Annotated in this window: 304 protein-coding genes, 7 tRNA genes, 3 pseudogenes and 1 riboswitch (1 of these 315 running past the window's edge); of the genes and pseudogenes, 218 read left to right on the top strand and 96 right to left on the bottom strand. The window is 72.7% G+C overall.

What is annotated here, in order from left to right; translation table 11 throughout:
* Positions 1 to 869, top strand: the 3' portion of a protein-coding gene (locus OOK31_RS28080; protein ID WP_267090162.1) for an ABC transporter substrate-binding protein. 715 nt of this gene lie to the left of the window's left edge; 869 of the gene's 1,584 nt are visible here — the last part of the coding sequence; the start codon falls outside the window, past its left edge; the stop codon is at positions 867 to 869.
* A gap of 89 nt (positions 870 to 958) precedes the next feature.
* Here OOK31_RS28080 and OOK31_RS28085 read toward each other — a convergent pair whose 3' ends face one another.
* Positions 959 to 1,633 (bottom strand): response regulator transcription factor, encoded by a 675-nt coding sequence (locus OOK31_RS28085; protein ID WP_267090163.1) that lies wholly within the window; start codon positions 1,631 to 1,633, stop codon positions 959 to 961.
* Between the two features lie 107 nt (positions 1,634 to 1,740).
* Positions 1,741 to 2,649: a RecB family exonuclease gene (locus OOK31_RS28090; RefSeq protein ID WP_267090164.1), complete on the bottom strand. Its 909-nt coding sequence runs from the start codon at positions 2,647 to 2,649 to the stop codon at positions 1,741 to 1,743.
* 222 nt (positions 2,650 to 2,871) lie between these two features.
* On the opposite strand from OOK31_RS28090, the gene OOK31_RS28095 reads away from it, so the two are divergent.
* The 3 genes from OOK31_RS28095 to OOK31_RS28105 all read left to right on the top strand — a co-directional run bounded on the left by OOK31_RS28095 (position 2,872) and on the right by OOK31_RS28105 (position 5,710).
* Entirely contained in the window at positions 2,872 to 4,005 is a 1,134-nt protein-coding gene (locus OOK31_RS28095; RefSeq protein WP_323188268.1) for a site-2 protease family protein, read from the top strand.
* 18 nt (positions 4,006 to 4,023) lie between these two features.
* Positions 4,024 to 4,920, top strand: a complete 897-nt coding sequence (locus OOK31_RS28100) for a tRNA (adenine-N1)-methyltransferase (RefSeq protein ID WP_267090166.1) — start codon at positions 4,024 to 4,026, stop codon at positions 4,918 to 4,920.
* Between the two features lie 286 nt (positions 4,921 to 5,206).
* Entirely contained in the window at positions 5,207 to 5,710 is a 504-nt protein-coding gene (locus OOK31_RS28105; protein ID WP_267090446.1) for a hypothetical protein, read from the top strand.
* A 4-nt stretch (positions 5,711 to 5,714) separates the two neighbouring features.
* Here the strand turns inward: OOK31_RS28105 and OOK31_RS28110 are convergent, their stop codons facing one another.
* Positions 5,715 to 6,035, bottom strand: a complete 321-nt coding sequence (locus OOK31_RS28110; RefSeq protein WP_267090167.1) for a ferredoxin — start codon at positions 6,033 to 6,035, stop codon at positions 5,715 to 5,717.
* 265 nt (positions 6,036 to 6,300) lie between these two features.
* Here OOK31_RS28110 and arc point away from each other — a divergent pair, with 265 nt between their 5' ends.
* The 6 genes from arc to prcA all read left to right on the top strand — a co-directional run bounded on the left by arc (position 6,301) and on the right by prcA (position 12,470).
* On the top strand, positions 6,301 to 8,067 hold the full coding sequence (gene arc / locus OOK31_RS28115) for a proteasome ATPase (protein ID WP_267090168.1): 1,767 nt from the start codon (positions 6,301 to 6,303) through the stop codon (positions 8,065 to 8,067).
* Between the two features lie 262 nt (positions 8,068 to 8,329).
* Entirely contained in the window at positions 8,330 to 9,841 is a 1,512-nt protein-coding gene (dop, locus tag OOK31_RS28120; protein ID WP_267090169.1) for a depupylase/deamidase Dop, read from the top strand.
* 183 nt (positions 9,842 to 10,024) lie between these two features.
* Complete coding sequence (locus OOK31_RS28125) at positions 10,025 to 10,237, top strand: ubiquitin-like protein Pup (protein WP_030233608.1); 213 nt, start codon at positions 10,025 to 10,027, stop codon at positions 10,235 to 10,237.
* Positions 10,238 to 10,274: 37 nt separating this feature from the next.
* Complete coding sequence (locus OOK31_RS28130) at positions 10,275 to 10,874, top strand: endonuclease VII domain-containing protein (RefSeq protein WP_267090170.1); 600 nt, start codon at positions 10,275 to 10,277, stop codon at positions 10,872 to 10,874.
* A complete protein-coding gene (prcB, locus tag OOK31_RS28135) occupies positions 10,826 to 11,665 on the top strand; it encodes a proteasome subunit beta (protein ID WP_267090171.1) in 840 nt (279 codons plus the stop codon). The genes OOK31_RS28130 and prcB overlap by 49 nt, the downstream gene beginning before the upstream one ends.
* Positions 11,666 to 11,705: 40 nt before the next feature.
* On the top strand, positions 11,706 to 12,470 hold the full coding sequence (prcA, locus tag OOK31_RS28140) for a proteasome subunit alpha (RefSeq protein WP_267090172.1): 765 nt from the start codon (positions 11,706 to 11,708) through the stop codon (positions 12,468 to 12,470).
* Between the two features lie 56 nt (positions 12,471 to 12,526).
* Here the strand turns inward: prcA and OOK31_RS28145 are convergent, their stop codons facing one another.
* Positions 12,527 to 13,525 carry a LacI family DNA-binding transcriptional regulator gene (locus tag OOK31_RS28145; protein ID WP_267090173.1) on the bottom strand — a complete coding sequence of 333 codons (999 nt, stop codon included), beginning with the start codon at positions 13,523 to 13,525 and terminating at the stop codon, positions 12,527 to 12,529.
* A 136-nt stretch (positions 13,526 to 13,661) separates the two neighbouring features.
* Between OOK31_RS28145 and OOK31_RS28150 the strand changes: the two are divergent.
* The 13 genes and pseudogenes from OOK31_RS28150 to OOK31_RS28210 form a co-directional block, all read left to right on the top strand.
* Positions 13,662 to 14,985, top strand: a pseudogene (locus tag OOK31_RS28150) (MFS transporter).
* 9 nt (positions 14,986 to 14,994) lie between these two features.
* The gene (pafA, locus tag OOK31_RS28155; RefSeq protein ID WP_267090174.1) at positions 14,995 to 16,356 is read left to right on the top strand and encodes a Pup--protein ligase; all 1,362 of its coding nucleotides are present in this window, start codon (positions 14,995 to 14,997) and stop codon (positions 16,354 to 16,356) included.
* Between the two features lie 121 nt (positions 16,357 to 16,477).
* Positions 16,478 to 17,425 carry an FKBP-type peptidyl-prolyl cis-trans isomerase gene (locus OOK31_RS28160; protein ID WP_267090175.1) on the top strand — a complete coding sequence of 316 codons (948 nt, stop codon included), beginning with the start codon at positions 16,478 to 16,480 and terminating at the stop codon, positions 17,423 to 17,425.
* Between the two features lie 28 nt (positions 17,426 to 17,453).
* Entirely contained in the window at positions 17,454 to 17,846 is a 393-nt protein-coding gene (locus OOK31_RS28165; protein ID WP_267090176.1) for an FKBP-type peptidyl-prolyl cis-trans isomerase, read from the top strand.
* A 127-nt stretch (positions 17,847 to 17,973) separates the two neighbouring features.
* Complete coding sequence (locus OOK31_RS28170; RefSeq protein WP_267090177.1) at positions 17,974 to 18,930, top strand: YafY family protein; 957 nt, start codon at positions 17,974 to 17,976, stop codon at positions 18,928 to 18,930.
* Between the two features lie 43 nt (positions 18,931 to 18,973).
* Complete coding sequence (locus OOK31_RS28175; protein ID WP_267090178.1) at positions 18,974 to 19,942, top strand: YafY family protein; 969 nt, start codon at positions 18,974 to 18,976, stop codon at positions 19,940 to 19,942.
* A gap of 15 nt (positions 19,943 to 19,957) precedes the next feature.
* Positions 19,958 to 20,245: a hypothetical protein gene (locus OOK31_RS28180; protein WP_267090179.1), complete on the top strand. Its 288-nt coding sequence runs from the start codon at positions 19,958 to 19,960 to the stop codon at positions 20,243 to 20,245.
* 24 nt (positions 20,246 to 20,269) lie between these two features.
* Positions 20,270 to 20,470 carry a hypothetical protein gene (locus OOK31_RS28185; RefSeq protein ID WP_267090180.1) on the top strand — a complete coding sequence of 67 codons (201 nt, stop codon included), beginning with the start codon at positions 20,270 to 20,272 and terminating at the stop codon, positions 20,468 to 20,470.
* 201 nt (positions 20,471 to 20,671) lie between these two features.
* On the top strand, positions 20,672 to 20,968 hold the full coding sequence (tatA, locus tag OOK31_RS28190) for a Sec-independent protein translocase subunit TatA (protein WP_267090181.1): 297 nt from the start codon (positions 20,672 to 20,674) through the stop codon (positions 20,966 to 20,968).
* A gap of 55 nt (positions 20,969 to 21,023) precedes the next feature.
* On the top strand, positions 21,024 to 21,989 hold the full coding sequence (tatC, locus tag OOK31_RS28195; protein ID WP_267090182.1) for a twin-arginine translocase subunit TatC: 966 nt from the start codon (positions 21,024 to 21,026) through the stop codon (positions 21,987 to 21,989).
* A 17-nt stretch (positions 21,990 to 22,006) separates the two neighbouring features.
* On the top strand, positions 22,007 to 22,894 hold the full coding sequence (locus OOK31_RS28200) for a diacylglycerol kinase (RefSeq protein ID WP_267090183.1): 888 nt from the start codon (positions 22,007 to 22,009) through the stop codon (positions 22,892 to 22,894).
* A gap of 58 nt (positions 22,895 to 22,952) precedes the next feature.
* Positions 22,953 to 25,805 (top strand): RNA helicase, encoded by a 2,853-nt coding sequence (locus OOK31_RS28205; protein WP_267090184.1) that lies wholly within the window; start codon positions 22,953 to 22,955, stop codon positions 25,803 to 25,805.
* Between the two features lie 90 nt (positions 25,806 to 25,895).
* Positions 25,896 to 26,537 (top strand): annotated as a pseudogene (locus OOK31_RS28210) (helix-turn-helix domain-containing protein); the annotation flags it as partial.
* Positions 26,538 to 26,580: 43 nt separating this feature from the next.
* Here OOK31_RS28210 and OOK31_RS28215 read toward each other — a convergent pair.
* The 4 genes from OOK31_RS28215 to OOK31_RS28230 form a co-directional block, all read right to left on the bottom strand.
* Positions 26,581 to 27,561 carry a pseudouridine synthase gene (locus tag OOK31_RS28215; RefSeq protein ID WP_267090185.1) on the bottom strand — a complete coding sequence of 327 codons (981 nt, stop codon included), beginning with the start codon at positions 27,559 to 27,561 and terminating at the stop codon, positions 26,581 to 26,583.
* A gap of 19 nt (positions 27,562 to 27,580) precedes the next feature.
* Positions 27,581 to 29,167, bottom strand: coding sequence for a serine hydrolase (locus OOK31_RS28220; RefSeq protein WP_267090186.1), 1,587 nt, complete (start codon positions 29,165 to 29,167; stop codon positions 27,581 to 27,583).
* 263 nt (positions 29,168 to 29,430) lie between these two features.
* Positions 29,431 to 30,276, bottom strand: coding sequence for a siderophore-interacting protein (locus tag OOK31_RS28225; protein WP_267090187.1), 846 nt, complete (start codon positions 30,274 to 30,276; stop codon positions 29,431 to 29,433).
* A gap of 47 nt (positions 30,277 to 30,323) precedes the next feature.
* Complete coding sequence (locus OOK31_RS28230) at positions 30,324 to 31,229, bottom strand: 5'-3' exonuclease (RefSeq protein ID WP_267090447.1); 906 nt, start codon at positions 31,227 to 31,229, stop codon at positions 30,324 to 30,326.
* A 457-nt stretch (positions 31,230 to 31,686) separates the two neighbouring features.
* Between OOK31_RS28230 and OOK31_RS28235 the strand changes: the two genes are divergently transcribed.
* The 3 genes from OOK31_RS28235 (at position 31,687) to OOK31_RS28245 (ending at position 35,269) form a co-directional block, all read left to right on the top strand.
* Entirely contained in the window at positions 31,687 to 33,699 is a 2,013-nt protein-coding gene (locus OOK31_RS28235; protein ID WP_267090188.1) for a peroxidase, read from the top strand.
* Positions 33,700 to 33,963: 264 nt separating this feature from the next.
* Positions 33,964 to 34,512, top strand: coding sequence for a helix-turn-helix domain-containing protein (locus tag OOK31_RS28240; protein ID WP_267090448.1), 549 nt, complete (start codon positions 33,964 to 33,966; stop codon positions 34,510 to 34,512).
* 4 nt (positions 34,513 to 34,516) lie between these two features.
* Entirely contained in the window at positions 34,517 to 35,269 is a 753-nt protein-coding gene (locus OOK31_RS28245; protein WP_267090189.1) for a helical backbone metal receptor, read from the top strand.
* Here the strand turns inward: OOK31_RS28245 and OOK31_RS28250 are convergent.
* A complete protein-coding gene (locus tag OOK31_RS28250; protein ID WP_267090190.1) occupies positions 35,238 to 36,371 on the bottom strand; it encodes a TDT family transporter in 1,134 nt (377 codons plus the stop codon). The two genes, OOK31_RS28245 and OOK31_RS28250, sit on opposite strands and share 32 nt — an antisense overlap.
* A 70-nt stretch (positions 36,372 to 36,441) precedes the next feature.
* Here OOK31_RS28250 and OOK31_RS28255 point away from each other — a divergent pair, with 70 nt between their 5' ends.
* Positions 36,442 to 37,365 carry a LysR family transcriptional regulator gene (locus OOK31_RS28255; protein WP_267090191.1) on the top strand — a complete coding sequence of 308 codons (924 nt, stop codon included), beginning with the start codon at positions 36,442 to 36,444 and terminating at the stop codon, positions 37,363 to 37,365.
* Positions 37,366 to 37,499: 134 nt separating this feature from the next.
* Here the strand turns inward: OOK31_RS28255 and OOK31_RS28260 are convergent, their stop codons facing one another.
* From OOK31_RS28260 to OOK31_RS28270, 3 genes are all read right to left on the bottom strand, one after another.
* Positions 37,500 to 38,204, bottom strand: a complete 705-nt coding sequence (locus OOK31_RS28260) for a gamma-glutamyl-gamma-aminobutyrate hydrolase family protein (RefSeq protein WP_267090192.1) — start codon at positions 38,202 to 38,204, stop codon at positions 37,500 to 37,502.
* A gap of 59 nt (positions 38,205 to 38,263) precedes the next feature.
* A complete protein-coding gene (eat, locus tag OOK31_RS28265) occupies positions 38,264 to 39,772 on the bottom strand; it encodes an ethanolamine permease (protein WP_267090193.1) in 1,509 nt (502 codons plus the stop codon).
* 135 nt (positions 39,773 to 39,907) lie between these two features.
* Positions 39,908 to 40,654, bottom strand: a complete 747-nt coding sequence (locus OOK31_RS28270) for a FadR/GntR family transcriptional regulator (RefSeq protein ID WP_267090194.1) — start codon at positions 40,652 to 40,654, stop codon at positions 39,908 to 39,910.
* A gap of 77 nt (positions 40,655 to 40,731) precedes the next feature.
* On the opposite strand from OOK31_RS28270, the gene OOK31_RS28275 reads away from it, so the two are divergent.
* The 4 genes from OOK31_RS28275 to OOK31_RS28290 all read left to right on the top strand — a co-directional run bounded on the left by OOK31_RS28275 (position 40,732) and on the right by OOK31_RS28290 (position 45,836).
* Positions 40,732 to 42,096: a glutamine synthetase family protein gene (locus OOK31_RS28275; protein WP_267090195.1), complete on the top strand. Its 1,365-nt coding sequence runs from the start codon at positions 40,732 to 40,734 to the stop codon at positions 42,094 to 42,096.
* Between the two features lie 78 nt (positions 42,097 to 42,174).
* Entirely contained in the window at positions 42,175 to 43,554 is a 1,380-nt protein-coding gene (locus tag OOK31_RS28280; RefSeq protein WP_267090196.1) for an aldehyde dehydrogenase, read from the top strand.
* A gap of 5 nt (positions 43,555 to 43,559) precedes the next feature.
* Entirely contained in the window at positions 43,560 to 44,345 is a 786-nt protein-coding gene (locus OOK31_RS28285) for a 3-oxoacyl-ACP reductase (RefSeq protein ID WP_267090197.1), read from the top strand.
* Positions 44,346 to 44,540: 195 nt separating this feature from the next.
* Complete coding sequence (locus OOK31_RS28290) at positions 44,541 to 45,836, top strand: haloacid dehalogenase-like hydrolase (protein WP_267090198.1); 1,296 nt, start codon at positions 44,541 to 44,543, stop codon at positions 45,834 to 45,836.
* Here OOK31_RS28290 and OOK31_RS28295 read toward each other — a convergent pair.
* A complete protein-coding gene (locus OOK31_RS28295; RefSeq protein WP_267090199.1) occupies positions 45,833 to 47,026 on the bottom strand; it encodes an amino acid deaminase/aldolase in 1,194 nt (397 codons plus the stop codon). The genes OOK31_RS28290 and OOK31_RS28295 overlap by 4 nt on opposite strands.
* Positions 47,027 to 47,538: 512 nt before the next feature.
* Between OOK31_RS28295 and OOK31_RS28300 the strand changes: the two genes are divergently transcribed.
* Genes OOK31_RS28300 through OOK31_RS28310 form a run of 3 tightly spaced genes read left to right on the top strand, consistent with a single transcriptional unit; the run spans position 47,539 to position 50,239 of the window.
* Complete coding sequence (locus OOK31_RS28300) at positions 47,539 to 48,291, top strand: hypothetical protein (protein WP_267090200.1); 753 nt, start codon at positions 47,539 to 47,541, stop codon at positions 48,289 to 48,291.
* A complete protein-coding gene (mycP, locus tag OOK31_RS28305; RefSeq protein WP_267090201.1) occupies positions 48,288 to 49,496 on the top strand; it encodes a type VII secretion-associated serine protease mycosin in 1,209 nt (402 codons plus the stop codon). The genes OOK31_RS28300 and mycP overlap by 4 nt, the downstream gene beginning before the upstream one ends.
* 2 nt (positions 49,497 to 49,498) lie before the next feature.
* Entirely contained in the window at positions 49,499 to 50,239 is a 741-nt protein-coding gene (locus tag OOK31_RS28310) for an SseB family protein (protein WP_267090202.1), read from the top strand.
* Positions 50,240 to 50,313: 74 nt separating this feature from the next.
* On the opposite strand, the gene OOK31_RS28315 is transcribed toward OOK31_RS28310, so the two are convergent.
* Complete coding sequence (locus OOK31_RS28315; RefSeq protein ID WP_267090203.1) at positions 50,314 to 50,694, bottom strand: DUF1844 domain-containing protein; 381 nt, start codon at positions 50,692 to 50,694, stop codon at positions 50,314 to 50,316.
* A 325-nt stretch (positions 50,695 to 51,019) separates the two neighbouring features.
* On the opposite strand from OOK31_RS28315, the gene infC reads away from it, so the two are divergent.
* The 10 genes from infC to OOK31_RS28365 all read left to right on the top strand — a co-directional run bounded on the left by infC (position 51,020) and on the right by OOK31_RS28365 (position 62,344).
* On the top strand, positions 51,020 to 51,757 hold the full coding sequence (gene infC, locus OOK31_RS28320) for a translation initiation factor IF-3 (RefSeq protein ID WP_267090449.1): 738 nt from the start codon (positions 51,020 to 51,022) through the stop codon (positions 51,755 to 51,757).
* A 103-nt stretch (positions 51,758 to 51,860) separates the two neighbouring features.
* Positions 51,861 to 52,055, top strand: a complete 195-nt coding sequence (gene rpmI / locus OOK31_RS28325; protein ID WP_266598480.1) for a 50S ribosomal protein L35 — start codon at positions 51,861 to 51,863, stop codon at positions 52,053 to 52,055.
* Positions 52,056 to 52,161: 106 nt separating this feature from the next.
* On the top strand, positions 52,162 to 52,548 hold the full coding sequence (rplT, locus tag OOK31_RS28330) for a 50S ribosomal protein L20 (RefSeq protein ID WP_267090204.1): 387 nt from the start codon (positions 52,162 to 52,164) through the stop codon (positions 52,546 to 52,548).
* Between the two features lie 149 nt (positions 52,549 to 52,697).
* On the top strand, positions 52,698 to 53,555 hold the full coding sequence (locus tag OOK31_RS28335) for an RNA methyltransferase (RefSeq protein WP_267090205.1): 858 nt from the start codon (positions 52,698 to 52,700) through the stop codon (positions 53,553 to 53,555).
* A 326-nt stretch (positions 53,556 to 53,881) separates the two neighbouring features.
* Positions 53,882 to 54,913, top strand: coding sequence for an ATP-binding protein (locus OOK31_RS28340; protein ID WP_267090450.1), 1,032 nt, complete (start codon positions 53,882 to 53,884; stop codon positions 54,911 to 54,913).
* A 153-nt stretch (positions 54,914 to 55,066) separates the two neighbouring features.
* Positions 55,067 to 56,194: a phenylalanine--tRNA ligase subunit alpha gene (gene pheS / locus OOK31_RS28345; protein ID WP_267090206.1), complete on the top strand. Its 1,128-nt coding sequence runs from the start codon at positions 55,067 to 55,069 to the stop codon at positions 56,192 to 56,194.
* Entirely contained in the window at positions 56,194 to 58,722 is a 2,529-nt protein-coding gene (gene pheT / locus OOK31_RS28350; protein WP_267090207.1) for a phenylalanine--tRNA ligase subunit beta, read from the top strand. Before pheS ends, pheT begins: the two co-directional genes overlap by 1 nt.
* A gap of 152 nt (positions 58,723 to 58,874) precedes the next feature.
* Positions 58,875 to 60,014: a PP2C family protein-serine/threonine phosphatase gene (locus OOK31_RS28355; protein ID WP_267090208.1), complete on the top strand. Its 1,140-nt coding sequence runs from the start codon at positions 58,875 to 58,877 to the stop codon at positions 60,012 to 60,014.
* A 402-nt stretch (positions 60,015 to 60,416) separates the two neighbouring features.
* Entirely contained in the window at positions 60,417 to 61,754 is a 1,338-nt protein-coding gene (locus tag OOK31_RS28360) for a transcriptional regulator (protein WP_267090209.1), read from the top strand.
* 53 nt (positions 61,755 to 61,807) lie between these two features.
* Positions 61,808 to 62,344: an NUDIX domain-containing protein gene (locus OOK31_RS28365; RefSeq protein WP_267090210.1), complete on the top strand. Its 537-nt coding sequence runs from the start codon at positions 61,808 to 61,810 to the stop codon at positions 62,342 to 62,344.
* Positions 62,345 to 62,367: 23 nt separating this feature from the next.
* On the opposite strand, the gene OOK31_RS28370 is transcribed toward OOK31_RS28365, so the two are convergent.
* Positions 62,368 to 63,270 carry a 3-hydroxybutyryl-CoA dehydrogenase gene (locus tag OOK31_RS28370; protein ID WP_267090211.1) on the bottom strand — a complete coding sequence of 301 codons (903 nt, stop codon included), beginning with the start codon at positions 63,268 to 63,270 and terminating at the stop codon, positions 62,368 to 62,370.
* A 155-nt stretch (positions 63,271 to 63,425) separates the two neighbouring features.
* On the opposite strand from OOK31_RS28370, the gene OOK31_RS28375 reads away from it, so the two are divergent.
* Positions 63,426 to 64,706, top strand: coding sequence for a glycoside hydrolase family 10 protein (locus tag OOK31_RS28375; protein WP_267090212.1), 1,281 nt, complete (start codon positions 63,426 to 63,428; stop codon positions 64,704 to 64,706).
* Between the two features lie 40 nt (positions 64,707 to 64,746).
* On the opposite strand, the gene OOK31_RS28380 is transcribed toward OOK31_RS28375, so the two are convergent.
* Together OOK31_RS28380 and OOK31_RS28385 are read right to left on the bottom strand one after the other, a co-directional pair.
* On the bottom strand, positions 64,747 to 64,944 hold the full coding sequence (locus OOK31_RS28380; RefSeq protein ID WP_267090213.1) for a DUF1918 domain-containing protein: 198 nt from the start codon (positions 64,942 to 64,944) through the stop codon (positions 64,747 to 64,749).
* Positions 64,945 to 65,007: 63 nt separating this feature from the next.
* The gene (locus OOK31_RS28385; protein WP_267090214.1) at positions 65,008 to 65,985 is read right to left on the bottom strand and encodes a DMT family transporter; all 978 of its coding nucleotides are present in this window, start codon (positions 65,983 to 65,985) and stop codon (positions 65,008 to 65,010) included.
* On the opposite strand from OOK31_RS28385, the gene OOK31_RS28390 reads away from it, so the two are divergent.
* The gene (locus OOK31_RS28390) at positions 65,984 to 67,450 is read left to right on the top strand and encodes a PLP-dependent aminotransferase family protein (RefSeq protein ID WP_267090215.1); all 1,467 of its coding nucleotides are present in this window, start codon (positions 65,984 to 65,986) and stop codon (positions 67,448 to 67,450) included. The two genes, OOK31_RS28385 and OOK31_RS28390, sit on opposite strands and share 2 nt — an antisense overlap.
* A gap of 9 nt (positions 67,451 to 67,459) precedes the next feature.
* The gene (locus OOK31_RS28395) at positions 67,460 to 68,263 is read left to right on the top strand and encodes an N-acetyltransferase (protein ID WP_267090216.1); all 804 of its coding nucleotides are present in this window, start codon (positions 67,460 to 67,462) and stop codon (positions 68,261 to 68,263) included.
* Here OOK31_RS28395 and OOK31_RS28400 read toward each other — a convergent pair.
* Positions 68,221 to 68,817: a chitin binding peritrophin-A domain-containing protein gene (locus OOK31_RS28400; protein WP_267090217.1), complete on the bottom strand. Its 597-nt coding sequence runs from the start codon at positions 68,815 to 68,817 to the stop codon at positions 68,221 to 68,223. The two genes, OOK31_RS28395 and OOK31_RS28400, sit on opposite strands and share 43 nt — an antisense overlap.
* Positions 68,818 to 68,989: 172 nt before the next feature.
* Here OOK31_RS28400 and OOK31_RS28405 point away from each other — a divergent pair, with 172 nt between their 5' ends.
* The 6 genes from OOK31_RS28405 (at position 68,990) to OOK31_RS28430 (ending at position 74,352) form a co-directional block, all read left to right on the top strand.
* Positions 68,990 to 69,445, top strand: a complete 456-nt coding sequence (locus tag OOK31_RS28405) for a hypothetical protein (protein ID WP_267090218.1) — start codon at positions 68,990 to 68,992, stop codon at positions 69,443 to 69,445.
* A gap of 76 nt (positions 69,446 to 69,521) precedes the next feature.
* Entirely contained in the window at positions 69,522 to 70,562 is a 1,041-nt protein-coding gene (gene argC, locus OOK31_RS28410) for an N-acetyl-gamma-glutamyl-phosphate reductase (RefSeq protein WP_267090219.1), read from the top strand.
* The gene (argJ, locus tag OOK31_RS28415) at positions 70,559 to 71,716 is read left to right on the top strand and encodes a bifunctional glutamate N-acetyltransferase/amino-acid acetyltransferase ArgJ (protein WP_267090220.1); all 1,158 of its coding nucleotides are present in this window, start codon (positions 70,559 to 70,561) and stop codon (positions 71,714 to 71,716) included. The genes argC and argJ overlap by 4 nt, the downstream gene beginning before the upstream one ends.
* Positions 71,713 to 72,621 carry an acetylglutamate kinase gene (gene argB / locus OOK31_RS28420; RefSeq protein ID WP_267090221.1) on the top strand — a complete coding sequence of 303 codons (909 nt, stop codon included), beginning with the start codon at positions 71,713 to 71,715 and terminating at the stop codon, positions 72,619 to 72,621. The genes argJ and argB overlap by 4 nt, the downstream gene beginning before the upstream one ends.
* On the top strand, positions 72,618 to 73,808 hold the full coding sequence (locus OOK31_RS28425) for an acetylornithine transaminase (RefSeq protein WP_267090222.1): 1,191 nt from the start codon (positions 72,618 to 72,620) through the stop codon (positions 73,806 to 73,808). The genes argB and OOK31_RS28425 overlap by 4 nt, the downstream gene beginning before the upstream one ends.
* Before the next feature lie 7 nt (positions 73,809 to 73,815).
* Positions 73,816 to 74,352 (top strand): arginine repressor, encoded by a 537-nt coding sequence (locus OOK31_RS28430; RefSeq protein ID WP_267090223.1) that lies wholly within the window; start codon positions 73,816 to 73,818, stop codon positions 74,350 to 74,352.
* Between the two features lie 46 nt (positions 74,353 to 74,398).
* Here OOK31_RS28430 and OOK31_RS28435 read toward each other — a convergent pair whose 3' ends face one another.
* From OOK31_RS28435 to OOK31_RS28460, 6 genes are read right to left on the bottom strand one after another with little or no spacing between them, the layout of a single operon-like run.
* Positions 74,399 to 75,004 carry a hypothetical protein gene (locus tag OOK31_RS28435; protein ID WP_267090224.1) on the bottom strand — a complete coding sequence of 202 codons (606 nt, stop codon included), beginning with the start codon at positions 75,002 to 75,004 and terminating at the stop codon, positions 74,399 to 74,401.
* The gene (locus OOK31_RS28440; RefSeq protein ID WP_267090225.1) at positions 75,001 to 75,372 is read right to left on the bottom strand and encodes a hypothetical protein; all 372 of its coding nucleotides are present in this window, start codon (positions 75,370 to 75,372) and stop codon (positions 75,001 to 75,003) included. Before OOK31_RS28440 ends, OOK31_RS28435 begins: the two co-directional genes overlap by 4 nt.
* A complete protein-coding gene (locus OOK31_RS28445; protein ID WP_267090226.1) occupies positions 75,369 to 80,318 on the bottom strand; it encodes a caspase family protein in 4,950 nt (1,649 codons plus the stop codon). The genes OOK31_RS28440 and OOK31_RS28445 overlap by 4 nt, the downstream gene beginning before the upstream one ends.
* A gap of 30 nt (positions 80,319 to 80,348) precedes the next feature.
* A complete protein-coding gene (locus OOK31_RS28450) occupies positions 80,349 to 81,035 on the bottom strand; it encodes a L,D-transpeptidase (RefSeq protein WP_267090451.1) in 687 nt (228 codons plus the stop codon).
* Between the two features lie 6 nt (positions 81,036 to 81,041).
* Positions 81,042 to 81,617, bottom strand: coding sequence for a pyridoxamine 5'-phosphate oxidase family protein (locus OOK31_RS28455; protein WP_267090227.1), 576 nt, complete (start codon positions 81,615 to 81,617; stop codon positions 81,042 to 81,044).
* A gap of 7 nt (positions 81,618 to 81,624) precedes the next feature.
* The gene (locus tag OOK31_RS28460; RefSeq protein WP_267090228.1) at positions 81,625 to 83,082 is read right to left on the bottom strand and encodes a hypothetical protein; all 1,458 of its coding nucleotides are present in this window, start codon (positions 83,080 to 83,082) and stop codon (positions 81,625 to 81,627) included.
* A gap of 196 nt (positions 83,083 to 83,278) precedes the next feature.
* On the opposite strand from OOK31_RS28460, the gene OOK31_RS28465 reads away from it, so the two are divergent.
* Together OOK31_RS28465 and argH are read left to right on the top strand one after the other, a co-directional pair.
* Positions 83,279 to 84,472, top strand: coding sequence for an argininosuccinate synthase (locus tag OOK31_RS28465; RefSeq protein ID WP_267090229.1), 1,194 nt, complete (start codon positions 83,279 to 83,281; stop codon positions 84,470 to 84,472).
* A gap of 130 nt (positions 84,473 to 84,602) precedes the next feature.
* Positions 84,603 to 86,030, top strand: a complete 1,428-nt coding sequence (gene argH / locus OOK31_RS28470; RefSeq protein ID WP_267090230.1) for an argininosuccinate lyase — start codon at positions 84,603 to 84,605, stop codon at positions 86,028 to 86,030.
* Positions 86,031 to 86,096: 66 nt separating this feature from the next.
* Here the strand turns inward: argH and OOK31_RS28475 are convergent, their stop codons facing one another.
* Together OOK31_RS28475 and OOK31_RS28480 are read right to left on the bottom strand one after the other, a co-directional pair.
* The gene (locus tag OOK31_RS28475) at positions 86,097 to 86,516 is read right to left on the bottom strand and encodes a hypothetical protein (RefSeq protein ID WP_267090231.1); all 420 of its coding nucleotides are present in this window, start codon (positions 86,514 to 86,516) and stop codon (positions 86,097 to 86,099) included.
* Positions 86,517 to 86,711: 195 nt separating this feature from the next.
* Positions 86,712 to 87,221 (bottom strand): HAD domain-containing protein, encoded by a 510-nt coding sequence (locus OOK31_RS28480; protein ID WP_267090232.1) that lies wholly within the window; start codon positions 87,219 to 87,221, stop codon positions 86,712 to 86,714.
* Between the two features lie 90 nt (positions 87,222 to 87,311).
* On the opposite strand from OOK31_RS28480, the gene OOK31_RS28485 reads away from it, so the two are divergent.
* The 3 genes from OOK31_RS28485 to OOK31_RS28495 all read left to right on the top strand — a co-directional run bounded on the left by OOK31_RS28485 (position 87,312) and on the right by OOK31_RS28495 (position 90,964).
* Positions 87,312 to 87,860: a TetR/AcrR family transcriptional regulator gene (locus tag OOK31_RS28485; RefSeq protein WP_267090233.1), complete on the top strand. Its 549-nt coding sequence runs from the start codon at positions 87,312 to 87,314 to the stop codon at positions 87,858 to 87,860.
* Positions 87,860 to 89,404 carry an MFS transporter gene (locus tag OOK31_RS28490; protein ID WP_267090234.1) on the top strand — a complete coding sequence of 515 codons (1,545 nt, stop codon included), beginning with the start codon at positions 87,860 to 87,862 and terminating at the stop codon, positions 89,402 to 89,404. Before OOK31_RS28485 ends, OOK31_RS28490 begins: the two co-directional genes overlap by 1 nt.
* Positions 89,405 to 89,473: 69 nt before the next feature.
* Positions 89,474 to 90,964: a membrane-associated oxidoreductase gene (locus tag OOK31_RS28495; RefSeq protein ID WP_267090235.1), complete on the top strand. Its 1,491-nt coding sequence runs from the start codon at positions 89,474 to 89,476 to the stop codon at positions 90,962 to 90,964.
* 25 nt (positions 90,965 to 90,989) lie between these two features.
* Here the strand turns inward: OOK31_RS28495 and OOK31_RS28500 are convergent, their stop codons facing one another.
* Positions 90,990 to 91,619 carry a 1-acyl-sn-glycerol-3-phosphate acyltransferase gene (locus tag OOK31_RS28500; protein ID WP_267090236.1) on the bottom strand — a complete coding sequence of 210 codons (630 nt, stop codon included), beginning with the start codon at positions 91,617 to 91,619 and terminating at the stop codon, positions 90,990 to 90,992.
* A gap of 298 nt (positions 91,620 to 91,917) precedes the next feature.
* Between OOK31_RS28500 and OOK31_RS28505 the strand changes: the two genes are divergently transcribed.
* The 3 genes from OOK31_RS28505 (at position 91,918) to OOK31_RS28515 (ending at position 94,263) form a co-directional block, all read left to right on the top strand.
* Complete coding sequence (locus tag OOK31_RS28505) at positions 91,918 to 93,078, top strand: glycerophosphodiester phosphodiesterase (RefSeq protein WP_267090237.1); 1,161 nt, start codon at positions 91,918 to 91,920, stop codon at positions 93,076 to 93,078.
* Between the two features lie 119 nt (positions 93,079 to 93,197).
* Complete coding sequence (locus tag OOK31_RS28510) at positions 93,198 to 93,719, top strand: sigma-70 family RNA polymerase sigma factor (protein ID WP_267090238.1); 522 nt, start codon at positions 93,198 to 93,200, stop codon at positions 93,717 to 93,719.
* Positions 93,720 to 93,756: 37 nt separating this feature from the next.
* On the top strand, positions 93,757 to 94,263 hold the full coding sequence (locus tag OOK31_RS28515; protein WP_267090239.1) for a GNAT family N-acetyltransferase: 507 nt from the start codon (positions 93,757 to 93,759) through the stop codon (positions 94,261 to 94,263).
* A 57-nt stretch (positions 94,264 to 94,320) separates the two neighbouring features.
* On the opposite strand, the gene OOK31_RS28520 is transcribed toward OOK31_RS28515, so the two are convergent.
* Together OOK31_RS28520 and OOK31_RS28525 are read right to left on the bottom strand one after the other, a co-directional pair.
* On the bottom strand, positions 94,321 to 94,746 hold the full coding sequence (locus tag OOK31_RS28520) for a hypothetical protein (protein ID WP_267090240.1): 426 nt from the start codon (positions 94,744 to 94,746) through the stop codon (positions 94,321 to 94,323).
* Positions 94,739 to 95,107: a hypothetical protein gene (locus tag OOK31_RS28525; protein WP_267090241.1), complete on the bottom strand. Its 369-nt coding sequence runs from the start codon at positions 95,105 to 95,107 to the stop codon at positions 94,739 to 94,741. Before OOK31_RS28525 ends, OOK31_RS28520 begins: the two co-directional genes overlap by 8 nt.
* 108 nt (positions 95,108 to 95,215) lie before the next feature.
* Between OOK31_RS28525 and OOK31_RS28530 the strand changes: the two are divergent.
* The 10 genes and pseudogenes from OOK31_RS28530 to OOK31_RS28575 all read left to right on the top strand — a co-directional run.
* Positions 95,216 to 95,353: pseudogene (locus OOK31_RS28530) on the top strand (HAD family hydrolase); the annotation flags it as partial.
* 364 nt (positions 95,354 to 95,717) lie between these two features.
* Positions 95,718 to 96,785 (top strand): methionine ABC transporter ATP-binding protein, encoded by a 1,068-nt coding sequence (locus tag OOK31_RS28535; RefSeq protein ID WP_267090242.1) that lies wholly within the window; start codon positions 95,718 to 95,720, stop codon positions 96,783 to 96,785.
* The gene (locus tag OOK31_RS28540; protein WP_267090243.1) at positions 96,782 to 97,450 is read left to right on the top strand and encodes a methionine ABC transporter permease; all 669 of its coding nucleotides are present in this window, start codon (positions 96,782 to 96,784) and stop codon (positions 97,448 to 97,450) included. The genes OOK31_RS28535 and OOK31_RS28540 overlap by 4 nt, the downstream gene beginning before the upstream one ends.
* Before the next feature lie 78 nt (positions 97,451 to 97,528).
* Positions 97,529 to 98,398, top strand: coding sequence for a MetQ/NlpA family ABC transporter substrate-binding protein (locus tag OOK31_RS28545; protein WP_267090244.1), 870 nt, complete (start codon positions 97,529 to 97,531; stop codon positions 98,396 to 98,398).
* 217 nt (positions 98,399 to 98,615) lie between these two features.
* The gene (locus OOK31_RS28550; protein WP_267090245.1) at positions 98,616 to 99,332 is read left to right on the top strand and encodes a GNAT family N-acetyltransferase; all 717 of its coding nucleotides are present in this window, start codon (positions 98,616 to 98,618) and stop codon (positions 99,330 to 99,332) included.
* Positions 99,333 to 99,411: 79 nt separating this feature from the next.
* Positions 99,412 to 100,629, top strand: a complete 1,218-nt coding sequence (gene cbiE, locus OOK31_RS28555) for a precorrin-6y C5,15-methyltransferase (decarboxylating) subunit CbiE (RefSeq protein ID WP_267090246.1) — start codon at positions 99,412 to 99,414, stop codon at positions 100,627 to 100,629.
* A 303-nt stretch (positions 100,630 to 100,932) separates the two neighbouring features.
* The gene (gene cobT, locus OOK31_RS28560; RefSeq protein ID WP_267090247.1) at positions 100,933 to 104,301 is read left to right on the top strand and encodes a nicotinate-nucleotide--dimethylbenzimidazole phosphoribosyltransferase; all 3,369 of its coding nucleotides are present in this window, start codon (positions 100,933 to 100,935) and stop codon (positions 104,299 to 104,301) included.
* Between the two features lie 57 nt (positions 104,302 to 104,358).
* Positions 104,359 to 105,939, top strand: a complete 1,581-nt coding sequence (locus OOK31_RS28565) for a hypothetical protein (RefSeq protein WP_267090248.1) — start codon at positions 104,359 to 104,361, stop codon at positions 105,937 to 105,939.
* A 144-nt stretch (positions 105,940 to 106,083) separates the two neighbouring features.
* Positions 106,084 to 107,340 (top strand): uroporphyrinogen-III C-methyltransferase, encoded by a 1,257-nt coding sequence (gene cobA / locus OOK31_RS28570; protein WP_267090249.1) that lies wholly within the window; start codon positions 106,084 to 106,086, stop codon positions 107,338 to 107,340.
* Between the two features lie 42 nt (positions 107,341 to 107,382).
* Positions 107,383 to 108,198 carry an RNA methyltransferase gene (locus OOK31_RS28575; protein ID WP_267090250.1) on the top strand — a complete coding sequence of 272 codons (816 nt, stop codon included), beginning with the start codon at positions 107,383 to 107,385 and terminating at the stop codon, positions 108,196 to 108,198.
* 7 nt (positions 108,199 to 108,205) lie between these two features.
* On the opposite strand, the gene OOK31_RS28580 is transcribed toward OOK31_RS28575, so the two are convergent.
* Entirely contained in the window at positions 108,206 to 109,384 is a 1,179-nt protein-coding gene (locus OOK31_RS28580; RefSeq protein WP_267090251.1) for a serine/threonine-protein kinase, read from the bottom strand.
* Positions 109,385 to 109,930: 546 nt separating this feature from the next.
* Here OOK31_RS28580 and OOK31_RS28585 point away from each other — a divergent pair.
* The 3 genes from OOK31_RS28585 to OOK31_RS28595 all read left to right on the top strand — a co-directional run bounded on the left by OOK31_RS28585 (position 109,931) and on the right by OOK31_RS28595 (position 111,682).
* Complete coding sequence (locus OOK31_RS28585) at positions 109,931 to 110,116, top strand: hypothetical protein (protein WP_267090252.1); 186 nt, start codon at positions 109,931 to 109,933, stop codon at positions 110,114 to 110,116.
* Positions 110,117 to 110,355: 239 nt separating this feature from the next.
* Positions 110,356 to 111,312 carry a phosphotransferase gene (locus OOK31_RS28590; RefSeq protein ID WP_267090253.1) on the top strand — a complete coding sequence of 319 codons (957 nt, stop codon included), beginning with the start codon at positions 110,356 to 110,358 and terminating at the stop codon, positions 111,310 to 111,312.
* Between the two features lie 64 nt (positions 111,313 to 111,376).
* A complete protein-coding gene (locus OOK31_RS28595; protein ID WP_267090254.1) occupies positions 111,377 to 111,682 on the top strand; it encodes a zf-TFIIB domain-containing protein in 306 nt (101 codons plus the stop codon).
* A gap of 92 nt (positions 111,683 to 111,774) precedes the next feature.
* Here the strand turns inward: OOK31_RS28595 and OOK31_RS28600 are convergent.
* The 5 genes from OOK31_RS28600 to OOK31_RS28620 all read right to left on the bottom strand — a co-directional run bounded on the left by OOK31_RS28600 (position 111,775) and on the right by OOK31_RS28620 (position 112,258).
* Positions 111,775 to 111,846, bottom strand: a tRNA-Val gene (locus tag OOK31_RS28600).
* Positions 111,847 to 111,906: 60 nt separating this feature from the next.
* A tRNA-Val gene (locus OOK31_RS28605) sits at positions 111,907 to 111,978 on the bottom strand.
* A gap of 19 nt (positions 111,979 to 111,997) precedes the next feature.
* A tRNA-Val gene (locus OOK31_RS28610) sits at positions 111,998 to 112,069 on the bottom strand.
* Between the two features lies 1 nt (position 112,070).
* A tRNA-Cys gene (locus OOK31_RS28615) sits at positions 112,071 to 112,144 on the bottom strand.
* A gap of 41 nt (positions 112,145 to 112,185) precedes the next feature.
* Positions 112,186 to 112,258 (bottom strand) — tRNA-Gly (locus tag OOK31_RS28620).
* Between the two features lie 180 nt (positions 112,259 to 112,438).
* Between OOK31_RS28620 and OOK31_RS28625 the strand changes: the two genes are divergently transcribed.
* The 3 genes from OOK31_RS28625 to OOK31_RS28635 are packed head-to-tail and all read left to right on the top strand — an operon-like array spanning position 112,439 to position 115,228.
* A complete protein-coding gene (locus OOK31_RS28625; protein WP_267090255.1) occupies positions 112,439 to 113,533 on the top strand; it encodes a chorismate-binding protein in 1,095 nt (364 codons plus the stop codon).
* Positions 113,530 to 114,351, top strand: a complete 822-nt coding sequence (locus OOK31_RS28630) for an aminotransferase class IV (RefSeq protein WP_267090256.1) — start codon at positions 113,530 to 113,532, stop codon at positions 114,349 to 114,351. Before OOK31_RS28625 ends, OOK31_RS28630 begins: the two co-directional genes overlap by 4 nt.
* 49 nt (positions 114,352 to 114,400) lie before the next feature.
* Positions 114,401 to 115,228, top strand: a complete 828-nt coding sequence (locus OOK31_RS28635; RefSeq protein WP_267090257.1) for a GNAT family N-acetyltransferase — start codon at positions 114,401 to 114,403, stop codon at positions 115,226 to 115,228.
* 5 nt (positions 115,229 to 115,233) lie between these two features.
* Here OOK31_RS28635 and OOK31_RS28640 read toward each other — a convergent pair whose 3' ends face one another.
* On the bottom strand, positions 115,234 to 115,728 hold the full coding sequence (locus tag OOK31_RS28640; RefSeq protein WP_267090258.1) for a DsbA family protein: 495 nt from the start codon (positions 115,726 to 115,728) through the stop codon (positions 115,234 to 115,236).
* A gap of 179 nt (positions 115,729 to 115,907) precedes the next feature.
* On the opposite strand from OOK31_RS28640, the gene OOK31_RS28645 reads away from it, so the two are divergent.
* Both OOK31_RS28645 and OOK31_RS28650 read left to right on the top strand, forming a co-directional pair.
* Complete coding sequence (locus tag OOK31_RS28645; protein ID WP_267090259.1) at positions 115,908 to 116,351, top strand: hypothetical protein; 444 nt, start codon at positions 115,908 to 115,910, stop codon at positions 116,349 to 116,351.
* A 152-nt stretch (positions 116,352 to 116,503) separates the two neighbouring features.
* Complete coding sequence (locus tag OOK31_RS28650; protein ID WP_267090260.1) at positions 116,504 to 116,695, top strand: hypothetical protein; 192 nt, start codon at positions 116,504 to 116,506, stop codon at positions 116,693 to 116,695.
* On the opposite strand, the gene OOK31_RS28655 is transcribed toward OOK31_RS28650, so the two are convergent.
* Positions 116,636 to 117,262: a CGNR zinc finger domain-containing protein gene (locus tag OOK31_RS28655; protein WP_267090261.1), complete on the bottom strand. Its 627-nt coding sequence runs from the start codon at positions 117,260 to 117,262 to the stop codon at positions 116,636 to 116,638. The genes OOK31_RS28650 and OOK31_RS28655 overlap by 60 nt on opposite strands.
* A gap of 216 nt (positions 117,263 to 117,478) precedes the next feature.
* A complete protein-coding gene (locus OOK31_RS28660) occupies positions 117,479 to 117,892 on the bottom strand; it encodes an SsgA family sporulation/cell division regulator (RefSeq protein WP_030011909.1) in 414 nt (137 codons plus the stop codon).
* A 177-nt stretch (positions 117,893 to 118,069) separates the two neighbouring features.
* Between OOK31_RS28660 and OOK31_RS28665 the strand changes: the two genes are divergently transcribed.
* Positions 118,070 to 118,507 (top strand): TIGR02611 family protein, encoded by a 438-nt coding sequence (locus OOK31_RS28665; protein ID WP_267090262.1) that lies wholly within the window; start codon positions 118,070 to 118,072, stop codon positions 118,505 to 118,507.
* 57 nt (positions 118,508 to 118,564) lie between these two features.
* Positions 118,565 to 118,636 (top strand) — tRNA-Val (locus OOK31_RS28670).
* A gap of 80 nt (positions 118,637 to 118,716) precedes the next feature.
* On the opposite strand, the gene OOK31_RS28675 is transcribed toward OOK31_RS28670, so the two are convergent.
* Positions 118,717 to 121,047, bottom strand: a complete 2,331-nt coding sequence (locus OOK31_RS28675) for an SCO7613 C-terminal domain-containing membrane protein (RefSeq protein WP_267090263.1) — start codon at positions 121,045 to 121,047, stop codon at positions 118,717 to 118,719.
* 145 nt (positions 121,048 to 121,192) lie between these two features.
* On the opposite strand from OOK31_RS28675, the gene OOK31_RS28680 reads away from it, so the two are divergent.
* Together OOK31_RS28680 and OOK31_RS28685 are read left to right on the top strand one after the other, a co-directional pair.
* Complete coding sequence (locus OOK31_RS28680; protein ID WP_267090264.1) at positions 121,193 to 121,666, top strand: SRPBCC family protein; 474 nt, start codon at positions 121,193 to 121,195, stop codon at positions 121,664 to 121,666.
* Between the two features lie 39 nt (positions 121,667 to 121,705).
* Positions 121,706 to 121,777, top strand: a tRNA-Val gene (locus OOK31_RS28685).
* Between the two features lie 94 nt (positions 121,778 to 121,871).
* Here OOK31_RS28685 and OOK31_RS28690 read toward each other — a convergent pair.
* The gene (locus tag OOK31_RS28690) at positions 121,872 to 122,597 is read right to left on the bottom strand and encodes a 3'-5' exonuclease (protein ID WP_267090265.1); all 726 of its coding nucleotides are present in this window, start codon (positions 122,595 to 122,597) and stop codon (positions 121,872 to 121,874) included.
* 220 nt (positions 122,598 to 122,817) lie between these two features.
* Here OOK31_RS28690 and OOK31_RS28695 point away from each other — a divergent pair, with 220 nt between their 5' ends.
* On the top strand, positions 122,818 to 123,396 hold the full coding sequence (locus tag OOK31_RS28695) for a DUF4365 domain-containing protein (protein WP_267090266.1): 579 nt from the start codon (positions 122,818 to 122,820) through the stop codon (positions 123,394 to 123,396).
* Positions 123,396 to 124,637, top strand: coding sequence for a hypothetical protein (locus OOK31_RS28700; protein WP_267090267.1), 1,242 nt, complete (start codon positions 123,396 to 123,398; stop codon positions 124,635 to 124,637). The genes OOK31_RS28695 and OOK31_RS28700 overlap by 1 nt, the downstream gene beginning before the upstream one ends.
* 173 nt (positions 124,638 to 124,810) lie before the next feature.
* Here the strand turns inward: OOK31_RS28700 and OOK31_RS28705 are convergent, their stop codons facing one another.
* Both OOK31_RS28705 and OOK31_RS28710 read right to left on the bottom strand, forming a co-directional pair.
* Complete coding sequence (locus OOK31_RS28705) at positions 124,811 to 125,320, bottom strand: DUF4232 domain-containing protein (protein WP_267090268.1); 510 nt, start codon at positions 125,318 to 125,320, stop codon at positions 124,811 to 124,813.
* On the bottom strand, positions 125,317 to 125,826 hold the full coding sequence (locus OOK31_RS28710) for an N-acetyltransferase (RefSeq protein WP_267090269.1): 510 nt from the start codon (positions 125,824 to 125,826) through the stop codon (positions 125,317 to 125,319). The genes OOK31_RS28705 and OOK31_RS28710 overlap by 4 nt, the downstream gene beginning before the upstream one ends.
* A 153-nt stretch (positions 125,827 to 125,979) precedes the next feature.
* Between OOK31_RS28710 and thrS the strand changes: the two genes are divergently transcribed.
* On the top strand, positions 125,980 to 127,956 hold the full coding sequence (gene thrS, locus OOK31_RS28715) for a threonine--tRNA ligase (RefSeq protein WP_267090270.1): 1,977 nt from the start codon (positions 125,980 to 125,982) through the stop codon (positions 127,954 to 127,956).
* 82 nt (positions 127,957 to 128,038) lie between these two features.
* On the top strand, positions 128,039 to 128,599 hold the full coding sequence (locus OOK31_RS28720; RefSeq protein WP_267090271.1) for an HIT domain-containing protein: 561 nt from the start codon (positions 128,039 to 128,041) through the stop codon (positions 128,597 to 128,599).
* Between the two features lie 12 nt (positions 128,600 to 128,611).
* Here OOK31_RS28720 and OOK31_RS28725 read toward each other — a convergent pair whose 3' ends face one another.
* Positions 128,612 to 129,013, bottom strand: a complete 402-nt coding sequence (locus tag OOK31_RS28725; RefSeq protein ID WP_267090272.1) for a DUF1992 domain-containing protein — start codon at positions 129,011 to 129,013, stop codon at positions 128,612 to 128,614.
* Between the two features lie 101 nt (positions 129,014 to 129,114).
* A complete protein-coding gene (locus tag OOK31_RS28730) occupies positions 129,115 to 129,330 on the bottom strand; it encodes a hypothetical protein (RefSeq protein ID WP_267090273.1) in 216 nt (71 codons plus the stop codon).
* A gap of 177 nt (positions 129,331 to 129,507) precedes the next feature.
* Between OOK31_RS28730 and OOK31_RS28735 the strand changes: the two genes are divergently transcribed.
* Positions 129,508 to 130,887 (top strand): hypothetical protein, encoded by a 1,380-nt coding sequence (locus OOK31_RS28735; protein ID WP_267090274.1) that lies wholly within the window; start codon positions 129,508 to 129,510, stop codon positions 130,885 to 130,887.
* Positions 130,888 to 130,911: 24 nt separating this feature from the next.
* Here the strand turns inward: OOK31_RS28735 and OOK31_RS28740 are convergent, their stop codons facing one another.
* Together OOK31_RS28740 and OOK31_RS28745 are read right to left on the bottom strand one after the other, a co-directional pair.
* The gene (locus OOK31_RS28740; protein ID WP_267090275.1) at positions 130,912 to 132,606 is read right to left on the bottom strand and encodes a hypothetical protein; all 1,695 of its coding nucleotides are present in this window, start codon (positions 132,604 to 132,606) and stop codon (positions 130,912 to 130,914) included.
* A gap of 176 nt (positions 132,607 to 132,782) precedes the next feature.
* Complete coding sequence (locus OOK31_RS28745) at positions 132,783 to 134,987, bottom strand: elongation factor G-like protein EF-G2 (RefSeq protein WP_267090276.1); 2,205 nt, start codon at positions 134,985 to 134,987, stop codon at positions 132,783 to 132,785.
* A 242-nt stretch (positions 134,988 to 135,229) separates the two neighbouring features.
* On the opposite strand from OOK31_RS28745, the gene pgsA reads away from it, so the two are divergent.
* From pgsA to OOK31_RS28820, 15 genes are all read left to right on the top strand, one after another.
* The gene (gene pgsA, locus OOK31_RS28750; protein ID WP_267090277.1) at positions 135,230 to 135,895 is read left to right on the top strand and encodes a phosphatidylinositol phosphate synthase; all 666 of its coding nucleotides are present in this window, start codon (positions 135,230 to 135,232) and stop codon (positions 135,893 to 135,895) included.
* Entirely contained in the window at positions 135,895 to 136,797 is a 903-nt protein-coding gene (locus tag OOK31_RS28755) for a phosphatidylinositol mannoside acyltransferase (RefSeq protein WP_267090278.1), read from the top strand. Before pgsA ends, OOK31_RS28755 begins: the two co-directional genes overlap by 1 nt.
* A complete protein-coding gene (locus OOK31_RS28760) occupies positions 136,797 to 137,969 on the top strand; it encodes a glycosyltransferase family 4 protein (RefSeq protein WP_267090279.1) in 1,173 nt (390 codons plus the stop codon). The genes OOK31_RS28755 and OOK31_RS28760 overlap by 1 nt, the downstream gene beginning before the upstream one ends.
* Before the next feature lie 71 nt (positions 137,970 to 138,040).
* Positions 138,041 to 138,583 carry a hypothetical protein gene (locus OOK31_RS28765; RefSeq protein ID WP_267090280.1) on the top strand — a complete coding sequence of 181 codons (543 nt, stop codon included), beginning with the start codon at positions 138,041 to 138,043 and terminating at the stop codon, positions 138,581 to 138,583.
* Positions 138,584 to 138,730: 147 nt separating this feature from the next.
* Positions 138,731 to 139,648 carry a pyridoxal 5'-phosphate synthase lyase subunit PdxS gene (gene pdxS / locus OOK31_RS28770; RefSeq protein ID WP_323188261.1) on the top strand — a complete coding sequence of 306 codons (918 nt, stop codon included), beginning with the start codon at positions 138,731 to 138,733 and terminating at the stop codon, positions 139,646 to 139,648.
* Between the two features lie 7 nt (positions 139,649 to 139,655).
* Positions 139,656 to 140,249, top strand: coding sequence for a pyridoxal 5'-phosphate synthase glutaminase subunit PdxT (pdxT, locus tag OOK31_RS28775; RefSeq protein ID WP_267090281.1), 594 nt, complete (start codon positions 139,656 to 139,658; stop codon positions 140,247 to 140,249).
* A 57-nt stretch (positions 140,250 to 140,306) separates the two neighbouring features.
* Entirely contained in the window at positions 140,307 to 141,059 is a 753-nt protein-coding gene (locus tag OOK31_RS28780; RefSeq protein WP_267090282.1) for a YebC/PmpR family DNA-binding transcriptional regulator, read from the top strand.
* A gap of 119 nt (positions 141,060 to 141,178) precedes the next feature.
* The gene (gene ruvC / locus OOK31_RS28785) at positions 141,179 to 141,712 is read left to right on the top strand and encodes a crossover junction endodeoxyribonuclease RuvC (RefSeq protein WP_267090283.1); all 534 of its coding nucleotides are present in this window, start codon (positions 141,179 to 141,181) and stop codon (positions 141,710 to 141,712) included.
* Positions 141,709 to 142,341, top strand: a complete 633-nt coding sequence (gene ruvA, locus OOK31_RS28790; RefSeq protein WP_267090284.1) for a Holliday junction branch migration protein RuvA — start codon at positions 141,709 to 141,711, stop codon at positions 142,339 to 142,341. The genes ruvC and ruvA overlap by 4 nt, the downstream gene beginning before the upstream one ends.
* Before the next feature lie 311 nt (positions 142,342 to 142,652).
* On the top strand, positions 142,653 to 143,726 hold the full coding sequence (gene ruvB, locus OOK31_RS28795) for a Holliday junction branch migration DNA helicase RuvB (protein ID WP_267090285.1): 1,074 nt from the start codon (positions 142,653 to 142,655) through the stop codon (positions 143,724 to 143,726).
* A 164-nt stretch (positions 143,727 to 143,890) separates the two neighbouring features.
* On the top strand, positions 143,891 to 144,376 hold the full coding sequence (yajC, locus tag OOK31_RS28800) for a preprotein translocase subunit YajC (RefSeq protein WP_267090286.1): 486 nt from the start codon (positions 143,891 to 143,893) through the stop codon (positions 144,374 to 144,376).
* Between the two features lie 150 nt (positions 144,377 to 144,526).
* Positions 144,527 to 146,332, top strand: a complete 1,806-nt coding sequence (gene secD, locus OOK31_RS28805; protein ID WP_267090287.1) for a protein translocase subunit SecD — start codon at positions 144,527 to 144,529, stop codon at positions 146,330 to 146,332.
* Between the two features lie 3 nt (positions 146,333 to 146,335).
* Positions 146,336 to 147,394: a protein translocase subunit SecF gene (secF, locus tag OOK31_RS28810; RefSeq protein ID WP_267090288.1), complete on the top strand. Its 1,059-nt coding sequence runs from the start codon at positions 146,336 to 146,338 to the stop codon at positions 147,392 to 147,394.
* Positions 147,391 to 147,948 carry an adenine phosphoribosyltransferase gene (locus OOK31_RS28815; RefSeq protein WP_267090289.1) on the top strand — a complete coding sequence of 186 codons (558 nt, stop codon included), beginning with the start codon at positions 147,391 to 147,393 and terminating at the stop codon, positions 147,946 to 147,948. Before secF ends, OOK31_RS28815 begins: the two co-directional genes overlap by 4 nt.
* 230 nt (positions 147,949 to 148,178) lie before the next feature.
* Positions 148,179 to 150,602 (top strand): bifunctional (p)ppGpp synthetase/guanosine-3',5'-bis(diphosphate) 3'-pyrophosphohydrolase, encoded by a 2,424-nt coding sequence (locus OOK31_RS28820; RefSeq protein ID WP_267090290.1) that lies wholly within the window; start codon positions 148,179 to 148,181, stop codon positions 150,600 to 150,602.
* A gap of 86 nt (positions 150,603 to 150,688) precedes the next feature.
* Here the strand turns inward: OOK31_RS28820 and OOK31_RS28825 are convergent, their stop codons facing one another.
* From OOK31_RS28825 to OOK31_RS28835, 3 genes are all read right to left on the bottom strand, one after another.
* The gene (locus tag OOK31_RS28825) at positions 150,689 to 151,939 is read right to left on the bottom strand and encodes a hypothetical protein (protein WP_267090291.1); all 1,251 of its coding nucleotides are present in this window, start codon (positions 151,937 to 151,939) and stop codon (positions 150,689 to 150,691) included.
* Positions 151,940 to 152,152: 213 nt separating this feature from the next.
* Positions 152,153 to 153,382, bottom strand: a complete 1,230-nt coding sequence (locus tag OOK31_RS28830) for a DUF349 domain-containing protein (protein WP_267090292.1) — start codon at positions 153,380 to 153,382, stop codon at positions 152,153 to 152,155.
* Between the two features lie 189 nt (positions 153,383 to 153,571).
* Entirely contained in the window at positions 153,572 to 154,357 is a 786-nt protein-coding gene (locus tag OOK31_RS28835; RefSeq protein WP_267090293.1) for a peptidylprolyl isomerase, read from the bottom strand.
* Positions 154,358 to 154,510: 153 nt separating this feature from the next.
* On the opposite strand from OOK31_RS28835, the gene OOK31_RS28840 reads away from it, so the two are divergent.
* From OOK31_RS28840 to OOK31_RS28860, 5 genes are all read left to right on the top strand, one after another.
* Positions 154,511 to 155,221 carry an MBL fold metallo-hydrolase gene (locus tag OOK31_RS28840; protein ID WP_267090294.1) on the top strand — a complete coding sequence of 237 codons (711 nt, stop codon included), beginning with the start codon at positions 154,511 to 154,513 and terminating at the stop codon, positions 155,219 to 155,221.
* A gap of 10 nt (positions 155,222 to 155,231) precedes the next feature.
* Positions 155,232 to 156,494 (top strand): histidine--tRNA ligase, encoded by a 1,263-nt coding sequence (gene hisS, locus OOK31_RS28845; protein WP_267090295.1) that lies wholly within the window; start codon positions 155,232 to 155,234, stop codon positions 156,492 to 156,494.
* 145 nt (positions 156,495 to 156,639) lie between these two features.
* Positions 156,640 to 157,254, top strand: a complete 615-nt coding sequence (locus tag OOK31_RS28850) for a vitamin K epoxide reductase family protein (RefSeq protein ID WP_267090296.1) — start codon at positions 156,640 to 156,642, stop codon at positions 157,252 to 157,254.
* A 101-nt stretch (positions 157,255 to 157,355) separates the two neighbouring features.
* Positions 157,356 to 158,714 (top strand): replication-associated recombination protein A, encoded by a 1,359-nt coding sequence (locus OOK31_RS28855; protein ID WP_267090297.1) that lies wholly within the window; start codon positions 157,356 to 157,358, stop codon positions 158,712 to 158,714.
* A gap of 15 nt (positions 158,715 to 158,729) precedes the next feature.
* On the top strand, positions 158,730 to 159,440 hold the full coding sequence (locus OOK31_RS28860; protein ID WP_267090298.1) for an HNH endonuclease family protein: 711 nt from the start codon (positions 158,730 to 158,732) through the stop codon (positions 159,438 to 159,440).
* Here the strand turns inward: OOK31_RS28860 and OOK31_RS28865 are convergent.
* Positions 159,437 to 160,087, bottom strand: a complete 651-nt coding sequence (locus tag OOK31_RS28865; protein WP_323188262.1) for a DUF2470 domain-containing protein — start codon at positions 160,085 to 160,087, stop codon at positions 159,437 to 159,439. The two genes, OOK31_RS28860 and OOK31_RS28865, sit on opposite strands and share 4 nt — an antisense overlap.
* Before the next feature lie 295 nt (positions 160,088 to 160,382).
* Here OOK31_RS28865 and rpsD point away from each other — a divergent pair, with 295 nt between their 5' ends.
* A complete protein-coding gene (gene rpsD / locus OOK31_RS28870) occupies positions 160,383 to 160,994 on the top strand; it encodes a 30S ribosomal protein S4 (RefSeq protein WP_030294564.1) in 612 nt (203 codons plus the stop codon).
* 17 nt (positions 160,995 to 161,011) lie between these two features.
* Here the strand turns inward: rpsD and OOK31_RS28875 are convergent, their stop codons facing one another.
* A complete protein-coding gene (locus OOK31_RS28875) occupies positions 161,012 to 163,240 on the bottom strand; it encodes an AAA family ATPase (protein ID WP_267090300.1) in 2,229 nt (742 codons plus the stop codon).
* A gap of 171 nt (positions 163,241 to 163,411) precedes the next feature.
* On the opposite strand from OOK31_RS28875, the gene OOK31_RS28880 reads away from it, so the two are divergent.
* From OOK31_RS28880 to nusB, 14 genes are all read left to right on the top strand, one after another.
* Positions 163,412 to 163,840, top strand: a complete 429-nt coding sequence (locus OOK31_RS28880) for a DUF948 domain-containing protein (RefSeq protein WP_267090301.1) — start codon at positions 163,412 to 163,414, stop codon at positions 163,838 to 163,840.
* Between the two features lie 8 nt (positions 163,841 to 163,848).
* Positions 163,849 to 164,208, top strand: a complete 360-nt coding sequence (locus OOK31_RS28885; RefSeq protein WP_267090302.1) for a DUF6167 family protein — start codon at positions 163,849 to 163,851, stop codon at positions 164,206 to 164,208.
* A complete protein-coding gene (gene alaS / locus OOK31_RS28890; protein ID WP_267090303.1) occupies positions 164,208 to 166,892 on the top strand; it encodes an alanine--tRNA ligase in 2,685 nt (894 codons plus the stop codon). Before OOK31_RS28885 ends, alaS begins: the two co-directional genes overlap by 1 nt.
* 2 nt (positions 166,893 to 166,894) lie before the next feature.
* Positions 166,895 to 167,365 (top strand): Holliday junction resolvase RuvX, encoded by a 471-nt coding sequence (gene ruvX / locus OOK31_RS28895; RefSeq protein ID WP_215018880.1) that lies wholly within the window; start codon positions 166,895 to 166,897, stop codon positions 167,363 to 167,365.
* A 128-nt stretch (positions 167,366 to 167,493) separates the two neighbouring features.
* Complete coding sequence (gene mltG, locus OOK31_RS28900) at positions 167,494 to 169,278, top strand: endolytic transglycosylase MltG (protein WP_267090304.1); 1,785 nt, start codon at positions 167,494 to 167,496, stop codon at positions 169,276 to 169,278.
* A gap of 6 nt (positions 169,279 to 169,284) precedes the next feature.
* The gene (locus tag OOK31_RS28905; RefSeq protein ID WP_267090305.1) at positions 169,285 to 170,112 is read left to right on the top strand and encodes a shikimate dehydrogenase; all 828 of its coding nucleotides are present in this window, start codon (positions 169,285 to 169,287) and stop codon (positions 170,110 to 170,112) included.
* Positions 170,113 to 170,265: 153 nt separating this feature from the next.
* Positions 170,266 to 171,450 (top strand): chorismate synthase, encoded by a 1,185-nt coding sequence (aroC, locus tag OOK31_RS28910; protein WP_267090306.1) that lies wholly within the window; start codon positions 170,266 to 170,268, stop codon positions 171,448 to 171,450.
* A complete protein-coding gene (locus OOK31_RS28915; RefSeq protein WP_267090307.1) occupies positions 171,447 to 171,965 on the top strand; it encodes a shikimate kinase in 519 nt (172 codons plus the stop codon). Before aroC ends, OOK31_RS28915 begins: the two co-directional genes overlap by 4 nt.
* Positions 171,962 to 173,053, top strand: coding sequence for a 3-dehydroquinate synthase (gene aroB / locus OOK31_RS28920; RefSeq protein ID WP_267090308.1), 1,092 nt, complete (start codon positions 171,962 to 171,964; stop codon positions 173,051 to 173,053). Before OOK31_RS28915 ends, aroB begins: the two co-directional genes overlap by 4 nt.
* Complete coding sequence (gene aroQ / locus OOK31_RS28925) at positions 173,050 to 173,490, top strand: type II 3-dehydroquinate dehydratase (RefSeq protein ID WP_267090309.1); 441 nt, start codon at positions 173,050 to 173,052, stop codon at positions 173,488 to 173,490. The genes aroB and aroQ overlap by 4 nt, the downstream gene beginning before the upstream one ends.
* A 46-nt stretch (positions 173,491 to 173,536) precedes the next feature.
* Entirely contained in the window at positions 173,537 to 174,268 is a 732-nt protein-coding gene (locus OOK31_RS28930; RefSeq protein WP_267090310.1) for an AAA family ATPase, read from the top strand.
* Positions 174,269 to 174,354: 86 nt separating this feature from the next.
* Positions 174,355 to 175,461, top strand: a complete 1,107-nt coding sequence (locus tag OOK31_RS28935) for an aminopeptidase P family protein (protein WP_267090311.1) — start codon at positions 174,355 to 174,357, stop codon at positions 175,459 to 175,461.
* Positions 175,462 to 175,520: 59 nt separating this feature from the next.
* On the top strand, positions 175,521 to 176,087 hold the full coding sequence (gene efp / locus OOK31_RS28940; protein WP_267090312.1) for an elongation factor P: 567 nt from the start codon (positions 175,521 to 175,523) through the stop codon (positions 176,085 to 176,087).
* 2 nt (positions 176,088 to 176,089) lie between these two features.
* Positions 176,090 to 176,524 (top strand): transcription antitermination factor NusB, encoded by a 435-nt coding sequence (nusB, locus tag OOK31_RS28945; protein WP_267090313.1) that lies wholly within the window; start codon positions 176,090 to 176,092, stop codon positions 176,522 to 176,524.
* 165 nt (positions 176,525 to 176,689) lie between these two features.
* On the opposite strand, the gene bldD is transcribed toward nusB, so the two are convergent.
* Positions 176,690 to 177,190 (bottom strand): transcriptional regulator BldD, encoded by a 501-nt coding sequence (bldD, locus tag OOK31_RS28950; RefSeq protein ID WP_007263032.1) that lies wholly within the window; start codon positions 177,188 to 177,190, stop codon positions 176,690 to 176,692.
* Positions 177,191 to 177,480: 290 nt separating this feature from the next.
* Between bldD and pyrR the strand changes: the two genes are divergently transcribed.
* From pyrR to OOK31_RS29020, 14 genes are all read left to right on the top strand, one after another.
* On the top strand, positions 177,481 to 178,083 hold the full coding sequence (pyrR, locus tag OOK31_RS28955; protein WP_267090314.1) for a bifunctional pyr operon transcriptional regulator/uracil phosphoribosyltransferase PyrR: 603 nt from the start codon (positions 177,481 to 177,483) through the stop codon (positions 178,081 to 178,083).
* A gap of 106 nt (positions 178,084 to 178,189) precedes the next feature.
* Entirely contained in the window at positions 178,190 to 179,179 is a 990-nt protein-coding gene (locus OOK31_RS28960; protein WP_267090315.1) for an aspartate carbamoyltransferase catalytic subunit, read from the top strand.
* Between the two features lie 2 nt (positions 179,180 to 179,181).
* Complete coding sequence (locus OOK31_RS28965) at positions 179,182 to 180,468, top strand: dihydroorotase (RefSeq protein ID WP_267090316.1); 1,287 nt, start codon at positions 179,182 to 179,184, stop codon at positions 180,466 to 180,468.
* Complete coding sequence (locus OOK31_RS28970) at positions 180,465 to 181,046, top strand: hypothetical protein (protein WP_267090317.1); 582 nt, start codon at positions 180,465 to 180,467, stop codon at positions 181,044 to 181,046. The genes OOK31_RS28965 and OOK31_RS28970 overlap by 4 nt, the downstream gene beginning before the upstream one ends.
* Entirely contained in the window at positions 181,043 to 182,200 is a 1,158-nt protein-coding gene (gene carA, locus OOK31_RS28975; RefSeq protein ID WP_267090318.1) for a glutamine-hydrolyzing carbamoyl-phosphate synthase small subunit, read from the top strand. Before OOK31_RS28970 ends, carA begins: the two co-directional genes overlap by 4 nt.
* Entirely contained in the window at positions 182,193 to 185,501 is a 3,309-nt protein-coding gene (carB, locus tag OOK31_RS28980; RefSeq protein WP_267090319.1) for a carbamoyl-phosphate synthase large subunit, read from the top strand. The genes carA and carB overlap by 8 nt, the downstream gene beginning before the upstream one ends.
* Before the next feature lie 90 nt (positions 185,502 to 185,591).
* Positions 185,592 to 186,701 carry a quinone-dependent dihydroorotate dehydrogenase gene (locus tag OOK31_RS28985; protein WP_267090320.1) on the top strand — a complete coding sequence of 370 codons (1,110 nt, stop codon included), beginning with the start codon at positions 185,592 to 185,594 and terminating at the stop codon, positions 186,699 to 186,701.
* Positions 186,698 to 187,549: an orotidine-5'-phosphate decarboxylase gene (pyrF, locus tag OOK31_RS28990; RefSeq protein WP_267090321.1), complete on the top strand. Its 852-nt coding sequence runs from the start codon at positions 186,698 to 186,700 to the stop codon at positions 187,547 to 187,549. Before OOK31_RS28985 ends, pyrF begins: the two co-directional genes overlap by 4 nt.
* A gap of 442 nt (positions 187,550 to 187,991) precedes the next feature.
* Entirely contained in the window at positions 187,992 to 188,315 is a 324-nt protein-coding gene (locus OOK31_RS28995; protein WP_030234009.1) for an integration host factor, read from the top strand.
* 61 nt (positions 188,316 to 188,376) lie between these two features.
* Positions 188,377 to 188,940 (top strand): guanylate kinase, encoded by a 564-nt coding sequence (gene gmk / locus OOK31_RS29000; protein WP_267090322.1) that lies wholly within the window; start codon positions 188,377 to 188,379, stop codon positions 188,938 to 188,940.
* 71 nt (positions 188,941 to 189,011) lie between these two features.
* Entirely contained in the window at positions 189,012 to 189,284 is a 273-nt protein-coding gene (rpoZ, locus tag OOK31_RS29005; protein WP_004948662.1) for a DNA-directed RNA polymerase subunit omega, read from the top strand.
* Between the two features lie 99 nt (positions 189,285 to 189,383).
* Complete coding sequence (coaBC, locus tag OOK31_RS29010; RefSeq protein WP_267090452.1) at positions 189,384 to 190,610, top strand: bifunctional phosphopantothenoylcysteine decarboxylase/phosphopantothenate--cysteine ligase CoaBC; 1,227 nt, start codon at positions 189,384 to 189,386, stop codon at positions 190,608 to 190,610.
* A gap of 194 nt (positions 190,611 to 190,804) precedes the next feature.
* On the top strand, positions 190,805 to 192,013 hold the full coding sequence (gene metK / locus OOK31_RS29015; RefSeq protein WP_267090323.1) for a methionine adenosyltransferase: 1,209 nt from the start codon (positions 190,805 to 190,807) through the stop codon (positions 192,011 to 192,013).
* A gap of 79 nt (positions 192,014 to 192,092) precedes the next feature.
* Positions 192,093 to 194,192: a primosomal protein N' gene (locus OOK31_RS29020; RefSeq protein WP_267090324.1), complete on the top strand. Its 2,100-nt coding sequence runs from the start codon at positions 192,093 to 192,095 to the stop codon at positions 194,190 to 194,192.
* Between the two features lie 124 nt (positions 194,193 to 194,316).
* On the opposite strand, the gene OOK31_RS29025 is transcribed toward OOK31_RS29020, so the two are convergent.
* Positions 194,317 to 194,847, bottom strand: coding sequence for a hypothetical protein (locus OOK31_RS29025; RefSeq protein ID WP_267090325.1), 531 nt, complete (start codon positions 194,845 to 194,847; stop codon positions 194,317 to 194,319).
* Positions 194,848 to 195,099: 252 nt separating this feature from the next.
* On the opposite strand from OOK31_RS29025, the gene fmt reads away from it, so the two are divergent.
* From fmt to OOK31_RS29040, 3 genes are all read left to right on the top strand, one after another.
* Positions 195,100 to 196,044, top strand: coding sequence for a methionyl-tRNA formyltransferase (fmt, locus tag OOK31_RS29030; protein ID WP_267090326.1), 945 nt, complete (start codon positions 195,100 to 195,102; stop codon positions 196,042 to 196,044).
* 64 nt (positions 196,045 to 196,108) lie between these two features.
* A complete protein-coding gene (locus OOK31_RS29035; protein WP_267090327.1) occupies positions 196,109 to 197,584 on the top strand; it encodes an RsmB/NOP family class I SAM-dependent RNA methyltransferase in 1,476 nt (491 codons plus the stop codon).
* 66 nt (positions 197,585 to 197,650) lie between these two features.
* Positions 197,651 to 198,316 (top strand): class I SAM-dependent methyltransferase, encoded by a 666-nt coding sequence (locus OOK31_RS29040; RefSeq protein WP_267090328.1) that lies wholly within the window; start codon positions 197,651 to 197,653, stop codon positions 198,314 to 198,316.
* Here the strand turns inward: OOK31_RS29040 and OOK31_RS29045 are convergent.
* The gene (locus OOK31_RS29045; protein ID WP_267090329.1) at positions 198,295 to 198,999 is read right to left on the bottom strand and encodes an AraC family transcriptional regulator; all 705 of its coding nucleotides are present in this window, start codon (positions 198,997 to 198,999) and stop codon (positions 198,295 to 198,297) included. The two genes, OOK31_RS29040 and OOK31_RS29045, sit on opposite strands and share 22 nt — an antisense overlap.
* Positions 198,996 to 200,663 (bottom strand): serine/threonine-protein kinase, encoded by a 1,668-nt coding sequence (locus tag OOK31_RS29050; protein WP_267090330.1) that lies wholly within the window; start codon positions 200,661 to 200,663, stop codon positions 198,996 to 198,998. The genes OOK31_RS29045 and OOK31_RS29050 overlap by 4 nt, the downstream gene beginning before the upstream one ends.
* 211 nt (positions 200,664 to 200,874) lie before the next feature.
* On the opposite strand from OOK31_RS29050, the gene rpe reads away from it, so the two are divergent.
* The 5 genes from rpe to OOK31_RS29075 all read left to right on the top strand — a co-directional run bounded on the left by rpe (position 200,875) and on the right by OOK31_RS29075 (position 203,954).
* Positions 200,875 to 201,561: a ribulose-phosphate 3-epimerase gene (rpe, locus tag OOK31_RS29055; RefSeq protein WP_267090331.1), complete on the top strand. Its 687-nt coding sequence runs from the start codon at positions 200,875 to 200,877 to the stop codon at positions 201,559 to 201,561.
* Between the two features lie 105 nt (positions 201,562 to 201,666).
* Positions 201,667 to 202,713: a sugar-binding transcriptional regulator gene (locus OOK31_RS29060; RefSeq protein ID WP_078950459.1), complete on the top strand. Its 1,047-nt coding sequence runs from the start codon at positions 201,667 to 201,669 to the stop codon at positions 202,711 to 202,713.
* Positions 202,714 to 202,808: 95 nt separating this feature from the next.
* Entirely contained in the window at positions 202,809 to 203,030 is a 222-nt protein-coding gene (locus tag OOK31_RS29065; RefSeq protein WP_266578279.1) for a CarD family transcriptional regulator, read from the top strand.
* Between the two features lie 49 nt (positions 203,031 to 203,079).
* Positions 203,080 to 203,559: a ribonuclease domain-containing protein gene (locus OOK31_RS29070; RefSeq protein WP_267090332.1), complete on the top strand. Its 480-nt coding sequence runs from the start codon at positions 203,080 to 203,082 to the stop codon at positions 203,557 to 203,559.
* A complete protein-coding gene (locus OOK31_RS29075) occupies positions 203,556 to 203,954 on the top strand; it encodes a barstar family protein (protein WP_267090333.1) in 399 nt (132 codons plus the stop codon). The genes OOK31_RS29070 and OOK31_RS29075 overlap by 4 nt, the downstream gene beginning before the upstream one ends.
* Positions 203,955 to 204,162: 208 nt before the next feature.
* Here OOK31_RS29075 and OOK31_RS39445 read toward each other — a convergent pair whose 3' ends face one another.
* The 5 genes from OOK31_RS39445 to OOK31_RS29095 form a co-directional block, all read right to left on the bottom strand.
* Positions 204,163 to 204,642 carry a group II truncated hemoglobin gene (locus tag OOK31_RS39445; protein WP_323188263.1) on the bottom strand — a complete coding sequence of 160 codons (480 nt, stop codon included), beginning with the start codon at positions 204,640 to 204,642 and terminating at the stop codon, positions 204,163 to 204,165.
* Positions 204,639 to 204,968, bottom strand: coding sequence for an antibiotic biosynthesis monooxygenase family protein (locus OOK31_RS39450; RefSeq protein ID WP_323188264.1), 330 nt, complete (start codon positions 204,966 to 204,968; stop codon positions 204,639 to 204,641). Before OOK31_RS39450 ends, OOK31_RS39445 begins: the two co-directional genes overlap by 4 nt.
* Before the next feature lie 77 nt (positions 204,969 to 205,045).
* On the bottom strand, positions 205,046 to 205,543 hold the full coding sequence (locus OOK31_RS29085; protein ID WP_267090334.1) for a hypothetical protein: 498 nt from the start codon (positions 205,541 to 205,543) through the stop codon (positions 205,046 to 205,048).
* Positions 205,544 to 205,608: 65 nt separating this feature from the next.
* Positions 205,609 to 207,252, bottom strand: coding sequence for an FAD-dependent oxidoreductase (locus OOK31_RS29090; RefSeq protein WP_267090453.1), 1,644 nt, complete (start codon positions 207,250 to 207,252; stop codon positions 205,609 to 205,611).
* A 125-nt stretch (positions 207,253 to 207,377) separates the two neighbouring features.
* A complete protein-coding gene (locus tag OOK31_RS29095) occupies positions 207,378 to 207,650 on the bottom strand; it encodes a UBP-type zinc finger domain-containing protein (RefSeq protein WP_267090335.1) in 273 nt (90 codons plus the stop codon).
* A 278-nt stretch (positions 207,651 to 207,928) separates the two neighbouring features.
* On the opposite strand from OOK31_RS29095, the gene OOK31_RS29100 reads away from it, so the two are divergent.
* From OOK31_RS29100 to OOK31_RS29230, 27 genes are all read left to right on the top strand, one after another.
* Positions 207,929 to 208,753 carry a type 1 glutamine amidotransferase domain-containing protein gene (locus tag OOK31_RS29100; protein WP_267090336.1) on the top strand — a complete coding sequence of 275 codons (825 nt, stop codon included), beginning with the start codon at positions 207,929 to 207,931 and terminating at the stop codon, positions 208,751 to 208,753.
* 34 nt (positions 208,754 to 208,787) lie between these two features.
* The gene (locus OOK31_RS29105; RefSeq protein WP_267090337.1) at positions 208,788 to 210,431 is read left to right on the top strand and encodes a thiamine pyrophosphate-binding protein; all 1,644 of its coding nucleotides are present in this window, start codon (positions 208,788 to 208,790) and stop codon (positions 210,429 to 210,431) included.
* 59 nt (positions 210,432 to 210,490) lie between these two features.
* A complete protein-coding gene (locus tag OOK31_RS29110; protein ID WP_267090338.1) occupies positions 210,491 to 210,922 on the top strand; it encodes a nuclear transport factor 2 family protein in 432 nt (143 codons plus the stop codon).
* A gap of 13 nt (positions 210,923 to 210,935) precedes the next feature.
* Positions 210,936 to 211,391, top strand: coding sequence for a nuclear transport factor 2 family protein (locus tag OOK31_RS29115; RefSeq protein ID WP_267090339.1), 456 nt, complete (start codon positions 210,936 to 210,938; stop codon positions 211,389 to 211,391).
* Between the two features lie 13 nt (positions 211,392 to 211,404).
* Complete coding sequence (locus tag OOK31_RS29120) at positions 211,405 to 211,803, top strand: nuclear transport factor 2 family protein (protein ID WP_267090340.1); 399 nt, start codon at positions 211,405 to 211,407, stop codon at positions 211,801 to 211,803.
* Positions 211,804 to 211,820: 17 nt separating this feature from the next.
* Positions 211,821 to 213,434, top strand: a complete 1,614-nt coding sequence (locus OOK31_RS29125; RefSeq protein WP_267090341.1) for a GMC family oxidoreductase — start codon at positions 211,821 to 211,823, stop codon at positions 213,432 to 213,434.
* On the top strand, positions 213,427 to 214,038 hold the full coding sequence (locus OOK31_RS29130) for a DJ-1/PfpI family protein (RefSeq protein ID WP_267090342.1): 612 nt from the start codon (positions 213,427 to 213,429) through the stop codon (positions 214,036 to 214,038). Before OOK31_RS29125 ends, OOK31_RS29130 begins: the two co-directional genes overlap by 8 nt.
* A complete protein-coding gene (locus tag OOK31_RS29135) occupies positions 214,038 to 214,475 on the top strand; it encodes a VOC family protein (protein WP_267090343.1) in 438 nt (145 codons plus the stop codon). Before OOK31_RS29130 ends, OOK31_RS29135 begins: the two co-directional genes overlap by 1 nt.
* A 1-nt stretch (position 214,476) precedes the next feature.
* Positions 214,477 to 216,300, top strand: a complete 1,824-nt coding sequence (locus OOK31_RS29140) for an AGE family epimerase/isomerase (RefSeq protein ID WP_267090344.1) — start codon at positions 214,477 to 214,479, stop codon at positions 216,298 to 216,300.
* Between the two features lie 37 nt (positions 216,301 to 216,337).
* Entirely contained in the window at positions 216,338 to 216,682 is a 345-nt protein-coding gene (locus tag OOK31_RS29145) for an STAS domain-containing protein (protein WP_267090345.1), read from the top strand.
* Positions 216,679 to 218,823, top strand: a complete 2,145-nt coding sequence (glgX, locus tag OOK31_RS29150) for a glycogen debranching protein GlgX (RefSeq protein ID WP_267090346.1) — start codon at positions 216,679 to 216,681, stop codon at positions 218,821 to 218,823. Before OOK31_RS29145 ends, glgX begins: the two co-directional genes overlap by 4 nt.
* Before the next feature lie 26 nt (positions 218,824 to 218,849).
* Entirely contained in the window at positions 218,850 to 219,161 is a 312-nt protein-coding gene (locus OOK31_RS29155; protein ID WP_267090347.1) for an STAS domain-containing protein, read from the top strand.
* 29 nt (positions 219,162 to 219,190) lie between these two features.
* Entirely contained in the window at positions 219,191 to 219,646 is a 456-nt protein-coding gene (locus tag OOK31_RS29160) for an anti-sigma regulatory factor (RefSeq protein WP_267090348.1), read from the top strand.
* Positions 219,628 to 220,887: a PP2C family protein-serine/threonine phosphatase gene (locus OOK31_RS29165; RefSeq protein ID WP_267090349.1), complete on the top strand. Its 1,260-nt coding sequence runs from the start codon at positions 219,628 to 219,630 to the stop codon at positions 220,885 to 220,887. The genes OOK31_RS29160 and OOK31_RS29165 overlap by 19 nt, the downstream gene beginning before the upstream one ends.
* Positions 220,887 to 221,633: a MinD/ParA family protein gene (locus OOK31_RS29170; protein WP_267090350.1), complete on the top strand. Its 747-nt coding sequence runs from the start codon at positions 220,887 to 220,889 to the stop codon at positions 221,631 to 221,633. The genes OOK31_RS29165 and OOK31_RS29170 overlap by 1 nt, the downstream gene beginning before the upstream one ends.
* A 69-nt stretch (positions 221,634 to 221,702) precedes the next feature.
* On the top strand, positions 221,703 to 222,443 hold the full coding sequence (locus OOK31_RS29175) for a type 1 glutamine amidotransferase domain-containing protein (protein WP_267090351.1): 741 nt from the start codon (positions 221,703 to 221,705) through the stop codon (positions 222,441 to 222,443).
* Between the two features lie 30 nt (positions 222,444 to 222,473).
* On the top strand, positions 222,474 to 223,958 hold the full coding sequence (locus tag OOK31_RS29180) for an aldehyde dehydrogenase (protein ID WP_267090352.1): 1,485 nt from the start codon (positions 222,474 to 222,476) through the stop codon (positions 223,956 to 223,958).
* Positions 223,895 to 224,617, top strand: coding sequence for an NADPH-dependent F420 reductase (locus OOK31_RS29185; RefSeq protein ID WP_267090353.1), 723 nt, complete (start codon positions 223,895 to 223,897; stop codon positions 224,615 to 224,617). Before OOK31_RS29180 ends, OOK31_RS29185 begins: the two co-directional genes overlap by 64 nt.
* A 2-nt stretch (positions 224,618 to 224,619) precedes the next feature.
* Entirely contained in the window at positions 224,620 to 225,147 is a 528-nt protein-coding gene (locus tag OOK31_RS29190; RefSeq protein ID WP_267090454.1) for a (2Fe-2S)-binding protein, read from the top strand.
* 5 nt (positions 225,148 to 225,152) lie between these two features.
* A complete protein-coding gene (locus tag OOK31_RS29195) occupies positions 225,153 to 227,606 on the top strand; it encodes a xanthine dehydrogenase family protein molybdopterin-binding subunit (protein ID WP_267090354.1) in 2,454 nt (817 codons plus the stop codon).
* Entirely contained in the window at positions 227,603 to 228,427 is an 825-nt protein-coding gene (locus OOK31_RS29200) for a xanthine dehydrogenase family protein subunit M (RefSeq protein WP_267090355.1), read from the top strand. The genes OOK31_RS29195 and OOK31_RS29200 overlap by 4 nt, the downstream gene beginning before the upstream one ends.
* A 39-nt stretch (positions 228,428 to 228,466) precedes the next feature.
* The gene (locus OOK31_RS29205; RefSeq protein WP_267090356.1) at positions 228,467 to 229,744 is read left to right on the top strand and encodes an MFS transporter; all 1,278 of its coding nucleotides are present in this window, start codon (positions 228,467 to 228,469) and stop codon (positions 229,742 to 229,744) included.
* Positions 229,741 to 231,276, top strand: coding sequence for an ATP-binding protein (locus tag OOK31_RS29210; RefSeq protein WP_267090357.1), 1,536 nt, complete (start codon positions 229,741 to 229,743; stop codon positions 231,274 to 231,276). The genes OOK31_RS29205 and OOK31_RS29210 overlap by 4 nt, the downstream gene beginning before the upstream one ends.
* Positions 231,277 to 231,286: 10 nt before the next feature.
* Positions 231,287 to 231,628 (top strand): nuclear transport factor 2 family protein, encoded by a 342-nt coding sequence (locus OOK31_RS29215; protein ID WP_267090358.1) that lies wholly within the window; start codon positions 231,287 to 231,289, stop codon positions 231,626 to 231,628.
* A gap of 83 nt (positions 231,629 to 231,711) precedes the next feature.
* Positions 231,712 to 232,353 carry a TMEM175 family protein gene (locus OOK31_RS29220; RefSeq protein WP_267090359.1) on the top strand — a complete coding sequence of 214 codons (642 nt, stop codon included), beginning with the start codon at positions 231,712 to 231,714 and terminating at the stop codon, positions 232,351 to 232,353.
* A gap of 75 nt (positions 232,354 to 232,428) precedes the next feature.
* A complete protein-coding gene (locus OOK31_RS29225) occupies positions 232,429 to 233,718 on the top strand; it encodes a transposase (protein WP_267090360.1) in 1,290 nt (429 codons plus the stop codon).
* A complete protein-coding gene (locus OOK31_RS29230) occupies positions 233,718 to 234,920 on the top strand; it encodes an XdhC family protein (RefSeq protein WP_267090361.1) in 1,203 nt (400 codons plus the stop codon). The genes OOK31_RS29225 and OOK31_RS29230 overlap by 1 nt, the downstream gene beginning before the upstream one ends.
* Here OOK31_RS29230 and OOK31_RS29235 read toward each other — a convergent pair.
* The gene (locus OOK31_RS29235; RefSeq protein WP_267090362.1) at positions 234,851 to 235,219 is read right to left on the bottom strand and encodes a hypothetical protein; all 369 of its coding nucleotides are present in this window, start codon (positions 235,217 to 235,219) and stop codon (positions 234,851 to 234,853) included. The genes OOK31_RS29230 and OOK31_RS29235 overlap by 70 nt on opposite strands.
* A 220-nt stretch (positions 235,220 to 235,439) precedes the next feature.
* On the opposite strand from OOK31_RS29235, the gene OOK31_RS29240 reads away from it, so the two are divergent.
* Both OOK31_RS29240 and OOK31_RS29245 read left to right on the top strand, forming a co-directional pair.
* Positions 235,440 to 236,882 carry a GuaB1 family IMP dehydrogenase-related protein gene (locus tag OOK31_RS29240; RefSeq protein ID WP_267090363.1) on the top strand — a complete coding sequence of 481 codons (1,443 nt, stop codon included), beginning with the start codon at positions 235,440 to 235,442 and terminating at the stop codon, positions 236,880 to 236,882.
* A 727-nt stretch (positions 236,883 to 237,609) separates the two neighbouring features.
* Positions 237,610 to 238,143: a sigma-70 family RNA polymerase sigma factor gene (locus OOK31_RS29245; RefSeq protein ID WP_267090455.1), complete on the top strand. Its 534-nt coding sequence runs from the start codon at positions 237,610 to 237,612 to the stop codon at positions 238,141 to 238,143.
* On the opposite strand, the gene OOK31_RS39455 is transcribed toward OOK31_RS29245, so the two are convergent.
* From OOK31_RS39455 to OOK31_RS29285, 7 genes are all read right to left on the bottom strand, one after another.
* Positions 238,122 to 241,007, bottom strand: a complete 2,886-nt coding sequence (locus OOK31_RS39455) for a LuxR C-terminal-related transcriptional regulator (protein ID WP_323188266.1) — start codon at positions 241,005 to 241,007, stop codon at positions 238,122 to 238,124. The two genes, OOK31_RS29245 and OOK31_RS39455, sit on opposite strands and share 22 nt — an antisense overlap.
* A complete protein-coding gene (locus OOK31_RS29260) occupies positions 240,980 to 242,254 on the bottom strand; it encodes a histidine kinase (protein ID WP_267090364.1) in 1,275 nt (424 codons plus the stop codon). The genes OOK31_RS39455 and OOK31_RS29260 overlap by 28 nt, the downstream gene beginning before the upstream one ends.
* Positions 242,251 to 243,996, bottom strand: a complete 1,746-nt coding sequence (locus OOK31_RS29265; protein ID WP_267090365.1) for a cation acetate symporter — start codon at positions 243,994 to 243,996, stop codon at positions 242,251 to 242,253. The genes OOK31_RS29260 and OOK31_RS29265 overlap by 4 nt, the downstream gene beginning before the upstream one ends.
* A 166-nt stretch (positions 243,997 to 244,162) precedes the next feature.
* Positions 244,163 to 244,438, bottom strand: coding sequence for a hypothetical protein (locus tag OOK31_RS29270; protein WP_267090366.1), 276 nt, complete (start codon positions 244,436 to 244,438; stop codon positions 244,163 to 244,165).
* Between the two features lie 227 nt (positions 244,439 to 244,665).
* Positions 244,666 to 245,490 carry a LytTR family DNA-binding domain-containing protein gene (locus OOK31_RS29275; protein WP_267090367.1) on the bottom strand — a complete coding sequence of 275 codons (825 nt, stop codon included), beginning with the start codon at positions 245,488 to 245,490 and terminating at the stop codon, positions 244,666 to 244,668.
* Between the two features lie 104 nt (positions 245,491 to 245,594).
* The gene (locus tag OOK31_RS29280) at positions 245,595 to 246,563 is read right to left on the bottom strand and encodes an SCO0930 family lipoprotein (protein ID WP_267090457.1); all 969 of its coding nucleotides are present in this window, start codon (positions 246,561 to 246,563) and stop codon (positions 245,595 to 245,597) included.
* Between the two features lie 116 nt (positions 246,564 to 246,679).
* Positions 246,680 to 247,693, bottom strand: coding sequence for a GDSL-type esterase/lipase family protein (locus OOK31_RS29285; protein ID WP_267090368.1), 1,014 nt, complete (start codon positions 247,691 to 247,693; stop codon positions 246,680 to 246,682).
* Between the two features lie 419 nt (positions 247,694 to 248,112).
* Between OOK31_RS29285 and OOK31_RS29290 the strand changes: the two genes are divergently transcribed.
* Together OOK31_RS29290 and OOK31_RS29295 are read left to right on the top strand one after the other, a co-directional pair.
* On the top strand, positions 248,113 to 249,507 hold the full coding sequence (locus OOK31_RS29290) for an amino acid transporter (RefSeq protein ID WP_267090458.1): 1,395 nt from the start codon (positions 248,113 to 248,115) through the stop codon (positions 249,505 to 249,507).
* Positions 249,508 to 249,517: 10 nt separating this feature from the next.
* Positions 249,518 to 249,973: an Lrp/AsnC family transcriptional regulator gene (locus OOK31_RS29295; protein ID WP_007262967.1), complete on the top strand. Its 456-nt coding sequence runs from the start codon at positions 249,518 to 249,520 to the stop codon at positions 249,971 to 249,973.
* A gap of 194 nt (positions 249,974 to 250,167) precedes the next feature.
* Here OOK31_RS29295 and OOK31_RS29300 read toward each other — a convergent pair whose 3' ends face one another.
* Positions 250,168 to 250,884, bottom strand: a complete 717-nt coding sequence (locus OOK31_RS29300) for a GNAT family N-acetyltransferase (protein ID WP_267090369.1) — start codon at positions 250,882 to 250,884, stop codon at positions 250,168 to 250,170.
* Positions 250,885 to 251,047: 163 nt separating this feature from the next.
* Here OOK31_RS29300 and OOK31_RS29305 point away from each other — a divergent pair, with 163 nt between their 5' ends.
* The 4 genes from OOK31_RS29305 to OOK31_RS29320 all read left to right on the top strand — a co-directional run bounded on the left by OOK31_RS29305 (position 251,048) and on the right by OOK31_RS29320 (position 254,843).
* Complete coding sequence (locus tag OOK31_RS29305; protein ID WP_267090370.1) at positions 251,048 to 251,173, top strand: hypothetical protein; 126 nt, start codon at positions 251,048 to 251,050, stop codon at positions 251,171 to 251,173.
* A 298-nt stretch (positions 251,174 to 251,471) separates the two neighbouring features.
* Positions 251,472 to 252,101 carry a glutathione S-transferase family protein gene (locus tag OOK31_RS29310; RefSeq protein WP_267090371.1) on the top strand — a complete coding sequence of 210 codons (630 nt, stop codon included), beginning with the start codon at positions 251,472 to 251,474 and terminating at the stop codon, positions 252,099 to 252,101.
* A gap of 179 nt (positions 252,102 to 252,280) precedes the next feature.
* Positions 252,281 to 253,081: a carbon-nitrogen hydrolase family protein gene (locus OOK31_RS29315; RefSeq protein WP_267090372.1), complete on the top strand. Its 801-nt coding sequence runs from the start codon at positions 252,281 to 252,283 to the stop codon at positions 253,079 to 253,081.
* Positions 253,082 to 253,145: 64 nt separating this feature from the next.
* Positions 253,146 to 254,843 (top strand): NAD(P)/FAD-dependent oxidoreductase, encoded by a 1,698-nt coding sequence (locus OOK31_RS29320; RefSeq protein ID WP_267090373.1) that lies wholly within the window; start codon positions 253,146 to 253,148, stop codon positions 254,841 to 254,843.
* Between the two features lie 110 nt (positions 254,844 to 254,953).
* Here the strand turns inward: OOK31_RS29320 and OOK31_RS29325 are convergent, their stop codons facing one another.
* The 3 genes from OOK31_RS29325 to OOK31_RS29335 all read right to left on the bottom strand — a co-directional run bounded on the left by OOK31_RS29325 (position 254,954) and on the right by OOK31_RS29335 (position 258,559).
* A complete protein-coding gene (locus tag OOK31_RS29325; protein ID WP_267090374.1) occupies positions 254,954 to 255,634 on the bottom strand; it encodes a DUF5995 family protein in 681 nt (226 codons plus the stop codon).
* 76 nt (positions 255,635 to 255,710) lie between these two features.
* Complete coding sequence (locus tag OOK31_RS29330) at positions 255,711 to 257,099, bottom strand: uracil-xanthine permease family protein (RefSeq protein ID WP_267090459.1); 1,389 nt, start codon at positions 257,097 to 257,099, stop codon at positions 255,711 to 255,713.
* A gap of 257 nt (positions 257,100 to 257,356) precedes the next feature.
* On the bottom strand, positions 257,357 to 258,559 hold the full coding sequence (locus tag OOK31_RS29335; RefSeq protein ID WP_267090375.1) for an MFS transporter: 1,203 nt from the start codon (positions 258,557 to 258,559) through the stop codon (positions 257,357 to 257,359).
* 55 nt (positions 258,560 to 258,614) lie between these two features.
* Between OOK31_RS29335 and OOK31_RS29340 the strand changes: the two genes are divergently transcribed.
* Entirely contained in the window at positions 258,615 to 259,772 is a 1,158-nt protein-coding gene (locus OOK31_RS29340) for an ROK family transcriptional regulator (protein WP_267090376.1), read from the top strand.
* Between the two features lie 88 nt (positions 259,773 to 259,860).
* On the opposite strand, the gene OOK31_RS29345 is transcribed toward OOK31_RS29340, so the two are convergent.
* Complete coding sequence (locus OOK31_RS29345; protein ID WP_267090377.1) at positions 259,861 to 262,230, bottom strand: chitinase C-terminal domain-containing protein; 2,370 nt, start codon at positions 262,228 to 262,230, stop codon at positions 259,861 to 259,863.
* Positions 262,231 to 262,544: 314 nt separating this feature from the next.
* Positions 262,545 to 262,674: riboswitch (FMN riboswitch) on the top strand.
* A 219-nt stretch (positions 262,675 to 262,893) separates the two neighbouring features.
* On the opposite strand from OOK31_RS29345, the gene ribD reads away from it, so the two are divergent.
* The 10 genes from ribD to OOK31_RS29395 all read left to right on the top strand — a co-directional run bounded on the left by ribD (position 262,894) and on the right by OOK31_RS29395 (position 271,461).
* Positions 262,894 to 263,964 carry a bifunctional diaminohydroxyphosphoribosylaminopyrimidine deaminase/5-amino-6-(5-phosphoribosylamino)uracil reductase RibD gene (gene ribD, locus OOK31_RS29350; protein WP_267090460.1) on the top strand — a complete coding sequence of 357 codons (1,071 nt, stop codon included), beginning with the start codon at positions 262,894 to 262,896 and terminating at the stop codon, positions 263,962 to 263,964.
* Positions 263,965 to 264,588 carry a riboflavin synthase gene (locus tag OOK31_RS29355; RefSeq protein WP_267090378.1) on the top strand — a complete coding sequence of 208 codons (624 nt, stop codon included), beginning with the start codon at positions 263,965 to 263,967 and terminating at the stop codon, positions 264,586 to 264,588.
* Positions 264,585 to 265,238 (top strand): nicotinamide mononucleotide transporter family protein, encoded by a 654-nt coding sequence (locus OOK31_RS29360; protein ID WP_267090379.1) that lies wholly within the window; start codon positions 264,585 to 264,587, stop codon positions 265,236 to 265,238. The genes OOK31_RS29355 and OOK31_RS29360 overlap by 4 nt, the downstream gene beginning before the upstream one ends.
* Positions 265,235 to 266,536 carry a bifunctional 3,4-dihydroxy-2-butanone-4-phosphate synthase/GTP cyclohydrolase II gene (locus OOK31_RS29365; protein WP_267090380.1) on the top strand — a complete coding sequence of 434 codons (1,302 nt, stop codon included), beginning with the start codon at positions 265,235 to 265,237 and terminating at the stop codon, positions 266,534 to 266,536. Before OOK31_RS29360 ends, OOK31_RS29365 begins: the two co-directional genes overlap by 4 nt.
* 57 nt (positions 266,537 to 266,593) lie before the next feature.
* Positions 266,594 to 267,079 (top strand): 6,7-dimethyl-8-ribityllumazine synthase, encoded by a 486-nt coding sequence (gene ribH, locus OOK31_RS29370; protein ID WP_267090381.1) that lies wholly within the window; start codon positions 266,594 to 266,596, stop codon positions 267,077 to 267,079.
* A 35-nt stretch (positions 267,080 to 267,114) separates the two neighbouring features.
* The gene (locus tag OOK31_RS29375; RefSeq protein ID WP_267090382.1) at positions 267,115 to 267,396 is read left to right on the top strand and encodes a phosphoribosyl-ATP diphosphatase; all 282 of its coding nucleotides are present in this window, start codon (positions 267,115 to 267,117) and stop codon (positions 267,394 to 267,396) included.
* 69 nt (positions 267,397 to 267,465) lie between these two features.
* On the top strand, positions 267,466 to 268,314 hold the full coding sequence (hisG, locus tag OOK31_RS29380; protein ID WP_267090383.1) for an ATP phosphoribosyltransferase: 849 nt from the start codon (positions 267,466 to 267,468) through the stop codon (positions 268,312 to 268,314).
* Positions 268,315 to 268,369: 55 nt separating this feature from the next.
* Positions 268,370 to 268,834, top strand: coding sequence for a PH domain-containing protein (locus OOK31_RS29385; RefSeq protein WP_267090384.1), 465 nt, complete (start codon positions 268,370 to 268,372; stop codon positions 268,832 to 268,834).
* 198 nt (positions 268,835 to 269,032) lie between these two features.
* Positions 269,033 to 270,421: a hemolysin family protein gene (locus OOK31_RS29390; RefSeq protein WP_267090385.1), complete on the top strand. Its 1,389-nt coding sequence runs from the start codon at positions 269,033 to 269,035 to the stop codon at positions 270,419 to 270,421.
* Positions 270,418 to 271,461, top strand: a complete 1,044-nt coding sequence (locus OOK31_RS29395) for a hemolysin family protein (RefSeq protein WP_267090386.1) — start codon at positions 270,418 to 270,420, stop codon at positions 271,459 to 271,461. Before OOK31_RS29390 ends, OOK31_RS29395 begins: the two co-directional genes overlap by 4 nt.
* Positions 271,462 to 271,488: 27 nt before the next feature.
* Here the strand turns inward: OOK31_RS29395 and OOK31_RS29400 are convergent, their stop codons facing one another.
* Together OOK31_RS29400 and OOK31_RS29405 are read right to left on the bottom strand one after the other, a co-directional pair.
* Positions 271,489 to 273,450, bottom strand: a complete 1,962-nt coding sequence (locus tag OOK31_RS29400) for an AAA family ATPase (protein WP_267090387.1) — start codon at positions 273,448 to 273,450, stop codon at positions 271,489 to 271,491.
* A gap of 377 nt (positions 273,451 to 273,827) precedes the next feature.
* Positions 273,828 to 274,445 carry a uridine kinase gene (locus OOK31_RS29405; RefSeq protein ID WP_267090461.1) on the bottom strand — a complete coding sequence of 206 codons (618 nt, stop codon included), beginning with the start codon at positions 274,443 to 274,445 and terminating at the stop codon, positions 273,828 to 273,830.
* Positions 274,446 to 274,596: 151 nt separating this feature from the next.
* Between OOK31_RS29405 and OOK31_RS29410 the strand changes: the two genes are divergently transcribed.
* Entirely contained in the window at positions 274,597 to 275,979 is a 1,383-nt protein-coding gene (locus OOK31_RS29410) for a peptidase C39 family protein (RefSeq protein WP_267090388.1), read from the top strand.
* 91 nt (positions 275,980 to 276,070) lie between these two features.
* Here the strand turns inward: OOK31_RS29410 and OOK31_RS29415 are convergent, their stop codons facing one another.
* The gene (locus OOK31_RS29415; RefSeq protein WP_267090389.1) at positions 276,071 to 276,730 is read right to left on the bottom strand and encodes a DUF4360 domain-containing protein; all 660 of its coding nucleotides are present in this window, start codon (positions 276,728 to 276,730) and stop codon (positions 276,071 to 276,073) included.
* Between the two features lie 170 nt (positions 276,731 to 276,900).
* Here OOK31_RS29415 and OOK31_RS29420 point away from each other — a divergent pair, with 170 nt between their 5' ends.
* Both OOK31_RS29420 and OOK31_RS29425 read left to right on the top strand, forming a co-directional pair.
* A complete protein-coding gene (locus OOK31_RS29420) occupies positions 276,901 to 277,329 on the top strand; it encodes an SPW repeat protein (protein WP_267090390.1) in 429 nt (142 codons plus the stop codon).
* Positions 277,330 to 277,501: 172 nt separating this feature from the next.
* On the top strand, positions 277,502 to 277,654 hold the full coding sequence (locus tag OOK31_RS29425) for an SCO1431 family membrane protein (protein WP_267090391.1): 153 nt from the start codon (positions 277,502 to 277,504) through the stop codon (positions 277,652 to 277,654).
* Here the strand turns inward: OOK31_RS29425 and OOK31_RS29430 are convergent.
* Together OOK31_RS29430 and OOK31_RS29435 are read right to left on the bottom strand one after the other, a co-directional pair.
* Positions 277,651 to 277,860 (bottom strand): hypothetical protein, encoded by a 210-nt coding sequence (locus OOK31_RS29430; RefSeq protein ID WP_267090392.1) that lies wholly within the window; start codon positions 277,858 to 277,860, stop codon positions 277,651 to 277,653. The genes OOK31_RS29425 and OOK31_RS29430 overlap by 4 nt on opposite strands.
* The gene (locus tag OOK31_RS29435; protein ID WP_323188267.1) at positions 277,851 to 278,117 is read right to left on the bottom strand and encodes a DUF6230 family protein; all 267 of its coding nucleotides are present in this window, start codon (positions 278,115 to 278,117) and stop codon (positions 277,851 to 277,853) included. Before OOK31_RS29435 ends, OOK31_RS29430 begins: the two co-directional genes overlap by 10 nt.
* A 40-nt stretch (positions 278,118 to 278,157) precedes the next feature.
* On the opposite strand from OOK31_RS29435, the gene OOK31_RS29440 reads away from it, so the two are divergent.
* Positions 278,158 to 278,856, top strand: coding sequence for a TetR/AcrR family transcriptional regulator (locus OOK31_RS29440; protein WP_267090393.1), 699 nt, complete (start codon positions 278,158 to 278,160; stop codon positions 278,854 to 278,856).
* 147 nt (positions 278,857 to 279,003) lie between these two features.
* On the top strand, positions 279,004 to 280,176 hold the full coding sequence (locus tag OOK31_RS29445) for an acyl-CoA dehydrogenase family protein (RefSeq protein WP_267090394.1): 1,173 nt from the start codon (positions 279,004 to 279,006) through the stop codon (positions 280,174 to 280,176).
* A gap of 98 nt (positions 280,177 to 280,274) precedes the next feature.
* Here OOK31_RS29445 and OOK31_RS29450 read toward each other — a convergent pair whose 3' ends face one another.
* A complete protein-coding gene (locus OOK31_RS29450) occupies positions 280,275 to 280,463 on the bottom strand; it encodes a hypothetical protein (RefSeq protein ID WP_267090395.1) in 189 nt (62 codons plus the stop codon).
* A gap of 273 nt (positions 280,464 to 280,736) precedes the next feature.
* Here OOK31_RS29450 and OOK31_RS29455 point away from each other — a divergent pair, with 273 nt between their 5' ends.
* The 3 genes from OOK31_RS29455 (at position 280,737) to OOK31_RS29465 (ending at position 283,807) form a co-directional block, all read left to right on the top strand.
* A complete protein-coding gene (locus tag OOK31_RS29455; protein WP_267090396.1) occupies positions 280,737 to 281,399 on the top strand; it encodes a hypothetical protein in 663 nt (220 codons plus the stop codon).
* A gap of 161 nt (positions 281,400 to 281,560) precedes the next feature.
* Positions 281,561 to 282,697 carry a hypothetical protein gene (locus OOK31_RS29460; RefSeq protein ID WP_267090397.1) on the top strand — a complete coding sequence of 379 codons (1,137 nt, stop codon included), beginning with the start codon at positions 281,561 to 281,563 and terminating at the stop codon, positions 282,695 to 282,697.
* A 12-nt stretch (positions 282,698 to 282,709) separates the two neighbouring features.
* Positions 282,710 to 283,807 (top strand): phosphotransferase family protein, encoded by a 1,098-nt coding sequence (locus OOK31_RS29465; protein ID WP_267090398.1) that lies wholly within the window; start codon positions 282,710 to 282,712, stop codon positions 283,805 to 283,807.
* A 6-nt stretch (positions 283,808 to 283,813) separates the two neighbouring features.
* On the opposite strand, the gene OOK31_RS29470 is transcribed toward OOK31_RS29465, so the two are convergent.
* On the bottom strand, positions 283,814 to 284,254 hold the full coding sequence (locus tag OOK31_RS29470) for a hypothetical protein (protein ID WP_267090399.1): 441 nt from the start codon (positions 284,252 to 284,254) through the stop codon (positions 283,814 to 283,816).
* Between the two features lie 217 nt (positions 284,255 to 284,471).
* Between OOK31_RS29470 and OOK31_RS29475 the strand changes: the two genes are divergently transcribed.
* The 4 genes from OOK31_RS29475 to fxsA all read left to right on the top strand — a co-directional run bounded on the left by OOK31_RS29475 (position 284,472) and on the right by fxsA (position 288,604).
* Complete coding sequence (locus OOK31_RS29475; protein ID WP_267090462.1) at positions 284,472 to 284,912, top strand: Lrp/AsnC family transcriptional regulator; 441 nt, start codon at positions 284,472 to 284,474, stop codon at positions 284,910 to 284,912.
* A gap of 255 nt (positions 284,913 to 285,167) precedes the next feature.
* The gene (locus OOK31_RS29480; RefSeq protein WP_267090400.1) at positions 285,168 to 286,805 is read left to right on the top strand and encodes an amidohydrolase; all 1,638 of its coding nucleotides are present in this window, start codon (positions 285,168 to 285,170) and stop codon (positions 286,803 to 286,805) included.
* 328 nt (positions 286,806 to 287,133) lie between these two features.
* Entirely contained in the window at positions 287,134 to 287,901 is a 768-nt protein-coding gene (locus OOK31_RS29485) for a polyprenol monophosphomannose synthase (protein ID WP_267090401.1), read from the top strand.
* Between the two features lie 97 nt (positions 287,902 to 287,998).
* The gene (gene fxsA / locus OOK31_RS29490) at positions 287,999 to 288,604 is read left to right on the top strand and encodes an FxsA family membrane protein (protein ID WP_267090402.1); all 606 of its coding nucleotides are present in this window, start codon (positions 287,999 to 288,001) and stop codon (positions 288,602 to 288,604) included.
* Between the two features lie 76 nt (positions 288,605 to 288,680).
* Here fxsA and OOK31_RS29495 read toward each other — a convergent pair whose 3' ends face one another.
* The 3 genes from OOK31_RS29495 to OOK31_RS29505 all read right to left on the bottom strand — a co-directional run bounded on the left by OOK31_RS29495 (position 288,681) and on the right by OOK31_RS29505 (position 291,623).
* Positions 288,681 to 289,055, bottom strand: a complete 375-nt coding sequence (locus tag OOK31_RS29495) for an RNA polymerase-binding protein RbpA (protein WP_007262928.1) — start codon at positions 289,053 to 289,055, stop codon at positions 288,681 to 288,683.
* 359 nt (positions 289,056 to 289,414) lie between these two features.
* Positions 289,415 to 290,785, bottom strand: coding sequence for an MFS transporter (locus OOK31_RS29500; protein ID WP_267090403.1), 1,371 nt, complete (start codon positions 290,783 to 290,785; stop codon positions 289,415 to 289,417).
* 67 nt (positions 290,786 to 290,852) lie between these two features.
* Positions 290,853 to 291,623: a glycerophosphodiester phosphodiesterase family protein gene (locus OOK31_RS29505; protein ID WP_267090404.1), complete on the bottom strand. Its 771-nt coding sequence runs from the start codon at positions 291,621 to 291,623 to the stop codon at positions 290,853 to 290,855.
* A gap of 214 nt (positions 291,624 to 291,837) precedes the next feature.
* Here OOK31_RS29505 and OOK31_RS29510 point away from each other — a divergent pair, with 214 nt between their 5' ends.
* Positions 291,838 to 293,340 (top strand): PLP-dependent aminotransferase family protein, encoded by a 1,503-nt coding sequence (locus OOK31_RS29510; RefSeq protein ID WP_267090405.1) that lies wholly within the window; start codon positions 291,838 to 291,840, stop codon positions 293,338 to 293,340.
* A 19-nt stretch (positions 293,341 to 293,359) separates the two neighbouring features.
* Here OOK31_RS29510 and OOK31_RS29515 read toward each other — a convergent pair whose 3' ends face one another.
* Positions 293,360 to 294,991 carry an ATP-binding protein gene (locus tag OOK31_RS29515; RefSeq protein ID WP_267090406.1) on the bottom strand — a complete coding sequence of 544 codons (1,632 nt, stop codon included), beginning with the start codon at positions 294,989 to 294,991 and terminating at the stop codon, positions 293,360 to 293,362.
* Between the two features lie 39 nt (positions 294,992 to 295,030).
* Positions 295,031 to 295,225 (bottom strand): hypothetical protein, encoded by a 195-nt coding sequence (locus OOK31_RS29520; protein ID WP_007262923.1) that lies wholly within the window; start codon positions 295,223 to 295,225, stop codon positions 295,031 to 295,033.
* Positions 295,226 to 295,558: 333 nt separating this feature from the next.
* Here OOK31_RS29520 and OOK31_RS29525 point away from each other — a divergent pair, with 333 nt between their 5' ends.
* Entirely contained in the window at positions 295,559 to 295,978 is a 420-nt protein-coding gene (locus OOK31_RS29525) for an ankyrin repeat domain-containing protein (RefSeq protein WP_267090407.1), read from the top strand.
* Positions 295,979 to 296,323: 345 nt separating this feature from the next.
* Positions 296,324 to 297,721, top strand: coding sequence for a HEAT repeat domain-containing protein (locus tag OOK31_RS29530; RefSeq protein ID WP_267090408.1), 1,398 nt, complete (start codon positions 296,324 to 296,326; stop codon positions 297,719 to 297,721).
* A 385-nt stretch (positions 297,722 to 298,106) separates the two neighbouring features.
* On the opposite strand, the gene OOK31_RS29535 is transcribed toward OOK31_RS29530, so the two are convergent.
* The 3 genes from OOK31_RS29535 to OOK31_RS29545 are packed head-to-tail and all read right to left on the bottom strand — an operon-like array spanning position 298,107 to position 300,396.
* Positions 298,107 to 298,976, bottom strand: coding sequence for a biotin-dependent carboxyltransferase family protein (locus OOK31_RS29535; RefSeq protein WP_267090409.1), 870 nt, complete (start codon positions 298,974 to 298,976; stop codon positions 298,107 to 298,109).
* The gene (locus tag OOK31_RS29540) at positions 298,973 to 299,608 is read right to left on the bottom strand and encodes an allophanate hydrolase subunit 1 (protein ID WP_267090410.1); all 636 of its coding nucleotides are present in this window, start codon (positions 299,606 to 299,608) and stop codon (positions 298,973 to 298,975) included. The genes OOK31_RS29535 and OOK31_RS29540 overlap by 4 nt, the downstream gene beginning before the upstream one ends.
* A complete protein-coding gene (locus OOK31_RS29545; RefSeq protein ID WP_267090411.1) occupies positions 299,605 to 300,396 on the bottom strand; it encodes a LamB/YcsF family protein in 792 nt (263 codons plus the stop codon). Before OOK31_RS29545 ends, OOK31_RS29540 begins: the two co-directional genes overlap by 4 nt.
* 246 nt (positions 300,397 to 300,642) lie before the next feature.
* On the opposite strand from OOK31_RS29545, the gene OOK31_RS29550 reads away from it, so the two are divergent.
* The 4 genes from OOK31_RS29550 (at position 300,643) to OOK31_RS29565 (ending at position 308,062) form a co-directional block, all read left to right on the top strand.
* Complete coding sequence (locus tag OOK31_RS29550) at positions 300,643 to 302,193, top strand: hypothetical protein (protein ID WP_267090412.1); 1,551 nt, start codon at positions 300,643 to 300,645, stop codon at positions 302,191 to 302,193.
* On the top strand, positions 302,190 to 302,468 hold the full coding sequence (locus OOK31_RS29555) for a hypothetical protein (protein WP_267090413.1): 279 nt from the start codon (positions 302,190 to 302,192) through the stop codon (positions 302,466 to 302,468). The genes OOK31_RS29550 and OOK31_RS29555 overlap by 4 nt, the downstream gene beginning before the upstream one ends.
* Positions 302,465 to 303,388, top strand: a complete 924-nt coding sequence (locus tag OOK31_RS29560) for a hypothetical protein (protein WP_267090414.1) — start codon at positions 302,465 to 302,467, stop codon at positions 303,386 to 303,388. The genes OOK31_RS29555 and OOK31_RS29560 overlap by 4 nt, the downstream gene beginning before the upstream one ends.
* 63 nt (positions 303,389 to 303,451) lie before the next feature.
* Positions 303,452 to 308,062 (top strand): hypothetical protein, encoded by a 4,611-nt coding sequence (locus OOK31_RS29565; protein ID WP_267090415.1) that lies wholly within the window; start codon positions 303,452 to 303,454, stop codon positions 308,060 to 308,062.
* Positions 308,063 to 308,399: 337 nt separating this feature from the next.
* Here OOK31_RS29565 and OOK31_RS29570 read toward each other — a convergent pair whose 3' ends face one another.
* Positions 308,400 to 308,759 carry a hypothetical protein gene (locus tag OOK31_RS29570; protein WP_267090416.1) on the bottom strand — a complete coding sequence of 120 codons (360 nt, stop codon included), beginning with the start codon at positions 308,757 to 308,759 and terminating at the stop codon, positions 308,400 to 308,402.
* Between the two features lie 367 nt (positions 308,760 to 309,126).
* On the opposite strand from OOK31_RS29570, the gene OOK31_RS29575 reads away from it, so the two are divergent.
* The 4 genes from OOK31_RS29575 to OOK31_RS29590 are packed head-to-tail and all read left to right on the top strand — an operon-like array spanning position 309,127 to position 313,612.
* Positions 309,127 to 312,108, top strand: coding sequence for a nitrate- and nitrite sensing domain-containing protein (locus tag OOK31_RS29575; RefSeq protein WP_267090417.1), 2,982 nt, complete (start codon positions 309,127 to 309,129; stop codon positions 312,106 to 312,108).
* Complete coding sequence (locus tag OOK31_RS29580; protein ID WP_267090418.1) at positions 312,105 to 312,542, top strand: roadblock/LC7 domain-containing protein; 438 nt, start codon at positions 312,105 to 312,107, stop codon at positions 312,540 to 312,542. The genes OOK31_RS29575 and OOK31_RS29580 overlap by 4 nt, the downstream gene beginning before the upstream one ends.
* Positions 312,543 to 312,552: 10 nt before the next feature.
* Entirely contained in the window at positions 312,553 to 313,005 is a 453-nt protein-coding gene (locus OOK31_RS29585) for a DUF742 domain-containing protein (protein ID WP_267090419.1), read from the top strand.
* Positions 312,986 to 313,612, top strand: coding sequence for an ATP/GTP-binding protein (locus OOK31_RS29590; protein WP_267090420.1), 627 nt, complete (start codon positions 312,986 to 312,988; stop codon positions 313,610 to 313,612). Before OOK31_RS29585 ends, OOK31_RS29590 begins: the two co-directional genes overlap by 20 nt.
* A 178-nt stretch (positions 313,613 to 313,790) precedes the next feature.
* Here OOK31_RS29590 and OOK31_RS29595 read toward each other — a convergent pair whose 3' ends face one another.
* The 3 genes from OOK31_RS29595 to OOK31_RS29605 all read right to left on the bottom strand — a co-directional run bounded on the left by OOK31_RS29595 (position 313,791) and on the right by OOK31_RS29605 (position 316,197).
* A complete protein-coding gene (locus OOK31_RS29595) occupies positions 313,791 to 314,981 on the bottom strand; it encodes a lipid-transfer protein (RefSeq protein WP_267090421.1) in 1,191 nt (396 codons plus the stop codon).
* Positions 314,978 to 315,433, bottom strand: coding sequence for a Zn-ribbon domain-containing OB-fold protein (locus OOK31_RS29600; protein WP_267090422.1), 456 nt, complete (start codon positions 315,431 to 315,433; stop codon positions 314,978 to 314,980). The genes OOK31_RS29595 and OOK31_RS29600 overlap by 4 nt, the downstream gene beginning before the upstream one ends.
* Positions 315,434 to 315,495: 62 nt before the next feature.
* Positions 315,496 to 316,197, bottom strand: coding sequence for a M15 family metallopeptidase (locus OOK31_RS29605; RefSeq protein ID WP_267090423.1), 702 nt, complete (start codon positions 316,195 to 316,197; stop codon positions 315,496 to 315,498).
* A 29-nt stretch (positions 316,198 to 316,226) separates the two neighbouring features.
* Here OOK31_RS29605 and OOK31_RS29610 point away from each other — a divergent pair, with 29 nt between their 5' ends.
* The gene (locus OOK31_RS29610; protein WP_267090424.1) at positions 316,227 to 316,736 is read left to right on the top strand and encodes an NUDIX domain-containing protein; all 510 of its coding nucleotides are present in this window, start codon (positions 316,227 to 316,229) and stop codon (positions 316,734 to 316,736) included.
* A 155-nt stretch (positions 316,737 to 316,891) separates the two neighbouring features.
* Positions 316,892 to 318,079, top strand: a complete 1,188-nt coding sequence (locus tag OOK31_RS29615; protein WP_267090425.1) for a cytochrome P450 — start codon at positions 316,892 to 316,894, stop codon at positions 318,077 to 318,079.
* A 91-nt stretch (positions 318,080 to 318,170) separates the two neighbouring features.
* Here the strand turns inward: OOK31_RS29615 and OOK31_RS29620 are convergent, their stop codons facing one another.
* Positions 318,171 to 318,713, bottom strand: coding sequence for a hypothetical protein (locus OOK31_RS29620; protein WP_267090426.1), 543 nt, complete (start codon positions 318,711 to 318,713; stop codon positions 318,171 to 318,173).
* Between the two features lie 347 nt (positions 318,714 to 319,060).
* Positions 319,061 to 321,505 (bottom strand): TIM-barrel domain-containing protein, encoded by a 2,445-nt coding sequence (locus OOK31_RS29625; RefSeq protein WP_267090427.1) that lies wholly within the window; start codon positions 321,503 to 321,505, stop codon positions 319,061 to 319,063.
* Between the two features lie 211 nt (positions 321,506 to 321,716).
* Between OOK31_RS29625 and OOK31_RS29630 the strand changes: the two genes are divergently transcribed.
* Together OOK31_RS29630 and OOK31_RS29635 are read left to right on the top strand one after the other, a co-directional pair.
* The gene (locus tag OOK31_RS29630; RefSeq protein ID WP_267090428.1) at positions 321,717 to 323,693 is read left to right on the top strand and encodes an acetoacetate--CoA ligase; all 1,977 of its coding nucleotides are present in this window, start codon (positions 321,717 to 321,719) and stop codon (positions 323,691 to 323,693) included.
* 58 nt (positions 323,694 to 323,751) lie between these two features.
* Positions 323,752 to 324,675, top strand: a complete 924-nt coding sequence (locus tag OOK31_RS29635) for a hypothetical protein (protein ID WP_267090429.1) — start codon at positions 323,752 to 323,754, stop codon at positions 324,673 to 324,675.
* 79 nt (positions 324,676 to 324,754) lie between these two features.
* Here the strand turns inward: OOK31_RS29635 and ptsP are convergent, their stop codons facing one another.
* A complete protein-coding gene (gene ptsP, locus OOK31_RS29640) occupies positions 324,755 to 326,425 on the bottom strand; it encodes a phosphoenolpyruvate--protein phosphotransferase (RefSeq protein WP_267090430.1) in 1,671 nt (556 codons plus the stop codon).
* A gap of 80 nt (positions 326,426 to 326,505) precedes the next feature.
* Positions 326,506 to 326,955, bottom strand: a complete 450-nt coding sequence (locus OOK31_RS29645) for a PTS glucose transporter subunit IIA (protein ID WP_267090431.1) — start codon at positions 326,953 to 326,955, stop codon at positions 326,506 to 326,508.
* Between the last annotated feature and the right edge of the window lie 296 nt (positions 326,956 to 327,251).

Raw genomic sequence — 327,251 nt, forward strand, 5'->3', positions numbered from 1 at the left:
TCAAGAGCACCCTGGAGAGCGGCGACGTCGACTTCGCCTTCCGCGGCCTCGCCGCCAAGGACATCGCCGCCCTCTCCTCCACGAAGACCGGCAACCAGAAGGTCGACGTCGTCGAAGGCACCGGCGCCGAAGTCGAGCACATGGTCTTCAACGTCAACGACCCCGTCGTCGGCAAGCTCCCCGTCCGCAAGGCCATCGCCTACCTCGTCGACCGCGAAGCGCTCGTCAAGGACGTCTACGCCGGCACCGCGGCCCCGCTCTACTCGATCGTCCCGGCGGGCATCGCGGGCCACACCACCCCGTTCTTCGACCGCTACGGCGGCAGCCCGAACGTGGAGAAGGCCAAGGCCGTCCTCAAGGCCGCCAACATCACCGGCAAGATCAAGCTGACCCTGTGGTCCACGCCGTCCCGCTACGGCCCCTCCACCGACCAGCAGTTCCAGGTCATCGCCAAGCAGCTCAACGACAGCGGCCTCTTCGAAGCCGACATGAAGTCCGTCGAGTTCGACCAGTACGAGAAGGACATCCAGGCCGGCAAGTACGGCGTCTACATCAAGGGCTGGGTCCCCGACTACCCCGACGCCGACAACTTCACGCAGCCCTTCTTCGGCCCGGACAACGTGCTGCACAACAACTACGACAACAAGGAGATCAGCGGGACGATCATCCCGTCGACCTCCGCCAAGTCCGACCGCACCGCGGCCAACATGGACTACAACCGCCTGCAGGACATCGTCGCCGACGAGCTCCCGCTCCTCCCGCTCTGGCAGGGCAAGCAGTACGCCGTCACCCGCCAGAACGTCACCGGCCTCCAGTGGTCCCTGGACGCCTCCACCGTCTTCCGCTTCTGGGAGATCAGCAAGGGCTGACCCGCCCCACGGCACGAAGAACGGGCCGGCGACCGCGTCACACGCGGCCGCCGGCCCGTTCCCGTACCACCTAGTGCTGTGGCCGACTCCTACTGGCCGGCCCCCGGCCGCACCAGACCGCTCTCGTACGCGTACACCGCCGCCTGCACCCGGTCACGCAGACCCAGCTTCGTCAGCACATGACCCACATGCGTCTTCACCGTCGTCTCGCTCACGAACAGGTCCGCCGCGATCTCCGCGTTCGACAACCCCCGCGCCACCAGCTTCAACACCTCCACCTCGCGCTCGGTCAGCGTCCCCAACGTGTCCGGGACCCGCTCCTCACCCGACGGCAGATGCCCCGCGTACTTGTCCAGCAGCCGCCGCGTGATGCTCGGCGCCAGCATCGCCTCACCCGCCGCGACCACCCGGATCGCCTGCACCAGCTCCACCGCCGGCGCATCCTTCAGCAGGAACCCGCTCGCCCCCGCCCGCAACGCCTCCACCACGTACTCGTCCAGATCGAACGTGGTCAGCACCAGCACCTTCGCCGGCCCGTCCCGCTCAGGACCCGTGATCTGCCGCGTCGCCTCCACCCCGTCCATCCGCGGCATCCGGATGTCCATCAGCACCACATCGGGCTGCAACGCCCGCACCTGGTCCAGCGCCTGCAGACCGTCCCCGGCCTCACCCACCACCACCAGGTCCTGCTCCGCCTCCAGGATCATCCGGAAGCCGGTGCGCAGCAGCGGCTGGTCGTCGACCAGCAGGACGCGGATCGCCACAGGGGTACCTCGTATTCGTCGGACAGCATCGGCGGACGCCGCCCATTCTGCCCTGACGGCAAGCCCACAACCCCTCCGGGCGACCCGCCCCCGCCCCTGCCCCGCGCCTAGGCCTCCGCCTGAGCCCCGGCCTCCGCCTCGGCCTGCGCACGCGAGACGATCGCCAGCGGATACACCGGGGGAGTCCCCCCGAACTCCGGACACACCGCCTGGTGATCACACCACCCGCACAGCTTCGTCGGCCGCGGCCGCCAGTCACCCGTCTCCGTCGCCTCCCGGATCGCCTCCCACAACGCGTGCAGCTTGCGCTCCACCCGCTCCAGATCCGCCACCACCGGGTCGTACGTCAACACGTCCCCACTGCCCAGGTACACCAACTGCAACCGCCTCGGCACCACCTGCTTCAGCCGCCACACCACCAGCGCGTAGAACTTCATCTGGAACAGCGCGTCCTCCGCGTACTCCGGCCGCGGCGCCTTCCCCGTCTTGTAGTCGACGATCCGCACCTCACCCGACGGCGCCACGTCCACCCGGTCGATGATCCCGCGCAACCGCAGCCCCGACGCCAGCTCCGTCTCCACGAAGAACTCCCGCTCCACCGGCTCCAGCCGCGTCGGGTCCTCCAACGTGAACCACCGTTCCACCAGCGCCTCGGCCTCCGTCAGCCACCGCGCCAGCCCCGCCCCCTCGTCATCCCCCGGGAACAGCTCCGCCAGCTCCGGCTTCGACTCCAAAAGCCGCTCCCACTGCCCCGGAACCAACGCCTTCGCCCGCGGCGCCGTCCGCTCCGCCGCCGGATGATCGAACAGCCGCTCCAGCACCGCGTGCACCAGCGTCCCCCGCGTCGCCGCCGCACTCGGCTTCTCCGGCAGCTTGTCGATCACACGGAACCGGTACAGCAACGGACACCGCATGAAATCGCCCGCCCGCGAAGGGGACAGCGAAGCGGGCCGGGCAGCACCCGAAGAAGCATCGGCACCAGCTGCGCCTGGCACAGCACCGGGGATCGTCGTCATGCGTAAAACCCTACGACCCACGACCGACAGCACGCGCATACCATCGACTCCGGGCACCCTCGCACTGCATGATCGAGGGATCACACCGAGCCACCACCCCCGCCGAAGCCCCACACGCACCACACTGGAAACAGCAGCACCGAACGAAGGACAACCGTGGCAGACACCGACGAAACCGGCGAGCGCCCAGCCAAGCGCTCCGATCCGGGCGGCGGAATCCTCATGGGCCGCCCCTTCGGCGTGCCCGTCTACGTCTCGCCCAGCTGGTTCCTCGTCGCCGCCCTCATCACCTGGGTCTTCGGCGACCAGCTCGACCGCGTCCTGCCCGACCTCGGCCCCGCCCGCTACCTCGTCTCCCTCTTCTTCGCCGTCGCCTTCTACGCCTCCGTCCTCGTCCACGAACTCGCGCACACCATCGCCGCACTCCGCTTCAAACTCCCCGTGCGCCGCATCCAGCTCCAGTTCTTCGGCGGAGTCTCCGAGATCGAGAAGGAGTCCGAGACCCCCGGCCGCGAATTCGTCCTCGCCTTCGTCGGCCCCCTCCTCTCCCTCGCCCTCGCCGGACTCTTCTACCTCGGAATGAAGGCCGTCGACCCCGCCACCGTCCCCGGCGTCCTCCTCGCCGGCCTGATGATCTCCAACCTCCTCGTCGCCGCCTTCAACCTCCTCCCCGGCCTCCCCCTCGACGGCGGCCGCATGCTCCGCGCCGTCATCTGGGGCATCACCGGACGCCCCATGGCCGGCACCGTCGCCGCCGCCTGGGTCGGCCGCGCCCTCGCCGTCGCCATCCTCCTCGGCCTCCCCCTCCTCACCCACACCGGACTCCTCGGCAACCCCACCCAGGAGATCGGCGGCATGGACACCGTCATGGACGCCCTCCTCGCCGCCATCCTCGCCGCCATCATCTGGACCGGAGCCGGCAACAGCCTGCGCATGGCCCGCCTGCGCGAACACCTCCCCGAACTCCAGGCCCGCACCCTCACCCGCCGCGCCATCCCAGTCGAGAACGCCACCCCCCTCTCCGAGGCCCTGCGCCGCGCCAACGAAGCCGGAGCCCGCGCCCTCGTCGTCGTCGACGGCCACGGCGACCCCACCGCCGTCGTCCGCGAGAGCGCCATCGCCTCCGTCCCCGAACACCGCCGCCCCTGGGTCGCCGTCAGCACCCTCGCCCAGGACCTCACCGACGGCATGAAGGTTTCCGCGGACCTCACCGGCGAAGAACTCCTCGACCACCTCCGCACCAACCCCGCCACCGAATACCTCGTCCTCGAAGCAGACGGCACCATCTACGGCGTCCTCTCCACCCTCGACGTCGAAAAGGCCTTCGTGAAGGCCATGGCGCGGCCCCAGTCCTGAAGCCAATACACTGGTCACATGTCCGAACCGACCGGTGCCGCCCGCCGACGCGGGCCCTTCGAGGTCGGGGACCAGGTTCAGCTCACCGACCCCAAGGGCCGCCACTACACGTTCACGCTCGAAGCCGGGAAGAATTTCCACACCCACAAGGGTTCCTTCCCGCACGACGAGCTGATCGGTGCTCCCGAGGGCAGTGTTGTCCGTACCACGGGGAACGTCGCGTACCTCGCGCTGCGCCCCCTGCTCCCCGACTATGTCCTGTCCATGCCCCGCGGTGCCGCCGTGGTCTACCCCAAGGACGCCGGCCAGATCCTGGCCTTCGCCGACATCTTCCCCGGCGCCCGCGTCGTGGAAGCCGGAGTCGGCTCCGGCTCCCTGAGCAGCTTCCTGCTGCGCGCCATCGGCGACCAGGGCATGCTCCACAGCTACGAGCGCCGCGCGGACTTCGCCGAGATCGCCACCGCCAACGTCGAGCGCTACTTCGGCGGCCCGCACCCCGCGTGGCAGCTGACCGTCGGCGACCTCCAGGACAACCTGTCCGACACCGACGTCGACCGCGTGATCCTCGACATGCTCGCCCCCTGGGAATGCCTCGAGGCCGTCTCCAAGGCCCTCGTCCCCGGCGGCATCCTCTGCTGCTACGTGGCCACCACCACCCAGCTCTCGCGCACTGTCGAATCCATCCGCGAGTTCGGCTGCTACGCCGAACCGCAGCCCTGGGAATCGATGATCCGCAACTGGCACGTCGAAGGCCTCGCCGTCCGCCCGGACCACCGGATGATCGGCCACACCGGCTTCCTCGTCACCGCCCGCCGCCTCGCCGACGGCGTCGAGCCCCCGATGCGCCGCCGCCGCCCCTCCAAGGGCGCCTACGGCGACGACTACGACGGCCCCGGCAGCGACCGCTCCGCCTGACCCCAGGCCCGCCGCCCAACACGAAGGCGCTGCGCCGCAGTTCCCCGGACACCCCGGGAACTGCGCCGCAGCGCCTTTTCGTTACCCCCAGAACGACCCCGCACCACCCGGCACGGACCCGGCCGTTCCACCTCCGTGTGAGGTATGGCACGATGCTGGCTCCCCGTCACCCTTCGCACAGGAGACACCCCGCGTGCCGCACCGCCCCACCGCACCGGCCCCCGCACCGAAGACCCTGGCGCACCACGGCGCCAAACCCGTCCACTGGGTCGCCACCGCCTCCGCCATGGCCGCCGTCATAGCCGGAGCGGGACTCCTCCAACCCGACCGCGCCACCGGCGCCACCCCCGCACCCGGCACCGCACACCGCCCCCAGGCAACCGCCCCCGACGCGCACGCAGCCACGTACCCCCTGGACTGCAAGGGCGCCCCGCAGACCGTCACCGACACCGCCCAGGGCGACCTCGACGGCGACGGCCGCCCCGAGACCGTCGCAGCCGTCCGCTGCGCCGCCGGCTCCGGGACCCCGCCCCACACCATCTACGTCCTCACCCAGGACAGCACCCCCGGCGCACCGCCCCGCGTCGTCGCCACCCTCCTCGACGCCGCCCTCCGCCGCACCGCCACCACCCTCACCGTGAGCGACGGAACCGTCACCGCCGAGCTCCTCGGCTACTCCTCACCCTCGGTCCCGCGCTACAGCCCCGACGTGAAACAGCTCGCCAAGTGGCGCTGGACCGCCGGGAAATTCCGCCAGGAGCTGACGGACTCGACCGCCGGACGTGTTTGAACCGTCACCCGGCGTCCGGGCCGTACACCTCGACCCTGTCCGAAACACGCCTTACATGGATGCAGTCACCCGGACATTCCTTCGCCGAATCGACCACGTCCTGGAGCAGCACCAGCGGAACCGGAGCCGTCGCCCCCGGGTCCTGCAGCAGCTCGTCCTGCGCGCTCTTCACATACGCCAGACCGTCGATGTCCAGCTCGAACACCTCCGGGGCGTACTGCACACAGATGCCGTCCCCCGTGCAGAGGTCCTGGTCGATCCAGACCTCCAGCGGCTGTCCGGACTCGCCGGCACCGCCCGTCGGGGCCTCCTGCTGCACGGTCATATCTCCTGCCATTTCCTGCGCTCAGTGATCAGTCCCGGACACCGGCTCGAGGCAAGTCGCGCGAGCCCTGACGGGTGTTGAACAGTTCGACCTTACAACCGGCTGCTTTCCGATGTTGAACGGTGGGTATTTCCTTGGCGTGAGGGAGTACGCAAGGGTGAAGATCGGACACACCCCTACCGTCTTTGTGATCTAGGGGTTTCAATCACCACCAGCCCAGGTAGGGTCAGGAAGCGTCCAGCTCCCCTTGGAGGAGGTGAGGACCGTGGCAGCCCACGACGACGACATCAACCGCGGCATCCGGCCCGGGCGAGGGTCTGAGGACCCCGCTGGCCAGGTTGCCTATCTCGAGCAGGAAATCGCCGTCCTGCGACGCAAGCTCGCCGACTCTCCGCGACACACGAGGATTCTCGAAGAGCGGATCGTAGAGCTCCAGACAAATCTGGCAGGCGTCTCCGCACAGAACGAACGACTGGCGAACACCCTCCGTGAAGCCCGCGACCAGATCGTGGCCCTCAAGGAGGAAGTCGACCGGCTCGCACAGCCGCCGGCCGGCTTCGGTGTCTTCCTTCAGGCGAACGAGGACGGCACCGTCGACATCTTCACCGGAGGCCGAAAGCTCCGCGTGAACGTGAGCCCCAGCGTCGACCCGGAAGACCTCCGGCGCGGCCAGGAGGTCATGCTCAACGAAGCGCTCAACGTGGTCGAAGCCATGGAGTACGAGCGGGCCGGGGACATCGTCACCCTCAAGGAGATCCTCGAGGACGGCGAGCGCGCCCTGGTGGTCGGGCACACCGACGAGGAAAGGGTGGTGAGGCTCGCCGAGCCGCTCCTGGACATCACCATCCGCCCCGGCGACGCCCTCCTGCTCGAACCCCGCTCCGGCTACGTCTACGAAGTGGTCCCCAAGAGCGAGGTCGAGGACCTGGTCCTCGAAGAGGTCCCGGACATCGACTACGACAAGATCGGCGGCCTGGGCGACCAGATCGAGCTGATCCGCGACGCCGTCGAGCTCCCCTACCTCTACCCCGACCTGTTCAAGGAACACGAACTGCGGCCGCCCAAGGGCATCCTGCTCTACGGCCCTCCCGGATGCGGCAAGACACTCATCGCCAAGGCCGTGGCCAACTCCCTTGCCAAGAAGGTCGCCGAGGTGACCGGACAGGCAGCCGGGAAGTCGTACTTCCTGAACATCAAGGGCCCCGAACTCCTCAACAAGTACGTCGGCGAGACCGAGCGGCACATCCGCCTCGTCTTCCAGCGTGCCCGCGAAAAGGCCAGCGAGGGCACCCCCGTCATCGTCTTCTTCGACGAGATGGAATCCCTCTTCCGCACCCGCGGATCCGGCGTCAGCTCGGACGTGGAGAACACCATCGTCCCCCAGCTGCTCGCCGAGATCGACGGCGTGGAAGGCCTGGAGAACGTCATCGTCATCGGCGCCTCCAACCGCGAGGACATGATCGACCCGGCCATCCTGCGCCCCGGCCGCCTCGACGTGAAGATCAAGATCGAGCGCCCCGGCGCCGAGGCCGCCAAGGACATCTTCGCCAAGTACCTCAAGGCCTCCCTGCCCCTGCACACGGACGACCTGTCCGAACACCAGGGCTCCTCGGCCGACACCGTCCACAGCATGATCCAGACAGTCGTCGAGCAGATGTACGCCGAAACCGAGGAAAACCGCTTCCTCGAGGTCACGTACGCCAACGGCGACAAGGAAGTCCTCTACTTCAAGGACTTCAACTCCGGAGCCATGATCCAGAACATCGTGGACCGTGCGAAGAAGATGGCCATCAAGGCCTTCCTCGAGCACAACCAGAAGGGCCTGCGCGTCTCCCACCTCCTCCAGGCATGCGTGGACGAGTTCAAGGAGAACGAGGACCTGCCCAACACCACCAACCCGGACGACTGGGCCCGAATCTCCGGCAAGAAGGGCGAGCGGATCGTATTCATCCGCACCCTCGTCACCGGAAAGCAAGGCGCGGACACCGGACGCTCCATCGACACGGTGGCGAATACCGGTCAGTACCTCTGACGAAGCGGGGCGGCTGCGGATGCCCTCACCGGGCACCGCAGCCGCCTGCTTTACCGCCCCGAATACCGGCCGCGCTTTTCAGCCGGTGACAGGGCAAAGTCAATGACTGAAATGATCTCCCCACCAGCGCGGAGTGGTTCTAGGCTCATCCGTACCGCCGGTCGCGCAGCGCGGGGACGGGCACCGCACACGACGCACCGGAGCACCAGCGGTACTTGAGCGCCGCTCCCGAACGGGAGCGCCGCCGGGCAAGGAGGGCCGCATGACCGTACGGCGAGTAATGGGGATCGAGACGGAATACGGGATCTCCGTCCCGGGACACCCGAACGCCAATGCCATGCTCACCTCGTCCCAGATCGTCAACGCCTACGCGGCGGCGATGCACCGGGCGCGACGCGCCCGCTGGGACTTCGAGGAGGAGAATCCGCTGCGGGACGCCCGCGGCTTCGACCTCGCCCGCGAGGCCGCCGACAACAGCCAGCTCACCGACGAGGACATCGGCCTCGCCAACGTCATCCTCACCAACGGCGCCCGCCTCTACGTCGACCACGCCCACCCCGAGTACAGCTCGCCGGAGATCACCAATCCCCTCGACGCCGTCCTCTGGGACAAGGCCGGCGAGCGGATCATGGCCGAGGCCGCCGAACGCGCCGCCCAGCTCCCCGGCGCCCAGCCGATCCACCTCTACAAGAACAACACCGACAACAAGGGCGCCTCCTACGGCACGCACGAGAACTACCTGATGAAGCGGGAGACCCCCTTCTCGGACATCGTGCGCCACCTCACCCCCTTCTTCGTCTCCCGGCAGGTCGTCACCGGCGCCGGCCGCGTCGGCATCGGCCAGGACGGCCGCGACCACGGCTTCCAGATCAGCCAGCGCGCCGACTACTTCGAGGTCGAGGTCGGCCTGGAGACCACCCTCAAGCGCCCCATCATCAACACCCGCGACGAACCCCACTCCGACGCAGAGAAGTACCGCCGCCTCCACGTGATCATCGGCGACGCGAACCTCTCCGAGATCTCCACCTACCTCAAGCTCGGCACCACCGCGCTCGTCCTCTCCATGATCGAAGACGGCTTCATCACCGTCGACCTGGCCGTGGACCAGCCGGTACGCACCCTGCACCAGGTCTCCCACGACCCGGACCTGCGCCAGCTCATCACGCTGCGCAGCGGGCGCACCCTGACCGCCGTACAACTCCAGATGGAGTACTTCGAGCTGGCCAGGAAGTACGTGGACGAGCGGTTCGGCTCCGAAGCCGACGAGCAGACCAAGGACGTCCTCGCCCGGTGGGAGGACGTGCTCGGCCGGCTGGAGACCGATCCGATGAGCCTGTCGGGAGAGCTCGACTGGATCGCGAAGCGGGAGATCCTGGAGGGCTACCGCAGGCGCGACGGGCTGGAGTGGGACGCGGCCCGGCTGCACCTGGTGGACCTCCAGTACTCGGACGTACGCCCCGAGAAGGGCCTGTACAACCGCCTGGTCGCCCGCGGGAAGATGAAGCGGCTCCTGGAGGAGCCCGCCGTCGAGCGGGCCGAGAGCAAGCCCCCGGAGGACACCCGGGCGTACTTCCGCGGCCGCTGCCTGGAGCAGTACGCGGACGACGTGGCGGCGGCCTCCTGGGACTCGGTGATCTTCGACCTCCCGGGCCGCGACTCGCTCCAGCGGGTCCCGACCCTGGAACCCCTGCGGGGGACGCGGAACCACGTCAAGGAGCTCCTGGACCGCTGCCGCACGGCGGAGGACCTGGTGCGGGTGCTCTCGGGACAGTGAGGGTGCGTTCGGGGCCTGAAAGGGCCCCGGTCCGGGAATCATGGAGACAGCCGGACGTTATGAAAGTGCGGGGACGAATGTCGGACCCTCCTAGTAGGGTCCGACGTAGGGTCTGATCTTGGGAGATCCCGAATCGCGGGGTCTCTCCACGTGAGCGTGCGAACCGAGCGGGGTGAGGTAGACATGGCGACCAAGGACACCGGCGGCGGACAGCAGAAGGCGACGCGCTCGACCGAGGAGGTCGAGGAGGCGGCGGTCGAGGAATCGACCGACCTCAAGGAGCGCCAGGAAAAGCTCTCCGACGACGTCGACTCCGTACTTGACGAGATTGACGATGTACTCGAGGAAAATGCCGAGGATTTCGTTCGGAGTTTCGTACAAAAAGGCGGCGAATAGCCTTCGAATCTAAGGTGAACTCGCCAGGATTGGCTCCATGTCCAATGGAACCAAGTGGTGTCGCGGCTGCAGCCGCGACGTGCCGCTGAGCGGATTCGCCTCAGACCGAAATCGTGGAGACGGCCTCCAGCCGAGGTGCCGGGAGTGTGTGGCGGAGTACGGCGCCTCGCACTACCGGCGCCGTCAGGCGGCCAGGGGCAAGGTCGTCAAAGAGAAGGTGGACGTTCCGTTCGGCCACAAGCTGTGCCGACAGTGCGGCGAGGTCAAGCCGCACAGCGAGTGGCACAAGAACGCTTCGGCTTCTGACGGACTGTCCACCCGGTGCAGGGCGTGTCGGGCCATCCAGGGCAGGGCAGGGCACTTGAAGCGCTCGTACGGCATCACCGAGGCTCAGCGCGACGAGATGGTCGCGGCTCAAGGCGGGGTCTGCGTGATCTGCCGGACTGCTCCAGCGGAGCACGTTGATCACGATCATCAGACGGGTAAGGTCCGAGGCGTACTGTGCTTCAGCTGTAACGCAGCCTTGGGGCAGTTCAAGGATCGGCCGGACGTCATACGGCGTGCAGCCGCTTACGTGGAAGGAAACCTGTGGAACCCAACACTCGTAGCACAGGGCGTCTACCGGCAGCCTTCCTGACGCCGGGGTCGTCGTCCTTCATGGACTTCCTGGGCGCGCACCAGCCGGAGATGCTGCCGGGGAACCGCAAGCTCCCCGAGGGTGTCGTCGAGGCGCCGCACGGGACGACCATCGTTGCCGCCACCTTCCCCGGTGGGGTCGTGCTCGCCGGTGACCGGCGGGCGACCATGGGGAACATGATCGCGCAGCGGGACATCGAGAAGGTGTTCCCGGCCGACGAGTACTCCGCGGTGGGTATCGCCGGTACGGCGGGTCTGGCCGTGGAGATGGTGAAGCTGTTCCAGCTGGAGCTGGAGCACTTCGAGAAGGTGGAGGGGACGACCCTCTCCCTGGAGGGCAAGGCCAACCGGCTGTCCACCATGATCCGGAGCAATCTGGGCATGGCCATGCAGGGGCTGGCGGTCGTGCCGCTCTTCGCCGGTTTCGACGAGGCCAAGGAGAAGGGCCGGATCTTCTCGTACGACGTGACCGGCGGCCGCTCCGAGGAGCACGGTTTCGCCGCCACCGGTTCCGGTTCGATCTTCGCCCGGGGTTCGATGAAGAAGCTGTACCGCCCCGATCTGACGGAACAGCAGGCCACCACGCTGGTGGTGCAGGCGCTGTTCGACGCCGCCGACGACGATTCGGCGACCGGTGGGCCGGACCTGTACCGCCACATCTACCCGATCGTCACCGTCATCACCGACGAGGGTTTCCGCAGGCTGACCGACGACGAGTCGCAGGACCTCGCCCGTACGGTGACGGACCGCCGGCTGGAGCAGCCCGACGGTCCGCGCGCCGCCCTGCTCTGACCAGTCCTCTCGTCGCCCAGAAGAAAGGGACGGAAAGCCGGTGTCGACTCCGTTCTATGTGTCACCCCAGCAGGCCATGGCCGACCGGGCGGAATATGCCCGGAAGGGCATCGCCCGAGGTCGCAGCCTGGTCGTGCTGCAGTACGCCGACGGCATCGTGTTCGTCGGTGAGAATCCGTCCCGTGCGCTGCACAAGTTCAGCGAGATCTATGACCGGATCGGCTTCGCGGCCGCCGGCAAGTACAACGAGTACGAGAACCTGCGGATCGGCGGTGTGCGGTACGCGGATCTGCGCGGGTACACCTATGACCGTGACGATGTGACGGCGCGTGGGCTGGCGAACGTGTACGCGCAGACGCTCGGCACGATCTTTTCGAGTGCGGGTGAGAAGCCGTACGAGGTGGAGCTGGTCGTCGCCGAGGTGGGTGCGACCGCGGCCGGGGACCAGATCTACCGGCTGCCGCACGACGGTTCGATCGTGGACGAGCACGGCTCGGTCGCGGTCGGCGGGAACGCGGAGCAGATCAGTACGTTCCTGGATCAGCGTCATCGGGACGGGATGAACCTGTCCGAGGCGTTGAAGCTGGCGGTGCAGGCGCTGTCCAGTCAGGCGAACGGTGCGGACAAGGCGATTCCGGCGGAGCGGCTGGAGGTCGCGGTGCTGGACCGTACGCGGGCTCAGCAGCGGAAGTTCAAGCGGATCCGGGGCCGGCAGCTGTCGCGGCTGCTGGAGGCGGACGTGACGGCGGCCGTGCAGGCGGACGCCGTGTCGAACGACGAGGTTCCGGAGGACGAGGCCGAGTAGGTTTCGTGTGTGGGGCCCCGGTCTGCCGTTCGCGGCGGGCCGGGGCCCTTTCGCGTTCAGGGGGTGGGGGCGGGGCCGGTGGAGTCGCGGACGACGAGTTCGACGGGGAGGTCGGGGGCGGTCCAGCGGTCGCCGTCGAGGACGGTGAGGAGGGCGGTCATGCCCTGTTCGCCGACGCGTTCGGCGGGGAGGCGGACGGTGGTGAGTTCGGGTTCGACGGCGGTGGCGAGGGCGAGGTCGTCGAAGCCGGTGACGGAGAGGTCCTCGGGGACGCGCAGGCCGAGGCGGCGGGCGGCCTTGCAGGCTCCGGCGGCGAGGATGTCGTCGTCGCAGACGATGGCGGTGGGCCGGTCGTGGGGGGTGGCCAGGGCGGTCTCCATGGCGGTGCGGGCGGCGTCGACGGTGAGGGGGGCCCGTACGGTGCGGAGCTCGGTGCGGGGGCCGAGGAGGGCGCTGAGGGCTTCGGCGCGGATGTCGAAGGTCCAGGAGTCGACGGCGGAGGCGAGGTGGAGGAAGCGGCGGTGGCCGAGGGTGAGGAGGTGTTCGGCGGTCTGGCGCATGCCGTCGGTCATGGCGAGGTTGACGTGGGCGGCGGCGCCGGGGGCGGTGGGGTCGCTGTCGAGCATGACGAGGGGGAGTCCGTCGCCGCCGATGGCGTGGAGGGCGTCGGCGGCCATGGAGGAGGCGATGACTCCGTCGAGGGCGGCGCGGGCGGAGGCGAAGGGGTCGCGGGCGGGGCCGACGCCTTCGGGGGAGGGGTAGAGGACGACGCCGAAGCCGTGTTCGGCGGCGACGCGGGCGGCTCCGGTGTAGACGCGGGCGAAGAATTCGTTGGTGAGGGCGGGGACGACGAGGAGGGCGGTGCGGGTGCTGCCGAGGCGGAGGTTGCGGGCGGCGAGGTTGGGGCGGTAGCCGAGGGTGGTGGCGGCTTCGCGGACGAGGGCGGCGGTGCGTTCGGAGACGCGGCCGCGCCATTTGTCGCCGAGGACGAGGGAGACGGTGGCCTGGGAGACCCCGGCGGCGGTGGCCACGTCGCGGCTGGTGGGTCTCGTCACACGGTGCTCCTGAAGTGCGAGGTGGGGAGGGGTGGGGGTGGTTCGTCGGGTGGACCTGTGGGCTGCCGCCATGGTACGTATGACGGGTCAAGTTATACGTATTACTCCGGCAGGGTCCGGGCAGAAGGGGGCGGACATGGCCGCGGGATACGCGGAGCTGCTCAGGACCCGGCACGCAGCGAGGCTGCTGGCGGGCACGCTCATGGGGCGGCTGCCGAACGGCACCGGTCCGATCGCGATCGTGCTCTTCACCCGGGCGGAGGGGGGCAGCTACAGCCTCGCCGGGGCGCTGGCGGCGGCGTACGGGCTGGCCAACGCGGTGGGCCAGCCGTTGCTGGGGCGGGCGGTGGACCTGTACGGGCAGCCGCGCGTGCAGCTGCCGGCGGCGGTGGTGTCGGCGCTGGGCATGGTGTGGCTGGCTCTGGCGGGGACGGGTTCGGCGGCCGTGGCCTATGCGGCGGTGGTGGTGGCGGGGCTGTTCACGCCGCCGCTGGAGGGCGGGCTGCGGGCGCTGTGGCCCAAGGTGCTGGGCGGCAAGGAGGAGCGGGTGCACGCCGCGTACGCCATGGACGCGGTGGCGCAGGAGGTCATGTACACGGTCGGGCCGCTGCTGGTGACGCTGTTCGTGGCGCTGTGGTCGCCGGCGGTGGCGCTGGTGGCGCTGAACGCGCTGGGGGTGCTGGGCGCGCTGTCGGTGGTGGTGTCGGAGCCTTCGCGGACGTGGCGTTCGGAGCCGCGTGAGGCGCACTGGCTGGGGGCGCTGCGTTCGCGGGGTCTGCTGGCTCTGCTGGGGGCGTTCTTCTTCGTGGGGATGGCGCTGGGGTCGATTACGGTGGCGGCGGTGTCGTACGCGGACGGTCATGGTGGTCAGGCGGTGTACGGGTGGCTGCTGGCGGCGCTGGGGCTGGGTGCGCTGTTCGGTGGTGTGCTCTACGGGGCGCGGCAGTGGGCGGGTGCGCCGGAGGTGCGGCTGCGGCTGCTGGTGGCGTTGCTGGCGGTGTGTTACCTGCCGTTGATGCTGCCGGTGGGGACGGTGGCGATGGCGGGGCTGTCGGCGGTGGCCGGGGTGTTCCTGGCTCCGTCGCTGGCGTGTGCGTTCGTGGTGGTGGACCGGCATGCTCCGGCGGGGACGCTGACGGAGGCGTTCTCGTGGCTGGTGACGTTCTTCGGGGTGGGTGCGGCCATCGGTACGGCGGCGGCCGGTCCTGCGGTGGAGTCGGGCGGGACGGTGGCGGGGTACGCGGTGGCGTGCGGGGCGGGCGTGGCGGCGCTGCTGGTGCTGACGGCCACTCAGCGGGCGCTGTCCGGCGGGGGTCGTAGCCGCGCGGTGGCGGGGTCCTCGTCGGGGGCTTCCGGGGGGTCCCTGGAGGGTGCCGCTGGGGGTGTCGTGGAGCCGCTGGTCAAAAACTGATCGGAACGCCGCCTTCGAACCCGGTTTCAGAAGAGGGCAGAAGGCGTAATGTTCAGTCATGGACCGCCGCATTTTCGGGCTGGAGAACGAGTACGGCGTCACGTGCACGTTCAGGGGACAGCGCCGACTGTCTCCTGACGAAGTGGCGCGCTACCTCTTCCGCCGTGTTGTGTCATGGGGCCGCAGCAGCAATGTCTTCCTGCGGAACGGCGCCCGCCTGTACCTCGACGTGGGATCGCATCCGGAATATGCAACTCCCGAATGCGACAACCTGATCGAGCTGGTCACCCACGACAAGGCCGGCGAGCGCATTCTCGAAGGCCTTCTCGTCGACGCCGAACGCCGCCTGCACGAGGAGGGAATCGCGGGCGACGTCTACCTCTTCAAGAACAACACCGACTCGGCGGGCAATTCGTACGGCTGCCACGAGAACTACCTGGTGGCGCGGCACGGAGAATTCTCGCGGCTGGCGGACATCCTCATTCCCTTCCTCGTCACGCGGCAGCTGATCTGCGGTGCGGGCAAGGTGCTGCAGACCCCCCGGGGCGCGGTGTACTGCGTCAGCCAGCGGGCCGAGCACATCTGGGAGGGTGTCAGTTCCGCCACCACCCGTTCCCGGCCGATCATCAACACCCGGGACGAGCCGCACGCGGATGCCGAGCGCTACCGGCGGCTGCACGTGATCGTCGGGGACTCGAACATGTCCGAGACGACGATGCTGCTGAAGGTCGGTGCCACCGATCTGGTGCTGCGCATGATCGAGGCGGGCACGGTGATGCGGGACCTGACGCTGGAGAACCCGATCCGGGCGATCCGGGAGGTCAGTCACGACATCACGGGGCAGCGCAAGGTGCGCCTCGCCAGTGGCCGGGAGGCCTCGGCGCTGGAGATCCAGCGGGAGTACTACGAGAAGGCCCTGGACTTCGCCGAGCGGCGGGGGATCCGTACGGGGGTCGTCGAGCAGGTGCTGGAGCTGTGGGGCCGGACCCTCGAGGCGATCGAGGCGGAGGACCTGGACCGGATCGGTACGGAGATCGACTGGGTCATGAAGTACCAGCTGATCGAGCGGTACCGGGCCAAGCACAACATGACCATGTCGAATCCGCGGGTCGCGCAGATAGACCTCGCGTACCACGACATCCACCGTCGTCGGGGGCTGTACTACCTGCTGGAGCGCAAGGGGCAGGCGGCGCGGATCTGCAACGACCTGAAGATCTTCGAGGGCAAGTCGGTGCCCCCGCAGACGACGCGGGCCCGGCTGCGCGGGGACTTCATCCGGCGGGCGCAGGAGCAGCGGCGGGACTTCACCGTCGACTGGGTGCACCTGAAGCTGAACGACCAGGCGCAGCGGACGGTGCTGTGCAAGGACCCGTTCCGGTCGGTGGACGACCGGGTGGAGAAGCTGATCGCGGGGATGTAGCGGCAGCGAAGTGTGACATTTCACGGATCTTGGCCGGGGCCTCGTACGCATCTCGTACGGGGCCCCGGTCACGCCTTAGAGTGGCGGGCGACCGTTGTGCCGTCTGAGATCTGAGGAACACGTGCGCCGACTTGCCGGCCTGATTGTCGTCCCGCTCCTGCTGCTGTCCACGGCGGCGTGCGGCGACGACAGCGGCTCCGACACCGACTCCGCCCAGATGAAGAACGGGGTGCCCGCGATCACGAAGGGCGCCAAGTTCGGGGAGACGCCCACCCTTTCGCAGGGGAAGGGCGCGCCGCCCAAGGAACTGAAGGTGGAGGTCATCAGCGAGGGCAGCGGCCCGGTGCTGAAGAAGGGCGACGTCGCCCAGGTCAACTACTCCGGCCAGGTGTGGGACGGCAAGGAGCCCTTCGATGCCAGCTTCGGCAAGGGCAAGACCTTCGACGTGAACATCGGCGCCGGCGCCGTCATCAAGGGCTGGGACCAGGGCCTGGAGGGCCAGAAGGTCGGCAGCCGCGTCGAGCTGGTGATCCCGCCGGAGCTCGGTTACGGGGCTCAGGGTTCCGGGGACAAGATCAAGCCGAACGCGACGCTGGTCTTCGTGGTCGACATCGTCAAGGGTGCCAGCATCCCGGTCTCCGCCAAGGGCAAGGAAGTCCCGCAGGAGGACAAGGCCCTGCCGAAGATCGGTACGAACACGGACGGCAAGGAAGTCTCCGTGGCCGTCCCGAAGGACACCGCCGAGCCCGGCAAGCTGGTCTCGAACTACGTGATCGAGGGTGACGGGCCGGTCGTCAAGGACACCGACAACGTCGTCGTCAAGTTCAACGGCAAGACGTGGAAGGACGACAAGTCGTTCGAGAGCACGTACGCCACCGACCAGACGGTGACCTGGCCGATGGCCGAGCTGTCGGTCAAGGGGCTGAAGGAAGGCATGCTGGGCAAGAAGGCCGGCAGCCGGATCCTGCTGGTCATCCCGCCGGACCAGGCCTTCGGTGACAAGGAGCAGGGCAGCATCCCGGCCAAGTCGACGCTGGTCTTCAGCCTCGACATCCTCACGGTGATGTAAGACTGTTCCGGTTGACCGGTTCGTACGTATGAGGAGCAGTTCCGTGAGCGACAAGCTCGTAAAGCCCGAGATCGACTTCCCCGAGGGTCCGGTCCCGACCGACCTGGTCATCGAGGACATCTGGGAGGGCGACGGCGCCGAGGCCAAGGCCGGTGCCATGGTCTCCGTCCACTACGTGGGCGTGGCCTTCTCCACCGGTGAGGAGTTCGACGCCTCCTGGAACCGCGGCTCCGCGCTGCAGTTCCCGCTGGGCGCGGGCCGCGTCATCGCCGGCTGGGACCTGGGCATCGCGGGCATGAAGGTCGGCGGCCGCCGCAAGCTGACGATCCCCGCCCACCTCGCCTACGGCGACCGTGGCGCGGGCGACGCGATCGCCCCGGGCGAGACGCTGATCTTCGTCTGCGACCTGATGGGCGCCTGATACCAGGCCGCTGTGAGCCGAGGGCCCCTGCCGTGAGGCAGGGGCCCTCGCTTTTGTCCGGGCCCGCCGGGGCGGTACGGTCAACGGTCACGAGTGTGTGTGTCGAGAAGGCGGGGGAACGGCGTCCATGGCGATTGCCAAGGCCGAGCGGCTGATGAATCTGGCGCTGTGTCTGCTGGGGACCCGTCGTCCCCTCAGCAAGCGCGAGCTGCGCGGTTCCATCGAGGCCTACCTGGAAGCCGGCAACGACGAGTCCTTCAACCGGATGTTCGAGCGGGACAAGGACGATCTGCGCGAGCTCGGTCTGGTGATCGAGACCGTGGAGAACCTGGAGGGCGAGACGGGCTACCTGGCCCGCCGGGACAGCAACCGGCTGCCGCCCGTCTCCCTCGACGCCGAGGAGGCCGCCGCCCTGGGGCTGGCGGCCAAGGTCTGGCAGCAGGCCCGCCTCGCGGGCGCGGCCAGCGGGGCCCTGCAGAAGCTGCGGGCCGCCGGCATGCCCGAGGCGGGGGACCCGTACGAGGGCCAGCACAGCGCCATCGAGCCGCGCATCCCCGTCCACGAGGCGGCCTTCGAGCCGCTGATGCTGGCCTGCCGGGACCGTAGGCCGGTGGTCTTCGACTACCGGCGGTCCAACGCGGCCCGGCCCGAGACCCGTCAGGTCGAGCCGTGGGCGCTGGAGTGCTGGCGCGGCCACTGGTACCTGGCCGGCTACGACCGCGACCGCGCGGCGGAGCGGGTGTTCCGGCTCTCCCGGATCACCGGCAAGGTCCGCTCCCGGGCCGGGAAGTACACCGCCGAGGTCCCGGACGTGGTGACCGTACGGGAGACCGTGGCGGCCTGGGCCGGGGAGGGCGCGCAGCGCTCCGCGCTGATCCGGCTGCGCGCCGGGGCCGGGTACCCGCTGCGGGCCAAGGCGACCGCCGTGCGCGAGGGCGCCGACGGCTGGGACGAGCTGGAGGTCCCGTACGGGCACGGACTGGACGCCTGGCTCGTGGAGTTCGGCCCGGACGTCGTGGTGGTGGAGCCGGCCGACCTGCGGGCCGACGTGGTGGACCGGCTGCGCGCCGTCGCCCAGGGCTGACCCGAACATCAACAGCAACGCCCTGAGGGGGAGACGTACCAGCATGGCCGCCAACGCCATCGACCAGACCCGCCGCATGCTGTCCCTGGTGACCTACCTGCGCGAGCGCCCCGGGGCGCACGTCGCCGACGTGGCCCGGGCCTTCGGGATCACCGAGGACGAACTGATCTCGGACCTCGACGTGCTGCCCATGTGCGGGACCAGCTTCCGCGGCGGGGACCTGCTCGACATCGACACCGACGGGGAGCGCATCTGGTGGCGCAACCCCGACGCCTCGGGGGAGTCCACCGCCGAACCGCTGCGCCTGGCCGCCGACGAGGCCACCGCGCTGCTGGTCGCCGCCCGCGCCGTGGCCACGCTGCCCGGTCTGCGCGAGGGCGACCGGGACGCGCTGCTGCGGGCCACCGCCAAGCTGGAGGCCGCCGCCGGCGAGGCAGCCGGGGCCAGCTCCCGGCTGTCGGTGACCTTCGAGTCGGAGGGCGGGGTCTTCGCGGACGTCGACCGGGCCATCGCCGAGCGCCGCCGGCTGTGGCTGCGCTACTACTCGCCCGCGCGCGACGAGCTGACCGAGCGCACCGTCGACCCGATCCGGCTCTTCGCGGTCGGGCACACCTACATGGAGGGCTGGTGCCACCTCTCCGAGGCCCGGCGCACCTTCCGCCTCGACCGGGTCGCCGAGATCCGGCTCCTCGACGAGCGGGCCGAGCCGCCCGCGATCGAGCCCCGGGACCTGTCGGTGGGGCTGGTCCAGCCGGCCGCCGAGGACCCGGAGGTCGTGGTGGAGGTCGGCCCCGGCGGGCGCTGGGTCGCCGAGTACTACCCGCACGACAGCGCAGAGGAGCTGGCGGGCGGCGGGCTGCGCATCACGCTGCGCAGCCCGGACCCGGCCTCCCTGCGCCGACTGGCGCTGCGCCTGGGCCGGGAGGGGCGGATCGTGTCCCCGCCGGAGCTGGCGGAGAGCGCGCGGAAGGCGGCTCAAGAGGCACTCGCGGGGTACGGGGAACAGGTCTAGGGAGAGCGGGGAGCGATGTCGCCATCATCTGGGGCCCTGCCGGGGCGGGTCACCGGCCGGCCGGACGCGGCCCTGGGCGGCGGTTCGGGCGGGCCGGTCACCTTCAAGGCCGCCTGTCCCGACTGCCGGGCCCGTTTCGAGCTCGCGGCGGAGGCCCTGCGGCTGGTGATCGGCGGCAGCAGGCGGAGCACCTTCTACTCCTTCACCTGCCCCGAGTGCGCGGCCGCCGTCCGTAAACCCGCTGGTGAGCGGATTGTGGAGCTGCTGACCGGCGGAGGAGTGAGCACCCTGCGCAGTCTGTGAGGCGGGGCCGGTTAGGCTCCTCCCATGCTGTGGCCGATGCTCGCAATTGCCCTGGGCTTCCTCGGGGTCGCCGTCCTCGCCGTGCTGGCCGTCCGGGTCTTCCTGGAGGTGCGCCGGCTCTCCCGCCAGGTGGAGCGGGCCAGCCGCCGGATCACCGACGCCTCGGGGGACCTGGAGCGGGCGGCGGCCGATCTCGCCCGGTCCGGGCGGGCGGCGCGGCCGTAGGATATAGGCCTGTCATCGCCCGTCCATGGAAAGTGGCCGCGCGGACCCGTACCGTCGTAGCCGTGCGCAATCGCGCGGTCCCCGGGGGATTGCCGGACGTTAACCCTCGGGGGTTACGATCCATGACAGGGCGGTACCGGATCTTCGTCCGGAATCGCCAGGTCACGACAACCAGCCGCTTCGGTGAGAAGGAAGACTTACATGATCGGCAATCTGAAGCCCCTTGAGATCCTTCTGATCATCGCTGTCATCGTGCTGCTGTTCGGTGCCAAGAAGCTTCCCGAGATGGCCCGCTCCCTGGGCAAGTCGGCCCGCATCCTCAAGAGCGAGGCCAAGGCGATGAAGAAGGACGGTGAGGGCGAGGACGCCGCCACCGCCGCCCCGGCCGCCGACCAGGCCCCGCAGCAGCCCGTCGCCCCGCGCACCATCCAGGCCGCGCCCGGTGACGTGACCAGCGCCCGCCCGGTCGCCGAGCCCAACCGCACCACCCAGGGCTGACAGCCGGCGGTCGTACCCGTCACGCCGGTCACTGCAACGAGACAAGGGACGTGGGTTGCTCAAGTCTGCCCGCAAGCAGGGGAAGAAAGACCAGCAGGCGAAGGACGCCGAAGGGCGCATGCCGCTGGTCGAGCACCTGCGTGAGCTACGGAACCGCCTGCTGAAGTCGGTTCTGGCGATCGCCGTGATCACGGCCGTCGCGGCCTATTTCTTCCGGCCGATCATCGACTTCCTGCTGGAGCCGATGCTCTCCTCCGTCGGGTGCACCAACGGGGCGACGCACCAGCGCAACGGCGCGCCCTGCGCCGAGATGACCACCAGTGGTCTGACCGCGCCCTTCTCCATCGCGCTCAAGGTCGGCCTGTCCGCGGGCATCGTGCTGTCCGCCCCGGTCTGGCTCTACCAGCTGTGGGCGTTCGCCGCCCCCGGCCTGCACCGCAACGAGAAGAAGTACGCGCTGAGCTTCGTCGCCGTCGGCGCGCCCCTCTTCGTCGCCGGCGCCGTCCTCGCGTACAAGATCCTTCCGCAGACCGCGGAGATCCTCCTCGGCTTCACCCCCGACCACGTCAAGAACCTGCTCCCGGTCGACGACTACCTCGACCTGGTCACGCGCATGGTCGTGGTCTTCGGCCTCGCCTTCGAGCTGCCGCTGATGCTGGTGCTGCTGAACCTCACCGGCGTCCTCACCGCCAAGCGCCTCGGCAGCTGGTGGCGCGCCATGGTCCTCGGCATCACCCTCTTCTCCGCGTTCGCGACGCCCACCGGTGACCCGCTCACCATGCTGACGCTGGCCGCCCCGATCGTGGCCCTGTACTTCCTGGCCCTCGGGATCTGCCTCCTCAACGACCGGCGCCGCAAGCGCAACGACCCCGACGCCGCGCTCGACGACGACGAGGCCTCGGAACTGGACCTGACCCCGGCACCCGTCGGCACGGCCGGATCCGCTCCCTCCGCCTCCTCGCTGCCCGAGCAGGCCGACGGCGGACGCCGCCAGATCAACGGTTACGACGACGCCACCTGACATGTACCTTCCGGTGGGTGAGTGCTGAGATCACCCTCCTCGTCAATCCCACCGCCGGACGCGGCCGGGGCGCGCACGCCGCGCAGCCGGCCGCTTCCGCGCTGAGGGCGGCCGGTTTCTCCGTACGGACCGTCGTCGGCACCGACGCCGCCGACGAGCTGGCCCGGCTGCGCGCCGCCGTCCGCGAGGGCACCGGCGCGGTGATCGCCGTCGGCGGGGACGGGGTGGTCTCCCTCGCGCTCCAGGCGCTCGCCGGGACACTGGTGCCGCTCGCAGTGGTCGCGGTGGGCACCGGCAACGACTTCGCGCGGGCGCTGGGACTGCCCGTACGGGATCCCGCGCGGGCGGGACGGCTGGCGGCCGAGGCCCTCAAGGAGGGCCGGATCCGCGAGATCGACCTCGGCCGGGCGGCGGGCACCTGGTACGGGACCGTGCTGTGCTCCGGCTTCGACTCGCGGGTCAACGACCGCGGCAACCGCATGCGGCTGCCGCTGGGCCGCTTCAAGTACGACCTGGCCATCCTGGCGGAGCTGGCCTCCTTCCGGCCCGTCCCGTACCGCATCACCCTGGACGACGGCCCGGTCATCGAGACCGAGGCCACGCTGGTGGCCGTCGGCAACGGGACCTCGTACGGCGGCGGGATGCGCATCTGCGCGGACGCCGAGCCCGACGACGGGCTCTTCGACGTCACCGTGGTCGGCGACTGCGGACGCGCCACCCTGCTGAAGGTGTTCCCGCAGGTCTACAAGGGCACCCACCTCGGCCACCCCAAGGTCACCGTCCACCGGGCCGCGAAGGTCACCCTGGAGGCCCCGGGCCTGACCGCCTACGCCGACGGGGAGCCGCTCGGAGCCCTCCCGGTGACCGCCGAGTGCGTCGGCGGCGCCCTGCGGCTCATCGTTTAGCCGATCGTTTTAATGGCCGAGACTGTTGTCGGAGGCGGCGGGTAGGCTCGACAGCAAGATGACCGAAGAACTCTCACCCGCCGAGCGGTACGCCGCTGCCCGGATCCGCGCCGCCGAAGAGGCCTCCGCCCTGGCCCCCTTCCGCGAGATGTACGAATTCGACCTGGACCCGTACCAGGTCGAGGCCTGCAAGGCACTGGAAGCCGGCAAGGGCGTCCTGGTCGCCGCCCCGACCGGCTCGGGCAAGACGATCGTCGGCGAGTTCGCCGTGCACCTCGCCCTCCAGCAGGGCCGCAAGTGCTTCTACACCACGCCCATCAAGGCCCTGTCGAACCAGAAGTTCGCCGACCTCGTCAAGCGCTACGGCGCCGACAAGGTGGGCCTGCTGACCGGCGACAACAGCGTCAACGGCGACGCCCCCGTGGTCGTGATGACCACCGAGGTGCTCCGCAACATGCTGTACGCGGGCTCCCAGGCGCTGACCGGCCTCGGCTACGTGGTCATGGACGAGGTGCACTACCTCTCCGACCGCTTCCGCGGCGCCGTCTGGGAAGAGGTGATCATCCACCTCCCCGAGTCCGTGACCCTGGTCTCCCTCTCCGCGACCGTCTCCAACGCCGAGGAGTTCGGCGACTGGCTCGACACCGTCCGCGGCGACACCGAGGTGATCGTCTCCGAGGAGCGGCCCGTACCGCTGTGGCAGCACGTCATGGCCGGCCGCCGGGTCTACGACCTCTTCGAGGAGGAGTCCGACCACGGAGGCCGCGGCTCCGCGCGCCGCGAGGTCAACCCCGACCTGCTGCGCATGGCCCGCGAGGAGAACAGCCGCAGCTACAGCCCCAAGGACCGGCGGCGCGGCAAGATGGTCCGCGAGGCCGACCGCGAGCGCGAACGCCGCTCGCGCAGCCGGATCTGGACGCCGTCGCGCCCCGAGGTCATCGCCCGCCTCGACAACGACGACCTGCTCCCCGCGATCAACTTCATCTTCAGCCGGGCCGGCTGCGAGGGCGCCGTCCAGCAGTGCCTGTACGCGGGCCTGCGGCTCAACGACGACGTCGCGCGCCTCAAGGTCCGCGAGATCGTCGAGGAGCGGACCGCCTCCATCCCGGCCGAGGACCTGCACGTCCTCGGCTACTACGAGTGGCTCGAAGCCCTGGAGCGCGGCGTCGCCGCGCACCACGCGGGCATGCTGCCCACCTTCAAGGAGGTCGTCGAGGAGCTGTTCGTCCGCGGCCTCGTGAAGGCCGTCTTCGCCACCGAGACCCTCGCGCTCGGCATCAACATGCCCGCGCGCACGGTCATCCTGGAGAAGCTCGTCAAGTGGAACGGTGAGCAGCACGCCGACATCACCCCCGGCGAGTACACGCAGCTCACCGGCCGGGCCGGGCGGCGCGGCATCGACGTCGAGGGCCACGCGGTGGTGCTGTGGCAGCGCGGCATGGACCCGGTGCAGCTCGCCGGGCTGGCGGGTACCCGTACGTATCCGCTGCGTTCCAGCTTCAAGCCCTCCTACAACATGGCCGTCAACCTGGTCCAGCAGTTCGGGCGGCACCGCTCCCGGGAACTCCTGGAGACCTCCTTCGCGCAGTTCCAGGCGGACCGCTCGGTCGTCGGCATCTCCAAGCAGGTGCAGCGCAACGAGGAGGGCCTCGACGGCTACCGCGAGGGCATGACCTGCCACCTCGGCGACTTCGAGGAGTACGCGCGGATGCGCCGCGACCTCAAGGACCGGGAGACCGACCTGGCCAAGCAGGGCGCCGCCCAGCGCCGGGTCCAGGCCGCCGGTTCGCTGGAGCGGCTCAAGCCGGGCGACATCATCCACGTGCCGACCGGCAAGTTCGCCGGCCTCGCACTGGTCCTGGACCCGGGCGTGCCGGCCGGGCGGGTCAACGGCCACCGCGGGCACGAGTACACCGAGGGCCCGCGCCCGCTGGTGCTCACCGCCGAGCGGCAGGTCAAGCGGCTCGCCGCGATCGACTTCCCGGTCCCGGTCGAGGCCATCGACCGGATGCGGATCCCGAAGACCTTCAACGCCCGCTCCCCGCAGTCCCGCAGGGACCTGGCGACGGCCCTGCGCGCCAAGGCCGGGCACATCGCGCCCGAGCGGCACCGGCCCGGCCGGGCCGCCGCCGCCGACGACCGGGAGATCGCCCGGCTGCGCACCGCGCTGCGGGCGCACCCGTGCCACGGCTGCGACGAGCGCGAGGACCACGCCCGCTGGGCGGAGCGCTACCACCGGCTCAAGCGCGACACCCAGCAGCTGGAGCGGCGCATCGAGGGCCGCACCAACACCATCGCCCGCACCTTCGACCGGATCCACGCGCTTCTCACCGAGCTGGACTACCTGCGCGAGAACGAGGTCACCGTGCACGGCAGGCGCCTGGCCCGGCTCTACGGAGAGCTGGACCTGCTGGCCTCGGAGTGCCTGCGCGAGGGCGTCTGGGAAGGGCTGAGTCCAGCCGAACTGGCCGCCTGCGTCTCGGCGTTGGTCTTCGAGGCGCGCCAGTCCGACGACGCGGTGGCGCCGAAGGTGCCGGGCGGTGCGGCGAAGGCCGCGCTCGGCGAGATGGTCCGCATCTGGGGCCGGCTCGACGCGCTGGAGGAGGAGCACCGCATCAACCAGGCGGAGGGTGTGGGCCAGCGCGAGCCGGACCTCGGCTTCGCGTGGGCGGCGTACCAGTGGGCCTCGGACAAGAGCCTCGACGAGGTGCTGCGCGAGGCGGAGATGCCGGCCGGTGACTTCGTACGCTGGTGCAAGCAGGTCATCGACGTCCTCGGGCAGATCGCGGCGGCGGCTCCCGCCTCCTCGGCTCCGCCGTCCTCGGCGGGCGGAAGCACGGTGGCGCGAAATGCCCGCAAGGCCGTCGACGCCCTACTTCGGGGTGTAGTGGCCTACAGTTCGGTCGGCTAGGCGCTTTTGGGGCTTCCTCCGAGAGCCTGGATGGCCGGATCTCATCTCTTGCCATGATCTTTTCGCCGTGTCCTGTGCGACGATCGGCGTATGAGTGGGGGAACGGACGAAGGACCGAGACGGGTCGGTCGGCCACGCGCCGATCAACTGCGACCGGAGAGCGGCCGGCCGCCGCGCGAGGAACTCCTCTGCGCGGCGGCCGAGCTGTTCACACTGAAGGGGTACGCGGCCACCACCACACGAGCGGTGGCCGAACGGGCCGGGATGCGCCAGGCCACGATGTACCACTACTTCGCGGGCAAGGAGGAACTCCTCGCCGAACTGCTGGAGTCCACGGTCGCGCCCTCGCTGGCGCTGTCCCGCAGACTCCTGGCGGACGCCGCCCGGCCCGCCGCCGTCAGGCTGTGGGAGCTGTGCCGCTCGGACGTGCTGCTGCTGTGCGGGGGGCCGTACCACCTCGGCGCCCTGTACCTGCTGCCCGAGCTCCAGGGGGCGCGCCTGGGCCAGTTCCGGCGGATGCGCGACGAACTGCGCGAGGCGTACCGGACGTTGCTGCGCGCCACGGCCGTCGGCGACGAACTGGCCGGGGACAAGGCCGGACTGAGCCTGCGCAACGACCTGGTCTTCGGCCTGATCGAGGGCGTCATGCTGGTCCGCCGCTCCGACCCGGGCCGCCCGGTGGCCGCCTTCGCGGAGGCCGCCGCCGACGCGGCCCTGCGCGTCGCGGGTCTCGACCGGGCCGACGAGCGGGCCGACGGCCAGGTCGGCGGCCGGGTCAGCGCTCGGGCAGTGGGGCCGGGCCGGCCTCCCAGCCCGCCCGGTCGTCCCAGGCCTGGAGGGTGCGACCCGACTCCAGCCGGTGCTCCACGCCCGTGACCGGGTCGGTGAACTCCAGCGACCTGGCCAGGAGCTGGAGCGGACGCCGGTAGTCCGCCGGGTCGGCCGCCTCCGCCACGACCGGGTAGACCGGATCGCCGAGGATGGGCAGGCCCAGACCGCTCATGTGCACCCGCAGCTGGTGGGTGCGGCCGGTGTGCGGGGTCAGCCGGTAGCGGCCCAGGGCGCCGCGGGTCCCGATCAGCTCGACCAGGCTCTCCGCGTTGGGTTCGGCCCCCGGGTGCTCGATCACCGCCATCACCCCCCGCACCTTCTCGATGTTGCTGCGGACCAGGCGCGGGAGGTCCACCGCCGGGTCGTGGACGGCGAGGGCCTCGTACCGCTTGCGGACCTTCCGCTCCTGGAAGAGCAGCTGGTAGGCGCCGCGGTCCTCGGGGCGGATGCTGAACATCACCAGTCCGGCCGTCATCCGGTCCAGCCGGTGCGCCGGGCTCAGCGCGGGCAGGTCCAGCTCCTCGCGGAGCCGGGCCAGAGCGGTCTGGGTGACGTGGCTGCCGCGCGGGGTCGTCGCCAGGAAGTGCGGCTTGTCCACCACGAGGAGGTGCTCGTCGCGGTGCACGACCGGGATCGGGAAGGGCACCGGCGGCTCGGGCGGCATGTCCCGGTGGAACCACAGCCAGCCGCCCGGCTCGTACGGGTCCTGCGGGCGCAGCACCCGGCCGCCCGGGCCCAGCACCCGGCCCGCCGCGAGCAGCCGGGCCATGGACTCGGCGCCGCGCGTGCCGGCGTAGCGCTCGGTCAGGTAGTCGCCGAGGACCGTCCACCTGCCCTCCGGGTCGGGGGGCAGGCGCATGCGGACCGGGTCGATACCGGACTGCTGGGGCAGGGGCGCGGGCGGGATGTGGGATCTGCGGCTCATCGGGGACCAGCGTAGGCGGCTACTTCTGGGTGAAGGTGCCCAGGTGGGTCTCGTCCAGGTACTCGACGCGGACCGTGCCGTCGGAGAACGTCACCCCGGTGCGGCCGACGGCGTTCTCGCCGGTGGTGACGAAGCTGAAGGTGTCGCCGTCGTAGTGGGTGAGCGGGTAGCGCAGGGGCTTGGGGCCGAGGGAGAGGGTCAGGCCGCCCTTGCCGCCCGGGTCGGCGGTGACGGTCAGCGGGCCGTAGTACGGGTTCTCGTAGGTGCCGGTGTACGCGCTGTCGTCGCGGGCCGGCTTCGCGCCCGCGGGCGGGTGCGCGTAGTCGGTGGCGGAGCGGTCCGCGTCGTCGATCCGTGCGTAGACCGAGGAGATCAGGGCCAGCCAGTCGGTGGTGGGGCCGCCGTGCTCGGCGGTGTCGAAGAAGTCCAGGGCCACCGCGTCGGGGAGACCGCCCACGGGGGCGGCGTTCGTCAGGACGACGATGCCGAGGCGCTCCAGGGGGAGCATCGTGACGTTGGTGTTCGCGCCGAGGTCGAAGGCACCGGAATGGCTCAGCCGCAGCCGGCCGGCGCTGTCGTAGGAGACGTTCCAGCCGAGGCCGTAGAACTGCGGGGTGCCGGAGGGGGTCCGGGCCTGCGCGACGATCTCGGGCAGGCGGGTGCGGTCGAGGGTGTCCGCGGGGACGATCCGCTTCCCGTCGAGGGTGCCGTCGGCGAGCTGCAGGCGCAGCCAGCGGGACATGTCGCGGGCGGTGGAACTGACCCCGCCGGCCGGGGCCTGGGCGTCGGCGTCGCGGACGAAGCGCGGGCTCCAGGTGCCGTCCGGGTTCTTGACGTGGCCGTACGCGCGGTCGGCGGCGCCCGCGTACGCGGAGAACTCGGTGCTGGTGTGCGTCATCCCGGCGGGCTTGAAGAGGGCGTCGGCGCTGAGCTTCTGCCAGCTCGTGCCGTGCGCGCGGGCGACGGCCTCGGCGGCGGCGGTGAAACCGAAGTTCGTGTAGGCGTAGCTCGCGCGGAACGGGGTGAGGGGTTCGAGGCGCAGGTGGTCGAAGATGTAAGGCTGCTCGTAGCCGAGGTCCTCGAGGAGGTCACCGGCGTGGTCGGGGAGGCCGCTGCGGTGCGAGAACAAGTCGGCGGTGGAGACGTGCGAGGTGACCCAGGGGTCCTTCAGGGCGAAGCCGGGCAGGCCGCCGGCGAGGGGCTTGTCCCAGGCGTCGGGGGAGGTGAGGGTGGCCGCGACCACCGTGGAGGAGATCGGCTTCGAGAGGGAGGCCAGCTGGAAGACGGTGTCGGGGCCGACGGTGGCGGGGTCGCCGACGCGGCGCAGGCCGTAGCCCTTGAGGTGGACGACCTTGTCGTTGTGGACGACGGCCACGGAGACGCCGGGGACGCCGGTGCGGCGCATCGCGTCCTCGACGGTGGCGTCGAGGCGGGCCAGGGCCTTTTCGACGGCGGCGTCGGTGAGGAGGGGTTTCGGGGCGGGGGGTGGGGTGGGGGCCGCTGTTCCGGCGGCGGAGGTGGGGGCGGCCGGGGGTGGCGCCGGGGCTCCTGCCGTTGCGAGGAGGACGGCGGCCCCGGCCCATCCCGCTGCGCGGAGCTTGCGCATGGGGTCATTGTCCCGCCGGGGGTGCGGGGGCGCGCGGTGGGTGGGGGCGGCGTGGCCGTGCCGGTCCCGTGCCGGGTGCGGGTGGGTGGGGGCGGGGGTGCCGCTGCGCGGAGCTGGTCCCCGCCCCGCCCTTTCTCCGTTTCCTGGGGCTCCGCCCCAGACCCCGCGCCTCAAACGCCGGCGGGGCTGAACGATCGGGGCTCCGCCCCGGACCCCGCGCCTCAAACGCCGGCGGGGCTGGAGGGGGCTGGAGGGGGCTGGGGTCAGGCGGCGGCTGGGGTGCGGAGTTCTTGTTCGGCTTCTACCGTGGCGTTCCAGTCGCGCTTGATCGCGCGCCAGCCCTCGTCCGTCTCGCCCTGGCGCCAGTAGCCCGAGATGGAGAGGCGGTCGCGGGCTACGCCGCGGTCCAGGCGGAGGTGGCGGCGGAGTTCCTTCACGAAGCCCGCCTCGCCGTGGACGAAGGCGTGGACGTCGGAGGACGGGAAGATCATTCCGGTGACCGCTTCGACCAGGGCCGCGCCCGCCGGGCGGTGGCCGCGGTGGAGCCAGACCGGGGCGATGCCGTCCGGAGTGGTGATCCGCTGCTCGTCGGCCGGGCCGCCGACCTCGATGAAGGCGCGTACGTCCGCACCCGCCGGCATCCGCTCCATCGCGGCGGCGATGGCCGGGAGGGCGCTCTCGTCGCCCGCCAGGAGGTGCCAGCCGGCCATCGGGGCGGGGGCGTAGGAGCCGCCCGGGCCGAGGAAGCGTACGAGCTCGCCCGGCTGGACCCGGGCCGCCCAGGGGCCGGCCAGGCCCTCGTCGCCGTGGACGACGAAGTCCAGGGTCAGCTCCCGGCGGGCCGGGTCCCAGGCGCGGACCGTGTAGGCGCGCTGGCGGGGCCAGTCCTCGCGGCGGTGGGTGGCGCGGATGGCGTCGAGGTCCCAGGGATGCGCGTACCGCACGCCCTCGGGCGCGAACAGGAGTTTCACGTAGTGGTCGGTGTACACGCCCGCGCCGAAGTCGGCCAGCCCGTCACCGCCCAGCACGATCCGGACCATGTGCGGCGTCAGCCGCTCGGTGCGTACGACGACAGCGGTGCCGACTGTGCGGGCGCGTCCTTCTGCCACGGCGTCTCCCTGAACTTACGAAGCTTAGGATTACCTAAGTTAGCACCTCATGGGCGCAGCGCGCTGCTCAGGCGTGACATCGCTCCTCCCAGACCCCACCGATGGGCGAGTGCGTCGACCGTTTCGGGGTGCTTCGGGGTGTGGGGGAGGGCGGGGTCGAAGGCGGGGAGCGGGACGTCGGAGGCGACCTGGACGACCTTGGGGGCCACCGCGAGGTACGGACGGGACTCGTCGAGCCTCTTGCGCTGGGTGGGGGTCAGCTTCGACTTCGGGTCGTCGATCGCCGCGATGATCCCGGCCAGGGTGCCGTAGGCGTCGAGGAGCTTGGCGGCGGTCTTCTCGCCGATGCCGGGAACGCCCGGCAGGCCGTCGCTCGGGTCGCCGCGCAGCAACGCGAGGTCCGCGTAGCCGGGGCCGTCGACCCCGTACTTCTCGCGGAGCCAGGCCTCGTCCGTCACCTGGAGGCTGCCGACGCCCTTGAGGGGGTAGAGGACCCGGCGCCGCTTGGCGTCGTCCACCAGCTGGTAGAGGTCCCGGTCGCCCGTGACGATGTCCACCGGGCCGCTCGCGCGGGTGGTCAGCGTGCCGATCACGTCGTCCGCCTCGTACCCGGCGACGCCCACCCGGGCGATCCCGAAGGCGTCCAGCGCGGCCTCGATGACCGGTACCTGCGGGGCGAGGGTGTCGGGGGTCTCCTCCAGGTCGGGCCCGGACTCCGCCTCCTCGGCGACCCGGTGCGCCTTGTAGGAGGGGATGAGCTCCACCCGCCAGTGCGGCCGCCAGTCCGCGTCCATGCAGGCCACCAGGTCGTCGGGGCGGTGGTCCTGCACCAGCCGGCCGATGAAGTCGAGCAGCCCGCGCACGGCGTTGACCGGAGTGCCGTCGGGGGCCTTCACGGAGTCCGGCACACCGAAGTAGGCGCGGTAGTAGAGGGAGGCGGTGTCCAGGAGCATCAGGCGTCGTGTCGTCACGGAGTCGATGATGCCGCACCCGTCGGGCGCCCGACCCTCGCCCGGAGTCACCTGCGGTGATGAAGCCGTCACTCCAACAGTTCGCCCGGCGCGCGCCCGCGCGGTCCTTCCCGGAGGGTGTTGATCACTGGCAGGACGTCCTGCCCGCCCGGTCCCCACGCGAGGAGTCTCGGACGCCGATGCCCGCCACCGCCGCCCCCGTCGCCGTCCGCCGCGGCGTGCTCATATGCGGTCGGCCGACGGCTGCCTGACGACCCGTCGTCGGGGCGGGCTCCGGCGGACCGCCGTGATGCCGGTGTCCGTGACGAGCCGATCGCCCTCGGTGTCCGTGCCGGTGCCGGTGCCCGTTCCCGGGTGGCCGTCGTCCGTGCGCCCGGCCCGGGCACCGCCGACCGCCCTTCCCGCCCTCCCGCCCCGCCCCCACCCAGGAGCCCCCACGATGGATGCCGTCCAGCAGTCCGCCCCCGCCGCTTCCGCCCCCGCCCGGCGGACCGTGCTGAAGGCCGGGGCCGGGACCGCCGCCGCGCTGGCGATGTGCCCGCACGCCGCCGCCGCGGCCGCGGTGGCCCCGGCCGCCGCCCCGGCCGCCGCCCCGGTCCGGGCCGCCGCGGACGGCCCCGACCTGCCCCTGCGCACCGACCGCAGCACCCAGGGCGACATCCTGGCGGGCTCCCGCAAGGACCAGGCCTGCCTGCTGCTCCTGCACTTCTCCGACCCGGCCGCGGCGCGCCGCTGGCTCGGGAAGCTGCTGCCGGAGCTGTCCACCACCGAGGAGATGGCCCGCTTCAACGCCGCCTTCAGCGCGGCCCGCCTCAAAGCGGGCGGCGCCGACCCCGCCACCCTGTCGGCGACCTGGACCGGCCTGTCCCTGACCTACCCCGGACTGCGGTTCCTCGCCGGACGCGATCCCTTCCCGGCGGTGCCGCCCGGCAGCACCGCCGAGGCTTTCGTGCAGGGCGCCGCGCAGCGCGCCGAGGCCCTCGGGGACACCGGTAGCAGCGCCCCCGACTCCTGGCTGTTCGGCGCCGAGCAGGCCGAGCCGGCCGGACGCACCGTGCACGTCGTGCTCAGCCTCTCGGCGGACGACCCCGCCAAGCTCGCCGCGGCCGTCACCCGCCACCGCAAGGCCCTGGCGGCCGCCACCGGGGTGGTCGTCTTCCGGCAGGACGCCGCCACCCTGGCCGGAGCGCTGCGCGGGCACGAGCACTTCGGGTTCACCGACGGGATCAGCCAGCCCGGCGTGCGCGGCTTCCACGCGCCCGACCCCGGTACCGGTACCACCGTCCAGGGGAAGCCCGGGACGCGGCTGGTCCCGGCCGGGGAGTTCCTCGTAGGGCAGGAGAAGGCCGGGCACCGGCCCGCCGGGCTGCCGGCGTGGGCCACCGGGGGCTCCTTCCAGGTCGTACGCCGCCTCGCGCAGGACGTGCCCGGCTGGTGGGCGCAGGTCCGGCTGCGGCTCGCCGAGCTGAAGAAGAGCGGGGCGGCGCCCGACGGGGCCACCGACACCTGGATGGCGTCGCGGCTGGTGGGCCGCTGGCCCGGCGGCACCCCCGTCGCGGGCTGCCCGCTCGCCGAGCGGCCCGGACCGGTGGGCCAGGACCCCGACGCCGCCCTGACCTACGCCGACGACCCGCAGGGCTGGAACACCCCGCTGTTCGCGCACATCCGCAAGGGCAACCCGCGCGACGGCCTGAACCTCGCCCCGGGCCGGCCCCCGCTGGCCCCGGACGCGCTGGACGGGCACCGGATCATCCGGCGGGGCATCCCGTTCGGTCCCGCCTACGACCCGCAGGCGGGCGCCGGGCGCGGCGCCGACGTCCCGCGCGGGCTGGTCTTCATCGGCTACCAGGCGGACCTCGTGGAGCAGTTCGAGTTCATCGCGAAGCGGTGGATCAACGAGGGCGACTTCCCGGCCGGCCGCAACCCCCGGGTCGGCGCCGACCCGGTCCTCGGCCCCGACTCCCCGGTCACCTTCGAGAACCGCTCCGACAGCGGCAGCCGGGCCACCACCCTGCGCTTCGGCCGGTTCGTCCGCACCGAGGGCGCGCTCTACGCCTTCACCCCCTCGCTGCCCGCTCTGCGGGCCCTCGCCGACGGCGACCTCGACGACTCCGTCGAGGTCCACCCGGCCACGGTGCTGCGCGTGGGGGACGTCCTCGACGCCGGCTCCGTACGCCTGACCCTCGGCGCCGACGGGGACCTCGTCATCCTCGACCGCGAGGGCTCCCGGCTGTGGAACGCGGGCACCGCCGGCACCGGACACGACGCCCGTTTCGACAGTGACGGCGAGCTCACCGTGCGCGACGCGGCCGGGCGGACGGTCTGGAGCAGCGGCACCGAGGGCCACCGCGGCGCCCGGCTGCTGGTCAGGCCGCAGGGGGACGTGGTGATCCTCGACGGGGACCGGGAGATCTGGCGCCCCCTGGACGCCGTGCGGGCTCACCGAGGGTGACGGGCCGGCTGCGTGAACCCACCGGGTCGGGGCCCGGTGGGCCCTTGAGCGCGAATCCGGGGGCGGTTGCTGCGTAAGGTGCTTACAGCACACCGATGTGCGACGAGGACAGGGGAGGGCAGCCCCGACATGATCGACAAGGAACACGGCGACATCGCGGACTTCTCGCAGGACGGCGCGGCCGGTGGTCACGGCGGCGACGCCGTCGACGGCGGCATCGACGGCGGCGCAGACAAGGAGAAGGACTCCAAGGAGCCGCTCCGGGTGGGCGTCGCCGTGCGCAAACGGCGCCGCGCGCTCCACCTGACCCTCGCCGCGGTGTCGGCGCGCAGCGGCCTGTCCGTCCCCTTCCTGAGCCAGATAGAGAACGAGCGGGCCCGCCCCAGCATGCGTTCCCTGGAACGGGTCGCGGACGCGCTGGAGACCACGGCCGTCGACCTGCTGGCCGCCTCCGACACGGCGCGCACGGTGGACCTCGTACGGGCCGGGGACGACTCCGGGCTCACGCCGGTCAAGGGCGTACGTCCCCTCGTCCGCGGACACCACCAGCTGCACGCGCTGGAGTTCACCGGGGACCAGGACGCCGGACGCGAGTACCAGCACCGCAACGACGAGCTGATGTACGTGGTCTCGGGCGCCTGCCAGGTGGAGGCCGAGGGGCGGGCCTACCGGCTGGAGAGCGGGGACGCGCTGTTCCTCTCCGGCGGGGTCCGCCACCGCTGGCGGGCCGTCAGCGAGGACACCAAGCTCCTGGTCGTCGCCGTCGGCGACCACATCCACGCCACCTCCGAGCCGCCCTCGCCGGGCCGCTGAACCGGTGCGCGTCGTCTCCCTCGTCCCGTCCCTGACCGAGGCCGTGGCGGTGACCGGCGGCCCCGCGCTGCTGGCCGGGGTCACCGACTGGTGCACGCACCCGGCCGGCCTGGCCGCGGCGGCGCGGATCGGGGGGACCAAGAACCCCGACGTACCGGCGATCGTGCGGCTGCGCCCGGACCTGGTGATCGCCAACGAGGAGGAGAACCGGGCCCCCGACCTGGAGGCGCTGCGCGCGGCCGGGGTGGAGGTGCTGGTCACCGAGATCCGGGACCTGCCGCAGGCCTTCACCGAGCTGGAGCGGGTGCTGGTGGGGGCGCTGGGGCTGGCGCGGCCCGAGTGGCTGGACCGGGCCGAGGCCGCCTGGGCGGCGGTGGAACCCGTCGGCTCCCTGTCCGCCGTCGTCCCCGTGTGGCGGCGGCCCTGGATGGTGCTGGGCCGCGACACCTTCGCCGGGGACCTGCTGGCGCGGCTGGGGGTGCGCAACGCCTACGCCGGGCACGCCGAGCGGTATCCGCGGGTGCCGCTCGCCGAGCTGACGGCGAGCGGCTGCGACCTGGTGGTGCTCCCCGACGAGCCGTACCGCTTCACCGCCGAGGACGGCCCGGAGGCCTTCGGGGCCCTCCCGGCCGCCCTGGTGAGCGGGCGCCACCTGACCTGGTACGGACCCTCGCTGGCCGAGGCCCCGGCGGTGCTGGGGGCGGCGCTGCGGGCTCCGCTGGGCCCTAGCGGGGCGCGGCGAGCAGGCGGCCGGTGAACAGGCCGCGCAGGGTGTGCGCGGCGGCGAGCAGCCAGGCGGTGAGCAGGGCGGCGAAGAGGGCTGCGGCCAGCCAGGCGAAGGCGTCGAGCCCGGTGTGGCGGGCCAGTCCGGCGGCGCCGGTGACGCAGGTGCCGACGGGGAAGGTCAGGGCCCACCAGGTCATCGCGAAGCCCATGCCGGCCCGGGCGGCCCGCACCAGCATGGCCGCCGCGAGGGCGAGCCACAGCAGGGCGAAGCCCATCACGGGCACCCCGTAGACCACCGCGAACGCGCCGAACGCGTGGGCGTAGGAGGCGTCGACGGCGCCGGGTGCCACGTCCGCCAGCTGGTTCACGGCGGTGGTGGACTGGCCCAGGGGGCCCAGGACCAGGAACAGGGCGGGGGTCAGCGCCAGGGGCAGGGGGCCGCTGACGATCAGCCGGCCGAAGACCAGGGGGAGCAGCAGCAGCGTCGCCAGCAGGCTGATGCCGAACATGGCGTAGCAGGCCAGCAGCAGGGCCTCGCGGGGCTGGCCGGCGGGCAGGTGGGGTATCAGCAGGGGGCCCACGGCGGCGGAGACCATGGGGGAGACGACGGGCAGCAGCCACACGGGGGTGGCCTGCGAGGCCTCGACCTTGTGCCGGACCACCATCAGGTAGGGCACCAGCACCGCCATGAGCAGCCCGATCGCGGTGCCGGCGGTGAACAGCACGGTGTCCGCGGCCACCGCGGCCCGCTCCCCGATCAGGTCCTTGCCGACGATCAGGGTGCCGCCGCCGACGGCCAGCAGGGCCATCGCGAGGCAGCCGTAGAAGGGGGCCACGGCGGGGTCGAGGAGATGGGCGCGGGCCTGGTCGCGGTGGTGGAGCCAGTGCCCGGCGCGGGCGGTGAGCAGTACGGCGAGGGCCGCGGCGGACAGCGCCCAGACGATCTGGCAGGCCACGCGCTGGCCGGGGAGCTGGTACGGGAGGGTGGCGCCGGCGTTGGCGATGATCGCCGTGCCCATGACGGAGGCGTACCAGTTGGGGCCGAGGTGGCGCAGCGCGGGTGCCTTGTGGGTCCGGGGCGCGGTCTCGGAGGGGGTGGGGTCGGTGCGGGGTCGCACGAGGGTGGTGGCCATGGGTCCAGCGTCCCGCCGGGCCGGGACGTACGGCAGAGGCCGCCCCTCTATGAGGCCATAAACTGATGTTATGGCTAATGAGGAGTGGGTTCCGCTGGCGCACCGCGTGCCCGACCTGGGCGCGCTGGAGCTGCTGCTCGCGGTTGCCCGGGTCGGCAGTCTGAGCGGCGCAGCCCGGCACCTGGGCATCACGCAGCCCGCCGCGAGCAGCCGGATCCGGGCGATGGAGACCCGGCTCGGCGTCGCCCTCGTCGACCGCTCCCCGCGCGGCTCGACGCTCACCCCCGAAGGCGCGCTGGTCACCGACTGGGCCCGACGGGTGGTCGAGGCCGCGGAGGCCTTCGACGCGGGAGCACAGGCGCTACGGGGCCGGCGGGACTCGCGGCTGCGGGTGGCGGCCAGCATGACCATCGCCGAGTACCTGCTGCCCGGCTGGCTGATCGCGCTGCGCGGCGAACGGCCCGGCACCGCGGTGTCCCTGCACGCCGGGAACTCGGCGGACGTGGCCCAGCGGGTCCTCACCCACGAGGCGGACCTCGGCTTCGTCGAAGGCCTGTCGGTGCCGGAGGGCCTGGACTCGGCCGTCATCGCCCAGGACCGCCTGGTGGTGGCGGTCGCCCCCTCCCACCCCTGGGCCCGGCGGACCCGGGCGGTCGGGGCGGACGAACTGGCACGGACCCCGCTGATCCTGCGGGAGCGGGGGTCCGGGACCCGGCAGGTCCTCGACGCCGCGCTGGCCGCCTCCGGGGGGCTCGCGGAACCGCTGCTGGAACTGGCCTCGACCACCGCGGTGAAGGGGGCCGCGCTGAGCGGGGCGGGGCCGTGCGTGCTGTCGGAACTCGCGCTGGGGGACGAGCTCGCGGGGCGGCGGCTGGTGGCGGTGCCGGTCGCCGGGGCGCGGTTGGGGAGGGCACTGCGGGCGGTATGGCCCACGGGCTCCCGCCCGGCGGGCCCGGCCCGCGACCTCCTCTCCCTGACCCGCACCCCGCGCTAGGCCCCGGCGGAGCCGCAACCCCCTGGGAATCCGCCCCGGACCCCGCTCCTCAAACGCCGGAAGGGCTGGATTTCGGCCGGCGTAGGCAGCGGAAGGCCCCGCCCCGGGTGGGGGCGGGGCCTTCCGGTCGGGGGTCAGGCCAGGGCTGCCGGGACGGTGGCGGCGGCTTCGACGAGGGAGGCCATCACCCGGGTGTCCTTGTCCCGCTCCGGGTGCCACTGGACGCCCAGCACCCACCGCCCCCGGTCCGGGTCCTCGATCGCCTCGACGGTCCCGTCCAGCGCGTACGCGGACACGACCAGCCCCCGCCCCAGCCGCTCCACGGCCTGGTGGTGGTAGGTCGGGACGTCCGCCTCCTCGGGGACCAGCTCCGCGTACCGGGTGCCCGCGACGGGGCGGACGGGGTGCCAGGAGGTGACCCCGGGGGTGTGGACGTGGCCGTCGATGTGCTGGACCAGGGTCCCGCCGAGCGCCACGTTCAGCGCCTGCATGCCCCGGCAGATGCCCAGCAGCGGCATGCCGGTGTCCAGCGCCGCCCCGATCAGCGCGAGTTCCCACTCGTCGCGCACGGTCGCGGCAGGCCCCGTACGGGGGTCGCGCGGTGCCCCGTAGTGGACCGGGTCCACGTCCGGGCCGCCCGAGACGATCAGGCCGTCCAGCCGGCTCAGCACCTCCGCCGCCCGCCCCGGTTCGTCCGGCGGCAGCAGCACGGCCGCGCCGCCCGCTGCCTGGACGAGCTGGTAGTAGTCGCTGGGCACGAGGGCCGTGGGCAGGTCCCACACGTTGTAGCGGGTCGATTCCTCGACGTAGGTGGTGATGCCGATGAGCGGCCTGGGCACGGTGCTACCTCCAGGGTGGTGCCGGACGGTGGAGCTCAGGAGACGACGGGGCAAGGATTTCAGTCGCGGGTCAACTCCGCCTCGGCTTCCGCCAGCGCCGCGAACTCCTCCTCCGGCGCCGAGGCCACCAGATGGTGCCGACTGTAGATCGCGAAGTAGGCGAGGGCGACGGCGTACACGGCGAGCGCGATGAAGGCCGCGTCCTTGTCGACCAGGAAGGTGGCGACGAGGGCCGACAGGGCCAGGACGAAGGCGACCGACGAGGTCAGGACGCCGCCGGGGGTGCGGTAGGGCCGCTCCAGGCCGGGCTCGCGGCGGCGCAGGACGATGTGCGAGAGGGCCATCAGCGCGTACGAGATCGTCGCCCCGAACACGGCGATGTTGAGCATCCGCGCACCGTCCCCGGTGGCCGCCGCGAGGGCGAAGCCGATCGCCCCGGGAATCACCAGACCGAGGTACGGGGCCTTGCGCTTCGAGGTGAGCGACAGGAAGCGCGGCAGGTACCCGGCCCGGGAGAGCGCGAAGAGCTGGCGCGAGCCCGCGTAGATGAGCGAGAAGAAGGACGCGACGAGGCCGGCGAGTCCCGCGTAGTTGACGAACCGGCTCAGCGCGGTCGGCCCGCCGTCCCCTTCGAGCGCAACGACCAGGGGGTTTCCGGCCGACTTCACGGCGTCGGCGCCCTGCGCGCCGGTGGCGGCGAAGAAGGTGATCAGGGCGAGCAGCGCCAGGACGCCCATGGCGATGGACAGCGCCTTCGGCATGGAGCGGACCGGGTCCTTGGCCTCCTCGGCGGCCAGCGGCACGCCCTCGACGCCGAGGAAGAACCACATGCCGAAGGGGAACGCGGCCCAGATCCCGAGGACCCCGAAGGGCAGCCAGGAGCCGGAACCGAACGCCTCCGTGTCGACGGGGATGTTGTCGAGCGCGCTCGCGTCGAACTCGGTGAGGGCCCCGACCGCGAAGATCAGCAGCGCGGCCACCGCTATGGCGGTGACGACGAGGCTGAAGCGCAGCGCCTCGCCCACGCCCCACAGGTGCACCCCGATGAAGATCACGAAGCAGCCGAGGTAGACGGGCCAGCCGGAGGTCAGCCCGAAGAGGCCGAGGGATTCGACGTAGTCGCCGATGAAGATGACGATGGCCGCCGGGGCCAGGATGTACTCGATGAGGATGGCGGTGCCGGTCAGGAAGCCGCCCCAAGGGCCGAGCGCGCGGCGGGCGAAGCCGTAGCCGCCGCCCGCCGTCGGCAGGATCGTGGACAGTTCGGCGAGGGAGAACACCAGGCAGGCGTACATCGCGCCCATGAGCACGGTGGCGATGGCCAGGCCGCCGAAGCCGCCCTTGGCCAGTCCCACGTTCCAGCCGGAGAAGTCGCCGGAGACGACGTACGCGACGCCCAGTCCGGTCAGCAGCAGCCAGCCGGCGCTGCCGCGGCGCAGGGTGCGGCGCTTGAGGTACTCCGCGTCCGCGTCGCCGGGGGAGCCGGACCCGGAGCCGGACCCGGAGCCGGATTCCACGGATACGGATACGGACACGGACACCGATACGGGTGTGGGGTCGTCGGCCATGTGCGCTCCTGCCTAGGGCAATGCAATGGTTGTGAGGCGTACCTTTGCGTCATGGGCGTGGAACGCGCAAGACCCCCGCGTTAAACAGGGGTTACGAAAACCTCTCCGCCCCCTTCCGCCGCGCCCCCCGGCCGCTCAGGCCAGGAAGCCGCGCAGCAGGGCCGCCGTCCCGCAGCAGTGCTCGCGCATCACCGCCCGGGCCCCCTCGGCGTCGTGCTCCAGCACCGCCTCCACCAGTGCGGTGTGCTGCTGCTGCGAGTGCTCCAGGTTGCGCACCAGCAGCGGGATGCAGTCCAGCAGGTCGTTCACCGTGGCCCGGACGGCCGCGTACTGGGCCGTCAGCGTGGCCGAGCCCGCCAGTTCGCACAGGGTGAGGTGGAAGAGGGTGTCCTGGCGGCGGTAGTCCGGCAGCGGGGCGTCGTGCGTGGCGGTCAGCGCCCGCAGCAGCCGCTCGGTGCCCTCCTCCGTGAGCCCCTGCGAGGCGCACAGCCCGGCCGCCCCCACCTCCAGGACCTCGCGGAACCGCAGGACGTCCTCGATGTCCACGCCCGCCACGCGCCGGCGCAGCTCCTCCTCCGCGGCGCCGGCCGGGGTGTCCGGGCGGGCCTTCACGAACGTCCCGCCGTACCGGCCGCGCCGGGCCTCGACCAGGCCCTGGTCCTGGAGCACCTTGAGGACCTCGCGCAGGGTGACCCGGCTGATCCCCATGCGCTCCGCCAACTCCCGCTCGGGCGGAAGCCGTTCCCCGCCCGGCACCAGGCCGAGCCGGACCACCTGGAGGATCTGCTCCAGGGCCTCCTCGAAACCGTTGCCCGCCCGCACCTGCCGCAGTACGGGATTCAGCCGCGCGATCGCGCCACCCTCGCCCGTCGTGTCGGTCATCTCGGCTCCTCCCCTTCCCAAGCAATGGTTCTATTCAATACCTTAGGCGCACTCGGCTCACCGAAGGAGAGATTCCAGTGGTAGACCGCAAGCCGCCGCTCGCGCCCGAGGAGCTCCGTGCCCTCGTCGCCAGCGGTGAGATCGACACAGTGGTCCTGGCCTTCCCCGACATGCAGGGACGGCTCCAGGGCAAGCGGTTCGCCGCACAGTTCTTCCTCGACGAGGTCCTCGCCCACGGCACCGAGGGCTGCAACTACCTCCTCGCCGTCGACACCGACATGAACACCGTCGACGGCTACGAGATGTCCTCCTGGGACCGGGGCTACGGCGACTTCGCCATGCACCCCGACCTCGCCACCCTGCGCCGCATCCCCTGGAACCCGGGCAGCGCCTTCGTCGTCGCCGACCTCGCCTGGAACGACGGCACCCCCGTCGTCGCCGCGCCCCGCCAGATCCTGCGCCGCCAGCTGGAACGCCTCGCCGAGCAGGGGTACACCGCGATGGTGGGCACCGAGCTGGAGTTCATGGTCTTCCAGGACACCTACGAGCAGGCCTGGAACGCCAACTACCGGGACCTGACCCCCGCCAACCAGTACAACATCGACTACTCGCTCCTCGGCACCGGCCGCGTCGAACCCCTCCTGCGCCGCGTCCGCAACGAGATGCAGGCCGCGGGCCTGGTCGTCGAGTCCGCCAAGGGCGAGTGCAACCTCGGCCAGCACGAGATCGTCTTCCGCTACGACGAGGCGCTCACCACTTGCGACCAGCACTCCGTCTACAAGACGGGCGCCAAGGAGATCGCCTCCCAGGAAGGTGTCTCGCTCACCTTCATGGCCAAGTTCGACGCGCGCGAAGGCAACTCCTGTCACATCCACCTCTCACTCACCGATGCCGACGGGCACAACGCCATGGCCGGGGACGGACCGGGAGGCATGTCGCCGCTGATGCGGCACTTCCTGGCCGGCCAGCTGGCCGCGCTGCGCGACTTCTCCCTTCTCTACGCCCCGAACATCAACTCGTACAAGCGTTTCCGGCCGGGATCCTTCGCACCGACCGCCGTCGCCTGGGGCGTGGACAACCGGACCTGCGCCCTGCGAGTGGTCGGCCACGGCCGCTCCATGCGCTTCGAGAACCGCCTCCCCGGCGGAGACGTCAACCCCTACCTCGCCGTCGCCGGCCTGGTCGCCGCCGGGCTCTACGGCGTCGAGAACCGCCTCGAACTCCCCGAGGCCTGCACGGGCAACGCCTACACCGCCGACTTCGCCCACGTCCCCACCACCCTGCGCGAAGCCGCGGAACTGTGGGAGAACAGCGAGATCGCCAAGGCCGCCTTCGGCCCCGAAGTCGTCGCCCACTACCGCAACATGGCCCGCGTGGAACTCGACGCCTACGACTCCGCCGTCACCGACTGGGAGCTGCGCCGCTCCTTCGAACGCCTGTAACCGGCACCCGCGACCACCGCGCACCGCCGCACCGCACCGCGCACCGCCGCACCGTCCGCACACCAGAGAGGCACCACGTTGTCCGACGCGCTGGCCCCCCGCACGCTGAGCGTGCTGAACCCGGCCACCGAGGAACTCGTCGCCACCGTCCCGGCCGCCACACGGGACGACGTCGACGCCGCCGTCGTACGGGCCGCCGCCGCCCAGCGCCACTGGGCCGCGGCCGCCCCCGCCGACCGGGCCAGACTCCTGCGCCGCTTCGCCTCCGTGGTCGACGCCCACCTGGAGGAACTCGCGCAGCTGGAGGTCCGCGAAGCCGGCCACACCATCGGCAACGCCCGCTGGGAGGCCGGCAACGTCCGCGACCTCCTCGACTTCGCGGCCGGGGGAGTGGAACGCCTCTCCGGCCGCCAGATCCCCGTCGCGGGCGGCATCGACGTCACCTTCCTCGAACCCCTCGGCGTCATCGGCGTGATCGCCCCCTGGAACTTCCCCATGCCGATCGCCGCCTGGGGCCTGGCCCCCGCCCTCGCCGCGGGCAACGCCGTCCTCCTCAAGCCCGCCGAGACCACCCCCCTCACCGCCCTGCGCCTCGCCGAACTCGCCCTCGAAGCCGGGATCCCCGAGCACCTCTTCCAGGTGCTCCCCGGCCACGGAGCGGAAGCCGGGGACGCCCTCGTCGAGCACCCCGGAGTCGCGAAGATCGTCTTCACCGGCTCCACCGGCGTCGGCAAGCAGATCATGTCCAAGTGCGCCGACCGGGTGAAGCGGGTCACCCTCGAACTCGGCGGCAAGAGCCCCAACATCGTCTTCGCGGACGCCGACCTCGAAGCGGCGGCCGCGGCCGCACCCATGGCCTTCCTCGACAACACCGGCCAGGACTGCTGCGCCCGCACCCGCATCCTCGTCCAGCGCTCCGCCTACGACCGCTTCCTCGAACTCGTCGCCCCCGGCATCGAGTCCGTCCGGGTCGGCGACCCGCTCGACGAGAAGACCCAGATGGGCCCGCTCATCTCCCGCAGCCAGCTGGAGCGCGTACGCGCGTACGTCACCGACGACCTCACCGCCATCCGCGGCACCGCCCCCGAAGGCCCCGGCTTCTGGTACCCGCCCACCCTCGTCACGGACGTCGCGCCCACGGCGCCCGTGGCCGCCGAGGAGGTCTTCGGACCCGTCGCCGTCATCCTGCCCTTCGAGGACGAGGAGGACGCCGTACGCCTGGCCAACGCCACCGACTACGGCCTCTCCGGCTCCCTCTGGACCCGCGACATCGGCCGCGCCCTGCGGGTATCGCGCGCCGTCGCCGCGGGCAACCTGTCCGTCAACTCCCACAGCAGCGTCCGCTACTGGACCCCCTTCGGCGGATACAAGCAGTCCGGGCTCGGCCGCGAGCTCGGACCCGACGCCCTCACCGCATTCACCGAGACCAAGAACGTCTTCATCAGCACGGAGGCCTGACCAGCATGTCGAACGAAGAGATCATCTGCCGCCGCCTCGTCGGCCGCACCGCCGTCATCACCGGAGCCGGCAGCGGCATCGGCCTCGCCACGGCCCGCCGCCTGGCCTCCGAAGGCGCGAACGTCGTCTGCGCCGACATCGACCCCGCCGCCGGGAAGGCCGCGGCCGAAGAGGTCGGCGGGCTGTTCGTCCAGGTGGACGTCACCGACAAGGAGCAGGTCGACGCCCTGTTCAAGACGGCCTTCGACACCTACGGCTCCGTCGACATCGCCTTCAACAACGCCGGCATCTCGCCCCCGGACGACGACTCCATCCTCACCACCGAACTCGACGCCTGGCGCCGCGTCCAGGACGTCAACCTGACCTCCGTCTACCTCTGCTGCAAGGCCGCCCTGCCCTACATGCAGCGCCAGGGCCGCGGCTCCATCATCAACACCGCCTCCTTCGTCGCCATCATGGGCGCCGCCACCTCCCAGATCTCCTACACCGCCTCCAAGGGCGGCGTCCTCGCCATGACCCGCGAACTCGGCGTCCAGTTCGCCCGCGAGGGCATCCGCGTCAACGCACTGTGCCCCGGGCCCGTCAACACCCCGCTGCTCCAGGAACTGTTCGCCAAGGACCCCGAGCGGGCCGCCCGCCGCCTCGTGCACATCCCGCTGGGCCGGTTCGCCGAGCCCACCGAGATCGCCGCCGCCGTGGCCTTCCTCGCCAGCGACGACTCCTCCTTCGTCAACGCCACCGACTTCCTCGTCGACGGCGGCATCGCCGGGGCGTACGTCACCCCCCTCTAGGTCGTCTCTTCCGGATCTTGCCCGACCCGCGCCGCCCGGCACCGGACGACGCGGGCCTGACCGGCAAGATCCGAAAGAGACGACCAAACGTTCACCCCAGCACAACCTCCCCGACAGCCGGGCGTCGCGAGACGCCCGGCTGTCGTGTTCTACCGTCCCCGACGATCTTCATCAGAATCAGGAGTGACCACCTCAGTGATCCGACCCAGCACCACGCGCCGGCTCCAGGCCGCCCTGGCCACCGCGATAGCCGCCGGCGCCCTCGTCGCCACCGCGCCCGCCGCCCAGGCGGCCCACCCCGGCGGACACTGCACCACCCCGAAGCTCGCGGCCGGCTGGTACGGAGACAACCAGGCCCGGCTCCAGCAGCTCATCGACCAGTACGGCAGCTGCAACCCGTACCGCGCCGGCCGCGCCAAGCCCGTCGCCGTCTTCGACTGGGACAACACCGTCGTCAAGAACGACGTCGGCGACGCGACCATGTTCTGGCTGCTGCGCAACGGCAAGGTCCGCCAGCCCGCCGGCGGCGACTGGACCACCACCAGCCGCTACCTCACCCCGGCCGCCGCCCAGGCCCTCGCCACCGCCTGCGGCCCCCTCGCCCGCCCCGGCACCCCGCTGCCCACCGGCACCCCCGCGGGCGCCGCCTGCGCCGACGAACTGAACGCCGTCTACGGCACCGCCGCCACCCGCTCCGGCGCCGCCGCCTTCGCCGGCTGGGACCGCCGCACGACCGAGCCCGCGTACGCCTGGCTGCCCCAGCTCATGCAGGGCTGGACCGCCATCGAGATCCGCGGCTTCGCCGCCGCCGCCCGCACCGAGAACCTGGCCGCCCCCGTCGGCGCCAAGCAGCAGGTCGGCACCACCACCGCCACCGGCTGGGTCCGCTACTACGACCAGCAGCGGGACCTGATCAAGAACCTCCAGCGGGCCGGCTTCGACGTCTGGATCAGCTCCGCCTCCCCCCAGCCCGTCGTCGAGGTCTGGGCCCAGGGCGTCGGCGTCAAGGCCGACCACGTCATCGGCATCCGCAACACCACCACCCGCGGCGGCAAGTACACCGCCCACCTCCAGGGCTGCGGATCCGTCAAGGACGGCGCCGACACGATGATCACGTACATCGACGGCAAGCGCTGCTGGATCAACAAGGAGATCTTCGGCGTCCGCGGCCCCGCCGCCGAGAAGGTCCAGCCGGCCGCCCGCCGCCAGGTCTTCGCCGCGGGCGACTCCGACACCGACATCTCGTTCCTGCGCGACGCCACGGCCCTGCGCCTGGTCGTCAACCGCAACAAGAACGAACTCATGTGCCGCGCCTACGACAACAGCGACGGCAAGTGGATCGTGAACCCGATGTTCATCGAACCCAAGAAGCAGAAGAGCAGCCCCTACCCCTGCTCCACCACCGGCTACGTCGACCACGACGGCAGCGCCGCCCCCGTCCGCCGGGGCGACACCAGCGTCGTCCCGGACCAGACGGACACCGTCTTCTAGAGGAAGGTGCGGCCCTCGCCCCGGTACGTCGGGGCGGAGGCCGTCACCCGGTCCCCCTCGACCAGGTGCAACACGTCGAACCGCTCGCACAGTTCACCGGCCTTCGCGTGCCGGAACCACACCCGGTCACCGATCAGCAGATCGTCGGCCGGGCTCCCCAGCAGCGGGGTCTGCACCTCACCCGCACCCTCCTGCGGGTCGTAGCGCAGCCCCTCCGGCAGGTACGGCACCGGCAGCCGGTCGGCGCCCGGCGCGCCCGAAGCCGGATAGCCCCCGCCCAGCACCGTCACCACCCCCACCCCGGGCCGGCGCACCACAGGCTGCGCGAACAGCGCGGCCGGACGACCCCGGAAAGAGGTGTAGTTGTCGAACAACCGCGGCACGAACAGCCCCGACCCGGCGGCGATCTCCGTCACCGCCGCCTCGGCCGCCGTCTCCGCGACACTGCCCGTCCCGCCGCCGTTGACGAACTCCAGGTCCGGCACCACCGCCCGCACCGCCCGCACCGCCTCCGCGCGCCGCACCGCCAGCTCCCGGCGGGCCGCGCCCTGCATCAGCCGGATCATCCGCGACCGCACCGGCCGCCCCGCCAGGGCGTCACCGACCCCGGCGACGTGCCCCTCGTAGCCCATCAGCCCCACCACCCGGAACCCGGGCCGCTCCGCCACCTTCCGCGCCAGCTCCGCCAGCTGCCCGGGCTCCCGCAACGGCGAACGCCGCGCACCGACCCGCACGCGGCCGCCCAGCAGGTGCAGCGCGGTGTCCAGCTCCAGACAGACCCGCACCTCCTCGGCGCCGCCGTCCCGGGCCCGGTCGATCAGGTCCAGCTGCGCCGGATCGTCCACCATCACGGTGACCGCCCCGGCCAGCTTCGGATCACGGGCCAGCTGCCCGAAACCGGCCCGGTCCGCCGACGGATAGGCGAGCAGCACGTCCTCGAACCCCGACCGCGCCAGCCACAGCGACTCGGCCAGCGTGTACGACATGATCCCGGCGAACCCGGGGCGGGCCAGCACCCGTTCGAGCAGCGCCCGGCACCGCACGGACTTGCTGGCCACCCGCACCGGCTTCCCGCCGGCCCGCCGCACCAGATCATCGGCGTTGGCGTCGAACGCGGCCAGATCCACGAGGGCCAGCGGCGCGTCGAGGTGCGCGGTCGCCCGGTCGTACCGGGCCCGGTCGGAAGTCATGGGCGGCAGCCTGCCAGACGCTGCTACCGCTGGGTAGGCCCTTGCCCTGGCCGGGCGGTACCGAACGCACCCCGCTGCGCGGACCCGTAGCCCCACCCGGCCGGTACCGGCCGTCCCGCTGCGCGGGGCCGTCCCCTACCCGCCCTTCCACCGTTCCCGCCTCAAACGCCGGCGGGGCTGGATGTGGCCGGTGCGGCTCACAGACCTGGGGCTCCGCCCCGGACCCCGCGCCTCAAACGCCGGCGAGGCTGGAATGGGCGGGACCGGATCACAGACGTGAGACGTGAGGGGTCGGGGACGGGGTGGGGTGTCGTCCGGGATGTAAAACGTGATTTGTTGGCGCGCGGTACCGCCACACCAACGCAGCTGCGGAGGGGGCGCCATAAATCATGCCTATCCCGGACGGCACCCCACCCCGTCCCCGACCCCGCCCCCACCCCGGCCAGGGGCACGGCGGCGGCCCCGTAGAGTACGGGCAGGCAGCCGTACGGAACGGGGGGCGGAGCCGCCGGATGAGCACGTCGACACCAGGGACCCGCCACCCCGGCCGGGTGGCCACCGCCACCCTCTGCGCCCTCATCGGCACCGGCCTCCTCGCCGCCGGGGCCACCACCGCCTGGAGCGAACACCGCGCCGCGCACCGCCCGTTGCCCCCCGACGCCGCCTACCGCAAGGCCGCCTCGCTCTGGCGCTCGACCCCCGTCGACACCCTGTTCCCCCCGGTCCTGGACGGCCAGGACACCGGTCCCGGCGGCGCCGACCGCAGCTGGACCCGTACCGCCCTCGCCCCCGAAGCCGACTGCCCGGCCGCACTCACCGCCGACTGGCGGGCCGCCCTCGACGCCACCGGCTGCACCCGCGTCCTGCGCGCCACCTACACCGACGCCACCCGCAGCACGCTCGTCACCGTGGGCCTGGTCTTCACCCCCGCGACCGCCCCGGCCATGGACGCGCTCCGCGCCCGCCTGACGACCGCCCCGGCCGCCTACGCCTACGTCGACTCCCGCCGCGCCGCCTGGACGGCGACCGTCACCGCCCAGGCCCCGGCCGTGGTCTACGCGGTCTCCGCCTTCGCCGACGGCCGCGCCATGGACGCCCCGGTCCCGGCCGAGGAGGCCACCCGCGAGGGCGCCACCGGAGTCGTCGCCGAAGCGGGCCTCGGCCACGCCGCGAAGGCCGTCGCCGCCCGGGTCGAACGCACCCTCGCCACCGCCGCGGCCCCGCCCGCCACCCCGCACACCCCGGCCCCGGAGCCCCGCCGATGACCCAGAGACGGCCCAGCCGCCGCGCGACGACCGCCGCCGGAGCCCTGACCCTGGCCGCGCTCCTCACGACGACGGCGGCGGCCGCCGCCCCGCCCGCGGCCGCCGACACCATCCGCGACCGCCAGTGGGGCCTGCTGGCCCTGCGCGCCGAGGAGGCCTGGGGCACCACCCAGGGCAAGGGCGTCACCGTCGCCGTCCTCGACACCGGCGTCGACCCCACCCACCCCGACCTGAGCGGCCAGGTCCTCGAAGGCGCCGACCTCGTCGGCATGGGCGCCGGCCGCGGCGACCGCGCCTGGGCCCGCCACGGCACGGCGATGGCCAGCATCATCGCGGGCCGCGGCCACGGCCCCGACCGGGCCCAGGGCGTCCTCGGCATCGCCCCGCACGCCAGGATCCTGCCGGTCCGGGTGATCCTGGAGGAGGGCGACCCGGGCCGCGCCCAGGCCCGCGACAGCAAGTCGGGCGCCCTCGCCGAAGGCATCCGCTGGGCCGCCGACCACGGCGCCGACGTGATCAACCTGTCCCTCGGAGACGACAGCGACTCCGCCCACCACGAGGCCTCCGAGGACGAGGCCGTCCAGTACGCCCTCGGCAAGGGCGTGGTCGTCGTCGCCTCCGCGGGCAACGGCGGCGAGCGCGGCGACCGCACCTCCTACCCCGCCGCCTACCCCGGGGTCATCGCCGTCGCGGCCGTCGACCGCCGGGGGCACAAGGCCCCCTTCTCCACCCGGCACTGGTACGCCACCGTCAGTGCCCCCGGGGTCGACGTGGTCATCGCCGACCCGGACCGCTCCTACTACGAGGGCTGGGGCACCAGCGCCGCCGCGGCCTTCGTGTCCGGCGCGGTCGCCCTCGTCAAGTCGGCCCACCCGGGCCTGTCCCCGGCGCAGGTCAAGAAGCTGCTGGAGGACACCGCCGCCGACCGCCCGGCCGGCGGCCGCGACGACGCCCGGGGCCACGGCACGGTGGACGCCGTCGCCGCCCTCCAGGCCGCCGACGCGCTGCGCCCCGAGGCGCCGGTCCCCGCGCCCGTCCCGGCGGACCGGCGGTACTTCGGCCCCGGCCCCGACCCGGTGCGCGCCCCCGAGCGGCGTGAGCGGTTCGGGGCCCCGGCGGCCGCGGCCGGGGGAGCGGCGCTGCTGGTGCTGGCCGCCGTACTGGCCCGGCGTCCGCGCGCCGCGCGGCGGGATAGGCTCAGCTAATTGTGGCGACCAAGAACATTCCCGACCCCGGCTTCTCCGACGACGACGGCACCGCCGATCCCCGGCTGAGCGCGGCCCTGGCCGCCTGGGCGGCGGACCGGGCGGCCGAGCCCCAGGTGCTCGCGGCCCTCAAGGACGCGCGCCTGCTGGTTCCCGTCGTGGCGATGCTCGGCGAGGTCGAGACCGACCCGGAGACGGGCCTCAAGCGCGAGAAGACCAGCGACATGGCGGTGCCCACCCTCACGGCGGGGGACCGCCGGGCGCTCCCGGCTTTCACCTCGATCGCCTCGCTGGCGCTGTGGGACCCGGCGGCCCGGCCGGTGGCGGTCCCGCTGCACCAGGCCCTGGCGGCGGCCGCGCACGAGAAGGCGGACACGATCGTCCTCGACCTCGCCGGCCCCGTGCCCTACCAGCTGACCGGTTCCGCGCTGCTCGCCCTCGCCGAGGGCCGCACCGACGCCGATCCGCTGGCCGATCCGGCCGTGCGCGAGGCCGTACGGGCCGCCGTGGCCGCCGAGCCGACCGTGCTCGGCGCCCACCTGGTGCCCGGCGGGTCCGGCGCGGCCGGCACCCTGGCCGTCGTCCTGTCCGCCGACGCCGAGCCGGCCCCCGCCGCCCGCCGGGTCGCCGAGGCCCTCGCCGCGGACGAGACCCTGCGGGCCCGGCTCGTACGGGGCCTGGACCTGGCGCTGCTCCCGGCCGGCGGCCCGGTGCCGCCGGGGGAGCCCCTCTTCACCCGCTGACGTACGCCGAAGGGCCGCCCACCTTCCGAGGTGGGCGGCCCTTCCGCATGAGGACGGGTACGGCGGAACCGGAATCAGGCGTACACGGGACCCGTGAACTTCTCGCCGGGACCCTGGCCCGGCTCGTCCTGGACGAGGGAGGCCTCGCGGAAGGCCAGCTGGAGGGACTTCAGGCCGTCGCGCAGCGGGGCGGCGTGGAAGGAGCTGATCTCGGTGGCGCTCGCCGTGACCAGGCCCGCGAGGGCGGTGATCAGCTTGCGGGCCTCGTCGAGGTCCTTGTGCTCGGAGTCCGGCTTGTCCAGGCCCAGGTTGACCGCGGCGGCGCTCAGCAGGTGGACGGCCACCGTGGTGATGACCTCGACGGCGGGCACGTCCGCGATGTCGCGGGTCAGCTCGTCGTAGTCGGGGGCGGCGGGCGGGTCGAGGGGGGAATCGGAGGGCGTCGCGTCAGTCATGCGTCCCACGATATGCCGTGCGGCGGCCTTGCAACGCGGGTGCTAGTATGTACTTCGACCGGCCGGACACGTATGTGCCCGGCCCACAAGTGGAGGCTCCGTTCTCCCACCCGACCACCCTCCGGGGAGGCGGGTCATCCGGTCAGGCGGCATCCATCGTTCCGTACGGACGATGGAAAGCTGCCCGAGTCTGCGCCCCGCGGTTCGCACGCGGCGGTGCTCCGGTTGTATTGGAGCCCCTGCCTGTGCCCGGCGGGGCTTTTTTCATTCTCCGCCGCGGTAGGTCTGACGACACATGACGTCAGCGGCTGTCTGCCAGGCAGCCGTGTGGTGCTACCGAGGAGGATCCATCAGCACCGAGCCCCGCATCAACGACCGGATTCGCGTTCCCGAGGTACGACTCGTCGGTCCCAGCGGCGAGCAGGTCGGCATCGTGCCGCTTGCCAAGGCGCTTGAGCTGGCGCAGGAGTACGACCTCGACCTGGTCGAGGTCGCGGCGTCCGCACGCCCGCCGGTCTGCAAGCTCATGGACTACGGCAAGTTCAAGTACGAGTCGGCCATGAAGGCCCGTGAGGCGCGCAAGAACCAGGCGCACACGGTCATCAAGGAAATGAAGCTCCGGCCGAAGATCGACCCGCACGACTATGACACCAAGAAGGGTCACGTCGTTCGGTTCCTCAAGCAGGGCGACAAGGTCAAGATCACGATCATGTTCCGTGGTCGCGAGCAGTCCAGGCCGGAACTCGGCTACCGACTGCTGCAGCGCCTCGCTTCGGACGTCGAGGACCTCGGGTTCATCGAGTCGAACCCGAAGCAGGACGGCCGAAACATGATCATGGTCCTCGGTCCGCACAAGAAGAAGACCGAGGCCATGGCCGAAGCCCGCGAGGCGCAGGCCGCCCGCAAGGCCGAGCGCCAGGGTGTCGCCGTCACCGGCGAGGAGGTCCCCTCCGAGGAGGCCCCCGTCGAGGAAGCCGCCACGATCGAGGCGGAGACCACCGAGGCCGTCTCTGACGAGGCTGCCCCCGCCGAGGCCGAGGCCGAGGCGAACACCGAGGCCTGATACCGAGGCAGCCCGCTTCGGATCACCGACACAACTGACGCTCCCGCAAGCCGGTCCCGTACCGGGCCGGTGGGAGCGCCACCGACGAGGAGATAACGGCGCCATGCCGAAGAACAAGACGCACAGCGGTACCAAGAAGCGCTTCAAGGTCACCGGCTCCGGCAAGGTGCTCCGTGAGCGCGCCGGCAAGCGCCACCTGCTCGAGCACAAGTCGTCCCGTGTCACCCGCCGCCTGACCGGCACCGCGGAGATGGCCCCCGGCGACGCCGCGAAGATCAAGAAGCTTCTCGGCATCTGATGCCCTCCGCTCCCGCGTCAGGGAGCGGACGAGCGTCAAGAACCGGGACCCCATCGAATTCGGGCCGTGTGAAGACATCCACGGCCCCGCTACAAGGAGTTAAAAAGTGGCACGCGTCAAGCGGGCAGTAAACGCCCACAAGAAGCGCCGGGCAATCCTCGAGGCGGCCAAGGGCTACCGCGGTCAGCGTTCGCGCCTGTACCGCAAGGCCAAGGAGCAGGTCACCCACTCGCTGGTCTACAACTTCAACGACCGCAAGAAGCGCAAGGGCGACTTCCGTCAGCTGTGGATCCAGCGCATCAACGCCGCTGCCCGCCAGAACGGCATGACGTACAACCGCCTCATCCAGGGTCTGAAGGCCGCCAACATCGAGGTGGACCGCAAGATCCTCGCGGAGCTGGCCGTCAACGACGCCAACGCGTTCGCCGCGCTCGTCGAGGTCGCGCAGAAGGCGCTTCCGGCCGACGTCAACGCCCCCAAGGCCGCTGCCTAAGCCTTAGCCGGCCCGCTTCACGCGACCGGCACCCACGGACCCGCAGGCGATTCGCCTGCGGGTCCGTGTGCTTTCGCCCGGCCCTGCCGGCCGGCCCCGCCGGCCCCGCCAGCCCCGCCCCGGAACCCCGAGAGAGAACCGCACACACCATGGGTCACCCCGACGAGCTGATCTCCCCCCGATCCCCCCGGGTGGCCGCCGCCAGGCGCCTGGCGCGGCGGAACTTCCGCACCAAGGAGCGCCGGTTCATCGCCGAGGGCCCGCAGGCCGTCCGTGAGGCCGTCGAGCACCGCGGGGCCCAGGGCGCGACCCTGATCGAGCTGTTCGCCACCGTCGAGGCCGCCGAGCGCTACGCCGACATCGTCGAGGCGGCGCTGCTGGGCGGGGCCCGCGTGCACTACGCCTCCGACGAGGTGCTGGCCGAGGTGTCGCAGACCGTCACCCCGCAGGGGCTGGTCGGCGTCTGCCACTTCCTGGACTCCCCGTTCGAGGAGATCCTCAAGGCCGGGCCGAAGCTGGTCGCCGTCCTCGCGCACGTCCGCGACCCCGGGAACGCCGGTACGGTGCTGCGCTGCGCGGACGCCGCCGGGGCGGACGCCGTGGTGCTGACCGACGCCTCCGTCGACCTGTACAACCCGAAGTCCGTACGGGCCTCCGTGGGCTCCCTCTTCCACCTGCCGGTCGCCGTCGGCGTACCGGTGGAGCAGGCCGTGGAGGGGCTGCGGGCGGCGGGTGTACGGATCCTCGCGGCCGACGGGGCCGGCGAGGACGACCTCGACGCCGAGCTGGACGCGGGCACCATGGGCGGGCCCTCCGCCTGGGTCTTCGGCAACGAGGCCTGGGGCCTGCCCGAGGAGACCAGGGCGCTCGCGGACGCCGTCGTACGGGTCCCGATCCACGGCAAGGCCGAGAGCCTGAACCTCGCGACGGCCGCCGCCGTGTGCCTCTACGCCTCCGCGCGTGCACAGCGGGCGCCCGGAGGGTGCCGCTCCGTGACCCCCAGCTAGTAATGTGGCCGCCCGGGGGCCCACTGCGCTACTCGGAGATGTGGGGTAACGGGGACATGACCGTCGGTACGAACAGCTCGCCGGGAGCCACCGGAGCCGCGGGAGCCGCGGACGCGGCCGAGCAGCGGTTCCGGGACACCCCCGACGGCCTGAGCGGAGTCCCGCCGCAGTCCGGCCCCGCCGGGCGCGCTCCGGACCGTGGCGCAGCCGCCCGGGCGCAGGACGCGGGCGGGCGGCCGCGTGTGCCCGGCGCGGGCGAGGGTCCCGGCGGCGCGGCCGTCCCGGGCGCCGAGGAGACCCCCGGCCAGGGGGACGGCGGCTTCGGGATGGATCCCGACGAGCTGCCCGACGGGCTCGTCGTCGCCGACCACGCCGGGCGGGTCATCTGCTTCAACCGGGCCGCCTCCCGGATCACCGCCATCGCGGCCGGCCAGGCCCTCGGCGCCCGCATCGACAGCGCCCTGCCGCTGGAGGACCTCGAGGGCCGCCGCTGGTGGGCGCTGACCGACCCCTACGGCGGCCTCGCGACCCGGCGCGGCCAGCCCGAGCGCAACCTGCTGCTGCCCGGCGGCCGTGAGGTGCTGGTCTCCGCCCGGTACGTACGCACCCACCCCACCGGCCCGCTGCGCCGCCTCGTGGTCACCCTGCGCGGCACCGAGGCCCGCCGCCGCACCGAGCGCAGCCACGCCGAGCTGATCGCGACCGTCGCGCACGAGCTGCGCTCCCCGCTGACCTCCGTCAAGGGCTTCACCGCGACCCTGCTCGCCAAGTGGGAGCGGTTCACCGACGACCAGAAGCGGCTGATGCTGGAGACCGTCGACGCCGACGCCAACCGCGTCACCCGCCTGATCGCCGAGCTCCTCGACATCTCCCGCATCGACTCCGGGCGGCTGGAGGTGCGCCGCCAGCCGGTGGACCTCGCCGCCGCCGTGGGGCGCCACGTCCAGGCGCTCACCGCGAACGGCCAGGCGCCCGAGCGGTTCCTCGTACGGGTCAGCAGTGACCTGCCCGACTGCTGGGCCGATCCGGACAAGATCGACCAGATCCTCGGCAACCTCCTCGAAAATGCGGTGCGCCACGGTGACGGAACGGTCACCATCGACGTGTCGCCGCACGAGAAGGGAACCGCCGTCACCGTGACCGACGAAGGCCCGGGGATCCCCGAGGAGTCGATGGCCCGCGTGTTCACCCGCTTCTGGCGGGGCAGCAAGCGCGGCGGCACCGGCCTGGGCCTGTACATCGTCAAGGGCATCGTCGAGGCCCACGGCGGCACCATCACGGTCGGCCGCGGCCCCGGCGGCGGCGCCGAGTTCCGATTTATCCTGCCCGTGAGCGCCCCGGCCTACCTCACGCAGTAACCCTGCGGAGAGTCTCGCCAGGCGGCCCACGGGCCCCCTTCACCCCCGTCGACCTTTAGACTCGTCCTTTGGCACCTTTGTGTCCTTGTGCCGATCACGTCGATCGAGTCGTACGGGGACCCATCCAGCCAGCCATCGGAAGTACGGGAAGAGATGTCGGCACCGAACAAGTCGTACGACCCTGTCGAGGTCGAGGCACTGAAACCGGAAGAGATCGAGCGCATGCGGGACGAGGCGCTCGCCGCCTTCGCCTCCGCCGGTGACCTCGACGAGCTCCGCGAGGCGAAGACCGCGCACATGGGCGACCGCTCGCCCCTGGCGCTCGCCAACCGGGAGATCGGCGCCCTGCCGCCCCAGGCCAAGGCCGAGGCGGGCAAGCGCGTCGGGCAGGCCCGCGGCGCCGTGAACAAGGCCTTCGGGGCCCGCACGGTCGAGCTGGAGGCCGAGCGCGACGAGCGGGTGCTGGTCGAGGAGGCCGTGGACGTCACGCTGCCTTACGACCGCGTGCCCGCCGGCGCCCGCCACCCCCTGACCACGCTGATGGACCGCATCGCGGACATCTTCGTGGCCATGGGCTACGAGGTCGCGGAAGGCCCCGAGGTCGAGGCGGAGTGGTTCAACTTCGACGCCCTCAACTTCACGCCCGACCACCCGGCGCGCCAGATGCAGGACACCTTCTTCGTCCAGGGGCCGGAAGGCACCGAGGGCGACGAGTCCGGTGTCGTGCTGCGCACCCACACCTCCCCGGTGCAGGCGCGCTCGCTGCTGGAGCGCAAGCCCCCCGTCTACATCGTCTGCCCGGGCCGGGTGTACCGCACCGACGAGCTCGACGCGACGCACACGCCCGTCTTCCACCAGGTCGAGCTGCTCGCCGTGGACGAGGGCCTGACGATGGCGGACCTCAAGGGCACCATGGACCACATGGTCCAGGAGCTGTTCGGCGAGGGCACCACCACGCGCCTGCGCCCGCACTTCTTCCCCTTCACCGAGCCGTCCGCCGAGATGGACATGCAGTGCTACGTCTGCCGCGGCGAGTCGGTGGGCAACCCCGACCGCCCCTGCCGTACCTGCTCCAGCGAGGGCTGGATCGAGCTCGGCGGCTGCGGCATGGTCAACCCCAAGGTGCTCGTCGCCTGCGGTGTGGACCCCGAGAAGTACAGCGGGTTCGCCTTCGGGTTCGGCATCGAACGGATGCTGATGTTCCGCCACAACGTCGAAGACATGCGAGACATGGTCGAGGGTGACGTGCGTTTCACCCGGCCGTTCGGGAGTGAGATCTGATGCGCGTCCCGCTTTCCTGGCTGCGGGAGTACGTAGACCTCCCCGCGGGTGAGACCGGCCGTGACGTGGCCGCCAAGCTGGTCGACGCCGGCCTCGAGGTCGAGACCGTCGAACAGCTCGGCGCCGGCCTCAAGGGCCCCCTCGCCGTCGGCCAGGTGCTGACCATCGAGGAGCTCGAGGGCTTCCGCAAGCCGATCCGCTTCTGCACGGTCGACGTCGGCCTGGCCAACGGCACCGGCGAGCCGCAGGAGATCGTCTGCGGCGCCCGGAACTTCGCCGTCGGCGACAAGGTCGTCGTGGTCCTGCCCGGCGCCGTCCTGCCCGGGGACTTCGCGATCGCCTCGCGCAAGACCTACGGCCGCACCTCGCACGGCATGATCTGCTCCGGCGAGGAGCTGGGCATGGGCGACGACGGCACGCACGGCATCATCGTGCTGCCGCACGAGCACGAGGTCGGCACCGACGCGATCGAGCTGCTCCAGCTCGTCGACGAGGTCCTCGACATCGACATCACCCCGGACCGCGGCTACTGCATGTCGATGCGCGGTGTGGCCCGTGAGGCCGCCACCGCGTACGGCCTGCCGCTGCGCGACCCGGCGCTGCTCGACGTCCCGGCGCCCAACTCCTACGGCTACCTCGTCCGGATCGACGACCCGGCCGGCTGCGACCGCTTCGCCGCCCGCACCGTGACCGGTCTCGACCCCGAGGCCCGCTCCCCGATCTGGCTGACGCGCCGCCTCCAGAAGGCGGGCATGCGCCCGATCTCGCTGGCCGTGGACGTCACCAACTACGTGATGCTGGAGCTCGGCCAGCCCCTGCACGCCTACGACCGTTCGCGCCTCGACGGCGCCATCGGCGTCCGCCGTGCCGAGCAGGGCGAGAAGTTCACCACCCTCGACGGGGTCAAGCGCACCCTCGACGCCGAGGACCTGGTGATCACCGACGAAAGCGGCCCGATCGGGCTCGCCGGTGTCATGGGCGGTGCCAACACCGAGATCGCCGACTCCGTCACCGACCCGGAGACGGGCGTCGTCACCGGCACCACCGACGTGGTCATCGAGGCCGCGCACTTCGACGCCGTGTCGATCTCGCGCACCGCCCGCCGCATGAAGCTCTCCTCCGAGGCCTCCAAGCGCTTCGAGCGGGGCGTCGACCCGCAGGCCGCCGGCGCGGCCGCGCAGCGGACCGTGGACCTCCTCGTGCTGCTCGCGGGCGGCACCGCCGAGGCCGGGGTCACCGAGCTCACCGCCCCGGGCGCCCCGCGCACGGTCGCGATGAGCGCCGACCACCCCGACCGCGTCGCGGGCATGGACTACGGCCGTGAGACCGTCGTCCGCCGCCTCCAGGAGATCGGCTGCGCCGTACACGGCCAGGACGAGCTCGTCGTCACCGTCCCCTCGTGGCGGCCCGACCTCGCCGAGCCCAACGACCTCGCCGAGGAAGTCATCCGGCTGGAGGGCTACGGGAACCTCCCGTCCACCCTCCCGCAGGTGCCCTCCGGCCGCGGCCTGACCCCCCGGCAGCAGCTGCACCGCCGCGTCGGCCGCACGCTGGCCGGCTCCGGCTACGTCGAGGCGCTGAGCTACCCGTTCATCGGCGAGCAGGTCTTCGACCAGCTCCAGCTCCCCGCGCACGACGCCACCCGCCAGGTCGTCAAGCTGGTCAACCCGATCTCCGACGAGGAGCCGGCGCTGCGCACCACGCTGCTGCCGGGTCTGCTCGGCGCGCTGCGCCGCAACGACAGCCGGGGCAGCCACGACCTCGCGCTCTTCGAGACCGGCTCGGTCTTCCGCGCCACCGACCGGCCGGGCGTCGCCGTACGGCTGCCCGTCGACCGGCGTCCCACGGACGAGGAGATCGCCACCCTGGACGCGGCCCTGCCCGCGCAGCCGCGCTACGCCGCGGTCGTGCTGGCCGGTGCCCGCGAGCAGGCCGGCTGGTGGGGCAAGGGCCGCCCGGCCGACTGGGCGGACGCCGTCCAGGCCGCCCGCGCGCTGGCCGTCGAGGCCGGTGCCGAACTGGTGGTCCGCCAGGGCCAGTACGGCCCCTGGCACCCGGGCCGCTGCGCCGAGCTGATCGTCACCCTCGACGGTGTGGAGACGGTCATCGGCCACGCCGGTGAGCTGCACCCGCGCGTGGTCAAGGCGATGGGCCTGCCCGCCCGCACCAGCGCCATGGAGCTCGACCTCGACCGCCTCGCGGCGGCCGGCGGCGAGGCCCTCCAGGCGCCCCGGATCTCCACCTTCCCGGTGGCGACCCAGGACGTCGCGCTGATCGTGGACGCGTCCGTCCCGGCGGCCTCCGTCGAGGCGGCGCTGCGCACGGGCGCGGGCGAACTGCTCGAATCCCTGCGGCTGTTCGACGTCTTCACCGGCGAGCAGGTGGGCGAGGGCAAGAAGTCCCTGGCCTACGCGCTGCGCTTCCGCGCCGCCGACCGCACGCTGACGGCCGAGGAGTCCACGGCCGCCCGCGACGCGGCGGTGGCCCTGGCCGGCGAGCGGACCGGGGCGGTGCTGCGCGGCGCGTGAGCGTCACGCCACCAGGCCGGCTGAGGGCCCCGTCCGAACCATCGGACGGGGCCCTCACTCATTCGGGTGAGAAGCCCGGTGACCCGTGTCCGGTACGTCTGGAGGTCGACACAATCGTTCCGGCCGTCGAGCCGGAGGGGAGTGTCCTACGGATGATCACGCACGGGCGGATGCCCCGGACGCGCCGGGTGTGCGTCCTCGCCTGGGGCGGCGCCGCGGTGTCCTGGGAACTGTCCACCCCCGGCCCCCTCGGGCCCAGCCTCGCCACCTGCGCGGCGTTCCTGCTGCTGGCCACGGGCTGCGCCCTGCACATCCGGCGCGGGCTCCGCGCCGAACTGCGGCGCTCGCGGGAGATCGCCGGTGCCACCCAGCGGGTCCTGCTGCGCCCCCTGCCCGGCCGGATCGACGGCATCGCGGTGTCCGCCGCCCAGCTGTCGGCGAGCCGGGGCGCGGCCGTCGGCGGGGACCTGTACGAGGCCGTGCCGACGGCGTACGGGGTGCGCGTGGTGATCGGGGACGTACGCGGCCACGGGCTGCCGGCGCTGGGGGCGGCCGCCGCCGTCCTCGGCTCCTTCCGCGAGGCGGCGTACGACGAACCGTCCCTGCCCGGGGTCCTGCGCCGGATGGAACGCTCCCTCCAGCGGCACCTGCGCGAGCGGGCCCGCGCCGAACACCCGGCGGCCTGTGCGGTGGAGCCGCGGTCGCCGGTCGCGGAGGACTTCGTCACGCTGCTGCTGCTCCAGATCGCCCCGGACGGCTCGCTCCTGGCCCTCAACTGCGGCCACCCCTGGCCCTACCGCCTCCGGCCGGCCCCGCTGTCAGCCGCGGAACCGGAGCCCGAGCCGGAGCCCTGCGGGGCCGGTCCCCTCCCCGCCCTTCGACCGTTCCCGCCTCCATCGCCGGCGCGGCTCCAGACACGGCGCTACCGCGCCCGCGCCTCAATCGCCGGCGAGGCTGAAAGTTCTGAGCCCCGGGGAACGAGGGACGTGCGGCCGCTGACCGGCGGGGATACGCTGCCCCCGCTCGGGGTGGTGCCGGTGCCGCCGGACGTGCGGCCCACACCGTGCGGGCGGCTGCGCCCCGGCGAGATGCTCGTGCTGCACACCGACGGCGCCGAGGACGCCCGGGACCGCCAGGGCCGCTTCTTCCCGCTGCGCCGCGTCCTGGCACGGGCTCCGGCGCTCACGCCCGCCCGGCTGGTGGCGGGCGTGCACGCCGCGCTGCTGCGCCACACCGGAGGACGGCTCGCCGACGACGTCGCCCTGCTGGTGCTGCGCAACGACCGCGCCTGAGCGGTCCGGCGCGGCCGGGCCGGCCCTGAACCGGCCCGGCCGTACCCGCCTGGACCGGGTGGTGCCGGTCCGCACCGGACCGGTGGACGAGCCCGGTGCGGACGGGGCCCGGCTGGGCCGGACCCCGGCGACCAACCGGGGCCCGGCGCAGCCGCTGCGCGCGCCGCCCGTCCGCCATGGAGTGTCGGGCAGACAGCAGGACGGGCGGCGCGGTGCCGGGTCGTCGCACTGTACGAGGGGGAGCCGACGACCCGAGCGGCCTCTTTGGCGAGGCTCTTCAGTGAAGCGCCCCGAGGGCCTCCTCCGGCAGGGTGTGTTTCGCATTTATGCGCGTACTCGGTTCGCACCCCGTGTGAACCGCGCACCCACTAGCCTGGTCCCGACGAGCCCTTGGAGGGGCCCATGCAGCCCAACGCCCTGCTCGACGCCCTCCTCGCCGAGGCGGGAATGTCCCACGCCGGACTCGCCGCGCATGTCAACCAGGCGGGCAGGACCCGCGGACTCGCGCTGCGCTACGAACACACCGCCGTCTCCCGCTGGTTGAAGGGGCAGCGCCCCCGCGGCCAGGTGCCCGACCTGATCTGCGAGGTGCTCGGTGGGCGGCTGCACCGGCCCCTGGCCCTGGAGGACATCGGACTCGGCATCCCCGGCCAGAGCGGCCCGCACACGAGCAGGCTCAGCGGCTTCGTCGACCGCGCCACCGCCCTGTGGCGCTCCGACGAGCTGGGCCGGCCCGCACAGCTCACCGCGCAGGCCCTCACCGGCACCCCGGCCGTCATCCCGGTCTGGGAGTGGGAGAACCCGCCCGAGGACGCCGACGTGTCCCGCAGCGGCCCCGGGCTGATCGGGCCGGAGCACATCGACGTCCTGCGGGCCGCGCGGGCCCACTACGAGCTGATGTACCGCCGGGCGGGCGGGATGGCCACCCGCGCCCGGATCGTCCGCTTCCTCGGCAGCGAGACGGCCCCGATGCTGCGCGGCAGTTACCCCGACGAGGTGGGCCGGCTGCTGTACCGGGCCACCGGATCCCTGGTGGCGGTCGCCGGGATCTGCGCCTACGACTCCGACGCCCACGGGCTCGCCCAGCGCTACTTCCACCAGGCGCTGCGCCTCGCCAAGGCGAGCGGGGACCGGGGACTGGGGGCGTACGTGATCGCCCTGCTGGTCAACCAGTCGCTGCACCTGCGGGAGTACCGCCAGGCCGTGGCCTTCGCCGAGGCCGCGCTGCGCGCCGCCGGCCGCCACACCACCCCGGCGCTGGCCGCGGACCTGTACGCGATGCAGGCCAAGGCCTACGCCCAACTCGGCGACACGGCGGCCGCCCTGGCCTGCATCCGGCGCGCGGAGGCGGCCGCCGAGCGGATCCGGCCCGGCTCGGAGCCCGACGAGACGGGCTACGTACAGCCGGGGCTGGTCAACGTCCAGGTGGCGGAGGCGCTGCTGAGCCTCGGGGACCTGGACGCCGCGCACGAGCAGGCCGCCGAGGCCGCCTCGGCGCCCGCGCACGACCGGGGCCGGGTGCACCGGCTCGCGATGCTGTGCGAGATCCAGCTGCGCCAGGGGGAGGCGGACCGGGCGGTGGCGGCGGCCGCGGAGATGGCGGAGCGGGCGAAGGGGATGGAGTCGCTCAGGCTCCGGGACCGGCTGCGGGCCGTCAGGCAGCAGCTGCTGACCAGCGGTTGCGCGGGCGCGGAGGAGACCGCGCAGCTCATCGACGGGGCGCTGCGCGTTCCCCTGTGAGGGCTCGAACTGCTGCCATGTTGCCACCAACGGATGCGGAAGGTGGCACAACCGTGCAGTGGATGAACCTGAGTGAGCAGAACGTGTACAAGAACCGCTGGTTCGACGTGAACCTCGCGGATGTGGAACTCCCCGACGGCCGGCACCTGGACCACTTCGTGATCCGGCTGCGGCCGGTCGCCGTCGCCACGGCCGTCAACGAGGCCGACGAGGTGCTGCTGCTGTGGCGGCACCGGTTCATCACGGACAGCTGGGGCTGGGAGCTGCCGGCCGGGGTGGTCGAGGACGGCGAGTCCCTGGAGGCCGCGGCGGCGCGGGAGATGGAGGAGGAGTCGGGCTGGCGGCCCGGCCCGCTCCACCACCTGATGACCGTGGAGCCCTCCAACGGGCTCACCGACGCCCGCCACCACCTCTACTGGGCGGACGGGGCCACCTACACCGGGCCCCCGCAGGATGGGTTCGAGTCCTCCCGCCGGGAGTGGGTCCCGCTGAAGCTGGTACCGGACCTGATCGCGCGCGGGGAGGTCCCGGCCGCCAACATGGCGGCCGGGCTGCTCCTGCTGCACCACCTGAGGCTGGGCCGCCCGTAGGCCGTCGGGCCGGTCCGGCCGGATCAGCCGTACGGGTAGAAGCCCGAGCCCGTCTTGCGGCCCAGGCGGCCGGCGTCGACCATCCGCTGGAGCAGCGGGGGAGCGGCGTACAGCGGCTCCTTGTACTCGGCGTACATGGAGTCGGCGATCGAGGCGATGGTGTCGAGGCCGATCAGGTCGGACAGCTTCAGCGGGCCCATCGGGTGGGCGCAGCCCAGCTCCATGCCGTTGTCGATGTCCTCGCGGCTCGCGATGCCGGACTCGAACATCCGGATCGCGGACAGCAGGTACGGGACGAGGAGCGCGTTGACGACGAAGCCGGAGCGGTCCTGGGCGCGGACCGCGTGCTTGCCCAGCACGTTCCGCACCAGGGCCTCGGCCCGCTTGACGGTCTCCTCGCCCGTGGTCAGCGCCGGGATCAGCTCGACGAGCTTCTGCACCGGGGCCGGGTTGAAGAAGTGGATGCCGATGACCTGGTCGGGCCGCGAGGTCGCGACGGCCAGCTTGACCAGCGGGATCGAGGAGGTGTTGGAGGCGAGGATCGCGTCCGGGCGGGTGATCACCTGGTCCAGGACCTGGAAGATCTCCGTCTTGATCTGCTCGTTCTCGACGACGGCCTCGATGACGAGGTCGCGGTCGGCGAACTCGCCGAGGTCGGTGGTGAAGCTGAGGCGGGCCAGGGTGGCGTCCCGCTCCTCCTCGCTGATCTTGCCGCGTTCGGCGGCCTTGGTCAGCGAGTTGTGCAGCCGGGTGCGTCCGATCTCCAGGGCCTCGCCCGTGGTCTCGGCGACCATCACCTCAAGACCGCTGCGGGCGCACACCTCGGCGATGCCCGCGCCCATCTGGCCGCAGCCCACCACGCCGACCCGGGTGATGTCGGTCGGGAGGGTAGAGAGGTCCGTCACGTCGTGCCTTTCGCTGCTCATCCATCGCGGGTCCCCCGAATGCGCGCAGTGGTAACTGCGTTCCGGCGCCCGCCACGCCCCCCGACGTTACCCCCGTCGTTGGCGTGTGCGGCGGGCCGGGGCGGGCATGCTGGGCGCACGCAGGGCATTGTCACGGAACGGAGCGGAGTCGTCACATGACGTACATCGGGCGGCGGGGACTGCTGGCGGGAGCGGCGGGGGTGCTGGCCGCGACGGCCGCCGTCGGTCTCGCCGGCGAGGCGGCGGCGCGGGGCAGGACCGGCGCGGTCCCCGAGCGGGCGGGCGCGGGCGGGGGCGGGGGCCGGGCGCCGGCCGTGGAGTTCCGGGGGATGTGGATCGCCTCTGTGGAGAACGTCGACTGGCCCTCCGAATCCGGGCTGTCCGCGGCGGAGCAGCGCGCGGAGCTGATCGCGCTGCTCGACGCGGCGCGGGAGCGGAGGCTGAACGCCGTGATGCTCCAGGTCCGGCCGGCGGCCGACGCCCTGTGGCCCTCGCCCAAGGAGCCCTGGTCGCAGTGGCTGACGGGGGTCCAGGGCCGAGATCCCGGCTGGGACCCGCTCGGCACGGCGGTCACCGAGGCGCACCGGCGGGGGCTGGAGCTGCACGCCTGGTTCAACCCGTACCGGGTCGCCAACCACACCCGCCTCGACCGGCTCGCCGCCTCGCACCCGGCCCGCCGCAACCCCGGCTGGACCGTCGCGTACGGCGGCAAGCTCTATTACAACCCCGGCCTGCCGCAGGTACGGGCCTTCGTGCAGGAGGCGATGCTCGACGCGGTCTCCCGCTACCCGGTCGACGGGGTGCACTGGGACGACTACTTCTACCCCTACCCGGTGTCCGGCCAGCGCTTCGACGACGACGACGCCTTCGAGCGGTACGGGTCGGGCTTCGCCTCCCGCGCCGACTGGCGCCGCGACAACATCGACACCCTGGTGCGGGAGATGTCGGCGGCGGTGAAGCGGATCCGCCCGGCGGCCCGGTTCGGGGTCAGCCCGTTCGCGGTGTGGCGGGGCGACGACGTCGACCCGCTCGGCTCGCCCACGCGGGCGGGCGTGGCCACGTACGACGACCTCTACGCGGACACCCGCAAGTGGGTCGTCGAGCGCTGGCTGGACTACATCGCCCCGCAGGCCTACTGGCACATCGGCCACCCGACCGCCGACTACGCCAAGATCGTGCCCTGGTGGGCGAAGACGGTGAAGGGGACGGGCGTCGGCCTCTACGTGGGGGAGGCGCTGTACCGCTGCGACGAGGACAGCCCGACGGCGGCCTGGCGCGATCCGGCGGAGCTGTCCCGGCACCTGACCTTCGCCGCGCGGTACCCGCAGGTGGGCGGGCACTCCTTCTTCTCGGCGAAGCACGTGCTGGCGGACCCCATCGGCGCGATGGACAGGGTCGTCGCCGACCACTACCCGTCGGCGGCGCCGCCGCGATGAGGAGCGGGGCCGCCGCGCCGGGGCGCGGCGGCCCGGTGGTTCAGTGGGCGGGTTCGGCCGGGTGCCGCACCACGCAGTCGGGCCCGGGGGCCATGAGGGCCTCGTGGCCGTCCTCGAAACGGACCCGGTACGGGGGGGTTCCGTTCTCGCCCAGCACCTGGGTGATCTCGCCCACCTTGTCGTGCTGTCCGACGATCCTGCCGTGCTGCACCAGCTGGTCGCCCTCGGTAGCGCGCATCACATGACCTCCTCGGTGGCGGTCCGATCCGATCCGGTGATAGCAGTTTAGGGCGGTTCGGGGCTATTTGACCCGCTGGGTGGCGGCGATGCAGACCAGGACCGCGCAGGCGGCCACGGGGGCGGCCGGGGACAGCCGCTCGCCCAGCAGCGCCACCGACCAGACCAGGGTCAGCAGGGGCTGGGCGAGCTGGAGCTGGCTGGCCCGGGGAGCGCCGATCTCGGCCATCCCGCGGTACCAGACGTAGAGCCCGAGGAAGGTGGAGCCGATCGCCGTCCAGAGCAGACCGGCCACGCCGTGCCCGGTGAGGTGCACGGGCTCGTACGCCAGCCCCAGCGCGGAACCGGCCACGGTCAGCGGCAGGCACAGCACCAGCGCCCAGCCGATCACCTGCCAGCCCGGCAGCAGCCGGGTGAGCCGGGCGCCCTCCGTGTACCCGGCGGCGCACACCAGGAGCGCCCCGAACAGGTAGGCGTCCCCGGCGGACAGGGCGCCGCCGCTCTGCGCGAGGGTGAAGCCCAGCACGACCGCGGCCCCGGCGACGGCCGCCACCCAGAAGCGGCGCGAGGGGCGGGCGCCGGTGCGCAGGGCGGAGAGCGCGGCGGTGGTGAGCGGCAGCAGGCCGACGACGACGGCGGCGTGCGAGGTGGTGGAGGTCTGCAGCGCGAGGGTGGTCAGCAGCGGGAAGCCGACCACCACCCCGCCCGCGACCACGGCGAGCCCCGCCCACAGCTCACGGCCCGGCAGGGGCACCCGCCCCGCCAGCAGGAAGACGCCCGCGACGGCGGCGGCCAGGACGCTGCGCAGCGCGACGAACGACCAGGGGCCGAAGCTCTCCAGGCCCCAGGCGGTGGCGGGGAAGGTCAGCGAGAAGGTGACGACGCCGAGGCAGGCGAGGACGGTGCCGCTGCGGGCACCGCCGACCGCCGTCGCGCCCCGGGCCGCCGCGCCGTCGCTCCGGCGGACGCCCGTCGGCTCCGTCGGCTTCGTTGGCTGAACCGCTATCGTGGCGGTGGGAGTAGCGCTATTCTGTGCTGTCATGTATGAGCGTAGCAGTGTGGCAGAGCTGGCAGAATCCCTCCGATCGGAACTCGACCGCTATCCGGTAGGTGGAAAGCTGCCGTCCAGCCGGGCTCTGGTCGAGCGCTACCGGGTCAGCCCCGTCACCGTCTCCAGGGCGCTGGCCCAGCTCGCCGCCGAAGGCCTCGTGGTCACCCGCCCCGGCGCCGGCGCCTACCGCGCCCGGCCGCGTACGGCCGACCCCGCGCACGGGGACACCTCCTGGCAGGAGGTCACCCTCAGCGCGGAAGGCGCCGGCGAGCTGGTGCCCCGCTCCGTGGACGCCTCCGGGGTACTGGTCTGCCTCACCACACCGCCCACCGGGGTGATCGGCCTCAACAGCGGCTACCTGCACCCCTCCATCCAGCCCGAGCGGGCCATGGCCGCCGCACTGGCCCGGGCCGGCCGCCGCCCCGGGGCCTGGGGGCGGCCGCCCACCGAAGGGCTGCCCGAGCTGCGCGACTGGTTCGCCCGGGAGATCGGCGGGGCCGTCGCGGCCGCCGACGTCCTGGTCACCGCGGGCGGGCAGAGCGCCCTGACCACCGCGCTGCGGGCGCTGGCCCAGCCCGGGGCACCGGTCCTGGTGGAGTCCCCGACCTACCCCGGGCTGCTCGCCATCGCCCGCGCCTCCGGCCTGCGGCCCGTACCCGTACCCGTGGACGCCGACGGGGTCCGGCCGGAGCTGCTGGCCGCCGCCTTCGAAGCGACCGGCGCGCGGGTCTTCGTGTGCCAGCCGCTGTTCCAGAACCCCACCGGCGCGGTGCTGTCCGCCGCGCGCAGGCCCGAGGTGCTGCGGATCGCCCGGGCCGCGGGCGCCTTCGTCGTCGAGGACGACTACGCCCGCGCCCTGGCCCACGAGGACGCCGGACCGCCGCCCGCCACCCTGGCCGCCGAGGATGCCGACGGGGTGGTCGTGCACGTCCGCTCCCTGACCAAGGCCACCTCGCCCAGCCTGCGGGTCGGCGCGCTGGCCGCCCGGGGCCCGGTGCTGGACCGGCTGCGCGCCATCCAGGTCGTCGACAGCTTCTTCGTGCCCCGCCCGCTCCAGGAGGCCGCCCTCGAACTCGTCGGCGCACCCGCCTGGCCCCGCCACCTGCGGGCCGTCGCCGCCGAGCTGCGCCACCGCCGGGACGTGCTCGCGGGCGCGCTGCGGCGGGAGCTGCCGGGGCTGGAGCTGTCGCACCTGCCGTCCGGCGGGTACCAGCTGTGGACCCGCCTCACCGGGGGCGGCGACGACGCCACCTTCGCGGCGGGCGCCCTGCGCGCCGGGGTCGCGGTCGCGCCCGGGCGGCCCTTCTTCTGCGCCGAACCGCCCGGCCAGTACATCCGCCTCGGCTTCGCCGGGGTGTCGGGGCCGGGGGAGCTGGTGGAGGCGGTGCAGCGGCTGCGGGGCGGGGTGCCGGGGCTGCCCGCAAACCCGGTTGAGGGCATCCGGACGGCGCCCTAGCCTGCGGGGATGACCGCCATCAAGATCACCTCGATCGCCGACCGCCCCGAACTGGCCGGACGCCTCTGGGACATGCAGGACTCCTGGCCGGAGTTCTCCGCCCATGACTCCCTGGCCTGGCTGCTCTACCCGCGCATCGTCGCCGAGTTCCCCGAGTACGTGTGGATCGCGACCGACGGGGACGCGGTGGTGGCCCGGGGTTTCAGCCTGCCCTTCGCCCTGCACACCGCCGAGCGGGCCGGGGCGCTCCCCGCCCAGGGCTGGGACGCGGTCCTGATGTGGGCCTTCTCCGACCGCCGGCGCGGGATCCGGCCCGACACGGTCAGCGCCATCGAGATCAGCATCGCCACCGGCCGGCAGGGCGAGGGGCTGTCGGGCCGGATGCTGGCCGCGATGCGCGAGAGCGTGCGCGCCGCCGGGTTCGCGGAGCTCGTCGCCCCGGTCCGGCCCAGCGGCAAGCCCGCCGAGCCGGACACCCCGATGTCCGAGTACGCGTACCGGACCCGCGAGGACGGCCTCCCCTACGACCCGTGGCTACGGGTGCACGTGCGGGCGGGGGCCGTCATCGACTCGGTGGCCCCGCTGTCGATGACCATCAACGGCTCGCTCGCGCAGTGGCGGGAGTGGACCGGGCTGCCCTTCGACACGCGGGGACCGATACGGGTGCCGGGCGCGCTGGCCCCGGTCCACTGCGAACCGGAGCACGGCTACGCCGTCTACGTGGAACCGAACGTATGGGTGCGCCACCCCCTCGGCGCTCCCGCGCCGGATCAGAGCAGCGCGACGGGGGCGGTGGCCGAGGAAGCGGTGTAGATCCCGCCGATGCCCTGGTAGCTCGCCCGGTAACCGCGCAGGATCTCGTCCAGCGGGATCGAGAGCCGGGCGGGGCTGTCGCAGCCGGCCGCGCCGAACTGGTCGGTGACGGCGGTGCACAGGGTCCTGCCGCCGAGAGTGGTGAAGGTGACGGGTACGCCGTCCAGCCCGGCGGGGGCGCCGTCGATGCGGACGGTGGCGCTGAGGTTCTTCACCCCGAACAGCAGCCCGTTCAGCCGGGCCGGACCGCGTACGGCGGCCGCCAGCGCGGTGGGGGCGGCCGGGCGCACCCGCTCCGGGGCGTCGCAGAGCTGCGGAACCGGGGAGAACACCTGGCCGGTGGGGCAGGGGAGCACGGTGGCCACCCCGGCGTGGCACTGCACGTAGAAGCGGTGGTCCTGCGGCCGCGCCAGCCGGCTGTCGGCCGTCCCGCACCGCTCCTCGGCTGTGGAGGCGGTGGCGGCGGTGGCCGGCGCGGCGGCCACGCCCAGGGCGAGGAGCGCCCCGGCGGCCGTCGCGGTGAGTGCCTTGCCGATGCCGCCCGTACTGGCCATGCGTAACAAGCCTGCCCCCACGTCTCGATGTGACCCTGAGTAACCTCTCGATCGCGTAGTGACTATAGGCAGGTCCGGCTGCCGGGCACAACGGCGCCCGGAGTCGCCCGTCCGTGCGGGGACCGCTACCTTGAACGCGTTCAGCTGAACACGTTCAAGCAAGGGGGTGGACATGGACGCCATGTCGACGGCGCCGGTGGGGCCGCGCGAGGTCTGGGCCTGGATGAGGGCGCGGGAGCGGGTCCACCCCTGGCAGTTCGCGCTGGTGCTCTGCGCCCTGCTGGCCCCCCTCCCGCCGCTGCTGGAGTTCAGCCGGTTCGTGGAGGGGGCGGCCTACCCGCTGGTGGTCGCGCTCACGGTCGCCCTGGTGGCGCTGCCGCTGCTCCTCCACCGCCGCCGGGCCGCCTTCGTGTGCGCCGCCCGGGTCTGCGGTGCGGTGCTCCTGCCCTGGGTGTTCACCGGGGCGCTGATCGGGATGTACACCTTCCTCCCCTCCGTTCCGCTGCTCTGGCTCGCCTCTTTCGCGGATCCGCGTCGCAGACTGGTGGTGGGGAGGCTGGCCTTCGCGGCCGGCGCCCTCCTGTCGGCGGCCATCGTGGTCGTGCCCGGCTTCTGGTGGCGCCGCTGACCCGCATGCCCCCGCAAGGGCTTTGCATAAAACTGCGGGGCTACGTATAGTCATGCCATCGAGGATGGAGGGTCCGATGGTGGTACGTGTAGCGGTGGCCGGAGCGAGCGGATACGCGGGCGGTGAGGTCCTGCGCCTGCTGCTCTCGCACCCCGAGGTGGAGATCGGCGCGCTGACCGGCAACTCCAACGCCGGACAGCTCTTCGGCACCCTCCAGCCCCACCTGGTACCGCTCGCGGGCCGGACCCTGGAGGCGACCACCCCGGAGGTCCTCGCGGGCCAGGGCCGTCGGCATGATGTCGTCTTCCTCGCGCTGCCCCACGGCCAGTCCGCCGCCGTCGCCGCCCAGCTCGGCGACGAGGTCCTCGTCATCGACATGGGCGCCGACCACCGGCTGAAGGACTCCGCCGACTGGGACAAGTTCTACGGCGCCCCCCACGCCGGGACCTGGCCGTACGGCCTCCCCGAGCTCCCCGGCGGCCGGGCCGCCCTCGCGGGCACCAAGAGGGTCGCGGTCCCCGGCTGCTTCCCGACGGCCGTCTCCCTCGCCCTGTACCCCGCCTACCAGGCGCGGCTCGCCGAGCCCGAGGCCGTGATCGTCGCCGCCACCGGCACCTCCGGCGCGGGCAAGGCGCTCAAGCCGCACCTGCTCGGCTCCGAGGTCATGGGCACGGTCACCCCGTACGGCGTCGGCGGCGTCCACCGGCACACCCCCGAGATGGTGCAGAACCTCTCCCCGCTCGCCGGGGAGCGGGTGTCCGTCTCCTTCACCGCGAACCTGGTGCCCATGCCGCGCGGCATCCTCGCCACCTGCTCCGCCAAGGCCCTCCCGGGCACCACCGCCGAATCGCTGCGCGCCGCGTACGAGAAGGCGTACGCCGACGAGCCCTTCGTCCGGCTGCTCCCCGAGGGCATGTGGCCCACCACCAAGGCGGTGTACGGCTCCAACGCCGTCCACCTCCAGGTCGCCTACGACGAGTCCGCCCAGCGGATCATCGCCATCAGCGCGATCGACAACCTGACCAAGGGCACCGCCGGCGGCGCGGTGCAGAGCATGAACATCGCCCTCGGCCTTCCTGAAGCCCTGGGACTTTCCACGATCGGAGTCGCACCGTGAGCGTCACGGCAGCACAGGGATTCACGGCTGCGGGCATCGCCGCCGGGATCAAGGCGAACGGCAACCCCGACCTGGCCCTCGTGGTCAACAACGGGCCGAGACTGGCCGCCGCGGGCGTCTTCACCTCCAACCGCGTCAAGGCCGCGCCCGTCCACTGGTCGGAGCAGGTCCTGCGCGGCGGCACCGTCAGCGCGGTCGTCCTCAACTCCGGCGGCGCCAACGCCTGCACCGGACCCAAGGGCTTCCAGGACACCCACGCGACCGCCGAGAAGGTCGCCGAGGCCCTCGGCGGCGAGCACAACGCCGGGGAGGTCGCGGTCGCCTCGACCGGCCTGATCGGCGTCCTGCTCCCCATGGACAAGCTGCTGCCGGGCGTGGACACCGCGGTGGCGGCCCTGTCCGCCGACGGCGGCGAGGCGGCCGCGATCGCCATCAAGACCACCGACACCGTGCACAAGACGGCCACCGCCTCGCAGGACGGCTGGACCGTCGGCGGCATGGCCAAGGGCGCGGGCATGCTCGCCCCGGGCCTGGCCACCATGCTGGTCGTCCTCACCACCGACGCCGACGTGGACGGCTCCACCCTCGACAAGGCGCTGCGCGACGCGACCCGCACCACCTTCGACCGGGTCGACTCCGACGGCTGCATGTCCACCAACGACACGGTGCTGCTGCTGGCCTCCGGGGCCTCCGGCCAGGTGCCGGCGTACGCGGACTTCGCGCAGGCGGTACGGACCGTCTGCGACGACCTCGCCCGCCAGCTGATCGGCGACGCCGAGGGCGCCAGCAAGGACATCCGCATCGAGGTCGTCGGCGCGGCCAGCGAGGACGACGCGGTCGAGGTCGGCCGGTCCATCGCCCGCAACAACCTGCTCAAGTGCGCCATCCACGGCGAGGACCCGAACTGGGGCCGGGTGCTCTCCGCCATCGGCACCACGAAGGCCGCCTTCGACCCGGACCGTCTGAACGTCGCCATCAACGGCGTGTGGGTCTGCAAGAACGGCTCCGTCGGCGAGGACCGCGACCTGGTCTCCATGAAGGACCGCGAGGTCCGCATCACCGCGGACCTGGCCACGGGCGCCGAGTCGGCGGTCATCTGGGCCAACGACCTGACGGCCGAGTACGTCCACGAGAACAGCGCGTACAGCTCATGAGTACGGCGAGGAGGCACACCGCGCTGCCCAAGGCCGAGATCCTCATCGAGGCGCTGCCCTGGCTCACCCGCCACAACGGCAAGATCGTCGTGATCAAGTTCGGCGGCAACGCCATGATCGACGAGGACCTGAAGGCCGCCTTCGCCCAGGACGTGGTCTTCCTGCGGCAGGCCGGCCTGCGGCCCGTCGTGGTGCACGGCGGCGGCCCGCAGATCAACGCCCAGCTGGACAAGCAGGGCCTGGTCAGCGAGTTCAAGGCGGGCCTGCGGGTCACCACCCCGGAGGCCATGGACGTCGTACGGATGGTCCTGGCGGGCCAGGTCCAGCGGGAGCTGGTCGGGCTGCTCAACCAGCACGGTCCCCTCGCCGTCGGCATGACCGGCGAGGACGCCCACACCATCACCGCGACCAAGCACACCCCCGAGATCGAGGGCGAGATCGTCGACATCGGCCGGGTCGGCGAGATCACCGCGATCGACACCGGTGCGATCGAGGCGCTGCTGGCGGACGGCCGGATCCCGGTCATCTCCTCCATCGCGCGCAGCGCCGACGACCACCACGTCTACAACGTGAACGCCGACACGGCCGCCGCGGCGCTCGCCGCCGCGCTGGGCGCCGAGACCCTGATGGTCCTCACCGACGTCGAGGGCCTGTACGCGGACTGGCCGAACAGCGACGAGGTCATCAGCCGGCTCACCGTCAGCGAGCTGGAGAAACTCCTGCCGGAGCTGTCCAGCGGCATGGTGCCGAAGATGGAGGGCTGCCTGCACGCCGTGCGCGGCGGCGTGGGCACCGCCCGGGTCATCGACGGCCGGGTCCAGCACTCGATCCTGCTGGAGATCTTCACCGACGAGGGAATCGGCACGATGGTCGTGCCCGACGGACAGGGAGGGGTGCGGAAGTGACCGGCAATCAGGACTACGCCGCCCGCTGGCAGGGCGCGCTGACCAACAACTACGGCACCCCGGCGCTGGCCCTCGTACGCGGCGAGGGCGCGCAGGTCTGGGACGCGGACGGCAAGCAGTACACCGACTACGTCGGCGGGATCGCGGTGAACGCCCTCGGGCACGCCCACCCGGCGATCGTCGCCGCCGTCACGCACCAGATCACCACCCTGGGCCACGTCTCCAACCTCTACGCCTCCGAGCCCGTCCTCGCGCTCGGCGAGCGGCTCCTCCAGCTCTTCGGCCGCGAGGGCAGGGTTTTCTTCTGCAACTCCGGCGCCGAGGCCGTCGAGGCCGCCTTCAAGATCGGCCGGCTGACCGGGCGGACCCACATGGTCGCCACCACCGGCGGCTTCCACGGCCGGACCATGGGCGCGCTCGCGCTCACCGGCCAGCCGTCGAAGCAGACGCCCTTCCTGCCGCTGCCCGGTGACGTCACCCACGTCCCGTACGGCGACGTGGAGGCCCTGCGGGCCGCCGTCACCGAGGAGACGGCGCTCGTCCTGATCGAACCGGTCCAGGGCGAGAACGGCGTGGTCGTCCCGCCCGCCGGATACCTGACGGCAGCCCGCGAGATCACCCGGGCCACCGGCACCCTGCTCGCCCTCGACGAGGTGCAGACCGGCATCGGCCGCTGCGGCCAGTGGTTCGAACACCAGGCCCACGAGGGCGTGGAGCCCGATCTCGTCACGCTCGCGAAGGGTCTGGGCGGCGGACTGCCGATCGGAGCCGTCGCCGCCTTCGGCAAGGCCGCCGACCTCCTCCAGCCCGGCCAGCACGGCACCACCTTCGGCGGGAACCCGGTCGCCTGCGCCGCCGGTCTCGCGGTGATCGACACCATCGCCGCCGACGGCCTGCTCGACCAGGTCAAGGCCCGGGGCGAGCGACTGCGCTCCGGAATCGAAGCCTCCGGGCACGGGCTGGTCTCCCACGTCCGCGGCTCGGGTCTTCTGCTGGGTATCGTGCTGACAGAGCCGCTCGCGCCGAAGGTGCAGCTCGCGGCTCAGGAAGCCGGATTCCTGGTCAACGCGCCCGCCCCCGACGTCGTACGGCTGATGCCCCCGTTCGTCATCACCGAGGCCGAGGTCGACGCGTTCGTCCGGGCGCTGCCCGGCATCCTCGACGAAGCGGGACGATCCGGAGAATGAGACGACGATGACCCAGGCGCAGGAACACGAGCAGAACGGTCCGTCCGTCCCGCAGACCCGCACCGCCCGCCACCGCCGGATCGTGGACATCCTCAACCGGCAGCCGGTCCGCTCCCAGAGCCAGCTGGCCAAACTGCTCGCCGACGACGGGCTGAGCGTCACCCAGGCGACGCTCTCCCGCGACCTCGACGAGCTGGGCGCGGTGAAGATCCGCAACACCGGCGGCGAACTGATCTACGCGGTTCCCAGCGAGGGCGGCTTCCGCACCCCGCAGGCCCCGCTCGGGGAGTCGGCCAAGGAGGAGCGCATGCGGCGCCTCTCCGGCGAACTCCTCATCTCGGCGGAGGCCTCCGCGAACCTCGTGGTCCTGCGCACCCCGCCCGGCGCGGCCCAGTTCCTCGCCTCGGCGATCGACCAGGCCGAACTCCGCGAGATCCTCGGCACCATCGCCGGCGACGACACCCTGATGCTCATCAGCCGCGACCCGGCCGGCGGCCAGGCCCTGGCCGACCACCTGCTGCGCCTCGCGCAGAAGGAGAGCTGACCGACGGCCGGGCCCGGCCGCGCACGACCGGGCCCCGGCCGCAGCCTCAGTCGCAGTTCTGGACCGGCACCAGCGACACCAGCCGCCCCTGCGGCAGCACGTGACGGTTCTTCACCGGCCCCTTGCCCGTGCCGACCGTGATCTCCCGCTGATCGGCGCGCAGCAGCTCCCCGCACACCTCGGCCTGGTCGGTGGTGACCCGGACCAGGTTGCGGGCCGGCGGATCGGCGGTCGCCCACAGCAGCACCAGTGCCCCCGCCGCCAGCGCCACCCCCGCCACACAGCCCACCGCGGCCCAGCGCAGCGACCGGGTGACCCGTACGACCTCGCCGCCGGTCCACCGCCGCAGGGCCTGCCCGGCCAGCAGGACGTCCTCGCCGGGCCGCCCGTGCGCGGCCCGGGCGGCGAGCAGCATGCCGCCCAGCAGCAGCACGTACGCCGCCACCACCATCACGGTGGCCACCACCCCGACGGATGCGGTGGCCCCGGCCAGGGTGTCCGGCCCCTTGACGACGGTCAGTACCGCCAGCAGCCCCGTCAGACCCGTCAACGCCGTACGCCAGCCCTCGGCCTGCCGGCGCAACTGCCCGAGCTGCGTGAACTCCGCCTCCCGCGCGAGCTGCGCCCACCGCCGCTCCGAGGCGCCGCTCACGGGGCGCTCCGGATCGTCCAGCCGGCCCCGCAGCCCACGAAGTCGGCGTTCCCGGGCATCCCGGGGTGGGCGTGCCCGCACTCGCAGAAGTGGGCTTCGGAGCGCAGCGGGTCGACCGCCGCCGCGTCGGGCCGGCTCCGTTCGCCGGCGAACCAGCTCCGCAGCCCCTTCGTACCGAGTCCGGGGACGCCGTAGCGGTAGGTGGTCGTCGTCGGACCGCCGCAGCGCGGGCAGCTGCCCCGCACGGTCAGGCCGTCGCCGTCGGGTGTCGGGGAGACGCCGAAGCCCGCGCCGTCGACCTCGCCGAGGGAGGTCTCCGCGTAGCCGAGGGCGACGAGGTGCGTCGCCGGGGGAGGGGGGACGGTCATCGCGGTATCTCCTGGACGGGGTGGGGGAGGGACAGGTCGAACATCTCGGCGTAGAGCTCCAGCCGCTCCCGCACCCAGGCCTCGTCCTCACCGACGGCCCGCGCGGAGAAGGCGAGGTGCGCCGTCGACACGGCCCCGTGCAGCGCGGGCAGCCGCCCGTCGCCGTGGACGGACAGCAGGATCAGGTCCTGCCACAGCGGCAGCACCTCGGGCACGGAGGTGACCGCGGCGGGCGCGGCCTCCAGCGGCAGGTACGGAACCATCCGCCGCCAGGTCGCACCGGCGGGCTCCCCTAGGCGGGCGGCGATGCTCACCACGTCGAGGGGGCCGAGGGGGGCGTCGGGCTCGGACACCCGGTACTCGCCGGAGAGCGCGAGCAGGTCGTGCGGGTCGGGCACCGCGTCGGGGAAGGCGGCCAGTTCCGGTTCCGAGAGCTCCGGGACCAGCGCGCCGATGGCCCGGTAGGGGGCGAGGCAGCGGTAGGCCTCGGCGGGGGAGACGGAGGCGTTCTGGGCGAAGCGGATCAGCCGGGAGGCGGTGAGCACGGTCCACCGGGGCCGTACGTTCCGCATGCCCATCACCGTGGCGTAGCCGCCGAAGTCGAGCAGTGCACTGGCCTCGTCCCGGGCCGGTACGGTATCGGCCAGCTCCGCCGGGAGCGGCGGCACCCGCAGGCCCAGCGGTTTCGCGAGCCGACGCACGGTCCGCCAGGCCTGGCCCAGAGACTCCCTCAGCTCCTCGGCGGCCGAGAGGAGGATGTCCGGGGTCGGCAGCGCGGGGGAGGGCACGAGCATCCCGACAGGTTTCCGGCCGGAGAAGTAGTACCGGTGGTTCGGGGGCATTTCGTCCCATGCTTCCAGGAGCCGGTCCCCCGGCTCGACCTCCACACCCGCCTGCCGCAGTTCACGCATCACACCGGGCAGTTGCGCCATCGGGATCTCGCGTGATCGGCAGAGGGCGAGCTCACCCACGTTGACGCCCTGTTCCAGTCGCAGGCCCCGCCGATGGGCGGACCGCACCACAGTGGCGGTGGCCTTTCCCGGGACGATCCGGCCGGCGGACGAGCCGTCCGTGTAGCGGCGCTGGTAGGCCAGCCCCAACCGGGCGGCCCAGGAGGCGAGGCGCTCCTGCGCCTCGTACAGGGACACCGCGTTGTCGCCCGCGCAGGCGAGGGTGGCGCTCCAGGGCAGCGTCTGTCCATCGCAGCTTCTGGTGTCGAGGAAGTCGATGAGGAGAGAACGCTCGTCATCAGGCATCATCACCCACCCCCGGACGGCGTCCGGGTCGTGGGCGGGCCAGCCCAGCCAGGAAAAGCGGCCGATGTGCTCGGAGATCTCCAAGGGCTCGCGCCCGGTCGATCGCGCCAGCTCGATGACGTCCCACGGCCGGCGGGCGGGGCGCCACGGCCCGACGCCCACCTGGATGTAGAGCACCGACAGGTCCGCTTGCGAACAGATGTGGTCCCGGTGGTGTTCCGGGACCTGGGGAGGGGACATGGGCATCAGGCCCGTGTAGCGCGCGCAGCGCTCCGCCAGTTCACCGAGGGAAATGAGGCCGCGGAAGGAGGCGCGGACCAGACCGCCCGGATCAGCGGGCGGGTGCTGGTAGGAGCCCGAGTCCTGGAGCTGCTCCAGGCTGTACTTCTCATCGTCGGTGGAGAGCAGACCGGCGGCTGCGGCGTGGTCGATCCAGTCGGGAGTCCAGTCGAGCACGGCGGTGGCGCTCGGCGGGGGAGCGAGCCGAGTGTCGGTGATACGCAGGGCGCGCACGATCCGTAGGATCTCGGCGACGGTCCGGCCCTGGCTGTAGGCGAGTGCGAGCAGCTGGCGCCAGTCCTGGCAGTCCGCCTCGCTTACGGCGCCCCAGCCGGGCCCCGGCACAGGGTGTCCTGAGAGGGTGACCGGTGGCGAGGACGGCAGGGGCCCGGGCAGCCCGGCGACGGTGCCTTGGCGCCAGGCGATGCGCCGCGTTATGGGCCCGTCCTCCATTTGGTGGTGCCGGGCCCTTGCGTCCAGGGAGAACCATCCGAACCGGTCCAGCTCGATGGCCGGACCGACCGGTAGTACGGAGACGCTCAGCCCCCTCCCGCGCAAGGCCCGCCACAGGACGCGCGCGCAGCGCAGATTCCGTTCCTCCATCTCCCAAAGCCAGGTCATGTTCAGCCCCGGCCAGGACACCACGGCCGAGGCCCCGGCGGCCCACGTGTCCGCTTCCCAGACCTGGTCGTACCGTTGGAGCGCCGTGCGGTTGACGCTCAACTTCCCCGCGTGGGGCCCCTTGAGGTTCAGGACGTACCCGAACGGCTTCACGTCGGTCGCCACCCCGTCGCAGACGACCGCACCCTCGCCCCGCACCCACCACAGGGTGTCCGGCACGGCCTCCACCGCGCCGGCCCAGCCGTTCAGCGCCCCCGGGGCCCAGCTGTGCGAGCCGCCCGAGGCGTCCCGGGCCTCCATGGCGAACTCGCTGATCAGCACCATCGACCGCAGCGCCTTGACGCACGACAGTGTCATGGCGGCAGGCTCCGACCGCAGGTGCAGCCGCACCCGCGTTCCCCCCTCCGGCATGCTGTCGCCCGGCCCCTCGAACTCCTGGATGCGGAACAGGCTCCCGCTGCTGGATATGTGCACCAGCAGGGCCTTGGGCGCGACCGCCCCGTCCGGGCCCACCGGCCGGGTCACGATGGTCATCTCCTCGGCCAGCATGAAGTAGCTGAACACGCCGATGCCGAACCGGCTGTTGGGGTAGAGACGCAGCGAGGGGTCCTGCCGCAGCCAGGCATCCTGTTCACGCCGGAAGCTCCGCGAGTGCTCGAACCGGCGGCCCGCCCGGGTGAAGGTGTTCTTCAGCTGGTCGACGCCCATGCCGACACCGGTGTCGCGGCACTCGACGTACGCGCCGCGCTCGTCCTCGCCCTGGACGAAGGAGATCCGCCCCTTCCAGTCCTGCGGCTCGTGGCCCTTGCCCTGCAGGTAGCGCCAGCGCATCGCCCGGTACCGGCAGGCGTCCATGGCGTTCTGGTACAGCTCGCGCAGGGCCAGCTCCCGCCGGCCGTCGTAGAGCTGCTCGCCCATCAGCAGCTCGCGCACCTCGGTCTGCGCCAGCTGGAAGCGCAGCAGCGGGACGTCGTACGCGCGCCGGCCGCCGGTTTCCAGGGGCCGCAGGCGGTGGTCGGTGACGCGCGAGGGCAGCCCCGCCATGAGGCCGGCCTCGGCCGGTGGCCAGGAGGCCTTGACGAGCTCGCCCGCCAGCTCGTCGGCCCGTTCGACGGCGCCCGCGAGGGCCGCGTGGACGGCGGGATGCGGGCAGACGGCGTCCAGGTGCAGCACCTTGTCCTGCGGATACCACTCGACGTCGTGCAGTACGGCCACCACGTCCTGCGGGAGCACCCCGTCGGGGACCGCGAGGTGCTCGCCGAGCACGTCGGGCAGGCCGCGGACGTCGAAGGCCAGGGCGGCGGCCAGGTGCACCAGCGCGGACAGCGGCCGCACCCGGACCGTGCGGGTCTCCCGGCCCGGGCGGACCCTGACCACCTGGGCGGGCGCCTCGTCGGGGGACTGGCTGCGGCTGACGGCCGCCGCGACCTCCTGCACGGCCGCCGAGAACTCCGCCGTCCGGGCGCTCCCGCCGGCCTCGGCCCCCAGCAGGTCGGCCACGAACCGTTCCGCGTAGGCGGCGGGGACCGGCCGTTCCTCGGTCTCGAACTGCTCCGTGATCCACCGGTGGACCAGCCAGAGGGAGACGTTCCGGGCGTCCTCGGTGAAGCCCCGCCCGGGCGGCCCGCTGTCGTCGATCTTGCGCGCGATGTGCGCGTGGTGCGCCCGCACCTGTTCGAAGTACCGCCGCCCCGGGTCGCCTTCGGTCCCCTCCGAGACGGCCTCGCTGGACGCGCTCAGCAGGTTCGCCCAGGCCGCCTCGTGCAGGAACGGCGCGGCCACCAGCACCGCCGCCTCCACCGACGACAGCTCCGCCGCGTCGGGCAGCAGCCCGGGCAGCGTCTTGCCGAGCAGCCGGACCGGGAAGTCGTCGTCGGCCCAGGGGTCCGGCATCCGCTGCTGCGCCCGGTGCACCGTCTCGGCGCTGTCGTCGACGAGCTGCTCCACGGCCTTGCGGAAACCGTCAGCCTCCGCCGCCTCGGCTGCGGGAACCCGGTCCCACAGCGGGCACTCCCGTACCGCCCGCCGCCAGGACTCCAGCAGCTGCCGCCCCTCGCAGACCACCGCGGCGCGGGTCTGCGGCTCCCGGTCGCTGCCGTACCGGTCGGTGGGCTGCTGGAGCACCCCGTGGACGTGCGCGGCCCTGCGGGTCCAGGCGGCGGCCGCCGCGAACACGTCCTCGACGGTGCGCGCCGCCGTCAGCGGGCGCAGGGCCTCGGCGAGGCCGAGGGAGAAGAAGCTGCCCTCCGCCGTGTGCCCGCATTCCTGGCCGGGGGCGCAGCCCGCCAGGACGGCGAAGCCGCCGGAGGGCGGGCCCTGGAGGATGGTGCTGCCGAACAGGACGCGGGCGTCGCCGGGCATCGGGGAGCGGCAGGCGTCCAGCGTCCACAGCACCGTGCCCGCCCGGCAGTTGGCCAGGTAGCGGCTGATGTCGGCCGTCACCAGGCTCTCGACCACGTGCGGCTGCCGCCAGTCGCCGTCCGCGCCGGCCGGGGCGAGGGCGTCGTGGGGGACGAGGTAGTCGGTGTCCCCGATGCGGACCCCGTGGCCCGTGAAGTGGATCAGCAGGGTGCCTTCGGCGGGTACCTCCTGGCCGACGGCGGTGATGCGGGAGGTGATGTCGCCGCGCGTGGCGTTCTCCAGGACCTCCACCTCGTACTCCGAGGCCCGCAGGGAGGAGGCCAGCGCCCGCAGGTCGGCGGCGACCGGCTGTTCCAGCGGGGGGAAGTGCCCTGCCGCTCCCGGTGTGGTGCCTACCCCGATCAGCAGCGCCCTGCGGGTCCTGTCCATGTCCCCTCCCGGTGGTCCGGGGACATGATCTCAGTACCGGGTCACCGCCGTGGGGCCGTTCTCCGTGCCGATGGCGATGTGCGGGTGGCGGCGCGGGTCCGCCCAGCGCAGGAGTCGGCGCATCGCGCGGTGCGGTACGGAGACGCAGCCGGCCGTCGCGCCCTTGCCGTCGGCGTGCAGGAAGATGCCCGCGCCCCGGCCGCGTACGGGACGGTCGTAGTTGAAGGCGACGACCAGCGCGTGCGCGTACTGCTTCTCGTAGGTGACCAGGTGCTCGGCCTCGCCCGGTGCGCAGTCGGCGGGCAGCGGTTCCGTCCACCGGTTGTACGCGGCCGAGGCGTTGTCCTGGCACCACCAGGAACGGTCCGTCACCCGCCGGTACCGGTAGGAGGTCCCCGCCGGGGCGGGGGCGATGCCGAAGGCGTACGGAAGCTCGTACAGGCCCGTCGGGGTGGTGTTCGTGCCCTGGACCCGGGACGCCCCCTCGGTCAGGCCGTTCGCGCCGAACCGGGCGGGCGCGCTGCCCGCCTCGAACCAGTGGCCCGCGCGCCGGTCCCACCAGGTGAGCCGGCCCGTCGTGGAACCGGGCGCCGGCGCGACGGCGGTGATCAGTTGGCTCCCGCCGCCCGTGTCGGCGAGTTGCGCCGGCAGGGGCGGCGGACCGTACGGGAACAGGCCGGTGAGGATCAGTGAGCCGGTGAGCAGAGCGGTACGCAGCACATGTCAGACGGTACGGGCAGGGAGGGGCACCGGCAGCGCAGGCAGGCCGTCGAGGCTGGAGGCGACCTTCTTCTCGCAGTACTCGGCGAACTCCTCGTCCGTCTTGCGGCCGAAGTACTCCGCGTGGAGGGTGCGCTCGCCCTGGTACTCCATGAAGGGGACGGCGTACCCGCACACGTCCGCGATCCGGCGGGCGTGCACCAGGATCACGGCCCGGGCGCCCGGTCCGTCCGCCTCCCCGAAGAGGCCGATCAGCTCGTCCCAGCGCGGGTCGTCGCGGAAGACCGCCTCGCCGTCGCCGTGGATGCGCACGATGTTGGGCGGGCCGGTGAAGGCGCACCACATGAGCGTGATCCGGCCGTTCTCACGGACGTGCGCGATGGTCTCGGCGCCACTGCCGCCGAAGTCGAGGTAGGCGAGGGTCTGCTCGTCGATGACGACGAGGGTTCCGGCGCGGCCCTTGGGGGACAGGTTGACGTGCCCGTCCCCGGCGAGCGGGGCGGTCGCGGTGAAGAAGACCGGCTGCGCCTCGATGAAGGCACGGAGCCGGCCGTCAATACGTTCGTGAAGTTTTCCCATGAACGGATTATCGGCCATGGGTGTCGGGGGAGGCCGGGGGATTCCGGTCCGTGATGCCCAGCCGGGCGAGCAGCGGCCCCAGCCGGAAGGAGGCGAACCGGCGTACGGACGGTTGCTGCTGCGGCCCCGGGCTCGCCGGCTCCGCCTCCTCCTCGTCCGTCTGGGGGAGCCACGGCTCCCACGTGTGCAGCGTCTCCTGCGCCAGCTTCCGCAGGCCCGGGTCCGGGTCCTCCAGCATCCCCGCGGCGGCCCGCGCGGCGGCCGGTCCGCTGCGGGCCCGCAGCAGCCGGAAGGCGGCCCGGCGGGTGTGTACCGGCCGGCCGGCGGTCGTACGGTCCGTCAGCTCGTCCGGGTCCAGCCGGGACACGGACGAGGCCAGGGCGCGGGCGACCTCGCGGGCCACGGCCGGTGACGGGTCGTCGAGCAGTGGGCGCAGCGCCTCGAAGTCGGAGACCTCCAGCCGCGAGAGCCCGGCCACGGCGGCGGCCCGGACCGCCCCCACGCGGTGCTCGAGCAGGGCCCGGAACAGCGGGGCGTCCGCCCGCCCGGCGCACTCGGCGAAGCCGGTGACGGCCCCCGGGGTGACCCGCTCCGGGTCCGCCACCAGCGGGCGGAGCGCGGCGTGCGCGTCGGTGCCGTCCTGCCGCGCGAGCCAGCGGGCGCAGGCCCGGACCAGCCCGGAGCGGTCGGTGAGGTGGTCCACGGCCTCCGCGCCCCGCCCGGCCCGGCGCAGCGCGGTCACCCCCGAGGCGCGGACCATCGGCACGTGCCCGCCCAGCAGCAGGTCGACCGCGCCGTCCTCGGGCCCGCCGGCGGCCAGCGCCGCCAGGGCGGCGTCGGTCCACAGCCGGGCCGTCGCCGGGTCCCGTTCGGCGGCGGCCCCGCGCGCGAGGTCCCGTACGCCGAGCCCCCCGGCGGCGAGGGTGAGCCGGGTGGCGTACCGCCGGGCCGGGAGGTCCGCCCCGGCGCGGAGCGCGGCCAGCACGGCGGGCCCCGCGCCGCGCAGCGCCTCCTCGAAGAGCTCCACTGCCCAGCCGCCCTGCTCGCGGCGCCCGAGCCGCAGGACGAGCGGGGTCAGCGCGCCGAGCGTGCCCGCCGGGTCCCGCTCCAGGGCGCGGGCGAGGACCTGGCGGGCCCGCTTGCGTACGGGCGGGGCCCAGTCGGCGGCCCGGACGGCGACGAGGTGCAGCGGTGCGTCCGGTGCGAGCAGCGCGCTCGCGCGGACGTGCCCGTCGGGGTGGCAGAGGCGGACCTCCAGCGGGACGTCTTCGGGGGCGGGGTAGTGGCCCGACCAGCCCCTGCGCACCTCCAGGTCGAACTCGGTCCAGCCCTCGGGCCGGGTGAAGCCGGGCTCCGCCCCGGCCCCGGTGTCCTCCCCGCCGACCAGGGCCCGGGCCGCCAGCCGCGCCCGCTCCGCTTCCCGCACCGTCCCCGGTGCCGCCCCCGTGCCCGTCCGCAGTGCCATCCCCGGCCCCTCCCTCGTGATGTTTTCCCGATGCTAGACCCCGCCCGGACCGGCCGCCTCCGAATATTTCCGCAGGTCAGAGCTATTCCGGTGCGGGCGACTCGCGTCGCAGATTGACGAAACATACGGAGCAGTGCATAGTTATGCCTACTGCTGGACGCACCGTCCGCCGCCGGACGCACGTAAGGAGAGGCCCGTGACCGAGCGCGTCGTACTCGCCTACTCGGGCGGCCTCGACACCTCCGTAGCCATCGGCTGGATAGCCGAGGAGACGGGAGCCGAGGTCATAGCCGTCGCCGTCGACGTCGGTCAGGGCGGCGAGGACCTGGACGTCATCCGCAAGCGCGCGCTCGCCTGCGGTGCCGTCGAGGCCGAGGTCGCGGACGCCAGGGACGAGTTCGCCGAGGAGTACTGCCTCCCGGCGATCAAGGCGAACGCCCTCTACATGGACCGCTACCCGCTCGTCTCCGCGCTCTCCCGGCCCGCCATCGTCAAGCACCTGGTCGCCGCGGCCCGCAAGCACGGCGCGTCGGTCGTCGCCCACGGCTGCACCGGCAAGGGCAACGACCAGGTCCGCTTCGAGGCCGGCATCGCCGCCCTCGGCCCCGACCTCACCTGCATCGCCCCGGTCCGCGACTACGCGATGACCCGCGACAAGGCCATCGCCTTCGCCGAGCGGGCCGACCTCCCCATCGCCACCACCAAGAAGTCCCCGTACTCCATCGACCAGAACGTCTTCGGACGCGCCGTCGAGACGGGCTTCCTGGAGGACATCTGGAACGCCCCGGTCGAGGACATCTACGAGTACACCTCGAACCCGGCCCTGCCCCGCGAGGCCGACGAGGTCGTCATCTCCTTCGAGGCGGGCGTCCCCGTCGCGATCGACGGCAGGCCCGTCACCGTCCTCCAGGCGATCCAGCAGCTCAACGAGCGGGCCGGCGCCCAGGGCATCGGCCGGATCGACATCGTCGAGGACCGCCTCGTCGGCATCAAGTCCCGCGAGGTGTACGAGGCCCCGGGCGCGATCGCGCTGATCACCGCCCACCAGGAGCTGGAGAACGTCACCGTCGAGCGCGAGCTGGCCCGCTACAAGCGGCAGGTCGAGCAGCGCTGGGGCGAGCTGGTCTACGACGGCCTGTGGTTCTCCCCGCTCAAGCGGGCCCTCGACGGCTTCATCCAGGAGGCCAACCAGCACGTCACCGGTGACATCCGGATGACCCTGCACGGCGGCCGCGCCGTCGTCACCGGCCGGAAGTCGGACGCCTCGCTGTACGACTTCAACCTGGCGACCTACGACTCGGGCGACACCTTCGACCAGTCCAAGGCCCAGGGCTTCATCGAGATCTTCGGCCTCTCGTCGAAGATCGCCGCACGCCGCGACCTCGCCTGAGTCCCGGTCGTTAGGCACCACGGCAGTAAGCAGTACGCACCACGGCAGTACGCAGTACCGAGACGGCCTCCCCGTTCACCTCCGCGGCGGGGAGGCCGTCGAACACCCACCCTCTTGAGGAGCAGTAGCTGTGAGCAGCAACAACGGTGACGTCCGGCTCTGGGGCGGCCGCTTCGCCGACGGGCCCTCCGAGGCCCTCGCGAAGCTGTCCGCGTCGGTCCACTTCGACTGGCGCCTCGCGCCGTACGACATCGCCGGCTCGCGCGCCCACGCCCGCGTCCTGCACAAGGCGGGGCTGCTCACGGCCGAGGAGCTCGAGCGCATGACCGCGGGCCTCGACCAGCTCGAAGCCGACGTGGCGGACGGCTCCTTCGTCGGCACCATCGCCGACGAGGACGTGCACACCGCCCTGGAGCGGGGCCTGCTGGAGCGGCTCGGCCCCGACCTCGGCGGCAAGCTGCGCGCCGGACGCTCGCGCAACGACCAGGTGGCCACCCTCTTCCGCATGTACCTGCGCGACCACGCCCGGACCATCGGCGGACTGATCGCCGACCTCCAGGACGCGCTGGTCGGCCTCGCCGAGGCGCACCCGGACGTGGCCATGCCGGGCCGGACCCACCTCCAGCACGCGCAGCCCGTCCTGTTCGCCCACCACGTACTGGCCCACGTGCAGCCCCTGTCCCGGGACGCCGAGCGGCTGCGCCAGTGGGACACCCGCACCGCGGTCTCCCCGTACGGCTCGGGCGCCCTGGCCGGCTCCTCGCTGGGCCTGGACCCGGAGCAGGTCGCCGCCGACCTCGGCTTCGAGCGCGGCTCGGTCGGCAACTCCATCGACGGCACGGCCTCCCGCGACTTCGTCGCCGAGTTCGCCTTCGTCACCGCGATGATCGGGATCAACCTCTCCCGGATCGCGGAGGAGATCATCCTCTGGAACACGAAGGAGTTCTCCTTCGTCACCCTCCACGACGCCTTCTCCACCGGCTCCTCGATCATGCCGCAGAAGAAGAACCCGGACATCGCGGAGCTGGCGCGCGGCAAGTCGGGCCGCCTCATCGGCAACCTGACCGGGCTGCTCGCCACCCTCAAGGCCCTTCCCCTGGCCTACAACCGGGACCTCCAGGAGGACAAGGAGCCGGTCTTCGACTCCTGCGACACCCTCGAAGTCCTGCTGCCGGCCTTCACCGGGATGATGGCCACCCTCACGGTCAACCGGGAGCGGATGGAGGAGCTGGCCCCCGCGGGCTTCTCCCTCGCCACCGACATCGCCGAGTGGCTGGTCAAGCAGGGCGTGCCCTTCCGGGTGGCGCACGAGGTGGCCGGCGAGTGCGTCAAGGTCTGCGAGGCCGAGGGCATCGAGCTCGACGAGCTGACCGACGACCAGTTCGTGAAGATCTCCGAGCACCTGACCCCCGAGGTCCGCAGCGTCCTCAACGTCAAGGGCGCCCTCGCCTCCCGCAACGGCCGCGGCGGCACCGCCCCGTCGGCGGTCGCGGTCCAGCTCAACGAGCTGAAGGCCGACCTGGTCATCCAGCACGCCTGGGCCATTCACAAGCAGTAGCCGTCACGCCCGCAGGGGCGGTACGGGCCGGGTGGCCCGTACCGCCCCTGCGGCGTTCACGGGGTGTCAGCAGACGATGTTGATCGAGAACGGCCGGTCGCTGTCCACGGCGGCGGTGCCGCCGGAGGACGGGGTCGCGGTGCGGATGAAGAGGGTGTTCCCGTTCACCTGCCCGACCAGGATGGAGGAGCTGCCCGGGCCGGGGTCGTTCCCGCCGTTGGTGTTGATGGTGCCCAGCAGCGCGCAGCCGTTGAGGCCGCTGGACGTGGTGATGTTGTAGCGGCCGATGCCGAACTTGTTGATCCCGGTGATGCCCTGCCCGCCCAGGACCTGCCCGTTCGCGGCGACCTTGGCCCAGGCGGTGGTGACCGCCGCGGCCTGGGCCGGCCGCTGCGGCTCGGCGGACGCCGACGACACCGCGACCGCGCCGCCGATCGTGAGGGCCATGGCGGCGGCACCGAGGGCAAGCTTCTTGGACACGTTCATGGTTCTCTCCCTGCAGTAGACGCAAATCAGTGCAGGTGGCCCACCCCGGGTAAGGGCTCACCGGGGAAGACTTTCCTCCCCCCGGGAGGCCGCGCGGTAGCTCTCGCGGCGCCTGTCACTCCAAATGATCAAGCTGCGTTTCGATCCAACGGATACGGACAGTAGTCATCGAATAACGTTCGGTTGCCTCTCGGCTCACTCCGCCCAGTCGGCCAGTGCGTCGAAGTCCGGCCGGGTCAGGCCGATCCGCTCGTCGATGCGCAGCAGCAGGGCGTGCGCCGGGTGGTGCAGGTCCACGTACTCGTGGTCCATCGCCGTGATGTCGTCGTCGATCCAGGCGAAGGGCCGCCCGGCCGCGTACTCCAGGACGTACTGGGTCTTCCAGAAGGTGCCGCGCGGGGCCCGCCCGTGCATCACCGGCCAGTCGATGAACGGCAGCCTCGGCAGTCCGAGGTGCGGGCCTATCCAGTCGTTGGCCTCGTCCTTCCAGGTCGTCGCCCAGACCAGTTCGTACGCGTCCGCCAGCGCGAGCAGCTCCGCGCCGTGGCCGTGGTTGAGCCAGACCCGCAGGGGCTTGACACTCTCGGACTCCCGCCAGCCCGTGGGCCGCATCCGGTGGGTGGAGTACCCCTCCGGGCGGCGCTGGGGCTGGGCGGCGTAGGGGTTCAGGGGTCCGTCCACATCGATCAGCAGCAGTGGCTTCATGCGCTCAGATTTCCTTCCGGGGTGCCCGCCGGGCACCCCATTTTCCGATCGAATGAGACGTCGATGTCTCATTCGGGGTATGCTTGTCTCATGGCCATGGATCGTGACCAGGTGCTCCGCGACGCGGCGGCCCTGCTCTCCCGCAAATCGACCGCCACGATGGACGAGGTCGCCCGCGCCGCCGGAATCGGCCGCGCGACCCTCCACCGGCACTTCGCCGGGCGCGACGCCCTCGTACGGGCCCTGGAAGAACTCGGCATCCGCGAGTTCGAAGTCGCCTTCGACAACGCCCGTCTCGACGAGGGCACGGCGGTGGAGGCCCTGAAGCGGCTCGTCGCGCAAGCGGAGCCGAACGCCGAACTGCTGGCCTTCCTCGTCACCGAGAACCAGCTCTTCGAGGGCGACCAGATCAACGAGGGCTGGGCCCGGCTCGACGCCCGCGTGGGCGCGCTCTTCCGGCGCGGCCAGCAGGAGGGCGACATCCGGATCGACCTCAGCCCCGCCTGGCTCACCGAGGCCCTCTACGGGCTCATCGGCACCTGCGCCTGGGCCGTCATGGACGGCCGGGTCGCGGCCAAGGACTTTCAATACATGATCATCGAGTTGCTGCTCGGTGGAGTGCGACGGAGTGTGGAGTGATGAGCCGTACCGAACAGCTGAACCGGCGGACGGGAGTGGAGGGCAGGAGCCGCAGTCGCTGGCTCGCCCTCTCCGTGCTCGTCCTGGCCGTGCTGCTGGTCGCGGTGGACGCCACCGTGCTCGGCCTCGCCACCCCCTCCCTCAGCGAGGACCTCAAGCCGTCCGGCACCCAGCTGCTGTGGATCGGCGACATCTACTCCTTCGTGATCGCCGGCCTGCTCGTCTCCATGGGCTCCCTCGGCGACCGCATCGGCCGCAAGAAGCTGCTCCTCGTCGGAGCCACCGCCTTCGGCGCCGTCTCCGTCCTCAACGCCTACGCGACCAGCCCCGAGATGATGATCGTCGCACGGGCCCTGCTCGGCGTGGCCGGCGCGACCCTGATGCCGTCCACCCTCGCGCTGATCCGCAACATCTTCCACGACCCCAAGGAACGCAGCCTCGCCATCGGCATCTGGGGCGCCACCGCCTCGGCCGGCGCGGCCGTGGGACCCGTCGTCGGCGGAGCCCTGCTCCAGCACTTCTGGTGGGGCTCGGTCTTCCTCATCAACCTCCCCGTCATGATCGCCCTCGTCCTCGTCGGCATCAAGCTGCTCCCCGAGTCCAAGAACCCGGTCGCCGGCCCCTGGGACCTGGTCAGCGTCGCCCTGTCCCTCGTCGGCGTCATCGGCGTGGTCTACGCCGTCAAGGAACTCGCCAGCCACGGCCCCACCTGGGGCGTCTGGGCCGCCGCCGTCATCGGCGCCGCCTGCCTGTACGCCTTCGTACGCCGCCAGTTCAGCCTGCCGTCCCCGCTGCTCGACATGCGGCTCTTCAAGCACCGCGGCTTCTCCGGGGCGGTCCTGGCCGACCTGCTCACCGTGTTCGGGCTCTCCGGACTGGTCTTCTTCCTCTCCCAGTTCCTCCAGCTCGTACAGGGCCGCGACCCCCTGGAAGCGGGCCTCGCCGAACTGCCCGCCGCCATCGGCGCGGTGGCCACCGGCCTCGTCGCGGGCCGCTACGCCCGCCGCTACTCGGTACGCGTCATCGTGGCCGGAGGCCTCGCCGCCATCGGCGTGGCCCTGGCCGCCCTGACCGTCATCCACAAGGACACCGGCTACCCGCTGCTCGGCGTCGCCCTGCTCGCCGTCGGCCTCGGCGCGGGCTTCTCCTTCACCGTCACCGCCGACGTCATCCTCTCCAGCGTCCCCAAGGAGCAGGCCGGTTCCGCCTCGGCCGTCTCCGAGACCGCGTACGAACTGGGCGCCGCCCTCGGCATCGCCCTGCTCGGCTCCGTCGTCACCGGCGTCTACCAGGGCTTCACCGCCCCGGCGTCGGTGCCCGCCCCCGTCGCCGACGCGGCCCACGAATCCCTCGGCGGGGCCGTCGAGGCCGCCAAGACCCTGGACCCGCAGACCGCCTCACAGATGGTCGGCGCCGCCCAGGAGGCCTTCGTCGACGGGCTGCGGCTCGCCTCCGGGGTCGGCGCGGCCGTGCTCCTGGCCACCGCCGTCGCCGCCTGGTTCCTGCTCAAGGGACAGGAACTCCAGGAGGGCGTCGAGCACTGACGCCCCACCAGGGGACGATGTCCCGGCTGGTGTTGACAGTGCGTCGGCCCCCGGGACACCATCCCCGCGATGGAGATCAACGATCTGACCCCGGCCGAACGCCGCGTCTGGGACGCCTTCCCGCACGGCGAAGGCGTCGACTTCCGGGAGGACCCCGACGAGACCGGCGCCACCGGCCAGTCCTGGGGCCCCGAACGGACCCTGCGCGCCGAGGTGATCACCGCCCTCCTGCTGAACGGGCCCGCCGTCGCGGGCCAGGTCCCCGGACTGAACATCAGGGGCGCCCGCATCACCGGCAAGCTCAACCTCCGCTACGCCGTCGTCGACCACCCCCTCCGGCTGCGCGCCTGCTGGTTCGAACGCAGACCCATGCTCCACGGGGCCCAGCTGAGGGTCTTCGTCGCCAACGACTCGACGCTCCCCGGACTCACCGCCGACAGCCTGCGCGTCGACATGTCCCTCAGACTGTCCTGCTGCCGCATCACGGGCCCCGTCCGGCTCTCCGGCGCCCGGATAGCCGGCGGCCTCTTCCTCCGCAGGGCGGTCATCGGCACCCCGCCGGCCGACACCCCGGACCGGGAGGAGGACGCCGAAGCACCCCCGCTCCAGATCAACCACGCCGACATCGGCACCGACATCATCGCCACGGACCTCACCGTCCACGGCCAGACCCGGATCAACGGCACCACCGTCGGCGGCCAGATCAACCTGGACGACGCCCGGCTCCTCGCCCCCGGCGGCACCGCCCTGCACGCCGAGAACCTGACCGTCGGCACCGACCTGCGCGCCATGCGCACCGAGCTGCGCGGTGGGGTCAACCTCACCGGATCCCGCGTACCGGGCCAGCTCAACTTCGCGTACGCCCGCTTCCTCAACCCGGGCGGCGTCGCCCTGCGCGCCTCCAGCTGCCAGGCCGGCGAGGTCTGGCTGCGCTCCTGCGACACCATCCAGGGCGGCCTGAACCTCCGGCGCTCCCAGTTCGACCTCTTCCACATGCCGCCCGGGACCTGGCCCGAGGAGATACGGATCGACGGGCTCACCTACCGCACCCTCGCCCCGCACCTGCCCGCCGAGGAACGGCTGCCCGCGCTGGAGCGCGAGGAGTCCGGCTACGTCCCGTACGCCTACGAGCAGCTCGCCGCCGCCTACCGCACGGCCGGCGACGAGGCGGCCGCCCGCACCGTGCAGCTCGCCAAGCTGCGCCGCCACCGCCGCACCCAGCCCCGGCACACCCGGCTCTGGGGCCTGCTCCAGGACGCCACCGTCGGGTACGGCTTCCGGCCGCTGCGCGCGGCGGGCTGGCTGCTGGCGCTGCTGCTGACCGGCTGGATCGCGTACGGCCTGAGGCCGCCCCGCCCGATCAAGGCGGGAGAGGCGCCCGACTTCAACCCGGTCTTCTACACCCTCGACCTGATGCTGCCGATCATCGGCTTCGGCCAGGAGGCCGCCTTCGCGCCGAGCGGCTGGTACCAGTGGCTGTCGTACCTGCTGATCGTGACCGGCTGGATCCTCGCCACCACGACGGCGGCGGGCGTCAGCCGGGCACTCCAGCGGCAGTAAGGAAACGGGGGGGGGAGGGGGGAGGCTAGGCGGCCTTCGCCTTGGTCGCGTACATGTCCACGTACTCCTGGCCCGACAGCCGCATGACCTCGGCCATCACCGAGTCCGTCACGGCCCGCAGCACGTAGCGGTCGCGGTCCATGCCCTCGTAGCGGGAGAACTCCATCGGCTCGCCGAAGCGGACCGTGACCCGGCCCGGGCGCGGCATGCCCGCGCCGCCGGGCTGCAGCTTGTCGGTGCCGATCATCGCGAAGGGGACCACGGGGGCCCCGGTCATCAGGGTCAGCCGGGCGATGCCGGTCCGGCCGCGGTAGAGGCGGCCGTCGGGGGAGCGGGTGCCCTCGGGGTAGATCCCGAAGATCTTCCCCTCCTCCAGGATCCGGCGGCCCGTCATCAGCGCGGCCACTCCGCCGTTCGCACCGTCACGGTCCACCGGGATCATGCCGGCGCCCGTGAAGAACCACGCCATCAGGCGGCCCTTGAGGCCCTTGCCCGTCACGTACTCGTCCTTGCCGATGAAGTGGACCGTACGGTCGCAGAGCAGCGGGAGGATCATCGAGTCGATGAAGGTCAGGTGGTTGCCCGCCAGGATCACCGCACCGGTGCCCGGAATGTTCTCGATGCCCTCCACCTTGGTGCGGAACATCAGGCGCATGACCGGTCCGACAGTGGCTTTGATGAGCGCGGTACGGAACAACGTGAGCCCTCCGGCATCGAGCGGGTTGCGCACCACACGGCGGTAGTGCAGGTGAGGACGATACTCGCGGGTCACCACTGATCGCACATCGGGTTCACGTGGTGGATACGCAGTGTTGACGCACGTTTCCGCCATGTTCCGGCGGAGCCCACCCCCTCGTCACGCACCCTTGCCTACCATCGGCACGCCGATCCGGGCCGCCCGCTCCGGAGATCCCGGGGACCGCGGGCCCGTTTCAGAACGAGGAGTGGCACGCATGACACAGGGTGGGGCAGCGCGGCGCACGGTACTGGGAGCGGCGGTCCTCGCGGCCGGAACCGGAATCACCGGACTGGCGGCGGGAACCGCCTCCGCGACGGAGGGCGGGCACGGCGAGGGCGGCTACCGGGACCTCCCGTACCCGACGGTCATCGGCCACCGGGGTGCCAGCGGCTACCGGCCCGAGCACACCCTCGGCTCCTACCAACTCGCCCTCGACCTGGGCGCCGACGTCATCGAACAGGACCTCGTCCCCACCAAGGACGGACACCTGGTGTGCCGGCACGAGAACGAGATCGGCGGCACCACCGACGTCGCCGACCACCCGGAGTTCGCCTCCCGGCGCACCACCAAGTCCGTCGACGGGGTCTCCGTCACCGGCTGGTTCACGGAGGACTTCACCCTCGCCGAGCTGAAGACCCTGCGCGCGAAGGAACGTATCCCCGCCGTCCGGCAGCGCAACACCCTCTACGACGGCCGCTGGGCCGTACCCACCTTCGAAGAGGTGCTGCGCTGGGCCGCCCGGGAGGGCCGCCGGCGCGACCGGCAGATCTGGCTGCACGTGGAGACCAAGCACCCCACCTACTTCCGCGGGCTGGGCCTCGGCCTGGAGGAGCCCCTCGCCAAACTGCTGCGCCGCTACGGCCGCGACGGCCGGGACGCCGCCGTGTTCCTCCAGTCCTTCGAACCCTCCAGCATCCAGCGGCTCTCGCGGCTCGTGTCCGCCCCCCGCGTGGTGCTGCTCTCCGCCGCGAACACCCGGCCCTGGGACTTCGAGACGGCCAAGGACCCCCGTACGGTCGCCGACCTGGTCAAGCCCGAGGGCCTGAAGTGGATCTCCGGCTTCGCCCAGGGCATCGGCCCCACCCTCGACCTGATCGTGCCGCGCGACGCGGCCGGCAAGCTGGGCACCCCGACCACCCTGGTCAAGGACGCCCACGCACGGGGCCTTCTGCTGCACCCCTACACCGCGCGCAACGAGAACAGCTTCCTGCCGGCCGAGTACCGCAAGGGCACCGACCCGGCCGCCTACGGGGACGCCTTCGGCGCGTTCAAGCGGTACTTCGAACTGGGCATCGACGGCATCTTCACCGACAACCCGGACACCGGCCTGCTCGCGGCGGAGGCCTTCCGCCCGGGCCGCGCCGCCAACCGCTAGCCGCCCCCGGGCCACTCACCCGCGGCCGCCGGGCGTCAACCGCCCGGCGGCCGTTCCCGTACGGGTGGGCCCGGCCCGGCACCGAAACCGCCCGGCCCGCCGACCGCGTCCCGCCCGGCATGGACCTGCTGAAGGCTGACCTCTTCGAGGAGCTGGGCCCGCTGCTCTCCGCCGAGGCGGAGGCGGAGGCCCCCGCCGCCGGGGTGGACGCCGCCGACCTGGAACAAGCCGTCTGGGTAAGACTGCTGGAGCACGGCCCCCGCGAGCCCGACCCCACCGGCCGCGCCCGCTGGATACGGCGGGCGGTGCGCGCCGAGGCCCGGCTCGCCCGGCGCCGGGCGCGGCGCGAGATCCCGTACGGGGCCACGCCCGCCGACGCCGCCGGGGAACCGGAGGACGCGCTGCTGCACGGCGAGGAGAACCGGGCCCTCCGATCGGCGGTCGCCCGATTGCCGGGACGCTGCCCGGAGCTGATAGGAGCACTTCTTTCGCCCAGGGACCTCACCTACCGTGAAATCGCAGGAGAGTTGGGTATCTCACAAGGAAGTTTGGGGCCCGTCCGTTCCCGATGCCTGGGATGTCTGCGCAGAATGCTCGCTACAGAGGTTGCGGCTCCTGGCCTGCGGGGAAGGGAGCGGTAGACCAAAGGGCTACCGGGTGAGCGGGAGGCATGCGCACATGGGTACGAGCGTGACCATTTCGGCGGCGGCTGCCGAGGACGTCGAGCAGATCTTCAAGCTGCAGTATCTGGCGTTCCAGCGGGAGGCCGAGCTGTACGGCAACTACCTCATCCAGCCGCTCACCCAGTCGCTCGACTCCCTGAAGGCGGAGCTGGCCTCGGACACCGTCCTGGTGGCCCGGCTCGGCGACGAGGTGGTCGGCACCGTGCGCGGCAGCGTCGGCGAGGACGGCACGGCGAGCATCGCCAAGCTGTGCGTCCACCCGCGCCTGCAGGGCCACGGGCTCGGCGCCCGGCTGCTGCGCGGCGTCGAGGAAGCCCTCACGGGCCACGGCGGCACCACCCGCTTCCGCCTGCACACCGGCCACAAGAGCGAGTCGAACCTGCGGCTGTACCGCAAGGCCGGCTACCTGGCGGTCGGCAACCGCACCGCCTCGGACGGCGTGCACCTGGTGATCCTGGAGAAGGAAGCCAAGGACGCGACGGAGTTCGCGGTCAGCGCGTAAGCCCTGGCCGGGCGTTCGCGGGCCCGCGCTGTCACAGTGCGGGCCCGCGAACGCCCGCTAACGCTTCGCGCGGAGCCAGAGCATGCCCGTGACCGGCAGGATCACCGGGATGAAGAGGTAGCCCATCCCGAAGTCCGACCACACGGTCGCGTCCGGGAAGGCCTCGGGCCGCAGCAGGGTCCAGGTGCCGACGGCCAGGACCCCGGCCAGCTCGGCGCCGCAGCACACCAGAGCCGCCTTGCGGGCCCGCTCGCCGCCGCGCACCAGCGAGTACGTGATGAAGGCGTAGGCCAGGGCCGCGGCCCCGGACAGGGAGTACGCGAGCGGGGCCCGGTCGAACTCGGTGGAGATCTGGTAGGCCGAGCGCGAGACCGCGCCGACCACCATCACCCCGTAGAGCCACACCAGCAGCAGCCCCGGTCCGGAGACCAGCCGCTTGCGCCCGGAGCCGGTCGCCGCGGCGGTCGTCGTGTCGTCAGGCACCGGCGGTTCCCCAGATGTCGTAGAGCCGTACTTCGAGGACGGCGAGGACGACCGCGCCCGCGGCGACCGTCACCGAACCCCACTTGGTCCGCTCGCTCAGGGACAGCATCCCGGCCGCCGGGACCGCCGCGAAGGCGCCCAGCAGGTAGGCCACGAAGAGCACCGTGCCCTGGGCGGGCTCCTCACCCCTGGCCAGCTGGACCAGGCCGACCACCAGCTGGGCCAGGACCAGCACGGTCACCACGGCCATGCCGATGAAGTGCCAGTCCTTGGTCGGCTGGTCCCGCCACACGGCGTGACCGCACCAGGCGGCGAGGGCGAGGGCGGCGGCGCCGATGGCGACCGTCAGGGCGTCGAGCATGCAGCGAGGGTATTACGGGCCGAAAGACCCGATGCGCCCGCCCCTCGCCCCGGGCTCTCCTGGAAGGCATGAAGCTGCCGAGCCCTTCCTCCTCGCCGCCCGCCGCCCGGGATGCGGACCGTGGCCTTGGCCACAACGCACGGCGCCGCCGAACGCGGCGCGGACGTGGCCGTCAGGGACCTGTCGGCCGTGTCCGCGCTGGTCGGGGACGCCGGAGTCGTGCTCGAGACGGATGGCTGGAGCTGACCGGCGTTGTCCGTATAGCGGCCGGAATCCGTCCGCTATACGGACAACGTTGATCGGTGAGTGACTCCGTCTGCTTTACTTGGGCCCATGACCACGACGAGCAGCCGCACCCTTGCGACCGAGGCGACGATGACGCCCGGTGCTCGTTGTATGTGTCGAATGCGCGCCTTCTGAGGGCCCCTTTCCTGCGAATCTCGCGCCCCGAAGCGAGACCGGCCGAGCCGTCCGCCCATCCCGGACCGCTCCTGCCCCGCGCACGCGTCGACACCATTTCTTTGTGACGGTTCGACCCGTATCGCGTCCCCAGATGTTTGCCCCGTGCACGGCACCCGCACGCCGTGCACTCGACAGCGACGGAATTCCTGTGATCACCACATCGGGCCTCACGAAGGTCTACCAGTCCCGTGGCCGTGAGGTCACCGCCCTGGACGGCGTCGACCTGCACGTCCGTGAGGGCGAGGTCTACGGAGTCATCGGCCAGAGCGGCGCCGGCAAGTCCTCCCTGATCCGCTGCGTGAACCTGCTGGAGCGCCCCACCACCGGCACCGTGACCGTCGACGGCGTCGACCTCACCGCCCTCGCCGGCCGCGGCCGCCGCGCCGGCAAGGAGCTGCGCGAGGCCCGCAGCCGCATCGGCATGGTCTTCCAGCACTTCAACCTGCTGTCCTCGCGCACCGTCCAGGCCAACATCGAGCTGCCCCTGGAGATCCTCGGGATCTCCGGCCGCGAGCGCTCCCGCAAGGCCCTGGAACTCCTCGACCTCGTCGGCCTCGCCGACAAGGCCAAGGCCTACCCCACCCAGCTCTCCGGCGGCCAGAAGCAGCGCGTCGGCATCGCCCGCGCCCTGGCCGGCGACCCCAAGGTGCTGCTCTCCGACGAGGCCACCAGCGCCCTGGACCCCGAGACCACCCGCTCGATCCTCCAACTGCTGCGCGACCTCAACCGCCAGCTCGGCCTGACCGTCCTGCTCATCACGCACGAGATGGACGTGGTCAAGGCCGTCTGCGACTCCGCCGCGCTGATGAAGCGGGGCCGGATCATCGAGTCCGGCACCGTCGCCGAACTCCTCGCCACCCCCGGCTCCGAACTGGCCACCGAGCTCTTCCCGGTCAGCGGCGCCGCCACCGGCCCGGACCGCACCGTCGTCGACGTCACCTTCCACGGCGACGCCGCCACCCAGCCGGTGATCTCCCAGCTCTCCCGTACGTACAACATCGACATCTCGATCCTCGGCGCCGCGATGGACACCGTCGCCGGCCGCCAGATCGGCCGCATGCGCATCGAGCTGCCCGGCCGCTACGAGGACAACGTCGTGCCCGTCGGCTTCCTGCGCGAGCAGGGCCTCCAGGTGGACGCGGTCGACGAAGCCGCCGCGGACACCGACGCGGTCGACAACGAACTGGCCGCACTGGTCGAGGAAGGTGCCAAGTGACCTGGTCCGAAATGCAGCCCCTGCTCACCCAGGGCACGTACGACACCCTCTACATGGTGCTGTGGTCCACCCTGGTGACCGTGCTCGGCGGACTGCCCATCGGCATCCTGCTGGTCCTCACCGACAAGGGCGGCCTCCTCCAGAACCAGCCGCTCAACAAGGTCCTCGGCGTGATCGTGAACATAGGCCGCTCGCTGCCGTTCATCATCCTGCTGATCTTCCTGATCCCGGTCACCACGGCCGTCGTCGGCACCTTCATCGGCCCCACCGCCATGATCGTCCCGCTGGCCATCGGCGCCGTCCCCTTCTTCGCCCGCCTCGTCGAGACGGCCGTCCGCGAGGTGGACCACGGCCTGATCGAAGCCGTCGAATCCATGGGCGGCGGCATCCCGACCCTCGTCGGCAAGGTGCTGCTCCCGCAGGCCCTGCCCTCCCTGGTCGCCGCCGTCACCACCACCGTGATCACCCTGGTCGGCTACTCCGCCATGGCCGGCGCGGTCGGCGGCGAAGGACTCGGCTCCAAGGCCATCACGTACGGCTTCCAGCGCTTCGAGACCGGCTTCATGGTCGCCACCGTCGTGGTCCTGATCGCCCTCGTCACGGTGATCCAGCTGATCGGCGACGGCGTGGTACGCGTCCTGTCCCGCCGCGGCCGGACAGCCTGAACACAACCTTCCCTCCCGGAAAAGCCCGCACTTGTCGTGCTTGGGCCCTCACCCGCAAAAGCAAGAAAGGCACTCTTCGTGCGTAAGAACATCAAGCTCACCGCCCTGACCGCCACCGCCGCAGCCCTGGCCCTCGGCCTCACCGCCTGCGGCAGCTCCTCGGACCCGTCGACCGCCACCAAGGCCGACGGCGGCAAGGTCGACGAGAGCAAGCCGCTGGTCATCGCGGCCTCCCCGAGCCCGCACGCCGACATCCTGAACTTCGTCAAGGACAAGCTCGCGGCCAAGGAAGGCCTCAAGCTCGAGGTGAAGGAGTTCACGGACTACGTCCTGCCCAACACCGCCACCGAGCAGGGCCAGGTCGACGGCAACTACTTCCAGCACAAGCCGTACCTCGACGACTTCAACAAGAAGAACGGCACGCACATCGTGCCCGTCGTGAACGTCCACCTGGAGCCGCTCGGCCTCTACTCCAAGAAGGTCAAGGCCCTCGCGGACATCAAGCCCGGCCAGACCGTCGCCGTCCCCAACGACACCACCAACGAGGGCCGCGCGCTCCAGCTGCTCGCCGCGAACAAGCTCATCACCCTCAAGGACGGGGTCGGCACCAGCGCCAAGCTGTCCGACATCACCGACAAGAAGGGCCTGGAGTTCAAGGAGCTGGAGGCCGCCACGGTCCCGCGCGCCCTGAACGACGTGGACGCCGCCGTCATCAACGGCAACTACGCCCTCGAGGCCAACCTCTCGCCCGCCAAGGACGCCCTGATCCTGGAGAAGGCCGAGGGCAACCCGTACGCCAACTTCCTGGCGGTCAAGGACGGCAAGCAGAACGACCCGCGCGTCCAGAAGCTCGCCAAGCTCCTGAACTCCGACGAGGTCAAGAAGTTCATCGAGGAGAAGTACCAGGGCTCGGTCACCCCGGCCTTCGGCGCCCCGGCCGCCTCCTGACCCGACCCCGCCCGGCCGTGAACGGCCTGGTGGGCGCCGGATCTCCGGCCCCGCGCACCCGTCAGGGCGCGCGGGGCCGGAGCCGTGCCGGAGGCTGCCCGCTTCCGGGCAGCCCGGCCCTGCACTTCCCCCGGCCGATGCTGCATGCTGTGGCCTACGACCCGCACGAACGGTCCCGCACCACGGTCGCCCCACGGTCTCAGGCATGGAGCTGCGCATGACTACCACCTTCCCGGACGTCACCATCAGCACGGACCGGCTGGTGCTGCGCCCCTTCGAGGAGGACGACGTCACCGCGCTCGCCGAGATGATGAACGACGAGCACGTCACCGCCTGGACCACCGCACCGCACCCCTACACCCACGCCGACGCCCACAGCTGGGCCACCGCGCACTCCCACGACGAACGCACCGAGGGCCGCGGTCTCGTCCTCGCCGTGACCGAGTTCCTCACCCAGCGCCTCGTCGGGATCGTCCACCTCCGCAACACCGACTGGCGCACCCGCACCACAGAGGCCGGCTACGTCACCGCCCCATGGGCCCGCGGCGAGGGCTACGCCAGCGAATCCGTGCTCGCCGTCGCCCAATGGCTCTTCGGCGACCAGCACTTCGAACGCCTCGAACTGCGCACCGCCGCCGACAACACCGCTTCCCAGCAGGTCGCCCAGAAGATCGGCTGCATCAGCGAGGGAGTCCTGCGCAACGCGTGGATAGTGCGCGTCCAGGCCGCCGACGGCAGCTGGACCGAGACCCGCACCGACGTCATCGTCTGGAGCCTGCTCCCCGAGGACCTCGACGACACCGACGAGTACGGCGCCCCCCTCGGCTACGAGGCCTGGGAAGGCCACTCCGGCCGCTCCGCCCACCACGGCGGACACGCCTTCGCACAGCGCGCCGACGCGCCCGGCCGGCCCGTCGGCGCCGACCGGAACTGACCCGATGACCAGGTAGTCTCACCGTGCCCGACCCCGCGACGAAGCTTCGCCCGCCCCCCGACCCAGGAGACTGACGACGATGGCCGACCGGGTGACGGTGATCGGCTGGGACGGCTCACCGCTGACCGCCGCGGCCCGGTCCGCGCTCTCCGCCGCCACCCTCGTGGCCGGCGCCGCCCACCACCTCGCCCTCCCCGAGATCCCGCCCGGAGCCGAACGCATCCGCCTCGGCAGCCTCGGCCTCGCCGCCCGCCGCATCGCCGGCCACCGCGGCACCGCCGTCGTCCTCGCCGACGGCGACCCCGGCTTCTTCGGGGTCGTACGCACCCTGCGCGCCCCCGAGCACGGCCTCGAGGTCGAGGTCGTCCCCGCCGTCTCCGCGGTCGCCGCCGCCTTCGCCCGCGCCGGGATGCCCTGGGACGACGCCCAGGTCGTCGTCGCCCACCGCCGCACCCTGCGCCGCGCCGTCAACGTCTGCCGGGCCCACCCCAAGGTCGCCGTCCTCACCGCGCCCGGAGCCGGCCCCGCCGAACTCGCCCTGCTCCTCGACGGGGTCCACCGCACCTTCGTGATCTGCGAGGAACTCGGCACCGACCGGGAACGCGTCACCGTCCTCACCTCCGACAAAGCCGCCGACCACAGCTGGCGCGACCCCAACGTCGTCATCGTCATCGGCGGCGGGGGCCAGGTCTCCGCCACCGCCGAGGCACCCTGGCTGTTCGGCCACGGCCCCGGCCTCACCACGGGCCGCGGCTGGGCCCGGCCCCGCACCGGCCCCGGCGCACCGGCGGCCGAGGGGGAGTCGGCGCAGCTGCGCGCCGCCCAGCTCGCCCGCCTCGGCCCCCGCCCCGGCGACCTCGTCTGGGACATCGGAACCGGCTCCGGGGCCCTCGCCGTGGACGCCGCCGCCCTCGGCGCCGCCGTCATCGCCGTCGACGCCGACCCGCGCGCCTGCGAAGGGGTAACCGCCGCCGCCCGCAAGCGCGGTGTCCAGATCCAGGTCGTCCCCGGCCGCGCCCCGCACGTACTGGAGAACCTGCCCGAGCCCGACGTCGTACGCGTCGGCGGCGGCGGGGCCCCCGTCGTCGCGGCCGTCGCCGACCGCCGCCCCGAACGCATCGTCAGCCACGCCTCCACCCGCGACGAGGCCGAGGCCATCGGACGCACCCTCACCGAACACGGGTACGCCGTCGAGTGCGCCCTCCTGCAGTCCGTCGGGCTCGACACCCGGACCTGGACCGAACAGGAGCGTTCCGTCGTGTTCCTCCTGGCAGCCGAGCGCCCCGTGAGCCGCTAGTGCTGTGACCGGGAAGGTTCACCGGGTCGGCAAACCTTCCCGGCCACAGCACCGGAGCGGACCCCGGGGTAGGCTGGCCGATCGTCGTACTGCCCGCAGGACGCGCGACGTGGCGCAGTCCACAGCGGACCGTGCCGGTTTATGGCCGCCACCGCGGCCGACGAGCGCGACAATGCTCAGGAGTTGTTGTGCGGGCGGGCGCGAGGCGTCGCACCGCACGGCAACCCCGCACGGCAACTCCGCGCGGCGGCCTCGTGGGCGCCGGGCGATCGAAGAGGCAAAACCGATGGGCGAGGGGTACGCATGACTGACACCGGCCAGGTCCCGGGCGAGGGTCACCCGGACAACGCGGGCATGGTGGATCAGCACGGCAGTCCCGCGCCGCTCCCGCCCCTGCCGCCGCTCCCGCCCGTCCCGCCGCAGGCCCCCGCGGGCTACGCGTTCCAGGACCTCGTGGACGACCCCGCGGAGCCCGAGGACGAGGAACTGCTGCTCATGCCGTCCGGGCAGGGCTCCTGGAGCGACCCGCAGGTCGTCCCGCAGGTCCCGGCCTACCCGACGGAGTTCCCCGCCGAACCCGTCTACACCGAGTACCCGCAGCCGCCCGTCGGCTACGCCTTCCCGGAGCCCGGCTACCCCCAGGCCCCGCAGCCGGGCGCCGGCTTCCCCGCCGCTCCGTACGCCGAGAACGCCGGCCCCGAGTCCTACGACCCCGCCGCGTACAGCGCCGGGGCGCACGAGACCGGCGGCCGTGACACCGGTGCGCTCGACCTCGGCGGCCTCGTGGTCCCGCAGCCGGCCGCGCCCGTCGCCCCGCCCGTCGCGCCCCGCCGGCCGCTGCACATGGGCCCGCCCGTGCCCGAGGCCACCGGGGGAGTCGTACGGTCCCTCGCCGACCGGGGTCCGGCCGCCGCGCCGGCCGTCCCCGCCGTCGCCGTCCCGGCGCAGGCGCCCGAGCCGGTGGCGGAGCCGCTGGTGGCGGAACCCGTCATGGTCGAGCCGGTCGCCGTCGAGCCGGTCATGGTCGAGCCCGTGGCCGTCGAGCCGGTGGCCGTCGCTCCCGAGCCGGAGGCCGCGCCCGGCGTGGCCGTGCCGCTGCCCGTGGCCGGTCCCGGCGTGCCCGTGATGCAGACGCCGGCGCAGATGGCGATGCCGGTGCCGATGCCGGTGCCGGTGAGCGTGCCCGGGCCGTCGACCCTCGGCCCCGAGTACCTGGACGTCTCCGCCGCCGAGGTTGCGGTGGCGGAGCCCGTGGCCGCGCCCGCCCCGCAGCTCGGCGAGATCCCGGTGCAGGCCGGGACCCCGTGGGCGGTGGAGCCGGCCGCGCCGGAGCCCCTGGCCGCGCCCGAGGCCGAGGCCCTGGTGGCCGCGCCCGCCGTCGCCGCCCCCGTGGCCCCGGCCGCCGTCGCCGTCCCCCTTGTCGTCGCCGTGGCGGAGCCCGTGGCCGTCGTCGCGCCCGAGCCCGAGCCGGTGGTGGAGCCCGCCCCGGAGCCGCAGCCCGAGCCGGCCCCGGTGGAGGCCGTCGAGGCCCCCGCGCCCCTTCCCGCGCCGGAGACCCCGCAGCCCGCCGAGGAGGCACCGGCCGAGCCGCAGCCGACTCCCGCAGAAACGGTGGCTCAGCCCGAGCCGGAGCCCGCCGCGGAGCCCGTGGAAGCCGCGCAGCCCCCGCAGCCCGAAGCCGAGCCCGCCCCGGAGGCCGTGGAGCCCGTAGCGGCCGAGGCCGCGCCGGAGCCCGCCCCCGAGGCCGCGCCGGAGCCCGAGGCGGCCGAGCCCGCCGCGCAGACGCCCGTAGAGGCACCCGCCGCGGAAGCCCCCGAAGCGGTGGCCGAGCCCGCGCCGTCGGAGGAGCCCCCCGCGGAGCTCCCCGAGGCCGCGGCAGAGGCCCAGCCCGAGGTCCAGCCCGAGCCCGAGACCGAGGCCGCCGAGGCGGTTTCCCCCGGCGAGCCCGCCCCCGGCTACGGGGACGCGGAGCGCGAGGCCGTCCTGCGCGTCATGCGCGAGCGCCGCGACATCCGCAACGGCTTCCGCACCGACCCCATCCCGCACGAGGTGCTGCTCCGCGTCCTGGAGGCCGCCCACCACGCGCCCAGCGTCGGCCACTCGCAGCCCTGGGACTTCGTCGTCATCCGCTCCGCCGAGACCCGCCGGACGATGCACGAGCTCGCCCAGCGCCAGCGCGAGGCCTACGCCAAGTCGCTGCCCAAGGGCCGGGCGAAGCAGTTCAAGGAACTCAAGATCGAGGCCATCCTCGACACCCCGGTGAACATCGTCGTCACCGCCGACCCCACCCGCGGCGGCCGCCACACCCTCGGCCGGCACACCCAGCCGCAGATGGCCCCGTACTCCTCGGCCCTCGCCGTCGAGAACCTCTGGCTCGCCGCCCGCGCCGAGGGCCTCGGCGTCGGCTGGGTCAGCTTCTTCGACGAGCGCGAGATGGTCCGCGCGCTCGGCCTGCCCGAGCACCTCGAGGTCGTCGCCTACCTGTGCGTCGGCTACGTCGACGAGTTCCCGGAGGAGCCGGAGCTCGCCCAGGCGGGCTGGTCGCAGCGCCGCCCGCTGGCCTGGGTCGTCCACGAGGAGACGTACGGCCGCCGCGCGCTGCCCGGCGAGGCGCCGCACGACCTGCTCTCCGAGACCGTCGCCAGCATCCGCCCGCTCGACGCGAAGGCGCTCGGCGAGGCCTGGGAGCGGCAGAAGCGCATGACCAAGCCCGCCGGGGCCCTGGGCATGCTGGAGATCATCTCCGCGCAGCTCGCCGGCCTCTCCCGGGTCTGCCCGCCGCCCATTCCCGAGCCGGCCGCCGTCGCGATCTTCGCGGGCGACCACGGCGTCCACGCCCAGGGCGTCACCCCCTGGCCCCAGGAGGTCACCACGCAGATGGTGGCCAACTTCCTGGGCGGCGGCGCGGTCTGCAACGCCTTCGCCAACCAGGTCGGCGCCGAGGTCTGCGTGATCGACGTGGGCGTCGCCGGCGACCTCCCGGCCACCCCGGGCCTCCTCCCGCGCAAGGTCCGCCCGGGCACGGCCGACCTCTCGACCGGCCCCGCCATGACCCGCGAGGAAGCGATCGCGGCCATCGAGGTCGGCATCGAGACGGCCCGCGACCTCGTCGCGGCGGGCAACAAGGCCCTCCTGACCGGCGAGATGGGCATCGCGAACACCACGGTGTCCGCGGCCCTGATCTCGGTCTTCACCGGGGTCGACGCGGCGGAGGTCACCGGCCGCGGCACCGGCATCAACGACGAGACGCACGCCCGCAAGGTCGAGGTCGTACGCCGCGCCCTGGAACTCCACCAGCCCGACCCGGCCGACCCGATCGGCGTCCTCGCGGCCATCGGCGGCCTGGAGCACGCGGCGATCGTCGGCCTCCTCCTGGGCGGCGCCTCCCTGCGCACCCCCGTGATCCTGGACGGCGTCAGCGCCGGCGCGGCCGCCCTGGTGGCCCGCGCCATCGCCCCGGAGGCCCTGTCGGCCTGCATCGCGGGCCACCGCAGCGCGGAGCCGGGCCACGTGGCCGCACTGAACAAGCTGGGCCTGCGCCCCCTGATCGACCTGGACCTCCGCCTCGGCGAGGGCACGGGCGCCCTGCTGTCCCTCCCCCTGGTCCAGAGCGCGGCCCGCGCGATGCACGAGGTGGCCACCTTCGACGCGGCGGGCGTCACCGAGAAGTAGCCCCGCCTGGCGCAGCCGGGCGCGCGCCGCGCCCCGGCCCCCCGGAGCCTGGTTCCCATGAGCATCGGAGCCAGGCCCCGGGTCGTCGTGTCCCCGCCGGACCCGCGGGGCCTGCGCGAGGTCACCGCGGGCAGCCGCACCCTGGGCCGGGTCTGGTCCTGCCGCGGGCTGCGCCGCCTCCTGCACCGGGCCGGCTATCCCCGCGCCATGCCGCTGACGGACCCGCGGTTCGTCTCCTGGCACGGCGGCGGCTCCACCACCTGGCCCGACCGCCCCTGGCACCGCCGCACTGCCGCCGCGCTGATGGCGGCGGGCCTGCTGTGCTCCGCCGCGCTCCTGGTCTCCATCGGGCAGGTGGACGCCGCCGGAGCCCAGACCTTCGCCGGTCGCCTCACCGGCTGGCTGCTGATCCTGGCGGGCGCGGTCCAGACGGCCGCCGCCGCGGCCGCCACGGACTTCTGGGGCAGACGCCGGCTGTCCTGGTCGGGCCCCCTGGTCCTGGTCGGCGCGCTGATCGCGCTGGCCATGAGCGCCCTGCTGCTGGGCATGTGGTGCGAGGCGCGGGAGTACATCGTGCAGCTGCCGCTGTACGCCGCCCTGTTCTGCTGGGCGCTGTGGGCCCTGTGGCTCCTGGTCCGCCACGCGGCCTGGAAGGGGCTCCCGCACCCCAGGAGCATCGTCGCGGGGCTGACCCTGTCGGCCGTCCTGACCGGGGTGAACTTCTCCCAGACCACCCTCTACGAACCGAACGCCGAGCGCAGCATCGTCACGGCGGAGGCGAAGCTGGGCGAGCCCCGCGTCAGCCCGGACGGCAAGGTCCTGCACCTGTCGCTGAGGCTGAGCGTGAAGAACGTCGGGAAGGTCCCGGTGGACGTGCTGGGCACGATCTTCTGGGTGATCGGGCAGACGTCCAGGGTGTACCAGGCCGGCCGGCCCGAGTTCTGGCGGCGCGAACTGCCCGGGGAGGAGGACGCCGAGCGGTACGCCAGGGCCACCGGGCGGGAGCAGCTCGCCTTCGGCATCTTCATGAAGGACGGGTCATGGCTCGACCCGGGCACCGAGAAGGCCGAGGAGAAGATCGTCCAGCTGCCCGCCGGGACCGACTACTCCACCGTCGAGGCGGTGGCCAAGGTCATCACCTCGCGCAGGGACCGGGGGCGGATCGGGGCGGAGTACCCGGTGAACTGGTACTCCTGGCAGCAGTTCCCGCCGTGCGACCCGCAGTACTTCGACCGCCCCCACACCGGATGGTTCGCCGTCCGTGACGCCCTGCCGCGCGCACTCGCCGAGGAGTGGTCGTGCCGCCTACGCGGTGCGCCCTGGTGCCCCCTGCGCGGCCGGCCGCGGTGCGACACGGACATCCTCCTGAGCACGGCGCGCATCCGGCACAACAACAATCTGATCAACGTCACCCGCGGGGCCCGCTACGTCACCCTGGTCCGGCTGGTGGACCGGACCGCGAGCAATCCCGACATCCAGGCCGTGATCGCCCCGGCCCCCGGCGGACGCGTCCTCCTCCCACCGGACCATGAGGAGAGCCCGGAGCGCTACGGACTCATGAGGACCGTGTCGGACGTCGCCCGGGTCCCCTCGACGGCCCTGGTGAGCCCCCGGAGCGAGGCGGACCCCGAGCCCTGACCGGCCGTCGGCGGGAGCCCCGTATCCCGGTGGGCCGGGCGCGAGCCGTATGGTGGACCCGCACGTAAAACCGCACGTCAGTACCTCGCCGCTCCAGCGCCGCAGCGGCACGAACCCCTCGCCGCCTCAGGAGTCGCACCCGCCATGGCCGACACCCCCGCCTACCCCGTAGGACTCCGCCTCGCCGGGCGCCGCGTCGTCGTCATCGGCGGTGGCCAGGTCGCCCAGCGGCGCCTGCCCGCCCTCATCGCGGCCGGCGCGGACGTCCTGCTGATCTCGCCCTCCGCGACCCCCTCCGTGGACGCGATGGCCGAGACCGGCGAGATCCGCTGGGAGCGCCGCCGCTACCGGGACGGCGACCTCGCCGACGCCTGGTACGCCCTGATCGCCACCCGCAACCGCGAGGACAACGAGCGCGTCTCCGCCGAGGCCGAGCGCGAGCGGGTCTGGTGCGTGCGCGCCGACGACGCCTCCGCCGCGACCGCCTGGACCCCGGCCACCGGCCGCGTCGAGGGCGTCACCGTGGCCGTGCTGACCGGCAACGACCCCCGCCGCTCCGCCGCCGTCCGCGACGCCGTCGTGGAGGGCCTGCGCGACGGCACCCTCACCGCCCCCGCGCACCGCCACAAGGCCGCGCCCGGCGTGTCCCTCGTCGGCGGCGGCCCCGGCGACCCGGACCTGATCACCGTGCGCGGCCGCCGCCTGCTCGCCGAGGCCGACGTGGTCATCGCCGACCGGCTCGGCCCCCGCGACCTCCTCGACGAGCTCCCCCCGCACGTCGAGGTCATCGACGCGGCGAAGATCCCGTACGGCCGTTTCATGGCCCAGGAGGCCATCAACAACGCCCTGATCGAGCACGCCAAGGCCGGCAAGGCCGTGGTCCGGCTCAAGGGCGGGGACCCGTACGTCTTCGGCCGCGGGATGGAGGAGCTCCAGGCCCTCGCCGAGGCGGGCATCTCCTGCACCGTCGTCCCCGGCATCTCCAGCTCCATCTCGGTGCCCGGCGCCGCCGGCATCCCGGTCACCCACCGCGGTGTCGCCCACGAGTTCACCGTCGTCAGCGGCCACGTCGGCCCCGACGACCCGCGTTCCCTCGTGGACTGGGCCTCCCTCGCCAAGCTCACCGGCACCCTGGTCGTCCTGATGGGCGTCGACAAGATCGGCCTCATCGCCGAGGCCCTGGTCCGCCACGGCCGCTCCGCCGACACCCCCGTCGCGGTCGTCCAGGAGGGCACCACCGCCTCCCAGCGCCGGGTGGACGCCACCCTGGCCACCGTCGGTGAGACCGTGCGCGCCGAGGAGATCCGTCCGCCGGCCGTCATCGTCATCGGCGACGTCGTCCGCGTGAACGCACCCGCCGCACCCGGCGCACCCGCCGCACTCCCCGCCACCGACGCCTGACAGGCCGTTGGCACCGCACCCAGGACAAGGCAGTATCACCCTGTGGCTGATCTCATCACCGTCGAGGACCCCGACGACCCGCGCCTGCGCGACTACACGGGCCTGACCGACGTCGAGCTGCGGCGCCGCCGCGAGCCCGCCGAAGGACTCTTCATCGCCGAGGGCGAGAAGGTCATCAGACGGGCCAAGGACGCCGGCTACGAGATGCGCTCCATGCTGCTCTCCTCCAAGTGGGTCGACGTCATGCGCGACGTCATCGACGAACTCCCGGCCCCCGTCTACGCGGTCACCCCGGAGCTCGCCGAGCGCGTCACCGGCTACCACGTCCACCGCGGCGCCCTCGCCTCCATGCAGCGCAAGCCGCTGCCCACGGCGCAGGAGCTGCTGGCCTCGGCCCGCCGGGTGGCCGTGATGGAGGCGGTCAACGACCACACCAACATCGGGGCCATCTTCCGCAGCGCCGCCGCCCTCGGCATGGACGCCGTCCTGCTGTCCCCGGACTGCGCGGACCCGCTCTACCGCCGCTCGGTGAAGGTCTCCATGGGCGCGGTGTTCTCCGTCCCCTACGCCCGCCTCGAGGCCTGGCCCAAGAGCCTGGACACGGTCCGGGAGGCGGGCTTCAAGCTCCTCGCCCTCACCCCGCACGAGAAGGCCACGCCCATCGAACGGGCCGTCCCGCAGGCCCAGGACCGGGTCGCCCTGATGCTCGGCGCGGAGGGTGACGGCCTGTCGACCCAGGCGCTGGTCGCCGCCGACGAATGGGTGCGGATCCCGATGGCGCACGGGGTGGACTCGCTGAACGTGGGCGCGGCCGCCGCCGTCGCCTTCTACGCGGTGGCCGGCGGCCGCAGCTCCTAAGAGGTCTCTACAGGCGCTGGGCGACGGCGATGCCCAGCGCCACCAGCAGCGTCACCACGACGAACACGATCAGCCGCTGCCGCAGCAGCTTCGGGTCCGGCCGCGAGGGGCGGCGCCCCGTCCCGGTCGTCCGGGGCGCGGGGCGGCCGCCCGTACGGCCCGCCGTGGACCCGTGGTTACGGGGGGACGAGGGCCGCGCCTGCGGTCCGCTGTGCGGGGGCTGTGCCTGCGCCCTGGGCGTGGGCGCACCGCCGGCCGTCCGGCGGCGCTCCGTGCTCTGGTCGGCGTACGTCTCCGCCCGCCCGTCCGCCCGCTCCGTACGGATCCGCTGCGCCGGCGGGCGTCCGTCGCCCAGCCCCTGCGCCTCGCGCGCGGCGATCTCCTTGAGCCGCATCGACAGCTGGAGCGTGCTCGGCCGCTCCTCGGGGTCCTTGGCCAGACAGGCCCGCACCAGCGGCGCGAGGGCGTCCGGTACGCCGACCAGGTGCGGCTCCTCGTGCACGACCCGGTACAGCATGACCTCGGAACTGCCGTGCCCGAAGGGCGAGTCGGCGGTGGCCGCGTAGGCGAGGGTGGCGCCGAGCGCGAAGACGTCCGTCGCCGGGGTCACGACGGCCCCGCGCACCTGCTCGGGCGCGAGGAAGCCGGGGGAGCCGACGGCGGTGCCCACGTGGGTGAGGGTGCTCGCACCGGTGGCCCAGGCGATACCGAAGTCGATGATCCGCGGACCCTTGGGGGAGAGCAGGATGTTCGAGGGCTTCAGGTCCCGGTGGACCACCCCCGCCTCGTGCACCGCGACGAGCCCCTCGGACAGCGCCGCGCCGATCGCGGCGATCTGCGCCGCCGTCAGGGGCCCTTCCTCGGCGACCTTGTCGTGCAGCGAGGGCCCCGGCACGTACTGGGTGGCGAACCACGGCCGCTCGGCGTCCAGATCCGCGGCCACGAGCCGCGCGGTGCACCCGCCGCGGATCCGCCGGGCCGCGGACACCTCGCGGGCGAAACGGGAACGGAACTCCTGGTCCTCGGCCAGGTCGGGCCGGATCACCTTGAGCGCGACGCGCTGTCCGCGCCGGTCGGAGCCCAGGTAGACCACGCCCATACCGCCGGCGCCGAGCCTGCGGTGCAGTCTGAACGAGCCGACGACACGCGGGTCCTCGCGCCGGAGCCGCATCATCGCCATGTCCACCCCGCTGACCGGTCGTCCTGTTGACCTGGCACAGCTTACGGACCATCCGGCACGTGCGCTCAGAGGCCGCGCCCTCGCCGGGGGATTCGATTGTCAGTACGGGGCAGGCCACTTGGGGGTTTCGCCGCCGAACGGCCCACCCCGCGCCCGCTCCCCGGCCCCGCGCCCAAACGGCCCTCGGCGCAAGGCGATTGGCCCCCGGACGGACCCTCGCACCACCCCCGCGCACACCCCCGGGCCGGGTACGCCCGGGGGAGCGCGCCAACGCGCCGTACCGGGACACGCGTGTGCAGGGAGTGACGGAAGTGAGCGAAGTCACTACCCTCCGGTCATCCCCTCCGGGAAGACCCCCACAACGGGGGAGCCGTCTCCAACCAGGGGAGTAGTCCGAAGGAGTCCTCCTCATCCTCGCGTAGGCCCGTCAATGGGTACGAGGGCATGAGGCCAGGGGCCTTCCGGCCGCCTAGTGTTGAAGACAAGCGGCGGGTGGAGCACTCGTCCCCCGAGGTCACAAGCCCGCCGCTGCCAAACGACAGGGAGAGGACCATGGCGGACATCGCACGGCAAGGACGCAAGGCATTCGCGTTCCACAGCCATGAGTCCGGCACGCGCCACCCACTGGTGGCCGCGGCCATGGTGCTCCCCCTGGCCGCCGTCCTGCTCTTCGTCTTCGGAGGCTTCGAGCAGGTGGCGGCGCAGGCGTCGTCCGTAGGTGTGATGCTGGGGCGCTGAGCGGCGCCCCGGGCCCGGGAGAGCGGCCCGGGCCGGGACATCGAGCCTGCCGGACCCCGTGGGGACGGGGGAACGGCGGACGGACGGCTGGTGAAGGGTGCTGCACGTCCGGCTGGGGAGCCGGACGTGCAGCACCCTTTCTCATTCCCCGCGCCTTCCCCGTAGCCTCTCCCGGACGAGAGGGAGAGGGGCCCGATGACCGACAACGCACCCGTCCGGCGGCCGACGCGCCACCGCGCATGACCCCCGCACCCCCGCCCGGGTCCCTGCCCCGCCCCTTGCCCGCCGCGCTCGCCGCCTGGGCCTCGGGCGGGCCCGCACCGGCGTACGACCTCCTCGCGGACCGCGCCGACGGCACCGTCGTGCGCTGCGGGGACGCCGTCGCCAAGGCGCACGCCCGGGACACCGACCGGCAGGCCCTGGAACGGCGCCTCGCCCTCGCCGGCCACGGGGCCCTGGCCGGGGTCCTGCTGCCCCCGCTGCGCACCGGCACCGTCGGCGAGCGCCCCGCCTCCCTGTGGCCCTACGGAGCCCCCGTGGACCCGGAGCGCCCCGACGACGCCCCCTGGGAGGAAGCCGCCCGGCTCCTCGCCGCCCTGCACCGCACCCCGCCCGCAGCCCTCCCCGGCCCCGTCCCCCCGATGCGCGGCCCGGCCAAGGTGGCCCGCGCCCTGCACCGCCTGGCGGCGGCCCCGCACCCCGACCCGGAAGGCGCCCTCGCGGTGCGGGCCGCCGCCCGCACCCTGCCGGACTGGGCCCGGGGCCGGGGGAGCGCCCCGCCCGGCGGCGCCCTGTGCCACGGCGACCTGCACCTGGGCCAGCTCGTACGGCACCCCGCGCCCGACGGGCCCTGGCTGCTGATCGACGTGGACGACCTCGGCCTCGGCACCCCGGCCTGGGACCTGGCCCGCCCCGCGGCCTGGTACGCGGCCGGGATCCTCGCCCCGGCCGCCTGGCTGCGCTTCCTCGACGCCTACCGCGCCGCGGGCGGCCCGGCCGCCGGCCCGCCCGGCACCGACCCCTGGCCGGAACTCGACGTCACCGCCCGGGCCCTCACCGTCCAGACGGCCGCCCTGGCCCTGGCGAAGGCTGCACACGGCCAGCGCCCCCTCGACGAGGCGGAGCGGCTCGTGCTGGAGGCCTGTGTCCGTATCGCCGCCGTCCCGACCGAGTCGCAGCGGCGGGCCCGGCCGTAGGGTGAGCCGCGCGCCACCGGGTACGCATCCGGTGGCGAAACAGACGGCGAGGAGTTGATCCGGCATGCAGTGTCCGAAGTGTCACGCGATGATGCACACCTACAACCGCAACGGGGTCCAGATCGAGCAGTGCAGCGGCTGCCGGGGCATCTTCCTGGACTACGGCGAGCTGGAGGCGCTGACCCGCCTGGAGTCCCAGTACACGGCCCAGCAGTACGGCCAGGTCCCCCCGCCCGCGGCCCCGCCGGCCCCGTACCCGGTGCAGCACGCGGCCCCCGCCCCGGCCTGGGGCGCCCCCCAGCACCACGGCGGCCACGGCCACCACGGCCGCCACAAGGGCGGCTTCGGCCGGATGCTCTTCTCCTCCTGAGCCTCCCCAGCCTCCCCGAGCCCCGCGGGGCCCGCGGGGCCGCACAACGCGAAAGCCCCGGCCGTCGAAACGGCCGGGGCTTTCGGATGCGGTGCGCGATACTGGGATTGAACCAGTGACCTCTTCCGTGTCAGGGAAGCGCTCTCCCGCTGAGCTAATCGCGCGGGACCACGGTAAGAAACCGCAGGTCATGCAGGGGTAAAACAGGTACTGCGTGTACTGCGTGCGCGATACTGGGATTGAACCAGTGACCTCTTCCGTGTCAGGGAAGCGCTCTCCCGCTGAGCTAATCGCGCGGGGATCCTTGCGGATCAGTGGACGATACTGGGATTGAACCAGTGACCTCTTCCGTGTCAGGGAAGCGCTCTCCCGCTGAGCTAATCGTCCTTGGAGGTGGAGACGGGATTTGAACCCGTGTAGACGGCTTTGCAGGCCGTTGCCTCGCCTCTCGGCCACTCCACCATGGAGCTGCGGGGGTTCTCGGGAAGAAGACCCCCACTTCGAGCGGACGACGAGACTCGAACTCGCGACATCCACCTTGGCAAGGTGGTGCTCTACCAACTGAGCTACGTCCGCAGGTCACCGTGTTCGCTCCGGGGTTTTCCCCCTTCGCTCCCTGGCGACGTGTTGAACTCTAGCGGATTCCCCGGCCAGCTCAAAAACGCGTTTCCGCAGCGTGCTGCCGGTCGATCACCGCCGGTCACCCGTGCGTCACCTCACCGGCGCCATCCCGCCACCGGTCATAGACTCGCAGCCGTGCACGACCTGCCTCCCCTGGCCCGCTTCGGCGGCCTCCTCGCGACCGACCTCCGGGACGTCACAAGCGACCCGTCCGCCCTCGACTCCACCGGGTTCTGGGCGGTGAGCGCAGACTTCGAAGGCCGGCTGGTCTGCGCGCGCTTCGGGGACATACGCCCCGACCCCGTACCGGCGCCCGTCCCCGGAGCCTGGCGCGGGCCCACCGCCGACCAGTGGTCCTCCTCGCTCGACCGCTCCGCGTACGTCGCGGGCGTGCGCCGCATACGCGAATACATCGCGGCCGGCGAGGTCTACCAGGCCAATCTCTGCCGCGTGATGTCCGCACCGCTGCCCGATCCGGACGCCGCCGATGTCGACGCCCTCACCGCGCACCTCGCGCGCGGCAACCCCGCGCCCTACGCAGGAACGATTCGGCTGCCCGCGCACGGCGTCGAGATCGCCACCGCCTCCCCCGAGCTGTACCTCAGCCGCCACGGCCGCCACATCGAGTCCGGCCCCATCAAGGGCACCGGCCGCACCGCCGCCGACCTGCTGCCCAAGGACCACGCCGAGAACGTGATGATCGTGGACCTCGTACGCAACGACCTCGGCCGCGTCTGCGCCACCGGCTCCGTCACCGTCCCCGCACTGTGCGCCCTGGAGGAGCACCCGGGACTGGTCCACCTCGTCTCCACCGTCAGCGGAGAACTCGCCGACGGCGCGGGCTGGCCCGAACTGCTCACCGCCACCTTCCCGCCCGGCTCCGTCACCGGCGCCCCCAAATCCTCCGCCCTGCGCATCATCGAGGAGCTGGAGACCGCCCCCCGGGGCCCCTACTGCGGAGGCATCGGCTGGGTGGACGCCGACCGCGGCACCGCCGCCCTCGCCGTCGGCATCCGCACCTTCTGGATCGACCGCGAAGCCCCCGGCGGCCCCCGCCTGTGCTTCGGCACCGGCGCCGGGATCACCTGGGGCTCCGACCCCGACCGCGAATGGGCGGAGACGGAACTGAAGGCGGCCCGGCTGCTCGCGGTAGCGTCGGGAACGCACGAGACGTCCCGGACGCACGAGGCGCACGGGACGCAGGACCTGAGTGGAGGGACCGTACGGTGAGGATCTGGCTCGACGGAGCACTGCGGGACGCCGGGGACGCCAAGGTGTCCGTGCTGGACCACGGCCTGACCGTGGGGGACGGGGTCTTCGAGACCCTCAAGGCCCAGGACGGCACGCTCTTCGCCCTCACCCGCCACCTGGACCGGCTCACCCGCTCCGCCCGCGGCCTCGGCCTGCCCGACCCGGACCACGACGAGGTGCGCCGCGCCTGCGCCGCCGTCCTCCAGGCCAATCCGATGCCGCTCGGCCGGCTGCGGATCACCTACACCGGCGGACTGTCCCCCCTCGGCTCCGACCGGGGAGAGACCGGCCCCACCCTGGTCGTCGCCGTGGGGGAGACCACCCGCCGCCCCGACACCACCGCCACGATCACCGTCCCCTGGGTGCGCAACGAACGCTCCCCGCTCACCGGCCTGAAGACCACCTCCTACGCGGAGAACGTGGTCGCCCTGGCGCGCGCCCACGCGGCCGGCGCCTCCGAGGCCCTGTTCGCCAACACCGTCGGGCACCTCTGCGAGGGCACCGGATCCAACGTCTTCGTCGTCCTCGACGGCGAACTCCGCACCCCGCCCGTCAGCTCCGGCTGCCTCGCCGGCATCACCCGCGCCCTGGTCGTGGAGTGGACCGGCGCCAAGGAGACCGAGCTCCCCTTCGACGCGCTGGACCGCGCCGAGGAGATCTTCCTGACCTCCACTCTGCGCGACGTACAGGCCGTCCACCGGGTCGGCGACCGCACCCTGACGGCGGCCCCCGGCCCGGTCACCGCCAAGGCGATGCGCGTCTTCGACGAGCGGGCCGCCTCCGATCTCGACCCGTGAGCGCGCACACCCGGTGGTCACCCGGACGCGGGACGGGTAGAACTCGACGGTGACCACCACCCTGCGGCCCAGCGGGCCGCTCCAGCAGAGCGACGGGGGCGGGCGCTCGCGCCCCTACGAGATCCGCGTCAACAGCCGGCGCGTGGGGGCGCTGCTGATCGCCGCCGACACCCCCTTCGGGCCGACGGTCGGGGAGATCCGCGACCTCGCCGTCGACGAACGGGACCGCCGCCGCGGCCGGGCCACCGTCGCGGCGCTCGCCGCCGAGGAGGTGCTGCGCGGCTGGGGCTGCCGCCGGATCCGGATCTCCGTACCGGCCGGCTCGCCGGGCGGCCTGCGGCTGGCCGCGGCCCTCCGGTACGCCGAGTACAGCCGCAACATGGCCAAGGACCTCCCGCAGCAGCCCCCCGCCCTCACCGCGGGCGCCGTCGGCCGCCCCATGACCGAGGCCGAGTACGAGGCCTGGGAAGCCCGCGCCCGCGCGCAGTACGCCCGCAGCTGGGTGGGCCGGGGCATGTCCCCGCAGGCCGCCGAGGCCAAGTCGAACGCCGACCACGACGCGATGCTGCCCCGGGGCCTGGCCACCCCGGGCATCGACCTCGCCGTCCTGGAGGCGGCCGGCACCCCGGTGGGCCACGTCTGGCTCGGACCCGCCGCCGACGGGAGCGGCTACGTCTACGACGTCGAGGTCGCCGAGGAACACCGGGGCCGCGGCCACGGCCGGAACCTGATGCTCCTCGCGGAACGCACGGCCGTCGCCGCGGGCCACCGCCGGCTGGCGCTCCACGTCTTCAGCGACAACACCCCGGCCCTGAGGCTGTACGAGTCCCTCGGCTACCTCCCGACGGACATCAACTACGGCAAGGACCTCGTCTAGAGGGCCTAGGCTGCCAGCAGCCGGTCGGCGATCTCCTCGATGCGGGCGCGCAGGCCCTCCTGGCTCTTGCCGCCGTCCAGACGCTCGCCGTCGATCACGTACGTGGGGGTGCCGGTCACGCCGATGGCCTTGCCCTCGGCCTGGTCGGCGTCGACGATCAGGATGTGCCGGCCGTCGATCAGAGCGGTGTCGAACTCCTCGACGTCCAGGCCCAGTTCACGCGCCACGTCCAGCAGCACCGGCTCCCCGCGCTCGCCGAGCTCCGCCGTCCGGGCCAGCAGGGCCTCCGCGTACGGCCAGCCCTGCCCCTGCTCCACGGCCTCCTCCGCGGCCTGCGCGGCGGCGAAGGCGTGCTTGTGCTTCTCCAGGGGGAAGTGGCGCAGCCGGATGTCCAGCCGGTCGCCGTAGCGGGCCCGCAGGGCGCGTACGTCGTCCAGAGCGCTGTGGCAGTCCGGGCACTGGAGTTCGCACCAGACGTCGAGGATCACGGAATCGGTCATACGGACAGTCTCCCAGCCCCCGCGCCGGGTCACCGACCGGGACCTGGGGAGGAGGGGCGACCCCGAGATCTCCCGGAGATCCGCGCCGGGGGCGTCCCGGGCGTGGCCGCGGCGGCGATGCCCGGTGCAGGATGGATGGGGACAGAACGCCCGCCCGTCGCCCAGCCCCGGAGGACCGCATGCTCGCCGAGACCATATGTTCCGCGGTGTCCGCGGCGGGCCTGGGCATCGCCGCCGTGACCGCGTACCGCAAGCGGTTCCTGGCCGCGACCCGGATCGCCGCCTACTCGCTGGTTCCGGTCGCGCTCGTGCTGACCGGCCTGGTGGAGTGGGTGTCGGGGATCGTCTTCAACCCGACCGTCTGGATCGGCTTCGGCCTGCTGGGCCTGGCCTGGCTGCTCTTCACCGCCACCCGGGCCGTCGAGCGCCGCGGCCTCGGCAAGGCCCCCAAGCCCCCGAAGGCGGCCAAGGGCACCCCGCAGACCGAGGCCGTCGCCCCCACCGCCTCCGCCCCCTCCCTGGGCACCGGCGAGCGGCCTTCCCCCGCACCCCGCAGCGCCCCGGCCGCCCCCGCGGACGACTTCTCCGACATCGAGGCCATCCTCAAGAAGCACGGGATCTAGGCCGTCCAGCCCGTCACGTAGCGGATCCGGGGCCCGGCGCGCGCGAGAAGCGGCGAGGAACCACCTGAACCGGCGACAACGGGCCAACGCCCGCGCCGGTCATGGCGTGTTGGGGGCCGATCCGCCGCGCGCTGCGCGATCATCAGCCCGACATGCTCGACACATCGCAGGGTGAGCCGACGGCTCCCGCTCCCGTCGCCGAGGCGCCCGTCTCCCGGGCCCCGCTCACCCCCGAGGGGCGCGGCTGCCTGTTCGCGCTCTCCCAGCCACCCCTGATGATCTTCCTAGCGGTGATCGGGACCCTGCTGCTGCTCGCCGCCGTGCACGACCTCTACCTGCTCTGAGCCCTCGGGATGCGCGTCCGCCTCCTTGCGGCGGGCCCGGTACGCCGCCACGTGCAGCCGGTTCCCGCAGGTGCGGCTGTCGCAGTAGCGCCGGGAACGGTTGCGGGACAGGTCCACGAAGGCCCGCCGGCAGTCCGGGGCCTCGCAGCGGCGCAGCCGCTCCTGCTCCCCGGAGACGACGATGAAGGCCAGGGCCATGCCGCCGTCCGCCGCGAGGTGGTCACCGACCGAGGCGCCCGGCGCGAAGTAGTGCACGTGCCAGTCGTAGCCGTCGTGGTCGGTCAGCTGCGGGGTGGTCCCGGCCGTCGCGACCAGCTCGTTGATCAGCGAGGACGCGGCGCGCGAGTTCGGCGCCGCGAAGACCTGCGCGAACTTGCCGCGTACGGTCCGCACGCCCGCCAGATCGCGGGCGCTCAGCTCACCGACGTCGCTGATCGCGTACTCGCGGACGAAGCCGCGCAGCGTGCCGATGTCGGACAGCCCGTCCGGCTGCTCCGGCTCGGCGGCTGTGTTCACCAGCGCGACGACGACGTCGAGCGCGCGACGGGTGTCGTGGGGGATCTGCACGGGTCGCTCCCTGGAAGCCGGGCTCAGGGCGTCGGTGGCGGCCGCTGCCGACGCTGGGGGCCGACTCTAGCGGTTGCCGTCCAGGGGGTACCCAAGCGCACCGGCGCCGCCCTCGCGGGTGGCTTCCGCGAGAACAGCGCCGGTACGGCCGTATGTGGTTGTCCGGCCCGCACCGTCGCCCCGAGTCGGACGGTGTCGAGCGGTTGTAGGCCTGGCTCAGCTTTCGGCCAGGATGTGGGAGAGCTCCTTGTCGAGGTCGAAGTGCCGGTGTTCGGTCCCGGGTGGGACCGCGGCGTCCGTCCGCTTGAGGAACGACTCGAGTGCTCGGGCGGGTGCTTCGAGCAGCGCTTCTCCCTCCGGTGAGCTCAGGGCGATGCACACGACGCCCTGACCGTGGCTGCGGGACGGCCAGACGCGGACGTCGCCGGTACCGGTGGGCCGGTGGAGGCCCTCCGCGAGGAGATCACGGGCGAATACCCATTCGACCGTCTCCTCGGCGCCGGTGTGGAAGGTGGCGTGCACGGCGTAGGGGTCGGCCGTGTCATACCGCAGGCCCGCGGGAACAGGCAGTGAGGACTCGCTCGACACAACGAGGCGCAGGTGCAGCTCGCAGCTGACCGTGGTGTTCATAAGCGCCAGGGCCTTTCGCTCAGTGTGCGCTCGGGGATTCGCACGTCGGCGAAATCGACATGCCACCTACGGTGCCGTTGTAAACCCCTCTGACCGTTTTGCGGACCTCTGGGTCCCTCGGACGGCGGATCCAAAGCGGCATTCACGTGTGCTTCCGGCTCCGGTAGATTCGGGTCCATGAATACGGGGAGTGACCACGGGGCCAACGAGTCCGCGACCACCGAGCCGGCCGCCGAAGAGACGCCGCACGTCTCGAAGGCGCCCGCCTTCATCAAGGCCAACCGCAGCCTGCACCTGAGCTGGCAGGTCGGCGTCTTCATCGTCGGCCTCGCCGTCATCGGCGCCGGCATCGCCATGCTCGTCCTGCCCGGACCGGGCTGGGTCGCGATCTTCGCGGGCCTGGCGATCTGGGCGACCGAGTTCGCCTGGGCCCACCTCGCCCTGCGCTGGACCAAGCGCAAGGTGAGCGAGGCCGCGCAGAAGGCGCTGGACCCCAAGGTCCGCCGCCGCAACATCATCCTCACCAGCACGGGCCTGGTCATCGCGGGCGCGCTGATCGGCTTCTACCTGTGGAAGTACGGCATGACGCTGCCGTGGGACATCAAGGACCAGTAGGCCGCCGAGGGTGGTCATGGAGCACCGCTGACATGCGGTAATGTTTGCGGTGCGTCCGGGCGATTAGCTCAGTGGGAGAGCACTTCGTTCACACCGAAGGGGTCACTGGTTCGAACCCAGTATCGCCCACCCGGAGCAGAGGCCCGGAGATTCGAAAGAGTCTCCGGGCCTCTGTCGTACCCGTACCCGGATCCCGGACCCGCCCGCCCTCAGCGCAGCCGGCCGAGGGCCTCCTTCAGCCGCCGGGCGTCGCGCAGCCGCTTCTCGTACGTGGCCCCCACCACCAGCAGCAGCAGACCCGCCAGCGCCGGCGGCAGCCAGCGCGGCAGCGCACCGACCACCTGCACCACGTACGGGGCCAGCTCGTGCAGGGCCACCGCGGCGAGGGTGCCGCCACCCAGCAGCAGCGGCGCCTGGAGCCTGCGGTGCGCGCCCGCCAGCGTCAGCGCCAGGGCCGCCAGGCCCAGCAGCAGCGGGCGCAGCCAGTACGCGTCCCCCCACGCCGCGACCAGGCTCGGCAGCAGGGTCGCCCCCAGACCCGGCCCGTACGCGGCCCACGACGAGGCCCCCGGATCCCGGCGGCGCCGCGCCAGCCCCACCGCCAGCGCACCCGCCGTCACCGGCAGCGCGTACGCCTCGGGCACCGTCACCCCCGACGCGCCCAGGCGCACCCAGGCCGCCGCCACGCACAGCGCCCCGGCCGCCCAGCCCAGCCCCCGCCGCTCCGCCCGCAGCGCCGCCGCCGCGCACAGCAGCCCGTCCAGCGCGAGGACCACCGCCAGCAGCGGCCGGTCCAGGGCCGCGAGCAGCGCCGCGAGCACCCCCACGCCCGCCGCGGCGGCCTCCGCCGCCACCCGCACCCGGCCCAGCCGCGGGGCGGACCCCACCACCGCGGCCGGGACCACCAGCACCGCCACCCCCAGCCAGGCCACCGCCCACCCCGCGAGGGCCCCCAGCGCCACCACCGAAGCCGCCGCGTACCCGACGGCCAGCGCCGCCCCGCCGGCCCGTACCGGCACCGGCGCGGGCCTGTGGGCCGCCCCCAGCGCGCAGCCGGCCCCCAGCAGCCCGAACACCGCGAAGGTGGCCGCACGCCCGTCCAGGGCGGCCAGGGACACGTCCAGGCCCCCTACAGCGGCGCACAGCCCGGCCGTGAACGCGACACCCCGCACCGGAGCCCGCAGCGCCACCGCCCCGGCCGCCGCCGTCACCGCCAGCTGCGCCCCCAGCACCCCCGCCACCGGCAGCCCCAGCAGCACCGGAGCCACGAACAGCCCCGCCCAGCCGCACACCACCGCCGCCACCCGCGCCGGGCCCGGCAGCACCCGGCCCTGCCACCACAGCGCCCCCGCCGCCAGCAGCAGGGCCCCCGCCAGACCCGCCCCCGGCCCGTACGGAGCGGCACCCGGCGGGGTCGTCACCGCCCACACCTCCCGCAGCACCGCCCCCCGCGACAGCAGCAGCACCAGCACCCCCGGCAGCCCCGCCACCGCCGCCAGGACCGACACTCCCACCCCGGCCCGCAGCAGCCCGCGCCGCACCGGCTCCGGCAGCACGTCCACCCGTACCGCCGCCAGCAGCGCCAGCGCCGCCGCCACCCGCACCGCCACCGCCCACCAGGAACCCGCCCCGGCCGGCACCAGCGCCCCCACCGCCGACACCCACGCCACACCGCCCGCCAGCGCGGCCGCCGAAGCCCGCGGCTCCCGCCAGGCCACCGCCACGCCCAGCAGACCCCCCACCGCCAGCAGCAGCGCCGGACCGCCCGCCCCGGGCCCGTCCAGCGACAGCGCCAGCCCCGCCACCAGGGCCAGGCCCCCCAGCACCCCCGCCGCCACCCACGCCGGCACCCGCACCGCCCGCCGGGACACCGCGACCGCCAGCCCCGCGTCCAGCGCGGCCGTCGCCAGCAGCGCCCAGGCACCCTCCAGCGGGCCCGCCCCGCTGACGGCCGCGGCCAGCGGCAACGGCACCTGCGCCGCCAGCACCGCCGCCACCGGCGGCAGCCGCAGCCGGCCCAGCGCCGCCCCGTACCCCGCCCACAGCGCCGCCAGCACCGCGGCCGCCCCCACCGCGTACTCCCCGCCGCCGATGCCGGACAGGGCCACCGCGTGCAGCGCGTACGCGTCCAGCACCGTCAGCAGCAGCCCCACCGCCGCCACCGACTCGGCCGTCGACCGCAGCCCCCGGCGCAGCAGCACGACCGGAGCGGCCAGCGCCGCCACCGTCGGCAGGGCCAGCACCGCCGAACGCCCGGCGATCCCGAGCGAACCCCAGCCGACCAGGGTGAAGGCCAGTGCGGCCACCGCCAGCAGCACCGCACCCAACGTCAGCAGCACGCTCTGGGCACTCGGCGACGCCCCCGCCTTCCCGGCCGGAGCCGTCGGCGGCAGCAGCAGCGGCAGCGGCGGCGGGCCCTGGAGGGCGACGCGCACCAGCCAGTCCCGGCGGGCCAGCAAGTACGCGCGCCGGGCGTCGAGTCGGGCCAGCTCGCCGTCGATGAGCGCCAGCTCTTGGGCCGGCGGCACAGGGGAGTTCATGCTCGGAGTGTGGCGCCCGTCACCCCGTCAGGACATGGGCGTGCGTACTCAGATCGGCCCTGAGTACGGCCGGCCCGCCACCCGGGGGAGGGGCGATGCGCCAAAGCCCCTGCGCGGCCGGTCCGACGCGGACCAGACTGGAGGCATGCAGCGCTGGACGCACTACCGCTTCCGCAGCGTGTGGGACCTCGACGCCCCGCCCGCGCTCGTCTACTCCGTACTGGAGGACCCGGCCCGCTACCCCCTCTGGTGGACACAGGTCCGCCGCGTGCGGCCCGTCGACGAGCGCAGCGGCACCGCGCTGATCCGCTCCGTCCTGCCCTACGGCATCCACGTCACCCTCACCGGCCTGCTCCGCGACCCCGCCCGGGGCGTACTGGAAGTGGCACTGCGCGGGGACATCGAAGGCTGGGCCCGCTGGACCGTACGCCCGCGCGGCGGCCCCGGCGCCGGCCGGACCCGGGCCCTGTACGAGCAGGAGGTCGAGGTACGCGCCGCCCTGCTCCGGCGGTTCGCGGTCCCCGGGCGGCCCCTGTTCCGGCTCAACCACGCCCTGATGATGCGCGCCGGGCGGCAGGGCCTCGCGGCCCTGCTGGCGGGCCCGCCGGAAGCGGTTTGAACAGACCCCGCGCCTTCTTGTATTGTTCAGTCCGTTCCCGGGCGATTAGCTCAGCGGGAGAGCACTTCGTTCACACCGAAGGGGTCACTGGTTCGATCCCAGTATCGCCCACCGGGTCAGGCCGGTCCGTCTCACGACGGACCGGCCTTCCGCATGTTCCGGGCCCTTCCGCCGGGGCCGGGGCCCTCCGCCAGGGCCGCGCGCGTCACGCCGCCTGCGGCAGCTCCGGACGCAGCGGCCAGTGCGGATCCACCGGCTCCGGCGTCCCCTGACGCGCGAACCACGCCTGCAGCCCGCGCGCCTGCGCCGCGTGCCACACCGCCTGCAGCGTGTGCAGCTCCGCCGGGGTCAGCCGCTCCAGCCGCGCCGCGAACCTGCGCCCGACAGCCCGTACGACCTCCAGCGAAGCCAGCGCGTCCGCCGACGCCTCGTGCGCGCCCTCCAGCTCTATCCCGTAGTGCGCGCACAGGTCCGTCAGCGTACGGCGGCCCTTGCGGTAGCGGTCCAGGTGCTTGTCCAGCACCCGCGGATCCAGCACCGTCAACGGCCGGTTGTCCAGGTACCGGGCCAGCGACGACGCCCGGTGCCGACGCAACTCCCGGTCCAGCAGCGTCAGATCGAACGGCGCGTTCATCACCACCACCGGCCGGCCCGCCACCTGCTGCTCGCTCAGCGCGCGCGCTATCTCCTCCACCACCGGCGCCGGCCACCGGCCGTGCCGCTGGAGGTGGTCGTCGGTCAGACCGTGCACTTCCGTGGCCCCCGGCGGCACCGGGATGCCGGGATTGACCAGCCAGCGGGTGGAGCGGACCCGGCCGCCCGCACACTCCTGCACGACGAGCGCGGCGGACACGATCCGGTCCTGCTCGACGTCCACCCCGGTGGTCTCCGTGTCGAATGCGGCCAGCGGGCCCTCGTACCAGCGCGTCATGGCGAACTCCTCGTCCCCGATCGGCAGTTGGGGCGCACCCGGGCGCCACCGCCGCGGAACGTGCCACCCTTGCCCGAATCGGTGATACCCGGGCCGTTTGCCCCGTACGCCGTTTGCGGGCAGTCGGCTGCGGAGACAACTCCGGTGGGGGGTCGCACGCATGACCGGTCGTCACCCCGTCACCCTCACGGCAGAGCCCGGAAGGCATGGGGAGCCGGCCATGGCGCTCACACAGCCCGAACCGGGCGGGGTGCTGTCGGGGCGGATCGACCCGGGAACGGGTCCGCTGCGCGGCACACTCGCCACCACCGCCTGCATGGAGACCCTCCAGGTGGGATACCTGCACGCCGTCGCGGCCGCCGCCGGCTGCTCGCTGTCCCAGCCCTTCCCCGACAACGGCATCGACTGGCACGTCAGCCACGGCGCCCCCGAGCACGTCGTCGACGACGAGGTGACCATCAAGGTGCAGCTGAAGGCGACCTACCAGATACCGCCCCGGCCGGCCGGAGCCACCTTCGGCTTCACCCTCGACAACGAGCACCTGGTGAAGCTGGCCCGCACGCCGGTCGCCGTGCACAAGATCCTCGTCGTGATGCTCGTACCGCGGGAGCGGGAACAGTGGCTGAGCGCCGGGCACGACCGGCTCGACCTGCGGCACTGCTGCTACTGGACCAACCTCGCCGGACACCCCGTGACCGGCCGGCGCCGGACCACCGTACGGATCCCGACCACGCGGATCTTCGACGACCGGGCGCTGTGCGAGATCATGACCCGGGTCGGGTCGGGAGGGACACCCTGATGAACCGCCACGCGCCGCAGCCACCGCAGTCGCCGCACCCGCCCCACTCGCCGCACCTCGAACCGCTCTCGTCCCCGGACTTCGCACCGGGCACACCCGATCCGGCCCTCGTCGACCCCCAGGTGTTCGGGGCGCTGCTGCACCGGCACGGCTGGCTGCGGCGCGGGGGAGCGGCCGGCCGGTACGGGCGCTGGACCCCGCCCGGCCACGGCGGCACCAGCCTCCTCGTCCCCGAGAGCCGGGCCTTCCCCGACTGCGCGGACCTCCTGGAGGAGGCGCTGACGGCGCTCTCGCGCAGCGCCCTGCCCTCGGCACGGGAGGTCCTCTTCGGGCTCGGCGTGCCCAGCGACGAGATCCGCTGGGAACGCGAGATCCCCGAGGGGCCCTACGGATACCAGGGCGAGGCCGCCTGGACCGTGCAGGAACAGCTGCGCTCGGCCGCCCGCCGGCTGCTGCTGGCCGGGGCCCTCGCCGACCGGGCCCGCGCCGGGTACTACGGAGCCCGCCACCAGGCCCAGGCCGAACGGGCCCTGGACGGGGTCCTCGTCGGACCCTCGCCCGGCGGGCGCAGGCTCACCGCGTACGTCCCCGTGGACGGTGGCCGGGGGCCGGTCACCCGGCTGCACCACGCCCTGCACGCGGCCCGCGAGGCGGTGGACTACCGGCGTGCCACCGGCGGCATGGAAGCCTTCGACGCGGCGGTCGGCGCCGGGGTCAGCCGGGAGCTGACCGACGCCCTGATCGCCCTCGTCCGGGGTTCGGAAGGCGCCAGGATCGCACTGGCCTGGGCGCCGGCGGCCGGGGTCCCGGCGGGCTGCGCGGCCAGGCCCGAGCCGGTGGAGTTCTCGCCCGGCGACCTGCCGGTGCTGCGGGAGGCCGCCCAGCGGTACACGCGCAACGAGCCGGCCGTCCCCGTCCGGATCGCGGGGGCGGTCGTACGGATGCGGCGCGCGGCGGCGGGCGGCGGGGGCACCGTCCGGCTGCGGGTGCTGGCGGGCGCGGAGGTTCCGCAGGTCAGGGTCGCGCTCGACGAGGAGTCGTACCGGACGGCCGTCCACGCGCACCTGGCGGGGCTGCCGGTGCGGGTCAGTGGCCGGCTTCAGAGGCGGGGCGGTTTCCGGCGTCTGACGGAGGCCACTGATGTGACGCCGGTTCCGCTGGACGAGGTGGAGCGGGATCGGCTGATGAAGGCCCTGGATGCTTCTTTTGATCCTTCGGAGGTTCTGCCGTCGGACGACTAGGCCTCGGCTGCGGGTGGGGCCGGGGTCGGGGACGGGGTGGGGTGCCGTCCGGGATGGGCATGATTTATGGCGCCCCTTCCGGAGTGGTTTTGCAGGACGGCACCGCGCGCCAACAAATCACGTTTTACATCCCGGACGACACCCCACCCCGTCCCCGCCCCCGGCCTGGGTGCTCAGCGGAAGGCGGTGGCGCGGACCGTTTCGCCGCAGAGGGCGAAGTCGCCGCCGTCGTCCGGGGCCAGCTGGAAGTGGCCGCCCGCGACCCCGATGACGAGGGACGGCGCGACGGTCGGTTCGGCTCCGGAGGCGCAGGAGCCGTCTCCCTCGCCGAGGACCGGGGTGAAGGTGAGGAGGGTCGACGCCTGTCCGCCTGGGGCCAGTGCGACGGATTGGGCCGCGCCTTGCGGGACGACGGAGAGGGGGCTGTTCCGGGCAGGTGAGCCCAGGCCGGCTACGGCCACCGTCGGGAAGCCGCGCAGCAAGCATGAGGGGCCCTCGTTGACCACGGTGATCCGTACCTGGGCGGACCCGATCCGCTGTGCGCCCTCTGTCGAGAGCTGGGCCGCCGTACAGGCGGGGGCGGGTGCGGCCGCTGCCGTCGGGCCGTACGTCAGGGCGCCGACTGTGAGGACTGCTGCCGCGGTCGCTCGGAGGGTGGGCTTGTGCTTCCCCGTGCGTTTCATGGGTGCCTCCTCGTCCCTCCACCCTCCCACGCGGCACGCGTCCCGGCGTCCCGGGCGAAGGACGCCATGCGCAGGCCGGGGGCGGGGGAGAAGTCGGCGCCCCGGATGAAGCCCAGGCGGGTGTACAGGGTGATGGCGGGGGTGTTGTCCGCGCCCGTGGTGACCTCGACCGTGCGGTCCGGGAACAGCTCCTCCAGCGCGTGGCGCAGCAGGAGGGAAGCCACGCCGCGTCGGAACCAGGCCGGGTCCACGCAGAGCCGGTCGAGGCTGATCTGGCCGTCGGCCTCCTCCTGCCAGGCCAGGAACCCGGCGACCGTCCCGTCCGGGGTCACCGCCCCGAGCCAGGTCAGCGCCCGCCCCCGCATGTCCGTCAGGCTTTCGCGCAGTGCCGGGATGCCGTCGAAGCCGATCAGTTCCGCCTCCACCGTGTAGGCGGCCCGGCCGATCCGGTGCACAGCGGCGGCGGTCGCGTCGTCGGTCAGGTCCAGCGGGAACGGGTTCGGCATACCGGCCACGCTACCGGCGGGTCCGGCCGGAACCCCGGGAATTTCCCGGCCGGGCGGGTGCCCGGCGTAACTGTTTAGCGAGGCAGCCGCTCGGCTCGGTACGATTCAGGCGCGCAGTGATCGCTCGCGCACCCCCTGAGTCAGGAGAGACCGGTGTCAGACGTCCGTGTGATCATCCAACGCGATTCCGAGCGGGACGAGCGCGTGGTGGCCACGGGCACTACGGCGGCCGAGCTCTTCGCCGGCGAGCGCACCATCGTCGCCGCGCGCATCGCGGGTGAGCTGAAGGACCTCTCGTACGAGGTGAAGGACGGCGAGACCGTCGAGCCGGTGGAGATCTCCTCCGAGGACGGCCTCAACATCCTGCGCCACTCGACCGCGCACGTCATGGCGCAGGCCGTGCAGGAGCTGTTCCCCGAGGCCAAGCTGGGCATCGGCCCGCCGGTGCAGAACGGCTTCTACTACGACTTCGATGTCGCGAAGCCCTTCACTCCCGAGGACCTGAAGGTCATCGAGAAGCGGATGCAGGAGATCCAGAAGCGCGGGCAGAAGTTCGCGCGGCGCGTGGTCACCGACGAGGCGGCCCGCGAGGAGCTCGCGGACGAGCCGTACAAGCTGGAGCTCATCGGCATCAAGGGTTCGGCGTCCACCGATGACGGTGCGAACGTCGAGGTGGGCGGCGGCGAGCTGACCATCTACGACAACCTCGACGCCAAGACCGGCGAGCTGTGCTGGAAGGACCTGTGCCGCGGTCCGCACCTGCCCACCACCCGGAACATCCCGGCGTTCAAGCTGATGCGCAACGCGGCCGCCTACTGGCGCGGCAGCGAGAAGAACCCCATGCTCCAGCGCATCTACGGCACCGCCTGGCCCTCGAAGGAGGAGCTGAAGGCCCACCTCGACTTCCTCGCCGAGGCCGAGAAGCGCGACCACCGCAAGCTCGGCAACGAGCTGGACCTCTTCTCCATCCCGGACGAGATCGGCTCCGGCCTCGCCGTCTTCCACCCGCGCGGCGGCATCATCCGCCGCACCATGGAGGACTACTCGCGCAAGAAGCACGAGGAGGAGGGCTACGAGTTCGTCTACTCCCCGCACGCCACCAAGGGCGCCCTCTTCGAGAAGAGCGGCCACCTGGACTGGTACGCGGAGGGCATGTACCCCCCCATGCAGCTCGACGGTGGTACCGACTACTACCTCAAGCCCATGAACTGCCCGATGCACAACCTGATCTTCGACGCGCGCGGCCGCTCCTACCGCGAACTGCCGCTGCGCCTGTTCGAGTTCGGCACCGTGTACCGGTACGAGAAGTCGGGTGTCGTGCACGGTCTGACCCGTGCCCGGGGCTTCACCCAGGACGACGCGCACATCTACTGCACCCGTGAGCAGATGGCCGAGGAGCTCGACCGCACGCTCACCTTCGTGCTGAACCTGCTGCGCGACTACGGTCTGACCGACTTCTACCTGGAGCTGTCGACCAAGGACGAGGAAAAGTTCGTCGGCTCGGACGAGGTCTGGGAGGAGGCCACCGCGGTCCTCCAGCAGGTCGCCGAGAAGCAGGGCCTCCCGCTGACCCCCGACCCGGGCGGCGCGGCCTTCTACGGTCCGAAGATCTCGGTGCAGGCGCGTGACGCCATCGGCCGTACCTGGCAGATGTCGACCGTGCAGCTGGACTTCAACCTGCCGGAGCGCTTCGACCTGGAGTACACCGCCGCGGACGGCTCGCGCCAGCGGCCGGTCATGATCCACCGCGCGCTGTTCGGCTCGATCGAGCGGTTCTTCGCGGTGCTGCTGGAGCACTACGCGGGCGCCATGCCGCCGTGGCTGGCCCCGGTCCAGGCGGTCGGCATCCCGATCGGCGACGGGCACGTGGAGTACCTCCAGGAGTTCGCCGCCGAGGCGAAGAAGAAGGGCCTGCGGGTCGAGGTGGACGCTTCCTCGGACCGCATGCAGAAGAAGATCAGGAACCACCAGAAGCTCAAGGTCCCGTTCATGATCATCGTCGGTGACGAGGACATGGCCGCGGGCACCGTCTCCTTCCGCTACCGCGACGGTTCGCAGGAGAACGGCATCGCCAAGGACGAGGCCCTGGCGAAGCTGGCCAAGGTCGTCGCGGACCGCGTCCAGGTCTGATCCACGGCCGCCCCGAAGGGCACGGGCCCCCGGAAAGTGATCACTTTCCGGGGGCCTTCCTCGTCCGCGCGGGGGAGGTCATATGCTGCGTCCTATGACGATTGAGCCGGAGCGGCAGAACGGTGTGGGCGCGCACGACGGGTTCCAGCGCCTGTGGACCCCCCATCGGATGGCCTACATCCAGGGGGAGAACAAGCCCACCGGCCCCGAGGCCGGGGACGGCTGTCCCTTCTGCGGGATTCCGGAGATGTCCGACCAGGACGCCCTGATCGTGGCGCGGGGCAAGCACGTGTACGCCGTGCTGAACCTGTACCCGTACAACGGCGGCCACCTGATGGTCGTCCCGTACCGGCACCTCGCCGACTACACCGAGCTCGACGGGCCGGAGACGGCCGAGCTGGCTGAGCTCACGAAGCGGGCCATGGTCGCGCTGCGCAAGGCGTCCGGGGCGCACGGGTTCAACATCGGGCTCAACCAGGGCAGCGCCGCGGGAGCCGGCATCGCCGCGCACCTGCACCAGCACATCGTGCCCCGCTGGGGCGGGGACGCGAACTTCATGCCGATCGTCGGTCACACGCGGGTGCTGCCGCAGTTGCTGGCGGACACCCGTCAGCTGCTCGCGGACGCCTGGCCGGTCGACTGACCGGCCGGCCGGCTACGAGGTCCTGGCCGCGCGCCATTCGGCCAGGACGGCCTCGACGTCGAATTCGGTGATGCCCAGCGGCGGGCCCGGCGGCGGCATGCGCAGGGCCGCCGCGATCTTCTCGTTGACCTCGGTGAGGACCGCCCGTACCTGGCGTTCGGAGCGGGCCGCTAGGGCCGCCTCGCGGGCGTCCTCGGCCTCCTTGCGCAGCGCGAGCGCCGGGGGCAGCGAGGAGAAGCCCTCGCGGTGCATCTTGCCCTTGATCCACCACAGCTCGTCGTAGGGCGCGTCGAGCGAGGCCATGGGCTTGCCCCAGCCCGGCAGCTTCTCGAAGTCGCCGCGGTCGGCGGCCTCCCGGATCTGCCGGTCCACGAAGGACTCGAAGCTGATGCCCGGCGGTTTGCGCTCGGTCACGGTTCCCTCCTCGGGGTGCCCCCACCTCTGCCGTGCTGCCAGCCTACCCAGGGGTTTTGCGCCGCAACAGGCGAGATCGAGTCCGCGGCCGGCGTCCCGCTTCAGATGATGGGGCTGCCGTCGTGCGTGCCGCCGACGCAGACCCACGTGCCGGTGTTGGGCTCGTACTCCACGGTCCCCGTGCCGTCCTCGCACGTCCTGCCGTCGATGCTGGGCGCCGGGGTCGGCGCAGCCAGGGCGGCGTGTGCAGCCGGGCTGACGGGGCCGAGAACGGCCAGTGTCACGGCGGCGGTGAACCCGACAAGTCGTGTACGCATCCGGACCTCCGAAAGGACGAGCGACACGGTCGTCACCAGCCTTGCCCTGCCCGGTCGCGCGGTGCGCATCCTGTTACTCCGTTCGGGTGACGGCCGTGGCCCCGCCATCGCAGGGGAGGCGCTCCCGGGAACGGCGCTCCAGAGGCGTTCGCCCAGGTGCGACGTCAGGCTGATGCCATGGAGAACACTCCCGCGACAGACGTGGGGCCACCTGATGACATCGGCCTGCGGAAAGTTCTGATCCATGGCAAGCCCGCCGGCAAGGTGCGGAGCCTCAACGAACTGTGCAAAGTCCTGCGTCGCGCCGGCCTGACACTCGAGGACGGCGTCCAGTGGCACGGCGGAAACAGCACTGTCTGGCCGGGTCGCTCGTCGCTTCGCATAGCGGCCGGCACCCTCATGGCAGTGGGCCTCCTCGGGACCGCGTGTGTGCTCATCATGATCGGCGCGAAGGACGCCGCTGATGCGCTCACCTTCGCCGGGCGAATGGCGGGCTGCATTTTGCTGGCCACGGGTTTCCTGGAAGCGCTGTGCGTGGTGGCGATTCTCGACTACTGGGGCAGACGGAAATCGGCTCAGTCGGGTCCGGTCCTGCTGCTCGGAGCCTCGATCGCGCTTGTCGCCAGCCTTGGACTCCTCCTGATGCACGTCCTCAACGGGGCGTATCCGTGGTATGCGCTGATCTGGATGGCCATCGCGCTCTGGTCCTTCTGGGCTCTGTGGATACTTGTCGTCCGCGGCCGGGTCTGGAAGGGGTTTCGCAATCCCAGGCGCATCGCGGTCGGGGCGACCGTCTCCACCCTCATCGTGCTCACCAACCTGGTGTACGGGTCGGTCTACGTTCCTTCTGTGGCGCATCCGCTGGTGGAGAGTACGGCTGAATTCGGAACACCGAGTCTGGACAAGGGCGGGGGAAAGATGTACCTGCGCGTGCGTCTGCACATCAAGAACGCCGGCCAGGTGCCCGTCTACGTGCTGGGCAGCATCTTCTGGATCAAAGTGCGGCTCGCGCAGGATCCGGGCGACAAGTACCAAGTGATCAAACCTGGTGAGTTCATCGAGCCTCCGGGGCGGACGTTGAATCCGGCGGAGCAGTATTCGGTGGATGTGGTCGCCGAGATCAATCATCCCGGCCCGCTCAACCATGAAACGGTCAGGGCCGAGACCGAGACGTACGTGATCAGGAAAGACAGATTGGTGATGACCACCGATTACGAGGGGTCCGGGAAGTGGAGGAGTGAACTCAAGGACACGGGCAAGGACACAGACCCTCCGGGGCCCGACGATGACTACAAGAGGTACCAGTCCGGCATCTCCCAGAGCAGTGAGCTCCTGAATGTGATCCGAGGCCGGGAGCGTGTGACGGTGTGGTGGGTGTACCGGAAGAGCGATCCGCACCTCTATGTGGATGTGTCGCGGCCGGGTGAGAAGAAGACCTTCGCTCCCGACGTGAGGCCTGCCGCTGACCGGTACGGTCTCGCGTTCGTGCGTGGCTCGGTCGCGGAGACACCCTTCGCGGAGCTCATGAAGAAGGCTCAGACCCAGCGTCCGCGCTGAGCCTGAGCCTGAGCACGACCGGCACTACGCGTCGTAGAGGTCCGCCTTGCGCGGGGAGGGCTCCTGGATGAGGCCGCTCATGATCGACGAGCGGTTGGTGAAGCGGTCGGTGTCCACGCCGTTCTCCTCCAGCACCTTGAAGGCCGCGGTGTGCACCGACCGCAGGACCGGGGCCACCGTGCGCAGGGCGTCGTCCGCCATGAAGCGGTGGCGCCACATCGAGCCGGCCCAGACGTGGCGCAGGCCGAAGGGTTCGGGCAGGACCAGCTTGCCGCCGAGGTAGTCCAGGAGCGGCGGGTACCAGGTCAGCGGGGCGCGTACGGCGAGGCGTACGACTTCCTGCGCGTCGACCAGCGGCAGCGGCCGTTCCACCGTCTCCCAGAAGCGGATGGACTTGGGTACCTCTATGACCGGGGCCTTGGACTTGGTGGTGAACAGGCCGTGGACCGGGCCGAGGGCGTGCGCGGTGACGTCCACGCGCAGGGTCTTGTAGAGCACGGTGACGGTGACCAGCATGGTGATGACGAGCTGGCCGTCCCACAGCGGGTACTGGATGCCGAGGTAGTGCCGGTTGCCGGCGCTGAACTGCTGCTCGTTGCAGATCCGGGTGATCTCGTGCGGCTTGACCTGGAAGGTGTCGACGTCCTCGCCGCTGGGGCGGGCCACCTCGCCGGCGCCCTCGCCGACGGGGGTGACGATCCAGTGCTGGATCTTGGCGGGCGGGAAGCCGCCGGTGTGCAGGGGGCCGCGCTCCAGCTTGCGCAGCTGGGTGTCGATCGCGCGTATGACGTCCCAGCTGCGGAAGGGGTGGATCTCCATGCCCTCGTTCTTGGGCGTGAGTTCCTCCGCCATCTGCCAGCTGCCCCAGCGGGTGCCCATGCCGAGGATGCCCTTGGGGCCGGCGTAGAAGACGGAGTTGCTGCGGTCCTCGGCGGTGAGCTTCGCCAGCTGGTGGCGCAGGTCCTCGCGGGCCTTCTCGTCGGGGTTGCCGGGCACGGCGTCGGGGATCTTGGCGGTGACGGAGCCGCCGCCGCCGAGGAGTCCGTCCCAGCGGGAGCGCATGTCGGCGGCGGTCCGCTCGCAGATCCGGCGGGCCAGGTACCAGCCCGCGACGGGGGCGACGATCGCGCCGAGGAGGTAGAGCTCCAGGACTCCGCTGCCGGGGGACCGGTGGAGCACCCGGTAGAGGAGGACGGCCGTGACGGCGGCGACGCCGACCAGCAGGGCGGTGCCGATCCAGGAGCTCTTCTTGCCCTCGCCCTTGGCCAGGGTCTTGCGCAGCTGGAAGAGGCCCAGCCAGAGGAGCAGGCCGGGGAGGAACAGCACCCCGCAGACCAGTGTGATCATGCGGAGCCTGCGGTCGCGTTCCTTGCGGATGCGGGAGGCGGCCAGGCAGTGCTCCACGACCGTCTGGGGGTCGGCGCCGAAGGACTGGATGAGGGGTTTGCGGGCGGCGCCCAGGGTGCGGGCCTCGACGGCGCGGCAGAAGGCCTCGCCGAGGCTGGGCTCGAAGAGGGAGATCTTGGGGTCCTTCACCGAGGCCGGGTGGTTCTCGCTGTTGGCCCCGAGTATGGAGGCGAGCTTGGTGTCCTTGCCGCCGTCGCGGTACGCGGCGGAGGCGAGTGCGTTGGTCGCGGCGGTCTGGCCGCCGCCACCCTGGAGTGGAATCTGTGCCCCGGGCCTGAAGTCGAAACCGTCGTCCGCCACCGCTGCCCCCATCGCCGTGCCACTGTGCTCTTTGCCGTACTGCTGTGCTGTCTTGCCGTGGTGCTGTTCTTCGTGCCGTGTTGTGCTTTTGTCGCGCCGAAGAGCCTATCGGCGGAGTCCGCCCCATGGTCATGGGACAGGGAAATACCGCCCACCGCAAGCTGGTTGGGTGGGCGGCACTCCGGACGCTATGTCAAATTGCTTCCCTTCTCTGCCTGTTCGCGCATCTTGTCCGCGAGGTGGGCGGGCATGGGTTCGTGCCGGGCGTAGGCGCGGCTGAAGCGGCCCGTGCCGTGCGACACGGAGCGCAGGTCCACGGCGTAGCGGCCGATCTCGAGCTCGGGGACCTCGGCCCGCACCCGGGTGCGGCCGGAGCCGGCCTGTTCGGTGCCGACGACGCGGCCGCGGCGGCCCGCGAGGTCGCTCATGACGGGGCCGACGTACTCGTCGGGGACCAGGACGTCGAGTTCGGCGACGGGTTCCAGGAGGTGGATCGGGGTGTCGGCGGCGGCCTCGCGCAGGGCGAGGGCGCCGGCGGTCTGGAAGGCGGCGTCGGAGGAGTCCACCGAGTGCGCCTTGCCGTCGCGCAGGGTGATCCGTACGTCGACCAGCGGATGGCCGGCGGCGAGGCCGCGCGCGGCCTGGGCCCGTACGCCCTTCTCCACGGACGGGATGAACTGGCGGGGCACCGCGCCGCCGACGACCTTGTCGACGAACTCGATGCCGCTGCCGGGCGGGAGCGGTTCGACCTCGATCTCGCAGATGGCGTACTGGCCGTGGCCGCCGGACTGCTTGACGTGGCGGCCGCGTCCGGCGGCCTTGGCTCCGAAGGTCTCGCGCAGGCTCACCCGGTGGGGGACCGGGTCGACCTGGACTCCGTAGCGGGTCCGCAGCCGCTCCAGTGCCACGTCCTGGTGGGCCTCGCCGAGGGACCACAGGACGAGCTGGTGGGTGTGCGGGTTCTGTTCCAGGCGCATCGTGGGGTCCTCGGCGACGAGGCGGGCCAGTGCCTGGGAGAGCTTGTCCTCGTCGGCCTTGCTGTGGGCCTCGATGGCGAGGGGGAGCAGCGGTTGGGGCATGGCCCAGGGCTCCATCAGGAGCGGGGCGTCCTTGCCGGAGAGGGTGTCGCCGGTCTCGGCGCGGGTGAGTTTGGCCACGCAGGCGAGGTCGCCGGCGATGCACGCGCCGAGGGTGCGCTGCTGCTTGCCGAAGGGGGAGGTGAGGGTGCCGATCCGTTCGTCGACATCGTGGTCCTCGTGTCCCCGGTCGGCCGGGCCGTGGCCGCTGACGTGGACCGTCTCCTCGGGGTGCAGGGTGCCGGAGAAGACGCGGACGAGGGAGACGCGGCCGACGTAGGGGTCGGAGGAGGTCTTGACGACCTCCGCGAGGAGGGGGCCGGCCGGGTCGCAGGCGGCGGCGGGGCGGGGGGTGCCGTCGGGGGCGGTGACGGTGACGGGGGCCCGCTCCAGGGGGGTGGGGAAGCCGCCGGTGATGAGTTCGAGGAGTTCTACGGTGCCCAGGCCCTGGCGGGCGCCGTCGGTGGCGGGGGCGGCCATCAGGACGGGGTGGAAGGTGCCGCGGGCGACGGCCCGCTCGAGGTCGTCGACGAGGGTCTTGAGGTCGATGTCCTCGCCGCCGAGGTAGCGGTCCATGAGGCTCTCGTCCTCGCTCTCGGCGATGATCCCCTCGATGAGGCGGGAGCGGGCGCCGTCGATGAGGGCGAGCTCGGCGGGGTCCGGGTCGCGCTCGGCGCGTTCGCCGGAGGTGTAGTCGTGGACGCGCCGGGAGAGCAGGCCGAGGAGGCCGGTGACGGGGGCGTGGCCGTCGGGGCCGGCGGGGCCGTGCAGGGGCAGGTAGAGCGGGATCACGGCGTCCGGGTCCTCGGCGCCGAACGTCTCACCGCACACGGCGGTCATCTGGGAGTAGTCGGCGCGGGCCGCCTCCAAATGGGTGACGACGATGGCCCGGGGCATGCCGACGGCCTCGCACTCGTCCCAGACCGTCCGGGTGGCTCCGTCGATCCCGTCGGAGGCGGAGACGACGAAGAGGGCCGCGTCCGCGGCGCGCAGGCCGGCCCTGAGTTCTCCGACGAAATCGGCGTATCCGGGGGTGTCCAGGATGTTGATTTTGATTCCGGCCCATTCGACGGGGACCAGGGACAGCTGGATGGAGCGCTGGCGGCGGTGCTCGATCTCGTCGTAGTCGGAGACGGCGGTGCCGTCCTCGACCCGGCCGGCCCGGTTCACGGCCCCGGCCGTCAGGGCCAGCGCCTCGACGAGGGTGGTCTTACCGGCGCCGCTGTGGCCGACCAGCACGACGTTCCGTACGGAGGAGGGGCGGTCGGCCGTCAGTGCCCTGCCGGCGGCCCCGGCTTGGTGTGATGTGGCTCCCATGGTGCTCGTGCCTCCTGGTGTCGCGGTGAGGAGGATGATCGGGGTCCTTCGAGCTTTGCACCGGCGTCACACTGCGTCCATACGTCGTACCGGTGGCTGTCCGGAGTGTGACGGGTGCCCGGCGCGCGCATCGCGCGGCGCGAACCGGTGGGTGCGGGGCGTGACGGGCCCGGGGCGCTGGCTACGATGGGCCAGCCGGTGGCCGTGGTGGCCGTGCGGCCCAGCGACCCTCCGGGAAGGCCATGCTGAACAAGTACGCGCGTGCATTCTTCACGCGTGTTCTCACGCCGTTCGCCGCATTTCTCCTCCGTCGGGGGGTGAGCCCGGACGCGGTCACCCTCATCGGCACCGCCGGAGTGGTGGCGGGAGCGCTGGTCTTCTTCCCCAGGGGCGAGTTCTTCTGGGGCACGATCACCATCACCCTCTTCGTCTTCTCCGACCTGGTGGACGGGAACATGGCCCGCCAGGCCGGTACCTCCAGCCGCTGGGGCGCGTTCCTCGACTCGACGCTCGACCGGGTGGCCGACGCGGCCATCTTCGGCGGGCTCGCGCTCTGGTACGCGGGCTCCGGCCACGACAACGTGCTGTGCGCGGTGGCGATCTTCTGCCTGGCCAGCGGCCAGGTGGTCTCGTACACCAAGGCCCGCGGCGAGTCGATCGGGCTGCCCGTGGCCGTCAACGGCCTGATCGAGCGGGCCGAGCGGCTGGTGATCTCGCTCGTCGCCGCCGGCCTGTCCGGGCTGCAGATCTTCGGAGTCCCCTCGTGGATCGGGGTGCTGCTGCCGGTCGCGCTGTGGATCGTCGCCGTGGGCTCGCTGGTCACGATGGTCCAGCGGGTGGTCACGGTACGCCGGGAAGCGGCCGAGGCCGACGCGGCCGCCGCGCACGCGGAAGGTGGTGCGGCCTGATGGGCACGGCACAGGACAAGCTGGTCGACGGCCTCTACGGACTGGGCTGGGCGGGCGTCAAGAAGCTCCCCGAGCCGGCCGCCGTGGCCCTCGGCCGCAAGATCGCGGACGTGGCCTGGAAGCGGCGCGGCAAGAGCGTGCTGCGCCTGGAGTCGAACCTGGCCCGGGTGGTGCCCGAGGCCACGCCCGAGCGGCTGCGCGAGCTGTCGCACGCGGGCATGCGTTCGTACATGCGCTACTGGATGGAGTCCTTCCGGCTGCCGGCGATGGACCCGAAGCGGTTCGCGCAGGACGTCCGGCTCGAGGACGACCACATCCTGATCGACGCGATCGCCTCCGGCCGCGGGGTCGTCGCCGCGCTGCCGCACCTGGCGAACTGGGACCTGGCAGGGGCCTGGGTCACCGGCGGCCTGGGCGTCCCCTTCACCACCGTCGCCGAACGCCTCAAGCCGGAATCCCTGTACGACCGCTTCGTGGCCTACCGGGAGAGCCTGGGCATGGAGGTCCTGCCGCACAACGGCGGCGCCTCCTTCGGCACCCTCGCGCGCCGGCTGCGCTCCGGCGGCCTGATCTGCCTGGTCGCCGACCGGGACCTGTCGGCCTCCGGGGTCGAGGTGGACTTCTTCGGGTCGGCCGCCCGGATGCCCGCCGGGCCCGCGCTGCTGGCGCAGCAGACCGGGGCGATCCTGCTGCCGGTCACCCTGTACTACGGCGACTCCCCGAAGATGTACGGCCGCGTCCACCCCGAGGTCCCGGTGCCCGAGGACGGGACGCGGACCGAGAAGACCGCGGCGATGACCCAGGCCGTGGCGGACGCCTTCGCGTGGGGGATCCGCGAGCACCCCGAGGACTGGCACATGTTGCAGCGCCTGTGGCTGGACGATCTGGAGGAGCGCCCGTAGTGAAGATCGGCATCGTGTGCCCGTACTCGTGGGACGTCCCGGGCGGCGTCCAGTTCCACATCCGTGACCTGGCGGAACACCTGATCCGCAGCGGCCACGAGGTGTCGGTGCTGGCCCCGGCCGACGACGAGACCCCGCTGCCGCCCTACGTGGTCTCGGCGGGCCGGGCGGTGCCGGTGCCGTACAACGGGTCGGTGGCCCGGCTCAACTTCGGCTTCCTCTCGGCCGCCCGCGTACGCCGCTGGCTGCACGACGGGGTCTTCGACGTGATCCACATCCACGAGCCGGCGTCCCCCTCCCTGGGGCTGCTGTCCTGCTGGGCGGCCCAGGGGCCGATCGTGGCCACCTTCCACACCTCGAACCCCCGCTCCCGCGCCATGATCGCGGCCTACCCGATCCTGCAGCCCGCGCTGGAGAAGATCAGCGCCCGGATCGCTGTCAGCGAGTACGCCCGGCGGACCCTGGTGGAACACCTCGGCGGGGACGCCGTGGTCATCCCCAACGGCGTCGACGTGGACTTCTTCGCCCGGGCCGAGCCCAAGGCCGAGTGGGGCGGCCGCACCCTCGGCTTCATCGGCCGCATCGACGAGCCCCGCAAGGGCCTGCCGGTGCTCATGGCGGCCTTCCCGAAGATCGTCGAGGAGTGCCCGGACGTACGCCTCCTGGTCGCCGGCCGCGGCGACGAGGAGGAGGCGGTCGCCTCCCTGCCCGCCGAGCTGCGCTCCAAGGTGGAGTTCCTCGGCATGGTCTCCGACGAGGACAAGGCGCGGCTGCTGCGCAGCGTCGACGTGTACGTCGCCCCCAACACCGGCGGCGAGAGCTTCGGGATCATCCTCGTCGAGGCCCTCTCGGCGGGCGCCGCGGTCCTCGCCTCGGACCTGGACGCCTTCGCCCAGGTCCTGGACCAGGGCGCGGCGGGGGAGCTCTTCGCGAACGAGGACGCCGCCTCGCTGGCGTCGGCGGCGGTCGCCCTGCTCCGGGACCCGGCCCGCCGCGCGGCCCTGAGCGCGCGCGGCTCCGCGCACGTGCGCCGCTTCGACTGGTCGACGGTCGGCGCGGACATCCTCGCGGTCTACGAGACCGTCACGGACGGCGCGGCCGCGGTGGCCACCGACGAACGGGTCCCGCTGCGCACCCGCCTCGGCTTCTCCCGCGACTCCTCGTCCTCCTGAGGGTGCCGGCGGCTCCGGACGCCTCCGGGGCCGCAGCGGCCGGTGCGCCGTAGCGGGTAGTGTCGCGGCCCGTGATCGAAAACCTTGTCTGGATCGCCGTGGCGCTGGGCGTCGTCGGCGTCTACCTCAGCTGGACCGCCGGGCGCCTCGACCGGCTGCACACCCGCATGGACGCAGCTCGGGCCGCGCTCGACGCGCAGCTCGTGCGCCGCGCGTCGGTGGTGCTGGAGGTGGCCACCTCGGGGGCCCTGGACCCCGCCTCCTCGCTCGTGCTGTACGAGGCCGCGCACGCGGCCCGGCAGGCCGAGGAGGAGCACCGGGAGGTGGCCGAGAGCGAGCTCAGCCAGGCGCTGCGCGCGGTGTTCGCGGACGCCGACCAGGTCGAGGTGCTGAAGGCGGCCCCGGGCGGCGAGGCGGCGGCCGAGGACCTCGCGGCGGCGGTGCGCCGGGTCCCGATGGCGCGCAGGTTCCTCAACGACGCGGTACGGGCCGCCCGCGCGCTGCGCAGGCATCGCAAGGTCCGCTGGTTCAGACTGGCCGGGCACGCGCCGTTCCCGCTCGCCTTCGAAATGGACGACGAGCCTCCGGTGGATCTTGCCGACCGGCCCGCCTGACGGAAACCAGGGCCGCCTGGGGCCGCCTAGGGCCGTGAGGGACAAGTCGAAGAGCCACTGGCTCCACATTGGCCCTTGCAGTGGACTGGTCGGTGGGGTTTTCTCAGCCAGGTAGTACCCCGTCTTCCTTCCGAGTGAGGTCAACCCGTGAGCACGCTTCCCACCTCTTCCCAGTCCGCTGAGTCGGCCATCGGCACCTCGCGCGTCAAGCGCGGCATGGCCGAGCAGCTCAAGGGCGGCGTGATCATGGACGTGGTCAACGCCGAGCAGGCGAAGATCGCCGAGGACGCCGGCGCCGTGGCCGTCATGGCCCTGGAGCGGGTCCCCGCCGACATCCGCAAGGACGGCGGCGTCGCGCGCATGTCGGACCCGAACATGATCGAAGAGATCATCGAGGCCGTCTCGATCCCCGTCATGGCCAAGTCCCGCATCGGCCACTTCGTCGAGGCCCAGGTGCTCCAGTCCCTCGGCGTCGACTACATCGACGAGTCCGAGGTCCTGACCCCGGCCGACGAGGTCAACCACTCCGACAAGTGGGCGTTCACCACCCCCTTCGTCTGTGGCGCCACCAACCTGGGCGAGGCCCTGCGCCGCATCGCCGAGGGCGCGGCCATGATCCGCTCCAAGGGCGAGGCCGGCACCGGCAACGTCGTCGAGGCCGTCCGCCACCTGCGCCAGATCAAGAACGAGATCGCCCGCCTGCGCGGCTACGACAACAACGAGCTGTTCGCCGCCGCCAAGGAGCTGCGCGCCCCGTACGAGCTCGTCAAGGAAGTCGCCGAGCTCGGCAAGCTCCCGGTCGTGCTGTTCTCCGCCGGTGGCGTCGCCACCCCGGCCGACGCCGCCCTGATGCGCCAGCTCGGCGCCGAGGGCGTCTTCGTCGGCTCCGGCATCTTCAAGTCGGGCGACCCGGCCAAGCGCGCCGCCGCCATCGTGAAGGCCACCACCTTCTACGACGACCCGAAGATCATCGCGGACGCCTCCCGCAACCTGGGCGAGGCCATGGTCGGCATCAACTGCGACACCCTCCCCGAGTCCGAGCGCTACGCCAACCGCGGCTGGTAAGCACGTCATGACGAACACCCCCGTGATCGGTGTCCTGGCTCTCCAGGGCGACGTACGGGAGCACCTGATCGCCCTGGCCGCGGCGGACGCCGTGGCCAGGCCGGTCCGGCGCCCCGAGGAGCTCGCCGAGGTCGACGCCCTGGTGATCCCCGGCGGCGAGTCCACGACCATGTCGAAGCTCGCCGTGCTGTTCGGCATGCTGGAGCCGCTGCGCGAGCGCGTGCGCGCCGGCATGCCCGTCTACGGCACCTGCGCGGGCATGATCATGCTCGCCGACAAGCTGCTGGACGGCCGTGACGACCAGGAGACGCTCGGCGGCATCGACATGATCGTCCGCCGCAACGCCTTCGGCCGCCAGAACGAGTCCTTCGAGGCGAAGATCGAGTTCGCGGGCATAGCGGGCGGACCGGTCGAGGGCGTCTTCATCCGCGCCCCGTGGGTCGAGTCGGTCGGCGCCTCGGCCGAGGTGCTCGCCACGCACGACGGCCACACCGTCGCCGTGCGCCAGGGCAACGTCCTCGCGACCTCGTTCCACCCCGAACTCACCGGCGACGATCGCGTCCACGCGTACTTCGTCGACATGGTGCGCGCGGGGCTGTAACGGCGTCCCGGTAGGATCTGAGGCGAACATTGTTGGTGACGCGAAGGAGACAGGCAGATGTCCGGCCACTCTAAATGGGCTACGACGAAGCACAAGAAGGCCGTGGTTGACGCCAAGCGCGGCAAGCTCTTCGCGAAGCTGATCAAGAACATCGAGGTCGCGGCCCGTATGGGCGGCGCCGACATCGATGGCAACCCGACGCTCTTCGACGCCATCCAGAAGGCGAAGAAGAGCTCGGTCCCGAACAAGAACATCGACTCCGCGGTCAAGCGCGGCGGCGGCCTCGAAGCCGGCGGCGCCGACTACGAGACGATCATGTACGAGGGCTACGGTCCGAACGGTGTCGCGGTGCTCATCGAGTGCCTCACCGACAACCGCAACCGCGCCGCCTCCGACGTCCGCGTCGCCATGACCCGCAACGGCGGTTCGATGGCCGACCCGGGCTCGGTCTCGTACCTGTTCAACCGCAAGGGCGTCGTCCTCCTGCCCAAGGGCGAGCTCGCCGAGGACGACGTGCTGGAGACGGTGCTCGAAGCCGGTGCCGAAGAGGTCAACGACCTCGGCGACCAGTTCGAGATCATCAGCGAGGCCACCGACATGGTCGCGGTCCGCACCGCGCTCCAGGAGGCGGGCATCGACTACGACTCGGCCGACTCCAACTTCCTGCCGACCATGCAGGTCGAGCTGGACGAAGAGGGCGCGCGCAAGATCTTCAAGCTGATCGACGCGCTGGAGGACAGCGACGACGTGCAGAACGTCTTCGCCAACTTCGACGTCTCGGACGAGGTCATGGAAAAGGTCGACGCCTAGACCGTCCCGCTCAGAGCGACGGGCCGACAGGACACACCCTGTCGGCCCGTCGCTTTGTCAGTACCGCCCGATAGCCTGCACGGGCACGTACGGGTGAACGACGGAGGGGGTGTGACGGCATGCGCGTACTCGGAGTGGACCCGGGTCTGACCCGGTGCGGCGTCGGCGTCGTCGAAGGAGTCGCCGGGCGGCCCCTGACGATGCTCGGCGTCGGCGTCGTACGCACCCCGGCGGACGCCGAGCTCGGCAACCGGCTCGTCGCCATCGAGCAGGGCATCGAGGAATGGCTGGACACCCACCGGCCCGAGGTCGTCGCCGTGGAGCGGGTCTTCAGCCAGCACAACGTCAGCACCGTCATGGGCACCGCCCAGGCCAGCGCCGTCGCCATGCTGTGCGCCGCCCGCCGCGGGATACCCGTCGCCCTGCACACCCCCAGCGAGGTCAAGGCCGCCGTCACCGGCAGCGGCCGGGCCGACAAGGCCCAGGTCGGGGCCATGGTGACCCGGCTGCTGCGGCTCGCCGCCCCGCCGAAACCCGCCGACGCGGCCGACGCCCTCGCCCTCGCCATCTGCCACATCTGGCGGGCCCCCGCCCAGAACCGACTCCAGCAGGCGGTCGCCCAGCACGCCGTCTCGAAAGGCCGTACCCGATGATCGCCTTCGTCAGCGGCCAGGTCGCCGCCCTCACCTCCACCCTGGCCGTCGTCGAGGTCGGCGGCGTGGGGATGGCCGTGCAGTGCACCCCGGCCACCATCTCCCGGCTGCGCGTCGGGGAGCCCGCCCGGCTGGCCACCTCCCTGGTCGTACGGGAGGACTCGCTGACCCTGTACGGCTTCGCGGACGACGACGAACGCCAGGTCTTCGAGCTGCTCCAGACCGCCAGCGGGGTCGGGCCGCGGCTCGCCCAGGCCATGCTCGGCGTCCACAGCCCGGACGCGCTGCGCCTCGCAGTGGCGACGGGTGACGCGAAGGCGCTGACGGCGGTGCCCGGGATCGGCCAGAAGGGCGCGCAGAAGCTGCTGCTGGAGCTGAAGGACAAGCTGGGCGCCCCGCTCGGTTCGAGCGGCCTGGTGGGGGCGCAGCGCGCCGCCGCGGCCGGGCCCGCGCCGTGGACGGAGCAGCTCTCCGCGGCCCTGATCGGCCTCGGGTACGCCGCCCGGGACGCGGAGGAGGCCGTCTCGGCGGTGACGCCGCAGGCCGAGGCCGCGATCGCCGCCGGTGGCTCCGCCCCGGTCCCGCAGCTCCTGCGAGCCGCCCTCCAGTCCCTCAACCGAGCCCGCTGACCCCGCGGGCCGGGGGGTACCGCTGCGCGGAGCCACTCCCCGCCCCGCCCTTCCTCCGTTCCCGCCTCAGAGCCGGCGCGGCTCAAGACACGGCGCTCCGCGCCCGCGCCTCAAACGCCGGCGGGGCTGGAAGTGCCCTCCGGGCACCCCAGCCGCCGCCGGGGTGGATCCAGCCCCTCCGGCGTTTGAGGAGCGGGGTCCGGGGCGGAGCCCCGGGGAACGGGCGAAGGGCGGGGCGGGGAGAGCCCCGCAGGGCGCTCCCACGGGCCGGACCACGACCACCGCACGCACCGAGAAGGCAGACTGACACCGTGAACTGGGACGACGACACCACCGCCGAGGACGAGGCCCGCATCGTCGCACCGGCGGCCGACGGCGAGGACACCGCCGTGGAGGCGGCCCTGCGCCCCAAGGACCTCGGCGAGTTCGTCGGCCAGGAGAAGGTCCGCCAGCAGCTGGACCTGGTCCTCAAGGCCGCCCGCCAGCGCGGCGCCACCGCCGACCACGTCCTGCTCTCCGGCGCGCCAGGCCTCGGCAAGACCACCCTCTCCATGATCATCGCCGCCGAGATGGGAGCGCCGATCCGGATCACCTCCGGCCCGGCCATCCAGCACGCCGGCGACCTCGCGGCCATCCTGTCCTCCCTCCAGGAGGGCGAGGTCCTCTTCCTCGACGAGATCCACCGCATGTCCCGGCCCGCCGAGGAGATGCTCTACATGGCCATGGAGGACTTCCGGGTCGACGTGATCGTCGGCAAGGGCCCCGGCGCCACCGCCATCCCCCTCGAACTGCCGCCCTTCACCCTCGTCGGCGCCACCACCCGCGCCGGCCTGCTGCCCCCGCCGCTGCGCGACCGCTTCGGCTTCACCGGACACATGGAGTTCTACGCCCCCGAGGAGCTGGAGCGCGTCGTCCACCGCTCCGCCCGCCTCCTCGACGTGGAGATCGACACCGCCGGGGCCGCCGAGATCGCCGGCCGCTCCCGCGGCACCCCGCGCATCGCGAACCGCCTGCTGCGCCGCGTACGCGACTACGCGCAGGTGCGCGCCGACGGGGTGATCACCCAGGAGGTGGCCAAAACCGCCCTCCAGGTCTACGAGGTGGACGCCCGCGGACTGGACCGCCTCGACCGGGCCGTGCTGGAGGCCCTGCTCAAGCTGTTCGGCGGCGGCCCCGTCGGCCTGTCCACCCTCGCGGTGGCCGTCGGCGAGGAGCGGGAGACCGTGGAGGAAGTGGCCGAACCCTTCCTGGTCCGCGAGGGACTGCTCGCCCGTACCCCGCGGGGTCGGGTCGCGACCCCCGCCGCATGGGCCCACCTGGGGCTTGTCCCGCCCGGGCAGGCCGGGAGCGGATCAACGGGACAACAGGGGTTGTTCGGGGCCTGACGGCGCGGGCGTTTCCCCGGTCAGGAACTGCGGTGCCATGCTGGGCGTTGTTCCATCGGTGCGGACTCGCCTAGACTCCGCCGATGCCGACCCTTCGGGTCGGCGTGCCCACCCCCGTAGAAAAAGGCCGTCTCCCGTGCGGTCGTGCGAAGGATCTCCGTCCCGTGAATCTCGTGACACTCCTCCCGTTCATCGTGCTCATCGGGGCGATGTTCCTGATGACCCGCTCCGCCAAGAAGAAGCAGCAGGCGGCCGCGCAGATGCGCAACGAAATGACGCCCGGCACCGGGGTCCGCACCATCGGCGGCATGTACGCCACGGTGAAGGAGATCGGTGAGGACACCGTCACCCTCGAGGTGGCCCCCGGCGTCCACGCGATCTTCGCGAAGAACTCCATCGGCGCGGTGCTGGAGGACGAGGAGTACAACCGCATCGTCCACGGCACGATCGCCGAGCCGGCCGACGACACGCCGGTCGTCCCCGACGACGCCTCCTCGCTGACCGAGGGCGGATCCCCGAAGGCGGACCTGTCGAAGGGCACCTCCGCCGACGAGGACGAGACCCCCAAGCTCGACCTGGGCAAGAGCGACGAGCCCAAGGGCGACGAGCCGAAGGACGGCAAGTCCGACGGCGAGGCCGGCGCCAAGTAGCGTCCGGCCGGGACCGCGGTGGCGCCTGACCGGCTGCCGCCGCGGTGCCCGCAGTGAACTTCTGCGGGGGGCAGGGGTCCCCACCACACATTTCGTGGCCGTCCGCGCGCTGACCCGGCGCGGGGCGGTTGGACAGGGAGAAACGACAAGGTGGCAGCACCGAAGAAGGGCCGGCGGCCCACGGGGGCTCAGGGGAGGCCGGGGCGCGCCCTGGCCGTCATCCTGATCGCGATGGTGGCGCTCACCGCGGGGATGTTCCTCACGAAGCAGACGACTCCCCGCCTGGGCATCGACCTCGCCGGTGGTACGAGCATCACGCTCAAGGCGAAGAGCGAGCCCGGCAAGCCGGACGCGATCAACGAGACCAACATGAACACGGCGGTCAGCATCATCGAACGCCGCGTCAACGGTCTCGGCGTCTCGGAGGCCGAGGTCCAGACCCAGGGCCGCGACCACATCATCGTGAACATCCCCAAGGGGGTGAACGAGCAGCAGGCCCGTGAGCAGGTCGGTACCACCGCCCAGCTCTACTTCCGCCCCGTCCTGGCCTTCGCCGACGGCGCCCCGGTCGCCCCCGAGACGAAGCCGAGCACCACCCCGGCCCCGTCCGCGAGCGGCTCCGGCACCCCGAAGGCCGAAGGCAGCGGCAAGCCCTCCGGCTCGGCCACCCCGTCGTCCAGCGCCACTTCCCAGGGCCGTGTGCTCAGCGAGGCCCTCAAGGCCCCGGGCACCCCCACTCCCTCGCCCTCGGCGAGCGAGTCGAAGAAGGCAGACGACAAGGCCACCCCGCCCGCGAGCCCGGCCGCGACTCCCGCCCCGAGCGCGCCGGCCGTCGACCCCGCCGTCGCCGACCTCCAGGCGAAGTTCGCCGCGCTCGACTGCACCAACGAGGCCCAGCGGGCCGCCGCGGGTAAGGGCGTCAAGCCCGAGGACCCGATGATCGCCTGCGGTCAGCGCGGTGACGCCTGGGGCAAGTGGGTCCTCGGCCCGGCCCAGGTCAACGGCCAGGACGTCACGGAGGCCAAGGGCGTCATCGACCAGCAGCGTGGCCAGTGGATCGTCACGATGCAGTTCTCCGACAAGGGCGCCGACAAGTTCGCCAAGATCACCGGTGAGCTGGCCACCAAGCAGTCCCCGCAGAACCAGTTCGCGATCGTCCTCGACGGCAAGGTCGTCTCCGACCCCTCCGTCAGCCAGGCGCTGACCGGCGGCAACGCCGAGATCTCGGGCGGCTTCAACCAGCAGACGGCGCAGGACCTGGGCAACATGCTCTCGTACGGCGCCCTGCCGCTGTCCTTCCAGGAGGACAGCGTCACCACCGTCACCGCCGCGCTCGGCGGCGAGCAGCTGAAGGCCGGTCTGATCGCCGGCGCCATCGGCCTCGCCCTCGTGGTGATCTACCTGCTGGTGTACTACCGCGGTCTGGCCTTCATCGCGATCATCAGCCTCCTGGTGTCCGCGGTCCTCACGTACACGATCATGGCGCTGCTCGGCAAGGGAATCGGCTTCGCCCTGAACCTGCCGGCGGTCTGCGGCGCGATCGTGGCGATCGGTATCACCGCGGACTCGTTCATCGTGTACTTCGAACGCATCCGCGACGAGATCCGCGAGGGCCGCACCCTGCGTCCGGCCGTCGAGCGCGCCTGGCCGCGTGCCCGGCGCACCATCCTGGTCTCCGACTTCGTGTCCTTCCTCGCCGCCGCGGTGCTCTTCATCGTCACCGTCGGCAAGGTCCAGGGCTTCGCCTTCACGCTGGGTCTGACCACCTTGCTCGACGTGGTCGTGGTGTTCCTCTTCACCAAGCCCGTCATGACGCTGCTGGCGCGTACGAAGTTCTTCTCCAGCGGTCACCCGTGGTCCGGGCTGGACCCCAAGCGGCTCGGCGCCAAGCCGCCGCTGCGCCGGTCCCGCCGGACCGGTCCCGTCCCCGCCCCCGTCGACGCAAAGGAGGCGTGAGAGATGTCGAAGCTGGGAGATCTCGGCGCCAAGCTGTACCGCGGTGAGGTCGGCTACGACTTCATCGGCAAGCGCTTCCTCTGGTACGGCGTTTCCATCCTGATCACCATCACGGCGATCGTGGCCCTGGCCGTGCAGGGCCTCAACATGGGCATCGAGTTCAAGGGCGGGGCCGTCTTCACCACCCCGAAGACGGCGGTCTCCGTGGCCAGGGCCACGGAGGACGCGGAGAAGGCCTCCGGCCACGACGCGATCGTCCAGCAGCTCGGCACCGGCGGCCTGCGCATCCAGATCTCCGGTCTGGACACCGACTCGGCCGCCTCCGTGAAGAAGCAGCTCGCGGCCGACCTCAAGGTCACCGAGACCCAGATCAACGCCGACCTGGTCGGCCCGAGCTGGGGCGAGCAGATCGCCAACAAGGCCTGGACCGGCCTCGGCGTCTTCATGGTCCTCGTGGTGATCTACCTCGCCATCGCCTTCGAGTGGCGGATGGCCGTCGCCGCGCTGATCGCGCTGATCCACGACCTCACCATCACCGTCGGCGTCTACGCGCTGGTCGGCTTCGAGGTCACCCCGGGCACCGTGATCGGTCTGCTCACGATCCTCGGTTACTCCCTCTACGACACCGTCGTCGTCTTCGACGGTCTCAAGGAGGGCTCGAAGGACATCACCAAGCAGACCCGCTACACCTTCAGCGAGATCGCCAACCGCAGCATCAACGGCACCCTGGTCCGCTCGATCAACACCACCGTCGTGGCGCTGCTCCCGGTCGCGGCCCTGCTGTTCATCGGCGGCGGCTTCCTCGGCGCGGGCATGCTCAACGACATCTCGCTGTCGCTGTTCGTCGGCCTCGCGGCCGGTGCGTACTCCTCGATCTTCATCGCGACCCCGCTGGTCGTCGACCTCAAGGAGCGCGAGCCGGCGATGAAGGCGCTCAAGAAGCGCGTCCTGGCCAAGCGTGCGGCCTCCGCCGCGAAGGGCGAACCCGCCGAGGACGACCTCGACACCGAGGACACCCCGCAGGTCGTGGCCCAGGGCAGCCAGGGGAGGCGTCGCCGGTGACCACCGCACCCTGCACGCCCGAGGTCCGCGAGCTGCTGCTCAGCCGGATCAAGGACGTCCCGGACTACCCGAAGCCCGGCGTGATGTTCAAGGACATCACCCCGCTGCTCGCCGACCCGAAGGCCTTCGCGGCCCTGACGGAGGCGCTGGTCGAGCTGGCCGGCCGGTACGGCGCGACGAAGATCGTCGGGCTGGAGGCGCGGGGCTTCATCCTCGCCGCCCCGGTCGCCGTCCAGGCGGGCATCGGCTTCGTCCCCGTACGCAAGGCCGGAAAGCTGCCGGGCGCCACGCTCGCGCAGTCCTACGAGCTGGAGTACGGCACCGCGGAGATCGAGGTCCACGCGGAGGACCTGTCGGCCGGTGACCGGGTCATGGTCATCGACGACGTCCTGGCCACCGGAGGCACCGCCGAGGCCTCGCTGGAGCTGATCCGGCGGGCCGGGGCCGAGGTCGCGGGGGTGGCGGTCCTGATGGAGCTGTCGTTCCTCCCGGGCCGGGCCAAGCTGACGCCGTCGCTGGCGGGGGCCCCGCTGGACGCGCTGATCGTGGTCTGACCCTGCTCTGCCGAGCGGCGGGTTCCCGGGTTTCCCGGGGGCCCGCCGTTCTCGTACGTGCGGCGCGCTGCCGTGGGCCCTGCCCCCGGACCCCCGCGCCTCAAACGCCGACGTGGCCGGGGAGCCGATGCGTCCCAGGAGGCGGGCGGGAGGGAACGGGGTGGCGGAACCCTCGCTACCATGGGTTATCCGGACCTGACCGGGGCCCCGGATCCGCATGAGGAGCGCTCTTGCCAGACGAGGTCCAGCCACTCTCCGCCGCGCAGCCCGACCCGCAGGCCGAGCCGGCCGCGGCGGCCGCAGCCACGCCCCCGCCGGCCCCGCCGGTCAAGCCCGCTCCGGCGAAGCCGGCCGGGTCCTCCAACCGCGTGCGCGCCCGGCTCGCGCGCCTCGGGGTGCAGCGTTCCAACCCGTACAACCCGGTACTGGAACCCCTCCTCCGTATAGTCCGCAGCAACGACCCGAAGATCGAGACGGCGACGCTGCGCCAGATCGAGCAGGCCTACCAGGTCGCCGAACGCTGGCACCGGGGGCAGAAGCGCAAGAGCGGCGACCCGTACATCACCCACCCGCTCGCGGTCACCACGATCCTCGCCGAGCTGGGGATGGACCCCGCCACCCTGATGGCGGGCCTGCTGCACGACACCGTCGAGGACACCGAGTACGGCCTCGAACAGCTCCGCCGCGACTTCGGGGACGCCGTCGCGCTCCTCGTCGACGGCGTGACCAAGCTGGACCGGGTCAAGTTCGGCGAGGCCGCGCAGGCCGAGACGGTCCGCAAGATGGTCGTCGCCATGGCCAAGGACCCCAGGGTCCTGGTCATCAAGCTCGCCGACCGCCTGCACAACATGCGCACCATGCGGTACCTCAAGCGGGAGAAGCAGGAGAAGAAGGCCCGCGAGACCCTCGAGATCTACGCGCCACTGGCCCACCGCCTGGGCATGAACACCATCAAGTGGGAGCTGGAGGACCTCGCCTTCGCGATCCTCTACCCCAAGATGTACGACGAGATCGTGCGCCTGGTGGCCGAGAGGGCGCCCAAGCGGGACGAGTACCTGGCCGTCGTCACCGACGAGGTGATGGTCGACCTGCGGGCCGCCCGCATCAAGGCCACCGTCACCGGCCGGCCCAAGCACTACTACAGCGTCTACCAGAAGATGATCGTCCGCGGCCGTGACTTCGCGGAGATCTACGACCTGGTGGGCATCCGCGTCCTCGTGGACACCGTCCGGGACTGCTACGCCGCCCTCGGCACGGTGCACGCGCGCTGGAACCCGGTCCCCGGCCGGTTCAAGGACTACATCGCGATGCCCAAGTTCAACATGTACCAGTCGCTGCACACGACGGTCATCGGGCCCAGCGGCAAGCCGGTCGAACTCCAGATCCGCACCTTCGACATGCACCGCCGCGCCGAGTACGGCATCGCCGCGCACTGGAAGTACAAGCAGCAGACCGTCGCCGGCACCTCCAAGGTCCGCACCGACGTCCCGCAGGCCGCCAAGGGCAGCGCCGGCCAGGACACGGTCAACGACATGGCCTGGCTGCGCCAGCTCCTCGACTGGCAGAAGGAGACCGAGGACCCCGGCGAGTTCCTGGACTCGCTGCGCTTCGACCTCTCCCGCAACGAGGTCTTCGTCTTCACCCCCAAGGGCGACGTCATCGCCCTGCCCGCCGGGGCGACCTCCGTGGACTTCGCCTACGCGGTCCACACCGAGGTCGGTCACCGCACCATAGGGGCACGGGTCAACGGGCGGCTCGTCCCCCTCGAATCCACCCTCGACAACGGCGACCTGGTCGAGGTCTTCACCTCCAAGGCCGAGGGCGCGGGCCCCTCCCGCGACTGGCTCGGCTTCGTCAAGTCCCCGCGGGCCCGCAACAAGATCCGCGCCTGGTTCTCCAAGGAGCGCCGCGACGAGGCCATCGAGCACGGCAAGGACGCCATCGCGCGGGCCATGCGCAAGCAGAACCTGCCGATCCAGCGGATCCTGACGGGCGACTCCCTCGTCACCCTCGCGCACGAGATGCGCTACCCCGACATCTCCTCCCTCTACGCGGCGATCGGCGAGGGCCACGTGGCCGCGCAGGGCGTCGTACAGAAGCTCGTGCAGGCCCTCGGCGGCGAGGAGGCGGCCAACGAGGACATCGAGGAGAGCATCCCGCCGGCCCGCGGCCGCAGCAAGCGCCGCGGCAGCGCCGACCCCGGTGTGGTGGTCAAGGGCGTCGACGACGTCTGGGTGAAGCTGGCCCGCTGCTGCACCCCGGTGCCGGGCGACCCGATCATCGGATTCGTCACCCGCGGCAGTGGAGTATCGGTTCACCGCGCCGACTGCGTGAACGTCGACTCCCTCTCCCAGCAGCCCGAGCGGATGCTGGAGGTGGAGTGGGCGCCGACCCAGTCCTCCGTCTTCCTGGTCGCCATCCAGGTCGAGGCGCTCGACCGGTCCCGGCTGCTGTCGGACGTCACCCGGGTCCTGTCGGACCAGCACGTGAACATCCTCTCCGCGGCCGTCCAGACCTCCCGCGACCGGGTGGCCACCTCCCGGTTCACCTTCGAGATGGGCGACCCGAAGCACCTGGGCCACGTCCTGAAGGCCGTACGGGGCGTCGAGGGCGTCTACGACGTCTACCGCGTGACCTCGGCCCGCAGGCCGTAGGGACCGCAACCCGGAGACATGACTGTGGGCGCCACCCCGAGGGGGTGGCGCCCACAGTCATGAGGACAGGTGGCGTCCGGGCCGGATCAGGGGCAGCCCCACCAGACGAAGTTGAGGTTGCCGCCGAAGAGCGCGGACACCACCGTGGCGGACCCGATGATCCACACGACGGTGCTCCGGCGGGCCCTGGCCAGCGCCAGCGCGAAGGGGAACAGCAGCGGGAACGCCGGCATGATGAAGCGCATCTTCGAGAAGTAGAAGCCGGCTCCGCCCAGCGCCATCAGCATGATCATGGCGGCGAAGATCCACACGACCATCGGGGGCCGGCGCTTGCGCGTCATCAGCACGAACAGCACCACGGCCGTGACGACCGTGAGCGAGACCACCACGTGGTTGAGGGTGGTGTGCACCTCGGTGAAGGTCTTCTTCAGCTCGTTGAGGGTGTCGAAGCCGCCGTCGTAGACGGAACCCCACCGGCGCTGGAGCTCGAAGTAGCCGTCCCAGCGCCCGAAGTGGTAGCCGACGTAGCCCACGTACCCGAACCACCCCAGCGGGGCGATCAGCGAGGCGGCGACGATCCGGCCCACCGGCGGGCGCTGCGCGCGACGCCCGCGGCGCCACTGCACGAACTCCCAGACACCCGCCAGCACCACGGCCGCGACGATGGCCGAACCGGAGGGGCGGGTCGCGCCGGCGAAGAAGGCCAGCACACCGGCCGTCAGCCAGGACTTCGTCATCACCGCGTACATCGCCCACACCGACAGGGCGAGGAACAGCGGCTCGGTGTACGCCATCGACTGCACGAGCGCGGCCGGGACGATCGCGAACAGGGCGCAGGTGAAGAGCGCGACGCGGCGGCCGTAGATCTTGTCGGTGACGGCGAAGATGCCCCACGCCGCGATCACCGAGGCGAACAGCGCCAGGCCCATCGCCACCCAGTTCATGGGCAGGTGGGTGACGTACGAGGTCCAGCGGACCAGCATCGGGTAGACGGGGAAGAACGCCATCTGGCAGCTCGGCCCCGCGAAGGCGCACGGCGACGGCGTGGCCAGCGGAGTGGTCAGACCGTTCTCCGCGATGTGCAGGTAGTAGATGGCGTCCCAGCGCCCGCCCAGGATCTCCAGCGGCTGCACGCCCTTGCGCTCGGCCCAGACCGCCATGACGGCGAGTCCGGTGGCACGCAGCGCGATGTGGATCAGCAGTGCCTTGCGGGCCCGCTGCAGGTGGGCGAATACGCGCCGCCCGACGCCCCGAAGCCCGGAGTCCTTCTTGCTGGTGAGCGGTTCGGCAACGAGAAGTGAGTCGGGGACATCAGCGCGTATCTGGGTATGCGTCACATTCAATCCTGGTCGTCGCCCGGCAGAAGGCCGCCACCTGCGGCACCGTACAACGGTACACAGGTGTCAGGTGCTCCCCGCGCGCGCCCTGTGTTGAAACCAGGTAACAAATAGGACGCATACGCGAACCTGTCGCACACCTGCGGGAGGCCCACATCACACGGGCACCGCCGGACGAATCCGGCGGTGCCCGTGTGCGGGACGTACGGGACCTCAGCCGCCGAACTCCTCCAGGCCCTTCAGCGCCTGGTCCAGCAGGGCCTGCCGGCCCTCCAGCTCCCGCGCCAGCTTGTCGGCCTTCGCGTTGTTGCCGGCCGCGCGCGCGGAGTCGATCTGCTCACGCAGCTTGTCGACGGCCGCCTGCAGCTGACCCGTCAGACCGGCCGCACGGGCCCGCGCCTCCGGGTTCGTACGCCGCCACTCGCCCTCCTCGGCCTCCTGGATGGCCCGCTCCACGGCGTGCATCCGGCCCTCGACCTTGGGACGGGCGTCCCGCGGTACGTGGCCGATGGCCTCCCAGCGCTCGTTGAGGGAGCGGAAGGCCGCACGGGCCGCCTTCAGGTCCGTGATCGGGACGAGCTTCTCCGCCTCGACGGTGAGCTCCTCCTTCAGCTTCAGGTTCTCGACCTGCTCGGCGTCGCGCTCGGCGAAGACCTCGCCGCGGGCCGCGAAGAACACGTCCTGGGCACCGCGGAAGCGGTTCCACAGGTCGTCCTCGGACTCGCGCTGCGCACGCCCGGCAGCCTTCCAGCTGTCCATCAGCTCGCGGTAGCGGGCCGCCGTCGGACCCCAGTCCGTCGACTTCGACAGCGACTCGGCCTCCGCGACCAGCTTCTCCTTCGCCTTGCGGGCGTCCTCGCGCTGTGCGTCGAGCGCCGCGAAGTGCGCCTTGCGGCGCTTGGAGAAGGCGGAGCGGGCGTGCGAGAAGCGGTGCCACAGCTCGTCGTCCGACTTGCGGTCGAGGCGGGGCAGGCCCTTCCAGATGTCCACCAGGGCGCGCAGCCGCTCACCGGCACTGCGCCACTGATCGCTCTGCGCCAGCTGCTCGGCCTCGGCGACCAGGGCGTCCTTGGCCGTACGGGCCTCGTCCGCCTGCTTGGCCTTCTGGACCTTGCGCTCCTCGCGCCGGGAGTCGACGGTCGCCACCAGCTTGTCCAGCCGGACGCGCAGCGCCTGAAGGTCACCCACGGCGTGGTGCTCGTCCACCTGCGTCCGCAGGTGCTCGATGGCCGTCTGGGCGTCCTTCGCGGACAGGTCGGTGGTCCGCACCCGCCGTTCGAGGAGGCCGATCTCGACCACCAGGCCCTCGTACTTGCGCTCGAAGTAGGCCAGGGCCTCCTCAGGGGTGCCCGCCTGCCACGAGCCGACGACCTGCTCGCCCTCGGAAGTACGCACGTACACGGTGCCGGTCTCGTCGACTCGGCCCCACGGGTCGCTGCTCACAGCGCCTCCTCCACCTGATGCCCGTGAGGGGTTCACCCCCGGGCATCGTCCACAGTTTCCTGGGGCGGGCAGCGCCCGCCCTGCACAACGCCAACATAGGCGACCGCCGGGCCGGCTGTCCGCATCCCGCACGACGGAATATCGACGTACGGGCGGCGGGCCGGCCGGGTCCGGGGGCGCCGCGTCCGGTCAGTTCTTGGTGACGGTGCCCTTCTCGATGGTCACGGGGGTCTTCGGGGCGCCGTCCTGCGCTCCGTCGGCGGTCCCGGCCTTGGCGACGTCCTCCAGGACCTTCAGACCGACCGCGTCGATCTTGCCGAAGGGCGTGTACGTGGGGGCCAGCGGGCTGTCCTTGAAGACGAGGAAGAACTGGCTGCCGCCCGTCCCCGGCTGTCCGGTATTGGCCATCGCCACCGTGCCCGCCGGGTAGACCACCTGACCCTGCTCGTTCGGCTTGCCCAGGGAGTCCAGGTTCTCGTCCGGGATGTTGTAGCCGGGGCCGCCGCGGCCGGTGCCCTGCGGGTCGCCGCACTGGAGCACGTGGATCCCGCCGTCGACCAGGCGGTGGCACTTGGTGTTGTCGAAGAACCCCTTGTCGGCGAGCGACTTGAAGGAGTTGACGGTCTGCGGGGTCTTCGCCGCGTCCATCTCGAACTTGATGTCGCCCGCGCTGGTCTTCAGGCCGAAGGTGTACTTCGCCTTGTCGTCGATCGCCATCGCGGGGGAGGGGGACTTCTTCGGCTCGGGCGCCGACGCGGACGGCGAGGGCTCGGCCGCCGCCTCCTCCTTCTTGTCCTTGCCGTCGAAGACGCCGCCCACGACGAGGCCGACCAGGGTGGCCACCACCACGGCCGCGGCCGCGCCGATCACCGCCCAGCGCTGCCGCGCCTTGCGGCGGGCCTCGGCCCGGCGCTGCTGCTGGCGCTCGTACTTCTCCCTGGCGAGCTGTCGCCGACGCTGATCGCTCGTGACCACCGGGTCGTCTCCTTGTACGTCTCTGGTACCGCTGTCCGGGCTCGGTTAGGCCGTACCGTATATGGGTTCGCTGTGTAATGAAGGGCGCCGGTAGGCTCTGAGCAGCAGATTCCGATCCGCTGCCGCCCACCGGACGACGATTGAGGGACGAACGTGCTGATTGCCGGGTTCCCCGCCGGGGCCTGGGGGACCAATTGCTATCTGGTCGCCCCCGCCGCCGGTGAGGAGTGCGTGATCATCGACCCGGGCCACCAGGCCACGCAGGGTGTCGAGGAGACGCTGAGGAAGCATCGGCTCAAGCCCGTCGCGGTCGTCCTCACCCACGGCCACATCGATCATGTGGCCTCGGTGGTCCCCGTGTGCGGAGCACACGACGTACCGGCCTGGATCCACCCCGAGGACCGCTTCATGATGAGCGACCCGGAGAAGGCCATCGGCCGTTCCATCGGGATGCCGCTCATGGGCGAGCTGACCGTCGGCGAGCCGGACGACGTCCGCGAGCTGAGCGACGGCGCCACCCTGAAGCTGGCCGGGATGGAGTTCGCGGTGGCGCACGCGCCGGGGCATACCAGGGGGTCGGTGACCTTCGGGATGCCCGAGCGGGCGGACGTACCGCCCGTCTTCTTCTCGGGCGACCTGCTGTTCGCCGGCTCCGTCGGACGCACCGACCTGCCCGGCGGCTCCCACGCCGAGCTGCTCCAGTCGCTGGCCCGCGTGGTCCTGCCGCTGGACGACTCGACGGTGGTGCTGTCCGGCCACGGTTCCCAGACCACCATCGGCCGCGAGCGCGCGACCAACCCGTACCTGCGGGAAGTCGCCTCCGGCCTGGGAGACGGCACCGCCGCCCCACGACGAGGAATGTGACGAGAGCTTCGTGAGCACCTTCAAGGCCCCCAAGGGCACGTACGACCTGATCCCGCCCTACTCGGCGAAGTACCTGGCGGTCCGCGAGGCCATCTCCGCCCCGCTGCGCAAGGCCGGGTACGGCTACATCGAAACCCCCGGTTTCGAGGACGTGAACCTCTTCGCGCGCGGCGTCGGCGAGTCCACCGACATCGTCACCAAGGAGATGTTCACCCTCACCACCAAGGGCGGCTCCAACCTGGCCCTGCGCCCGGAGGGCACCGCCTCCGTCCTGCGCGCCGCGCTGGAGGCGAGCCTGCACAAGCAGGGCAACCTGCCGGCCAAGCTCTGGTACTCCGGTTCGTACTACCGCTACGAGCGCCCGCAGAAGGGCCGCTACCGCCACTTCTCGCAGGTCGGCGCCGAGGCGATCGGGGCCGAGGACCCGGCGCTGGACGCCGAGCTCATCATCCTCGCCGACCAGGCCTACCGGGCGCTCGGCCTGTCGAACTTCCGCATCCTGCTGAACTCGCTCGGCGACAAGGAGTGCCGCCCCGTCTACCGGGAGGCCCTCCAGGACTTCCTGGGCGACCTCGACCTCGACGAGGAGACCGTCCGCCGCGCCGAGATCAACCCGCTGCGCGTGCTCGACGACAAGCGGCCCGAGGTGCAGAAGCAGCTCGTCGGCGCGCCCATGCTGCGCGACTACCTGTGCGACGCCTGCAAGGCGTACCACGAGGAGGTCCGGGAGCTGATCACGGCCGCCGGGGTCGCCTTCGAGGACGACGAGAAGCTGGTGCGCGGTCTCGACTACTACACCCGCACCACCTTCGAGTTCGTCCACGACGGCCTGGGCGCGCAGTCCGCCGTCGGCGGCGGCGGCCGCTACGACGGCCTGTCCGAGATGATCGGCGGACCGGCGCTGCCGTCGGTCGGCTGGGCGCTCGGCGTGGACCGTACGGTGCTCGCCCTGGAGGCCGAGGGCGTCCAGCTGGACATCCCGGCGACCACCGAGGTCTTCGCCGTGGCCATCGGTGCCGAAGCCCGCCGCCTGCTCTTCGCGGCCGTCACCGAGCTGCGCAAGGCCGGGGTCGCGGCGGACTTCTCGTACGGGGGCAAGGGCCTCAAGGGTGCGATGAAGGACGCCAACCGCTCCGGCGCGCGCTTCGCCGTCGTCGCCGGTGAGCGCGACCTCGCCGAGGGCGTCGTCCAGCTGAAGGACATGGAGGCGGGCGAGCAGATCGCCGTCCCCGTGGCCGACTTGGTCGCCGAGGTCAAGGCCCGTCTGGCCTGACCGCAGCCGTCCGTCCGTGGGGCGGAGCGGGGAGCCTCCTCCCCGCTCCGCCCCACGTCCTTATCCCCGTCGAACGGCCGCCGCGGGCCCCCGTACGGCACAATGGCCGGTGCTTGATGACCTTGCAGATGTGGAGCGGGCGGGTATGACGACAACAGGCGCGGGCGCGGACACCGCTTCGCGGACCATCGGCGGCAGCCGGGCCCTGGCCCTGCTCCTCGTGATCACCGGCGCGGCGGGGCTGCTCGCCGCCTGGGTGATCACCATCGACAAGTTCAAGCTGCTGGAGGACCCGAACTTCACCCCGGGCTGCAGCCTGAACCCGATCGTCTCGTGCGGCAACATCATGAAGAGCGACCAGGCGGCCGCCTTCGGCTTCCCCAACCCCATGATGGGGCTGGTCGCCTACGGGATCGTGGTCTGCGTCGGCATGAGCCTGCTGGCCGGGGCCCGCTTCCGCCCCTGGTACTGGCTCACCCTGAACGCCGGCACCCTCTTCGGCGTCGTCTTCTGCGCCTGGCTGACGTACCAGTCGCTGTACAACATCAACTCCCTGTGCCTGTGGTGCTGCCTGGCCTGGGTCGCGACCATCGTCATGTTCTGGTACGTCACCTCCCACAACGTCCGAGAGGGCCTGCTGCCCGCCCCCGGCTGGCTGCGCGGCTTCCTCGACGAGTTCACCTGGGTCCTGCCCGTGCTGCACGTCGGGATCATCGGGATGCTGATCCTGACCCGCTGGTGGGACTTCTGGACCTCCTGAGCCGGGACCGCTCTGTCGGCGGGCTCGCTCAGGGCCTGTCGTCGAACTCCCGTCTGTCCGGGCGACGACGCGAGTTTGACGACAGGCCCTAGGCTTCCGGTGTGGAACCAGATCTCTTCACCGCCGCCGCCGAGGACCGCCAGGAGAAGGACCCGTCGAGCTCCCCGCTCGCCGTCCGGATGCGTCCGCGCACCCTGGACGAGGTCGTCGGCCAGCAGCACCTGCTGAAGCCGGGCTCGCCGCTGCGGCGGCTGGTGGGGGAGGGCGCCGGGGGACCGGCCGGGGCCTCGTCGGTGATCCTCTGGGGTCCGCCGGGCATCGGGAAGACCACCCTCGCCTACGTGGTCAGCCAGGCCACGCAGAAGCGGTTCGTCGAACTGTCGGCGATCACCGCGGGCGTCAAGGAGGTCCGGGCCGTCATCGAGGGCGCCAAGCGCGCCGCCGGCGGCTACGGCAAGGAGACCGTCCTCTTCCTCGACGAGATCCACCGCTTCAGCAAGGCCCAGCAGGACACGCTGCTCCCGGCCGTGGAGAACCGCTGGGTCACCCTGATCGCGGCGACCACCGAGAACCCGTACTTCTCGATCATCTCCCCGCTGCTGTCGCGCTCCCTGCTGCTCACGCTGGAACCGCTGACGGACGAGGACCTGAGCGCGCTGATGCGCCGCGCCCTCACCGAGGAGCGGGGCCTCGGCGGGGCCGTGACCCTGCCCGCCGACGCGGAGGCGCACCTGCTGCGGATCGCCGGCGGGGACGCGCGCCGGGCGCTGACGGCCCTGGAGGCGGGGGCCGGATCGGCCATCGCCAAGGGCGAGGCGGAGATCACCCTCCAGACGCTGGAGGAAGCCGTCGACCGGGCGGCGGTCAAGTACGACCGGGACGGCGACCAGCACTACGACGTGGCGAGCGCCCTCATCAAGTCCATCCGCGGCTCGGACGTGGACGCGGCGCTGCACTACCTGGCCCGGATGATCGAGGCGGGGGAGGACCCCCGCTTCATCGCCCGGCGCCTGATGATCTCGGCGAGCGAGGACATCGGTCTGGCGGACCCGACGGCCCTGCCGCTGGCGGTGGCGGCGGCCCAGGCGGTGGCGATGATCGGCTTCCCGGAGGCCGCGCTCACCCTCTCGCACGCCACCATCGCGCTGGCGCTGGCCCCGAAGTCGAACACCGCGACGACCGCGATCGGCGCCGCGCTGGCCGACGTACGGGCCGGGCTGACCGGGCCGGTGCCGGCGCACCTGCGCGACGGGCACTACAAGGGCGCGGCGAAGCTCGGCCACGCCGTGGGCTACGTCTACCCGCACGACGTGCCCGGGGCCGTCGCGGCGCAGCAGTACGCCCCGGACGAGCTCCACGGCAAGCGCTACTACGAACCGACCCGCTACGGCGCCGAGGCCCGGTACGCGGACGTGGCGGAGATGGTGCGCAAGCGCCTGCGCGGAGGCGGCCCCGCCTGAGCCTAGGCTCCCGCCATGGGACGCCGTGCTCCGCTCATCGCCGCCACCGCCGCACTGCTGCTGCTCACCGCGTGCCACCACGAGGACCCCGCGACCGCCCGGGCCGGCGCCGCCGCGCTGGTGGCGGGGGTGCCGCTGACGAGCCCCGGCTTCCCGCCGGACGCCTCGCGGGCCCGCGAGGAGCTGGCGGGGCTGAAGGTCGAGTGGGGCAGGAACTGGGAGACGTACAAGCGGGAGGACTTCGGCCGGTACTGGTCGGACGAGACCGACGCCGTCGGCGGCCGCAACGGCTGCGACACCCGGGACGACGTCCTGCGCCGGGACCTGCGGGAGCTGCGGCAGGGGGACCGCAACCCCTGCGTGGTGGTGTCGGGGATGCTGCACGATCCGTACACCGGCAAGGAGCTTCCGTACTCCTACCGGCGGGCCTCGCAGATCCAGACCGACCACGTCGTCGCGCTCGGCGCCGCCTGGCGGGGCGGCGCGTACGCCTGGACGGCGCAGCGCAGGCTGGAGTACGCGAACGACCTCGATGGTCTGCTCGCCGTGGACAAGCAGACCAACTACGACAAGAGCAGCAAGACCGCCGACAAGTGGCGGCCCCCGGCGAAGGGCTACTGGTGCGAGTACGCGCGCCGCTACACCGGGATCAAGGCCAAGTACCGGCTGTCCGTCACCCCGCCGGAGAAGCTCGCCCTCGAGGAGCTGCTGGCGACTTGTGGCTAGCGGCCCGCCGCCGAGAACAGGGCCCGCATCGCGCGGCGCAGTCCGCAGACGTCGGTCACCGGCTCGGGGAAGTCGAAGCGGGCGTCGAAGGGGCCGGCCGGGCCGCCGCTGAAGCGGACCCGCAGGCCAAGGCGGTCCAGCGCGAGCGGGACGGCCGTCAGGCCGTCGCCGCCGCGGGGGCCCAGCAGGCCGCACAGCTCGCCGATCCGGTCGCCGTGGGCGGCGTGCAGGTGCTGGAGCAGTTCCGTCTCGTGCGCGACCATCGGGTCCGGCTCGGCCGCGGCGAGGTCCTCGGGGTCCACGAGCTCCGCGCCCCACAGGTCGTCCACCGAGATCTCGCCGACCTCCAGGCGGAGCAGCCTCCAGGCGCAGTCGCCGACGCCCAGCAGTTCGCCCACCGGGTGGCGCTCGGCGAGCAGCGCGGCGCAGGCCGCGCGGTCGTCGCCGCGGACGGGCGTCAGCCAGCCCGTGAGCCGGGCGCGGCCTCGGATACGATGGGGCACGGACACCGGCGCCACATCCGTGATCTCGATCACGGCGGTGAGGTCGTCGTCCTGGGCGTGAGCGGCGGCCCTGGCTGCCGCGGATTCCCCTGGTACCAGGAGAATCACGTCCCCGTCCGGGGTGACGGTCCGAGCGGCCGGCATCCCTGTCCCGAGTTCTCCCTGGTCGAACGACTGCGCGCGGTCGAAACCACCCGGCAGCATGAGGGATACTGAGGCGTTGGACTCTACGAGGGTTCGTACGCGTTCGGCTCCGGTGAGCTGCCGAACGCCTTCCCTGGGACGCGGCTGACCTTGCTTATCGTCGTCGAAAGCGGATTCCGTTTCGTTGGAATCCGAACTTCGGTGCGCACTGGGCAGGGGGATCCCATGTGGTCGAGACATTACGTCCTCCTCGATAAGGTAAGCCTCACCTAACTTACATGGAGGTAGGTTCCCCGTGAACCAGAAGCGACCCAAGGTCAAGAAGTCGCGTGCCCTCGGCATCGCCCTGACGCCGAAGGCTGTCAAGTACTTCGAGGCCCGCCCCTACCCGCCGGGCGAGCACGGCCGTGGCCGCAAGCAGAACTCGGACTACAAGGTCCGTCTGCTCGAGAAGCAGCGTCTGCGCGCCCAGTACGACATCTCCGAGCGTCAGATGGCTCGCGCCTACGACCGCGCCAAGAAGGCCGAAGGCAAGACGGGCGAGGCGCTGGTCGTCGAGCTCGAGCGTCGCCTCGACGCCCTGGTCCTGCGTTCGGGCATCGCCCGCACCATCTACCAGGCCCGCCAGATGGTCGTTCACGGCCACATCGAGGTCAACGGTGGCAAGGTCGACAAGCCGTCGTTCCGTGTCCGCCCGGACGACGTCATCACCGTGCGCGAGCGCAGCCGCGAGAAGGTTCCGTTCCAGGTTGCCCGTGAGGGTGGCTACGCAGGCGAGGGCGAGACCCCGCGCTACCTGCAGGTCAACCTGAAGGCCCTGGCCTTCCGCCTGGACCGCGACCCGAACCGCAAGGAAATCCCGGTCATCTGCGACGAGCAGCTCGTCGTCGAGTACTACGCCCGCTGATCCAGCGGACGTAGCCCTCACAGGCTGGTGTCGGCCCGCCGTCCCCTCCGGGGGGCGGCGGGCTTTCCCGTTCCCGTTCCCGTTCCCGTTCCCGTTCCCGTTCCCGTTCCCGTTCCCGTTCCCGTTCCCGTTCCCGTGAACGGGCGCAGCCGCCGGGATTCCGGCTCCGGGACCCCCTGCGCCCGCAGCACCAGCGCCTCCAGGCTCAGCTGCCGGCCCTCGGCGGCGTACGCCGCGTACCGCTCGGGCCCCAGCACCTCGCCCGCCCGCTCCTGGCACATCAGCCGGGGCGCGTTGAAGTACCCCGACCCGAACAGCCGCAGGCCGACCCCCTCCCACATCGGCTCCGCCGCCCCCTGGAGCACCGCGGCCTCCGCCGCACCGCCCTCGGCGACGGTCACCAGCGCCAGCAGCTCCACCGCCAGCACCAGCCCGACCAGGTCGCGGAAGGTGTGGTTCACGGACACGCACTCGGTCAGCAGCCGTCTCGCCTCGGCGGTGCCCCCGGCGTCCAGGGCCGCGTACGCCAGCACGTACAGGGCGTACGCCTTCGTCCAGAGCTCGCCGCGCTCCTGGCAGATCTCCCGGACCTCCTCGCACAGCGACACCGCTCCCGCCAGGTCCCCCTGGAAGGCCAGCGCCATCGCCAGCTCCACCTGGCACATCAGCACGTTGCTGTTGAGCTCCCCGGTCTCCCGGTACAGCTCCAGCGCCGCCCCCAGCAGCTGCCCGGCCCGTGCCATGTCGTCCGAGACCAGGGCCAGACACCCCTGGCGGTGCACGGCGTACGCGGTGGCCACCCGGTTCCCGGTCCGCTCCGCGCCGTCCCGGCACTCGTGCAGCGCGCTCATCGAGGCCACCGAGTCGCCCTGGAGCGCCGCCACGTAGCCCAGCACCCACAGGGCCTTCAGCCGCGAGCCCTCGTGCTCCTCCTCCGCCGGGCCGGCCTCCAGGGCCCGGTCCAGCCAGTACCGGCCCTCGGTGAGCCGCCCGCAGCCCGCCCAGTAGAACCAGAGGGTGCCCGCCAGGTACTGGCCCAGGTGCGCCTCGTGCGGATCCTCCAGGCAGTGCTCCAGCGCGAGCCGCAGGTTCGCCAGCTCCGTCTCCGCCAGCGCGGCCACCTCCCGCTGGCGCGGGCTGAACCAGTCCAGCTCGCACCAGGTGGCCAGGCCCAGGTACCAGTCCCGGTGGCGCCGCCGCAGCCGCTCCGCGTCCCCCGTCGACTCCAGCCATCCCGCCCCGTACATCCGTACGGTCTCCAGCATCCGGTAGCGGACCCCGGCCGGGGTCTCCTCCCGGGCCAGCAGGGACTGGTCCAGCAGCTCCCCGACCAGGTCCAGCACCCGGTCCACCGGCAGACCAGAGTCCGCGCACACGTACTCGGCGGCATCGAGGTCGAACCGCCCGGCGAACACCGACAGCCGGGCCCACAGCAGCCGCTCGTCCGGGGTGCACAGCTCGTGGCTCCACCCGATCGCGGTCCGCAGCGTCCGGTGCCGGGGCAGCGCCCCGCGCACCCCGCCCGTGAGCAGGTCGAAGCGGTCCTCCAGCCGCGCCAGTACCTGCTCCGGGGACAGCGCCCGCAGCCGGCCCGCCGCCAGCTCCAGGGCCAGCGCGATCCCGTCGAGGCGCGCGCAGAGCTCGGCCAGCACCGGCCGGTTCGCCTCCGTCACCGCGAACGCCGGATCGGCGGCCGCCGCCCGCTCGGCCAGCAGCTCCAGGGCCGGCGGCCCCTCCAGCGGGGCCAGCGGGAACACCGCCTCCCCCTCCAGCGCGAGCCGACGGCGCCCCGCGGCGAGCACCCGCAGGCCGGGGCAGTGCAGCAGCAGCTCCCGCACCAGGGCGGCGGTCTCCTCGACCAGGTGCTCGAACCCGTCCAGCACCAGCAGCAGCCGCCGCCCGGCCAGGTGCTCCACCAGCACCTTCCGGGGCGGCCGGACGGTGTGGTCCGTGAGCCCGAGCGCCTCGGCGAGGACGAGGTCGAGCAGCGCCGGATCACGGAGGCAGGACAGCTCGACGAGCCACGCGCCGTCGCAGTAGCGTTCCTCCACCTCCTCGGAGGCGGCCCGCGCCAGGGCCAGGACCAGCCGGGACTTGCCCACGCCGCCCGTCCCGGTCACCGTCACCAGCCGCGAGGACTCCAGGGCCCGCCCGAGCCCGGCCAGTTCGCCACCCCGCCCGACGAAGCCGCTCAGCTCCGAGGGAAGATTGCCCCGCGCCCCTTGTCCCATGGGTCCGTGTCGCATGGGACACGGAGAGTACTGCCACGGATGCGGAAGGTACAAAGCCGCGCCGGGCCGGGCCCGCGCCGGCGGGCCGCCCGCCTCCGTATTCCGGTACTGCGGCGGATCTCCGGCGCGATAGGGTCGGAGAAGACTTTTCTCCGTAGATTTTCCAGATTCAGGGAGCGGTGCATCGTGTCCGGTGGAGAGGTGGCCGGGATCCTCGTGGCCGTCTTCTGGGCCATCCTGGTCTCCTTCCTCGCCGTGGTGCTGGTGAGGCTCGCCCAGGTGCTCAGGGCGACCACCAAGCTGGTGGCCGACGTGACCGAGCAGGCCGTACCGCTGCTCGCGGACGCCTCGACCACGGTCCGCTCCGCGCGCACCCAGCTCGACCGGGTCGACGCCATCGCGAGCGACGTCCAGGAGGTCACCTCCAACGCGTCCGCGCTGTCCTCCACCGTGGCCTCCACCTTCGGCGGACCGCTGGTCAAGGTCGCGGCCTTCGGCTACGGCGTCCGCAAGGCCCTGGGCAAGACGGATGACGTGCCGCAGAAGACACCCCGACGTACTGTGATCGTTGGCCGCACCGTGCCGGCGGCCAGGCGCCGGAAGCAGAAGGGCTGAGACCTCCGATGTTCCGCCGAGCCTTCTGGTTCACCGCAGGCGCCGCCGCCGGCGTGTGGGCCACCACCAAGGTCAACCGTCAGCTGAAGAAGCTGACGCCGGAGAGCCTCGCCGCCCAGGCGGCCGACAAGGCCGTCGAGGCGGGCCACCGCCTCAAGGACTTCGCCCTCGACGTCAAGGCGGGCATGACCCAGCGCGAGGACGAGCTCAACGACGCACTGGGGCTCCACCAGGACCCCGACCGGCCCGACAACGTCACCGCCCTCCCCGGGCCGCGGCGGCTGCGGGCCATCGAGCACCACAAAGACCAGACCAACAATCGTTCGAGCCGCTCGGCGGTTACGTACAACCGGAATGAGGACCACTGATGGAGTCGGCTGAAATCCGCCGCCGCTGGCTGAGCTTCTTCGAGGAGCGCGGTCACACCGTCGTCCCTTCGGCGTCGCTCATCGCGGACGACCCGACTCTGCTGCTGGTCAACGCGGGCATGGTCCCCTTCAAGCCGTACTTCCTCGGTGAGACCAAGCCCCCGGCGCCCCGCGCCACCAGCGTGCAGAAGTGCGTCCGTACCCCGGACATCGAAGAGGTCGGCAAGACCACCCGCCACGGCACGTTCTTCCAGATGTGCGGCAACTTCTCCTTCGGCGACTACTTCAAGGAAGGCGCCATCAAGTACGCCTGGGAGCTGCTCACCAGCTCCGTGGCGGACGGCGGCTACGGCCTGGAGCCGGAGAAGCTCTGGATCACCGTCTACCTCGACGACGACGAGGCCGAGACGATCTGGCGCGAGAAGATCGGCGTCCCCGCCGAGCGGATCCAGCGCCTGGGCAAGAAGGACAACTTCTGGTCCATGGGCGTCCCGGGCCCCTGCGGCCCCTGCTCCGAGATCAACTACGACCGCGGCCCCGAGTTCGGCGTCGAGGGCGGCCCCGCCGTCAACGACGAGCGCTACGTGGAGATCTGGAACCTGGTCTTCATGCAGTACGAGCGCGGCGTCGGCGACGGGAAGGAAGACTTCCCGATCCTCGGTGACCTGCCGTCGAAGAACATCGACACCGGCCTCGGCCTCGAACGCCTCGCGATGATCCTGCAGGGCGTGCAGAACATGTACGAGACCGACACCCTGCGCGTGGTCATGGACAAGGCCACCGAGCTGACCGGCGTGCAGTACGGCGCCGCGAAGGGCACCGACGTCTCGATGCGCGTGGTCGCCGACCACATCCGCACCTCCGTCATGCTCATCGGCGACGGCGTCACCCCCGGCAACGAGGGCCGCGGCTACGTGCTGCGCCGCATCATGCGCCGCGCCATCCGCAACATGCGCCTCATGGGCGCCACGGGCCCGGTCGTCCAGGAGCTCGTCGACGTCGTGATCAACACGATGGGCCAGCAGTACCCGGAGCTCGTCACCGACCGCAAGCGCATCGAGACCGTCGCGCTCGCCGAGGAGGCCGCCTTCCTCAAGGCCGTCAAGGGCGGCACGAACATCCTCGACACCGCCGTCTCCGAGACCAAGGCCGCCGGCGGCACGGTCCTCTCCGGCGACAAGGCGTTCCTGCTCCACGACACCTGGGGCTTCCCGATCGACCTCACCCTGGAGATGGCCGCCGAGCAGGGCCTCTCCGTGGACGAGCCCGGCTTCCGCCGCCTGATGCAGGAGCAGCGCGACCGCGCCAAGGCCGATGCCAAGGCCAAGAAGACCGGCCACGCGGACATGTCCGCCTACCGGGAGATCGCCGACGGCTCCGGCACCACCGAGTTCATCGGCTACGCCTCCAACCAGGGCGAGTCCACCATCGTCGGCCTGCTGGTCAACGGCGTCTCCGCGCCCGCCGCCTCCGAGGGCGACGAGGTCGAGGTCGTCCTCGACCGCACCCCCTTCTACGCCGAGGGCGGCGGCCAGCTCGCCGACCAGGGCCGCATCAAGCTCGACACGGGCGCCGTCATCGAGGTCCGCGACGTCCAGCAGCCGGTCCCGGGCGTCTCCGTCCACAAGGGCACCGTCCAGGTCGGCGAGGTGACGGTGGGCGCCTCCGTGTACGCCGCCATCGACGGCAACCGCCGCCGGGCCATCGCCCGCGCCCACTCGGCCACGCACCTGACCCACCAGGCGCTGCGCGACGCCCTCGGCCCCACGGCCGCCCAGGCCGGCTCCGAGAACTCGCCCGGCCGCTTCCGCTTCGACTTCGGCTCCCCGAACGCCGTTCCCGGCACGGTCCTCACCGACGTCGAGCAGAAGATCAACGACGTGCTCTCGCGCGAGCTCGAGGTCACCGCCGAGGTCATGAGCATCGACGAGGCCAAGAAGCAGGGCGCCATCGCCGAGTTCGGCGAGAAGTACGGCGAGCGCGTGCGCGTCGTGACCATCGGCGACTTCTCCAAGGAGCTGTGCGGCGGCACGCACGTCGGCAACACCTCCCAGCTGGGCCTGGTGAAGCTGCTCGGCGAGTCCTCCATCGGTTCCGGCGTGCGCCGCGTCGAGGCCCTGGTGGGCGTGGACGCGTACAACTTCCTCGCCAAGGAGCACACGGTCGTCGCCCAGCTCCAGGAGCTGGTCAAGGGCCGCCCCGAGGAGCTGCCGGAGAAGATCGCCTCCATGCTCGGCAAGCTGAAGGACGCCGAGAAGGAGATCGAGAAGTTCCGCGCGGAGAAGGTCCTGCAGGCCGCCGCCGGTCTCGCCGCCGGCGCCCAGGACATCCGTGGCGTCGCCCTCGTCGTGGGCACCGTCCCGGACGGCACCGGCGCCGACGACCTGCGCAAGCTGGTCCTCGACGTCCGCGGCCGGCTGCAGCAAATTACAGGCGCGGGCGACCGCCCGGCCGTCGTCGCCCTGTTCACCACGGCGAACGACCGCCCGCTGACCGTCATCGCCACCAACGAGGCGGCCCGCGAGCGCGGCCTCAAGGCCGGTGACCTGGTCCGCGCCGCCGCCAAGACCCTCGGCGGCGGCGGTGGCGGCAAGCCGGACGTGGCCCAGGGCGGCGGTCAGAACCCGGCCGCCGTGCCGGAGGCCATCGCCGCGGTCGAGCGCCTCGTCGTCGAGACGGTCTGACGATGACGCTGCGCCGCGGCCGCCGACTGGCCATCGACGTCGGGGACGCCCGGATCGGGGTCGCCTCCTGCGACCCCGACGGGGTGCTCGCCACTCCGGTGGAGACCGTCCCGGGCCGGGACATCCCCTTCGCCCACCGGCGGCTGCGGCAGCTCGTCGAGGAGTACGAACCCCTCGAAGTCGTGGTCGGCCTTCCCCGCTCGCTCAGCGGGCGGGAGGGGCCGGCCGCGGTGAAGGTGCGTGCCTTCGCGAACGAACTGGCCAAGGGGATCAAGCCGGTGACGGTCCGTCTGGTGGACGAGCGGATGACCACCGTCACCGCCGCCCAGGGCCTGCGGGCCTCCGGGAGGAACGCCAAGAAGGGCCGTTCGGTCATCGACCAGGCGGCCGCTGTGGTCATCCTCCAGAACGCTCTGGAGACCGAACGGGTATCAGGTAATCCGCCCGGTGAGTGCGTCGAAGTGGTTGTCTGATCGCGATACGGTAACGTTCCGCGCGATGAGACGGCATTCGAACAGCCGTCGCCCACCACTAAAGAGGCGGAACCGGGTGTCGCGGCCGACGGAAGCCGTGGCCTTCGTCTCGCGGCTCTAGGGGACCGATGACTGAGTATGGCCGGGGCGGTGGCTCCGAACCGTGGCACCCTGCGGATCCCCTGTACGGGGACCAGGGGTGGTCCGCGCCCCAGACCCAGCAGGGCCAGGCGCCCTACGGCGGTGACCCGCTCCAGCAGCAGCAGTACCCGCAGGAGCCGCAGTACCAGCAGCACGACCCGCAGTACCAGCAGCAACAGCAGTACCCCGCACAGCAGTACCAGCAGTACCCCGAGCAGCAGCAGGGCTACGCCGAGCAGCAGTACGGGCAGCAGCAGCACCAGCAGTACGCGCAGCACCCGCACGCCCAGCCCCACCCCCAGCAGCCGATGTACGAAGGCCAGGGCCAGGGCCAGGGCCAGGGCTGGGACACGGGCCACCAGGGCCAGCAGTACGCGACCGCCGTGCAGGCGGACCCGTACGCGGCCGGCGCCGACCCGTACGCGCAGCAGACGGCCGGGTCCTACCCGGGCGAGGCCCCGGACCTCTACACCACGGCGGAGGCCTACCCTCCGCCGCAGCCGCCCGGCCTGCGCCACCTGGAAACGGAACCCGAAGCGGAACCGGAACAGGCCGACGCGGAAGAGGAGTCCGAGGACTCCTTCCTCGCGGCCGGCGGGCGCGGCTCCGACGACGGCGACGAGCCCGGCGGCCGCGGCCGCCGCGCGGGCCGCTCGAAGGGCGGCAAGGGCGGCAAGGGCAAGAAGCAGCGCAGCGGCGCGGCCTGCCTGATCGCCTCCCTCGTCATCGTCGGCGTCCTCGGAGGCGGCGGGTACTACGGCTACACGTACCTCAAGGACCGCTTCGGCGCGGCCGAGGACTTCGCGGGCACCGGCACGGAGGAGACCGTCGAGGTCGAGATCCCCAAGGGCGCCGGCACCGGCCAGATGGGCCGCATCCTCAAGGAAGCCGGCGTGGTCGCCAGCGCCCAGGCCTTCGTGGACGCCGCCAAGGCCAACCCCAAGGGCGGGTCGATCCAGCCCGGCGTCTACCCGCTGAGGAAGCGGATGTCGGCCGCCGCCGCCGTCGAGTTCATGACGGACCCCTCGAAGCTGCAGGTCCTCACCATCCCCGAGGGCATGCGGAACACCAAGGTGTACGAGGCCATCGACAAGAAGCTCGGCAAGCCGGAGGGCACCACCCGCGACATCGCGACGCGCGAGGCCAAGAACCTCGGCCTGCCGGCCTGGGCGCTGAACAACCCGAAGGTCCAGGACCCGCTGGAAGGGTTCCTGTACCCGATGCGCTACGACCTGTCGAAGGACAGCACGCCCGAGTCCCTGCTCAAGCAGATGGTCAAGCACGCGAACGACAAGTTCACGGAGCTCGGCATCGAGGGCAAGGCCAAGGAACTGGGCCTGGAGAACCCGCTCCAGGTGGTCACGGTCGCCAGCCTCGTCAACGCCGAGGGCAAGAACCACGACGACTTCCGGAAGATGTCGGAGGTGGTCTACAACCGCCTCAAGAAGACCAACGACGTCACGAACCGGAAGATCGAGTTCGACTCGACGTACAACTACGCCAAGAACCAGAGCGAGATCAACTTCAACCTCAGGGAAGCCCAGGCGTTCGTCCACCCGTACAACACGCACAACATCGCGGGACTGCCCCCCGGCCCGATCGGCAACCCGGGCCTGGACGCGCTGACCGCTACGCTCAGCCCGGACCACGGCGGCTGGATGTTCTTCGTGTCGGTCGACGGCAACAAGACGACCTTCACCAAGACCTACGACGAGCACCTGAAGCTCGTGGCCGAGTTCCAGGAACGGCAGAAGCAGAAGAACGGCGGGTAGCAGGACATGTCACGGATACGGGCCGCGGTGCTGGGTTCGCCCATCGAGCACTCCCTCTCGCCGGTGCTGCACCGCGCCGCCTACCGGGAGCTCGGCCTCGACGACTGGTCCTACGACCGGTTCGAGATCGACGAGGCCGCGCTCCCCGGGTTCGTGGCGGACCTCGGCCCCGAGTGGGCCGGGCTGTCCCTGACGATGCCGCTCAAGCGGGCGGTCATCCCGCTGCTGGACGGCATCAGCGACACCGCCGCCTCGGTCGAGGCGGTCAACACGGTCGTCCTCACCGAGGACGGCCGGCGCCTCGGCGACAACACCGACATCCCCGGGATCGTCGCCGCCCTGCACGAGCGCGGCGTCGAGAAGGTGCCGTCGGCCGCGATCCTCGGGGCGGGCGCCACCGCCTCCTCGGCGCTCGCCGCCCTCGCGCGGATCTGCACCGGCGAGGTCACCGCGTACGTCCGCTCGCGCGAGCGCGCCGACGAGATGAGCCGGTGGGGCGAGCGGCTCGGCGTCCCCGTCCGGACGGCCGACTGGGCGGACGCCGCCCAGGCCCTGACCGCGCCGCTGGTGATCGCCACCACCCCCGCCGGGGCCACCGACGAGCTCGCCGCGGCGGTGCCCGCCGCCCCGGGCACCCTCTTCGACGTCCTCTACGACCCGTGGCCCACCGCCCTCGCCGCCGCCTGGTCCGGCCGCGGCGGCGCCCTGGTCGGAGGCCTCGACCTGCTGGTGCACCAGGCGGTGCTCCAGGTCGAGCAGATGACCGGCCGCACCCCGGGCCCGCTGGCCGCCATGCGGACCGCCGGTGAGCGGGCGCTCGCTGCCCGCCACTGACGGATCAGCCGCCGTACCTGACGGATCCGCCGTCCGATAGCTGGACCGGGCACCTCGACACCCGGCCGGACATGGGAGGATCAGGTACGGCGGGTCCGGGCAGCGCACCCGGTCGCGCCGTCGCAGTGCCAGGCGCGAGCATGAGGAGCATCGTTGAGCAGGTTGCGTTGGCTGACCGCAGGAGAGTCGCACGGACCGGCACTGGTTGCGACGCTGGAGGGCCTTCCCGCCGGCGTCCCGGTCACCACCGAGCTGGTGGCCGACCACCTGGCCCGGCGCCGGCTCGGCTACGGCCGCGGCGCCCGGATGAAGTTCGAGCAGGACGAGATCACCTTCCTCGGCGGCGTCCGTCACGGGCTGTCCCAGGGCTCGCCGATCGCGGTCATGATCGGCAACACCGAGTGGCCCAAGTGGGAGACCGTCATGTCGGCCGACCCGGTCGACCCCTCGCTGCTCAAGGACACCGGCCGTAACGCGCCGCTGACCCGCCCCCGCCCCGGTCACGCCGACCTCGCGGGCATGCAGAAGTACGGCTTCTCCGAGGCCCGCCCGATCCTGGAGCGCGCCAGCGCCCGCGAGACGGCCGCCCGCGTCGCCCTCGGCGCCGTCGCCCGGTCCTTCATCAAGGAGGCCGCCGGCATCGAGATCGTGTCGCACGTGGTGGAGCTGGCCGCGGCCAAGGCCCCGTACGGCGTCTACCCGACCCCCGCCGACGTCGAGAAGCTCGACGCCGACCCGGTGCGCTGCCTCGACGCCGACGCGTCGAAGGCGATGGTCGCCGAGATCGACCAGGCCCACAAGGACGGCGACACCCTCGGCGGCGTCGTCGAGGTCCTGGCCTACGGCGTCCCCGTCGGCCTCGGCTCGCACGTCCACTGGGACCGCCGCCTCGACGCGCGCCTCGCGGCCGCGCTCATGGGCATCCAGGCCATCAAGGGCGTCGAGGTCGGCGACGGCTTCGAGCTGGCCCGCGTGCCCGGCTCCCAGGCCCACGACGAGATCGTCTCCACCCCCGAGGGCCTCAAGCGCACCTCCGGCCGCTCCGGCGGAACCGAGGGCGGCCTGACCACCGGCGAGCTGCTGCGCGTACGCGCCGCCATGAAGCCGATCGCCACGGTGCCGCGCGCGCTGGCGACCGTCGACGTCGCCACCGGCGAGGCCACGGTCGCGCACCACCAGCGCTCCGACGTCTGTGCCGTGCCCGCCGCGGGCATCGTCGCCGAGGCCATGGTCGCGCTCGTGCTCGCCGACGCCGTCGTCGAGAAGTTCGGCGGCGACTCGGTCCCCGAGACCCGCCGCAACGTCCAGTCGTACCTCGACAACCTGCAGATCCGGTGACCGGCGGCCCACTGGTCGTCCTCGTCGGGCCCATGGGCTCCGGCAAGTCCACGGTGGGCGGCCTGCTCGCGCAGCGGCTCGGCGTCCCCTACCGGGACACCGACGCGGACATCGTCGCGGCCCAGGGCCGGGAGATCTCCGACCTGTTCGTCGACGAGGGCGAGCCGTACTTCCGCGAGCTGGAACGGCGGGCCGTCGCGGCCGCCGTCGCCGAGCACACGGGAGTCCTCGCCCTCGGCGGCGGAGCCGTCCTCGAGGAGGGCACCCGCGCGCTGCTCACCGGGCTGCCCGTGGTCTACCTCTCGATGGACGTCGAGGAGGCCGTGCGCCGCGTCGGCCTCGGCGCCGCCCGCCCGCTGCTCGCCGTCAACCCGCGCCGCCAGTGGCGCGAGCTGATGGACGCCCGGCGCCATCTGTACACCGAAGTCGCGCGCGTCGTCGTGGCCACCGACGCACGCACCCCCGAAGAGGTCGCCCAGGCGGTCCTCGACGCTCTGGAGTTGAAGGACGTATGACAGACCAGGTGACGCGGATCAACGTCGGCGCCAGCGCCGGACACGACGCGTACGACGTGCTGGTCGGCCGGCAGCTGCTCGGCGAGCTGGGCAGCCTCATCGGTACGAGGGCCCAGCGGGTCGCCGTGATCCACCCCGAGGCGCTCGCCTCGACCGGTGAGGCACTGCGGGACGACCTGGCGGCCCAGGGCTACGAAGCCGTCGCCATCCAGGTGCCGAACGCCGAGGAGGCCAAGACCGTCGAGGTCGCCGCCTACTGCTGGAAGGCGCTGGGCCAGTCCAACTTCACCCGCACCGACGTCATCGTCGGCGTGGGCGGCGGCGCCACCACCGACCTCGCGGGCTTCGTCGCGGCCAGCTGGCTGCGCGGGGTGCGCTGGATCGCCGTCCCGACCACCGTCCTCGCGATGGTGGACGCGGCCGTCGGTGGCAAGACCGGCATCAACACCGCCGAGGGCAAGAACCTCGTCGGCGCCTTCCACCCGCCCGCCGGGGTGCTCTGCGACCTCGCGGCGCTGGACTCGCTGCCGGTCCACGACTACGTCAGCGGCCTGGCCGAGATCATCAAGGCCGGATTCATCTCCGACCCGGCGATCCTCGACCTGATCGAGGCGGACCCGGAGGCGGCCCGTACGCCCGCCGGCCCGCACACGGCCGAGCTGATCACCCGCTCCATCCAGGTCAAGGCCGACGTGGTCTCCAGCGACCTCAAGGAGTCGGGGCTGCGCGAGATCCTCAACTACGGCCACACCCTCGCGCACGCCATCGAGAAGAACGAGCGCTACAAGTGGCGCCACGGGGCGGCCGTGTCCGTCGGCATGGTCTTCGCCGCCGAGCTGGGCCGCCTCGCGGGCCGCCTCGACGACGAGACGGCCGACCGGCACAAGGCGGTGCTCGCCTCCGTCGGCCTGCCGCTGACCTACCGCGGCGACCAGTGGCCCAAGCTGCTGGAGACGATGAAGCTCGACAAGAAGTCCCGCGGCGACCTGCTGCGCTTCATCGTCCTGGACGGCCTCGCCAAGCCGACCGTCCTGGAGGGCCCGGACCCGGCCGTCCTGTTCGCCGCCTTCGGCGAGGTCGCGGCGTGAGCCGGCGGGTGTTCGTCCTGAACGGCCCGAACCTGGGCCGGCTCGGCTCCCGCGAACCCGACGTCTACGGGGCCACCTCGTACGCCGGGCTCGTCGAGAGCTGCCGCACCCTGGGCGCGGAGCTCGGCTTCGACGTCGAGGTCCGCGAGACCAACGACGAGGGCGAGCTCGTGCGCTGGCTGCACGAGGCGGCGGACGGGAAGGTCCCGGTCGTCATCAACCCGGGCGCCTTCACGCACTACTCGTACGCCATGCGGGACGCGGCGGCGCAGCGCACCGCGCCGCTGATCGAGGTGCACATCTCCAACCCGTACGCCCGCGAGGAGTTCCGGCACACCTCGGTCATCGCGGCCGTGGCCACCGGGACCGTGGCGGGCTTCGGACTGGGCTCCTACCGGCTGGCGCTGCGCGCGCTGGCGGAAGAAGTCACCTCCTGAGATAACGTTCTCGCATCAGTCGCCTGAACGAGACGGAGTGGCGCGGATGCAGCACGGAGTAGGGGGCTGGGGTCCGCCGGGACAGCACCCGGCGGCACCCCCGCAGCCGCCCATACCCCCTGCGCAGGGCTGGCCGGTGGCCCCGGTGCCCGAGGCGACGGGACACATCCCGTTGCCCCCGGTGGCCCCCGCGCCGCACCTGCCGCCCGCGCCGGGCACCGGGGCCGCCGTGCTCGCGGTCCTGCTCATCGGCCCCGCGGGCGCCGGCAAGACCACCGTGGCCCGGCACTGGGCGGCGACCCGCCCGGTGCCGACCGCGCACATCAGCCTCGACGACGTCCGCGAGTGGGTGCGCTCCGGCTTCGCGGACCCGCAGGCCGGATGGAACGAACACTCCGAGGCCCAGTACCGCCTCGCCCGCCGCACCTGCGGCTTCTCCGCACGCAACTTCCTGGCCAACGGCATCTCCTGCATCCTCGACGACGCCGTCTTCCCCGACCGGCCCGTCGTCGGGCTCGGCGGCTGGAAGCGCCACGTGGGCCCCGGGCTGCTGCCCGTCGTGCTGCTACCGGGGCTGGAGATCGTCCTGGACCGCAACGCCGCCCGATCCGGCAACCGGCGCCTGTCCGACGAGGAAGTGGCCCGGATCCACGGCCGGATGGCCGGCTGGTACGGCTCCGGCCTGCCGATCATCGACAACTCCCACCTCGACGTGGAAGGCACCGCCCGGGCCCTCGACGAGGCCCTGGCGCGGGCGCTGACGGCCCCGGGGGGCTGACCGCCCGCGGCGGACGGTGCCGCGGCGCCCCACGTCCGGACGCGCTCGCCGGGCCGGATGCGCGGGGCGCTCGTAGGCTCGAAGACATGTCAGACGTGTACGCGGCCCGCAGGGGCCTGCTCCGCGACCGCTGCGCCGCCGCGGGCAACTCCGCCGCACTGATCACGCGTCCGGCGAACGTCCGCTACCTCGCCGGGGCGTCCCCGCTGGGCGCCGTCCTGCTGGTCGGACCCGCCGAGGACGTGCTGTTCAGCGCGGGCGCGCCGACCGGGGAGGCCGAGGAGGGCCGCCTCGACGAGCGGCTGCGGCTCTCCGTACTGGCCAACCCCGGCGCCGACCCGGCGGTGGCCGCCGCCGACCTGGCCGCCTCCGTACGGGCCGAGTCCCTCGCGGTGGAGGAACACCACCTCACCGTCGGCCGGCACCGGGCCCTGCACTCGGTCGCGCCACGGCTGCGGCTCGCCGACCTCGGCACGGCCGTCGAACAGCAGCGCCTCGTCAAGGACGAGGAGGAGATCGCCTGCCTGCGGATCGCCGCCGAGATCGCCGACCAGGCCCTCGGCGAACTGCTGGAGTCGATCCTCGTCGGGCGCACCGAACGCCACCTCGCGCTGGAGCTCGAACGTCGCCTCGTCGACCACGGGGCCGACGGACCGGCCTTCCCGACCTCCGTCGGCACCGGCCCGCACTCCGGCCGCTCCCGGCACCGTCCTTCGGACCGGCGGGTGGAGGAGGGCGACTTCCTCTCCGTCTGCCTGGGTGCGAACTACCGGGGATACCGCTGCGAGATCGGCCGTACCTTCGTGATCGGCACCACTCCGGCGGACTGGCAGATCGAGCTGTACGACCTCGTCTTCGCCGCCCAGCGGGCCGGCCGGGAATCCCTGCTGCCGGGCGCCGCGTACCGCGACGTGGACCGCGCGGCACGGTCCGTACTGGACTCCGCGGGGCACGGTGAGGCCCTCGCCGGGTGGATGGGACACGGGGTCGGTCTCGAAATCGACGAGGACCCGCAGCTTGCACCTACGGCAATGGGTAAACTGGACGCTTGCGTGCCGGTCACCGTCGAACCGGGGGTTCACCTCCCCGGCCGGGGAGGTGTCCGGATCGATGACACGCTCGTCGTGCGCCCCGAGGCGGACGGCGGTCCCGAGCTACTCACCATTACGACCAAGGAGCTGCTCGCGCTCTAGCCCGCGTCGCCGGGCTGTGCGCGCACCCGTGGTCTTCCAGTGCAGGAGATTCCGCAACCGTGGCTTCCACGAACGACCTCAAGAACGGCATGGTGCTCAAGCTCGACGGTGACCAGCTCTGGTCCGTCGTCGAGTTCCAGCACGTCAAGCCCGGCAAGGGCCCGGCCTTCGTGCGCACCAAGCTCAAGCACGTGCTCTCCGGCAAGGTCGTCGACAAGACCTTCAACGCCGGCACGAAGGTCGAGACGGCCACGATCGACCGCCGTGACATGCAGTTCTCGTACATGGACGGCGAGTACTTCGTCTTCATGGACATGGGCACCTACGACCAGCTGATGGTCGACAAGAAGGCCGTCGGCGACGCCGCCAACTTCCTGATCGAGGGCTTCACCGCCTCCGTCGCCCAGCACGAGGGCGAGGTGCTCTACGTCGAGCTCCCGGCCGCCGTCGAGCTGACGATCGAGCAGACCGACCCGGGCGTCCAGGGCGACCGCTCCACCGGCGGCACCAAGCCCGCCACGCTGGAGACCGGCCACGAGATCCAGGTCCCGCTCTTCGTCACCACCGGCGAGAAGGTCAAGGTCGACACCCGCACCAGCGCCTACCTCGGCCGGGTGAACAGCTAACCGTGGCTGCCCGGAGCAACGCGCGCAAGCGCGCTTTCCAGATCCTCTTCGAGGCCGACCAGCGCGGGGTGCCCGTGCGGGAGGTCCTCGCGGACTGGATCCGCCACGCGCGGTCCGACGACCGGCAGCCGCCGGTCAGCGCCTTCACGATGGACCTCGTCGAGGGGTACGCCGACAAGGTGCACCGCATCGACGACCTGATCATCACCTACGCCGTGGACTGGGAGCTCGACCGCATGCCGGTCGTCGACCGGAACATCCTGCGGCTGGGTGCCTACGAGCTGATCTGGGTCGACGAGACCCCGGACGCCGTGGCGATCGACGAGGCCGTCCAGCTGGCCAAGGAGTTCTCCACGGACGACTCGCCGTCGTTCGTGAACGGCCTGCTCGGCCGCTTCAAGGACCTCAAGCCGAACCTGCGCCGCAGCGAGAGCTGACGCGCGCAAGACGGTACAGCGCCATACGGAAGGGCCCGCAGCGCACGCGCTGCGGGCCCTTCCGTATGTGCCTGCGGGGGAGGCCGGCCTGCGAAAACGGCGGATGCCGGGCCCCGTGAGGGACCCGGCACCCGCCGGTAACGTTTCTGCTGGGCCTGGCCCGGACTAGATGTCCTCGTGGGCCACCGCGCGGCGCGCGTCCGCGTCCAGGACGCCCCAGCTGATCAGCTGCTCGGTCAGGACCGAGGGGGACTGGTCGTAGATCACGGCCAGGGTGCGCAGGTCGTCCTGGCGGATCGACAGCACCTTGCCGTTGTAGTCGCCGCGCTGGCTCTGGATGGTGGCCGCGTAACGCTGGAGCGGGCCGGCCTTCTCGGCGGGGACGCCCGCCAGGCGCTCCAGGTCCAGACGCAGCTTCGGCGGCGGCTCGGCCGCTCCGCCGGGGGTCGTCCCCGGAAGCAGCTCCTGCACCGGAACCCCGTAGAAGTCCGCCAGCTCGGCGAGGCGCTGGACGGTCACGGCGCGGTCTCCGCGCTCGTAGGACCCGACCACAACGGCCTTCCAACGGCCCTGGGACTTCTCCTCGACACCGTGGAGGGAAAGGCCCTGCTGGGTGCGGATGGCGCGGAGCTTGGCCCCGAGCTGTTTGGCGTATTCGCTGGACATAACGCTCCCGGACGCTGTGACGCTGTGACGACATGGACGCTGTGACGACAGACGCTGTGCCGACATGGACGACATGGACCACGTGCGGCTCCGCCGCGCGGCTGGTAACTCACTGTGAGGTTACGCAGCGTTACGTGGATGCGTCAAGCCGAATGGTCTTCGACCCCCACTTACGAGGGGCACGGGCCGGTCCCCGTGCGAGCCCCGGCGGATCCCCCTGGTACCGTGGACGGCGTACATCAGACGTCCTTTAAGGTCCGTCCCGTGAGGCGGAGAAGGAGGTCCTTCCCATGGACAGCCAGGCTTCAATCCAGGCCCCCCACTCCGAGAGTGGCGACGACGCGATGCGCCCCGTACTGGAGGCGCAGGACATCGCCCGGGTCCTGACCCGTATCGCCCACGAGATCGTCGAACGCGCCAAGGGCGCCGACGACGTGGTGCTCCTCGGCATTCCCACCCGCGGTGTCTACCTCGCCCGCCGGCTGGCGGCCAAGCTCGAAGAGATCACCGGCACGAAGATCCCGGTCGGTTCCCTCGACATCACCATGTACCGCGACGACCTGCGCCTGAAGCCCGCCCGGGCCATCGGCCGCACCGAGATCCCCGGCGACGACATCGACGGCCGTCTCGTGGTCCTCGTCGACGACGTGCTCTTCTCCGGCCGTACGATCCGCGCCGCCCTCGACGCGCTCGGCGCCATCGGCCGCCCCCGCGCCGTACAGCTCGCGGTCCTCGTCGACCGGGGCCACCGCGAGCTCCCGATCCGCGCCGACTACGTGGGCAAGAACCTCCCCACCTCCCTGCGGGAGACCGTCAAGGTCCAGCTCCAGGAGGAGGACGGCCGAGACGCCGTGCTGCTCGGCCAGCGGACCCCCCAGGCAGCAGGGCAGTAGCCCCTACCCACGCCGGACCCGCCTCGCCGGGTCCGCGCCGAAGTCTGCCCTGCCCGCACTCCAGCCCGTCCGCCTGCCTGCCCTCCAGACCTACGGAGCCACCCAGATGAAGCGCCACCTCATCTCGGCCGCCGACCTCACGCGAGACGACGCCGTCCTCATCCTCGACACCGCCGAGGAGATGGCCCGCGTCGCCGACCGGCCGATCAAGAAGCTGCCCACCCTGCGCGGCCTCACGGTCGTCAACCTCTTCTTCGAGGACTCGACCCGCACCCGGATCTCCTTCGAGGCCGCCGCCAAGCGGCTGTCCGCGGACGTCATCAACTTCTCCGCCAAGGGCTCCTCCGTCTCCAAGGGCGAATCCCTGAAGGACACGGCCCTGACCCTGGAGGCCATGGGCGCCGACGCGGTCGTCATCCGCCACCACGCCTCCGGCGCCCCCTACCGGCTCGCGACCTCCGGCTGGATCGACTCCGCCGTGGTCAACGCCGGCGACGGCACCCACGAGCACCCCACGCAGGCCCTGCTGGACGCCTTCACCATGCGCCGCCGCCTCGTCGGCCGCGACGCCGGACTCGGCAAGGACCTGAACGGCCGCCGGATCACCATCGTGGGCGACGTCCTGCACAGCCGCGTGGCCCGCTCCAACGTCCACCTGCTGCACACCCTCGGCGCCGAGGTCACCCTCGTGGCCCCGCCCACCCTGGTCCCGATCGGCGTCGAGACCTGGCCGTGCGAGGTCTCGTACAACCTCGACGAGGTGCTGCCGAAGTCGGACGCGGTCATGATGCTGCGTGTGCAGCGCGAACGCATGAACGCCGCCTTCTTCCCCACCGAGCGCGAGTACTCCCGCCGCTACGGCCTCAACGGCGAGCGCATGGCCAAGATGCCCGAGCACGCCATCGTCATGCACCCCGGCCCGATGAACCGCGGCATGGAGATCACCGCCGAGGTCGCAGACTCCGACCGCTGCACGGCCGTCGAGCAGGTCGCCAACGGCGTCTCCACCCGGATGGCCGTCCTGTACCTGCTGCTCGGAGGCTCCGAGCCCGCCGTCACCACCACCAGCACGCCCCGCATCGAGGAGAGCAAGTAATCATGAGCAAGATCCTGATCCGTGGCGCGAAGGTACTCGGTGGCGAGGCGCAGGACGTCCTGATCGACGGCGAGACCATCGCCGAGGTCGGGCAGAACCTGTCCGCCGAGGGCGCGACCGTCATCGAGGCCGAGGGCCAGGTCCTCCTCCCCGGCCTCGTCGACCTGCACACCCACCTGCGCGAGCCCGGCCGCGAGGACAGCGAGACCGTCCTGACCGGCACCCGCGCCGCCGCCTCCGGCGGCTACACCGCCGTCTTCGCCATGGCGAACACCTTCCCGGTCGCCGACACCGCCGGCGTCGTCGAGCAGGTCTGGCGCCTGGGCAAGGAGTCCGGCTACTGCGACGTGCAGCCCATCGGCGCCGTCACCGTCGGCCTGGAGGGCAAGCAGCTGTCCGAGCTGGGCGCCATGCACGACTCCGCCGCCCGCGTCACCGTCTTCTCCGACGACGGCAAGTGCGTGGACGACGCCGTGATCATGCGCCGCGCCCTGGAGTACGTGAAGGCCTTCGGCGGCGTCGTCGCCCAGCACGCCCAGGAGCCCCGCCTCACGGAGGGCGCCCAGATGAACGAGGGCGTCGTCTCCGCCGAGCTCGGTCTCGGCGGCTGGCCGGCCGTCGCCGAGGAGTCGATCATCGCCCGCGACGTCCTCCTCGCCGAGCACGTCGGCTCCCGCGTGCACATCTGCCACCTCTCCACCGCCGGATCCGTCGAGATCGTCCGCTGGGCCAAGTCCCGCGGCATCGACGTCACCGCCGAGGTCACCCCGCACCACCTGCTCCTCACCGACGAGCTCGTCCGCTCGTACAACGCGGTCTACAAGGTCAACCCGCCGCTGCGCACCGAGCGCGACGTGCTGGCCCTGCGCGAGGCGCTCGCCGACGGCACGATCGACATCGTCGCCACCGACCACGCCCCGCACCCGCACGAGGACAAGGACTGCGAGTGGGCCGCCGCCGCCATGGGCATGGTCGGCCTGGAGACCGCGCTCTCCGTCGTCCAGCAGACGATGGTGGAGACCGGACTGATCGACTGGGCGGGCGTCGCCGAGCGGATGTCCTTCGCTCCGGCGCGCATCGGCGGTCTCGCCGGGCACGGCCGTCCCGTCTCGGCAGGTGAACCCGCGAACCTGACCTTGGTCGACACCTCGTACCGTGGTGTCGTGGACCCCGCACACTTCGCCTCCCGCAGCCGCAACACGCCTTACGAGGGCCGTGAGCTGCCGGGGCGCGTCACTCATACCTTCCTGCGGGGCCGGGCAACGGTCGTGGACGGGAAACTGGCGTGACACCTGCAGTAATCCAACTGGCCGCCGAGGCCGCCGAACGACAGTCGGCGGAGGTGACCAGCTTCGGCGCCCGCATCGCGTGGGTGGTCGGCCTGGCCGTCTTCATCGCGTTCGTGTACTGGCTGATGCGGCAGGGCTGGAAATGGCGCGGCACCCTGCAGAGCGATCTGCCGGAGCTGCCCGCCGCCCCCGGCGGCCTCCCCGAGCACCGGCTGGCCCTGACCGGCCGGTACCACGGGTCCACCACCGCCGGGCAGTGGCTCGACCGGATCGTCGCCCACGGTCTCGGGGTGCGCAGCCGGGTCGAGCTCACGCTCACCGACGCGGGCCTCGACGTGGTCCGTCCGGGTGCCACCGACTTCTTCGTACCGGCCGCGCAGCTGCGCGGCGCCCGCCTCGACAAGGGAATCGCGGGCAAGGTACTGACCGAGGGCGGTCTCCTCGTCGTCACATGGGCGCACGGCGACAAGCTGATCGACTCCGGATTCCGCTCCGACCGCGCGGCAGAACACGCCGCCTGGGTCGAAGCCATCAACATCATGAACTCATCCACCACGACGGAAGGCGCCGAACGATGACGACCTCCACCAGGGGAGCAGCCAAAGCTCCCGCCGTACTCGTCCTGGAGGACGGTCGGATCTTCCGCGGCCGCGCCTACGGCGCTGTGGGGGAGACCTTCGGCGAGGCCGTGTTCTCCACCGGCATGACCGGATACCAGGAAACCCTCACCGACCCGTCGTACCACCGGCAGGTCGTCGTGATGACGGCCCCGCACGTCGGCAACACCGGCGTCAACGACGAGGACCCCGAGTCCTCCCGCATCTGGGTCGCCGGGTACGTCGTCCGCGACCCCGCCCGCGTGCCCTCCAACTGGCGCTCCCGGCGCTCGCTGGACGAGGAGCTCGTCAAGCAGGGCGTCGTCGGGATCTCCGGCATCGACACCCGCGCCCTCACCCGCCACCTGCGCGAGCGCGGCGCCATGCGCGTCGGCATCTTCTCCGGCGAGGCCGTCGCCGACGACGCGGCGCTGCTGGCCCGCGTCCTGGAAGCCCCGCAGATGAAGGGCGCCGACCTCTCCGCCGAGGTCGCCACCAAGGAGACCTACGTGGTCCCCGCGATCGGTGAGAAGAAGTTCACCGTCGCCGCCGTGGACCTCGGCATCAAGGGCATGACCCCGCACCGGATGGCCGAGCGCGGCATCGAGGTGCACGTGCTGCCCGCCACCGCCACCGTCGAGGACGTCTACGCGGTCCAGCCGGACGGCGTCTTCTTCTCCAACGGCCCGGGCGACCCGGCCACCGCCGACCACGCGGTCTCCGTCATGCAGGGCGTCCTCGCCCGCAAGACGCCGCTCTTCGGCATCTGCTTCGGCAACCAGATCCTCGGCCGCGCCCTCGGCTTCGGCACCTACAAGCTGAAGTACGGCCACCGGGGCATCAACCAGCCCGTCCAGGACCGCACCACCGGCAAGGTCGAGATCACCGCGCACAACCACGGCTTCGCCGTGGACGCGCCCCTCGACAAGGTGTCCGAGACCCCCTACGGCCGCGCCGAGGTCTCCCACGTCTGCCTGAACGACAACGTGGTGGAAGGCCTCCAGCTGCTCGACCAGCCGGCCTTCTCCGTCCAGTACCACCCCGAGGCGGCCGCCGGCCCGCACGACGCCGCGTACCTCTTCGACCGCTTCACTTCTTTGATGAACACCGCCCAGATGGAGGCCGAGCGTGCCTAAGCGCACCGATATCCAGTCCGTCCTGGTCATCGGCTCCGGCCCGATCGTCATCGGCCAGGCCGCCGAGTTCGACTACTCCGGCACCCAGGCCTGCCGCATCCTCAAGGCCGAGGGCCTGCGGGTCATCCTGGTGAACTCCAACCCGGCGACGATCATGACCGACCCGGAGATCGCCGACGCCACGTACGTCGAGCCGATCACCCCCGAGTTCGTCGAGAAGATCATCGCGAAGGAGCGCCCCGACGCGCTCCTGCCCACCCTCGGTGGCCAGACCGCGCTGAACACCGCGATCTCCATGCACGAGCAGGGTGTGCTGGAGAAGTACGGCGTCGAGCTCATCGGCGCCAACGTCGAGGCCATCAACAAGGGCGAGGACCGCGACCTCTTCAAGGGCGTCGTCGAGGCCGTCAAGGCCAAGATCGGCTACGGCGAGTCCGCCCGCTCGGTCATCTGCCACACGATGGACGACGTCATCGCGGGCGTCGACACCCTCGGCGGCTACCCCGTCGTCGTGCGCCCCTCCTTCACCATGGGCGGCGCCGGCTCCGGCTTCGCCCACGACGAGGAAGAACTGCGCCGCATCGCCGGCCAGGGCCTCACGCTCTCCCCGACCACCGAGGTGCTCCTGGAGGAGTCCATCCTCGGCTGGAAGGAGTACGAGCTGGAGCTGATGCGCGACACCAAGGACAACGTGGTCGTCGTCTGCTCCATCGAGAACTTCGACCCGATGGGCGTCCACACCGGCGACTCCATCACCGTCGCCCCCGCCATGACGCTCACCGACCGCGAGTACCAGCGGCTGCGCGACATCGGCATCGCGATCATCCGCGAGGTCGGCGTCGACACCGGCGGCTGCAACATCCAGTTCGCGATCGACCCGGTCGACGGCCGCGTCATCGTCATCGAGATGAACCCGCGCGTCTCGCGCTCCTCGGCGCTCGCGTCGAAGGCCACCGGCTTCCCGATCGCCAAGATCGCCGCCAAGCTGGCCATCGGCTACACGCTCGACGAGGTCCCCAACGACATCACCGAGAAGACCCCGGCCTCCTTCGAGCCGACCCTCGACTACGTCGTCGTCAAGGCCCCGCGCTTCGCCTTCGAGAAGTTCCCGCTGGCCGACTCCACCCTCACCACCACCATGAAGTCGGTGGGCGAGGCCATGGCCATCGGCCGCAACTTCACCGAGGCCCTCCAGAAGGCCCTGCGCTCCCTGGAGAAGAAGGGCTCGCAGTTCACCTTCGTCGGCGAGCCCGGCGACAAGGAAGAGCTGCTGGCCACCGCGGTCCGCCCGACCGACGGCCGCATCAACACCGTCATGCAGGCCATCCGCGCCGGCGCCACCCAGGAAGAGGTCTTCGAGTCCACGAAGATCGACCCCTGGTTCGTCGACCAGCTCTTCCTGATCAAGGAGATCGCCGACGAGCTGGCCGCCGCCGAGAAGCTCCACCCCGAGCTGCTCGCCGAGGCCAAGCGCCACGGCTTCTCCGACGCCCAGATCGCCGAGATCCGCGGCCTGCGCGAGGACGTCGTCCGCGAGGTCCGCCACGCGCTTGGCGTCCGCCCGGTCTACAAGACGGTCGACACCTGCGCCGCCGAGTTCGCCGCGAAGACCCCGTACTTCTACTCGTCCTACGACGAGGAGTCCGAGGTCGCCCCGCGCACCAAGCCCGCGGTGATCATCCTGGGCTCCGGCCCGAACCGCATCGGCCAGGGCATCGAGTTCGACTACTCCTGCGTCCACGCCTCCTTCGCCCTCAGCGACGCCGGCTACGAGACCGTGATGGTCAACTGCAACCCCGAGACCGTCTCGACGGACTACGACACCTCCGACCGCCTGTACTTCGAGCCGCTGACGCTCGAGGACGTGCTGGAGATCGTCCACGCCGAGTCCCTCGCCGGCCCCATCGCCGGTGTCGTCGTCCAGCTCGGCGGCCAGACCCCCCTGGGTCTCGCCCAGGCCCTCAAGGACAACGGCGTCCCCGTCGTCGGCACCCCGCCGGAGGCCATCCACGCCGCCGAGGACCGCGGCGCCTTCGGCCAGGTCCTCGCCGACGCCGGCCTGCCCGCCCCCAAGCACGGCACCGCCACCACCTTCGCCGGCGCCAAGGCCATCGCCGACGAGATCGGCTACCCGGTCCTCGTCCGCCCGTCCTACGTGCTCGGCGGCCGCGGCATGGAGATCGTCTACGACGAGACCCGCCTCGAGTCGTACATCGCGGAGTCCACCGAGATCTCCCCGACCCGCCCCGTGCTGGTCGACCGCTTCCTCGACGACGCCATCGAGATCGACGTCGACGCCCTCTACGACGGCCACGAGCTCTACCTCGGCGGCGTCATGGAGCACATCGAGGAAGCCGGCATCCACTCCGGCGACTCGGCCTGCGCCCTGCCCCCGATCACCCTCGGCGGCTACGACATCAAGCGCCTGCGGGCCTCCACCGAGGCCATCGCCAAGGGCGTCGGCGTCCGCGGCCTGATCAACATCCAGTTCGCGATGGCGGGTGACATCCTCTACGTCCTGGAGGCCAACCCGCGCGCCTCCCGGACCGTCCCCTTCACCTCGAAGGCGACCGCCGTCCCGCTCGCGAAGGCCGCCGCCCGCATCTCGCTCGGCACCACCATCGCCGAGCTGCGCGAAGAGGGCATGCTCCCGAAGAACGGCGACGGCGGCACCCTGCCCCTCGACGCGCCGATCTCCGTCAAGGAGGCCGTCATGCCGTGGTCGCGCTTCCGCGACATCCAGGGCCGCGGCGTGGACACCGTCCTCGGCCCGGAGATGCGCTCCACCGGCGAGGTCATGGGCATCGACTCCGTCTTCGGCACGGCGTACGCCAAGTCGCAGGCCGGGGCCTACGGCCCGCTGCCCACCAAGGGCCGCGCCTTCATCTCCGTCGCCAACCGCGACAAGCGCTCGATGATCTTCCCGGCGCGCGAGCTCGTCGCCCACGGCTTCGAGCTGCTCGCCACCTCCGGCACCGCCGAGGTCCTGCGCCGCAACGGCATCAACGCCACCGTGGTCCGCAAGCTCAGCGAGGGCGAGGGCCCGGACGGCGAGAAGACCATCGTCCAGCTCATCCACGACGGCCAGGTCGACCTGATCGTCAACACCCCGTACGGGACCGGCGGCCGCCTCGACGGCTACGAGATCCGCACGGCCGCCGTGGCGCGCAGCGTCCCGTGCCTGACCACGGTCCAGGCGCTCGCCGCCGCCGTCCAGGGCATCGACGCGCTCAACCGCGGCGACGTGGGCGTCCGCTCCCTCCAGGAGCACGCGGAGCACCTGACCGCAGCCCGCGACTGACAGCCCGAACAGGGGAGAGGGGGACACCGGACGCGCCGCACGCGCGCCGGGTGTCCCCCTCTTCATGAGCGCAGAGGGATCCTCACGACGATGTACAAGCTCTTCTTCAACCTGGTCTTCAAGCGGATGGACCCCGAGCAGGCCCACTACACGGCCTTCCGGTGGATCCGCCTCGCCGCCCGCACCCCCGTCCTGCGCACCTTCGTCGCGGCCGCCCTGGCCCCGCGCTTCAAGGAGCTGCGCACCGAGGCCCTGGGCCTGCGCATGCACGGCCCCTTCGGGCTCGCGGCCGGCTTCGACAAGAACGCCGTCGCCATCGACGGCATGTCCATGCTCGGCTTCGACCACATCGAGATCGGCACGGTCACCGGCCAGGCCCAGCCCGGCAACCCCAAGAAGCGGCTCTTCCGCCTGGTCCCGGACCGCGCGCTGATCAACCGCATGGGCTTCAACAACGAGGGCTCGGCCGCCGTCGCCGAGCGCCTGGCCGCCCGTACCCCGGTCTTCAGGACCGTCGTCGGCGTCAACATCGGCAAGACGAAGGTGGTCCCCGAGGAGGAGGCCGCCGCGGACTACGTGCTCTCCACCGAGCGCCTCGCCCGTCACGCCGACTACCTCGTCGTCAACGTCTCCTCCCCGAACACCCCGGGCCTGCGCAACCTCCAGGCCACGGAGTCCCTGCGGCCGCTGCTGACCGCCGTGCGCGAGGCCGCCGACCGGGCCGTCACCGACCGCCGCGTCCCGCTGCTCGTCAAGATCGCCCCCGACCTCGCGGACGAGGACGTGGACGCCGTCGCCGACCTCGCCCTGGAGCTGGGCCTGGACGGCATCATCGCGACGAACACCACCATCGCCCGCGAGGGCCTGGGCCTGAAGTCCTCGCCCGAACTGGTCAAGGAGACCGGCGGACTCTCCGGCGCCCCCGTCAAGGAGCGCTCCCTGGAGGTCCTGCGCCGCCTGTACGCGCGCGTGGGCGACCGGATCGTCCTGGTGGGCGTCGGCGGCATCGAGAACGCCGAGGACGCCTGGCAGCGCATCCTGGCGGGCGCCACCCTGATCCAGGGCTACAGCGCCTTCATCTACGAGGGCCCCTTCTACGCCCGCGCCATCCACAAGGGCCTGGCCGCGCGCCTGGCCACCAGCCCGTACGCGACCCTCGCGGAAGCGGTGGGCGCCGAGACCCGAAAGGCCGCGCTGTGAGCCCCGAGAGCCCTGTGACCCCCTTCGGTACCCGCCTGCGCGCCGCCATGGACGCACGCGGCCCGCTGTGCGTCGGGATCGACCCGCACGCCGCCCTGCTGGCCTCCTGGGGGCTGGACGACGACATCGCCGGGCTGGAGCGCTTCTCCCGCACCGTGGTGGAGGCCCTGGCCGACTCCGTCGCCGTCTTCAAGCCGCAGGCGGCCTTCTTCGAGCGCTTCGGCTCGCGGGGCGTCGCGGTGCTGGAGCGGACCGTCGCCGACGCGCGGGCCGCCGGGACGCTGGTCGTCATGGACGCCAAGCGGGGCGACATCGGCTCGACCATGGCCGCGTACGCCTCGGCCTTCCTGGACCCGGCCTCGCCGCTGTTCTCGGACGCGCTGACCGTCTCCCCGTACCTGGGCTACGGCTCGCTGGCCCCGGCCGTCGAGCTGGCGCGGGAATCGGGCGCGGGCCTGTTCGTGCTGGCGCTGACCTCCAACCCGGAGGGCGCCGAGGTCCAGCGGGCCGTGCGCGAGGACGGGCGCACCGTCGGCGCGACGATGCTGGCCCACCTGGCCGCGGAGAACGCGGGCGCCGAGCCGATGGGCTCCTTCGGAGCGGTGGTCGGCGCGACGCTGGGCGACCTCTCCTCGTTCGACCTGGACATCAACGGGCCGCTGCTGGCCCCGGGCATCGGCGCGCAGGGCGCGACCGCGGCGGACCTCCCGGCGGTCTTCGGCGCGGCCGTCGGCAACGTCGTCCCGAACGTGTCGCGGGGCGTCCTGAAGCACGGCCCGGACGTGGCCGCGCTGCGGGCCTCCGCGAAGCAGTTCGCGGAGGAGATCCGCGAGGCCGTCTCCGCGTAGCGGCCGGCATCCGGCCGCGCCGGCGTGACGCGGATCACGTCGGCGCGACCGGCCGGGGGGCTCCCCGGCTCGGGGTCGGCTCGGGAACGGCTGGAGGAACGGTCCTGTTCGACGGTCCGCAGGCCCCCGCGGGGGCTCGCGGAGTGCGGATCGCGGTCCGTAAAGGAGGCCGTCGGACGTGTTCATGGAACGGCTTGACGAAATTCGAACGTAATTACCCGGACAAAACCGGGGTGGTTTGTCCGTGATGTACGGTTCAGTGGAGGCTGACCAGGACTTTTCGTCCGTTCTCGCTGACTGGAGCGGCCTTGGCCGCTAGTCTCCGATCAGAGTGAACGAGCAGCGAACGAGTACCACCGCTGTTCGGGAACTCGCCTGGCGTGGTGCCCAAAGCGCTGCGCCGGTCCGTATCCGACAGTTCGACATCCGAGGTGACGTAGGCGTGGCTCTTCCGCCCCTTACCCCTGAACAGCGCGCAGCAGCGCTCGAAAAGGCCGCCGCGGCTCGCCGGGAGCGGGCCGAGGTGAAGAATCGACTCAAGCACTCCGGCGCCTCCCTCCACGACGTCATCAAGACGGGACAGGAGAACGACGTCATCGGCAAGATGAAGGTCTCCGCCCTTCTCGAGTCGCTGCCCGGCGTCGGCAAGGTCCGCGCCAAGCAGATCATGGAGCGCCTCGGCATCTCCGAGTCCCGGCGTGTCCGAGGTCTCGGTTCCAACCAGATCGCCTCTCTGGAGCGCGAGTTCGGCGGTAGCGGCGCCTGAGGCGTCGCCCGAAGTTCTCCCGGCGTTCTCAGGCAGTCCCGAGAACCTGGATAATCGCTCTATGGCAGCAGAGGTTCGTCCGCGGCTGACCGTGCTCTCCGGCCCTTCGGGGGTCGGCAAGAGCACGGTCGTCGCGCATATGCGCAAGGTCCACCCCGAGGTATGGCTCTCGGTGTCGGCCACCACCCGCAAGCCGCGGCCCGGTGAGCGACACGGAGTCCACTACTTCTTCGTCAACGACGACGAGTTCGACAAGCTGATCGCCAACGGCGAGCTGCTGGAGTGGGCCGAGTTCGCGGGCAACCGCTACGGCACACCCCGCGGCGCGGTATCGGAACGCCTGGAGAACGGCGAACCGGTGCTGCTGGAGATCGATCTCCAGGGCGCCCGGCTCGTCCGCGAGTCCAAGCCCGACGCACAGCTGGTCTTCCTCGCCCCGCCGAGCTGGGACGAACTGGTCCGCCGCCTCACCGGCCGCGGTACCGAATCGCCCGAGGTCGTAGCGCGCCGGCTGGAAGCCGCCAAGATCGAACTCGCTGCCGAGTCCGAGTTCGACACCACCCTGGTCAACACCTCCGTCGAGGACGTGGCGCGCGAGCTGCTAGCCTTGATGGAAGTTGTCTGATAGTTGACCGGTGTTCATGTCGGTCGGTACTCGGTCGGCTGAACTTTCATCCATTCTTCGGAAGGTAGAGCGTGTCCTCTTCCATCACTGCGCCCGAGGGCATCATCAACCCGCCGATCGACGAGCTGCTCGAGGCCACGGACTCGAAGTACAGCCTCGTGATCTACGCGGCCAAGCGGGCGCGTCAGATCAACGCGTACTACTCGCAGCTCGGTGAGGGCCTGCTCGAGTACGTCGGCCCGCTGGTGGACACCCACGTCCACGAGAAGCCCCTTTCGATCGCGCTGCGCGAGATCAACGCGGGTCTGCTGACCTCCGAGGCCATCGAGGCCCCGGCTCAGTAAGGCATCGAGAATTTTCTTCACCACAGGCCCGGCAGACCATCTGCCGGGCCTGTGGTGTGTCATAGGTGACGTACACGGATGTCGAGTGGGGAGTACGTGGTGGACAAGCCGAAGGTCGTGCTGGGGGTCAGCGGCGGGATCGCCGCCTACAAGGCCTGTGAGCTGCTGCGCCGGCTGACCGAGTCCGGGCACGACGTACGGGTGGTGCCCACCGCGGCGTCCCTGAACTTCGTCGGCGAGGCCACCTGGGCCGCCCTCTCCGGGAACCCGGCCTCCACCGAGGTCTGGGAGACCGTCCACGAGGTGCCCCACGTCCGCATCGGCCAGTCGGCCGACCTCGTCGTCGTGGCCCCCGCCACCGCCGACATGCTGGCCAAGGCCGCCCACGGGCTCGCCGACGACCTCCTCACGAACACCCTGCTCACCGCCCGCTGCCCCGTGGTCTTCGCGCCCGCGATGCACACCGAGATGTGGGAGCACCCCGCCACCCAGGAGAACGTCGCCACGCTGCGCCGCCGCGGCGCCGTCGTCATCGAGCCCGCCGTCGGCCGGCTCACCGGCAAGGACACCGGCAAGGGGCGGCTGCCCGACCCGGAGGAGATCTACGAGGTCTGCCGCGGCGTCCTGGCCCGCGGCGCTGCCCCGGCCGACCTGGCCGGACGCCACGTGGTCGTCAGCGCCGGAGGTACCCGGGAGCCCCTGGACCCGGTCCGCTTCCTCGGCAACCGTTCCTCCGGCAAGCAGGGCTACGCCCTCGCCCGCACCGCCGTCGCGCGCGGCGCCCGGGTCACCCTGGTGGCCGCGAACACCGCGCTGGCCGACCCGGCCGGGGTGGACGTCGTACGCGTGGGCACGGCCCTCCAGCTCCGCGAGGCGGTCATCGAGGCGGCGGCCGACGCCGACGCCGTGGTGATGGCCGCGGCCGTGGCGGACTTCCGGCCCGCCCACTACGCCGACGGGAAGATCAAGAAGAAGGACGGCCAGGAGCCCGAACCGGTCATTCTTGTCCGGAATCCGGACGTCCTGGCCGAGATCTCCGCCGGACGCGCCCGGGAGGGCCAGATCGTCGTCGGTTTCGCCGCCGAGACCGACGACGTGCTCGCCAACGGCCGCGCCAAACTTCTCCGCAAGGGATGTGACCTCCTCGTGGTCAATGAGGTCGGAGAGAGCAAGACCTTCGGATCCGAGGAGAACGAGGCGGTCATCCTGGCCTCCGACGGTGCCGAGACGCCGGTTCCCCATGGTCCGAAGGAAGCCCTGGCGGAAGTGATTTGGGACCAGGTCGCCGGACGACTCGCGGAGCGGCCCGCTCCGCGAACCATCTGAGCGGCGCCCTTTCCGGCGGGAAATCCGTACGTCAGAATGGAGTGCCGCAGGTCACACGGCTCCCATAGGGCGAGACGGGTGGTCCGGCAAACGGTGGCGACCGATAAACTGCACATGGAACGTGATCGGGCGCAGCCCCCGGTGTGGTTCCGCCAAATGATCAGCCAGCAGCCGCTGCAACCCCAGGGAGCGTTGTGTCCCGTCGCCTGTTCACCTCGGAGTCCGTCACCGAGGGTCACCCCGACAAGATCGCTGACCAGATCAGCGACACGATCCTCGATGCCTTGCTGACCGAGGACCCGACCTCGCGCGTGGCCGTGGAGACCCTCATCACCACCGGCCTCGTGCACATCGCGGGCGAGGTGACGACGAAGGCCTACGCGCCGATCGCCCAGCTCGTCCGCGACAAGATCCTCGAGATCGGCTACGACTCCTCGAAGAAGGGCTTCGACGGCGCCTCCTGCGGCGTGTCGGTGTCCATCGGCGCACAGTCCCCCGACATCGCGCAGGGCGTCGACACGGCGTACGAGAAGCGCGTCGAGGGCGACGAGGACGAGCTCGACAAGCAGGGCGCCGGCGACCAGGGCCTGATGTTCGGCTACGCCTGCGACGAGACGCCCGAGCTGATGCCGCTCCCGATCCACATCGCGCACCGGCTGTCCAAGCGGCTCTCCGAGGTCCGCAAGAACGGGACCATCCCGTACCTGCGCCCCGACGGCAAGACCCAGGTCACCATCGAGTACGACGGCGACAAGGCCGTGCGCCTGGACACGGTCGTCGTGTCCTCCCAGCACGCCGCCGACATCGACCTGGACTCGCTGCTCGCCCCGGACATCCGCGAGTTCGTCGTCGAGCACGTGCTCGCGCAGCTCGTCGAGGACGGCATCAAGCTGGACACCGAGGGCTACCGCCTGCTGGTCAACCCCACCGGCCGCTTCGAGATCGGCGGCCCGATGGGCGACGCCGGCCTGACCGGCCGCAAGATCATCATCGACACCTACGGCGGCATGGCCCGCCACGGCGGCGGCGCCTTCTCCGGCAAGGACCCGTCGAAGGTCGACCGCTCCGCCGCGTACGCCATGCGCTGGGTCGCCAAGAACGTGGTCGCCGCCGGTCTGGCCTCGCGCTGCGAGGTCCAGGTCGCGTACGCCATCGGCAAGGCCGAGCCCGTCGGTCTCTTCGTCGAGACCTTCGGCACCGCCAAGGTCGAGGTCCAGAAGATCGAGGACGCGATCGGCGAGGTCTTCGACCTGCGCCCGGCCGCGATCATCCGCGACCTGGACCTGCTGCGCCCGATCTACGCCCAGACCGCCGCCTACGGCCACTTCGGCCGTGAGCTGCCGGACTTCACCTGGGAGCGGACCGACCGCGTCGACGCCCTGCGCGCCGCCGCCGGTCTGTAGGACCCGTACGGCGAACGGCCCCGGACCCCTCCAGGTCCGGGGCCGTTCGTTGTCGGTGGCATTTGGTAAGAATGCAGGTGTGAGCAGCGCGAACGATTCCCAGCCGGAACAGCTCGCACTGATCCGGGAGATGGTCGCCGAGGCGAAGGCCAAGGCGCCCAAGGCCAAACCGCGCACCTGGCGCGGCGCCGACCTCGCCGAGGAGCTGCCCGTCGCCCGGGTCTTCGTCAACAAGGGCGTGCTCCACCTCGACAGGCCCTTCGACTACGCGGTGCCCGCCGAGCTGTCCGAGGCCGCGCAGCCCGGCGTCCGGGTCCGGGTCCGCTTCGGCGCGGGCTCGCACCGGGTGCACGGCGGTCGCCGGGAGGGCGGCGGGCTCATCGACGGGTTCATCGTCGAGCGGCGCGCCGAGTCCGACTACGAGGGCGCCCTCGCCGCCCTCGCCCAGGTCGTCTCGCCCGAGGTGGTCCTCGGCCCCCGCATGCTGGCCCTCGCCCAGGCCGTCGCCGACCGGTACGCGGGCAGCCTCGCCGACGTGCTCCAGCTGGCCCTGCCCGCGCGCAGCGCCCGCGCCGAGGCCAAGCCCTCGCCCGAGCCGCTGCCCCCGCCCGCCGCGCCCGAGCCCGGCGGCTGGACGCGCTACGGCGCCGGCCCCGCCTTCCTGCGCTCCCTGGCCGGCGGGGGCGCCCCCCGCGCGGTGTGGACCGCCCTGCCCGGCCCCGGCTGGGCCGAGGAACTGGCCCGCGCCATGGCCGCTGCCCTGGCCTCCGGGCGCGGGGCCCTCGCGGTCGTCCCCGACGGGCGTACGGCCTCCCGGGTGGACGCCGCGCTCACCGCCCTGCTCGGCGAGGGCCGGCACGCCCTGCTGACCGCCGAGTCCGGCCCGGAGAAGCGCTACCGGCAGTGGCTCGCCGTCAACCGCGGCTCCGTACGCGCCGTCGTCGGCACCCGGGCCGCCATGTTCGCCCCCGTGCGCGACCTCGGACTGGTCGCGATCTGGGACGACGGCGACTCCAGCCACAGCGACGACCGCGCCCCCTTCCCGCACGTCCGCGAGGTCCTGGAACTGCGGGCGGTCAGCGAGGGCTGCGCCTTCCTCGCCGGGAGCACGAGCTGCACCGTGGAGGCCGCCCAGCTGGTCGAGTCCGGCTGGGCCCGCCCGCTGGTCGCCGACCGGGAGACGGTACGCGCCACCGCGCCCCGGATCAGGACCGTCGGCGACGAGCTGCTGGCCCGGGACGGGGCCGCCCGCGCCGCCCGGCTGCCCAGCCTGGCCTGGGAGACCGTACGGGAGGGCCTGGGGCACGGGCCCGTCCTGGTGCAGGTGCCCCGGCGCGGGTACGTGCCCCGGCTCGCTTGCGAGCGCTGCCGGGCCCCCGCCCGCTGCACCGTGTGCGCCGGGCCGCTGGAGGCCCCGGACGAACGGGACCTGCACTGCGGCTGGTGCGGGCGGGCCGAGAGCGCCTGGCACTGCGAGGAGTGCGGCTCCTTCCGGCTGCGGGCCCAGGTCGTGGGCGCGCGGCGGACCGCCGAGGAGCTCGGGCGGGCCTTCCCCGCCGTGGCCGTACGGACCTCCGGGCGCGACCACGTCCTGGACGAGGTGCCCGACCGGCCCGCGCTGGTGGTGTGCACCCCGGGTGCCGAACCGGTCGCCTCGGGCGCCGGGTACGCGGCCGCGCTGCTGCTGGACGGCTGGGCCATGCTCGGCCGGCCCGACCTGCGGGCGGGGGAGGACGCGCTGCGCCGCTGGATCGGGGCCGCCTCGCTGGTCCGGCCCGAGGGGCAGGTGGTGGTGGTCGCCGAACCGACGCTGCGGCCCGTGCAGGCCCTGGTGCGCTGGGACCCCGTCGGGCACGCCGTACGGGAACTGGCCGAGCGGGCCCAGCTGGGCTTCCCTCCCGTGTCCCGGATGGCCGCCGTCGCCGGGCGGGGGGACGCCCTGGAGGCCTTCCTCGCCGCCGCCGCGCTGCCCGCCGACGCCGAGATCCTGGGCCCCGTACCGCTGCCCGGGCGGCGCGGCGAGCCCTCGCCCGGGGAACGGGCCCTGGTGCGGGTGCCGCCCGGGAGCGGGGCCGCGCTGGCCACCGCCCTCAAGGTCGCGCAGGCCGCCCGGATGGCGCGGGGGGTCCCGGTGGCGGAGGCGGTCCGGGTCCGGATCGACCCGCCGGACATCGGCTGACGCGGCCCGGGCGGACGCCGAACACCCCCGGCGGGGCGGCCCGGGGGCGCGCCCGCCGGGGGCGGGGGTACTGCGGGGCGCCCGGCCGTCGGGGGTCGGCGACCCGGCGGCGACGGGCTGCGGATCAGCCGTTGCGGGGGCTCGGGAAGGCGGACGGCCGGCCGGCCGACACCGCCGGGGCCCCGGCCTGGGACTCCTCGCGTACGGGCTGCGGGGGTACCGAGCGGGCCGCCGGGATCGTCGGGAGCGGGCCCAGCGTCCGGCTCGTGGTGCCCTCGGCCAGCGGCTCCGCGGACTCGGCGGCCTGCGCGCGGCGGGCCCCGTAGCGGCGGTGCACGGCCTGCTTGGTGACCCCGAGCGCGGAACCGACGGCGTCCCAGGAGAAGCCGAGGGAGCGGTCGAAGTCCACCGCGGCGGTGACCAGGGTCTCGACGCTGTCCCGCAGTTCCTGTGCGAGGCGGACGGTGGGCGCGGGCGCCCTGCCGTAGACGACGAAGCCCGTGGAGGGCCCGGAGCGGCGCGGGCGGTAGACGTTGCCGAGCTGGGCGGTGAGCGTCCGCAGAGCGTCCACCTGCCGGCGAACCCGCTCGATGTCCCGCACCAGGAGGTGCAGGCTGGCCCGTGCTTGGGCGTCATGGGTGGCGTGGTCGGCCATGAAGAAGCCTCTCGAACCGGTGCTGAAGAGCGGATCGGGCCGCAGACACCGTTCTCATTACGCGGCCCGTTTCGGTCAATCTCTCTTGACCAACGCGCCACCCGGCGCCCAGGTCACGCATTGGGGGCGTGTCGGCATATGCGAGAGGCGCGCGTGTGTGCGTACGCCCCCTCGACACCACAGGTGGGTGGCCGTGCGTACGCCCCATAGACTGGTGCGCTGCTGACAGCCGAGATAGCGAGGTAGCAACCGGTGAAGCTCGTCTTCGCAGGCACCCCCGAGGTCGCCGTACCCGCCCTGGACGCCCTGATCGCCTCCGGGCGGCACGAGATCGCGGCCGTGATCACCCGCCCCGACGCCCCCGCCGGGCGCGGCCGGCGGCTCGTCGCCAGCCCCGTCGCCGAGCGGGCCGAGGAAGCGGGGATCGAGGTCCTCAAGCCGGTCCGGCCCCGCGACGAGGAGTTCCAGGCCCGGCTGCGCGAGATCGGGCCCGACTGCTGCCCGGTCGTCGCCTACGGAGCCCTGATCCCCAAGAGCGCCCTGGACATCCCCCGCCACGGCTGGGTCAACCTGCACTTCTCGCTGCTGCCCGCCTGGCGCGGCGCGGCCCCCGTCCAGCAGTCGATCATGGCCGGCGACCAGGTCACCGGCGCCTCCACCTTCCGGATCGAGGAAGGGCTCGACACCGGCCCCGTCTTCGGGATCCTCACCGAGGAGATCCGCCCGACCGACACCAGCGGCGACCTGCTGACCCGGCTCGCCTTCGCCGGCGCCGGCCTGCTCTCCGCGACCATGGACGGCATCGAGGACGGCACCCTGCGCGCCGTCCCGCAGCCCGCCGACGGGATCTCCCTCGCGCCGAAGATCAGCGTCGAGGACGCGCGGATCGACTGGAAGGCCCCCGCGCTGCGAGCCGACCGGGTCGTGCGCGGCTGCACCCCGGCGCCGGGCGCGTGGACCGTCTTCCGGGGCGAGCGGCTCAAGCTGATCTCCGTCGGGCTCGTCCCCGACCGCACGGACCTGGAGCCCGGCGCGCTGGCCCCGGCGAAGAACAACGTCTACGTCGGCACCGGCTCGCACGCCGTGGAGCTGCTGTGGGTGCAGCCGCAGGGCAAGAAGCCGATGAAGGGCGCCGACTGGGCCCGCGGGGTGCGGATCGCTCCCGGCGAGCGCCTGGGCGGGGCCGACGTAGGCTGATCCCGAAGCCTTCCGCAGTACTTCGTTCCCCCGCAGCACCTCGTAACCCCGGAGCACCTTTCACGTGAGCGAACAGCCCCGTCGTCGTCCCGCAGCCGCAGGCGCCGGCAAGCCGTCCGGCAAGCAGGCCAGGCCGTACCGCCGGCCGCAGAAGGACCCCGTCCGGATGCTGGCCTTCGAGGTGCTGCGGGCGGTGGACGAGCGCGACGCGTACGCGAACCTGGTCCTGCCCCCGCTGCTGAAGAAGGCCCGCCAGGACGAGAGCTTCCAGGACCGCGACGCCGCCCTGGCCACCGAGCTGGTCTACGGCACCCTGCGCCGCCAGGGCACCTACGACGCCGTGATCAAGGCCTGCATCGACCGGCCGCTGCGCGAGGTGGACCCGCCCGTCCTGGACGTGCTCGCACTGGGCGCCCACCAGCTCCTCGGCACCCGCATCCCCACGCACGCGGCCGTCTCGGCCAGCGTCGAACTGGCCCGGGTGGTGCTCGGCGACGGGCGCGCGAAGTTCGTCAACGCCGTACTGCGCAAGATCTCCGCGCACGACCTCGACACCTGGCTGGAGAAGGTCGCACCGCCCTACGAGGACGACGCCGAGGAACACCTCGCGGTCTACCACTCCCACCCCCGCTGGGTCGTGAGCGCCCTCTGGGACGCCCTCGGCGGCGGCCGTGCGGGCATCGAGGACCTCCTCGAAGCCGACAACGAGCGGCCCGAGGTCACCCTCGTCGCACGGCCGGGCCGGTCCACGCAGCAGGAGCTGCTGGAGGCCGTGGGCGAGGACTCGGCACTCCCGGGCCGCTGGTCCCCGTACGCGGTCCGGATGGCCGAGGGCGGCGAGCCGGGCGCGCTGGAGGCGGTCCGCGAGGGCCGCGCCGGCGTCCAGGACGAGGGCAGCCAGCTGGTGGCGATGGCCCTGGCGGCCGTACCGATCGAGGGCCGTGACGCGCGCTGGCTCGACGGCTGCGCAGGACCGGGCGGCAAGGCGGCCCTGCTGGGCGCGCTCGCCGCACGGCGCGGAGCCTTCCTGCTGGCCTCCGAGAAGCAGCCGCACCGGGCGCGCCTCGTCGAGCGGGCACTCGCCGGCAACCCGGGCCCGTACCAGGTCATCGCCGCCGACGGCACCCGCCCGCCGTGGCTGCCGGGCTCCTTCGACCGGGTCCTGGTCGACGTCCCCTGCTCCGGCCTGGGCGCGCTGCGGCGCCGACCCGAGGCCCGCTGGCGTCGGCGCCCCGAGGACCTGGAGGGCTTCGCCCCGCTCCAGCGCGCGCTGCTGCGCGAGGCACTCGCCGCCGTACGGGTGGGCGGCGTCGTGGGCTACGCGACCTGCTCCCCGCACCTGGCCGAGACCCGGGTGGTCGTGGAGGACGTCCTCAAGGGGCGCGGCGCGGGCGCGGAGCCCGTCTCGGCCGAACTGGTCGACGCCCGCCCGTACATGGAGGGCGTACCGGCGCTGGGCGACGGCCCGGACGTCCAGCTGTGGCCCCACCTGCACGGCACGGACGCGATGTACCTGGCCCTGCTGCGCCGCACGGCGTAGGCCGTCTCCGGCGGGGCGAGCGGTTCGTTCAAGACGGGCGGGTGGCCGGGCTCCGAGACTGCGGGCATGACACCGACCACGCAGACGACACCGTTCACCCCCGCGCTGGGGCGGCTCGCGCCCACGCGTTTCTACGACCCGCTGATCGCGCTGACGCGGGAGCGGCTCTGGCGGGCCCTGGCCGTCGCCCATGTGGCGCCGCGGCCCGACGAGGCGATCGTCGACGTGGGCTGCGGCACCGGCTCGCTGGCGGTGCTGCTCAGCCGGATCGAACCGGCGGCGCGGGTCACCGGGATCGATCCCGACCCCGCCGTGCTGGAGGCCGCGCGGCTCAAGGCCGGGGCCGCCGGTGTGGCGCCCCGGTGGCTGAAGGGCACGGGGGACGAAGTGGCGTGGCTGCTGGGCGCGGGGACGGCGGACACCGTGGTCTCCAGCCTCGTCCTGCACCAGTGCCCGCTCGCCATGAAGCGGGCCGTCCTCGCCTCGGCGGCCGAGGTGCTGCGGCCCGGCGGGCGCCTCGTCCTCGTCGACTACGGGCTCCAGCGGACCCGGCGCATGCGCCTGGCCTTCCGCACCGTCCAGCTGGCGGACGGCCGCGAGGACACCCAGCCGAACGCCGACGGGATCCTGCCGGGGCTGATCCGGGAGGCGGGGTTCCAGGACGTCCGGGAGACGGAGGTCGTCCCGACGCTCACCGGATCGATCTCCGTCTACGTCGCCCGGCGCGGCTGACCCGGCCCGTCCGGCGGACGCAGGGCGGGCAGGACCGCCGAGGGGGTCAGGCCCGTCATCTCGCGCAGCTGCCGGGTGAAGTGCGCCTGGTCCGCGAAGCCGCCCACGGCCGCCGCCTCCGCGGGCGGGAGGCCCTCGCGCAGGGCCTCGGCCGCGCCCGTCAGCCGCTGCCAGATCCGCCACCGGGCGAGCGGCATGCCCAGCTGGCGCCGGGCCAGGGCCCGCAGCCGCTGCGGGGAGAGCCCGACCGAGGCGGCCACCTCCGGCATCGCCGGCCGCCCCCGGGCCAGGACGTCCAGGGCGGCGACCAGGCGGCCGTCCAGCACCGCGGACGGCTGCCCGGTGGCCCGGCGCACCTCCTCCACGCGCAGACCGCGCAGTGCGGGGGCCGCGGTGATCCCGTCCGCGCAGCGCTCCCGTAGCCGGTCGGCGAAGGCGCAGTGGGGCTCGACGTAGAAGGTGAGCAGCTCCGGCACGGGGAGCAGCCGGTGCCGGACCATCGGCGGCACGACCAGCACCGCGGAGCGGTGGTGGACCCCCGACGCGTCCACCATCTCCACCTCGCCGCCCTCGCCCCCGACGGCCAGGGCGAGCTGGAAGGCGGCATGGGCGTGCGCGCCGCCGTGCCCCGACGGGCCCCGGTACCAGGCGTGTCCGGGGCCGACGGCGAAGCCGGCGGTCACAGGCCGACGGGGAGCGTGGTGAAGGAGGCACCCATCCACTGGCGGGAGGCGTACGCCGCGAACGCGTCCGTCAGGGCGGTCCGCTGGAGCTCGGTCATGGGACCGAGGACGCAGACGGGGAAGCGGCCCCCGCGGCGCGCGGTGAGCGTCCCCGGCTCGTGGTACATCCATCCGGCCGGCCGCAGGACGGCCGGGGTGCCGGCGCCGGACACCAGGGAGACGTGCAGTCCCGTGTACCGGTAGGGCGGTGTCCCCTGGATCTCCTCGACGAGGGCGAACTTGACCTGCTCCCAGGCGTACGCCCGCCGGCCGGCCGCACCGGTCGCCACGATGCCGTCCGGGCCGACCGCCAGGCCCCAGGGGACCTCCCGCTTCGGCATCCTCGCGTGCCGCGCCTCCTGGAACGCGCCGGTGAGCGCGAGGGCCAGGTAGCCGAGGGCGACGAGGGCGCACAGCCCGCCGCCGAGGACGGGGAGCAACATCCACGCGCTGGCGGCGCCGCCGGGAGCGTCCGGGGAGGCGAGCCCCGTCCGGAGCGGGATGCCGACGACGGCCGCCGCGGCGACCGTCCACAGGAACGCCCGCGTCCAGCGGCCCGGCCGGGTGGGCCCGGCGGCGTAGGAGCCGAGGGGCTCCGTGCCCGCCCAGTCCATGGCGAAGGGGGTGGCCGGGCCGGCGACGCCCGGGGGGCGGACGGCAGGCTCCGTGGGGCCTCCCGCCGTCCCACGGGCCGGGGGCGGTGTCGCCAGCTGCCGGGCTCCGGCGGCGAACCTCGCCCGCAGTGCCGCGCGGGCGTCCTGGCCGGAGTCCCGGACGGTGGGGGAGTGGGAGGCCGACGGCGCCAGGAGGCGGCCCAGGCGGTCGTGGACCTCCGCCGCCGACCGGGGCCGGCGGGCGGGGTCGCGCTCCAGGAGTGCGGCGACGAGGTCGGACAGGCCGGCCGGCAGCCCCGGCCGCAGCGGGTCGAGGCGCGGTGCCTCCTCGTCCCGTTTGCGGAGCAGGAGTGCCATGGGGTGGTGCGCGGTGAACGGCGGGCGGCCGGTGAGCAGGACGAAGAGCACGCTGCCGAGCGCGTACAGGTCCGAGCGTTCGTCGCCGTGCTCGGTGAGGAACTGTTCCGGTGCGCCGTACTCGTACGTCCCGGCCGGGGTCAGCCGGGAGGACCCGGCCAGGGTGAACGCGGTCTGGGCGAAGCCGGCGATCCCGAAGTCGACGACCTTCACCTGGCCGTCGGAGGTGAGCATCACGTTGCCCGGCTTGATGTCGTAGTGGATGACGCCGGCCCGGTGGGCTGCCACCAGGGCCGCGCAGATCCCAAGGGCGACCGTCATGGCGCGGTCCGGTTCCATCGGGCCCCCGTCGCGCAGGACCTCGCCGAGGGTGGGTCCGTCCACCTTCTCCATGACCAGGAACAGGAGGTCCTCGTGCACGCCCCGGTCGTACAGGGCCGCGACCCGGGGATGGTTGATCTGCGCGGCGGCGACCGCCTCGCGTTGGAACCGCAGCGCCAGTTCGCGGACGGCCTCGTGGCCGGGGACGAGCAGTTTCACTGCGACGTCGCGGCGCAGGTCGCGGTCGCGCCCCGCCCACACCTCGCCCATGCCGCCGCGGCCGAGCCGCTCGACCATCTCGTACCGGCCCGCGAGCAAGTCCCCGCGCTCCACGGCCCACCCCCCGTCGGTGCCCGCCTGCGATGTCCGGTCAGGATACGAGCCGCCGGGTCGGGGAGGAGGGGGTTTCGCGCCCTGCCTCGGGCGTGATCGCACCTTGCAGGAGGCGTGACATGTGCGCCATGATCATTTAAGGCGTGCTACGGGGATCCTGACATCCGGGGCCATGGCCGGAACCGGCCGGGGGCATGGCAGGCTTGGGGGCATGGCCGTTCAGATCAATCCCAGCATCCTGTCCGCCGACTTCGCCAGACTCGCCGACGAGGCGAAGGCCGTCGAGGGGGCCGACTGGCTGCACGTCGACGTGATGGACAACCATTTCGTCCCGAACCTGACCCTCGGTGTCCCGATCGTGGAGTCCCTGAGCCGCGCCACGGACATCCCGCTGGACCTGCACCTGATGATCGAGGACCCGGACCGCTGGGCGCCGCAGTACGTGGAGGCCGGTGCCGGTTCGGTCACCTTCCACGCCGAGGCCGCCGCCGCGCCGGTGCGCCTCGCGCGGGAGATCCGGGCCATGGGGGCCCGAGCGGCCATGGCCCTCAAGCCCGGCACCCCCATCGAGCAGTACGAGGACATCCTCCCCGAGCTCGACATGGTGCTGATCATGACGGTCGAGCCCGGATTCGGCGGCCAGTCCTTCCTCGACATCATGCTGCCCAAGGTCCGCCGGACCCGGGAGCTGATCGCCAAGCACGGTCTGGAGCTCTGGCTCCAGGTCGACGGAGGGGTCTCGGCCTCGACCATCGAGCGGGTCGCCGAGGCCGGCGCGGACGTGTTCGTGGCGGGCAGCGCGGTCTACGGGGCGGTCGACCCGGCGGCCGCCGTGCGGACTCTGCGTGACCAGGCGGGTGCGGCGATCGCCGCGGCGCCCTGGGCTTGCGACCACTGAACCAAGCGTTGGTGAACAGCTCGGTGAACGGAAGCCGTCCAGGCTGATCAACGGCCGTCGGATCTGACAGGATGAACGGCGAGTCGAGAGTGTGAACACGACAGTGTGAACAGCAGTGAGGAGAACGCGGTGTCTGCAATGTCGGCGGGACGGTCAGCCCTGCGGATGGGACCCGCGGAGCTGGTGCAGGCGGCGGCCATGGCCCGCCGCTTCTACCTGGAGGGCAAGTCCAAGATCCAGATCGCCGAGGAGTTCGGCGTCAGCCGCTTCAAGGTGGCCCGGGTCCTGGAGACCGCCCTCGAACGTGACCTGGTACGGATCGAGATCCGGGTGCCGGCCGAACTGGACGCGGAGCGCTCCGACGCGCTGCGCGCCCGGTACGGGCTGCGGCACGCCGTCGTGGTCGAGTCCCCGGCCGACGCCACCGAGGACGCGCCGGACCCGGAGAACCTGGGCGCCGTCGCGGCCGACCTGCTGGGCGAACTGGTCAACGAGGGCGACGTCCTCGGACTGGCGTGGGGGCGCTCGACCATCCACATGGCCGCCTCCCTGCACCGGCTGCCCCCCTGCACGGTCGTCCAGCTGACCGGCGTCTACGACGCGGGCACCGCCGAGCGCGGGTCCGTGGAGGCCGTACGCAGGGCCGCCCAGGTGTCGGGCGGGGACGCGCACCCGATCTACGCCCCCATGCTGCTGCCCGACCCGGCCACCGCGGCGGCGCTGCGCAGCCAGACGGGGATCGCGCGGGCCTTCGAGTACTTCGACAAGGTCACCGTCGCCGCCGTGTCGATCGGTTCGTGGGAGCCGGGCATCTCGACCGTCCACGACATGCTCACCGACGAGGAGCGGGCGCACTACGCCTCGCTGGGCGTCGCCGCCGAGATGTCCGCCCATCTGTTCGACTCCGAAGGGCGTCGGGTCGGACGCGACCTCGGCGAGCGGTGCATCACCGTCGAGGCCGACCGGCTGCGCCGGATCCCCGAGGTCGTGGCCATCGCGGGCGGGCTGCGCAAGGCCTCCGCGATCGGTGCGGTGCTCCGTTCGGGGCTGGTCACCAGCCTCGTCACGGACACGGCCGTCGCGGACTACCTGCTCACCGAGTCCGCGCCGGGACTGCGGCCGGCGCTGGACCGGGCCGACCCGGACGACTGACGGGGTGCCCGCGAGGGCGTCCGAGGCGGATGTTGCCGCAATCGAGACCCGAACAGCGGGCCGCGGGGCGGCTCCGGGGGCGCATACTGGATTCAATGACTAAGTCAGCAGTACCTCGCCGCCATTTGCCGTCCAGCCCGTTCAAGGCCCCCGTGGAACCGCCGCTCCGGCAGTTCAGCGTCGGCGACCGGGTGAGTCACGACGAGCACGGCCTCGGCCGTGTCGTCGGTATCGAGGAGGGGATCGCCGTCCTCGTCGACTTCGGGTCGGTCCAGAAACGAGTCCTGGCTCCCTACACCAAGATGTCCGCGCTCTGACGTCACCAGGCGATTCGCGAGCGAATCGGATATTTGGCACGATCGGTGCATGATCTTTCGGAACGTGCCCCGATCGTTGCTGCGTGTGCTGGGGGCCCTGTTCCTCTGTGCCGCGCTGATCGGCGCGGTGGGCTGTGGCGGGACGTCCGCCCCGGCCCCGCCGTCCGCTGCCGCCAGCGCCGCTGACAACCCGTCGTCGCCGTCGCCGGACCGGCCCTCGGGCGGCTCCGCGCCGCCCGCCTGGGCGAAGGGGATGGCCACCGTACGGGCCGACGCGCTGCCGCAGCAGGCGCGGGAGGTGCTCGCGCTCATCGACAAGGGCGGGCCGTACGCGTACCGGCAGGACGGGACCGTCTTCGGGAACTTCGAGAAGGTCCTGCCGAAGCGGAAACGCGGTTACTACCACGAGTTCACCGTGAAGACCCCGGGCGAACGCGACCGTGGGGCCCGCCGGATCGTGACCGGGCAGGGCGGCGAGTTCTACTGGACGGACGACCACTACCAGACCTTCAAGGCGGTGCTCCGATGAGCCTGGACCCGCAGCCGCTCGCCCCCGCGGTGGCCGCGGCCGAGGAAGCCGGCTGGACCGTCGTACGGCTGGACCTGGACGGCGTACGGAGCAAGGCGGCGCTGATGCGGCGGTGCGGGGACGCGCTGCGGGTGCCGGAGTGGTTCGGGGGGAACTGGGACGCGCTGGCCGACGTACTGGTCGACCTGTCGTGGTTGCCGGATGCCCCCGGGCGGCTGCTCGTGGTGACTTCCTGGCGTGGGTACGCCGCCGAGCGGGCCGGGGACTGGGAGACCCTGCGGGAGATCCTGGAGGAGTCCGTCGACTTCTGGCGGGAGGCCGAGGGGGCTGCGCCGCTGACCGTGCTCCTCGCGGGTCCGGAGCCGGTCGGGGGCTCCGGGCGCCGGCGGGGCTGAAGGAACCTGGGGCTCCGCCCCAGACCCCGCGCCTCAAACGCCGGCGGGGCTGGATTTGGCCGACGTGGGCCTTCGGGTGCGGGTGCGTTGCCGGGGGCCAGCCCCCGGACCCCCGCGCCTCAAACGCCGGCGAGGCTGGATGGGGCCGGCGGGGCTGGGTTTGGTGGGGCCGGTGGGTGTGGGGGCGGTTTGGGCCGCCCCCACTGGGTTATTCGGGGGTCGCTGTTTTCGGGACCCACGGTGGGGTCTGGCCCCAGGACCAGACGGGGATTTTGGCCGCGTCCACCGGTGGCGGGTTGGGGCCGGAGTAGATCAGGGCCATCCGGGTGCCCCACTCGATGTAGTAGACGAACACCGCGCGGAACTCCGGGTCCGTCGGCAGGCCGACCTCGTCGGCCGTGTCCAGCAGCAGGTCCACCCAGCGGCGGCGCTGCTTCTCGGTGATGGCGCGGCCCAGGTGCTTGGTCGCCATGTGCTGGTGGCCGCCGTGGTGCGCGGAGTAGGCGGCGGGGCCGCCGAAGACCTCCGCCAGCCACACCGCCACGTGGTGCGGGTGCTCCGCGTCCATGCCCTCGAAGACGGGGGCCAGGATCTCGTCGCTCAGGGCGTGCGCGTAGAAGGCGTCGGTGAGGCGGTCCATCGCCTCCTCGCCGCCCATCCACTCGTAGATGGTGGGCGTGGTGCTCATGACTGACCGGCGGCCTTTCCCGGACCGGAGACGGCGGTCGCGGAGTAGTGCTGCATCTCCTCGATGTTGGTCACGTACGGGCGGATCGCGCTGAAGAACGCCGGGAAGTGCTCGCCCTTGCGGAAGCCGTTCAGGTGGGCGTCGACCGAGGTCCAGCGGATGCGGAGGATGTATTTCTCCGCGTCGTCCGTGTTGTGGGCCAGCTCGTAGTCGATGCATTCGGGTGAGGCGGCCAGGGCCTCGGCCGCCCGGGCGTACGCGTCCTCGAACGCCTGCTGGTCATCCGAGGCGATCTTGTAGCGGATGTACTCGACGGTGGTGGTCATGGTGTGCGTGCCTCTCCCTGGGATCAGGTGGTCCCGGCTACCCTTCCGGGATCATGCGTGCCCGGTGACGGTTTCCCCTACTCGGACTCCGACTTCTGGATGTCGACGTCCGGCCCCTGGGCGCGTACCTGCTGCACCTTGTCGAGGGAGTCCCGCAGTTCGGCGAGCCAGGTGTCGGTGTTCTTCCCGACGAGGCGCACACACCAGGCCAGGGCGTCGGCCCGGCTGCGCGCCACGCCGCCCGCGACCAGGGTGTCGAGGACCTGCCGCTCGGACTGGCGCAGCCGGGTCATGACGGGGACGGCGAGGTGGGTGAAGAGGGTCGTCTCCTCACCCGACCTCACGCCCCAGGCCACCTTGCGGCGGTAGAGCTCCTCGGCCTCGCGCGCCACCTCGACGCGCTGCTCACGGGTGCGTTCGCGGAACTCCTTGACCGACTCGGCCGCCGGGACGGTGCCGACGACGGTGATCTCCTCGCGGTCGACCGTGACCGACACGAGGGATTCGTAGACGTCCACCGGCAGACGCTCGGCGAACCACGCGCGGAGCTGCTCGCTCTGTTCGGCTGTAATCATGTAATCAACGTTGCATCCGTTCTCCTCTTGATCGCAAGGGCCGGCGGGGGGAATCCCGTTCGCTCTCAGCCCATCGAGCGGTAGCGGTGGATCAGGGAGACCGCCATGGCTCCCTCGCCGACGCCCGAGGCGACCCGCTTGACCGAGTGGGCCCGTACGTCGCCCGCCGCGAAGACCCCGGGGACGCTCGTCTCCAGCGGGTACGGGGCCCGCTCCAGGCTCCACTCCGCCGGGAGTTCACCGCCGTTCGCGATCAGGTCGGAGCCGGTGAGGACGAAGCCGTACTCGTCGCGCTCGACCACCCCGGCCAGCCAGTCCGTGTGCGGGCGGGCCCCGATGAAGGTGAACATGAACCGGGCCGGGGTCTCGGTGTCCGCGCCGGTGTCGGAGTCGTGCAGGGTGATCCGCTCCAGATGCTCGTCGCCGTCCAGCGCGACCACCGTGGTGCGCACCCTGACCTCGATGTTCGGGGTGCGGTCGATCTCGTCGATCAGGTAGCGGGACATGCTCGCGTCCAGGGAGTCCGCGCGCACCAGGATCGTCACCCGGGCCGCGTACTTGGCGAAGTGCACCGCCGCCTGGCCGGCCGAGTTGGCGCCGCCCACGATGAACACGTGCTGCGAGATGCAGGCCGAGCTCTCCGTGGTGGCCGCGCCGTAGTACAGGCCCGCGCCCTCGAAGCGGTCCGCGCCGGGGGCCTGGAGGCGGTTGTACGAGACCCCGGTCGCCAGCAGCACCGTCTCCGCGCTGATCTCCGTACCGTCCGCCAGGGTCAGGATCTTCGCCGGGTCGTCCCGGGTCAGCGAGACCACCTCCACCGGGTGCAGGATCTCGGCGCCGAACCGGGAGGCCTGGATCGTGGCCCGGCGGGTCAGGTCCCCGCCCGAGAGGCCCGAGGGGAAGCCGAGGTAGTTCTCGATCAGGCTGGAGGTGCCCGCCTGGCCGCCCGGGGCGCGGGAGTCCAGCATCAGAGTGGACAGGCCCTCGGACGCCGAGTAGACCCCGGCGGCGAGGCCGGCCGGGCCGGCGCCGACGATGACGCACTCGTAGTGCGGGCGCGAGGCGGTGGTGGCCAGGCCCAGGCGGCGGGCGAGCTCGGTGTCGCTGGGGGCGGACAGCACCGACCCGTCCGGGAAGCGGACCAGGGGGAGCGCCGCGTCGGCCTGCGCGGCGGCGATCACGGTCAGCGCCTCGGGGTCCCGCTCGACGTTCAGGAAGCGGAACGGCTGGCCGTTGCGGGTGAAGAAGTCCCGGACGGCGTGGGTGCCGGGGGAGACCAGGTGGCCCGCGACGATGATCCCGTCGTAGGCCGGGCGGTAGGTGGCCAGCCAGTCCGACAGCAGGTCGTCCAGGACCGGGAAGAGCCTCTCGTGCGGCGGGTCCCAGGGCTTGAGCAGGTAGTAGTCCAGCCGGACCCGGTTGATGGCGGTGATGGCCGCGTCCGTCTCGGCGTACGCGGTCAGTAGGACGCGGCGGGCGTCCGGGAAGCGGCTGACGGCTTCGAGGAGGAACTCCACGCCGGTGACGTCGGGCATCCGCTGGTCGACGAGGAACAGCGCCGGGTCGTGGCCGCGCTCGTCGAGGGAGTCCAGGATCTTCAGGGCGTCGGCGGCCGAGGAGGCGCCGAGGACCCGGTAGCGGTCCCCGTAGGCACTGCGCAGGTCCCGGCGGACGGCGCGCAGCACCTGCGGGTCGTCGTCCACGGCCAGGATGACGGGCTTGCGGTTCTCGGCCCGCTCGGTGGCGGCGGCCGTCGTGGCGGCCGCGGACGAAGCCGAGGGGGAAGCCGGAGCGGAGGCGGAGGAGGGAGCGGCGGCGCGCTCCGGGGCCGGGCTCACGCCGGGTCCAGCATCAGCTGGTCGGCGTAGCACCAGGCCCAGTCCTCACCGGGCTCGTGCGAGGCCGCGATCGGGTGCGCGGTGGCCTTGAAGTGCCGTGTGGCGTGACGGTTCCTCGACGAGTCGCAGCATCCGACATGGCCGCAGCTCAGGCACATCCGCAGGTGCACCCAGGTGTCACCGGAGACGAGGCATTCCTCGCACCCCTCGGTACCGGGCTTCACCGGACGTATCTGGTCGACGTGTGTGCACAACAGCTCCATCGTCATCGTCCCCGTCCCTCTCCCTCGCGCACTGGTGTCTCCCCCCGCGCCCGTGATTCACGGCGCGTCCAGACCATAGGCCGCCGATCTCCAAAAGGTTCATCGATTCGGCCGAGGTCACTTAGTCCGGCGGCTACTTCATGACCTCGTCCGACGACTAGGTGAGGTGCCCCGACCAGCTGGCCCGCTACCTCACGAAGTCGCATTCACGCCCTTTGACGCAGGCCCTGGGCGCACGCAGTGTGGGTGACGCCAACGACAACAGGCGGCGCCTGGAGGAATCTGTGAGCAGAAAGATTCTGGTCATTGTCTCCGAACACGGTTACTGGGCCGAGGAACTCATCGGACCCGTTTCCAAGTTCGACGAGCGGGGCTACGAGATCGTATTCGCCACGCCGACCGGAAAGCGTGCGCACGCACTTCCGCCGAGCCTCGACGCGAACTACATCGATCCCCCGCTGGGACGCTCGGTGACCACCGAGGAGAACGCCCGGCTGGGCCGCGAGTTCGAGCAGTCGAGCCGGCTCGACTCGCCGCTCGACATCGAGGCATGGGTGCCCGAGCGCCCGTACACGAGCGACGAGGGCTATCTGCGCAAGCTGGAGCAGTACCACCGCGACCTGGACAAGCTCGACGCCGACATCGCGGACTACGACGCGATCCTCATCGTCGGCGGCAGCGGCCCGATCGCCGACCTCGCCAACAACGAGCGCGTGCACGCCCTGATCCTGGCCTTCAAGAAGGCCGGCAAGGTCGTCGCCGCCGAGTGCTACGGCGTGGCCTGCCTGGCCTTCGCCCGGGACTGGAGCGACCGCCGGAGCATCATCTGGGGCAAGCACGTGACCGGCCACTGCAAGGAGTACGACTACAAGGACGGCACCGGATTCCTCGGTACCGACTTCAACATGGGACCGCCCCCGTACCCGCTGGAGTACATCCTGCGCGATGCGACCGGCCCGCGCGGCGCCTATCACGGGAATTTCGGGAAGCCGGTCTCCGTGATCGTCGACTACCCCTTCGTCACCGGACGCTCGACCCCCGACTCGTACCTCACGGGGCAGAAGATCGTGGAGGTTCTGGAGGACGGTCTCACCCGCTACGGCTGGTAAAAACCGAAACATGCCAGGAAAGAGGGGGAGTTCCATGAACGCCGAAGCCACTCCCGGACGGGAAAGGCTGATCGAGCAGTTCAAGGCCGACGGCCTGAATATCATGTTCGGAAATCCGGGAACGGTGGAGCAGGGATTCCTCGACGCGGTGGACGCGGCGCCGGACTTCCACTACGTCCTCGCCCTCCAGGAAACCGTCGCCGCGGGCATCGCCGACGGCTATGCCCGCGCCACCGGCGGCGCGGCCCTGCTCCAGCTGCACTCCGGCGTCGGCCTGGGCAACGGCATCGGCATGCTGTACCAGTCGCTGCGCGGCCACACCCCGCTCGTCGTGGTCGCCGGCGACGCCGGCGTCCGCTACGACGCCATGGACGCGCAGATGGCCTGCGACCTGGTCGCCATGGCCAAGCCCGTGACCAAGTACGCGACCCGGGTCACCGACCCCCGGTCCGTGCTGCGCACGATCCGGCGGGCCGTCAAGATCGCCCTGACCCCGCCGCGCGGCCCGGTGTTCGTGGCGCTGCCCATGGACGTGCTCGACGAGCTCAACTCCGAGCCCGTCCTGCCCGCGACGGTGCCGCTCACGGACGTCGCGCCCTCGCCCGCCTCGGTGGGGCGGGCGGCCGAGCTGCTCGCCGACGCCGAACGGCCGCTCCTGCTCATCGGGGACGGGGTCGCGCTCTCCGGGGCGCAGGCCGAACTCGCCGCCGTCGCCGAGCTGCTGGGCGCCGACGTCTACGAGGTCGACTCCTCCGAGGTGAACATCGCGGCCTCGCACCCGCTGCGCCGGGGCCAGAGCGGCCACATGTTCGGCCCGCACAGCAAGGAGCTCGTCGGGGCGGCCGACGGGGTCCTGATCGTCGGCACCTACGTCTTCCCGGAGGTGTTCCCCGAGCTGGAGAGCCCCTTCCGGCCCGGCGCCAAGGTCGTCCACATCGACCTCAACGCCTACGAGATCGCCAAGAACCACCCGGTGGACCTCGGGCTCGCGGCGGACCCGAAGCAGGCGCTGCGCGCGCTGGCCGGCGTACTGGAACGGCGCATGAGCCCCGCCCGGCGGGCGGCCGCCGCCGCGCGGCTCGACGTACGCACCCGGGAGCGGGCCCGCGAGGCCCTCGCGCGGCCGGACGACGACACGCCGATGGGCGTCTTCCTGCGGACGCTGGCCGAGCGCACCGGCGGGGACCTCATCGTCTTCGACGAGGCGCTGACCACCTCCCCGCTGGTCACCCGGTACCTGCCGGCGGAGCGCCCGGGCGACTACCACCTCACCCGGGGCGGGTCGCTGGGCGTCGGCTTCCCGGGGGCGGTCGGCGCCAAGCTGGCCCGCCCGGACCGGCTCGTCGTCGGCTTCGCGGGCGACGGCGGGTCGATGTACACCTACCAGGCGCTGTGGACGGCGGTCCGGCACGGGATCGACGCCAAGTTCGTGGTCTGCAACAACCGCAAGTACCGGCTCCTCGACGACAACATCGCCCAGTACTGGCGGGAGCGGGACATCGCCGAGCACCCCTTCCCGGGGTCCTTCGACCTCTCGCACCCCGAGATCGACTTCGCGGGGCTGGCCCGGGCGCTGGGCGCCGACGGGACGCGCGTGGAGAAGCCGGACGAGGCGGTGGCGGCGGTGCAGCGGATGCTGGCCCACCCCGGCCCGTACCTCGTCGACATCCAGATCTGAGCCCCGAGCCCCGAGACCGACCAGCGCCGCCCATCCACCCACGGACAGGAGGAGACCGCATGCCCGCCGAGCGGCTGACCGAGGACGCGATCCGCACTTTCACCGAGAACTGGTACGTGGCCCTGGACCGGCACCTGCCGCTGGAGCAGGTGCTCGCCCTCATCACCGAGGACCTGGAGTTCAAGGTCCCCGAGGACACCTTCCTCGGACACCAGGGCTTCGGCCGCTGGTACGCCGCCGTGACCAGCCGTTTCTTCGACGAGGTGCACACCGTCACCAAGGTGGAGCCCGTCATCGAGGGGGACCGGGCGGTCGTCCGGGTCCTCGTCAACTGGCAGGCCAAGATCTGGGACCCGCCGGCCGCCCGCAGCCAGTGGCTCGGCTTCGACGCCGACCAGACCTGGACCGTGGTGGCGGGCCCCGACGGCCCCCTGATCAAGCAGTACACCGTCAACGAACTGGCGCCGATGCCCGGCTCCGGCTCGCTCTGAGGGGGCGCCGGCCATGACCGAAGTGACACGCGAACGCGTCGAGGCGGCCTACGCCGCCCTCGGCTCCGGCGACCGCGCCCGGATCCTGGAGTACTACTCCGAGGACCTGCGCTGGCTCGTCCCGGGCAACCACCCCCTCGCGGGCTGGTACGAGAGCCTGGACGCCTTCCTGGAGCTGATGGGGCAGACCCACAAGCTGACCGGCGGCACCTTCCGGATGGACCTGGAGGCGGTCCTCGTCGGCGAGGACTGCAGCGCCGACGTCTGCCGCAACGTCGCCCGGCGCGACGGCGCGGACCCGGCGAGCACCTCCCCGTACGAGCGGATGGACTACCCGGTCTTCCACTTCATGCGGTGGGAAGGCGGCCGGATCGTCGAGGGCCGCGACGGGCTCTTCGGCGACACGGCCTCCGCATTCAGCCAGTTCTGGGCGCCCTTCGCGCCGGACGGAACCCGCAGGGACCGATAGGGGGATGAACGCGATGAACGCGCAGAGCGCGCAGAGCGCCGAGGACGCACGGGCGGTCCTCACCAAGTACTACGAGTACGCCAACGCCGGCGACTGGGACCGCTGGTGCGACCTGTTCGCCGAGGACCAGGTCATGGACGAGCAGCTCGCCGGGCACATCGAGGGCCTGGAGACCCTGCGCTCGATGATGAAGGGCATGGGGACCATGTACCGGGTCTTCCGCAACGAGCCCGTCCACTTCCTCGTCGACGGCGAGAAGGCCGCGGCCGTCTCGCACCTCACCGCCGTCAGCGCCTCCGGCGAGGCCATCGAGGCCGAGGTCATGAACTTCTTCCGGATCGTGGACGGACGGATCGCCTACATGGCGAACTACCACGACACCGTCCCCTTCCAGGTGCTGAGCCAGGGCTGAGGGGGAGGACCCGACTCGTGGCCACAGAGCAGTACGACTACGTGATCGTCGGCTCCGGCACCGCCGGCAGCGTCCTCGCCCACCGCCTCTCCGCCGACCCGGACGTCTCCGTCCTGGTCCTGGAGGCGGGCGGCAGCCGGATCCCGCCCGAGGTGGACGACCCGTCCTCCTGGTACAAGCTCCTCGGCGGCCCCGTCGACTGGGGCTACACCAGCGTCCCGCAGCCGGGCCTGGGCGGCCGCCGTACGTACGAACCGCGCGGCAAGGCCCCCGGCGGCAGCAGCAACCTCTACATCATGATGCACATCCGGGGCCACGCCTCGGACTTCGACAACTGGGCCTACCAGGGCGCGGCCGGCTGGGCGTACGAGGACGTCCTGCCGTACTTCGCCCGGCTGGAGGCCCAGGAGGACGCCACCGCGCCCACCACCGGCACCGGCGGACCGCAGCGGGTCACCAACGCGGGCCTGCACGGCCCCAACCCGGCCTCCCGGGCCTTCATCGACGCCGCCGTCGAACTGGGCCACGAGGAGATCGCCGACTTCAACACCGACGGCCCCCGGCGCGGCCTCTTCGGCACCGGCTGGCACCACATCGACGTGGCCGACGGACGCCGTCAGGGCGCGCTGGCCGCCTACCTGGAGCCCGCGCTCCAGCGGCCCAACCTGACCCTGCGCACCGACGCCCAGACCACCCGGCTGCTCTTCGACGGGGACACCTGCACCGGCGTCGAGTACACCCAGCTCCAGCCGCCCGCGCAGTTCCCCGGCCGGACCGTCCGCGACGGCCACAGCCGGGCCCAGGCCCCCGGGGCGCACACCGTACGGGCCCGGCGCGAGGTGATCGTGGCGGCCGGGGCGATCGAATCCCCGAAGCTGCTGCTGCTCTCCGGGATCGGCCACCCCGACCAGCTGCGCGAGCACGGCATCGGGGTCACCGCGGCCCTGCCCGGGGTCGGCGAGAACTTCCACAACCACGTGCTGACCGGGCTGATGGCCGAGGTCTCCCAGGAGCTCCAGCCGCCCGCGCAGAACCTTTCCGAGAGCGCTCTATTCCTGTCCTCCCGGCCCGGACTGCCCGCCCCGGACCTCCAGATCGCCTTCGTCCACGTCCCCTTCGACGTGATCGTCGGCCAGGACCACCCCAACACGGTGTCGATCCTGCCCGGTCTGGTGCGGCCCGTCTCCCGAGGCTGGATCAGGCTCGCGAGCGCCGACCCGCTGGCCCACCCGCTGGTCAACCCGAACTACCTGGGCGACCGCTGGGACCTGGAGCGGATGGTGCAGGCCGTCAAGCTCTCCCGGGAGCTGTTCGCGACCTCCGCCTTCTCGCCCTGGTACAAGCAGGAGCTCCAGCCGGGGCCCGGCTACGCCGGCGACGAGGAGCTGCGGACCTTCGTACGGCAGAAGTCGGAGAGCTACCACCACCAGGCCGGCTCCTGCCGGATGGGCATCGACGACCTCTCCGTCGTCGACCCCGAACTGCGGGTGCACGGCGTACGGAACCTGCGCGTCGTCGACGCCAGCGTGATGCCCGCCGTCCCGTCGGGCAACTGCCACACCGCGATCGCGATGATCGCCGAGCGCGCGGCGGAGTTCATCGCCGCACCGAAGGGAGCCCACGGTGCCTGACGTCGTCCTGCGCGAAGGCGCGCTGAGCGGTACCCGGATCGCGGTCCTCGTGGAGAGCGACTTCTACGAGCCGGAGATCTTCTACTACCAGCACCGCTTCGCCGAGGAAGGCGCCCAGGTCGACTTCCTGACCCGGCTGTGGGGCAACGACTCCATCACCTTCTCCGGCCACGAGTACCGGGCGCCCTTCACCGCCGACCTGTCCCTGGAGGGGCTGAGCGACGAGGAACTGCGCCGCTACGCCGCGATCATCGTGCCCTCGGGCATGGTGGCCGACCGGCTGCGCTACACCGAGGACGTGGACCGGCTGGCCCCGGCCACGGAGCTGCTGCGCCGGGCCTTCGAGGAGCCGACGGTCCTCAAGGGAATCATCTGCCACGGCATGTGGCTGGCCTCCTCCATCCCGGGCAAGGTCCGCGGCCGCAAGGTGGTCTGCCACAACAACCTCATCGGGGACGTCCGCAACATGGGCGCCGAGTACGTCGACGAGGACGTGGTGGTCGACGGCGACCTGGTCACCGGCCGCACCGGAGCCCACCACCACCTCTTCGCCCGCCGCATCATCGAGCTGGTCGCGGCCGGGCGGGGCCGGAGGGCCGGCTGATGCCGGACCGCATGTACTGGTCGCACGTGGGCCTGAACTGCGCCGACCAGAAGACCACCGAGGAGTTCTACACCCGGTACTTCGGCTTCACCCGGGCCCGGGTGGTCGACCTCGGCGAGGCGAAGATCGTGTTTCTGCGCAAGGGGGACGCGTACCTGGAACTCTTCGCGGCCGACGCCGAGCCGGCCCGCGCGGCGCACGACGACGGCCCGCGGACCCCGGGCCGGATGCGCCACCTGGCCTTCCAGACCGACAGCGTCGACGCGTTCCTCGCGGAACTGGGCGACGCCGCCGAAGTGACCCTGGGGCCGCTGGACTTCGACGACTTCATCTGCGGGTGGCGGACCGTGTGGGTCCGCGACCCCGACGGGGTGATCGTCGAGGTCAGCCAGGGATACGAGGACGACAGCTCTCACGACGACAAGGACGGTGCATGACATGGCGGGCTCCTTGAGCTTCTCCTTCTCCGACACGATCGCGGGCTACGTCGTCCGCTTCGAATCCGGCTCCCGGCAGCTGACGCTGAAGACCTCCGACGAGCGGACCTTCGAGGTCTCCCTCGCCGGCGACCCCAGCGCCGAGCTGGTCCGCAACCTGGACGAGCCGTACATCGACGCCTCCGGGCACATCGACGAGATGCTCTCCCCGGGCCGTTTCCTCTTCGTCTACGGGGTCCACTACCCGGAGCAGGGCGGCCGGTTCGAGGCGAAGCGCCTGGTGTTCCTGGGCCGCGGCGCCGAGGACTACCGCTTCGAGGAGCCGAGCTGGTGGGTCAAGCAGATCGAGTCGCTGGCCGACTTCTACAAGCGGGCGCAGTTCGGCGACGGACCGGTGGACTTCACCGAGTACCGCACCGAGATCAGGCTCGGCGGTGACAAGACGGCCAGCCACGTCCAGGAGACCGACACCATCTCCCGCCTGGTCTACGGCATGGCCTCGGCCTACCTGCTGACCGGCAAGGACGAATACCTGGAGGTCGCCGAGCGCGGCACCGAGTACCTGCGCAAGCACATGCGGGTCGTCGACAGCGAGGAGGACGTGGTCTTCTGGTACCACGGCATCAGCGTCGACGGGGACAGCGAACGCAAGCTGTTCACCTCGGAGTTCTCCGACGACTACGACGCGATCCCGATGTACGAGCAGATCTACGCGCTCGCCGGCCCCGTCCAGACCTACCGGATCACCGGTGACGTCCGGATCAAGAACGACGCCGACGCCACCATCCGGCTGTTCGACAAGTTCTTCAAGGACCCCGAGCAGGGCGGGTACTTCTCGCACATCGACCCGATCCTCTTCAGCGCCGACCACGAGTCGCTGGGCGAGAACGCCGAGCGCAAGAACTGGAACTCGGTCGGGGACCACGCGCCCGCGTACCTGATCAACCTGTACCTGGCGACCGGCGACCAGAAGTACGCCGACTTCCTCGAGTACACGTTCGACACGATCGCGGACAAGTTCCCGGACTACAAGAACAGCCCCTTCGTCCAGGAGCGGTTCTTCCGCGACTGGTCGCACGACACCGCGCACAGCTGGCAGCAGAACCGCGCGGTGGTCGGCCACAACCTCAAGATCGCCTGGAACCTGATGCGCATGAACTCCCTGAAGGCCAAGCCGGCCTACGAGGAGCTCGCCAGGAAGATCGGCGAGATCATGCCGGCGGTCGGCAGCGACGTCCAGCGCGGCGGCTGGTACGACGTGGTGGAGCGGGCGAAGAGCGGGGACCAGGAGGCGTACCGGTTCGCCTGGCACGACCGCAAGGCCTGGTGGCAGCAGGAGCAGGCGATCCTCGCCTACCTCATCCTGAACGGCACCGTCGGCGACGACGCCAGCCTGCGCGAGGCCCGGCAGGCCCAGGCCTTCTACAACACCTTCTTCCTCGACCACGACGAGGGAGCCGTCTACTTCAACGTGCTCGCCAGCGGTACGCCGTACCTGCTCGGCACCGAGCGGCTCAAGGGCAGCCACTCGATGTCCATGTACCACTCGGCGGAACTCTGCTTCCTCGCCGCCGTGTACAACAACCTGCTCGTCAACGGCCGGGAGATGGACTTCCACTTCCAGCCGGACCCGACCGACCTGCCCGACCGGATCCTGCGGGTCTCGCCCGACCTGCTGCCCGCCGGATCCGTACGGATCGCTTCCGTGGAGATCGACGAGAAGCCGTACGAGGAATTCGACGCGGACGAGCTCACCGTCCACCTCCCCGACGTCCAGGGGCGGGTGAAGGTCAAGGTCCGGCTCCGGCCCGTGGCCAAGAAGTAGCGCTCAACGGGGGGCGCCCCAATCAGAGGGGAAGGCAATGACTCTCAGCATCAAGGAACGCCGGAACAAGGCGGGCACCGTGCTCGTCGCCACCGGCGAGATCAACAGCGAGACCTCGGGCGCCCTGCTCGAGGCACTGCTGCCGCTGGTCCGCGAGGGCCGGCCGCTGCGCATCGACCTGACCGCCGTCACCTACGTCTCCAGCGCCGGGCTGCGCACGCTGCTCGTCGTCTACCGCGAGGCGCAGCACGCAGGTGTCGCGGTCACCCTGTACGGGGTCAGCGAGGAAGTCCGGTTCGTCATGTCGGCCACCGGCTTCCTGGACTTCTTCGAGACCGGCGAGGCCGCCGCGGCGGCCGCCCGGGCCAAGGTCGCGCGATGAGCGAGGCCCGGTCCGAGCAGGTGCTGCGCGTGGACGCGTACCCGACCCACGAAGTGGGCGGGTACCGCGTCCGCGCGGGCAAGCCCTTCCCCTTCGGGGCCAACGTGGTACCCGGCGGGGTCAGTTTCTCCGTCTTCTCCGACCAGGCCACCTCCATGACCCTGGTCATCTTCAAGCGCGGAGAGCCCGAGCCGATGGCCGAGCTGGAATTCCCCGAGGAGTTCCGCACCGGCAGCGTCTTCGCCATGACGGTCTTCGGCCTCGACCACGAGAACATCGAGTACGGGTACCGGGCCGACGGCCCCTTCGACCCGGCCACCGGCCACCGCTTCGACGCCCGCCAGGTGCTCTCCGACCCGTACGCCCGGCTGATCGCCGGCCGTGACGTGTGGGGCGTGGAGCCGGACCGCAGCCGCGGCTACCAGTACCGCTCGCGGGTCTGCCTCCAGGACTTCGACTGGGGCGACGACACCCCGCTGCGGCTGCCCGCCGAGGACCTCGTCGTCTACGAGGCCCACGTGCGCGGCTTCACCCGCCACCCCTCCTCGCAGGTCACGGCCCCCGGCACCTTCGCGGGGCTGCGGGAGAAGATCCCGTACCTGAAGGAACTCGGGGTGAACTGCATCGAGCTGCTGCCCGTGTTCGAGTTCGACGAGAGCGACAACCCGCGCAGCAACCCCGAGACCGGCGAGAAGCTCTACGACTACTGGGGCTACAACACCGTCTCGTTCTTCGCGCCCAAGGCCGGCTACGCGGCCACCGGACGCTACGGCATGCAGGGCGACGAGTTCCGCACCCTGATCAAGGACCTGCACGCCGCCGGCATCGAGGTGATCCTCGACGTCGTCTTCAACCACACCGCCGAGGGCAACGAGATGGGCCCGACCATCTCCTTCAAGGGCCTCGACAACGCCACGTACTACATGCTCACGCCCGAAGGGTACTACTTCAACTTCAGCGGCACGGGCAACACGGTCAACTGCAACCACCCCGTCGTGCGCAACTACGTGCTCGACTGCCTGCGCCACTGGGTCGCCGACTACCACGTCGACGGCTTCCGCTTCGACCTCGCGGCCATCCTCGGCCGGGACCTGGACGGCACCCCGCTGCCCAACCCGCCGCTGCTGGAACTGCTCGCCTTCGACCCCGTCCTGCGGCACACCAAGCTCATCGCCGAGGCCTGGGACGCGGGCGGACTCTACGAGGTCGGAAACTTCCCGGCGTACGGCCGCTGGGCGGAGTGGAACGGCAAGTACCGCGACACCGTCCGCAGCTTCCTCAAGGGCGACCCCGGGGTCACCGGGGAGCTCGCGACGCGGATCGCCGGCTCGCCCGACCTCTACTCCACCCGCGGCACCTCGGCGTCCGTGAACTTCCTGACGGCGCACGACGGCTTCACCCTGGCCGACCTGGTCTCCTACAACGACAAGCACAACGAGGCCAACGGCGAGGGCAACAACGACGGCGGCAACGACAACGCCAGCTGGAACTGCGGGGCCGAGGGGCCGACCGAGGACCCCGAGGTCAACGCGCTGCGGCTGCGACAGATGAAGAACGCCCTCGCGATCCTCCTCACCAGCCAGGGCATCCCGATGCTGCTGTCCGGGGACGAGGTCGCACGCACCCAGCAGGGCAACAACAACACGTACTGCCAGGACAACGAACTGTCCTGGTTCGACTGGGACCAGGTCGACGACAACGCCGAACTGCTCCGGTTCACGCGGGAGATGATCGCCTTCCGCAAGCACCACCGGGAACTGCGCTCCACCTCCCACCCCACCGGCCGGCTGCGCGACAACCTGGGCCTGCCGGACATCAGCTGGCACGGGGAGCGGGCCTGGCAGCCCGACTGGTCGGCCGAGAGCCGGCTGCTGGCCGTGGCCCGCTGCGGGGTCGGTGACGAGGACGTGGTGTACGTGGCCATGAACTCCCACTGGGAGGCGCACGACCTGGAACTGCCCGCCCTGCCCGGCGGCCGCAGCTGGCACCTGTTCGCCGACACCGGCGCCGAGGCGCCGTACGACATCCGCACCCCGGGCACGGAAGCGGAGCTGGACAACGCCGGGAAGTACCTGATCGGCCCGCGGTCGGTCGTGATCCTGGTGGGCCGCGCGAACGAGCCCGAGCCCCGAGACGCCTGACACGCCCTGACCGAAGGAGACCTCACATGCCGCTTTCCGTGTCCCTGAGCATCGAGGGCGACACCACCGTGATCGAACTGACGGGCGAGCTGGACGCCAAGACCGCACCGGACTTCCACCAGACCATCGAGAAGGCCGCCGGTCACGGCACCAGCACCGTGGAGATCCGGATGGCCGGCGTCGGCTACATGGCCAGCGCCGGACTGCGCTCCCTGGTCTTCGCCCAGCAGAAGGTGGCCACCGGGGTCACCATCAAGGTGGTCGGCGCCATCGAGCCCGTCTCCCGGACCATCCGCACGGCCGGGCTCGACCGCAGCATCCTGCTCTCCGATGACTGAGTCGGCCGGCCGGACCGCCGGAGACTGAGATGGTCGAACTGGCGAGGAAGCCCGCCGTACTGGAAGTGCCCGCCACCGTGGGGGCACTGGGCGAGATCGCCGCGTTCGTCCTCGGCCTCGCCGGCCGGGCCGGTCTCGGCAAAGGAGCCACGTACCGGATCCGGCTGGCCGTCGACGAGCTGGCCACGAACATCGTGATGCACGGGTACCGGGGCGGCGACGGACGGATCACCGTCCGCGGCCGCTCCGGTCCCGACGGGGTGCGGATCGTCATCGAGGACACCGCCCCCGCGTTCGACCCCGTCGAAGGCCGCCTGCCCCCCGCCCCCGGGGTCCCCCCGGAACGGCGCAGGGTCGGCGGCCTCGGCATCCACCTGGCACTGACCAGCGTGGACGAGTACACGTACGCCCGCAGGGACGGCCGCAACATCAGCACGCTGACTGTGAAGGCTGAGGGGACGGACCCATGCCCTCCACGACCGTGATCATCCTCGACGAGTACCCGCCGCCACCGCCCGAACTGCTCGACGCGCTCAGGGCGATGGACGCGGAACTCGTCACCCGCACACTGCGCGAACTGCGCGAAGGCCCGCTGGAGGAGCTGCCCGTCGCGGACGTGCTGCTCGCCCCGGCCGAGGCCGACGGGGAGTCCGTGCGCACGGCCGTACGCCGGCTGCGCCGCTGGGCAGGGGCCCCGATCGTGGCCGTGTGGACCGTGTCCGACTTCGTCGCCCTGGAGCGGCACGTCCGCCTCGGGCACGACTACCTCGTCCCGCCCTTCCTGCCCGCGCTCGTCGGGGCCCGGCTGCTCACCTGCTCGGAACGGGCGGGCCTGGGCCGCCACCTGCGCGAGGCCGACGCCCGCGCCGAACTCATGGGCTACGAGAAGGAACTGGAGATCGGCCGCGAGATCCAGGCCGGCTTCCTGCCCGAATCGCTGCCCGTGCCCGACGGCTGGGAGATCGACGTCCGCTTCCGGCCCGCACGCCAGGTCGCCGGGGACTTCTACGACGTCTTCGAGCTCTCCCGGGGCCGCAGGCTCGCGGTCGTCGTCGCCGACGTCTGCGACAAGGGCGTCGGCGCGGCCCTGTTCATGGCCCTCATCCGCTCCCTGCTGCGCCACACCGCCGAGAACAGCGGACTCCAGCACCTGATGGCCGAAGGCCGCACCGGCGGCAGCCGGCGCACCCCGGTCGTGGGCGCCACCCCGCTGCTCAACGCGGTCACCGCCACCAACGGCTACCTCACCCGCAACCACCTGCGGCAGGGCTACTTCGCCACCCTGTTCTTCGGCGTCCTGGACCCGCTCACCGGCAGCCTCGTCTACATCAACGGCGGCCACAACCCGCCGCTGCTGCTCTCCGGGGACGGCGCCCTGCCACGCCCGCTCGACGTGACAGGACCCGCCGTCGGAGTCCTGCCCGACTGCGTCTACACCCTCGGCTACGCCCAGCTGAACCCCGGCGACACCCTCTTCGTGTTCACCGACGGAGTGCCCGAGGCACGCTGCCCCCAGGGCGGCTTCCTCGGTGACGAGAGGATGCTGGAGCTGCTCACCGGCCCCCCGGGGAGCGGCAGGGAGGTGGTCGATCTGATGGACCGGGCGGTGCGCGAACACACCGGCAACGGCGAACAGCACGACGACGTCACCATGCTGGCCCTGCACCGGCCACGCGCGGCGCGGGGGCCGCACGCGGGCGGCAGAGGCTACCGGGTGGTGGCCTGATGACCCGGACCATCGTGGTGCACTCGCACCGCGGCGGCACCGGAAAGTCCTCGGTGCTGGCGAACCTCGCGCTGCTCCTGGCAGCCGGGGGGAGCCGGGTGGGGGTGGTCGACACCGACCTCCAGTCACCCACCCTGGACCTGCTCTTCGGACTCGGGCCGGGCACCGGCTCACTGGCCGACTACCTCCTCGGCCGCTGCGAGATCGAGTCCGCGGCCCGCGCCACCGCGGTGCCCGGGCTGTACGTCGTACCGGCCCGGTCCGGGCCGGAGGACCTGCGGGAGCTGATGACCACCGGGTACGACGTGGGACTGCTCCCGGAGGGCTTCGACCGGCTGGCGGAGCACCACGCGCTCGACGTGCTCCTGCTCGACACCCACGCCGGGCTCAACAACGAGTCGGTGACCGCCATGGGCAGCGCCGACGTGGTGCTGATCATGGCGCGGGCCGACCGCATCGACCTCTCGGGGGTCGAGGAGACCATCGCCCTGGCCGGACGGCTGGCCTGCCGGCGCGTCCTGGTGCTGAGCATGGCGCCCGAGGGCGTCGACCGGGAAACGGTCCGGCGGCGGGCGGAGGAGGTCTACGGCGCCCCCCTCGCCGGAATTCTCCCCTACGTGCCGGAAATGGCGGCGCTGTACGGCGAGCGCATATTCGCGGAAGCACTTCCCGGCCACCCCCTGGTCGATGAATTCCGCACGATCCTGACGGCGTTGGACGCACGTGACGAAGTATCGCGGGCCTGACGTCTCCCCCTTACGCCCCTAGCAGGGGGCGTGTTGAATCGGCAGCGAATCCAGAACAAGGAGAGAGTCATGAAGATTCTCGTCGTCATGACGGCAAAGGCCACGCTCCACCTACTGGACGGGGAACAACACCCCTCGGGATTCTGGGCCGAGGAATTCGTGGTTCCCTATACGCTCTTCCGGGCCGCCGGCCACGCCGTGGACGTGGCGACGATCGGGGGCGAGGCCCCCACGGTCGACCAGACCAGCGTCGACGCACAGTTCCTCCAGTGGGTGCGGCCCCAGGGCTCGCCCGACGAGGACGCGGCCAACGCGGCCGACTACGTACGCGTCATCGAACAGACCCCCCAGCTGAAGAACCCCCTCGTGCTGGAGTCCCTCGGCGAGAAGGACGTCGCCGGGTACGACGGCATCTACATCAGCGGCGGCCACGGGGCCATCGGCGACCTGCCCAAGTCCGACGAGCTCGCCCAGCTCCTGCGCTGGGCCATCGCCCAGGACAAGCCGATCGCCACCGTCTGCCACGGCCACACCGCGCTCCTCGCGCTCCGCGACGGCGAGGGCCACTGGCCGTTCGAGGGATACCGGATGACCGCGTTCTCCCACAGCGAGGAACTGGTCACCAACATGGCCGGCCGGCTCCCGCTGATCCTGGAGGCCGAGCTCACCAGACTGGGCGCCCGCTACGAGAAGGCCGAAGCGATCTGGGACTCGCACGTCGTCGTGGACCGCAAGCTCACCACCGGCCAGAACCCGTACTCCTCCAAGGCCCTCGCCGAGACGTTCCTACGGCAGCTGGAACAGGGCTAGCCCCCGCACTCGACACCGGAAGGTGCAGCCATGACCAAGCGCGTGCTCAGTGACCGGCCCCTGGCCAACCCCGGGAAGCTGTTCATAGGCGGCAAATGGGTCCCCGCCCAGGACGGCCGTACCGAACCGGACATCAGCCCGGTCGACGGACAGGAGATCGTGCCGGTGGCCCAGGCCGCCGCCGCCGACGCGGACGCGGCCGTCGCCGCCGCCCGCCGAGCGTACGAGGAAGGTCCGTGGAGCCGGCTGTCCGCCCAGGAGCGCGCGCTGCGGCTGAACCGCGTCGGTGAACTCATCGAACGGGACCTGGAGGAGATCGCCCTGCTGGAAACGGTGGACATGGGCAAGCCGTTCGCCTTCTCCAGCACCGTCGACGCACCCATGGCCGCCCAGCTCATGCACTACTACGCGGGCGCGGTCACCCGGGTCGACGGCTCCTCCAGGGCCCCGGCCGGCGGACAGCTGGCCTACACCCTGCGCGAACCGCTGGGCGTGGTCTGCGCCATCACCCCCTTCAACTTCCCGCTGCTGCTGTCGATGACCAAGATCGCCCCGGCCCTCGCGGCCGGGAACACGGTCGTCCACAAGCCCTCACCGGCCACCCCGCTCACCGCCCTGAAGATCGCCGAACTCTTCCAGGAGGCGGAGATCCCCGACGGGGTGCTGAACGTCATCACCGGTCCGGGCGTGGAACTGGGAGAGACCCTCACGGGCCACCCCGACATCGACAAGATCGCCTTCACCGGCTCCACGGCCGTCGGCCAGACGATCATCCGCAAGTCGGCCGGCACCCTGAAGAAGGTGACGATGGAACTCGGCGGGAAGTCCGCCAACATCGTCTTCGCCGACGCCGACCTCGACGCCGCCGAGGAACTCGCCTTCTTCGGCATCTACTACAACAAGGGCGAGATCTGCACCGCCGGATCCCGGCTGCTGCTGCACCGGCCCATCCACGACGAGATGGTCGAACGCCTGGTCCGCCGGGCCGCCGCCCTCAAGCCCGGGGACCCGCGCGACCCCGCCACCCTCTTCGGACCGCTGGCCCACCGGGGCCAGTTCGACAAGGTCAGCTCCTACATCGAGGTCGGCGAGAAGGAAGGCGCGGTGCTGCGCACCGGAGGCGCCGGCTGGACCCCGGAGGGCGCCTCCAGTCAGGGCCTGTACTTCCTGCCGACCGTCTTCACCGGCGTCGACAACGGGATGCGCATCGCCCAGGAGGAGATCTTCGGACCCGTCCTGTCGATCATCCCCTTCGACACCGAGGAGGACGCCGTACGCATCGCCAACGACAGCGCGTACGGCCTCGCCGCCGGGGTCCACACCAAGGACCTGCGGCGGGCCCACCGGGTCGCCTCGCAGATCAAGGCGGGGACGGTCTGGGTGAATTGCTACAACCAGTACGACCCCTCCGTGCCCTACGGCGGCTACAAGGCCTCCGGCTACGGCCGCGAGTGCGGGCCGGAGTCCTTGGAGAGCTACACCCAGACCAAGTCGGTCTGGATCGGAATGGACTGACCTCCGGCGCCGCCGGACCCAGAGATCGAGGAGCCCCCATGCGGACAGGCGTCATCGGTACCGGGCGGATCGGTTCCACCCTCGCGAGGATCCTGGTGGCGGCAGGCCACCAGGTGGTGCTCGCCAACGCCCGCGGGCCGCGCTCCCTCGGCCCCCTGCTGGCCGAACTGGGCCCCGAGGCCTCGGCGGCGCACCCCGTCGAGGCCGCGGGCCAGGCCGACCTCCTGGTGCTGATGCTGCCCTTCGCCGGCGTGCGGGGGCTGCTGCCCCCGCACGTGGTGCAGGACAAGGTGCTGGTGGACGCGACCAACGCGTTCGCCGGCGCCGGCGCCCCCGCGGACCTGGGCGGGCGGGGCTCCAGCGAACTCGTCGCCGAGTGGTATCCCGGAGCCCGCGTCGTGAAATCCCTGAACACCATGCACTTCGAAACCCTCGCCGTCGCCGGGACCGCCCCCGGCACGGCGGCGTCCGAGCGCCTGGCCCATTTCACGGCGGGCGACGACGCGAAGGCGAAGGAAATCGTCGCGGGAATCATCACGGACCTCGGATTCGCCGCCGTGGACACCGGGCCGCTGCACTCGGGAGGAATTCTCCAGCAGCCCGGCGGTCCCCTCTTCAACCGGCCGCTCACGGAAGCGCAGGCGCTCGCATGGATCTGACACTGCACGTGAACGGAAGACCCGAGCAGTTCTCGGCCCAGCCCAACGAACTGCTCGTCGAACGGCTCCGTGACGGCCTCGGACTGACCGGCACCAAGGTCGGCTGCGACACCGGCCAGTGCGGAACCTGCGTCGTGCGGCTCGACGGCCGGTCCGTCAAGAGCTGCCTGGTCCTCACCGCGGCCGCCGCCGGCGCCGAGGTGACCACCATCGAGGGGGTGACCACCCCCGGCGGTGAACTGACCGGCCTCCAGGAGGCCCTGCGCGAGGAACACGGCACGCAGTGCGGCTTCTGCACGCCCGGCATGGTCATGGCACTCGGCGAGCTCGTCGAGACCGCGCTCGTCAAGAACGCCGCCGGCGGCGAGCCCCCCACCGAGCCCGAGATCCGCGAATGGCTCACCGGCAACCTCTGCCGCTGCACCGGCTACCACAGCGTGGTCCGCGGCGTGCAGCGCGCCTGCGCCGCACCCGCCCCGGCCGACGCCTCCGCCGCGGCCACCGCCGGCGCGTCCGGACAGGAGGGGTGAGCGAGATGACCGCAGTGACGGGGGAGACCGCCGTGACGCAGGAGGCCACGGCGACGGAAGAAGCCGGGGCGACGCAGGAGACGGCGCAGCACACCGTGCTCGGCCTGCCGCTGGACATCCGCGAGGACCCGCAGCTGCTGCGCGGCGAGGCCACGTACGTCGCCGACATCGACCTGCCGCACACCGCGCACATGGCCATCCTCGGCAGCCCGGTGGCCCACGCGAAGATCCTCTCCATCGAGACGAAGGCCGCCGAGCAGCTCCCCGGCGTCCTGAAGGTGGCCACGGCCGCCGACTTCGCCGACGTGATGCCGCTGCCCTGCATCTGGATCCCCGGCGGAGTCGAGAGCCACTTCCCGCCCCACCCCTACGGACTTCCCGGCGCCCGCCCCGTGCTGACCGGCGACACCGTCCGGCACGTCGGCGACCCGATCGCTGTCGTCGTCGCCGAGACCCCGCGCCAGGCCGCCGCCGCGCTCGCCGCCATCTCCGTCGAGTACGAGCCGCTGCCCGTGGTCACCCGGGCCGAGGAGGCCCTCGCCGAAGGCGCGCCCCAGCTCCACGAAGCCGTACCCGGCAACCTGAACGCGTACTGGACCTGCGGCGACAAGGACCGCACCGACGCGGCCATCGCCGAGGCCGAGGTCACCGTCGAGCTCGACCTCGTCAACCAGCGCACCATCAACAGCCCCATCGAGCCCCGCGGAGCGGTCGGCGACTACAACCGGGCCACCGGCGAGTACACCCTCTACGCCTCCACCCAGGGCCCCCACAACCACCGCTTCCTGCTCTCCGCGCTGGTGCTCGGCATCCCCTTCAACAAGCTCCGGGTGATCGCCCCCACCGTCGGCGGCAGCTTCGGCACCAAGGGCTACCTCTACCCCGACATGGCGCTCGTCCTGCTGCTGTCCAAGGCGCTGGGCCGGCCCGTGAAATGGGTCGACACCCGCACCGGCCTGATGAACTCCACCGTCCAGGGCCGCGACCACCGCCAGCACGTCACCCTCGCCGGCACCCGCGACGGCCGCATCACCGGCCTGCGCGCCACCAGCTACGCCAACCTCGGCGCGTACCCCTCCACCATCGGCCCCGGCGTCGCCACCGCCCTGATGGGCCGCTCCATCAGCGGCATGTACGACATCGGCGCCGCCTTCTGCGAGGTCTACGCCGTCTTCACCAACACCGTCTCGCTCGGCGCCCAGCGCGGCAGCGGGCGCGCCGAGGCGGCCTTCCTGATGGAACGCCTCGTCGACCGGTACGCCTCCGAGATCGGCATGGACCCGGCGGCCGTCCGCCGCAAGAACCTGGTGCCGAAGGAGAAGTTCCCCTACGACAACGGTCTGGGCTGGACCTACGACTCCGGGAACTACGAGCTGAACTTCGACAAGGCCATCGCCCTGTCGGGCTACGCCGACATGCCCGCCCGCAAGGCCGAGGCCCGCACCCGCGGCAAGCGGCTCGGCGTCGGCATCGCCACCTACGTCGCGATCTGCGGGGTCGGCCCCTCCACCCGGATGTCCAAGGAGGGCATGCTCGGCGGCACCTGGGAGAGCGCGAACATCCGCGTCCACCCGACCGGCGAGGTCACCGTCACCGTCGGCTCCGCCTCCACCGGCCAGAGCCACGGCACGGTCTTCGCGCAGGTCGCCGCCGACGAGCTCGGCATCGACCCCGCGCAGGTCCAGGTCTTCGAGGGCGACACGCAGAAGGCCCCGTACGGGCAGGGCACCTACGGCTCCCGCTCCTACAGCATGGCCGCGCCCGCCGTCGCCCTCACCGCCCGCAAGATCAAGGCCAAACTGGTCAGGGCCGCCGCCGTCTTCCTGGGCATCCCCGAGGACAAGGTGGTCTACGAGGGCGGCGCCGTCCACGAGGCGGGCAACCCGGAGAACGCCAAGACCTTCTCCGAGCTGGCCATGGCCATGTGGTACGGCTGGGGCCTGCCCCCCGAGATCGAGCCGGCCCTCGACGAGACCACCCACTTCGACCCGCCGGACTTCAACTACCCCTTCGGTACGCACGTCGCGGTCGTCGAGGTCGACGAACTGACCGGCGAGACCGAGGTGGTGGCCTACACCGCCGTCGACGACGCCGGGAACATCGGCAACCCGAAGATCGTCCACGGGCAGATCGAGGGCAGCATCGTCCACGGCCTCGGCCAGGCCCTCATGGAGGCCGCCGAGTACGACGAGAACGGCATCCTCGTCAGCCGCGACCTGGGCCACTACGCCCTGCCGCGCGCCGCCGACGCGCCCTTCTTCACCATCGACAAGACCGTCACGCCCTCCCCGCACAACCCGCTCGGCGCCAAGGGCGCGGGCGAGATCGCCACCGTCCCGCCCGCCGCGGCCGTGGTCAACGCGGTCGTCGACGCCCTGTCCGACCTGGGCGTCCGGCACATCGACATGCCGCTCACCCCCGAGAAGGTCTGGCGCCACCTGAGAGGAGGGGACCGGTGATCCTCACCGAGTTCACCTACGTCCGGCCCGCCGCCCTCGACGAGGCCCTGGCCATGCTCGGCTCCGGCCCCGGCGCCCGCGTCCTGGCCGGCGGCCAGAGCCTGCTGCCCGCCCTGCGCGCCGGCGAGGAACGGGCCCGGCTGCTGATCGACGTGCGCCACCTGGAGGAGCTGCGGGGCGTCACCCGCACCGGCGACGGCATCCGGATCGGCGCCCTCACCACCCTCGCCGAACTCGCCGCGCACCCGCTGGTGCTCGCCGGGGCACCCGAACTGGCCGCCGCGGCCCGCGCCAACGGCGACCCCCAGGTCCGCAACCTCGGCACCGTCGGCGGCAACCTCGCCGTCACCGGGCGGCCCACCGACCTGCCCGTCGCCGCCCTCGCCGCCGGCGCCGCGGTCGAACTGGCCGGCCCCGCGGGGCGGTCCACCGTCACCGCCGAGGACCTCGCCGCCACCGGAGTGCCCGGCCCGGCCGTGGTCACCGCCCTGCTCGTCCCCGCCGCGGGACCCGCCGCCGCCTTCGAGAAGACGGCCGACCGGGCCACCCGCTACCCGCTGTGCGCCGCCGCCGTACGGATCACCGCCGAAGGACCGCGGATCGCGGTCACCGGAGCCACCCCCCGAGCCCTGCGCCTGCGCGGGGTCGAGGAGCGGCTGCGCGGCGGCCCGTGGACCACGCGCGACGTGCTCGCGGCCTTCCGAGCCGAGCCCCGGGAGCTGTTCGTCCCCGGGCGCGGCACCTCGGCCGAATACCTGGGCCACCTCGCGGGCGTACTGACCGCCCGCGCGCTGGAACGGGCGGCCCGGATCACCGCCTGAGCGCCCGCGAGGGCCCCCGGGAGGAGTGGAGTAGACGCAGTGGCCGAACCGACCGAGAACACGACCACCACGACCACCACGACCACGGGAGACGCCGTGCACCCAGCCGCCCGCGCGGCCGGCACGCCCAGACCGTCCGGATTCTGGGTGGTGGGCGCGGTCCTCGTCCTGCTGATGCTCTCCTCCTCCGTCCCCTCCGCCCTCTACGTGCTCTACCAGGAGCGGTGGGACCTGTCCTCGGGCGCCGTCACCGTCGTCTTCGCCCTCTACGCCGTCACCGTGCTCGCCGGACTGCTGCTGTTCGGCTCCCTCTCGGACACCCTGGGACGCCGCCCCGTCCTGGGGGCCGGGCTGGTCCTGGCGATCGTCTCCATGGGCCTGTTCGCCGCGGCCGACGGACTCGGGCTGCTGCTCGCCGCCCGTGCCGTGCAGGGGCTGGCGGTCGGCCTGGCCACCGGGGCCATGGGCGCGGCCCTGCTCGAACTCACCCCGCGCTCACGGCCCGCGCTCGGCGCCCAGGTCAACAGCGCCGGCCCGACCGTGGGCATCGGCCTCGGCGGCATCGGGGCCGGACTGCTCGTCCAGTACGCGCCCGCGCCGACCGTCCTCAGCTACCTGCTGCTGGTCGGAGCCTTCGCGCTCGCGCTGGTCGGGGTCGTCCGGATGAGTGAGAGCGCTCCCGGAGCCGACGGCCGGCTCCGGGTGGTCCCGCACCGGATCCGGGTGCCGGCCGCCGTGCGCGGGCGGTTCGCGGTGCTCGCGCTGACCATCGTGGCCGTCTGGGCCGTGGGCGGCTTCTACCTCTCGCTCGGGCCGCACCTGGCCCTGTCCCTGCTCCGCAGCACCAACTACCTCGTCGGCGGGGCCACCGTGGCCCTGCTCGCCGGCGCCGCCACCGCCGCCCAGCTGCTCCTGGGCCGCACCGAGGCCCTGCGCACCGCCGTCCTGGGCCTGCTCGGACTGCTCGCCGGGCTCGCCCTGGTGCTGCTCGCCCTGGGCCTGGGCTCGGCGCCCGTCTTCCTCGTCGCCACCGCCGTCCTCGGCGGCGGCTGGGGCGCCGCCTTCCTCGGCGCCTTCCGCGCGCTCAGCTCCCTCGCCGAACCGGCCCACCGCGGCGAACTGACCGCCGCCGTCTACGTCTTCGCGTACCTCGCCATGAGCGTCCCGGCGGTCCTCGCCGGACTGCTGACCAACATCCACGGCCTCCAGCGCACCTCGGTCGGCTTCATGGCCGCCGTCGCCGCGGTCTGCGCGCTGGCCCTGTTCACGACCCTGCGGCTGGCCTCCCGCACCAGGGCCGAGGGGAGCACACCGTGACCGACGCGGGCCCGCACGCGGGCACACTGCGCTCCGCCCTGCACGGGCTGGAGCTCTTCGCCGCCCTCACCGACGACCAGCTGGACTGGCTCGTCTCGGTCTCGCGGCCGAGGGTCCTCGCCGACGGGGAGGTGCTCTTCCGCGACGGCGAGGAGGCCACCGGCTTCCACGTCCTGCTCTCGGGAGGACTCGTCGTCACCAAGGTCGTCGACGGCCGCGAGGAGGTCCTCACCCGGCACTCCACCGAGGAGGAGAGCGCCGCCTCGGAGGAACACGACGGCAAACCCTCCGCCGCCCACCGCTTCACCGGGGAGCTGCCGCTGCTGACCGAGGGCTCCTACGTGGCCACCGCGGCCGCGAGCGGACCCTCGACCACGGTGGTGGCCTACTCCCGCGAGGTGTTCTTCGAGATGCTGACCCGCTGCCACGGGGTGGCGGCCGTCCTGCTGCCCGTCCTGGCGTGGCGGATCAAGTCCTCCGAGGTCCAGGCCCGCAAACGGGCCACCGTCGAGGCGCTGGGCACCCTGGCCGCCGGGCTCGCGCACGAGCTGAACAACCCGGCCGCCGCCGTGGCCCGCGCCGCGCAGGAGCTCGTCCCCGCCCTGGAACGGCTGACCGGCACCGCCTACGCGTGGGGCGCGGCCGCCTCCGGCGCGGAGCGCGCCGTACTGGACACCCTCACCGGGGAACTGGACAAGCTGGCGCCGCCCGAGACCACCGACCCCCTCGCCATGGCGGACGCCGAGGAGGAGATCGCCGACTGGGCCGAGGAGGCCGGCGCGCGGCAGAGCGGACTCCTCGGCTCCGGAGCCTCCGACCTGGGCCTGGAGCTGGGCTGGCTGCTGGACCGGCTGGAAGGGGTGGGCCCGGCCGCGCTGCCCGCCGCCCTCGACCACCTCGCGGCGCTGCTGGAAGCCCGCTCGCTGGCCGCCGAGCTGCGGGCGGCCGGTCCCCGGATCTCCCAACTGGTCGCGGCCACACGGGATTACGCCAATCTCGACCGGGCCCCCGAGCAGCGCTTCTCCGTGACGGACGGCCTGGAGAACACCCTGGTCGTGCTGCGGTCCAAGCTCTCCGGCATCACCGTCGTCCGCGCCTACGACCCCGGCCTGCCCGAACTGACGGGCTATCCAGGGGAGTTGAACCAGGTGTGGACCAACCTGGTCGACAACGCGGCCGAGGCGATGGAGGGTTCCGGCGTCCTCACCCTGCGGGCCCGCCCCGAGGGCGTCTGCATGGTCGTGGAGATCACCGACACCGGCCGGGGCATCCCCGAGGACGTGCTGCCCCGCATCTTCGAACCCTTCTACACCACCAAGGACGTGGGGAAGGGCACGGGCCTGGGGCTGCACCTCAGCTACCGGATCGTGACCCAGCGCCACCAGGGGTCGATCACGGCCCGCTCCCGTCCGGGCGAGACCCGGATGGTCGTCCGGCTGCCCCTCGCGCCGGCCGTCGCCGGCTGCGCGGACCCCGACGGCACAGACACCACCACCAGCGGCGTCGCAGGCGGCGCCGCCAGCGACCGATAGGGAGTCGAACATGGCCAAGTACGACATCGCCAAGCTGCACCCCGTCTTCGTCCGGCAGATGGAGGCCCTGGCCGCCCTGGACATCGAGGCGGTGATGAAGAACTACACCGACGACGCCGTCCTGCTGCGCTTCGAAGGGGTTTCCGTCGGCATCGAGGCCGTTCGCGAGACGTTCACCGGATATCTCACGGTGAAGCCCACGCTGGTCGAACTCCAGGAGTACATCGAGACGGAGGACACCATCTTCTACCGGGCGATCATGAACCTGAACGGCGAGCCGGAGCACGCGTTCGGGACACTCGTCGTCCGCGATGGCCGAATCTGGCGCCAGACTGCCGGGTTCGGCGGCTGACGGCCTATTCGTGGGTAGCGTGTGCGGGGAAGGCGGGGGAAACGCCTTCCCCGCACACGTAATCGAACGGTGAAGGGGAGGTCATGGAACAGGAAACCAACAGGGTCGAGGCGTTCAGCGACGGCGTATTCGCCATCGTGATCACCATCCTGGTGCTGGAATTAAAGGTTCCGGAGGAACAGGGCACCGCGCTGTGGCACGGACTCCGGGAACAATGGCCGCACTACGCGGCCTATCTCGTCAGCTTCCTCATCATTGGCGTGATGTGGGTGAACCACCACACGATCTTCAGCCACCTCAAGCGGGTGGACCGGCCGCTGTTGTTCCTGAATCTCCTGGTGCTGATGGTGGTGTCGGTGATTCCGTACACGACCAACGTCCTGGCGGAGCACCTCACCGACGACGAATCGGCCAACGTCGCCGCGATCCTCTACAGCGCGTGGACCGTCGTGTACGCTCTCGCCTTCCTGGCCTTCTGGTGGTACGTCACCAAGGTCGGCCACCTCTTCCACGAAACCGTGGACAAGGACGGGGCCCGGGCCACCAGGGTGCGATTCGGACTGGGCGCGGTCGCCTACCCCTTGACCGTGATCCTGTCCTTCTTCTCCGCTCCTCTCACTCTCGTCGCACACTTCCTGATCGCGCTCTACTATGCGGCGAACCAGATCCCGATCCCACTCGTGGTAGAGGAGGAGCGGCTCGAATCTGCAAGCGACCTCAGGTAGTAGCCGCAGGGGCCTACGGCCGTTCTGGACGGTCAAGTAGGGTCAAGGATCTAAGTGGTCGCGGGGGAGGCCCAGATGGCTCGCGTAGTCCTGCCGGAGGATTCCACGAAGGAAATCTCCGAATTGATCGACGTACTGATCTCGCTGTTCTTCGAATCCTTACCCCGGCGGGACCAGCGAAACTGGGCCCGCGTTTATCTGAACGGCCTCGTGCGGACCAGCGGGAAGAAAACAATCCGTAACATCGCCGGAACAGGGGCCAGTTCCGTCGAGCAGAGCCTCCAGCAGTTCATCAGCAAGTCCCCGTGGGACTGGACCCCCGTACGCCGGTCCCTCGCCCAGCACCTGGAGCGCACCGCGCAACGCCCCCTCGCCTGGGTGGTGCAGCCCATGGTCATCGAGAAGGCCGGCGACCGTTCCGTCGGCGTCGGCCGGCAGTTCGTCCCCCAGCTCGGCCGCACCGCCAACTGTCAGCAGGCCGGAGGCATCTGGCTCGCCTCCAGCGAAGCGAGCTTCCCCGTCGAATGGACCCTCACCCTCCCCGGGCCCTGGACCAGCGAACTGCTGCGCCGCCGACGGGCCGGCATACCCGACACCGCACGCTCCCTGACCCCCGCCCAGGACGCCGTGCACGCCGTACAGCGCATGGCGGCGACCTGGCAGCTCCAGCGCCGGCCCGTCGTCATGGAGGTCTCCAACACCGACCTCCCGCAGACCATCGAGGCCTTCGCCCTCCAGGACATCCCCTTCGTCCTCAAGGTGGACGGCACCCTGCCCGTCTCCTTCGGCGGCGCCGGCCGCCACAAGCCGGGGCCGCACACCGCCCCCGCACGCGAACTGATCGACTCGCTGCGCTCCCAGCGCAGGGTCGTCGAATGGACCCGGCACGGCCGCGCCGAGGGAGCGGTGACCCTGCTCACCTCCGCCGGCATCCTCGCCACCCCCAGCGAGGACCGCCCCGTGCCCGTCCCGCCGACCCCGCTGCTGCTGGTGGGCGCCTGGAGCGAAGCCGCCCTGCTGCCCTCCGAGTTCTGGATCACCAACATCGGCGACCGGCCGCTCGCCCAGCTCTTCCTGCTGGCCAAACTCACCGACCGGGTCTCCCTGGACTTCACCGAGACCTGCGAACCGGTCGGCATCCGTGACTTCGAGGGCCGCTCCTTCCGCGGCTGGCACCACCACGCCACCCTCGCCAGCGTGGCCCACGCCGCCCGGCTGCTGAGCGCCGGCGGCAGCACCGACCCGGTGAGCCCGGTCACCCCCGGCCGCTACCGGGGCCCCCTCGCACCCGCCCGGCCGCCCGCCGTCCTGCCGCCGAGACCGCTCATCCCCGGTCAGTCCGCGCGCCGCGAGTACATCCGCTGATGCTCGACATCGCCGCCCCGCTGCGGACCTGGTGCGCCGAGCGCCGCGCGTTCGCGCTCGCCACCGTCGTCGCCGTCAGCGGCAGCGCCCCGCGCGGACCGGGCGCCTCCCTCGCCGTCGACGCCGGGGGCACCGCACTCGGCTCCCTCTCCGGGGGCTGCGTGGAATCCGCCGTGCACGAACTGTGCCTGGAGGCCATCGCCTCCGGCGAGGGCGGCGTGCACCGCTTCGGGTACAGCGCCGACGACGCCTTCGCGGTCGGGCTGACCTGCGGCGGAGTCCTGGACGTGCTGGTGACCCCGGTACGCGGACAGGACCCCGTGCGGCCCGTGCTCCGCTCGGTCCTGGACGCCGCCGCCACCGGCGCCCGGGCCGCGCTGGCCCGGGTCGTCTCCGGCCCGCCCCGCCAGCTCGGCCGGGCCCTCGCCGTCCACGCCGACGGCACCTGGGAAGGCGGCCTCGACGGCGGCGAGGCCCTCGACCGGGCCGCCGCCGGCCGCGTCAGGGCCCTGCTGCTCGCCGGCCGCACCGGCACCGCCGAACTCGGCACCGCCGGCGGCCTGTGCGGGCAGCCCCTGACCCTGCTGGTCGAATCCGCAGCCGAACCGCCCCGGCTGCTCGTCTACGGGGCCGTCGACTTCGCCTCCGCCCTCGCCCGCATCGGCGCCTTCCTCGGACACCGCGTCACCGTCTGCGACGCCCGGCCCGTCTTCGCGACCCCCGAGCGGTTCCCCGGCGCCGACGAGGTGGTCGTCGACTGGCCGCACCGGCACCTGGCCGCGGAACGGGACGCCGGGCGCCTGGACACCCGTACGGCCGTGTGCGTCCTCACCCACGACGCCAAGTTCGACGTACCGCTGCTGACGCTGGCGCTCGGGCTGCCGCTGGCCTACGTCGGAGCCATGGGATCGCGGCGCACCCACGAGGAACGCACCGCGCGACTACGGGCCGAGGGGGTGCCGGAGGCCGCCCTGGCCCGGCTCAGATCCCCCATCGGCCTCGACCTGGGCGGGCGCACCCCCGAGGAGACGGCCCTGGCCATCGCCGCCGAGTTCACCGCCGTCCGCCACGGCGGCTCCGTCCTCCCGCTGGCCGGCGGGTGCGGCCCCGTCCACCGGCCCGACGGGAGCGTTCAGCCCATCCGCGCCTTCACGTGGTCGATGACCTCCCGGAACTCCCGGCTCGGCGAGAAGTCCACGTAGTCCACGTCCGTCAGGGCCAGCGGGACGTGCCCCGGCGCCCAGTAGAAGGCCTGGCCCGCCTCGTACACCTCGTCCCCGGACGCCGTACGCATCTTCAGCCGGCCCTTGAGGAGATAACCCCAGTGCGGGCACTGGCACCGGTCGTCCGGCTGCCCCTTGACCGCCTCCGTGAGGTCCGTACCCTCCGGCAAGTGGACGAAGGCCACGGTCAGGTCGCCGCCGATCTCCTTCATCCGCAGTTCCACGCCGCCGCCCTCCAGGGCGACGGGGGTCTCTTCCCGCGTGATCGCTGCCGACATGGTTCCTCGTCTCATCAAGGGGACCCCCTTCCACCAGTCTCGGCCGGACCGCCGATCCCCGCCGCCGGGACCAAGGTCCCGTAGGAAGCCACCACACGGCCCGGTATGTCCTGGACGATCGGCCCGGGCGGCGTAAACCCCCGGACATGGGAGAATGAAGTACGTGCGTTTCCTCGGCTGACCCGTCGAGGTACCTCCGATCGACTGGGATGTTCAGCACGTGCGTTTCCTCAATGACTCGAAGCCGCCGTACGACCTGACGTACGACGATGTGTTCATGGTGCCGAGCCGCTCCGCGGTCGGCTCCCGGCAGGGCGTCGACCTCTCCTCGCCCGACGGCACCGGCACCACCATTCCGCTCGTCGTGGCGAACATGACCGCCATCGCGGGCCGCCGGATGGCCGAGACCGTCGCCCGCCGCGGTGGAATCGTCGTCATCCCCCAGGACATTCCGATCGAGGTCGTCACCGACGTCATCTCCTGGGTGAAGACCCGCCACCTCGTGCTCGACACCCCGATCACGCTGGCGCCCACCCAGACCGTCGCCGACGCGCTGTCCCTGCTGCCCAAGCGCGCCCACGGCGCCGGGATCGTCGTCGACGGCGAGGGCCGCCCCGTCGGCGTCGTCACCGACCACGACCTCACCGGCGTCGACCGCTTCACCCAGCTCTCCGAGGTCATGTCGAGGGAGCTCCTGCTCATCGACGCCGACATCGACCCCCGCGAGGCCTTCAACCAGCTCGACGCCGGCCACCGCAAGCTGGCCCCGGCCGTCGACAAGGACGGCAAGCTCGTCGGCATCCTGACCCGCAAGGGCGCGCTGCGCGCGACGCTGTACACCCCCGCGGTCGACGCCAACGGCAAGCTGCGCATCGCCGCGGCCGTCGGCATCAACGGCGACTTCGTGCAGAAGGCCAAGCAGCTCCTCGACGCGGGCGTCGACACGCTCGTCATCGACACCGCGCACGGCCACCAGGAATCGATGATCAACGCGATCAAGGCCGTCCGCGCGCTGGACCCGAACGTCCCGATCGTCGCCGGCAACATCGTCGCCGCCGAGGGCGTCAAGGACCTCATCGACGCCGGCGCCGACATCATCAAGGTCGGTGTGGGCCCCGGCGCCATGTGCACCACCCGCATGATGACCGGCGTGGGCCGCCCGCAGTTCTCCGCGGTGCTGGAGTGCGCGGCCGAGGCGAAGAAGTACGGCAAGCACGTGTGGGCCGACGGCGGCGTCCGCCACCCGCGCGACGTGGCGATGGCGCTGGCCGCCGGTGCGGCCAACGTCATGATCGGCTCCTGGTTCGCCGGGACCTACGAGTCCCCGGGCGACCTCCAGCAGTCCGCCGACGGCCGCCTGTACAAGGAGTCCTTCGGCATGGCCTCCGCGCGCGCGGTGCAGAACCGCACGTCGGAGGAGTCGGCGTACGACCGGGCCCGCAAGGGGCTGTTCGAGGAGGGCATCTCCACCTCGCGCATGTTCCTCGACCCGGCGCGGCCGGGCGTCGAGGACCTGATCGACTCGATCATCGCGGGCGTCCGCTCCTCGTGCACCTACGCCGGGGCCGGGTCCCTCGCGGAGTTCGAGGAGAAGGCCGTGGTCGGCATCCAGTCCGCCGCCGGCTACGCCGAGGGCAAGCCCCTCCACGCCAGCTGGAGCTAGTCCCCTCCCACGTGGCCCCGGCCCCCGTCCCACCCGGACGAGGCCGGGGCCACGCGCATTCCGGCCGCGCCGGCCTTTCCGGGCTCTGCCCGGGCCCGCGCCTCAATCGCCGGCGGGGCTGGGTTTGGCTGGGCCCGGGCCTGCGCGTCCGCCGACGGCGGGGCCGAAGCGGGCTGCGCCGGCTTTTCCGGGCTCTGCCCGGGCCCGTGCCTCAAACGCCGGCGGGGCTGGATTTGGCTGAGCCCGGATGTGAGCCTTGCCGCCGGAGGGGCTGGACTGGTCCGGCCTCTCAGCCTCGCCGGCGTTTGAGGCGCGGGGTCCGGGCGGAGCCCGGGGAACGGTGGAAGGGCGGGTAGGGGACAGCCCCGCGCAGCGGCACCCGCGCCACTGCGCGCACCTGGGCACCGGTGCGGCCCGGGCATGCTGCGGCCCCGCGTACCTCGAGGCCCCGTGCACCCGTGCACCCGCGCCCCGTGCACCCGCGCCGCCCCGCGTACGCGCACCCCCGCACCCGGCCCGGCCCGCCCCGCGTCAGGCGCGGCCTGAGTGGTTCGGGGACCGGTGCCCCTACCCCCGCGCGGCCGGCGCTGCGGCCGTTCGACCGTTCGGCGTGGCGGGGGGACCGGTCGGCGCAGAGGGAGGGGGATACGCCAGGCGGCGGATAACTCGGCGCTCCGGGTCGGTCACGCTCAGGTCATCCGACCCGGAAGGGGTGACCCCGGTGACCATCGCCCTCGCCCGCCGCACCGCCGACGAGCAGGCCCTCGCGCGGCTCCACCGTGAGCACGGCAAGGCCCTCCTCGGTTTCCTCCTCGCACTGACCTACGGGGACCGGCACCGCGCCGAGGACCTCGTACAGGAGACCCTCTTCCGGGCCTGGAAGCATCCGGAGGCCCTGGAGAACACCGACCACGTCTCCTTACGCCCCTGGCTGTACACCGTCGCCCGGCGCCTGGCCATCGACGCCCGCCGGGCCCGCCTGTCGCGGCCCGCCGAGGTCGGGCCCGACGCCCTGGACCAGTCCCCGGCCGCCGACGACCGCACCGAGCAGTCCGTCGCCGCCCTCGACCTGCACCGGGCGCTGGGCTCCCTGACCCGCGAGCACCGGGCCGTGCTGGTCCAGCTCTACTTCCGCGGGGCCTCCGTCCGCGAGGCCGCCGACGTGCTGGGCGTGCCCGCCGGGACCGTGAAGTCGCGGGCCCACTACGCCCTGCGGAGCCTGCGCGAACTGCTCCCCGGCTACGGCCGGACCCCGGCCTGAGCCGCCTGCGCGGCCACCCCCGCCCGGGTCCGGACCTGGAGCTTGGCCAGGATGTGCGAGACGTGCGTCTGCACCGTCCGCGGGGACAGGAACAGCGCCCGCGCGATCTGCGGGTTCGACCGCCCCTGCGCCACCAGCTCCGCCACCTTCAGCTCCGCCGGCGTCAGCGCCTCCCAGCCGCTGGACGCGCGCCGCCGCGCCGACCGGCTGCCCCTGCGCACCCCCAGACTCCGCAGCCGGGCATCGGCCCGCGCCACGTCCCACCGGGCGCCCAGCTCCTCGTACGCGGCCACCGCACGCGTCAGGGACTCCCGGGCCCCCGCCAGGTCGCCGTGCCAGGCCCGCGCCACCGCGAGGTCCTCCAGGGTGTGCCCCAGCACCAGCGGCCACCCGCCGCGCCCCGCCCGCGCCACCGCCCGGGCCAGCAGCTCCGGATCCTGCGCGAACAGCCCCCGGCAGCGCAGCAGGGCCAGCCCCGGACCCGGGTACTCGGCCAGCTCCGCCGCCGCCCGGGCGCACGCCGCCACCGCCGCCCGCGCCGTCGCCGTGTCCCCGCACTCCAGCGCCAGGCGCACCAGCTCCGACAGCACCCAGGGCCGGTCGTGCACGGTGGCCTCCTCAGGGCCCGCCGCCAGCGCCGGCAGCAGCGCGTCGCGGGCCAGCTCCGGGCGGCCGTCCCGCTCCGCCAACAGGGCCCGGGCCAACAGCACATGGGCCGCGTAGCGGCGGGCCGCCGCCGAGGCGAAGGCACCCTCCGGCAGGGCCGCGAGCTCCTCCCCGGCCCGCTCCCGTTCGTCCCGGTGGCCGAGGACCAGCGCCCGCAGGCCCCGTACGACCACCGGCAGCCAGCCGTCCGACACCGGCAGGCCGTCCGCCCGCGCCACCCCTGCCAGGGCCCCGTCCCAGTCCCCGAGCCGGTAGCGGAACTCCGCCAGCCGGGTCTCCGTCACCACCAGCCGCCCCGTCGAACGGGTCCGCGCCGCCAGCTCCCGCGCCTCCGCCAGCGCCGCCGCGACCACCTCCGGCTCGTCGAAGCTCATGTGCCCCTCCGCCTGGTTGGCGAGCAGCAGCAGCCGCATGTCGTCCGCCTCCGCCGACCGCCGGGCGTACCCGATCCCCTCCGCGATGTGCCGCAGCGACTCCCGGCCCCGCCGCAGGTGGAACAGCGCGAAGGCCATCGCGTGCTGCGCCTCCGCCCCGCACAGCGGATCGTCCAGCGCGGCCGCCTGCGCCACCACCGGCCCGGCCAGCTCCCACGCCTGGCGCGGGCGCCCCAGATCGGCCAGCGCGAGCACCCGGCAGGCCTCCAGGCGCAGCCGGTAGGAGACGGAGGGGAAGGACTCCTCCAGGGCCCGTTCCGTCACCGCCAGGCACCGTTCCATGTCGCCCTGGATCATCAGCGCCGACACCAGTTTGAAGGCCAGCGCCGCCCGCCGGTCCGGATCACGGGCCCGCGCGCGCAGGGCGTCCAGCAGGTCCACCGACTCCGGGCGGCGCAGCAGCAGCGCCGCGTCCGCGAGGTTCTCCTCCAGCGCGTCCCGCGCCCGCGGGTCCTCGCGCGGGCCGCGCTCCAGCGCCCGTTCCAGCAGCTCCGCCGCCGCGTCCGGAGCCACCGGCAGCAGCTCCTTGGCCGACTCCGCCAGCCAGCCCACCGCCCACGCGTCCGGCACCCCGCCCGCCAGCAGCTGTTCGGCGGTCCGCGCCGGATCCAGGCCCGCCGCCGCGAAGGCCCGCGCCGCGTCCTGGTGCAGGGCCGCCCGCACGGAGGCGGGCGTGTCCAGGTACAGGGCCTGGCGGAGCGCCGGATGCCGGAAGCGCAGCTGCTCCCCGGTGTCCTCCAGGAGCCCCGCCAGCAGCGGCTCCTCCAGCTCCCCGAGCAGCTCCCGCACCGGCCGTGCCTGTACGAGGGCCAGCTCGCGCGCCGTGAACCGCGGGCCCAGCAGCGCCGCGTGCCGCAGGCAGGCACAGGCCGCCCGGGAGAGGTAGTCCAGCCCCCGGGTCACGGAGGCGGGCGGCGGGGGCAGGTCCCCCCGGCCGGCTCTCGGTTCGGCGACCCCGGCGGAGATCCGCACCGCCCCCGCCCACTGCCCGGCCAGGTCCCGCAGCAGCCGCGGGTTGCCCCCGGCCCGCTCGGCCGCCTCCCGCAGCCGGGGCCCCGGCTCCGCCCCGAGCAGCTCCCGCAGCTGCTCGGCCGCCTCCGCCGGGGACAGCGGTCCGAGCCGCAGCACCCGCGTACCGGGCTCCGCGCACAGCCGCTCCACCTCCGGCCGCCGGGGCAGTGGCCGGCGGGCCGCCGCCAGCAGCAGCGGCAGCCGGCCCGCGCGGGCGGCCCGGCCCAGGCGGCGCCACACCAGCAGGCTCTGCGGGTCCGCCCATTGCAGGTCGTCCAGCACGAGCAGCAGCGGCCCGCGCGCACACCGTCCCTCGACCGTCGCCACCAGCAGGTCCATCGCCGCCAGCAGCGCCCCGCCGGGCCGTTCGGCCGCCTCGGCCTCCCGCAGCAGGGCGATCACCGCGGCCCGCTCGCCGGAGCCGTTCCCCGGGTGCACGCAGTCCAGTACCGCCCGCATCGGCAGCCCCGTCGCGAGGGCCTCCGCGGCCCCGTACCGGGCGGTGACACCCAGCGCGGCCGCCTCGGCCAGCGCCTCCCGCACGAAACGGGTCCGGCCCGCGCCGGGTTCGCCCTCCACGACCAGGACGCCGCCGGAGCGCACGCTCCCGCGCACCCATTCCCGTAACTCTTCCCGCTGGAGCTCGCGCCGGACTTCCCGCCGGACCTCCCGCTGGACTTCTCGATGAGCTTCCCGCCCGACCCGCACGTCGGCCGCCCCTCCGGTCAAGCCGCGCCATCGGAAGGATGCCACGGACCGGCCGCCTCGACCCGGGTTCTGCCGCTTCCGGGAACCGAAGTATGCACGCCCGCACGGTATTTGGGCAGCCGTACCGTGATCTTCATGCCCGCGCCGACACCCGTTTCGATGACGAGCCCGTGGGCGTCCCCGTACACCTGCCGCAGCCGCTCGTCGACATTGGGCAGCCCGATCCCGGACGAGGAACCGGACCGTTCCCCGGCGAGGATCCGCCGCAGCAGCGCCGGATCCATCCCCACCCCGTTGTCCTCGATGGTCAGCACCGCCTCCGAACCGGCGTCCCGGGCCGCGATCGTGATCCGGCACTCCTGCGTGGAGTCCTCCAGCCCGTGCTTCACGGCGTTCTCCACCAGCGGCTGCAGGCACAGGAACGGCAGCGTCACCGGCAGCACCTCCGGAGCCACCTGCAAGGTCACCTTCAGCCGGTCCCCGAACCGGGCCCCGGCCAGGGCGAGGTACTGCTCGATCGACCGCAGCTCCTCGGCCAGTGTGGTGAAGTCCCCGTGCCGCCGGAAGGAGTAGCGCGTGAAGTCCGCGAACTCCAGCAGCAGGTCCCGCGCCCGCTCCGGGTCCGTCCGTACGAACGAGGCGATCGCCGCGAGGGAGTTGAAGATGAAGTGCGGGGAGATCTGCGCCCGCAGCGCCTTGATCTCCGCCTCCATCAGCCGGGTCCGCGCCCGGTCCAGCTCCGACAGCTCCAGCTGTACGGACACCCAGCGCGCAACCTCCGTCGCCGCCCGCACCAGCACCGCCGACTCCCGCGAACCGTAGGCCACCAGCGCCCCCAGCACCCCGTCCTCACCGGTCAGCGGCGCGAACACCGCCCACTTCAGCGGGCAGTCGGGCCGCTGGCAGTCCGTGCGCACGCTCTGGCTGCGCCCCGACTCCAGCATCAGCGCCACCCGGGCCATCGCCCGCCGCTGGTGGTGGTCGGCGCCCGGACCGTCCCAGGCCAGCACCGCCTCCCGGTCCGTCAGGCACAGCGCCTCCGTCCCGAGCAGCGACCGCAGCCGCCGGGCGGCCTTGCGGGCGGCGTCCTCGGTGAGCCCGGCGCGCAGCGGGGGAGCGGCCAGCGAGGCGGTGTGCAGCGTGTGGAAGGTGGCCCGCTCCACCGGCGTGCCCAGAGCCGGGCCGGCCGTACGCCTGCCCCGGCCGGCGTACCGGCGGCCCGCTGCCCAGCCCAGACCCAGCAGCACCGCGGCCGCCGCGACGGCCGCCACCGCGAGCACCGCCGCGCTCACCGGGCACCCCCCGCCGCACGGTCCCCCGCCACGTCCTCGGGCAGGTGCAGCCGGGCCAGCGCGGCCGCCGTACCGGCCGGGATCCGGGACCGGGTGGCCAGCGACACCAGCACCATCGTCAGGAACCCGAGCGGCACCGACCACACCGCCGGCCACGCCAGCAGGGCGTGCGCCCAGCCCGCCGGAGCGAGCCCGCAGCGGGTCACCACCACCGCCCCCAGGGCGGCGCCGCCGCCGGTGAGGAGCCCGGCCACCGCACCCGGCGGGGTCAGCCCCGACCACCAGATCCCGAGCACCAGCAGCGGGCAGAAGGACGACGCCGACACCGCGAACGCCAGCCCCACCGCGTCCGCCACCGGCACGTGCGTGGCCGTCGCCGCACCCGCCAGCGGCACCGCGAGCGCCACCACCACCGCCAGCCGGAAACTGCCCAGCCCGCGCCGGGGCAGCACGTCCTGGTGCAGCACCCCGGCCACCGCCATGGTCAGCCCCGAGGCCGTCGAGAGGAACGCCGCGAAGGCGCCCCCGGCCAGCAGGGCCCCCAGCAGCTCGCCGAGCAGCCCGCCCAGCATCCGTTCCGGCAGCACCAGCACCGCCGCGTCCGCGTCCCCGGTGAGGGCCAGCTCGGGGGCGTAGATCCGGCCGAGGGCCCCGTACACCTGCGGCAGCAGGTAGAAGACCCCGAGCAGGCCCAGCACGACCAGGGTGGTGCGGCGGGCGGCCCGGCCGTCGGGGCTGGTGTAGAAGCGCACCGCGACGTGGGGCAGGCCCATGGTGCCGAGGAAGGTGGCCAGGATCAGCCCGTACGTGGCGTACAGCCGGTGCTCGCGGCCGTCCCCGGACAGCGGCTTCGACCAGCCGGGCACGTCCCGGTCGGCGCCGGCCCCGGCGCGGGCGTCCGGTACCGGCACCACGCTGCCGGAGGTGAACTCCAGCCGGGTGCGGGCCCGTACGGAGTGCTGCCCGGCGGTCAGCTCCAGCGGGGCGGCGGCGTAGGACCGCCCGTCGACCTGGCCCGTCACCGTCACCGTGAGCGGCGCGTCCAGGGACAGCCGCAGGTCCTCGCCGACCGTGACGGCGGTGTGCTCGCGGAAGACGGCCGGGGCGTCGAAGGAGGCGCGCGGGGCGCCGTCGCCCGCCCAGGCGGCGATCAGGAAGAAGGCGGGCACCAGCAGGGCGGTGAGCTTCAGCCAGTACTGGAAGGCCTGCACGAAGGTGATGCTGCGCATCCCGCCCGCCGCGACCGCCGCCGTGACCACGAAGGCGACGACCACCCCGCCGACCCAGCGCGGCGCCCCCGTCAGCACCTCCAGGGTCAGCCCCGCCCCCTGGAGCTGCGGCAGCAGGTACAGCCAGCCGACCCCGAGGACGAAGGCGACCGCGATCCGCCGCACCGCCTGCGACTGGAGCCGGCCCTCCGCGAAGTCGGGCAGCGTGTACGCGCCCGAGCGCCGCAGCGGGGCCGCGACCAGCGCCAGCAGCACCAGGTACCCGGCCGTGTACCCGACGGGGTACCAGAGCATCTCCGGCCCCTGGAGCAGCACCAGGCCGGCGACCCCGAGGAAGGAGGCGGCGGAGAGGTACTCCCCGCTGATGGCGGCGGCGTTCAGGCGGGGGCCGACGGTGCGGGAGGCGACGTAGAAGTCGGAGGTGGTCCGGGATATCCGCAGCCCGAGCGCACCGACCAGCACCGTGACCAGGACGACGACGGTGACCGCGGTCAGCGCGTACGTCTGGTTCACCGGGGGTCCTTCGGCCGGGGGAGGGGATCCCCGGAGTGTACGCAGCGCCCGGAACCCCACAACAGACCCGTTCCGGCCCCTGCCCGTGCCCCGGCCGGGCGGAGGAGGGGCACCCCGGCGGCGGCCCCGCCCCTCAGGCCCCGCCGCTCAGGCGCCGCCCTCGGGGTCAGCGGGCCGGGTCGCGGTGTTCCGCGCAGTCGCGCAGGGCGATCTCCAGTTCCACGTACGACTCCTCCGCGCGGCGGAACGCCAGGCGCAGGGCCGCCTCCGCGCGCGGCGGGAGCTGTTGGCGGGTGCCCTCCTGGGCCTCGTACAGGACGTCGGCCCAGCGGGCGGCCGCACTGCGCAGCCGGGCCAGCAGCACCTCGGCCTCGGCGGGGCCGGAGGCCCGGGTCCGGGGCAGTCCGGTCAGCGCGTCCAGCAGCGCCTGGATCTCGGACATCTCGCTCCTCCCGGGCCGGAAGATCCACGATACGCGCGGCCCGGTCCGGCGGCGGTCCGACGGCCGGGCGGATCGCCGTACGCCCGTCCCGGCGCGACGAACGGCGTCCCGGTACGCCGGACGGTCGCGGGGCGGGGTCGTACGGCCGCCAAGACGGGTCGAACGGGCACAGCGGTCTGCCGGTCCGTCAGCCGTACGCGACCGCCCGCCGGGAGCCCCGGGCGGGGTCAGCCCGTGGCCTGGCGCATCAGGAGGTCGCGGAGTTCGCGTGCGTGGCGGCGGCTCACCTGGAGTTCCGCGGCTCCGACGCGGACGCTCGTCGTGCCCGCGTCCATGCGGAGTTCGTCGATGCGGCCCAGCGCGACCAGGTGGCGCCGGTGGATCCGGACGAACCCGCGCGCCGCCCAGCGTTCCTCGAGCGTGGACAGCGGGATCCGCACCAGGTGGCTGCCCTCGTCGGTGTGCAGCCGGGCGTAGTCGCCCTGCGCCTCGACGTACGCGATGTCCGCGATGGCCACGAACCGCGTGACCCCGCCCAGTTCGACGGCGATCTGCTCCGGGGTGCGGTCCGCGACGACCACCTCGGGCGCGGCCCGGCGCTGCGCCGGGACGGTCGGCTCCGCCGCCGGCGGGGCCGGGGCCTCCGGCGCCTGGGAGGGCTGCCCCAGCAGCGCCCGGGCCCGCCGTACGGCCTCGGCCAGCCGCTCCGGCCGCACCGGCTTGAGCACGTAGTCCACGGCCTTGAGGTCGAAGGCCTGTACGGCGAAGCCCTCGTGGGCGGTGACGAACACGATCAGCGGCGGCCTGGCGAACCCGGACAGCAGCCGGGCGATGTCCAGTCCGGTCAGCCCGGCCATCTGGATGTCGAGGAACACGACGTCGATGCCGTCGGGCCCGTCCGGTCCGCTCTCCAGTGCCCGCGTGATGCGGCGCAGCGCCTCGGTGGCGTCCGAGGCGCCCTCCGCGCTGCGCACCCGGGGGTCGGAGCGCAGCAGGTAGAGGAGTTCCTCCAGGAGCGGTTTCTCGTCGTCGACGGCCAGTACGCGCAGCATGGGGCCGAGTGTAGGGAACGCCTCCCCGCCGGGAAACGGTGCGCGGCCCCCGCCCGGGGGGAGGAGGGCGGGGGCCGCGCGGACCACAGGGGGGAGGGGGCGGGCTACTGGACGGTGATGAGCTTGCCGTCGGGGGCCACGGCGTACCAGGTGCCGCCGACGCCCTGCCCGTTGGTGTCGCCGGCCTTCTTGTCGCCGGTGAAGGTGTAGACGGGCCAGCAGTTGACCGTCTGCTGCTTCTTGCCGTCGGGGCGGTCCAGCACCAGGTAGTTCTTCTCGATGATGCCCTTGGCGTTGGCCTTGTCCACCGGCGGGACCACCGGCCACTTGGCCACGCAGTCGCCCTCGCACTTGGAGACCATCGGCCAGGCGGTGTCCGGCTTGAAGCGGTAGACGGTCATGCCGTTGCCGTCGACGATGTGGTCGCCGAGCTTGGGGTCCTTGGCCACGGTCAGCGCGCCGGCGGTCTGGCCGGCGCCGGCGGGCGCGGGGGCGGGCGCGGCGGGCTTGGCGGCCTTCTTGCCGTCGGGGGCGAAGGAGAACCAGGTGCCGCCGACGCCCTGCCCGTTCAGGTCACCGGCCTTGGTGTCCTTGGAGAAGCGGTACGCGGGCCAGCCGGCCACCGTCAGCTGCTTGCTGCCGTCCTTGCGGACCACCTCGCCCAGCAGGGCGGGGTCCATGCCGGAGGCGGCGGAGACGTCGCCCGCCGCGACGACGGGCCAGGTCTTCGCGCAGTCGCCGTCGCAGTTGGAGGCCGGCGGCTTGGCGGTGTCCTTGTCGAAGCGGTACAGGGTGAAGCCGGCGCTGTCGGTGAGGACGGAGCCGAGCGCGTCGGTGGCGGAGATCGCCAGCTGGCCGGCCGGCTTGGCGGCGGCGGCCCCGCCCGCCCCGCCCGCGGCCGGGTCGGCCGACGGCTTCTCGCTGCCGTAGGGGTCGGCGCCGGCGTCCTGGGCCGCGGTGGCCCCGGCGGGCTTGACCGCGTCGGCCGCCTTGTCGTCACCGCCGCAGGCCGTCGCCGTGAGGACGACGGCGATTGCGACGGCGGCCAGGGAAGTTCCGCGCTTGATGCCCATGTTGATCTCTCCCACGTGTGGTGTCTGAGGTTCCGTCGCCGGATCCTCGGCAACTTGCGCAGAACACGGGACGGGGGGAGCGATCTGTTCAGTGCGGGCGGTATGACGTGTTTCACTCACTCGCCGTCGAACCCGGACCGCCGCGCGGCCGTGGCCACAGCGAGGCCCAGGGTGCGGTGTCCGGCGTCGTTGGGGTGCAGGCCGTCGGCGAGGTGTTCGGGTCCCAGCAGGTCACGGCCCGGCAGCAGGGCGAGGCGGCCGTCCCCGGCGGCGATCCGGTCGCGGGTGGCCCGCTCCATGGCGTCGCGCAGGGCGCCCAGGGTGGCGCCGAGCCGGTTCGGGGTGCGTTCGGCGTCGGGGCGCAGCACGGGGGAGAGGAGCAGCAGGGGGGTGCGCGGGTGGCCCTGGCGGACCAGGTCGAGGAACGTGCGGGTGGTCTCGTAGAGGAGGGGCGCCGAGAAGGGGACGCGGGACCAGCAGTTCGTGCCGAACGCGAGGGTCAGGCGGTCGGCGGGGAGAGTGGCCAGCTGTTCGGCGGTGGCGAGCTCGCCGCGCGCGGCGCCCGCGTAGCCGAGGTTGACCGTGTCCCAGCCGAGCGCCCGGCCGGCGACGGCGGGCCAGCCGTGGGCGGGCCGGGTGGACCACCAGCCCTCGGTGATGGAGTCGCCGTGGACGACCCAGCGGGGGCCGGCGGGCGCGGGGGCGAGGTCTCCGCCGATCCCGCGCAGGCCCAGGATCAGCGGGGACTGGTTCTCGGGCGGGTGCAGGGTGAACGGTCCGCGCTGCCGGGGCAGCTCGAGGCGTACGACGGACTCCGCGGCGGGCTCGGTGAAGACCTCGGTGAGCGGGCCGTGCCGGTTCCACAGGGAGAAGCCGTGCGCGAGGTCGCGCAGGGTGTCGGTGGGGCCGGGCACGGTGGCCCGGTAGCGGACCTCGACCGCGTGCGCCGAGTCGGTGGAGAACTCCAGGCGCACCCCTATGGGCAGGGTGGCCCGCTCGCCGGTGTCCCAGGGCAGCCGCATGGTGTCGGCCGGGTCGGCGCGCACGGGGCGGCCCTCGTGCATCCAGGCGACCCCGCGCAGGAACGGTTCGGGGTCCAGCCACAGCTCGTGCGGGCCGGGTCCTCTCACTCTTCGCCTCCGATCGTGGGGTACGGCACCACGGGACGCTGCGACAGATCTGACGAGCTGTCAAGGAAAGGGGGTCGGGGGGCCCTGGAGGGGGCTACGCAGTGATCGATCATCTGCGCGCAACAAACGACCATCCCGGGCAGATCCGCGCAATGATTGTTCGCCAATGTGCAAGGATGGTGCATTACGGGCGGTATCACTCAGCTCGTAGGCTCACTCGCTGTACGTGGAGTGGCGCGGACCGCCTGCTCGGCGGTCCCCCCATGCCCAGACAGGGCCCAGCCCTGCCTGTCAACTGCTCCGGATCGCTGCGGTCGACGCCTGACAGTCCCCATCCGCAGTGTCAAAGGAGTCCCTTCGTGCTCGATCACGGCCAGGCGCCACCGCTCACGTCCGAGTCCGGCAAGCCCGTCAACCCGCTGTGGCGGCGCAAGCCGGTCGAGCGGCTGGTCGCCGAGGGCGGCCAGGGCGAGGGCGGCTCCCTGCGCCGCTCGCTCACCATGTGGCAGCTGACGATGATCAGCATCGGCGCCACCCTGGGCACCGGCATCTTCGTCGTCCTCGGCACCGCCGCCCCCAAGGCCGGCCCCGCCGTGACGATCTCCTTCGTCATCGCGGGCCTGACCGCGCTCTTCTCGGCCCTCTCCTACGCGGAGCTGGCCGGCTCGGTCCCGGTCTCCGGCTCCTCGTACTCGTACTCCTACGCCACCATGGGCGAGCTCGTCGCCTGGGTCTGCGGCTGGTGCCTGGTCCTGGAGTACGGCGTGTCCGTCGCGGCGGTCGCCGTCGGCTGGGGCGAGTACCTCAACGAGCTCCTCGACGGCACCATAGGCATCACCATCCCCGAGGGCGTCTCCGCTCCCCTCGGCGAGGGCGGCTTCATCAACCTGCCGGCGCTGGTCGTCGTCCTGCTCGCCATGGTCTTCCTGATGCGCGGCGCCAAGGAGAGCGCCCGCATCAACTCGATCATGGTCGGCGTCAAGATCGTCACCCTGGTGCTCTTCATCGGCATCGGCTTCATGGGCATCAAGGCCGGCAACTACGCCCCGCTCGCCCCGCTGGGCGTCACCGGCATCAGCGCCGCCGCCTCCACCCTCTTCTTCTCCTACATCGGCTTCGACGCCGCCTCCACCGCCGGTGAGGAAGCCAAGAACCCGAAGAAGGACCTGCCCCGCGCGATCATGCTCTCGCTGGGCATCGTCACCGTCCTGTACGTCCTCGTCGCCTTCGTCGCCGTCGGCGCCATGCCGTGGCAGGACTTCGAGGGCACCGAGGCCGCGCTCGCCCAGATCATGACCGACGTCTCCGGCCACACCTTCTGGGGTGTCGTCCTCGCCGCCGGCGCCGTCGTCGCCATCGCGTCCGTCGTCTTCGCCGTCCTCTACGGCCAGACCCGCATCCTCTTCGCCATGTCCCGCGACGGCCTGGTCCCCAAGGTCTTCGCCAAGGTCAACCCGAAGACCGGCGCCCCCCGCGCCAACGTGGTGATCGTCTCCCTCTTCTGCGGCACCCTGGCGGCCTTCATCCCGCTGGGCAAGCTCGCCGACGCCACCAGCATCGGCACCCTCTTCGCCTTCGGCCTGGTCAACGTCGCCGTCGTCATCCTGCGCCGGACGCGCCCGGACATGCCGCGCACCTTCAAGGTGGCGCTCTTCCCCGTCACCCCGATCCTGGGCGTCCTGGCCTGCGGCTACATGATGTTCAGCCTCGATACCGCCACGTGGATCGTCTTCGGTGGCTGGATGGCCGCGGGCCTCGTGTTCTACTTCCTGTACGGCATCCGCCGCTCCGAACTGGCCACAGCAGAGAAGTGATCCACCCGCAGTGCGACTGAACGATCTCGACGAACGCATCGTGCACGCCCTCGCCGAGGACGCCCGCCGCTCCTACGCGGACATCGGCTCCGAGGTCGGGCTCTCCGCCCCCGCCGTCAAGCGGCGCGTCGACCGGTTGCGTGCGGAGGGAGCCATCACCGGCTTCACGGTCCGCGTGGACCCCGCCGCGATGGGGTGGGAGACCGAGGGCTTCATCGAGATCTACTGCCGCCACAACACCTCGCCGGACGACATCCGGCGAGGGCTGGAGCGGTACCCCGAGGTGGTGTCCGCGTCGACCGTCACCGGCGACGCGGACGCCCTCGTCCAGGTCTTCGCCTCCGACATGAGGCACTTCGAGCGGGTCCTCGAACGGATCGCGGGCGAGCCCTTCGTGGAGCGCACCAAGTCCGTGCTGGTCCTCTCCCCGCTGCTGCGCCGCTTCACCTCGGGCGCACCGGCCTAGACCGTCTCCTCCGGGGTCGAGGGCGTGAGCTGAGTACGGGAGCGCGGCGGAGGGCCGGACGGCCGCTGATCTGCAACGTGTTCACCGCTACAGCCGCCCTGTCCGCCGCCTGCGCTCCCGTGACCACGACGCTACGGGAGACTCCGGCGGCACTCAATGAACCCCGTGTTAAGGCGCGTTACCGTCCGGTAACTTCATGCCCCGTCCGGCGCGCGCACCCCGATGAAGACCGGCTCGCGGCGCAGGACGAAGCCCATCGACTCGTACAGCCGCACGGCGCCCGTGTTCGAGGCCGCCGCGTGCAGGAACGGTACGTCGCCCCGCTCGCGGATCCCCGCGGCCACCGCCCGCACCAGGCGCCCCGCCAGCCCCTCGCCCCGGTGGTCGGGATGGGTGCACACCGCGCTGATCTCCGTCCAGCCGGGCGGCCGCATCCGCTCCCCGGCCATCGCGACGAGCCGCCCCTCGTGACGGATCCCGAGGTACGTGCCCAGCTCCACGGTCCGGGGCAGGAACGGCCCCGGCTCGGTCAGCTCCACCAGCTCCAGCATCTCCGGTACGTCCGCCGCCCCGAGCCGCACCGCCTCGGGCGCCGCCTCACCCCGTACCGCCCGCCCCTCCAGCTGCACACCGGGAATGCTCAGCACCGTCTCCCAGCCGGGCGGCGGCGTCGGCAGACCGGTCAGCCACACCTCTCCGCCCGGCCCGGCCAGCGCCGCGAGGTCCGCCCAGGAACGCGGGTCGTCCGGGTCGGCGAGAGCAGCGAAAGGATTCGCCTCCGGCAGGTAGCGGGCCGCGCGCCCGCCCGCCCCGCCGGGACCCGGTCCGGCGAACAGTGCGAAGGCCCGGTGCGGGCCGGTCAGGGCCGCCCACACCGGATTGTCGAGCGGGGCGGCGTTCTCGGATGACATGGGGTGGAGGAATCCTTCCGTCGGACGGCCTGCGCCGGGCTCGACCGCCTTCTTGACGGCCCCCGCCCGCGCCACGAGACTGCGGGGGACGACGGAGTTCCGGCCGTCGGCGCCCGTCATGGGCAGGTTATGCCCGAGGGCCCCTGAGGAGCAGGTCGATTTCATGGGATCGATGGACACGGCACGGACACCCGGCGCGCGGGCACGGACCCGTCGTCGCTGGTGGCTGACGCGCCGCCTGCACATCGACCTGCTGCGGGTGTGCAGCGCCGTGGCCCTGTCCCGCTGAGCGGACCGCCGCCCTTCCGTCCCCGTCCCCGCCGTCGTACCCGCCGCCCGTCCCGTCCCGTCGGGCGGTGCGCCGCCGTGCGCGGCCGGGGTCGGGGGTGCCGCTGCGCGGAGCCGCTCCCCGCCCCGCCCTTTCGCCGTATCCCGGGGCTCCGCCCCGGACCCCGCGCCTCAAACTCCCCCAGCTACCGCTGGGAGGTGCCCCCTGGCGGGGCTGGATCGGCGGGGCACCGTCGTGTGCGCAGACCCCGTCCTCGCCCGCCCGCCCCCGCCAGGGGAGGGTCGTCCCCAGGAGAGTCATGATCCAGATGGTCCTGCCCCGCACCGCCCCCGTCCCCGCCCCCCGCGGCCGGATCGGGGCCGGGTTCTCGCCCGTGCCCCACCGCTACCACCTCTACCTCTCCACCGGATGTCCGCGCTCGCTGCGCGTGCGCACCGCCCTCGCCCTGCTGGGGCCGGCCGTGCCGGTCGCCGCCACCCTGCTCGGCCCGCCCGCCACCCACGCCGCCCTGCGCCGGGCCTACGAGGCCGCGGGCCACCCCTACGACCCCGCACAGGGCGGGCCCGCCCTGTGCGACACCTGGAGCGGCCGCGTCGTCAGCGACCACACCCCCGACATCCTCGAGGACCTGGCCGTCCGCCTCGCCGGCCGCCCCGAGCTGTGCCCGCCCGTCCCCGCCCGCCGGGCCGAGGCCGCCCGGGCCCTGCTCGACGGGGCCGCGCCGTGGGCCGAGCGGGCCGCCGCCCTGGCCCTGCTGGAGCGGTGGCTCGCCGTGCACCCGTACGCTCTCGGGGACCGGCCGACGCTGGCCGACGTGGACCTGTGGGTGGCGCTGGCGGACCCCGCCGTGCTGTCCGGCGCGGGTCCGCGGGTCAGGGCGTACGTCCGCCGGCTGCGCGCCCATCCGGCCTTCGGGACGGCCGCCTGAACCGGGCCCCGGGGGGCCCTTCCCGGGGTGCGCGGAGGGCGTGCGCAACGAATCGCCGCACCGGCCGCCGAACGCGCAACGAATCGATGCGCCCAGCGCAACGGTGACGGCTTGTCGCGGTCGAACGCGCGAACGTACCGTTTTACGACCCCCACCCCACCAGTCACAGAGGTACGCCCATGCCCCCGCTGCGCACCGCACTCCTCCAGAGCTCCGGACGGCTCGGCGACACCGCCGGGAACCTGAAGCAGCTCGACGAGGAAGCCGCGCGCGCCGCACAGGGCGGGGCCGGGCTCCTCGTGACCTCGGAGATGTTCCTGACCGGCTACGCGCTGGACCTCCAGGACGTCCCCGGCCTCGCCGAGGAGGCCGACGGCCCGTCCGCCGTCGCCATCGGCGAGATCGCCCGCCGCCACGGGATCGCCGTCCTGTACGGCTACCCGGAGCGGTCGGGCGGGGCGGTCTACAACGCCGCGCAGCTCATCGGACCCGACGGGACCGCGCTCGCGAACTACCGCAAGACCCACCTCTTCGGCTGCTTCGAACAGGACGCCTTCACCCCCGGCGACACCCCCGTCGTCCAGGCGGACCTGAACGGCCTCCGCGTCGGCATCATGATCTGCTACGACGTGGAGTTCCCCGAGAACGTACGGGCCCACGCGCTGGCCGGGACCGACCTCCTCCTGGTCCCGACCGCGCAGATGCACCCGTTCCAGTTCGTCGCCGAACAGCTGGTCCCCGTGAGGGCCTTCGAGAACCAGATGTACATCGCGTACGTCAACCGGACCGGCCCCGAGGGCGAGTTCGAGTTCGTCGGCCTCAGCTGCCTCGCCAGCCCCGACGGAGTCACCCGCACCCGGGCCGGCCGCGGCGAGGAGCTGGTGTTCGGCGTGGCCGACCCCGAGCTGCTCGCGGCCTCGCGCGAGAACAACCCGTACCTGCGCGACCGCCGCCCGGGGCTCTACGCCTCCCTCGTCTGAGGACGCGGACACCCCCTTCCCCCGCCCTGCCCCGCCTGCTCAGCCCGCAAGGAGACGTACCCCCATGACGTCCACGGTGCCCACCACCGCCGTCCCGCACAGCGACGGTCAGCCCCCGATCACCATGTTCGGGCCGGACTTCCCGTACGCCTACGACGACTTCCTCGCCCACCCGGCGGGCCTGGGCCAGATACCGGCGACCGAGCACGGCACCGAGGTCGCCGTCATCGGCGGCGGGCTGTCCGGCATCATCTCGGCCTACGAGCTGATGAAGATGGGCCTCAAGCCCGTCGTCTACGAGGCCGACCAGATCGGCGGCCGCCTGCGCACCGTCGGTTTCGAGGGCGCCGGCACCGAGGGCCTGACCGCGGAGATGGGCGCCATGCGCTTCCCGCCGTCCTCCACCGCCCTCCAGCACTACATCGACCTGGTGGGCCTGGTCACGGAGCCCTTCCCGAACCCGCTCGCCGAGGCCACCCCCTCGACGGTCGTCGACCTCAAGGGCGAGACCCACTACGCCGAGACCATCGCCGACCTCCCGCAGGTCTACCGCGACGTCGCCGCCGCGTGGAACGCCTGCCTGGACGAGGGCGCCGACTTCTCCGACATGAACACCGCGATGCGCGAGCGGGACGTCCCGCGCATCCGCGAGATCTGGGCGAAGCTCGTCGAGAAGCTCGACGACGAGACCTTCTACGGCTTCCTCTGCAAGTCCGAGGCCTTCCAGTCCTTCCGCAAGCGCGAGATCTTCGGCCAGGTCGGCTTCGGCACCGGCGGCTGGGACACCGACTTCCCGAACTCCATCCTGGAGATCCTGCGCGTCGTCTACACCGAGGCCGACGACCACCACCGCGGCATCGTCGGCGGCTCGCAGCAGCTGCCGCTGCGCCTGTGGGAGCGCGAGCCCGAGAAGATCGTGCACTGGGCCCAGGGCACCTCCCTGTCCACCCTGCACGACGGCGCCCCGCGCCCGGCCGTGACCCGTCTGCACCGCACCGCGGGCAACCGGATCACCGTCACCGACGCCTCCGGCGACATCCGCACCTACCGTGCGGCGATCTTCACCGCCCAGTCGTGGATGCTGCTCTCGAAGATCGCGTGCGACGACACGCTCTTCCCGATCGACCACTGGACGGCGATCGAGCGCACCCACTACATGGAGTCCAGCAAGCTGTTCATCCCCGTCGACCGGCCGTTCTGGCTGGACAAGGACGAGGAGACCGGCCGCGACGTCATGTCGATGACGCTCACCGACCGCATGACCCGCGGCACCTACCTGCTGGACAACGGCCCGGACAAGCCCGCCGTCATCTGCCTCTCGTACACCTGGTGCGACGACAGCCTGAAGTGGCTGCCGCTGTCCGCGAACGAGCGGATGGAGGTCATGCTGAAGTCCCTCGGCGAGATCTACCCCAAGGTCGACATCCGCCGCCACGTCATCGGCAACCCGGTGACCGTGTCCTGGGAGAACGAGCCCTACTTCATGGGCGCGTTCAAGGCCAACCTGCCGGGCCACTACCGCTACCAGCGGCGCCTGTTCACCCACTTCATGCAGGACCGCCTCCCCGAGGACAAGCGCGGCATCTTCCTCGCGGGCGACGACATCTCCTGGACGGCCGGCTGGGCCGAGGGCGCGGTCCAGACGGCGCTGAACGCCGTCTGGGGCGTCATGCACCACCTCGGCGGTTCCACCGACTCCACCAACCCGGGCCCGGGCGACGTCTACGACGAGATCGCCCCGGTCGAACTCCCCGAGGACTAGTCTCCTCGGACCCCACGGCCACGGGCCGCCCCCGCGCGAGCAGCGCGGCGGCGGCCCGTTCTCATGGGGCGTGCACCCGGAGCCGGTGCGCGGTGAAGCGGGGCTCGCGGTCAGGCCAGGTCGGCGTACGCCCGGCTCGTACGGGTCTTCGGGGCGGACGGGGTCAGCAGGCAGCGGCCCACCAGGCCGACCCCGGCGTCGAGGGACTCGCGGAACTCCTCGGCCAGTTCGGGGGAGCGGCGCAGCGTCCACAGCAGGCGGGCCGCCGCCCAGGCGCCCGCGCGGGCCCGCTCCAGGCTCCAGGAGCCCAGCAGGTGCGTCAGCGGGTCGGCGATCTCCAGCAGGTCGGGGCCCGGCATCAGGTCCTCCCGGATGCGTTCCTCCAGGCTGACCAGGGTGTCGCCGACCCGGTCGAAGTCGGCTTCCAGCGCGGCGGGCGCGCAGTCCAGGGCGTGGCAGGTGGACACCACCGCGAGGGCCAGGTCGTGGCCGATGTGGGCGTTGATCCCGGCCAGGGCGTGCTGGAGCGGCCGTACACCGGGGTGGCGGCGGTACTGGAGCAGCGGGCGCCAGCAGGCCGGGGACCGCTCCGCCTCGACGGCCGTCAGGTACCGCTGGGCGAAGCGCACGCTGAGGGTCTCGGCCCGCCGGGGCGCGGGGAAGCCCCCGTGTTCGATCCGGTGGTGCAGGGTCTCCGTCACCGTCAGGTAGACCCGGTTGAAGACGGCCACCCCGTCGTGCGCGGGCAGCCGCTCGTCGAGGGCGCGCATCCGCGCGAGCACCGCTTCCATGTCAGGCAGCGTCGCAGCCCGCGCCCCGGATGCGGGGAACTTGGCCGTGGGCTTCCCCGGTTCGGGTGAAGCCCCGTCAACCCCGCTTGTCCTCGCCGGTGTCGTAGGCCGAGGTGCCGGAGTCGAGCAGCGGTTCCTGCTGCTTCAGGTGGGGCGGGGCGAAGTAGCGCAGCGCGTGGTAGCCGGTGATCACGACGATGGTGCCCAGCGCGATGCCGCCCAGCTCGAAGCTGTCGGTGAACTGGATCTTGACCCCGCCGATGCCGATGATGATGCCCGCGGCGGCCGGTACCAGGTTCAGCGGGTTGCGCAGGTCCACCCGGCCGTTCAGCCAGATCTGGGCGCCGAGCAGGCCGATCATGCCGTAGAGGATGACGGTGATGCCGCCCAGTACCCCGCCGGGGATCGCGGCGACGACCGCGCCGAACTTCGGGCACAGGCCGAAGAGCAGGGCGAAGCCGGCGGCCGCCCAGTACGCGGCCGTGGAGTAGACCCGGGTGGCGGCCATGACGCCGATGTTCTCCGAGTACGTGGTGTTCGGCGGGCCGCCCACCGCCGTGGACAGCATCGACGCGGCGCCGTCGGCGGCGATGGCGGTGCCGAGCTTGTCGTCGAGGGGGTCGCCGGTCATCTCGCCGACGGCCTTGATGTGCCCGGCGTTCTCCGCGATCAGCGCGATCACCACGGGCAGCGCGATCAGGATCGCCGACCACTCGAAGGCGGGCGCGTGGAAGGACGGCAGCCCGACCCAGTCGGCCTTGCCGACGCCGGAGAGGTCGAGCCGCCAGTGGTCGACGGCCTCGGGGCCGCCCACCGTCGAGTGGATCTTCCCGAAGAGCAGGTCGAAGATCCAGGAGATCCCGTACCCGAACACCAGGCCCAGGAAGATCGCGATCCGTGACCAGAACCCGCGCAGGCACACCACGGCGAGCCCGGTGAACAGCATCGTCAGCAGCGCCGTCCACTGGTCCTGGGGCCAGTACGTGGACGCCGTCACCGGTGCCAGGTTGAAGCCGATCAGCATCACGACGGCGCCGGTCACCACCGGCGGCATCGCCGCGTGGATGATCCGCGCGCCGAACCGCTGGACGGCCAGGCCCGCCAGGAACAGCGCCGCGCCCACGACGAAGACGGCGCCCGTCACGACCGCGCTGTCCCCGCCGCCGGCCCGGATCGCCGCCGCCACGCCCACGAAGGAGAGCGAGCAGCCCAGGTAGGAGGGGACCCGGCCGCGGGTGGCGAGCAGGAAGATCACGGTCGCGATGCCCGACATCATGATCGCCAGGTTCGGGTCCAGGCCCATGAGCACCGGGGCCACGAAACTCGCGCCGAACATCGCGACGACGTGCTGGGCGCCGAGTCCGGCGGTCCGCGGCCACGAAAGCCGCTCCTCCGGCCGCACCACCGCGCCGGGAGCGGGGGTCCGCCCGTCTCCGTGCAGGGTCCAGCGCACGCCGAAGCCCATGTTCCACCACTTCCGTTCGAACAGCCCGTCACGCATCCTGGCCACGCACCGCGTTCCCGCCGTCGGGGCCAGCGGTCATATTACGGCCGGATAGAGGCAGGTTCGTCCTGGTTGGCGGGACCAGGTCGTCTCTTCCGGATCTTGCCTGGCCCGCGCCGCCCGGCACCGCACCTCGCCGCCTTGGCGGGGCACCCGAGTACGTCCAGTACACGGGCGCCCCGCCAAGGCGCCGATGCACGGCACCGGACGACGCGGGCTCAACCGGCAAGATCCGGAAGAGACGACCTGGCCCCGCCCGCCGCCCGCTTCGGCCGCAGTACGGCCGCCCCCGCGACCAGGGCGAAGGACAGCAGCGTGACCAGCCCGAACGACACCACCAGCGAGCTCGCGTCCGCCACCGCGCCGATCGCCGAGGGGGCGATCAGGCCCGAGGTGTAGGTGATCGTAGCCACTCCCGCGATGGCCTGCGCCGGGGCCGGACCGCTGCGCGCCGCCGCCGCGAAGGCCAGCGGCACCACCACCGCGATGCCCAGCCCGATCAGCCCGAAGCCCGCCATGGCCGCGGCCGGCTCCCGTACCGCGACCACCAGCAGCCCGCCCGCCGTCGCCAGGACCCCGCCCGCCCGGACGGTGCGCACCGCGCCGAACCGGTCCACGACCCGGTCCCCCGCCAGCCGCGCCACGGCCATCGTCAGCGCGAAGGCGGTGGTGCAGGCGGCCGCGAGGCCCGCGTCCGTGTGCAGTACGTCCCGCAGGTACACCGCCGACCAGTCCAGGCTCGCCCCTTCGGCGAAGACCGCGCAGAAGCCGACGGCGCCGATCAGCAGGGCCGACCTTGGCGGCAGTCCGAAGTGCGGGGGCGCCTGGGCCTCCTGGTTGCTCCTCAGGTCCAGCACCCCCTGGACGGCGGCCAGCCCGGCGGCGGTCAGGACGAGCGCGGCGACCAGGTGGTGCGGGCGGGCGCCGATCCCCGCGTGCGCGGCGAGCGCGCCGGCGGCCGAGCCCAGCAGGGCGCCCACGCTCCACATGCCGTGCAGCGAGGACATGATCGAGCGCCCGAGCCGGTTCTCGGTCTCCACCCCGAGCGCGTTCATCGCCACGTCCGACATGCCGGAGGTGGCCCCGTAGACGAAGAGCGCGCAGCACAGGGTCACGAGCCCGGGGGCCAGGCTGGGCAGCACCAGGGACAGGGTCCACAGCGCGAGCAGCCCGCGCAGGGCCGTACGGGCGCCGAAGCGGTGGTTGATCCGGCCGGCCAGCGGCATCGCGAGCGCCGCGCCGAGGGCGGGGAAGGCGAGGGCCAGGCCCAGGGTGCCCGCGCTGAGCTGGGCGTGGTCCTGGATCCAGGGGATGCGGGTGGCGAAGGAGCCGGTGACGGCGCCGTGGGCGCAGAAGACGGCGGCGATCGCGAAACGGGCGTGGCGCAGGCGCGCCGGGCTGAGGTCGGTTTCCCCGGTCATGACACGTAAACTATCAGGGACCCTTCCTGATGGTTAAGGGATTCGACTGCCTAGGATGGGCGCCGTGACCCCAGCCCTCACCCCCGTACCGTCCCCCGCCTCACCGAGCACGGCGCGCGCCCTCAACGACCGCCTGGCCCTGCGACTCCTCCAGGAGGACGGACCGCTGACGGCCACTCAGCTCAAGGCCGGGACGGGACTCTCCCGCCCCTCGGTCGCCGACCTCGTGGACCGGCTCACCGGAGCCGGGCTGATCGAGGTCGTCGGCGAGTCCGGCGAACAGCGCCGCGGTCCCAACGCCAAGCTCTACGGGATCGTCGCCCGGCGGGCCCACCTCGCGGCCCTCGACGTACGCACGGACAGCGTCACCGCCGTCGTCACCGACCTCCTCGGCCGGCCCCTGGCCGAGGCCGCCCTGCCCGCCGGAGCCCCCGACGAGGCCGTCGCGGCCCTGCTGCGCGCCGCCCGCGGGGCCGGAGCCGGCGCACTGCACACCGTCGTCGTCGGCGCCCCCGGCCTGGTCGCCCCCGCCACCGGCGAACTGCGCGACACCACCGGCCTGCCGTCCTGGCACCGGGACCTCGTCGCGGCGCTCCAGCGGAGCCTGAGCGCCGTGGTGGTCGTCGAGAACGAGACCAATCTGGCCGCCCTCGCGGAACAGCGCCTCGGCGCGGCCCGCGACCTGGACTCCTTCGTGCTGCTGTGGCTCGGCGCCGGGGTCGGCGCGGCCGTCGTCCTGGAGGGGCGGCTGCGCCGGGGCGCCTCCGGCGGGGCGGGCGAGATCGGCTTCCTCCCCGTGCCCGGGACCGGCGGGCTGCCCTCCGCCACCGACTGCGGGGGCGGGTTCCACGCCCTGGCCGGCCGGGACGCCGTGACGGAGCTGGCGCGCGGGCACGGCTTCACGGGCCCGGTGGAGGAGGCCGTCGCCGGGGCCGCCGACGAGGCGTTCCTCGACGCCCTGGCCGAGCGCCTGGCCCTGGGCGCGGCGGCGGTCGCTGCGGTCCTGGACCCGGGCTGCGTGGTCCTCGCGGGCGAACTGGGCCACGCCGGCGGTCCCGCCCTGGCGGCCCGGGTGGCCCGCCGGCTGAGCACGCTGACCCCGGTCCCCACCGAGGTCCGGGCCACCACCCTGGGCAGCCCGGCCGTCCTGGAGGGGGCCCGCCTGGCCGCCCGCGAAGCCGCCCAGGCCCAGCTGTTCGGCGGCTCCGCCTGATCCGCGCCCACCGCGTACGCCCTGCCGCGCGCGAGGACCCGGTGGCCGCCGGGCCACCGGGTCCTCGTGTCAGTTCACCCGCCGCCGGTCAGCAGGCGCCCTGGTCCTTCCAGACGCCCCAGTCACCGGTGGTGCCGGGCTCCTCGTTCTGCGTCCACCACTGGGCCTTCCAGGTGTGGCCCTTGTGCGAGACCACGTTCCCGGTGTTGTAGACCGTGCCCGCCACGTACGCCGGTCCGGTGCAGGTCCCGCCCGGAGGCGTGGTCGGCGGCGTCGTCGGGGGAGTGGTGGGCGGCGTGGTGGGGGGAGTGGTCGGCGGGGTCGTCGGGGGCTGGGTGGCGCCCGGCTCGACCGGCGTGGTGCCGCGCGCCAGGTCGCCGGCGAGGGCGTAGGCGGTGCCGGAGATGTTCACCGTCCAGTTGGAGGGCGTGGAGACCGGCAGGTAGTAGTTGAAGGCCAGGTCGACCGAGGCGCCCGGGGCCAGCGTCTGCCAGGCCGGGAGCTTCAGGGAGACCCGGTGGAAGTCGCCCTTCAGACCGCCGACGTTGCTGCCGGTGTGGTCGCTGCTGATCACCTTGGTGCCGAAGCCGGACTGGTCCGAGGCGTTGGGCGGGGCCGAGGTGCCGTAGTCGAACTGGAACTCGGTGCCGCCGGGCAGCGTGGTCTTCGTGTTGTTGGTGATCTTGAGCTTCGGGGTGATCGGGTAGTTGGAGTCGCCCAGCTTGAACTCGCCGAACTCCGTCTTGATGTCCACGGCCTTCGTCGGCAGCGTCGCGTTGGACTTCTTCGCGCCGTACGGGGTGGCCGCCTTGAACTTGTCGTACATCAGCGTGGTGAGCGTGTCGCCCATCTCGTACTGGCCCTTGGCGGCGTTCCAGGAGTAGTCGCCGGCCATCTCCCAGACCATGGTGCCGCCGATGCCGCGGCTGGCCACGTAGTCGGCCTTGGCCGCCACCGACTGCTCGTCCTCGGTGGAGAGGAAGACCTTCTTCTGCGCGTTCCACAGCCACGGCGCGACCAGGTTCGCGTCGTACTTGCGGACGTAGGTGCCGGTCAGGGTGGTGTTCGCGGGGAAGCCGTACTTGGTGACGTAGTCGCCGACGATCCCCTTCTCCAGGTTCTTGGCGTGCCACATCGGGTTCGAGCCGGCGGGCGACTCGACGCCGTTGGCGTCCTTGTCGTGCCACAGGTTGTCGATGCCGACGGCGCCGTCACCGCACTTGGTCAGGCCCGCGCCGGCCGGGCAGGTGGTCGCGGCAGCCTTGCCCCACAGGCCGTCGGTGCCGCCCTGGACGTTCTTGAAGCCGCGGGTGTAGTAGGGCAGGCCGATGTTGATGCGGCCGGCCGGCATGGAGCCGCGGAAGTAGTGGTAGGCCCAGTCGGTGTTGAGGTACCCGATGTTGCCGTACTGGGAGCTGCCGTAGACGTTGGCGGCGGCCAGCTCGGCGTCCTTGCCGTCGTCGAAGAGCGAGGCGTTGGGGCCGACGTACTCGTTCCAGGCGCCGTGCAGGTCGTAGGACATGATGTTGACGTAGTCCAGGTACTTCTGCATCTGGAACGTCTCCATGCCGCGCAGCAGGTAGCCGGAGGAGGGCGCGGCGACGGTCAGCATGTAGTGCTTGCCGTCGGCGGCGCCGGCCCGGTCGAGCTTCTCGCGCAGGGACTTCATCAAGGCGGCGTAGCCCTGCACCAGGCCCGCGCGGCGGGCGTTGGAGAGCTGCCAGTCCAGCGGGTTGCCCGCGTCCTTCATGGTGGTCGGGTACTCGTAGTCGATGTCGACGCCGTTGAACCCGTACTTGCGGATGAACTCGACGGAGGAGTCCGCGAAGGTGTCGATGCCCGCCTGGTTCACGGAGCCGTCGGCGTTGGTGGCCATCGAGTAGAAGCCGCCCGAGGCGACGCGGTTGCCGTCGTCCCCGAAGTAGCCGCCGGTCTCCGCCCAGCCGCCCACCGAGATGAGCGTCTTGACGTCCGGGTACTGCTTCTTGAATTTGTTCAGCAGGTTGAAGTGGCCCTTGTACGGGAGGGCCGGGTCCATCTCCGCGCCCGCCACGCCCGGCCAGGTCATCCCGGTGGCGGCGTTGTTCACGTTGTCCGAGCCGACCGAGATCTTGTTGTCGGAGCCGACGTGCGCGAAGGCGTAGTTCAGGTGGGTGACCTTGGACCACGGGATGTTGTTGGCGAGGTAGGCGGGGCTGCCGTCCTTGCCGGTGCGCCAGCCCGTGAAGTAGCCGATGACGCGGCGCTGGTGGTCCGCGCCCATCTTCTCGCGGCCTTCGGAGTCGTAGACGGAGCAGTACGGGACGTCCACTCCGGCCGTCTTGTACAGGCCGTCGGGGCGACAGCTCTCGTTGTCGGCGGCGTGCGAGACGCCCGCGGAGAGCCCGCCGACCAGCAGTCCGGCGATGGTGACGCCGGATGCCAGGAGCATCGCTCTCGTGCGTGTGGGGGACGGCATGGTGCCTCCTGGGGAGGGGAGGATGGCAGGACACGGTGTGCAGGCAACAGGCAGGAACGTGGCGCTGATTGGCCCGTGACGTGCGCACGTCGGCAGGGCCGGCTCCCGGGGAAGATGAAGGGAACGTTAAGAGGACTAGACCAACCCGTCAATAGGTCTGGACCAACGCTCGGGCCGGAGTGCGGGCGCGGTGCGGGCCGCGCGCGGGTGGCGCGATAGGAACGCTCGAGAACGGCTGCTTTGTGACCCAGGCCACAGCGCTTCACCCGCATGGCCGCCGAACGCCCGTGGCACACTGGCCGTAGTACCAGTAGCAGCGCACTCCGGGGTCGGTGTAATTCCGAACCGGCGGTATAGTCCGCGACCCGTCCGCATCCAGCGGCCGGTTGACCAGGTGAAATTCCTGGACCGACGGTTAAAGTCCGGATGGGAGGCAGTGCGCGGCGGGCCAGTCACCGGTACGCCGCCGTCGGCGGTCCATCCGCGTATCCCCCAAGGGACACGTCTCGGAAGGACCGGGTTCCCGGCCCCGGCGTCCCCGCGTGTGCTCACCCGCTTCATCTGTCGTATCCCGACAGGCCCCGGAGTCCGTGCCCGATGAGGCAGGAGGACCCGGTGGCGACACACGCCGCGCACGCAGCACCCGACACGGACGCCATCGCCATGCGCCGGGCCGTCGAGCTCGCCGCCCGCGGACTCGGCTCGACCAGCCCCAACCCCGTCGTCGGCTGCGTGATCACCGACCCGGCGGGCACCGTCGTCGGCGAGGGCTGGCACCAGCGCGCCGGCGGCCCCCACGCCGAGGTCCACGCCCTCGCCGCGGCAGGCGACGCCGCCCGCGGAGGCACCGCCTACGTCACCCTCGAACCCTGCAACCACACCGGCCGTACGGGCCCCTGTGCCCAGGCCCTCACCGCCGCCGGGATCAGCCGGGTCGTCTACGCCGTCTCCGACCCGAACCCGCAGGCCAGCGGCGGCGGCGCCACCCTGCGGGCCGCCGGGGTCACCGTCGGCTCCGGGCTCCTCGAAGCCGAGGCCGCCGCGGGCAACGCCGCCTGGCTCACCTCCGTACGCCTCGGCCGCCCCCACGTCACCTGGAAGTACGCCGCCACCCTCGACGGCCGCAGCGCCGCCGCCGACGGCAGCAGCCGCTGGATCACCTCCGCCGAGTCCCGCGCCGACGTCCACCGCCTGCGCGCCGAGAGCGACGCCGTCCTCGTCGGCGGCGGAACCCTGCGCGCCGACGACCCGCACCTCGCCGTCCGCGGCGTGGACGGGGCCACCCAGCCCCTGCGGATCGCCCTCGACGCGCGCGCCGGGACCCAGCCCACCGCCCGGATCCTCGACGACGCCGCGCCCACCCTGCTCGTCGTCGGCGAGGACGCCGACACCCGCCACCTGCCCGGCGTCGAGCTGCTGCGCATGCCCCTGCACGACGGCCGCGTCGGCATCCCCGAGCTGCTGGAACGCCTCTACGCCCGCGGCGTCCGCGCCCTGTTCCTGGAAGGCGGGCCCACCCTGGCCGGAGCCTTCCTCGAAGCCGGGGCCGTGGACCGGGTCGTCGGCTACCTCGCCCCGGCACTCCTCGGCGCGGGCCCCGCCGCCCTCGCCGACGCCGGGGTCGAGAACATCTCCGACGCGCTGCGCCTCGACATCACCGAGGCCGTCCGCGTCGGCCCCGATCTCCGCATCACCGCAGTTCCCACCGTCCACACATCCCCCAAGGAGACGTGAGTGTTCACCGGAATCGTCGAAGAACTGGGCGAGGTCACCGCCGTCGAGCAGCTCGCCGAAGCCTCCCGCTTCCGCCTGCGCGGCCCCGTCGTGACCGAAGACGCCAAGCACGGCGACTCGATCGCCGTCAACGGCGTCTGCCTGACCGTCGTGGAGACCGCCGACGGCGAGTTCACCGCCGACGTCATGCAGGAGACGCTCAACCGCTCCAGCCTCGGCGCCCTGACCGCGGGCTCCCGGGTCAACCTGGAACGCCCCATGGCCCTCGGCGGACGCCTCGGCGGCCACCTGGTCCAGGGACACGTGGACGGCACCGGCGAGATCCTCTCCCGGACCCCCTCCGAGCACTGGGAGATCGTCAGGATCGCCCTCCCGGAGAACCTGTCAAGGTACGTCGTAGAGAAGGGCTCTATCACTGTTGACGGCGTCAGCCTCACCGTGGTCGAGGCCGCCGCCGACTGGTTCTCCGTGAGCCTGATCCCCACCACCCTGGCCCTGACCACGCTCGGCATCAAGCAGAGCGGCGACCCGGTCAACCTGGAGGTGGACGTCCTCGCCAAGTACGTCGAGCGCCTGCTGACCGCCGGCGTCAACCCGCTGAACTCCGAAGGAGCCGCACAGTGAGCGCCCTGACCTGGCTGAACACCGAGGCCTTCGCGGTCTTCGGCCAGAAGGTCATCTGGTCCGACATGATCGGCAACCTGATGGGCCTGGCCGCCCTCGCCCTCGGCTGGCGCCGCTCCATATGGACCTGGCCCGCCCAGCTCGTCTCCGGCCTGATCCTCGTCGCCGCCTACGCCTCCGCCCACCTCGCGGGCGGCGTCGGCAAGCAGCTCCTCGTCATCTCCGTCGCGGTCTGGGGCTGGCGCGCCTGGCAGCTCGGCCGGCAGAAGGCCCAGGACGGCTCCATCGCCGTACGCACGGCCAGCTGGAAGGAGCGCGGCCTGCTCCTCGCCGGAGCGGCGGCCGGCACCCTCGCCGTCGGCGGGCTGTTCACCCTCTTCCCGAACCTGTCGTGGAGCCCGTGGGCCGACGCCTACATCTTCGTCGGCACGATCGTGGCGATGGTGGCCCAGGCCCGGGGCCTCGTCGAGTTCTGGTTCGCCTGGCTCCTCGTCGACCTCGTCGGCGTCCCCCTCGCCTTCAACAGCGGCCTGGCCTTCTCCGGCCTCGTCTACGTCGTCTACTTCGCCCTCGTCCTGTGGGGCGCCTACGACTGGTACCAGCGCTCGCGCACCACCCCCGCCCCGGCCCTCGAAGGAGCAACGGCATGACCCCCCTCACGCCCGTGCCGGACGTTCCCGGATCCGGCTTCCAGGAGATCTTCCGGCTCGACCCCGTCGAGCAGGCCATCCGCGACATCGCGGCCGGCCGCCCCGTCGTCGTCGTCGACGACGAGGACCGGGAGAACGAGGGCGACCTCGTCATCGCGGCCGAGAAGGCCACCCCCGAGATCATCGCGTTCATGATGAGCGAGTGCCGCGGCCTGATCTGCGCCCCCATGGAGGGCCCCGAGCTGGAGCGCCTCGAGCTCCCGCAGATGGTCCAGCGCAACACCGAGTCGATGCAGACCGCCTTCACCGTCTCCGTCGACGCGAGCGCCGCCCACGGGGTCACCACCGGCATCTCCGCCGCCGACCGCGCCACCACCCTGCGCCTGCTGGCCGGCGGGGCCTCCGAGGCGGGCGACTTCGTCCGCCCCGGGCACGTCTTCCCGCTGCGCGCCAAGGAAGGCGGCGTACTCGTCCGCAACGGCCACACCGAGGCCGCCGTCGACCTCGCCCGCCTGGCCGGCCTGCGCCCCGCCGGAGCCATCGTGGAGATCGCCGGCGAGGACGGCGTCATGCTGCGCCTGCCCGAGCTGATCCCCTTCGCCCGCAAGCACGGCCTGACGATCATCTCCATCGAGGACCTGATCGCCTACCGCCGCTCCGCCGAGCCCACCGTCCGCCGCGAGGCCGAGGTCAGCCTCCCGACCGCCTTCGGCGAGTTCACGGCGTACGGCTTCCGCTCCACCGTCGACGGCGTCGAGCACGTCGCCCTCGTCCACGGCGAGGTCGGCGACGGCGAGGACGTCCTCGTCCGGATGCACTCCGAGTGCCTGACCGGAGACATCTTCCAGTCCCAGCGCTGCGACTGCGGCCCCCAGCTCCACGCCTCCATGGCCCGCATCCAGGCCGAAGGCCGCGGCGTGGTCGTCTACCTGCGCGGCCACGAGGGCCGCGGCATCGGCCTGCTGTCCAAGCTGCGCGCCTACGAGCTCCAGGAACGCGGCCGCGACACCCTGGACGCCAACCTGGAACTCGGCCTGCCCGCCGACGCCCGCGACTACGGGGCCGGCGCCCAGATCCTCGCCGACCTCGGCGTCCACAGCGTCCGGCTGATGACCAACAACCCCGAGAAGTCCGCCGCCCTCGTCCGCCACGGCATCATCGTGGCCGGCCGCGAGCCCATGCCCGTGGAGGCCGGCGAACACAACCTGCGGTACCTGCGCACCAAGCGCGACCGCATGGGCCACGACCTGCCCTGGCTGGAGGGTCCCGTGACCACCTCCGCCTGCGGCAACCAATAACCACGACATACACCCGTACACCCGTACACCCACCACGAAGCACCGAGGAGCAGAGCTGTGAGCGGCAAGGGCGCACCCGAACTGAGCGTGAAGAACTGCGGAGACCTCCGGGTGGCCGTGATCGCGGCCCAGTGGCACGAGAAGGTCATGGACGGACTGGTCGACGGCGCCCTGCGCGCCCTGCACGAGCTGGGCATCGACGAGCCCACCGTGCTCCGGGTCCCCGGCAGCTTCGAGCTCCCGGTCGTGGCGAAGGTACTCGCCGGTCGCGGTTACGATGCCATCGTCGCCCTCGGAGTGGTCATCCGCGGCGGCACCCCGCACTTCGAGTACGTGTGCCAGGGCGTCACCCAAGGCCTGGTGCAGGTCTCGATCGACACCGGAGTCCCCGTCGGCTTCGGCGTCCTCACCTGCGACACCGACGAGCAGGCGCTGGACCGCGCCGGACTCGAAGGGTCGAACGAGGACAAGGGGCACGAAGCGGTCACCGCCGCCGTCTCCACCGCCATGACCCTGCGGACCGTCAGCGAACCCTGGCGCTGAGTGGCGTAGGGAAACCCCGTATTCTGAGGACCATCATGGCGAACAAACCCTCCAAGAGCTTCGAAGACCTCTTCACCGAGCTCCAGCTCAAGGCCGCCAACGGCGACCCCAGCACCTCCCGCACCGCCGAGCTCGTCCACAAGGGCGTCCATGCCATCGGCAAGAAGGTCGTCGAGGAGGCCGCCGAGGTCTGGATGGCCGCCGAGTACGAGGGCAAGGAAGCCGCCGCCGAGGAGATCTCCCAGCTGCTCTACCACGTCCAGGTGATGATGGTGGCGCGCGGGATCACCCTCGACGACGTCTACGCGCACCTCTAGGCCGGAGCTCCTCCCCACGGGCGCCCCCGCCCGCACACCCTTACGCCTCTACGCACCGAAGGAAGCACCATGCTGCGCATCGCCGTCCCGAACAAGGGTTCACTCTCCGGACCGGCGTCGGCGATGCTCCATGAGGCCGGCTACCGCCAGCGCAAGGAGTCCAAGGAACTCGTCACGGTCGACCCCGACAACGAGGTCGAGTTCTTCTACCTCCGCCCGAAGGACATCGCGATCTACGTCGCCTCGGGCAAGCTCGACATCGGCATCACCGGCCGTGACCTGCTGCTGGACTCCGGGGCCAACGCCGAGGAGATCCTGCCGCTGAACTTCGGCCGGTCCACCTTCCGCTACGCCACCAAGCCCGGCACCGCGAAGGGCCCCGAGGACTTCGGCGGCATGACGATCGCGACCTCGTACGAGGGGATCGTCGGCAAGCACCTCGCCGACCTCGGCATCGACGCCGCCGTCGTCCACCTCGACGGCGCCGTCGAGACCGCCATCGAGCTCGGCGTCGCGCAGATCATCGCCGACGTCGTCGAGACCGGCACCAGCCTGCGCAACGCCGGCCTGGAGGTCATCGGCGAGCCGATCCTGACCTCCGAGGCCGTGGTCATCCGCGGCAACGGCGCCGGCGCCGAGAACGCGCAGGCCCAGCAGTTCCTGCGCCGCCTCCAGGGCGTCCTGGTCGCCCGCAGCTACGTGATGATGGACTACGACTGCCGCGCCGAGCACCTGGAGCGCGCGGTCGCCCTCACCCCGGGCCTGGAATCGCCGACGATCTCCCCGCTGCACAACGAGGGCTGGGTCGCCGTCCGCGCGATGGTCCCCGCCAAGGAAGCCCAGCGGATCATGGACGACCTGTACGAGCTCGGCGCGCGCGCGATCCTCACCACCTCGATCCACGCCTGCCGTCTCTGACCCCGTACGCAGTCACCGGCCCCGTACGCCACCTCAAGAAGGCATCACCAGCACCATGAGCCAGCCCGACGCACAGCCCGCCCCGCCCGCCCTGCCGGTCACCTTCCGGCCGACCCGCACCCGGGCGGTGCTGCTGAGCGTCGGGCTCGCCATGTTCGCCACCATCACGGCGATCGCCCTGATGCTGGAGAACCTCAGCCCCGGCGAGCGGGTCAGCTTCGTCTTCACCGCCGCCCTGATGGCCTCCGTCCTCGTCCTGCTCAGCCGCCCCAAGGTGGTCGCCGACGAGGCCGGGGTCACCGTGGTCAACCTGACCACCACCCGCCGGCTGGAGTGGGCGCAGATCCTGCGCGTCAACCTCCGCCCGGGCGACCCCTGGGTGTTCCTCGACCTGAGCGACGGCACCAGCCTGCCCGCCCTCGGCATCCAGCCCGGCGTGGCCCGCGCCCAGGCGATCGGCGACGCCCGCGCCCTGCGCACGCTCGCGGAGATCAGGGGAACCGGCGCGAACGACCACTGAGCCCGCCCGGACTCGTCGCTGCGTCCCATTGCGGCCGCGATCCCAGTGACTACCCTGGTGGCGGGGCGCGAGCGCGCCCTCCCACCCGCCCCGGGACCCCGTGGCCCGTGGGCACCTGCGACCAGAGGAGTGACTCCCTCCAGCAATGGACGGATCGTCCGGTAGTACCCGCGCCGCCCTCCCCATGGAGGCGGCGGCATGACCATCCCGCTACTCCTGCTCCTGGCGGCCTTCGCCCTGATCCTGGCCAACGGTTTCTTCGTGGCAGCCGAATTCGGCCTCGTCACGGTGGAGAGACCCGAGGCCGAACGTGCGGCCGCCGAGGGCGACCGCCGCGCCCGCACCGTCGTCGAGGCCCTGCGCGAGCTGTCCTTCCAGCTCTCCGGCACCCAGCTCGGCATCACCATCACCTCCCTCGTCGTCGGCATGCTGGCCGAACCGGCCCTCGCCGCCCTGCTGTCCGGGCCGCTCGCCGCGACCGGCCTGCCCCGGGGAGCCGTCCCCGGCGTCGCCGTGGTCATCGGCATGCTGCTCGCCTCCGCCGTCCAGATGGTCGTCGGCGAGCTCGTCCCGAAGAACTGGGCCATCTCCCGGCCGCTCCAGGTGGCCCGCTTCGTCGCCGGCCCGCAGCAGACCTTCTCCCGGGCCTTCCGGCCCGTCATCGCCGCGCTCAACGCCGTCGCGAACCGTCTCGTACGGGCGCTCGGCGTGGAGCCCACCGACGAGATGGCCTCCGCCCGCACCCCCGGCGAACTGGTCTCCCTGGTCCGCCATTCGGCCCAGGCCGGCGCCCTCGAACAGGACACCGCCGACCTCTTCGTGCGGACCCTCTCGCTCGGCGACCTCACCGCCCAGCACGTCATGACCCCCCGGGTGAAGGTCAGCGCCCTCCAGCACACCGCCACCGCGGCCGACGTGCTGAACCTGACCCGCGCCACCGGCCTGTCCCGCTTCCCGGTCTACCGCGAGCGCATCGACGAGATCACCGGCGTCGTCCACCTCAAGGACGCCCTCGCCGTGCCCGAGCCCGAGCGCGCCCGCACCAGCGTCAGCCGGATCTGCGTCGCCCCGCTGCTGGTGCCCGGCTCCCTGCCGGTGCAGCCGCTGCTGGAACGGCTGCGCAGCGAACAGCCCATGGCCGTCGTGGTCGACGAGTACGGAGGCACCGCCGGGGTCGTCACCCTGGAGGACATCGTGGAGGAACTCGTCGGCGAGGTCCGCGACGAGCACGACCTCGCCGAGGACGACAGCCCCGAGCTGGCCTCCGTACCGGCCGAGGACGGCCGACCCTCCTGGGAGGCCGACGGCAGCTGCCGCGTGCACACCCTGCGCCGGATAGGCCTGGAGGTGCCCGAGGGCCCCTACGAGACCGTCGCCGGCCTCGTCGCCGACCTCCTGGGCCGTATCCCCGCCCCCGGGGACCGCGCCGAACTCCCCGGCTGGAAGCTCTCCGTCCGCCAGGTCGGCCGCTACCGCGCCGAACGGGTCCGGCTGGTCCGCACGACCCCCGACCCGGCGGGCGAACCCGTCAGGCCGCACACCGTCCCGGCCGCCCCGGCCGGCGCCCTGGAGGCGGTCTCCCGGTGAACGCCCTCCAACTGCTCTTCGCCCTGCTCCTGGTCCTGGCCAACGGCTTCTTCGTCGGCGCCGAGTTCGCGCTCGTCTCCGTACGCCGCAGCCAGATCGAGCCCCTGGCCGCCGGCTCCAAGCGGGCCCGCCAGGTGCTCCACGGCCTGGAGAACCTGCCCCGCATGATGGCCGCCGCCCAGTTCGGCATCACCATGTGCTCGCTCACCCTCGGCGCGGTCGCCGAGCCCACCGTCGCCCGGCTGCTGGAGCCCCTCTTCCACGCCGCGCACGTCCCCGAGGGCCTGATCCACCCCCTCGGCTACGCCTTCGCGCTCGCCACCGTGGTCGTCCTGCACCTGGTCATCGGCGAGATGGTCCCCAAGAACCTCGCCATGGCCGCCCCCGAGCGGACCGCCCTGTGGTTCAGCCCCGGACTGGTCGCCTTCGCCCGCGTCTGCGGACCGGTGACGGCCGCGCTCGGAGCCTGCGCCGCGCTCGTGCTCCGCCTGTTCAAGGTGGAGCCCAAGGACGAGGTCGAGGCCGTCTACACCAGCGCCCAGCTCGGGCGGCTCGTCGAGGACTCCCGGCAGGCCGGGCTCCTCGAACCGGTCGAGCAGGAACGCCTGGAGGACGCCCTGGAACTGGGCAGCCGCCCCGTCACCGACGTCCTGCTGTCCCCGGGCCGGCTCGTCACCGTCGGCCCCGCCGTCACGCCCCGGCAGATCGAGCAGCTGACGGTGCGCACCGGCTACTCCCGCTTCCCGGTCCGCGCCGACACCGGGGCCTTCATGGGCTACCTCCACGTCAAGGACGTCCTGGACCTGGAGGACCGGGAGCGGGCCGTGCCGCAGCGGGTCTGGCGCAGGATGACCACCCTGTGCTCCACGCTCCCGCTGGACGACGCCCTCAGCGTCATGCGCCGCGACGCCACCCACCTGGCCCAGGTCGCCGACCCGGCCGGCCGGGTCCTGGGCCTGGTCGCCCTGGAGGACGTCCTGGAGATGCTGGTCGGCGAGGTCCGCGACCCCGCACACCGCGTCCCGGCGGCCCGCCGCTAGCGCGGTCCGAGCCGTGGCTCTGCGGGGCTACGGCTCGGACCGTCCCGGCCCCGCCGGGCCCCGGCCCGACAGGACCTCCCCGTACGCCTGCATCAGGTCCGCCAGCCGCAGCGTCGCGAGGTCCTCCCGCGACGGCTCCCCGGCGAAGCCCGCCAGCCGCAGGTCCCGGTACGCGCAGCTCTTCTCGTACAGCGTCCGCAGGAACCGCCCGTTGCCCAGCTCGTCGATCCAGCCCTGCTCGACGACGTGCCCGCTGATGCTCCGCAGCTCCTCCGTCGCCTCCTCGTCCCAGTGGTCGCCGTTCGCGTCCGCCAGCACCCCGCCGATCGCCGTCAGCTCCACCGGCCGGTAGCTCGGGAAGTCCACCCGCGTCGTGAACCGCGAGGACAGCCCCGGATTGGCGGCCAGCAGCCGGTCCATGCCCGCCGGATAGCCCGCGAGGATCACCACCAGGTGGTCCCGGTTGTCCTCGGCCCGCTTCAGCAGCACCTGCAGGGCCTCGTCCCCGTACGCGTCGCCCTTGCTGTAGCCGGAGTTGGAGAGGCTGTACGCCTCGTCCACGAACAGCACCCCGCCGATCGCGGAATCGATCAGCTCGTTCGCCTTCACCGCGGTCTGCCCGAGGAACTCGCCGACCAGATCGGCGCGTTGGGCCTCGACCAGATGGTCGCCGCCGAGCAGCCCCAGCGCGTAGAACACCCGGCCCAGGATCCGGGCCACCGTGGTCTTCCCGGTGCCCGACGGGCCCGAGAAGACGAAGTGGCGTTTCGGCGGCTGCACCGGAAGCCCCTGCGCCGCGCGCAGCCGGGCCATGTGCAGCTGCGCCGACAGGGCCTTCACCTGCCGTTTGACCGGCTCCAGGCCCACCATCCGCTCCAGCTCCGCGAGCGCCTCGGCCAGCGCCTGCGGATCGGCCGGCCCGGCGGGCAGCCCCGCCGGGGCGCCCTGCGGGGGGACGGACACCTTGTGCCGTACGCCCTCCAGCCGGCCCGTGCCCGAGGGCGGGCCGAAGCGGGGGTCCGGCGGCTCCCCGGGCGTCGGCGGATCGGCGTCCACCTGCCCGTCCGCCGCGATGTCCTGGCCGGGGCCGGGGCCGCCCCCGCCGCCCAGGGCCACCGCCGTGAAGTCCCCGCCGGCCGGGGACAGCCCGTGCCCGGCGAAGCCCTCGGCGAAGTGCCCGCCGTACCCGGCGTGCCCGGCCAGGTCGGCCATCCCGTCGCCGTCGTCGCTGTCCTCGATGGCCGTCAGCCGGGCGGCCGTGTCCATGAACGCCGGGTCCACCCGGTGCACCGCCCGGTACAGCGGCAGCGCCGCCGCGCTGCGCCCGGTGCCCTCGCGGGCCCGCGCCAGCCAGTACCGCAGCTCCTTGCGCTGCGGCTGCTCGCTCCGGCAGCGCATCAGCGCCGCCGACAGCATCGGCTCCGCCTGCCCGTACATCTCCAGCCGGACCCGCGCCATCCCGCCGAACAGGCCCGCCTCGATGCCGAGCAGCGGATCGTCGACCAGCGGCTCGGTGTGCCGTACGAGCTGCTCCCAGTCCTTGACCAGGTAGGCGCGGCAGGCGTGCAGGAAGCGCACCTGCGGATCGGCGTCCACCGGGGGGAGCGCGGCGAGGGCCTGGTCCAGCTCGGGGACGTGCCGGCCGTCCAGCCAGTGAGAGGCGTGCGCCAGCAGCAGGTCCCGCCGGCTCTCCAGCACCGGCTGCACCCACCAGCCCAGCCAGTACCAGGAGTTGAGCGTACGTCGATGCCGGGTCCGCTGTTCCCCGAAGCGGTCCCGGTGGGCGTACATGCGCAATAACGCGTTCGTGGTGTCCACGCGCAGCGCGTGCAGTCCCAGCCAGGCGTCGGCCATGGCGGGATCGAGCCTGACGGCCGCCCGGAACTCCTCCTCCGCCTGCGGGTAGGCGCCCATGGTGCAGGCGTCCACCCCGCGCAGCCAGGCGAGTTCGGCCGGGGCGTGTGCGCTGCCCGGCATGCCGAAGTCCATCACATCCCCCACAAGCCTGCCCCGTGGTGCGCGGCAACCCCCGCGCGGCACACGCGAGTTGTCCGCCCCGCCGATGAAATCAGGGCTGCATCGTACCTGCGGGGACGCACCTTACCCAGGGTGCGGTGGGTGCGGGTCGGGTGCGCTGTCCGGTGCGCAGGGTAACTCAGGGTGAGGGAGGGTGGGTGGGCCGACCCGCGTGCTGCCCGGCCGGCAGCGGCCCGGGGGCAGAACGAAGCCCCCGATCACGGGGGAACGACCGGGGGCTTCGCGTCCGCTGCGGCCTTTGCGGGCCGCGCATTCAGAACGTACGGCCGTTCCCGGGCCCGGGTCAAGCGGCTCGGAGCAGGCCTCTGCGGCCGGGTTGGTGAGGCCGCTCAGGCCTGGGGGAGCCCGTCACTTTCGGTGACGGAAGCGGGGGTTCCCGAGGTCCCAGCCGTCCCGGAAGTCCACTCGTATCCCGTACCACTCTGGCGTACCAGAGTGTCCGCGAAGGGGCGTGAAGGGTCGTCCGAGAAGTGCGCGAGTTCCGCGCGCTCCCATCCGTCCCAGAAGTCGGAAAGTTCGCGCCCGTCCCGGTTTCTCCCACGCCCCCAGGACGTGGAGCGAGGGGTCTCCATCCACAGCAGGTGCGCCAGGTGCGGACGCAGCGACCGCCGGCCGGCCCCGACCCCCTCGACGAGGAGCACGGGCGCCGGCTCCAGCACCCGCTCCGGGCCGAAGCGGCGCTCCACCCAGTCGTACGGGGCCCAGTGCGCGGCCCGGCCCGCCGCCAGCGGCTCCAGCACCTGGGCGCGCAGCCGCCCCCACCAGCCGAAGAGCTCCTCGTGCGAGGCCACGTCGTCCAGGTGCAGCACCGGAGCGTCCCCCAGCGCCCGCGCGAGACGCCCCGCGAAGGTGCTCTTCCCGGACCCGGCGTGTCCGTCGACGCCGATCACCCGTACGGGTCCCAGCGAGGGCGGCAGGGCGGCGAGTTCCCGGGCGAGCGACTCCAGTGACTGCTGTGCTTCCACCCGGTCAGCGTACGTCCGGCCGCGCCGTCACCCCGACACGGCCGCCCGGCTTTGCCCCGCCGCGGCGGGGAACTGGAAGGGTGGACGAGCCGCTCCACGGCACCGACCGCACCGACCCCTGGGGGCCACGCCGATGACCGCACCCACACCCCGCCGCGCCCTCCTGGCCGTCGCCCTCGCGGCCGCCACCGCCGCCACCGTGCCCGGCGGGCGGGCCTCCGCCGGCACCGGCCGGAGCCCGGCGCCCGGCTCCGGCGGCGGTGGCGCCGCCACCGGGCCGACCGTCGACAACCGGTTCTGGTACACCTACGCCCACTGGCAGGCCGGCACCCACCGGGGCACCACCGCCGTCGGGGGCGTCCGCCCCGGACTGGAGATCGCGACCCCGGCCGGCCGCACCACCTACACCGACCCGCACACCGGGAAGGCCTCCACCTGGGAGTACGCCACCTGGACCTCCCCGGTGCACCCCTCGGCCGTCCCCGCCACCGAGGCCATCGCCTCCTGGAACGCCGCCACCCCGCCCGGCACCTGGATCCAGACCGAACTGCGCGGCACCTACACCGACGGCAGCGCCACCCCCTGGTACGTGATGGGCCGCTGGGCCTCCGGGGACGGCGACATCCGCCGCACCTCCGTCGACGGCCAGAGCGACGGCCGCAGCACCGTCTGGACCGACACCCTGGCCGTCGACGGCCAGGCCGCGTCCAGCGGCCTGCGGATCGGGGCCTGGCAGCTGCGCCTGACCCTGTACCGCGCACCCGGCGCGAGCGGGGGCCCCACGGTCCGGCTGGCCGGAGCGATGGCCTCCGCCGTCCCGGACCGGTTCACCGTCCCCGCCTCCGCCCCCTCGGGCACGCCCCACGAGCTGAAGGTCCCGCGCTACTCCCAGGAGATCCACGCCGGCCAGTACCCGCAGTACGACAACGGCGGCGAGGCCTGGTGCAGCCCCACCTCCTCGCAGATGATCATCGAGTTCTGGGGCCGGAAGCCCAGCGCCGCCTCCCTCGCCTGGGTGGACCGGGGCTACGCGGACCCCCAGGTCTGCCACGCCGCCCGCGCCACCTACGACGCCGCCTACAAGGGCTGCGGCAACTGGCCCTTCAACGCCGCCTACGCCGCCACCTACCCCGGGCTCGCCGGGGTCGTCACCCGGCTGACCTCCCTCACCGAACTGGAGACCCTCGTACGGGCCGGGATCCCGGCCATCACCTCCCAGTCCTTCCGTCCCGGGGAGCTCGCCGGCGCGGGCTACGGCACGGCCGGCCACCTGATGACCGTGATCGGCTTCACCGCCGCCGGGGACGTGATCGCCAACGACCCCAACTCGGCCGACAACGCGTCCGTCCGCCGCGTCTACCGGCGGCGGGAGTTCGAGAACATCTGGCTGCGGACCAAGCGCCTGAACGCCGACGGGAAGACCGTCTCCGGCAGCGGCGGCGTCTGCTACCTCTACGCCCCGGAGCGGCCGGGCGCGGCCCGGATCGCGGCGCTCACGGCGGTCGGCGTGCTCTGAGGCAACGGCATCCGAGGCACGGCACTGAGGCACGGCAGAGGGGCTGCCGGGCGGCCTGTCCGCCCGGCAGCCCCTCTGCGGGAGGCCGCGCTCAGCGCTTCGGGCACACCTTCCACGAGAAGTGGTACTTGGTGTTGATGCTGCCGTCGGAGGAGTCCATGGCGACGAAGCTGGTGGTGTTGGCCGTGTCGGAGGTGCCGGCGTTCACCACGAGCTCGGTGTTGATGTTGAGGTTGCGCTGCGCGCCGCAGGGCGAGAAGACGAGGGCCTCGATGCCCACGGTGTCCGAGGCCTGCCAGTCGCCCTGGAGGTGGCCGCTGAGCGAGTGGGACCGGCGGGCCGTGTCGGACATGCCCTGGAAGTAGTAGCTGGCCTTCTGGGTGGCGCTGGCGCCCTCCGCGAGGCTGGCGAAGCCCCGGTAGTCGGCCTGGGTGACGGCGTAGGTGTAGCCCTGGGGGACGTGCACGTTCAGGCCGAGCTGGCAGTTCTTGCGGAAGTCGGTCGCCTTGGCGTCCTTGCCGACCTGGGCGAGGTACTCGCTGTAGGTGATGGTGAAGGCCGTGTTGTCGGGGGAGACGGCGACGCTGGCGCTGCCCGGGCGGCAGCCCGAGCCGTTGACCTGGACCACGTCGATGGTGATCTTCTCGGGCGGTGCGGCGGCCGGGGAGCCGGGCGCCGCACCCGCGGACGTCGTGAGGGTGGCGGCGGCGAGCGCCGCGGCGGCGCCGGCGAGGGAAAGCGTTCTGATCATGGTGGTCCTTCCGATCACTGCTGTGCCTGATCGGCTCGAACCGTTCCACACCCCTCGCCCCGGGACCCGTAGGCGCCGCCGTGGAGAAATGCCCGCTGGTCCGGATGGCTTAACGGGCGGAATATGGGCATAAAGGGCGTATAAGGCTTGTCAGAGGAAGGCAGCCCACCATGACCACCCATCCGAGCATCGAACACCACCCGGACCTCGCCGAGATGCGCACTCGGTTCGAGCGGGTGACGAGTACTCCCGCCGCGCAGACCGTGGAGGCACTCGCCCTGATCACGGGCCTGTACCTGGCGGCTTCGCCGTGGATCGCCGGGTTCAGCACCCTGGGCCCGCTCGCCATCAACAACGTCATCGCCGGCCTGGCCTTCTGTCTGTGCATGGGCGGGCTGGGATCGGCGTACGAGCGCACCCACGCGATGGCCTGGACGGCGGTCGCCATCGGTGCCTGGACGATCGTCGCCCCCTGGGCCATCGCCGGTGAGATGGACACCACCCGAAGCATCGTCAGCAACGTCATCACCGGCGCGGTCGCCCTGTGCCTCGGCCTGGCCATGGCGGCCATGGCGGGACGCGAGAACCGCACCACCTGACCGGCGCCGCCGCGCGCGGGCACGGCGTGCCCGTAGGCCTGCGGGCCCCGGCCCCTCCCCTTCCCGGGGAGCGGCCGGGGCCCGCGGCCGGGCGGGGCGCCGCGGGTGACGGGCGCCACCAGTGACGATCGTCTCTACCGCGAAAGCCGCGAACGCTGGCACATTGGACGGCATGACCGCACACACCGCCACCCTCTCCGCCCGCGCCCGCCGCCTCGTCGGCACCGGCGGCCCCAAGGAAGACTCCTCCTGGCTGGAGCACGTGCTCGGCTGGACCCTGGTGGTCGTCCTCGCCATGTTCGTCACCCAGGTCGGCTGGCTCTAGCCCTGCTGGAGGGAGTCGGCGGCGAGCCCGTACTCCCGGCCGCCGTCGCGGCCGCGCAGGCGGTAGCCGCGCAGCGAGGCCGCGGCCATCTTCAGCACCAGCACCTTGCGCGGGGCTCCGCCGGCCAGCAGCACCAGCAGCAGCCCGCCCCAGAACGGCCGGGTGCGGCGCCACGCGCGCAGCCGCTCCCGCGGACCTAGAAGCACGTCTGTCCGTCCAGGCTGACGTCGAGCTTCATCCCCTTGAGCCCGAAGTTCCCGCCGGTCGCGGACCGGGCGTGCGACTTCACGCCCACGACCTCGATGTTCCCGGCCTGGAGCCCGAACCTGCCCGGCTCGCCCTCGACCCCGTCCACCCGGTCGAGGGTGGAGGCGTCCCGGCCGATCCCGGCCCGCCCTGCGCCATGCGCGGGGGACCGCGCGGAGGAGTAGCGCGAAGCGAGCGCGGCGCACAGGTCTGCCATACTGCGGGCATTCTGTGGCAGTTCGAGGCTAGGGCCGAATTTGAATAATAGTCAACAGCGCGGTGGGACCGGCCGGTCGCAGGTCCGGAAGGCCGAACTCATAGCCATCGGCCGCAAGTTGTTCGCCGACACCTCGTACGACGCCCTGTCCGTGGACGACATCGCCCAGCACGCGGGCGTCGCCAAGGGCCTCATCTACTACTACTTCAAGAGCAAGCGCGGCTACTACCTCGCCATCGTCGAGGACTCCGTCGCCGAACTCGTCGCCCGCGCGGGCGGGGAGCCGGACCTGCCGAACGCCGAGCGCGTGCGCCGCACCATCGACGGCTACCTGCACTACGCCGAACACCACCAGGCCGCCTACCGCACCATCGTCACCGGCGGGGTCGGCTCCGACGCCGAGGTCCTCGCCATTCGCGACGCGGTCCGCGAGGAACTGGTGGGCACCATAGCCGAGGGCGCCTACGGGCGCCGCGCCGTGCCCCCGCTGGCCCGGCTCGCGCTGGTGGGCTGGCTCTGTGCGGTGGAGGGCGTCACCCTCGACTGGATCGGCGGCCTGGACCGGGAAGGGCAGCCCGGCAAGGCCGAGGTCGGCGCCCTGCTGGTGCGCCAGCTGCGGGCCACTCTGGCCGTGATCGAGGAGTTCGCTCCGGATTGCCCGGCTCCGCCCGCAGTCGAGGAGATCGCGACCGGCCCCGACGATCATCGAAATCAAGTACCGGTGACGGAAAGCGCCTGATCGGGCATACTCGACCCGCCGCAGCCGCTGTTCGAGCCCTCCCGTGATCCGGGAGGGCAGCATCGGCTGTGAGAGCACCGAGATCCGGCGGCGCGTCCCACACCTCACGCGTCGCCGCCGTGCCCGACGAGGGAGGAGAGCGCCGCCATGAACGACCGCGCCCCAGCACCGGTGGACCGTCAGCTGCCCACCGAGGAGTCCCGGGACCTCCTCGCGCTCGTACGCGACATCGCCCAGCGGGAGATCCGCCCCCGGGCCGCCGACGAGGAGGAGACCGGCCGGTTCCCCCGCGAGGTCTTCACCCTGCTGTCCGAGGCCGGCCTGCTCGGCCTCCCGTACGCCGGCGAGTTCGGCGGCGGGGAGCAGCCGTACGAGGTCTACCTCCAGGTCCTCGAGGAGCTCGCGGCCGCCCGCCTGACCGTCGGCCTCGGCGTCAGCGTCCACTCCCTGGCCTGCCACGGCCTCGCCGGGTACGGCACCAAGGAGCAGCGCACCGCGCACCTGCCCGGCATGCTCGGCGGCGGGCTGCTCGGCGCCTACTGCCTGTCCGAGCCGGCCGCCGGCTCGGACGCCGCCTCGCTCACCACCAAGGCGGTCCGCGACGGCGACGAGTGGGTGATCACCGGCACCAAGGCCTGGATCACCCACGGCGGCGTCGCCGACTTCTACACCGTCCTCGCCCGCACCGGCGCCCCGGGCGCCAAGGGCATCACGGCCTTCCTCGTCCCGGGCGACGCCCCCGGCCTGACGGCGGCCGTCCCCGAGAAGAAGATGGGCATGAAGGGCTCGCCCACCGCCCAGCTGCACTTCGACGGCGTACGCGTCCCCGACGCGCGGCGGATCGGCGAGGAGGGCCAGGGCTTCTCCATCGCGCTCGCCGCCCTCGACGCGGGCCGGCTGGGCATCGCGGCCTGCGCCGTCGGCGTCGCCCAGGCGGCACTGGACGAGGCGCTCGCCTACGCGCTGGGCCGCAAGCAGTTCGGCCACCCCATCGCGGACTTCCAGGGGCTGCGGTTCATGCTGGCCGACATGGCCACGAAGATCGAGGCCGGCCGCGCCCTGTACCTGGCGGCGGCGCGGCTGCGGGACGCGGGCAAGCCCTTCTCCCGCCAGGCGGCGATGGCCAAGCTCTTCTGCACCGACGCGGCGATGGCCGTCACCACGGACGCGGTGCAGATCCTCGGCGGCTACGGCTACACCGCGGACTTCCCGGTGGAGCGGCTGATGCGCGAGGCGAAGGTGCTCCAGATCGTGGAGGGCACCAACCAGATCCAGCGCATGGTGATCGCCCGCCACCTGGCCGGCCCGGAAACCCGCTGACGGCTCCCGCGTGGAACTCGCCCTGCGGCCGGCCCTCGACGCCTTCCGCGGGGCCTGCGGTTTCCGCCCGACGGTGGCGTGAGGGCCCGGGGGCGGTGTCACGGCCCGTCGGGTCCGCCGAAGAGGGGTCCGCTCGGCCAGATCGGGGACGAGGCGATCCGGGACCACTCCGGATCGCGCCGACCCGGCAGCGTCCGGCCGTCGGCGGCCCAGCGGGCGAGCAGGGCGCCGTAGATGGGCGGATCGGGGTGCCGGTGGTGCGCGGCCTGCTGGGCCGACGGCTGCATCGGCTGCTGAACCGACTGCTGAACCGATTCTTCGTAACCGGGCGGCGTGGGGCGGCGCCGACGCCCCGTTCTCGGCGTGGCCGATTCGAGTGTGGTCATGCAGGGCCAACGCGGGAGCGGACGCACGGGTAACCCCTCGCCGCTCGCGCCCATCCGTTCGACCCTTCCCACCGCCTGCGGCACCCCCTCGGGCCTGTCGTCAGACTCCCGTCTGCCCCCCGGGCGACGACGGGAGTCTGACGACAGGCCCGAGGGGTCGGAGATCATGGCCTGATGCGTACACACCACGCCGTACCGGTCGCCCTGGCGGTCGCCGCCCTCCTCGCCCTCACCGGCTGCCAGGACGCGAAGCCCTCCGGAGCGGACGGGGCCGGTCCCGCCCCCGCGAAGCCCGCGGCGTCGGCCTCGGCCTCCGCCTCCGCCTCCGCCCCGGCGAAGGGCAGGGCCCCCGTCCTCGCGAAGCAGGGCACCATCCCCGACCTCGTCGGCAAGGGTCTCCAGGCCGCGCAGGACCAGGCGCAGGCGGCCGGTTTCTACCGCCTGGCCTCGCACGACAGCCTCGGCCGCGGCCGGGCCCAGGCGTTCGACCGGAACTGGAAGGTCTGCTTCCAGAGCCCCGGCCCCGGCGTCTCGGACACCGACGTCCGGATCGACTTCGGCGCGGTGCAGCTCGAAGAGACCTGCCCGGCCTCGGACCCCGGCCTGCCGTCGGCGGCGCCCGGCACGATGCCGGACTTCTTCACCAAGTCCGTGAAGGCCGCCCGGGCCGCCCTGCCGTCCAACACCAGCTTCACCGTCAAGGACGCGCGGGAGGACCGGATGGTCCTCCAGGAGACGAACTGGCAGGTGTGCGCCCAGCTCCCGAAGCCCGGCACCCCCTTCAACGGCCAGCCGGTGGAGCTGCACGTCGTCAAGTTCGGTGAACTCTGCTCCTGACCCCCGGCACGGGGGTGGGGCGACGGCCCCTCGGCTCCCTCCACGATGGCTCGCCGTGCCGCGCTGTCAGGGTGTGCCAGAACTCTGGCCCCGGGCGCGGTGTCTGACGTACCGTCATATCCGCCGAGTCGCAGCCCACCCCCGTGCCCAGGAGGTTTGCCATGCCCGCGGACCGTCCCGTCCCCCTCGACGAATACCCCGTCCACCAGGCCCCGTTGTCGATGAAGCACCTCGTCACCGGCGACCGGAACGCCTACGACCGCTGCATCTTCCACGTCTTCGACCACACCGGCCGCGCCGTCCTGATCCTCGGCCTCGGCGTCTACCCCAACGCCGGGATCATCGACGCCTACGCCACCCTCCGCCTCGGCGACGAACTCCTCGCCGTCCGCGCCTCCGACGCCCTCACCGACGACCGGATGAACCTCTCCGTCGGCCCGCTGCGCATCACCGTCGACGAACCCCTCAAGCGCATCACCCTCCGCTGCGAGCCCGACCCCGCCGACCCCGGCGGCCTCTCGTACGAGATCACCTGGACCGCCGAGTTCCCCGCCGTCTGGGAGCCCCACCACACCCAGCGCCGCGGCGACCGCCTCATCCTCGAAGGCCGCCGCTTCGTCCAGGCCGGCAACGTCACCGGCACCCTGCGCGCCCGCGGCGAGGAGTTCACCCTCACCCCGGGGGAGTGGACCGGCACCCGCGACCGCAGCTGGGGGGTCCGCCCGATACCCGGCGAGGACGGCGGCCGGGCCGCGGAGGAACACCGCCCCGAGGGCTTCCACTGGCTCTGGATCCCCGTCCGCTTCGAGGACCGCTTCCTCATGGTCATCGCCCAGGAGGACGCCGACGGCCACCGCACGCTCAGCGAGGCCGTCCAGGTCTTCCCCGAGGACAGCGGCCGCCACGACGTCCAGCTCGGCTGGCCGCACACCGAGATCCGCTACCGCCCCGGCACCCGCCACCCCGAGACCGCGGTCGTCCACCTCACCGACCCCTCCCGCAAGCCCCTCGAACTCGGCGTGGAGGTCCTCGCCTCCTCCCCGCTCGCCGTCGGCGCCGGCTACCCGCCCGCCACCGACTGGCAGCACGGCACCTGGCAGGGCCGCGGCTGGACCGACCGCCGTACGTACGACCTCTCCGACCCGGCCGCCCACCCCATGGCCGCCTTCGGGGTCACCGACCACGCGGCCCGCTTCACCCTCGACGGCCGCACCGGCTTCGGCATCTTCGAGCACGGCAGCTTCGGCCGCCACGACCCCAGCGGCTTCGCCGACTACTCCTCCGTCGCCCCGCACTGAAGGAGCCCGCCCATGGCCACGGCACCACGTCCCCGCACCTCCACCCGGGAGCCCGAAGAGCTCGGCCGCCGCCTCGCCGCCTGGCTCGCCACCCGGCTCCCCGGAGCGAAGGTCACCAACACCTCCGTACCCGGCTCCAACGGCATGTCCAGCGAAACCCTGCTCTTCGACATCGAGCACCCCGGGGCCCCCGTCCGCGCCTGTGCCCTGCGGCTGGCCGCCGACCCGGCCGCCTACGCCGTCTTCCCCGCCTACGACATGCCCCGCCAGCACCGGGTGATGGACCTCGTCGCCCACCACACCGACCTGCCCGTCCCGCGCGTGCTGTGGCTGGAGGAGGACCCGGCCCCGCTCGGAGCGCCGTTCTTCGTCATGGCCCGCGCCGAGGGCCGCGTACCGCCCGACGTCATGCCCTACACCTACGAGGGCAACTGGCTGCACTCCGCGACCGACGCCGAACGCGCCGCGCTCCAGGAGGCGAGCATCTCCCTGCTGGCCCGGCTGCACGACCAGTTCCCCGCGAAGGAGGCCGAATTCCTCCTCCCGCCCGGCCAGGGCAGCCCGCTGCGCCGCCACGTCGAAGCCAGCCGCGCCTACTACGCCTGGGTCGTCGAAGGCCTGGCCCCCTCACCCCTGCTGGAGCGCGCCTTCACCCGGCTGGAGGAACTCTGGCCCGCCGACGAAGGGCCCGCCGTCCTGAACTGGGGCGACGCCCGCATCGGCAACGTCATCTACGCACCCGACGGCTTCGAACCCGTCGCCGTCCTCGACTGGGAGATGGCCGCGTACGCCCCGCGCGAGGTCGACCTCGGCTGGACCGTCTACCTGCACCGCTTCTTCCAGGACCTCACCGTGAGCTTCGGGCAGCCCGGCCTGCCCGGCTTCCTGCGCCGCGAGGACCTGGAGCGCCGGTACGCGCAGCTCACCGGCCACACCCCCCGCGACATGGAGTTCCACACCCTCTACGCGGCCCTGCGGCACGGGATCGTCATGCTGCGCATCGCCTACCGGCAGGCGCACTTCGGCGAGGTCGAGATCCCCGCCGACCCCGACGGCCTGATCCTGCACCACGCCAGCCTCGCCGGCATGGTGCAGGGGACGTACTGGTAGCCGGACTCAGGCGGCCTGTGCGTGCTGGCGCATCTGCGGCAGCGTGGCCGACTCCGACGCGAGCGGACGCGAGCCCGGACCGCCGACGTGCGAGAAGGGCTGCGTCCGCCAGTCGAGGCCCTGCGGGAGGGTGAGGTGGACGACGTCCAGCTGCTGCTCCGGCTGGAGCACGCCCACCGTCGGCAGCGCGTCCGACACCGGCCGGCCCGTACCCGCGCACACCGTGAGCCCGAAGGGGTTCCACGGGCTCAGGCACAGCGCGTGCTGCGGAAGGTGCTCCTCGTCCGCGACGAGGGCGATCGGCTGTCCGCAGTCGGGGCAGATCGCGTGGTGGATCTCGAAACCGTCGGCCTGATCGAGGTACTCCCCGTCGTCCGCCGCGTAGTCGTCTGCGAGAAGTTCCAGGGGCTCCGGTTCGGTGCGACCGGCGCGCTTGGTGTTCAGCATGGATGTACTCCCCCTTGGGTGGGCCGGGCGGGCAGGTTCTTCGGCCACGGCCACACCAAGCACTTCCCGCCGTACGGCACGAGTAACCACCACAACGGGGTGTACGCCCGTACACGCCTGTGGCCTTGGTCACATGCCCGCCGCAGGTGCCACTTCTACGTGGACACCGCTGTGCCGGAAGCGGTCCTGGGCAATAGGTTGAGCGGCTATGAGCGCAATGGAGGAGCTGGACCGCCAGATCGTGGATCTGCTCGTACGGGACGGGCGGATGAGCTACACGGACCTGGGCAAGGCCACGGGCCTGTCCACGTCGGCGGTCCACCAGCGAGTACGCCGCCTGGAGCAGCGCGGCGTGATCCGCGGCTACGCCGCCGTGGTCGACCCCGAGGCCGTCGGGCTGCCGCTGACCGCCTTCATCTCGGTCAAACCGTTCGACCCCAGCGCCCCGGACGACATCGCCGACCGGCTGGCGGGCGTCCCCGAGATCGAGGCCTGCCACAGCGTCGCCGGCGACGAGAACTACATCCTGAAGGTCCGCGTGGCCACCCCCCTGGAACTGGAAGACCTCCTGGGCCGCCTCCGAGCCCTGGCCCACGTCTCCACCCGCACCACGGTGGTCCTCTCCACCCCCTACGAATCCCGCCCGCCCCGCATCTGACGAACCCGGCTCCGCAGCCGTATCCAGCCCCGCCGGACCTCCGCGGGCAAATCCAGCCTCGCCGGACCTTCGCAGCCCAATCCAGCCCCGCCAGGGGGCACCTCCCAGCGGTAGCTGGGGGAGTTTGAGGCGCGGGGGCCCGGGGGCGGAGCCCCCGCAACGGCGCCGCACACGGACGGGGTCCGGGCGCAGCCCGGGCTCCGCACCCCCGCCCCCGGTAACGGCGCGGCCAGCGCAGGGGCGAGACTGGTCCCCATGACCGACCGCACCCCCTCCGCCACCGCCGCCGGAGCCCCCGCCGCCGCCCCCACCCGTACCGTCCTCCTCCGCGGCGGCGAGGTGCACAGCCCCGCCGACCCCTTCGCCACCGCGATGGTCGTCGAGCGCGGCCACATCGCCTGGGTCGGGTCGGAAGGCGCGGCCGACGCCTTCGCGCAGGGCGTGGACGAGGTCGTCGACCTGGGCGGCGCCCTCGTCACCCCGGCCTTCACCGACGCCCACGTGCACACCACCTCCGCCGGCCTCGCCCTCACGGGCCTGGACCTGACGGGGGCCCGCTCGCTCCCGGAGGCGCTGGAGCTCGTACGGGCGTACGCCGCGCGCCGGCCGGCCGACCGGGTGCTCCTCGGGCATGGCTGGGACGCCGCCCGCTGGCCGGAGCGGCGCGCCCCGCGCCGGGAGGAGCTGGACCGGGCCACCGGCGGGCGCCCCCTCTACCTGAGCCGGATCGACGTCCACTCGGCGGTGGTGACCACCGCCCTGCTGGAGCTGGTCCCGCAGGTGCGGCCCCTCGGCGACGAGCCGCTGACCCGGGACGACCACCACGCCGTGCGGCGGGCCGCGCTGGCCGCCGTCACCCCGGCCCAGCGCGCCGAGGCCCAGCGGGCCGCCCTGGACCGGGCCGCCTCCCTCGGCATCGGCTCCGTCCACGAGTGCGGCGGCCCCGACATCTCCTCCGCGGAGGACTTCACCGCCCTCCTGGAACTCGCCCGCGAGCGGCCCGGGCCCCGGGTCTTCGGCTACTGGGCCGACCGGGACCTCGACCTGGCCAAGGCCCTCGGGGCCGTCGGCGCGGCCGGTGACCTGTTCGTGGACGGGGCCCTCGGCTCCCACACGGCCTGCCTGCACAGCCCGTACGCCGACGCCTCCCACACCGGGACCGGCTACCTCGACGCCGCCGAGGTGGCGGCGCACGTCGCCGCCTGCACCGAGGCGGGCCTCCAGGCCGGCTTCCACGCCATCGGGGACGCCGCGATCACCGCCGTGGTGGAGGGGGTCCGGGCGGCCGCCGAGAAGGTCGGCCTGGCCCGCATCCGCGCGGCCCGGCACCGCGTCGAGCACGCGGAGATGATGACCCCGGCCACGGTCGCCGCCTTCGCGGAGCTCGGTCTGACCGCGTCCGTGCAGCCCGCGTTCGACGCAGCCTGGGGCGGCGAGGACGGCATGTACGCGGACCGCCTGGGCGCCGAGCGCGCCCGCACGCTCAACCCGTACGCGGCGATGCTGAAGGCCGGTGTCCCGCTGGCCTTCGGTTCGGACGCTCCCGTCACCCCGCTCGACCCGTGGGGGACCGTCCGCGCGGCCGCCTTCCACCGCACCCCCGAGCACCGGATCTCCGTACGGGCCGCCTTCACCGCGCACACGCGGGGCGGCTGGCGGGCGCTGGGCCGCGACGACGCGGGGGTGCTGGTGCCGGGCGCGCCCGCCGACTACGCGGTCTGGCAGACCGAGGAGCTGGTGGTCCAGGCACCCGACGACCGGGTCGCCCGCTGGTCCACAGACCCCCGTTCGGGCACCCCCGGACTGCCCGGTCTGAGCCCCGGCGGGGAGCTTCCGGTGTGCCTGGCGACGGTCGTCGGCGGCCGGGAAGTATTCGTACGGCCACAGGGGTGATCCGCCGGGCCTCGGTTCGGTGAGGGCGGCCGGACCCGGATAGGTTCGGCCGGGTCCACCACAGGACGTCCGTACCGGACGGATCCGTCCGCGCAGCGCGCCCGCGCCTCGGGGGCGAGGGAAGGTTTCGCCGGGCGGCGGGGTGGCCCCGGATCGGGGTCCGGCGGTCCAGTAGACAACGGTCCCGGTCGTCCGCAGCCAGCGGGAGCCGGTCCGGCCCGAAGGACCGTCGGCCCCGATCGCTGTTCTAAAATCATCCCGCAGTGACGGTATGGACGAAGCGGGCCGGACCGGGCCCGGCTGGACGAACAGCACGCAAGGGGACCCAGTGAGCGACGGCGGACAGCGGACCTACGGACCGCTCGGCACCACCCTGGTGATCATTCCGACGTACAACGAGGCGGAGAACATCCCGCTGATCGTGGGCCGGGTCCGCGCGGCCGTGCCCGAGGCGCACATCCTCGTCGCGGACGACAACAGCCCCGACGGCACGGGGAAGCTCGCCGACGAGCTGGCCGCCGCCGACGACCACGTCCACGTCATGCACCGCAAGGGCAAGGAAGGTCTCGGCGCGGCCTACCTCGCGGGCTTCGCCTGGGGCCTGGAGCACGGCTACGGCGTGATCGTCGAGATGGACGCCGACGGCTCCCACCAGCCCGAGGAGCTGCCCCGCCTGCTCACCGCCCTGACCGGCGCCGACCTGGTGCTGGGCTCCCGCTGGGTGCCGGGCGGCCGGGTCGTCAACTGGCCCAAGAGCCGCGAGTTCCTCTCGCGCGGCGGCTCCACCTACTCCCGGCTGATGCTGGACGTCCCGATCCGCGACGTGACCGGCGGCTACCGCGCCTTCCGCCGCGAGACCCTGGAGGGGCTCGGCCTGGACGAGGTCGCCTCGGCGGGCTACTGCTTCCAGGTCGACCTGGCCCGCCGGGCCGTCCGCAAGGGCTTCCGCGTCGTCGAGGTGCCCATCACCTTCGTGGAGCGCGAGCTCGGCGACAGCAAGATGAGCAAGGACATCGTGGTCGAGGCCCTGTGGCGGGTCACGCAGTGGGGCTTCAAGGAGCGCACCGCCAAGCTCACGGGCAAGCGTCCTGCCTGATCAGAGCCCTGATCAGCGCCCTGCGCGGAACCCTTAGGGGATGTCCGGTACCTCCGGCTGAGGTCGTTCTTAACCGGGCCCGGGCACACTGGATGCTATGACGACCGGCATTGGACCACTCGGGAAGGGCACTCCGACGGCCCCCCGGCGGCGCTCGCCCGCCCGTACCTTCCTCCCCCTGGCGGTCGCCGCCTGGCTGATCCTGGAGATCTGGCTGCTCAGCCTGGTCGCCGGATGGGCCGGCGGGGTGACCGTCGCCGCGCTGCTCGCGGGCGGGCTGGTGCTGGGCGGGGTGGTCATCAAGCGGGCCGGGCGCCGGGCCTTCAGGAACCTGACCGACAGCGTCCAGCAGGCCCAGGCCCAGGCGATGGCCGGCGAGGTGCCGACCGCCCCGCAGCCCCCCAAGGGCTCCGGCAACGGCATGACCATGCTCGCCGGGCTCCTGCTGATCATGCCCGGCCTGATCTCGGACGTGGCGGGGCTCCTGCTGCTGCTCCCGCCGGTACGGGCCTTCGCCGCCCGCCGCGCCGGGCGCACGCTGGAGCGCCGCATGACGGCGGCCTCCGCCCCGGGCGGCCTCGGCGACGCCTTCACCCAGGCCCGGATCCACTACCCCGACGGCAAGGTGGTCCCGGGCGAGGTCGTCCGCGAGGACGGGCCCTCCGGCCCGGACACCACGTACCGCCCGCCGCTGGCCCCGTAGGAAAAGCGAAAGCCGAGGGGCCCCGCCACATCGCTGTGGCGGGGCCCCTCGGCTTTTTCGTGCTTCCGTCCGCCTGTTACGCGGACTTGCGGCTGTCCCGCGGATGCACGGCAATGTTCATGGCGCCGGAACGCAGGACCGCCAGCCGTTCGGCCAGCACTTCCTCCAGCTCCTCGCGGGTGCGTCGCTCCATGAGCATGTCCCAGTGCGTTCGCGCAGGCTTGCCCTTCTTCTCTTCGGGCCCGTCCCCGTCCACCAGGAGTGCCATGGCGCCGCAGGCCTTGCACTCCCACTCCGGCGGAATTTCTGCCTCAACCGAGAACGGCATCTCAAATCGATGTCCGTTCTGGCATGCGTACTCCACCGCCTGGCGCGGGGCCAGATCGATGCCGCGGTCCGTCTCGTAGCTGGTAACCACGAGCCGCGTACCGCGGAGAGCTCGCTCACTCATGAATCGTGCCTCCCGGGCTTGTCGCCCACAGGACAGGTGTCGCTGTCGTCGTCATCCGGTCAACGTCCGGTCGGCGGTATAGATTCCCGCTCCGGGTCATGCGTCGCCCGTCGTGCCGCCCCTTGTTGTACCCACCAATGCCCGTTTTGTCACATCTGGCAGCAGATGTCACCCAACGTCTACACTTCTTAAGCGCGCAGTAACGGTCCGCCTGGCAGGCCAAAGGCGTACACTACCGGCCCTTCGCTCGAACGTCGAAATTCGTTCGGAATTCGTTCGTGGGTCCGGGTCCGGACGGGTGTCCGGAGCAAGTGATTCCGGCCCGGAGGCCGGGCCGGGCCCCACTCCCGGACCCGGGCTCAGAGGCGCTCGGGAACAGGATTGCCCGCCGCCTCCACCGCGCGCCGCACCGGCACCCGCGCGAGCAGCACGAAACCCAGTGCGAAGAAGACCACCAGCGAGACGATCGCGTCCCGGTAGCTGCCCGTGAGCTGGTACGTCAGGCCGAAGACCAGCGGTCCCACCCAGCTCAGGCCCCGGTCGCTCATCTCGTACGCCGAGAAGTACTCGGCCTCCTTGCCCGCCGGCACCAGGTGCGAGAACAGCGAGCGTGACAGCGCCTGGCTGCCGCCCAGCACCAGCCCGATCATCGCCGCGAGCGCGAAGAACCACGCCGGGGTCCGGGCGGGCAGGAAGTACCCGGCGGCCAGCGTCAGCGTCCAGGCGCCCAGCGAGCCGAGGATCGTCCGCTTGGCGCCGTAGATCCGCGCCAGGCGCCCCATGCCCAGGGCGCCCGCCACCGCCAGGACCTGCACCAGCAGCACGGCCCCGATGAGCGTGGACTGCTCCAGCTCCAGCTCCTCGGAGCCGTAGACCGAGGCCTGCGAGATCACCGTCTGCACGCCGTCGTTGTAGATCAGGTACGCCAGCAGGAACGACAGGGTCAGCGGGTAGCGCCGCATGTCCTTCAAGGTGGCCACGAGCTGCTTCCAGCCGCTGACGGCCGGCCCCGCGCCGGGCTCGCGGACCACGGCCCGGTCCCGCAGCCGGCGCAGCGGCACCAGCGCGAACGCACCCCACCACAGGCCCGCGGAGGCCAGGCAGATCCGTACCGCCATGCCCTCGGACAGGCCGAAGGAGTCGTGGGCCGTGTAGAGCACCAGGTTCAGCACGAGCATCAGGGAGCCGGCGGTGTAGCCGAAGGCCCAGCCCCGCGAGGAGACGGTGTCCCGCTCGTCCGGCGTGGAGATCTGCGGCAGGTAGGCGTTGTACAGCACCATCGAGACCGACAGCGCCGCGTTCGCCACGATCAGCAGCAGCCCGCCGAGCAGGTAGCGGTCGCCGCCCAGGAAGAACATCCCGGCCGTCGCCGCGGCGCCCGTGTACGCGGCCGCCGCCAGCAGCGGCTTCTTGCGCCCCGTCCGGTCCGCGGCGGCCCCCACCAGCGGCATCAGCAGGACGGCCAGGAGCACCGAGGCCGACACCGAGTAGGCGAAGAAGGAGCCGGCCCGCACCGGGATGCCCAGCGGGTGCACGTACCCCTCGGCGTCCGCGGCGGCCTTGGCCACCGAGGTCAGGTACGGCCCGAGGAACACGGTGAGCACGCTCGCCGAGTACACCGAGACGGCGAAGTCGTAGAAGTACCAGCCGTGCTGTTCCCGCCGGCGCGCGGCGGCGGCTCTGCCGTCCTCCTCGCCGGATTCCGCTTCGATGTCCGTCCGCTCGGTCATGAGCGCCCCCTCGCTGGTCCCCGTACCGCTCCGGCCGCCGGACCGGGCACGGCGGCCCACGGGCTCGTCAGGCCCAGGCCCCGCGCCGGTCCAGCACCGTGCGCAAGATGTCGATCCGGTCGGTCATGATGCCATCGACACCCAGGTCCAGGAGCGATTCCATACGTTCCGGTTCGTTCACGGTCCAGACGTGCACCTGGAGTCCCCGCGCGTGCGCGGTGCGTACGAAGCGCCGGTCGACCACCCGGATGCCCGCCTGGGTCTCGGGCACCTGCGCCGCCACCGCCCCGACCCGCAGCGCCGCCGGGATCGCGAACGAGCGCAGCCGCAGCCCCACCACCCCGCGCACCCCGTACGAGGTCGCCAGCCGCGGCCCGGCCACCTTCTGGGCCCGGGCCACCCGGCTCTCGGAGAAGGAGCCCACGCACACCCGGTCCCAGACCCCGGCCCGCGCGATCAGGTTCACCAGCGGGTGCAGGGCCGACTCGTCCTTGATGTCGATGTTCCAGCGGGCCTCGGGGAACTCCTCCAGCAGCTCCTCGAAGAGCGGCAGCGGCTCGGTCCCCGCCACCTTGGCCTCGCGCACCCGGCTCCAGGGCAGCTCCCGGATCCGCCCCTGGCCGTCCGTCACCCGGTCCAGCGTCGCGTCGTGGAAGGCGACCAGCTTGCCGTCGGCCGTCGCGTGCACATCGGTCTCGAAGTACCGGTAGCCGGCTTCGGCGGCCCGCCGGAAGGCGGCGGCGGTGTTCTCCAGCCCGTCGGCGGCCCCGCCCCGGTGGGCGAAGGGGATCGGAGCCGGGTGGTCCAGATACGGGTGGCGAAGGCGTACATGAGTCACGGCCGCAGTATGCCTCCTGGATCCCGTGGGACGGGAGCGGCCGCGTGGACGAGGAGTGAACGCGTGTCCCGCACGCGGCGGGCGGGGACCACCGGCCGCCACCCCCCTGGTCCGCGGGAGCCGCGGCATGACACTCTGGACCCGCGGAACCAATCCAATACGGGCCCCGGCACCCCAGCTCCGAGGCCAATTCCATGAAGGTGGACCGGACGCCATGGCTCAGTGGACCTCAGCGGTCGGTGCCGCACAGCTCGCCCGCCTCATCACCTCCCAGCAGGAACGCCCCGGCGTCCCCGGCTCCCGCAAGGCACCCGCCTACCGCAGCCTCGCCGACGGCATCCGCCTCCTCGTCCTCGAAGGCCGGGTCCCGGTCGCCGCCCGGCTGCCCGCCGAACGCGAACTGGCCGTCGCCCTCTCCCTCAGCCGCACCACCGTCGCCGCCGCCTACGAGGCCCTGCGCGGCGAAGGCTTCCTGGAGTCCCGCCGGGGCGCGGGCAGCTGGACCTCCGTACCGGCAGGCAACCCGCTCCCCGCCCGGGGCCTGGAGCCGCTGCCGCCCGAGTCCCTCGGCTCCATGATCGACCTCGGCTGCGCGGCGCTGCCGGCCCCCGAGCCCTGGCTCACCAAGGCCGTCCAGGGCGCCCTGGAGGAACTCCCGCCCTACGCGCACACCCACGGCGACTACCCGGCCGGACTGCCCGCCCTGCGCCGGATGCTCGCCGACCGCTACACCGAGCGCGGCATCCCCACCATGCCCGAACAGATCATGGTCACCACCGGGGCCATGGGCGCCATAGACGCCATCTGCAGCCTCTTCGCCGGCCGCGGCGAGCGGATCGCCGTCGAATCCCCCTCCTACGCCAACATCCTCCAGCTCATGCGCGCCGCCGGGGTCCGCCTCGTGCCCGTCGCCATGGGGGCCGGGGTGTCCGGCTGGGACATGGACGTCTGGCGGCAGGTGCTGCGCGACGCGGCCCCGCGCCTGGCCTACGTCGTCGCCGACTTCCACAACCCCACCGGGGCCCTCGCCTCCGAGGAGCAGCGCCGGGCCATGGTCGAGGCCGCGCGCTCCGCGGGCACCGTCCTGATCGCCGACGAGACCATGGCCGAACTCCAGCTGGACCCGGACCTCGCCATGCCCCGCCCGGTCTGCTCCTTCGACCCGGCCGGCTCCACCGTGATCACCGTCGGCTCCGCCAGCAAGGCGTTCTGGGCGGGGATGCGGATCGGCTGGGTCCGCGCCGCCCCCGACGTGATCCGCAGCCTCGTCGCGGCCCGCGCCTACGCCGACCTCGGCACCCCGGTACTGGAACAGCTCGCCGTGAACTGGCTGATGCGCACCGGGGGCTGGGCGGACGCCGTCGAGATCCGCCGCGACCAGGCCCGGGAGAACCGGGACGCGCTCGTCGCGGCGGTGCGCCGGGAACTGCCGGACTGGGAGTTCGCGGTGCCGCTCGGCGGGCTCACCCTGTGGGCCCGCGCGGGCGGGCTGTCCGGGTCGCGGCTCGCGGAGGTGGGGGAGCGGGTCGGCGTCCGCGTCCCCTCGGGGCCCCGCTTCGGGGTGGACGGGGCCTTCGAGGGGTACGTCCGGCTGCCCTTCACCGTGGGCGGGCCGGTGGCCGAGGAGGCCGCCGCCCGGCTGGCGGCGGCGGCCCGGCTGGTCGGCACGGGAGCGGGCGGCAGCGGGGCGGAGCCCCCGCGCACCTTCGTCGCGTAGGAGGGGTCCCGCCGACGGCCTACGGGGCCTCCGCCCGGACCTCCGGGATCTCCGCGGCGTCGATCGCCGGGGCCTGCGCCTGGACCTGGACCTGGAGCGGCTTGGACAGGGTCACGTGGCCCTCGCCGCCGCCCGCCGCGGGGGCCTGCCGCTGCGGCAGCAGCTCCAGCACCGCCTGCCGGTGCGCGGGCGGGGAGGCTTCGTCGTACGGGTCCGGCGTCGCGGGCACCTGGAGCCGGTGCACGGGCCCGGTGCCGAGCCGGGCGTAGCCGCGCCCCGGCGGCAGCTGCGGGGTCGGGGTGGTGTTCGGCGCCGCCCCCAGGACGTCGGTGATCTGCTGCACGGCCGCCGGCCCCAGCACCACCCGGGCGCGGGTGTGCTGCCAGACCGCGTCGTGCAGCAGCTCCAGGTGGTCGAACTGCTCGGCCACCACCACCGTGATGTGCGCGGCGCGGCCGTGCCGCAGCGGCACCTGGAGCTGGGCGAGCGGGTCCGGCCGGCCCTCGGAGGCCGCCAGGTGCGCGAGGACGCCCGCCCGGTCCAGCAGGATCCACAGCGGGCGCCGGGTGTCCTCGGGCGCGGGGCGGCCCGCCTCGCGCGCCCGGTGGGTGGCGATCAGGCGCCGCTCCGTCTCGTGCGCGGCCCACTCCAGGGTGGCCTGCGCCCCGGTGGGCCCGCACTCCACGGCGATCACCCCGGCGCGCCCGGCCAGGCAGGCGTACTCGCCGCTGCCGCCGCCCTCCACGATCAGGACGTCGCCGCCCTGGCGCAGGGCCTGGAGGGCGACCGAGCGCAGCAGGGTGGAGGTGCCGCTGCCGGGCTGGCCGACGGCCAGCAGGTGCGGTTCGGTGGCGCGGGGGCCGGTCCGCCAGATCACGGGCGGCATGTCGCGGGGCTCGTCGCCCTCCACCACGGGCAGGGTGCGCTGCACGCCGCCGGGGTCGGTGAAGCCGAGGACGGTCTCGCCGGGCGAGGTCACGAAGGGCTGGGCGGCGATCCCGGTGGGCAGCGCCGCCAGTACGCGCAGGTCGAGCTGGTTGCCCTCCTCGTCCCAGTCGAAGCGGTACTCCCGCCCGCGCCCGGACTTGGCGTGCAGCAGGGCCTCGATCCGGGCCCGTGAGGCGGCCTCGCCGTCGGTGAAGTAGGCGGGGTAGCGGATCCGGAGCCGGGTGACGCGGCCCGCCCCGTCGAACTCGTAGCCGCTGAAGGCCTCGTCCCAGGCCCCGCCGTGGGCGAAGAGCGGGCTGGGGTCCTCGGGGATGGAGAAGTACGGCACCAGGGCCTCGTAGAGGGCCCCGAGCCGTTCGGTCTCGGCGTCCCCGGGGCCGGTCTTCACCGGGGTGCGGTCGCGCCCGTGCCAGGCCGCCGCCGCCATGAGGGTGATCAGGGCGAGGAGGGGGCCGTAGGGGACGAGCGCGACGACGAGGACGCAGGCGGCCGCCAGGAAGAAGGCGGGGCCGCGCTTGTCCTTGGGGGTCGCGGACCACTTGCGCCGCCCGGCCGCGGCCAGGACGCGCAGGCCGCGTCCGATGACGATGAGCGGATGGAGGACGTCCGTGGCGCTGTCGGCGGCCGTGCGAGCGAGGTCGCGGCCCCGGGTGAGCGAGGCGGAGCCGCGCGTGAGGATTCGGGGGAGTGGGCGCCGGGCCACGGTCGTCTCCTGGAGTTGTGGTGGTCGGTGCGGTCGGGGCTAGAGCTTGATCCCGCCGAGGAGGCTCGCGAGGCTCGCCGTACTCGCCGTGATGCTCGGGGCGATGGCGGAACCGGCGAGGAAGAAGCCGAAGAGCGCGCAGACGAACGCGTGCGTCAGCTTCATCCCGTCCTTCTTGAAGAAGAGGAAGCAGATGATGCCGAGCAGGACGACACCTGAGATGGACAGGACCATGGACGTTCTCCTGGTGAGTCGGGACTCCTGGTGGGTGGGGACGGTCACCATCAGTTCTTCCAGGCTCACAGCAAGTATCAATGCGACAAAAGGTGCGTACGGGTGAATCTTCGGGATTTTCACTTGACCGGCCCCGCTCGGCTGGCGCGCCCGCCGCCCAGGGTGTGGAGGCGGCGCCGCAAGGCATCCTTGCCTCGGACCGGCCCCGCCATGTCCCGGACCGGGCGCTACCCTGGCGATTCACCCGTACGGACGCAGCGCCGTACGCTCCCCTGCCCTCCCGGCCTGGGGAAACTCTTGCCGAGACGCTGTGAGTGAAAGGCGGTACGAACGATGAGCGAGCACCAGGACGCATCCGGGGCTCCCGACGCTCCCGACGAGGACGTCGTCGAACTGGCCACCAAGATCTTCGACCTCGCCCGTCAGGGTGAGACCGCGACCCTGAGCGCCTACCTCGACGCCGGGGTCCCCCCGAACCTCACCAACGACCGCGGCGACACCCTCGTCATGCTCGCCGCCTACCACGGCCACGCCGACACCGTCACGGCCCTGCTGACCCGCGGCGCCGAGGCCGACCGCGCCAACGACCGCGGCCAGACCCCGCTCGCCGGCGCCGTCTTCAAGGGCGAGGAGGGCGTCATCCGCGCCCTGCTCGCCGGCGGGGCCGACCCGAAGGCCGGAACCCCCTCCGCCGTGGACACGGCGCGCATGTTCGCCAAGGCCGACCTGCTGGAACTCTTCGGAGCCGAGTAATCCGCTTTTGACCCGGGCTCCGCCGGGCCAGGACCGGCCCGGGAGCTCACGGCTTGGTCACGGCGGCCTTAAATGTGGTCGCGGTGCACAAACCGCCTGGGTCATCATGGCGTCGGATTCGATTCGCGGACATGACGGACGGGCAGGAGCGGGCTGGACACAACGGGTGTCCACCCACCCCCACCTGCCACACACGGCCGCCGTGGTCGCGAAGCACCGACGAGAGTGAGAAGGCAATGGTCTACATCGAGCGGAACATGACGGCGGACGTCCTCACATGCTGTTACGCGGCCCTGTGAATCCCGATTCCCGGTTGCGTCCCCAGCTTGATTTGAGGCCATTCCCATGTTCGAACCAGTCATAGCGCCGAGCGGCACCCTGCTCGGGCTCCTCCAGCGCGGCCGCGGCGACGGCACGCTGCACGCCCTCGCGGCGCCCCGGCCCGAGGCCCTCGCGGCCCTCGACCTGTGCGTGCTCCGCGATCCGCGCCAGGACTGGCAGGTCGAGAACCGCTCCTTGTACTACGCACGCCTGTACCTGGACCTCGACGGCCCCCTCGGCGCGATCGAGGCCCACCTCTTCAGCGCCGACGACCTCGTCGACGAGGAGGACCACCGCACGGGCCTCGCCCTGTCCGTCCTCGGCCACCTGGCCTCCTACGGCCGCGACGACGCGCTCATGCTGCTGCGCCGCTACGCCGCCTCCGGAGCCAACTGGGCCTGGGCCCTCGACGAGCTCGCCCTGCGCGACGACGACGAGGGACTGCGCTCCCTCGCCGACCCCGTCCTGGCCCGCTTCCCCGCGACCGCCGAGGGCGAGGCACGCCTCGCCGCCGCCGTCCGCGACGCCTACGAGCCCCGGCCCTGGTGCCTGTGGGAGGAGACCCCGCGCTACGGGGAGCGGCTGCGCGCCGCCCGCCAGCAGGGCTCCTTCGACCGCTGGCAACGCCAGATGACCCCCAGCGGCCCCCGGCCCGGCTGGGGCGTCCAGGCCGTCTTCGACTGGGCCGAGGACGGACTGCGCGGCGGCACCCCGCTGCACGTGCCCGCCGCGCGCTGCCTCGCCGCCGTCGCCGCCCCCGAGGACCGCTCCGCCATCCTCGCGGCCGCCGCCGGCGCCTCCGGCGAAGCCGCCCGGGCCACCGCCCTGCACCACCTGGTCCTCGCCGAACCGGAGAACCCGGCCGTCCTGGACCTCGTCGAAGCCGCCGGCGACGAACCCGCCGTGGCCGCCTACGAGCGCATGTGCGGCCCCGCCGCCCTCGACCGGGCCCGGGCCTGGGTCCACCGCCCCGACGCCCTCGGAGCGGCCGCCGCGGCCCTCCTGGCGGCCCGTGGCGGCCCCGACGACGCCGGACTCGTCCTCGGAGCCCTCCGATCCACCGTCCGCGGCGCCGGCCCCGACAGCGTGCGACTGTTCGCCCTCGTCGACGGAGCGGGCCGGCTCTCGATCAGCTGCGCCGCCCCCGTGCTGCGCCACGTCTACCGCGAGACCGCCTCCTCGCACCTGCGCGGCCGCGCCGCCCGCGCCCTGGCCAGCACGGACCCCACCTTCGCGGCCGGCTTCGCCGTCGAATGCCTCTGGGACTGCGAGGAGACCACCCGCGAGGTGGCCGCCCGCAACGCCGAGACGGCCGACGCCCGCGTGGCCCCCCGCCTGCGCCGCCTGGCGGCGGACCCGGCGGAGGAGGAGGACGTCCAGTCGGCCGTCCGCAGCCGCATCACACCGGAGTCGGCGGTGTAACAGCCGAAGCCGCGCCCGGCACCCGCGCCCCGCGCCCGCACGGTGCACGGCTGGTCCGGGGCCGTCGTCCCCGGGGCCCGGCCCCCGGGGCCCGGCCCCCGGGCCCGCGCCCGCACGGCGCACGCCCGGCCCTCGCCGCCGTCGCCGGAACCCGGCCGCCGAGCCGGTGCCCGCACGGGGCACGCCCGGTCCGGGGCCGTCGTCGGTCACGGTTCCCGCCCCGCCAGGGGCACCTGTCGGCGGTAGCCGGGGGAGTGCGGGGCGAGGGGTCTGGGGCGGAGCCCCAGGGAACGGTGGAAGGGCGGGGCGGGGAGCAGCTCCGCGCAGCGGCCCGCGCGGGCCTACGGTTCCGCCCCCGGAGCCCCGCCCGGCCCGGCGGGAGCCGTCAGCGGCCCGCCGGCACGAAGCGGACGGCCAGGCCCGGGCGGGACTGGGCCGCCGCGTCGAGGGCGGGCCCCTGCGGGACGACCCCGACCACCGGGTAGCCGCCCGTCACGGGATGGTCGGCCAGGAACACCACCGGGTACCCGTCCGGCGGCACCTGCACCGCGCCCAGCACCATGCCCTCGCTCGGCAGCTCCCCGGCCCGCGCCCGGACGAGCGGCGGCCCCGCCTCCGTACGCAGGCCGATGCGGTTGGACGCCGCCGCCACCCGGTACCGCGAGGACAGCAGCCGGGCCACCGAAGCCGCCGTGAACCAGTCGGCCCGCGGCCCCGGCCGCAGCGGCAGCACCAGCTCGGCCGGGGGCCCCGGCACCCGCAGCGCGTCCGCCCCGCGGACCGGGTCCGGCCCCGGGGGGCCCACCGGCAGCACCGTGCCCGTCTCCAGCGGAGGCGGCCCCAGCCCCGAGAGCAGGTCCGTCGCACGGCTGCCCAGCACCGCCGGGACGGCGAACCCGCCCCGCACCGCGAGGTAGCCGCGCAGCCCGGACTCCGCCCGGCCCACGTCCAGCTCCGCCCCCGCCCGCAGCCGCACCGGCGCACCCCAGGCCGCCGGGCGCCCGTCGACCCGTACCGCGCACGGGGCGCCCGTCACGGCGACGGTGACCGGGGACAGGGCGCGCAGCCGTACCCCGTCGAAGGTGGTCTCCAGGGTGGCGGCGCCGGCCGGGTTGCCCAGCAGCCGGTTGGCCAGCGCGTGCGCGGCCGAGTCCAGCGCGCCCGAGCGGGGTACGCCCAGGTGGGCGTGGCCGGGGCGGCCCAGGTCCTGCACGGTGGTCAGCGCCCCCGGGCGCAGCACCTCCAGCGCGCTCACGCCCCGGCCTCCGTGAACCGCACCCGCACCCCGGGCGCGAACAGCGCCGCCGGCTCCCGCCCCGGGTCCCACAGCACGGCGTCGGTGGAGCCGATCAGCTGCCAGCCGCCGGGGGAGGAGCGCGGGTAGACTCCCGCGTACTCCCCGGCCAGCGCCAGCGAGCCCGCCGGGACGGCCGTACGGGGCGTGGCGCGGCGCGGCAGGTGCAGCCGCTCCGGGAGCCCGGTCAGGTAGCCGAAGCCGGGCGCGAACCCGCAGAAGGCCACCCGGAAGACGATGCCCCCGACCAGCCCCGGAACCGCCCGTACGGACACCCCCCAGGCCCCGGCCACCTCCGCCAGGTCCGGGCCGTCGTACCGCACGGCGACGGTGACCAGCGGCCCGTCGCCCTCCGCGAGCGGCGGCACCTCCCAGCGCGGGATCCGCGCCGCCAGCGCGGCCGGCTCCCGTACCCCGTCCAGCAGCACCGTCCGCGCCGCCGGCACCACCTCCCGTACGCCCTCCAGCTCGCCCGCGTCCCGGCGGCGCAGCAGCTCGGCGTGGAGCGCGGCCACCTCGCCCGCCGAGCCGACCTCGATCAGCAGCCCCCGCACCCCGACGGGCAGCACCCGCATCGGCATCGCCCCGCTCATGACGCGAAGGCCTCCACCCGCACCCCGGCCGCGCCGAGCGCCGCCCGCACCCGCCGCGCCAGCTCCGCCGCCCCCGGGGTGTCCCCGTGCAGGCACAGCGAACGCGCCGCGACCGGGATCCGCTCCCCGCCGGCGGCCGTCACGGCCCCCTCGGCGGCCATCGCGACGGCCCGCGCCACCACCGCGTCCGGGTCGTGGACCACCGCCCCCGGCTCGCCGCGCGGCACGAGCGTGCCCAGCGGGGTGTACGCCCGGTCGGCGAAGGCCTCCGGTACGGGCTCCAGCCCCGCCTCCCCGGCGGCGGCCAGCAGCAGCGAACCGGGCAGGCCCAGCACCGGCAGCCCGGCCTCCCCGGCGGCGAGCCGGACCCCGGCCACGACCGCGCCCGCCTGGCCCGCGTCGTGCACGGTGCGGTTGTACAGCGCGCCGTGCGGTTTCACGTACGACACCCGGGACCCGGCCGCCCGCGCGAACACCTCCAGCGCCCCGATCTGGTAGGCCACCTCGTCGGCCAGCTCGCGCGGCGGCACGTCCATCGACCGCCGCCCGAAGCCCGCCAGATCGCGGTAGGAGACCTGCGCGCCGATCCGTACGCCCCGCTCGGCGGCCAGCTCGCACACCCGGCGCATGATCGACGGGTCGCCCGCGTGGAAACCGCAGGCCACGTTGGCGCTCGTGACGACCGACAGCAGGGCCTCGTCGTCGGTCAGCGTCCACCTGCCGAAGCCCTCGCCCAGGTCGGCGTTGAGGTCGATCGCGGCCGCTGCGGGTGTGATCATGGAAGCCATGCGGCGAGCGTAGAACAGCGCGGGCACCGGCCACCACGGCCCTAGGGCCTGTCGTCGAACTCCCGTCTGCCCCGCGACGCCTGGCACGTGCTCTCGCCGCACCGGGCGAAAGCCCGAGTACGTCCAGTACGCGGGCTTCCGCCCGGCACGCCGAGAGCACGCACCAGACGCCGCGGGGCCGCCCTCCGGGCGACGACGGGAGTTTGACGACAGGCCCTAGGGCCTGTCGGACGATCCGGCCGAACCATGCCGTTTGGGATGTTGTCCGTGACACCGCCTAGTCTTTCCGTCGTGACTCTCCCTGCCCCGGCGAAGACCCTCCCGTCCCCGGCGCCGGGCCCGGCCGCCGACGAGGGCCTGGCCCGGCGGCTGCGCGCCCTCGCCTGCACCGCCCCGCTGCACGACCTCGACGTACGCAAGGCCAACCTGGCCGGCGAGTACGGCGTCTACGCGATGGCGGAGGTCGCGCTGTCCGCGATCGACCTGGTCACGCTCAACATGGACTTCGACACGGGCGCCGACCACGAGCAGATAGTCACCAGGCTCCTGCCGCGCGTCGCCGCGCAGGCACCCCCGCGGCCCGCCGCCGAGCACGAGCGGGTGGCCCGCTGGGTCCTGGAGAACCTGATCAACGTCGGCAGCGTCGACCGCGGCTTCCGCGCGATCTACGGCACCTTCGGCCCCGACGGCGTCTACGTGCGCCGCGACTACGACTTCAAGCTGATCGAGGAGGTCCCCGGCCCCGGCGGCGCGGTCTACCTCCGCACCACCGACGAAGCCGTCAACGTCCTCGTCGGCGCCCTCGACACCGACGTCACCAGCGCCCAGATCGCCGCCGAGGTCAAGCTCGAGGTCCTCATCAGCCGGGGCCGGCTGGCCGACGCGCAGCTCGCCGCCGAACAGGCCCGCTACCGCACCGTCCAGTACGCCGAGACCCTGCGCCGCACCCTCGACGCCACCCGGCGCAACGTCCGCGCGGTGGACTGGCTCCAGGCCGTCCCCGACATGATCGCCGAGGCCCTCGACCACGTCGCCGACCGCTACCGGCACGAGAACGCGATCCTCACCAACATCCGCAAGGCCCGCGACGAGGCCGAGGACCCCGACAACAAGCGGCGCGCCGCCGAGCTCGTCGACATCGTCAAGGACTGCATCCGTCGGCACACCCAGCTCCAGTCCCGGCTGCTCGACGCCGGCCCGCTCTTCCGCGCCGAACAGGACCGCCAGGCCTTCGCCGCGCCGGCCCCGCGCACCGGCATCGACCTGTACGGCCAGCTCGTCGCACCCCTGCTGCCGCTGCCGCTGGAGGGGGCCACCCGGGTCACCGACGCCTTCTTCGCCGCCGGCGCCGGTCTGCGCACCCCCGTCTCGGTGCGGGTCGCGGACCTCGTGGAGATCCTGCTGACCCCGCCGCTGGAGCGCGAGCACCTCGGCGTGGAGATGCCCGAACCGGACCTGATCGCCACCCCGGACGACAGCCGCTTCAGCGAGGAACAGCTCGCGGCGGCGCAGCAGCTCCTGGACCTGCCGCACGACGCCCCGCGCCGGCTGTCCGGACTCCTCGCCGAGGCCCGGCGCGGGGATCCGGACCTGCCGTACCTGGTGGCCCTGCTCGCCGTCCACGCGGCGAGCCCGGCCGTGGGCACCGCGTACCGCCAGGGCGAGGAGCGGCTCCTGTTCGCCGTCGACGACGGCACCACGCTGGAGGACCCGGAGTTCGGCGGCGCCGACCTCATCGTCGGCACCGCCCTGCTGGACGCGGCCGGCATGGCGGCCGACCGCGCGGAAGCCTCATGAGCGGGCAGCCGGCCACCGCGCAGCCGACCGCCGGGTCCTCGCGCCACCGCGAACCGGCGCCTGCCCGCCCGCGGGGCTCCGCTCCGACGCGGGCCCTCGGGCCCGGGGCTCTGGCGCCCGACCGGCCCGGGGCTCTCGCGCCCGCGCCGCCCCGCGCCCGGGCCGCCGCACCGCGCCGTGACCACGCTGGGGCGTCGCCCGGCAGCCGCCCGGCCCCGGCCGGCACACCCACCGCACAGACCCCGCACCGCACCGCCGAGGAGACGTACCAGTGAGCGACCACCACGCCGAGCGCCCCGCGTGGAGCGAGCCGCACCCCGCGTGGAGCGAGCCCGACGCGCCGTCGGCTCCCGTCGCGCCCGCGCCCGCAGGGGCGATCACCCCGGCCGACGCCGCCGACGCGGCCCGCCTCGTCTCCTTCGGCCTCCAGCCCAAGCTGCTGCCCGCCCGCGACGCCGAGTACGCCGAACTGCTGCGCCGCTACCGCGAGGACCCCGCCTTCGCCCGCCTCGCCGACGCCGTCGCCACCGGCCTCGGCCTCGTCGTGCTGGAGGTCTCCCCGCGCGCGGGCATGGCCGTCGCCGCCGGCGAGGACTCCGTCTTCGCCGTCCGCATGGGCGACTACGCCCGCCGCACCGCCGCCGACGGCGGCGACCGGTTCCTGCACGGCCTCGCCCACCTCGCCGTCGCCGCCCTCGCCTTCCCCCGCCCCGAGGACCTCGCCGACGACGGCTACATCGGCCGCGTCACCGTCAACGGCGTCGACGCCTTCGTCCGGCAGACCTGCCGCCGCCTCGAGGAGCGCGCCGGGGAACTCGGCGAGAACACCGACCCGGCCTCCGACGCCCCCGGCCTCGAGGCCGCCTGGCGGGTCTACGCCCGCCGCAGTGCGACCGGCGCCACCAAGGACGCCCGCCGCCTCGCCGGCTCCACCACCGGCATCGTCGGCAAGGCCGCGGCCTTCCTCACCGAGTCCGGCTTCCTCCAGCGCACCGGCGACGAGGCCGGCGGCACCTACCGCACCACACCCCGCTACCAGCTCCAGGTCCGCGACATGGCGGGCAGCGCGGCCATGGCCGAACTCCTGGAACTCGGCGTGGTCCCCGTCAGCGACGGCTCCGCGACCCTCCTGCCGCCGCCCGAGGGCGACGACCTGGAGCTCGCAGCCGACGCCGGCCTGCCCTTCCACGCCTGAGCCACCCGCCTCCGCACCTCCGTACGTACCTCCGTACACAAGCCACCACGAGAGTCCGCCGCCATGTACGAGCTGTCCCGGATCCGCCTCTACTCCATCGGGCCCGCCGGCGCACGCTACGCCGACACCGTGCTCGACCTGCGCGGAGTCGGCGAGCCGGTGCCCCACCCGGCGCCCGCCCAGGCGGAGTTCTTCGAGGACGAGCCCACCGGCCCGCCCCGGCGCCCCGCCCCCGCCGGCGTGCTCTTCCTGGAGAACGGCGGCGGCAAGTCCGTCCTGCTCAAGCTGATCTTCTCGGTGATGCTCCCCGGCCACCGCAACACCCTCGGCGGCGCCAGCTCCGGCGTCCTGCGCAAGTTCCTGCTCGCCGACGACTGCGGCCACGTCGCCCTGGAGTGGCAGCACACCCAGACCGGCGAGTGCGTGGTCGTCGGCAAGGTCAGCGAATGGCGCGGCCGCCAGGTCTCCAACGACCCCCGCAAGTTCGCCGAGGCCTGGTACTCCTTCCGCCCCGGACCCGGCCTCAGCCTCGACAGCCTCCCCGTCGCCGAGGCCACCTCCGTCCGCCCGCCCGTCGAAGGCGTCTCCGGCGCCCAGGGCCGCCGCCGCACCATGAAGGGCTTCCGCGACGCCCTCACCGAGGCCGGCAAGGCGTACCCGCACCTCGAGGTGTACTTCGAGGAGATCCACGACCGCTGGAACGAACACCTCACCGAACTCGGCCTCGACCCCGAACTCTTCCGCTACCAGCGCGAGATGAATGCCGACGAGGGCGAGGCCGCAGGCCTCTTCGCGGTCAAGAAGGACTCCGACTTCACCGACCTCCTGCTGCGCGCCGTCACCGACACCCGCGACACCGACGGCCTCGCCGACCTCGTCCACGGCTTCGGCAACAAGCTCGGCCGCCGCGCCGAACTGATGGCGGAACGCGAGTTCACCGCCGGGTCGGTGGACCTCCTCACCCGCATCGTCGAAGCCGCCGCCACCCGCTCCCGGCTCCGCGACGTCCACGCCGGCGCCGAACGCCGTACGCGCAGCCTCGCCCGGCGGCTGTCCGCCCGGGCCACCGCGGAACGCGGCCGCGCCGCCGACCTCGCCCAGCGCGTCACCGGCGCCGCCCACGAGGTCACCGCCGCCGAGACCCAGCGCACCCGCAGCGCCGCCGTCTCCGCCGAACTGGCCTACCGGCACGCCTCGCTGGCCCTGACCGTCGCCGACAAGGCCGCCGCCGCCCAGCGCCGCGAACTCCTCGAAGCACGCACCCTGCACGCCGCCTGGCAGGCCGCCGAGACCGTCCTGCGCCACCGCGCCGCCGCCGACCGCTCCGCGCGCGTCGCCGCCGCCATCCTGGAGGCCGAACGGGACGCCGCCCCGGCGCTCGCCGCCCGCGCCACCGCCGCCGCCGCACTCGTACGGGCCCTGCACACCGCCGCCGAGCACGGCGAGGACGCCGCCAACGAGGAGGAGGAGCGTTCCGCCGAGCTCCAGGCCGTCGGCGAGACCGCCCACCGCGACGCCACCTCCGCCGCCACGGCGGCCCAGCGCGCCCGCAGCGAGGCCGAGCACCTGCGCGGCCGCCTCGCCGAGGTCGAACAGGAGACCGCCGACGCCGTCCGGGCCGGCTGGCTCGACGACACCGCACCCGACGCCGACCCGGCCCGCGCCGCACTCGCCGCCAGCGACGCCGAGAAGAGCGCCGTGGCCGCCTGGGACGCCGCCCGCGACGCCGCGCGGGGGGCCTCCGACGCCGCCCGTGAGGCCGCCGCCGCCGAGTCCCGCGCCGAGCTCACCGCCGCCCGTGCCGCGGACGCCGCCGACGCGGCCGAAGCCGCCCACGAGGCCGAGTCCCGGGCCGCAGCCTCCCTCGCCGCCTCACCGCGCCTGGCGGCCCTCCTCGGCCTCCCGCAGGCCCCGGACAGCCCCGTCCCGGGCCCGCGCACCGACGCGGCGGCTTCCGGCGGGCTCACCGTCGAAGACCTCGACCGGGGTGCCGAAGAGCTGCTGCGGCTGCTGACCGACACCGTCGGCTCGGCCGAACGCCAGCTGTTCGAGCTGCGCACCGCCGCCGCCGACGACGCCCGCATCCTCGGCGCCCTCGGCGACGGCGGCCTGCTGCCGCCCGGCCCCGACGTCCTCGCCACCGTCGAGTACCTCGGCGAACACGGCATCCCGGCCCTCCCCGGCTGGCGCTACCTCGCCCAGTCCGTGGACCCCGCCGACCACGCCGCCGTCCTCGCCGCCCGCCCCGAACTCGTCGACGGCGTCGTCATCACCGACCCCGACACCCACTCCCGGGCCCGCGAGGTGCTCTCCGGCGCCGCCCTGCTGCCCCGCTCCACCGTCGCCGTCGGCACGGCCGCGGCCCTGCTGGCGCCCGTACCGCCCGCCGGTGACACGGCCGACACCGTGTTCCTCGTACCGCCGAACCCGGCCATGCACGACGAGGGCGCCGCAGACGAGGAACGCCAGGCCCTGCGTGCCCGCGCCACCGACCGCGACACCGAGATCCGCGACCTCGCCGCCCGCCTCTCCGGCGACCGCCAGCTCGCCGCCCGCCTGGCCTCCTGGCGCGACGGCTGCCCGCCCGGCCGCCTCGCCGAGCTGACCCGCCACGCCGAGGCCGCCCGCGCCTTCGCCGTCGAGGCCGACGCCGAGCTGGCGGAGGCCCGTACCGTACGCGCCGAGGCGGACGAGGCCGCCGCCGACGCGGCCCGCGTCCGCGACGAGCGCCAGGACACCGCCCAGCGCGCCCGCCGCGTCGCCGACGCCCTCGCCGGCCTCGCCCACCGCCTGCGCGAGCGCGCCGGCTGGCAGACGAAGGTACGCGAACTCGCCGAGGAGGCCGCCGAGTCCGAGGCCCGCGCCGAAGCCTGCCTCGACCGCGCCCGCGCCGCCGACGAGGACCGCCGCGCCGCCCAGCGCGCCGCCGACGACGCCCGCCGCACCGCCCGCGCCCTGCGCGCCGAACGCGCCGAGATCGCCGGAGCCCCCGAGGCCCTCCCCGAGGACGACACGGCGCCCAGGGCCCCGCTGCCCGACCTCCGCGAGGCCTACCGCGCCGCGTCCCAGCTGTACGAGAAGGTCGGCGTCGGCGCGGACCTCCGCGCCGAACAGGCCCGCGCCGAGAGCGACGAGAGCGCCGCCCTCGCCGAACTCGACCGCCTCACCAACAAGGTCCGCACCCGCGCCGCCCAGCTCCTCGAAGGCACCGACGGCGCCGACGGCCCCTCCCGGCAGGCCGCCGCCGCCCGCGCCGAGGCCCTCGTACAGATGCTGGAGACCCGGGCCTCCACCGCGAGCGAGCAGCTCGGCCGACTGCGCGGCGAGGCCGAACGGCACGCCCCCGCCGAGGGCGAGGCCCACACCGAGCTGCCCGAGGAACTGGTCCCGGCCGACGTGGAACAGGCCCAGGGCCTGCTGCGCACCGCCACCGCCCAGCTCGCCGCGCACTCCGCCGCCGTGGAGGCCGCCCGCGCCGCCCACGCCGACCTGCTGCGCGCCCACCGCACCGCCGAGGACGGCGCCGGCGGCTTCGACGAGACCGCGGCCCTCCTGCGGGACCTGCTGCGCGACCACAGCCACCCGGAGGACGAGCAGGAACCCGTCGCCCACCCGGGCAGCCTGGAGGAGGCCCGGCAGTCCGCGACCGAGGCCCGGCGCTCCCTGCGCGCCTGCGCCGCCGACCTCTCGGCCGCCGAGGCCGCGGTGCGCGAGGCGAGCGACATCCTGGTCCGCCACGCCAACGCCAACCGCTACGAGCAGGTACGCACCCCCGCGCGCCAGCAGATCCGCGAACTGCCCGCCTCCGCCCTGCCCGAGCACGCCGCGGCCTGGGCCACCGCCTTCGCCCCCCGGCTGCGCGTCCTCACCGACGAGCTGGCCCAGCTGGAACGCAACCGCGACAGCATCGTCGACCGCCTGCGCGGCCTCGTCGAATCGGCCCTGGCCACGCTCCGTTCGGCGCAGCGCCTGTCCCAGCTCCCCGAGGGCCTCGGCGAATGGTCGGGCCAGGAGTTCCTGCGGATCCGCTTCGAGGAACCCGACCAGGCCACCCTCACCGACCGCCTGGGCGAGGTCATCGACGAGGCCACGCGGGCCGCCGTCAAGAAGAACAGCACCGCCTCCTTCGGCGAGGGCGGCCGCCGCGACGGCATGTCCCTCCTGCTGCGCGGAGTCCAGGCGGCGCTGGAGCCCAAGGGCATCTCCGTGGAGATCCTCAAGCCGGACGCCGTACTGCGCGCCGAGCGGGTGCCGGTCGGGCAGATGGGCGACGTGTTCTCCGGCGGCCAGCTGCTCACCGCCGCCATCGCCCTCTACTGCACGATGGCGGCCCTGCGCAGCAACGACCGGGGCCGCGACAAGCACCGGCACGCGGGCACGCTCTTCCTCGACAACCCCATCGGCCGCGCCAACGCCACCTACCTGCTGGAGCTCCAGCGGGCGGTGTCCGACGCCCTCGGCGTCCAGCTCCTGTACACCACGGGCCTCTTCGACACCACGGCCCTGGCGGAGTTCCCGCTGGTCATCCGCCTGCGCAACGACGCCGACCTGCGGGCGGGCCTGAAGTACATCAGCGTGGAGGAACACCTCCGCCCGGGTCTGCCCCACCAGGCCCCGGACGAGGAAACCATCCACGGCGAAATCACCGCGACCCGTATGTTCCGCCGCTCCTGAGGTCGGGGGTGGGGGCGGGGGGGGGGACGGGGTGGGGTGCCGTCCGGGATAGGCATGATTTATGGCGCCCGATCCGAAGCTGCGTTGGTGGGGCGGTACCGCGCGCCAACAAATCACGTTTTACATCCCGGACGACACCCCACCCCGTCCCCGCCCCCTCACGTCTCTGATCCGGTCCCGCCACATTCAGCCCCTCCGGCGTTTGAGGAGCGGGGGTCCGGGGGCTGGCCCCCGGCAACGAACCCGCGGACGAACGGCTACGCCACATCCAGCCCCGCCGGCGTTTGAGGCGCGGGGTCTGGGGCGGAGCCCCAGGAGCCCCGCGGGGCCGGACCCCTCAGCGGGGCCGGGCCACGGCCCGGGCCCGTTCCGGCCCGGCGACGCTGCTCGGCTCCGACAGCACCCCGTACCGCTGGTTCCACATCTGCCGGGTGATCAGCACGTCCAGTACCGCCCACGTCGCCAGCACCGTCCCCGCTATCCCCCCGAGCGTCATCGGGAACGCCAGCCACGACCCGGTCACCGCGAGGAAGAAGGTGATCGTGGCCTCGGTCAGCGTCACCGCGACGACCAGCACCGCCCGCACCGCTGAGGCCCGTACCGGATCCGGCATCCGGTACCTCCGCGCCGGTTCCTCCACCCACAGGCCCCGCCCCGCCGCCTCGCTCGGGGAGCCGTCCTCTTCGTACATCCTCATGGTCCGCTCACTTCCCGCCCCGCGGTCCGCCATGCCCGCGTGACCCCACGCCCTGTCAGACGACCGGAGCCGTCCGGAGATTCCCGTGTCCCGGACCCGGCCGCCGCCCCCGCACATCGCGGAACGAAGAATTCCAGCCATCCATCCGGATGTCGGAACCGACGCCTCACGGAGTGTCATCTGCCACATATCGGGCCGGACTTGACCGGAAGTATCGGACAACTCGTGATCTTCGTCCAGGGGTCAGGCCGAAAACGTCCGGACACGCCTTCGATGCCGCTCCGTGTCAGTAGTAGGCTCACGCCGTTTAAATGACGGAACACCGACCCCCGCCAACGGGGTTGAGCTGGGGGAGGCTGGGGAGGCCATGCGCTTTCGCGGGAAGTCCATCCGCCGGAAGATCGTGGCGTTGCTCCTGGTGCCGCTCGTCTCCCTGACCGCCCTCTGGGGCTTCGCCACGGTGATCACCGGCCGTGAGGCGCTGCAGCTGCTCGACGTCGCGTACGTCATCGACAAGGTCGGCTACCCCGTCGAGGACGTCGTCCGGGTCATCCAGAAGGAACGCCGCCAGACCCTCGTCCTCGTCGGCGACCCCCGCTCCGTCTCCGCCACCGCCGAACTCGTCAAGAGCCGCACCGCCACCGACCGGGTGGTCCGCGAGATCACCGCGAACGCCGCGGACCCCGAGGTCCTCGACGAGCTCAGCCCCCAGGCCTCGGAGCGCCTGCACTCCATCCTCGACGCCTTCCACGGCATCGCCGCCCTGCGCCGCTCCGTCGACGCGGGCGCCCTCGACCCGAGCCAGGCCCTGGAGCTCTACTCCCGGCTCGTCGACCCCTGCTACGAGTTCCTGATGAACCTCCACGCCCTGGAGAACGTGGAGATGGACCGGCAGGGCCGCGCCCTCGTCGGTGTCACCCGCGCCCGCGAGACGCTCTCCCGCGAGGACGCCGTCATCGCCTCGGCCCTCGCCGCGGGCAACGTCACCCCCGTCGCCGTCCGGCAGGTCACCGACTTCGCCGCCAAGCGCGCCCTGCACTACGAGCTCGACCTCGCCGTCCTGCCCGCCGACGACCGCAAGGTCTTCGAGCAGTTCTGGGCCGGCCCCGAGACCAAGGCGCTGCGCGACGCGGAGGAACGGTTCATCACCGGCGGCGCCGGCAAGAACCCGCGCGCCGCCTCCCCCGCCCAGTGGGACGAGGCCGCCAACAAGGTCCTCGGCGACCTCGCCACCATGGGCACCGAGGCCGGCGACCGCTACCAGAAGCGCGTCGAGCCGGTCGCGGTGGGCGTCATGGTGCAGGCGGCCGTCGCCGGAGTCCTCGGCTTCATCGCCCTCGCCGTCTCCCTCGTCCTGTCCGTCCGTATCGGCCGCGACCTGGTCCGTGACCTCTCGCAGCTCCGCAAGGACGCCCACGAGGCCTCCGGCGTCCGGCTGCCCGCCGTCATGCGCCGCCTCGCCGCCGGCGAACCGGTCGACGTGGAGACCGAGGCACCCCGCCTGGAGTTCGAGAAGGACGAGGTCGGCCAGGTCGGCCAGGCCCTCAACACCCTCCAGCGCGCCGCCGTCGAGGCCGCCGTCAAGCAGGCCGAGCTCCGCCGCGGCGTCTCCGAGGTGTTCGTCAACCTCGCCCGCCGCAACCAGGTCCTCCTGCACCGCCAGCTGACCCTGCTCGACACCATGGAACGGCGCACCGAGGACACCGAGGAACTCGCCGACCTCTTCCGCCTCGACCACATGACCACCCGCATGCGCCGCCACGCCGAGGGCCTGGTGATCCTCTCCGGCGCCGCGCCCTCCCGCCAGTGGCGCAAGCCCGTCCAGCTCATGGACGTCGTACGCGCGGCCGTGGCCGAGGTCGAGGACTACGAGCGCATCGAGGTACGCCGCCTGCCGCGCCTGGGCATCGAGGGCCCGGCCGTCGCCGACGTCACCCACCTCGTCGCCGAACTCCTGGAGAACGCCACCGTGTTCTCCCCGCCGCACACCGCCGTCCAGGTCCACGGCGAACGCGTGGCCAACGGCTTCACCCTGGAGATCCACGACCGCGGCCTCGGCATGAACCCGGAGGCGCTCCTCGACGCGAACCTCCGCCTCGCCGAGACCCCGGACTTCGAGCTCTCCGACACCGACCGCCTCGGCCTGTTCGTGGTCAGCCGCCTCGCGCGCCGCCACAACATCCGCGTCGTCCTCCAGCCCAGCCCCTACGGAGGCACCACCGCGGTGGTCTTCCTCCCGGCCGAGCTGCTCACCGAGGCCCCCGACACCAACGGCACCGGCATCCGCCTCGACGGGCTGGGGGGCGCCGCGGCCAAGGGCGCCAAGAACCTGAAGGCCGCCGCGGGCGCCAAGGGCCTCGGCCGCCGCCCCGCGCCCGCCGGCGTCGAGAGCGCCCCGCAGGCCCGCCCGCTGCCCGCCGGCGCGCTGAACGGCCCGGTGGAGCTGGAGGGGCCGCTCGGCCTCCTCGGGATCGAGGGCCTGGAAGGTCCCGGACGCCTGGACGGCCTGGACCCCGCCGACGCCCTGGACCCCGCCGCCCTGGACGGACCGGTCACCGGGATCTCCGGCCTCACCGGAGTCGGCGGCCGCCCGCCCATGGCCACCCTCGACGACGAGACCCCGCCCGGCGGCATCCCGCGCAGCGCCCTGCTCGGGCTGCGCCCGGCGGACCGTCCCCACCCGGACCGGCCGCACGCGGAGCGTCCGCACAGCGACCGGCCCCACGGAGACCGGCACCCCGAGCGGGGCGGCTGGAAGGGTGACCGGATCGGCGACCGCAGCGCGGACCGCCACCGGGACTGGGACCGCGCCCGGGACGCCGACCAGGAGGCCGACACCGGCCGCGGCCCGGCCCGTACCCGGGGCGCCGACCGCGAGCGGGACCGGGAGCCGCTGGCGCCCACCGGCCCGGTCCGCCTGGAGCGCTCCCGCGTGGACACCGCCCGCCCCGACGGCGTGCGCCCCTCCGGAGCCGTCCCGCTGCCCCGCCGGCGCCCCACCCCGACCCTGGTCGCGGAGCACGGCCGCCGGGTGGAGCCCCGCCCGGCCGCCGAGCGGCCCGCGCCCCCGGAGCCGGGCGGCGCCGCCGCACCGGGCGGCCTGCCCCGCCGGGTCCGCCAGGCCAGCCTCGCGCCCCAGCTCAAGGACGCCCCGGCCGCCGCCGCGGCCGAAGCCCCCGAACAGCCCTTGACCGACCGGGACGCGGAGGACGTGCGCAGGCGCATGTCCGCCCTCCAGCGGGGCTGGACGGCGGGCCGCGACCACCACGCACAGCAGAAGTCCGAGACCGGGGACGGCACCTCCGCCGCCGGCGGTCCCGCGCACGAGAACGAAGGGGACGGTCGATGACCGCACCGCAGACCGGAAACGACAACCGGGGCCGTGGCTCCGGCCCGCTCAACTGGCTCCTCGACGAACTCGTCGACAAGGTCGCCAGCATCCGCAAGGCGGTCGTGCTGTCCGGCGACGGCCTGCCCACCGGCAGCTCCAAGGACCTCACCCGGGAGGACAGCGAGCACCTGGCCGCCGTGGCCTCGGGCTTCCACAGCCTGGCCAAGGGCGTCGGCCGGCACTTCGACTCCGGCCGGGTCCGCCAGACGGTCGTCGAGCTGGACGAGGCCTTCCTCTTCGTCATGGCCGCCGGCGACGGCAGCTGCCTGGCCGTCCTGTCCGACTCCGACTCCGACGTCGGCCAGGTCGCGTACGAGATGACGCTGATGGTCAAGCGCGTAGGCGACCACCTGGCGACCGCCCCGCGCACCGGGCTGCCAGCCGGAGGGTGAGTCGTACGGCATGAGCGACCCAGGCCAGGACCACCCCACCGGCACCCCCGCAACCCCGGGGGTGCCCGCCGCGACGCCCGAACCCGGCCATCAGCGCTGGTTCGACGACGAAGCGGGCCCCGTCGTCCGCCCCTACGCCATGACCCGCGGCCGGACCAGCCATGCCGGCCAGCACCGCCTCGACCTGATCGCCCTGGTCGTCGCCGAGGCGGCGGCCGACGATCCGGTGTGGGACCTGACCCTGTCCCCGGAACACGCCCACATCCTCGGGCTCTGCCGGGAACGCCACCGGTCCGTCGCGGAACTCGCCGCGGACCTCGATCTGGCCATCGGCGTCGTCCGGGTCCTGATCGGTGACCTCGTCGACGACGAACTGGTCCATGTGACCCGGCCGGTCCCGCCGGCCGAACTGCCCGACGAATCCATTCTGCGTGAGGTGATCGATGGCCTTCGGGCGCTCTAGCCGCACCGGCGCGATGCATGCCGTGTCGCCGGTCGAACCGCTGACCTTGAAGATCCTGGTCGCGGGCGGCTTCGGGGTGGGCAAGACCACCCTGGTCGGCGCGGTGAGCGAGATCCGCCCGCTGCGCACGGAGGAACGGCTCTCCGAACCGGGCGTCGGCATCGACGACACCGGGGGAGTGGAGGGCAAGAGCACCACGACCGTCGCCATGGACTTCGGCCGCATCACCCTGCGCGAGGACCTGGTGCTCTACCTGTTCGGCACGCCCGGACAGGACCGCTTCTGGTTCCTGTGGGACGAGCTGGCCCAGGGCTCCCTCGGGGCCGTGGTGCTGGCCGACACCCGCCGGCTCGCCGACTGCTTCGCGGCGATCGACTACTTCGAACGCCGCGGCATCCCCTTCGTCGTCGCGGTCAACTGCTTCGACGGCGCCGAGCGCCACCCGGTGGTGACGGTCCGCGAGGCGCTCGACCTCGACCCCGAGGTACCGGTACTGCTCTGTGACGCCCGCGACCGGGAGTCGGTCAAGGACGTGCTGGTGGGGGTCGTGGAACACGCGATGACCCTGGCCAGGGCCCGCCGCCGCAGCCTCACGGCCGGAGCCTGACGGGCCGCGCCGACCGACCTCCGGCATGGAGGCGGCCCGTACCCCCGCCGACTGGGGTACGGGCCGCGGCTCTCATGGGGGGACACGGGGTCCCGGTCACGGCGCGGGACTGTGCAGCGAGTGTGAACCCGCCACCGGGGTCCGTCAAGAGTGCGGACAGCAGGCCCTGTTCACCCCCTCAGCGCACGGCCACCACGGCCGACCCGTGCCCGAACAGCCCCTGGTTCGCGGTGATCCCGGCCCGTGCCCCCGGCACCTGCCGGGCTCCGGCCGTACCCCGCAACTGCCAGGTCAGCTCGCACACCTGGGCGATGGCCTGCGCCGGCACCGCCTCCCCGAAGGAGCCGAGACCGCCGCTCGTGTTCACCGGGATCCGCCCGCCGAGCGCCGTCGCGCCCTCCCGGACCAGCTTGGCCCCCTCGCCCTCGCCGCAGAGCCCGATGTCCTCGTACCACTGCAACTCCAGCGCCGTGGACAGGTCGTACACCTCGGCCAGCGACAGGTCCCGCGGCCCCAGCCCCGCCTCCTCGTAGGCGGCGCGGGCGATCGACGCCCGGAAGGACTCCGCCGCACCTGCGGCGGCCACCGTCGAGTCGGTCGCGATGTCCGGCAGGTCCAGCACCGTACGCGGATACGTGGGCGTCACCGTGGACACCGCCCGGATCCGCACCGGGTCCGCCACCCCGCGCGCCCGCGCGAAGTCCATGCTGGAGAGCACCAGGGCCGCGCCCCCGTCGGAGGTGGCGCAGATGTCCAGCAGCCGCAGCGGATCGGCCACCACCGGCGAGGCCGCGACCTCCTCGGCGGTGACGGCCTTGCGGTAGCGGGCGTTCGGGTTGAGCGCCCCGGCGGCCGCGTTCTTCACCTTGACCAGCGCGAAGTCCTCGGCCGTGTCCCCGAGCAGCGCCATCCGGCGGCGGGCGTACAGCCCGAAGTAGGCCGGGTTCGTGGCCCCCAGGACCCGGAACCGCAGCCAGTCCGGATCGTCGGGCCGCTCACCCCCGGCCGGGGCGAAGAACCCCTTGGGCGCGGCGTCGGCGCCCACCACCAGCACCACGTCCGCCAGCCCGGCCAGGATCTGCGCCCGCGCCGCCCCGATGGCCTGGGCCCCGGAGGCGCAGGCCGCGTACACGCTGGTCACCCGGGCGCCCTGCCAGCCGAGCGCCTGCGCGAAGGTGGCCCCGGCGACGTAGCCCGGATATCCGCAGCGCACGGTGTCGGCGCCGACGACCGACCCGACGTCGGTCCACTCCAGCCCGGCGTCGGCGAGCGCGGCCCGGGCGGCGGCCCGCCCGTACTCGACGAAGCTGCGCCCCCACTTGCCCCACGGGTGCATGCCGGCCCCCAGCACGGCCACGTCCGCGCTCACGAGGCCCCTCCCACCGGCCGGAACCGCCAGGTCGTCCGGACGCTCCCGGCCTCGCCGTCCATCACCCCGGGCACCACCTCGACCTCCGCGCCGACCGGCAGATCGGCCACCGTCACCCCGGGCTCCGCCTGCCCGAGCACGACCATCCCCTCGGTCTCCAGCTCCACGGCGACCAGCGTGTACGGCTCCCAGGGCACGTCCGGGTCGGACACGTACGGCGCCGGCGGCCGGTAGCGGCCGTCGGTGCAGGACCAGACCCGGCCGCGCGGCGACAGCGGCACCTCGGCGAGCTCACCGCCCCCGGGGCAGTGCGGATTGCGGCAGTACGCGTCCTCGCGCGGGAAGAACACCGCGGTGCAGGCGGAACACCTGGTCCCGAGCAGGCGGAAGCCGCCCTCCGCGCCCGGACCGGTGAACCACCCGCTCACGACGGGTGTGCGTGTGCTTTCCAAGACCCCTCCCGACAACCAGATCTGACGAAGCGTCAGAAGTCTGCCACGGGAGAGGTGAGAGGTCACCGGTTCCGGTCGAGCCACTTCCGCCCGGCCGCGAGGGACACCGGAACGTCGAAAGCCGTGTCGGGGAAGGCCTCCGGCCGCAACGTGAAGTGCCACCACTCCTCAGGCAGGTTCACGAACCCCTGCCCGCCCAGCACCCGCACCAGCAGCCGGCGATTCTCCCGCGCCGCCCCCGACACCCGCGGATCATCGGTGTGGGACAGCGGACCGAAGAAGTCGAAGGGCGTCCCCATGTCCACCTCCCGGCGCACGGGCAGCCGTACCAGCGTCACGTCCACCGTGCTCCCACGACTGTGCGACGACCGCGCCGCGATGTACCCCTCCGGGATCAGCCGCGCCTTGTCCACGTCCGGGTAGTACTCCGCCTTCACCGCCGGATCGTCCGGCTCCCCGGCCCACCGCACGAACCGGTCCACCGCCCGCTGCGGCCGGTAGCAGTCGTACACCTTCAGTGAGTACCCGGACCGCAGCAACTCCCGCTGCGCCCGCCGCAAGGCCTCCGCCGCCGGCCGGGCCAGCAGGCAGACCGGCTCCTCGTACCCGTCCACCCGCGAGCCCGTGAAGTTCCGCGGACCCGCGTACCGCACGTCCTCCCCGATGCTCGGATCGAGGTCCCGCAACGCCACGAACCCCGAAAGCCGCTCCTGCGCCCCCGAGGGCACCGCCAGCCCCGCCAACACCGTCGCAACCACCAGCATCCGCATGCCCCTTGGCATACCATCCCCGCATGCCGGCACCCCTGAAGGACTCGCACTGCTCCACCTGCGGAGCCTTGTTCGACACCGCCTCCTGGCCCCGTACGTGCGCCACGTGCGGCGCCGTCACCTACCGCAACCCGCTCCCGGTGGCCGTCGCCCTGGTCCCGGTCGAGGACGCCTCCGGGACCGGCCTGGTGGTCATCACCCGCACCATCGAACCGGCCCTGGGCGGAGTCGCCCTGCCCGGCGGGTTCATGGACTTCGGCGAGGACTGGCGCGAGGCCGTGGTCCGCGAACTCCGCGAGGAGACCGGCATCGTGGCCCCGGCCGCGGAGGTCACCCTCGCCGACGTCATGACCTCCCCGGCGGGCCACCTCCTCGTCTTCGGCCTCCTGCCCCCGCGCCCGGCGGCCACCCTCCCGCCCTCCGCCCCCACCGACGAGACCACGGGCTGGCACACCCTCCACACCCCCACGGAACTGGCCTTCCCCCTCCACACCCGAGCGGCGGCCACCTGGTTCGCGGGGCGCTACATCTGACGCACCGTCAAAACAAAGACAGCAGCCGGAGTTCCCGTTCCCTTCCCGCCGGGATCCCGGGTTCACCTGGAGGAGCTGTTTCACGACACTTTCTTGGTGCAAGATCAAGACCGCACTTGCACCCGGCATTCGCCGCAGCTCTGAGGAGGAACCCCGTGGCCGAAGCGCCCCTGACGGAGATCGACCTGTTCGCCGTCTCCGACCAGCGCACCCGCGAGGAGCAGTACCAGGCCCTGCGGGACCTGGGCCCCGTCGTCCGGCTGAGCGAGCCGGACGCCTACGTGGTCACCCGCTACGACGAGGTGAAAGCCGCGCTGGCCGACGACGACACCTTCATCTCCGGCGAGGGCGTGGGCTTCAACCCCCAGCTGAACCAGATGATGCAGGGCACGGCCCTGGTCAGCGACGGGGCCGAGCACGACCTGATGCGCTCCGTCGTCGGCGCCCCGCTCCAGCCCGGCCCCGTGCGCGCCCGCAGCGAGGAGATCGCGCAGAGGGCACGGGACCTGGTCGCCTCCCTCATCGCCAAGGGCGACATCGACGGCGTCACGGACGTGGCGCAGGCGATGCCGATGCTGGTCATACCCGACCTCCTCGGCCTGCCCGAACGCAACCGCGAGCACCTGTACGAGTGGGCCAAGGGCGGCACCGACCTGCTGGGCCCGTCCACGGAGCGCTCGGCGGGACAGGCCGCGCAGATGATCGAGATGGTCAAGTTCACCCACGAGCTCGCGGCGAACCGGGAGTTCGAGCCCGGCAGCCCCGGCGCCGCCGTGCTGGAGGCCGCCGACGAAGGTGTCCTGCCCAAGGAGAAGTGCCCGATCGTCCTCTTCGAGTTCATGGGCTCGTCGCTGGAGACCACCGCCACCGCGATCTGCCACCTCCTCGTCACCTTCGCCCAGCGCGGCGACCAGTGGGCCGCGCTGCGCGCCCAGCCCGGACTGGTCTCGTCCACGATCAACGAGCTGCTCAGATTCCAGAGCCCGCTCCGGGGCCTGACCCGCGTCGCCACGCGCGACACGGAGCTCGGCGGCGTCACGATCCCGAAGGGTGCCCGGGTGTGGCTCCTGTTCGCCTCAGCGAACCGCGACGAGCGCAAGTGGGAGCGCGCGGACGAGTTCGACTTCCGCCGCAACCCCCTCGACCACCTCGCCTTCGGCCACGGCACGCACAACTGCGCCGGCCAGGGCGTCGCCCGCCTGGAGATGCACGCCCTGATCCACGCGCTCCTGGACGCCGTCGAGCGCATCGAGTTCACCGGCGACCCGGTGATCGCCGAGAACACCCTGATGAACACCTACGACGCGATCCCCATCCGACTGGTACCCCCGAACGCAGCCTGAGAGCCCACGCGGGGGCTGGCACTCCAGCCCCCGCGGCGATGCACGGCACCGGACGACGCGGTCTTGACCGGCAAGATCCGAAAGAGACGGCCTAGACGGGCAGCTCCATCACCAGCCCCGCCAGCGCCACCACCCCGACCGCCGTCCCCGCGACCACCGCGCCCTGCCCCCACAGCACCCGCGCGGGGACGCGGCGCGAGCGCAGGAGCACCCCCGCCAGCAGCGGGAGCACCGCACTCGCCGTCGTCCACGCCCAGACCCGACCGAAGCCCGGGGCCTGGGAGCCGAGCCACCAGTGCACCAACGCCGCCGGGAACGCCGACATCGCCACCGCCAGCACGGCCACCGCGACCGGCTCCGGCCAGGCACTCAGCCGGGCGGTCCACCGGCCCAGCGCGGCCACCGCCTTCACCACGAGCAGCCCGTGCAGGTAGCCGGCCGCCGCCGCGGTCAACGCCGCGACCCCGAGCACCGCCGCCGAACCCCCGGCGGCACCCCGCGTCACCAGCAGCAGCGCCCACACCGTGACCAACTGCCACGCCCCGACCACCTCGGCCCCCGGCGCCAGGTCCCACCGCCGGACACCGCCCCGCCGCTCCCCGGCGTACGCCCGCGCCGGGCTCATTAACACCATCTCTGACTCCCACTCCACCGGCCCGACGGCCCACCCGCCACACCACCGCCCACCCTGCAACCACCCCCTACGACACCCCTATAACCCCCACCCACCACCCCACCCACCACCCCACCCACCACCTATGCCAGGCACACAGGGGGTCATCGCCACGTGACCGGAGGGGTCGGGGGCGGGGTGGGGTGTCGTCCGGGGCTAAAACGTGATTTGTGGCGCGCAAGCCCCCGTACCACCACACTCCCGTTCAGGCGCCATAAATCATGCCCGCCCCGGACGACACCCCACCCCGCCCCCGACCCCGGCCCACGACACCCCGCCCGGCCGCCCCCCGCCAACCCGCGCTCCCCTCACACCCCCCCCCCCACAACCCCCTCCACCACCACCCCCGCCTCGTCCTCGACCACCACCGCGTCCCCGACCCACCGCACGGTGTACCGCTCCACCTCACCCACCCCGAACCCCGCCCCCGCCCCCACTGCCGCTTCCGCTTCCGCATCCCGGATCACCACCCCACCCCCCGTCCGCCCCCGCGCCGGCGCCCACGCCTCCAGCCCCACCGACCCGTCCCCAAGCCGCACCGGCAGCACCGCCCCCGCCCGCGCCAGCACCGGCATCCGCCCCGGCGGCGCCTCGAACAGCACCTGCCCGGGCCCCTCGTACGCCGCCCCCGTCGTCGTGCAGTACCAGCGCCCGCGCGGCAACCGCACCGCCCGCCGGTCCGCCCCGCACTCCAGCACCGGGGCCACCAGCAGCGCGTCCCCCAGCAGGAACGCGTCCTCGCAGTCCCGCAGCACCCGGTCCTCCGGCGCCCCCCACCACACCGGCCGCACGTACGGCGCTCCCGTCCGCCGTGCCAGATGGGCCAGCGTCACGAAGTACGGCCGCAGCCGCTCCCGTTCCGCCAGCACCTCCGCGGCCCGCTGCGCCACCTCCGGCCCGAACTCCCACGGCTCCCGCCGCCCCGCCCAGATCGCCGCGTGCGTCCGGAACAGCGGCAGGTACGCCCCCAGCTGGAACCACCGCAGGTACAGCTCCGGCGACGGAGCCCCCCCGAACCCCCCGACGTCCGGCCCGGAGTACGGCACCCCGCACAGCCCCAGCCCCAGCACCAGCGCCAGCGACGCCCGCAGCCCGTCCCAGCTCGACTCGACGTCCCCCGACCACGTGCCCCCGTACCTCTGCATCCCCGCCCACCCCGACCGCGAGAACAGGAACGGCCGTTCCGCGGGCCGCAGCCGCACCAGCGCCTCCCACCCCGCCCGCGCCATCCCCAGCGCGTACACGTTGTGCGCCTCCCGGTGGTCCCCGCCGCGCCCCTCCAGCACGTGCCGCGTCGACCGCGGCAGCGTCGCGTCCCCGAACGCCGCGAACGACACGGGCTCGTTCATGTCGTGCCAGAACCCGGCGAAGCCCTGCGCGAGCCGCTCCTCGTACAGCCCGCCCCACCACTCCCGCGCCGCCGGATCCGTGAAGTCCGGGTACGCGCACTCGCCCGGCCAGACCTCGCCGCGCACCTCCCCGCCCCGCGCGTCCCGTACGAACGCCCCGTGCTCGCCGACCGCCAGCCCGGCCGTGTGCACCGCGTCCCCCGCCTTCACCGCCGGGTCGACGATCGACACGAGCCGCACCCCCTGGCTCCCCAGCTCCTGCGCCAGCCCCGGCAGGTCCGGGAACGCCTCCCGGTCCACCGTGAACACCCGGTGCCCGTCGTAGTGGTCGATGTCCAGGTGCACCGCCGACAGCGGCAGCCCCCGCTCCCGGTACCCGGCCACCACCCGCCGCACCTCCGCCGCGCTCCCGAACCCCCACCGCGCGTGCTGGTACCCCAGCGCCCACTCCGGCGGCACGGCCGCCGCCCCGGTCAGCCCCGACCACCCCTGGAGCACCCGTGCCGGAGTCCCCAGCAGCACCCAGCACCGGGCCGGCCCGCCCTCCAGCCGCAGCTCGCTCGACCCGGGCCGGTCGGCCCCCGATCCGGCTCCCTCCTCACCCTCGCGCAGCACCACATTCCCGTCCCAGGAGTTGTCGTAGAACGCCAGATGCGTACCGGAGTCCGCGACGACCAACTGCACCGGCATCGTGATGTACAGCGGGTCCGTCCCCGCCCCGAACCCGCCCTTCGGATCGGTGTTCCACAGCCGGTACTCCCCGTCCCGCAGCCGCGGCCCCGACGCCCGCCCGCCCAGCCCGAAGAACCGCGCGTCCGCCGGCACCTCCGCCCGCTGCAACCACCGCGCCCCGCCCACCGGCCGCGTACCGTCACCCACCCCACCCGCGGGCCCCGCGCCCACCGGCCCCGCACCCGGCCCCACCCCACCCACCGGCGGAGCCACCGGCTCCCACCACCGCGGCGGCAGCTCCCGCCGCAGCACCGTCCCGCCCGGGGTCCGCACCTCCACCGCCCCGTGCCGCGACACCGCCACCGTCACCCGCTCCGACACCACCCGCCAGCCGCCCCCGGTGTCCGGCTCCAGCACCGCCCGCGGGTCCGGCTCCGGCCCGCCGCCCGGCACCGCGTACGACGGCGACGGCTCCGCCCCGTCCCAGCCCCAGAACACCGCACCGCCCACGGTCACCCGTACCAGCAGCTCGGACCGCGCGAACCGCAGCACACCCCCGCCCGGCCGGGCCTCCGTACCCGCCAGCAGCCCCGGCACCCGCGCCCGCTCCGCACCCCGGCGCGGGAGCCCCTCCGCGTCCGCCCGCCGGTTGCGCCACGCCGAGCGCCAGGCGCGCCGCCCCCGCGCCGTACCGATCTCTTTCACCGCACGCACCAGTTCACGACCGTCCATGGCGCTCACCCTGCCACCGGCCCCAGGGCCGGCGTGGTGCGTTCAGCTGCCGTTCACCCGGAAAACGATCAACCCCGACCGCACAGGACAGCTCTGGTGCGGATGTCGATCACATGGCAAGGTCCCTGTGAGCCGCCGCGCGCACACCTACGCCGCGGTGGCACCGTACGCACACGAAGCGCGAGCCACAGACTTGACCGGGAGCCGACCCATGACCTCAGCCACCCAGCCGGAACCCCTCTGGTCCCCGAGCCCCGACAGGATCGCGGCGGCCCGCATCACCGCCTTCCAGGCATGGGCGGCCGAACGCTTCGGCGCTCCGGCGGACGGCGGCTACCCGGCCCTGCACAGCTGGTCCGTCGACGAGCTCGACACCTTCTGGCAGGCCGTCGCCGAGTGGTTCGACGTACGGTTCACCACCCCCTACGAGTCGGTCCTCGCCGACCGCTCCATGCCGGGCGCCCGCTGGTTCACCGGCTCCACCCTCAACTACGCCGAGCACGCCCTGCGCGCCGCCGAGGACCCGGCCCGCGCCGAGGACCCGGCCCTGCTCCACGTCGACGAGACCCACGAGCCCACCCCCGTCACCTGGGTCGAGCTCCGCCGCCAGGTCGGCTCCCTCGCCGCCGAGCTGCGCACCCTCGGCGTCCGCCCCGGCGACCGGGTCAGCGGCTACCTCCCCAACATCCCCGAGGCCGTCGTCGCCTTCCTCGCGACCGCGGCCGTCGGCGGCGTCTGGACCTCCTGCGCCCCCGACTTCGGCGCCCGCAGCGTCCTGGACCGCTTCCAGCAGGTCGAGCCGGTCGTCCTGTTCACCGTCGACGGCTACCGCTACGGCGGCAAGGAGCACGACCGCCGCGAGACCGTCGCCGAACTGCGCGCCGAGCTCCCTTCGCTGCGCGCCGTCGTCCACGTCCCGCTGCTGGGCACGCCCGCCCCCGAAGGCACCCGGGCCTGGTCCGAGCTGACCTCCGCCGCCACCGAGCCCGTCTTCGAGGCGGTCCCGTTCGACCATCCGCTGTGGATCCTCTACTCCTCCGGCACGACCGGCGTGCCGAAGGCCATCGTCCAGTCGCAGGGCGGCATCCTCCTGGAGCACCTCAAGCAGCTCGGCCTGCACTGCGACCTCGGCCCCGAGGACCGGTTCTTCTGGTACACCTCCACGGGCTGGATGATGTGGAACTTCCTCGTCTCCGGCCTGCTGACCGGCACCACCGTCGTCCTCTACGACGGCAGCCCCGGCCACCCCGACACCGGCGCCCAGTGGCGGATCGCCGAGCGCACCGGAGCCACCCTCTACGGCACCTCCGCCGCCTACGTCATGGCCTGCCGCAAGGCCGAGGTCCACCCCTCCCGCGACTTCGACCTCTCGAAGATCAAGTGCGTGGCGACCACCGGCTCCCCGCTCCCGCCCGACGGCTTCCGCTGGCTCCACGACGAGGTGGCCGAGGACCTCTGGATCGCCTCCGTCAGCGGCGGCACCGACGTCTGCAGCTGCTTCGCCGGCGCCGTCCCCACCCTGCCCGTCCACATCGGCGAGCTCCAGGCGGCCTGCCTCGGTACGGACCTCCAGGCCTGGGACCCGGCCGGAAAGGCCCTCGTGGGCGAGGTCGGCGAGCTGGTCGTCGCGAGCCCGATGCCCTCCATGCCCGTCCACTTCTGGAACGACCCGGACGGCGCCCGCTACCACGAGAGCTACTTCGAGATGTTCCCCGGCGTCTGGCGCCACGGGGACTGGATCACGATGACCGAACAGGGCTCCGTCGTCATCCACGGCCGCTCCGACTCCACCCTCAACCGGCAGGGCGTCCGGATGGGCTCCGCCGACATCTACGAGGTCGTCGAGCGCCTCCCCGAGATCAAGGAATCCCTGGTCATCGGCCTGGAGGAGCCGAACGGCGGCTACTGGATGCCGCTCTTCGTGCACCTCGCCCCCGGCGCCACCCTCGACGAGGCCCTCCGCAAGAAGATCAGCACCGCGATCCGGGAGCAGCTCTCCCCGCGCCACGTCCCGGACGAGGTCATCGAGATCCCGGCGGTCCCGCACACCCTGACCGGCAAGCGCATCGAGGTCCCGGTCAAGCGCCTCCTCCAGGGCACCCCCCTGGCCAAGGCGGTCAACCCCGGCTCGGTCGACAACCCGGGACTCCTCGCCTTCTACGAGGAGCTGGCCCGCACCCGGAAGTGACTGTCAGTCCCCACGATTACTCTGAGTGAGCAAGCCATCGCACCACTCAGGGGGACAAATGAAGAACACACCGACCACCCCACCCACCCCACCCACACCGGACACCGGCCGCTGCCGTGAGCTGCGCCGCGAGGTCCCCAGCACCGTCGGCCTCCTCGCCGACGCCGGGGACTTCGCGGCCATGCGGGACTACGCCAGCTTCGCGTTCGACCACCGCGACGACTACGCCGACTACCTCCACCACATGGACGCCGTCCTGCGCTCCCTCACCGCCCAGGGCATCCACACGACCGTCGCCCTCTTCGACCCCGAGGAGTACGCCGACTACTGCGCCGACCACGGCCTCGACCCGGACAGCGCGGGCACCCGTACCCGCTTCACCGCGGAACTGGCCGCCGGCGCCGGGGCCCTGCCCTACACCGGCCAGCCCATCGAGGAACTGGCACCGCTCCTCGTGGACGAGGCCGTCCGGCAGGCCACATGGGAGTACGCCACCATGCTCCTCGCCGGAGCCGGCACCTGCGCCGACTGCGGGGAGGACATCGGCCGGTCCTCCCTCGAACGCGCCACCCACATCCTGCGGCGCCTGATCACGGGCGCCGGCCCGGGCCACCACCACCTCGTCTGCAGCATCCCCGCCGAGGAGGAGCAGCTCGTCGCCGTCCTGCACGCGCAGGTCCCCGACGACCCCGGGGCCGGCCCCCGCGTCGACGGCCGGGAGGGCCTCGACTTCACCACCGTCCTCGCCGCCGGCATCGCCCTCGGCGGCGCCGGCGGCCTGGTCCTGCGCAGCACCACCGAGGGATTCCGGGACCGGGTCCACGGCTGGCGCCTGGACGGCGGCCGCCTGGTCACCCTCACCGCGGCCGCCGTCTTCGACGCCTACTGCACGGACGCCGACACCGGCGACCCCGTGGCCCCGGAACCGGGCGTCGAATACTGCCCCGGCTACGAGGTGGACACCTCCGGCCCCCACCACTAGAGGGGGACACCCCGGGGGAGGACGACCGAGGGGCCCCCGCCACCGGCGAAGGCCCCTCGATCGTCGAACACGCTGACGGCTACTCGCCGGACAGCACCGCCTGCGCGGCCACGCGGGCCTCCTCGGCGCTGTCGGCGGCGCGCGCGGCCGCGGCCGCACGCTCGCACTGCGCGAGGGTGTACTTCGCGAGCGTCGCCCGCACGTACGGAATGGAAGCGGCACCCATCGACAGGGAGGTGACACCCAGACCGGTCAGCACACAGGCCAGCAGCGGGTCCGAAGCGGCCTCACCACAGACACCACAGCTCTTGCCCTCGGCCTTGGCCGCCTCGGCGGACATGGCGATCAGGTCGAGCAGCGCCGGCTGCCACGGGTCCTGGAGCCGGGACACGGCCCCCACCTGGCGGTCGGCGGCGAAGGCGTACTGCGCGAGGTCGTTCGTCCCCAGCGAAAGGAACTCGACCTCCTGCAGGATCGAGCGCGCCCGCAGCGCGGCGGAGGGAATCTCCACCATCGCACCGAACTTCGCCCGCAGCCCGGCCTCGCGGCACGCGTCCGCGAACGCCTTGGCGTCGATCCGGTCGGCCACCATCGGGGCCATGACCTCGAGGTAGACCGGCAGGCCCTCGGCCGCCTTCGCCAGCGCGGTGAGCTGCGTACGCAGCACGTCCGGGTGGTCCAGCAGCGAGCGCAGACCACGTACGCCCAGAGCCGGGTTCGGCTCGTCGCCCGGGGTCAGGAAGTCCAGCGGCTTGTCCGCGCCGGCGTCCAGCACCCGCACGACGACACGTCCCTCGGGGAAGGCCTCCAGCACCTTGCGGTACGACTGGATCTGCTTCTCCTCGGACGGAGCCTTCTTGCTGTCGTCCAGGAAGAGGAACTCCGTACGGAACAGGCCCACACCCTCGGCCCCGGCCTCCACGGCCGCCGGCACGTCCGCCGGACCACCGACGTTGGCCAGCAGCGGCACCTTGTGACCGTCGGAGGTGGCGCCCGGACCGGAGGAGGCGGACAGCGCCGCCTTCCGCTCGGCCGCGGCGGCCTCCAGCTCGGCCCGCTTCTCCGCCGTCGGTTCGACGAACAGGTCGCCGGTGCTGCCGTCGACGGCGATGACCGTACCCTCGGCGATCTCACCGGCACCCGGCAGCGCCACGATGGCCGGCACGCCCAGCGCCCGCGCGAGGATCGCACTGTGGCTGGTCGGTCCGCCCTCCTCGGTGACGAAGCCGAGCACGAGCGCCGGGTCGAGCAGCGCCGTGTCGGCGGGCGCCAGGTCCCGCGCGATCAGTACGTACGGCTCGTCACTGTCCGGGACGCCCGGCATCGGCACGCCCAGCAGGCGCGCCACGATCCGGTTGCGTACGTCGTCCAGGTCGGCCACACGCCCGGCCATGTACTCGCCGGCCCCCGCGAGCAGGTCGCGGTAGGCGGCGAACGCGTCGTACACACCGCGCTCGGCGGTGCTGCCGACGGCGATCCGCCGGTCCACGTCAGCCATCAGCTCGGGGTCCTCGGCGATCATCGCCTGGGCCTCGAGCACGTGCTGAGCCTCGCCACCGGCCAGCTGGCCACGCGCGATCAGGTCGGCCGCCACGGCACTCACGGCCTGACGGGCGCGCCCCTGTTCGCGCTCCGCCTCGTCCGCGGTGATCTGCTTCGCCGGCGGTTCGAGAACCGCCGTACCCATGTGCCGAACCTCGCCGATCGCCACACCGTGGCTCACGCCGACGCCTCGCAGCGTTGTCTCCATTTCACCCGTCTCCGATTGAGCGGCGGGCCCAGCCGCCGCGGTGGATGTCCGACTCGCCCGCGCCTGTGCGGGCGGACGTGTCACTGCCAGCTGAAGAGAGCGTCGTCAGCCTTCACGTCCCCGGACTCGACGACCTCGGAGAGGGAGTCGGGGGTCGCCTCGAGCGCCACGACGGGGCAGATCGGGGACTTGCCGGCGGCCTCGACGGCAGCGGGGTTCCAGCGGATGACGGCCTGACCACGGGTCACGGTGTCGCCCTTGTTGACGAGCAGCTCGAAGCCCTCGCCGTTGAGCTGGACCGTGTCGATCCCGAGGTGCGTGAGTACACCGTGACCCTCGGCGTCGACTACTACGTACGCGTGCGGGTGCAGGGAGACGACCACACCGTCCACGGGAGCCACCGCCTCCGAGGGCTCGCGCACGGGATCAATGGCGGTGCCCGGACCCACCATCGCGCCGGAGAACACCGGATCGGGCACTGCCGCGAGTCCGATGGCCTGCCCGGCAAGTGGGGACGTCACGCTGGTCATGGGGGCCTCCCAGGGGTGGGGCTTCTTCGTGTCGCCGTCACTACCTGTCGCGAACGGCGTACTCTCAGAAGGATATGTCACAGGATGTTCGGGTTCGCCCGATGTTGGTCCTGATCCGGGCTGGTCCTTTGGCACGGAGACTAGTGGACTAGACCGGTGGACTAGACCATACGCGTGAATCGATTTGCCTGGGCACCAGCAGGCCTGTACTGTCGTGACTCCCGCCAGGACGTGCCGCGTGAACATCTCGCGAACAACCGATGGACGGGACTCCTCCTCAAGCAGTGCTCATCTCG

It is taken from the genome of Streptomyces sp. NBC_00249 (assembly GCF_026342355.1).
Lineage (GTDB): Bacteria > Actinomycetota > Actinomycetes > Streptomycetales > Streptomycetaceae > Streptomyces.

Coding starts and splice junctions, on each gene's coding strand:
- OOK31_RS29220 (WP_267090359.1), top strand. CDS start 231,712: ATGGAACAGGAAACCAACAGGGTCGAGGCGTTCAGCGACGGCGTATTC.
- OOK31_RS28985 (WP_267090320.1), top strand. CDS start 185,592: ATGTACAAGCTCTTCTTCAACCTGGTCTTCAAGCGGATGGACCCCGAG.
- pdxT (WP_267090281.1), top strand. CDS start 139,656: ATGACGAACACCCCCGTGATCGGTGTCCTGGCTCTCCAGGGCGACGTA.
- OOK31_RS29145 (WP_267090345.1), top strand. CDS start 216,338: ATGACTCTCAGCATCAAGGAACGCCGGAACAAGGCGGGCACCGTGCTC.
- OOK31_RS29390 (WP_267090385.1), top strand. CDS start 269,033: ATGACCATCCCGCTACTCCTGCTCCTGGCGGCCTTCGCCCTGATCCTG.
- OOK31_RS28565 (WP_267090248.1), top strand. CDS start 104,359: ATGAGCATCGGAGCCAGGCCCCGGGTCGTCGTGTCCCCGCCGGACCCG.
- OOK31_RS28130 (WP_267090170.1), top strand. CDS start 10,275: ATGTCCAATGGAACCAAGTGGTGTCGCGGCTGCAGCCGCGACGTGCCG.
- OOK31_RS29585 (WP_267090419.1), top strand. CDS start 312,553: ATGAGCGACCCAGGCCAGGACCACCCCACCGGCACCCCCGCAACCCCG.
- dop (WP_267090169.1), top strand. CDS start 8,330: ATGACCGTACGGCGAGTAATGGGGATCGAGACGGAATACGGGATCTCC.
- OOK31_RS29610 (WP_267090424.1), top strand. CDS start 316,227: ATGCCGGCACCCCTGAAGGACTCGCACTGCTCCACCTGCGGAGCCTTG.
- OOK31_RS28720 (WP_267090271.1), top strand. CDS start 128,039: ATGCTGCGTCCTATGACGATTGAGCCGGAGCGGCAGAACGGTGTGGGC.
- OOK31_RS29630 (WP_267090428.1), top strand. CDS start 321,717: ATGACCTCAGCCACCCAGCCGGAACCCCTCTGGTCCCCGAGCCCCGAC.
- OOK31_RS29605 (WP_267090423.1), bottom strand. CDS start 316,197: ATGCTGGTGGTTGCGACGGTGTTGGCGGGGCTGGCGGTGCCCTCGGGG.
- OOK31_RS28930 (WP_267090310.1), top strand. CDS start 173,537: ATGCAGCACGGAGTAGGGGGCTGGGGTCCGCCGGGACAGCACCCGGCG.
- OOK31_RS28780 (WP_267090282.1), top strand. CDS start 140,307: ATGTCCGGCCACTCTAAATGGGCTACGACGAAGCACAAGAAGGCCGTG.
- OOK31_RS28490 (WP_267090234.1), top strand. CDS start 87,860: ATGAGCCGTACCGAACAGCTGAACCGGCGGACGGGAGTGGAGGGCAGG.
- OOK31_RS29160 (WP_267090348.1), top strand. CDS start 219,191: ATGGTCGAACTGGCGAGGAAGCCCGCCGTACTGGAAGTGCCCGCCACC.
- OOK31_RS28875 (WP_267090300.1), bottom strand. CDS start 163,240: ATGCGACACGGACCCATGGGACAAGGGGCGCGGGGCAATCTTCCCTCG.
- OOK31_RS29230 (WP_267090361.1), top strand. CDS start 233,718: ATGCTCGACATCGCCGCCCCGCTGCGGACCTGGTGCGCCGAGCGCCGC.
- OOK31_RS29305 (WP_267090370.1), top strand. CDS start 251,048: ATGGGATCGATGGACACGGCACGGACACCCGGCGCGCGGGCACGGACC.
- OOK31_RS28375 (WP_267090212.1), top strand. CDS start 63,426: ATGACGTACATCGGGCGGCGGGGACTGCTGGCGGGAGCGGCGGGGGTG.
- OOK31_RS28100 (WP_267090166.1), top strand. CDS start 4,024: ATGTCCGAACCGACCGGTGCCGCCCGCCGACGCGGGCCCTTCGAGGTC.
- OOK31_RS29365 (WP_267090380.1), top strand. CDS start 265,235: ATGACCCCCCTCACGCCCGTGCCGGACGTTCCCGGATCCGGCTTCCAG.
- OOK31_RS28640 (WP_267090258.1), bottom strand. CDS start 115,728: ATGACCGATTCCGTGATCCTCGACGTCTGGTGCGAACTCCAGTGCCCG.
- OOK31_RS29460 (WP_267090397.1), top strand. CDS start 281,561: ATGCCCGCGGACCGTCCCGTCCCCCTCGACGAATACCCCGTCCACCAG.
- OOK31_RS28865 (WP_323188262.1), bottom strand. CDS start 160,087: ATGCCGGCCGCTCGGACCGTCACCCCGGACGGGGACGTGATTCTCCTG.
- OOK31_RS29110 (WP_267090338.1), top strand. CDS start 210,491: ATGCCCGCCGAGCGGCTGACCGAGGACGCGATCCGCACTTTCACCGAG.
- OOK31_RS28440 (WP_267090225.1), bottom strand. CDS start 75,372: ATGACCGTCCCCCCTCCCCCGGCGACGCACCTCGTCGCCCTCGGCTAC.
- gmk (WP_267090322.1), top strand. CDS start 188,377: ATGGCAGCAGAGGTTCGTCCGCGGCTGACCGTGCTCTCCGGCCCTTCG.
- OOK31_RS28660 (WP_030011909.1), bottom strand. CDS start 117,892: ATGAACACCACGGTCAGCTGCGAGCTGCACCTGCGCCTCGTTGTGTCG.
- mltG (WP_267090304.1), top strand. CDS start 167,494: ATGACTGAGTATGGCCGGGGCGGTGGCTCCGAACCGTGGCACCCTGCG.
- OOK31_RS28335 (WP_267090205.1), top strand. CDS start 52,698: ATGGGTCACCCCGACGAGCTGATCTCCCCCCGATCCCCCCGGGTGGCC.
- OOK31_RS28455 (WP_267090227.1), bottom strand. CDS start 81,617: ATGGGAAAACTTCACGAACGTATTGACGGCCGGCTCCGTGCCTTCATC.
- OOK31_RS29510 (WP_267090405.1), top strand. CDS start 291,838: ATGGCTCAGTGGACCTCAGCGGTCGGTGCCGCACAGCTCGCCCGCCTC.
- OOK31_RS29325 (WP_267090374.1), bottom strand. CDS start 255,634: ATGGAAGCGGTGCTCGCGCGGATGCGCGCCCTCGACGAGCGGCTGCCC.
- carA (WP_267090318.1), top strand. CDS start 181,043: ATGACGACCTCCACCAGGGGAGCAGCCAAAGCTCCCGCCGTACTCGTC.
- OOK31_RS28235 (WP_267090188.1), top strand. CDS start 31,687: ATGGATGCCGTCCAGCAGTCCGCCCCCGCCGCTTCCGCCCCCGCCCGG.
- OOK31_RS28650 (WP_267090260.1), top strand. CDS start 116,504: ATGCTCGACACATCGCAGGGTGAGCCGACGGCTCCCGCTCCCGTCGCC.
- OOK31_RS28935 (WP_267090311.1), top strand. CDS start 174,355: ATGTCAGACGTGTACGCGGCCCGCAGGGGCCTGCTCCGCGACCGCTGC.
- fxsA (WP_267090402.1), top strand. CDS start 287,999: ATGACGACCGGCATTGGACCACTCGGGAAGGGCACTCCGACGGCCCCC.
- argC (WP_267090219.1), top strand. CDS start 69,522: ATGGTGGTACGTGTAGCGGTGGCCGGAGCGAGCGGATACGCGGGCGGT.
- OOK31_RS28300 (WP_267090200.1), top strand. CDS start 47,539: ATGAGCACGTCGACACCAGGGACCCGCCACCCCGGCCGGGTGGCCACC.
- OOK31_RS28230 (WP_267090447.1), bottom strand. CDS start 31,229: ATGCTCCTGGACACCGCCTCCCTCTACTACCGCGCCTACTTCGGTGTG.
- OOK31_RS28525 (WP_267090241.1), bottom strand. CDS start 95,107: ATGCTCGACGCCCTGACGGTCGCCATCGGCGCCGCCGCCCTCGCCCTC.
- OOK31_RS28480 (WP_267090232.1), bottom strand. CDS start 87,221: ATGAAGCCACTGCTGCTGATCGATGTGGACGGACCCCTGAACCCCTAC.
- OOK31_RS28390 (WP_267090215.1), top strand. CDS start 65,984: ATGTATGAGCGTAGCAGTGTGGCAGAGCTGGCAGAATCCCTCCGATCG.
- OOK31_RS28505 (WP_267090237.1), top strand. CDS start 91,918: ATGACACAGGGTGGGGCAGCGCGGCGCACGGTACTGGGAGCGGCGGTC.
- OOK31_RS29530 (WP_267090408.1), top strand. CDS start 296,324: ATGTTCGAACCAGTCATAGCGCCGAGCGGCACCCTGCTCGGGCTCCTC.
- OOK31_RS28695 (WP_267090266.1), top strand. CDS start 122,818: ATGGCGCTCACACAGCCCGAACCGGGCGGGGTGCTGTCGGGGCGGATC.
- OOK31_RS28860 (WP_267090298.1), top strand. CDS start 158,730: ATGGGACGCCGTGCTCCGCTCATCGCCGCCACCGCCGCACTGCTGCTG.
- OOK31_RS28885 (WP_267090302.1), top strand. CDS start 163,849: ATGTTCCGCCGAGCCTTCTGGTTCACCGCAGGCGCCGCCGCCGGCGTG.
- OOK31_RS28355 (WP_267090208.1), top strand. CDS start 58,875: ATGATCACGCACGGGCGGATGCCCCGGACGCGCCGGGTGTGCGTCCTC.
- OOK31_RS29310 (WP_267090371.1), top strand. CDS start 251,472: ATGATCCAGATGGTCCTGCCCCGCACCGCCCCCGTCCCCGCCCCCCGC.
- OOK31_RS28645 (WP_267090259.1), top strand. CDS start 115,908: ATGCTCGCCGAGACCATATGTTCCGCGGTGTCCGCGGCGGGCCTGGGC.
- OOK31_RS29165 (WP_267090349.1), top strand. CDS start 219,628: ATGCCCTCCACGACCGTGATCATCCTCGACGAGTACCCGCCGCCACCG.
- OOK31_RS28315 (WP_267090203.1), bottom strand. CDS start 50,694: ATGACTGACGCGACGCCCTCCGATTCCCCCCTCGACCCGCCCGCCGCC.
- OOK31_RS29410 (WP_267090388.1), top strand. CDS start 274,597: ATGACCGCACCCACACCCCGCCGCGCCCTCCTGGCCGTCGCCCTCGCG.
- OOK31_RS29620 (WP_267090426.1), bottom strand. CDS start 318,713: ATGGTGTTAATGAGCCCGGCGCGGGCGTACGCCGGGGAGCGGCGGGGC.
- OOK31_RS29520 (WP_007262923.1), bottom strand. CDS start 295,225: ATGGTCCTGTCCATCTCAGGTGTCGTCCTGCTCGGCATCATCTGCTTC.
- OOK31_RS28170 (WP_267090177.1), top strand. CDS start 17,974: ATGGCGATTGCCAAGGCCGAGCGGCTGATGAATCTGGCGCTGTGTCTG.
- OOK31_RS28710 (WP_267090269.1), bottom strand. CDS start 125,826: ATGCCGAACCCGTTCCCGCTGGACCTGACCGACGACGCGACCGCCGCC.
- OOK31_RS28215 (WP_267090185.1), bottom strand. CDS start 27,561: ATGAGCCGCAGATCCCACATCCCGCCCGCGCCCCTGCCCCAGCAGTCC.
- OOK31_RS29575 (WP_267090417.1), top strand. CDS start 309,127: ATGCGCTTTCGCGGGAAGTCCATCCGCCGGAAGATCGTGGCGTTGCTC.
- OOK31_RS29570 (WP_267090416.1), bottom strand. CDS start 308,759: ATGAGGATGTACGAAGAGGACGGCTCCCCGAGCGAGGCGGCGGGGCGG.
- OOK31_RS29140 (WP_267090344.1), top strand. CDS start 214,477: ATGGCGGGCTCCTTGAGCTTCTCCTTCTCCGACACGATCGCGGGCTAC.
- pafA (WP_267090174.1), top strand. CDS start 14,995: ATGGACCGCCGCATTTTCGGGCTGGAGAACGAGTACGGCGTCACGTGC.
- OOK31_RS29095 (WP_267090335.1), bottom strand. CDS start 207,650: ATGACGATGGAGCTGTTGTGCACACACGTCGACCAGATACGTCCGGTG.
- OOK31_RS29075 (WP_267090333.1), top strand. CDS start 203,556: ATGAGCCTGGACCCGCAGCCGCTCGCCCCCGCGGTGGCCGCGGCCGAG.
- OOK31_RS29525 (WP_267090407.1), top strand. CDS start 295,559: ATGAGCGAGCACCAGGACGCATCCGGGGCTCCCGACGCTCCCGACGAG.
- OOK31_RS29340 (WP_267090376.1), top strand. CDS start 258,615: ATGGGCGCCGTGACCCCAGCCCTCACCCCCGTACCGTCCCCCGCCTCA.
- OOK31_RS28405 (WP_267090218.1), top strand. CDS start 68,990: ATGGACGCCATGTCGACGGCGCCGGTGGGGCCGCGCGAGGTCTGGGCC.
- OOK31_RS29465 (WP_267090398.1), top strand. CDS start 282,710: ATGGCCACGGCACCACGTCCCCGCACCTCCACCCGGGAGCCCGAAGAG.
- OOK31_RS29270 (WP_267090366.1), bottom strand. CDS start 244,438: ATGTCCGAGATCCAGGCGCTGCTGGACGCGCTGACCGGACTGCCCCGG.
- OOK31_RS28680 (WP_267090264.1), top strand. CDS start 121,193: ATGCAGCGCTGGACGCACTACCGCTTCCGCAGCGTGTGGGACCTCGAC.
- OOK31_RS29070 (WP_267090332.1), top strand. CDS start 203,080: ATGATCTTTCGGAACGTGCCCCGATCGTTGCTGCGTGTGCTGGGGGCC.
- OOK31_RS28180 (WP_267090179.1), top strand. CDS start 19,958: ATGTCGCCATCATCTGGGGCCCTGCCGGGGCGGGTCACCGGCCGGCCG.
- glgX (WP_267090346.1), top strand. CDS start 216,679: ATGAGCGAGGCCCGGTCCGAGCAGGTGCTGCGCGTGGACGCGTACCCG.
- OOK31_RS28125 (WP_030233608.1), top strand. CDS start 10,025: ATGGCGACCAAGGACACCGGCGGCGGACAGCAGAAGGCGACGCGCTCG.
- OOK31_RS29590 (WP_267090420.1), top strand. CDS start 312,986: ATGGCCTTCGGGCGCTCTAGCCGCACCGGCGCGATGCATGCCGTGTCG.
- argB (WP_267090221.1), top strand. CDS start 71,713: ATGAGTACGGCGAGGAGGCACACCGCGCTGCCCAAGGCCGAGATCCTC.
- OOK31_RS28430 (WP_267090223.1), top strand. CDS start 73,816: ATGACCCAGGCGCAGGAACACGAGCAGAACGGTCCGTCCGTCCCGCAG.
- OOK31_RS29280 (WP_267090457.1), bottom strand. CDS start 246,563: ATGGGCATCAAGCGCGGAACTTCCCTGGCCGCCGTCGCAATCGCCGTC.
- pyrR (WP_267090314.1), top strand. CDS start 177,481: ATGGACAGCCAGGCTTCAATCCAGGCCCCCCACTCCGAGAGTGGCGAC.
- OOK31_RS28205 (WP_267090184.1), top strand. CDS start 22,953: ATGACCGAAGAACTCTCACCCGCCGAGCGGTACGCCGCTGCCCGGATC.
- OOK31_RS28755 (WP_267090278.1), top strand. CDS start 135,895: ATGGGCACGGCACAGGACAAGCTGGTCGACGGCCTCTACGGACTGGGC.
- OOK31_RS28220 (WP_267090186.1), bottom strand. CDS start 29,167: ATGCGCAAGCTCCGCGCAGCGGGATGGGCCGGGGCCGCCGTCCTCCTC.
- OOK31_RS29135 (WP_267090343.1), top strand. CDS start 214,038: ATGCCGGACCGCATGTACTGGTCGCACGTGGGCCTGAACTGCGCCGAC.
- OOK31_RS28110 (WP_267090167.1), bottom strand. CDS start 6,035: ATGACCGTGCAGCAGGAGGCCCCGACGGGCGGTGCCGGCGAGTCCGGA.
- OOK31_RS29580 (WP_267090418.1), top strand. CDS start 312,105: ATGACCGCACCGCAGACCGGAAACGACAACCGGGGCCGTGGCTCCGGC.
- OOK31_RS28295 (WP_267090199.1), bottom strand. CDS start 47,026: ATGACTTCCGACCGGGCCCGGTACGACCGGGCGACCGCGCACCTCGAC.
- OOK31_RS28165 (WP_267090176.1), top strand. CDS start 17,454: ATGAGGAGCAGTTCCGTGAGCGACAAGCTCGTAAAGCCCGAGATCGAC.
- OOK31_RS28360 (WP_267090209.1), top strand. CDS start 60,417: ATGCAGCCCAACGCCCTGCTCGACGCCCTCCTCGCCGAGGCGGGAATG.
- OOK31_RS29175 (WP_267090351.1), top strand. CDS start 221,703: ATGAAGATTCTCGTCGTCATGACGGCAAAGGCCACGCTCCACCTACTG.
- eat (WP_267090193.1), bottom strand. CDS start 39,772: ATGGCCGACGACCCCACACCCGTATCGGTGTCCGTGTCCGTATCCGTA.
- tatA (WP_267090181.1), top strand. CDS start 20,672: ATGATCGGCAATCTGAAGCCCCTTGAGATCCTTCTGATCATCGCTGTC.
- OOK31_RS29195 (WP_267090354.1), top strand. CDS start 225,153: ATGACCGCAGTGACGGGGGAGACCGCCGTGACGCAGGAGGCCACGGCG.
- mycP (WP_267090201.1), top strand. CDS start 48,288: ATGACCCAGAGACGGCCCAGCCGCCGCGCGACGACCGCCGCCGGAGCC.
- OOK31_RS29385 (WP_267090384.1), top strand. CDS start 268,370: ATGAGCCAGCCCGACGCACAGCCCGCCCCGCCCGCCCTGCCGGTCACC.
- OOK31_RS28960 (WP_267090315.1), top strand. CDS start 178,190: ATGAAGCGCCACCTCATCTCGGCCGCCGACCTCACGCGAGACGACGCC.
- ruvX (WP_215018880.1), top strand. CDS start 166,895: ATGACGCTGCGCCGCGGCCGCCGACTGGCCATCGACGTCGGGGACGCC.
- cobA (WP_267090249.1), top strand. CDS start 106,084: ATGGCCGACACCCCCGCCTACCCCGTAGGACTCCGCCTCGCCGGGCGC.
- OOK31_RS29105 (WP_267090337.1), top strand. CDS start 208,788: ATGAACGCCGAAGCCACTCCCGGACGGGAAAGGCTGATCGAGCAGTTC.
- ribD (WP_267090460.1), top strand. CDS start 262,894: ATGCGCCGGGCCGTCGAGCTCGCCGCCCGCGGACTCGGCTCGACCAGC.
- OOK31_RS28095 (WP_323188268.1), top strand. CDS start 2,872: ATGGGCCGCCCCTTCGGCGTGCCCGTCTACGTCTCGCCCAGCTGGTTC.
- OOK31_RS29300 (WP_267090369.1), bottom strand. CDS start 250,884: ATGTCATCCGAGAACGCCGCCCCGCTCGACAATCCGGTGTGGGCGGCC.
- OOK31_RS28510 (WP_267090238.1), top strand. CDS start 93,198: ATGGACCTGCTGAAGGCTGACCTCTTCGAGGAGCTGGGCCCGCTGCTC.
- OOK31_RS39450 (WP_323188264.1), bottom strand. CDS start 204,968: ATGACCACCACCGTCGAGTACATCCGCTACAAGATCGCCTCGGATGAC.
- OOK31_RS28445 (WP_267090226.1), bottom strand. CDS start 80,318: ATGGACAGGACCCGCAGGGCGCTGCTGATCGGGGTAGGCACCACACCG.
- OOK31_RS29480 (WP_267090400.1), top strand. CDS start 285,168: ATGACCGACCGCACCCCCTCCGCCACCGCCGCCGGAGCCCCCGCCGCC.
- OOK31_RS29120 (WP_267090340.1), top strand. CDS start 211,405: ATGAACGCGCAGAGCGCGCAGAGCGCCGAGGACGCACGGGCGGTCCTC.
- OOK31_RS28730 (WP_267090273.1), bottom strand. CDS start 129,330: ATGCGTACACGACTTGTCGGGTTCACCGCCGCCGTGACACTGGCCGTT.
- secF (WP_267090288.1), top strand. CDS start 146,336: ATGTCGAAGCTGGGAGATCTCGGCGCCAAGCTGTACCGCGGTGAGGTC.
- OOK31_RS28175 (WP_267090178.1), top strand. CDS start 18,974: ATGGCCGCCAACGCCATCGACCAGACCCGCCGCATGCTGTCCCTGGTG.
- OOK31_RS29345 (WP_267090377.1), bottom strand. CDS start 262,230: ATGCCGTCCCCCACACGCACGAGAGCGATGCTCCTGGCATCCGGCGTC.
- OOK31_RS29445 (WP_267090394.1), top strand. CDS start 279,004: ATGAACGACCGCGCCCCAGCACCGGTGGACCGTCAGCTGCCCACCGAG.
- rpmI (WP_266598480.1), top strand. CDS start 51,861: ATGCCGAAGAACAAGACGCACAGCGGTACCAAGAAGCGCTTCAAGGTC.
- OOK31_RS29475 (WP_267090462.1), top strand. CDS start 284,472: ATGGAGGAGCTGGACCGCCAGATCGTGGATCTGCTCGTACGGGACGGG.
- OOK31_RS29025 (WP_267090325.1), bottom strand. CDS start 194,847: ATGGCCGACCACGCCACCCATGACGCCCAAGCACGGGCCAGCCTGCAC.
- OOK31_RS29495 (WP_007262928.1), bottom strand. CDS start 289,055: ATGAGTGAGCGAGCTCTCCGCGGTACGCGGCTCGTGGTTACCAGCTAC.
- OOK31_RS29550 (WP_267090412.1), top strand. CDS start 300,643: ATGCCGTTTGGGATGTTGTCCGTGACACCGCCTAGTCTTTCCGTCGTG.
- ruvA (WP_267090284.1), top strand. CDS start 141,709: ATGATCGCCTTCGTCAGCGGCCAGGTCGCCGCCCTCACCTCCACCCTG.
- OOK31_RS29085 (WP_267090334.1), bottom strand. CDS start 205,543: ATGATTACAGCCGAACAGAGCGAGCAGCTCCGCGCGTGGTTCGCCGAG.
- OOK31_RS28285 (WP_267090197.1), top strand. CDS start 43,560: ATGTCGAACGAAGAGATCATCTGCCGCCGCCTCGTCGGCCGCACCGCC.
- OOK31_RS29540 (WP_267090410.1), bottom strand. CDS start 299,608: ATGAGCGGGGCGATGCCGATGCGGGTGCTGCCCGTCGGGGTGCGGGGG.
- OOK31_RS39445 (WP_323188263.1), bottom strand. CDS start 204,642: ATGAGCACCACGCCCACCATCTACGAGTGGATGGGCGGCGAGGAGGCG.
- alaS (WP_267090303.1), top strand. CDS start 164,208: ATGGAGTCGGCTGAAATCCGCCGCCGCTGGCTGAGCTTCTTCGAGGAG.
- OOK31_RS28460 (WP_267090228.1), bottom strand. CDS start 83,082: ATGGCACTGCGGACGGGCACGGGGGCGGCACCGGGGACGGTGCGGGAA.
- OOK31_RS29555 (WP_267090413.1), top strand. CDS start 302,190: ATGAGCGGGCAGCCGGCCACCGCGCAGCCGACCGCCGGGTCCTCGCGC.
- OOK31_RS28705 (WP_267090268.1), bottom strand. CDS start 125,320: ATGAAACGCACGGGGAAGCACAAGCCCACCCTCCGAGCGACCGCGGCA.
- OOK31_RS28850 (WP_267090296.1), top strand. CDS start 156,640: ATGACGACAACAGGCGCGGGCGCGGACACCGCTTCGCGGACCATCGGC.
- OOK31_RS29320 (WP_267090373.1), top strand. CDS start 253,146: ATGACGTCCACGGTGCCCACCACCGCCGTCCCGCACAGCGACGGTCAG.
- OOK31_RS29420 (WP_267090390.1), top strand. CDS start 276,901: ATGACCACCCATCCGAGCATCGAACACCACCCGGACCTCGCCGAGATG.
- OOK31_RS29315 (WP_267090372.1), top strand. CDS start 252,281: ATGCCCCCGCTGCGCACCGCACTCCTCCAGAGCTCCGGACGGCTCGGC.
- OOK31_RS29330 (WP_267090459.1), bottom strand. CDS start 257,099: ATGGGCTTCGGCGTGCGCTGGACCCTGCACGGAGACGGGCGGACCCCC.
- OOK31_RS29235 (WP_267090362.1), bottom strand. CDS start 235,219: ATGTCGGCAGCGATCACGCGGGAAGAGACCCCCGTCGCCCTGGAGGGC.
- OOK31_RS28700 (WP_267090267.1), top strand. CDS start 123,396: ATGAACCGCCACGCGCCGCAGCCACCGCAGTCGCCGCACCCGCCCCAC.
- OOK31_RS28270 (WP_267090194.1), bottom strand. CDS start 40,654: ATGACCGACACGACGGGCGAGGGTGGCGCGATCGCGCGGCTGAATCCC.
- OOK31_RS29565 (WP_267090415.1), top strand. CDS start 303,452: ATGTACGAGCTGTCCCGGATCCGCCTCTACTCCATCGGGCCCGCCGGC.
- OOK31_RS29215 (WP_267090358.1), top strand. CDS start 231,287: ATGGCCAAGTACGACATCGCCAAGCTGCACCCCGTCTTCGTCCGGCAG.
- OOK31_RS28590 (WP_267090253.1), top strand. CDS start 110,356: ATGACCCCCGCACCCCCGCCCGGGTCCCTGCCCCGCCCCTTGCCCGCC.
- OOK31_RS28675 (WP_267090263.1), bottom strand. CDS start 121,047: ATGAACTCCCCTGTGCCGCCGGCCCAAGAGCTGGCGCTCATCGACGGC.
- OOK31_RS29115 (WP_267090339.1), top strand. CDS start 210,936: ATGACCGAAGTGACACGCGAACGCGTCGAGGCGGCCTACGCCGCCCTC.
- OOK31_RS28515 (WP_267090239.1), top strand. CDS start 93,757: ATGGGTACGAGCGTGACCATTTCGGCGGCGGCTGCCGAGGACGTCGAG.
- OOK31_RS29275 (WP_267090367.1), bottom strand. CDS start 245,490: ATGCTGCGCGTACTGGCCGTCGACGACGAGAAACCGCTCCTGGAGGAA.
- ptsP (WP_267090430.1), bottom strand. CDS start 326,425: ATGGAGACAACGCTGCGAGGCGTCGGCGTGAGCCACGGTGTGGCGATC.
- OOK31_RS29500 (WP_267090403.1), bottom strand. CDS start 290,785: ATGACCGAGCGGACGGACATCGAAGCGGAATCCGGCGAGGAGGACGGC.
- OOK31_RS28735 (WP_267090274.1), top strand. CDS start 129,508: ATGGAGAACACTCCCGCGACAGACGTGGGGCCACCTGATGACATCGGC.
- hisG (WP_267090383.1), top strand. CDS start 267,466: ATGCTGCGCATCGCCGTCCCGAACAAGGGTTCACTCTCCGGACCGGCG.
- OOK31_RS28475 (WP_267090231.1), bottom strand. CDS start 86,516: ATGAACGTGTCCAAGAAGCTTGCCCTCGGTGCCGCCGCCATGGCCCTC.
- OOK31_RS28400 (WP_267090217.1), bottom strand. CDS start 68,817: ATGGCCAGTACGGGCGGCATCGGCAAGGCACTCACCGCGACGGCCGCC.
- OOK31_RS28690 (WP_267090265.1), bottom strand. CDS start 122,597: ATGACGCGCTGGTACGAGGGCCCGCTGGCCGCATTCGACACGGAGACC.
- OOK31_RS29155 (WP_267090347.1), top strand. CDS start 218,850: ATGCCGCTTTCCGTGTCCCTGAGCATCGAGGGCGACACCACCGTGATC.
- OOK31_RS28090 (WP_267090164.1), bottom strand. CDS start 2,649: ATGACGACGATCCCCGGTGCTGTGCCAGGCGCAGCTGGTGCCGATGCT.
- rpe (WP_267090331.1), top strand. CDS start 200,875: ATGGCCGTTCAGATCAATCCCAGCATCCTGTCCGCCGACTTCGCCAGA.
- OOK31_RS29180 (WP_267090352.1), top strand. CDS start 222,474: ATGACCAAGCGCGTGCTCAGTGACCGGCCCCTGGCCAACCCCGGGAAG.
- OOK31_RS28595 (WP_267090254.1), top strand. CDS start 111,377: ATGCAGTGTCCGAAGTGTCACGCGATGATGCACACCTACAACCGCAAC.
- bldD (WP_007263032.1), bottom strand. CDS start 177,190: ATGTCCAGCGAATACGCCAAACAGCTCGGGGCCAAGCTCCGCGCCATC.
- OOK31_RS28495 (WP_267090235.1), top strand. CDS start 89,474: ATGGAGATCAACGATCTGACCCCGGCCGAACGCCGCGTCTGGGACGCC.
- pheS (WP_267090206.1), top strand. CDS start 55,067: ATGTCGGCACCGAACAAGTCGTACGACCCTGTCGAGGTCGAGGCACTG.
- OOK31_RS28385 (WP_267090214.1), bottom strand. CDS start 65,985: ATGACAGCACAGAATAGCGCTACTCCCACCGCCACGATAGCGGTTCAG.
- OOK31_RS29470 (WP_267090399.1), bottom strand. CDS start 284,254: ATGCTGAACACCAAGCGCGCCGGTCGCACCGAACCGGAGCCCCTGGAA.
- OOK31_RS28905 (WP_267090305.1), top strand. CDS start 169,285: ATGTCACGGATACGGGCCGCGGTGCTGGGTTCGCCCATCGAGCACTCC.
- OOK31_RS28255 (WP_267090191.1), top strand. CDS start 36,442: ATGGCTAATGAGGAGTGGGTTCCGCTGGCGCACCGCGTGCCCGACCTG.
- OOK31_RS29335 (WP_267090375.1), bottom strand. CDS start 258,559: ATGACCGGGGAAACCGACCTCAGCCCGGCGCGCCTGCGCCACGCCCGT.
- OOK31_RS28370 (WP_267090211.1), bottom strand. CDS start 63,270: ATGAGCAGCGAAAGGCACGACGTGACGGACCTCTCTACCCTCCCGACC.
- OOK31_RS28550 (WP_267090245.1), top strand. CDS start 98,616: ATGACTACCACCTTCCCGGACGTCACCATCAGCACGGACCGGCTGGTG.
- cbiE (WP_267090246.1), top strand. CDS start 99,412: ATGGCCGACCGGGTGACGGTGATCGGCTGGGACGGCTCACCGCTGACC.
- OOK31_RS28585 (WP_267090252.1), top strand. CDS start 109,931: ATGGCGGACATCGCACGGCAAGGACGCAAGGCATTCGCGTTCCACAGC.
- OOK31_RS29545 (WP_267090411.1), bottom strand. CDS start 300,396: ATGGCTTCCATGATCACACCCGCAGCGGCCGCGATCGACCTCAACGCC.
- pgsA (WP_267090277.1), top strand. CDS start 135,230: ATGCTGAACAAGTACGCGCGTGCATTCTTCACGCGTGTTCTCACGCCG.
- OOK31_RS29375 (WP_267090382.1), top strand. CDS start 267,115: ATGGCGAACAAACCCTCCAAGAGCTTCGAAGACCTCTTCACCGAGCTC.
- OOK31_RS28485 (WP_267090233.1), top strand. CDS start 87,312: ATGGCCATGGATCGTGACCAGGTGCTCCGCGACGCGGCGGCCCTGCTC.
- OOK31_RS28395 (WP_267090216.1), top strand. CDS start 67,460: ATGACCGCCATCAAGATCACCTCGATCGCCGACCGCCCCGAACTGGCC.
- OOK31_RS28740 (WP_267090275.1), bottom strand. CDS start 132,606: ATGGGGGCAGCGGTGGCGGACGACGGTTTCGACTTCAGGCCCGGGGCA.
- OOK31_RS28665 (WP_267090262.1), top strand. CDS start 118,070: ATGAATACGGGGAGTGACCACGGGGCCAACGAGTCCGCGACCACCGAG.
- OOK31_RS28965 (WP_267090316.1), top strand. CDS start 179,182: ATGAGCAAGATCCTGATCCGTGGCGCGAAGGTACTCGGTGGCGAGGCG.
- OOK31_RS29450 (WP_267090395.1), bottom strand. CDS start 280,463: ATGCAGCCGTCGGCCCAGCAGGCCGCGCACCACCGGCACCCCGATCCG.
- OOK31_RS29425 (WP_267090391.1), top strand. CDS start 277,502: ATGACCGCACACACCGCCACCCTCTCCGCCCGCGCCCGCCGCCTCGTC.
- OOK31_RS29400 (WP_267090387.1), bottom strand. CDS start 273,450: ATGGACTTCGGCATGCCGGGCAGCGCACACGCCCCGGCCGAACTCGCC.
- aroB (WP_267090308.1), top strand. CDS start 171,962: ATGACAGACCAGGTGACGCGGATCAACGTCGGCGCCAGCGCCGGACAC.
- OOK31_RS28105 (WP_267090446.1), top strand. CDS start 5,207: ATGGCCGCCGTCATAGCCGGAGCGGGACTCCTCCAACCCGACCGCGCC.
- OOK31_RS29065 (WP_266578279.1), top strand. CDS start 202,809: ATGACTAAGTCAGCAGTACCTCGCCGCCATTTGCCGTCCAGCCCGTTC.
- OOK31_RS28745 (WP_267090276.1), bottom strand. CDS start 134,987: ATGGGAGCCACATCACACCAAGCCGGGGCCGCCGGCAGGGCACTGACG.
- pheT (WP_267090207.1), top strand. CDS start 56,194: ATGCGCGTCCCGCTTTCCTGGCTGCGGGAGTACGTAGACCTCCCCGCG.
- cobT (WP_267090247.1), top strand. CDS start 100,933: ATGACTGACACCGGCCAGGTCCCGGGCGAGGGTCACCCGGACAACGCG.
- OOK31_RS29455 (WP_267090396.1), top strand. CDS start 280,737: ATGCGTACACACCACGCCGTACCGGTCGCCCTGGCGGTCGCCGCCCTC.
- OOK31_RS29225 (WP_267090360.1), top strand. CDS start 232,429: ATGGCTCGCGTAGTCCTGCCGGAGGATTCCACGAAGGAAATCTCCGAA.
- OOK31_RS29040 (WP_267090328.1), top strand. CDS start 197,651: ATGACACCGACCACGCAGACGACACCGTTCACCCCCGCGCTGGGGCGG.
- OOK31_RS28380 (WP_267090213.1), bottom strand. CDS start 64,944: ATGCGCGCTACCGAGGGCGACCAGCTGGTGCAGCACGGCAGGATCGTC.
- OOK31_RS28185 (WP_267090180.1), top strand. CDS start 20,270: ATGCTGTGGCCGATGCTCGCAATTGCCCTGGGCTTCCTCGGGGTCGCC.
- OOK31_RS29635 (WP_267090429.1), top strand. CDS start 323,752: ATGAAGAACACACCGACCACCCCACCCACCCCACCCACACCGGACACC.
- OOK31_RS29625 (WP_267090427.1), bottom strand. CDS start 321,505: ATGGACGGTCGTGAACTGGTGCGTGCGGTGAAAGAGATCGGTACGGCG.
- OOK31_RS28340 (WP_267090450.1), top strand. CDS start 53,882: ATGGATCCCGACGAGCTGCCCGACGGGCTCGTCGTCGCCGACCACGCC.
- OOK31_RS28500 (WP_267090236.1), bottom strand. CDS start 91,619: ATGCGCCTGATGTTCCGCACCAAGGTGGAGGGCATCGAGAACATTCCG.
- OOK31_RS29170 (WP_267090350.1), top strand. CDS start 220,887: ATGACCCGGACCATCGTGGTGCACTCGCACCGCGGCGGCACCGGAAAG.
- OOK31_RS29645 (WP_267090431.1), bottom strand. CDS start 326,955: ATGACCAGCGTGACGTCCCCACTTGCCGGGCAGGCCATCGGACTCGCG.
- OOK31_RS28250 (WP_267090190.1), bottom strand. CDS start 36,371: ATGGCCACCACCCTCGTGCGACCCCGCACCGACCCCACCCCCTCCGAG.
- OOK31_RS29435 (WP_323188267.1), bottom strand. CDS start 278,117: ATGGCAGACCTGTGCGCCGCGCTCGCTTCGCGCTACTCCTCCGCGCGG.
- ruvC (WP_267090283.1), top strand. CDS start 141,179: ATGCGCGTACTCGGAGTGGACCCGGGTCTGACCCGGTGCGGCGTCGGC.
- OOK31_RS29415 (WP_267090389.1), bottom strand. CDS start 276,730: ATGATCAGAACGCTTTCCCTCGCCGGCGCCGCCGCGGCGCTCGCCGCC.